Annotated in this window: 366 protein-coding genes, 22 pseudogenes and 1 riboswitch (2 of these 389 running past the window's edge); of the genes and pseudogenes, 189 read left to right on the forward strand and 199 right to left on the reverse strand. The window is 71.1% G+C overall.

The window, feature by feature from the left end:
* The 17 genes from OG520_RS33970 to OG520_RS34050 all read left to right on the forward strand — a co-directional run.
* Positions 1-3,078 carry the end of an amino acid adenylation domain-containing protein gene (locus OG520_RS33970; RefSeq protein ID WP_406015643.1) on the forward strand. Its footprint begins 4,008 nt before the window's first position, so 3,078 of the gene's 7,086 nt are visible here — the last part of the coding sequence; its start codon lies beyond the left edge, outside the window; its stop codon occupies positions 3,076-3,078.
* Positions 3,079-3,306: 228 nt separating this feature from the next.
* Positions 3,307-4,224 carry a kinase gene (locus tag OG520_RS33975; RefSeq protein WP_266422486.1) on the forward strand — a complete coding sequence of 306 codons (918 nt, stop codon included), beginning with the start codon at positions 3,307-3,309 and terminating at the stop codon, positions 4,222-4,224.
* 1 nt (position 4,225) lies between these two features.
* Complete coding sequence (locus OG520_RS33980) at positions 4,226-5,272, forward strand: PLP-dependent cysteine synthase family protein (RefSeq protein ID WP_406015644.1); 1,047 nt, start codon at positions 4,226-4,228, stop codon at positions 5,270-5,272.
* Positions 5,269-6,534, forward strand: a complete 1,266-nt coding sequence (locus OG520_RS33985) for an ATP-grasp domain-containing protein (RefSeq protein WP_406015645.1) — start codon at positions 5,269-5,271, stop codon at positions 6,532-6,534. Before OG520_RS33980 ends, OG520_RS33985 begins: the two co-directional genes overlap by 4 nt.
* Positions 6,531-8,009, forward strand: coding sequence for an argininosuccinate lyase (gene argH, locus OG520_RS33990; RefSeq protein ID WP_399337196.1), 1,479 nt, complete (start codon positions 6,531-6,533; stop codon positions 8,007-8,009). The genes OG520_RS33985 and argH overlap by 4 nt, the downstream gene beginning before the upstream one ends.
* On the forward strand, positions 7,994-9,286 hold the full coding sequence (locus OG520_RS33995; protein ID WP_399337198.1) for an MFS transporter: 1,293 nt from the start codon (positions 7,994-7,996) through the stop codon (positions 9,284-9,286). Before argH ends, OG520_RS33995 begins: the two co-directional genes overlap by 16 nt.
* A 43-nt stretch (positions 9,287-9,329) precedes the next feature.
* Complete coding sequence (locus tag OG520_RS34000) at positions 9,330-10,106, forward strand: 4'-phosphopantetheinyl transferase family protein (RefSeq protein ID WP_406015646.1); 777 nt, start codon at positions 9,330-9,332, stop codon at positions 10,104-10,106.
* Between the two features lie 136 nt (positions 10,107-10,242).
* Positions 10,243-12,147, forward strand: a complete 1,905-nt coding sequence (locus OG520_RS34005; RefSeq protein ID WP_406015647.1) for an acetolactate synthase large subunit — start codon at positions 10,243-10,245, stop codon at positions 12,145-12,147.
* 14 nt (positions 12,148-12,161) lie between these two features.
* On the forward strand, positions 12,162-12,737 hold the full coding sequence (gene ilvN, locus OG520_RS34010; protein WP_399337204.1) for an acetolactate synthase small subunit: 576 nt from the start codon (positions 12,162-12,164) through the stop codon (positions 12,735-12,737).
* 125 nt (positions 12,738-12,862) lie between these two features.
* Positions 12,863-13,867, forward strand: coding sequence for a ketol-acid reductoisomerase (ilvC, locus tag OG520_RS34015; protein ID WP_406015648.1), 1,005 nt, complete (start codon positions 12,863-12,865; stop codon positions 13,865-13,867).
* A gap of 98 nt (positions 13,868-13,965) precedes the next feature.
* Positions 13,966-14,820 carry a HipA family kinase gene (locus tag OG520_RS34020; protein WP_406015649.1) on the forward strand — a complete coding sequence of 285 codons (855 nt, stop codon included), beginning with the start codon at positions 13,966-13,968 and terminating at the stop codon, positions 14,818-14,820.
* Entirely contained in the window at positions 14,817-15,200 is a 384-nt protein-coding gene (locus OG520_RS34025) for a DUF3037 domain-containing protein (RefSeq protein WP_385330491.1), read from the forward strand. The genes OG520_RS34020 and OG520_RS34025 overlap by 4 nt, the downstream gene beginning before the upstream one ends.
* Positions 15,201-15,434: 234 nt before the next feature.
* A complete protein-coding gene (gene fabG / locus OG520_RS34030; RefSeq protein WP_356481807.1) occupies positions 15,435-16,196 on the forward strand; it encodes a 3-oxoacyl-ACP reductase FabG in 762 nt (253 codons plus the stop codon).
* Positions 16,197-16,216: 20 nt separating this feature from the next.
* Complete coding sequence (locus tag OG520_RS34035) at positions 16,217-16,972, forward strand: SDR family oxidoreductase (RefSeq protein ID WP_399333870.1); 756 nt, start codon at positions 16,217-16,219, stop codon at positions 16,970-16,972.
* Between the two features lie 117 nt (positions 16,973-17,089).
* Positions 17,090-18,670, forward strand: a complete 1,581-nt coding sequence (locus tag OG520_RS34040) for an ABC transporter substrate-binding protein (RefSeq protein ID WP_406015650.1) — start codon at positions 17,090-17,092, stop codon at positions 18,668-18,670.
* Between the two features lie 91 nt (positions 18,671-18,761).
* Complete coding sequence (locus tag OG520_RS34045; RefSeq protein ID WP_072489654.1) at positions 18,762-19,445, forward strand: uracil-DNA glycosylase; 684 nt, start codon at positions 18,762-18,764, stop codon at positions 19,443-19,445.
* 136 nt (positions 19,446-19,581) lie between these two features.
* Positions 19,582-20,067: a hypothetical protein gene (locus OG520_RS34050; RefSeq protein ID WP_406015651.1), complete on the forward strand. Its 486-nt coding sequence runs from the start codon at positions 19,582-19,584 to the stop codon at positions 20,065-20,067.
* A 52-nt stretch (positions 20,068-20,119) separates the two neighbouring features.
* On the opposite strand, the gene OG520_RS34055 is transcribed toward OG520_RS34050, so the two are convergent.
* Positions 20,120-20,584, reverse strand: a complete 465-nt coding sequence (locus tag OG520_RS34055; protein WP_399333864.1) for a hypothetical protein — start codon at positions 20,582-20,584, stop codon at positions 20,120-20,122.
* A 73-nt stretch (positions 20,585-20,657) separates the two neighbouring features.
* Positions 20,658-21,326, reverse strand: coding sequence for a TetR/AcrR family transcriptional regulator (locus OG520_RS34060; protein WP_406015652.1), 669 nt, complete (start codon positions 21,324-21,326; stop codon positions 20,658-20,660).
* 125 nt (positions 21,327-21,451) lie between these two features.
* On the opposite strand from OG520_RS34060, the gene OG520_RS34065 reads away from it, so the two are divergent.
* The 3 genes from OG520_RS34065 (at position 21,452) to OG520_RS34075 (ending at position 24,046) form a co-directional block, all read left to right on the forward strand.
* Positions 21,452-22,672 carry an FAD-dependent monooxygenase gene (locus OG520_RS34065; RefSeq protein ID WP_406015653.1) on the forward strand — a complete coding sequence of 407 codons (1,221 nt, stop codon included), beginning with the start codon at positions 21,452-21,454 and terminating at the stop codon, positions 22,670-22,672.
* Between the two features lie 13 nt (positions 22,673-22,685).
* Positions 22,686-23,585 carry a Gfo/Idh/MocA family protein gene (locus tag OG520_RS34070; RefSeq protein WP_406015654.1) on the forward strand — a complete coding sequence of 300 codons (900 nt, stop codon included), beginning with the start codon at positions 22,686-22,688 and terminating at the stop codon, positions 23,583-23,585.
* 113 nt (positions 23,586-23,698) lie between these two features.
* The gene (locus OG520_RS34075; RefSeq protein WP_389984987.1) at positions 23,699-24,046 is read left to right on the forward strand and encodes a hypothetical protein; all 348 of its coding nucleotides are present in this window, start codon (positions 23,699-23,701) and stop codon (positions 24,044-24,046) included.
* A gap of 33 nt (positions 24,047-24,079) precedes the next feature.
* On the opposite strand, the gene lnt is transcribed toward OG520_RS34075, so the two are convergent.
* The 3 genes from lnt to OG520_RS34090 form a co-directional block, all read right to left on the reverse strand.
* The gene (gene lnt / locus OG520_RS34080) at positions 24,080-25,690 is read right to left on the reverse strand and encodes an apolipoprotein N-acyltransferase (protein WP_406015655.1); all 1,611 of its coding nucleotides are present in this window, start codon (positions 25,688-25,690) and stop codon (positions 24,080-24,082) included.
* Positions 25,691-25,791: 101 nt separating this feature from the next.
* Positions 25,792-26,289 (reverse strand): nuclear transport factor 2 family protein, encoded by a 498-nt coding sequence (locus OG520_RS34085; RefSeq protein ID WP_406015656.1) that lies wholly within the window; start codon positions 26,287-26,289, stop codon positions 25,792-25,794.
* Between the two features lie 69 nt (positions 26,290-26,358).
* Positions 26,359-27,222, reverse strand: a complete 864-nt coding sequence (locus OG520_RS34090; RefSeq protein ID WP_406015657.1) for a universal stress protein — start codon at positions 27,220-27,222, stop codon at positions 26,359-26,361.
* A 251-nt stretch (positions 27,223-27,473) separates the two neighbouring features.
* On the opposite strand from OG520_RS34090, the gene OG520_RS34095 reads away from it, so the two are divergent.
* Both OG520_RS34095 and OG520_RS34100 read left to right on the forward strand, forming a co-directional pair.
* Positions 27,474-27,743 carry a hypothetical protein gene (locus OG520_RS34095; RefSeq protein ID WP_406015658.1) on the forward strand — a complete coding sequence of 90 codons (270 nt, stop codon included), beginning with the start codon at positions 27,474-27,476 and terminating at the stop codon, positions 27,741-27,743.
* A gap of 130 nt (positions 27,744-27,873) precedes the next feature.
* Entirely contained in the window at positions 27,874-28,128 is a 255-nt protein-coding gene (locus OG520_RS34100; RefSeq protein ID WP_399333850.1) for a LapA family protein, read from the forward strand.
* A gap of 67 nt (positions 28,129-28,195) precedes the next feature.
* On the opposite strand, the gene OG520_RS34105 is transcribed toward OG520_RS34100, so the two are convergent.
* Both OG520_RS34105 and OG520_RS34110 read right to left on the reverse strand, forming a co-directional pair.
* Positions 28,196-29,068 (reverse strand): undecaprenyl-diphosphate phosphatase, encoded by an 873-nt coding sequence (locus OG520_RS34105; RefSeq protein ID WP_399333848.1) that lies wholly within the window; start codon positions 29,066-29,068, stop codon positions 28,196-28,198.
* Between the two features lie 211 nt (positions 29,069-29,279).
* Complete coding sequence (locus tag OG520_RS34110; protein WP_406015659.1) at positions 29,280-29,987, reverse strand: TVP38/TMEM64 family protein; 708 nt, start codon at positions 29,985-29,987, stop codon at positions 29,280-29,282.
* 181 nt (positions 29,988-30,168) lie between these two features.
* On the opposite strand from OG520_RS34110, the gene OG520_RS34115 reads away from it, so the two are divergent.
* The 4 genes from OG520_RS34115 to OG520_RS34130 all read left to right on the forward strand — a co-directional run bounded on the left by OG520_RS34115 (position 30,169) and on the right by OG520_RS34130 (position 33,374).
* Positions 30,169-30,306 (forward strand): hypothetical protein, encoded by a 138-nt coding sequence (locus OG520_RS34115; RefSeq protein ID WP_406015660.1) that lies wholly within the window; start codon positions 30,169-30,171, stop codon positions 30,304-30,306.
* A gap of 92 nt (positions 30,307-30,398) precedes the next feature.
* Positions 30,399-31,586: an elongation factor Tu gene (gene tuf, locus OG520_RS34120; protein ID WP_406015661.1), complete on the forward strand. Its 1,188-nt coding sequence runs from the start codon at positions 30,399-30,401 to the stop codon at positions 31,584-31,586.
* Between the two features lie 74 nt (positions 31,587-31,660).
* The gene (locus OG520_RS34125) at positions 31,661-32,506 is read left to right on the forward strand and encodes a patatin-like phospholipase family protein (RefSeq protein WP_406015662.1); all 846 of its coding nucleotides are present in this window, start codon (positions 31,661-31,663) and stop codon (positions 32,504-32,506) included.
* A 22-nt stretch (positions 32,507-32,528) separates the two neighbouring features.
* The gene (locus OG520_RS34130; protein WP_406015663.1) at positions 32,529-33,374 is read left to right on the forward strand and encodes a spermidine synthase; all 846 of its coding nucleotides are present in this window, start codon (positions 32,529-32,531) and stop codon (positions 33,372-33,374) included.
* On the opposite strand, the gene OG520_RS34135 is transcribed toward OG520_RS34130, so the two are convergent.
* Both OG520_RS34135 and OG520_RS34140 read right to left on the reverse strand, forming a co-directional pair.
* Entirely contained in the window at positions 33,336-34,634 is a 1,299-nt protein-coding gene (locus OG520_RS34135; protein ID WP_406015664.1) for an MFS transporter, read from the reverse strand. The two genes, OG520_RS34130 and OG520_RS34135, sit on opposite strands and share 39 nt — an antisense overlap.
* Positions 34,635-34,696: 62 nt before the next feature.
* The gene (locus OG520_RS34140; RefSeq protein WP_399333836.1) at positions 34,697-35,758 is read right to left on the reverse strand and encodes a hypothetical protein; all 1,062 of its coding nucleotides are present in this window, start codon (positions 35,756-35,758) and stop codon (positions 34,697-34,699) included.
* A 153-nt stretch (positions 35,759-35,911) separates the two neighbouring features.
* Here OG520_RS34140 and OG520_RS34145 point away from each other — a divergent pair, with 153 nt between their 5' ends.
* Both OG520_RS34145 and OG520_RS34150 read left to right on the forward strand, forming a co-directional pair.
* Positions 35,912-36,349: a DUF4442 domain-containing protein gene (locus tag OG520_RS34145; RefSeq protein ID WP_399333878.1), complete on the forward strand. Its 438-nt coding sequence runs from the start codon at positions 35,912-35,914 to the stop codon at positions 36,347-36,349.
* Positions 36,350-36,507: 158 nt separating this feature from the next.
* Positions 36,508-37,167 carry a DedA family protein gene (locus tag OG520_RS34150; RefSeq protein WP_406015665.1) on the forward strand — a complete coding sequence of 220 codons (660 nt, stop codon included), beginning with the start codon at positions 36,508-36,510 and terminating at the stop codon, positions 37,165-37,167.
* 144 nt (positions 37,168-37,311) lie between these two features.
* Here OG520_RS34150 and OG520_RS34155 read toward each other — a convergent pair whose 3' ends face one another.
* Complete coding sequence (locus OG520_RS34155; protein WP_406015666.1) at positions 37,312-37,842, reverse strand: gamma carbonic anhydrase family protein; 531 nt, start codon at positions 37,840-37,842, stop codon at positions 37,312-37,314.
* A gap of 198 nt (positions 37,843-38,040) precedes the next feature.
* Between OG520_RS34155 and OG520_RS34160 the strand changes: the two genes are divergently transcribed.
* Positions 38,041-38,796, forward strand: coding sequence for an acyltransferase (locus OG520_RS34160; RefSeq protein WP_406015667.1), 756 nt, complete (start codon positions 38,041-38,043; stop codon positions 38,794-38,796).
* Here OG520_RS34160 and OG520_RS34165 read toward each other — a convergent pair.
* A pseudogene (locus tag OG520_RS34165) lies at positions 38,777-39,097 on the reverse strand (hypothetical protein); the annotation flags it as partial. The gene OG520_RS34160 and the pseudogene OG520_RS34165 sit on opposite strands and share 20 nt — an antisense overlap.
* A gap of 102 nt (positions 39,098-39,199) precedes the next feature.
* Here OG520_RS34165 and OG520_RS34170 point away from each other — a divergent pair.
* Together OG520_RS34170 and OG520_RS34175 are read left to right on the forward strand one after the other, a co-directional pair.
* Positions 39,200-39,772 (forward strand): helix-turn-helix domain-containing protein, encoded by a 573-nt coding sequence (locus OG520_RS34170; protein WP_406015668.1) that lies wholly within the window; start codon positions 39,200-39,202, stop codon positions 39,770-39,772.
* 44 nt (positions 39,773-39,816) lie between these two features.
* Positions 39,817-40,377, forward strand: a complete 561-nt coding sequence (locus OG520_RS34175; protein WP_399333826.1) for a YbaK/EbsC family protein — start codon at positions 39,817-39,819, stop codon at positions 40,375-40,377.
* Between the two features lie 35 nt (positions 40,378-40,412).
* Here OG520_RS34175 and OG520_RS34180 read toward each other — a convergent pair whose 3' ends face one another.
* Together OG520_RS34180 and OG520_RS34185 are read right to left on the reverse strand one after the other, a co-directional pair.
* Positions 40,413-41,264: an aminoglycoside N(3)-acetyltransferase gene (locus OG520_RS34180; RefSeq protein WP_406015669.1), complete on the reverse strand. Its 852-nt coding sequence runs from the start codon at positions 41,262-41,264 to the stop codon at positions 40,413-40,415.
* An 83-nt stretch (positions 41,265-41,347) separates the two neighbouring features.
* Complete coding sequence (locus OG520_RS34185; RefSeq protein ID WP_399333822.1) at positions 41,348-41,758, reverse strand: CoA-binding protein; 411 nt, start codon at positions 41,756-41,758, stop codon at positions 41,348-41,350.
* Positions 41,759-41,816: 58 nt separating this feature from the next.
* Between OG520_RS34185 and OG520_RS34190 the strand changes: the two genes are divergently transcribed.
* From OG520_RS34190 to OG520_RS34205, 4 genes are all read left to right on the forward strand, one after another.
* Complete coding sequence (locus tag OG520_RS34190; RefSeq protein ID WP_266422593.1) at positions 41,817-42,443, forward strand: YigZ family protein; 627 nt, start codon at positions 41,817-41,819, stop codon at positions 42,441-42,443.
* 68 nt (positions 42,444-42,511) lie between these two features.
* Positions 42,512-43,459: an ornithine cyclodeaminase family protein gene (locus tag OG520_RS34195; protein ID WP_406015670.1), complete on the forward strand. Its 948-nt coding sequence runs from the start codon at positions 42,512-42,514 to the stop codon at positions 43,457-43,459.
* 137 nt (positions 43,460-43,596) lie between these two features.
* A complete protein-coding gene (locus tag OG520_RS34200) occupies positions 43,597-44,763 on the forward strand; it encodes an exonuclease SbcCD subunit D (RefSeq protein ID WP_406015671.1) in 1,167 nt (388 codons plus the stop codon).
* Positions 44,760-47,924 (forward strand): AAA family ATPase, encoded by a 3,165-nt coding sequence (locus OG520_RS34205; RefSeq protein WP_406015672.1) that lies wholly within the window; start codon positions 44,760-44,762, stop codon positions 47,922-47,924. The genes OG520_RS34200 and OG520_RS34205 overlap by 4 nt, the downstream gene beginning before the upstream one ends.
* Here OG520_RS34205 and OG520_RS34210 read toward each other — a convergent pair.
* Positions 47,914-48,360 carry an Lrp/AsnC family transcriptional regulator gene (locus tag OG520_RS34210; protein ID WP_406015673.1) on the reverse strand — a complete coding sequence of 149 codons (447 nt, stop codon included), beginning with the start codon at positions 48,358-48,360 and terminating at the stop codon, positions 47,914-47,916. The genes OG520_RS34205 and OG520_RS34210 overlap by 11 nt on opposite strands.
* A gap of 94 nt (positions 48,361-48,454) precedes the next feature.
* On the opposite strand from OG520_RS34210, the gene OG520_RS34215 reads away from it, so the two are divergent.
* Positions 48,455-48,943: a rhodanese-like domain-containing protein gene (locus OG520_RS34215; RefSeq protein WP_406015674.1), complete on the forward strand. Its 489-nt coding sequence runs from the start codon at positions 48,455-48,457 to the stop codon at positions 48,941-48,943.
* 111 nt (positions 48,944-49,054) lie between these two features.
* Here the strand turns inward: OG520_RS34215 and OG520_RS34220 are convergent, their stop codons facing one another.
* Both OG520_RS34220 and OG520_RS34225 read right to left on the reverse strand, forming a co-directional pair.
* Complete coding sequence (locus tag OG520_RS34220; protein ID WP_406015675.1) at positions 49,055-50,740, reverse strand: DUF885 domain-containing protein; 1,686 nt, start codon at positions 50,738-50,740, stop codon at positions 49,055-49,057.
* Positions 50,741-50,788: 48 nt separating this feature from the next.
* Positions 50,789-51,286, reverse strand: a complete 498-nt coding sequence (locus OG520_RS34225) for an Lrp/AsnC family transcriptional regulator (protein ID WP_406015676.1) — start codon at positions 51,284-51,286, stop codon at positions 50,789-50,791.
* Positions 51,287-51,345: 59 nt separating this feature from the next.
* Between OG520_RS34225 and OG520_RS34230 the strand changes: the two genes are divergently transcribed.
* The gene (locus OG520_RS34230) at positions 51,346-52,569 is read left to right on the forward strand and encodes a trans-sulfuration enzyme family protein (RefSeq protein WP_399333788.1); all 1,224 of its coding nucleotides are present in this window, start codon (positions 51,346-51,348) and stop codon (positions 52,567-52,569) included.
* Here OG520_RS34230 and OG520_RS34235 read toward each other — a convergent pair.
* The 5 genes from OG520_RS34235 to OG520_RS34255 form a co-directional block, all read right to left on the reverse strand.
* Entirely contained in the window at positions 52,537-53,976 is a 1,440-nt protein-coding gene (locus tag OG520_RS34235) for a GNAT family N-acetyltransferase (protein WP_406015677.1), read from the reverse strand. The two genes, OG520_RS34230 and OG520_RS34235, sit on opposite strands and share 33 nt — an antisense overlap.
* 372 nt (positions 53,977-54,348) lie before the next feature.
* A complete protein-coding gene (locus OG520_RS34240; protein ID WP_406015678.1) occupies positions 54,349-57,021 on the reverse strand; it encodes a DUF6493 family protein in 2,673 nt (890 codons plus the stop codon).
* Positions 57,018-58,391: an SWIM zinc finger family protein gene (locus tag OG520_RS34245; protein WP_406015679.1), complete on the reverse strand. Its 1,374-nt coding sequence runs from the start codon at positions 58,389-58,391 to the stop codon at positions 57,018-57,020. The genes OG520_RS34240 and OG520_RS34245 overlap by 4 nt, the downstream gene beginning before the upstream one ends.
* A gap of 73 nt (positions 58,392-58,464) precedes the next feature.
* On the reverse strand, positions 58,465-60,045 hold the full coding sequence (locus OG520_RS34250; protein WP_406015680.1) for an alkaline phosphatase D family protein: 1,581 nt from the start codon (positions 60,043-60,045) through the stop codon (positions 58,465-58,467).
* Positions 60,046-60,135: 90 nt separating this feature from the next.
* Positions 60,136-61,629 carry a PLP-dependent aminotransferase family protein gene (locus tag OG520_RS34255; protein WP_406015681.1) on the reverse strand — a complete coding sequence of 498 codons (1,494 nt, stop codon included), beginning with the start codon at positions 61,627-61,629 and terminating at the stop codon, positions 60,136-60,138.
* 47 nt (positions 61,630-61,676) lie between these two features.
* On the opposite strand from OG520_RS34255, the pseudogene OG520_RS34260 reads away from it, so the two are divergent.
* Positions 61,677-62,525: pseudogene (locus OG520_RS34260) on the forward strand (DMT family transporter); the annotation flags it as partial.
* A gap of 75 nt (positions 62,526-62,600) precedes the next feature.
* On the opposite strand, the gene OG520_RS34265 reads toward OG520_RS34260, so the two are convergent.
* Positions 62,601-63,431 carry an alpha/beta fold hydrolase gene (locus OG520_RS34265; protein WP_406015682.1) on the reverse strand — a complete coding sequence of 277 codons (831 nt, stop codon included), beginning with the start codon at positions 63,429-63,431 and terminating at the stop codon, positions 62,601-62,603.
* A gap of 154 nt (positions 63,432-63,585) precedes the next feature.
* Here OG520_RS34265 and OG520_RS34270 point away from each other — a divergent pair, with 154 nt between their 5' ends.
* Both OG520_RS34270 and OG520_RS34275 read left to right on the forward strand, forming a co-directional pair.
* Positions 63,586-64,479, forward strand: a complete 894-nt coding sequence (locus tag OG520_RS34270; RefSeq protein ID WP_406015683.1) for an RNA polymerase sigma-70 factor — start codon at positions 63,586-63,588, stop codon at positions 64,477-64,479.
* Between the two features lie 316 nt (positions 64,480-64,795).
* Positions 64,796-65,563, forward strand: coding sequence for a GntR family transcriptional regulator (locus OG520_RS34275; protein WP_399333772.1), 768 nt, complete (start codon positions 64,796-64,798; stop codon positions 65,561-65,563).
* A 62-nt stretch (positions 65,564-65,625) separates the two neighbouring features.
* Here OG520_RS34275 and OG520_RS34280 read toward each other — a convergent pair whose 3' ends face one another.
* From OG520_RS34280 to OG520_RS34290, 3 genes are all read right to left on the reverse strand, one after another.
* Complete coding sequence (locus OG520_RS34280) at positions 65,626-66,783, reverse strand: ROK family transcriptional regulator (RefSeq protein ID WP_399333770.1); 1,158 nt, start codon at positions 66,781-66,783, stop codon at positions 65,626-65,628.
* 98 nt (positions 66,784-66,881) lie between these two features.
* A complete protein-coding gene (locus OG520_RS34285) occupies positions 66,882-67,532 on the reverse strand; it encodes a response regulator (protein WP_399333768.1) in 651 nt (216 codons plus the stop codon).
* A gap of 156 nt (positions 67,533-67,688) precedes the next feature.
* Positions 67,689-68,882, reverse strand: a complete 1,194-nt coding sequence (locus tag OG520_RS34290; RefSeq protein WP_406015684.1) for a sensor histidine kinase — start codon at positions 68,880-68,882, stop codon at positions 67,689-67,691.
* Positions 68,883-68,990: 108 nt separating this feature from the next.
* Between OG520_RS34290 and OG520_RS34295 the strand changes: the two genes are divergently transcribed.
* The 3 genes from OG520_RS34295 (at position 68,991) to OG520_RS34305 (ending at position 71,205) form a co-directional block, all read left to right on the forward strand.
* Entirely contained in the window at positions 68,991-69,929 is a 939-nt protein-coding gene (locus OG520_RS34295; protein WP_399333764.1) for an ATP-binding cassette domain-containing protein, read from the forward strand.
* A gap of 2 nt (positions 69,930-69,931) precedes the next feature.
* Positions 69,932-70,669 carry an ABC transporter permease gene (locus OG520_RS34300; protein ID WP_406015685.1) on the forward strand — a complete coding sequence of 246 codons (738 nt, stop codon included), beginning with the start codon at positions 69,932-69,934 and terminating at the stop codon, positions 70,667-70,669.
* A 98-nt stretch (positions 70,670-70,767) separates the two neighbouring features.
* Positions 70,768-71,205 carry a hypothetical protein gene (locus tag OG520_RS34305; RefSeq protein WP_399333760.1) on the forward strand — a complete coding sequence of 146 codons (438 nt, stop codon included), beginning with the start codon at positions 70,768-70,770 and terminating at the stop codon, positions 71,203-71,205.
* 419 nt (positions 71,206-71,624) lie between these two features.
* Here OG520_RS34305 and mug read toward each other — a convergent pair whose 3' ends face one another.
* The 6 genes from mug to OG520_RS34335 form a co-directional block, all read right to left on the reverse strand.
* A complete protein-coding gene (gene mug, locus OG520_RS34310) occupies positions 71,625-72,188 on the reverse strand; it encodes a G/U mismatch-specific DNA glycosylase (protein WP_406015686.1) in 564 nt (187 codons plus the stop codon).
* A gap of 19 nt (positions 72,189-72,207) precedes the next feature.
* A complete protein-coding gene (purB, locus tag OG520_RS34315; protein WP_389985099.1) occupies positions 72,208-73,650 on the reverse strand; it encodes an adenylosuccinate lyase in 1,443 nt (480 codons plus the stop codon).
* A gap of 1,001 nt (positions 73,651-74,651) precedes the next feature.
* Complete coding sequence (locus OG520_RS34320; RefSeq protein ID WP_406015687.1) at positions 74,652-75,959, reverse strand: BNR-4 repeat-containing protein; 1,308 nt, start codon at positions 75,957-75,959, stop codon at positions 74,652-74,654.
* 222 nt (positions 75,960-76,181) lie between these two features.
* A complete protein-coding gene (locus OG520_RS34325) occupies positions 76,182-77,483 on the reverse strand; it encodes an extracellular solute-binding protein (RefSeq protein WP_406015688.1) in 1,302 nt (433 codons plus the stop codon).
* 68 nt (positions 77,484-77,551) lie between these two features.
* The gene (locus OG520_RS34330) at positions 77,552-78,472 is read right to left on the reverse strand and encodes a carbohydrate ABC transporter permease (protein ID WP_399333751.1); all 921 of its coding nucleotides are present in this window, start codon (positions 78,470-78,472) and stop codon (positions 77,552-77,554) included.
* On the reverse strand, positions 78,469-79,398 hold the full coding sequence (locus tag OG520_RS34335) for a carbohydrate ABC transporter permease (RefSeq protein ID WP_406015689.1): 930 nt from the start codon (positions 79,396-79,398) through the stop codon (positions 78,469-78,471). Before OG520_RS34335 ends, OG520_RS34330 begins: the two co-directional genes overlap by 4 nt.
* A 435-nt stretch (positions 79,399-79,833) precedes the next feature.
* Between OG520_RS34335 and OG520_RS34340 the strand changes: the two genes are divergently transcribed.
* On the forward strand, positions 79,834-82,134 hold the full coding sequence (locus OG520_RS34340) for an FAD-dependent oxidoreductase (protein WP_406015690.1): 2,301 nt from the start codon (positions 79,834-79,836) through the stop codon (positions 82,132-82,134).
* Between the two features lie 63 nt (positions 82,135-82,197).
* Here the strand turns inward: OG520_RS34340 and OG520_RS34345 are convergent, their stop codons facing one another.
* The 14 genes from OG520_RS34345 to OG520_RS34410 form a co-directional block, all read right to left on the reverse strand.
* The gene (locus tag OG520_RS34345; RefSeq protein WP_406015691.1) at positions 82,198-82,986 is read right to left on the reverse strand and encodes an IclR family transcriptional regulator; all 789 of its coding nucleotides are present in this window, start codon (positions 82,984-82,986) and stop codon (positions 82,198-82,200) included.
* A 216-nt stretch (positions 82,987-83,202) separates the two neighbouring features.
* Positions 83,203-83,952: a DUF6390 family protein gene (locus OG520_RS34350; protein ID WP_406015692.1), complete on the reverse strand. Its 750-nt coding sequence runs from the start codon at positions 83,950-83,952 to the stop codon at positions 83,203-83,205.
* Positions 83,953-85,041: a hydrogenase expression/formation protein HypE gene (gene hypE / locus OG520_RS34355; RefSeq protein ID WP_406016628.1), complete on the reverse strand. Its 1,089-nt coding sequence runs from the start codon at positions 85,039-85,041 to the stop codon at positions 83,953-83,955.
* 8 nt (positions 85,042-85,049) lie between these two features.
* A complete protein-coding gene (hypD, locus tag OG520_RS34360) occupies positions 85,050-86,153 on the reverse strand; it encodes a hydrogenase formation protein HypD (RefSeq protein ID WP_406015693.1) in 1,104 nt (367 codons plus the stop codon).
* Positions 86,150-86,446, reverse strand: a complete 297-nt coding sequence (locus tag OG520_RS34365) for a HypC/HybG/HupF family hydrogenase formation chaperone (protein WP_266422691.1) — start codon at positions 86,444-86,446, stop codon at positions 86,150-86,152. Before OG520_RS34365 ends, hypD begins: the two co-directional genes overlap by 4 nt.
* 65 nt (positions 86,447-86,511) lie before the next feature.
* Entirely contained in the window at positions 86,512-89,064 is a 2,553-nt protein-coding gene (hypF, locus tag OG520_RS34370; protein ID WP_406015694.1) for a carbamoyltransferase HypF, read from the reverse strand.
* 2 nt (positions 89,065-89,066) lie between these two features.
* The gene (locus OG520_RS34375) at positions 89,067-89,597 is read right to left on the reverse strand and encodes a hydrogenase maturation protease (RefSeq protein ID WP_406015695.1); all 531 of its coding nucleotides are present in this window, start codon (positions 89,595-89,597) and stop codon (positions 89,067-89,069) included.
* A 108-nt stretch (positions 89,598-89,705) separates the two neighbouring features.
* Positions 89,706-89,825 carry a DUF6893 family small protein gene (locus OG520_RS34380; RefSeq protein WP_399333733.1) on the reverse strand — a complete coding sequence of 40 codons (120 nt, stop codon included), beginning with the start codon at positions 89,823-89,825 and terminating at the stop codon, positions 89,706-89,708.
* A complete protein-coding gene (locus tag OG520_RS34385; protein ID WP_399333731.1) occupies positions 89,822-91,225 on the reverse strand; it encodes a hypothetical protein in 1,404 nt (467 codons plus the stop codon). Before OG520_RS34385 ends, OG520_RS34380 begins: the two co-directional genes overlap by 4 nt.
* Positions 91,222-91,863 (reverse strand): DUF6084 family protein, encoded by a 642-nt coding sequence (locus OG520_RS34390; RefSeq protein ID WP_266422703.1) that lies wholly within the window; start codon positions 91,861-91,863, stop codon positions 91,222-91,224. The genes OG520_RS34385 and OG520_RS34390 overlap by 4 nt, the downstream gene beginning before the upstream one ends.
* Positions 91,860-92,513 (reverse strand): DUF5947 family protein, encoded by a 654-nt coding sequence (locus tag OG520_RS34395; RefSeq protein WP_399333729.1) that lies wholly within the window; start codon positions 92,511-92,513, stop codon positions 91,860-91,862. The genes OG520_RS34390 and OG520_RS34395 overlap by 4 nt, the downstream gene beginning before the upstream one ends.
* Entirely contained in the window at positions 92,510-93,451 is a 942-nt protein-coding gene (locus tag OG520_RS34400; RefSeq protein ID WP_406015696.1) for a NifU family protein, read from the reverse strand. The genes OG520_RS34395 and OG520_RS34400 overlap by 4 nt, the downstream gene beginning before the upstream one ends.
* The gene (locus tag OG520_RS34405) at positions 93,451-95,244 is read right to left on the reverse strand and encodes a nickel-dependent hydrogenase large subunit (RefSeq protein WP_399333725.1); all 1,794 of its coding nucleotides are present in this window, start codon (positions 95,242-95,244) and stop codon (positions 93,451-93,453) included. The genes OG520_RS34400 and OG520_RS34405 overlap by 1 nt, the downstream gene beginning before the upstream one ends.
* Before the next feature lie 45 nt (positions 95,245-95,289).
* The gene (locus OG520_RS34410; protein WP_406015697.1) at positions 95,290-96,345 is read right to left on the reverse strand and encodes a hydrogenase expression protein HypE; all 1,056 of its coding nucleotides are present in this window, start codon (positions 96,343-96,345) and stop codon (positions 95,290-95,292) included.
* A 260-nt stretch (positions 96,346-96,605) separates the two neighbouring features.
* On the opposite strand from OG520_RS34410, the gene OG520_RS34415 reads away from it, so the two are divergent.
* Together OG520_RS34415 and hypB are read left to right on the forward strand one after the other, a co-directional pair.
* A complete protein-coding gene (locus OG520_RS34415; RefSeq protein WP_399333721.1) occupies positions 96,606-96,935 on the forward strand; it encodes a hydrogenase maturation nickel metallochaperone HypA in 330 nt (109 codons plus the stop codon).
* 3 nt (positions 96,936-96,938) lie between these two features.
* Positions 96,939-97,724, forward strand: a complete 786-nt coding sequence (gene hypB, locus OG520_RS34420) for a hydrogenase nickel incorporation protein HypB (RefSeq protein ID WP_399333719.1) — start codon at positions 96,939-96,941, stop codon at positions 97,722-97,724.
* 21 nt (positions 97,725-97,745) lie between these two features.
* On the opposite strand, the gene OG520_RS34425 is transcribed toward hypB, so the two are convergent.
* The 6 genes from OG520_RS34425 to OG520_RS34450 form a co-directional block, all read right to left on the reverse strand.
* Positions 97,746-99,431 carry a hydrogenase maturation protein gene (locus OG520_RS34425; RefSeq protein WP_406015698.1) on the reverse strand — a complete coding sequence of 562 codons (1,686 nt, stop codon included), beginning with the start codon at positions 99,429-99,431 and terminating at the stop codon, positions 97,746-97,748.
* Between the two features lie 244 nt (positions 99,432-99,675).
* Entirely contained in the window at positions 99,676-100,524 is an 849-nt protein-coding gene (locus OG520_RS34430; protein ID WP_406015699.1) for an SGNH/GDSL hydrolase family protein, read from the reverse strand.
* 153 nt (positions 100,525-100,677) lie between these two features.
* Positions 100,678-101,697, reverse strand: a complete 1,020-nt coding sequence (locus OG520_RS34435; protein WP_406015700.1) for a hemolysin family protein — start codon at positions 101,695-101,697, stop codon at positions 100,678-100,680.
* Positions 101,694-103,031, reverse strand: a complete 1,338-nt coding sequence (locus OG520_RS34440) for a hemolysin family protein (RefSeq protein WP_406015701.1) — start codon at positions 103,029-103,031, stop codon at positions 101,694-101,696. Before OG520_RS34440 ends, OG520_RS34435 begins: the two co-directional genes overlap by 4 nt.
* Before the next feature lie 173 nt (positions 103,032-103,204).
* Complete coding sequence (locus OG520_RS34445) at positions 103,205-103,630, reverse strand: GNAT family N-acetyltransferase (RefSeq protein ID WP_406015702.1); 426 nt, start codon at positions 103,628-103,630, stop codon at positions 103,205-103,207.
* A gap of 113 nt (positions 103,631-103,743) precedes the next feature.
* The gene (locus tag OG520_RS34450) at positions 103,744-104,268 is read right to left on the reverse strand and encodes a transglycosylase SLT domain-containing protein (protein ID WP_406012069.1); all 525 of its coding nucleotides are present in this window, start codon (positions 104,266-104,268) and stop codon (positions 103,744-103,746) included.
* A gap of 446 nt (positions 104,269-104,714) precedes the next feature.
* Between OG520_RS34450 and OG520_RS34455 the strand changes: the two genes are divergently transcribed.
* On the forward strand, positions 104,715-104,942 hold the full coding sequence (locus tag OG520_RS34455) for an antitoxin (protein WP_385330706.1): 228 nt from the start codon (positions 104,715-104,717) through the stop codon (positions 104,940-104,942).
* Positions 104,939-105,310 carry a fic family toxin-antitoxin system, toxin component gene (locus OG520_RS34460; protein WP_093551070.1) on the forward strand — a complete coding sequence of 124 codons (372 nt, stop codon included), beginning with the start codon at positions 104,939-104,941 and terminating at the stop codon, positions 105,308-105,310. Before OG520_RS34455 ends, OG520_RS34460 begins: the two co-directional genes overlap by 4 nt.
* Positions 105,311-105,343: 33 nt before the next feature.
* Here the strand turns inward: OG520_RS34460 and OG520_RS34465 are convergent, their stop codons facing one another.
* The 4 genes from OG520_RS34465 to bioB form a co-directional block, all read right to left on the reverse strand.
* Positions 105,344-106,021: a class I SAM-dependent methyltransferase gene (locus tag OG520_RS34465; protein WP_406015703.1), complete on the reverse strand. Its 678-nt coding sequence runs from the start codon at positions 106,019-106,021 to the stop codon at positions 105,344-105,346.
* Between the two features lie 78 nt (positions 106,022-106,099).
* The gene (gene bioD / locus OG520_RS34470) at positions 106,100-106,789 is read right to left on the reverse strand and encodes a dethiobiotin synthase (RefSeq protein ID WP_406015704.1); all 690 of its coding nucleotides are present in this window, start codon (positions 106,787-106,789) and stop codon (positions 106,100-106,102) included.
* 1 nt (position 106,790) lies between these two features.
* Entirely contained in the window at positions 106,791-108,095 is a 1,305-nt protein-coding gene (locus OG520_RS34475) for an adenosylmethionine--8-amino-7-oxononanoate transaminase (RefSeq protein WP_406015705.1), read from the reverse strand.
* The gene (gene bioB, locus OG520_RS34480; protein WP_406015706.1) at positions 108,088-109,254 is read right to left on the reverse strand and encodes a biotin synthase BioB; all 1,167 of its coding nucleotides are present in this window, start codon (positions 109,252-109,254) and stop codon (positions 108,088-108,090) included. Before bioB ends, OG520_RS34475 begins: the two co-directional genes overlap by 8 nt.
* A 142-nt stretch (positions 109,255-109,396) precedes the next feature.
* Here bioB and OG520_RS34485 point away from each other — a divergent pair, with 142 nt between their 5' ends.
* The gene (locus tag OG520_RS34485) at positions 109,397-110,539 is read left to right on the forward strand and encodes an 8-amino-7-oxononanoate synthase (protein ID WP_399334141.1); all 1,143 of its coding nucleotides are present in this window, start codon (positions 109,397-109,399) and stop codon (positions 110,537-110,539) included.
* Here the strand turns inward: OG520_RS34485 and OG520_RS34490 are convergent.
* Both OG520_RS34490 and OG520_RS34495 read right to left on the reverse strand, forming a co-directional pair.
* Positions 110,532-110,738, reverse strand: coding sequence for a DUF397 domain-containing protein (locus OG520_RS34490; RefSeq protein ID WP_406015707.1), 207 nt, complete (start codon positions 110,736-110,738; stop codon positions 110,532-110,534). The two genes, OG520_RS34485 and OG520_RS34490, sit on opposite strands and share 8 nt — an antisense overlap.
* Before the next feature lie 24 nt (positions 110,739-110,762).
* Positions 110,763-111,623, reverse strand: coding sequence for a helix-turn-helix domain-containing protein (locus OG520_RS34495; RefSeq protein WP_385330727.1), 861 nt, complete (start codon positions 111,621-111,623; stop codon positions 110,763-110,765).
* A gap of 204 nt (positions 111,624-111,827) precedes the next feature.
* On the opposite strand from OG520_RS34495, the gene OG520_RS34500 reads away from it, so the two are divergent.
* Entirely contained in the window at positions 111,828-112,259 is a 432-nt protein-coding gene (locus OG520_RS34500; protein WP_406015708.1) for an ATP-binding protein, read from the forward strand.
* A 33-nt stretch (positions 112,260-112,292) separates the two neighbouring features.
* Here the strand turns inward: OG520_RS34500 and OG520_RS34505 are convergent, their stop codons facing one another.
* Positions 112,293-113,231, reverse strand: a complete 939-nt coding sequence (locus OG520_RS34505) for a LysR family transcriptional regulator (RefSeq protein WP_406015709.1) — start codon at positions 113,229-113,231, stop codon at positions 112,293-112,295.
* Between the two features lie 72 nt (positions 113,232-113,303).
* Here OG520_RS34505 and OG520_RS34510 point away from each other — a divergent pair, with 72 nt between their 5' ends.
* Positions 113,304-113,936: a LysE family translocator gene (locus tag OG520_RS34510; RefSeq protein ID WP_406015710.1), complete on the forward strand. Its 633-nt coding sequence runs from the start codon at positions 113,304-113,306 to the stop codon at positions 113,934-113,936.
* 88 nt (positions 113,937-114,024) lie between these two features.
* Here OG520_RS34510 and OG520_RS34515 read toward each other — a convergent pair whose 3' ends face one another.
* The 3 genes from OG520_RS34515 to OG520_RS34525 form a co-directional block, all read right to left on the reverse strand.
* Positions 114,025-114,498, reverse strand: coding sequence for a C40 family peptidase (locus tag OG520_RS34515; RefSeq protein WP_385330730.1), 474 nt, complete (start codon positions 114,496-114,498; stop codon positions 114,025-114,027).
* A gap of 3 nt (positions 114,499-114,501) precedes the next feature.
* Positions 114,502-114,685, reverse strand: a riboswitch (cyclic di-AMP (ydaO/yuaA leader).
* 388 nt (positions 114,686-115,073) lie between these two features.
* On the reverse strand, positions 115,074-115,382 hold the full coding sequence (locus tag OG520_RS34520; protein WP_406015711.1) for a hypothetical protein: 309 nt from the start codon (positions 115,380-115,382) through the stop codon (positions 115,074-115,076).
* Between the two features lie 7 nt (positions 115,383-115,389).
* A complete protein-coding gene (locus OG520_RS34525; RefSeq protein ID WP_406016629.1) occupies positions 115,390-116,025 on the reverse strand; it encodes an ATP-dependent Clp protease proteolytic subunit in 636 nt (211 codons plus the stop codon).
* 91 nt (positions 116,026-116,116) lie between these two features.
* On the opposite strand from OG520_RS34525, the gene OG520_RS34530 reads away from it, so the two are divergent.
* The 5 genes and pseudogenes from OG520_RS34530 to OG520_RS34550 form a co-directional block, all read left to right on the forward strand.
* A complete protein-coding gene (locus OG520_RS34530) occupies positions 116,117-116,401 on the forward strand; it encodes a type II toxin-antitoxin system Phd/YefM family antitoxin (RefSeq protein ID WP_406015712.1) in 285 nt (94 codons plus the stop codon).
* Positions 116,402-116,655: 254 nt separating this feature from the next.
* A pseudogene (locus OG520_RS34535) lies at positions 116,656-116,845 on the forward strand (TetR/AcrR family transcriptional regulator); the annotation flags it as partial.
* A 139-nt stretch (positions 116,846-116,984) separates the two neighbouring features.
* Positions 116,985-117,287 (forward strand): urease subunit gamma, encoded by a 303-nt coding sequence (locus tag OG520_RS34540; RefSeq protein WP_406015713.1) that lies wholly within the window; start codon positions 116,985-116,987, stop codon positions 117,285-117,287.
* A gap of 15 nt (positions 117,288-117,302) precedes the next feature.
* Complete coding sequence (locus OG520_RS34545; RefSeq protein ID WP_406015714.1) at positions 117,303-117,614, forward strand: urease subunit beta; 312 nt, start codon at positions 117,303-117,305, stop codon at positions 117,612-117,614.
* Positions 117,607-118,247: pseudogene (locus OG520_RS34550) on the forward strand (amidohydrolase family protein); the annotation flags it as partial. The gene OG520_RS34545 and the pseudogene OG520_RS34550, both read left to right, overlap by 8 nt.
* A gap of 39 nt (positions 118,248-118,286) precedes the next feature.
* Here OG520_RS34550 and OG520_RS34555 read toward each other — a convergent pair.
* The 8 genes from OG520_RS34555 to gcvPA all read right to left on the reverse strand — a co-directional run bounded on the left by OG520_RS34555 (position 118,287) and on the right by gcvPA (position 127,143).
* Entirely contained in the window at positions 118,287-119,336 is a 1,050-nt protein-coding gene (locus OG520_RS34555; RefSeq protein ID WP_406015715.1) for an NAD-dependent epimerase/dehydratase family protein, read from the reverse strand.
* A 43-nt stretch (positions 119,337-119,379) separates the two neighbouring features.
* The gene (locus OG520_RS34560) at positions 119,380-120,120 is read right to left on the reverse strand and encodes a lysophospholipid acyltransferase family protein (RefSeq protein ID WP_406016630.1); all 741 of its coding nucleotides are present in this window, start codon (positions 120,118-120,120) and stop codon (positions 119,380-119,382) included.
* Positions 120,121-120,189: 69 nt separating this feature from the next.
* Complete coding sequence (locus OG520_RS34565; RefSeq protein ID WP_385330744.1) at positions 120,190-121,407, reverse strand: DUF4032 domain-containing protein; 1,218 nt, start codon at positions 121,405-121,407, stop codon at positions 120,190-120,192.
* 104 nt (positions 121,408-121,511) lie between these two features.
* Positions 121,512-122,153 carry a GntR family transcriptional regulator gene (locus tag OG520_RS34570; protein WP_399334160.1) on the reverse strand — a complete coding sequence of 214 codons (642 nt, stop codon included), beginning with the start codon at positions 122,151-122,153 and terminating at the stop codon, positions 121,512-121,514.
* Positions 122,154-122,202: 49 nt separating this feature from the next.
* Entirely contained in the window at positions 122,203-122,949 is a 747-nt protein-coding gene (locus OG520_RS34575; protein WP_406015716.1) for an SDR family NAD(P)-dependent oxidoreductase, read from the reverse strand.
* A 44-nt stretch (positions 122,950-122,993) separates the two neighbouring features.
* A complete protein-coding gene (locus tag OG520_RS34580; RefSeq protein ID WP_406015717.1) occupies positions 122,994-124,160 on the reverse strand; it encodes an ATP-NAD kinase family protein in 1,167 nt (388 codons plus the stop codon).
* Positions 124,157-125,755, reverse strand: coding sequence for an aminomethyl-transferring glycine dehydrogenase subunit GcvPB (gcvPB, locus tag OG520_RS34585; protein WP_406015718.1), 1,599 nt, complete (start codon positions 125,753-125,755; stop codon positions 124,157-124,159). Before gcvPB ends, OG520_RS34580 begins: the two co-directional genes overlap by 4 nt.
* Entirely contained in the window at positions 125,752-127,143 is a 1,392-nt protein-coding gene (gene gcvPA, locus OG520_RS34590) for an aminomethyl-transferring glycine dehydrogenase subunit GcvPA (RefSeq protein ID WP_406015719.1), read from the reverse strand. Before gcvPA ends, gcvPB begins: the two co-directional genes overlap by 4 nt.
* Before the next feature lie 224 nt (positions 127,144-127,367).
* Between gcvPA and OG520_RS34595 the strand changes: the two genes are divergently transcribed.
* Genes OG520_RS34595 through OG520_RS34615 form a run of 5 tightly spaced genes read left to right on the forward strand, consistent with a single transcriptional unit; the run spans position 127,368 to position 134,640 of the window.
* Complete coding sequence (locus OG520_RS34595; RefSeq protein WP_406015720.1) at positions 127,368-128,624, forward strand: ABC transporter substrate-binding protein; 1,257 nt, start codon at positions 127,368-127,370, stop codon at positions 128,622-128,624.
* 4 nt (positions 128,625-128,628) lie between these two features.
* Positions 128,629-129,555: a carbohydrate ABC transporter permease gene (locus tag OG520_RS34600; RefSeq protein WP_399334172.1), complete on the forward strand. Its 927-nt coding sequence runs from the start codon at positions 128,629-128,631 to the stop codon at positions 129,553-129,555.
* On the forward strand, positions 129,552-130,409 hold the full coding sequence (locus OG520_RS34605) for a carbohydrate ABC transporter permease (RefSeq protein ID WP_406015721.1): 858 nt from the start codon (positions 129,552-129,554) through the stop codon (positions 130,407-130,409). The genes OG520_RS34600 and OG520_RS34605 overlap by 4 nt, the downstream gene beginning before the upstream one ends.
* A complete protein-coding gene (locus tag OG520_RS34610) occupies positions 130,406-132,439 on the forward strand; it encodes a beta-galactosidase (RefSeq protein WP_406015722.1) in 2,034 nt (677 codons plus the stop codon). The genes OG520_RS34605 and OG520_RS34610 overlap by 4 nt, the downstream gene beginning before the upstream one ends.
* Positions 132,440-132,459: 20 nt before the next feature.
* The gene (locus OG520_RS34615) at positions 132,460-134,640 is read left to right on the forward strand and encodes an MGH1-like glycoside hydrolase domain-containing protein (RefSeq protein ID WP_406015723.1); all 2,181 of its coding nucleotides are present in this window, start codon (positions 132,460-132,462) and stop codon (positions 134,638-134,640) included.
* 40 nt (positions 134,641-134,680) lie between these two features.
* Here OG520_RS34615 and OG520_RS34620 read toward each other — a convergent pair whose 3' ends face one another.
* From OG520_RS34620 to OG520_RS34645, 6 genes are all read right to left on the reverse strand, one after another.
* On the reverse strand, positions 134,681-136,537 hold the full coding sequence (locus tag OG520_RS34620) for an APC family permease (protein ID WP_406015724.1): 1,857 nt from the start codon (positions 136,535-136,537) through the stop codon (positions 134,681-134,683).
* Between the two features lie 172 nt (positions 136,538-136,709).
* On the reverse strand, positions 136,710-140,768 hold the full coding sequence (locus OG520_RS34625; RefSeq protein WP_406015725.1) for a hypothetical protein: 4,059 nt from the start codon (positions 140,766-140,768) through the stop codon (positions 136,710-136,712).
* A 9-nt stretch (positions 140,769-140,777) separates the two neighbouring features.
* Entirely contained in the window at positions 140,778-141,647 is an 870-nt protein-coding gene (locus tag OG520_RS34630; RefSeq protein ID WP_399334182.1) for a carbohydrate ABC transporter permease, read from the reverse strand.
* On the reverse strand, positions 141,644-142,606 hold the full coding sequence (locus tag OG520_RS34635; protein WP_406015726.1) for a carbohydrate ABC transporter permease: 963 nt from the start codon (positions 142,604-142,606) through the stop codon (positions 141,644-141,646). The genes OG520_RS34630 and OG520_RS34635 overlap by 4 nt, the downstream gene beginning before the upstream one ends.
* Positions 142,603-143,907 carry an extracellular solute-binding protein gene (locus tag OG520_RS34640; protein ID WP_406015727.1) on the reverse strand — a complete coding sequence of 435 codons (1,305 nt, stop codon included), beginning with the start codon at positions 143,905-143,907 and terminating at the stop codon, positions 142,603-142,605. The genes OG520_RS34635 and OG520_RS34640 overlap by 4 nt, the downstream gene beginning before the upstream one ends.
* A complete protein-coding gene (locus tag OG520_RS34645) occupies positions 143,904-146,822 on the reverse strand; it encodes a family 78 glycoside hydrolase catalytic domain (protein WP_406015728.1) in 2,919 nt (972 codons plus the stop codon). The genes OG520_RS34640 and OG520_RS34645 overlap by 4 nt, the downstream gene beginning before the upstream one ends.
* Positions 146,823-147,182: 360 nt before the next feature.
* Here OG520_RS34645 and OG520_RS34650 point away from each other — a divergent pair, with 360 nt between their 5' ends.
* Positions 147,183-148,736: an alkaline phosphatase gene (locus OG520_RS34650; protein WP_266422858.1), complete on the forward strand. Its 1,554-nt coding sequence runs from the start codon at positions 147,183-147,185 to the stop codon at positions 148,734-148,736.
* Positions 148,737-148,783: 47 nt separating this feature from the next.
* Here the strand turns inward: OG520_RS34650 and OG520_RS34655 are convergent, their stop codons facing one another.
* The 6 genes from OG520_RS34655 to OG520_RS34680 form a co-directional block, all read right to left on the reverse strand.
* On the reverse strand, positions 148,784-149,200 hold the full coding sequence (locus OG520_RS34655) for a cupredoxin domain-containing protein (protein ID WP_406015729.1): 417 nt from the start codon (positions 149,198-149,200) through the stop codon (positions 148,784-148,786).
* Between the two features lie 188 nt (positions 149,201-149,388).
* On the reverse strand, positions 149,389-149,547 hold the full coding sequence (locus tag OG520_RS34660; protein ID WP_107408259.1) for a hypothetical protein: 159 nt from the start codon (positions 149,545-149,547) through the stop codon (positions 149,389-149,391).
* A 66-nt stretch (positions 149,548-149,613) separates the two neighbouring features.
* Entirely contained in the window at positions 149,614-150,564 is a 951-nt protein-coding gene (locus OG520_RS34665; protein WP_399334192.1) for a cytochrome c oxidase assembly protein, read from the reverse strand.
* Between the two features lie 111 nt (positions 150,565-150,675).
* A complete protein-coding gene (locus tag OG520_RS34670) occupies positions 150,676-151,704 on the reverse strand; it encodes a 6-phosphofructokinase (RefSeq protein WP_399334194.1) in 1,029 nt (342 codons plus the stop codon).
* A gap of 143 nt (positions 151,705-151,847) precedes the next feature.
* On the reverse strand, positions 151,848-152,573 hold the full coding sequence (locus OG520_RS34675; protein ID WP_406015730.1) for a type 1 glutamine amidotransferase: 726 nt from the start codon (positions 152,571-152,573) through the stop codon (positions 151,848-151,850).
* A gap of 34 nt (positions 152,574-152,607) precedes the next feature.
* Positions 152,608-153,846, reverse strand: a complete 1,239-nt coding sequence (locus tag OG520_RS34680) for a MurT ligase domain-containing protein (RefSeq protein ID WP_072486330.1) — start codon at positions 153,844-153,846, stop codon at positions 152,608-152,610.
* A gap of 114 nt (positions 153,847-153,960) precedes the next feature.
* On the opposite strand from OG520_RS34680, the gene def reads away from it, so the two are divergent.
* The gene (gene def, locus OG520_RS34685) at positions 153,961-154,506 is read left to right on the forward strand and encodes a peptide deformylase (RefSeq protein ID WP_406015731.1); all 546 of its coding nucleotides are present in this window, start codon (positions 153,961-153,963) and stop codon (positions 154,504-154,506) included.
* Between the two features lie 29 nt (positions 154,507-154,535).
* Here def and OG520_RS34690 read toward each other — a convergent pair whose 3' ends face one another.
* Positions 154,536-155,186, reverse strand: a complete 651-nt coding sequence (locus OG520_RS34690; protein ID WP_266422877.1) for a TetR family transcriptional regulator — start codon at positions 155,184-155,186, stop codon at positions 154,536-154,538.
* Positions 155,187-155,359: 173 nt separating this feature from the next.
* On the opposite strand from OG520_RS34690, the gene OG520_RS34695 reads away from it, so the two are divergent.
* A complete protein-coding gene (locus OG520_RS34695; protein ID WP_399334197.1) occupies positions 155,360-156,586 on the forward strand; it encodes an acyl-CoA dehydrogenase family protein in 1,227 nt (408 codons plus the stop codon).
* Positions 156,587-156,664: 78 nt separating this feature from the next.
* Here OG520_RS34695 and OG520_RS34700 read toward each other — a convergent pair whose 3' ends face one another.
* The 3 genes from OG520_RS34700 to OG520_RS34710 all read right to left on the reverse strand — a co-directional run bounded on the left by OG520_RS34700 (position 156,665) and on the right by OG520_RS34710 (position 158,550).
* Positions 156,665-157,153: a glutathione peroxidase gene (locus tag OG520_RS34700; protein ID WP_406015732.1), complete on the reverse strand. Its 489-nt coding sequence runs from the start codon at positions 157,151-157,153 to the stop codon at positions 156,665-156,667.
* A gap of 232 nt (positions 157,154-157,385) precedes the next feature.
* Complete coding sequence (locus OG520_RS34705; protein ID WP_406015733.1) at positions 157,386-157,928, reverse strand: GNAT family N-acetyltransferase; 543 nt, start codon at positions 157,926-157,928, stop codon at positions 157,386-157,388.
* Between the two features lie 40 nt (positions 157,929-157,968).
* Positions 157,969-158,550, reverse strand: a complete 582-nt coding sequence (locus tag OG520_RS34710) for a helix-turn-helix domain-containing protein (protein WP_406015734.1) — start codon at positions 158,548-158,550, stop codon at positions 157,969-157,971.
* 157 nt (positions 158,551-158,707) lie between these two features.
* On the opposite strand from OG520_RS34710, the gene OG520_RS34715 reads away from it, so the two are divergent.
* A complete protein-coding gene (locus tag OG520_RS34715; RefSeq protein ID WP_406015735.1) occupies positions 158,708-159,160 on the forward strand; it encodes a hypothetical protein in 453 nt (150 codons plus the stop codon).
* Positions 159,161-159,178: 18 nt separating this feature from the next.
* Here OG520_RS34715 and OG520_RS34720 read toward each other — a convergent pair whose 3' ends face one another.
* The 3 genes from OG520_RS34720 to OG520_RS34730 form a co-directional block, all read right to left on the reverse strand.
* Positions 159,179-160,513, reverse strand: coding sequence for a chloride channel protein (locus OG520_RS34720; RefSeq protein ID WP_406015736.1), 1,335 nt, complete (start codon positions 160,511-160,513; stop codon positions 159,179-159,181).
* Between the two features lie 172 nt (positions 160,514-160,685).
* Positions 160,686-162,122, reverse strand: coding sequence for a DUF2252 domain-containing protein (locus OG520_RS34725; protein WP_406015737.1), 1,437 nt, complete (start codon positions 162,120-162,122; stop codon positions 160,686-160,688).
* Between the two features lie 146 nt (positions 162,123-162,268).
* Complete coding sequence (locus OG520_RS34730; protein ID WP_406015738.1) at positions 162,269-163,222, reverse strand: DUF389 domain-containing protein; 954 nt, start codon at positions 163,220-163,222, stop codon at positions 162,269-162,271.
* Positions 163,223-163,423: 201 nt separating this feature from the next.
* Here OG520_RS34730 and OG520_RS34735 point away from each other — a divergent pair, with 201 nt between their 5' ends.
* Entirely contained in the window at positions 163,424-165,253 is a 1,830-nt protein-coding gene (locus OG520_RS34735) for a glycoside hydrolase family 15 protein (protein WP_406015739.1), read from the forward strand.
* Positions 165,254-165,259: 6 nt separating this feature from the next.
* Here the strand turns inward: OG520_RS34735 and OG520_RS34740 are convergent, their stop codons facing one another.
* A complete protein-coding gene (locus tag OG520_RS34740; protein ID WP_406015740.1) occupies positions 165,260-167,029 on the reverse strand; it encodes a cation:proton antiporter in 1,770 nt (589 codons plus the stop codon).
* A gap of 236 nt (positions 167,030-167,265) precedes the next feature.
* Here OG520_RS34740 and OG520_RS34745 point away from each other — a divergent pair, with 236 nt between their 5' ends.
* On the forward strand, positions 167,266-167,715 hold the full coding sequence (locus OG520_RS34745) for a DUF6325 family protein (protein ID WP_266422901.1): 450 nt from the start codon (positions 167,266-167,268) through the stop codon (positions 167,713-167,715).
* A gap of 77 nt (positions 167,716-167,792) precedes the next feature.
* Positions 167,793-168,089: an SHOCT domain-containing protein gene (locus OG520_RS34750; protein WP_406015741.1), complete on the forward strand. Its 297-nt coding sequence runs from the start codon at positions 167,793-167,795 to the stop codon at positions 168,087-168,089.
* A gap of 36 nt (positions 168,090-168,125) precedes the next feature.
* Here the strand turns inward: OG520_RS34750 and OG520_RS34755 are convergent, their stop codons facing one another.
* Positions 168,126-168,791 (reverse strand): hypothetical protein, encoded by a 666-nt coding sequence (locus tag OG520_RS34755; RefSeq protein WP_406015742.1) that lies wholly within the window; start codon positions 168,789-168,791, stop codon positions 168,126-168,128.
* A gap of 88 nt (positions 168,792-168,879) precedes the next feature.
* Here OG520_RS34755 and OG520_RS34760 point away from each other — a divergent pair, with 88 nt between their 5' ends.
* Positions 168,880-169,131 (forward strand): DUF6011 domain-containing protein, encoded by a 252-nt coding sequence (locus OG520_RS34760; protein WP_399334218.1) that lies wholly within the window; start codon positions 168,880-168,882, stop codon positions 169,129-169,131.
* A gap of 56 nt (positions 169,132-169,187) precedes the next feature.
* Here the strand turns inward: OG520_RS34760 and OG520_RS34765 are convergent, their stop codons facing one another.
* Entirely contained in the window at positions 169,188-170,060 is an 873-nt protein-coding gene (locus OG520_RS34765) for an acyl-CoA thioesterase (RefSeq protein WP_406015743.1), read from the reverse strand.
* A 49-nt stretch (positions 170,061-170,109) separates the two neighbouring features.
* Positions 170,110-172,623 carry a DEAD/DEAH box helicase gene (locus OG520_RS34770; protein ID WP_385330846.1) on the reverse strand — a complete coding sequence of 838 codons (2,514 nt, stop codon included), beginning with the start codon at positions 172,621-172,623 and terminating at the stop codon, positions 170,110-170,112.
* Between the two features lie 138 nt (positions 172,624-172,761).
* Here OG520_RS34770 and OG520_RS34775 point away from each other — a divergent pair, with 138 nt between their 5' ends.
* Positions 172,762-173,553, forward strand: a complete 792-nt coding sequence (locus tag OG520_RS34775; RefSeq protein WP_406015744.1) for a metal-dependent hydrolase — start codon at positions 172,762-172,764, stop codon at positions 173,551-173,553.
* A 26-nt stretch (positions 173,554-173,579) separates the two neighbouring features.
* Here the strand turns inward: OG520_RS34775 and OG520_RS34780 are convergent, their stop codons facing one another.
* The 6 genes from OG520_RS34780 to OG520_RS34805 all read right to left on the reverse strand — a co-directional run bounded on the left by OG520_RS34780 (position 173,580) and on the right by OG520_RS34805 (position 183,486).
* Positions 173,580-174,362: a hypothetical protein gene (locus tag OG520_RS34780; RefSeq protein ID WP_406015745.1), complete on the reverse strand. Its 783-nt coding sequence runs from the start codon at positions 174,360-174,362 to the stop codon at positions 173,580-173,582.
* A 107-nt stretch (positions 174,363-174,469) separates the two neighbouring features.
* Positions 174,470-176,251, reverse strand: coding sequence for an ABC transporter ATP-binding protein (locus OG520_RS34785; RefSeq protein ID WP_406015746.1), 1,782 nt, complete (start codon positions 176,249-176,251; stop codon positions 174,470-174,472).
* Positions 176,248-178,137: an ABC transporter transmembrane domain-containing protein gene (locus OG520_RS34790; protein WP_406015747.1), complete on the reverse strand. Its 1,890-nt coding sequence runs from the start codon at positions 178,135-178,137 to the stop codon at positions 176,248-176,250. The genes OG520_RS34785 and OG520_RS34790 overlap by 4 nt, the downstream gene beginning before the upstream one ends.
* A 203-nt stretch (positions 178,138-178,340) precedes the next feature.
* Entirely contained in the window at positions 178,341-179,792 is a 1,452-nt protein-coding gene (locus tag OG520_RS34795; protein ID WP_399334228.1) for a Gfo/Idh/MocA family protein, read from the reverse strand.
* Between the two features lie 214 nt (positions 179,793-180,006).
* Positions 180,007-182,958, reverse strand: a complete 2,952-nt coding sequence (locus OG520_RS34800) for an FAD-binding and (Fe-S)-binding domain-containing protein (protein ID WP_406015748.1) — start codon at positions 182,956-182,958, stop codon at positions 180,007-180,009.
* Between the two features lie 84 nt (positions 182,959-183,042).
* The gene (locus OG520_RS34805) at positions 183,043-183,486 is read right to left on the reverse strand and encodes a MarR family winged helix-turn-helix transcriptional regulator (RefSeq protein ID WP_399334232.1); all 444 of its coding nucleotides are present in this window, start codon (positions 183,484-183,486) and stop codon (positions 183,043-183,045) included.
* Positions 183,487-183,645: 159 nt separating this feature from the next.
* Here OG520_RS34805 and OG520_RS34810 point away from each other — a divergent pair, with 159 nt between their 5' ends.
* Together OG520_RS34810 and mltG are read left to right on the forward strand one after the other, a co-directional pair.
* A complete protein-coding gene (locus tag OG520_RS34810) occupies positions 183,646-185,451 on the forward strand; it encodes an ABC transporter ATP-binding protein (protein ID WP_406015749.1) in 1,806 nt (601 codons plus the stop codon).
* Positions 185,452-185,836: 385 nt separating this feature from the next.
* Positions 185,837-186,685 carry an endolytic transglycosylase MltG gene (mltG, locus tag OG520_RS34815; RefSeq protein ID WP_406015750.1) on the forward strand — a complete coding sequence of 283 codons (849 nt, stop codon included), beginning with the start codon at positions 185,837-185,839 and terminating at the stop codon, positions 186,683-186,685.
* A 12-nt stretch (positions 186,686-186,697) separates the two neighbouring features.
* Here mltG and OG520_RS34820 read toward each other — a convergent pair whose 3' ends face one another.
* Both OG520_RS34820 and OG520_RS34825 read right to left on the reverse strand, forming a co-directional pair.
* Positions 186,698-187,807, reverse strand: coding sequence for an NAD(P)-binding domain-containing protein (locus OG520_RS34820; RefSeq protein WP_406015751.1), 1,110 nt, complete (start codon positions 187,805-187,807; stop codon positions 186,698-186,700).
* 160 nt (positions 187,808-187,967) lie between these two features.
* Positions 187,968-189,203, reverse strand: a complete 1,236-nt coding sequence (locus tag OG520_RS34825; RefSeq protein ID WP_406015752.1) for an LLM class flavin-dependent oxidoreductase — start codon at positions 189,201-189,203, stop codon at positions 187,968-187,970.
* A 295-nt stretch (positions 189,204-189,498) separates the two neighbouring features.
* Between OG520_RS34825 and OG520_RS34830 the strand changes: the two genes are divergently transcribed.
* From OG520_RS34830 to OG520_RS34845, 4 genes are all read left to right on the forward strand, one after another.
* Complete coding sequence (locus tag OG520_RS34830) at positions 189,499-189,921, forward strand: secondary thiamine-phosphate synthase enzyme YjbQ (RefSeq protein ID WP_406015753.1); 423 nt, start codon at positions 189,499-189,501, stop codon at positions 189,919-189,921.
* Between the two features lie 66 nt (positions 189,922-189,987).
* Complete coding sequence (locus tag OG520_RS34835; RefSeq protein ID WP_406015754.1) at positions 189,988-190,227, forward strand: integrase; 240 nt, start codon at positions 189,988-189,990, stop codon at positions 190,225-190,227.
* Between the two features lie 80 nt (positions 190,228-190,307).
* Positions 190,308-191,336, forward strand: a complete 1,029-nt coding sequence (locus OG520_RS34840) for a helix-turn-helix domain-containing protein (RefSeq protein WP_399331702.1) — start codon at positions 190,308-190,310, stop codon at positions 191,334-191,336.
* Between the two features lie 820 nt (positions 191,337-192,156).
* A complete protein-coding gene (locus tag OG520_RS34845; protein ID WP_406015755.1) occupies positions 192,157-195,546 on the forward strand; it encodes a S8 family serine peptidase in 3,390 nt (1,129 codons plus the stop codon).
* 210 nt (positions 195,547-195,756) lie between these two features.
* Here OG520_RS34845 and OG520_RS34850 read toward each other — a convergent pair.
* Positions 195,757-196,044 (reverse strand): annotated as a pseudogene (locus OG520_RS34850) (formylglycine-generating enzyme family protein); the annotation flags it as partial.
* Between the two features lie 32 nt (positions 196,045-196,076).
* Entirely contained in the window at positions 196,077-196,229 is a 153-nt protein-coding gene (locus tag OG520_RS34855) for a hypothetical protein (RefSeq protein WP_399331706.1), read from the reverse strand.
* A gap of 329 nt (positions 196,230-196,558) precedes the next feature.
* Between OG520_RS34855 and OG520_RS34860 the strand changes: the two genes are divergently transcribed.
* Genes OG520_RS34860 through OG520_RS34870 form a run of 3 tightly spaced genes read left to right on the forward strand, consistent with a single transcriptional unit; the run spans position 196,559 to position 199,501 of the window.
* Positions 196,559-197,089, forward strand: coding sequence for a hypothetical protein (locus tag OG520_RS34860; protein WP_399331708.1), 531 nt, complete (start codon positions 196,559-196,561; stop codon positions 197,087-197,089).
* Positions 197,090-197,133: 44 nt separating this feature from the next.
* A complete protein-coding gene (locus OG520_RS34865) occupies positions 197,134-198,147 on the forward strand; it encodes a hypothetical protein (RefSeq protein WP_406015756.1) in 1,014 nt (337 codons plus the stop codon).
* A 19-nt stretch (positions 198,148-198,166) separates the two neighbouring features.
* The gene (locus OG520_RS34870) at positions 198,167-199,501 is read left to right on the forward strand and encodes a Dyp-type peroxidase (RefSeq protein WP_406015757.1); all 1,335 of its coding nucleotides are present in this window, start codon (positions 198,167-198,169) and stop codon (positions 199,499-199,501) included.
* A gap of 16 nt (positions 199,502-199,517) precedes the next feature.
* Here OG520_RS34870 and OG520_RS34875 read toward each other — a convergent pair.
* From OG520_RS34875 to OG520_RS34885, 3 genes and pseudogenes are all read right to left on the reverse strand, one after another.
* A pseudogene (locus OG520_RS34875) lies at positions 199,518-199,628 on the reverse strand (IS481 family transposase); the annotation flags it as partial.
* Between the two features lie 148 nt (positions 199,629-199,776).
* Positions 199,777-200,435 (reverse strand): annotated as a pseudogene (locus OG520_RS34880) (oxidoreductase); the annotation flags it as partial.
* A 72-nt stretch (positions 200,436-200,507) separates the two neighbouring features.
* Positions 200,508-200,729 (reverse strand): helix-turn-helix domain-containing protein, encoded by a 222-nt coding sequence (locus tag OG520_RS34885; RefSeq protein WP_406015758.1) that lies wholly within the window; start codon positions 200,727-200,729, stop codon positions 200,508-200,510.
* A 189-nt stretch (positions 200,730-200,918) separates the two neighbouring features.
* Between OG520_RS34885 and OG520_RS34890 the strand changes: the two genes are divergently transcribed.
* The 5 genes from OG520_RS34890 (at position 200,919) to OG520_RS34910 (ending at position 209,102) form a co-directional block, all read left to right on the forward strand.
* Positions 200,919-203,150 (forward strand): serine/threonine-protein kinase, encoded by a 2,232-nt coding sequence (locus OG520_RS34890; RefSeq protein WP_406015759.1) that lies wholly within the window; start codon positions 200,919-200,921, stop codon positions 203,148-203,150.
* Positions 203,151-204,055: 905 nt separating this feature from the next.
* Positions 204,056-205,252, forward strand: a complete 1,197-nt coding sequence (locus tag OG520_RS34895; protein WP_406016631.1) for a M20 family metallopeptidase — start codon at positions 204,056-204,058, stop codon at positions 205,250-205,252.
* A gap of 13 nt (positions 205,253-205,265) precedes the next feature.
* Positions 205,266-206,222, forward strand: a complete 957-nt coding sequence (locus OG520_RS34900; protein WP_406015760.1) for a GNAT family N-acetyltransferase — start codon at positions 205,266-205,268, stop codon at positions 206,220-206,222.
* On the forward strand, positions 206,219-207,325 hold the full coding sequence (gene menC, locus OG520_RS34905) for an o-succinylbenzoate synthase (protein WP_406015761.1): 1,107 nt from the start codon (positions 206,219-206,221) through the stop codon (positions 207,323-207,325). Before OG520_RS34900 ends, menC begins: the two co-directional genes overlap by 4 nt.
* Positions 207,326-207,431: 106 nt before the next feature.
* Positions 207,432-209,102, forward strand: a complete 1,671-nt coding sequence (locus tag OG520_RS34910) for a PucR family transcriptional regulator (protein WP_406015762.1) — start codon at positions 207,432-207,434, stop codon at positions 209,100-209,102.
* 22 nt (positions 209,103-209,124) lie between these two features.
* On the opposite strand, the gene OG520_RS34915 is transcribed toward OG520_RS34910, so the two are convergent.
* The 9 genes from OG520_RS34915 to OG520_RS34955 form a co-directional block, all read right to left on the reverse strand.
* A complete protein-coding gene (locus OG520_RS34915) occupies positions 209,125-211,215 on the reverse strand; it encodes a prolyl oligopeptidase family serine peptidase (RefSeq protein WP_406015763.1) in 2,091 nt (696 codons plus the stop codon).
* Complete coding sequence (locus tag OG520_RS34920; protein WP_406015764.1) at positions 211,212-212,498, reverse strand: erythromycin esterase family protein; 1,287 nt, start codon at positions 212,496-212,498, stop codon at positions 211,212-211,214. The genes OG520_RS34915 and OG520_RS34920 overlap by 4 nt, the downstream gene beginning before the upstream one ends.
* Positions 212,499-212,528: 30 nt before the next feature.
* The gene (locus tag OG520_RS34925) at positions 212,529-214,388 is read right to left on the reverse strand and encodes an ABC transporter substrate-binding protein (RefSeq protein ID WP_406015765.1); all 1,860 of its coding nucleotides are present in this window, start codon (positions 214,386-214,388) and stop codon (positions 212,529-212,531) included.
* Positions 214,389-214,450: 62 nt separating this feature from the next.
* The gene (locus OG520_RS34930; RefSeq protein ID WP_406015766.1) at positions 214,451-215,386 is read right to left on the reverse strand and encodes an ABC transporter permease; all 936 of its coding nucleotides are present in this window, start codon (positions 215,384-215,386) and stop codon (positions 214,451-214,453) included.
* Positions 215,383-216,333 carry an ABC transporter permease gene (locus OG520_RS34935; protein ID WP_406015767.1) on the reverse strand — a complete coding sequence of 317 codons (951 nt, stop codon included), beginning with the start codon at positions 216,331-216,333 and terminating at the stop codon, positions 215,383-215,385. Before OG520_RS34935 ends, OG520_RS34930 begins: the two co-directional genes overlap by 4 nt.
* Before the next feature lie 67 nt (positions 216,334-216,400).
* Complete coding sequence (locus OG520_RS34940; RefSeq protein WP_406015768.1) at positions 216,401-218,530, reverse strand: dipeptide ABC transporter ATP-binding protein; 2,130 nt, start codon at positions 218,528-218,530, stop codon at positions 216,401-216,403.
* A 108-nt stretch (positions 218,531-218,638) separates the two neighbouring features.
* Positions 218,639-219,676, reverse strand: a complete 1,038-nt coding sequence (locus OG520_RS34945) for a dipeptidase (protein WP_406015769.1) — start codon at positions 219,674-219,676, stop codon at positions 218,639-218,641.
* Positions 219,673-221,085, reverse strand: coding sequence for a serine hydrolase domain-containing protein (locus tag OG520_RS34950; RefSeq protein WP_406015770.1), 1,413 nt, complete (start codon positions 221,083-221,085; stop codon positions 219,673-219,675). Before OG520_RS34950 ends, OG520_RS34945 begins: the two co-directional genes overlap by 4 nt.
* Before the next feature lie 359 nt (positions 221,086-221,444).
* Complete coding sequence (locus OG520_RS34955; protein ID WP_406015771.1) at positions 221,445-222,071, reverse strand: LysE family translocator; 627 nt, start codon at positions 222,069-222,071, stop codon at positions 221,445-221,447.
* 405 nt (positions 222,072-222,476) lie between these two features.
* Between OG520_RS34955 and OG520_RS34960 the strand changes: the two genes are divergently transcribed.
* The 3 genes from OG520_RS34960 (at position 222,477) to OG520_RS34970 (ending at position 224,567) form a co-directional block, all read left to right on the forward strand.
* A complete protein-coding gene (locus OG520_RS34960; protein WP_406015772.1) occupies positions 222,477-222,668 on the forward strand; it encodes a hypothetical protein in 192 nt (63 codons plus the stop codon).
* A gap of 92 nt (positions 222,669-222,760) precedes the next feature.
* Positions 222,761-223,630, forward strand: coding sequence for a JmjC domain-containing protein (locus tag OG520_RS34965; RefSeq protein ID WP_399331745.1), 870 nt, complete (start codon positions 222,761-222,763; stop codon positions 223,628-223,630).
* Between the two features lie 34 nt (positions 223,631-223,664).
* Positions 223,665-224,567: a JmjC domain-containing protein gene (locus tag OG520_RS34970; protein ID WP_406015773.1), complete on the forward strand. Its 903-nt coding sequence runs from the start codon at positions 223,665-223,667 to the stop codon at positions 224,565-224,567.
* On the opposite strand, the gene OG520_RS34975 is transcribed toward OG520_RS34970, so the two are convergent.
* Positions 224,476-224,811 (reverse strand): hypothetical protein, encoded by a 336-nt coding sequence (locus OG520_RS34975; protein WP_406016685.1) that lies wholly within the window; start codon positions 224,809-224,811, stop codon positions 224,476-224,478. The two genes, OG520_RS34970 and OG520_RS34975, sit on opposite strands and share 92 nt — an antisense overlap.
* A 207-nt stretch (positions 224,812-225,018) precedes the next feature.
* Between OG520_RS34975 and OG520_RS34980 the strand changes: the two genes are divergently transcribed.
* The 5 genes from OG520_RS34980 to kdpC all read left to right on the forward strand — a co-directional run bounded on the left by OG520_RS34980 (position 225,019) and on the right by kdpC (position 232,286).
* The gene (locus tag OG520_RS34980; protein WP_406015774.1) at positions 225,019-227,475 is read left to right on the forward strand and encodes a DUF4118 domain-containing protein; all 2,457 of its coding nucleotides are present in this window, start codon (positions 225,019-225,021) and stop codon (positions 227,473-227,475) included.
* A gap of 250 nt (positions 227,476-227,725) precedes the next feature.
* Positions 227,726-227,815, forward strand: a complete 90-nt coding sequence (gene kdpF / locus OG520_RS34985) for a K(+)-transporting ATPase subunit F (protein WP_399331751.1) — start codon at positions 227,726-227,728, stop codon at positions 227,813-227,815.
* A 12-nt stretch (positions 227,816-227,827) separates the two neighbouring features.
* Positions 227,828-229,492, forward strand: coding sequence for a potassium-transporting ATPase subunit KdpA (gene kdpA, locus OG520_RS34990; RefSeq protein WP_406015775.1), 1,665 nt, complete (start codon positions 227,828-227,830; stop codon positions 229,490-229,492).
* Positions 229,492-231,621 carry a potassium-transporting ATPase subunit KdpB gene (gene kdpB, locus OG520_RS34995; protein ID WP_406015776.1) on the forward strand — a complete coding sequence of 710 codons (2,130 nt, stop codon included), beginning with the start codon at positions 229,492-229,494 and terminating at the stop codon, positions 231,619-231,621. The genes kdpA and kdpB overlap by 1 nt, the downstream gene beginning before the upstream one ends.
* 35 nt (positions 231,622-231,656) lie before the next feature.
* A complete protein-coding gene (gene kdpC, locus OG520_RS35000; RefSeq protein ID WP_406015777.1) occupies positions 231,657-232,286 on the forward strand; it encodes a potassium-transporting ATPase subunit KdpC in 630 nt (209 codons plus the stop codon).
* Positions 232,287-232,566: 280 nt separating this feature from the next.
* Here kdpC and OG520_RS35005 read toward each other — a convergent pair whose 3' ends face one another.
* The 3 genes and pseudogenes from OG520_RS35005 to OG520_RS35015 all read right to left on the reverse strand — a co-directional run.
* Positions 232,567-233,391: a DUF4118 domain-containing protein gene (locus OG520_RS35005; protein ID WP_406015778.1), complete on the reverse strand. Its 825-nt coding sequence runs from the start codon at positions 233,389-233,391 to the stop codon at positions 232,567-232,569.
* Between the two features lie 172 nt (positions 233,392-233,563).
* Positions 233,564-234,304, reverse strand: coding sequence for a carbonic anhydrase (locus OG520_RS35010; protein WP_406015779.1), 741 nt, complete (start codon positions 234,302-234,304; stop codon positions 233,564-233,566).
* Between the two features lie 292 nt (positions 234,305-234,596).
* A pseudogene (locus tag OG520_RS35015) lies at positions 234,597-234,746 on the reverse strand (ATP-binding protein); the annotation flags it as partial.
* A 385-nt stretch (positions 234,747-235,131) separates the two neighbouring features.
* On the opposite strand from OG520_RS35015, the gene OG520_RS35020 reads away from it, so the two are divergent.
* Entirely contained in the window at positions 235,132-236,538 is a 1,407-nt protein-coding gene (locus OG520_RS35020) for an IS4 family transposase (protein ID WP_331748253.1), read from the forward strand.
* A 17-nt stretch (positions 236,539-236,555) separates the two neighbouring features.
* On the opposite strand, the gene OG520_RS35025 is transcribed toward OG520_RS35020, so the two are convergent.
* On the reverse strand, positions 236,556-237,710 hold the full coding sequence (locus tag OG520_RS35025) for a PP2C family protein-serine/threonine phosphatase (protein WP_406015780.1): 1,155 nt from the start codon (positions 237,708-237,710) through the stop codon (positions 236,556-236,558).
* Between the two features lie 440 nt (positions 237,711-238,150).
* Between OG520_RS35025 and OG520_RS35030 the strand changes: the two genes are divergently transcribed.
* Positions 238,151-239,182, forward strand: a complete 1,032-nt coding sequence (locus tag OG520_RS35030) for an SMI1/KNR4 family protein (protein WP_406015781.1) — start codon at positions 238,151-238,153, stop codon at positions 239,180-239,182.
* Positions 239,183-239,456: 274 nt separating this feature from the next.
* Here OG520_RS35030 and OG520_RS35035 read toward each other — a convergent pair whose 3' ends face one another.
* The 4 genes from OG520_RS35035 to OG520_RS35050 form a co-directional block, all read right to left on the reverse strand.
* Positions 239,457-240,089, reverse strand: a complete 633-nt coding sequence (locus tag OG520_RS35035) for an isochorismatase family protein (RefSeq protein ID WP_406015782.1) — start codon at positions 240,087-240,089, stop codon at positions 239,457-239,459.
* Positions 240,090-240,152: 63 nt separating this feature from the next.
* Positions 240,153-241,790, reverse strand: a complete 1,638-nt coding sequence (locus OG520_RS35040) for a (2,3-dihydroxybenzoyl)adenylate synthase (RefSeq protein ID WP_406015783.1) — start codon at positions 241,788-241,790, stop codon at positions 240,153-240,155.
* The gene (gene dhbC, locus OG520_RS35045; protein ID WP_406015784.1) at positions 241,787-242,992 is read right to left on the reverse strand and encodes an isochorismate synthase DhbC; all 1,206 of its coding nucleotides are present in this window, start codon (positions 242,990-242,992) and stop codon (positions 241,787-241,789) included. The genes OG520_RS35040 and dhbC overlap by 4 nt, the downstream gene beginning before the upstream one ends.
* 84 nt (positions 242,993-243,076) lie before the next feature.
* Entirely contained in the window at positions 243,077-243,907 is an 831-nt protein-coding gene (locus tag OG520_RS35050; RefSeq protein ID WP_406015785.1) for a 2,3-dihydro-2,3-dihydroxybenzoate dehydrogenase, read from the reverse strand.
* Positions 243,908-244,251: 344 nt separating this feature from the next.
* On the opposite strand from OG520_RS35050, the gene OG520_RS35055 reads away from it, so the two are divergent.
* From OG520_RS35055 to OG520_RS35090, 8 genes are all read left to right on the forward strand, one after another.
* The gene (locus OG520_RS35055) at positions 244,252-244,491 is read left to right on the forward strand and encodes a phosphopantetheine-binding protein (RefSeq protein WP_399331778.1); all 240 of its coding nucleotides are present in this window, start codon (positions 244,252-244,254) and stop codon (positions 244,489-244,491) included.
* Positions 244,488-245,339 carry a siderophore-interacting protein gene (locus OG520_RS35060; protein WP_406015786.1) on the forward strand — a complete coding sequence of 284 codons (852 nt, stop codon included), beginning with the start codon at positions 244,488-244,490 and terminating at the stop codon, positions 245,337-245,339. Before OG520_RS35055 ends, OG520_RS35060 begins: the two co-directional genes overlap by 4 nt.
* A gap of 101 nt (positions 245,340-245,440) precedes the next feature.
* Positions 245,441-246,439 (forward strand): ABC transporter substrate-binding protein, encoded by a 999-nt coding sequence (locus tag OG520_RS35065; protein WP_399331782.1) that lies wholly within the window; start codon positions 245,441-245,443, stop codon positions 246,437-246,439.
* Positions 246,436-247,458: a FecCD family ABC transporter permease gene (locus tag OG520_RS35070; RefSeq protein WP_406015787.1), complete on the forward strand. Its 1,023-nt coding sequence runs from the start codon at positions 246,436-246,438 to the stop codon at positions 247,456-247,458. Before OG520_RS35065 ends, OG520_RS35070 begins: the two co-directional genes overlap by 4 nt.
* Before the next feature lie 32 nt (positions 247,459-247,490).
* Entirely contained in the window at positions 247,491-248,450 is a 960-nt protein-coding gene (locus OG520_RS35075; protein WP_406016632.1) for a FecCD family ABC transporter permease, read from the forward strand.
* Positions 248,447-249,232 carry an ABC transporter ATP-binding protein gene (locus OG520_RS35080; protein WP_389978813.1) on the forward strand — a complete coding sequence of 262 codons (786 nt, stop codon included), beginning with the start codon at positions 248,447-248,449 and terminating at the stop codon, positions 249,230-249,232. The genes OG520_RS35075 and OG520_RS35080 overlap by 4 nt, the downstream gene beginning before the upstream one ends.
* A gap of 1 nt (position 249,233) precedes the next feature.
* Entirely contained in the window at positions 249,234-258,200 is an 8,967-nt protein-coding gene (locus OG520_RS35085; protein WP_406015788.1) for an amino acid adenylation domain-containing protein, read from the forward strand.
* The gene (locus OG520_RS35090) at positions 258,197-258,679 is read left to right on the forward strand and encodes a hypothetical protein (protein ID WP_406015789.1); all 483 of its coding nucleotides are present in this window, start codon (positions 258,197-258,199) and stop codon (positions 258,677-258,679) included. The genes OG520_RS35085 and OG520_RS35090 overlap by 4 nt, the downstream gene beginning before the upstream one ends.
* Positions 258,680-258,698: 19 nt before the next feature.
* Here OG520_RS35090 and OG520_RS35095 read toward each other — a convergent pair whose 3' ends face one another.
* Entirely contained in the window at positions 258,699-259,673 is a 975-nt protein-coding gene (locus tag OG520_RS35095) for an alpha/beta hydrolase (protein WP_406015790.1), read from the reverse strand.
* Positions 259,674-260,000: 327 nt separating this feature from the next.
* Positions 260,001-261,014: a hypothetical protein gene (locus tag OG520_RS35100; RefSeq protein ID WP_399331796.1), complete on the reverse strand. Its 1,014-nt coding sequence runs from the start codon at positions 261,012-261,014 to the stop codon at positions 260,001-260,003.
* Between the two features lie 201 nt (positions 261,015-261,215).
* Between OG520_RS35100 and OG520_RS35105 the strand changes: the two genes are divergently transcribed.
* Positions 261,216-262,997 carry a helix-turn-helix domain-containing protein gene (locus OG520_RS35105; protein ID WP_406016633.1) on the forward strand — a complete coding sequence of 594 codons (1,782 nt, stop codon included), beginning with the start codon at positions 261,216-261,218 and terminating at the stop codon, positions 262,995-262,997.
* 270 nt (positions 262,998-263,267) lie between these two features.
* Here the strand turns inward: OG520_RS35105 and OG520_RS35110 are convergent, their stop codons facing one another.
* From OG520_RS35110 to OG520_RS35120, 3 genes are all read right to left on the reverse strand, one after another.
* Positions 263,268-264,068 carry an SAM-dependent methyltransferase gene (locus OG520_RS35110; protein WP_399331798.1) on the reverse strand — a complete coding sequence of 267 codons (801 nt, stop codon included), beginning with the start codon at positions 264,066-264,068 and terminating at the stop codon, positions 263,268-263,270.
* Positions 264,069-264,192: 124 nt separating this feature from the next.
* Positions 264,193-265,755, reverse strand: coding sequence for a DUF4139 domain-containing protein (locus OG520_RS35115; protein WP_406015791.1), 1,563 nt, complete (start codon positions 265,753-265,755; stop codon positions 264,193-264,195).
* Between the two features lie 6 nt (positions 265,756-265,761).
* Positions 265,762-267,870: a DUF4139 domain-containing protein gene (locus OG520_RS35120; protein WP_406015792.1), complete on the reverse strand. Its 2,109-nt coding sequence runs from the start codon at positions 267,868-267,870 to the stop codon at positions 265,762-265,764.
* 657 nt (positions 267,871-268,527) lie between these two features.
* Here OG520_RS35120 and OG520_RS35125 point away from each other — a divergent pair.
* The 5 genes and pseudogenes from OG520_RS35125 to OG520_RS35145 all read left to right on the forward strand — a co-directional run.
* A pseudogene (locus OG520_RS35125) lies at positions 268,528-268,863 on the forward strand (alpha/beta hydrolase); the annotation flags it as partial.
* A 44-nt stretch (positions 268,864-268,907) separates the two neighbouring features.
* Positions 268,908-269,063: pseudogene (locus OG520_RS35130) on the forward strand (alpha/beta hydrolase fold domain-containing protein); the annotation flags it as partial.
* A 31-nt stretch (positions 269,064-269,094) separates the two neighbouring features.
* Positions 269,095-270,546: a sensor histidine kinase gene (locus tag OG520_RS35135; RefSeq protein WP_406016634.1), complete on the forward strand. Its 1,452-nt coding sequence runs from the start codon at positions 269,095-269,097 to the stop codon at positions 270,544-270,546.
* Positions 270,518-271,213: a response regulator gene (locus OG520_RS35140; protein WP_399331808.1), complete on the forward strand. Its 696-nt coding sequence runs from the start codon at positions 270,518-270,520 to the stop codon at positions 271,211-271,213. Before OG520_RS35135 ends, OG520_RS35140 begins: the two co-directional genes overlap by 29 nt.
* Positions 271,214-271,359: 146 nt before the next feature.
* Positions 271,360-271,596: a hypothetical protein gene (locus tag OG520_RS35145; RefSeq protein WP_406015793.1), complete on the forward strand. Its 237-nt coding sequence runs from the start codon at positions 271,360-271,362 to the stop codon at positions 271,594-271,596.
* Between the two features lie 86 nt (positions 271,597-271,682).
* Here the strand turns inward: OG520_RS35145 and OG520_RS35150 are convergent, their stop codons facing one another.
* The 3 genes and pseudogenes from OG520_RS35150 to OG520_RS35160 all read right to left on the reverse strand — a co-directional run bounded on the left by OG520_RS35150 (position 271,683) and on the right by OG520_RS35160 (position 275,179).
* The gene (locus tag OG520_RS35150) at positions 271,683-272,801 is read right to left on the reverse strand and encodes a C45 family autoproteolytic acyltransferase/hydolase (protein WP_406015794.1); all 1,119 of its coding nucleotides are present in this window, start codon (positions 272,799-272,801) and stop codon (positions 271,683-271,685) included.
* Positions 272,798-274,430, reverse strand: a pseudogene (locus OG520_RS35155) (amidohydrolase). The gene OG520_RS35150 and the pseudogene OG520_RS35155 overlap by 4 nt, the downstream one beginning before the upstream one ends.
* A gap of 161 nt (positions 274,431-274,591) precedes the next feature.
* Positions 274,592-275,179, reverse strand: a complete 588-nt coding sequence (locus tag OG520_RS35160) for a cytosine permease (RefSeq protein ID WP_406015795.1) — start codon at positions 275,177-275,179, stop codon at positions 274,592-274,594.
* A gap of 88 nt (positions 275,180-275,267) precedes the next feature.
* On the opposite strand from OG520_RS35160, the gene OG520_RS35165 reads away from it, so the two are divergent.
* Together OG520_RS35165 and OG520_RS35170 are read left to right on the forward strand one after the other, a co-directional pair.
* On the forward strand, positions 275,268-275,900 hold the full coding sequence (locus OG520_RS35165) for a TetR/AcrR family transcriptional regulator (RefSeq protein ID WP_406015796.1): 633 nt from the start codon (positions 275,268-275,270) through the stop codon (positions 275,898-275,900).
* Between the two features lie 187 nt (positions 275,901-276,087).
* Positions 276,088-277,878, forward strand: a complete 1,791-nt coding sequence (locus tag OG520_RS35170) for an FUSC family protein (protein ID WP_406015797.1) — start codon at positions 276,088-276,090, stop codon at positions 277,876-277,878.
* Positions 277,879-277,959: 81 nt separating this feature from the next.
* On the opposite strand, the gene OG520_RS35175 is transcribed toward OG520_RS35170, so the two are convergent.
* Positions 277,960-280,242, reverse strand: coding sequence for an FdhF/YdeP family oxidoreductase (locus tag OG520_RS35175; RefSeq protein WP_406016635.1), 2,283 nt, complete (start codon positions 280,240-280,242; stop codon positions 277,960-277,962).
* A gap of 367 nt (positions 280,243-280,609) precedes the next feature.
* Between OG520_RS35175 and OG520_RS35180 the strand changes: the two genes are divergently transcribed.
* A complete protein-coding gene (locus OG520_RS35180; protein ID WP_266423085.1) occupies positions 280,610-281,245 on the forward strand; it encodes a DUF1345 domain-containing protein in 636 nt (211 codons plus the stop codon).
* Positions 281,246-281,360: 115 nt separating this feature from the next.
* Here the strand turns inward: OG520_RS35180 and OG520_RS35185 are convergent, their stop codons facing one another.
* Positions 281,361-283,571: a HelD family protein gene (locus OG520_RS35185; protein WP_406016636.1), complete on the reverse strand. Its 2,211-nt coding sequence runs from the start codon at positions 283,569-283,571 to the stop codon at positions 281,361-281,363.
* A gap of 354 nt (positions 283,572-283,925) precedes the next feature.
* Here OG520_RS35185 and OG520_RS35190 point away from each other — a divergent pair, with 354 nt between their 5' ends.
* The 3 genes and pseudogenes from OG520_RS35190 to OG520_RS35200 form a co-directional block, all read left to right on the forward strand.
* The gene (locus OG520_RS35190) at positions 283,926-284,546 is read left to right on the forward strand and encodes an L-threonylcarbamoyladenylate synthase (protein ID WP_385332716.1); all 621 of its coding nucleotides are present in this window, start codon (positions 283,926-283,928) and stop codon (positions 284,544-284,546) included.
* Positions 284,547-284,834: 288 nt separating this feature from the next.
* A complete protein-coding gene (locus OG520_RS35195; protein WP_266423090.1) occupies positions 284,835-284,990 on the forward strand; it encodes a DUF6131 family protein in 156 nt (51 codons plus the stop codon).
* A gap of 99 nt (positions 284,991-285,089) precedes the next feature.
* A pseudogene (locus tag OG520_RS35200) lies at positions 285,090-285,524 on the forward strand (MFS transporter); the annotation flags it as partial.
* Positions 285,525-285,677: 153 nt separating this feature from the next.
* Here the strand turns inward: OG520_RS35200 and OG520_RS35205 are convergent.
* Together OG520_RS35205 and OG520_RS35210 are read right to left on the reverse strand one after the other, a co-directional pair.
* On the reverse strand, positions 285,678-286,865 hold the full coding sequence (locus OG520_RS35205) for an amidohydrolase (protein WP_406015798.1): 1,188 nt from the start codon (positions 286,863-286,865) through the stop codon (positions 285,678-285,680).
* A gap of 29 nt (positions 286,866-286,894) precedes the next feature.
* A complete protein-coding gene (locus OG520_RS35210; protein ID WP_406015799.1) occupies positions 286,895-288,115 on the reverse strand; it encodes an MFS transporter in 1,221 nt (406 codons plus the stop codon).
* A gap of 150 nt (positions 288,116-288,265) precedes the next feature.
* Here OG520_RS35210 and OG520_RS35215 point away from each other — a divergent pair, with 150 nt between their 5' ends.
* A complete protein-coding gene (locus tag OG520_RS35215; protein ID WP_406016637.1) occupies positions 288,266-288,832 on the forward strand; it encodes a nucleoside deaminase in 567 nt (188 codons plus the stop codon).
* Here OG520_RS35215 and OG520_RS35220 read toward each other — a convergent pair.
* Complete coding sequence (locus OG520_RS35220; RefSeq protein WP_399331830.1) at positions 288,792-289,184, reverse strand: DUF5997 family protein; 393 nt, start codon at positions 289,182-289,184, stop codon at positions 288,792-288,794. The genes OG520_RS35215 and OG520_RS35220 overlap by 41 nt on opposite strands.
* Positions 289,185-289,242: 58 nt before the next feature.
* On the opposite strand from OG520_RS35220, the gene OG520_RS35225 reads away from it, so the two are divergent.
* Positions 289,243-290,040, forward strand: coding sequence for a LysR family substrate-binding domain-containing protein (locus OG520_RS35225; protein ID WP_406015800.1), 798 nt, complete (start codon positions 289,243-289,245; stop codon positions 290,038-290,040).
* A 45-nt stretch (positions 290,041-290,085) separates the two neighbouring features.
* Here the strand turns inward: OG520_RS35225 and OG520_RS35230 are convergent, their stop codons facing one another.
* Positions 290,086-291,414 carry a geranylgeranyl reductase family protein gene (locus OG520_RS35230; protein ID WP_406015801.1) on the reverse strand — a complete coding sequence of 443 codons (1,329 nt, stop codon included), beginning with the start codon at positions 291,412-291,414 and terminating at the stop codon, positions 290,086-290,088.
* A 396-nt stretch (positions 291,415-291,810) separates the two neighbouring features.
* On the opposite strand from OG520_RS35230, the gene OG520_RS35235 reads away from it, so the two are divergent.
* The 3 genes from OG520_RS35235 to OG520_RS35245 all read left to right on the forward strand — a co-directional run bounded on the left by OG520_RS35235 (position 291,811) and on the right by OG520_RS35245 (position 295,166).
* On the forward strand, positions 291,811-293,307 hold the full coding sequence (locus OG520_RS35235; protein WP_406015802.1) for an APC family permease: 1,497 nt from the start codon (positions 291,811-291,813) through the stop codon (positions 293,305-293,307).
* Positions 293,304-293,741, forward strand: coding sequence for a hypothetical protein (locus OG520_RS35240; RefSeq protein ID WP_406015803.1), 438 nt, complete (start codon positions 293,304-293,306; stop codon positions 293,739-293,741). Before OG520_RS35235 ends, OG520_RS35240 begins: the two co-directional genes overlap by 4 nt.
* A gap of 69 nt (positions 293,742-293,810) precedes the next feature.
* The gene (locus OG520_RS35245; protein ID WP_406015804.1) at positions 293,811-295,166 is read left to right on the forward strand and encodes a dipeptidase; all 1,356 of its coding nucleotides are present in this window, start codon (positions 293,811-293,813) and stop codon (positions 295,164-295,166) included.
* 25 nt (positions 295,167-295,191) lie between these two features.
* Here OG520_RS35245 and OG520_RS35250 read toward each other — a convergent pair.
* Both OG520_RS35250 and OG520_RS35255 read right to left on the reverse strand, forming a co-directional pair.
* Positions 295,192-295,317 (reverse strand): annotated as a pseudogene (locus OG520_RS35250) (DNA-binding response regulator); the annotation flags it as partial.
* Between the two features lie 385 nt (positions 295,318-295,702).
* Entirely contained in the window at positions 295,703-295,852 is a 150-nt protein-coding gene (locus OG520_RS35255) for a hypothetical protein (RefSeq protein WP_399331842.1), read from the reverse strand.
* A 246-nt stretch (positions 295,853-296,098) separates the two neighbouring features.
* On the opposite strand from OG520_RS35255, the gene OG520_RS35260 reads away from it, so the two are divergent.
* Positions 296,099-297,544: a helix-turn-helix domain-containing protein gene (locus OG520_RS35260; protein ID WP_406015805.1), complete on the forward strand. Its 1,446-nt coding sequence runs from the start codon at positions 296,099-296,101 to the stop codon at positions 297,542-297,544.
* Positions 297,545-297,604: 60 nt separating this feature from the next.
* Here OG520_RS35260 and OG520_RS35265 read toward each other — a convergent pair whose 3' ends face one another.
* Together OG520_RS35265 and OG520_RS35270 are read right to left on the reverse strand one after the other, a co-directional pair.
* The gene (locus OG520_RS35265) at positions 297,605-301,087 is read right to left on the reverse strand and encodes a M28 family peptidase (protein WP_406016638.1); all 3,483 of its coding nucleotides are present in this window, start codon (positions 301,085-301,087) and stop codon (positions 297,605-297,607) included.
* Positions 301,088-301,329: 242 nt separating this feature from the next.
* On the reverse strand, positions 301,330-301,827 hold the full coding sequence (locus OG520_RS35270; RefSeq protein WP_406015806.1) for a hypothetical protein: 498 nt from the start codon (positions 301,825-301,827) through the stop codon (positions 301,330-301,332).
* A 352-nt stretch (positions 301,828-302,179) separates the two neighbouring features.
* On the opposite strand from OG520_RS35270, the gene OG520_RS35275 reads away from it, so the two are divergent.
* Positions 302,180-303,106 (forward strand): aldo/keto reductase, encoded by a 927-nt coding sequence (locus OG520_RS35275; protein ID WP_406015807.1) that lies wholly within the window; start codon positions 302,180-302,182, stop codon positions 303,104-303,106.
* 5 nt (positions 303,107-303,111) lie between these two features.
* Here OG520_RS35275 and OG520_RS35280 read toward each other — a convergent pair whose 3' ends face one another.
* The 3 genes from OG520_RS35280 to OG520_RS35290 all read right to left on the reverse strand — a co-directional run bounded on the left by OG520_RS35280 (position 303,112) and on the right by OG520_RS35290 (position 305,845).
* Entirely contained in the window at positions 303,112-304,338 is a 1,227-nt protein-coding gene (locus OG520_RS35280; protein ID WP_406016639.1) for a serine/threonine-protein kinase, read from the reverse strand.
* 303 nt (positions 304,339-304,641) lie between these two features.
* Positions 304,642-305,334: an HAD family hydrolase gene (locus OG520_RS35285; RefSeq protein ID WP_406015808.1), complete on the reverse strand. Its 693-nt coding sequence runs from the start codon at positions 305,332-305,334 to the stop codon at positions 304,642-304,644.
* A 25-nt stretch (positions 305,335-305,359) separates the two neighbouring features.
* On the reverse strand, positions 305,360-305,845 hold the full coding sequence (locus OG520_RS35290) for an Lrp/AsnC family transcriptional regulator (protein ID WP_389978720.1): 486 nt from the start codon (positions 305,843-305,845) through the stop codon (positions 305,360-305,362).
* Positions 305,846-306,104: 259 nt separating this feature from the next.
* On the opposite strand from OG520_RS35290, the gene OG520_RS35295 reads away from it, so the two are divergent.
* The 7 genes from OG520_RS35295 (at position 306,105) to OG520_RS35325 (ending at position 314,606) form a co-directional block, all read left to right on the forward strand.
* A complete protein-coding gene (locus tag OG520_RS35295) occupies positions 306,105-307,082 on the forward strand; it encodes an alpha/beta hydrolase (protein WP_406015809.1) in 978 nt (325 codons plus the stop codon).
* Complete coding sequence (locus OG520_RS35300; RefSeq protein ID WP_406015810.1) at positions 307,075-308,241, forward strand: acyltransferase; 1,167 nt, start codon at positions 307,075-307,077, stop codon at positions 308,239-308,241. The genes OG520_RS35295 and OG520_RS35300 overlap by 8 nt, the downstream gene beginning before the upstream one ends.
* A 10-nt stretch (positions 308,242-308,251) precedes the next feature.
* Positions 308,252-309,601, forward strand: coding sequence for a sensor histidine kinase (locus OG520_RS35305; RefSeq protein ID WP_406015811.1), 1,350 nt, complete (start codon positions 308,252-308,254; stop codon positions 309,599-309,601).
* On the forward strand, positions 309,598-310,269 hold the full coding sequence (locus tag OG520_RS35310) for a response regulator (protein WP_399331858.1): 672 nt from the start codon (positions 309,598-309,600) through the stop codon (positions 310,267-310,269). The genes OG520_RS35305 and OG520_RS35310 overlap by 4 nt, the downstream gene beginning before the upstream one ends.
* Positions 310,270-310,494: 225 nt before the next feature.
* Positions 310,495-311,649, forward strand: a complete 1,155-nt coding sequence (locus OG520_RS35315; protein ID WP_399331860.1) for a glycosyltransferase family 4 protein — start codon at positions 310,495-310,497, stop codon at positions 311,647-311,649.
* A 238-nt stretch (positions 311,650-311,887) separates the two neighbouring features.
* Positions 311,888-313,393 (forward strand): FUSC family protein, encoded by a 1,506-nt coding sequence (locus OG520_RS35320; protein ID WP_406015812.1) that lies wholly within the window; start codon positions 311,888-311,890, stop codon positions 313,391-313,393.
* Between the two features lie 142 nt (positions 313,394-313,535).
* Positions 313,536-314,606: a lactonase family protein gene (locus OG520_RS35325; protein WP_399331924.1), complete on the forward strand. Its 1,071-nt coding sequence runs from the start codon at positions 313,536-313,538 to the stop codon at positions 314,604-314,606.
* A gap of 90 nt (positions 314,607-314,696) precedes the next feature.
* Here OG520_RS35325 and OG520_RS35330 read toward each other — a convergent pair whose 3' ends face one another.
* Positions 314,697-315,620 carry a sirohydrochlorin chelatase gene (locus OG520_RS35330; RefSeq protein WP_406015813.1) on the reverse strand — a complete coding sequence of 308 codons (924 nt, stop codon included), beginning with the start codon at positions 315,618-315,620 and terminating at the stop codon, positions 314,697-314,699.
* A 119-nt stretch (positions 315,621-315,739) separates the two neighbouring features.
* Entirely contained in the window at positions 315,740-316,789 is a 1,050-nt protein-coding gene (locus tag OG520_RS35335) for an N-acetylglucosamine kinase (RefSeq protein WP_399331866.1), read from the reverse strand.
* A gap of 125 nt (positions 316,790-316,914) precedes the next feature.
* On the opposite strand from OG520_RS35335, the gene OG520_RS35340 reads away from it, so the two are divergent.
* Complete coding sequence (locus OG520_RS35340) at positions 316,915-317,592, forward strand: uracil-DNA glycosylase (protein ID WP_406015814.1); 678 nt, start codon at positions 316,915-316,917, stop codon at positions 317,590-317,592.
* A gap of 116 nt (positions 317,593-317,708) precedes the next feature.
* Here OG520_RS35340 and OG520_RS35345 read toward each other — a convergent pair whose 3' ends face one another.
* Together OG520_RS35345 and OG520_RS35350 are read right to left on the reverse strand one after the other, a co-directional pair.
* Positions 317,709-320,528 (reverse strand): hypothetical protein, encoded by a 2,820-nt coding sequence (locus OG520_RS35345; protein WP_406015815.1) that lies wholly within the window; start codon positions 320,526-320,528, stop codon positions 317,709-317,711.
* 194 nt (positions 320,529-320,722) lie between these two features.
* Positions 320,723-321,811: a WD40/YVTN/BNR-like repeat-containing protein gene (locus tag OG520_RS35350; RefSeq protein ID WP_406015816.1), complete on the reverse strand. Its 1,089-nt coding sequence runs from the start codon at positions 321,809-321,811 to the stop codon at positions 320,723-320,725.
* Between the two features lie 217 nt (positions 321,812-322,028).
* Here OG520_RS35350 and OG520_RS35355 point away from each other — a divergent pair, with 217 nt between their 5' ends.
* Complete coding sequence (locus OG520_RS35355; protein WP_406015817.1) at positions 322,029-322,745, forward strand: cupin domain-containing protein; 717 nt, start codon at positions 322,029-322,031, stop codon at positions 322,743-322,745.
* On the opposite strand, the gene OG520_RS35360 is transcribed toward OG520_RS35355, so the two are convergent.
* Positions 322,733-323,305: a GNAT family N-acetyltransferase gene (locus OG520_RS35360; protein WP_406015818.1), complete on the reverse strand. Its 573-nt coding sequence runs from the start codon at positions 323,303-323,305 to the stop codon at positions 322,733-322,735. The two genes, OG520_RS35355 and OG520_RS35360, sit on opposite strands and share 13 nt — an antisense overlap.
* Before the next feature lie 407 nt (positions 323,306-323,712).
* Between OG520_RS35360 and OG520_RS35365 the strand changes: the two genes are divergently transcribed.
* The 4 genes and pseudogenes from OG520_RS35365 to OG520_RS35380 all read left to right on the forward strand — a co-directional run.
* Positions 323,713-324,489, forward strand: a complete 777-nt coding sequence (locus OG520_RS35365) for a methyltransferase domain-containing protein (RefSeq protein ID WP_399331876.1) — start codon at positions 323,713-323,715, stop codon at positions 324,487-324,489.
* A gap of 126 nt (positions 324,490-324,615) precedes the next feature.
* Positions 324,616-325,005 carry a hypothetical protein gene (locus OG520_RS35370; protein WP_406015819.1) on the forward strand — a complete coding sequence of 130 codons (390 nt, stop codon included), beginning with the start codon at positions 324,616-324,618 and terminating at the stop codon, positions 325,003-325,005.
* Positions 325,006-325,198: 193 nt separating this feature from the next.
* A complete protein-coding gene (locus tag OG520_RS35375) occupies positions 325,199-326,296 on the forward strand; it encodes an NADH:flavin oxidoreductase/NADH oxidase (protein WP_406015820.1) in 1,098 nt (365 codons plus the stop codon).
* 443 nt (positions 326,297-326,739) lie between these two features.
* Positions 326,740-326,859 (forward strand): annotated as a pseudogene (locus OG520_RS35380) (LacI family transcriptional regulator); the annotation flags it as partial.
* Here OG520_RS35380 and OG520_RS35385 read toward each other — a convergent pair.
* Positions 326,858-327,376 (reverse strand): annotated as a pseudogene (locus tag OG520_RS35385) (carbohydrate binding domain-containing protein); the annotation flags it as partial. The pseudogenes OG520_RS35380 and OG520_RS35385 sit on opposite strands and share 2 nt — an antisense overlap.
* Positions 327,377-327,521: 145 nt before the next feature.
* On the opposite strand from OG520_RS35385, the gene OG520_RS35390 reads away from it, so the two are divergent.
* Positions 327,522-327,938, forward strand: coding sequence for an acyl-CoA thioesterase (locus OG520_RS35390; RefSeq protein WP_406015821.1), 417 nt, complete (start codon positions 327,522-327,524; stop codon positions 327,936-327,938).
* 515 nt (positions 327,939-328,453) lie between these two features.
* Positions 328,454-328,834 carry an ArsR/SmtB family transcription factor gene (locus OG520_RS35395; protein WP_406015822.1) on the forward strand — a complete coding sequence of 127 codons (381 nt, stop codon included), beginning with the start codon at positions 328,454-328,456 and terminating at the stop codon, positions 328,832-328,834.
* A 2-nt stretch (positions 328,835-328,836) separates the two neighbouring features.
* Here the strand turns inward: OG520_RS35395 and OG520_RS35400 are convergent, their stop codons facing one another.
* Entirely contained in the window at positions 328,837-330,252 is a 1,416-nt protein-coding gene (locus tag OG520_RS35400; RefSeq protein ID WP_406015823.1) for an FAD-dependent oxidoreductase, read from the reverse strand.
* Positions 330,253-330,329: 77 nt separating this feature from the next.
* Positions 330,330-331,016, reverse strand: coding sequence for a DUF305 domain-containing protein (locus OG520_RS35405; protein ID WP_406015824.1), 687 nt, complete (start codon positions 331,014-331,016; stop codon positions 330,330-330,332).
* A 200-nt stretch (positions 331,017-331,216) separates the two neighbouring features.
* Between OG520_RS35405 and OG520_RS35410 the strand changes: the two genes are divergently transcribed.
* Complete coding sequence (locus tag OG520_RS35410) at positions 331,217-332,707, forward strand: LVIVD repeat-containing protein (RefSeq protein WP_406015825.1); 1,491 nt, start codon at positions 331,217-331,219, stop codon at positions 332,705-332,707.
* Between the two features lie 180 nt (positions 332,708-332,887).
* On the opposite strand, the gene OG520_RS35415 is transcribed toward OG520_RS35410, so the two are convergent.
* From OG520_RS35415 to OG520_RS35445, 7 genes are all read right to left on the reverse strand, one after another.
* Positions 332,888-333,067, reverse strand: a complete 180-nt coding sequence (locus tag OG520_RS35415) for a hypothetical protein (RefSeq protein WP_399331892.1) — start codon at positions 333,065-333,067, stop codon at positions 332,888-332,890.
* Positions 333,068-333,136: 69 nt separating this feature from the next.
* Positions 333,137-333,838 carry an HAD family hydrolase gene (locus OG520_RS35420; protein WP_406015826.1) on the reverse strand — a complete coding sequence of 234 codons (702 nt, stop codon included), beginning with the start codon at positions 333,836-333,838 and terminating at the stop codon, positions 333,137-333,139.
* Between the two features lie 72 nt (positions 333,839-333,910).
* The gene (locus tag OG520_RS35425) at positions 333,911-334,609 is read right to left on the reverse strand and encodes a phosphatase PAP2 family protein (RefSeq protein WP_399331896.1); all 699 of its coding nucleotides are present in this window, start codon (positions 334,607-334,609) and stop codon (positions 333,911-333,913) included.
* A gap of 33 nt (positions 334,610-334,642) precedes the next feature.
* On the reverse strand, positions 334,643-335,578 hold the full coding sequence (locus OG520_RS35430) for a M56 family metallopeptidase (RefSeq protein ID WP_406015827.1): 936 nt from the start codon (positions 335,576-335,578) through the stop codon (positions 334,643-334,645).
* Positions 335,579-335,664: 86 nt separating this feature from the next.
* Positions 335,665-336,252 carry a DUF5134 domain-containing protein gene (locus OG520_RS35435; RefSeq protein ID WP_399331900.1) on the reverse strand — a complete coding sequence of 196 codons (588 nt, stop codon included), beginning with the start codon at positions 336,250-336,252 and terminating at the stop codon, positions 335,665-335,667.
* A gap of 132 nt (positions 336,253-336,384) precedes the next feature.
* Positions 336,385-337,209, reverse strand: a complete 825-nt coding sequence (locus OG520_RS35440; RefSeq protein ID WP_266423235.1) for a phosphoenolpyruvate hydrolase family protein — start codon at positions 337,207-337,209, stop codon at positions 336,385-336,387.
* A gap of 52 nt (positions 337,210-337,261) precedes the next feature.
* Positions 337,262-338,515 (reverse strand): Tm-1-like ATP-binding domain-containing protein, encoded by a 1,254-nt coding sequence (locus tag OG520_RS35445; RefSeq protein WP_406015828.1) that lies wholly within the window; start codon positions 338,513-338,515, stop codon positions 337,262-337,264.
* A 105-nt stretch (positions 338,516-338,620) separates the two neighbouring features.
* On the opposite strand from OG520_RS35445, the gene OG520_RS35450 reads away from it, so the two are divergent.
* Positions 338,621-340,033: a PLP-dependent aminotransferase family protein gene (locus OG520_RS35450; RefSeq protein ID WP_399331906.1), complete on the forward strand. Its 1,413-nt coding sequence runs from the start codon at positions 338,621-338,623 to the stop codon at positions 340,031-340,033.
* Positions 340,034-340,054: 21 nt separating this feature from the next.
* Here OG520_RS35450 and OG520_RS35455 read toward each other — a convergent pair whose 3' ends face one another.
* Positions 340,055-340,441, reverse strand: coding sequence for a VOC family protein (locus OG520_RS35455; RefSeq protein WP_266423243.1), 387 nt, complete (start codon positions 340,439-340,441; stop codon positions 340,055-340,057).
* A gap of 78 nt (positions 340,442-340,519) precedes the next feature.
* Between OG520_RS35455 and OG520_RS35460 the strand changes: the two genes are divergently transcribed.
* Entirely contained in the window at positions 340,520-341,071 is a 552-nt protein-coding gene (locus OG520_RS35460; RefSeq protein ID WP_406015829.1) for a GNAT family N-acetyltransferase, read from the forward strand.
* A gap of 58 nt (positions 341,072-341,129) precedes the next feature.
* Here OG520_RS35460 and OG520_RS35465 read toward each other — a convergent pair whose 3' ends face one another.
* The gene (locus OG520_RS35465) at positions 341,130-341,780 is read right to left on the reverse strand and encodes a glycerophosphodiester phosphodiesterase (RefSeq protein ID WP_406016640.1); all 651 of its coding nucleotides are present in this window, start codon (positions 341,778-341,780) and stop codon (positions 341,130-341,132) included.
* A gap of 317 nt (positions 341,781-342,097) precedes the next feature.
* Here OG520_RS35465 and OG520_RS35470 point away from each other — a divergent pair, with 317 nt between their 5' ends.
* The 4 genes and pseudogenes from OG520_RS35470 (at position 342,098) to OG520_RS35485 (ending at position 346,068) form a co-directional block, all read left to right on the forward strand.
* A complete protein-coding gene (locus OG520_RS35470) occupies positions 342,098-343,495 on the forward strand; it encodes a DUF6421 family protein (protein ID WP_406015830.1) in 1,398 nt (465 codons plus the stop codon).
* A gap of 26 nt (positions 343,496-343,521) precedes the next feature.
* Positions 343,522-344,289 carry an SDR family NAD(P)-dependent oxidoreductase gene (locus OG520_RS35475; RefSeq protein WP_399337880.1) on the forward strand — a complete coding sequence of 256 codons (768 nt, stop codon included), beginning with the start codon at positions 343,522-343,524 and terminating at the stop codon, positions 344,287-344,289.
* Positions 344,268-345,347 (forward strand): threonine aldolase family protein, encoded by a 1,080-nt coding sequence (locus tag OG520_RS35480; RefSeq protein WP_406015831.1) that lies wholly within the window; start codon positions 344,268-344,270, stop codon positions 345,345-345,347. The genes OG520_RS35475 and OG520_RS35480 overlap by 22 nt, the downstream gene beginning before the upstream one ends.
* A 75-nt stretch (positions 345,348-345,422) precedes the next feature.
* Positions 345,423-346,068: pseudogene (locus OG520_RS35485) on the forward strand (transglutaminase domain-containing protein).
* Positions 346,069-346,098: 30 nt separating this feature from the next.
* Here the strand turns inward: OG520_RS35485 and OG520_RS35490 are convergent.
* Positions 346,099-346,821 (reverse strand): lysophospholipid acyltransferase family protein, encoded by a 723-nt coding sequence (locus OG520_RS35490; protein WP_406015832.1) that lies wholly within the window; start codon positions 346,819-346,821, stop codon positions 346,099-346,101.
* 194 nt (positions 346,822-347,015) lie between these two features.
* On the opposite strand from OG520_RS35490, the gene OG520_RS35495 reads away from it, so the two are divergent.
* From OG520_RS35495 to OG520_RS35515, 5 genes are all read left to right on the forward strand, one after another.
* On the forward strand, positions 347,016-347,366 hold the full coding sequence (locus OG520_RS35495) for a TlpA family protein disulfide reductase (RefSeq protein WP_406015833.1): 351 nt from the start codon (positions 347,016-347,018) through the stop codon (positions 347,364-347,366).
* A 196-nt stretch (positions 347,367-347,562) separates the two neighbouring features.
* The gene (locus OG520_RS35500; protein ID WP_406015834.1) at positions 347,563-348,069 is read left to right on the forward strand and encodes a flavin reductase family protein; all 507 of its coding nucleotides are present in this window, start codon (positions 347,563-347,565) and stop codon (positions 348,067-348,069) included.
* A 203-nt stretch (positions 348,070-348,272) separates the two neighbouring features.
* Positions 348,273-349,058, forward strand: coding sequence for an electron transfer flavoprotein subunit beta/FixA family protein (locus tag OG520_RS35505; protein ID WP_406012594.1), 786 nt, complete (start codon positions 348,273-348,275; stop codon positions 349,056-349,058).
* Positions 349,059-349,116: 58 nt separating this feature from the next.
* Positions 349,117-350,079, forward strand: coding sequence for an electron transfer flavoprotein subunit alpha/FixB family protein (locus OG520_RS35510; protein ID WP_406012595.1), 963 nt, complete (start codon positions 349,117-349,119; stop codon positions 350,077-350,079).
* Positions 350,080-350,255: 176 nt separating this feature from the next.
* Positions 350,256-351,554 (forward strand): DUF6986 family protein, encoded by a 1,299-nt coding sequence (locus OG520_RS35515; protein WP_406016641.1) that lies wholly within the window; start codon positions 350,256-350,258, stop codon positions 351,552-351,554.
* Between the two features lie 27 nt (positions 351,555-351,581).
* Here the strand turns inward: OG520_RS35515 and OG520_RS35520 are convergent, their stop codons facing one another.
* Positions 351,582-352,610 carry a LacI family DNA-binding transcriptional regulator gene (locus tag OG520_RS35520; protein ID WP_399337312.1) on the reverse strand — a complete coding sequence of 343 codons (1,029 nt, stop codon included), beginning with the start codon at positions 352,608-352,610 and terminating at the stop codon, positions 351,582-351,584.
* A 180-nt stretch (positions 352,611-352,790) separates the two neighbouring features.
* Between OG520_RS35520 and OG520_RS35525 the strand changes: the two genes are divergently transcribed.
* Positions 352,791-353,747 carry an ROK family protein gene (locus tag OG520_RS35525; protein WP_406015835.1) on the forward strand — a complete coding sequence of 319 codons (957 nt, stop codon included), beginning with the start codon at positions 352,791-352,793 and terminating at the stop codon, positions 353,745-353,747.
* A gap of 129 nt (positions 353,748-353,876) precedes the next feature.
* Here OG520_RS35525 and OG520_RS35530 read toward each other — a convergent pair whose 3' ends face one another.
* Positions 353,877-355,850 (reverse strand): NPCBM/NEW2 domain-containing protein, encoded by a 1,974-nt coding sequence (locus OG520_RS35530; RefSeq protein WP_406015836.1) that lies wholly within the window; start codon positions 355,848-355,850, stop codon positions 353,877-353,879.
* A 327-nt stretch (positions 355,851-356,177) separates the two neighbouring features.
* On the opposite strand from OG520_RS35530, the gene OG520_RS35535 reads away from it, so the two are divergent.
* Genes OG520_RS35535 through OG520_RS35545 form a run of 3 tightly spaced genes read left to right on the forward strand, consistent with a single transcriptional unit; the run spans position 356,178 to position 359,348 of the window.
* Entirely contained in the window at positions 356,178-357,467 is a 1,290-nt protein-coding gene (locus OG520_RS35535; RefSeq protein WP_406015837.1) for an ABC transporter substrate-binding protein, read from the forward strand.
* Positions 357,468-357,513: 46 nt separating this feature from the next.
* Entirely contained in the window at positions 357,514-358,428 is a 915-nt protein-coding gene (locus tag OG520_RS35540; protein ID WP_389982898.1) for a carbohydrate ABC transporter permease, read from the forward strand.
* Positions 358,425-359,348: a carbohydrate ABC transporter permease gene (locus tag OG520_RS35545; protein ID WP_406015838.1), complete on the forward strand. Its 924-nt coding sequence runs from the start codon at positions 358,425-358,427 to the stop codon at positions 359,346-359,348. The genes OG520_RS35540 and OG520_RS35545 overlap by 4 nt, the downstream gene beginning before the upstream one ends.
* A gap of 24 nt (positions 359,349-359,372) precedes the next feature.
* Here the strand turns inward: OG520_RS35545 and OG520_RS35550 are convergent, their stop codons facing one another.
* Together OG520_RS35550 and OG520_RS35555 are read right to left on the reverse strand one after the other, a co-directional pair.
* Complete coding sequence (locus tag OG520_RS35550; protein ID WP_406015839.1) at positions 359,373-359,870, reverse strand: excalibur calcium-binding domain-containing protein; 498 nt, start codon at positions 359,868-359,870, stop codon at positions 359,373-359,375.
* A gap of 197 nt (positions 359,871-360,067) precedes the next feature.
* Positions 360,068-360,244 carry a hypothetical protein gene (locus OG520_RS35555; RefSeq protein ID WP_266423283.1) on the reverse strand — a complete coding sequence of 59 codons (177 nt, stop codon included), beginning with the start codon at positions 360,242-360,244 and terminating at the stop codon, positions 360,068-360,070.
* Positions 360,245-360,454: 210 nt separating this feature from the next.
* Here OG520_RS35555 and OG520_RS35560 point away from each other — a divergent pair, with 210 nt between their 5' ends.
* Positions 360,455-361,492 (forward strand): NUDIX domain-containing protein, encoded by a 1,038-nt coding sequence (locus OG520_RS35560; RefSeq protein WP_406015840.1) that lies wholly within the window; start codon positions 360,455-360,457, stop codon positions 361,490-361,492.
* Here the strand turns inward: OG520_RS35560 and OG520_RS35565 are convergent.
* The 3 genes and pseudogenes from OG520_RS35565 to OG520_RS35575 all read right to left on the reverse strand — a co-directional run bounded on the left by OG520_RS35565 (position 361,451) and on the right by OG520_RS35575 (position 364,595).
* Positions 361,451-362,161 carry an MBL fold metallo-hydrolase gene (locus OG520_RS35565; protein WP_406015841.1) on the reverse strand — a complete coding sequence of 237 codons (711 nt, stop codon included), beginning with the start codon at positions 362,159-362,161 and terminating at the stop codon, positions 361,451-361,453. The two genes, OG520_RS35560 and OG520_RS35565, sit on opposite strands and share 42 nt — an antisense overlap.
* Before the next feature lie 115 nt (positions 362,162-362,276).
* Positions 362,277-362,861: pseudogene (locus OG520_RS35570) on the reverse strand (DUF1266 domain-containing protein); the annotation flags it as partial.
* Between the two features lie 369 nt (positions 362,862-363,230).
* A complete protein-coding gene (locus tag OG520_RS35575) occupies positions 363,231-364,595 on the reverse strand; it encodes a dipeptidase (protein ID WP_406015842.1) in 1,365 nt (454 codons plus the stop codon).
* A 183-nt stretch (positions 364,596-364,778) separates the two neighbouring features.
* On the opposite strand from OG520_RS35575, the gene OG520_RS35580 reads away from it, so the two are divergent.
* On the forward strand, positions 364,779-365,993 hold the full coding sequence (locus OG520_RS35580) for a geranylgeranyl reductase family protein (protein ID WP_406015843.1): 1,215 nt from the start codon (positions 364,779-364,781) through the stop codon (positions 365,991-365,993).
* Between the two features lie 100 nt (positions 365,994-366,093).
* On the opposite strand, the gene OG520_RS35585 is transcribed toward OG520_RS35580, so the two are convergent.
* On the reverse strand, positions 366,094-366,546 hold the full coding sequence (locus OG520_RS35585) for a nitroreductase/quinone reductase family protein (protein WP_399337333.1): 453 nt from the start codon (positions 366,544-366,546) through the stop codon (positions 366,094-366,096).
* A gap of 128 nt (positions 366,547-366,674) precedes the next feature.
* Here OG520_RS35585 and OG520_RS35590 point away from each other — a divergent pair, with 128 nt between their 5' ends.
* Positions 366,675-367,406 (forward strand): TetR/AcrR family transcriptional regulator, encoded by a 732-nt coding sequence (locus tag OG520_RS35590; RefSeq protein ID WP_406015844.1) that lies wholly within the window; start codon positions 366,675-366,677, stop codon positions 367,404-367,406.
* Between the two features lie 449 nt (positions 367,407-367,855).
* Here the strand turns inward: OG520_RS35590 and OG520_RS35595 are convergent, their stop codons facing one another.
* The 3 genes from OG520_RS35595 to OG520_RS35605 form a co-directional block, all read right to left on the reverse strand.
* Complete coding sequence (locus OG520_RS35595; RefSeq protein WP_406016642.1) at positions 367,856-368,899, reverse strand: IS701 family transposase; 1,044 nt, start codon at positions 368,897-368,899, stop codon at positions 367,856-367,858.
* Positions 368,900-369,034: 135 nt separating this feature from the next.
* Positions 369,035-369,586: a hypothetical protein gene (locus OG520_RS35600; RefSeq protein ID WP_399338065.1), complete on the reverse strand. Its 552-nt coding sequence runs from the start codon at positions 369,584-369,586 to the stop codon at positions 369,035-369,037.
* Positions 369,587-369,771: 185 nt separating this feature from the next.
* A complete protein-coding gene (locus OG520_RS35605; RefSeq protein WP_406015845.1) occupies positions 369,772-370,401 on the reverse strand; it encodes a helix-turn-helix domain-containing protein in 630 nt (209 codons plus the stop codon).
* 144 nt (positions 370,402-370,545) lie between these two features.
* On the opposite strand from OG520_RS35605, the gene OG520_RS35610 reads away from it, so the two are divergent.
* On the forward strand, positions 370,546-371,532 hold the full coding sequence (locus tag OG520_RS35610) for an alpha/beta fold hydrolase (RefSeq protein WP_406015846.1): 987 nt from the start codon (positions 370,546-370,548) through the stop codon (positions 371,530-371,532).
* A 264-nt stretch (positions 371,533-371,796) separates the two neighbouring features.
* Here OG520_RS35610 and OG520_RS35615 read toward each other — a convergent pair whose 3' ends face one another.
* On the reverse strand, positions 371,797-372,816 hold the full coding sequence (locus tag OG520_RS35615) for a DUF4331 family protein (protein ID WP_406015847.1): 1,020 nt from the start codon (positions 372,814-372,816) through the stop codon (positions 371,797-371,799).
* A gap of 253 nt (positions 372,817-373,069) precedes the next feature.
* Positions 373,070-373,801 (reverse strand): MerR family transcriptional regulator, encoded by a 732-nt coding sequence (locus OG520_RS35620; RefSeq protein WP_406015848.1) that lies wholly within the window; start codon positions 373,799-373,801, stop codon positions 373,070-373,072.
* A 54-nt stretch (positions 373,802-373,855) separates the two neighbouring features.
* Here OG520_RS35620 and OG520_RS35625 point away from each other — a divergent pair, with 54 nt between their 5' ends.
* Together OG520_RS35625 and OG520_RS35630 are read left to right on the forward strand one after the other, a co-directional pair.
* Positions 373,856-374,143 (forward strand): hypothetical protein, encoded by a 288-nt coding sequence (locus OG520_RS35625; RefSeq protein WP_406015849.1) that lies wholly within the window; start codon positions 373,856-373,858, stop codon positions 374,141-374,143.
* Positions 374,144-374,492: 349 nt separating this feature from the next.
* Positions 374,493-374,822, forward strand: coding sequence for a hypothetical protein (locus tag OG520_RS35630; protein WP_406015850.1), 330 nt, complete (start codon positions 374,493-374,495; stop codon positions 374,820-374,822).
* Between the two features lie 112 nt (positions 374,823-374,934).
* On the opposite strand, the gene OG520_RS35635 is transcribed toward OG520_RS35630, so the two are convergent.
* Positions 374,935-376,332 (reverse strand): IS1380 family transposase, encoded by a 1,398-nt coding sequence (locus OG520_RS35635; RefSeq protein ID WP_406015851.1) that lies wholly within the window; start codon positions 376,330-376,332, stop codon positions 374,935-374,937.
* Positions 376,333-376,578: 246 nt separating this feature from the next.
* On the opposite strand from OG520_RS35635, the gene OG520_RS35640 reads away from it, so the two are divergent.
* A complete protein-coding gene (locus OG520_RS35640; protein WP_331748014.1) occupies positions 376,579-378,000 on the forward strand; it encodes a transposase in 1,422 nt (473 codons plus the stop codon).
* Between the two features lie 172 nt (positions 378,001-378,172).
* On the opposite strand, the gene OG520_RS35645 is transcribed toward OG520_RS35640, so the two are convergent.
* Positions 378,173-378,322 (reverse strand): hypothetical protein, encoded by a 150-nt coding sequence (locus OG520_RS35645; protein WP_406015852.1) that lies wholly within the window; start codon positions 378,320-378,322, stop codon positions 378,173-378,175.
* Between the two features lie 164 nt (positions 378,323-378,486).
* On the opposite strand from OG520_RS35645, the gene OG520_RS35650 reads away from it, so the two are divergent.
* On the forward strand, positions 378,487-379,740 hold the full coding sequence (locus OG520_RS35650) for a sensor histidine kinase (RefSeq protein ID WP_406015853.1): 1,254 nt from the start codon (positions 378,487-378,489) through the stop codon (positions 379,738-379,740).
* Entirely contained in the window at positions 379,737-380,402 is a 666-nt protein-coding gene (locus OG520_RS35655) for a response regulator (RefSeq protein ID WP_399334023.1), read from the forward strand. The genes OG520_RS35650 and OG520_RS35655 overlap by 4 nt, the downstream gene beginning before the upstream one ends.
* A gap of 81 nt (positions 380,403-380,483) precedes the next feature.
* Here the strand turns inward: OG520_RS35655 and OG520_RS35660 are convergent, their stop codons facing one another.
* Positions 380,484-382,013, reverse strand: a complete 1,530-nt coding sequence (locus tag OG520_RS35660; protein ID WP_406015854.1) for an MFS transporter — start codon at positions 382,011-382,013, stop codon at positions 380,484-380,486.
* Between the two features lie 87 nt (positions 382,014-382,100).
* On the opposite strand from OG520_RS35660, the gene OG520_RS35665 reads away from it, so the two are divergent.
* A complete protein-coding gene (locus tag OG520_RS35665; RefSeq protein WP_266423315.1) occupies positions 382,101-382,502 on the forward strand; it encodes a MarR family winged helix-turn-helix transcriptional regulator in 402 nt (133 codons plus the stop codon).
* A 61-nt stretch (positions 382,503-382,563) separates the two neighbouring features.
* Here the strand turns inward: OG520_RS35665 and OG520_RS35670 are convergent, their stop codons facing one another.
* Together OG520_RS35670 and OG520_RS35675 are read right to left on the reverse strand one after the other, a co-directional pair.
* A complete protein-coding gene (locus OG520_RS35670) occupies positions 382,564-383,319 on the reverse strand; it encodes a maleylpyruvate isomerase family mycothiol-dependent enzyme (RefSeq protein ID WP_406015855.1) in 756 nt (251 codons plus the stop codon).
* Positions 383,320-383,371: 52 nt separating this feature from the next.
* Complete coding sequence (locus OG520_RS35675; protein WP_406015856.1) at positions 383,372-384,586, reverse strand: MFS transporter; 1,215 nt, start codon at positions 384,584-384,586, stop codon at positions 383,372-383,374.
* Positions 384,587-384,694: 108 nt separating this feature from the next.
* Between OG520_RS35675 and OG520_RS35680 the strand changes: the two genes are divergently transcribed.
* Together OG520_RS35680 and OG520_RS35685 are read left to right on the forward strand one after the other, a co-directional pair.
* Positions 384,695-385,909, forward strand: a complete 1,215-nt coding sequence (locus OG520_RS35680) for an ROK family protein (protein ID WP_072485212.1) — start codon at positions 384,695-384,697, stop codon at positions 385,907-385,909.
* 312 nt (positions 385,910-386,221) lie between these two features.
* Positions 386,222-386,683 (forward strand): hypothetical protein, encoded by a 462-nt coding sequence (locus tag OG520_RS35685; RefSeq protein ID WP_406015857.1) that lies wholly within the window; start codon positions 386,222-386,224, stop codon positions 386,681-386,683.
* A 193-nt stretch (positions 386,684-386,876) separates the two neighbouring features.
* Here OG520_RS35685 and OG520_RS35690 read toward each other — a convergent pair.
* Positions 386,877-387,345, reverse strand: a pseudogene (locus OG520_RS35690) (hypothetical protein); the annotation flags it as partial.
* A 100-nt stretch (positions 387,346-387,445) separates the two neighbouring features.
* On the opposite strand from OG520_RS35690, the gene OG520_RS35695 reads away from it, so the two are divergent.
* From OG520_RS35695 to OG520_RS35705, 3 genes are read left to right on the forward strand one after another with little or no spacing between them, the layout of a single operon-like run.
* Entirely contained in the window at positions 387,446-387,736 is a 291-nt protein-coding gene (locus OG520_RS35695) for an SHOCT domain-containing protein (RefSeq protein ID WP_266426144.1), read from the forward strand.
* Positions 387,733-388,521, forward strand: a complete 789-nt coding sequence (locus OG520_RS35700; RefSeq protein WP_406015858.1) for an ABC transporter ATP-binding protein — start codon at positions 387,733-387,735, stop codon at positions 388,519-388,521. Before OG520_RS35695 ends, OG520_RS35700 begins: the two co-directional genes overlap by 4 nt.
* A 4-nt stretch (positions 388,522-388,525) precedes the next feature.
* Entirely contained in the window at positions 388,526-391,090 is a 2,565-nt protein-coding gene (locus OG520_RS35705; RefSeq protein WP_406015859.1) for an ABC transporter permease, read from the forward strand.
* Between the two features lie 95 nt (positions 391,091-391,185).
* On the opposite strand, the gene OG520_RS35710 is transcribed toward OG520_RS35705, so the two are convergent.
* Both OG520_RS35710 and OG520_RS35715 read right to left on the reverse strand, forming a co-directional pair.
* Positions 391,186-391,707, reverse strand: a complete 522-nt coding sequence (locus OG520_RS35710) for an ATP-binding protein (RefSeq protein ID WP_399334036.1) — start codon at positions 391,705-391,707, stop codon at positions 391,186-391,188.
* 186 nt (positions 391,708-391,893) lie between these two features.
* Positions 391,894-392,211: a hypothetical protein gene (locus OG520_RS35715; RefSeq protein ID WP_072485217.1), complete on the reverse strand. Its 318-nt coding sequence runs from the start codon at positions 392,209-392,211 to the stop codon at positions 391,894-391,896.
* Between the two features lie 207 nt (positions 392,212-392,418).
* Here OG520_RS35715 and OG520_RS35720 point away from each other — a divergent pair, with 207 nt between their 5' ends.
* Complete coding sequence (locus OG520_RS35720; RefSeq protein ID WP_399334037.1) at positions 392,419-393,549, forward strand: PLP-dependent cysteine synthase family protein; 1,131 nt, start codon at positions 392,419-392,421, stop codon at positions 393,547-393,549.
* A gap of 39 nt (positions 393,550-393,588) precedes the next feature.
* On the opposite strand, the gene OG520_RS35725 is transcribed toward OG520_RS35720, so the two are convergent.
* From OG520_RS35725 to OG520_RS35735, 3 genes are all read right to left on the reverse strand, one after another.
* Positions 393,589-394,068 carry an SRPBCC family protein gene (locus OG520_RS35725; protein WP_406015860.1) on the reverse strand — a complete coding sequence of 160 codons (480 nt, stop codon included), beginning with the start codon at positions 394,066-394,068 and terminating at the stop codon, positions 393,589-393,591.
* 176 nt (positions 394,069-394,244) lie between these two features.
* On the reverse strand, positions 394,245-394,697 hold the full coding sequence (locus tag OG520_RS35730) for an SRPBCC family protein (RefSeq protein ID WP_406015861.1): 453 nt from the start codon (positions 394,695-394,697) through the stop codon (positions 394,245-394,247).
* A 253-nt stretch (positions 394,698-394,950) separates the two neighbouring features.
* Positions 394,951-395,787, reverse strand: a complete 837-nt coding sequence (locus tag OG520_RS35735; protein WP_399334043.1) for a DeoR/GlpR family DNA-binding transcription regulator — start codon at positions 395,785-395,787, stop codon at positions 394,951-394,953.
* Between the two features lie 186 nt (positions 395,788-395,973).
* On the opposite strand from OG520_RS35735, the gene OG520_RS35740 reads away from it, so the two are divergent.
* On the forward strand, positions 395,974-398,376 hold the full coding sequence (locus tag OG520_RS35740) for a hypothetical protein (protein WP_406015862.1): 2,403 nt from the start codon (positions 395,974-395,976) through the stop codon (positions 398,374-398,376).
* On the opposite strand, the gene OG520_RS35745 is transcribed toward OG520_RS35740, so the two are convergent.
* From OG520_RS35745 to OG520_RS35755, 3 genes are all read right to left on the reverse strand, one after another.
* Positions 398,346-400,784 (reverse strand): right-handed parallel beta-helix repeat-containing protein, encoded by a 2,439-nt coding sequence (locus tag OG520_RS35745; RefSeq protein WP_406015863.1) that lies wholly within the window; start codon positions 400,782-400,784, stop codon positions 398,346-398,348. The two genes, OG520_RS35740 and OG520_RS35745, sit on opposite strands and share 31 nt — an antisense overlap.
* Before the next feature lie 152 nt (positions 400,785-400,936).
* Positions 400,937-401,545: a hypothetical protein gene (locus tag OG520_RS35750; RefSeq protein ID WP_399334049.1), complete on the reverse strand. Its 609-nt coding sequence runs from the start codon at positions 401,543-401,545 to the stop codon at positions 400,937-400,939.
* 224 nt (positions 401,546-401,769) lie between these two features.
* A complete protein-coding gene (locus OG520_RS35755) occupies positions 401,770-402,261 on the reverse strand; it encodes a DUF6643 family protein (RefSeq protein ID WP_406015864.1) in 492 nt (163 codons plus the stop codon).
* 597 nt (positions 402,262-402,858) lie between these two features.
* On the opposite strand from OG520_RS35755, the pseudogene OG520_RS35760 reads away from it, so the two are divergent.
* Together OG520_RS35760 and OG520_RS35765 are read left to right on the forward strand one after the other, a co-directional pair.
* Positions 402,859-403,451 (forward strand): annotated as a pseudogene (locus OG520_RS35760) (carbohydrate kinase family protein); the annotation flags it as partial.
* 506 nt (positions 403,452-403,957) lie between these two features.
* A pseudogene (locus tag OG520_RS35765) lies at positions 403,958-404,497 on the forward strand (hypothetical protein); the annotation flags it as partial.
* Between the two features lie 159 nt (positions 404,498-404,656).
* Here the strand turns inward: OG520_RS35765 and OG520_RS35770 are convergent.
* Complete coding sequence (locus OG520_RS35770; RefSeq protein ID WP_406012343.1) at positions 404,657-406,054, reverse strand: IS1380 family transposase; 1,398 nt, start codon at positions 406,052-406,054, stop codon at positions 404,657-404,659.
* A gap of 123 nt (positions 406,055-406,177) precedes the next feature.
* Here OG520_RS35770 and OG520_RS35775 point away from each other — a divergent pair.
* A pseudogene (locus OG520_RS35775) lies at positions 406,178-406,732 on the forward strand (hypothetical protein); the annotation flags it as partial.
* 19 nt (positions 406,733-406,751) lie between these two features.
* Here the strand turns inward: OG520_RS35775 and OG520_RS35780 are convergent.
* The 3 genes and pseudogenes from OG520_RS35780 to OG520_RS35790 all read right to left on the reverse strand — a co-directional run bounded on the left by OG520_RS35780 (position 406,752) and on the right by OG520_RS35790 (position 409,013).
* Positions 406,752-407,514: pseudogene (locus tag OG520_RS35780) on the reverse strand (IS982 family transposase).
* Positions 407,515-407,556: 42 nt separating this feature from the next.
* Positions 407,557-408,063: a DUF3995 domain-containing protein gene (locus tag OG520_RS35785; protein WP_406015865.1), complete on the reverse strand. Its 507-nt coding sequence runs from the start codon at positions 408,061-408,063 to the stop codon at positions 407,557-407,559.
* A gap of 59 nt (positions 408,064-408,122) precedes the next feature.
* On the reverse strand, positions 408,123-409,013 hold the full coding sequence (locus tag OG520_RS35790) for an HNH endonuclease (RefSeq protein WP_406016643.1): 891 nt from the start codon (positions 409,011-409,013) through the stop codon (positions 408,123-408,125).
* Between the two features lie 1,432 nt (positions 409,014-410,445).
* Between OG520_RS35790 and OG520_RS35795 the strand changes: the two genes are divergently transcribed.
* The 3 genes from OG520_RS35795 (at position 410,446) to OG520_RS35805 (ending at position 413,282) form a co-directional block, all read left to right on the forward strand.
* Entirely contained in the window at positions 410,446-410,586 is a 141-nt protein-coding gene (locus tag OG520_RS35795; protein ID WP_406015866.1) for a hypothetical protein, read from the forward strand.
* Positions 410,587-410,597: 11 nt separating this feature from the next.
* On the forward strand, positions 410,598-411,818 hold the full coding sequence (txtE, locus tag OG520_RS35800) for a 4-nitrotryptophan synthase (RefSeq protein ID WP_406015867.1): 1,221 nt from the start codon (positions 410,598-410,600) through the stop codon (positions 411,816-411,818).
* Positions 411,819-412,052: 234 nt separating this feature from the next.
* On the forward strand, positions 412,053-413,282 hold the full coding sequence (locus OG520_RS35805; protein ID WP_399334063.1) for a nitric oxide synthase oxygenase: 1,230 nt from the start codon (positions 412,053-412,055) through the stop codon (positions 413,280-413,282).
* A 124-nt stretch (positions 413,283-413,406) separates the two neighbouring features.
* On the opposite strand, the gene OG520_RS35810 is transcribed toward OG520_RS35805, so the two are convergent.
* On the reverse strand, positions 413,407-413,844 hold the full coding sequence (locus OG520_RS35810; protein WP_406015868.1) for a hypothetical protein: 438 nt from the start codon (positions 413,842-413,844) through the stop codon (positions 413,407-413,409).
* Between the two features lie 782 nt (positions 413,845-414,626).
* Here OG520_RS35810 and OG520_RS35815 point away from each other — a divergent pair.
* The 14 genes from OG520_RS35815 (at position 414,627) to OG520_RS35880 (ending at position 455,643) form a co-directional block, all read left to right on the forward strand.
* The gene (locus tag OG520_RS35815) at positions 414,627-415,472 is read left to right on the forward strand and encodes a BTAD domain-containing putative transcriptional regulator (protein WP_406015869.1); all 846 of its coding nucleotides are present in this window, start codon (positions 414,627-414,629) and stop codon (positions 415,470-415,472) included.
* 390 nt (positions 415,473-415,862) lie between these two features.
* Positions 415,863-416,585, forward strand: a complete 723-nt coding sequence (locus OG520_RS35820) for an ABC transporter ATP-binding protein (RefSeq protein ID WP_399334069.1) — start codon at positions 415,863-415,865, stop codon at positions 416,583-416,585.
* A gap of 32 nt (positions 416,586-416,617) precedes the next feature.
* Positions 416,618-419,035, forward strand: a complete 2,418-nt coding sequence (locus OG520_RS35825; RefSeq protein ID WP_406015870.1) for an FtsX-like permease family protein — start codon at positions 416,618-416,620, stop codon at positions 419,033-419,035.
* Positions 419,036-419,101: 66 nt separating this feature from the next.
* Complete coding sequence (locus tag OG520_RS35830; RefSeq protein ID WP_406015871.1) at positions 419,102-419,968, forward strand: pyridoxal-phosphate dependent enzyme; 867 nt, start codon at positions 419,102-419,104, stop codon at positions 419,966-419,968.
* A gap of 159 nt (positions 419,969-420,127) precedes the next feature.
* Positions 420,128-421,126 (forward strand): 2,3-diaminopropionate biosynthesis protein SbnB, encoded by a 999-nt coding sequence (sbnB, locus tag OG520_RS35835; RefSeq protein WP_399334075.1) that lies wholly within the window; start codon positions 420,128-420,130, stop codon positions 421,124-421,126.
* A gap of 317 nt (positions 421,127-421,443) precedes the next feature.
* Positions 421,444-421,656, forward strand: coding sequence for an MbtH family protein (locus OG520_RS35840; RefSeq protein ID WP_406015872.1), 213 nt, complete (start codon positions 421,444-421,446; stop codon positions 421,654-421,656).
* A gap of 102 nt (positions 421,657-421,758) precedes the next feature.
* Positions 421,759-426,750: an amino acid adenylation domain-containing protein gene (locus OG520_RS35845; RefSeq protein ID WP_406015873.1), complete on the forward strand. Its 4,992-nt coding sequence runs from the start codon at positions 421,759-421,761 to the stop codon at positions 426,748-426,750.
* Positions 426,747-448,799 (forward strand): amino acid adenylation domain-containing protein, encoded by a 22,053-nt coding sequence (locus OG520_RS35850; protein WP_406015874.1) that lies wholly within the window; start codon positions 426,747-426,749, stop codon positions 448,797-448,799. The genes OG520_RS35845 and OG520_RS35850 overlap by 4 nt, the downstream gene beginning before the upstream one ends.
* A 122-nt stretch (positions 448,800-448,921) precedes the next feature.
* The gene (locus tag OG520_RS35855; RefSeq protein ID WP_399334085.1) at positions 448,922-449,881 is read left to right on the forward strand and encodes an ornithine carbamoyltransferase; all 960 of its coding nucleotides are present in this window, start codon (positions 448,922-448,924) and stop codon (positions 449,879-449,881) included.
* Positions 449,878-451,122, forward strand: coding sequence for an MFS transporter (locus OG520_RS35860; RefSeq protein WP_406015875.1), 1,245 nt, complete (start codon positions 449,878-449,880; stop codon positions 451,120-451,122). The genes OG520_RS35855 and OG520_RS35860 overlap by 4 nt, the downstream gene beginning before the upstream one ends.
* A 119-nt stretch (positions 451,123-451,241) precedes the next feature.
* Positions 451,242-452,186 (forward strand): TauD/TfdA family dioxygenase, encoded by a 945-nt coding sequence (locus OG520_RS35865; RefSeq protein WP_399334089.1) that lies wholly within the window; start codon positions 451,242-451,244, stop codon positions 452,184-452,186.
* A 12-nt stretch (positions 452,187-452,198) separates the two neighbouring features.
* Positions 452,199-453,161 carry a TauD/TfdA family dioxygenase gene (locus tag OG520_RS35870; RefSeq protein WP_406015876.1) on the forward strand — a complete coding sequence of 321 codons (963 nt, stop codon included), beginning with the start codon at positions 452,199-452,201 and terminating at the stop codon, positions 453,159-453,161.
* Positions 453,158-453,940, forward strand: coding sequence for a thioesterase II family protein (locus OG520_RS35875; protein WP_406015877.1), 783 nt, complete (start codon positions 453,158-453,160; stop codon positions 453,938-453,940). Before OG520_RS35870 ends, OG520_RS35875 begins: the two co-directional genes overlap by 4 nt.
* Positions 453,937-455,643, forward strand: a complete 1,707-nt coding sequence (locus tag OG520_RS35880) for a fatty acyl-AMP ligase (RefSeq protein ID WP_406015878.1) — start codon at positions 453,937-453,939, stop codon at positions 455,641-455,643. The genes OG520_RS35875 and OG520_RS35880 overlap by 4 nt, the downstream gene beginning before the upstream one ends.
* Before the next feature lie 67 nt (positions 455,644-455,710).
* Here OG520_RS35880 and sbnA read toward each other — a convergent pair whose 3' ends face one another.
* The 5 genes in view from sbnA to OG520_RS35905 are tightly spaced (at most 8 nt apart) and all read right to left on the reverse strand, a layout consistent with a single transcriptional unit that may run on beyond the window.
* Positions 455,711-456,697 (reverse strand): 2,3-diaminopropionate biosynthesis protein SbnA, encoded by a 987-nt coding sequence (gene sbnA / locus OG520_RS35885; protein WP_406015879.1) that lies wholly within the window; start codon positions 456,695-456,697, stop codon positions 455,711-455,713.
* Positions 456,694-456,966, reverse strand: a complete 273-nt coding sequence (locus OG520_RS35890) for an acyl carrier protein (RefSeq protein WP_406015880.1) — start codon at positions 456,964-456,966, stop codon at positions 456,694-456,696. Before OG520_RS35890 ends, sbnA begins: the two co-directional genes overlap by 4 nt.
* Before the next feature lie 8 nt (positions 456,967-456,974).
* Positions 456,975-458,681 carry an acyl-CoA dehydrogenase gene (locus tag OG520_RS35895; protein ID WP_406015881.1) on the reverse strand — a complete coding sequence of 569 codons (1,707 nt, stop codon included), beginning with the start codon at positions 458,679-458,681 and terminating at the stop codon, positions 456,975-456,977.
* Complete coding sequence (locus OG520_RS35900) at positions 458,674-460,419, reverse strand: acyl-CoA dehydrogenase family protein (RefSeq protein ID WP_406015882.1); 1,746 nt, start codon at positions 460,417-460,419, stop codon at positions 458,674-458,676. Before OG520_RS35900 ends, OG520_RS35895 begins: the two co-directional genes overlap by 8 nt.
* Positions 460,412-461,373, reverse strand: the 3' end of a protein-coding gene (locus OG520_RS35905) for an amino acid adenylation domain-containing protein (protein ID WP_406015883.1). The gene runs 4,864 nt beyond the window's last position; the window shows 962 of its 5,826 coding nt (coding positions 4,865-5,826); its start codon lies off the right edge, out of view — the gene reads right to left on this strand; the stop codon is at positions 460,412-460,414. Before OG520_RS35905 ends, OG520_RS35900 begins: the two co-directional genes overlap by 8 nt.

The raw sequence follows: 461,373 nt of genomic DNA on the forward strand, positions 1-461,373 counted from the left end.
GATCTCATCGGCTTCTTCGTCAACACGCTCGTCCTGCGCACCGACACCAGCGGCGACCCGAGCTTCCGTGAGCTGCTGACCCGGGTCCGCGAGACCGACCTCGCCGCCTGGGCCCACCAGGACCTGCCGTTCGACCGGCTGGTCGAAGCCCTCAACCCCGAGCGCACCACCGCCCGGCACCCCCTCTTCCAGGTCATGCTCACCGTCGGCGACACCAGCAACGAAGCCCCCCGACTGGCCGGGCTGGAGAGCGAGTTCGCCATCCCGCCGGTCTCCGTCGCGAAGTTCGACCTCACCTTCGCGTTCGCCGAGAACCGGGCCGCCGACGGCCGGCCCGACGGCCTCGACATCCTGATCGAGTACACCACCGACCTGTACGACGCACGCACCATCGAGGCCACGGCGGACCGCCTGGTCCGGCTCCTCACCGGCGCCGTGGCCACCCCCGATCTGCCCCTCGCCGAGCTGGAGATGGTGTCCGGGCACGAGCGGGCGCAGCTGCGGGAGTGGAGCGGCGCGCAGTCACCGGCGCCCGCCCTCGGGCTCGACGCACTCTTCACGGAGCAGGCCGCCCGCACCCCGCACGCGGTGGCGCTGGTCCACGAGGAGCAGCAGGTGACGTACCAGGAGCTGGACATCTGGTCCAACCGGCTAGCCCGCCACCTGACCACGCACGGGGTCACCCCGGGCAGCATCGTCGCCATCCACCTGGAGCGATCCCCGCAACTCATCGCCACGCTGCTCGCCGCCCTGAAGGCCGGGGCCGGATACACCCTGCTCGACCCGCAGTTCCCGGCCGACCGGCTGAACACCGTGCTCGGGCAGACCGATCCGGCGGCGCTGGTCACCCAGGCCCACCTGACGGCCCTGTCGACCCCGTCCACCCTGGTCGACCTGACCGCGGAGATACCCGCGATCAGCGCACTGCCGGGGACGCCGGTGGAGACGGGCGGGCACCCGGAGTCCATCGCCTGCGTGATGTTCACCTCCGGATCGACCGGAGTTCCCAAGGGGGTCGCGGCCTCGCACCGGGCGCTGGCCGCCACGTTCATCGGCCCCGACTACCTGGACTTCGGCCCCGGGCAGACCTATCTGCAGAGCTCCCCGGTGTCCTGGGACGCCTTCGCCCTGGAGGTCTTCGGACCGCTCCTGCACGGCGGCGTCTGCGTCCTCCAGCCCGGCCAGCACACCGATCCGCACCAGATCGCGGAGCTGGTGGAGCGGCACGGGATCACCACCCTGCAGATGTCGGCGAGCCTGTTCAACCACATGCTCGACGAGCACCCGGCGGTCTTCTCACAGATCAAGGAGGCCATGACCGCCGGTGAGGCGGCCTCACCCGCCCACACCGCCAAGGCGCTGGCCGACCACCCCCACCTCCACCTGGTCAACGGCTACGGGCCGGCCGAGAGCATGGGCTTCACCACCACCCACACCCTCACCGGGCCGGCGCCCGCCATCCCGATCGGGCGGCCGATCGCCGGCAAGCACGCCTACGTCCTGGACGAGAACCTCCGGCTGCTGCCGCCGGGTGTCCCCGGTGAGCTCTACGTCGCCGGGCACGGCCTCGCCCACGGCTACATCGGACAGCCCGTACTGAGCGCGGAGCGGTTCGTCGCCGACCCGCACGGTGCGCCCGGCTCGCGGATGTACCGCACCGGCGACCTGGCCCGCTGGAGCCAGGACGGCGCACTGGAGTATTTCGGCCGGGCCGACCAGCAGATCAAGTTGCGGGGCTTCCGCATCGAGCCGGGTGAGATCGAATCGGCGCTGCTGCGGCACCCCTCCCTCGCCCAGGTGGCGGTGCTGATCCGCGAGGACCGGCCCGGTGACAAACGGCTGGTGGCGTACGTGGTGCCCACCGAAGGCAGTCGGCCGGACCTTCCCGAACTGCGCCGGCACGCGGTCGCGGCCCTGCCCGAGTACATGGTGCCGGCCACGATCGTGCCACTGGACGCGCTGCCCCTGACGGTCAACGGCAAGCTCGACCGCCGTGCGCTGCCCGAACCGCAGCAGGCCGACACAGGCGGTGGCCGGGCGCCGCGCACCCCGGCGGAGGAAGTCCTGTGCGGGCTCTTCGCGGAGGTCCTGGGCCTGCCGTCGGTCACCATCGACGACCACTTCTTCCAACTGGGCGGCCACTCGCTGCTCGCCACCCGGCTGATCGGCCGGATCCGCTCCATCTGGGACACCCGCGTCACCATCCGGGACCTGTTCCAGTACCCGACGCCCGTGCTGCTCGCCGAACACATCGCCACGAACACGGGCGGCGACCCGATGGAGACGCTGCTGCCGATCCGGGCCGCCTCCGGTACCGACAACGAGGCCCCGCTGTTCTGCGTCCACGCGATCTCCGGGATGAGCTGGTCGTACGCCGGACTGCTCCGGCACATCGGTGGGCGACGTCCGCTGATCGGGCTGCAGGCAAAGGAGTTGACCAGCCCTTCGGACCGGCCGGCCGGCATCGAGGAGATGGCGGACGGCTACGTGGCCGAGATCCGCTCGGTCCAGGCCCACGGCCCGTACCACCTGCTCGGCTGGTCGTTCGGCGGTCTGGTGGCGCACGCCATCGCCGCCCGGCTGGAGGAGCAGGGCGAGGAGGTCGCCATCCTGGCGCTGCTCGATTCCTACCCGCTGCCCGACGGATTCCGGCCACCCGCGATCACCGGCCGGGAGGTGCTGACCGCGCTGCTCGGCGGACGCGGCGCCGAACTCGACGTACGGTGCGCCGACACCGCCCCGGACGCGGAGGAGCTGGCCGCCGTGCTGCGCGCCGAGGACGCGATCCTGGGCGCGCTGGAGCCCGCCCAGGCCGCGGCGGTCGTCGCCGCGACTGCCGGCAACCTGGAGATGCGCTACCGGTACGTTCCCCGGCGGCGGTTCGGCGGCGACGCGGTGTTCTTCAACGCCGCCCGCACCCCGGCCGCGACGGGCGGCGCGGACGCCTGGGCACCCCATGTGGGGGGCCGCGTCGAGGAGCACGACATCGACTGCGAGCACTGGGACATGACCACGGCCGAGCCGCTGCGCGAGATCGGAAAGGTACTGGCCGAGGAGTTGCGAGGAGTACGTCACTGACCGGGGGTCCTCCGTCCGGATCACGCAGGATCCGGACGGAGGACCTCAATACCCCACAGGTGCCCGGGTCCGCCACGACGGCGGACCCGGGCACTTTCGCGTGCGCCGCCGTCGCCGGTACCCGAATTGCCCGCGTGCTGCCGCTCATGCCGCCGGGCAACGGGTTCCGGCCTGCATAGCGTGAAGCCATCCGCAGGCCACGGCCCCCGGCAACAGAAAGTCAAGGAAATGGTTGATCATTCCGGCTGGCGTGTCGGGGTAGCTTCAGCCCCCGTCCACCACGGCGAGATCCTGCAAGGCGTGTTCCCCGGTGACGGCGGGCTCACCCGAGGTCTCGTCACTCTTCCCTGCACCATTCACGCGACCCGCGCGACGTTCATCCCCGCTCCCGGCGCGGAGGTCACCGTCACGCCGGACTGGAAGGGCAAGGCGCGGCGCGCGGCCGAACTCGCGGTCCGCGCCGTGACACCGCCGGGCGCCGAGCCGGCGGGCGGTCATCTCGACCTCACCGGTGACGTACCGCTGTGCCGGGGCTTCGGCTCGTCCACCAGCGATGTGCTCGCGGCCATCTGGGCGGTGAAGGACGCGTTCGTCAGCCCGCTGCCGCCGCAGGAGGTCGCCCGGATCGCGGTGCGCGCGGAGACCGCGTCCGACTCGCTGATGTTCGAGGAGTCCACCGTCCTCTTCGCCCAGCGCGAGGGCACGGTGATCGAGGACTTCGGCTACCGGATGCCGGCCCTGCGGATCCTCGGCTTCGGCTCACGCCCCGCGGGCGGCGGGCGGGGCGTGGACACGCTGGCCCTCTCGCCGGCCCGCTACGGGCAGGACGAGATCGACCTCTTCACCCGGCTGCAGGCGATGCTCCGGGAGGCCATCCAGATGAAGGACGTGGCCCTGCTGGGCTCGGTGGCCACGGCCAGCACGGAGATCAACCAGCGTCATCTGCCGATCCCGGACCTCGACCGCATCCGTGACATCGCGCGGACCACGGGAGCCGTCGGGGTACAGGCGGCGCACAGCGGGGACATCGCCGGTCTCCTCTTCGACCGGGACGACCCCGAGGTCGAGGCGCGGACCGACCTGGCCCAGGACCTCCTGCAAGAGCTCGGAATTCACGAGCAGTGGAACTACACAACGGGTGACTGACATGACGACGACTCTGCCCAAGGCTCACTCCTCGATCGTGGAGGCCACCGAGCTGCCACGCATCATCAAGGTGACCGACAACCTCTACGCGGCGGCCTTCAGCCTCATGAAGCTGCTGCCCGCCCGCTACATACTCGACCGCGCCGAGGCGGCCGGCCTGATCTCCCCGGGCACCCGGATCATCGAGACCTCCTCGGGCACCTTCGCCCTGGGCCTGGCCATGGTCTGCCGACTGCGCGGCTACCCGCTGACCATCGTCGGCGACTCGGCGATCGACCGGGATCTGCGCACCCGGCTCGAAATGCTCGGTACGACGGTGGAGATCGTCGAGCACACCGGCCAGGCCGGCGGCATCCAGGGCGCCCGGCTCGCCCGCGTCGCCGAGCTGCGCCGGCAGCACCCGGACGCCTTCGTCCCCGGTCAGTACGACAACCCCGACAACCCCGGCGCGTACGGCATCGTCGCCGACCTGATCGGCAACACCGTCGGAGCCGTGGACTGCCTGGTGGGCCCGGTGGGTTCGGGCGGCTCCACCGGCGGACTCGCCGCCGCGCTGCGGCAGACCGGCCCGGCACTGCACCTGGTCGGCGTGGACACCCAGGGCAGCATCATCTTCGGCAGCCCGGACGGACCGCGCATGCTGCGCGGGCTCGGCAGCAGCATCCACCCGGGCAACGTCAAGCACGCGGCGTACGACGAGGTCCACTGGGTGACGGCCCCCGAGGCGTTCCACGCGACCCATGAGCTCTACCGCGAGCACGGCCTGTTCATGGGCCCGACCAGCGGCGCGTCCTTCCAGGTGGCATCGTGGTGGGCCGGGCAGAACCCGGACAGCACCGTCGTGATGGTGCTCCCGGACGAGGGCTACCGCTACCAGTCCACGGTCTACAACGACAGCTGGCTCAGCGAGCAGGGCATCGTCCCGGCCCCCGCCACCGGCGGCCCGCTCACCGTCGAGCACCCGCTGGACGCCACCGCCGCCTGGTCCCGGCTGCTGTGGGCCCGCCGCGGCTTCGACGACGTGGTGATGCCGGTGGTCGGCTCATGAGCGAGCGCCTGCTGCTCCTGGTGGAGAGCAACACCACCGGTACGGGACGGCTGTTCGCGCGGCGCGCGGCCGAACTCGGTGTGGTGCCCGTGCTGCTGTGCGCGGACCCGGGCCGCTACCCGTACGCCGCCGAGGACCGGCTGCGGACGGTCGTCGTGGACACCTCCGACGAAGCCGCGCTGTGGGCGGCCGTCCGCGCGCTGGAGGACGACGCCACCGTCGCGGGCGTCCTGACCAGCTCCGAGTACTACGTACCGACCGCCGCCGCGCTGGCGTACCGGCTCGGGCTGCCCGGCCCGTCGGCCGAGGCCGTACGGGCCTGCCGCGACAAGGCCGAGCAACGCCGGATGCTCGACGAGGCGGGCGTCGGGTCGCCGGACTTCGCCGTCGTCTCCGAGGTCGCCGACGCACTCGCCGCGGCCCGCTCCATCGGACTGCCCGTGGTGGTCAAACCGGTGCAGGGGTCGGGGAGTCTGGGCGTACGGCTCTGCGCGGACCTCGACGAGGTCGCCGAACACGCCGGGACGCTGCTGGCGGCCACCGTGAACGAGCGGGGCATCGCGTCACCGAGCCGGATCCTGGTCGAGGAGTACCTGACGGGCCCGGAGTTCTCCGTCGAGGTGTTCGGCACCGACGCCGTCGTCACCGTCGCCAAGCACGTCGGCGCACTGCCGTCCTTCGTCGAGATCGGCCACGACGTGCCGGCCGCACTGCCCGGCGAACAGGAGATCGCCCTGCGCGAGTCCGCGGTACGCGCCGTGCGGGCGCTCGGACTCGGCTGGGGAGCCGCCCATGTCGAACTGCGCCTGACCGGGCCCCGCACCGCCGAGGTCATCGAGGTCAACCCCCGGCTGGCCGGCGGCATGATTCCCGAACTGGTCCGCAGGGCCTGCGGGATCGACCTGGTGCGCGCCCAGGTGCTGGCCGCCCTCGGCACCGCCCCCGAGCTGGAACGCGGCGGATACGCCCGCGCCTCGATCCGGTTCCTCACCGCGGAACAGGACGGCATCCTCGACCGGTCCGCCGCACTCGCGGAAGCCGTGGTCAGGGCCCGCACCGTACCGGGCACCGTCGAGGCGGTGCTCTACCGCGCCCCGGGCGAACCCGTCGGCCCCGCCGAGGACTTCCGGGGCCGCGTCGGTCACGCCATCGCCGTCGCCGACCGCTCGGTACGGGCGGCCGAGGCCGCCGACCGGGCCGTGGCCCTGCTCGGCGAGGCCGTGTCCTACGCGGACCTGCACACAGAGGAGGCATTCGCATGACCGCAGCGACGGCGCACGGCGTCGACACCGGCCGGCTCAAGGCCGCGCTCGACGCCGAGGCGCACCGCATCGTCTACGACCAGTACCTGCCGGACACCGCGGACGGGCTGGGCGAGGAGCTGCGCTGCATCAGCGAGGTCGACCGGGCCCACCTGATCATGCTCACCGAACGCGGGATCGTGGACGCCGACCGGGCCGCGGCCCTGCTGCGCACCATCGAGGAACTGCGCGGACAGGACTTCGCCCCGGTCCGGGCCACCCCGATGCCGCGCGGCGTCTACCTGGCGTACGAGGGACACCTCATCGAGCGGCTGGGCGACGGGACCGGCGGCATCCTGCACACCGGCCGCTCGCGCAACGACCTCAACGCCACCACCACCCGGCTGAAGACGCGCGGGCCGTACCTGGCCCTGCTCGACGCGGTCGACCGGCTGGCGGGGGTGCTCCTGGCGAAGGCCGAGGAGTACCGGGACGTGGTCATGCCCGCCTACACCCACGGCCAGCCGGCCGTACCGATCAGCTACGGCCACTACCTCGCCGGTGTCGCCGGCGCGGTGCTGCGCGCGTACGAGTCGCTGCTGGACGCCGGACGCCAGCTCGACGTCAACCCGCTGGGCGCCGGCGCGATCGGCGGGACGTCCGTCCCCATCGACCCACGGCGCACCGCCGAACTGCTCGGCTTCAGCTCCGCCGCGCCCAACTCGGTGGACGCGGTGGCCTCCCGGGACTTCGTACTGGACCTGCTGTCCGCCTCCGCCGTCCTCGGCGTCGCGCTGGCCCGCGCCGGGCGGGACCTGAGCACCTGGACCTCGGAGGAGTTCGGGCTGCTGCGGGTGGGCGACACCCTCGTCGGCTCCAGCTCGATGATGCCGCAGAAGCGCAACCCCTTCCTGCTCGAACACATCCAGGGCAGGTCCACCGCGAGCCTCGGCGCCTTCGTCGGTGCGGCGTCCGCGATGACCACCGGCGGCTACACCAACGCCATCGCGGTGGGCACCGAGGCCGTACGGCACCTCTGGCCCGGTCTGAGCAGCACCACCGACGCGGTGACGCTGCTGAGCCTGGTGGTGGCGGGCACGGAACCGGAACGGGAACGCATGACGGACCGGGCCGTGGACGGTTTCACCTCGGCCACGTACCTGGCGGAGCGGCTCGTCCTGGACGGGACACCGTTCCGTGCCGCGCACCATCTGGTCGGCGAGACCGTGCTCGGTGCCCTGGAATCCGGCCGGTCGCTGGTGGACGCGGCGCGGTTCGCCGCCGTCGACGACGGCGGGCTGGCCCCCGACCGGGTGGCCGCGGCGTGCGCCCACGGCGGCGGACCCGGTTCCACGGCGGACGGGATCCGCGCCCTCGGTGCCCGACGGGACGTCCTCCGAGCCGAGTTGTCCGACCGGCGCGCCCGCTGGGCGGACGGCGCCGCACTGCTGTCGCAGGCCGTGACCGAGGCGGTGACGTCATGTCGGCCCGCCTGACCGAACGCGCTCCGGGCGAGGAGCAGGAGCGTCCGCCGCGCAGCGGACTGCTCGGCCACCACGACTTCCGGCTGCTGTGGCTCGGCGAGACGACCAACCGCGTCGGCATCAACATCACCGGGGTCGCCATGCCCCTGGTGGCCGTGGTGACGCTCGATGCGAGCACGTTCTGGGTGAGTGCGCTGGCGGCCGCACCCTGGCTGCCCTGGCTGCTCATCGGCCTGCCCGCCGGTGCCTGGGTGGACCGGATGCGACGCCGGCCGATCATGCTGATCTGCAACCTGGTCCCGCTGGTGCTTCTGGCCAGCGTTCCGGTGGCCGGCTGGCTCGGCGTCCTGACGATGACCCAGCTGATGGTCGTGGCGCTGATCAACGGGTTCGCCGCGGTGTTCTTCGGCATCTCGTACAAGGTCTATCTGCCCTCCATCGTCGAACCCGAGGACCTCCAGGAGGCCAACGCCAAGCTCCAGGGCAGCGAATCGGTGGCCCAGGTCGCGGGGCTGGGCGGCGGCGGTCTGCTGGCCCAGGCGTTCGGTGCCGCCTCCGGTCTCCTGGTCAACTCGGCGACCTTCCTGGTCTCCGCGCTGTGCCTGCTCGGCATCCGCCGCAAGGAGCCGATCCCGGAGAAACCGGCGGAACGCCGAGCCCTGCGACAGGACATCAAGGAGGGCGTGCAGTACACCTTCAGGGATCCGTACCTGCGAGTCCTCACCCTGTACGGCACCGCCACCAACCTGCTGCTGACGGCCGAGGCGGCGATCCTGCCGATCTTCATCATCCGTGAGCTCGGGGTGCCCGAAGGCGCCACCGGCTGGCTCCTCGCGTCGAGCAGCATCGGCGGGATCCTCGGGGCCACCACCGCGAAACGCCTGATCGCACGGCTCGGTTCGGCCCGCGGACTGCTGGTCGCCACGATCGCCAGCGCCCCGTTCGCCCTGCTCATCCCGCTGACGGGGACGGACTGGACCCTGTCCGCGCTGGTGGTGGGGAGCGCGGTCCTCTCGCTCGGCGTCGTGCTCGCCAATGTGATCCAGGGGGCGTTCCGCCAGCGCTACTGTCCGCCCCAGCTGCTCGGCCGTGTCTCGGCCAGCGTCTCGGTCGCGAACTTCGGTGCCATTCCCTTCGGTTCCCTGCTCGGCGGGATCCTCGGCACCGCACTGGGTCTGCGGCCCACCCTGTGGCTGCTCACCGCGGGACTCGCCCTGACCCCGCTGCTGCTCCTGATCGGGCCGCTGCGCCGGAGGCGGGACCTGCCGGTCGCGCCGGCCACGCCGTGAGACCCGACTCGCCTGTCACTCTCGTACGAACAGGAGAGACCCCGTGGAACAAACCCTGCCGTGGGTCGTCCGTGAGCTGCCACCCCCCGGCTCACTCGACCTCTGGCTCCTGAGGGTCTCGGATGTCCCCATCGGCATCCTGGACGAACAGGTACTCGACGCGACCGAGCGTCAACGTGCCGCCACCCTCATGCACGCCGCCGACCGGACCCGGTTCACGGCCGCGCATGTCGCCCTTCGCCGGCTGCTCGGCTCGTACCTGAGCCTGCGCCCCGAGGAGGTCCACTTCGGCCGGGACACCTGCCCCTGCTGCGGCGGACCGCACGGCCGGCCCACCGTGCTCGACGCCGACGACCGGCTGTTCTTCTCGCTGTCCCACCGGGGCGATCTCGCCGTCGTCGGAACCGCGGCGGCCCCCATCGGGGTCGACGTGGAACTGGTGCCGGACGAGGACGGCACCGCGGACCTCGCCGCGATGCTGCACGTCGACGAGCAGGCCGAACTGGCCGCACTGAGCCCGCCGGCGCGGCCTCGGGCCCTGGCCCGGCTCTGGACCCGAAAGGAGGCCTACCTCAAGGGCCTCGGCACGGGTCTGGGCCGCGACCCCGCTCTCGACTACGTCGGCTCGGGACGCCCCCAGGGCCCGTACCCGCCGTCCGGCTGGACCCTCCTCGACGTTCCGGTGGACCGGGGCTACGCGGCAGCGGTGGCGGTCCGCGGCGAGCTCACCAGGGACGGCCTGCTGGTCAGGAAGCTCGCCGGCCTCGACGTCGTACGGCACACCTGCGACGCCCTGCAGACGGCAAGAACCCCGCCCTGACCTCCACCGAAGTCCGCCGGGTGCACCGTTGCGGTGATCACCCGGCGGCGGGCACGCACCATCCGGCCGCTCCCGCCGCGGCTGCCGATCACCGATACGTCCTCGCCAACACTCCTACGGACTTTTGGAACTGACGATGTCAAACGCTGTGAAGCAGGCCCCCGCGGCCCTCCTCCCGCAAGTGCGGCCCCGTACCGCCGGGCAGCCGGACACCGGCGCCGAGCACGTGACGGGCGCCCAGTCCCTCATCCGGTCGCTCGAAGAGGCCGGCGCAGAAACCGTGTTCGGCATTCCCGGCGGCTGCATCCTTCCGGCGTACGACCCGTTGATGGACTCGGCCCGGGTCCGTCATGTGCTGGTCCGCCACGAACAGGGTGCCGGGCACGCGGCCACCGGATACGCGCAGGCCACCGGCAAGGTCGGGGTGTGCATGGCGACCTCGGGGCCGGGCGCCACCAATCTGGTGACCCCGATCGCGGACGCGTACATGGACTCCGTGCCGCTGGTCGCGATCACCGGCCAGGTCCCCTCCAAGGCCATCGGCACGGACGCCTTCCAGGAGGCGGACATCGTCGGTATCACCATGCCGATCACCAAGCACAACTTCCTGGTCACCAACGCCGACGACATCCCGAGGACGGTCGCCGAGGCCTTCCGTATCGCCTCGACCGGCCGCCCCGGACCCGTACTCATCGACATCACCAAGGACGCCCTGCAGGCAACCACCACCTTCCGGTGGCCGACGACGACCGACCTGCCCGGCTACCGTCCGGTCACCAAGCCGCACGCCAAGCAGATCCGCGAGGCCGCCCGGCTGATCAGCGCGTCGAGCCGCCCGGTCCTCTACGTCGGCGGCGGTGTGCTCAAGGCGCGGGCCACGGACGAGCTGCGCGCCCTGGCCGAGCTGACCGGGGCGCCCGTGGTCACCACCCTGATGGCGCTGGGGGCCTTCCCCGGCAGCCACCCGCAGCACGTGGGCATGCCCGGCATGCACGGGGACGTCGCGGCGGTCGCCGCGCTCCAGAAGGCCGACCTGATCGTGGCCCTGGGGGCCCGGTTCGACGACCGGGTCACCGGCAGGCTGGACGGCTTCGCCCCGCACGCCAAGGTCGTCCACGCCGACATCGACCCGGCGGAGATCTCCAAGAACCGGGTCGCCGACGTACCCATCGTCGGGGACGCCCGTGAGGTCCTCGTCGCCCTGGCCGCCGCCGTGCGCGCCGAGCAGGAGGACGGCCGCGCCGGCGAGGCCGCCCGGACGGGATATCCGGCCTGGTGGCGGGAGCTGAACCACTGGCGGACCACCTATCGGCGCGGCTACGAACTGCCCGCCGACCCCGGACTGCTCTCCCCGCAGCAGGTCATCGAGAGGATCGGTCAACTCGCCCCGCAGGGAACGCTGTTCGCCTCCGGTGTGGGACAGCACCAGATGTGGGCGGCGCAGTTCCTCCCGCACGAGGAGCCGGGCACCTGGTTCAACTCGGGCGGTGCCGGAACGATGGGGTACGCGGTCCCGGCCGCGATGGGCGCCAAGGCCGGACGCCCCGAACGGACGGTCTGGGCGATCGACGGCGACGGCTGCTTCCAGATGACCAACCAGGAACTCACCACCTGCGCGCTCAACAACATCCCGATCAAGGTCGCGGTCATCAACAACGGCGCGCTCGGGATGGTCCGCCAGTGGCAGAACCTGTTCTACGGGGCACGGTTCTCCAACACGGTGCTGCACGACGGCGCCACCAACGCCACCACCGGTTCGACCCGCGGAGTGGGATCCGACACCAACCGCGGCACCCGGGTCCCGGACTTCGTACAGCTCTCCGAGGCGATGGGCTGTGTGGGCCTGCGCTGCGAGAACCCCTACGAGCTCGACGCGATCATCGACAAGGCCAACGCGATCAACGACCGTCCCGTCGTCGTGGACTTCATCGTCCACGAGGACGCGATGGTGTGGCCGATGGTCCCTGCCGGCACCTCCAACGACGACATCATGGCCGCACGCGACGTACGCCCCTACTTCGGCGACTCCGCGGACGACTGAGAGGACCCTCTGACATGTCCCAGCACACGCTCTCCGTCCTGGTCGAGGACACGCCCGGCATCCTCGCCCGTGTCGCCGCCCTGTTCTCGCGCCGCGGCTTCAACATCGACTCGCTCGCGGTCGGCACCACCGAACATCCCGAGCTCTCCCGCATCACCATCGTCGTCAGGGTCGACCACGAACTGGCCCTGGAGCAGGTGACCAAGCAGCTCAACAAGCTGGTCAATGTCCTGAAGATCGTCGAGCTGGAGGCGGACTCCGCCGTTCAGCGCGAACTGGTCCTGGTGAAGGTGAGCGCCGGCAACGGCACCCGGGCCCAGATCGTCCAGATCGCCGAACTGTTCCGGGCCAGAACCGTCGACGTCTCGCCCGACGCCGTCACCCTCGAAGCGACCGGCTCCGGCGACAAGCTCGACGCGATGCTCCGGATGCTCGCGGGCTTCGGCATCAAGGAACTCGTCCAGTCCGGCGCGATCGCGATCGGCCGCGGCTCCCGGGCCCTGGCCGACCGCTCCGCACGCGAGACCCGGCCGATCCGCCTGACCCCGTCCTCCGCCACCACGGCTACGGCCGACGCGCAGAGCGCCTAGGGCGTGTTTGAGAAGTCCCGTCTGTCTCGCGGGGTCTGACACGCCCTAGAACCTCCCGCACAGAACACAGCTTTCCGCATTCCCGTCCGCACACCCTCACGTTCCAGGAATCAAGGAGAACCACCATGCCCGCCGAGCTGTTCTACGACGACGATGCCGACCTGTCCATCATCCAGGGCCGCAAGGTCGCGGTCATCGGTTACGGCAGCCAGGGCCACGCCCACGCGCTGTCGCTGCGTGACTCGGGTGTCGACGTCCGGGTCGGTCTGCACGAGGGTTCGAAGTCGAGGGCGAAGGCCGAGGAGCAGGGCCTGCGCGTGGTGACCCCGGCCGAGGCGGCCGCCGAGGCCGACGTCATCATGATCCTGGTCCCGGACCCGATCCAGGCCCAGGTCTACGAGGAGTCCATCAAGGACAACCTCAAGGACGGCGACGCGCTGTTCTTCGGTCACGGCCTGAACATCCGCTTCGACTTCATCAAGCCGCCGGCCGATGTGGATGTCTGCATGGTCGCGCCGAAGGGCCCGGGTCACCTGGTCCGTCGTCAGTACGAGGAGGGCCGCGGCGTTCCGTGCATCGTGGCCGTCGAGCAGGACCCCTCGGGCAACGGCCTGGCGCTCGCCCTGTCCTACGCGAAGGCGATCGGCGGTACGCGGGCCGGGGTCATCAGGACGACGTTCACCGAGGAGACCGAGACCGACCTGTTCGGTGAGCAGGCCGTGCTGTGCGGTGGCACCGCGGCTCTGGTCAAGGCCGGTTTCGAGACGCTGACCGAGGCGGGCTACCAGCCGGAGATCGCGTACTTCGAGTGCCTGCACGAGCTGAAGCTGATCGTGGACCTGATGTACGAGGGCGGTCTGGAGAAGATGCGCTGGTCCATCTCGGAGACCGCCGAGTGGGGCGACTACGTCACCGGCCCGCGGATCATCACCGACGCCACCAAGGCCGAGATGAAGAAGGTCCTCGCGGAGATCCAGGACGGCACCTTCGCCAAGAACTGGATGGCCGAGTACCACAACGGTCTGCCCAAGTACAACGAGTACAAGAAGGCCGACAGCGACCACCTCCTGGAGACCACCGGCCGCGAGCTGCGCAAGCTCATGAGCTGGGTCGACGACGAGGACGCGTAACACCGAAACGGCCGACGGACGTCCGGCCCCCGGTGCGCGAAGGCGCCCGCGGGGACCGGACGCCGCGCCGTCCGGGACTCCCCGGATAGCCTGGGGAAATGCTCACCGAAGTCACAGCGACCCGCTACGTCACGCCCCTGCGGGAGGGCGGATCGCTCCCCGGGATCGTCGAGGCCGACGATCTCGGCACCTATGTCATGAAATTCACCGGCGCCGGACAGGGGCGCAAGACGCTGGTCGCGGAGGTCATCTGCGGGCAGCTCGGCCGCAGGCTCGGGCTGCGGGTCCCCGACCTCGTACAGATCCAGCTCGACCCGGTCATCGGGCTCGCCGAGCCCGACCAGGAGGTGCAGGAGCTCCTGAAGGCCAGCGGCGGGCTCAACCTGGGGATGGACTTCCTGCCCGGCTCGATCGGCTTCGACTCGCTCGCCTACCAGGTGGACCCGCTGGAAGCCGGACGGGTCGTCTGGTTTGACGCGCTGATCAACAACGTCGACCGGTCCTGGCGCAATCCGAACATGCTGATCTGGCACGGCGACCTGTGGCTCATCGACCACGGCGCCACCATGATCTGGCACCACAACTGGCCCGGCGTCCAGGCCTCCGCCGCCAAGCCCTACAACGCCTCCGACCACGCGCTCGCCCCGTTCGCACCCGACATCGCGGCGGCCGCGGCCGAGCTCGCCCCGCTGGTGACCGAGGAGCTGCTCACCGAGGTCGCGGCCGATGTCCCCGACGAGTGGCTGGTGGACGAGCCGGGCTTCGACAGCACCGACGAGCTGCGCCGCGCCTATGTGGACGCGCTGCTGCCACGTGCCGCGACCATCCACGAGCGGATCACGATGGAGGGCCCCACCGAGCCCAAGCCGTCCCAGGCCCCCGGCTGGCTCACCGAACACCTCACCCCCTGGCCGCATCCCACCAAGAAGAACGACAAGGACGGCCAGCGGTGAGCGAGCGCGATGTCTTCGAGTACGCGCTGCTGCGCGTCGTCCCGCGGGTGCAGCGGGGCGAGTTCTTCAACGCGGGCGTGGTGGTCTACTGCCGCGCACGGGGTTTCGTGGCCGCCCGCACCCATCTCGACGAGACCAAGCTGCGGGCCTTGGACCCGACCGCCGACGTGATCGGTGTACGGGCCGCCCTGCATGCCGTCGAGGGCGTGTGCCGCGGCGGTACGGACGCGGGCCAGGCGGCCCGTGACGACGCCGGCCGCCGCTTCCGCTGGCTGATCGCCCCGCGCTCCACGGTCGTCCAGCCGAGCCCCGTGCACAGCGGTCTCACCACCGACCCGGAGGCCGAGGTCGAGCGGTTGCTGGACCTGCTGGTGCGCTGATCCGCCGCCCGGCGGCGCCGCCCGCGACCACCGCGCGAACGGCGCCGCCAGGTGTGACATGCGCCCCGGCGGCCGTGGGCCGTTGACACCGTGTGCCAAGGCTTCTAGCGTCTCGTCTGCTGAAGGTACTAAGCGGTTGCTCAGCTATCGGGAAGGTTCCGTGCACACGAGGTCACGTGCCGGGGGTGCCCCGACGTCCGCTGAGCGGCGATCCAAGGGCGAGGAGAACCAAGCATGTCCACCACCGAGCAGCGCGTCGCCGTCGTGACCGGAGCGGCGCGGGGCATTGGCGCCGCCACCGCGGTACGTCTGGCGGCCGAGGGCCGCGCCGTCGCCGTACTCGACCTCGACGAGGCGGCCTGCAAGGACACCGTCGAGAAGATCACCGCCGCCGGGGGCACCGCCCTCGCGGTCGGCTGCGACGTGTCGGACAGCGCCCAGGTGGAAGCCGCGGTCGCGCGGGTCGCCGCCGAGCTCGGCGCCCCGACGATCCTCGTCAACAACGCGGGCGTGCTCCGCGACAACCTGCTCTTCAAGATGAGCGAGTCCGACTGGGACACCGTGATGAACGTGCACCTCAAGGGCGCGTTCCTGATGGCCAAGGCCGTCCAGAAGCACATGGTGGACGCGAAGTTCGGCCGAATCGTCTCGCTCTCCTCCTCCTCGGCGCTCGGCAACCGCGGCCAGGCCAACTACTCCGCGGTCAAGGCCGGTCTCCAGGGCTTCACCAAGACCCTCGCCAAGGAGCTCGGCAAGTTCGGCATCACGGCCAACGCCGTGGCCCCCGGCTTCATCGTCACCGAGATGACCGCGCAGACGGCGGCCCGGGTCGGCATGGGCTTCGAGGAGTTCCAGGCCGCGGCCGCCACTCAGATCCCGGTGCAGCGCGTCGGCCGCCCCGAGGACATCGCCAACGCCATCGCCTTCTTCACGGGCGACGAGGCCGGCTTCGTCTCCGGCCAGGTCATGTACGTCGCCGGCGGACCGCTCAACTGACCCGAAGGGCTACGGACATCATGACTGTGCAGGACAGCGGGAAGGTCGCGCTCGTCACGGGTGCGAGCCGGGGCATCGGCTACGGCATCGCCGAGGCGCTGGTGGCCCGCGGCGACCGGGTCTGCATCACCGGGCGCGGCGAGGACGCGCTTCAGGAGGCCGTCGAGCGGCTGGGCGCCGACCGGGTGATCGGTGTGGCGGGCAAGGCCCACGACGAGGCGCACCGGGCGGTGGCCGTCGAGCGCACCATGGAGGCGTTCGGCCGGGTCGACTTCCTGGTCAACAACGCCGGGACGAATCCGGTCTTCGGGCCGATCGCGGAGCTCGACCTCAATGTCGCCCGCAAGGTCTTCGAGATGAATGTGATCTCGGCGCTCGGCTTCGCGCAGCAGACCTGGAAGGCCTGGCAGAAGGAGAATGGCGGGGCGATCGTCAACATTGCCTCGGTCGCCGCGATCTCCGCCTCGCCCTTTATCGGCGCGTACGGCATGAGCAAGGCCGCCATGGTCAATCTGACCCTTCAGCTGGCGCACGAGTTCGCGCCGGTCGTCCGGGTCAACGCGATCGCTCCCGCGGTCGTGAAGACGAAGTTCGCCCAGGCGCTGTACGAAGGCCGCGAGGCGGAGGCCGCCGCGGCATATCCGCTCGGCCGGCTGGGAGTTCCCGAGGACATCGGTGGCGCCGCCGCGTTCCTCACGTCGAGTCAGGCGGACTGGATCACGGGACAGACCCTGGTGGTCGACGGCGGAATCTTCCTGAATGCGGGCGTGGGCTGAGACGGCCTGAGCGGATTTGGCCCTGATTGACTCAAGTGCCCTGTCGGGCCTGCGGATTGACCCGACGGGGCACTGCGGTATGGTCTGCCGACCCATGGCTGATCGAGGAGCGTTCACGTGTTCTACCGGGCCAGTCTGCAGGCCGCTGCAGCCGTTGCTTCCCTTTCTCTGCTGGCAGGCTGCGGACTTCTTTCCGACAGCGGCTCGAAAGTCGAGCAGAAGATAGTCGTCGGTACGACCAGCGAACCCTCCACCCTCGATCCGGCGGCGGCGTGGGACAACTCCTGGGAGCTGATGCGGAATGTCTTCCAGACCCTGGTGAGTTTCCCCTCCGGCAGTACGAGCCCCGAGCCCGATGCCGCGGAATGGTGCAAGTTCACCGACACCACCAGCACCTCCTACCGGTGCAAGATCCGCGAGGGCCTGAAATTCTCCAATGGGGACAAGCTCGACGCCGAGGCGGTGAAGTACTCCATCGACCGGATCTCGGAGATCAAGTTCAAGGGCGGCCCCGTCGGCATGCTCGGCTCGCTCGACCGCGTCGAGACCAAGGGGGACGACATCGTCGTCTTCCACCTCACCAAGCCGGACGCCACGTTCCCCTTCATTCTCGCCACGCCCGCGATGTCGCTGGTGGCGCCCAGCGCCTATTCCAGGCACAAGATCCGCAGCGACGGAAAGATCACCGGATCCGGTCCGTATCTCCTTGATTCGTACAAGCCGGGGAACCGGGCCGAACTGGTGAAGAACCCGGACTACAAGGGCTTCGCCGACCGCAAGAACGACGCCGTGACCATCCGGTACTTCAAGGAATCGGCCCCCGTGGTCGCGGCGCTGCGGAAGAACCAGATCGACGCGATCTACCGCGGCCTCACCGCCGAGGAGGTCGTCAGCCTGGAGGGAGCCCAGGACAAGGACAGCAACCTGCAGATCGTCGAGACGGTCGGCGCGGACATCCGCTTCCTGGTCTTCAACCCCAAGGACCCGGCGGCGGGGAACGTGGCCGTACGGCGGGCCATCGCCCAGCTCGTCGACCGCGACGCCCTGGTGGCCAAGGTCTACCAGGGCACGGCCGAACCGCTGTACTCCATGGTCCCCAAGGGCATCGCCGGACACACCACCAGCTTCTTCGACGCGTACGGCGACCCGGACCAGGGCAAGGCGAAGCAGATCCTGGCCAAGGCGGGCATCACCAAGCCGGTCGAGCTGACGTTCTGGTTCGCCACCGACCGGTACGGCTCCTCCACCGCCCCCGAGTTCGACGAGCTGAAGCGGCAGCTGGAGAGCTCCGGGCTGTTCAGGATCACACTGAAGAGCAGGCCCTGGAAGACGTTCCAGGAAGGCTTCACCAAGGGGCAGTACCCCGTCTTCGGCCGCGGCTGGTTCCCGGACTTCCCGGACCCGGACAACTTCATCGCCCCGTTCCTCGGCAAGGAAAGCGTCACGGGGATGCCGTACATGAAGAACGAGATCTCCAAGGAGCTGCTGCCGCAGACCCGCAAGGAGAGCGACCGGGGCGCGGTCAGCAAGCAGTTCGAACGCGCCCAGCAGATCCTGGTCGACGACGTGCGGCTGCTGCCGCTGTGGCAGGGCAAGCTGTACGTCGCGTCGGGCGAGGACATCGGCGGTGGCGAGCGCGCCCTGGACCCGCAGACGGTCATGCAGATGTGGGAGCTGTACCGCAAGGCCAGCTGGTAGGCCCGCCCCGGCGGGGTTGGCGGGGCGCGTTGTCAGTGGTCCCCGGTAGGTTCTCGGATGAAAAGCTGATTGCTTACCGGAGGTTGTTGAAGTGACCGACACCGACCTGCTGCCCGAGTCCTGGCGCGGCGTCCTCGGCGAAGAGCTGCAGAAGCCGTACTTCAAGGAGCTCACCGAGTTCGTCGAGGAGGAGCGGGCCAAGGGGCCGGTCTATCCGCCGCGCGACCAGGTGTTCGCCGCCCTGGACGCCACGCCCTACGACAAGGTGAAGGTCCTCGTCCTCGGCCAGGACCCGTACCACGGGGAGGGGCAGGGGCACGGGCTGTGCTTCTCCGTGCGGCCGGGCGTGAAGACGCCGCCGTCGTTGCGGAACATCTACAAGGAGATGAAGGAGGAGCTCGGCCTCCCGGTCCCGGACAACGGGTATCTGATGCCGTGGGCCGAGCAGGGCGTACTCCTGCTCAACGCCGTGCTGACGGTGCGCGCGGGCGAGGCCAACTCGCACAAGGGCAAGGGCTGGGAGAAGTTCACCGACGCCGTGATCCGCGCGGTCGCCTCGCGGCCCGACCCGGCGGTCTTCGTGCTCTGGGGCAACTACGCCCAGAAGAAGCTTCCGCTGATCGACGAGGAGCGCCATGTGGTGGTGAAGGGGGCGCACCCCTCGCCGTTGTCGGCCAAGAAGTTCTTCGGCTCCAGCCCGTTCAGGCAGATCAACGCGGCGGTGGCCGCGCAGGGGCACGAAGCCATCGACTGGCGCATCCCCGACCTGGGCTGACAGGCGGTCGTGGCCCCGGCCGGCGGCGGGCGTCCGGCGGCCGGCCGGGGACGTCTGCCCGAGCCTCTGCGGGATTGACCGCACCTGCGGCTAGCGTCGCACGGGAACGGGCGGACGAATGCGCAGGGAGGTTGCGGTGACGGAGCAGCGGGAGGCGTCCAGGGACGCCGTCATGACCAGGATCGGCCAGGCGATCATGCTGCTGCACGGCGGCGATCGGGAAGAGGCCCGCAATCGTTTCGGCGAGCTCTGGTCGGAGATCGGCGAGGACGGTGACGCCCTGCACCGGTGCACCCTCGCCCACTACATGGCCGACACCCAGGACGATCCCGGCGATGAACTGGCCTGGGACCTGAGGGCGTTGACCGCGGCCGACGGGCTGACCGACGAGCGGGCGGCGCAGCACCCGGATGCGCCGGCGGCGCGTGCCTTCTATCCCTCGCTGCACCTCAATCTCGCGGCGGACTATGTGAAGCTCCGGCGGCCCGACGCGGCGCGGTTCCATCTGGACCGGGCCCACGCCGCTTCCGGTGTCCTCGCGGACGACGGGGCGGACGACGGGTACGGGGGAGGGGTGCGGGCGGCGATTGCGCGGCTGGAGCTTCGGCTGCGCGAGCTGTGAGGGTGGCCCGTCCATGGTGGACGGGCCACTGCTCGGTTCGTCCGTTCGGGGCTCAGCGGCCGTAGGTGTCGTCGCAGATCCGGGACTGCGGGCTGCCTGCGGGCCAGTGCCCGTAGCCCCGTCCCAGCGCGCAGACGTCCGTACCGGCGACCGGGGCCGGCGGGGCCGGGACGGGCGCGGTCACGGCGGGCGGGGCGCGGTGCGGCCGGGGCCGTGCGGCATTCGGGTACCGCGGCTGTCGCTGCTGCCGCGGGGCGCGGGGCGCGGTGCGGCGGGTCTCCGGCGGCGGCGCGCCGCTCGAAGGGCGGCGCGCGGAGGCGGACGGCTCGGGGGCCGGCGCGGCCCCCAGGGAGTCGTGGACGGGCGGCAGCACGATCTGCGGGGTCAGGTCCTGGGTGGGCCCACTGGCGCGGGGCCGCGGCGGAACGTCCGGGCGGGGCTGTACGGACACGCAGCCGGAGAGCGTCGTGACGGCCACGCCGACCAGGAGGCTCACGGTGATTCTGGTTCGTTGCACCTGATCACTCTGCGGTGCGGACATGGCCCCGGTGAGCCGGGCGGCCGGGATTGGCCCGCACGGGTGACGCCGGTCAGCGCGGCGTCGCCCACCGCGGTCCCAGCATCCCGCTCAGCAGTTCCGCGAAGCCGGTGCGCAGCTCCTCCTCGCTCGGGACGGAGCGGTTGTACGATCCCGCGGCGCACGAGAACATCAGCCCCTCGCACCAGGCCACCAGGGACAGGGTGTGCCGTTCGGGCTCGGCCGATCCGGCGGCCGTCATCAGCGCCATCAGCGGTTCGCGGAACTGCCGGCCCGTCGCGTCGAAGAACTCCCGCAGCTCCGGGCGCCGGGTCGCCTCCAGCGCGAGCTCGTAACGGCAGACGAGCAGTTCGAGGTGGCGAGTGAGATAGCGGTGCAGCGCCAGCGCGAGACCGGCCACCAGCGCCTCCGCCCCGACGGCCGGACCGGTCTCCGGGCCGCCGCTCGAACCGTCTCGCGCGCCGGTGTCCGGGGCGACGCCCGGGACCGGGAGTTCACCGGGGGCGAGCACCCGTGCCTCACGCTCGGCCAGCCGTCGCACCGCCACCTCCAGCAGGGACTGCCGGGTGCGTGCGTAGTTGGACGTCGAGCCCTGGGGGAGACCGGCGCGCTCGTCCACCGCGCGGTGGGTCAGCCCGCGCATCCCGCGTTCGGCGAGGAGCGCGAGGGCGGTGTCGGCGATGAGATCGGCCCGGGAGGTACCGGCGGTGCTTGTGGCCATGGGGCCAACCTACCCTCGCCACTACATCCGTAGTACGATGAATGTGTCACTACGGATGTAGTTCCGGGGTTCCGGGCTCCGTGGTTTCGACGAGTTGCGTGGTTTCGATGATTCGTGGAGGAGTCATGGACAAGCCCCATGCCGTCGTCATCGGCAGCGGAATCGGCGGCCTCACCGCGGCGGTGGCCCTGCACGGCCGCGGCTGGCGGGTCACCGTTCTGGAGCGCGCGGCCTCCCTGGAGCCCGTCGGGGCCGGTATCGCCCTCGCCCCCAACTCCCAGCGCGCCCTGGACGTCATCGGCATGGGCGACGAGATCAGGGCCCTCGCCGCCTGGCAGGGCGAGGGCGGCATGCGTGTCCCCGGTGGCCGCTGGCTCTCCCGTACGGACAGCGCAGCCGCGGCCCAGCGGTTCGGCGGTCCGATCGTCCTGCTGCACCGGGCCGATCTTGTCGACCGCCTCATGGCCCGGCTGCCCGAGGACACCGTCCGCACCGGTACGGCCGCGGAACTGCTGGACCCGGGGACGGCGGACGGCGCGCCCGCCGTGGTCGGCACGGCGGCCGGGAACATCGAGGCCGACCTCGTCATCGGCGCCGACGGCATCGACTCGGCCGTACGGAGCGCACTCTTCCCGGACCGCCCCGGCCCCTCGTACGCCGGATTCACCACCTGGCGCATCGTCGTCCCCGCGCGCGAGCGGCCCTTCGCCCCGCACGAGACCTGGGGGCGCGGCGCCCTCTGGGGCACCCAGCCGCTCAAGGACGGCCGGATCTACGCCTACGGGGCCGCCGTGGCCCCCGCCGGGGCCTACGCCGCCGACGACGAGAAGGCGGAGCTGCTGCGCCGGTTCGGCGGCTGGCACGGCCCGATCCCGTCCGTCATCGCCGCCGCCGATCCCGGCCAGGTGCTCCGCAACGACGTCCACCAGCTGCTCGATCCCCTGCCGTCCTTCCACCGGGGCCGTACCGTCCTCGTCGGCGACTGCGCGCACGCGATGGCGCCGAGCCTCGGCCAGGGCGGCAACCAGGCCATCGAGGACGCGATCGTGCTCGCCCACCATCTGCCGCCGGGCGGTGACCTCGCCGCCGGGGCGGCGGCGTACACCGCCGAGCGGTTGCCCCGCACATCCGCCATCGTCCGCAAGGCGGAACGGACTGCCCGTCTGATGCGCCTGACCAGCGCTCCCGCCGTCGCGATGCGTGACGCGCTGGTGTCCGCCGTCTCGTGCCTCGGGCCCACCCTCGTCCTGCGCACCTTCGACGGGATAGCCGACTGGCGGCCACCGCAGCACACGTATGCTGCTCCTCGCGAGGCGAACACCGCGCCGGTGGACGGCGAACAGTGAGAGGAAGACCCCTGTGAAGGTCGGCTGCATCGGGCTCGGCGACATCGCGCAGAAGGCATATCTGCCGGTTCTGACCGCCCTGCCCGGGGTCGAACTGCATCTGCAGACCCGAACCCCCGCCACCCTGGCCGCGGTTGCCGAGGCGCACCGGATCCAGGCCGCGCAGTGCCACACCGACCTCGAATCGCTGATCGCCCAGGGGCTGGACGCCGCGTTCGTCCACGCCCCGACGACTGTGCATCCGGAGATCGTGGCCCGGCTGCTGGAGGCGGGCGTCGCCACCTACGTCGACAAGCCACTGGCCTACGAACTCGCCGATTCCCAGCGCCTGGTGAGTCTCGCCGAGGAGCGCGGAGCGAGTCTCGCCGTCGGTTTCAACCGCAGGGTCGCGCCCGGCTACGCGCAGTGCGCCGAGCACCCGCGCGAGCTGATCCTCATGCAGAAGAACCGGGTGGGCATGCCGGAGGACCCGCGCACCATGGTGCTCGACGACTTCATCCATGTCGTCGACACCCTGCGCTTCCTGGCGCCGGGACCGGTCGAGCACACCGTCGTACAGGCCAGGATCCGCGACGGCCTGATGCACCATGTCGTGCTGCAGCTGTCCGGTGACGGATTCACCGCCATCGGCACCATGAACAGGCTCAGCGGCTCGACCGAGGAACGGCTGGAGGTCTCCGGCCAGGACTCCAAGCGCGAAGTCGTCAACCTCGCCGAGGTGATCGACCACAAGGGGCAGCCGAGCGTACGGCGGCGCGGCGACTGGGTGCCGGTGGCCCGCCAGCGCGGCATCGAGCAGAGCGTGCTGTCGTTCCTGGACGCCGTACGCGCCGGCCAGGTGCTGAACGCCGAGGACGCCCTGCGTACGCACGAACTGTGCGAACGCATCCTGCGCGAGCTGGACTGCGCCTGAGAGGCTGTCCCGGCGCAGCCGCCGGGAGCGGCGGTCGGTGAGCCTCCGGATGCGTCGGGTTCCGCTCCGATGCAGGCTGGGGTGATGGGCCACCGGCCCGTGGAGGTGACCTCGTGAGATCTCACGACGAGCCAAAGGGCTGGGGAGCGCTCCAGCCGCCGCCGGGCTACTACTCGGCCGATGGGCGGCCGCCCGACGAGAAGCAGCGCGGTCTGATCCTCGACTGGGCGGTCAATCAGCGGATCGCGAGCGGCTGGCGGGTGGAATCGCGCTCCGGGACACAGGTCGTCATGGTCCGGGGAAACCCGCTGAACCATGTGCTGCACGCCATCCTGATGGTGTTCACCTGCTTTCTCTGGGGCGCCGTGTGGCTGGTGCTGGCCGTGACCAACAAGGTCGAGCGGGTCTCGCTCACCGTCGACGCCCAGGGCCACATCGTCTCGGTGAACGGCCCCGGATAGGCCCGGCCAGCCCCGCGCCATCCGGTCCGGCTGTCAGGGCCCCGGGCGGACGACCGGACCGGCCGGCGCGGCAGCCGCCCCACCCGGCACCCGGTCACGCCTCATGAGCGACCGGACCCCTTCGGAGGCGCAGAACAGGACCAGCACCGCCGCGGCCCCCTGGAGCGGCCAGTCGCCCAGCCGCACATAGAGCGTGGTGCCCGTCGCCAGCGGTACGTCGAACACGGCGGCGCCGCTCGTGTCCGTACCGAGCGGAGCACCGACGCGCGCGCCCTGCGGGCCGTACACCGCACTCACGCCGGTGAGCGTGGCATGCACCATCGGACGGCCGTTCTCGGCGGCCCGCAGCGCCCCCAGTGAGGCATGCTGTTCGGGTGCCCAGCTGTGCTGGAACGACGAGGTGGACGACTGGTCGATCAGGACCTGTGCACCGTCCCGGGTGAGCCGACGGCTCATGTCGGGGAACGCGGACTCGAAGCAGATCAGCGGCCCGATCCGCAGACCGTGCCCACCCTCGGCCCGGGGCAGCGACATCGTCACCTGCCGGGTGCCCCGCAACCGGTCCTCGCCCGCCGCCCGGCCCACGGACGTGGCCCAGCCGAGCACCGACCGGGCCGGGATGTACTCGCCGAACGGCACCAGCCGCATCTTGTCGTAGCGGTCCCCGGTCAGCCCGTCCGGACCCACCAGCACCGCCGACTTGAAGATGCCCGTCCGGCCCGACGCGTCGGTCTGCCTGGCGTCCATATTGACCAGCACATCCGCGCCCACCCGGCGCGAGAGAGCGGCGATCCGTGCGGTGACGTCGGGGTGCTGCGCGAGATCCATCCCCACACTGCTCTCGCCCCACACCACCAGATCGAGATCGCGCCCGGCCAGCGAGCCGGTCAGCCGTTCACTGAGGGCGAGCCGGCGCTCGGCGCCGTGGGCCCCCGTGACCACACCCGGCTGCACGACGGCGATCCTGGCCACCCCCGACTCCTCGGGCTGCGGTGCCCACTTCGCCATCGACGCCACGGCCAGCGCGCACACCAGGATGCTCACCGCGGCCACCCCCCGGGCGGCCGCGGACACGAACAGCAGGGCGACAGCGGTATTCACCGCCACCACCACGAAACTCACCAGCCACACCCCGCCCACGGACGCCACACGGAGCGCGGGAGCCACCTGCCACTGGCTCGCGCCGAGCAGCCCCCAGGGACCGCCGAGCGCCTCCCAGGAGCGGGCCAGTTCGATCATCAGCCACCCGGAGGGCACCACGACGACCGCGAGGACGACGGCCGCCGCGGACACCGGCCCGCCCAGCATCCGGAAGACCAGCAGCCCCCACGGAGCCCACAGCAGACCGAGCAGGGCCGCCAGGACCACGATGAAGACATGGAGGCTCGGCATCAGCCAGTGATGCACCGCGAGCATGTAGCCGGTGCCGCCGAGCCAGCCGTCCAGCGCCGCCCGGCGCCCCGTGCCGGCGGACCGGATGAGGAGCAGCCACGGAACCAGGCCGACACCGGCGAGCCACCACAGCGAAGGCGCGGGGAACGCGAGTGCGGGCAGCGCCCCCGCGAGCGGTGCGAGACAGCCGCGCCACCGGCCGGACCGCAGCACCCGCTCCCACTGCCCGCTCCGACCGGCCGGAAATCGCATGCCGCGCCTCCTCGTCCTGCCTGATCAGCAGTCTCCCCCCTGCTTGTCCGTTCCGCAGTTCTTCCCCGGTGCGGGGGAGCGGAAGCACCGGAGGGCCGGGATCAGTCCGCGGGGAAGAGGCTTCCTGCGCTGCGCCACTTCTCGTGGACGGTCACGGTCCGGATCCGCCAGCCGCCGTCCGTACGCGACAGCGTGAACGCGTACCGCCCGCCGGAGACGAAGTTCGGCGTGGTGTCCCGTACCTCCGCATCGCCCGCACCGGCCGCGGTGCTCTCCAGCCGCATCGGGTTGAGGTAGTCGGCCCCCACCTCGGCGCGGTCGCCCGGGTAGCCGCCCAGGTCCTGGAGGTCGAGCCGGCGGTTGACGATCAGATGCTGGCGTACGGGGAAGAGCCGCATCGTCCCCGCCAGCCACTGGGCGACCTCGTGCGCCGGCCCTTCGACACCACCGGCGCCGCGGTAGTCGGCTCGGCCGTCCGCGGTGAACAGGGCCCGGTAGTCGGCCCATTCCCCGTCGTCCACCGCCGTCGCGTAGCCGGTGATCACTGCATCGATGGACAGCCGGTCCATCACGGTCGCGAGATCCACGCGCTGCGTCATCGGGTCAGTGTCCGCCCCGCCGGCGTGCGAGGCCAAGAGGCGTGCACGCACGGCGGGGCGGCGCCGACGTCAGCAGGGCACCACGGCGACCGGGCCGAGCGCGTGCGTGAGCGTGGTCTGCGCGACGGGGGAGAGCCCGAGCCCGAGGGACTCGCCGCCCCGGCGCCGCCCGATCACGGTCAGCGCCGCGGTCGCCGATGCCGTGACCAGGGTGCGTGAGGCGGAGCCGCCGACCGGTTCCCTGACGACCTCGACCTGCGGGTACTTCTCCCGCCAGCCGGCGGTGAGTTCCGCGAGGGTCCGTTCGGCCGAGTTCGCCGCCGCGTCCCGGTCGAAGACGGGGCCGCCCGAGAGCATCGAGGAGAACATCGTCCAGCCGTGCACGATCCGCAGCCGCGCACCGGGCCGGGACGCCGCGGTTCCGAAGGCGAACTCGAGAACCGCTTCGCTGCTCTCGTCGGCAGCCACTCCCGCGACGATGTCGGGATGTGTTCCCGCCGCCTCCGCCGCGTCCTCGTCCGACGGCCCGCTGTGGACCACGACGACGGGGCATTCGGCCATCGACGCGGTCGCCAGGCTGTTGGAGCCGAGCAGCAGGGACCGGAAGCCGCCCAGACCGCGCGAGCCGACGACCACCAGCGAGGCCTCACGGCTGAGTGAGGTGAGCGCCGCCGAAGGGAAGTCCAGCGGTGTCAGCTTCGAGGTGTGCAGCTCCGGAACGATCTCGGACACCCTTCGTACGGACCGGTCGAGCAGCTCTTCCGCCTCGCGCCGCTGCGTGTCCTGTCCGACGCGCCGGTCGGGCGTGCGGGCGTGCACGATCGTCAGCCCGAGGCCCCGCCGTACGGCTTCGTGGGCGGCCCAGTCAAGTGCTTCGAGGCTGTGCGACGAGCCGTCGACTGCGGCGATCACGGGACGGTCGGTGCTGGTCATGATTTTCCCTCCAGGTTCCGGCGGTGCATGTCCCAGGCTGGTACGCACGGACATCGTGCGGCAGGGACTTTCGACCCTATCTGCCCGGAACATCCGGGACCTGTGGCCGCCCGTGCACGCGGGAGCGGCGGAGCGGCTTGGCGAACAACACGGAGACGGTCCGGGGAATCGAGGCGGACCCGGCTGCGCCGGTGCGCTCCGTGACGTCCCGGCCACTGCGATTGTCAGTGCCGGGTGCGATGCTGCCCCCCATGGACGAGCTGATGCGGCAGCGGCGCGTGTACGGCGCCGACCATGACGATCCCGACCCGGGGCCCCGGCCGGGTCACGCCTACCGGGAGTTGGTGGGCGGCCCGCTCGACGGCCTGCTTCTCGACGTGACCGGCTGGACGGAGCGGGCGCTGCGCGAGGGAGCGGCGCTGAACACCGAGATCGGGCGGTTCGGACCGGGCGGCAGGGCGGAGTACGGGCCGCGGGACGGCGACCCCGACCGCTGGGACTGGCGGGGCGACATACCCTGACCCGCCGGAGCAGGTCGCATCCTGGGACGTACGGGTGCGGCCGGGCATCGTCGACGACCCGGTGCACCGGTACCCGAGGAATGCGGCCGCCCGTCAGGACTAATCGCCCGAATCGCTCGATACTGGACGCATGGCAGAGAAGACGTCCCGATCGCACGGCCCGCCGACCCTGACCGTCAAGGGCCGGAACGTACGCATCCGCACCCTCGGGGCCCTGGTGCTGGCGGGGCTCGCGATCTGGTTCATCGCCGCGAACACCGGGTCGGTCGGCATCCGGCTGTGGATTCCCACCGTCACCCTGCCGCTCTGGGCGGTACTGGCCGTGACCCTGGTCGCCGGGCTCGTCCTGGGCGGATACCTGTTCCGCCGCCGCGCGAGGCGCTGACCCGGCGCCCGGGTGCCGCGCGTGCGAAGAACCAGGCCCCGGCGCCCAGGTGCCGTACGTGCGAACCCTAGCCCGCCGACTCACCGGCGTGCGGGCTCAGCACACCCGCGGCCACCAGCGCGAACAGCAGCACGCCGAGCAGTACGCGGTAGATGACGAACGGCATGAAGCTCTTGGTGGTGATGAACTTCATGAACCAGGCGATGACCGCGTACCCCGCGCCGAACGCGATGACGGTCGCGAAGATCGTCGGCCCCCACGACACGTGTCCTTCACCCGCGTCCTTCAGCTCGAAGACACCCGAGGCGAGCACCGCCGGGACCGCGAGCAGGAAGGAGTACCGGGCCGCGGCCTCGCGGGTGTACCCCATCAGCAGACCACCGCTGATGGTGGCCCCGGAGCGGGAGACGCCCGGGACCAGGGCCATCGCCTGGCAGAAACCGAAGATCAGGCCGTCCTTCACCCCGAGTTCCTTGAGCGTCTTGCGCTCCTTGCCGGCCCGGTGCCTCCCGCCCACCTCGTCGCGGGCGGCGAGACGGTCGGCGATGCCCAGGACGATGCCCATCACGATCAGCGTGGTGGCGATCAGCCGCAGATCGCGGAACGGGCCCTCGATCTGGTCCTTGAAGGTCACACCGAGCACGCCGATGGGGATGGAACCCACGATGACCAGCCAGCCCATCTGGGCGTCGTGGTCGCCGCGCATCGACCGGTCGGTCAGCGAACGGAACCAGGCCGAGACGATCCGGACGATGTCCTTGCGGAAGTAGATGAGGACTGCCGCCTCCGTACCGATCTGGGTGATGGCGGTGAACGCCGCACCCGGGTCGTGCCAGCCGGCGAACGCTGCGGTGAGCCGCAGATGCGCGCTGGAGGAGATCGGCAGGAACTCGGTCAGTCCCTGAACGAGGCCCAGGACGAACGATTCGAACCAGCTCATGGGGCTTTGGCCATCCCGGAGGTGATCGTGCATCGGCCGACGGCATGGAGGGCCGTCGGCGGCGTGCGCATTGCGGTCAATTGAGGGCAGGGCCGTGACGGGCCCGGAGATCTTCGGTCGGTCGCGGGCAGGGTACCGCCCTCAGATGAACAGCGTTACGCGTACCCCCGGGCCGCCCACCGCCCCGGTGCGAGTCGCCGTGCGCACCGGTTCAACCGGCGGTCAGACGGTGGCGCTTGCGCCAGGCGACGACGGCCGCGCCCAGCCCCGTCAGCACGATGAAGCCCATCGCGGCCAGGAACGCCGGAGACGTCGGTGACGAGGCCTCGCTGCCCGCGACGACATACGCCGCGGTGTTCGGGATCGAGCCGAGCCCGGTGGCCACCAGGAACGGCGGATACCCCATGCGCGACACCGCCGCGCAGTAGTTGGCCGCCGCGAACGGCACGCCCGGGAACAGCCGCAGCGCCAGCATCGAGCGGAACCCGTGCCTGCTCAACTGACCGTCCGCGGCCTTGAGCCACCGCCCGCGCAGCAGCGTACGCAGCGCGTCCTGTCCCAGCACCCTGCCCAGTCCGAACGAGATGCCCGCGCCGAGCACCGTCCCCGCCAGCGCGGCGGCCAGTCCCGACTGCGTACCGAAGAGTGCGCCGGCGGCGAGATTGAGCAGCGGCCGGGGAACGAAGGCCACGGTGCACACGCCGTACGCGACACCGAACAGGATCACCGCGACCGCGCCACCGCTGAGCTGGGCGGGCCAGCCGGTGGCGAGCAGCCGCTGGGGTTCGAGGAGGAGCATCGTCGCCGCGGCGCCCAGCAGCACGGCCACGAGCAGCGAGAACCGGGACCAGGGCGAGAGCAGCGCCCTCGTGCAGCGCACGGCGAGGCCGGTGGCGGGCCGGGCGGCGGGGACGGGCATGCGGGGAGAGTATCCGACGCCGGTGCGTGATCGCCGTAATGCGCGTGGCGGGAGCGGGGCGGCCGGTGCCGCGCCCCTTGCCCGCCCGGCGTCCGGCTCGGGCCGAACTACCCTGCCGTGACTGCGGTGTCCGCCCGAAAACCATTCGACGCCGCCCGGCCCGTCCGACATGATCGGACCCATGTTCCGGTACGCCTTCCTCGCAGCGCCGTCCGCAGTCGCGGACGCGCCGAAGGCTGCCGTGAGCCCCGTCACCGCGGCAACTTCCGCAGCGGTGTTCACCGCTGCCGCAGCGCTCATCGGCGGCGCCCGAAGCTGACCCTCCCCCGACAGTCCGGCGGACCCCGCAAGGGGAGGGTCGGCGGGGCCCCGGGGTCTTCTCTCTCAGCTTCGAACACCAAGGAATGAACCATGCCCAAGACGGCATACGTGCGCACCAAGCCGCACCTCAACATCGGCACCATGGGCCACGTCGACCACGGGAAGACCACCCTGACCGCTGCCATCACCAAGGTCCTCAGCGACCGCGGGACCGGCACGTTCGTCCCGTTCGACCGGATCGACCGGGCGCCGGAGGAGACGCAGCGCGGCATCACCATCAACATCGCGCACGTCGAGTACGAGACCGACACGCGTCACTACGCGCATGTCGACATGCCGGGCCATGCCGACTACATCAAGAACATGGTCACCGGCGCCGCCCAGCTCGACGGGGCGATCCTGGTCGTCTCCGCGCTCGACGGGATCATGCCGCAGACCGCCGAGCACGTGCTGCTCGCCCGCCAGGTGGGTGTCGACCACATCGTCGTCGCGCTCAACAAGGCGGACGCCGTCGACGACGGCGAGGACACGGTGCTGACCGACCTGGTCGAGCTGGAGGTCCGCGAGCTGCTCTCCGCGCACGGCTACGGCGGTGACTCCGTTCCCGTCGTGCGGGTGTCGGGCCTCAAGGCTCTGGAGGGCGACCCGCGCTGGACCTCGGCCGTCGAGGCGCTGCTGGACGCCGTCGACACCTACGTACCGATGCCGGTCCGCTACATCGACGCGCCGTTCCTGCTGTCGGTGGAGAACGTCCTGACCATCACCGGCCGGGGCACCGTCGTCACCGGGGCCGTCGAGCGCGGCACCGTCCGTACCGGCGACCGGGTGTCGGTGCTCGGACCGGACCCGGACATCGAGACCGTCGTCACCGGGCTGGAGACCTTCGGGAAGCCGATGGAGTCCGCGGAGGCCGGTGACAACGTGGCCCTGCTGTTGCGCGGAGTGGAGCGCGACCGGGTCCGCCGCGGCCATGTGGTCGCGGCGCCCGGCAGTGTGACGCCGAGCCGGCGCTTCACCGCGCAGGTGTACATCCTGTCGGCGAAGGAGGGCGGCCGGACCACCCCGGTCACCACCGGCTACCGGCCGCAGTTCTACATCCGCACCGCGGACGTCGTCGGCGACGTCGATCTCGGTGAGGTGGTGGTGGCGCGTCCGGGCGACACGGTCGACCTCACCGTCGAGCTGGGACGTGACGTCCCGCTGGAGACCGGACTCGGCTTCGCGATCCGCGAGGGCGGCCGCACGGTCGGCGCCGGCACCGTCACCGGCGTCCTCTGAACGGCGACGTTCCAAGGGCCCGCCTCCCGCACCCCACGGGAGGCGGGCCCGGCGCCGTGCGCAAGACTGACGGCATGACAGACACAGCGCTGGTCCTGGGTTCCGGCGGCGTCACCGGCAGTGCCTGGGAGACCGGAATCCTGCACGGGCTCGCGAGTTCGGGCGTGGACCTCTCCGCAGCGGATCTGATCATCGGCAGCTCCGCGGGAGCGATGGTCGGCGCACAGCTGGCCTCCGGGCTGCTCGGCCTTCCCGAACTCTACGAACTCCAGCTCGCCGATCCGCAGGACATCACGGGCGGCAAGCTCGGCATGTTCACCCTGCTGCGCTACGCGGGCGCCGTACTGTCCGCCCGGACCCCCGAGGCGTACGGCCGGAAGCTGGGCAGGATCGCGCAGGACGCCCGGCTCGGCACCACCGCGGAGAAACGGCGCACGGCCATCGCGAGCCGCCTCCTGTCGCCCGAGTGGCCGGGGCGTCCCCTGATCGTCACCGCCGTCGACGCCACGACCGGCGAACTCCACACGTTCGACAAGGACGGCGGAGTGTCCCTGGTCGACGCCGTCACCGCGAGCTCCGCGGTCCCCGGCGTGTGGCCCGTCGCCCGCGCCGACGGGCGGTCCTGGATCGACGGCGGGGTGCACTCCACGGCCAACGCCCAGCTCGCCGCCGGGTACGGACGCGTCGTCGTCATCGCCCCGTCGGCCAGTGGCAACAAGGCCATCGCCTCGCCGGGTTCGCAGGCGGCCGCGCTCGCAGCGAACGGTGCCCGCGTCGAGGTCATCACTCCGGACGCGGCGGCGAAGAAGGCATTCGGCCGCAACCCCCTCGACCCGAGCTGCCGCGCCGCGGCCGCCCGCGCCGGGCTGGCCCAGTCGGCGTCGCACACCGAAGCCGTGGCCGCGGTCCTGAGCAGCTGATCCGGCACCCCACAATGGGGGAGTGAACGACTCGATACCGGTCATCCGGGACGTGGACCAGGGCACCGCCAGGCTTCTCCCCGACGTGGACCGGGACAGTGCCTGGCTGCTCACCGTCGACGGCGCGCCCCAGTCCTACGTCGACCTCGACGCACCGGACCACCTCGAATTCGAGTACGCGCGACGGCTCGCCCACGTCATCGACTGCGCGGCGGCACCCGGCGCACCGCTGGACGTACTCCATCTCGGCGGCGGTGCGCTCACCCTGCCCCGCTATGTCGCCGCGACCAGGCCCGGCTCCCGCCAGGACGTCGCCGAGGCCGACCTCGGGCTCCTCGAACTGGTCGCCGAGCACCTGCCGGTCCCCGACGGCGGCGGGATCACCGTGCACGGCACGGACGCCCGCGGCCGGCTGGAACGGACCGCGTCCGGCTCCGTCGACGTCCTGGTCGCCGATGTCTTCGGCGGCTCGCGGGTACCCGCCCACCTCACCTCCGTCGAGTACGCGCAGGCTGCCCGCCGGTCGCTGCGGGACCGCGGAATCTACGCCGCCAACCTCGCGGACGGCGCGCCCTTCGGCTTCCTCCGCTCCCAACTTGCCACCTTCGCAGCCGTCTTCGAGGAACTCGCGCTGATCGCCGAACCGGCGGTACTGCGCGGCCGGCGCTTCGGCAACCTCGTCCTCGTCGCCTCCCCGAGTCCCCTCGACATCGCGACGCTGACCCGCCGTTGCGCCGCCGACGCCTTCCCCGCCAGGGTCGAGCACGGTGCCGCGCTGGACCGGCTCACCGGTGCCGCCCGGCCGGTCAGGGACGGTGCGGCGGTCGCCTCACCCGAGCCGCCCGACGGGGCCTTCAGTATCGGCTGACGCCGGGCCCCGGTCCTTCGCCACCTCGGCGGTGGCGGGGGCCCGGGTCAGACCGCGTACCTCAGGCACGAACAGCACGGCCCCTGTGACCAGCACGATCAGCGCCGCACAGCCCCACAGCGCCTCGCTCCGCCCGACCAGTGACTCCACCGGACCGGCGAGCGCGGTGGCCACCGGCATCATCGCCACCGAGCCGAACCAGTCGTACGCCGAGACCCGGGAGAGCTTCTCCTCCGGGATCTCCTGATGCATGGCCGTCATCCACGAGACCCCGAACACCTCGATGGCGACGCCGCTGACGAACATCACCACGCAGAGTCCGGCCACCGGCAACGGCACCGCGAGGCCCGCCGACGGCAGCGCCAGCGGGAAGACGCAGAGCGTTCCGGCCAGCAGCAGCCGCCGGGGCTTCCAGCGCATCATCAGGAGCGCCCCGCCCAGGGTGCCGACCCCGAACGCGGCGAGCGCGAAACCCCACGGGCGGGCGCCTCCGAGTTCGTCCCGGGCGACCAGCGGACCGTACACCGACTCGGCCGCACCCACGGCGGCGACCACCACCGAGAACTGCGCCACGATGCTCCACAGCCAGGGGCGGCCGATGAACTCCTGCCAGCCGTCCCGCATATCGGCGAGCAGACCGCCGCCCGGCGCGCGCGGGGGGATGTGGCTGACGTCCAGGAACGCGCGCAGCGCGCCCGCCACCGCGAAGGCCGCGGCATCGACGGCGAGCACCCAGCCCGGGTCCATCGCCGCGATCATGGCGCCGCCGAGCGCCGCCCCGCCGATCGTCGCGCCCTGCATGGCCATCCGGAACAGGGCGAAGGCACGGCTCGCCTGCTCGCGGCTGACGCTGGACATCAGCATGCCCTCGGCCGCCGGGTTGAAGAACGCCTGCCCGGTGCCGCACAACGCGGTGAGCAGCATCATCTGCCACAGCTTCGGATCGCCGGCCAGGACCAGCCAGGCGAACGCGGCCTGCGAGAGGCAGTTGAGGGCGTTGGCCGCGACCATCACCCGGTGGCGCGGCAGCCGGTCCGCGATCGCGCCGCCGATCAGCAGGAAGAGCACCAGGGGCGCGGTCCTGGCGGCGGCCACCAGACCGACGTCGCCGCCGTCACCGCCCGCCTCCAGAACGGCGAACGCCGCCGCGATCAGCGCGCCATGGGTACCCAGGCCCGTGATGATCGCGGCGGCGGTCAGCAGACGGTAGTTGCGGCCGGGGCGCAGCGGACGGGATGCGGGGGCGGAGGCGACAGTCACCAGGGGACTATCGCCGCCGCACCTCCGCCGTGACAACTGTTTTCCCGGGGGAGGCGAAGGGGTCAGTCGGTCTTGACGACGTCCACCAGTCGCACGGTGCTGAGGATCTTCTGGATCGTCGTGTCCGGAAGTTCGTCCTTGACGGAATCGGCTCCGTACAGCACCCAGGACGCGAACTCACCCTTCTTGTTCTTGAAGGTGAAGGCGATGGTCTTGCCGTCGCTGTCGCACTTCTTCCGCTTCGTGACATTCGGCGCGGTGGCGGTGACGACCTGGCCGGTGAGACCCGACTTGGTGGTGTACTGCTTGGCCTCGGTGAACTTGATGGTGCTCTCCGGCATGTGCTGCGCGTAGGCGGCCCACGCCCAGGTGCCGGCCTCGCTGTGGGCGTTCTTGGCGGCGTCGGTGGCACCCTGGGCGCCCCTGGTGCCGGCGCTCGCGAGGCTCATGTTCTCCTTGATGCCGTCCTTGTCGGAGTCGTCCACGCACCACTGCTTCTGGTAGAACGACGGCGCGGAGAAGCCGATGAGGGGCGATTTGTCGCCCTTCTTGTCGTCCTCGAAGTACGAGAACGTGCCGGGCGTCCCGACCTCCCAGTCGCCGGGCACGTCGAACTGCGTGCCCCACTTGGGATTGGTGACGACCTTCCACCCGGGAATGAGGGGCTTGGGGTCCCCGTCGTCGCCACGCGGGTTCGCCTCGGTGGTGGAGGCGGACCCGGACGGCTTGGGCGCCGACGTCTGCTTGTCGTCGGCGACGTCCTTGCCCTTGTCGTCCTTGTTCATCACGACGACACCGGTCACCACGGCGGCCACGACGACAGCGGTGGCCGCGACGATCGCGACGGCGGTGGTCTTCTTCTTGTTGTCGCCGGGCTGCGGTCCACCGGGCGGGCCGGGTACCGCGTACTGCGGCACGGTCGGCTGCTGGTACGGGTTCGGCTGCGGATAGCCGGGCTGCTGGCCCTGCTGCGGATGTCCCGGCTGCGGTCCGGGCTGGCCCTGCTGCTGATATCCCGGCTGCTGATAGGGATTCGGCTGCTGGTACCCCGGCTGCTGATACGGGTTCTGATTCTGGTCCTGCGGGTTTTGCTCGCCCCCGGGCGGCTGCTGTCCTGGCCACATGGCGAGTAACGATAGAGGGGTGGTGGCCGGTCTGCTACGTCCGCCCCCGTGTGCGGACGGTGAAGGATCCGATCACGGAGGGGTGCCGGGGGATGCCGGGGATGGCCAAAAAGCTTTACTCGTGAGTAACATCCGGTCATGAGCGCTGAACAGATGACCGTCGGCGAGATGCTCGTCGCGACGGTCCCGATGGCCCGGACCCTCAATCTCGAGTTCCTGGAGACGACCGCCGAGCGCGCGGTGGTCCGCCTGCCGGACCAGGCCGAGTACCACAACCACATCGGCGGACCGCACGCCGGAGCGATGTTCACGCTGGCGGAATCGGCGAGCGGGGCGATCGTCATCGCCGCCTTCGGCGACCAGATGTCGCGCGCCGTGCCGCTGGCGGTGAAGGCGGAGATCGGTTACAAGAAGCTGGCCAAGGGTGTCGTCACGGCGACGGCGACCCTCGGCCGCCCGGTGGCCGATGTCATCGCCGAACTCGACGCGGGCGAACGGCCGGAGTTCCCCGTGGTCATCGAGATCCACCGCGCGGACGGCGCGGTGACCGGTGAGATGACGGTCGTCTGGACGCTGCGTCCCCACGCCTGATCCCGGCCGGTTCCGCGAAGAGCCGCCACGCACCCCAACGAGAGGGCGTGTGGCGGCTTTTCGCGCTGTCCGGGCCGTTGGCGGGGCAGGTAGGCTTCCCGCCGTGCGCCGAGGAGTTGCCCGGCGGGCAACGGACATCGGTTACGGGAGGATCGGCGTTGCACATCCAGGAATGGCTGGAGACCATCCCCGCGGTCAGCGTCTACGCCCTGGTGGGCGTGGTCATCGGGCTGGAGAGCCTCGGCATTCCACTGCCGGGCGAGATCGTACTGATCAGCGCGGCGCTGCTGGCTGCCGGGCACGACGGAGTGAACCCGTGGATCCTCGGCGCCTGCGCCTCGGCCGGCGCGGTCATCGGTGACTCGATCGGATACGCCATCGGCCGCAAGGGCGGCCGGCCGCTGCTGGCCAAGCTGGGCAGGAAGTTCCCCAAGCACTTCGGCGAGAGCCAGATCGGGCTGGCGGAGCGCTCGTTCCAGAAGTGGGGCATGTGGGCGGTGTTCTTCGGCCGCTTCGTGGCGCTGCTGAGGATCTTCGCGGGTCCGCTGGCGGGCGTACTGCACATGCCGTACTGGAAGTTCCTGATCGCCAACGTGCTCGGCGGCATCATCTGGGCGGGCGGTACGACGGCCGTCATCTACTCGGTGGGAGTCGTCGCCGAGGCCTGGCTCAAGCGGTTCTCGTATCTCGGCCTCGTGGTCGCGGTGCTGATCGGCATCACCTCGATGCTGATCGTGAAGAACCGGGCCAAGAAGGCGGCGGAGCGGGCGTCGGCCGCCTCCGCGTCCGGCTCGGCAGCGGTACCGGCCGCGGACTGACCGGACGGGACGGTAACGGAGCGGGGCGGCGCGAGCGGGACAGCGTGGTGCGGTGGGGGCGAGGCGGAGACAAGGAGCCGCCGGGCACGTGCCCCGCCCGGCGCTCCCTCTCGTACGCTCCCGGCCCCGCCCTGTCCTCCCCGCTCAGCCCTCGTGGGCCTGGCGGTGCGCCTTGGCCAGCTCCACGTAACCCACCGCGTTGAACTTGATGCCTTCGAGCTCCTCCTCGGTCAGCTGCCGCTTGACCTTGGCGGGGACACCGGCGACCAGCGAGCCCGGAGGCACCCGCATTCCCTGCGGGACCAGCGCCTGCGCCGCGATCAGCGAACCGGCGCCGATATGGGCTCCGTTGAGGATGGTCGAGCCCATGCCGACGAGGACGTCGTCCTCGATCGTGCAGCCGTGGAGCACGGCGTTGTGCCCGACCGAGACGCGCTCGCCGACCGTGACGGGGAACCCGGGGTCGACATGGACGCTGCAGTTGTCCTGGATGTTGCTGTCGGCCCCGATGACGATCGGGCCGCAGTCGGCGCGCAGTACGGCGTGGTACCAGAGGCTGGAGCCCGCGGCCATCGTGATCTCACCGATGACGACCGAGGTCGGTGCCGTGAAGGCATCCGCGTCGATGTCCGGCTCCTTGCCGCCCATTCCTGTGATCAACGCCTGCTCTGCCATCGCCCGTTCCTCCGTGCTCAGGTCTCGTGCGGCCGCGGTCGTCCGCTCCGGCAGCCGGCCGCGGCTGTTGGATCGCGTTGATCGCGTCGATCGCGTCGGAGAAACGGTATGCGACGGTCGGCCGACCGTGACCCGGTGGGGTGAACATCACAGGTCGCCGCGGTGATCGGGCCGGACGCCGCCGACTACCGTGAGCGAGTGCCGACGAACAGGAACGCGTTCTCTTCCCTTGCCGCCTGGCGGCGGCGCGCCCTGTCCCGGGCCGTCCACCGCGGCTGGCGCTGGGTGCAGGAGACGGGCGCGGTCACCGCGGATCGTCCGGGCGCGCTGCGCTTCCGCCGGATCGGCGCGGGCACCCGGCTGGCCTTTCCGCAGGGCACGGTCTTCGGGGAGCGGTGGATCGAGCTCGGCTCGCACTGCGTGATCGGTGAGCAGGTCACGCTGACGGCCGGACTCATGCCCGACCTGGACCTCGGCCCCGATCCGATCCTGACCCTGGGGGACGGGGTGGTGCTCGGCCGCGGCAGCCATGTGGTCGCCGACACCACGGTGACCATCGGCCCGGACACGTACTGCGGGCCGTATGTCTACATCACGTCGACGAACCACAGTTACGACGATCCGCACGAGCCGGTCGGCCGGCAGTGGCCCCGCATGGAGCCGGTCGCCATCGGGCCGGGCTGCTGGATCGGCACCGGAGCGGTGATCCTCCCGGGGGCCACGCTCGGCCGCAACGTGGTGGTCGCCGCGGGTGCGGTGGTACGGGGCGAGGTGCGCGATCACGCGGTGGTGGCCGGTGCCCCCGCCCGGGTCGTACGCAGCTGGGATCCCGAGAAGGGCTGGCAGCCGCCGCTGCGTACCCCTGCCCCGGTGCCGATCCCGACGGGCGTCACGCCCGAGCAGTTGCTCGCCCTGGCGGAACCCGGCGAGCCGGCGGACCCGTCCGCCGGCTGACCGCGGCCGGCACGGCGACGCCCAGCGAGCCGAGCGGGGAGACGACCCCCATCGGGCCGAGCGCCAGGGCCTTGTAGAAGCACAGCATCGCCACCGGTCCGACGACGCCCGCCGCGACGGCGAACCACGGCTGCGGGCCAACCTCGCTCCACCCGCCGGTCGCGATCACGATGACGCCCAGCACCACGGCCGCGGCGGCCTGCGAGACGACGACCACGGTGAGCGCGGGGATGCGCCGGGTGAACAGTCCACCGCCGAAGTCGGCCAGTCCCTGGAGCAGGCTGGTGGCCAGCGCGAACAGTGCTGTCTTTGCATGCCTCGCAGTACAGTGCGGTGAACGGTTGGGTGCACCACACCGTAGTGCAGTATTTTCGACCCTGCCATACAAAATATTGGACGGAATGTGTCTGACCTCGATCAGCTCACTCAGTCGCTCGCGCGCAATCTCAAGCGCTGGAGGGGGGAACGCGGCTTCACCCTGGACGTGCTCGCCGCCCGCGCCGGGGTCAGCCGCGGCATGATCATTCAGATCGAGAAGGCCCGCACCAACCCGAGCGTCGGCACCACGGTCAAGCTCGCCGACGCGCTGGGTGTCAGCATCACGACGCTGCTCGACTACGAGCAGAGCTCACCGGTCCGGCTGGTGCCCGAGAGCCAGGCGGTGCACATGTGGTCCACCGAAGCGGGCAGTTCCACCACCCTGCACGTCGGTGCGGAGGCGAGGGGGCCGCTCGAACTCTGGACCTGGCGCCTGATGCCCGGTGACAGCAGCGCCTCCGATCCGCACCCCGAGGGCACCGTCGAACTGCTCCATGTCACCGCGGGCGAGCTCACCCTGGTCGTCGACGGCACCTCGTACGCCGTACCGGCCGGCGGCTCCGCCTCGTTCGAGGCGCATCACCCGCACGCCTACCGCAACGACGGCCCCGAGCCGGTCGAGATCACCTTGGTGGTCTCCATCCCGCCCGTACGGTGAGACGGCCGGCCGAGGGACCCGGGGGCGCTGTTAGCGTGGTGCGCATGCGCGCTCCCATCGGCTCCTTCGACAACGCCGGTCCGGCGGCCGACCGCCTCGACCTGCTCACCGACCCCGTCGCCGCCGCCGTGACCGCGGGCTGGGGCGGCTTCCCCGCCGAACAGATCATTCACGTCGACACGGATCCGGCCATCGCCGACACGGCGGTCTTCGTCGAGCACCATGGCGTGGAACTGCTCGACCGGTCGGCCAACTGCGTCGTGGTGGCGGGCAAGCGCGGCGGCGAGGTGACGCTCGCGGCCTGCCTCGTCCTGTCCCACTCCCGCGTCGACGTGAACGGCGCGGTCCGCAAGCAACTGGGCGCCCGCAAGGCCTCCTTCGCCCCGATGGACACGGCGGTCGGCGAGACCGGCATGGAGTACGGCGGCATCACCCCCGTCGGCCTCCCCGCCGCGTGGCCGCTGCTGATCGATCCCGCCGTCGTCGACGAGGAGTGGGTACTGATCGGCAGCGGCAGCCGCCGGGGCAAGCTGATCGTCCCGGGCAAGGCCCTGGCGGCGCTGCCGGGCGCGGTGATCGTCGAGGGTCTCGGCATCAGGAGCTGAGACGGCGACCGCCGTCCGTCGGGGAACCGGGGTTCTCAGCCGGGCGCGTGGCAGAGGGCCCGGACCGGCGCGTCGGCCCGGTGGGCAGCCAGCCAGTGCGCGGCGAAGTCGACGGCGTCGGTGATGCGGAAGAGGCGACTCGTCGATGAGCCTACCGGGCCGGTGCGCACGGTCACGCCGTCGTCCGGGTGGGCGAAGTCCGCGCCCAGGGCCGCGAAGTCGCTGTCGTCCAGGGCGACGTCCTCGTACTCCCACCACTGGCGTCGGCCCCCGGTCGCCACCACGCAGCGGTAGCTCCGGCGGGGCGGGGCGGGTACCCGGTACTCGCCGAGATGGAACGCCGTGCAGGTGTCGAACCCGGTGCCCAGCAGGAGCACCTGGGCCCGCAGATCGTAGAGGCGGGCCAAGGGTGAGTCCTCGCCGAGATGGCAGTCGGGGCGGTGACCCGCCGTCAGGTCCCGGGCCAGCGGGCCGAGCGCCGCGAAGGACGTCTGCGGATGGTCGCTGCGCGTCGCCCCTTCGCCGAGCCGTACCGCCTCCGCGAGGCTGCCCACCGACGGTGCGGCCGAGGTCGCCGGGTCGAAGGGCGGCATGCTCGCGCGTACCGCCTCCCGGGCCCGGTCGTCGAGGCCGCGCACCCGGTCGAGGTAGTGCGGAGACGTATCGGAATTCTCCGGCGTGAAGGCGGGGACGACGAGCGTGCCGCGCCCTCCGAGGACGTCCCGCAACGCGCCGGCCATCGCACGGACCCCACCGCTCACCGGACCCACCGCGCGCATCGAGGCATGCACCAGGAGGACACCGCCGGACTCCACGCCGAGCTCGGCCAGCTGCCCGGCCAGCCCGCCCCGGCTGTGGGTGACGCTCGGCGCAGTCGTAGTAGTCACAGCCGGCCATTCTCCCAGCCGGACGCCGGGCGCGACACCACGCACATCCGGACGAGGGACGCGGGTGCGCCTGCCGGGGCTTCCTAACGCTTCAGTGCCGGGATCTCGATGGCGGGGCACCGGTCCATGACCATGTCCAGCCCTGCCGCACGTGCGCGGCCGTACGCCTCCGTGTCGACCACACCGAGCTGGAACCAGACGGCCCTGGCACCCGCCGCGACCGCCTCGTCGGCCACCGCCCCCGCCGACTCACTGTTGACGAAGACGTCCACCACATCGACCGGGAACGGGATGTCGGCCAGCGAGGCGTAGCCGTCCTCGCCGTGCACCCGCTCCGCCTTCGGATGCACCGGGACCACCCGCTTGCCGAAGCGCTGGAGCACCTCGGCGACGCCGTAGGCCGCGCGCGACCGGTTGCTGGACAGGCCCACCACGGCCCAGGTGTCGCCGCTGTCCCGGAGAATCCTGTGGATCGTCTCTTCGTCTGCGTACATGATCCGCACAACGGACGGCGGCCCCGGACCATTCCCGTGCGGGGCATAGGGTGGCCGGATGCAGGAGCAGTACCGGACAGTCGCCCGAGCGGGCGTGCACGAGACCGAGATCAACCGATCGCGCTTCATCTGCGCGCTCGCCCCCGCCGCCACCGAGCAGGAGGCGCAGGACTTCGTCGCACGCATCCGCAGGGAACACCCGACCGCCACCCACAACTGCTTCGCCTACGTGATCGGCGCCGACGCCTCCGTACAGAAGGCGAGCGACGACGGGGAACCCGGGGGCACCGCGGGCGTACCCATGCTGCAGATGCTGACGCGCCGCGAGATGCGCTACGTCGTCGCCGTCGTCACCCGCTACTACGGCGGCGTCAAGCTCGGTGCCGGCGGGCTGATCAGGGCCTACGGGGGAGTGGTCGGCGAGGCCCTCGACGAGCTCGGCACCATCACCCGGCAACGGTTCCGCCTCGCCACGATCACCGTCGCCCATCAGCGCGCGGGCAAACTGGAGAACGACCTCCGGGCCACCGGCCGCACCGTGCGCGAGGTCCGCTACGCGGAGGCCGTCATCATCGAGATCGGGCTGCCGGACGCCGATGTCGAGTCCTTCCGCGGCTGGCTGGCCGATGCGACAGCGGGCGAGGCCGAGCTGGAGCTGGGCGGCGAGGCGTACGGGGACGCCTGACCGGAACCACGGACCGCCCGGGGGCACCCAGGCGCCGCCACTGATCGGCCGCACCGGACAATGGGCGCATGACCCGACTCCTGACCCGCAGCGACCTTTTGGCCGTCCTCGATCCGGAAACCGCCCTGAAGGCCCTGTCCGAGGGGTTCCGTCACGTCGGATCCCCGGCGGTCGCCGGGCAGCGGGTGCGCACGGACCTGCCGTTCCCGGGTACGGCGACGGCGCTCATTCCCGGCCTGCTGCCCGGTATCGACGCCTACACCGTCAAGGTCAACGCCAAGTTCCCGGGCGCCCGGCCGGCGCTGCGCGGTGTGATCTGCCTGCACAGCGGCCGGGACGGCGAACTCCTCGCGCTCCTCGACTCCGCCACCGTCACGGCATGGCGGACCGGGCTGGCCGCCGCCCTCGGCACCGATGTCCTCGCCGCCCCCGACCCCGCGGGCGAGGCGGTGCTCGGCGTCGTCGGCGCGGGCGCCCAGGCCGAGATCATGGTCCGCGGACTGCGGAGTCTGCGGAGCTTCCGCGAACTCGTGGTGCACGACACCGACCCGGAACGCGCATCGGAATTCGCCACCCGGCACGGCGGCCGGGGCCTCGGCACGGCAGCCCAGGTCGCCGCGGCGGCCGATGTCGTACTGCTCTCCACCTGGTCGCGCGCCCCCTTGCTGAGCCTCGCCGACAGCCGCCCCGGACAGCACTTCACCACGCTCGGCGCCGACGAACCCGGCAAGCAGGAGCTCTCCGCCGATCTGCTCACCGCCGCCCTTCTCGTCGTCGACGACCGCGAGCAGGCCGCGGCGACGGGCGCCCTGGCCGCGGCGGGACTGCCGCCCACCGCCGCCGACGCCACCCTCGGCGAGCTGCTCGGCGGCGCGCACCCCGGCCGTACCTCCGGCACGGCCCGTTCCGTCTACGCACCGGTCGGGCTCCCCTGGCAGGACCTGGCCGTCGCCTGGACCGCCTACCGGAGGGCGGAACTCCGCGACATCGGAACGCGGATCGATCTTCTGGGATGAGGAGATGGAGGGCCGAAGGGCTGGAGCGCCGAAGGCCCGGACGCGGTCGGCGGTGATGCGAGACTGTGAGGGGTGAGAAAAGAGGGGCTCACCACTCGGGGGCGGAGGAAGAGGACAATGCGGGTCGGAGCCGGGTCTTGAGAATTCTGCACACATCGGACTGGCACCTGGGGCGTTCGTTCCACCGGGTCTCTCTGCTCGAAGCCCAGGCCGCCTACCTGGACCACCTGGTGACGACGGTGCGCGAGCACGAGGTGGACGCGGTCCTCGTCGCGGGTGATGTGTACGACCGGGCCGTTCCGCCGCTGTCCGCCGTCGCGCTCTTCGACGACGCGCTGCACCGGCTCGCCGCCGCCGGGGTGCCCACCGTGATGATCTCCGGGAACCATGACTCGGCACGCAGGCTGGGCGTCGGCGCAGGGCTGATCGGGCGGGCCGGGATCCATCTGCGGACCGACCCCGCCGACTGCGCCACCCCCGTCGTCCTGCGGGACGCGCACGGTGAGGTGGCGTTCTACGGGCTGCCCTACCTGGAACCGGCTCTGGTGAAGGACGTCTTCAAGGCGGAGCGCGCCGGGCACGAAGCGGTGCTGACCGCCGCCATGGAGCGGGTACGCGCAGATCTGGCGGCACGCCCGGACAGCACCCGGTCCGTGGTGCTCGCCCATGCCTTCGTCGCGGGCGGGGAGGCCAGCGACAGCGAGCGCGACATCACCGTCGGCGGGGTGGCCGCCGTGCCCGCGGGAGTCTTCGACGGCGTCGACTACGTGGCGCTCGGCCATCTGCACGGCTGCCAGACCGTCACCGAACGCGTCCGCTACTCCGGCTCGCCGCTCGCGTACTCCTTCTCCGAGGTCGACCACCGCAAGACGATGTGGCTGATCGACCTCGACGCCTCGGGCGCGGTCACCGCCGAACGCCTCGACTGCCCGGTGCCCCGCCCCCTCGCCCGGCTCCGCGGCCGCCTCGACGAGCTCGTCGAGGACCCCGCGCTGGAGCGGCACCGGGACTCCTGGATCGAGGCCACCCTCACCGACCCGGTGCGCCCGGTCGAGCCGATGGCCCGGCTCGTCGAGCGGTTCCCGCACACACTCAGCCTCGTGTTCGAACCCGACCGGGCCCCCGACGACCCGCTCGCCTCGTACGCACAGCGCCTCAAGGGGCGCGACGACCAGCAGATCGCCGAGGACTTCGTGGCACATGTGCGCGGCGGCTCCGAAGCCGACGAACAGGAACGAACGGTGCTGCGCGGCGCCTTCGACCACGTCCGGGTGGACGACGGCGTGCGCGAGGTGAACCGTTGAGACTCCACCGGCTCACCATCACCGCCTTCGGACCGTTCGGCACCACCCAGGAGATCGACTTCGACGCCCTCGCGTCGGCCGGGCTCTTCCTCCTGCACGGGCCGACCGGCGCAGGGAAGACCTCGGTCCTCGACGCGGTCTGCTACGGCCTGTACGGCGCGGTGCCCGGCGCCCGCCAGAGCCCCGGCACCTCCCTGCGCAGCGACCACGCACCGGTGGATCTCGCCACCGAGGTCGAGCTGGAACTGACCGTCGGCGGCCGGCGCCTCGAAATCACCCGGAGCCCCGCACAGCCCCGCCCCAAGAAGAAGGGCAGCGGCTTCACGACGGAGAAGGCCCAGAGCCGGCTGCGCGAGTACGACCCCGACGACGGCTGGCGGCCGCTCAGCCGCTCGCACCAGGAGATCGGCGAGGAGATCACCCAGCTCATCGGGATGAGCCGGGAACAGTTCTGCCAAGTGGTGCTCCTGCCGCAGGGCGACTTCGCACGCTTCCTGCGCGCCGATGCCGAGGCACGCGGCAGACTCCTCGGCAGGCTCTTCGACACCCACCGTTTCGCCGCCGTCGAGGAGCGCCTGGCCGAACTGCGCCGTACCGCCGAAACCAGGGTCGCGGCCGCGGACGAACGTGTTCTCGCGGTGGCCCAGCGGATCGCCCAGGCCGCCGGACCCGCCGCCCGTGAATCGCCGTTCCCCGACCTCCAGCCCGGCGAACCGGGGCTCGCCGAAGGCGTGCTGGAGTGGGCCGCGACGGCCCGCAGCGGCGCCCGTGAACGGCTCGACATCGCCGCCTGTGTCCTCGCCATGGCCGAAGGCCGGCAGTCGGCCGCGCGCCTGGCCCTCGACAGCGAACGCGAACTCGCCGCACTCCAGCAGCGGTACGCGGAGACGCGGCGCCGCGCCGCCGCACTCGAAGCCCGCCGCCCCGACCGCGACCGGCACCACGAACGTCTCGCACGGGCCCGAAAGGCGGACCTCGTCGCGCCCGCTCTGGACCTGCGCGAGGAGGCCGAGCGCGCGTACCGCACGGCCTGCCGGGACCGTGACCGCGCCCGTGCGGTGCTGCCCGGCACCCTGGCCGACGCCGGGGCCGAACAGCTGGCGGAGCTGGAGCGACGGCTCCGCCAGGAGATCGGCGGGCTCGACGCCGCGAAGCGTGCCGAGCGCCGCAGCGCACGGATCGACACCGAGCGGGCCGGACTGGAGCGGCAGGCCAGGGCCGACGACGAGCTGATCCGCGAAGCGGAACTCTGGCTCGCCGACTGGGAGTCCACCCGCGACGGCCTGCGGGCACGCGTCGAGGCGGCCCAGGAGGCCGCCACCCGTGCCGAACAGCTCGCCGGCCGGCTGGAGCCCGCCCGTGCGCGGCTGGACGCGGCCCGCCGCCGCGACGCGCTCGCCGCCCAGGTGTCGGCCGCCGCCGAGCGGCTGGCCGCGGCCCGCGAGCGCGCCGCCGCGGCCCATGAGTCGTGGCTGGAGCTTCGCGAGCGACGACTGCGTGACATCGCGGCGGAACTGGCGGCGGAGCTGGTGGACGGCGAGGACTGCAAGGTCTGCGGCTCGGCCGACCACCCCAAGCCGGCCCGCGCGGCAGATGGACATGTCGACAAGGCCGCCGAGGATCGGGCCCTCCACGCCCACCGGCGCGCCGAGGAGGCGCGTACGCGGGCGGACCGGGAACTCGGAGTCGTACGCGAGCAGCACACGGCCGCCCGCACGGCCGCGCAGTCGGCGGTGCCGCAGCCGAGGGACGGGGCCGATGCAGCCGATCCGGCCACGTCCGGATGCGTGACCGGGAGCGCCGCCCTCGGATCGGCCGGGCCGACGCCGACGGCAGGGACCGGGGCGGTCGCCGCCGGCCCGGTCGGGACCGGGCCCGATGCCGACCCCACCGTCGCCGAACTCGGTGCGCTCGTCGACCGGCTGACGGGCATGCACGCCGAGGCGTATCGCACCGCAGCCGGCATGCACGCCGCGCGCGAGGCCCTCGCAGCCGCCGAGCGGGAACAGGCCGAGCGCCTCGACGGACGGCAGCTCGCCGAACGCCGGGCCGCGGCCCGCACCTCCCTGCGTGAGGGCCTGGACCGTGAGCAGGCATCGCTGGAGGCCGAGTTGGTGACCGCTCGCGGCGAGTCCGGCAGCGTGGCCGAACACTCCGCACTCCTGGAGCGCCGGGTCACTCTGCTCGCCGCCGCCGCCGAGGCGGTACGGGAGGAGGAGCTGGCCGCACAGCGCCGCAAGGAGGCCGACGACCGGCTCGCGGACGCCGCGTTCCGGGCAGGGTTCGACACCCCGCAGGCCGCGGCCGAGGCCCTCCTCGGCGATGCCGGGCAGCGCGAACTCCAGCACCTCGTCGACGCCTGGCAGTCCGAGGCGGCGGCGGTGGCCGACCGTCTGGCGGAGACGGACACCCGTGCCGCAGCCGACCGCCCGCAGGCCGCGGTGGGGCTCGCGCAGGCCGCGCACGACACGGCCGAGCGGTCGCTGCGGGAGGCCTCGGCCGTGCTGGCCGCCGCGCGCGAACGCTGCGCCGAACTCGGCAGGCTCTCGCGCGGCGCCGCGGACGAGGTGCGCGGACTCGGACCGCTGCGCGAGGAGTACGACCGGGTGGCACGGCTGGCCGGGCTCACCGCGGGCACCTCCGCGGACAACGAACGCAAGATGCGACTGGAGTCGTACGTGCTCGCCGCCCGGCTCGAACAGGTCGCCGCCGCAGCCACCGCACGGCTGCAGCGCATGTCGTCCGGCCGCTACACACTGGTCCACTCCGACGCCCGCACCGGAGGCCGCAGATCGGGCCTCGGACTGCATGTCGTCGATGCCTGGACCGGCCGCGAGCGCGACACGGCGACGCTCTCGGGCGGCGAGACGTTCTTCGCCTCCCTCGCCCTCGCACTCGGCCTGGCGGACGTCGTCACCGACGAGGCGGGCGGTGTACGGCTGGACACCCTCTTCATCGACGAGGGTTTCGGCAGTCTGGACGACCAGACCCTCGACGAGGTGCTCGACGTACTGGACTCGTTGCGCGAGCGGGACCGCAGTGTCGGCATCGTCAGCCATGTGGCCGACCTGCGCCGCCGCGTCCCCGCACAGCTCGAAGTGGTGAAGGAGCGGCACGGCTCGGCGGTACGGCACCGGACCACCGTTGAGTTCAGCGGCTGATGGCGCGGCGGGGGAGCGGCGAGGAGCAGACGACGCTCGTGGTCTCCGAGCCGAGGGCGCCGATCCTCCCCGAGACCTCCTCCAGGTGACTCATCGAGCGGGTGGTGACCTCCAGTACGAAGCAGTCGTCACCGGTGACATGGTGGGCCTCCACGATCTCCGGAGTCGTGTCGAGCAGATCGTGGAACGGTTTGTCATGGCCGTTCGGGCAACGCAGCCGTACGAGGGCGAGGACCGGCAGCCCGAGTCGCTCCGGGGCGACCACGGCTGCGTGGCCGCTGATCACCCCGTCCTCCTCCAGCCTGCGCACCCGCTCGGTCACGGCGCTCGGGGACATCGCCACCACGCGCGCCGGCTCGGCGAACGACGCCCGCCCCTCGCGTTGCAGGACATCGAGGATGCGCCAGTCGGTGGCGTCCGGGGAATAGTCGGTCATGCTCGGGAGACAACAGGGAATCCCCGGCAGATCAAGCGCTGTGCCGGGGGTCTCGTCTTCCGGGAGGCGGATCACCGGCCGTAGATTTCCGGGCATGACATCGCAGCCCACCGCCACCGCGGCCCATCCCGTCCTTCGTGTGCCACCGGCCTCCCCGGCGGTGGCCGCCGCCTACTTCGGCGCCTCCCTCGCCTTCCACGCGGACGTCTCCGATGTCGCCGCCGCGTTCGCGGCCGACGGCGATCCTGGCTTCGTGCTCCTGGACTCGCGCTCCACCGAGTCCTGGAACCAGGGACATGTCCCCGGCGCGGTCCACCTGCCCACCGCGCTCATCGCCGAGCAGGCCGGGAACCTTCTCGACCCGGCCGTGCCCGTGGTCACGTACTGCTGGGGCCCCGGCTGCAACGGTGCGACGCGTGCCGCGCTCGCCCTCGCCGAACTCGGCTACCAGGTGAAGGAGATGCTCGGCGGCTTCGAGTACTGGGTGCGCGAGGGCTTCGAGTTCGAGACCAGGGAGGGGCGTGGGCGGCGCGGCGCGGATCCGCTCACCGCACCGGTCGACTCCGACGACTGCGGCTGCTGACCGCCCCGGCCGTCGCGACCGGCTGGGCCGTTCCGGCCGCGAAGGCGCTCGGCGACCGGGCTCATGGCGTGAACCGAGCCCGGTCGCCGCGGTATCGCGCGGGGTGTCCGGTCAGAGCTTGGACAGCTCGTCGACGAGATCGTCGAGTCCCAGCGGACCCTGCGACAGGGCGGCCATGTGCCAGGCCTTGGCGTCGAACGCGTCACCGTGTGCCTTGCGGGCGTTCTCCCGGCCCAGCAGCCAGGCACGCTCGCCCAGCTTGTAACCGATGGCCTGTCCCGGCATCGAGAGATAACGCGTCAGTTCGCTCTCCACGAAGTCGGCGGGCCGGCCGCTGTGGTTGCCGAAGAACTCCTGGGCCAGATCAGGGGTCCAGCGCTCGCCGGGGTGGAACGGGGAGTCCGCCGGGATCTCCATCTCCGCGTGCATGCCGATGTCCACGATCACCCGGCAGGCCCGCATCATCTGCGCGTCCAGATAGCCGAGGCGGCGCTCCGCGTCCGGCAGGAAGCCCAGCTCGTCCATGAGCCGCTCCGCGTACAGCGCCCAGCCCTCGGCGTTGGCGCTGACGCCACCGATCGACGCCTGGTAGCGGGACAGGCTGTCGGCGACATGCGTCCACTGGGCGATCTGGAGGTGGTGGCCCGGCACACCCTCGTGATACCAGGTCGACACCAGGTCGTACACCGGGAAACGGGTCTCGCCCATGGTGGGCAGCCAGGTGCGGCCGGGGCGCGAGAAGTCCTCGGAGGGGCCCGTGTAGTACGGGGCCGCGGCGCCGCCGGGCGGGGCGATGCGGGACTCCACCTTCCGTACGCGCTCGGCGAGTTCGAAGTGCGTCCCGTCGAGCGCCTCGATCGCCTCGTCCATCAGGCTCTGCAGCCAGGCCTGGACCTCGTCGACGCCCTCGATGTGCTTGCCGTGCACATCGAGATGGGCCAGCGCCTCCCAGGGGCCGGCGCCGGGCAGTACCTTCTCGGCCTCGGTCCTCATTTCGGCGAGCAGCCGGTGGTACTCGGACCAGCCGTAGGCGTACGCCTCGTCGAGATCCAGGTCGGTGCCGTTGAAGTAGCGCGACCAGCGGGCGTACCGCTCGCGGCCCACCGTGTCCGGCGCACCCTCGACCGCGAGGGCGTACACATCGCGCATCCAGTCCCGGAGCGCCACGACCGACTCCGTGGCCTGCCGGGCGCCCTCGTCCAGACCGGCACGCAGACCCGCGGGTCCCGCGGCCACGAACTCCTGGAAGAAGCCCGGACCGCCGTCCCCCGCCCACTCGTCGAGCTGGCCGATGAAGGTGGCGGTGGCGCGCGGCCCGCCGTACAGCTTGCGCTCCAGGCCGAGTGCGAGCGACTCTCGGTAGCCCTCCAGCGCGGCGGGAACCGCGCGCAGCCGGTCCACGACCGCCGCCCAGTCCTCGTCGGTCTCGGTGGGCGTCACCGTGAACACCTCACGGACGTTGTGCGCCGGGGAGAACAGATTGGAGACCTTGCGCAGCCCCTCATCGGCCTCATGAACGGCGAGTTCCGCCGTGAGGCGCTCGCGCAGGAGGCGGCCGCAGCGGCGCTCGGCATCGTTGTCCGCGCCGGGCAGTTGTTCGGCGGCATCGAGCTTCGCCAGGGTGGTGCGGGCCAGCTCGGCAAGAGCCTCCTGCCCGGCGGGGGAGAAGTCGGGAAGGCGGCGCGAGCTCTCCGCGACACCGAGATAGGTGCCGGCGATCGGGTCGAGTTCGATGAATGCGTCGACGTAGGTGTCGGCGACCTGGCGGGGCAGCGCGCTGCTGGATGTGTCTGACATGCGGACATCCTCGTACGGCGGAGGCCTCCGCGTCATCATTATTCGGCCTCAGTGGCCCGACTCCGCCGATTCTCCGGACGGCGGCAGCAGCGGCCCGCACTCCCACTGCTGGAATATCAGCCTGGTCTCGACCCTCGCCACCTCGCGGCGCGAGGTGAATTCGTCCAGTACCAGGCGTTGCAGATCGGCCGTGTCCGTGACCGCGACATGCACCAGATAGTCGTCCGGGCCGGTCAGATGGAACAGCGCGCGGGACTCCGGCAATGTCCTGATGCGTTCGACGAACGGGCCGATGAGTTCTCTGCGGTGCGGCCGGACCTGTACGGAGAGCAGCGCCTCCAGACCACGGCCGAGCCGTGCCGGGTCCAGACGCAGCTGGTGGCCGAGAATGACGCCTGACCGGCGCAGCCTGGTCACCCGGTCCAGGCAGGTCGACGGTGCGACGCCGACCTTGGCGGCCAGCTCGCGGTAGGTGGTTCGGGAATCGTTCTGCAGCAGCCGCAGAATGTGCAGATCCACCGGGTCAAGAGCGACGGAATCGGCCATCTGTCGAACGTAGCACGGGAGATGGCCCAGTGGATCCGGTGTTTGTTCAGAGTGGTGGCATGGACACCGAATCCTTGATGGCTCCCCCGACGACACCCCGGTCCAGGGCGCTGGCCACCGAAGCCGTGCACGCGGGCCGCGACGATCTCGCGGCCCTCGGACTGCACGCCCCGCCGATCGATCTGTCCACCACCTACCCCTCGTACGACTCCAGGGGCGAGGCGGAGCGGATCGACAACTTCGCCGCCACCGGCGCCCGGCTCGAAGGGCCGCCGGTCTACTCGCGGTTGGACAACCCGACGACGGCCCGGTTCGAGACCGCCCTCGCCCGGCTCGAAGGGACCGGGAGCGCCGTGTCGTTCGCCAGTGGAATGGCGGCGCTCACCGCCGTGCTGCTGGTTCGCGCGAGCATGGGACTGCGTCATGTGGTCGCCGTCCGGCCGCTCTACGGCTGCAGCGACCATCTGCTCGGCGCCGGGCTGCTGGGCACGGAGGTGACCTGGACCGATCCGGCGGGCATCGCGGAGGCGATCCGTCCGGACACCGGTCTGGTGATGGTGGAGACGCCCGCCAACCCGACGCTCGCCGAGGTCGACATCCGCGCGATCGCACACTCCTGCGGCTCCGTGCCGCTGCTCGTCGACAACACCTTCGCCACCCCGGTGCTCCAGCGGCCCGTCGAGCACGGTGCCCGGATCGTGCTGCACAGCGCCACCAAGTACCTCGGCGGGCACGGCGACGTGATGGGCGGGGTCGTCGCCTGCGACGAGGAGTTCGCGGCCCGTCTGCGGCAGGTGCGTTTCGCCACCGGCGGGGTGCTGCATCCGATGGCCGGGTATCTGCTGCTGCGGGGCCTGTCCACGCTTCCGGTACGGGTACGGGCGGCCTCCGCGAGCGCCGCCGAACTGTCCCGCAGGCTGACCGCCGATCCGCGCATCGCCAGGGTCCACTACCCGAAGCTGGGCGGGGCGATGGTCTCGTTCGAGGTGTACGGGGATCCGCACCGGGTGATCTCGGCCGTGCGGCTCATCACGCCGGCGGTGAGCCTGGGCAGCGTGGACTCCCTGATCCAGCATCCGGCCTCCATCAGCCACCGCATCGTGGATGAGGGAGACCGGCAGGCCTCCGGCGTCGGGGACCGGCTGCTGCGCATGTCGGTCGGTCTGGAGGACGTCGAGGACCTGTGGGCCGATCTGTGCCAGGCGCTGAGTTCGCCGGAGGCCGGACGGGAGTCCTCCATGTCCGGGGAGTCAGCGACCGGCCTGCTCGTACGGGGGCAGTGAACGGACCGGCGTCGCGTCCAGCCGGGCGGTGATGACCAGGGTGCCCTCCTCGATCTGGTAGTCCAACGGCAGGGACAGCGCGCGCATGGCCGCGACCATGCCGGTGTTGGACGACTGGGTGACGGCGTAGACGCTCTCGCAGCCCGCCTCGATGGCGAGTGCCACCAGGCGGCTCAGGAGCTCGGAGCCGATGCCACGGCGCTGCCAGTCGTCCTCGACGAGGAGGGCGACCTCGGTCTCGTCGCCGTCCCAGAGGAGGTGGCCGAGGGCGACCAGCCGGCCCGAGGCCGTCTGCACGGCCAGTGTGCGGCCGAAGCGAGGACTCAGCAGGTGGTCCAGGTAGCGGTCGGCGTCGTGGACCGGTCCGTGGTATCGCAGCCGCAGTGTCTGCTCGGAGCAGCGGTCGTGCATCGCACGTGCTGCTCCGAGGTCGCTGCTGTCCGCGCGGCGCACGGTGATCTCGTTGCCCTCGGGCAGGGTGAGCACGTGCTCGCTGCGCGGGACGCGGGGGCCGAGCCGGGTATCGAGCTCGACCAGGGCACGCGCCCGCGCGAACTCGGTCGGCGTGAACGGAAGATAGGGCCGCTCGATCGTGATAGCACCTCCGGACGGGTCGCGCAGCCGCATCACCGCCTCCTCCAGCACTCCTTCGACGGGCGTGAGCTCACCGGTCGCGCGGCCGGTGATCGAGACGGCGGGCAACGAGTGGATGGTGCACCGCCCGAGCAACTGTCGCAGCGCGAGGGGGAGTTCGGCCGCGTCAAGGGCGGTGCGGGTGGCGAGGCCGAGGACGCGCGTCGGGGCGTCGACCAGATCGTGCGTGTCGGCCCGCTCGATCCAGGTCGAACTGCCCCCGGCGGCGGAGATCGCCCGGCTCAGCTGCTGGGCCGGGAGCGGGGCGGGCGCGCGCAGCAGGAATTCGTCGACCGTGCCGTGGGCCAGCGGGTGCGTCTGCAGGGTGAGGATGTCGACCCGGTGCCGGGCGAGGGCGCTGCACAGCACCGCCAGGCTGCCGGGGGCGTCCCGCACCGTGGTCCGCATCCGCCACAGCACCGTGCCCTCGGCGGACGGGCCCGCAGCGGTGGGCGTGCTCAGCAGCGCGGTCGTGGCTGCGGCGGCGCGGTGGGCCGGGACCGCGCCGCCGCCGTCTCCCTCGGCTGGGAGGTCGGAGACGGTCGGCGGCGGGGCGTGGCTGTGCCGCCGCGCCCACCAGGTGTGGAACCCGGCCGTCACCGCCAGGGCCACGGCCGAGGCGATCAGCAGGTACGGTCCGTCCGGCTGGTGCCCGATCAGGTTCGCGATGGCGTCGGCCACCGCGACCGCGGTGAACAGCGCGGCCAGCTCGGTCACGTCCCGCCGCCAGTGGTGGGAGCGGCGGGCAGTCTTCGCGGATGTCACATCAGTCATGGATTCACTCTGACCGAGCGTTGTTGCCTGATCACGAACACTCTGTGACTGATGGGTTAAGTATGGATCTAGTCCGTTATCACTCACTTTCGATGTATTGGTGACCTGCTCGATCGCATGCCCGCCCCGCATGCCCGCCCCGCATGCCCGATCGCTCGCCCGACCTGTGCTTGATCGCCTGCCCGGTCTGTGTGTCCGATGCGTCTGCTCGACGCGTCCGGCTGATGCGTCCGCCTGATCGTGCCCGCTGTCGCGGTGCGGCAGCTCCCGCCCTCCCGGCCCGGTCCCGGGCCGGACAGGAGCTGCCGCACCGCCGGCCCTATCGCTGCGAGCCGGTAGGGCCCGCGGGTCACACCGCGATGTCCTGGACCTTCACGTCTGCCCCAGGCCCCGCTCCCAGGCGGCTTGCAGGCGTACCGCCTGGCGTACCAACTGCGACGATCCGCCGCGCGCGGCCGTTTCGGCGAGCCCGGGTATCGCCTCGCCGCCGCCCACCGCACCACAGTGTTCCGCGCACTCGGCGGCCACGGAGAGCAGGTCGCTCAGACCGCGCGTCCCCTTCTTGTTCGCCAGGAGTCCGGGCAGAACGGGGACCAGTACGGACAGCACCGTCCGGTATGCGCCCGTCGCGGCCGCGGTGCGGGCGGAGTCCGCGAGGCGGGTGGGTTTCACCAGCCTGTGATCGAGGAGGATCGCCAACTGCTCGCCGAGCGATGTCGTGTCCAGCCGTTGCTGGGCTGCGAGTATCAGCAAGGCGTCCACCGCCGACAGCCGGTCCTCCGGATACCGGGCGCCCAGCCCGTACCCCACGGCCAGATGGATGGCCTCGGCGGCAGACCCACCCAGTTCGACCAGGCCGAGGAGCGGCCGCGCCGCTACCCTCAGCTCATCGGTGGCACACGTCGCCATGGCCGGCAGCAGCCACGCCGCCAGTGTCTCGCTGTCCTCGGGCAGGGTGGCGAGCCAGGAATCCGGGTGGTCGTTCCCGTGGTCGCAGGTGCGATGACGCGGGGTATGGGCGCTGCCCAGCCAGTGGAAGGAGCGCGGGAACTCCCGCTGAATGAACGGGTGTTCATCACTCGCCATCAGGATGCGCCGGGTCCAGCCGGCAGGCTGCCGCTCCACCCAGCCGCGGGCGATGGACTCCTGTCGTTCCAGATCGAAGCGGTATACGGTCGCGAGCGGCCGGTCGGCCCGCAGCCAGGCCGCCAGCCGGTCACCTTCCGGAGTGCCGAGCCGGCCGGCTGCCTCGGTGGCCGCCTGCTGACCGTCGCGCCGCACCCGCAGCAGCGCCTGGGCGAAGTCGGCTTCCCCGGGCCGGACTCCGAGCTGCTGATACGTACGCAGCCGCTCGATCAGCACGGCAGGGTCGAGCGAGCCGGTGTGCCAGGTCGGGAAGGCCAGCAGGAATGGTGTGCTGCCGGTCAGCACCGCGTCGGCGGCTTCCCACAGCCGGGCCTTCAACACACCCTTGAGTGCGGCATGGACACAGACACTGCTGACGGACCAGGCCGCACGCCCCTCATGCACCGCCTGAATCGGAACCCGTCCGAGCAGCACGGCCACGACCAGGGTGATTCCGGCCTCCGAGCGGAGCCGCTGCTCGACCCTCTTCTGCGATTCGTCGACGAGCCACCAACTGCCGGCCAAGGCGTCCCGCAGCGCCTCGGTCAACGCCGGACGGTCGGTGTGGGCGTGGCGGACCAGCCCGTCCAGTGCCCGCTCGAAGGCGGTGACATCCCGTGATGCGGATCTCGCCAGGGCCACCACCTCCTCGACGAGCTCGGGCAGCGTCGCCGGCGCCGGTTCGATATGCCGCAGGACGGGGGCGGACGGCAGGAGCTCCACGTACGGCTCCGCCGCCGTACTGTCGTCCATCAGGTCGCCGAACACCTCGGTTGCCGCCGTACGGAGAGCCGGACCCAGCAGCGAGGCCGACAGGGCGGTTTCCTCCCGCACCGCCACGTCGACGGCGGGCAGGTGCCGTGCGACGATTTTGAGTGCCCGCTCCTGGATGTCGATGTCGGCGTGCCCGAAGGCCTCGGCGACGACGGGCAGCAGTTCGTCGGCGGCCGACGGGTCGCGGCGCAGCGTCTTGCCGATCAGCACCAGTTGGGCACGGACGAGCTTCTTCTCCGGGCGGAACAGCAGGGAACCCGAGACCTCCGCCAGGGACCGCACGGGCAGTTCGCCGTGCCCGTCCAGCCGGGCGAGCACCTCCTGGGCGTGCCCGGCCACGGTGGAGATCCCGTCCGCCGCCATGGCGGTCCAGTCCGCCACCCGCTCCGCCTCCTCCTCGCGGGTCAGCGCGAGCTGACGCAATACGGTGAGGAAGAACCGCAGTTCGCCGGGCCTTCCGCCGCGGATCAGCCGGGCCACGCAACCGTCGACGAGCGAAGCACGCTCCAGCAGACCCTCGTCCGCGAGGACGGCGAGCGCCACATGCCATCGGCTCGGGTCGTCCGGTTCGTCGAACCAGAGCATCTGCGACGGCAGCTCCGCCACCTCGAAGAGCCGCGGCACGAGCACGGTGACATACGGGTCCGCACGGAGGACGTCGGCCAGCGGTCGTCTCTTCTGCTGCCACTGCGAGGCCGAGACCGCCTCGGCCCAGCCCCGTACGAAGCCGTCGGTGGTGGGAACGGGGCACCGCGAGGTCTTCACCAGCCCGGTGATCAGCTCATAGGCGGTCTCCGCCGTCCCGGGACGGGCCGCCAGCCGGTGCGCGACGTTACCGAGCCACTCGGGGTCACGGTCCGCGAGGACGCTCAGGAGCATCGGGTAGGGAGGCCGTGACCAGATCTGCAGGTCCCGGCTGCCGATCCAGGCGGCGCAGCCCGCGGCTCCCGTGTGACAGCCGGCGCCCGCGACCAGCAGGGCCTTGCGGATCCTGTCCTGTTTCTCCCAGGGCCAGCTCCGCGCCTCCTTGCGCAGCTCCTTCAGCTCCGCCAGCGCCGACCTGCGGCCCGCCCGGTCCAGCCCGGACAGCAGGGCCGGCACGTCCAGCCTGCGTGCCTCGCGCACGGCGGTGAGCAGCTCCTTCATCGCGCGCCCCCGGCAACCGGCGCCCCGCGACGGACCATTCGGACGGCCAGGGCGTGCTTGCACGGGCCCCGACGCCCGCGGTAGTCCGCCCACCACTGACAGGTGCAGCTCAGCATGCCGTCCTTCTCCCTCACTTGATAGCGGCGGTCTCCCGAGGCCACGGCTGCCGTCTCCCCGTCGAGCACGACCGCACCCGAGCCGGCCAGCCGCCGGGCCGCCACCAGACGCGGATTGTGCCGTTCGGCCCGGTCGGCGTCGTACGGCAGCTCGCGGTGGAAGTAGGACGCGTCGGCGAGGTCGTAGCCGACCCGGCCCGCCGTCCCCAGCCGGGTGAGCGCGGCCCTCACGCGTTCCACCGGGAGCCCCGACTGCTTCGCCAGGTCGGCGGGATCGATCCGCGGCTCCCAGGCCAGCAGCACGGACACCAGCTCCGCATCGGCCGCGGCATCGTCGGTGGCCAGCGCTTCGAGCACGCCGCCCTCGCCGGAGAAACCGCGCGAGACATCGGGCGAGAGCGTCAGGGTGAGGCGCATTCCCGGCAGCACCACCTCCCATGCGCTCGCGGTCGCCGCCCCGTCGGCCACCGGTCCGTACACCCGCAGCGAGGCGGCGTGACGCAGCACCCGCTGCAGCACCACCAGACGCTCGGGGCCCGGCAGACACACCGCCCCCGTCGCCGGACGTGTCGTCGGACGGAGCGTCCTCCCGGCCGGGACCACCCACTGGGCGCCCCGCGAGGCCTTCTGGGTCGAACGCGGCAGCGAACGCAGGAACCGGACGGCCTCGGCCGCCGACAGCTCGGCCCGCAGATCGAAACCCGCGGACACCACCTGCGCCTCCGCGAAGCCGCGCAGCCAACGGTCGGGCAGGGGAACCTTCTTCTCCACGACCGGACCGTCCAGCGTGGTGACGGCCATCTCGTCCGGGCCGACCCGCATGTGCAGCGGGTCGTCGCCCGCTATCCGCGAGAGCGCCTCCCTCAGCGGATTGTTGACATCCACATTCGTGGTGCCATGGTCCGTCCGCGCACCGTCCAGCCCCTCCTGGAGCACATCGAGACGTGCGTACACCCCGCAGCAGCCGGAGAACGACTCGAAACGCAAACGGTCGCCGTTGCCCGTCACCACCGGGTCGAGGGACGAGGGCAGAGTGGGTCGGTAGTAACGCGCGGACGCCACGTCCGCCACGGCCAGCAGACCTCGGGCGGCGATCCTCGGCGAGGTGAGAAAGCCGGAGAAGAACCGGGGGTGCGGCTCGGTGCCCCGCGGGGTGAGACCACCGGAGGTCTCCAGACCGAGGAGCTGCCCCGCCTGTGAGGAATCCAGGGCGGACGGGCGCGAGTAGGCCAATGCCTGAACGGATCGGGTCATGGAAAAACCGTAGATCCCACCACTGACAATCGGCCCCCGGCCATCGCCCGGGGGCCGATCGCCGGGCGTCGGTTCACTGCCCGACGCGCCCCGGCTGCAGCACCTTGCTGAACAGGACGGAACCGCCCTGTGCTCGCAGCCGCACGGTCAACTCACCGCTGTCGCCGTCGATGTCGACCTCGCCGAAGTACTGCGGCGACTCCATCGGCGACACGTTCGCCCGGTCGGGCGCCCGCACGAAGACCCGGTCCGGACCGAACGTCGCGTCGAGCGCGTTCGCCTGGAACTGACCTGCGGCCAGCGGCCCCGACACGAATTCCCAGAACGGCGCGAAGTCCTTGAACACCGCACGCTCGGGCTCGTAGTGCTGCGCCGACGTGTAGTGCACATCCGCCGTCAGCCAGACCGTGCCGGTGATCCGGCGGTGCTTGACGTACCTCAGCAGTTCCGCGATCTGCAGCTCACGGCCGAGCGGGGCTCCGGGATCGCCCTGCGCGACCGCCTCGAAGTCCGTCGCACCATCGGTGACCACGAGTCCCAACGGCATGTCCGCGGCGATCACCTTCCACACCGCGCGGGACCGGGACAGCTCGTGCTTGAGCCACTTGAGCTGCTCCGCGCCGAGGATGCCCGTCGTGTCGTCGGCCTGCCGGCCGCGCGAGTTGGCATTGCGGAAGGACCGCATGTCGAGGACGAACACATCGAGCAGGGGACCGTGGCGCACCACGCGGTGCATCCGGCCCTCCCCGGACCGGGCATGCAGCGTGGAGACCGGGAAGTACTCGCGGAACGCCCGCATCGAACGGGCCGCGAGCACATCCACGTTCTTCTCGGTGTACCGGGCGTCGTCGAGGATCTGCCCGGGGTACCAGTTGTTGCGCACCTCGTGGTCGTCCCACTGAACGATCGAAGGGACCTGGGCGTTGAACTCACGGAGGTTGTGATCGAGCAGGTTGTAGCGGAAGTTGCCGCGGTACTCGGCGAGGGTCTCGGCGACCTTCGCCTTCTCCTCGGTGGTGACATTGCGCCAGACCCGCCCGTCGGGCAGCGTCACGCTCGGCTCGATCACCCCGTCCGCGTAGATGTTGTCACCGCTGCAGAGGAAGAAGTCCGGATCGAGGCGGCGCATCTCGTCGTACACCACGTAGCCGCCGATGTCCGGGTTGATGCCCCAGCCCTGCCCCGCGATGTCGCCCGACCACAGGAACCGCACCCCGTCCCGGCGCCGGGCGGGCGCCGTCCGGAAGGTTCCGTGCACCCGCTCCCCGGTGCGGCGGGGGTCCTGGGGGTCGGCGAGTGTCACCCGGTAGTGCACCTGCTCGCCCGGCGGCAGCCCGTACAGCGCTGTCGTCCCGGTGAAGTCGGTGCCGGAACCGACGAGCGGACCATGCCATGTGCGGGCCCGCCGGAACGATTCCGTGGCCGATGTCTCCACGATCATCCGGGCCGGCCGGTCCGACCGCACCCAGACCAGCGCCGAGGACGAGGTGACGTCGCCCACCTGCACCCCCCATGTCGCGCGCGGCCGGCCGGACAGGGCGAAGGCAGGGGCCGCGGCGCCCGCCGCGGGGAGCGTGAGCGCGGCCGACACGGCGAGTGAACCGCGCAGCACACTGCGGCGGGCGGGGGACGGAATTCGCGGACGGTTCGACATCGAGGCGCCTCCGGGGCAGTGGTCAGCGGGACGAACGGGTGGGGGCGAGCGAACCCACCCTTGTGCCCGTCGGCGGCGGGCACACCAACCTCAGATGAACACCCGGCCCCGCCCCTCGCCGGTACCCGGTCCGTTCGTGTCCTCCTGAGCCGCCGCCAGCCGTCGTACGCCCTGCTCGATGTCGGACGGAGTCAGATGCGCGTATCCGAGGACCAGGCGCACCGCCCGGTCCTCGTACGGCACGGTGCCGCAGGCACCGAGCGGCCGCAGGGCGACTCCGGCCCCGGTCGCGCGCGCCATGAACAACGGCTCCGGGCCGTACCGTTCGGGCAGTGCGGCGATGATGTGGAGACCTGCGGCGATCCCGCTCACCTCGGTTCCGGGGAAGTGTTCCGCCAGCATCGAAGTGAGTGTGTCGCGGCGCTCGCGATAGGCGCGCTGACAGCGGCGCAGCTGCCGGTCGTAGCCGCCCCGGGTGATGAAGTCGGCGAGGACCGCCTGGTCGACGGCCGGATTGCCCAGATCCATCGTGCGCTTGCGGGCGACGATCTCGTCGGTCATGGCCGCCGGTGCGAGGAGCCAGCCGAGCCGAAGCCCGGGTGCCAGCGACTTGCTCACCGAGCCGGTGTACGCGACCTGCTCCGGGTCGAGCCCCTGCAACGCGCCGACGGGGGCGCGGTCGTAGCGGAAGTCGCCGTCGTAGTCGTCCTCCACGACCAGCCCGTCCACGGCACGTGCCCAGTCCAGAAGCTGGCTGCGACGGGTGGCGGAGTAGGCGATTCCGGTGGGGAACTGGTGCGCCGGTGTGGTGACGACCGCGCGCACGCCCGAGCGCACGAGGGGCTCGATCGCGAGTCCCTCGTCGTCGAGCGGCAAGCCGATGGTGGTGACCCCCGCGGATGCGAACAGCGCGGAGTGTTCGGGACTTCCGGGGTCCTCGACGCCGACGCTCCGTATTCCCCGCCCGTGCAGTACGAACCCCAGCAGAGTCGTCGCCTGCGCCACGCCGGAGCACACCACCAGGCGCTCGGGATCGGCGACCACCCCGCGGCGCCTGGACAGCAGGGCGGCCAGGGCGTCCCGCAGTCCGGGCAGGCCGCGCGGATCGGGATAGCCGAGCGTGCCGTGCGGCAGCCGGCCGAGCACCGAGCGGTACGCGGCGGCCCAGGCACCGCGCGGGAACAGCGACAGATCGGGCGTGCCGGGCCGGAAGTCCACGCGTACGCCCGCGGCGCGCGGAGCGAGATCACGCGCCCCCGGTACCGGCGCCCGAACCGCTTCGCTCACCCAGGTACCCGCACCACGTCCGCTGCGCAGATAGCCCTCGGCCGTGAGCTGTTCGTACGCCTCGGTGACCAGCCCCCGAGACACCCGCAGATCTGCGGCGAGCGCACGGCTGGACGGCAGCCGCGTACCGGGAACGAGACGGCCGGAACGCACGGCTTCGCGCAGGGCCGACTGCAGCGCGCGACCGCGCCGACGGGCCGGCTCCGCAGCGGCCGGCAGCAGCAACTCCCAGGCGGCGGAGCCGAACTCGCCGTCCTCCGAACGGTCCGGCCGCGGATTGGTCCCCGAAGACATCATGGAAGTGGACCTTAATCCGGACCGCCCGGCTGCCTAGCGTCGATCCCATGAACGTCAGCTCTCTGCGCGGGGCGCTCCTCGCAGCCTTCGCCTGCATCCTCGTGGGTGCTTCCTTCACCGCCAACAGTGTCCTGGGCGCATATCCGTACGCGGGCGGCCAGGCGCTGCGCTACGGCCTCGCGGCGCTTCTGCTCGTACCCCTCCTGGCCCGTGACAGGCAGTCCCGGCCGATCACCGCGCTGCGCACCCTCACCCTGCGCCAGTGGGGACGGCTCGCGCTGCTGGCAGCCATCGGCATGGTCGGCTTCAACCTTGCCGTGCTCAGTGCGGAACGATCTGCGGAACCCGCCGTTCCAGGGGTGTTCGTCGGCTGCGCCCCGATCCTCGTCGCCGTACTCGTCCCACTCATGGACGGCCGTCGGCCGACACGCACGGTCCTGTACGCGTCCGCGCTCGTCGCCGCCGGGGCCTTCACCGTCCAGGGCTGGGGCCGCACGGACCTGGCGGGCATCCTCTGTTCGGTCGGCGCTCTGGCAGGCGAGGTCGGCTTCGCCGTCCTCGCCGTACCGGTCCTGCGACCCCTCGGACCGAAGCTGCTCTCCGCCACGGTCTGCGGGATCGCCGCCGTCGAGTCGGCGTGGCTCGGCGTGGTCCTGGACGGCAGCGATGTTCTCCGGATGCCCACTGCGACGGAGGCGACGGCGCTGCTGTGGCAGGCGGCCGTGGTCACCGTCATTGGTTTCGTCTGCTGGTACATGGGCATGCAGCGCATCGGCGCCGAGCGCGCCACACTGTTCTCCGGCCTGATCCCGGTCTCCGCCGCGCTCACCGCACCGCTCGTCGGTACCGGTTCGTACGGCACCGCACAGGCGGGTGGCAGTCTTCTGGTCGGGCTGGGTGTCGCCCTCGGATCGGGAGTCCTGTCCCGGAACGGAGCAGCCCGGGGTGCGGATTCGGTGACCGGTGTGGTGTCAGCGACTGGTGTCCAGGATGACGCGCGCCACGAGCGCCGGATCGTCGTTCATCGGCACATGACCGCAGCCCGGCAGCCGGACCAGCCGGGCGTCGGGGATGGTGTGCTTGGCCCTGATTCCCTGCCGGCGCAGCAGGATCCGGTCCCGGCTGCCCCAGGCGACGGTCACCGGCAGCCCCGGCACATCGTCGGTGAACGTGACGCCGCGCCCGGTGGCGAGCGTCTGGTGGAATCCGGTCGCCTCGCGCAGGGCGATGGTCTCCGCGACGACGGCATCGGCTGAACGTCGGCCGGGCCGGGCGTAGATGGTGCTGGTCAGTGCCGTGCGCCCGGCCGCGCTGTGCGAGAGCCGCTCGATCAGCGGGACCGGCATCGACAACGCGGCCTGCCGCATGGCCCGCAGCGTCCCGAACGCGTAGCGTCGCTCGCCCCCGGTCCAGAAGCCGGCGGGCGAGAGCGCTGTCACCGACCGCACGAGCTTCTTCCGGCCGAGCTCCAGCGCCAGCAGACCGCCGAGCGAATTGCCCGCCACATGCGGCCGGTCCAGACCGAGCTCCTTGCAGAACGCTCCGAGCACCGTGGCCGTGGTCGGCAGGTCGTACGGCAGTCCGTCGGGCAGTCCCGGTGAGGCGCCGAAGCCGGGGAGATCGACGGCTATCACATCCCGCTCCACGGCGAGCACGGACAACACCGGGTCCCAGGCCTGACGATGGTGGCCGATGCCGTGGAGCAGGAGCAGCGGTTCGCCGGCACCGGTCCGTTTATACGCCACGGAAACGGTCCGAGGCCCTTGGGGTGAGTCGACGCTGAACGAGACCGTGGTGGCCATGCTGGTGCTCCCGGGGTGATCCGACATGAAGGGGCCATGCCTGAAGGCGACTTAGACGTCTCGTCAATAACAATTACCGTTCAGTAGCCTGCAGTTCAAGAGTGGGATGAGATTCGCGCTGGACAGGGTGCGACGGGTCGGCTGGGATGGAGGGGTGACAGCCGACACCGCGACCGATGTCTTCGAGAAGCACCGTCCCGTGCTCACCGGCGTCGCCTACCGCATGCTGGGCCGGGTCGCCGATGCCGAGGACGTGGTGCAGGAGGCTTGGCTTCGCTGGTCCTCCGCTTCCCGTGAGGACGTACGGGAGCCGCGCGCCTTTCTCGTGAGGATCATCACCCGCCTCGCCATCGACCGGCTGCGGCAGGTGCAGTCGCGGCGTGAGGCGTACGTCGGGCCGTGGTTGCCGGAACCGGTCGTCACCCATTTCGGACCGGCTGTGCCCGACACCGAGGGACAGGCTGTCCTGGCCGACTCCGTATCCGTCGCCGTGCTCGTCGTCCTGGAGTCCCTGTCGCCGCTGGAGCGGGCCGTCTTCGTGCTGCGCGAGGCGTTCGGCTTTCCGTACGCGGAGATCGCCACCGCCCTGGACCGGACCGAGGCCGCGGTGCGCCAGCTGGCAGGGCGTGCGCGGCACCACGTGGAGGAGCGCAAACCGCGCTACGACGTCGACCCGGCCCACCGCCGTGACCTCACCGAGCGGTTCCTCGCCGCGGCGGCGGGTGGCGACATCGAGGAGCTGCTGGCGCTGCTCGCGCCCGACGCGCGGCTCGTCGGGGACAGCGGCGGAAAGTCCAGGGCGCCGCTGCGGGTCATCGAGAGCGCCGACAAGGTCGGCCGCTTCCTCTTCGCCGTCGCCCACGCCCAGGTCGAGGAGCTCGACTTCCGCCTCCTGGAACTCAACGGCGGGCCGGGCCTGCTGTTGTTCCTGGGCGGAAAGGTCGACTCGGTCGTTCAGGTGGACGTCAAGGACGGGCTCATCCAGTGCGTATATATCGTGCGGAACCCTGACAAGCTCATTCGTTTCACCGACCTCCCGGAGCAGTAGCGGCCGCCGGGTCACCGACCACGCTCTCGACTGGCGGCGGTGACTCCGGTTGCGGGGTGACCCCGCTGCCATCCACTGTTCGAAGCCCCACGCCCTGCCCTTGGGTTCCAGTGGTCGTGGGGCTTTGTGCTGCGCTCGCCTCACAGCACCACGAACGTCCTGTGAACGCTCTGCGGCAGAGTCCCGTTTCGCTGCGTGACCGACCGAGGATTGGTCTTGACCAAGGGTGTGTACCGTCCTATGGTCTCAACGTTAAGACAGGAACCTTTAATAAATAACGTCGCGGAATAGCCGCTGGGTGATTGCGGAGGACAGGGTGGGGACCACGCAGCTGGAATCGGTGCAGGAGCCGAAGTACTGGCACCTCAAGACCGTGCTCAGTGAGGCACTCGACTCGGATTTTGCGGTGGGAGAGATCCTGCCCAATGAGCGCGAGCTCGCCGCCCGCTTCGGAGTCGCCCGAGCCACGCTCCGGCAGGCTCTGGAACAGCTCGAACTCGAAGGAAGGCTGCAGCGTCGCCGCGGCGTCGGGACCACCGTCGCCCCACCGCGCGTCGGGGTCGCGGTCTCGACGGCACGGCGGGACTGGTCCGGCGGCGGTGCGGCGGAGGCATGGCAACCGGTGGACTGCACGGCGGCGGTCGCGCCGTCCTCGGTGACGGCCGTGCTCGACGTGGAAGCCGACGAGCCGGTGCACATCGTGCGCCGTATCCGGGTCTCCCACGGGCAGACGGTCGCGGCGGAGCTCCTGTACGTCCCCTCCTCGTCCGTGCCCGAACTCTCCGCGATCGACGCCCCGTCCGGGCCCGCACGGGCCCGCGGGGTCCTGCGCGAGCTGCACCGCCTCGGCCTCGACGGCCAGGACCGGTCGGTGGAGCTGGGCTCGGCACGGGTGGACGACGCCAAGGAGCTCGACCGGCTTCCCGGCGCCCCCGTTCTCGTCGTCACCACCCGCTACCTCGTGGCGGGCGGTACCGCTGCGCTCTCCGTCGCCACGTACCGCGCCGACACCTGCCGGCTCACCTTCGGCGACTCGGGCGACCTGGAGATCAGCCACCACGACCAGGAGCGCCAGGCCTCCTGAGTACGGCCGGCTCCAGGCCGGTTCTCCGCCGATCCTCTGTCGGTACGCACGGCCCGTCGCACTCAGCGGCGGGCCGTCACCGTTCCCTCCACCGCGAAGAGCTGTTCCTCGACGTGGTCGAGAGCCAGCCGCAGGGCGCCGGTGGCCACCGCTGCCTCACCGAGCAGCGACAGCGTGACCCGTGGCGGCCGGAGGCAGTAGCGGGCCAGCTCGCTGCGGAGGGGATCCAGCACGTCGTCCAGCCCGGTGGCCCAGCCGCCCACCACCACGAGCTCGGGGTCCAGCGCCAGCACCAGCGCCGCCACATCGTGCACCAGGCGCTGAATGAACCGCTCGACCGCCGCCTGCGCCCGGACATCGCCGTGCCGGGCCTCCGCGAACACATCGGCGACCGCGGGCTCGTCCAACGGATCCAGCGGAGTGTCCGTCGTGGACAGAAGCCGCTCCGGAGTCACTTCGCGGCCGAGCAGATGCAGCGCGCCGATCTCGCCCGCCGCACCGCCGAAACCACGGTGCAGCCTCCCGCCGATCAGCGAACCGGCGCCCGGACTCAGCCCCGCCAGAACGAACACGATGTCGTCGGACTCGGTGGCCGCGCCCTTCCAGTGCTCCGCGACCGCCGCGGCATTGGCGTCGTTCTCCACCAGGACGGGACAGCGGAAGGAGCGCCTCAGCCGCTCACCCAGCGCGAGACCCGTCCAGCCCGGCAGTGCGGTCCCCAGCCGTACCGTCCCGTCCGCCTCCACGATGCCCGGACTGCCGACCCCTACTGCGCGCAGACTGCTCCTGGCCACACCCGTACGCCGCAGGAGGTCGGCCACCACGGCCCTGACCTTGTCGAGCCGGTCGTCGGCGCAGGCGGTCTCCGACACCTCACGGGCGCCGGCTCCGATGATCCGGCCGTCCAGCCCCGACAGCAGTGCGGAGACGCGATGCGGGCCGATCTCGATGCCGAGCAGATGCCCGGCCTCGGCACGGAACCGGAACCGGCGGGCCGGCCGCCCCTGGCGTCGGGCCTCACCCCCGTCGGGCACCGACTCGACGACGAGTCCGGCCTCGAAGAGCCCCTCCACGACACCCTCGACCGTCGGACGGGACAGTCCGGTGATCCGGGTCAGGTCCGTCAGAGTGGGGGAGTCGGCGCCACGCAGAGCGTGCAGCACCACCGCGGAATTGATACGTCGCAACAGCGACGGATCCCCACCGGTCAGCCGGCCCACGGTGTGTCCTCCCAGCTCGAGCGCATGTCAGGCGGATGGTACTCGTTGCCCAGGTGCGGGGCGACCACGGGCCGCCCTGGGTTCCCCGGGCAGGGATCTCAGCTCGGAGCGACGAACCCGGATTCGTATGCCGCGATCACCGCCTGCGTACGGTCCCTCGCACCCAACTTGGCGAGCACGGCACTGACATGGGTCTTCACCGTCTCGACGCCGACCACGAGCTTGGCGGCGATCTCCGCGTTCGACAGGCCACGAGCCATCAGCCGGAGGACCGCGGACTCCCGCTCGGTCAGTGCTGCCCGGTGCAAGGCCGCGCGCGCCTTGCTCGTCCCGTACTCGGCAGCGAGTTGCCGGACCGCCGCCGGGAAGAGCAGCGACTCACCCTCGGCGACCAGGCGCACCGCATGCACGATCTCGGCGGGCCGGGCACGTTTGAGGAGAAAACCGTCCGCCCCGGCACGCAGCGCCTCGTAGACGTATTCGTCGTTCTCGAACGTGGTCACCACCAGGATCTTCGGCGGATCCGGCACCGTGCGCAGCACCACCCGTGTGGCCTCGATACCGTCCATCAACGGCATCCTGACATCCATGGCCACCACGTCGGGGCGCAGCTGATGCAGCAGTGGGATCACGGCGGCGCCGTCGCCCGCCTCGCCCACGACCTCGATATCGGGCTGAGCCTCGAGGACCGCGCGCAACCCCGCGCGGACGAGGGGTTCGTCGTCGACCAGAAGTACGCTAACCGGCATTGGGCCAGCCTAAGGGCTGTCCGGTAATCCCTGGCGGCGTACGACGACAGTTACGGCACCTCGCCATGTTGCCGGAACGTCCGCATGTATCCGATACACCGATGGCCAAGTGCCTTGCGACGCACCGCATCCGACGCCGCGCCGTTTCCCCGGGGACTACGGGGCAGATCTCAAACCGTTCAACGGAAGGCTCGCGTGCACCCGCCATTCCCCCTCGTGCGGACCTGTCTTGGCCATTCCACCGAGCAGTGCGGCCCGCTCCCGGATGCCCCGCAGCCCGCTCCCGCCGCCCGGCGCGGCTGTCGAATCAGCTGTCGAGTCAGTGAGCGGATTGGTGACCGCCAGCTCCAGCCGGCCGTTGGCGACGGTGATACGCACCCGGACGGGGACCGTACCCGAATGACGCAGCACATTGGTGAGGGACTCCTGAAGGATGCGATAACCCTCGCGGGAGACCGCGCCCGGAACCTGCTCCAGGGGACCTGACACGTCCGCGTCGATCTTCGCCCCCGAACCGCGCGCGGAGTCCAGGAGCCGGTCCGCTTCCACGAGCGTCGGCCGCTGCCCCACCGGCGTCCCCGATTCGCGCAGCACCCGCAGAACCCGCTCCAGATCGTCGAGTGCCTCCCGGCCCGTCTCCTCGATCGCGGCCAGGGCCCGTTCGGTGAACTCCGGGTCGCGCGCCGTCCGGGCCGCGCCGGCCTGGACGACCGCGACCGTCAACGCGTGCCCGATCGAGTCATGCAGCTCACGTGCGATGCGGTTGCGCTCCAGCAACTGCTCGGTTCGCTCCTCCAGAGCGGTCAACCGCTGCACCGGCGAGGGACCGAGAAGCCGTTGGGCGCACGCGGTGATCAAGTGGCCGCTCACCACGACCGTGGGTAGCAGCAGCAGGAGGGGCAGAGGGGTGAGCAGGACATACCACCAGTGCGGCTCCACCCCGCGGACCAGCCATTCGTTGCTCGGGCCCCTGCCGGAAGCGGTGAGAACGAGGTCCACCGCGGTTGCCGACAACCACACCGTGGCGTACCCCACGGCAAGGGCGAGCACCATTCGTATCTCCAGCCACAGCACGGTTCTCCAACGATCGGCCCAGGTGGCCGCGGTGGTCGCGGAGATTGCGGCATCAGCTCTGCCTCGCTCCTGCGGCGTGAGCAGAAGCTGTGCCTGCACCCCCTCGGCGAGCCGCATTCCGGGCACCAGGCCGACCGGTACGGCGATCACCATGGGCACCCACGGGGATCCCGGCACGATGAACAACCACACGCTGTAGCCCGCACCCGGGATGAGGAGATGCAGCCACCGGGTGTAGGTGACAGATGCGGTGAGCGGGCGCAGGAGGCGGAACATGCGGCCATCGTGTCAGTCCGCGCGGGTGCGGCGGCTCCCCCGAGGGAGGGAGACGATCCCCACCCGTGGGGGAGGCGGGGCGCTGGGCGCGGCCGCGAGGCTTGAGACATGACCAGCATCGACGTCCATGAACTCACCAAGGAATTCGGTACGACCCGCGCGGTGGACAACCTCACGTTCAGTGTGCGACCCGGGCGCGTCACCGGATTTCTGGGCCCCAACGGCGCAGGCAAGTCCACCACCATGCGACTCGTCCTCGGCCTCGACCGGCCCACCGGCGGCAGGGCCACGATCGGCGGGCAGCTCTACGCCGCACTCGACGATCCGCTGCGCCGGGTGGGCGCCTTGCTGGACGCCCAGGCCGCCCATGGCTCGCGCACCGCACGGAACCACCTGCTCGCCCTGGCGGTCAGCAACGGCCTCGGTGCGAGCAGAGTCGAGGAGGTCCTGGAGGAGGCCGGCCTCGGGGAGGTCGACGGAGCCCGGATCAAGACCTTCTCGCTCGGTATGCGGCAGCGACTGGGCATAGCGGCCGCGCTGCTGGGCGACCCGGAGGTCGTGATGCTGGACGAGCCGTCGAACGGCCTCGATCCGGAAGGCATCATCTGGATCCGGGAGCTGATGAAACGGCTTGCCCGGGAAGGACGCACGGTCCTGGTCTCCAGCCATCTGATGAACGAGACCTCGTCGTTCGCCGACCACCTCGTGATTCTCGGCCGGGGCCGGCTCCTCGCCGACCTGCCGATGCAAGAATTCCTGGATTCCCGCAGCAGGCCCCGCGCACGGGTGCGCACGACCGAGTCCACGCGACTGCGCGACGTCCTGATCCGCAAGGGATACGACCCTGCGCAGGATGACGACGGCTGTTGGACCATCGAGGGCGCGAAGGCCGGGGAGATCGGCGTGATAGCCGCCACCGAAGGCATTCCCGTCCTCGAACTCACCGACGAGCAGGCCACGTTGGAACAGGCCTACCTCGACCTCACCGCCGACGCCACGGAATTCGCATCGGCATCGACCTCATCCGCCAACCGTCAGGAGGCCTGACCATGTCGACCACCGCAGTGCTGCGTTCCGAGTGGATCAAGATGAGATCGGTGCGGTCCGTCGTGGGATCCTTGATAGCCGTTCTCCTCGTGACACTTGCCATCACCTTGCTCGCCTTCTCCACCATCGGCCAGTCCGAGGCGGACAGCGCCGATGCCGAGCCGGTCTTCGACGCCTTCTACGCACTGAACTTCGGCCAGATCGCGGCCATCAGCTTCGGAGCGACCGCGCTCTCCTCCGAATACCTCAACGGAGCTCTGCGGATATCGCTCGCCGCTGTGCCACGCCGCAACCTCTTCTACGCTGCCAAGATCGCCGTCGTCGGGGCGTCGGCACTTGCCGTCGGCCTCGTCACCAGCTTCAGCGCCTTCCTTGTAGGACAACTGTTCATGGGAAAGTACGCGATCGACCTGGGGGAGCCGGGCGCTCTGCGGGCAGCCTTCGGGGGCGGGATCTATCTGACGCTGATGGCCCTGTTCGCGGCCGGATTGACAGTGGTGCTGCGCAGCGCCGTGGCCGTACTCAGCCTGCTCATCCCGTTCGTGCTCATAGTCTCTTTCGTGGTCGGTGACGTTGCGGGCGGGGCCGCGCAATATCTCCCGGACCGGGCCGGACAGTTGGTGCTCCACCAGAACCCCGGAGGAAGCCTCGGACCGTGGGGCGGACTAGGGGTGACAGCGGCTTGGGCGGCGGCCTCGCTGCTGGCCGGCTGGTGGACGCTCCGGCGCAGGGACGCGTAGCCCGTCGACGCGATTTCAAAACGCAGCAGAACGGTTGAAAGCATCTCAAAATGCATGGCAAGGAGCGGCTTGTCAGTGCTGGGCGGTTTACTGGCGGCATGACCACCGCACATCACCTCCGCCTCATCGACGCGATGCGCACCTTGGACTTTCCCACGGAGCGCATCCGGTCTGGCTCGGGAGTCAGCGGGCCCGGGTATCACTCGGCGTCCCTGCACGCGGACGTCGATCACTGGGACGACGACGAAGTGCGGCGATTGGAGCACCGGGCCCAATGCCTCGCAGAGCATGACGCGTTGCTGACGCTGCTCACCGGTCGCTGGGGTGAGCCGCAGATGATCAGCCTGTGGAGCGCACAGGAGCGGATGACCGCCGGCGAGGAGATACCGGAGGCGTGGGCCGAGACGGTTGCGGGCTGCGAGTACCTCCAGCTGTGGAGGATCGAGGACCGTTGGATCGCCATCGGGCTCTACCTGGAGGAGGAGGGGCCCGGGTGCGAGTTGAACGTGGTGGTGACGGAGATCGATCCGCCCTGACATGAGCAGGCTGCTGTTGGTCGGACGGGCACGAGACCGTCTGCTGCGATGGCCCGGTCGGGAGCACCTCGGATGACGGGCCTCGCCACTGCCCGCCGTCCTGGAGCCCGGTTGTGGTCCTGGCGAGGGGCCGGACAGCGTTCACTGTGCGACAGGCCCGCCGGCTTGTCGTCTGTCACGGGTGTGCAGGTGGCTGTCCACGTCGATGGGCCCGACACCTTCCTGCAAGGTGGGCCTGGGCCTGCCACCGGGGACACGGGCGAGGGCGGCAGGCACCCGGCTTCTCGGCTCGGGGCGGCCGGGGCGGTGATGCCGGGCATGGACGATGACGACCGGTACGCGGCCATGGGGCCGAGGACGAACCATGGCCGCCACTACGCGGTCATGAGCGCCGAGCCTTGCCGAGGGCGCCGAGGGCGTCAGGGTTCCTCGGTGGTGACGGCGGTGTCGCGGTCGACGGAGGCAAGGAGACGTCCGTACTCCTCCGCCATCGTCTGAGCGGTCCAGTGGGCGTTCAGGCCGCTGGGGTTGGGCAGGGCCCAGACACGGGCGCCGCCGATGGTGTGGTCCTGCGGACCGATCCGGGCGGTTCGCCTGCCGAAGGCCGTCCGGTACGCCGTGACCCCTACGACCGCCAGCCACTGCGGCCGCAGCTCTTCGACCTTGGCTGCCAGGGTCCGGCCGCCCGCGCGGAACTCCTCGGCAGACAGCTCGTCCGCCCGAGCGGTGGCACGGGCGACCACATTGGTGATGCCCAGGCCGTACCGCAGCAATTCGGTCTGTTCAGCCGGCTTCAACTGCCGAGGCGTGAAGCCGGACCGATGGAGTACCGGCCAGAACCGGTTGCCGGGGTGGGCGAAGTGGTGGCCCGTCGCCCCCGCCATCAGGCTCGGGTTGATCCCGCAGAACAGCACACGCAGGCCGCCCGCGACCACATCGGGAACGGTGCGGTCGCGGGCGGCCTGGAGCTCTTCGGGCGTCATCCGGCTGTGATCGAGGCCGTCAGAGGATGGAGCCCGGCGTGTATGCGGCGGCCTCGGGGTGCTGCTTGGCGATCTCCTCGATGCGGGAGATCAGCGCAGTGACCTGGTCGCCCGCCGCTCCGGTGAAGGAGAGCTTGTCGGCCATCAGCGCGTCGAGCTGCGCACGGTCCAGCGGGATGCGATCGTCGGCGGCCAGCTTGTCGAGCAGCTCATTGCGCTCGGCGCCTTGCTCGCGCATGGCCAGGGCCGAGGCGACCGCGTTCTCCTTGATCGCCTCGTGCGCGACCTCACGGCCGACACCCGCGCGCACCGCGCCCATCAGGACCTTGGTCGTGGCGAGGAACGGGAGGTAGCGGTCAAGCTCACGGGCGACGACGGCCGGGAACGCCCCGAACTCGTCGAGCACCGTCAGGAAGGTCTCCAGCAGACCGTCGAATGCGAAGAAAGCGTCCGGGAGCGCCACCCGGCGGACCACGGAGCAGGACACGTCGCCCTCGTTCCACTGATCGCCCGCCAGCTCGCCGGTCATCGACGCATAGCCGCGCAGGATCACCATGAGGCCGTTGACGCGCTCGCAGGACCGGGTGTTCATCTTGTGCGGCATCGCGGACGAGCCGACCTGACCCGGCTTGAAGCCCTCGGTCACCAGCTCGTGCCCGGCCATCAGACGGATCGTCTTGGCGACCGACGAGGGCGCCGCGGCCAGCTGGACCAGCGCGGTCACCACGTCGTAGTCGAGCGAGCGCGGGTAGACCTGGCCGACCGAGGTGAAGGCCTGCGCGAAACCGAGGTGCGCGGCGATGCGCTGTTCGAGGTCGGCGAGCTTCCCGGCGTCGCCCCCCAGCAGGTCGAGCATGTCCTGCGCGGTGCCCACGGGGCCCTTGATGCCGCGCAGCGGGTAGCGGTCCAGCAGATCCTCGAGCCGCCCGTACGCCACCAGGAGCTCGTCGGCCGCGGTCGCGAAACGCTTGCCGAGTGTGGTCGCCTGCGCGGCGACGTTGTGGGAGCGACCGGCCATGACCAGCTCGCGGTACTCGCCCGCCAGCTTGCCGAGCCTGGCCAGGACCGCCACCGTGCGGTCGCGCATCAGCTCCAGGGAGAGCCGGATCTGAAGCTGCTCGACGTTCTCCGTGAGGTCCCGGGACGTCATCCCCTTGTGGACCTGCTCGTGGCCTGCGAGGGCGTTGAACTCCTCGATCCGGGCCTTGACGTCATGCCGGGTGACCTTCTCGCGCTCGGCGATGGAGGCCAGGTCGACCTGGTCGATGACACGTTCGTAGTCGGCGAGCGCGGCGTCCGGCACCTCGATCCCGAGGTCCTTCTGAGCGCGCAGCACCGCCAGCCACAGCCGGCGTTCCAGCTTCACCTTCTGCTCGGGGGACCAGAGGACAGCCAGCTCCGTGGAGGCGTAGCGGCCGGCCAGGACATTGGGGATGCGAGGCTTCGCAGACACAGCAGTCACGTGTCCAGAGTTTACCTGTCGTTTTCAGCGGTTCGTGAGCGCCCACAGAGTCCATAAGGTCCAGGTCAGAGGCTCCTGGACCACCGTCTCACGCACGGCGTGCGAGACGCGCGGGACGAAACGGCCCCGGCCGGTGATTCCAGCGCCGCAGGGGCCTTGAGACGAGGCCCTTCCGATCAAGGAAGTCGAACCCGTGCAAGACCGTCGCCTGAGCTCCGAGCCGGCGGCCTCCTCGCGGCTGCCTTCGATGCGCTCGCCGGTCAGATGCGCTCGCCGGTCCCAGGAAGACATCCGTGCGCATCCCGACCGCGTCGTGCACGCCCGGGTGGAGCGGATCCGGCAGGGCGACGGCTCTGGTCGGCCCGCGGACCACCCGCGGGCCCGTCCTGCGCGGCACCCCCTCCGGGTACTGCCACCGGGGCGCCGCGGAGAGGGAAGCAGGCAGGCCGACGAGCGCGCCGTGCGCCGTCACGATGCCGCTCCTGGACCACGGCCCGGTCCCCCTCACCTGCCCGGCCCGGTGCGCCGGACACACCGAGCACCCGGTCGAAATGCCGGGTCGTGCTCGCCCACCTCCACGCCGGCGGCGAGGGAGAGGGCGGCCCAGTGCGAGACGACGAAGCCCCGCCGGATATCCGGCGGGGCATCGTGGCGCGGCGGGCTGCGAAGGAGTGCGGCGTCCGGGGCGGGCACCGTCGTACTGCGGCTCTCCGCCTTCGTGTACGTGGAGCAACGAAGCGGTGACGACACGTGTGGCGCGGATGTGCGAAGGGCTGCACCGGGTGCCCTGCACCTCGTCAGTAGGACACGGTCCGAGGTCCGAGGCCCGCCGACGACGGCGTCTCCTCCTTCGGCGACGTCGCAACGGGTCGGTGCCTCGGCGTCCGGCCTGCGCGCTCCGTCACGTTCCGAGAACGTCGGACCCGGGTCCTGCGCCACCGGTCACCGGCACCGAATGCGCCCTGTCACCCCGCTGCCGGGAGTGCCGATAGTGCAGGGCCTCAACGCCGCCCGTAGTAGAGCGAGTCGTGCGCGGTGTCCGGGAGGTACAGAACATCGTCCCCGTCCGAGTCCCGTCGCACCGCGAGCCGGTCCGCGCTCACACCCGGCGCGGCGGACTGCGAGGTCCACGTGCTGCCCGACTCGGTCGCGACGAAGACGCGGTCGGTGCCGGAGCCGGTCACGTAGTAGACCCGCTGGGCGTCCGTCTCGTCCCAGGTGATGCCGAGGGCCGCAGCGGTCTGGCCGTCGGCGTACACGGTCCGGTGGGCCCAGTCGCCGCCGCTCGGATACGCGTAGTAGACGTGGAAGTTGCCGCCGCTGTCGGCCGAGCGGTAGCGGTAGGCGACCTTCGGGGTGGAGCCGTCGAGGGCGAGCTTGGCGCTCTGCACCGCCGGACCCGTGTAGGCGTTGTCGATGCTCCACTCCTCACCCGTGGTGAGCTCCTGGATCACGTCGGACGTGCCGGGTGCCACCGGGGTGGTCACGGCCGCGCCCGCGCTGTCCGCGAAGGCGCCGGTCGACGGGTCGTAACGCAGGTAGGAGAGCTGGTGCCGGAACCCGGTGGCCGGGGCCTTGGCCCACTCGTACAGGAGGTGCACGCGCCCGGCGGCGTCCACCGCCAGGTCGTCGGGGTACACGGAGCGGTTCAGCGCGCCGGCGAAGGTGGCGACCACGCTCCAGCGTGCGGCGGCGTCGTCCCAGCGGTATAGCTTGCCGGGACGCTGGTCGGCGCCGGCGCCGGCACCGACGCGGGCGGCCAGGTACAGATCGCCGTTGGGCGCGGTGGCCACGATCGGGTAGGTGATGCCCACGCCCTGGTCGGGCAGTTCGGCCGCGTGGTCCGTGACGTCCCCGCCGGCGGCCTCGGTGCGGAAATAGCGCCAGGCATTGGCGTGCATGGAGGCGAACACGTGCAGGCGGCCACTGCCGTCGCGCGCGACGGACGGCTGGTTGTGACCGTTGTCGTCGGCGAACTCGGCCTGCTGTCCGCTCCTTTCGAGCAGCGGCAGGCGGCTCCAGACCCCGTCCGGGTCGCGCCGCGCGATGGCCGGGCGATGCATGGCGGCCGTCGAGCCGGGCTCGTTGAAGGCGAAGTACGTGTACTGACCGCGGCCCTTGTACGTGGCGGCCGGCGTCCACCAGGCGGCCTGGTTCGACGAGTCCATCGCGTACGGAACCTTCTCGATCACCGTTGCCGCGGCTGCCGTGAGGTCCGTGCTGTCGGCCTGGGCGGCCGGGACGAGCGTGAACAGGGCGGCCAGGGCCGCGGCCGGGGCGGCGTACGCGCGTGCCGTGGGACGTCGCAAGGTGAACTCCTTCGCGGGCGTGATGGTGAGGCGAGCGGGAGCGGCCGCGCAGGTCGGTCCACCCTCTCCGCTACGCCGGAACTTACAACGGATCCCAAATCGTGAATAGAGATTGCGCAATGCAGATCCGAGATGCATCTAGGGGGCAGCATGTGCAACATGGCGAGGGGCCAGGTGAAGGCCGTTCTGCCTTCACCGGGCCCCGGACCGCCGTGCGCCGGCTCAGCGCTTGATGAGGTCGGTGACCTCCTCGGCGGCCTTCTTCATCGCGTCCTTCGGCTTCGACTTGCCGACCAGGACGGCCTGGACCTGCTTGGCCACGGCCTCCTCGATCTGGGCGTTCTGCGCGAACTGCCAGAACGGACTGCCGGTCGCCGTATCGGTGATCTTCTCGGTCCACTCGGTGGTGAAGGTGTCCTGCGCGACCTTCGGGTCGGCCAGACCCGCCGTGGTGGACGGCGGCAGGGCGCGGGCGGCGAAGTACTCGGTGGTGGTGGCGCGGTCGGAGGTGGTGTGCAGTGCGAACTCCGTCGCCGCGTCCTGCCCCTTGCCCTTGACGATCGCGATCACACCGCCCCACAGCAGCGCCTGCGGCGTGTCACCGGAGCGCAGCACCGGCCGCTTCATCGGCTGCATCGCGTCGGCCAGCGTCTTGTCCTTGGACTGGGCCGCGGTCACGCCCTTGCCGATGATGGCGTCGTCGTAGAAGGCGGCCTTGCCCTGCCCGAACAGGGCACGCGCGTCGAAGCGGTCCACGTCCGCGGCGATCAGCTTCTCGTCGTGCAGCTTCTTGTACCAGGTGACGGCGTCGATGGAGGCGTCGTCTCCGATGGTCACCCTGTCGTCCTCCAGGAGCGTGCAGCCGAAGGTCTGCATCCACGGGAATATGTCCTTGAGCTGCGCGACCTTGGTGGCGGCGGCGTACGGCACGACACCACCGCCGAGCCCCTTCAGCTCCCGCAGCGCGCCCTCGAACTCCTCGACGGTGGCGGGGTGCTTCTTGATGCCGGCCTTCTCCAGGAGCTTGGAGTTGGCGATCACACCGATCGAGCCGGTGTTCCACGGCAGGCCGTACTGCTTGCCGTCGTACATGCCGCTGTCCAGCGCCACGTTCGTGTAGCCGCCCTTCAGGGCCACGGAACCGAGGTCGGCGAGCTTGCCCATCTGCGCCACCGCGGCGAGCCAGGCGATGTCGAGATGCACCGCGCCGGTCGTCTCCCCGCCGCCGAGCTTGAGGGTGAGCTGGCTCAGGTACTCGTTGTACGGGTACGAGACCGCGCGGACCTTGGAGCTCTTGTCCTTCTCCCACGCCGCGATGATCTTCTCGATCGAGGGCTTGGCTGCCTCCTCGTTGAGCGACCAGGAGGTGAAGTCGAAGTTCTTGGACTTCGTGTCGCCGCTGTTGGAGGAGGTGCCGGCGCCGGACGGTGCGCAGGCGCCGAGCACGCCGGCGCCGGCCACACCGAGCGCGCCGATGCCGAACATGCGCAGCGCGCCGCGCCGGCTGATGCCAGAGGTGGTCATGGTGTCTCCATGGGGGAGTGGGCGGAAGGGGACATGCGTGGGGGAAGGTGCGGGCGGATCCCGCGTGCTCAGCTCTTGACCGAGCCGGCGGTCATGCCGCCGACGAGGTAGCGCTGCAGGAACATGAAGGCGACGACCACCGGCGCGGACACCACCAGTGAGGCCGCCATCAGCTCGGGCCAGGCGGTCTGGAACTCACCGATGTAGGTGGAGACGAGGCCGGGCGGCAGGGTCTGCTTCTCCTTGTCGGCCAGCGTCACGGCGAAGATGAAGTCGTTCCAGCCGCGGACGAAGGCGAACAGTCCGGCGGCGATCATTCCGGGCGCGGCCAGCGGCGCCACGATGGAGTGCAGCGTCCGCCACCGGGACGCGCCGTCGATGGACGCGGCCTCCAGCAGGGCGTCCGGGATGGTGTCGAAGATGCCCTTCAGCATCCAGACGCACAGCGGCATCGTGAACGTGGTGAAGGACAGCACCAGGGCGGTGTACGTGTTAAGCAGGCCGAAGCTGGAGAACACGGCGTACAGCGTCACCAGCAGGAGCGCCTGGGGGAACATCTGGGAGGCCAGCACCATGTGCATCAGCGACCGCCGCCCGCGGTAGCGGAACTTGGAGAACGAGTAGCCCATGTACGTGGCGACGACCACGCTCAGCACGGCGGTGATCGAGGCCACGATGAGGGAGTTGACCAGGTACTTGATCAGCTGGTCGTTCTCGGCGAGGGCCGTGAAGTTGCTGAAGGTGATGTCGGTGGGTATGAGCTTCGGCGGGAACTGGAAGGTCTGCTCGGGGCTGCTCAGGGCGGTGGCCAGCAGCCAGTAGACCGGCAGCATGCCGAACGCGCCGATCACCAGGATCGCGGTCCAGGCGGCGATCCGCGAGCGCAGCAGGTCCTTGCGCATCCGACGCCGCGAGGTGCGCCCGGCGGACGTGGCGGACGGCCTCAGCCGGTCGGTGCCGGACAGCGGGGTGGAGGTCGTGGAGGTCATCGGGCGTCGCCCTTCCGCTCGGTGATCCTGAGGTAGACGGCGACCAGGATGAGCAGGAGCACCATCCACAGACCGCCCAGCGCCGTCGCCCGGCCGATGTCGAAGCCCTTGAAGGCGGTCTGGTACACGGCGGTCGCGAAGGTCTCGGTGGTGCCGGCCGGGCCGCCGCCGGTGAGCACGTAGATGGTGTCGAAGTGCTGGAAGTTCCAGATGAACTCCAGGAGCAGCACGATCGAGGCGACACCGCGGACCTGGGGCCAGGTGACGGCGAAGAAGCGCCGGATCGAGCCCGCCCCGTCCATCGACGCCGCCTCGTGCAGTTCCTTGGGCACGGTCTGCAGACCGGCCAGGAGCATCACCATCATCCAGGGGAAGCTCGCCCAGGTCTTGGTGACGACGACGGCGAGCATCGCGGTGCCGGGCTGGCCGAGCCAGGAGATGGACTCCTCGATGATCCCGGCCTTCATGAGGATGCCGTTCAGCACGCCGTAGTTCGCGTTGAAGATCCACATCCACAGGAAGGAGACCACCACGCCCGGGATCACCCACGGGAAGAGGAACAGTCCACGCAGGAAGCCACTGCCCTTCAGGCCCGAGTTCAGCGCGAGCGCGAGGGCGAAACCGACCACGAAGGGGACGAGCGTCGCACCGAAGGTGAAGATCAGTGTCTGCTTGAGGATCGTGAGGAACTCGCCGTCCAGCCAGTAGCCGAAGTTCTCCAGGCCGACGAACTCCCGGCCCGGCAGCCGCAGGTCCTGCTTGAAGAAGCCGGTGAACAGGGCGGACAGCAGCGGATAGATGATGATCGCCGCGAACAGGGCGAGCCCCGGTGCGGTCAGCAGCAGTGCGAACGCGCCGTTGGAGAGCCGTCCGCCGGACCGCTCACGGTGTGGAGCGGCCTTCTGTGGAGGTGCGGCCGTACTCATGGGTGTGTCCTCTCGAACGGGGCGGGAGCGGTGGTGCAGGGCGTGGCACGGGAGGCCGTGCGCCGGTGGACGGACGTGACGTGGCCCGGTGTGAGCGGCGAGCCGCGCCGCCCCCTGCTTCGACCGAGGCCCTGTGTGAATGCCATGCATGCTCCGTCGAACGCAAGTTGCAGCATGCGGGATCGTTCTCCATATCGTGCGACGGCGTCAACCCTCTTGGTCGGTGAATCGCCGGTTCCGTACAGACCGGCGAAAGCGCCGGACATGCCATGAGCTTGGCTGTTGGCCCACGGCGGCGATGTCGTCGGCTGCGCTGGAAACCTACAACAAATCCCACTGTCCGAACAGTGGTTGCACAATATGCATGTGATGTACGTTCAAGGCCGCTCCGCTGCGGCGGAGAGCACCCGAGCATCACACCAAGGAGGCCGCACCGTGCGGGAAGAAGAGGTCCATTACGACATCGCCGTCATCGGCGGCGGCTTGGCGGGGACCTGCGCGGCCATCGCCGCGGCCCGGCTCGGCCGACGCGTCGCCCTGGTCAACAACCGGCCCGTCCTGGGCGGCAACGCCAGCAGCGAGGTCCGCGTCTGGGTCTGCGGCGCCACGGCCCACGGCGTGCACCGCTGGGCCCGCGAGACAGGCATCATGGGCGAGCTGTACACCGAGAACCAGTACCGCAACCCCGAGGGGAACCCGTACTACTGGGACCAGGTGGTCCTCGACGCCGTCCGGGCCGAACCCGGCATCGACCTGTACCTCAACACCGACGTACGGGAGGTCGACGCGAGCGGCCCGGACGGCGCACGCGAGGTGCACTCCTGCACGGGCTGGATGATGGGCTCCGAGCGGCGTATCACCTTCCGCGCACGGCAGTTCCTCGACTGCACCGGCGACGGCCTGCTCGGCCACCTCGCCGGCGCCCACCACCGCATCGGCCGCGAGGCGCGCTCGGAGTTCGGCGAGCCCTGGGCGCCCGAGGCCGGGGACGGGGCGCTGCTCGGATCGACGATCCTGTTCCACACCAAGGACACGGGCCGTCCCGTGAAGTTCGTGCCGCCCGACGGCGCCCGCGACCTCACCACCACGCCCATCCTGCGCAACCGCGTGCTGCGCACCGGCGACAACGGCTGCGACTACTGGTGGATCGAGTGGGGCGGCGAGCTGGACACCGTCCACGACAACGAGCGCATCCGGGACGAACTCCAGGCCGTGATCATGGGCATCTGGGACCACATCAAGAACTCCGGCGAGTTCCCGGACGCCGAGAACCTGACGCTGGAGTGGGTCGGCAGCCTCCCCGGCAAGCGCGAGTACCGCCGCTTCCTCGGCGACCACATGCTGACCCAGCAGGACATCCTGGAGCAGCGGCAGTTCGCCGACCGCGTGGCCTTCGGCGGCTGGTCCGTCGACCTCCACCCGGTGCAGGGCATGTACGCCGACGAGCCCGGCGCCCGCCAGCGCTACGCGGACGGCATCTTCCACATCCCGCTGCGCTCCCTGTACTCGGCGAACGTCATGAACCTCCTGTTCGCCGGGCGCAACATCTCCGCCACCCACATCGCCTTCGGTGCCACCCGGGTCATGGCCACCTGCGCCACGCTCGGCGAGGCCGCGGGCACGGCCGCCGCGCTGTGCGTCGCCGAGGGCCTCAGCCCGCGCGAACTCGCCGCCGACCACCCCGAGCTGGTGCGCCGCACCCTGCTGCGGCAGGATGCCTCGGTCATCGGCCTGTACGACGACGACCCCGACAACCTGGCGCGCACGGCCCGCGTCAGCGCCTCCTCGTACCTGAGCCGCCTGGCCGCCGAGCCCACGCCGGCCGCGCCCGGCGAGCCGTACCCGCTCACCCGCGACCTCGCGCTGCTGCTGCCGGTCGACCCGGCACTCGACACGGTCGACCTGCTCGTCCACGGCGCCCAGAGCGAGCTGCCGAGCGAACTCACCGTGGAACTGTGGAACACCGGCCGCCCCGAGAACGCGGTCCCCGTCGACCACATGCTCACCACCACGGTGACCGTGCCGGCCGGCGGCCCTCACTGGGTCACGGCCCGCTTCGACCACCGCCCGGACGCCCCGGAGAACGTCGTACTGATCGTGCGCGCCTGTCCGGGTGCGGCGCTGGTACTCGTCCCCGAGCGCACCGACGGTGTCCTCGCCCTGCGCAGCAGGGCCGAAGGGGACGCGGCCGTCGACCACGACATCCCGGAGGAGGAGGGCCAGTTGGTCCTGGAGTGGCAGGCCCGCGGCCTGCGCCGCCGGACCTTCGGCTTCCGTGCGACCCCGGACACCGCCGCGTTCCTGCCCGAGCGGGCCGTCGGCGGACTCCAACGCGCCTACGGGGGCCCGCAGATGTGGTCGTCCGAGCTGCTGCCCGACCCGGACCGGGCCACGCAGTGGCTGCGCCTCGACTGGGACAAGGAGCAGCAACTCACCGAAACACGCGTGGTGTTCGACGACGACGTCGACGAATATCTCAACAACCTGCACCGGCACCGCACCCCGTTCGAGGTCATGCCGGAACTGGTCCGCGACTACCGTATCCAGGGCCGCGAGCCCGACGGCGCCTGGCACACGCTGCTGACGGTGACGGACAACCGCCGCCGCCACCGCGTGCACGATCTGAACGGCGCGGACGGCGGGCCCGTGCGCACCGACGCGCTGCGGCTCGTGGTCGACGCGACGCACGGGGCGCGGCACGCGCACGTGATCGCGTTCAAGGCGTACGGCGCGTAGCCGCGCGGCGAAGGGGCCCGGTGAAGGTCGAACGACCTTCACCGGGCCCCTTCGCCGCGTGTTTCAGAGAGCGCCGAGTGCTTGGCTGATGGCGTCGGCGGCTTCGATGACCTCGCGGGCGAGGGCGAGACGCTGCCCTTCGGCTTCGGTGTGGCTGCCGAGGAGGGAGGTGGGGCCCCACAGGGAGATGGCGGCGACGATGTCACCCGAGGCGTCGCGGACGGGCGCGGCGAGGGAAGCGCGGCCCAGGGCGCGTTCTTCGGCTTCTATGGCGTAGCCGGTGCGGCGGACGGTGTCGATCTCGGTGTCGAGGAGGTCGTGGCTGGTGGTCGTGTAGTCGGTGTGCGCCGCGAGCGGTTCGGGAAGCAGCCTGCGGCGCTCCTTGGGCGTGAGGCCGGTGAGGAGGCACTTGCCGATGCTGGTGGCGTGCAGCGGGGCGGTGTGTCCGGCCTGCGTGTAGGACTTGGGGGCGCGGGTTCCCTCGAAATTGCACAGGAACATCAGCTCGGTGTCGCGGCGGACGGCGACGTTGGCTCCGAGTCCGGTGCGGGTGGCGAGGTCCTGGAGGACCATGCGGGCGGCGCGGTGCACGGGGTGGCGATTGGTGGCGGTGGCGGCGAGCGGGAGGATGCCGAGGCTGAGGCGGTAGAGGTTGCTGACGGGGTCGCGTTCGACCATGTCGAGGCGCTCGAGGGTGGACAGGAGGCGGGAGGTGGTGGAGGAGCCCAGTCCGGTGAGTTCGGCGACGTCGGAGACGCGCAGTTCCGGACGGCCGGAGTCGAGTGCGCGCAGCACCGAGACCGCTCGTTCGACGCTCTGGTTCGTCCCGGCGTCGGTCGCCCGCGTGGCCATGACCCTCCTCATTTTGCAAACGGCTTGCACAATCTGCATCAGCATATCGCGTCGATCTGAGGGTTGTTCTTGGAATCCGTCGGCTCGCGGCCGGAACGTATACGGGTCACTCACCGTGCCGCACGGGGCGCCCGTGGGCGGACATCGTCCGCGTGAGGGAAAGCGCATGGCAGGACGGAGGCCGACTGGGGCAGGAATCGACGGAGCCGTCGGCCGTCAGCCCGGAGCGCCGTGGCCGCCGAGACCCGGTTCACAGGACGAGAGGCCCAACTCGGTGCGTCGGCGCTCCTCAAGGAATTCGATGCGTCGGGCCTGTTCGTCGGTGAGCACGTCGCACACCCAGTCCCAGTGCAGCGCCACCCGGTCACCGGCGGACAGCCCGTCGAGCAGTGTCAGCCCACCGGCCGAGCAGCGTACGGTCTCCTCCCGCCACGCCCCGTCGGCCAGCCCCGCACCGTCCCAGCACAGCGGGCGTGACCGCACGGTCGCGAGGTCTCTGTCGGCGGCCACGACCACTCCCGTACGGATGCGGCACTGGTCGAGCACGGACAGGGCGGTCGGATGGCCTGCCGACCGCAGCATCGGGGCCCATGGATAGACCTCGAACACCTGGAAGCTGTGATGGGCCAGGGCGCGCCGCCCGGCGTCGCGCCAGGTGCCGCCGAGCTGCCCCCGGAACCGGTCGGTCATGCGCTCCACCAGAGCGGCGGGATCGGCCCGGTCCAGCAGTTCGTTGCCGATCCAGTACGCCTCGACCACCCGCACGTCGAGCGGGTCCGCCAGTCCGGCCGTCTCCGCGAGGAACTGGAGATAGCACCAGGCCCCCTCGAACTGCCGGGCGCGCCGCTCGATGTCGGCGGTCGCGTCACGGTGCAGGAGGGCCGCCGCGTCCGCGGGGCCGCAGTAGCCCAGCTCGTTGGGCGGGTAGGCGTATCGCGCGAACAGCAGCGCGCCCTCGGCACTCACTCAGCAGATCCTCGGTAGTTGTTCGCCGATCGGCAGCCCGATCACCCGGCTCCCGCCCAGCCCCGTCCTCGCCACGACCATCCCGGCGTGATCCGGGACGCAGCTGCCGATCCGGCAGGCGGAACGGCCCAGGGGATGGGCCTGCATGGCGGCCAGCACCCGGTCCGCGTCCTCGGCCGGGACGATCGCGATCAGTTTGCCTTCGTTGGCCACTTGGAGCGGGTCGAGCCCGAGCAGACTGCACGCGTCGCGCACCGTGGGCGGCACGGGAAGCAGCCGCTCGACCAGTTCGATGCCCACGTCCGAGGCACGGGCGATCTCGTTCAGCGAAGCCGAGACGCCCCCGCGCGTGGGGTCCCGGAGCACATGGAGGTCGGTACCGGTGGCGAGCATGGCGGCGACCAGTCCGTGCAGCGCGGCGGTGTCGCTCTCCACCGTCGTACCGAACTCGAGGCCCTCCCGGCAGCTCATCACGGCCACACCGTGCACGCCGATGTCGCCGCTGACGAGCACGGCGTCGCCGGGGAGCGCCCGGCGCGCGTGGATGTCGACGCCCGGAGGGATCACGCCGATGCCCGAGGTGTTGAGGTAGACGCCGTCACCACTGCCGTGCTCCACGACCTTCGTGTCCCCGGTGACCAGGCGTACGCCGGCGTCCTCGGCGGCCCGGCCCACGGCCCGCGCGATCCGGCCGAGGTCGCTCAGCGCCGTGCCCTCCGCGAGGATGAAGGCGGTGGACAGGAACAGGGGCGTCGCACCCGACATGGCCAGGTCGTTGACCGTGCCGTTCACCGCCAGGTCACCGATCGACCCGCCGGGGAAGAACATCGGCTTCACCACGAACGAGTCCGTGGAGAAGGCGAGGCGGGTGCCGGAGCCGACCGTCAGAACGGCCGAGTCACCGAGGTCGGCGGCGGCCGCGGCACCGTACGCGGGCAGGAACAGGTGCTCGATCAGCTCGCCGGACATCGCACCGCCGCCCCCGTGGCCCATGACGACGGAGGGGATGTCCCGCAGCGGTACTGGGCAGGCCCACCCCTCGATGTCGAGGTCGGGCACATCGTTCACCACGGCGGTCGCGTCCTGCATCGCGTCAGTCACTTCGCATCGACCAGTTCCAGGCGGCGGTGGGTGTAGTACGCGGCGCACGCGCCCTCGGACGACACCATGGTCGCGCCGAGCGGGTTCCTCGGCGTGCACTCCTTGCCGAACGCCTCGCACAGGTGCGGCTTGATCAGACCCTGGAGGACCTCGCCCGAGCGGCAGAGCGACGACTCGGCGGTGCAGATGTCCGTCACGTCGAACCGCTGCTCCGCGTCGAACGCCCGGTACTTCTCGGAGAGCCGCCAGCCGCTGCGGGGAATCGCCCCGATGCCGCGCCAGGTCCGGTCGGTCACCTCGAAGACATCGGCGAGCATCTCCATGGCGGGCACATTGCCCTCCTCGCGCACGGCCCTGGGGTAGGCGTTCTCCACCTCGTGCCGGCCCGCCTCCAGCTGGACGACGGTCCGGCGGACCCCTTCGAGGATGTCCAGCGGCTCGAAGCCGGTGACCACGATCGGCACCTTGTACTTCCGGGCCAGCGGCGGGTACTCGGCCGTCCCCATCACACTGCACACGTGGCCTGCGGCGAGGAACGCCTGCACCCGGCACGTCGAGGACTCCATGATCGCGGCGATTGCGGGCGGCACCAGCACATGGGACACCAGCAGGGAGAAGTTCCGCACCCCGAGCCGTTGGGCCTGGTACACCGTCATGGCGTTCGCGGGGGCGGTGGTCTCGAACCCGATCCCGAAGAAGACGACTTCGCGGTCAGGGTTCTCCCGGGCGATCTTCAGCGCGTCGAGGGGCGAGTACACCACGCGCACGTCACCGCCGGCGCTCTTGACGGAGAACAGGTCCTGGCTGCTGCCGGGCACGCGCAGCATGTCGCCGAACGAGCAGAAGATGACGCCGGGGCGGGCAGCGATCGCCAGCGCCCGGTCGATGGTCTCCAGCGGGGTGACACAGACGGGACATCCCGGTCCGTGGATCATCTCCACACCGTCCGGCAGCAGTTGGTCGATGCCGTGCCGGATGATCGAGTGGGTCTGGCCGCCGCAGACCTCCATCAGCGCCCACTTCTGCGTGGTGGCCGCGTGGATCTGGTCGATCAGCTTCTTGGCGACATCGGGGTCGCTGAACTCGTCGAGATACTTCACCGGACGGCTCCTTCGGGAGAGGCACCCTGCTGGGCTGCGCGTTCGAAGCCGTCCCCGAACTCCTCGGCCAGGATGCCGAGCCGCTCGAAGTCGGCAAGGGTGTCCAGGGCCGACCGTTCGTCGAGGCGCTGGATGGCGAATCCGACGTGCACGATGACGTATTCACCGACGGTCGCATCGGGGATGTACTGGAGGCACACCTCCTTGCGCACCCCGCCGAAATCGACCTCGGCCATCACGGTGCCGTCGACTTCGGCGGTACTGAGGACACGCCCCGGAACAGCCAGACACATGGTCCCTCTCCTCTGTGGATCCCTCTTGAGGTACGGCGGTACGGCGGTACGGTCGTGCGGCGGCGTCAGCCCGATGCGGCGATCACGAGCTGGCCGAGAGCGATCCCGCCGTCGTTCGGGGGGAGCAGGCGCGGCCGCAGGACGGTGAAGCCCCGCTCGGTCAGGCCGCGTTGCGTCGCCTCGAGCAGCACGGCGTTCTGGAAGACACCGCCACCCAGTGCCACGGTGTCGAGGCCGGTGCGCGTGCGGCAGAGGTCCGCGAGGCGGGCGGTCAGAGCGGCGACGGCGGCGTGGAAACGCGCGGCGACCAGCCCGGCCGGAACGCCGTCCCGTACGTCGGACACCACGGCCCGAACGACCGGGCCCGGATCCGCGACGGCGGGCTCCTCCCCCTTCCCGGCCCGGACGCCGAAGCGGTAGCCGCCCTCCGGTGCCGCGGAGCCGGCTGCCGCGGTACGGGCCAGCCCTTCCAGTTCCATGGCCGCCTCCGCCTCGTACGCCACCACGTGCCGGACGCCGGCCAGGGACGCGACCGCGTCGAAGAGCCGGCCCATGCCCGACGTGGGCACGCAGCCGAATCCGGTGGCGAACTGATGGGCCAGCACATCGCGTTCGGCGGGCGGGCAGGCACGGACCGGCGGCATGTCGTCGTCCCAGGGGATGTCGGCCGCGTACAGATGCGCGAGGGCCATCCGGTACGGCCGCAGCACACTCGCGTCGCCCCCGGCCAGCGGTACGTAACCCAGGTGCGCGGCCCTGCTGAACGACGCGTAGCCGGCCACCAGGACCTCGCCGCCCCAGGCCGCCCTGTCGGCGCCGTGGCCGGTGCCGTCGAAGGCGATGCCGATCACGCGCTCGTCCGCGCCCAGGCCGTGCTCCGCCATCACGGACGCGATGTGCGCGTGGTGGTGCTGCACGGTGCGGACCGGCCGCCCGGCCGCGTGGGTGCGAGCCCAGTCGCCGGAGTGGTAGCCGGGGTGGCGGTCGGCCACCAGCCGGGTGGGCGCCACCCCGGTGAGGTCCTCCAGATGCTGCTCGGTCCGGGTCAGAGCGTCGACCGTGGACAGGTCGTCCATGTCGCCGATGTGCTGGCTCAGCCAGGCGTAGCGGCCCTCGGCCAGCGCACAGGTGTTCTTCAGGTCGGCGCCCACGGCGAGGGTCGGGGGCACGTCGAAGGGCAGCGCCAGCGGCAGCGGGGCGTATCCGCGCGAGCGGCGCAGCGGCAGCTCGGCACCGGCGGCCCAGCGGCTGACCGAGTCGTCGCACGGCACATGGATGCGCCGGTCGTGCCGTAGCCAGGCATCGACCAGCGGCGCCAGAACGGCCAGCGCGTCGCCGTCGTCCGTGACGATCGGCTCGCCCGACAGATTGGCCGAGGTCATCACGAGCGCGTCCGGGCCCGGATCGTCGTCCCCGATCCCGAAGAGCAGGACGTGCAACGGGGTGTACGGCAGCAGCAGCCCGAGGTGGGGGCTGCCGGGCGCCACCGCGTCGGACACCCCCGCCCCGGGCCGGGCAACGTGACGGGGGAGGAGGACGATCGGCCGGCGCCCACCGCTCAGGAGCTCCTCCTCGTCCGCCGTGAGAGTCACCAGCTCACGCGCGATGTCCAGGTCCGGCACCATCACCGCGAACGGTTTGCCGCCGCGCCGCTTGCGTCGGCGCAGCTCCGCCACGGCCGCGTCGTCGCGGGCGTCGCACACCAGGTGGTAGCCGCCGAGGCCCTTGACCGCGATGATCCCGCCCTCGGCGAGAAGTTTCCGCGCGGTCCGCAGCGCGTCCGCGTCGTGCGACGGGACCACGCCCTCCCTGCCGACGAGTTCGAGCCGCGGTCCGCAGTCGGGACAGGCGATCGGCTGGGCGTGGAAGCGCCGGTCGCGTGGGTCCTCGTACTCCGCCCGGCAGGCCCCGCACATCTCGAAGTCCGCCATCGTGGTGGCGGCCCGGTCGTACGGAAGGCCGGTGACGATCGTGAACCGGGGGCCGCAGTGCGTGCAGGTGATGAACGGGTGGCGGTAGCGCCGGTTCGAAGGATCGCCCAGCTCCTCCAGGCAGTCCCGGCAGGTGGCGATGTCGGGCGAGACCAGCGTCCTGGCCCGGTCGGACGCGCTGGACCGCTCGATGGTGAAGCCCGTACCGCCGCGCGTCGGCTGTTCGCTCGTCCGCACGTCCTCGACGACCGCGAGCGGAGGCGCGTCGGCGCTCAGACGGCGGCCGAACTCCTCCACGGCCCCGGCCGTCCCCTCGACCTCGGCGAGCACCCCGTCGCCGGTGTTCGTCACCGAGCCCGTGAGCAGCAGCTCCGAGGCGGTGACATAGACGAAGGGCCGGAAGCCCACGCCCTGCACGACGCCGCGCACCTCGAATCTGCGCCGGATCCGCTGCTCCCGGCCGCGGCCCATCATCTCCAGCCCCGACAGGGCCTCCCGGGCCTTCGCCCGGTCGATGAGCTCGACGGCGAAGCCCATATGGAGAAGCACCCAGTCGTCGCGGCCGGGTACCTCGTCGAGCATGCCGATGTTGACGCGGCGCCTGGCGCCCTCCACGTCCACCAGAGCCAGCTGGCCCGCATACCCGTCCACGAGCTCCACGACGCGGCCAGGAATGCCTAGGCACATGATCAGGATCTCCGGGGTTCGGTGCTGTTCACGGACGCGGTCGGTACGGACGGAACGAGCCGCCGGACCAGGGTGTGCACTGCCTGCATCGCCTCGGGCACCACGCTGTCGACGGCTTCGCTGAGCCCGATGCCCTCCTCGACTCCGGCGGGTGTGCAGCCGACGAGGTGGGTGAGCGGCAGCGTACCGCCCAGTTGACCCAGATTTGCCAGGACAGCAACCGGATTCATCCCATGTGCATCGAATTCACCCGAACCGAGGTCATCCGCACCGATGCGGAGCACCGTCACCTCCCCGGGGGCGCCACCCCCCGGGTACGCGTCGACCAGAACCAGCGCGTCGTACCCGTCGAGCAGGTCGTACGCGAGATGCATGCCGCGGATGCCGTAGTCCACCACCCGGACCTGCGGCGGCATCCCGCCGTCGCGGGCCAGCCGGCGCACGACCTCCGGGCCGAAGCCGTCGTCGCCGAGAAACAGATTGCCGATGCCCGCGACCAGCACCCGGGCGGCCGTGTCAGGTTCCGTCGTCATCCTCGGCTCAGCCGCCCCCGGACCGGAGGCCGGGCGATTCCGGGTCCTGAGTCTTCTCCGGTGTCTCAGTCATGGGGTGCTCCTCACTCACTTCACTCGGATCGGGATTCACATCGAACGGATGCGCAGGTAGCGGCGGATGTCGGGGATCGACTTGATCCCGACCGCCACGGCGACGAGCGCCGCGGCCGTGGCCGCTGCGGCGGTGATGATGCCCAGGGTCTTCATGATCGGTTCTCCTCTCGGTGCTGCGCCGTCTCCTCGGCGCTCAGCGGTGTCAGTTCGTCGGGCGCGAAGTAGAAGTAGCGGCCGTACCAGTCGTGCAGGTCCGACGCGGGGTCGTCGACGAGGACCAGGGCGATGTGCGTACCACCGTCCACGTCGGAGAGAACCGCGGTCACCCGGGCCACCTGGCCGGCGAAGAACAGATCCTGCGCGTCCGCCCGCCGGGAGGGGTGGACGCGGACCAGGCTGCCACTGGCAACCCGGACCCCGTCGATCACGACCGCGTCGCTCCCGGGCCGTACCGAGGCGTCGGCCGCCGGATCCCACCAGGGGGCGCCCGCGGTGTCGAAGGAGGCGGGCTCCACGTCCCGGACGTCGGCCGCCGGGCCCGCGGGAGTCGCGGGCTGCGGCGGGTGCGGGTCGCGCAGCAGGCCGTGCAACTGTTGGAGGTCGGCGGGCGACATGCCGTCGCACCGGTCGATGATCTCCCGGGCACGGGGGTCGGTGGCCCTGGCCTCCGCCTTCTCCTCCTCCGTCATGGTCATCACACGGAGGGTCAGGATCTCGTCGATCTCGGTCGAGTCGAACAGGGCGCCGGGGCTCTGCTCGGCGACCTCCGGGTAGTCGTACAGGATGATCGGCGCACCGAGCAGGGTGTCCGTCGTCCCCTTCGGACCGGCCAGCACGGGCCAGCACCTGCGCTGGCGGCAACGGCCGGCGGCCGCTGCCGCCCCGGCGGGCGGTTCGAGCAGCGAGACGAATTCGGTGTCGTGCGCCCGCAGCAGCAGATGCGCGCCGATCAGCGAGGACCGGATCGCGGCGTCCTTGGTGGCCACGGGATCCGGATGCTCGTTGCGCACCGCCACCGAGAGGTGCACGTATCCGTCGTCGACGACGGTCCGTGTGCGGACCCGGACCGCCAACGGCAGCCGCCGCCGCACGATCCGGCCCACCACCACGCCCCGCGCGTCGGTCACCGGCTCGGTGTCCTCGCCGCCCGGGACCTCGTGGACGGCGTCCGTCACCTCTCCCAACGGCAGGGCGGTCAGAACGACTTCACGCTCGACGGCCTCGTCCCAGGACATCACCGACACCCCGTCGACGGTGAGCTGCTCGACCGGTACGTCCACCCCGTCCTCGCCCGTGCTCCGCACCTCGCGGACCTGGAGTTGGAGGAAGCGCAGATGCACGGTGACGGCCGCCGGCCCGTCGCGCGGTGCCAGCAGGCACTGCATCTCCATCTCCGGCTCCTCGCCAAAGCTCGCCGCCGTGGCGTGCGGCGGACCGAGGACCCCGAACTGCCAGCGCGACCGGTTCTTGTGCGAGCTCGCCCGGTACGGGTACAGGAGGTACCCCTCGTACAGGACGGCGTCGGCGATCGAACGCACCTGGTCAAGACTCACAGGACCACCTCGTCGTGCTCGGCCAGGAGGGCCTGGACCGTCTCGTCCCAGCTGATCAGCCCGCGCCGGGCCCGGAAGTCCGCGAAGCGCGCCAGCACCTCGTGGTCCAGCCGGATCCATCCGGTGCTCGGGTAGTGCGCCGCCACCATGCGCCGCCACACCTCGACCGGCATCGGGTGCCGGGCCTCGCAGTCCCACGGCACCTGCTCGACCCCGAAGCCCTTGCTGCCGCGGGTGAAGACCGTGCCGGAGAACATCAGGGCGAGGGGCACCGAACCCTCGCCCAGGGCGTGCAGATAGCGGGAACCGATCACGTCGAAGTCGTATGTGCAGGGCAGGGCGAGATCGACCTCGGTCGCACCGCTGAACCCCTGCACGGTGGTGTCGCAGCTCATCCACTGGAACGGCTTCAGGGTGTCCGTCCAGCGGTCCCGGCCGCCGAACAGCGCCACCAGGCCGCTCTGTTCGGCCTCGTCGTAATGGCGCCGCTGCGGCTCGATGCGGACCTGGCAGTGCAGCGCGATGGCGTGGATCCGCCGGCCCGTCCGCTCCTCGATCCGCAGCCGCGCGGTCAGCTGCGGAGCGGCCGCGTACGGCTCGGCGACGACGTCGAGCACGGAGAACGCGAAGTCGTTCACGGCGCCCCGATCCCCGCGGCGGGCCGGCTGCGGTCCGCCACCCGCGCGAAGAAGCCGTCCATCGCGGCACGGGCCTCGGTGCCACCGTCGAACCCGCGCCACAGTCGGCGCAGTTGCCCCACCAACTCGTAACAGGCGTCGATCGGCACCAGATGGCACGACCCCTCGCTCTCCGCCGTACGCCGGATCAGCAGCGCCTCCACGTCCGGACGCAGCACGGCGAGCTCCGGGCTCGACTCGACGACGGCCGCCCAGGCGTCCAGCGGCAGTTCCGACTCGGTGGCCCCGGCGGGCCCGGGATAGAAGGCGACCATCCGGTCCTGGACGGAGTTGCGGAACAGGAAGGCGAGCCCCACGGGAATCTGCAACTCGTCCCAGGCGCGCCCGTCCACGGTCAGCCCGGCGAAGTGCAGATAGCGCTCGGGGACCGCCCGGTAGCGCAGCTCCGCGTTCTCGTCGGTGAACAGCAGATAGCAGGCCCGGCACCCGCACATCAGGGCGCGGCTGTCGAGGTTCACCACATGGGGGTGGCTCTCGCCGATCGGTTCCGCGCACATCTCGCAGCGCTCACCGACGGGCGGCCGTGGCCGGTTGCGGGTGAGCCGCAGCAGGGTGGAGGCCGGCGAGGCGGAACGGCCGGCGGCGATCACCGCGCCACCGCCACGGGGACCGACACCGAGACCGTGGCACCGTCCGAAAGCAGGGGCAGCGGGGCCAGGTGCACACTGTCCCCGTCGAGGCAGACCCCGGCCCGCCGTACGTCGTAGTGCGCACGGCATCCGGCGCAGCGCAGGACCGCGTCCCCGGAACGGCCGCCCAGCCGCCGCGCCAGCGTGGCACCCTCGAACGGCCGCTCGCAGCGCGCGCACCGGTCCTCGAAGGCGAAGAGATCCGTGCCCACCCGGCAGGCCACCACCCGCATGGTGCCGACACCGACCCGGGCCACGGTGCCGGGCTCCAGCCCCGACAGCTGCGGTACGGCCTCCCACGACGCGCCGTCGCCGGCCGTCCCGGACTCCGTGTGCAGCCGGGCGAACAGCGAGTCCACCGGCACCAGCGGCCCCGCTGCCCCGGTGTCCTCGTCGGCCGCGGTCTCGACCTCGATTGAGGTGATCTCCGGCGCCGCCGCCTCCACCGCACCCTGCACGGCCAGCTTGAGCGTGACCGAGGACGACGGGCAGCCGTCACAACTGCCCAGCAGCCGCAGGCGGACGGTGCCCTCGTCGGTGACGGCGAGCAGCTCCACATCACCGCCGTGCGATCCCAGATACGGTCGTACGCTCTCCAGCGCCCGCTCGACCCGGGTCTCCACGCCGTAGGGATGCAGCCCGTGCACCAGCAGGACGCCGGCCACCAGCTCGTCGTCGGCCAGGGCGGCCAGGACGTCGTCGTCCAGCCGCCCCTGTTCGTGCACGAGGTCGAGCAGCCGTTCCAGCCCGGCACCGTAGAAGTCGGCGACGAGCCGGACCAGTTCCTCGCTGCGCTCGCGGGCGATGGCGCCGCCCGAGCCGCTGGCGGCGATCAGGGTGTCGATGCGTTCACCGGTCGTCCGCCAGTCGGGCGCGGCCGGGGACTCCTCCCGCGCCATCATTCACTGCCCGCGGACTGGGTGGGGGAGTGCAGGAGTTCCAGCTTCTTGCCCTCGCCGAGATACATGTGCACACCGCAGGGCAGACAGGGGTCGAAGCTGCGTACCGTGCGCATGATGTCGATGCCCTTGAAGTTCTCCCGGTCGTTCTCCTCGAAGATCGGCTGTCCCTGCACGGCGTCCTCGTAGGGACCCGGCGTGCCGTACGTGTCGCGGGGGCTCGCGTTCCACGGAGTCGGCGGGTACGGGTGGTAGTTGGCGATCTTGCCGTCCCGGATCACCATGTGGTGCGAGAGGACGCCCCGTACCGCCTCGGTGAACCCGCAGCCCACGCCCTCCTCGGGCACCTCGAACTTCTCCCAGGTCTTGGTGTTCCCGGAGCGGATCTCCGCGAGCGCCTGCTCCGCGAAGTGCAGCGCACAGGCGGCCGCGTAGGCCTGGAAGTAGCTGCGTGCCCGGTTGCGCTCGATGGTGTTGCTCCACTTCGGGACGTGCCACTCCAGCTCCACCGGCCCCTTGAGGGCGGTCTTGGGGAGGTTGATCTTGACGCTGTGGCCGGTGGCCTGGATGTAGCCGATGTCGACCAGACCGGCCAGCGCGGTGGTCCACAGCCGCGCGAGCGGCCCGCCGCCCGTGTCGAGCGCCAGGTAGTCCTTGCCGTCGAACCACCGCGGTGACATGACCCAGCTGTACTTGTCGTCCAGGTCCCGCTTCTGCGGCTGCGGGTTGGTGTGCTGGTTCCATGGGTGGCGCCGGTCGACCGGATTGCCGAGCGGGTCGTGGGAGACGAAGGTCTCCTGCTCGTCCCAGTCGTTGTAGTACGACGAACCGAGCAGGATCCGGATGCCGAGGTTGATCTTCACCAGGTCGGTGGTGACCAGCTTCCCGTCGACGACGACACCGGGGGTGACGTACATCTTCCGGCCCCAGTCGGTCATGTCCTTGTACTCGAAGTTGCAGTGCTCGGGGTCCTGGAAGGAGCCCCAGCAGCCCAGCAGGATGCGCCGGTTGCCGACCTGCTCGTACCCCGGCAGGGCCTCGTAGAAGAAGTCGAAGAGATCGTCGTGCATCGGCACGACCTTCTTCATGAACTCGACGTACCGCTGGAGGCGGGTGATGTAGTCCGTCATCAGCTGGATGGTCGCCACGGTGCCGACCCCGCCGGGATAGAGCGTGGAGGGGTGGACGTGCCGGCCCTCCATCAGGCAGAACATCTCCCGGGTCATCCGGCTGACCTGGAGCGCCTCGCGGTAGAACTCGCCGGTGAACGGGTTCAGCGACCGCATGATGTCGCCGATCGTCCGGTATCCGTGCGCGTCGGCGTGCGGGGAGGGGGTGCGGTTGGCCTGCTCCAGCACCCCGGGGTTGGTCTCCGCGACCATCTTCTCGCAGTAGTCGACCCCGACCAGGTTCTCCTGGAAGATGTTGTGGTCGAACATGTACTCCGCGGCCTCGCCGAGATTCACGATCCATTCGCCGAGGTGCGGCGGCTTCACCCCGTACGCCATGTTCTGCGTGTAGCAGGAACATGTGGCGTGGTTGTCACCGCAGATTCCGCAGATGCGACTCGTGATGAAGTGCGCGTCGCGCGGGTCCTTTCCCTTCATGAAAACCGAATAGCCGCGGAAGATGGAGCTGGTGCTGTGGCACTCGGCGACCACCTTCTGCTTGAAGTCGATCTTCGTGTAGATACCCAGGCTGCCGACGATCCGGGTAATGGGATCCCACGCCATTTCGACCAGGTCGTTCTTGCCCTGGCCGCCTCCGGCACCTTTGTGCTGCGTCGCGGTCATTGGCCGTCTCTTCTTTCTGTTCGTTGCTGTGATGTACGAGGTCACTCACCAGGTGCGTGTGGCGCCGGTCGTGAGTTTCCCGCCGGGCCTACGCCATTTCGGTTCGCGGTCCAGGGTGTGGGTGGTGAGCTGGCGCAGCCGCCGCATCGTCGACCCGTACGGCCCGACCGCGTTGGTCGAGAGCTTTCCGCCGGGGGGCTCGTCCATGAACGGCATGAACTTGTCCGGGAACCCGGGCATGGTGCAGCCGATGCAGATGCCACCGACGTTGGGGCAGCCGCCGATGCCGTTCATCCAGCCGCGCTTGGGTACGTTGCACTTGACCGCGGGGCCCCAGCAGCCCAGCTTGACGATGCACTTCGGCGAGCCGTACTCCGTCGCGAAGTCGGCCTGCTCGTAGTACCCGGCTCGGTCGCAGCCCTCGTGGACCGTCGACCCGAACAGCCACGTCGGCCGCAGCGCGTCGTCGAGCGGGATCATCGGGGCCTGGTCGGTGGCCATGTAGAGCAGGTAGGTGAGCGTCTCCGAGAGGTTGTCCGGCTGGATCGGGCACCCGGGGACGCACACGATCGGGATGCCGGCCTTGGACTTCCAGTCCCAGCCCAGGTAGTCGGGAACCCCCATTGCGCCGGTCGGGTTGCCCGCCATGGCGTGGATGCCGCCGTACGTCGCGCAGGTGCCGACCGCGACGACCGCGGTCGCCTTCGGAGCCAGCCGGTCGAGCCACTCGCTGGTCGTCATCGGCTGGCCGGTGGCGGGATCGTTGCCGAACCCGCACCAGTAGCCCTCGTCGTGCAACCGCTCGTTCGGAATGGATCCCTCGACCACCAGGACGAACGGTTCCAGTTCTCCGCGATCGGCCTTGAAGAACCATTCGAGGAAGTCATCGGCGCCGCCGTTCGGGCCGCATTCGAAATCGATGAGCGGCCAGTGGACAGCTACCTGCGGAAGTCCCGGCAGGGCGCCGAGCGCGATTTCCTCGATGCTCGGCTGCGTGGCTGCGGTCAGGGCGACGGAATCGCCGTCGCAGCTCAGTCCTGCGTTGATCCACAGCACGTGGATCAGTGTGTCCTCCGCCTTTACCGCTTCCTTTGTCGGCATGGCTGTGTCGCCTTTCAGGATGACGGCCCAACCGGCCATCGGCCCCCACCGGTGGGTACGCGCACATTGCTACCATCACGCCTCGAATCGCGGGCACCGGCAACAGGGGAATTCGCCGCCCCGGCTTGTCACCGGGGGCCGAATGACGGCACGCGGTGGGCCGCTCGGGTGGTCCGGGCGGGGGACCGGTCCCGTCGGGCGGCGCCACGGTCCGCCCGTGGCCCTACGGTCGGAGCCACCCGCGGAAGGACGAGGCACCGGTGCACGAGCTGGCCATCACACAGAGCGTCGTCGACTCGGTGTGCGAACGCGCCGGGGGGCGTCCGGTCCGTACGGTCCGCGTCCGCGTCGGCGTGCTCACGGCGGTGGTGCCCGACTCGATGCGGTTCTGCTTCGGCCTGGTCACGGAGGGAACGGCCGCCGAGGGCGCGCAGTTGGAGATCGACCAGCCGCCCGGCGCCGGCCGCTGCCGTACCTGTGCCGTCGCATTCACCCTGACCGACCTGATTCTGCTGTGTCCCTGCGGCAGCGCGGATGTGGAGATCACATCGGGACAGGAACTGCAGATCGTCTCCATGGAAGTGGGCTGAACCATGTGTGGTACCTGCGGCTGTGCCGAGGAGTCCGGCGGGACCAGGATCGTGATGCTGCGGGAGGAGGATGCACCGGACCACGGGCACCCGCATCCGCATCCGCACCCTCGTCCGCACGAGCGTCGTCAGCCGAGCGGAGCCGGTGAGACGGTCACCATCGAGCAGAAGGTGCTCGCCAAGAACGATCTGCTCGCGGAGCGCAACCGGACGTGGATGACCGACCGGGGCGTCGTGGCCGTGAACGTGATGAGCTCGCCGGGCGCGGGCAAGACCACCCTTCTGGAACGCGCCGTCACCGACCTCGGCGGCCGCCGGCCGATGGCGGTCATCGAAGGCGATCAGGAGACGAGGCTCGACGCCGACCGGATCAGGCGAACGGGCTGCGCCGTGGTGCAGGTGAACACGGGGGCGGGGTGCCACCTCGACGCGGAGATGATGCGGGACGCCCTCACGGCGCTGTCCCCGGCCGAGGGATCGCTGCTCATGGTGGAGAACGTCGGAAACCTGGTGTGCCCCGCCCTGTTCGACCTGGGGGAGCGCAGCAAGGTCGTGATCATCTCGGTCACCGAGGGCACGGACAAGCCGCTGAAGTACCCGTACATGTTCGCCGCTGCCGACCTGATCCTGATCAACAAGTCCGATCTCCTGCCCCATGTCGACTTCGACGTCGAGCAGTGCGCGCAGCACGCGCGCTCGGTGAACCCGGACGTGCGCGTGCTGACGGTCTCCGCGACCACCGGCGAGGGCCTGGCCCACTGGTACGACTGGCTGGCGGAGCAGCGGTAGCCCCTCCGCCGCCGCACCGCGTCAGCCCCGGGGGAACGGCGGCTGCGGGACCGCGGTGCCGGGTGCCGGGCGTTCCTTGCGGACGAAGGCCCGGCGCAGCCCGTGGTACGGGTGGTGCGGGTCCGCGAAGATGCGGTGCATGCGGACGAGTTCGGCCTCCCGGTACGGGGCCAGGTCGACCCGGTCCCGCTCCTCCTTCTTCGCGTGGATCCGGGACTGCGTCGCGGGCAGGGCTGCCAGGCGGGTCGCCAGGGCGCCGACCTCCGAGTCGAACCACTGAGGGGTGCACGGGATCACCCTGTCGACCAGCCCGAGCCGATGGGCCGCGGTGGAGCTGACCGGCAGGGCGTCCCGCATGAGCCGGTCGGCCGCCGCCGCACCCACCCGTCGCGGCAGCGTGTACGTCCAGTACTCCGATCCGTACAGCCCCATCAGGCGGTAGTGCGGATTGAACACCGCGCCCGCCCTGCACCACACCTCGTCGGCGGCGAGGGCCAGCATCACCCCGCCCGCCGCGGCGTTCCCGGCCAGGGCGGCGACAACGAGCCGGTCCGTGGTGGTCAGCACCGCCTCCACCAGGTCGTCCATGGCATTGATGTTGGCCCAGGACTCGGCGCCGGGGTCGGCCGCCGCCTCGATCACGTTGAGGTGGATGCCGTTGGAGAAGAAGTCCCGGCCGCCGCCGACGACCAGCACCGAGGTGGGCCGGGAGCAGGCGAACCGGTAGGCGCGCAGCAGGCGTTGGCACTGTGCCGTGCTCATCGCGCCGCCACGGAACGAGAAGGACAGGAAGCCGGTCCCGGCCTCCTCCCGGTAGGCGGTCTCGGACCAGGTGTCGTCGTCCCCGGTCCGGTGCAGCGGAGCCGGCCGCTCGGGTACGGCGGACAGCCGCCCGGCCAGCGCCGAGGTGGCGGGGAGTTTGAAGGTGGCCGGGCCGCCCGGCGCCCGCCGTGGCCGCAGCTCGGGGATCCACACCGCGCCGTCCGTGGTCGCCCGGCAGATCGCGCCGTCCCGGGTGGCCACCACATCCCCCGGACGCCCGCCCAGCCGGGACTCGGGGTACCCACCGTGCTGGAACCACTCGCCGCCCAGCAACTCGTCGAGCACACCGGGCTGGGAGTCCGCCGCCCTGAGTCTGCGGACCACCGTTGCGGTGGAGTCCGACTGCCAGGCGATGCGGCGCAGCGACTGGCGGAACAGGGGGCGGCAGCCTTCGCCGGCGCCGGAGGCCTGCGGCGCCGGGGTGTACGTCCCCGACGCGAAGCGTCCGACCGCCAGCAGCACCGCCTCCACGGCGGCGTCCGAGATCTCGTTGCGGTACAGGTCGCTCTTGCCCACCGGGGGCAGCGGACAGGACACGGACGCCCAGACGTCGCCCGCGTCCATCTCCGCGTTCGCCTGGAGCACGGTGACGCCCCAGTGGTCCGCTCCCTCATGGACGGCCCAGTCCAGGGAGGAGGGCCCGCGGTCGCCGACCGGTCCCGGATGGACGACGAGACAGGTGTGGACCGACCAGACGTCCCTCGGGATCGCGGTCTTCAGGTACGGCGCCACAACAAGGTCCGGGCCCTCCCGGCCGACGGCCTCCCGGACCGGGCCTTCCTCGTGCGCGAGTTGCACGGCGACGGAGTGCCCGTGGTCCCTCAGCTCCGCCTGGACACGTTGGGTGAGGCTGTTGAAGGTGCTTGCGACAAGCAGGATGTGCACGGTGATCTCCCGGTGGCTGCGATCAGTCCTGACCGAGCGTGGGCGTGCACTCCTGCTCGGCGGAACCCACTCGGCGGGAACATGCCGGGAATTCACTCGAAGCGGCTCCTCCGCGAGCACGCCTGCCGGCTCATGCGGGAGCCGGAGACGCGAGGGCGTGACTCCACGACACGCGGCACTCGCGGCTCAGTCACCCCGCCGTGAACGGTGTGCGGGCCGGTGCCGCGGTCCGGTTCGTGGGCTGCTACGGGAGCGGAGCCGGGTCGACCCGGCACCACGTTGCCACGGGGCCGGGGTCCCGGGCGTCCTCGGGGGTGACCCAGAACGCCCTTCCCCGTTCGGAGCTGTACTGGGCGCCCGTCCGTCCGTCCCCGGAGGAGCGGCCGGTCAGCCGGCGGCCGATCCACGGCATCAGGTGCTCGCGGGCGAAGCGGACGTCATCGACGCGTCGTCGGGCCCACCTGGGTGGTACGGCGGTGGGCAGTGCCGTCCGCCAGTCGTTCTCCGGAGGCAGCCCCAGCGTCTGCCAGACCGCCTCGGCCACCCTGCTGTGTCCGTCGCCCGTCAGATGCAGCCGGTCGACGTCCCACAACCGGGGATCGCCCAGCGCCGGTGCTCCGTACAGATCGACGACCAGCGCTCCGTGCCGGGCCGCCAAGTCGTCGACCAGGGCGAACAGCTCTTCCATCCGCGGACGGAAACGCTCCATCACCGGGCCGTTGCGCCCCGGGCTACGCATGAGCACGAGCTGCTTGCACGAGGGAGCGAGACGTTCCACCGCCTCTTCGAGCCGCCCACGGACCATGCCCATGTCGCACTTGGGCCGCAGGGCGTCGTTGAGCCCGCCGACGAGTGTGACGACATCCGCCCGCAGGGCGGCGGCCACATCGACCTGTTCGTCGACGATCTGGCCGATCAGCTTGCCCCGCACGGCGAGATTCGCGTAGCGGAATCCCGGCGTACGGACGGCGAGCCGGCCGGCGAGGACATCGGCCCAGCCGCGGTACGAACCGTCGGGCAGCAGGTCCGACATGCCCTCGGTGAACGAGTCGCCGACCGCGACAAGACTGCTGTAGGAGGCATTTATTTCCATGGCGATGCGCATCGTATCGCGGTGGGTCCGGCGCCTTCCGGCGTCCGCGGTCGCTCGGCTCCGACCGGGCCGCCGGTCCACGGGGCGGGCCGCGGACCCCGCCGGTGCGCGCAGGGGACGCGGCCGGAAGCCGCACCGCGTCCCCCGCGCCGGTCAGCGTGCCTTCGGGCGCCCGACCAGTTCGCGGAGCACGTCCTCCATGGTGACCATTCCGGCCAGCCGGTCGTCCTCGTCGAGAACCGCCGCCAGATGCGTACGGCTGCGCCGCAGCGCGGTCAGGACGTCGTCCAGCGGGGTGTCGGCCCGGACCCGGGCGATGGGGCGCATCGCGGTCACCGGGAAGGGCACATCGCGCGGGGTGGCATCGAGGGCGTCCTTCACATGGAGGTAGCCCAGGATCCGCTCCTCGCTGTCCATCACGGGAAAGCGCGAGAACCCGCTCTCGTACGAGAGCTGTTCCAGTTGCTCCGGTGTGGTCCCGATCCTGGCATACGTGACCTGGTCGACCGGCATCACCACGTCCCGCACCGGGCGACGGCCCAGTTCGAGGGCGTGGTGCAGTCGCGCGGCCGAGCGATCGTCGACCAGCCCGGCGTCACCTGCGTCCGTCACCAGCCGGGCCAGTTCGTCGTCGGAGAACGTGGCGGACACCTCGTTCTTCGGCTCGACCCGCAGGATCTTGAGTATCCCGTTGGCGAGGGCGTTGATCGCGAAGATCACCGGGCGCAGCGCCCTGGCCAGGGCCACCAGCGGGGGGCCGAGCACCAGCGCGGCGCGGACGGGCTCGGCCAGAGCGATGTTCTTCGGCACCATTTCGCCGAGGAGCATGTGCAGATACGTCGCCACGGACAGCGCGATCACGAACGAGATCGGATGGATCAGCCCGTGCGGCATGCCCACCGCGTCGAAGACGGGCTCCAGCAGATGCGCGAAGGCCGGCTCGGCGACGATGCCGAGCACCAGCGTGCAGAGGGTGATGCCGAGCTGCGCCGCCGCGAGCAGCGCCGATACGTGTTCGAGGCCCCAGACGACGCTTCGCGCCCGCCTGTCCCCGGCCTCGGCCGAGGGCTCGATCTGGCTGCGGCGTACGGAGATCAGCGCGAACTCCGCCCCGACGAAGAAGGCGTTGACGACCAGGGTCAGCAGACCGATCAAGAGCTGGACGGCGATCATCGTGCGTTCTCCGTCTGCTCGTCTTCACCGGGCAGCGGAGCGTGCAGCAGGGCCCGCGCGGCGCGGCGCCCCGATGCGTCGACCACGTCGATCCGCCAGCCCGCCAGCTCGACCGAGTCACCCACGGAGGGGATGCGGCCGACCTCGGTGGCGACGAGCCCGGCGAGTGTTTCGTACGGTCCGTCCGGCACCCGCAGTCCGATCGTCTTCAGCTGGTCGATGCGCGCGGCGCCGTCGGCCGACCACAGGGTCCGTCCGTCGGCGTCCTCGCCGGCCGGCGCGAGGTCCGCGGTCTCGTGCGGGTCGTGTTCGTCACGCACCTCACCGACCACTTCCTCGACGATGTCCTCCAGCGTCACGACTCCGGCCGTGCCGCCGTACTCGTCGATGACGACGGCCATGGCGAGCTTGCCGGACAACCGGTCCAGGAGCCGGTCCACCGTGAGGGTCTCCGGCACGAGCAGCGGTTCGCGCAGCATCTCCGAGACGCGCGTCCGGGACCGCAGTTCGGCGGGGATGGCCAGCACGTCCTTGATGTGGGCCACACCGACGACGGTGTCCAGGCTGCCGAGATAGACGGGGAAACGGGACAGGCCCGTCGCCCGGGTGGCGTTCGCGACGTCCTCGACCGTCGCCTGCGCCTCCAGCGCGGTGACCTGGACCCGAGGGGTCATCACGTTCTCCGCCGTCAGCTCCGCCAGGTTCAGCGTGCGGACGAACAGCTCCGCCGTGTCCGCCTCCAGCGCACCTTCCTTCGCGCTGTGCCGGGCCAGCGCCGCCAGCTCCTGCGGGCTGCGCGCGGAGGCCAGCTCCTCGGCCGGTTCCAGGCCGAAGCGGCGCACGATCCGGTTGGCGGTGTTGTTCAGGTGGCTGATGAAGGGCCGGAAGACGGCGGTGAAGGCTCGCTGCGGCGTGGCGACGGTCTTCGCCACGGCGAGCGGGGAGGAGATCGCCCAGTTCTTCGGGACGAGTTCGCCGACGATCATCAGGAACACGGTGGACAGCGCGGTGCCCAGGACGAGGGCCACCGAGGACGCCACGCTCGGGGACAGGCCCACCGCCTCCACCGGACCGCGGATCAGCTTCGCGATGGACGGTTCGGAGAGCATGCCGACCACCAGGTTGGTGACGGTGATGCCGAGCTGAGCGCCGGAGAGCTGGAAGGTGAGGCTGCGTACGGCCTTCATGGCGCTCGCCGCGCCCCGCTCACCCCGCTCGACGGCCCGTTCGAGCTGGCCGCGCTCGACCGTCGTCAGAGAGAACTCGGCCGCGACGAAGGCGCCGCAGGCCAGGGAGAGCAGTACTGCCACGAGCAGCAGGAGCACTTCGGTCATCGGTTCACCTCCGTCCCATGATCGGGCAGGGGCAGGAGGATCGCTCGGTGCCGGCGATGCCGGCTACTGGGAGGCTCGCCCATGGGCGGACGCTCACACCTTTCGGAAGGATCGGACAGCGGAACATCCATAGTAAAGGATCGGCAAAGCCGATCGATCTCCCGGTGATCTTCTCAGTCCGTGAGCGGCTTCACCCAGCGCCGCCAGTGGTCCTCGCGGTGGTAGCCACCCGCGGCCCATGTGCGGTGCGCCCGCTCGTTGGCTTCCAGGACCATGGCGTCGACCCGCCGCCCGCCGAGGCTGAGGAATCGCTGTTCCGCCGCCTCCGTCAAGGCGGTGGCGATGCCTTCCCGGCGGTGGTCGGGGTGCACGGCCAGTCGGTAGGCGGAACACCGCCAGCCGTCGAAACCGGCTATGACGGTTCCCACGAGACGACTGCCGCGCTCCGCCAGAAGCAGGGCTTCGGGGTCTCTCGAAATGAGCCGGGACACCCCGTCGTGGTCGTCGCTGATGCTCGTTCCTTCTGCGGCTTCGAGCCAGAAGCTCAACACGGCGTCGACGTCGCCGGGACCGGCGCAGCGGATGTGGAGATCACTCATGGGGCGAGCCAAACAGAGCGCCGATCCGTTCGGCGAGCGATTTCCGCGCTGCGCGCGCTGTCCGTGGCGATTCGGCCGTATCACGGTGCCGTGTGCCGGTACGACTCCGTGGCTCAGTAGGCGGAGTTGACGTTGTCGATGGATCCGTAGCGGTCGGCGGCGTAGTTGGCGGCCGCGGTGATGTTGGCGACGGGGTTGGTGAGGTCGTGGGCGGTGCCGGCGACGTGGTAGGCGCTGAAGGTGGGCTGGATGACCTGGAGCAGGCCCTTGGAGGGGGTGCCCTTCTGGGCGTTGATGTCCCAGCCGTTCTGGGCGTTGGGGTTGCCGCCGGACTCGCGCATGATGTTGCGGTGCAGTCCTTCGTAGCTGCCGGGTATGCCCTTGGCCTTCATGACGGCCAGGGATTCCTTGATCCAGCCGTCGAGGTTGTTGGCGTAGCCCTTGCCGGTCTTCTGGGTGTCCTGGACGTCGCCGGTGGGGGCGGTCCGGACGACGGGGGCGCTCTGCTTCGTCTCGGCCGCCTGTGCGGAGGTCGAGGTCAGGGTGAGGGCTGCTGCGGCTGCGCCGGTGGTGGCGAGGGCGGCGACGGACAGGGTGCGGATGCGGGCGATGCGGCCGGTGCGGGTCTGCGTGGTCATGCGGAAGTGACTCTCCTGTGGGTGTGGTGTCGCCGTCCGGTGCCGGAGGCGGGGGTGCGGGGCGGGGCCCTGCGTGGTGCGGGAGGGGGCGAGCGGTCCGGCGGTGTCCGTGCGGTCCGGTCGCGGTTCCCCGCAACGACAGCCATGGTTAGCGGCGGCCGGGGTGGGGGTCAATGATGTGACGTACTACCCCAATACGGAGCAATGTCCGACATAGACCGATCTGAGCCGATTCCATGCTGTTCGGGCGACTCTGTTTCTACTACCCTCCCTAGGATGTGACGTGGCCCCTATGGGTGGCATCACATCCACAGGGCCGTTCCGGGGCCATTTCGAGGCCATCGGCAGGGCTGCCCGCGTACGGCTTTCTGCGCACCGGGACCCGTGTACGGGGCACTGGTGGGCTCCTCTTGCCGGTGCTAGCGCACCCGCGCTAGCGTGTTGCTGTGCCCAAGACTCAGCTGAACGTGAGAGTGGACGAAACCACCGCCGAGGCCGCGCGGCAGCGCGCGCTACAGAGGGGGATGAGCGTGAACCGTTACATAGAGGAGCTCGTGAGGCAGGATGCGGGCGAGGTCGGACACACCTTCGTCGAGGCCGCGGCCGACTTCATGAAGCAGTACGAGTCGGTGTTCGCCGAGGAGTTCGGCCCGGAGCGCAAAGGCACGCGTTGAACCTCCAGATCGACCTTTCCTGGCTGCTCATGGTGGCCGAGCACAAGACCCCCGGTGACCCGCAGGTCGTCGACTGGGGTGCGCTCGTGGCCGCGGTGGCCCGTCATGAGGCCGAGATCTTCGGCAGCCCCGTCTACAGCGACCCGCACTCCCGAGCCGCTGCCCTCCTGCAATTGCTGCTCCACGTCCCCGCGCTCGAACACTCCAACGCGATGTTCTCCTCGGCCGTCGCGTACGGATATCTCGTCGCCTCCGGACTCAAGGTCATCACCTCGCCCGAGCAGGTGCGCGACCTGGCCCGACTGGTGAAGGAGGGCAAGGCGGACGTCCGGGCCATCGCCGACGAACTCCGTCAGTGGAGTCTGTGACAGCCCCGGCACGCGACGGCGGGCCGGAGCGCCTCAGTCCACCGCGGCCGGGCGCCGGGCCACGCCCAGCACGCAGGCCGACGTGGGGAGCCGGACTCCCCACTCGGGCATCCTGACCCTGCGGTAGGTCTCCACCACGAATCCGGCCCTCTCGATGGCAGCCAGGGTGTCGCGCGCGGTGTGACACCCGCCCGTCACCAGCGGCCAGACCGTACGGTCCAGTGCCCGCTGCGCTGCCGCCATGGCCCGGTCGTCGGCCCGCACGTGCTCGAAGAAGCGCAGCTCACCGCCGGGCCGCAGCACCCGCACGATCTCCGCGAGCGAACGCTCCACATTCCGTACGGTGCACAGCACCAGCGAGGCGACGGCCCCGTCGAACGCCTCGCTCTTCACCGGCAGCGCCTCCGCCGTGCCCGGCACCACATCCACCGGGAGTGCCGCACGCAGCGCCGACCGCACCGCCAACTTCCGCAGGCTGCGCTCGGGTTCGATGGCCACCACCTCCGACACCGTGGGCGGGTAGTGCGCGAAGTTCAGGCCATTGCCCGCACCGATCTCGATGACCCGGCCGGACAGGCCGGCCAACAGCTCCGAGCGCACCGCGGCCAGTCCCGCCCTGGTCTCCGCGGCCACGCTCATCCGGGCGTAGAACCGGGCGAAGACGGGGTGGTGCACCGCGTCCTCCGGGATTCTCGTGCTGCGCGGACGCATGACGGACCTCCTCGACCGGGTGCTCGGACAGAAAGTACGGCTACTTAGATTCTCCCCCGTCCCGCACCGCTCAGCCGCTCAGTCGGCGGGCCGATTCCCGCCCAGTTCCGCGGCGAGCCAACTCCTGGCCCGCGCGCGGAAGTCGGCGGGATCCAGGGACCCCGCACCGGCCGGCACCGCACCCAGCAGCGGGGCGCCCGCCACCACGGGGAGGTCCGCCAGATTGCAGCGCGCCGCGAGGTCCGGCTCGGCAGGCATGCTGCCCACCACCACACCGAGGCACTCCAGCCCCCGGGCCCGCAGCGCCTCCGAGGTCAGTGCGGTGGTGTTGAGCGTGCCCAGACCGGCGGGCGTCACGACCAGCACCGGGGCGGCCAGCAGCCGGGCGGCGTCGGCGAGGGTCGAGCCCTCGTCGTCGAACCGTACGAGCAGACCGCCCGCACCCTCGATCAGCACCAGGTCGTGTTCGGTCGCCAGCTTCTGCGCCGCATCGGCGATCTCGTACGGCCGTACCGGCGGGAGGCCTGCCCTCCGGGCGGCGGTGGCAGGTGCCAACGGTTCGGGGAACCGGGCCAGTTCGACCGCGGTGACATGGCCACCCGCCAGCCGGACGACCTCGGCGGCATCACCCGGCTCGCCGGGGGCCAGCCCCGTCTGCGCCGGCTTGAGCACCGCGACACGACGGTCCGGGCACGCCGCCGCCACGGCCGCCGTCACGACCGTCTTGCCGATCTCCGTGCCCGTTCCCGTCACTACCAGAACCGTCATCTCATCCCTCTCGCGCAGCCGCGCACACGGCACGGCAGATCCGCGCCACGTCCTCGTCACCCGTCACATACGGCGGCATCGTGTAGACGAGGTCGCGGAACGGCCGCAGCCACACCCCTTCCCGTACCGCGGCCCGGGTCGCGGCCGCCATGTCCACCTCGTGATCGAGCTGTACGACGCCGATCGCACCCAGCACCCGTACATCCCGCACCCCGGGCAGCTCCGCCGCCGGGGCGAGACCCTCCCGCAGCCCCGTGCCGATCCGCCTCACCTCCCGCTCCCAGTCCTGGCCGAGCAGCAGATCGATCGAGGCGCTCGCCACCGCGGCGGCGAGCGGATTGCCCATGAACGTCGGTCCGTGCGCGAGCACCGGCACCTCGCCGCGCGAGATGCCCTCCGCCACCCGGGAGGTGCACAGCGTCGCCGCCATCGTCAGATAACCGCCGGTCAGCGCCTTGCCCACGCACATGACATCGGGCGAGATCCCCGAGTGCTCAGCGGCGAACAGCTTCCCGGTGCGGCCGAAACCCGTGGCGATCTCGTCGAACACCAGCAGCACGTCGTGCTCGTCGCACGCCTCGCGCAGCACCCGCAGATACGCGGGGGAGTGGAAGCGCATCCCGCCCGCGCCCTGCACCACCGGCTCCACGATCACCGCGGCCAGCCGGTCGGCGTGCTCCGCGATCAGTTCCCGCAGGTGCCGGACGTACGCGGCATCCGGTTCCGCGTCGAAACCGGCCGGGGGCTCGTCGGCGAAGAGCTGGCGGGGCAGGACGCCCGACCACAGCTCGTGCATGCCGCCCTCGGGGTCGCACACCGACATCGGCTGCCAGGTGTCCCCGTGATAGCCGCCGCGCCAGGTCAGCAGCCGCTGCTTGGCGGGCCGCCCGGCCGAGCGCCAGTACTGCAGGCACATCTTGACCGCGACCTCGACGGAGACCGACCCCGAGTCGGAGAGGAAGACGTGCCGCAGCGGCTCCGGGGTGATCTCGACCAGCCGCGTGGCCAGCCGCACGGCGGGCTCATGGGTGAGCCCGCCGAACATCACATGGCTCATCCGGCCCAGCTGGTCACGGGCCGCCTCGTTGAGCACCGGATGGTTGTAGCCGTGCACCGCCGACCACCAGGACGACATGCCGTCGACCAACTCCAGCTGCCCGTGGGCCGGTTCTGCCAGCCTCAGCCGCACTCCGGACGCGGACTCCACGACCAGCGGCTCCTGGCGCCCCGGCATCGGGCCGTACGGATGCCAGACGTGGGCCCGGTCCAGGGACCGCAGCTCGGCCGGGGAGAGGGCCTCAGGCATTGGGGGCGAGATCCGTTCCCGCGCCGCGACGGCGGACCGCGACCAGATCCGTACGGGCAGCCGGCGCTTCCCGGGGATCGGCCTCGGCCTCTGCGGGCGCTTCACCGCAGGGGGCGCATCCGCCGTCGTGCGAACCGTATCCGCCGCCCGGCTGCGCCCGGTGCGTGGGCAGCGTCGTCGTTCCCGCGCCCTCCACCTCGAAACCGGCGTCCGCGATCATGTCCAGATCCGCCTGGCCCGCCTGACCCTCACTGGTGAGGTAGTCGCCCAGGAAGATCGAGTTGACCAGGTGCAGGGCCAGTGGCTGCACCGAGCGCAGATGCACCTCGCGTCCGCCCGCGAGCCGTACCTCCACATCCGGGCAGACGAAGCGGACCATCGCCAGAATGCGCAGACAGCGCTGCGGGGTGAGGTTCCACTCCTTGGCCAGCGGAGTTCCCTCGAACGGGATCAGAAAATTCACCGGAACCGAGTCCGGGTCCAGTTCGCGCAGCGAGAAGACGACATCGACCAGGTCGGCGTCGCTCTCACCCATCCCGGCGATCAGCCCGGAACACGCCGAGAGCCCGGCGGCCTGCGCCTGGTGCACGGTCTCCACCCGGTCCGCATAGGTGTGGGTGGTGGTGATGTCCCCGTACGTCCCTTCGGACGTGTTGAGGTTGTGGTTGTACGCGTCGGCGCCCGCAGAGCGCAGCCGGTCGGCCTGACCGTCGGAGAGCAGACCGAGACAGGCGCACACCTCGACGCCCTCGTTCTGTTCCTTGATCGCCTCGATGGTCTCCGACACCCGGTCGACGTCGCGGTCCGTCGGACCACGACCGCTCGCCACCAGACACACCCGCTTGGCCCCGCCCGCCACCCCGGCGGCGGCGGCCTTCGACGCCTCGTCCGGTTTCAGCCAGGTGTACTTGAGGATCTCGGCCTTCGAGCCGAGCCGCTGCGAGCAGTACGAGCAGTCCTCGGGGCAGAGGCCGGACTTGAGATTGACCAGGTAGTTCAGTTTCACGCGTCGCCCGAACCACTGACGGCGCACCTTTCCGGCCGCGGCCACCACTTCGAGCAGATCGTCGTCCGAGGTCGCCAGTACGGCGAGGGCTTCTTCGCGGGTCGGCAGCTCGCGCCGCAGCCCCTTGTCCACCAGCGTGTTCAGGAGGTCCATGGCGAAGATCCTGGCCTACCGCACGGCTCCCAGCCAAGGAGGAACCGGACAACAGAGCCTGCCAAGGGTGTGTGTATTGCCACACCATGACCGGCTGCGCCCCCGGTTAGGGTCTGTGAGCTGCCTACAAAAGGGACCGCTCATGTCCTTCGACCCGTTCGACTGGATCGACGAGGAGGCGCGCCGCCGCGCCGACGCCGGACTCGTCCGTACTCTGCGCCCCCGGCCCGCCGCGTCCGGACTTCTGGACCTCGCGAGCAACGACTACCTGGGGCTGACCCGGCACCCCGACGTCACCGCCGCCGCGGCGGAGGCCGCGCGCAGGTGGGGTGCGGGCGCGACCGGATCGCGACTTGTCACCGGCTCCACCGCGCTGCATGCCGAACTCGAAGGCGAACTGGCCGAATTCTGTGGCTTCGAGGCGGCCCTGGTGCTGTCGTCCGGCTACGCGGCCAACCTCGCGGCCGTCACGGCGCTCACCGGCCACGGCTCACTGATCGTCTCCGACGCGGGCAACCACGCCTCGATCGTGGACGGCTGCCGGTTGTCCCGCGCCGGGACCGCCGTCGTTCCGCATGCCGATCCCGATGCCGTACGCAAGGCTCTGCGGTCGCACGAGGGACGGGCGCTGGCCGTCACCGACTCGGTCTTCTCGGTCGACGGCGACGCGGCACCGCTGCCCGGACTGGCCGATGTCTGCCGAGCGGAGGGCGCCGCACTGCTCGTCGACGACGCGCACGGCCTGGGCGTGCTGGGGGAGGGCGGCCGGGGCGCGCTCGCCGCGGCCGGCCTCGCGGGCGGCGAGGGGATCGTCACCACGCTGACCCTCTCCAAGTCCCTGGGCAGCCAGGGCGGAGCGGTCCTCGGACCGGCCCGGGTCATCGAACACCTGGTCAACACGGCCCGCACGTTCATCTTCGACACCGGTCTCGCGCCGGCCGCGGCGGGCGCCGCACTGGAGAGCCTGCGGCTGCTGCGCCGAGAGCCGGAGCGGGCCGGCCGGGCGCGCACGGTCGCCACCGCGCTGTACGAGCAGCTGACCGCGGCCGGTCTGACCGCCGTGCGGCCCGACGCGGCCGTGGTCTCGGTGCGAGCCCCCTCGGCGGACGCGGCGGTGCGCTGGGCGGCCGACTGCCGCACGGCCGGAATCGCGGTCGGCTGTTTCCGGCCCCCGTCGGTGCCGGACGGGGTGTCCCGGCTGAGGCTGACGGCGCGAGCCGATCTGACCGAGGAGCAGATCGCCACCGCGGTGTCGATCGTGCGGCGGACCGCTCCCGTCAGCTGACCGGGCCCCGGTGCAGACCGGTGACGAAGGAGGTCCAGGCCGCCGCGGAGAACCGCAGCGGTGGCCTGGACACATCCTTGGAGTCCCGCACGGCCAGCCGTCCGTCACCGGACGGCGCTGTCTCCACACAGTTGTTCATACCCGTGCTGCGGCTGCTGCGCCGCCACCGTAAGCCGTGCTGTGCGAGGCATTCCGACATGAGGCCCCCTCGGGCGGTCCGTGGTCACCGACCGTCGCGGTCGATCGCGGCGATGAGGTCCAACGAGTGCTCCGGCGACAGCGCGTGCGCCTGCATCGTGCGGAAGGCCGAGCTGTACGCCTCAAGGTCTTCTTTCCGCTCCAGATAGAGGCTACTCGTCAAATGGTCAAGAACGACCACATCCAGATCAGAAGTGCTCGGAAATGAGAAGATAACGAAAGGTCCGGTGAGGCCGGCATGGCCGCCCACCGAGAACGGCAGCAACTGGAGCTGCACATGGGGAAGTTGAGCCACCCGGGTCAGATGGCGCAGCTGCTCCCGCATCACCCGGCACCCGCCGACCTCGCGCCGCAGCACCGCCTCGTCGAGCACCGCGCTCAGCCGCAGCGGCGGATCGGTCCGCAGCACCCCCTGCCGGGCGAGCCGCACCTCCACCAGTGAGTCCAGCTGGCCCGCGGGCAGCCCGTCCAGCGAGGCCCGGGTCACCGCCCGCGCGTAGTCGGCCGTCTGGAGAAGCCCGGGTACCACCGAGGTCTCCAGCGTGCGCGCGGTCCGCGCCTGGGACTCCAGACTGATGAAGTCGCGGTACTGGGGCGGGATCAGACCGCGATAGGCGTGCCACCATCCGGTGCCGCCACCGCCCGCCGAACCCGCCAGCGTGGCCAGCAGATCCCGCAGCTGGGTGTCGTCCACGCCGTACGTGTCCAGCAGCCGGGTCACATCGGCCGGCCGCACCCCGCTCACCCCGGTCTCGATCCGGCTCACCTTCGACTGGTGCCAGCCGAGTATCCGCGCCGCGTCCCGACTGGTCAGTCCCGACGCGTGGCGCAGGCTCCGGAGCTCCTCCCCGAGCTTGCGGCGTCGAACCGCAGGGCCGTGCTGCATCCGCGGCCTCCATCCCTTTTTTGCCGAGCGGACAGTGTGCCGCCCACAGACGGTCTTGCGTGGCAGGGTTCACCGCATTGAGCGACAGATATATGCATATCTTGGTGGATCGCCGTCGCAGAGGGCAGCATCAATGGCAATCTGGCGCGAAGCACAACCCGGACCGATCGCGGGTCGGTCCGGGTGGGAAAGGGACGGCTCGCCATGGCAGACCATCAGGAAGCAAACGTCACTCTGCCGAGCGAGCCGGTCTCGGTCTCGGCAGCCCGCAGGTTCGTGGCCCGGGTGCTCGGCGACTGGGGCCTGGCCACCGACACCGATTTCGCCGACAGCATCCAGCTCATCGTCTCGGAGCTCGCGACCAACGCCGTACAGCACACCTTCGGACAGTCGCCCACCTTCACCGTGAACCTCCGGCTGGAGCGGGAGGAGCACCTGCATCTGGGGGTGACGGACAGTCACCCCCGCTGGCCCAGGCGACTGCCCGCCGCCGTTCAGCAGGACAACGGGCGCGGCATGGTGATCATCCGCTGCCTGGCCAAGCAGTGCGGGGGCCGGCTCACCGTCACCCCCACCGCCGACGGCGGCAAGACGGTGTGGATCGCGCTTCCGTGGAGCGTCCCCGTGCAGAGCTGACCGACGCGTTCCGGTGGCCGACCGCCCACGCGGTCACCCGGCTTCCGCGCCCGGCCGCTGCGCCGACCCCGCCCGCCCGAACCCACTGCGCAACAGGGCCTGGAGCGTCGCCGCCGCGGCGCTCGCCCGGTCACCGCGGTGCACCACCGAGATCGTCCGCCGGAAGGAAGCGGGATCCAGCCGCCGTACGGACAGCGGCGTCGGCGACATCGCGGCGACCATCTCCGGGACGACCGCCATCCCGATGCCCGCACTGACCAGGGCGCACACCAGTGCGTAGCCCGGCGACTCGCAGACCACGGCGGGTGTCGCCCCGGCCTCGGCCAGGTCCTGCTCGACCCCGCGGCGCGGCGGATGGGTCGGCGCGCTGCTGATCAGCGGCCGTCCCGCCAGTTCCGTCACCGGCAGCCTCCCGCTGCCTTCGGAAAGCATCTGACCGACCGCCGTGATCAGGACCAGCTCCTCGACCAGCAGCGGTTCGGCGAAGACCCCGGTGGGCCGGGCCACCGGGGCAGCCGGCTCGTACTCGTGGGTCAGCGCCAGATCGACTTCGCCCGCGGCCACCGCGGCGACGCCCTGAGGCGGTTCGTACTCGGTGACCGTCAGCTCCACGTCCGGGTGGGCGCGCCGGAAGGCGCTCAGCACCGGCGGCAGCAGGTGGATGCCCGCCGTGGTGAACGTGCCGACCCGCAGGCGCCCCCCGGAGAGCCCGGAGAGACGGGCCAGCTCATGACGGGCCCGGTCCATCTCGTCGAGGACGCGCCGGGCGCGTCCGGCCAGCAGTTCGCCCGCGGCCGTGAGCCTCGCCCCTCGGTGGTGGCGCACCAGCAGCGCGGCGCCCGCCTCCCGCTCCAGCTTGGCGAGCTGCTGGGAGAGCGCCGGCGCGGTGTAGCCCAGCCGCGCGGCGGCCCGGGTGATCGATCCGGCCTCCGCGACCGCCACCAGTGCCGCCAGCCGTGTCGGGTCGTACATTAAGCGTTCCTTTTGGCGGACCCAGAAGATTGCAAGTACATGCTAAAGGCTCGGCCGGGTCAGGGTGGACCCATGGACGCACAACTGATCGCCTTCACCGGGGTCGCCGCGGGAATGGTCGCCCTGCCGGGCGCGGACTTCACCGTCGTCGTACGCAACGCGCTCGCCTCCCGGACCGCGGGCGTGGCGAGCGCGCTGGGTGTGGCCGGGGGACTGCTGGTGCACACCGCCCTGGCCGTCGCCGGGCTCGCCGCCGTGCTGGTGGCGGTGCCGGCGCTCTTCCGCACCGTGCAGTTGCTCGGCGGGGCCTACGTCCTGTACCTCGGCATCAGCGCCCTGCGCGCGGTGCGGCGCCGCACCGCGGAAGCGGACGGGCCCGGGGACCGGCACGCGGATCAGGGACGCGTGCGCGCGCTGCGTCAGGGCTTTCTGACCAACGCGCTCAATCCCAAGGCGCCGGTGCTCTTCCTGAGCCTGCTGCCGCAGTTCGTCCCCGACGGGCAGCCGCCGCTGCCCAGGACCCTGCTGCTCGCGACGGTCGTCGTGGTGCTGGCGCTGGTCTGGTTCCCCGCCGTGGCGCTCCTCGTGGACCGGCTGGGCCGGTGGCTGCGCCGGCCGCGTACCGCGCGCACCATCGAGGGCGGCAGCGGTGCGGTGCTCACCGCGTTGGGTCTGGTGCTGGTGACCGGCCCGCTGCTGCACTGAGCGCGGGAGCGGCCGGCGGCCCGGCGCCGGGTCCTGTCCGGCGGAGCAGGCCGGGGATGCGGCCCTGATCCGCCGGACAGGAGCCGCCTCAGCGGACCCGTCCGTAATAGACGCTCTTGGTCCAGATCTTCTCCAGCCGGACCACCGCGCCGGTCCTCGGCGAGTGCCAGATCTTTCCGTTTCCGGCGTAGATCCCCACGTGGTAGACGCTGCGGCCGAAATGGAAGAAGACCAGGTCGCCACGTTGCCTGTGGGAGGCCGAGACATGGCGGGTCCGGTTGTACTGCTGCTGGGCGGTGCGGGGGAGCTTCTTGCCCGCCTTCTTGAACGAATAGAGCGTCAGCCCCGAGCAGTCGAAGCGGTTGGGGCCGGTGGCCCCCCACCTGTACGGCGAGCCCTTCTTCGATGCCGCGATGTTGAGCGCCTTCATCGACAGGGTCGCCGCCTGGGCGTCCGTCGCGGCGCCCGGGGCGAACATGGTGCCGCCGACGGCGGCGAGAGTCAGAACCGAGGCCGTACCGGCCCGGACGAGCAGAGACGGGACATGAACCTGCGCAGTCATGCGCAACCCTTCGTCAGCCGCCTGTGAAGGATGACCTGTCGGGTTCGGGCTGGCGAAGTTGCCCGGCCGCGTTCGGCGGCTTCACCCCGAGGGTCGACCGGTGTTCAGGTCGACCCGTTGTGCTCGGGTCCTCCACTCCTGCCGATCCACTTCTGTCGACCAGACATCCGGACGGCGGCAGGACTCGGCGTCCGCCCGGACCGCCCCGCCGCGGTGGCGGGGGCTTGTCGTCCCAGGGATCTTGACTCACCGGCTGCCGGATTTCCGAGCTGAAACAGGGATATGTGAGGCTCCTCACGACTGATCCGTACGGGTGGACCGGGTGATCCATGAGGCTCTGCCGGTGATGCGGGCCGGTGCCGTACCAGGGGCGGAAGGGCGGATTCCGTCCACTGTCCACGCGGAAAACGCAAGTTGAGGAGTCCCTCGCGAGGGGGACTTCCTACGCCGAACGAGCGAGAAAATTCGATCGGCCCGCCGGGCGTGTCGGGTACGGGAGTTGGGTGAGCACGGCCGGACCCCGGAGCAGAGGGAGTTGGTCGAACCCCGCCGCCGGCGCGGACGGCGGAGGTCGATCAACTCGCCGGAGCGGGGGGTACGGTGATGCGTCCGGCCCGCCGTTCCCCGTCCAGTACACGCAGCGCTCGGGCGAGCGTGGCGGCGTGGATCTGCGCCTCGCCGCGCTCGTGCATCAACGCGAGGGCGTCCCGCAGTGCGCCCGCGTGCGAGGCCAGCGCCTGCGCGGCACGCAGTGCGCCGTAGGTGTCGCTGCCGCGGGCCGGGTTGATCCGGCCCACCTGGTCGAGGACTTCGAGGTAGCGGTCGATGAACTCCCCCTCGGCGCGCGTCAGTGCGGGGAGCGGCGGGAACTCCGGCGGCTGCATCGGGTGTTCACCTCGCGCCGTGCGGCGGGAGGGTGGTGTTCCGGTTCGTCAGGACATGGTCCACCAGCCCGTACGCCTGGGCGCCCGCCGCGTCGAGAATGAGGTCGCGCTCGATGTCGTCGGCGATCTGCCCGGCGTCGCGGCCGGTGTGACGGGCCAACAGGGTGGTGAGCATCGTGCGGACCCGTTCCAGCTCCTGTGCCTGGATCTCCAGATCGGACGGCTGGCCCTGCACCGGTTCGGTGAGCTCGGGCTGCCGCACGACGACCCTCGCGCCGGGCAGTGCGTGCCGCCGGCCGGGAGCGCCCGCTGCGAGCAGTGCGGAGGCGCAGGAACCGGCCTGGCCGAGGCAGTAGGTCTCCACCTCGCAGGTGAGGTACTGCATCGTGTCGTAGATCGCGGACATGGCTCCGAACGAGCCGCCGGGGGAGTTGATGTAGAGCTGGATGGGCCGGTCCGGGGCGGCGTGCTCCAGGTACATGAACTGCGCGATCAGATCGGAGGCCGCCGTGTCGTCGACCGGGGTGCCGAGGAAGACGATCCGTTCGGCGAGCAGCTTGGAGTACGGGTCGAGGGTGCGGGTCCCGTCGGTCGTGCGCTCGGTGAACTCGGGCAGGACATGACGGGCGGTGGGACGGAACAGCATGGCGATGCCTCTCCTCCGGGGTCTGTACAGGGCCTGGACAACTTCCGTAGAAAATGTACAGGACGTACAGAAGGTTATGATGGGGAGCATGGCCTACGAGATTCCGGTGACGCAAGCCCGAGCTGAGCTCGCCGAATTGATCAACCGTGTCGTCTACGGCGGTGAGCGCGTCGTCGTGACGCGGCACGGCAAGCCGCTGGTGGCGCTCGTCTCGGCCGCTGACCTGGAGCGACTGGAGAAGGGCGAGGCGGCTGCCGAGGAGCAGGTGATCAGCTCGGTCTCCTCGATCGGCTCCGCGGTGTCCGCTCCCGGCGAACGGCGGCGCTTCGGTATCGCGGCGGAACACAGGGGACACCACGAGCCGGGCAGCTGAGGGCCGCGCCGTCGGCCCATGACACGGGAAAGCCGGGGACCCCCGTCCGCTGCGACGGGGGTACCCGGCATGTCCGGGCCGGGGCCGGCCCGCCGGTGCCGGCTCCCGGTCGGCGGTGGGTGTGGAACCGGTGACCCCGACGGGCAGGTCGTGTGGGGCGATCCGGGCCGCGGGCCGGGCGAAGGCCCGGAGGGCGAGGACCACCACCGAGCGGATCAGCAGGACGACCGCCACCATGCGGCGATTCGGGGCACGTGGTCGAGGGCTACCGCGAGGCGGGGGTCATGCGGGCGGACGTACCCGCCGACCATGTGGCGCGGACGATGACGGCGGCCGCGCAGGGGGTTCTTCGCGCAGATGGCGCTCTTCGGCGACGCCGAGCCGAAGGTGCTGGAGAGCGGCCTGCGCGGCCTGGTGTCCATGCATCTGCCGGAGAGCAGTTGACGCGCGGGAAAAACTTCGGCTCCAACGTGCACCACCTCGCCCGGATTCGGCGGCCCGCTGTTCAACGACCTCGTTGAACACGGCTGTTGCCTCGCCGTGCCCAGGGCCGGTCCTGGGCACCGGACTGTGAGGTGGACGCATGCGACTGACCCCGCACGAGCAGGAACGCCTGCTCGTCCATGTTGCCGCCGACGTGGCCCGGCAGCGCCGGGCGCGCGGGTTGCGGCTCAACCACCCCGAGGCGGTCGCGCTGATCACCGTCCATCTGCTGGAGGGTGCCCGCGACGGCCGTACGGTCTCCGAACTGATGGCGTCGGGTCGCAAGGCGCTCACCCGCGACGACGTCATGGACGGAGTGCCCGAGATGATCCACGACGTCCAGGTCGAAGCCACCTTCCCGGACGGCACCAAGCTCGTCACCGTCCACGAGCCGATCGTCTGAGGGGAGGTGCCACCGATGATTCCCGGAGAGATCCTGTACGCGGACGGGCCGGTGCCGTTCAACGAGGGCCGCCCGGTCACCCGGCTCACCGTGCTCAACGCCGCCGACCGGCCCGTCCGGGTCGGTTCGCACTATCACTTCGCCGAGGCCGACCCCGGCCCGGACTTCGACCGTTCGGCCGCCCGCGGCCTGCGGCTGAACATCGCCGCCGGAACCGCCGAGCGTTTCGAGCCCGGTATTCCGGTCGGCATCGAACTCGTCCCGCTCGCCGGGCGGCGCGTCGTCCCCGGCCTGCGCGGCGAGACCGGAGGCGCCCCCGATGGCTGAACCCGACCGCGCCCTGTACGCCGACCTGTTCGGCCCCACGACCGGCGACCGCATCCGGCTCGCCGACACGGATCTGCTCGTCGAGATCGAGGAGGACCGCTCGGGCGGCCCCGGACTCGCCGGTGACGAGGCGGTGTTCGGGGGTGACAAGGTCATCCGCGAATCCATGGGACAGGCCCGTACCACCCGAGCCGAAGGCGCCCCGGACACCGTCATCACCGGCGCCGTGATCATCGACCACTGGGGCGTCGCCAAGGCGGACATCGGCATCCGGGACGGCCGGATCACCGGGATCGGAAAGGCCGGCAACCCGGACATCATGGACGGCGCCCACCCCGACCTGATCATCGGCCCCGAGACCGAAATCATCGCGGGCAACGGCAGGTTCCTCACCGCCGGGGCCATCGACGCCCATGTCCACTTCATCCCGCCGACCCTGATCGACCAGGCGCTCTCCTCCGGGATCACCACCCTGGTCGGCGGCGGCACCGGACCGGCCGAAGGCACCAGGGCCACCACCATCACCCCCGGCCCTGGCACCTTGCCCGGATGTTCGGGGCGCTGGACGCGTACCCCGTCAACATCGGCCTGCTCGGCAAGGGCAACACCATGTCGCGCGAGGCCATGCACTCCCTCGATGCCCCGGCGGGGTGAACACCGCTGGGCCGTGTCTCATGCCTTCCGGTCGTACGCCTCCAGCCAGGCGTCCTCCGCCGCGTAGTCGAAGAGCTTCTGCCCGTACGCCCGGAGCATGGCGGGGAAGGCCTCTGTCCAGTCCTTGCCCTCCAGCTGCGCCGCGATCCACTCGACCGTCCCGGGAAGCGACCGCGCGTAGTCCGTGACCGGCCGGTACCCCAGCTCTCGCTCGGCGGCCGTCATGTCGTACACGATGGGGTGGGCGCTGCTCCATGGCGTGCCACCGACGCCGTCCTCCCCGGGCGCGCCCGCCATCAGCACGGTCTCCGTCGTGCGACCGAGCGCCGCATCGACGGCCCCGCCGATCTCCGCGACCGTCGGCGCCTGCGGATCCCCGGCGTTGAGCACCCGCGAACCGGGCCGCAGGGCGGCCAGCCGGATCAGCTCGGCCAGGTTGGAGACATGGACCGGGTGGAAGCGGGACTCCCCGCCGAACGCGAGCACCCGCCGGTCGCGGCCGTCCAGGAGCCGCTTCACGAAATACAGCTCACGCGGCGAGCGGCAGTACCTGCCGTGGATCGCCCCGGCCCGCAGCAGTGTCACCGGCAGCGCCTCCCCGGCCGCCAGCAGATTCCGCTCCAGCTGCATCTTCCGCGTCCCGTACGTCGTGTCGCCGGGCGGCAGGGTGCGCTGCGACTCCGGGATCGGCAGCGGGTAGTGCGGCGAACCGTCGGGTTCGCCCTGCGTGTCGAAGCTGCGGCCCCGGTCGTCCTCGTACACCGCGCCGCTGGAGATCACCACCGCCGAACCGATCCGGTCCGCGAGACCGGTCAGCTGACCGGCGTGATCCGCGTCGTACGCCACCATGTCGACCAGTACGTCGCAGCCGTCGCCCAGCGCCGCCGCGAGCGCCCCGTCGGCGTCCCGGTCCAGGGCCGTCGTGCGCACCGCCTCGTCCCACCGCGCGTCCCGGCCGCCGCCGCGCGAGGCGGCCGTCACCTCCCAGCCGTCCTCGACGAGCGACTGGACGGCCGCTCGCCCGATCTGTCCCGTCGCACCCAGAACCCATGCGTTTCCCTTGCCCATGAGGGCCACGCTAGGGCCGGGCGGCCACCCGTGCGGGCGACGTTCACCGAGCGCGTATCCGCCGTCGGCGTCGCAGTTTCGGGAACTTCTTCGACGGCCCGTCCTGCCCGGCCTGCGCGGCCTTCGCCTTGACCGCGTACTCGTCGACGTACTCCTGACCCGAGAGCCCCAGGATCGCGTACATGATCTCGTCGGTGACCGCCCGGATCGCGGCCTTCTGGTTCTCCATACCGGCATAGCGCGAGAAGTCCAGCGGCTCGCCGAAGCGGATGGTGACGCGCCTGATGCGCGGGACGACCTGCCCCGGCGGCTGGATCTCGAACGTACCCACCATCGCGCACGGCACCACGGGAACCTGCGCCTTGATCGCCATGACGGCCACGCCCACCTTGCCCTTGTAGAGCCGGCCGTCGTGCGAACGGGTGCCCTCCGGGTAGATGCCCAGCAGTTCGCCCTTGCTCAGCACACCGAGCCCTTCCCGGATCGCCGCCTGCCCCGCCTCCTTGCCGGAGCGGTCCACCGGGATCTGCCCGATGCCGCGGAAGAAGGCGGCGGTCAGCCGCCCCTTCACTCCCGGCCCGGTGAAGTACTCGGCCTTGGCGAGAAACGTGATGCGCCGTTTGAGGATCGCGGGCATCAGGAAATGGTCGGAGAACGACAGATGGTTGCCGGCGACGATGGCCGCGCCGTCCTCCGGGATGTGCTCCAGGCCCTCGATCCTGGGGCGGAAGAACAACCGTAGAAGCGGCCCGATGATGACGTACTTGAGCACCTGGTAGAGCACGGGGCGGCTCCTGGGGTCCGTTGTCTGGATCATGTCCGGCCTGTCGGCGCACCTCTCCGGGAGGGCAGCCTATGCGCAGCCGTCGTCCGGTGTGACCGCCTTCCTGACGTAGTCCTCGACCGCCGCGTCGAGTCCGATGTCGTGCTGGGCCCGCTCGGACAGGTACCAGCGGTGTTCGAGGAGTTCGTGGTAGAGCTCGGCCGCGTCCATCCGGGCGGGCACGTGGTCGCGCGCCGCGCGCACGGTGGGGCGGAAGATCTCGCGGACCCAGCGGTGGGCCAGTACCTCGGTGCGGGCGCCGTGCCGGTCGCCGGGGGCGTAGTCGTCCTGGGTGGCCATCCAGCTCTCCAGGTCGTTGAGGAGCCGTCGCGCCTGGTTCTCCTCGGCGTCCATCCCGGTGAGGCGCAGTAGTTGGCGCTGGTGATGGCCGGCGTCCACGACCTTGGGCACGAACGTGACCGTGTTCCCGTGGTCCGAGTGCGATATCTGCATCTCGGCGACGTCGAAGCCCAGGTCGTTGAGACGGCGGATGCGGCGCTCCATGTAGTGGTGCTTGCCCGCCGGGTAGACGGAGGTGCGCGTCAGCTCCGTCCACAGCGCCCCGTAGCGCTCCTCGATCTCCAGACCGAACGCGATCGGGTCGATGGACGGGTGCAGCGCGCCGGCCGCCTCCAGGTCGAGCATCTCGCCGCTGATGTTGACCCGCGCGAGCTCGATGTCGTACGAGCGCTGCCCGTCGCTCAGCCGGGGGTGCAGCTCCCCGGTCTCGGCGTCCACGAGGTAGGCGGCGTACGCGCCCGCGTCCCGCCGGAACAGGGTGTTGGACAGCGAGCAGTCCCCCCAGGCGAACCCCGTCAGATGCAGCCTGACGAGGAGGACGGCGAGGGCGTCCATGAGGCGGTGCACCGTGCCGGGGCGCATGGTCGTCTCGAACATCGACCGGTAGGGCAGCGAACCGCCCAGATGGCGGGTGATCAGGACGGGTTCGAGCGGCGATCCGTCGGCCTCGGTCCGTCCGGTGACCACGGCGAGCGGATCGACGGCCGGTATCCCGAGACGGTCCAGCGTACGCAGGAGTTCGTACTCGCGCAGCGCGGGCCGCTCGGCGAGCTCCTTCACGGCCACGGTCTCCTCGCCCGCTCGCGCGTAGCGCACGACGTGCCGGGAGATGCCGCGGGGGAGCGGCACGAGGTACTCGTCGGGCCACTGCTCCAGAGGTATGTGCCAGGGCAGTTCGAGCAGGAGGGCCGGGTGTTCGGGGTTGGTGGCGCTGATCTGCAGAGTCATGCGGTCACAGTCCCTGGGTCGTGCGGCGGGTCGACCGTGATCGGACCCCGAAGAGGCGGTGCGGGTCAAGGCCCCGGCCCGATCCGCACCGCCACCGCGCGGCGTCAGTCCGTCAGATGCTCCAGGATCCGGTGCATCCCGCTGTTCCAGTTCTCCTTGAGCGCCGTGACGGCCGCTTCCAGGTCGCCGCGTTGCAGGCACTCGGCGATCCGCTCGTGCTCCTTTGCGGATCGCTCCAGGATGTCCTGGTCGCCCAGGGCCACCCGCTCGTAGCGGTGCATCGTCACCTTCAGGGAGGTGATCAGCTTCATCAGGCGGTCGTTGGTGCAGCCGGACAGGAGCAGGTCGTGCCACGCGTCGTCGTAACGCTCTATGACGTCGTGCGGCGCCTGCGGGGCCGAGAACGCGCGCGCCTCCTCCAGGAGGCGGGGGGCCGTCGCCGCCAGGTGCTCGGGATCGCTGGACTCCAGGGCGAGCGCCTCCAGCGTCGCGACGATCGCGGACAGGTCGCGGAACTCCTGGGCGCTGAGCGGGGTGAAGCGGAAGCCCTTGCCCCGCTCGCTGGTGATGACACCCTCGCGCTCCAGCGTGATCAGTGCCTCGCGCAGCGGAGTACGGCTGACGCCGAGTTCGGTGGCGAGCTGCCCCTCGTTGATCGGCGAGTTGGTCGCGATCGTGCCGCGCCCGAGGCGCTTGATCAGTTCCTCCTTGACCTGTTCGCGCAGCGGGCGGTTTTCGATTGGCATGTGAAGCTGCCCTCCCCTTCGGTCCGGTCGATTATCCGCTACCGGAAAGTCACGCGGTACCGGCGCCGTCGACCGGTATGACCGCTCCGCTCAGGAACGCCGAGGCGTCGGAGGCGAGGAACGCCACGGTCTGGGCGATGTCGCGGGGCTGCCCGATCCGGCCGAGCGGCCGGTCGGCGGCGTCGGCGTAGAAGGCGTCGGAGCTCTCGCCGAGCTGGCGGGCCTCCTCGGCGAGCATTCCGGTCGCCGTGTCACCGGGGCAGACGCAGTTGACGCGGATGTTGTCGGGGCCGTGGTCGATGGCCATGGCGCGGGTCATGTTGACGACGGCGCCCTTCGAGGCGCAGTACGAGACGGCCCGGCCACCGCCGCGGATGCCCCACCCGGAGCCGGTGTTGACGATGGAGCCGCCGCCCCGGGCAGCCATCCCGGGGATCACGAGGCGGCTCATCAGCATCACCGAGCGGATGTTCACGGCCATCACCAGGTCCCAGTCGTCCTCGGTGATCTCGCAGACCGTGGAGCGGCGGATGATGCCGGCGTTGTTGAACAGGACGTCCACGCCGCCGAACCGCTCCTGCGCCGTGTGCACGACGGCCTCGCAGTCCTCGCGCCGTGACACGTCGCAGCGCACGAAGGTCCCGCCGGTGTCCTTCGCGGTGCGTTCGCCGCCCTCCGTGTCGATGTCGGCGATCACCACGCGGGCGCCGAGCTCGGCGAGTACCTGGGCGGTGGCGCGGCCGATGCCGGCTCCGCCGCCGGTCACGATCGCGCGCTTGCCGTCGAGGGAGATCATCCTGGGCTCCTTCTGTCCTGGGTCGGGATGTCGGGCGTACGGGGTCACATGGCCAGGCGGTACAGCGAGGTGCGCCGCCTGCCGGTGATGACGGGAAGATGGCCGGACAGCTCCGCGTCGAGCGCGTCGTCGCCGGTGTCGAGGAGAAGGGGGCGGCCGCCGAGCGCGGCCAGTTTCGCTTCGGTGCACAGCACGAGCAGGTGCTCGCGGCCGCCCGCCGCGCGCAGGACGCGCGGCGAGATCTGCTGGTTGCCGCGGCCCAGGAGGAAGCCCTGACCGCCGATGGGGGAGAGGGCGATCCAGGCAGGGCCGAGCGCGAGGAGGGCGTCCTCGCCGGCCTCGCGTGCCACGGTCCGGGGCGGGTGGCCCGGCCGCAGGGCGAGCACGTCGACTCCGGTGAGCGAGACGTCCGCGCCGAGCGAGGCCGCCACCGCCCGGGTGGTGCTGCCGGGGCCGAGGGCGAGCAGTCCGGCCCCGACGCGCTCGGCGACCTCGGCCGCGATCCCGCCGACGGCATCCGGTGCGGTGGCGGTGCTGCCGGTCTTGCGCTGCTGCACCCGGACCGGTACGTCGGGGACGGGCAGCCACCCGAAGAGCCGGGAGGTGACGCGCCCCTCGCCCAGGGCGTCCTCGTCGCGGTCCATCACCTCGGCGTCCCGCAGCCGGACGTTTCCGGTGCGGGCGAGCCACGCCGCCGCGACCTCGCCCGCGGCGCGCGGGCTGATGGCGAAGACGGCCGAGTGCATCTTCACGCCGGTCGGTACGCCGAGGACCGGGCAGGGTACGTCGCCGAGGGCGCCGAGCACGTCCCGCGCGGTGCCGTCGCCGCCGGCGAAGAGCAGGAGGTCGACGCACTCGGCGACGACGGCCCGCACCGCGGCGGCCGTGTCCGCGGCCGAGGTGTCCCGCCCGGCCCCGGCGGCGTACACGACCTGCCCCGCAAGCCCCGCGGCGGCGACGGAGTCGGCGCCCAGGGGACCGGCGGCGGTGACGACGAGGAGCCCGGAACCCGGCGCGGGGCACCCGGCCCGGGTCGGCTTGCCCGCACGCGCCGCCAGTTCGCCCAGGGCCGCGGCGGCACGCGCCCCCGCCAGGGGGCGTGCGCCCAGCGAGAGTGCCGCGCGGGTCCGGTCCGGGCCGTCGGTGCCCCCCAGGCCCACCCGGCCGCCGAGCCCGGCGACCGGGTTGACCACCAGGCCGATCCTCGTCACCGGCGGCCCGTCTCGCCCAGCACCTTGCGGCGGTAGGCGCGCCAGGAGACCGCCCATGTCGCGGGGTCGTCCAGGGCCTGAGGGCGTACCCGGTGGATGGTCGAACGGTGCGGCGCCGTGCGTACGGTCTCCGGGTCCTCGTACGCCTCGCGGGCGATCTCCGCGAGGATCGCCGCGTACTCGTCGAGGTCGGCGCGCGTGTAGGACTCGGTCGGCTCCAGCGTCATGGGTTCCGGCACCACGTAGGGGTGGTGGCTGGTCCAGTAGTGCGTACCGAAGTCCGCGGCGCGCAGGCCGATGTCCTCGGAGTGCAGGCCGGTGTCCTCGTGGAGCTTCTCCCAGCTGTAGCGGACCTGCTCGACGCGTGGGCGCCCCGCGGCGTACGGGACGGAGACGCCCGGGATCTGCCGGACCTTGTGGAGGAGGTAGTTGTTGTTGAGGACGGCCGTCTCGGCGGCGGCCCGCAGGCCCTCGGCGCCGAGCGACATGATCCACGCGTAGGCGCGGACGAGGTTCGGCACGACGCCGTAGAACGGCCGCATCTTGCCGACCGACTCGGGCCGGTCGTCGTCCAGCCGGTAGGCGCCGGTCTCCGGGTCCAGCTCGACGGTGGGGCGCGGCAGATACGGGGCGAGCTCCTCGGTGACCGCGCAGGCGCCCGCCGCCGGTCCGCCGCACGCGTGGGGAGTCGAGAACGTCTTGTGGAGATTGAAGTGGCACAGGTCGAAGCCCGCGTCCCGGGCGCGTGTGATGCCGAGGATGCCGTTCGCGTTGGCCTGGTCGTACGAGCACAGGCCGCCCGCCTCGTGCACGATCCGTACGAACTCCTCGATGCGCGGGTTGTAGATGCCCGTGTCCTCGGGGTTGGTGATGAGGAGCGCCGCCGTGCGAGGGCCGGCCGCCGCCCTGAGTGCCTCGATGTCCGGGTAGCCGTCCGCGTCCGGGTGGAGGGTGATGACCTTGAAGCCCGCCGTCTTCGCGCAGGCCGCGTTGGACGGGTGGGAGAAGATCGTCGTGATGACCTCGTCGCGCTGCTCCCCTTCGCCTCGCGCGGCGAAGTAGGCGCGGATCATCGCCACGTTGGTGTAGATCGCGGCGGAGCCCGCGCCCGGCTGGAGCGAGACCCGGTCCATGCCGGAGATCTCCTTCAGGAGCTGCTCCAGGCTGTGGATGATCCCCAGGACGCCCTGGACCGTGTCCTCGTCCTGGAGGGGGTGCAGCGCCGCGATCCGCGGATCGCGGACGAACTGGTCGTTGACCTTGGGGCTGTACTTCATGGTGCAGGTGCCCTGGCCGACGTCGATGTTGAGATCGGCTCCCAGGTTCTCCTGCGAGAGACGCAAGTAGTGGCGCAGAACCTGCTGTTGGGACATCTCCGGCAGGGCGGGCGGTTCGGCGCGGCGCAGGGCTGCGGGTATCGCCACCTGCTCGATGGACGGGTCCGCGGCCGGCACGAGGACGCCGCGCTCGCCCGGGGAACCGAGCTCGAAGATCAGCTGCTCGTCCCAGGAGGCCTGCCGGAACCGGCGCAGGCGCGGCTTGGCGGCGATGCGCGCTTCCTCGGGGGAGACGGACACGGGCGCGTGGGCGGTCACTTGACGATCTCCTCGAGGGTCGCGGCGAGCCGGTCGATGTCGGCCTTGGTGTGGACTTCGGTGACGCAGTACGCGGCCTCGTGCTCGCCGGTCGGTACGCCGCCGAAGATGCCCCGCTCCTTCAGGCCGGTGCGGATCTCGGCGGCGGTCCTGCCGCCCGTGTAGCGGACCGTGAAGTCGGCGAAGTGGAGGGCGTCGCCGTACGGGACCTCGATGCCGGGCACCTCGGCCAGGCGTTCGCGGGCGTACGCGGTGAGCGCGAGGATCGTGTCGCCGATCTCCCGCATGCCCTGCGGCCCCATCAGCGCGAGATACACCCCGGCCCCGATGCCGTGCAGCGCGGCGGCCGTGCCGACCCACTCCTTGCCCTCCTCGCGCAGCGCGAACGAGGTCCGTTCGTAGGCGACGTCGCCGAAGCCGTACTCGCCCTCGACGGTCGTCGGCACGAGGCCGAACAGGCGTGACGGGTACTCGGCGACCAGCCGCTCCTCGTCGCGGGTGGCGATGAAGCCCGCGTTGCCGCCGCCGAAGCTCTGGTGCAGGCCGAGCGGCTGGATGTCGCCGCACGCGATGTCGGCGCCGTACGCGGAGGGCGGCGCGAGCACGCCGAGCGTGAGCGGATTGCAGCCCACGACGTACAACGCCCCAGCGTCATGGGCGAGTTCGGCGAGGCGGGGGAGCGCCTCGTCGACGATGCCGAGCGCGGAGGGCGTGTCCGCGTACACCGCCGCGGTGTCGCCGGCGGCGAGCGCCTCACGCAACGCTTCGAGGTCGGCGCAGCCGGTCTCCGGATCGACCGGGACGACCGTCACCTCGTGGTCGGGGCGTACGTAGTCACGTATGCGGGAGAGCTTGTCGGCGTCGATCGCGGTGGCGACGAGCACACGGCGGCGGCCGGTGATCCGGCCGGCCATGCGCAGGGCGGTTCCCGAGGCCTGGAAGCCGTCGTACACCGGGACGTTGACGATCTCGACGTCGAGCAGCTCGGCCATCATCGACTGGTACTCCCACAGCGCCTGGAAGCGGCCGTGGTCCTCGTAGGGCTCGCCCGCGTAGGCCGTGAGGAACTCGCTGCGGTTGACCACCTCGTCCACGACCGCCGGTACGTGGTGCTGGTAGCAGCCGGAGCCGAGGAAGCTGAGCGCCTGCCGCGTCGAGGTGTTGCGGCCGAGCAACTCCTCCATGTGGCGGGTGAGTTCGGCCTCCGAACGCAGCGGGGCCGGCAGATCCAGGGGGCGGTGCAGCCGGATGCCGTCCGGGATGTCGGCGTAGAAGTCCTCGACGCCCGTGGCGCCGATCTCCTCCAGCATCGCCTGCCGCACGGCCGGAACGGCGTTCGGGATGTAGGGATGGGCGTAGGGGTGGACGGAGTCCTGGGGTGACGTCATGCCGCGCCTTTCGCGTGAGCCGACCAGTGGGTCGGTCGTGGACCACAGCAGCAAAAGTCTTTGGGTGTACACCTCTTGACGGCAGGCTCCGTCATTCAGTGTTCTGAATACAGCATTAGGCATTCAGGCTCCAGGAGGCAAGAGTGTCAACAGGACCCACCCGACGGGCTGTTCTGGCAACAGGCTTCGCGACCGCGGCATCGTCCCTGGTCAGTGGATGTGCCATGGGCGGCGCGGGCGGCGGCGAGGCCCGCGACATCGGCGGCAGGAAGGACGACGGAGGGGGAAAGGTCACCGGAAAGGTCACCGTCTGGTCGTGGGACGTGGCCGCCAAGGCCATGAAGCGCCTCGCCCGCGCCTTCGAGGAACGCCACCCCGGCACCACCGTCGACGTCGTCGACATCGGCTACGACAACGCCTACGACAAGATCATTGTGGGTCTGCGCGGCGGCTCGGGTCTTGCCGACGTCCTCACGGTCTCGGGCAGTCACATGCCGCGCTTCACCGGCAATTTTCCCAGCGGTTTCTACGACCTGACGAGCCTCGGCGGCCGCTACGGGGGCGACTTCGACCGCGCCGCGTGGCGCACCGTCACCGGCAAGGACAGCGCGGTCTTCGCCCTGCCCTGGGACATCGGCCCCTGCGCGCTCTACTACCGGAGGGACCACTTCCGTGCCGCGGGAGTGGACCCCGCGTCGCTGGTGACGTGGGACGACTACGTGACGGCGGGCGTCCGCATCAAGAAGGCCACCGGCCGCAAGCTGCTCATCATGGACTCCACGGACGCCGGGATCCTGCCGATGCTGCTCCAGCAGCAGGGCCAGTACTACTTCAAGGGCGGCCGGGTCGCGGTCGACACCCCGGAGGCCGTGCGGGCCCTCACCCTGATGAAGGCCTTGCAGGACGAGGGTCTCGTCGACTACGAGAAGGGCTGGGACGGACTCGTCACCGGCACCAAGGAGGGCAAGGCCACCACCACACCCACCGCCGCCTGGTGGACGGGCACGCTCACCGACGAGATGCCGGAGCTGAAGGGCAGGTTCGGGGTGGTGCCGCTGCCCGGCTTCACCACCGACGGCATCCGTACGTCCAACATGGGCGGCTCCACGCTCTGCGTCCCCGCGCAGAGCAAGAACCCCCGCCTCGCGTGGGCGTTCATCGAATTCCTGCTCACCGGCAAGGCCAACCAGGTCTCCATGCTCAAGCGCGAGGGCCTCTTCCCCGCCTATCTGCCCGCGCTCGACGACCCGTACCTGAGCACGAAGCAGGAGTACTTCGGCGGGCAGGCGGCCCTCGACGTGTTCGCCCGGCTCGCCCGCAACATACCGCCGGTCGAGTACAACAAGGACGACGCGAAGGCCACCGACATCATGGTCTCCGCCGTCACCGGCGTGATGCTGCGCGGCAAGGACCCGCGCGCCGCCCTGGACTCGGCCGCGCGGCAGCTCGCCGCGGCCACCGGCCGAGAGAGGGTGAAGTAGCCCGATGGCAGTCCCCACCACCTACGACCGGCCCATAGCCCCCGCCCGTGCCCCGGCCCCGGCACGCCGCAGGCGGCGGCGCCCCACCGCCTGGATATTCGCCGGACCCGCGGCCGCACTCTTCGCGCTCTTCTTCGCCTATCCGCTGGGCGCGAGCCTCCTGCAGAGCTTCACCACCGAGGACGCCGGAACCACCCACTGGGTCGGACTCGACCAGTACCGGCGCATGATCGACGACCCCGCGTTCCTGGAGTCCCTGTTCAACACCGGGATCATCCTCGTCGTGCAGGTCCCCGTCATGATCGGCCTGGCACTCGTCCTCGCGGTCCTGCTCAACCAGTCCTGGCTGCGCTTCCGCGGCACCTGGCGAGCGGTCTACTTCCTGCCCGCCGTCACCACGCTCGTCGCCTACGCCGTCGTCTTCCAGGTCCTCCTCAAGACCGACGGCGGTCTCGTCAACCAGATACTCGGCGCCGTCGGCATCGGCCAGGTCGACTGGCTCAACAGCCCCACCTGGGCCCGCGTCTCCCTGATCGCCTCCCTGACCTGGCGCTGGACCGGCTACAACGCCGTCATCCTGCTCGCCGGACTCCAGTCCATCGGCAAGGAGCAGTACGAGGCCGCGGCGATCGACGGCTCCGGCACCCTGTCCACGTACACGCGTGTGATCCTGCCGCAGCTGCGCCCGGTCGTCCTGTTCTGCGTGATCACCTCCACCATCGGCACGCTCCAGCTCTTCGACGAGAACTACGTCCTCACCCGCGGCGGCCCCGACGACGCCACCCTCACCCCGGTCGTCTACCTCTACAAGGTCGGCTTCCAGCAACTCGACTTCGGCTACGCCGCCGCCATCGCCTGGGTCGTCGTGGCCATCATCGCCGCGGTCTCCGCCCTCCAGTACGTCGCCTTCGGAAGGGAGCGCCGCCGGTGACCGCCCTCCAGCAGGCCCCCGTACGCGTCCACCCGGCCCGGCGCGCCGGCCGCTACCTCGTCCGCCTGTTCCTCGCGGGCGGCGCCGTCGTCAGCCTGGTTCCGTTCCTCTGGATGGCGATTGCCGCGACGCACTCCACGTCGGAGCTGTTCCACTCCCCGCCGCCGTTCCTGCCCGGCGGCCGGCTCCTCGACAACCTCGTCCGGCTCCAGGACACCATCGGCTTCGGACAGGTCCTCCTCAACAGTGTCGGTATCGCCGTCGTCCACACCGCGCTCAGCTCGCTGATCTCCGCCATGTGCGGCTACGGACTCGCCAAGTACCGCTTCCGCGGCCGGGGCCTGCTGCTCGGCGCCGTGCTCGCCACGATGATGATCCCGTTCCAGGTGCTGCTCGTACCGCTGTTCCAGATGATGGCGAGCGTCGGCTGGATCGACTCCTACCAGGCGGTGATCCTGCCGTTCCTGGCGAACTCCTTCGGCATCCTCCTGATGCGGCAGAGCTTCGTCGGCTTCCCCGACGAGCTCCTCGAATCGGCCCGGATCGACGGCTCCGGTGAGCTGCGCACCTTCTACCAGGTCGTGCTGCCGTGTGTGCGCCCACAGCTCGGCGCCCTGGTCATCTTCACGTTCATGGCGCAGTGGAACAGCTTCATCTGGCCGCTGCTCATGCTGAACTCCGAGGACAAATACACCGTGCCCGTCGCGCTCAACACCCTCACGGGGCTCTCCCATGTCGACTACTCGGGCCTGATGCTCGGCTCGCTCCTCGCCACGCTTCCGCTGATGCTCCTCTTCCTGCTCTTCCAGCGGCAGTTCGTCGCCGGACTCCTCGGCGGGGCGGTGAAGGGATGAGCCGCCTGACCCGGGTCCCCGGCGTCCTCTACGGCGGTGACTACAACCCCGAGCAGTGGCCCGAGGAGGTCTGGGCCGAGGACGCCGGGCTGATGCGCGAGGCCGGTGTCACGATGGTGACCGTCGGCGTCTTCTCCTGGGCCCGGCTCCAACCCGGCCCGGACACCTGGGACTTCGCCTGGTTCGACCGGCTCCTCGATCTGCTGCACGCCCACGGCATCGCCGTCGACCTCGCCACGGCGACCGCGTCACCGCCGGCCTGGCTGGTGCGCGCCCACCCGGAGATCCTGCCGGTCACGGCCGACGGCGTACGCCTGGAATTCGGCTCGCGCCAGCACTACTGCCCGTCCTCGCCCGAGTACCGCGCCGCCGCGCTCCGGCTCACCCGCACCCTCGCCGAACGCTACGCACACCATCCGGCCCTCGCCCTGTGGCACATCCACAACGAGTACGGCGACCATGTCACCGAGTGCTTCTGCGCCCGATCCGCCGACCACTTCCGCACCTGGCTCACCGACCGCTACGGCACCGTCGACGGCCTCAACCACGCCTGGGGCACGGCCTTCTGGTCCCAGCGCTACGGCACGTACGAAGAGATCGAACCGCCGCGCACCGCTCCGGGACCCGTCAACCCGACGCAGCTCCTGGACTGGCGGCGCTTCTGCTCCGACGCACTGCTCGAATGTCACCGCGCCGAGCGCGAGGCACTCAGGGAACTCAGCCCCGGCATCCCGGCCACCACCAACTTCATGTCGATGTTCAAGGCACTCGACTACTGGAAGTGGGCCGAGCACGAGGACCTGGTCTCCGACGACGCCTACCCGGACCCCGCCGACCCCCGCGCCCACGTCAACGCCTCCCTGAACTACGACCTGATGCGTTCCCTCAAGGGCGGCCGGCCCTGGCTGCTCCTCGAACAGGCGCCGTCCGCCGTCAGCTGGCGGCCGGTCAACGTCCCCAAGAAGCCCGGCCTGCAACGCCTCTGGTCACTCCAGGCGCTGGCCCGCGGCGCCGACGGCATCATGTACTTCCAGTGGCGCGCCTCCCGCGCCGGCGCGGAGAAGTACCACAGCGCGCTGCTCCCGCACCGCGGCACCGCGTCCCGGGGCTGGCGCGAGACGGTTCGCTTCGGCGCCGAACTCGCCCGGCTCGGCGAGGTCACCGGCGCCACCACCCCGGCGGACGTGGCGATCGTCCTCGACTGGGACTCCTGGTGGGCGCTGGAAGCCGAGGACCACCCCTCCGCCCGGATGCGCTGGCGCGAGCTCCTGCGCCCCTGGTACGCGGCGCTCCACGCCCGTGCCGTCACCGTCGACTTCGTGCCCCCGCATGCCGGCCTCGACGGCTACCGCGCCGTCCTCGCCCCCAACCTCCACCTGCTGCGGCCCGAGAACGCCGCACGCGTCGCGGCCTACGTACACGGTGGCGGCCACCTCGTGTGCGGCCCCTTCTCCGGCGTTGTCGACGGCCACGACCACATTCACGACGGCGGCGCACCCGGACCGCTGAGGGACGTACTCGGCGTGTCCGTCGACGAGTTCTGGCCGATCCCCGACGGTGCGGCGGTGCCCCTCGCCTCCGGCGCCGAGGCCACTCTGTGGAGCGAGTGGATCGAGCCCGGGGGCCCGGACACGGAGGTCGTCGACTCGTACGCGGCCGGCGAGCTGACCGGCCGCCCCGCCGTCACCCGCCACCGCCACGGCACCGGCACCGCGTGGTACATCAGCGCCCACCTCGGCGACGGCATCGCGGCCGTGCTCGACGAGGCGCTGCGGGCGGCGGGCGTACGCCCCGTGCTCGACGTCCCCGAGGGCGTCGAGGCGACCGTGCGCTCCGGCGCCCGGGGCACGTACCTCTTCGTCCTCAACCACAACGACCACGTCACGCGGACGCCACTGACCGGCCGCTACGCCGCCGGTGGCACCGACCTGCTCACCGGAGCCGCCGTCCGCGACCACCTCGGCCTCGGCCCGCTCGGCGCCGCCGTCCTGCGCATCGACACCGACTCCCTGGGAGAGACCGGGAAATGACCCGTTGGAGAGACCGGCCCATGACCGCACGCCGTCCCCTGAGCGTCCTGACCGCACTGCTCCTGGCCGGCGGCGCCCTCGCCGTACCGCAGACGGCCACCGCCCACGGACACCCGGAGCCCCCGCCCTCCTATGCCGACGTCCTCGACCTGCACGGCACCCCTGCCGCCGCCCAGCCGGGCGACGACGAGGACAACAACCCCGTCAACGTCTTCGCCGACCGGGGGGCCTGGCACGCGTACGCCCTGCCGAAGGCCGGCGACGAGGACGCCTACGGCGGCTTCTCCGGGCCCCTCTACATCGCCCAGGAGTACCCCTGGTGGCTCAGCAAGTCCTTCAGCCGCATCCGCCTCACCGAACACGGCCGCACCCTGGACCTGGCGGGCGGCGGCGCGCCCCGTTCCACCTCGCTCCCGGGCCGGCTCCTCCAGTCCTACGACCTCGGCCGGGGCCTGCGCCTCACCCTCGAACTCCGCTTCGCCACCGACCGCACCGCCCTGGTCAGGGCCGAGGTCCGCAACACCGGCCCGGCCCCCCGCACCCTGGGCGCCGACTGGACGGGCAGCCTGCTGCGGCCGACCGACGTACCGATGCGCGACGCACCGTCGCTGACCGCCACCGGTTCCGGCGTCGGCGTGGGCTTCGCGAAGGTCCGCGAGACCTGGGACTACCTCACCGACGGCACGGAACGCTTCGAGGTCACCCACAAGGACCGCGTCCGCACGGCGGTGGACGGCGACACCTACCGCACCGAGGCCGTGGAACCGGTGCCCCTCGCGCCGGGCCGCGCGCACAGCTTCGACTGGACCGAGTCCTACACCTTCACCGCCGCCGAGCGCACGAAGGAGCAGGCGAAGGTCCGCGACGTGCTGGCCCGCCCCGCAGCGGTCGTGTCCGCGTCCGACGCGCGCTGGCGGGGTTACGTCGCCGGGGTGACCCGGGGCGTTCCCGCCGACCGGCGGCGCACGGCCGTGAAGTCCCTGGAGACCCTCGTCACCAACTGGCGCAGCGCGGCCGGGCGGATCAAGCACGACGGGATCACACCGTCGATCTCCTACAAGTGGTTCACCGGCGGCATCTGGGCCTGGGACACGTGGAAGCAGGCCGTCGGCACCGCACGCTTCGCGCCCGAGCTGGCCGAGTCGCAGATCCGCGCCATGTTCGACTGGCAGATCCGGTCCGACTCGACGACCCGCCCCCAGGACGCCGGGATGATCCCCGACGTCATCTTCTACAACGACCCCGCACGCGGCGGCGGCAACTGGAACGAACGCAACTCCAAGCCCCCACTGGCGGCCTGGGCCGTCTGGGAGGTCTACGCGAAGTCCGGGGACAGGGCCTTCCTGCGCGAGATGTACCCGAAGCTCGCCGCCTACCAGGCGTGGTGGTACCGCAACCGGGACCACGACCACAACGGTCTCGCCGAGTACGGCGCCACCGTCGACCCGGCCAACGACTCCACCGAGGAACGACGCCTCGCCGCGGCTTGGGAGAGCGGCATGGACAACGCGCCCCGCTTCGACGCCACCCTCGGCACCGGCATCGTCGCCAACAGGGCCGCCGACGGAACGCTCCTCGGCTACTCCATCGACCAGGAGTCCGTCGACCTCAACTCCTATCTGGCCGCCGATCAGGCCTACTTGGCGCGCATCGCCGGTGCGCTCGGCCGAGGCGCCGACGCCAGGCACTGGAAGCAGCGCTCCACCGCCACCTCCACCGCCGTCCGCACGACGATGTACGACTCCGCGGACGGCTGGTTCCACGACACCGCGCTCGGCACCGGCGCACCGCTCACGGCCCGAGGTCGCGGCATCGAGGGCGCCGTCCCGCTGTGGACCGGCACGGCATCCGCCGCACAGGCCCGCGCCGTGCGCGACAAGCTGACGGACCCGGCGGAGTTCGCCACGACCGTGCCCTTCCCGACCGTGGCGAAGAGTTCCCCCTACTTCTCGCCGACCGCGTACTGGCGCGGCCCGGTCTGGTTCGACCAGGCATACTTCGCCCTCGGCGGCCTGCGCCGCTACGGCTACGGCAAGGACGCGGACGCGTTGACGGACCGGCTCCTGACCCATGCGTCGGGCCTCGCGGGCAACGGACCGATCATGGAGAACTACGACCCGACCACCGGGGCACCGCTCAACTCGCCCAACTTCAGCTGGTCCGCGGCGCTGCTGCTGCCGATGCTGACAGGGGACGAGTAGGAGACGGGGGAAGCCGCGGCGCGTGGGCGCCGCCGTGACATCAGGAGGGCCGGGTATCCAGCAACCGGAACCGCAGCCGGCAGACCACCGCCTCCGTCTCGTGGCGTACGGCGTGGGCGACGACCGCGCCCCGCTGGTTCTGCAGCAGCCGCTGCCACACGTGGGCCGGTTCGGCCTCGGGGACGAGGACGGTGATCCGGACCCCCGGATCCGCCGCCGTCAGTGCGCGTACGTACGCGGCGACCGGCCGGCCGACCGTGCGGCGGTCCGAGTCCAGCCGGACCAGTGGGACGCCCGGGTTCCACAACTCCCAGTCCCGTGCCAGGGATTCGGTCCGTGACAGGTCCTCGGTATCGGGGTGGCACACCGTGACGGCCCGGACCTCGTCGCCCAGCGACACCGCGGCGGTCAGGGCTTCGCTGGTGAGCCGGGTGAGGGAGGAGACCGGAACCACGACCAGTGAGCGGGTGCGGTGCGGGGGATCCGGGATGCGGCCGACGCCCAGTCGCTCCCCGATCCTGCCGTACGCCCGGTTCACGCACTCGAAGCAGGCGACCAGCAAGGGCAGGGCGACCACGATCAGCCAGGCGCCGTCACGGAACTTGGTGGCCGTGACGACGACCGCACCGACCCCGGTCAGCAGCGCGCCCAGGCCGTTGAGCAGCGCCTTGCCCGCCCACTTCGGCCTGCGGACGCCGCGCCAGTGGACGACCATCCCGGTCTGGGCGAGGATGAAGCCGACGAACACACCGATCGCGAAGAGCGGGACGAGGGTGTTGGTGTCGCCGCCGGAGAGCACCAGCAGCGCGGCGGAGACGGCCGAGAGGGCGAGGACCCCGTGGCGGTGCACCTGCCGGTCGGCCTTCAGACCGAACACATGCGGCAGGAAGTTGTCCCGGGCCAGCAGTCCGAGCAGCACCGGAAGCCCGCCGAAGGACGTGTTGGCGGAGAGCGCCAGCAGCACCATCGTGGCGAACTGCACGACATAGAAGGCGAGATGGTGGCCGAACGACGCCTCGGTGAGCTGGGCCAGCACCGTGACGCCCTGGACCGGCTGCAAGCCGAAACGGGAGATGAGCACGGACAGACCGATCAGCATGACACCGAGCAGCACACCGAGCGCGACCTCCGCGCGCTGGGCCCGGTGGACGCCCGGGGCGCGGAACGACGGCACGGCGTTGGCGATGGCCTCGACACCGGTGAGCGCCGAGCAGCCCGAGGCGATGGCCTTGAGCAGGAGCAGCGCACCGACCGCGGTGGCCTGGTCGGAGAGCGCGGAGGCATGACCGGCCGCGGCCTCGGCGCTCACCGGGGCCGAGCGGAAGAGACCGACCACGATCACCGCGAGGACCGAGCCGCTGAACACCGCGGTCGGCACGACGAACGCACGCGCCGAGTCGGCGATCCCGCGCAGATTCACACCGGTGATCAGGGCCAGCACGGCGAGGCAGAGCCATACGCGGTCGTCGTGGAGACCGGGGAAGGCCGAGGTCAGCGCGGCCACTCCGGCGGTGACGGCGACCGCGACATTGAGGACGTAGTCCAGGACCAGTGAGGCGGCGGCGACCAGGCCGGTGCGGCGGCCGAGATGCGTCCGGGCGACCGCGTAGCTGCCCCCGCCGTCCGGGAAGGCGGCGATGACCTGGCGGTACGAGGCCACGAGGACGGCCAGGAGGACCGCGATCGCCAGTGTGACGGGGAGTGTGAAACCGAGTCCGTGGCCGCCGGCCGCCGCCAGGACCAGGACGATCGCCTCGGGTCCGTACGCCACCGAGGCCATCGCGTCGAGCGAGAGCGCGGCGAGGCCGGTGAGCGAGGTGAGTTTGTGGCGTGCCCCGGCATCGGGGGGTTCCTGGGCGCTCGGCGCCGTACCGGGGGCTGGGGTCAGAACGGACATGTGAGGCGCGGTCCTTCGATCGGGTCCGCCCAGCGTGAGCCCGGGTCCGGCCGCCGGTGACGGGCGCTTGCGCGATCTTGGCGCGAAGCGGTGAACTCTTCGCGCGTTCCTGACGCGCGGGGCAGGGACGGAGCGCCGGTTTCCCCGGCCTGCCGTGCCCCGTCCCGCCCTGTCACACCCGCCCGGTCCGCAGCCGTACGGGACCCAGCAGGCCGCTGACACGCTGCCCGGGAAAGACGAAATGGGTCGGGCTCGTCGCGTCCAGGTGGGGCGCCAGTGTCCCGAACACGGTGATCTCCAGGGCATTGGCGCCGGGCACGACCAGACCCGTCAGGTCGAAGACGTACGGGGAGCACACCCGCACCCCCGCGGCGACGCCGCCGACCCGTACCTCCGCCGTTCCCCGGACCCGCCCGAGGTCCAGCCACACCTGTCCCGCGACGACCTCGGCGGGTACGGTCACCTCACGGCCGTACCGCACCCCGCCGCTGTACTCGGCGAGGCCCTGGTCCTCCCAGTCACCGAGCCGGATCCGCCCGGGGCCGACCGTGCAGCGCACCGGACTCGCCAGCGCGGCACCACCCTCGTACCCGGGGCGGGTCCGGACCCGCAGCGCGGCGGCCCGCGGCCCGCCGCGATCACCGGGCGGCAGCTCGACCGTCACGGTACGCACCCCCCGGGCGTCGACGGCGGTCACGCCGGGGTATTCGGAGCCGTCCACGTGGACGGTGACGTCGCCGTGCACAGAGGCCGTCAACCGTCTGGTTCCGGGCGGGAGTTCGCACCACAGCCACGCCACGCCGCCCCGGCGCCCCGGGACCGCGAACCGCACCGGAACCACCGTGCCGTCATCGGCCTCCGGGTCCAGCCACGCGGCACCCGGCAGCGGATGAGGGCGGCGGCGCAGACACAGGGCGGCGGGATCACCCACCGGCTCCCGGCGCACCCGGACCGGCCCGCGTCCCCGCGTCCCCTCGGCCCACCAGCGGGAGTCGCTGTGCAGCGTCGCGACGCACTCGCCGTGCCCGTCGTGGAGAACCGCGTCCACCAGGACCGCGCGCTCGCCGTCGCCGGACGTCTCGACCACGATGTCGTTGTCGCCGACACGCAGCGCCGCAGCCACGTCGTGCCGTCGGACACGCGGCACCGCGTGCTCGGCGTACGGGTCGAATCCGCCCTGCCTGCCGATGAGTTGTCCGTTCACCCGCAGCGCGCAAGGCACCCGGGAGGCCACCTGGACGACGGCCCGGTCGGGGAGCACGGAGAGGTGCAGTGTGGTGCCCATCGTCCCGGGCGCGTGGATCCACTCCGGGCGCCGGTAGCGTTCGGGATCACGAACGAGCGCGAAATGCGCCCGCAGGTCGCAGTGATGATCGGGTGTCAGTTCCAGTTCGAGCAGGTGGAGTCCGGCCGTCGCCCGCACCGGGCCCATTGCGAGATGGCCCTCGTCGTGGAGAGCCACCGACGCGCCGTCGATCCGGGCCCGCTTGGCCGCCGCGGCCCCGATCGCGAGATGTCCGTCGAAGGCCTCGTCCAGGTGCAGTGCCACGCGCAGCCGCACCACCTCCCCGGCGACCGCGTGGCCGAGGTGTGCGAACTCCTCGGGCACATGCCCCTTCGGCCCCAGAACCGCGCGATGCACCGGGTCCTTGTACACGCCCAGGGTCTCGGACCATTCGAGCACCGAGGGGCCGCCTCGGTCGGGCCCCTCGCGGAGCACGACCGCGCGCGGGCCGAACGTCGCGTGGACCGTGGCGCACGCCGGACGACCGGGGCCGGAGGGCGCGGCCCAGCCGTCCCGGAGACCGTCCTCACCGGCCGCCTCCACCCGGTGCCGGAAGGTCCGGCACTCGGTGACGGCCGTGCCGGTGGGCGGCCCGGTCGCGGGGCGGGCGAAATCGCCCCAGGTGTTGTCGAGCGTCGGGACGAGCACCATGTCCCACTCCGCGTCCGGGGGAACCTCCACGACGGTGCCGACACCCGGCCGGGAGCCGCGCGCCACGGGTGCGGCCGGTTCCCGGTCGCGGTCCGGGAAGACCAGTACGGCCGCGGGGCCCGTGTCGAAGGGGACATCGACCTCGACGGCCCGCGCGTCGTCGTCGGCGGGCAGTACCGGCAGCGTCCGCGGAGCGCCGCCGAACGGGTCCACCAGAACGGCCGGGCCCGGAACACCCCGGACCCGCACCCGGGCCCGTCGCGCGTAGCGGCCCGGGTCGAAGTCGTAGCGGGCGTCCAGCCAGCCCAGGGCGGCGCCCCGCTCGTCAGGAGCGGCGACGGACGCACGGGTCGCCCGTGGGGCGGCCGCGGTCAGGAACACCACCGTGGCGCCGTCCACCCGACGCGCGAGAGCGGGAACCGGTGCGCGGACGACCGGGTGCGCACCGCCGAGAGCGGCGGCGAGCGGATCGGCCGGATCGTCCGTCATGGGGATGTGCACGGCCCGGCCGTCCGCGAAGCACTCCCGCAGCCCGGCCGCCGTGGCCGTGCCGGGGCCGACGAGCTGCTCGGGGAGGTCGCCCAGCGCGATCAACCGACCACCGGAGGAGGCGAATTCGACGAGCCGCTGTGCCGTCTCCCGTTCGAGCACGGTGCACGAGGGCAGCACGATCGTGGCGTACGCCTCGTCCGCGACCCGCAGTCGTACGCCGTCGTCGAGCCGGGAGACCCGGGCGCGGGCCAGGGAGGCGTCGTCGATGACATCGGCGTCGAGGCCCAGACGGTCCATGACGCCGGGCCGGGTGCGGAACCAGGCCATGTCCCCGACGAGTTCGAGATACACCGACTGGGCGCGCCTCGCCGCGTCGGTGACGCCGTCCAGGGCGGTGCCCGCCTGGGCGGTGGTGGTGGGCAGCAGGATCGCGATGTCGCACAGATGGTGACCGAGGCTCAGGATCGCGCACAGCCGGGTCACGGCGTCGGCGAAGACGTGGTGGTGTCGCCAGTACGGCTGGCGCCAGTCGGTCGCGGGCGGCGCCCATTCCCACCAGCCGCCCTTGGTCGTGTAGTACACGGCGTGCGGGTTGTAGAGCGTGGCGCCGGCGCGGAGCCACGGGAGCAGCCAGTCGAAGGTCTCCTCCAGGGTGCCGCCCCAGCCGGTGGAGTGGAAGGCCTCGACCCAGGTGCGGGGACGGCCGTAGAGGTGGGCGAGCGAGGAGTGGATGCGGGCGTCCCCGTGGTGGTCGGAGCCGGGGGCCGAGAACCAGCGGTGCGTTCGCGCGTAGTCGGCGTACAGCTCCACGCCCGCGACCGGGTGTCCGGCGCGGGCGGGGTCCTGCTGGTCGCAGCCGATGAGCAGTCCGTGGCGCTCGTGCCAGGCGGCCAGCGGCCGGAAGAACGCGTCCTCGGCCAGTTCGGCCCGGGTCAGGTGGTAGTCGCGGCGGATCCGGTGGACGTCCGGATCCGCGCAGTCCTCGTACAGGGCGTCGAGCCGCTCGGCGATGTCGTACCCGCGAAGGCGCCGGAAGGCGTCGGCGAAGCCGGTGGACCAGGTGGGCAGGGACGGCAGTTCGTCCTGGAACGAGCCGACGACGACGGATCCGAGCCGGTCACCGAGCCGGCGCTCGAACTCCCCGTGCACCCGGTCCAGCAGCGCCGCACAGGCGTCGGCGCCGAGGTAGTCGAAGCCGAGCGCGACATGGTGATGCAGCGTCAGACGCCAGCGGCCGGAGCCGGGCGCCCGTACGACCCCGTCGGCCACCGCCACCGGGACCGCCGGACCGGTGCTCCGGCCGTCGTCGTCGAGCGGTTCGGCGCTGCCCGCGAGCGGCCGGCCGTGCGGCGGGCACCGCAGTTCGCCGGCCCGGTCCGCCGGGGACTCCACCACGGCCTGCACGCGGTCGAGCCGACGGCCGGCGTGGGCGGGTTGCTCGTCGACGAGGCATGCCTGCAGATCCGCGCCGGAGAAGCCGAACTGGTCGTAGAACCAGAGGGCGACCCCCAGTTCACCCGCGTCGTCGCACACGCCGTCGAGCAGCGCCCACCACGCGTCGGACAGAAACGGCGGGTCGTCGGCATCGGAGCCGAACAGCGGCCCCGACGGCGCCAGATCGAGGAGCACGAGGTTGTGCACCCCACCCTGCGCGAAGCGCTCCAGCTGCGCACGCAGCCGGGCCCGGTCGAGCCGCTCCCCGCTCCACCACCAGATGGCGACGGGCGAGAAGGCGCGCGGGGGCGTGGCGAGGACCGCCGCGATGCCCGGCGGGAGGAGCGGTCCGTCCTCCGGGTGTGTCATGAGAGCTCCTCAGCCCTTGAGACCGCCCGCGAAGCCCTTGATCACATAACGCTGGAGGACCACGAAGACGATCAGGATCGGCAGCGCCGCGAGCACCAGCCCGGCGAAGACGAGGCCGTAGTCCGAGACGTACTGGCCGACGAACGCGAAGATGCCCACCGGCACGGTCTCCTTGTCGGAGCCGCCCAGGTACAGCAGCGGGGTGAAGAAGTCGTTCCAGATGAACACCGCGTTCAGGATGATCACGGTGCCGGTGATGGGGCGCAGCAGCGGGAACACGATCCGGGCGAACGCCTGCCGGTGGTTGCAGCCGTCGATCAGCGCGGCCTGCGCGTAGTCCTGCGGCAGAGCACGGATGAAACCGGTGTACAGGAAGACGGTGAACGGCAGTTGGATGCCGGTGTAGAAGAGCACCATGCCCTGGTACGTGCCGAGCCAGCCGAGGTCGTCGACGAGTTTGTAGAGCGGGATCATGCCGAGCTGGAACGGCAGCACGATGCCCAGCAGGAACAGGATGTACAGCCCGTAGCCGAGGCCGCGGGCGCGCCGCGCGAGGTAGTAGGCCCCCGTGGAACCGAGGACGATGAGCAGCAGCAGACTGACGACGGTGATGACCGTGCTGTTGAGCAGGGCGGGCCCCAGCGACGCGGAGGACCAGGCGTCGCCGAAGTTGCCGAAGGTGGGCGGCGAGGGCAGCGAGAGGGGCGATTCGGAGATCTGCCGGGGGTCCTTCATCGCCAGGGTGATCAGGGCGTACACCGGGAACAGGAAGACGACGGCGACGGCGATCATGACCAGTTCCAGGGCGTACTGGCCGTACCGCGGCCTGCGGCGCCCACGCCCCGGTTTCGCCGGTCCGCGAACCGTTGCGATGCTCACGCGGTGACCTCCCTCGCACGCAGATAACGGAGCTGGACCAGGGAGACCGCGGCGACGAACAGCGCGAGAACCAGGGCCACGGCGGTGCTGTAGCCGAACTTCCCGTAGACGAACGCCTCCTTGTACAGAACGGTCGACAGCGTCTCGCTGGAGGTGCCGGGGCCGCCGTTCGTCGCGGCGTAGACCTGGTCGAAGAGTTTGAGACCTCCGATGGTCGACAGCATCAGGTTGATCGTCAGCGCCGGCGCCAGGAGCGGCCAGGTGACATAGCGGAAGCGCTGCCAGGAGCCCGCCCCGTCGATCCGCGCGGCCTCGTGGAGCTCGGCGGGCACGCCCTGGAGCCCGGCCAGGAAGACGACCATCGAGTAGCCCGCGTACTGCCACACGACCATCGCCGCGACGGACCACAGGGCGAGCGAGGGATTCCCGAGCCAGTCCTGACGCAGTCCGCCGAGTCCGACCGCGCCGAGGAGACCGTTGAGACCGGCGCCGTTCTCGGGGTTGTAGACGTACTTCCAGAGGATCGCGACCATGACGGGGCTGACCACGGCCGGTGCGAAGAAGATCAGCCGCAGCACCGCGCGGGACTTGATGTTGGTGTGGACACCGAGCGCGAGCAGCAGGCCGATGCCGTTCTGGACGACGACCACGGCGATGGTGAGGAGCAGGGTGTTGCCGACGGACTCCAGGGCCCGGCCGTCGTCGAGCAGGGCGCGGAAGTTCTCCGTACCGGTGAAGGAGAAGCCGCCGATGCCGGACCAGTCGGTGAAGGCGTACATCACCCCGGCGAGGCTCGGATAGAGCACGACGATGGCGTAGACGACGAGCGCCGGTACGACGAAGAGCCAGGGCGGTACGGTGTGGTCGCGGCGCCGCACCGGCCGCTCACGACCGGTTTGTGGATCGTCCCCGGACCGGTCGGCCGTGCCCGGGACGGTCTTCTCGGAGGTGCTCGTCACGACTTCTTCCCGTAGGCCTCGTCCATCTGCCGCAGGGCGCCGTCCACGTCCTTCTTGCCCGCGAGGAGGTTCTGCACGGCGGCGAAATGGGCGGGCTGCACCTCGGCGTTGGGCCAGCTCTGGTCCATGAAGGGGACGGCCCGGTTGGCGTCGATGAGGGGCAGGAAGCCGTCGAGGACCGGGTCGGTCTTCGTCGAGGCGCCGCGCTTGAACGGGATCGCGGCGACGGACTGTGCCCAGCGGTCGACGTTCTCCTGCTTCCCGAGGAATTCGATGAACGCCTTCGCCCCGGCCGACTTCCTGGACCGGGCGGAGACCCCGAGCCCGACGACGATGCCCGCCGGGATCCACAGATTCGCGGCGTCGTCACCACCGGGGAAGGGGAACATGCCCAGGTCCTCCGGATTCCGGGCGGCCTGGCGGAAGTTGGCGAGCACGGCGGACACCTGGACGGCCATCGCCGCCTTGCCGCTCGCGACCATCGAGGTCTGCTGCTCGTACGTCGTTCCGTTGGGGTTCTCGTTGAAGAAGCCCCGGCGCTGCAGCTCCTGGTACTTGCCCATCGCGTCGGCCCACCCGGAGCCGCGGAAGTGCGCCTTTCCGGAGGCCATCTCGGCGTCGAATCCTGGGTTCTTCGCATAGACGGCGTTGGGAACCAGCGCGTAGGTGATCAGCTGGGTGACCCAGGGCGTCTGTGTGCCGAGCGCGATCGGGATGATGCCCTTGGCCTTCAACTTCGCGCAGACATCGAGGAGTTCGCTCCATGTCCTCGGCGGCTCGACCCCGGCCTCGGCGAAGGCCTTCTTGTTGTGGATGGCGCCGATGACGCTGCTTCCCGCCGAATACAGATACGTCTTGCCCTGATGCCGGTACGCCGGGTGGAAGTTCGCCGGGACCTCCTTGGTCCAGGACTGCCCGCTGAGGTCGGCGAGCAGCCCGGCCTTGGCCAGCTCGACCATGGACATGGCACTGCCGCTGCCGGGATAGAGCACATGCACATCGGGGGCGTTGCCACCGGCGAGCTGGGTGCGCACCACCGTCTGCACCTGGTCCGTGGGCGCGAAGGAGGTGGCGAACTCGTCGTCGGGCCGGGACTTGCGGTAGAGGGCGACGAGCTCCTCTATCGGCTTCTGCTGGTCGGCGACGCCGACGACGCGCAGCTTGCCGGAACCGCCGGAATCGGAGCAGGCCGTCAGCACGGGCGGAAGGGCGGCGAGCGCCGCGACCCCGCCGCCGATCCGGAGGAAACCCCGGCGGCCGACCGTGCTGCGGTCCGGCCGGAAGCGAGAACCCGTCGTCATGGTGTGTCCTCCTCGTACGAACGGGCGAACGATGGTTTCGCCGCCGCTCCTGATGTGCGTCGGCTCGGGGTGGGCGACGGCCGCGGCCGGTTCGCCTCGGGCGTTCCGGCATGGCCGTCCACCGGGGGATGGGCCGCGGTGAATCGGTAGGCGCCCGAGGACACGCGGTAGAGCACGTGGTCGGCGGCGGTCGAGACCGGAGTGATGTGGCGGTCGTCGGCGCTCGGCACCACGCCCGATTCGCGGACCGAGGCGGGGTCCGTGGTGGGCAGGTACACATCGGCGGTGGCGCCGGGCGGCACCAGGACGCGCAGGGCGATCCGGCCGCCGTGCCGCTCCCAGGTCACCGCGACGGTGCCGCGGACCGACTCGTGGCGGGCGCTCGCGTGGCGGAGGCCGCCGGGGCGCGGCCGGATCCGCAGCCGCCGGTATCCCGTGGACTCCGGCGCCTGGTCCAGGCCGGCGACACCGCGGTAGAGCCACTCACCGACCGAGCCGAGCGCGTAGTGGTTGAAGGAGTTCATCGACGGCGCCCGGAATCCGGTGCCGGGGGTCCACCCGTCCCAGCGTTCCCAGATCGTGGTGGCGCCGTGCCGCAGCGGAAACCGCCACGACGGCACCTCGTCGCGGAGCAGGAGCGCATGGGCGAGGTCGGCCCGGCCATGGGCATCGAGGACGGGCGCGGCGAGCGCCACCCCGAGGAAACCGGTCAGCAGGGCGGGGCCGGCCGACTCGATGAGTTCGGCGAGACGGCGGGCGGCGGCGCCGACGAGCCCGGCGGGCAGCAGCTCGAAGGCGAGCGCGACGAGATACCCGGTCTGGGTGTCGCCCGCGACGCGTACGGAAAGGCCGTCCCCGGCCTCCTCGGAGGTGACGAAACGCTCGGTGAACGTGCGACGGATGTCGTCCGCCAGCCGCTGGTAGCGCTGCCCGACGTCCTTCTGCCCCAGGACCTCGGCGGCCTGTGCGGTGAGACGGGCACTCTGCGCGAAGTAGGCGGTGGCCATGACCTCACGAGGGGTGGGGGTGCCGGGCGCGAGCCAGTCGGAGAAGTGCGGTCCCACCCGATGGCGCCAGACCAGATCGGGATTGTGGCGGTGGATCAGATCGACCCAGGCGCACATGCCCTCCAGCGACCGGGCGAGGAAGCGGGGGTCGTCGTAGACGCGGTACAGATGCCAGGGGACGATCACCCCCGCGTCCGCCCAGCCGGGCGCGCCCTCGTCGGCGACTCCCGCGAGGCGCGGGGCGACATTGGTGAAGCCGCCGTCGGGGGTACGGGCGTCATCGACGTCGCGCAGCCACTTGGTGAAGAACGCGGCGACATCCGCGTTGAGCGCGGCTGTGGGGAGGAAGACCTGCGCGTCGGCCAGCCAGCCGAGCCGCTCGTCGCGCTGCGGACAGTCCGTGGGCACACTCACGAAGTTCGAGCGCTGCCCCCACGCCACACAGTCGTGGAGCCGCCTCAGCTCCGCGTCCGAACAGTCGAACTGCCCGGCCCACGGCGTGTCGCTGTGCAGCGCCACGGCGACGACATCGGACTCGGTCAGCTCCGGGACTCCGCTGATCTCCGCGTACCGGAACCCGTGATACGTGAAGCGCGGCTCGAACACGATGTGCTCGCGGCCGTCCCCGACGAGCACATCGGTCGCGGCAGCGGTGCGCAGATTGGCCGTGTACAGCCGCCGCGACCCGTCCAGCACCTCGGCGTGCCGGATCACCACCCGTGCCCCGGCCGCGAGGCGACGGACGCTCAGCCGTACGCGTCCGGCGAGGTTCTGGCCGAAGTCGACGACGTGGGTGTCGGGGGAGACACGTTCGACCGAGCACGGGCGCAGCTCGGTCATCGCCCGTACGGGCTCGTCGACGGACGCCACGAGGAGGCGGTGATCGGTGTCCGTGATCAGGGCCGGGGGCCAGCCGGAGTCGTCGAAGCCGGGGAGTTCCCAGCCGTCGGCGGCGTGCCGGAGGTCATGGCACTCGCCCATCAGCAGATCCGCGTGGCGGACGACTCCCGTGCCGGTGCGCCACGTGTCGTCGGTGACGACCGCGGAGCTCCGGCCGTCCGGCCCGGTCAGGTGGAGTTCGGCCAGGAACTGGGGGGACGAGCCGTAGTGGGCTCCGGCCCTGCGTGGTTCGAAGCCGACGAATCCGCTCCACCAGCCATCGGCGACGGTGGCCGCGAGGACGTTCTCGCCGTCACGCAGCGCCTCGGTGACGTCGTACGTCTGGTACTGGACGCGGTGGTGGTAGTCGGTCCAGCCGGGCGCGAGTTCGGCGTCGCCGACCCGTACGCCGTTGAGCCGGACCTCGTACAGGCCGCGCGCGCTGACATGGAGCCGGGCACGGGTGACGGCCGATGCGGTGAAGGTCCGGCGCAGGACGGGGCACGGGGCGAGCCCGTGGTCGTCGAGGGCGAACTCGCCCTCGGTGGGCGCGTCCATGACGTCGACCGGACGCGGGTCGTGGGTGATCCACGAAGCCCGCCACTCACCCGCGTGGGTGAAAGCGGTCTCGAACCACGAGGTGGCCTCGGCGGGCACGTCCGACCCGGCCGGCCATACGGACACCCGCCAGTGGAAGCGCGTACGGCCCGGGAGCGCCGGCCCCGCGTAGTCGACGGCCGTCGCGCCGGGATCGGCCACCCGGCCGGTGTCCCAGAGGATTTGACCGCCGCCGTCCAGATCCTCGGCGCGCTCGGCGACACGGACCCGGTACGCCACCGGGTCGTCGCCGCGGCGGTCGGAAGCCAGCCGCCAGGAGAGCCGGGGAGCGGGTTCATCGATCCCCAGCGGGGTGGTGCGGTGCTCGCATCGCAGAGCGTACGGCCGCAGCATCCGGGCATCCGGCCGACCGGTCGCCGTTCCTTCGGCGGGGCGGCGGGCGGGTACATCCGTTGCCGGGGAACCGGACACGAGCACGTCCTTCCGTCGCACCGAATTTCCCGATGTGAAATCTAACGTTAATTCTGTGGCGTGGAGACTATGAGCCGCCCTGAGGGGTGTCAAGGGTGTTGCCGACCTGTCCTCGGGCGCCCGGGAATATGGTTGATGTCTCCTCAACTAACCGCTTGTGAACGGCAATGTGACCACCCGCGGGTGGTCTTGTGGCGTGTGATTCCTCTGTGATATCCACGCTGTGATTACCACATGGACGGGCGTGAAATCACGCGCCGATCCCACCTCGTACCGGACGGAATTCCGTTCGACGAAGGGACGAGTTTCATGCAAATGAACAGTGGGTCAGGTGGTACCGGAGGGTTCGGAAGACGGGTGATGCTCGGCGGAACGGTCGGTATGGCGCTGGCCGCGGCGGGCCTGTCGGCAGGCCGGGCCTGGGGTGACGCGCCCTTCCACGAGGATCCGTTCACCCTGGGGGTGGCGTCCGGCGATCCGTGGCCGGACGGGGTCGTACTGTGGACCCGCCTCGCTCCCCAGCCCCTCGCGCCCGACGGGAACGGAGGCATGCCGCCGTACGCCGTCGACGTGCAGTGGGAGGTCGCCCGCGACGACCGCTTCCGCTCCGTCGTACGCCGGGGACGGACCCGCGCGGTGCCCGAGCTCGCCCACTCCGTCCACGTCGAGGTCTCCGGACTCCAGCCGGACCGGCACTACTACTACCGCTTCCGCGCCGGCGGCGCGCTCAGTCCCGTCGGGCGCACCCGCACCGCGCCCCCGCCGCACAGTCGGCCCAGGGAGCTGGACTTCGCCTTCGTCTCCTGCCAGGCGTGGTTCGAGGGCTTCTACACCGCCTACCGGCACCTCGCCGAGGAGGACGTCGATCTGGTCCTGCACCTCGGCGACTACATCTACGAGAACGCCATCGACGCCATGGGCGGCGTACGCAACGTCCCGGTCGCCGCCGAGCTGCGTCCCGAGCCGATGAACCTCGTCCAGTACCGCAACCGCCACGCCCTCCACCGCTTCGACCCCGACCTCATCGCCGCCCACCAGACCCACCCGTTCGCCCTCGTCTGGGACGACCACGAGGTCGAGGACAACTGGGCGCGCGACAAGTCCAAGGCCGACAACGAGCCCGACCAGGACCCGGCGGTCTTCCGCGAGCGCGCGGCGGCTGCCTTCCAGGCGTACTACGAGCATCTGCCGCTGCGGCTGCCGAACAAGCCGAACGGCTTCGAGGCCCGGATGTACCGCCGTCTGCGCTACGGGCGGATGGCCACCTTCCACATCCTCGACACCCGGCTCTTCCGCGACGACCAGCCCTGCGGCGACGGCACCAAGAGCGGCTGCGACGAACGGCTGACGCCCGGCCGCACCATCCTCGGCCCCGAGCAGGAGCAGTGGCTGTACCGCGGCCTCGGACGCTCCGACACGACGTGGAACATGATCTCCCAGCAGATCCCCGTGGCCCAGGTCGACACCGATCCCGGCCCCGGCCAGGCATTCGTGATGGACTTCTGGGACGGCTACGTGGACGCCCGCCAACGGCTGTTCAAGGAGATCACCGACCGCAGCGTGAGCAACCCCGTCGTCCTCACCGGCGACATGCACCGCCACCTCGCCGCCGATCTGAAGCAGAACTTCGACGACCCGGGATCACCCACGCTCGGCGTCGAGTTCGTCGGTTCGTCCATCTCCACCACCAAGGACGGGATGGACCTGGACCCCTCCGGTGCCAAGCTGCTCGCGGCCAACGAGCACATCAAGTTCACCAACTTCCAGCGCGGCTACGTGCGCTGCGCGCTGACCCGGGAGAGCTGCCGCGCCGATTTCCGGGTCCTCCCGTACGTCACCACCCCCGGCGCACCCGTTTCGACCCGGACCTCGTACGTGACGGAGGCCGGCCGGCCGGGTCTCCAGCAGGCCTGAGCGCATCAGGGAGGCGGCGCCCCGGAAAGGGGCGCCGCCGACGTGGCTCACCGGACGGTGAGCGACCCCTTCATGTACGGGTGAATCGTGCAGATGAACGGGTACGAGCCCGCCTTGTCCGGGGCCGTGAACGTGACCGTCTGCCCCGGCGCCACATTGCCGGTGTCGAAGACCTTGTTGCCGGTGGCGGTCAGGGTGTGGGTCGCGGAGTCCTTGTTGACCACGGTGATCAGCGTCCCCGGCGCGACCGTGGGACGGGCCGGCTCGAACGTGAAGTCCTTGATCGTGATCACCACCTTGCCGACCGGGGAGGAGGAGACCGAAGCGGCCGGTGAGACGGACGACGGTGGTGTGGCACTGGAGGGCGGCGAGCTGCCGCCGCCACTGTTCGAGCACCCGCCCACGACGGCGGCGAGCAGTCCCGCCGCGATCACCGCGGCTGCCGTTCTCGCACGGTTCCCCATCAAGAGCTCCTCGGGTCGGGCCGCCGGTCCGACGGCACTGTGGCCCGAACGGTAGGAGCTCCGCGACCCGGCAACGGGCAGGCGCTCGGATTCGACCCGCAGGTCGAATCCGTCCGGCGTACCGCCGTCGGCAGCCGACCGGACCCCGCCACAGTTCCCTGGGCCGGGATGCGCACGTCTGCCCGGGGTCAGGATTCGCGCGTCGCCGCCATCCCCAGGGTGATCAGACCGAGCACCACCCAGCCGAACCAGAGCCAGCCGCTGCTCCCCAGCGCCACCGTGTAGGCGGTGACGACGACCAGGGCCGTCAGCGTGAGCACTCCCATGGCCTTCGTGGATCCGGACATGCCCGCACCCTCCTCGTCGGCCGTGCGGCCGTGGATGCCATCGTCACCCCGGAGGCATGCCCACCGCTACTGCCCGCGCGCCTGCAATGAGGCGAGATAGGCGTTGTACGCCTGGAGCTCCTGGTCACCGTCCCGGTCGGCCGCACGGTCGGAGCGCTTCGCCGTCCGCTGCTCGGAGCGGTACCACTGGAAGACCAGCGCGATCAGCACCAGCACCGACGGGATCTCACTGAAGGCCCAGGCGATACCGCCCGCCCAGCCCTGGTCGCTCAGCGCGTCGATGCCCAGCGAGGCCGGCGGATGCTTGTACGTCCCCACCATCGGCGTCGTCGCCATCATCAGTGCGATGCCGAAGAACGCGTGGAACGGCATCCCGGCGAACAGCTCCAGCATCCGCATCACGTAGCCGGGCCGGTGCGGTCCCGGATCGATGCCCATGATCGGCCAGAAGAACACCAGACCGACCGCGAGGAAGTGCACCATCATCGCGATGTGACCGGTCTTCGAGCCCATCAGGAAGTCGAAGAGCGGGGTGAAGTACAGCCCGTACAGGCTGGCGATGAAGATCGGGATCGTGAAGGCCGGATGCGTGATGACCCTCATGTACCGGCTGTGCAGCAGCTTGAGCAGCAGCTCGCGCGGACCGGTGCGGCCACGGCCCGCGACCGGCAGCGCACGCAGCGCCAGGGTCACCGGAGCGCCCAGCAGCAGCAGGATCGGCGACAGCATGCTGATCACCATGTGCTGCACCATGTGCACGCTGAACATGACCATGCCGTAGTCGTTGAGCTTGGTGCACATCACCAGTGCGATGCTCAGCACGCCGACGACGAAGAACACGGTCCGGCCGACCGGCCAGCCGTCCCCGCGTCTGCGCAGCCGCAGCACGGCGTACGCGTACAGGCCGATGCCGAGAAGGCAGCCGATGAGGAAGAACGGGTCCGCGGAGAATTGGAGCCCACGTCCCAGCGTGAACGGCGGCAGATCCATGTTCATGCCGTGCCCGCTGTGATCCATCTGTTCACTCCCGCCGGGGGCGTCCCCGATTCGTTCCGGTTGTCCCGACCAGAGTAGAACTGCCCCCGGCCGCGGTTGCGGCCGGGGGCAGTTCGTCGGACAGGAGGTCGCTCAGAGCACGCACTCCGCCTCGGCGTACCGCTCGGCCGGAACGGTCTTCAGCGTCTCCACGGCCTCGCCCAGCGGCACCATCACGATGTCCGTGCCGCGCAGCGCCGTCATCATGCCGAATTCGCCGCGGTGCGCCGCCTCCACCGCGTGCCAGCCGAAGCGGGTGGCGAGCACCCGGTCGTACGCGGTCGGCGTGCCGCCGCGCTGCACATGGCCGAGGATCACCGGGCGGGCCTCCTTGCCGAGGCGCCGCTCCAGCTCGCCGGAGAGCTGCGTGGCCATGCCGGCGAACCGCTCGTGCCCGTAGATGTCCTTGGTGCCCTGCTCGATCTCCATGGACGAGCCCTCGCGAGGCTTGGCGCCCTCGGCGACGACGACGATCGCGAACTTCTTGCCGGCCGAGAAACGCCTGCCGACCACCTCGGTCAGCTCGTCGATGTCGAAGGGGCGCTCCGGCACGACGATGGCGTGGGCGCCGGCCGCCATGCCCGAGTGCAGGGCGATCCAGCCGGTGTGGCGGCCCATGACCTCGACGATCAGCACCCGCTGGTGCGATTCAGCGGTCGTCTTGAGCCGGTCGAGCGCCTCGGTCGCGACACCGACGGCGGTGTCGAAGCCGAAGGTCACATCCGTGGAGGCGATGTCGTTGTCGATGGTCTTCGGAACGCCGACGATCGGCAGACCCGCCTCGGAGAGCAGGTTGGCCGCCTTCAGCGTGCCCTCGCCGCCGATCGGGATGATCGCGTCGAGACCGAGGTCGGAGACATGGCCCCTGGCCTGTTCCACGCCGCCCCGTAGATGGGCGGGCTGGACCCGGGAGGAGCCGAGGATCGTGCCGCCCCGGGCGAGGATGCCGCCGACCGCGTCGAGGTCGAGCTTGCGGTAGTCGCACTCGAGGAGGCCCTTCCACCCGTCGTGGAAGCCGATGACCTCGTCGCCGTGGTCGACCACCGCGCGGTGCACGACGGAACGGATGACGGCGTTGAGGCCGGGGCAGTCGCCGCCGGAGGTGAGCACACCAATTCGCATTGCCCGGGAAACCTTTGCAACGTGGGCCGACGACCGGACCACGTCGTCCGGTTGGATCCCCGCCACCCTACCGGCGCAGGGTGGCGGGACCGAACCGGGCGTCCGCCTGCTGGACTCCGCTCAGACGAGCGAAAACCCCCTCATCAGGCGGGCTGTGTCGCCGACGCGATGCGCTCGGCGCGCAGCGCCTCGTACCAGCGGTCGTCCGTCGGCGGCAGGGCGTTCACATCGAGGGCCAGCTTCAGCAGCAGGTCCGCGATGTGCGGGTTGCGTGCCATCACGGGGCCGTGCATGTACGTACCGAAGACGGTGTCGTTGTACGCGCCCTCGGTGCCGTCACCGGTGCCGTTGCCCCGGCCGAACTGCACCTGGGCGAACGGTCGTGCCGTCGGGCCGAGATGGGTGACGCCCTGGTGGTTCTCGAACCCGGTCAGCGGCGGCAGGCCGAGGCGCGGGTCGATGTCGGCCAGTACGTCACCGACGCACCGGTCCCCCTCGCCGCGGGTGGAGACCACGTCGAGCAGCCCGAGACCGGCCTCGCGCTCACCGAGGTCGTTGATGAACTCGTGGCCGAGGATCTGGTAGCCGGCGCAGACCGAGAAGATGATCGCGCCGTTCGACGCGGCCCGGCTGAGCCCGCCGTCGCGGCGCAGCCGCTCCGCGGCGAGACGCTGCGGCCGGTCCTCGCCGCCGCCGATCAGATAGATGTCGCCGGACGTCGGGACCGGCTGGTCGCTGCGCACGTCGACGCGCTGCACGTCGAGACCGCGCTGCCGGGCCCGGCGCTCCACCACCAGCGCGTTGCCCTGGTCGCCGTAGGTGCTGAGGAGGTCGGGGTAGACCCAGACCAGACGCAGACCGTTGCTCATGCTTCGTCCTCTCCGGAGGTGGCCGGGGCCGGGGTCAGTTGCCGACACGACGGCGCAGATCCTGGAAGGCGGTGTAGTTGGCGATGACCTCGATACGGCCGGGCGGGGCCTGCTGCACGGCCTCGTCGAGGTTCTCGCAGACCCGGAAGTCGAGACCGGCCACTTCGAGGCGGACGGCCAGGTCCAGCTTGCGGTCGCCGAGCACGAAGATCGGGTGGCCGGCGAGCTGGGTGTAGTCCACGTCCCACAGCCAGGAGGTGTCCGTGCCGTCCGCGCCGCGCGCGTTGACGGAGAGGATCACCGGCGTGGGCGGCGGGTCGATCAGGGAAAACGTTTCGAGCCAGCCCGCCGGGTTCTTCGCCAGCAGCAGCCGCAGCTCACGGCCGAGGAAGGAGACCACGTCGTAGCGGCCCGCGACGGCCTGCACCTGGTACATGCGCTCCAGCGCGACCTGCGGCGGCACACCGAAGACGGCGGCCACGGCGGCGGAGCTGGTGGCGTTGGCCTTGTTGGCGCGGCCGGGCAGCTGGAGGTGGATCGGCCATGCCGAACCGTGCGGGTCCAGGACGTAGTCGCCGTGCAGGACCCAGCTGGGAGCGGGCCGGCGGAATCCGCACTCGCCGCAGAACCAGTCGTCGCCGGGGCGCTGCATCACACCGCCGCAGGCGGGGCAGGACCAGGCGTCGTCCTTCCACGCCTGGCCCGCCGCGACCCACACCACATTGGGGGAGGAGGACGCCGCCCAGACGATCAGCGGGTCGTCGGCGTTCGCGACGATCACGGCCTTCGAGCCGGACAGCCCCTCACGCCACTTCTCCGCCAGCATCCGGGTCTCCGCCGCGCGGTCCAGCTGGTCGCGGGAGAGGTTGAGCAGCGCGATCACCTTGGGCGTCGTGTCGCGTGCGACCCCGGCGAGGTACTTCTCGTCGACCTCGATCACGCCGTACTGCGCGTCCGAGCCGCCCGCCAGCGCCGAGGTGATGCCCGCCGGCATGTTCGCGCCGAGCGCGTTCGACACCACCGGGCCCGCGGCCCGCAGTGCTTCGGCGATCAGCCGGGTGGTGGTCGTCTTGCCGTTCGTCGCCGACACGAGGATCACGTCCAGGTGCTGCGCCAGCCGCCCCAGCAGGTCGGGGTCGAGCTTGAGCGCCACCCGGCCGCCGATCACCGATCCGCTGCCGCGCCCTGCGGCGCGTGACACCGCCGCCGCGGCCTTGCCCGCCGTCACGGCCAGCTTGGCCCGCGGCGACAGCGGCTCCGTGTTGCCTGCCATCGTCCTAGATCCTCCTTGCATCGGTCCACGCCCAGCCTATCGATGTCCGGCGCGGCGACCGCACCCTGGCACCGCCGGGAAGGTGGAGGTCGCGTGGAACGTACGATTGCGGCCATGCGAAACCGCCCGATCCCCGGCAGTTCCGGACTGATTCGTGCCATGAGCCTGCTCGGTGATCCGGTGCTGCACGGGACCTGCGAACCCGTCACGGACTTCGGTCCCTCGCTCGCCCGTCTCGTCGAGGACATGTACGCCACGATGTACGCGGCCGAGGGCGTCGGCCTCGCGGCCAACCAGATCGGCGTTCCGCTGCGCGTGTTCGTCTACGACTGCCCGGACGACGACGACATCCGTCACCTCGGCCATCTCGTCAACCCGAGACTCGTCGAGGCCGACGGCATCACCGTACGCGGTCCGGAGGGCTGTCTTTCGCTGCCCGGCATCGAAGCGGGTACCCCGCGGTTCGACCGCGCCGTCGTCGAGGGTCTCACGGTCGGCGGCGAGCCGGTCCGGGTCACCGGCACCGGCTTCTTCGCGCGTTGCCTCCAGCACGAGTGCGACCATCTCGAAGGCGCGGTCTACACGGACCGGTTGACCGGGCTGCGGCGCGCCAGGGCGCTGCGCGCGGCCCGCCGGGCACCCTGGGCGCGCACCGGCTGACCGCTCCCGCAGCCTGCGTGCCGGGGGCCTCAGAATCCGGGGCCGCCCGGCCGGTCGCCCGCGGCGGCCAGCCTGCCCCACAGCAGATCGGCCAGGCTGCTCACCAACTGTTCGCGGGAGCAGGGGCGTTCACCGAGCCACCAGTCGCCCGCGGCGTGCATCATGCCGACGATGCCGTGGCCCCAGATGCGGGCCATGGCATCGCTGTCCGGCCCCAGGTCCACCCGCTCGGCTATCACCAGGGCGAGTTCCTCGCCGAGCCGGCGCAGCAGCGGCGCCGAGTGCCGTCCGACGTCGAAACCCTGCTCCGTCGAGGGCGCCGCGTCGTCGGACGGGTGCATCAGGAAGCGGTAGACCTGCGGGCGGGCCTCGATCGCCGCGAGATAGGTGTCGAGCGTCGACTCGACGCGCCGACGGCGCTCGGCGGGGGCGTCGAGGGCGGCGCGCAGGGCGATCAGCAGTGCGTCGGTGTGGCGTTTGGCGAGGGCGCGGTAGAGGCCGCCCTTGTCGCCGAAGTGCCGGTAGAGGATGGGTTTGGTGATTCCGGCCTCCGCCGCGATGGCGTTCATCGAGGCCTTCGGCCCGTCTCTGAGCACCACGCGGTCGGCGGCTTCGAGCAGCTCGCGGCGGCGGCTCTCGGCCGCTGTCCGCTGGCGCTCTGCCTGTCGTGTGCTCTCCATGTCGCCTCTCCCCGCCCCTGGCCGTGCAAATGCGTCCTGCCTGCGCAACGTAACACCCTGCCCAGCGCGGTGCGGATCCGAACCTGGGCGGTTGACAGGGGCTACTTGTCGGTAACAGACTGCGGTTACCGCAAGTAACGAGTGGTTTTTCACGGCAGTATGTGGAGGGGAACATGGCGGAGTTCACGCTCGAACTCAACGATGACCAGAAGCAGGTCCGTGACTGGCTTCACGGCTTCGCCGCGGATGTGATCCGTCCGGCGGCTTCGGAGTGGGACGAGCGTGAGGAAACGCCCTGGCCCGTCATCCAGGAGGCGGCCAAGGTCGGCATCTACTCCCTCGACTTCTACGCCCAGCAGTTCTTCGACCCGACGGGGCTCGGCATCCCGATGGCGATGGAGGAGCTCTTCTGGGGTGACGCGGGCATCGCCCTGTCCATCGTCGGTACGGGCCTGGCGGCCGTGGGCGTCCTCGCCAACGGCACCGAGGAGCAGATCGGGACCTGGATCCCGCAGATGTACGGCGACGCCGCCGACGTCAAGGTCGCGGCCTTCTGCTCCTCCGAGCCGGACGCGGGCTCCGACGTCGCCTCGATGCGTACCCGCGCGGTGTACGACCAGGCCAAGGACGAGTGGGTGCTGAACGGCACCAAGACCTGGGCGACCAACGGCGGCATCGCCAACGTCCATGTCGTCGTCGCCGTGGTCGACCCGGAGCTGGGGTCCAAGGGGCACGCCTCGTTCATCGTGCCGCCGGACACCCCCGGACTCTCCCAGGGCCAGAAGTTCAAGAAGCACGGCATCCGCGCCTCGCACACCGCCGAGGTCGTCCTGGAGGACGTCCGGGTCCCCGGCCACTGTCTGCTCGGGGGCAAGGAGAAGCTCGACCAGCGCCTGGCGCGGGCCCGCGAGCGCGCCGCCTCCGGTGGCGAGCGGGTGAAGAACGCCGCGATGGCCACCTTCGAGGCGTCCCGCCCGGCGGTCGGCGCCATGGCGGTCGGCACTGCCCGTGCGGCGTACGAGGTGGCGCTGGACTACGCGAAGACCCGCACCCAGTTCGGCCGTCCGATCATCGACAACCAGGGCATCGCCTTCCAGCTCGCGGACATGCGTACGCAGATCGACGCGGCCCGGCTGCTGGTCTGGCGCGCCTCGTGGATGGCGACCACCGGCAAGCCGTTCACCTCGGCCGAGGGCTCCATGTCCAAGCTGTACGCGAGCGAGACGGCGAAGAAGGTCACCGCCCAGGCCGTCCAGATCCTCGGCGGCAACGGCTTCACCCGTGAGTACCCGGTGGAGCGGATGCACCGGGACGCGGCGATCTACACGATCTTCGAGGGCACGAGCGAGATCCAGCGCCTGGTCATCGCCCGCACCCTGTCGGGCATGCCGATCCGCTGAGACCGTCCCGCCGGGGCTGCCCCCGGACGCCGGACGGGCCGAAACGCAGGCCCGTCCGGCGTCCGGGGGCGCGGTACGTCAGGCCGGCAGGTGGGACTCGATGGCCGCGACGAGCTCGGGCGCCTCCGGCTCGACGCGCGGGCGCAGACGCGCGACCACCTCGCCCGCCGGGGAGATGAGGAACTTCTCGAAGTTCCACTGGACGTCACCGGCCTCGCCGTCCGCGTCCGCCAGCTGCGCCAGCTCGGCGTAGAGCGGATGGCGCCCTTCGCCGTTCACGTCGGTCTTCTCCAGCAGCGGGAAGCTGACACCGTACGTCGTCGAGCAGAAGGTCCGGATCTCCTCCGCGCTCCCCGGCTCCTGGCCGGCGAACTGGTTGCACGGCACGCCGAGCACGGTGAACCCGCGGTCCGCGTACTCGTTCTGGAGCTTCACCAGGCCCGCGTACTGCGGGGTGAGTCCGCACTTGGACGCGACATTCACCAACAGGACCACCCGGCCGCTGTAGTCGGCCAGGGAGGTGGGCTCGCCGGTGAGAGTGCGCAGGGGGATGTCGTGCAGCGTCATGAGGGTCTCCTCGTAGATGTGACTTCCGCAGCCATTGTCACGCCCGGAGCCGGTCCGTACGAAGCCGGCCGTCCGGCTGTCCGGAGCCCGCGCACGCCACCGACCTGCGGGAGTCCCGCCATCGCGTCGAACGCGGCATGACCCCGATGAGCGACCTGTGTGCGGTATGTGCCTCGTGCCGAACTCCTGTGCCTCGCCCAGGAGATCGGCAGGAGGTCGGGCGCCTGCTCCGTCACAGGGGAGGCGCCGTGTGCGCGGAGCCGATCGCCTTGTAGTAGAGCGTCGTCGGCTTCAGGACCCCGGCCGGGTCTCCGGCGTAGTCCGGGATCGAGCCGCACTCCGTCCAGCCCGCCGAACGGTAGAGCCGCTCGGCCGGACTTCCGGTCTCGGTGTCCAGGACCAGCAGTGTGACGCCTGCTCCGGCGGCCGACCGTTCGACGGCGTCGAGCAGTGACCGGCCGAGGCCCCGGCCGCGGGCCGACGGACGCACCATCAGTTTGGCCACGTCCGCGCGGTGGCGGGCGTTGGGCAGTTGGGCCCGGACCAGGCCGATGGTTCCGGCGACCCGTTCCGCGTCGCGGGCGATCCAGACCTGAAGCAGGCCGGCGTCGACGGCCCCGGCCCTCTCCCGCCACCAGGCGGCGGCCACGTCACGGTCCAGCGGCGCGAGGAAGCCCACCGACGATCCGCCGTTCACGGTCTCCACCAGGAGGGCGGCCAACTCATCGGCGTAGGTGACCAGTTCGGGGCCGTGCGCGGGGACGATCTCGGTCATGTACGGAGTCCTTTCGCGGCCATCGCGGCGTTCGCGGCTGTCATGGCAGAACGATCATCAGGGCATAGCGGACCGGATCCGGTCCCGGACAGTGGAAGTGCGAGGGGCCGCGCAGCCGGAACCGAAGGCAGTCGCCGCTGCGCACGGTGTGCGCGGTGCCGTCGACGGTGATCTCGACCGTTCCCTCCAGTACCCAGACATGCTGCTCCACGCCGGACACCGGTGCGTTCTCGTACCCGATGGCGGCCCCCGCGTCGAGGGTCCCCTCGATGACCTCCGCGCGCAGACCGGTGTGCGGAGGCGACACCGAGCGGCGTACGAAGCCCGATGCCTCGTCCCGCCAGACCGGCTGCCGTGCGGCGGGGACGAGTTGCGGGGGTTCCGCCTCCACCTCCAGCAGCAGCCGGGACATCGTCCGTTCGTAGACCGTGCACAACTTGCCGAGCAGGGTGGCGGTCGGACTCAACTCGCCGCGCTCCAGCCGGGAAAGTGTGGAGCGGCTCACCCCGCTGCGTCGCGAGAGTTCGTCCAGCGACCAGCCGCGTTCGGTACGCAGTTCGCCCAGCCGCGCGGCGAGCCGGGCATCGACGGAGCCGGGCTCCGCCTCTTCGGTTTCTCTCACGATGGAGATGATATCCCTGGACGGAGACGGATTGTGTCATGGTGTCCCCCGAAGCGGCTGTTCTGCCGACAGGGTGCCGACATGGCAGGCTTGTTCGGGGAGGCCCCGGTGGCCCACTCGGGTCCGCCGGGTTGCTCTGCTACCAGAGGAGGCCACAATGGCCAGTACCGCCAACGGGCCGAGAGTGGCGCCCGACGCCACACCGGGTTCGCACCACCCCTTCCGGCTCGGCTGGACCGCCTTCGCGGCGGTGCTGATGATCTTCGGCGGCGCGATGGCGGTCTTCGAAGGAATCGCCGCCATCGCCAAGAGCGACGTTTTCATCACCACGCGCAACTATGTGTTCCAGTTCAACCTCACCGGCTGGGGCTGGATCCACCTCGTGATCGGCATCGTCATCGTTCTCGCCGGCTGCGCGCTGTTCACCGGAGCCGAATGGGCACGCGTGGTGGGCATCGTGCTCGCGGGCCTGGGCGCACTCGCCAACTTCCTCTGGCTGCCCCACTACCCGCTCTGGTCCATCGTGCTCATCGCCATCGACGTCTTCATCATCTGGGCGCTGTGCGCGGATCTGCAGTGGGAGAAGCCGCAGCGGGAGAAGAAGGTCTGAGGTCACGGCAGGGGCCCGTCATCCTGGATCCGGCCGGGCGACGGCCGGGGACGGCGCGAGCCTGAGCGTGACGACATAGGAGACCACGACCGAGACGATCACGAGCGGCATGACGGTGAGGCCCTCGGACCCCAGCAGCAGCGTCGCCAGCAGCACCGACGTCATCGGGAGCTTGAGCATCGCCACGCACATGGCGCCGATGCCCATCGCGAAGCCCGGCGTGAGGCCCAGTCCCGGGAGATGGGACAGGGCGATGCCGCCCGCCGCTCCCACGAACATCGCCGGGAAGACGGGGCCTCCCCGGAAGCTGCTCAAGGACGCGCAGTACGCCACCGCCTTGCAGAGGACCAGCACCACAAGCGTGCCCACCGGGTATCCGGCGCTCCCGGCCAGCAACGGATCGAGGGCGTTCTCCCCGGAGTACAGCACCCCGGACGCGTCCCTTCCGGTGCTCTCCGCGTACACGAGGGCGGCCACGCCGACGACCAGGCCCATGACGACGGTGGCCACCACGGTCCGCCGCTCCACCCGTTCCTGGAGGAACCGGGCGAGCCGCTGGACGCCCGTGCCGACCACGGCCGCGGCCAGGCCCACGACGAGTGCCCAGCCGAACTGCGCGATGTCGGGTCCCGATGCCCGGGGCACATGATGAAGTGCCAGGGAGTACGTCCCGCGCCCGGTCCACGAGCCGAGTCCGGTGAAGACGAGCGCGCCGACGCCGGACGCCAGCAGACCCGGCACCAGGACCATCCCGAGCATCATCCCGGCCAGTCCCGAGGCCTCCATCAGGAGAAAGGCACCCAGGAGCGGCGACCCCAGCAGCGCGCTGATGGCGGCGAAGCTTCCCGCGGCTCCCAGCACGGCACTCGCGCCCGGCTCGAGGCCGGGCCTGACCAGGCGCGCCACATACACGGCCAGTCCGCCGCCGAGCGCGATGAGCGGCGCCTCGGGACCGAGCACCGCTCCGACGCCCAGTGACGCGAGCGCCGCCAGCACGACGCCGGGCAGTTCCGCCGCCGAGGGCGCCCCCGTGCTCACCATCCCGTCGGCGGGCCGGTGACCGCCCTTCCCCGGCAGGTGGCGGATGGTCAGCCCGACCAGCAGGCCCGCCACGGCGAGCAGCGGCACCGGCCACCAGGACGGCGTACCGGTGAAACCGAGCGCTCGGGGCAGGTCGTGGTAGGTCAGCGACTGGAGTTCGTGGACGAGCGCGAGGAAACCGAACGCCACCGCCGAGACCGGGACTCCGATGCCCGCCGCCATCACGAGGAGCAGGGCGTAACCACGGGTGCGGATCAGTGCGAAAGGGTCCGCTGCCGTCGTGGCGGGTGGTGCGGCGGGCTCGGTCGACATGGTCGTTGTCTCCTCGGCGTCACAACCAGTCCGGAACACGCTGTCCCGCAAGCGTCCACAAGGAGTTAGCACAATGCGCGGTTGCCGCCGTGATGTACCCGCTGGGCGCGTGCGGCGATTCCCGTACTGCCATTCCTCTGGACCAGCGGACGGACCGGCTTCCCGGGACGGCTCAGACGTCCCGGGCCGCGGGAAGCCGCCCCGCCCGCACCGCGTCGACGAGCGCCCGGTGGTCCCGCTCGTTCCGGTCGGCGTACTTCTCGGCGAAACACACCAGTGCCCGGTCGAACGAGGGGCCGCGCCCCAGATAGGCCGCGATGGCGATCCGGTCGCCGGAACGCGCGTGGGCACGGGCCAGCGTGGTGCCGCATGCCTCGCCGAACACCCGCATGCCGGACGGCACCATGTCCTGCGGCTCGACGATGCCCTTCCAGTCGCGCAACTGGCGTATGTAGAAGTCGCGGGGCCTGCCGTCGATCCCGTCCACCCGCTGCCAGCCGAGGAAGATGTCGCCCGCCGCCTGCATCAGCCGCTGCCCCGCGACCACGCGTTCGCCCTCGTTCCGGTACGGGCCGGCGCCCGCATGGGGCGCGAGCACCGACGGGCCGGCCTCCTTGGCCTGGAGGAGCAGCGGATCCTCGCCGTCCCTGCCGAGCATCAGGATGATCCAGCAGCGCGTGCCGACACTGCCGACGCCGACCACCTTGCGTGCCATGTCCACGAAGCGGAAATCGGAGAGCAGGGTCCGCCGGTCCGACGGCAGGCTGTGGCCGTAGCGCGTGATCAGTTCGCGGAACTGCTCCTGCGTCGCGTCGCGCTCGTCCTCCGGGAACAGATCGGCGACCGGTACGAGCAGCGGCGGATCCGCTGCGATGCGTGGCCGGCCGTCCACGGTCTCGGTGAGCCGGTCGAAGGCCTGCAGGTTGTCCCGGGTGCGGGCCTTCGCCGCGGCGCGGGCCAGCTTCTCGCGGCCGCGCTTCGCCAACTGCCGGGACGCCAGCGCTTCGAGACGGCCGATGTCGGTCCGTGAGTACCACACGTCGAGATTGCGCATACCGGCGAACCGGATCATCGACTCCCGGTACGACCGCACCGTGGTCCGCACGACGTCCGCGCGCTCCTCGTCGGTGAAACCGTTCGCCCGGCCCGCGACGGCGAAGCTGGTCGCCAGGCGTTTGACGTCCCATTCCCAGGGGCCGGGCGACGTCTCGTCGAAGTCGTTGATGTCGAACAGCAGGTTGCGCTCCGGCGAGGCGAACAGCCCGAAGTTCAGCAGATGGGCGTCCCCGCACAGTTGGGCCCTGATCCCGGAATCCCTGGTGATGGCCAGGTCGGAGGCCATGATCGCGGCGGCGCCCCGGTAGAAGCGGAACGGCGACTCGGTCATCCGTCCGTAGCGGATCGGCACGAGCTCGGGCACTCGGGCCGCGGACTGGGCTTCGAGGATGCCCAGCGGGTCGGCCGACGGCTCGAAATCGGCATGGCTCGACCGCGGCACTTCACGCCGGGCCGCCCTGCCGCGGGCCGCTCGCTGCTCGGGCGTCGCATCCGGCGCCGTCCTGAGCGGCGAGGTCGCCTCGCGGGGCGCCGGGGCCGGGTCCTGGGGCATCGGGGCCCTCCTGACTGCTCCACGGGCGTGGGCCGCTCCCGCGCACCGCACCCGCCGGCACATCTGCGCCCTGCGTCCGATCATCGCGGCTCGTCCCGGTTCCGGCATCATCTGGACGCAGTCCGTCACGTCCCACGCCCGCACCGCTACTGTCGGTCCGCGCGGCCGTGACGCAGGCCGACCCGCCGCCAGATCGCACGCTGACACTTGAGCGCGGCCGTGCCCACCACGATCAGCACCGCGATGTTGACCAGCAGCTGGATGAGCGAACCCCGGGCATTGGACCAGCTGGTGAACGCGGTGGAGACGCTGAGGTCCGCGGCGGCCGGGATGGTCGTGACCGAGATGAAGACGCCCAGCAGGGCGCTCGTCCTGGCCTCGGTGAGGGACACGATGCCGACGATGCCGGCCAGCGTCGCCACGGCGACCGAGAAGAAATTGGGGGTGTTGATCAGGTTGGAGACCGGCCGCAGCCCTGCGTCGAACGCTGCCGACTGGAGGCCGAATCCGCGGATCAGGAGACTGAAGAGGAAGGTGACGAGGATCGTCAGCAGGAAGCCCGTGAACAGCGCCGTCAGTCCCTGCCGGATCCTCGGCCGGTCGCCCCGGTCGATGCCCAGGGCGACGCTGACGATGGCACCGTACTCGGGGCCGACGACCATCGCCGCGACAATCAGGATCTGGGAGTTGGTGACGATCCCGACCGAACCGATGAGGCCCGCGATGACCAGGTACAGATAGAAACTCGGCGGGTATCGCCCCTCGGCGCGGATGCGGGCCTCCACCTGCTCCCACACGGGTGCGCGGGCCAGTGGCCCGAGCCGCTCGGTCCCGGCCTCGGCCGCCCGGCCGGAGAAGACCATGTCCACCGGTTCGATGACGATGGAGCCGCGCCGGTCCAGGTGCAGTGCGCGCAGGCTGCGCAGCACGTCATTGGCGGCTCCCGTCAGCACGTCGCACGCGATGCTGTCGCCGTCCGGATTGCGTGCCGCCCCCGGCTGCACCAGCAGGTTCAGCACACAGGCATCACCGGCCAGCCGGTCCACCACCTGGTCGGTCAGGTCCGGCGGGCTCACCGCGCGGACATGGATCATGTCCATCCTGTACCTCCACGAAGTCCCGCCCAGGCGCCGCCGGTCACGGCCGGACCGGGTGCGCGGGCGGTCCCTCCTCCAGTAACACCGCGGGCGGGACGGCGGGCAATCCGGGCCGTACGGCACCAGGGGGCCCGGGACGCCCGAGTGGGCGAACACGGGGCACTGGGCGGATAGTGGTACCGAGCGGGGGCCGTCCGGGATTGGATGCGCATGGACCGATACCCACCCATAGCCGAACACGGGCTGGTGGGCGACCTGCAGACCGCCGCACTGGTCTCCTCGCAGGGAGTCGTCGACTGGTTCGCCGCCCCCAGGTTCGATTCCCCCAGCATCTTCGCCGCACTGCTCGACCATGACGGCGGCGGCTTCTTCCGGCTGGCACCCGACGACCCCGAGAGCTCCTGCCGGCAGCTCTACTACCCGGACACCGCGGTCCTGGTCACCCGCTTCATGTCGCCGGACGGCGTGGGCGAGGTGCTCGACTGGATGCCGCCCGAGCGCACCGGGACCCCCACCGACCGGCACACTCTGGTGCGGTACGTGCGCGCGGTGCGCGGGACCGTACGGTTTGCCATGGAGTGCCGGCCCCGGTTCGACTACGGCCGGGCCTCCCACGAACTCGATCCGATCCCCGGGGGAGCCGTGTTCCGGGCGCCGGGGATCGCGGCACACCTGCGGACCGGTTTCTCCGTGGTACGCGACGGCCAGGACGCCGTGGGCGAAGTGGTGCTGAACGTCGGTGAGTCGACCGTCGCGGTCTTCACCGTCTGCGCGGCGGACGGGCCCGCGCCACCGGCGCCGACCGTCGACGCCACCACGGAACAGCTCTGGGAGGTCGTCGACTTCTGGCAGCGGTGGGTGCGAACCTCCCACTACCGGGGCCGCTGGTCCGACATGGTCATCCGCTCCGCCATCACGCTCAAGCTGCTCACCTACGCCCCCTCCGGCGCACCGGTCGCGGCGGCGACCACGGGCCTGCCGGAGCAGGTCGGCGGCGAACGCAACTGGGACTACCGCTACACCTGGGTCAGGGACGGCGCGCTGTCGGTCCGGGCCCTGCTCGACCTCGGGTTCGTGGACGAGGCGATCGCCTTCACCCACTGGCTCGGCGACCGGCTCCGGGAGGACAGCGGAGAGGAGCCCCTCCGGATCATGTACCGCGTCGACGGGGAACCCCTGCTGACGGAGGAGATCCTGGCCCACTTCGAGGGCTACCGGGGCTCGTACCCGGTACGGCTCGGCAACGCGGCCGCCGGCCAGTTGCAGCTCGACATCTACGGCGAGGCCCTCTACGCCCTGTCCGAAGGCCGTGAGGTGGGCGTCCAGGCGGGCTACCAGGGCTGGCAGGTCGTGGCCCGGACGCTCGACTGGCTCGTGGACCACTGGGACCGGCCCGACGAGGGGATCTGGGAGACCCGCGGCGGACGGCAGGACTTCACCTACAGCCGGGTGATGTGCTGGGCGGCGTTCGACCGCGGCCTGCGCCTGGCGTCCGAACTCAGCCGACCCGCCGACACCGCCCGGTGGACCAGCACCAGGGACGCCATCCTCGAACAGGTCATGGACCGGGGCTGGAGCGAATCCGAGCAGGCGTTCGTCCAGTACTACGGCGGGGGAGTGCTGGACGCCTCGCTGCTGCTGATGCCCAGGGTGGGGTTCCTCGCCCCGAGGGACCCGGGCTGGCTCGCCACGCTCGATGCCATGGACCGCACACTCGTGTCCGACAGCCTCGTCTACCGCTACGACCCCGCGGCGTCCCCGGACGGACTGCGGGGATCCGAGGGCACGTTCAGCCTCTGTACCTTCCTCTACGTCGACGCCCTGGCCCGCGCGGGCCGGCTGCGCAAGGCCCGCTACACCTTCGAGAAAATGCTCACGTACGCCAACCATGTCGGCCTGTTCGCCGAGGAGATCGGCCCCAGTGGTGAGCAACTCGGCAATTTCCCACAGGCGTTCACCCACCTCTCGCTCATCACGGCGGCCCGGACCCTGGACGAGGCGCTGGACCGGGCACGCGCCGGGGAGCGCGGCTGACGGCGCTCAGAGCGACGGCTGCCGGGACGGGGGACCGAGGAGGACGGCGGTGTCGCCCGGCCGGATGTCCGGGGTCCGCGTGTGGGTGACCGGGGCGAGCCGCCCGTCGGGGCGGACGACGAACAGCACGTCGTGTCCGGCCGGGACGGCGCCGTCGGCCCGCCGCGCCAGCACCCGGGCCCCGGCCTCGTACCGGCGGGCCAGCTCCGGGCCGGTCAGGCCGGTACGGAAGAGAGGCTCGCCCCCGGTGTACGGCGCCACCACGCCCTGGCTGTCGGCGGCCGGAGCGAGCCGGTGGACCGGGCCCTCGACGCTCTCCCGCAGGGTCATGGCGGCGAGTGCGTTGAAGTCGTCCTCCTCGGTGAGCAGCAGCACACCGGTGATGCCCGCCAGCTCCGCCCCGGCACCGGAGGCCGCCGCGAGCAGTTCGCCCGGCGCCAGGGGCAGCCCGGCCTCCTCGATCCGGGCCCGCTGCCGCTCGGCGCCCGCCCACATCAGCACGTCCAGCCCCGCCGAGCTCAGCGCGCGCCCCAGGTCGACCGCCCAGGGTGCGCCGCCGACCAGCAGCGGCCGGGACCGGGACGGGCGCAGCACCCCGAGCCGCCGGGCGACCGGGAACGCCGTCAGGCCGTACAGGGTGACGGTGGCGACGATCACCACGAAGGTCGCGGGCAGAATCCGTTCGGCGCCGTCGACGCCCCGCGCCACCAGAGTCGCCGAAAACGTGGAGGCGGTCGCCGCGGCGACGATGCCGCGCGGGGCCATCCACCCGATGAACCATCTCTCCCCGCCGCGGACATCGGTACCGGCCGTCGACACCAGCGCCACGAGCGGGCGCACCACCAGGACCAGGAGGGCGACCAGCGCGAGCGAGGGCAGCACCACATGCCGCAGCGAGGCCGGGGTGACCGTGGCCGAGATGGAGATGAACAACAGGCCGATGATCAGCGAGACCAGTGTGTCGAGGAACGGCCGGCGGGCCGGAATGTCCAGGCCCGGCAGATTCGCCATGGCCATTCCCATGACGACCGCGGAGATGAGCCCGGTGTCCTCGCGGAGCGCGTCGCAGGCGGCCGCGATCCCGATCACCGCGGCGATCTGCGCGGATGTGGCCAGTTCCTCGCTCAGCCGGGCACGACGCAGCAGCAGCCACAGCACCCCCGCCCCGACCACGCCGCCCACCGCACCCACTGCGGCGCTGGCCGAGAACTGCTCCAACTGGCTCCCGAACCCCTTGAGTTCACCGGCGACGACGGCGTGGAAGACGAGCGCCCCCAGGATGCCGCCGACCGGGTCGATCAGGGAGCCCTCCCAGATCAGGACGCGTTGCAGCCGCTCGGAAGGCCGGACGAAATTGAGCAGCGGCCCCACGACCGTCGGCCCGGACACGACGAGGATCGCGCCCAGCATCACGGCCGCGCCCTTGGACATGCCCAGCACCGGAACGGCGAACAACGCGGCGGACAGCCAGGTGATCAGCGCCCCCAGCCAGAGCAGCCTGACCACGATGCGACGCGTATGGCCCCGGAGCCGCCCGATCTCCAGGCCGAGTCCGGCTTCGTAGAGGATCACCGCCACCGCGAGGGAGACCAGCGGGGAGAAGGCATCGCCCAGCAGCTTCCCGGGATCGACGTTGTCCGTCAGCGCCCCGGCGACGAAGCCGACCGGCAGCAGGATCAACAGGGCGGGCACCCGCAGCCGGCTCGCCAGCAGTTGCGAGCCGACCGCCAGCACCACGACGAGGCCCACACCCACCATTACTTCATCGGCCGTCATGTTCGTGCCTCCTCGGACGCGTGCTGCCCGGCAACCATCGGCGGCGGTGGGGGAAGGGCGGGGCGCGGCTCGCACCACTCGGCCGTTGGAGGGACCCGTTGTCCCTCCGATGGCGTAACCGGGCCGCGTTCGTCCGCACCGCACGACCGAGATGCGCACCGGCCCGCCCGCTGCTCCAATGACGGAGGCACAGGCCCCGGCCGGACGCGGGGCAGTCGAGACTCCGAGGAGCCGGTGTGAGCAGCGAGACCGACGAGACAGGGCCGATCGACTACCTGGTGGTCGAGTTCCCGGGGAACCGGATGACGGGCGAAGGACTGCCCCTGCTGGTCGACCTGGTCGACCGGGGAATCATCCGGATCCTGGACCTGGTCTTCGTCAGGAAGGACCAGGACGGCACCGTCGCGGGCGTGGAACTCTCCGAGCTGACCGCGGACGGCCATGAAGACCTCACCGTGTTCGAAGGCGTGTCCTCCGGCCTGCTCGGCCGGGACGACATCGACGAGGTGAGCGCGGTTCTCGAACCCGGCAGCGCTGCCGGGATCGTCATCTACGAGAACGTGTGGGCCGGACCGCTCGCTGCCGCCCTGCGCCGCTCCGGGGGACGGCTCGTCGCCAACGGGCGCATCCCGATCCAGGAGGTCCTGGCATCGCTCGACGCGGCCGAGGCCGGGTCCAGGGCCTGAGCCGCCGTACCGGGCCGGCCGGATTCGCGGAGCCGGCCGTCGGCCGTTCTCGCAGAGCCAGTCAAAGGAGATGCACCATGCCAGGCCTTCTTCGTGGCGTCGCCCGTACAGCGGTGATCGCCGGAACCGCCACCTCCGTCTCCAACCGGGTCTCCCGGCGCCAGGCGGGCCGCTGGGCGCGGCAGGACGCCGAGCAGGCGCAGCCCCGGCCCGCCCCCGCGGCGCCACCGCCTCCGGCGCCCACGTCCCTCGCGCCGGCGGACGAGATGAGCAACAAGATCGCCCAGCTCAAGGACCTCGGCGACCTCAAGAGCCAGGGTGTGCTGAGCGAGAGCGAGTTCGAGGCCCAGAAGGCCAGGATCCTCGCCGGCTGACCGGTCCGGCCGTGCGACCGGGCCCGCGCGCCCGCCTCACTTGCGCTTGTCGTCCCAGGGCGTGCCCATCCAGCTGTCGAAGGTGCGGATCAGCGCGCTCAGCGCGGCTGCGAGCCGCCAGTCGACCCACGGCGCGTGGACATGGATCTCGTCGTCGTCCGAGAAGAACTCCAGCGGAACCTCCCGGCCGGCCCGCCAGATGATGCGCCGGGGTCCGCGCGCCGCATCGCCCCCGCCGCTCAGGAGGCTGCCCACGCCGATCGCCACCTGGATGGGGAGCAGCAGCCACCACACGTACCACCAGAAGATCCGGCCCTTGAAGCCGACCGCCTCCGGGCAGCCCACCTGGGCGACCGTCCAGCGGGTCCGCAGCCCCTTGCCGTGGAGGGCCTTCTCACGGACGAGCGTGCCGATGAGCTCGCCCTGCACGCCCAGCACCCGGTACGTGGCGACGCCGTCGACCGCGGACGCGGTGACCAGGGTGGCCAGTCGGGTCCGGCGCTCGGGGTCGGCCCACAGGACGAAGGAGCGCGCACCTGTCCCGCGGGCCGCGAGATACGCCGGTATCCCGCCCTCCGGCAGTTCGCGCTCCACATGGGCGACCACCCGGGACTCGCCGCCGGGCGCGTCGGCGAACTCGACGACACGGCTGACGGGCGAGGTCTCCCCCGGAACCGGCTTCAATGTCAGCACGCTGCTCACCAGTGAACTCCTCCGTCGTGTGCTGCTCGGACGTGTGTGTGCTGCTCGGACGTCGCACGGTGGACGGGCGTCCTGAGAAGATCGATCCGTGGAATTCGCCGAGCCCCTCCCCGAGCCCCTCCCCGGATCCGGTACCGGACCCTCGCCCGAGGACGACCAGGCAGGCCGTACCGCCCGGCGACGGGTGGTGCTCTGTCGCATGTGCGGCCGCCCGCTCACCGGTACGGAGTCACGCCGCACCGGCCTCGGCCCCGCCTGCGACGCCAAACTCCACCCGGCGCCGCCGGACATCCGCACCCGCCGCCACGAGGTCGAGCAGGACCCGCTGCCCGGCATCTGACCGGGCAGGCCCTGGGGCCTGTCCGGCGGATCATGGCCGGGGTCGCCGGGCAGGCCCTAATCGCCGAGACGGCGGAACAGCCCCTCCTGCACCACGGACACCAGCAGATTGCCGCCGCGGTCGTAGATCCGGCCACGCGCCAGCCCCCGGCCGCCCGTGGCGACCGGCGACTCCTGGTCGTACAGGAACCACTCGTCGGCCCGGAACGGCCGGTGGAACCACATCGCGTGGTCCAGCGACGCCATGTCGAAGCCGCGCGGACCCCACAGCGGCTCCACCGGGATACGGACCGCGTCGAGCAGCGTCATGTCACTGGCGTATGTCAGCGCACAGGTGTGCACCAGCGGATCGCCGCCCAGCGGGCCGACCGCCCGCATCCACACCGCGCTGCGCGGGTCGGCGCCCTTGACCTCTTCCTTCGTCCAGCGCAGCCGGTCGACGTACCGGATGTCGAAGGGCTGCCGCCGAGCCATCCGTTCGAGCGCCTCCGGCAGCACGCCCAGGTGCTCCCGGACCTCCTCGGCGACGGTCGGCAGCTCCTCGGGATCCGGGACCTCGCGGGCCGGCGGCAGCTGGTGCTCGAAGCCCGCCTCCTCCGGCCGGTGGAAGGACGCCGTCAGATTGAAGATCGTCCGGCCCTGCTGGACGGCCGTGACCCGGCGCGTGGTGAACGACCGGCCGTCCCGGACGCGCTCCACCTCGTACACGATCGGCACCCCCGGACGCCCCGGGCGCAGGAAGTACGCGTGCAGCGAGTGGACCGGCCGGTCCCCGTCGGTGGTCCGGCCGGCCGCGACCAGTGCCTGGCCGGCGACCTGCCCGCCGAAGACCCGCTGCAGGGACTCCTGAGGGCTGCGCCCACGGAATATGTTGACCTCGATCCGCTCCAGGTCGAGCAGATCGACCAGGCGCTCGGCGGGATTCGTCATGCCGTTCGTCTCCACTCTCGCAGCGGCGCCGCCCCCACGGCGTACGCCCTCACAGCTGACCGACGGAGGTCACGCGGACGACGGCCCGGCCCTCCTCGTCGGAAGCGGCCAGATCGACCTCCGCGCTGATGCCCCAGTCGTGGTCGCCGTTCGGATCGGCGAAGGTCTGCCGGACCCGCCACAGACCGTGCGCCGCGTCCTCGTCGATCTTCAGCAGCTTCGGGCCGCGGGCGTCCGGACCGGTGCCCAGGTCTTCGTACTCGTCCCAGTAGGCGTCCATCGCATCGCCCCACGCGTCCTCGTCCCAGCCCGCGTCGCCGTCCAGCTCGCCGAGCTCGCCCACCTTGTCCAGCGCGGCCAGCTCCACCCGGCGGAACATCGCGTTGCGCACCAGCACCCGGAAGGCGCGGGCGTTGGCCGTGACCGGCTTCACCTCGTCGGCCCGCTCCTGCGCCTGCTCGGCGGTCTCCACCTCCGGGTTGGCGAGCTGCTCCCACTCGTCCAGCAGGCTGGAGTCCACCTGGCGGACCATCTCGCCCAGCCAGGCGATCAGGTCCTCCAGGTCCTCGGACTTGATGTCGTCCGGGATGGTGTGCTCGAGCGCCTTGTACGCACTGGCGAGATAGCGCAGCACGATGCCCTCGGTGCGGGCCAGCTCGTAGTTGGAGGTGAACTCCGTGAACGTCATGGCGCGTTCGTACATGTCACGGATCACGGACTTCGGCGAGACCGGGTGGTCGCCCACCCACGGGTGGCTCCTGCGGTACACGTCGTACGCGTGCCACAACAGCTCGCTCAGCGGCTTCGGGTACGTGACCTCCTGGAGCAGCTCCATCCGCTCCTCGTACTCGACGCCGTCCGCCTTCATCTGCCCGACCGCCTCGCCGCGCGCCTTGTTCTGCTGCGCGGCGAGGATCTGCCGCGGGTCGTCGAGCGTCGACTCGACCACGGAGACCATGTCCAGCGCGTACGAGGGGGAGTCCGGGTCCAGCAGGTCGAACGCGGCCAGCGCGAAGGTGGACAGCGGCTGGTTGAGCGCGAAGTCCTGCTGGAGGTCGACGGTCAGCCGGACGATCCGGCCCTCCGCGTCCGGCTTGTCGAGCTGCTCGACGACACCGCCGTCCAGCAGCGAGCGGTAGATCGCGATGGCCCGGCGGATGTGCCGCAGCTGCGCCCGGCGCGGCTCGTGGTTGTCCTCCAGCAGATGCCGCATCGCCTCGAAGGCGTTGCCGGGACGCGCGATCACGGACAGCAGCATGGTGTGCGTGACCCGGAAGCGGGAGGTCAGGGGCTCCGGGTCGGACTGGATCAGCTTGTCGAAGGTGGTCTCCGACCAGGCGACGAAGCCCTCGGGGGCCTTCTTGCGGACCACCTTGCGCTTCTTCTTCGGGTCGTCGCCCGCCTTCTTGACGGCCTTCTCGTTCTCGATGACGTGCTCGGGCGCCTGCGCCACGACGAAGCCCGCCGTGTCGAAGCCGGCCCGGCCCGCACGGCCGGCGATCTGGTGGAACTCCCGGGCGCGCAGCGTACGGACGCGGGTGCCGTCGTACTTGGTGAGCGCCGTGAACAGCACCGTGCGAATGGGGACGTTGACGCCGACGCCGAGGGTGTCCGTACCGCAGATCACCTTCAGCAGACCGGCCTGGGCGAGCTTCTCCACCAGGCGCCGGTACTTCGGCAGCATGCCCGCGTGGTGTACCCCGATGCCGTGCCGCACATAGCGGGAGAGGTTCTGGCCGAACTTGGTGGTGAAGCGGAAGTTGCCGATCAGATCGGCGATCTTCTCCTTCTCCTCCTTGGTGCACATGTTGATGCTCATCAGCGACTGCGCCCGCTCGACGGCCGCGGCCTGGGTGAAGTGCACGATGTAGACCGGTGACTGCCTGGTGTCCAGCAGCTCGGTGAGGGTCTCGGTGATCGGGGTCAGCCGGTACTCGTAGCTGAGCGGGACCGGCCGGGTCGCGGAGCGCACCACGGAGGTGGGGCGGCCGGTGCGGCGGGTCAGGTCCTCCTCGAACATCCGGACGTCACCGAGCGTGGCCGACATCAGGATGAACTGGGCCTGCGGCAGCTCCAGCAGCGGGATCTGCCAGGCCCAGCCGCGGTCCGGCTCGGCGTAGAAGTGGAACTCGTCCATCACGACCTGGCCGATGTCGGCGTGCTTGCCGTCGCGCAGCGCGATGGAGGCCAGCACCTCGGCCGTGCAGCAGATCACCGGGGCGTCGGCGTTGACCGAGGCGTCGCCGGTGAGCATGCCGACGTTCTCCGTACCGAACAGCTTGCACAGGTCGAAGAACTTCTCCGAGACCAGCGCCTTGATCGGCGCGGTGTAGAAGGTGACCTTGTCCTGGGCCAGCGCGGTGAAGTGCGCACCCGCCGCGACCAGGCTCTTTCCGGAACCGGTCGGGGTGGAAAGGATCACATTCGCGCCGGAGACCACCTCGATCAGCGCCTCCTCCTGAGCCGGGTAGAGGGTGATGCCCTGTGTCTCGGTCCATGACGAGAAAGCCTCGAAGAGGGCATCGGGGTCGTCGGTCGGGGGCAGCTGATCGATAAGGGTCACGCCCCCATCTTGCCTGCCTTCCGCCCGGATGAGGGAACCGGACGACCGTATGAAGATCACGGGCGATACGCTTCCCACTCAACTCGGCCGTGCCATAACGGCAATGGCAACGATACGACTCTGGGGGCGGGAAGAACCATGATGGGACCGGCACACTCTCTGTCAGGGGCAGCGGCCTGGCTGGGGGTGGGCGCGGCGGCGGCGGCCGCCGGCCACGCGATGCCGTGGCCCGTCCTCGTCGTCGGCGCGCTGATCACCGCCGGGGCCGCGCTGGCCCCGGACCTCGACCACAAGTCCGCGACCATCTCGCGCGCCTTCGGGCCGGTGTCCCGGGGGCTCTGCGAGATCGTCGACAAGCTCTCGCACGCCGTCTACAAGGCGACCAGGATGCGCGGCGACTCGACCCGCAACGGCGGCCACCGGACGCTGACCCACACCTGGCTGTGGGCGGTCCTGATCGGCGCCGGAGCCTCCGCGGCGGCGATCACCGGCGGCCGGTGGGCGGTCCTGGGGATCCTCTTCGTCCACCTGGTGCTCGCCGTCGAAGGGCTGCTGTGGCGGGCCGCCCGGATGTCCAGCGACGTCCTGGTCTGGCTGCTCGGCGCGACCAGCGCCTGGATACTGGCCGGTGTCCTGGACAAGCCGGGCAACGGCTCGGACTGGCTGTTCACCGCCCCCGGCCAGGAGTACCTCTGGCTCGGGCTGCCGATCGTGCTCGGCGCCCTCGTCCACGACATCGGCGACGCGCTCACCGTCTCCGGCTGCCCGATCCTGTGGCCCATCCCGATCGGCCGCAAGCGCTGGTACCCGATCGGCCCGCCGAAGGCCATGCGGTTCCGGGCCGGGAGCTGGGTGGAGCTGAAGGTACTGATGCCGGTGTTCATGGTGCTCGGGGGAGTGGGCGGAGCGGCCGCGCTGAACTTCATCTGACGGCCGCGGGCGGCTCTGCCGCCGGATCACCGGCGGTCCGCGCCATCGGCACGATCGGGGCTCAGCCGGTGACCGGGCACCTGGTGCCGTTGGTCCGCCGGGAAGCGCACGCCGTCAGGATCGAGGAACTGGATCAGTTCCAGCAGCGAATTCCTGAGATCGACCAACCGCCCGGCCGGCGCGGTTCGCGCCGATTCTTCGATGTCGTCGCTCGGACGGTCGAACCAGGCCGCGAACGCGGAATCGGTGTCGAGGCGTCGGCAGAACTCGGCGTAGCCGATGCAGCTCTCGCCGCCATCGGCGACCATGAGTTCGCCGATGGCGCGCTGCTCGCCGCGGAAGAGGGAGAACCGGGCATCGGCATACCTGTCGGAGCTCAGGACCTTACCGACCTCGAAGAGCAGGGCGACGATCCTGCGGTTGTCCTCCCGGTCACCGAGGTCGAGGAACCTGACCCGCAGCCGAATGATCTCCACCCAGCCCAGGTACTCGGCGAGCACGAACAGGGTGTTGCGGCGTGCGTACTCGCGCGTGTGCGGTGAGCCGCACGCGTAGTGCGTGGTCAGGAAGCCCACTTCGCGGACCGCGATGTTCTCCAGGCGGGACTGCAGGTCGAAGGCCGCCCAGAGGAGCGGATCGCGGTAGCGGCTCATCACGTCCTGCCGCTGCTCGGACCGGGCGCGACGGGCGGACCCCTGCGTCAACTCGGCACTCAGCAAGGCCTGTTTCCGCGTCGCCCGGCCGCTGAGCGCAACACCGGCGAGCGCGACCACACCCGAGATACCGGCCACCACGAGCTCGACACTCATGCGCCGATTGTCGCGGGTGGTACCCCGGGGCTGTCCAGTGTTCCCGTCCGCCGGCCTGTCCGCCCGCCCGAATCCGCTCAGGCGCGCGGACGCCACGCGTGGCCTGCTCAGCCGTGCCAGGACCGCCACAGCGCCGCATACGCGCCGTCCGCCGCCACCAGCTCGTCATGACTGCCCAGTTCACTGATCCGGCCGCCCTCCACCACCGCGATCACATCCGCGTCGTGCGCGGTGTGCAGCCGGTGTGCGATGGCCACGACCGTGCGGCCGTCCAGCACCCGGGCCAGTGAACGCTCCAGATGGCGGGCTGCCCGCGGGTCCAGCAGCGATGTCGCCTCGTCCAGCACCAGCGTGTGCGGATCGGCCAGGACCAGCCGGGCCAGGGCGATCTGCTGGGCCTGGGCCGGAGTCAGCGCCAGACCGCCGGAGCCGACCTCGGTGTCCAGCCCCTCGTCCAGGCTCCTCGCCCAGCCGTCCGCGTCGACGGCCGCCAGCGACGCCCACAGCTCGGCGTCCTCGGCGCCCGTACGGGCCAGCAGGAGGTTGTCCCGCAGCGAACCGACGAACACATGGTGCTCCTGGTTGACCAGCGCCACATGCCCACGTACGTCCTCCGCCTTCATCCGTGACAACTCGGCGCCGCCGAGCGTCACTTCGCCCGTACGCGGGGCGTAGATCCCGGCCAGCAGCCGGCCCAGCGTGGACTTGCCGGCGCCGGACGGGCCGACCAGCGCGAGGCGCGTCCCCGGCGCGACGTCCAGCGACACCCGGTGCAGGACGTCGAGGCCGGCGCGGTACCCGAAGCGCACCTCGTCGGCCCGCACGTCCCGGCCGTCCGGGACGACGCCCGCATCGCCCGCGTCCGGCTCGATGTCCCGCACCCCGACCAGCCGGGCCAGTGACACCTGGGCGACCTGCAGCTCGTCGTACCAGCGCAGGATCAGACCGATCGGGTCGACCATCATCTGCGCCAGCAGCGCACCCGTCGTCAGCTGTCCCACGGTCAGCCAGCCCTCGATGACGAACCAGCCGCCGAGCATCAGCACCGCGCCCAGAATCGTCACGTACGTGACGTTGATGACGGGGAAGAGCACGGAGCGCAGGAACAATGTGTAGCGTTCCCACGCCGTCCACTGGGCGATGCGCGTGTCCGACAGCGCCACCCGGCGCGCACCCAGCCGGTGCGCCTCCACCGTCCGTCCGGCGTCCACCGTCTCCGCCAGCATCGCGGCTACCGCGGCGTATCCCGCGGCCTCCGAACGGTACGCGGACGGTGCCCGCTTGAAGTACCAGCGGCAGCCGAGGATCAGCACCGGCAGCGCGATCAGTACGGAGAGTGCCAGCGGGGGAGCGGTCACGGTGAGCGCACCGAGCAGCAGCCCCGCCCACACCACGCCGATCGCCAGCTGCGGCACGGCCTCGCGCATCGCATTGGCCAGCCGGTCGATGTCCGTGGTGATCCTGGAGAGCAGATCCCCGGTACCGGCCCGCTCCAGCACCCCCGGCGGCAGCCCGACCGACCGTACGAGGAAGTCCTCGCGCAGATCGGCCAGCATCTCCTCGCCGAGCATCGCGCTCCGCAGGCGCATCAGCCGGGTGGACACGGTCTGCACGATCAGCGCGAGCGCGAACACCCCGGCGGTGCGCTCCAGATGGAGGTCCCGCACACCGTCGGAGAGGTCCTCGACCAGCCCGCCCAGCAGATAGGGGCCGACGATCGACGCGATCACCGCGATGGCGTTGAACGCGACGAGTACGGTGAACCGTCCGCGATGGCGCCGCAGCAGCTCGCGTACATAGCTCCGTACGGTGGTGGGGGTACCGACCGGCAGGGTCGTCGCCGACTCCGGCGCGGCCGGGTCGTACGCCGGTACTGCGACGCCGATCATGCCCGTTCCTCGATTTCCTCGATCGTCATGGTCGCGCCCCGAGAGGTCAGGGCCGCGATCTCGTCGTCCGTCTCGCGTGTCACGACCGCCCGGTAGCGGGGGTCCGTGTGCAGGAGTTCACGGTGCCCGCCGACCGCGACGACGGTGCCCCGGTGCACCAGCACCACCCGGTCCGCGAGGTCGAGCAGCAGCGGTGACGAGGCGAACGCCACGGTGGTACGGCCCCGGCGCAGTGCCTTGATTCCGGCGGCGACCCGGGCCTCCGTGTGCGAGTCGACGGCGGAGGTCGGCTCGTCGAGAACCAGCGCCTCCGGGTCGGTCACCAAGGAGCGGGCCAGCGCGAGCCGCTGACGCTGGCCACCCGAGAGCGACCGGCCGCGCTCGGTGATCCGGGTCGTCATCGGGTCGCCGTCCGTGGCGAGCGACGCCTGCGCCAAGGAGTCCAGCACATCGCCGCACTGCGCGGCCGTCAGTGCCTCCTCGGCGGTCACCCGGCCGGACGACGGAACGTCCAGCAGTTCGCGCAGCGTCCCGGACAGCAGAACCGGGTCCTTGTCCTGGACCAGCACGGCGGTCCGGGCGGAGTCCAGCGGGAGTTCGTCCAGCGGCACGCCACCGAGCAGGACGGACGGGGCGCTCCGCGCCGCGGCGTCCGCGTCGGAGGCGTCGCGTGCTCCGCCCTCCGACTCCGCGGCGCGCCCGCTTCTGTCGGCAACCGCGTCCGGGTCCGCGTTCACCTGTGCGTGTCCGCCGAGCCGCTCGGCCAGCCGGCCCGCCTCGTCCGGATCTCCGCAGACCACCGCGGTGAACAGGCCGGCCGGGGCCATCAGACCGGTGACCGGGTCGTACAGATCGCCGGCCGGTGCCGCGTCGATGGACGACGGCCGGTCCGTGCGGCGCAACGACAGCACCCGGACCGCGCGCTGGGCGGAAGGCCGCGAGAAGGAGTACGCCATCGCGATCTCCTCGAAGTGACGGAGCGGGAACAGCAGCAGCGTCGCCGCGCTGTACACCGTGACCAGCTGACCGACGTCGATCCGGCCGTCCCGGGCCAGCACCGCCCCGTACACGACCAGCGAGATGAGCAGCACGCCCGGCAGCAGCACCTGGATCGCCGAGATCAGCGACCACATCCGCGCGCTGCGCACCGCGGCCTCGCGGACCTCCTGGGAGGCACGCCGGTAGCGGCCGAGGAACAGTTCCTCGCCGCCGATCCCGCGCAGCACCCGCAGCCCCGCCACGGTGTCCGAAGCCAGTTCTGTGGCCTTGCCCGCCTTTTCGCGCTGGAGATCCGCGCGCCGGGTGGCCCGGGGGAGCAGCGGCAGCACGGCGAGGGCCAGCAGCGGCACGGCGAGGGTCACCAGGATGCCCAGCGACGGCAGATAGAGGAGGAGCCCCGCGCAGATCAGCACCAGGGCGGCGGCGGCCGCGGCGAACCGCGAGAGGGCCTCGACGAACCAGCCGATCTTCTCGACGTCGCCCGTGGAAACCGCGACCACCTCGCCCGCCGCGACCCGACGGGTCAGCGCCGAGCCGAGCTCCGCGGTCTTACGGGCCAGCAGCTGCTGGACCCGGGCGGCAGCGGTGATCCAGTTGGTGACGGCCGTCCGGTGGAGCATGGTGTCGCCCAGCGCGATCAGCACGCCCAGGACCGCGATCAGGCCGCCCGACCACGCGAGCCGGCTGCCGGAACGGTCGACCACCGCCTGAACGGCGAGACCGACGGCGGGCGGCAGCCCGGCGATGGAGCATTGGTGGAGCAGGCCCCAGGACATGGATCCGAGCTGGCCCTTGAGCTGATTGCGGCCGAGCCAGAGGAGGAAGCGTGGGCCCGACCGGACATCGGGATCGCCGGGATCCGGGTAGGGAAGATCGCGAATCTGCATGACGTCCCATGGTTCGGTGTGACGGTTCGTTCGGTGAATGGATCAAGGTGATTGATCCAAACCGTGCAAGGTTCGCCCTGGGACGTCGGTCGGAGCAATTGGTTTTCTCCGCGAACCGCACTTTTCGCGCCACGGTCGCGATGCGAACGGGCGGGCCGGGCCCTGTGGCGCGGGTACCCGGCCCGCTCGTTCGCATCGGCCGGTCAGGCCTTCTCGGGGTTCTCCGAGTCCATGCCGGAGCGGGCCTTCTTCCACTCACCGCGGGTGAAGTCCGGGATCTGCTGCGGCGCGCCCTTCGCCCTGATGGACAGATGGCTGAGCGGCACGGGGGACGTCCAGGTCGCCGCGTCGTACACGTCGAAGTCGGGGACGAGGCCGAGCCGCATGCACTGCATCAGCCGGAACACCAGCATGTAGTCCATGCCGCCGTGACCGCCGGGCGGGTTGGCGTGCTCCTTCCACAGCCAGTGGTCCCACTCCTGGTACTTGGCGAAGTCGCCCCAGTTGTCATTGGTGTGGTCGGGCTCGATGTAGATACGGGCGGGGTAGTCCTCGAAGACGCCCTTCGTGCCGCCGAGGCTGTTGATCCGCGAGTACGGATGCGGCGTGGACACGTCGTGCTCCAGCCGGATCACTCGTCCCTTGGCGGTCTGGACGAGACTGATCGTCCGGTCGGACTCGATATAGGTCTCCTTCCAGCTCGGGTCGCCGGCCGGCATGTTCTTCTCGCGGTACTCGGCGAGGCCGAGGGACGGGGAACCGACGCTGGTGATGCTCACCGCACGGTCGCCGCGGTTGATGTCCATGTAGTTGGCGACCGGGCCGAACCCGTGGTTGGGGTAGAGATCGCCCCGCAACCTGGTGTGCCACAGCCTGCGCCAGGGACCTTCGTAGTACCCCGGGTCGAACATCAGGCCACGCAGATCGTGGTTGTACGCGCCCGCGCCGTGCAGCAGATCACCGAAGAGACCGGCATGCGCCATGCGCAGCACCCGCATCTCGTTCTGCCCGTAGCAGCAGTTCTCCAGCTGCATGCAGTGGCGTCTGGTGCGCTCGGACAGATCGACCAGTTCCCAGAGCTGGTCGAGCTGGAGAGCGATCGGACACTCCACGCCGACGTGCTTGCCGTTCAGCATGGCGGTCTTCGCCATCTGGAAGTGGAAGTCCCAGGGCGTCGCCACGTAGACGAAGTCGATGTCCCCGCGCTTGCAGAGGTTCTCGTAGTCGTCCTCACCATTGGTGTAGACGGCGGGTGCCGGCTGACCCGCGGCGGTCACCTTCGCGGCAGCCCGCTGCGCCTTGGCCTTGACCGGGTCGCAGACGGCGACGACCTGTACACCACTGACGGCGAGGAAGAGATCGATCATGCTGCCACCGCGATTGCCGAGGCCGACGATGCCGACCCGGACGGTGGAACGCCGGTCGAAGGGGACCCCCACCATGGTCCTGCCCTGGCGCTTCGGAGCGTCCGCCCGCTCCGCGGCAGCGGCTTCCGGCCCCCGGCCCGGGGCGGCGGCTGCGGTGGAGTTCCCGAGGGCACCGAGCCCGAGCCCGGCACCGGCCACTCCGGCGGTCGTCCACAGGACCGAGCGGCGGCTCATGGAGCCCTCGTCGCCGCCCTGCGTACCGTCGTTCTGCTGTGCTGCGTCGTTCATCGATCCTCCGTTAAGGGGGTCTGACGTGCGCGGCTGGTATTGAACCTCGGTAAGGACCTTGGTAGTTGGGTCTGCTGTTGCGCAAGGGGAGTGATTGGACTCCTGTTCCGAAACCATGGACTTTCGTACACACGCAAAAATGCCGGGCGGGCTCGAACGCGTCGAGCCCGCCCGGCTGTCCAGGGCGACTACGGGGACCGAACGGCCCAGGTGATCAGCGCACGACGGCTCCTGGCCGGGTGGCCCGTTCCAATTCCATCAGCACCGAGTAGTACGAATGCCCCGTGGCCCGGTCCATTCCGATCTCGCACATGCGGTTGGCCGAGAGATAGGCGTCGTACGCGCGCCCGTTCACCTCGGCGGCCTCCTTCGCCGTCGCCGAGGCCGTCAACTCCTTGTGCAGCATGCCCCGGTCGCCCGCGAAGGCGCAGCACCCGGCGTCGTCAGGGATCACGACCTCCTCGGCGCAGGCCTCCGCGACCGTACGCAACTGCTCCACGTCGTCCAGATGCTGCATGGAGCACGTCGGATGCAGGACCGCCGAACCGGTCTTCCGGAGGACAGTCAGCTCCGGAAGCAGCTCGTCGGCCGCCCAGACCAGGGAGTCGACGATGGTCAGCTCCCGGTGCAACTCCCGGTTGTCGTCGGTGAGATACGGCACCACCTCATGGGCGATGCCCAGGGTGCACGACGAGGCGTCGACGACCAGTGGGAGCTTTCCGCCGGCCGTCCAGCCCCAGGCCGCTTCCACGATGCGGTTGGCCATCACGGCGTTGCCCTCGTCGTACCCCTTGGAGTGCCAGATCGTCGCGCAGCAGGTCCCCGCGACATCGTCCGGGATCCACACCGGCTTTCCGGCGCGGGCGGAGACGGCGACGACGGCCTGCGGCAGCGACGGACCGTGGTGGCCCTCGGGGCCGCCGAAGATCCGGTTGACACACGCCGGGTAGTAGACGGCGCTCGCCCCGACGCGGGAGGTCCTGGGCAGCTTCCGGGCGGCGGCGCCGGGAATCTCGGGCAGCCACTCGGGCACCAGATCAGGGCGCACGGCCTTGCGGGCGAGCGCGGTGATGGTCTCCAGCGGTCCGTCGCCGAGCCGGTCGCCGATCCGGTCGGCCGCGGCCACCGCGAGCCGCGCCGCCGCCTCCACCGCCTTGAAGTTCTTCGCCGTGAGCGCCGCGATCCGCTCCTCGCGCGGCGAGTGGCGCCGGTGGCGGAAGTCCTTCATCATCGCGCCGGTGTCGATGCCCACCGGGCAGGCGAGCTTGCACGTCGAGTCGCCCGCACAGGTGTCGACGGCGTCATAGCCGTAGGCGTCGAGCAGCTGCGTCTCCACCGGGGAGCCGCCCGGCTGCCGCATCATCTCCCGGCGCAGCACGATCCGCTGGCGCGGGGACGTGGTCAGATCATGGCTGGGACAGGTGGGCTCGCAGAAGCCGCACTCGATGCAGGGATCGGCGACCGCCTCGACCTCGGGAATGGTCTTCAGTCCGCGCAGATGGGCCTTCGGGTCGCGGTCGAGGACGATCCGGGGGGCCAGGACGCCGTCGGGGTCGATGATCTGCTTGGTGCGCCACATCAGCTCGGTCGCCTTCGGGCCCCACTCCAGCTCCAGGAAGGGGGCGATATTGCGGCCGGTGGCGTGCTCGGCCTTCAAGGAGCCGTCGAAGCGCTCCACCGTCAGCCGGCAGAAGTCGTCCATGAACGCGGCGTAGCGGTCGACGTCGGACGGCTTCGCCGCGTCGAAGGCGAGCAGGAAGTGCAGGTTGCCGTGGGCCGCGTGGCCCGCCACGGCGGCGTCGAAACCGTGCTCCGCCTGGAGCCGGAGCAGGGCCTCGCAGGCTTCCGCCAGCCGGGAGGGCGGCACCGCGAAGTCCTCCGTGATCAGTGTCGTCCCCGAGGGCCGGGAGCCGCCGACCGCGGTGACGAATGCCTTGCGGGCCTTCCAGTAGCCGGAGATGACCTTGGCGTCGCGGGTGAACCCATTGGTCACCGAGGGGACGGGCGCGACCAGGTCGAGCTCCTCGACGACGGCCGCCGCCGCCCGCTCGTACGCCTCCTGGCCGAGCTCGTCCGGGGCCCGGAACTCCACCAGCAGCGCAGCGGTCTCCTTGGGCAGTTCGGCCCAGTCCGCGGGCACGCCCTGGACCCTCACCGACGCGCGCAGCGTATTGCCGTCCATCAGCTCGACGGCGATCGCCCCGGCCTCGTTGAAGCGGGGCACGGCGGCCGCCGCCGCGGTCAGGGACGGGAAGAACAGCAGGGCCGTGGAGATCCGGCGGTCCAGCGGCAGCGTGTCGAAGACGACCTCGGAGATGAAGCCGAAGGTGCCCTCGGAGCCGACCATCAGACCGCGCAGGATCTGGACCGGCGTCGAGCCGTCCAGGAAGGCGTCGAGGCGGTAGCCGTTGGTGTTCTTGATCTCGTACTTGGCGCGGATCCGGGCGGTGAGCCCGGCGTCCGCCTCGATCTCCGCCTTCAGGGCCAGCAGCCCTTCGCACAGCCGCGGCTCGGCGCGGGCGAGGTCCTCGTCCGCGGCCGGGTCGGCGGTGTCGACGACGGTGCCGCTCGGCAGCACGAAGGTGAGGGAGGAGACCGTGCGGTACGAATTGCGGGTCGTGCCCGCCGTCATTCCCGAGGCGTTGTTGGCGACGACCCCGCCGATCGTGCAGGCGATCGCGCTGGCCGGGTCGGGGCCCAGCAGCCGGCCGTGCCGGGCGAGGGCGGCGTTGGCCCGCACGACGGTCGTACCCGGCCGGATGCGGGCCCGCGCGCCGTCGTCCAGGACCTCGATGCCCGCCCAGTGGTGGCGCACATCGACCAGGATGTCCTCGCCCTGGGCCTGGCCGTTCAGACTGGTGCCGGCCGCCCGGAAGACGACCTCACGGCCCCTTCCGTGCGCGTACGACAGGACCGCCGAGATGTCGTCGATGTCCTCCGGGACCACGACGACCTGGGGGACGAAGCGGTACGGACTGGCGTCGGAGGCGTACTTGACCAGGTCGGAGATCTTCCACAGCACCTTCTCCGGTCCGAGCAGGGCGGTCAGCTCGCCGCGCAGCGCTTCGGGCGTGCCCTGAGCCTGCCGGTCCGGGACCCGGTCCACGGACGGCGTACGCACCGCTCCAGGGCGCAGTGCTTCCGGCTTCGGCTCCAGCAGTGGCATGTCGAGGTCTCCTCGGCGGTTCGGTTCGGTATCACGGTGGCGGACGCGCGTCACCCGGCAGGGGCGAGCGCGTCCGCGCGGTGTCTAACAGCGGCGCTCCGGCATTCCGTTGACCAGAGCGGTCAGCAGCCCGCCGAGCACCTCGCGCTGATCGGCGGTCAGTGGAGCCAGGATCTCCTCCGCGGCGGCCCGGCGCGCGTCGCGCAGCGACCGGAGGGTGGCGAGGCCTTCCTCCGTGATCTCGATGCGGACCACCCGGCGGCTGTCCGGATCGGGGGCCCTGCGCACCCGGCCGCTCGCCTCCAGGCCGTCGACCAGGGTGGTCACGGCGCGCGGGACGACGTCCAGGCGCTGCGCGAGATCGGCCATCCGGGGCGGGCCGTCGTAATGCGTGACGGTGCGGAGCAGCCGGAATTGCGCTGGAGTGATGCCCATCGGCTCCAGCTGGCGGCCCTGGATCCGCTGGAGCCTGCGGGTCACCCGCAGCAGCTGCTCGGCGAGCACGCCATCGGCGTCGGAGGAGTCCATGGAGGGAACAGTATCAGGACCCAGTTCATTGTGAGTATAGGTAACAATGAGCTATGCTCTCAAAAATGCGCTCGCTCGAGCCCTGCTTGAGTCCCCGCTCAGGTCCCCGCCTGAGTCCTCGCTCGAGTCGCAGCCGCCGCACGCCCGACGAAGGAGCCCATGAAACCCGACGAAATCAACTGGACACCCCCGCCGAAGGACGCGAGCCGTCCGCCCGCCGAGGTGCGCCGCATCCTGCGCCTCTTCCGTCCCTACCGGGGCCGGCTCGCACTGGTCGGGCTGTTCGTCGGCGCCTCGTCGCTGGTGTCGGTCGCCTCGCCCTTCCTGCTGCGCGAGATCCTGGACACGGCCATCCCCCAGGGGCGCACGGGACTGCTGTCGCTGCTCGCCCTCGGCATGATTCTCACCGCCGTGATGAACAGCGTCTTCGGTGTCCTGCAGACCCTGATCTCCACGACGGTCGGCCAGCGTGTCATGCACGACCTGCGCACCGCCGTCTACGCGCAGTTGCAGCGGATGCCGCTCGCCTTCTTCACCCGGACCCGTACGGGCGAGGTCCAGTCCCGCATCGCCAACGACATCGGCGGCATGCAGGCGACCGTCACCTCCACCGCGACGTCCCTGGTCTCCAACCTCACCGCGGTCGTCGCCACGGTCGTCGCCATGCTGGCGCTCGACTGGCGGCTCACCCTGGTCTCGCTCCTGCTGCTGCCGGTCTTCGTCTGGATCAGCCGCCGGGTCGGCCGGGAGCGCAAGCGGATCACCACCCGGCGTCAGAAGCAGATGGCCGCCATGGCGGCCACGGTCACCGAGTCGCTCTCCGTCAGCGGCATCCTGCTCGGCCGGACGATGGGCCGCTCGGACTCCCTCACCAAGGGCTTCGCCGATGAGTCCGAGAAGCTCGTCGACCTCGAAGTGCGCTCCAGCATGGCCGGACGGTGGCGGATGTCCACGATCGGCATCGTCATGGCCGCCATGCCCGCCGTCATCTACTGGGTGGCGGGCCTCGCTCTGCAGTCCGGCGGACCCGCTGTCTCCATCGGCACCCTCGTCGCCTTCGTCTCGCTCCAGCAGGGCCTCTTCCGGCCCGCCGTGAGCCTGCTCTCCACCGGCGTGGACATGCAGACGTCCCTCGCGCTCTTCCAGCGGATCTTCGAGTACCTCGACCTCGACGTGGACATCACCGAGCCCGAGAAGCCGGTCCGGCTGGAGCGGATCCGCGGCGAGGTCCGTTTCGAGGACATCGATTTCAGCTACGACGAGAAGAGCGGTCCGACCCTCAGAGGCATCGATGTGACCGTCCCGGCCGGCGGCAGCCTGGCGGTCGTCGGGCCGACCGGATCGGGCAAGTCCACGCTCAGCTATCTGGTGCCCAGGCTCTACGACGTCACCGGCGGCCGGGTCACGCTCGACGGGGTCGACGTACGCGATCTGGACTTCGACACCCTGGCAAGAGCCGTGGGAGTGGTCTCCCAGGAGACCTATCTCTTCCACGCCTCGGTCGCCGACAACCTGCGCTTCGCCAAGCCGGACGCGACCGACGCCGAAATCGAGGCGGCGGCCCGTGCGGCGCAGATCCACGACCACATCGCCTCACTGCCCGACGGCTACGACACCCTCGTCGGTGAGCGCGGCTACCGCTTCTCGGGCGGCGAGAAGCAGCGCCTCGCCATCGCCCGCACGATTCTGCGCGACCCGCCCGTCCTGGTGCTCGACGAGGCGACGAGTGCCCTCGACACCCGTACGGAATTCGCCGTGCAGGAAGCGATCGACGCGCTCTCCGAGGGGCGCACCACCATCACGATCGCGCACCGGCTCTCCACCGTCCGCGACGCCGACCAGATCATCGTCCTGGACGACGGCCGGGCCGCCGAGCGCGGCAGCCACGAGGAACTTCTCCAGCAGGACGGCCGCTATGCCGCGCTGGTCCGACGGGACACCCAACTCGCCCCCGCGACAAGCTGATGGGCGGGGGCGGGCGTGCCCCCGCCGAGGCCGAACACGCGGCGACGCCGCCGCTCCCGTGGGACGGGGAGCGACGGCGCCGGGCGGAGCAATGGTCAGACGAGCCAACCCACGAAGTGGATGATGCCGGCGAGCAGGTTGGTGATGACGTTCATTCGGTGTTTCTCCTTGTACGTGGTGCATAAGTGGGACAGCACAGTCGCGGTCTGCAGCCCGTCGCTTGCGCCCTGTAATCATCCTGTGCCGCAGGGGAGTTGAGCAACGAATAGCGGAACGATCACACGTTCGAGGGAACACCCGATCCCGTGTTCGCGTGTTCCCTTCATGGGATGCGGGAGCCGTGTCGTCCGGGCCGTGGTTCCGGAGGGCCGGATAGCGTGCCCGCATGGTGAACGAGTCCCCGGACACCCCGCCCCGTCGCACGTTCCGCCCGACCCGGCGCGGCCGTCTGGCGCTGTTCATCGGCATCGTGCTCGTCCTGGTCGTGGCAGCGGCCGTGCTCGTGCCACTGCTGACGAGGGGGTCGAAGGTCGAGCAGGCCCGCTCACTCGTGATTCCCGAGGGGTGGCGGGCATCCCAGGCGTACTCGGCGGTCGACAAGGCCCTCGCGGTCGAGCCGGGAACCACCGGGAAGGCCGCCGGTACGGCGGACCTTCCGCTTCCGGCCGAGGCGAAGGGCAACCCCGAGGGCTACCTCTTCCCGGCGACGTACCCCGTCACCTCCGGCACGACCCCGCAGGGCCTGCTCAGGTACATGGCCGACACCGCGGTCGAACGGTTCGGCGCGGACCACATCGCCGCGGGCGCTCGGCGCAACGGCGTCTCGGTGTACCGGACGGTGACGATCGCCAGCATCGTGCAGGCCGAGGCGGACACCGGGGCAGACATGGGCAAGGTCGCCAGAGTCGTCTACAACCGGCTGGCCCGGGGCATGCCGCTCCAGATGGATTCCACGCTCAACTACGCGTTGAACCGCAGCACCCTGCACACCACCGAGGGCGACACGAAGACCGACAGCCCGTACAACAGCTATGAGCGCAAGGGGCTGCCGCCCACACCCATCGGGAACCCGGGGGAGCAGGCAATGACGGCGGCGATCAACCCCGCTCCCGGAGCATGGCTGTACTTCGTCACGGTCGCGCCGGGGGACACCCGCTTCACCAGCAGCTACACCGAACAGCAGAGGAACGTGGCGGAGTTCAACCGCAACCGCCGCAGCGCGTCCGCCGGCTGAGCGCCCGCGCCGTCACACCATGGCGGGAGCGAGCGCCTCATCGGCCTCCGCCACCGCGTCCTGCCCGTCCAGCAGCCGGCCGATCGCGCGCACCGCTGCCCGTCCCGCCCGGTTGGCGCCGATCGTGCTGGCGGACGGCCCGTACCCGACGAGATGGACGCGCGCGTCCCGTACCGCCCGGGTGCCCTCGATCCGGATGCCGCCGCCCGGCTCGCGCAGCTTCAGTGGCGCGAGATGGTCGATGGCGGCCCGGAAGCCGGTGGCCCAGAGGATGACATCCGCCTCGACCGTCCGGCCGTCGTCCCAGGCGACCCCGGCGGGCGTGATCCGGTCGAACATCGGCAGCCGGTCCAGCACCCCCGTCTCGCGGGCGCGCCGCACCGCGTCCGTGAGCGGCAGCCCGGTCACGCTCACCACACTCTGCGGCGGCAGCCCGCGCCGCACCCGCTCCTCCACCATCGCCACCGCGGCCCGCCCCCGGCCCGCGTCGAAGGGGCCGTCGCGGAAGACCGGCGGCCGACGCGTCACCCAGTACGTCTCGGCCGCCATCTCGGCGATCTCCATCAGATGCTGGGTACCGGAGGCGCCGCCGCCGACCACCACCACGCGCTGTCCGGCGAACTCGGCCGGACCCGGGTAGTTCGCGGTGTGCAGCTGGCGCCCCCGGAAGCTCTCCTGCCCCGGGTAGCGCGGCCAGAACGGCCGGTCCCAGGTTCCGGTGGCGTTGATCAGGGCACGGGTGGCGTACGTACCCTCGGAGGTCTCGACGAGCAACCGTCCGTCGGTGCCCTCACGTACCGCGCTCACCTCGACGGGGCGGTGAACCCGCAGGTCGAAGGCACGCTCGTACCGGGCGAAGTACTCACCGATCACCTCGGCGGCGGGCCGGCTGTCGTCCGCTCCGGTGAGCTCCATGCCGGGCAGCGCGTGCATGCCGTGGACCTTGCCGTACGTCAGCGAGGGCCAGCGGAACTGCCAGGCGCCGCCGGGGCGCGGGGCATGGTCCAGTACGACGAAGTCACGATCGGGCTCCAGGCCGGTGCGGCGCAGATGGTAGGCGCCGGACAGTCCGGCCTGTCCGGCGCCGATCACGACGACATCGACCCTGCGTGCTGCGGCCACCCCTAGGTTGTTCACGCTTCTACCAACTGTGCGGGATGTGAGGATCTTCCCCGATCGACCGCGGTTCTTCCGGGCCGTTCCGTTCCCACTGGTCCGTTCCCACCGGCGGGCCGGCTCGACGACGCATCGGCCACCGGCCGCCGGCCTCGGCGTTCCTCCGTCAGCGGCCCCCGGCGACCAGCAGCGGTGCCCCGCCCGGCGCGGACGCCGGCCGGCCGTTCGCGGCAGGCACCCCGAGCAGCGGTGACGCGGGTACGGTCGACAGCAGGCCGCGTGCCGCCAGCTCGGGCGTGACGCCCTCGCCGAACCAGTACGCCTCCTCCAGATGCGGGTAACCGGACAACACGAAGTGCTCCACACCCAGCGCGTGGTACTCCTCGATCCGGTCGGCGACCTCCGCATGACTGCCGACCAGCGCGGTGCCCGCACCACCCCGCACCGGACCGACGCCCGCCCAGAGGTTCGGCGAGATCTCCAGCTTGTCGCGCGAACCGCCGTGCAGCGCCAGCATCCGCTGCTGCCCGACCGACTCGCTCCGCCCCAGTGCCTGCTGGGCGGCCGCGACCGTCTCGGGATCGAGATCGCCCAGCAGCCGGTCGGCCGTCGCCCACGCCTCGCGCGAGGAGTCCCGCGAGATGGTGTGCAGCCGGATGCCGAAGCGCACCGTACGTCCCTGCTCCTCGGCCAGGCCGCGGATCCAGCCGATCTTCTCCTTCACCGCGGCCGGCGGCTCGCCCCAGGTCAGATAGACGTCGGCATGCGCGGCGGCCACCGGACCGGCCGCCGCCGACGACCCGCCGAAGAAGATGTCCGGCAGCGGGTCCGGCGGCAGCGCGGTCAGTCCGCCCTCCACCTGGTAGTGCTCACCGTCGAAGGCCCCGGGCAGCGCGCCCGGCAGCACCACATGCCGGATCAGTCCCCACCGGCCGAGCCCCAACGACTCACCGGACTCGATGAGTTGGACTTCGACCCCGCGAATGCCCGCGTACACGTTGAGATACAGATGAAAGGCGACCCCGAGCGCGATGAGTGCCACCCTCGGGGCCTCGCCGATCCCCAGCCGGATGATGAAGAGCGGGATCAGCCCGACCCAGGGAACGGTGCGCAGCATGTGCACGCTCGCGTCCACCGGATCCTCGCCGAGCCGCGAGAGCCCGGAGACCAGCGCGAGAGCCGTACCGGCGACACCCCCGAGCGCCAGGCCGACAGCGACCCGCTGCAGCGAGATCCGCATCGCCGACGGCAGCGTCCCGTCGGCGATCAGATCCGATCCGGCGCGGGCGATGGTGCCGGGCGAAGCGAGCACATCGGCGTGCAGCACGCCGGTAGCACTGAGCACCTGCCACAACGCGAGCAACAGCAGCGGCCCGACGGCGCCCCGGAGCCAACGGGGCACGGCGCGCAGCCGCACACCACGGGGCGGGGTACGCCGGAGCGCGTACCCGCAGCCGCGTGCGGCGGCGAGAACGGGCGGCCGGCCCGGTCACCGGCGGCGGAGGAAGCGCTGGAGGAACGTCAGCAGCCGCGACGACACGCGGCGGAGGCCACCCGCAGCAGGCCGATGTGACCGCGCGAAGTGAGCAGGGCTGAACGGAACATGGCGCTGAACGTAGCGATCCATGACTGAAACGGTCAATGGTGTCTCGGCAAGTGGACGCGCGATCTCGCCGCGCGGGCGCGAAGATGGACGCATGCCCCATGCCTTCGCCACCAGCGTTCTGCACATCGCCACCGGAACGACGGAGACCGTCACCGATCTGACGTCCGACTGCGAGCAGTTCCTCACCCGGAACGCCGCCTCCAGGGACGGTCTCCTCAATATCTTCGTACCGCACGCGACCGCCGGCATCGCCATCCTGGAAACCGGATCCGGCAGCGACGACGACCTCCTGGCCACCCTCCACACCCTGCTGCCCGCCGACGGACGCTGGCAGCACCGCCACGGCAGCCCCGGCCACGGCCGCGACCACGTACTGCCCGCCCTCGTCCCACCGCACGCCACGCTTCCGGTGATCGGGGGCCGGCTGGAGCTGGGGACGTGGCAGTCGGTGTGCCTGGTCGACACGAACCGGGACAACCCGGAGCGTCAGGTTCGACTGAGCTTCTTGGGCTGACCAAGAAGGCTCGCGGAGGTCCTGCCGCCAATTCTCCGTAGTCTGCGCGCTCGAACGGAGAACGACTTGCGCGGTACGGACCTGAACGTGATCGAGCGACCCTGCGACGGACGTGGCAAATGCCGGCTGGGCGTGCGGCGGCTGACCCGCGTGAAGCCGGCCACGTCCTCCCCCGAGCGCCAGCGGGAGAACGTGCTGACGGCCGCTGCCTCCGTCGGTGCCCACATCATCGGCTGGGTGATCGGCATCCTGGCCGGGGTATCGACCAGGCAAACAGCCAATGGCGACAACCTGACAGAGGGATAGGGTTCGGCTGAGAAGAATCCGCTCGGTGCACGGGAGCTGCGCCAGGGCCGGACACGGTAGGGGGCCCGAGGAGGAGCCGGATGCTGCAGGCGCTGGGATTGGGCCCGGCCGAAGAGGCCATCTACACGGCGCTGCTGGCCCGCCCGACAGCCTCCGCGCAGGACCTCGCCCGGCAAACCGGACTCGAGAAGGCCGAGAGCGTGCGCATCCTGCTTGACCTGGCGGCGCGCGGCCTGGTGGCCCTCGCCACCGAAGCCGAGAGCGGGGCACCCGACTCGGCCGACTGCGAGGCCGGTCTTCAGCCTGCCCACTACCGGCTCACACCACCCTCGGTGGCCCTGGCCCCGCTCCTCGTCGAGCAGCGCAACGCGCTGCACCAGGCCGAGACCGCGTTCTCGATGCTGACCGAGCAGTACCGCACTACCGCCGCACACACTGCGGGCGGTGTCGTGGAGGTGGTCGTCGGCGTGGAGCAGGTCGCACACCGATTCCACCAACTGCAGTGCGGCGCCCAGCGGGAGTTGCTCGTCTTCCTCGTCGGTACGCCCATCGCGGTGCCGCGCGAGGATACCGACACGTCGGAGAGCTCCGCGCTGGACCGCGGGGTCGACTTCCGGGTCATTGCTGCCAAGAACTATCTCCACGGTCACGACGTCGTGCGGGACGTGCGGGCGGCCGTCATGGCAGGCCTTGAGCTTCGCATGGTCGATTCGCTGCCGCTGAAGATGGTTGTGTCGGACCGGGAGCGCGCCATGGTGCCACTGGACATGGCGGACTCCGGCGGTGAACCGAGCGCAATCGTGGTGCACCGCAGCGGTCTGTTGACGGCCCTGGTCCATCTCTTCGAGAAGGAATGGGCCCAGGCCCGACCGATGTACACCACTCCCACGGGCGTGCGCGCGGAGCCGGCAGCCGATCAGCAGCCGACCGAGGAGGAACTGGAGGTCCTGGCCCTGCTGCTGGCAGGGATCTCCGACCGGCGGGCGGCATCCCAACTCGGTCTCTCCATACGCACCGTGGAGCGGCGGATACGCCGTCTGATGGACCTTGCCGGAGCGGAGTCGCGCCTGCAACTTGGCTGGCACGCTGCACTTACGGGCTGGCTTTGACCTCCTTTTCGGCCTGGGAGCCGAGGACCTTCCCTCTGTTGGTGGTCCCCCCTCCGAGGGTGGCCGCCGACTCCTGGCAGGTTCCTGCTTCACCGTCGGCGGGCCCGTGAACCGGGCTGGAGACATCCACCGGGGCGGCGGCACGCGCACCCACACCCGACAGGTACCTGACCGAGTCCCTGTCGCCTCTCGGCGGCTTGGGGATGAGGAACGAGATCGCGATGGCGGCGGCCATGATGACGGCACCGGCGATCACGTCGGCGATGTACTCGAGGGAGGGCGTCGAGGCGTCGGGGTGGCGGTCTCGACGGTGTACGGCACCGCGAAGACGAGACCGGCGCCGCGGCTGAACGGATACGCGTTCAGACCATGGCCGGAAGCCTGAGTTGTCGCGGAGGGACAGGACGACGGCCGGCCCGCCGGTGAATCCGCTGCCCGCGGTGGTCCGGTGGCTGTCAACGTCGGCGACCGGTCAGCGGCGACCTGGACGGCGCGCAGGACGTGGGCGGGCCGGCCGGAGCTTGAGGGAGGCCGGGGCCTGTCGCTGGTCGAGGAGTGGGGGAATGCGCCCGCGCGCCCCCTTCGGCGAGATGACCCGGGCGAGCGTCGGCCCGGCGAAACGTACCCCCACCTGCGGGGCCCGGAGATCCACCACCTGCCGGGCCCGAAGATCCACCGAGCTGACGAACCGATCGATGTGACCGTGTGACGGAATACCGCCACGTGGGAAACCCGTCACGCACGGCAACCCTAAGTGATCCGTATGTCTGCCAGGATGCAGCCGCAGCATGGCATGTTCACGGTTCAAGTAGGGAGACTCATGCATCCCATAGCGCGTATAGCCTTGGGCGCGGCGACCGCCGCCGTCCTGGCCGTCACCGCGGTCTCGCCTTCCGGGGCGGCGGATACGCCGCCTGACGGCGCCTCGGGAAAGAGGCCCGTCATCGGCAGCGGTGCCTCAGCAACGGGCGGCAAGCAGGTCGCGGTCACGCTCATCACCGGCGACAAGGTGCTGGTGACCACGGACACGTCGGGCCGCAGCTCGGCGGCCGTGCTGCCCCGCGAGGACGGCACACAGCCGATTGTGCAGACCTTTCAGATGGGCAAGGACCTCTATGTCTACCCGGAGGACGCCTCCCGGGCGATCACCGAGGGCAAGGTCGACGAGCAGCTGTTCAACGTCACTGGCCTGATCCGCCAGGGATACGACGACGCACACACCGACGCGCTGCCGCTCATCGCCACCTACCGGAACAGTGTGAACGTTGCCGACAGTGCGCCGGCGGCCCCTCGTGGGGCCGAGCGGGGCCTGAGCCTCCCGGCTGTGGACGGTGTCGCGCTCAAGGCCGACAAGGACACTGCCGCCACTTTCTGGCAGGACGTCACCCACTCCCGCTCACGTTCTGCCTCCACGGTGAAGAAGCTGTGGCTGGACAGCAAGGTCAAGGCCACGCTGGACCGGTCCACCAAGCAGGTGCACGCGCCGGAGGCCTGGGCCGAGGGCTACGACGGCAAGGGCACCAAGGTCGCCGTGCTGGACACGGGCGTGGACGCCGAGCACCCGGACCTGGTGAGCCGGGTCGCCGCGTCCAAGAACTTCACGGACTCCGACAGCACCGCCGACCGGCAGGGGCACGGCACCCACACCGCCTCCACGGTCGGCGGTTCCGGAGCGGCCAGCGACGGCCGCAAGAAGGGCGTCGCCCCCGGGACCGATCTGCTCATCGGCAAGGTCCTCAACGACAGCGGATCCGGCGAGAGCTCCTGGATCATCGCGGGCATGCAGTGGGCCGTCGACCAGCAGGCCGATGTCGTCTCCATGAGCCTGGGCAACCCCGCGATCGGCGACTGCACCGACCCGCTGGCCGAGGCTGCGAAGCAGCTCTCGCAGAACACGCACACCCTGTTCGTCGTCGCCGCCGGCAACGCCGGCTCGGGCATCGAGACCGTCTCCTCGCCCGGCTGCGCGCCCGGCGTGCTGACCGTCGGCGCTGTCGACCGTGACGACACCACCGCGTGGTTCTCCAGCCGCGGTCCGGTGGCCGTCACCCACACCCTCAAGCCCGAGATCGCCGCCCCCGGCGTCGACATCTCGGCGGCCAACGCCGGCGGACGCGGCGTCTACGCGTACCGGACGATGTCGGGCACCTCCATGGCGACCCCGCACGTCGCAGGCGCAGCGGCCATTGTCCGCCAGGCCCACCCGGACTGGACCGCGCAGCAGATCAAGGCTGCCCTCGTCTCCTCCGCCCGCACCGGCGGCAAGGTCGCCGGCGCCGACCAGACCGGGGCCGGCGTCCTCGACGTGGTCGCGGCGGTGCACCAGAATGTGCTCTCCGCGCCCGCCGTCCAGGGCGGCAGTTACAACTGGCCGCAGGACACCTCGGACCGCACCACCGTGCAGGTGCCCTTCACCAACACCAGCTCCGGTGACCTCGCCCTGAGTCTCAAGGTCAGCGGTGTGCGCGGCAACGACGGCAGCGACGTCAACTCCGGCGTCATCAAGCTGGAGCAGGGCAAGGTGACCGTTCCCGCGGGGGCCACCGTCCAGGTGCCGGTGCGGATCGACCCCACCGCCCGTCTCAAGGCCGCCCAGTACGGTGCCGTCACCGGCCGGATCATGGCCACCGGCAGCAAGGCGCACGTCTCCGTGCCGGTCACGCTCCACGTCCAGCCGGAAACGGTCACCCTCCGGGTCAAGGTCATCGACCGCAACGGCAAGCCCGCGGCCGGCGCCTCCTCCCTGGACCTGGTCAGCCTCGACACCGACAAGGGCGAGCGCCGCAGCAACCAGGGTGCGACCGAGCAGATGTACAGCGTGCGGCCGGGCGACTACGCTCTCGCCGGCTTCGTGGCCACCTACGACGCGGACAACGCAGCCGAATCCATCGGCTACCTCGGGCGCCCGCAGCTGCGGATCACCCGTGACACCACCGTGGTTCTGGACGCTCGCAAGGCCCACCGGCTGAGCGTGCAGACCGACCGTCCCTCGACGGTGACCCACACCACCTTCAGTTACGCCCGCACGTGGGACGACACCTGGCAGCTGAGCGGATCGCTCATGGCCGGCAGCGCCGTGCAGAAGTTCTACGCCTCCGTCGACGGGCGTGCTCAGAACGGCTCCTTCGAATTCCGGCCCACCTGGCGCGCGACCGGTTCCCAGGGCGGCTCGTCCTATGTCTACAACCTCTCGTTCCCGACCGAGGGCCCGCTGCAGTCCGATCGGGTCTACCGGCCGGGAGACTCCAAGCTGGCCCAGGTCACCGAGAAGTGGAATGCCCTCGGCAAGGAGGCCGATTACACTGACGGACTGTTCATCCGTCCCTCCTGGAACAAGAACACCACTGTCACGGTGAGCCTGTTCGACCCGGTCCACGTGCCGGGTACCCGTACCGCCTACTACACGACCGGCGACGACGCCTGGATGCACGGCGCGATGACCAGCTTCCCGTTTGCCGCGTTCATGAGCGACCAGGACCGCGTCTACCGGGCCGGAGACCGACGTACCGAGGAGTGGTACCGCGGTCTCCTGCGGCCGGCCGCGCCGCGTGACAGCGCCGGCAAGCTGGCGCTGGCCGCCGAGCGGCAGGGCGATCGGATCGGCTTCCAGAGCGCGCTCTGGCTCGACGCCTCCGGCGATCACTGGTCCGGCGGCGCGTCGTTCGGCGACCTCGGCAACCTGTTGCTGAAGCGCAACGGCGAGGAGATCGCCAGAAGCGCCTATCCGTACGACGTGTTCAAGGTGCCGGCCGAGGACTCCGCGTACGAACTCACCCAGAACCTGTCCAAGATCGACACCTCGGACCGGAACTGGCTGCGCTCCACCGACGTCACCACCACCTGGAGCTTCCGCTCCCGCCTGGAGCCGGACGTCTACTCCCGCGGCCTGCCGATTCTCTTCCCGGCGTACGACCTGCCGGTGGACGGTACGAACACCCTGCCCGCGCAGAGCGGCATCAAGGTCGGCCTGTCGGCCGAGGGCCACGCCGGGTACACCCCGGGCGTGATCACAGCGGCCTCGCTGTCGTACTCCTACGACGGCGGCACCACCTGGACGAAGGCACCGACCGAGCAGCAGCACGGCAAGTGGACGGCCGTCCTCGACCACACCGGTGCCGCCGGCAAGCAGGTCATGCTGAAGGCCACCCTCACCGACTCCAACGGAAACGCGGTCACCCAGACCATCACCCGCGCCTACGACGTCCGGTAGTCACACAGTCCGGCCGGGCGGTCTCCCGTGACAGGGGGCCCGCCCGGCCACCCACCTGACGCCCGACGCGTGATCGAGTGAGGGGTGGATCCGGGTGAGGACGTTCTGCTTGTGGTCCTGTTCGAGCCACGAGTCCATCACTGCGATCCCTCGCCGCCCCGCTCCGGGCATGAAGTGTGCGACAGGTGTGCTGACGCGCGACCGTGGCTGTCAGGCCGGGTAGGCGACGCGGAAGCCAAGGTTGCCGGCGGTGCTGTCGGCGGTGTTGGAGGTGCGGGCAGCGACGCGGTAGCGGTTGCAGTACGAGTCGTGGCACAGATACGACCCTCCGCGCATGACGCGCGTGTTCGGGTCCTTCGGGTCCCACGGGTCGGCGCACCACTCCCACACATTGCCGGATACGTTGTAGAGCCCGTAGCCGTTCGGCGGGTAGGCATGCACGGGCGCGGTGCCCGCATAGCCGTCCTCGGCGGTGTCCTTGGTGGGAAAGCTGCCCTCTCGGGGCGCGACGAACGCGTCAAGGTCGTAGATCACCGGCTTGCCCCGACGTTCTTGATGATCATTCCTTGCGGAATGAACACCTCATGGACAGCATCCACGTTCGGCCGACTTCCGCCGGTGTTGGTGAACGCACCGAGGAAGGGGTGCATCAGTCGGTCGAGCTCGGCCTTGACGTCGGACACGGATCCCCTCCCACAGGTGAAGTACCTCGCGCCTGATCGTGGCCCCTTGCCGGCATGTCGGCAAGGTCCAAGGACGTAATCCCTGTCGCACGCCCGCCAGGGATTACGGGACAGCCCGTAGGTACTTGGTCCTGCCCCGGGCAGCCCCATGCATTCGGTGAGCGATGCCGCGAAGAACAATGTCCTGCCGGGATCCGGCCAGGGTACCGACGGTGCTGCCCGCACGCGCGACCGGGAGCATGACAGTGCTGCTCACGAGGCGGATGGGCCTGCTGCGTGGGACAATCAGGGGGATTGTTCCCGGCTGACGGGTGGCGGGAGGAGCGGACATGGAGATCAAGCCGCAGGCGGCCGTCATACCCGAGATCGACCAACTCGAGCAGGGGAAATACGGTCCCGTGTTTCCGAAGACACCGGCGTGTTACGGGTTCACCATCATTGCGAAGGTCAAGCCGGGCAGGGCCGACGCGATACGTGCCCACGGCAACACTCTGGCCGAGGCTTTGGCGGAAGACCCCTATCTCCTCGCGCCACTGAAGTTGCACTATCTGCGCTGGGTGCTTTTCGACGACGACACGCGCTTCATGTATCAGGGGATCTTCGATACCGACTTCGACAAGTACACCGAGGACGCCGTCGCGCTTTTCGGAAAGGCCGGGGTGAACACGGCCTTCGAGAACCTCGAAGGATTCCCCGAGGACTGGCGGACCAATCCTGAGGCGTTCGTCAGGTTCGTGCGCGAACACCACTGTCCGAGCTTCATCGAGTACGGGGAGTACCCGTACGTGTCCGCTGATGAGATCAAGAAGGCTCTGCGGATCAAGAACGCACTGTCGGAGATGCTCGACCAGCTGCAGTGAGAGCGGGCTGTCGTGTGCTTGTCCCATCGCGGATCGGAGACGAGATGAGCGAGGTCAGGACCGCGCGCACCTACAACCAGAACCACGTCCCGCGCGAACACACCCCTGGTCGGCGACGGGTGAGCATCTACGTCTCGTGGAGCTATCCGGCCGAGGCGGGCAGGAATCCGGCTGAGCTGGACAACCGGTTCTCCACGATGACGGAGGTCAGGCGGGTGGCGTGGCCCGCCTACGAGGATCCGAAGTGGTCCGACCCGTTGCATTTCCAGCAGGGCATCGCCGGCTCACTGGAATTGTTCTTCTGGGCCTGGGTGCCGTTTCAGCAGTTCGTCGAGGAGGTCACCGGGCATCCCGTTCCGGTGTATCAGCGCATCGACCAGGCCGGATTCCGGACCCCGCTCGACGAGCGCGTACTGGCCGACACCGACACTCTCTTCGTGTTCGGGCTGGACCACATGGTCACCGGGCAGGAGGCCCGGCCCGAGGAGATCGAGGCACTGCGGGCCTTCCTCGGCCGGGAGGACGCCCGTCTGGTCCTGGGGCCTCACCATGACGTCGGGGCATCGGACGATCTGGCCGTGCGGGACGTGGAGTACCACCATCACGGCGATCTCCTGGTCCCCCGCCAGCAGCGATTCGCCACCTACGTCCGGGACTTGATGCAGGGCCTCGCGGTGCCGGTCGAGAACCGTTACGGACTGCGCCCCGCGGTGCGGGAGAAGAACAAGATCGCCCCGCTCTCCACGGTGAGGGACCTGGACGCGAAAGGGTGGCTGGAAGGGGTGACGAACTTCAATTTCCATATGCACCTGCCGCATTACGCCGTGACGACCGACGAGCCGGATGTCATCCACGTGCTGGCCAGGCAGCCGATCGACATCTCCAGGCCGCATCCGTTCACAGAGGCCGGCAACACCGAGTTCAACATGTTCCTGTGGATGCCTCCGAGCGGTGAGCGGGCCGGTGATGTGCTGCTGGCGGACTCCACGATTTTCAGTTCGCTGTTCGGCGGCGACGAAAGTCTGCGGAATTTCTGGCGGAACCTCGTTTCGAGGTAGTGCCGCAGGGAGGCGAACCGTGAGCGGGCCTACGCAAGCCGCGTTGGAACTCGACGATATTCAGCGTGGGGTTCTCAGTCCTCGGCCGACTCCCTACGCGGCGACCTACCTTGTGTTCCGCGTCGATGACCGGGCGGGCGGGCGGGAGCTGATGCGGCGCGCGAGCGCGGTGGTGACCTCCGCCGCCGACTCGGCCAGCCCCCGGGGGGACACCTGGGTCAGCGTCGCGGTCTCCTGCCGCGGCCTGGAGGCCCTGGGTGTGCCGCGCGCATCACTGGACACGTTCGCCTGGGAGTTCCGGCAGGGCATGGCCGCGAGGGCCAGGACGCTGGGCGATGTGGGCGAGAGCAGCCCCGAGAACTGGGAAGCGCCGCTGGGCACGCCGGACATCCACGTGGTGCTCACGGCGGTCGCGCCCGACCCGCGACGGTTGGAGGCGGCCCTTGACCGGGCCCGCCCCGCGTACGACCGCCTTTCCGGAGTGACCGCGATCTGGCGGCAGGACTGTTACGCGCTGCCCACCGAGGCCGAGCATTTCGGCTATCGCGACGGCATCAGCCATCCAGCCGTCGAAGGAAGCGGCATCGCCGGGTCGAATCAGATGGAAGTTCCGTTGAAGGCGGGGGAGTTCGTGCTCGGCTACCGGGACGAGATCGGCGGTCTCCAGACCCCGCAGCCGGAGGTGCTGGGTCGCAACGGCAGCTACGCGGTCTTCCGCAAGCTCTACCAGGACGTCGCCGCGTTCCGGCGCTATCTGCGGGACAACGCCACTTCTCCTGAAGACGAGGAACTGCTCGCCGCCAAGATCATGGGGCGCTGGCGCAGCGGAGCCCCCCTCGCGCTCAGTCCGCAACACGACGACGCCGCTCTCGGCGCCGACGGGCACCGCCGCAACACCTTCCTGTACGAGCGGGACGATCCGGCGGGATTCATCACGCCCGGCGGCTGCCACATCCGCCGGGCCAATCCCCGCGACGCCTCGGTGGCGGGCGAGGTGCGACTGCACCGCATGATCAGACGCGGCGCCGCCTACGGTCCGCCGCTGCCCGAGGGGGTCCTGGAGGACGACGGAGCAGACCGCGGCCTGATGTTCGCGTTCATCGGGGCCCACCTCGGGCGGCAGTTCGAGTTCGTCCAGTCGGAATGGATGAACGACGGCGTCTTCTTCGGCGCGGGCAACACCAAGGACCCCATCACCGGATCCCACGACGGAGTCACCGGTCTCACCATTCCTCGGCGGCCGCTGCGACGGCGCCTCACCCCACTGCCGCGTTTCGTCGTCACCCGCGGCGGCGAGTACTGCTTCCTGCCGAGCCGGAGCGCCCTGCGCTGGCTCGGGGAGCTCCAGGACTGACAGGTCGGCCACGCCATGCCCGCGAGATGCCCATCTCGGAGGCGACGTGCGAAATCGGGCCGGTGCGGCACCGTCCAATGTGCCGCCGCCGGCCCTCGGCCGTAAGAGGCGCGTTACGGTGCGGCATGCCTGGATCCCTCTGCCTCCGGTCTCTCCGGCGGCGGATCGCCGGGTGCGCCGGCCAGGGCCCGGGACGGTCGTTTTGAAGACGAGGGCGGCTCGTACCGCCCTGAACGCCGCAGCGGAAGTCAGTGCGGCATATGCAGAGCGCGCGTTCATCGGGGGATCGGCGTGGCTCCGGTCGCGGCGACGGACAGGTCCCAGAGCCGAGTGGCCTCGTCGGGGTCGATGGCGTACGCGCGGACGCCGCCGTCGTCCATGGGCTGGTCGGGGGCGGAGATGCGGGCAACGTCGCAGTCCTCCAGATAGAGCCCGCCGCGGCCGTCGAGGAGCAGGGACGTGGCGGCCCACAGGCCGGTGGCGGCGCCCTGGGCGGGGGTCTTGAAGTCGGCGCCGATCACGTTGCCGTGCTCGTCCACCCAGCCGCGATCGATCTGCTCCCGCAGGGGCATCTCGCGCTGGAGACCGGTGATGATCTTGCCTGGGTGGAGTGCGAACGCGCGGACGCCGTCGTTGTGCCCGAGGGCATCGAGGTGTACGGCGAACAGAGCGTTCGCGGTCTTGGACTGACCGTAGGCCAGCCACTTTTCATAGCCGGTGCGGAGGTGCGGGTCGTGCCAGCGGATGGCGGCCAGGGTGTGTCCGGCGGAGCTGTTGACGACGACGCGCGCGCCGCCTGCGGCGGCCAGGAGCGGGTAGAGCTCGCAGGCGAGCATGAAATGCCCGAAAAATGCCCGAAGTGGTTGGTGGTGAGCTGGCCTTCCCAGCCGGGCCCGACGCGCCGCTCCATGGTCGCGGGAACCGCCATCGCCGCCGGTGACTGCCGGAGCCCTGCAGTGGGCTCCGTGCGACGACCCGGTCAACCCGGGCGCCGAGTGCGCCACCCTCACGGTGCCGCGGCGTTCTGGCCGATCTTGCCGGGCTTGGGCCGGGGCCGGCGCTGGTCGTCCCAGCGCTGAGCGGCGTGGGGACGGTAGACCCATCGGGTGTGGTCACCGCGCAGGGGCATGCCGTTGCGGCGTATCTCCCGGCCGGCTGTGGACGGGCTGCGGCCCGGCCCGGCGGCGATGGTCCGGACGGACGCCTTCTCGCGCAGCCGGTCGGCCATGCGGAGGCGCTCGTCCTCGCCCCAAGTCCTCGTGGCGGGGCTTCGTCGTGTGCGGCACCGGAGCAGCCCTGGGCTCCCTGTTCGTCACCCGCTTTGCTCTGTTGTACTGACCTGCGGCTAGTTTGTGTGCAGGACAGGTACGCAGGCCCGTGGTGCCAGAGGTGCACGGGGGACGGGAGGTCGGGAAGAGTGTCGCTGCGCGGAGGTGATCCAGCCGAGATCGGCGGTTATCCGCTTGAGGCGCGGCTCGGCTCGGGTGGCATGGGCACGGTCTTTCTGGCCCGCACGAGCTCGGGGCGACCTGTCGCGATCAAACTGATCCACCAGCAGTTCGCGGGGGACGACGAGTTCCGCATCCGTTTCCGGCAGGAGGTGGCGGCGGCGAGGCGGGTGAGTGGTGCGTTCACCGCCGCCGTGGTCGACGCTGCCCCCGAGGCCGAGCAGCCGTGGATGGCGACGACCTATATCGAGGGACACACGCTCGCCCAGCGCATCGCGGCGAACGGCCCGCTGAACGGAGCGGAGCTGAGGAGGCTCGCCATCGGGCTGGCGGAGGCGCTGCGCGACATCCACCGGGTGGGGGTCGTCCACCGTGACCTGAAGCCCTCGAACGTCGTGCTCTCGCCCGAGGGCCCGCGCGTCATCGACTTCGGCATTTCGCGCGCCGTGGACCAGCAGACGCTGACGATGACAGGGCGGGTCATCGGTACGCCGCCCTTCATGTCGCCGGAGCAGTTGCAGGCGCCGCGTGGTGTGGGGCCGCGGTCCGATGTCTTCTCGCTGGGGACGCTGCTGGTCTACGCGGCGACGGGCCACGGCCCCTTCGACGCGGACAGCCCATACCTGACGGCGTACCAGGTGGTACACGAGGAGCCGTCGCTGGACGCCGTGCCGGTGGCCTTGCGCGCGGTCGTCGAGCCGTGCCTGGACAAGGAGCCCGAGGGGCGCCCCTCGGCGGACGAACTCCTCGTGCTGCTGCGGGACCTGCCGACCGACCTCGGCGGGACCGACGCGAACGGGGTTGGCGCGGGCCGTACCCGCGACATGATCACCCAGCATCACTTCGCGACGCCGGCCACCCCGGCGCCGACTGCCCCGGCCGGTCCCGACGCAGGAAGCACCAGCACCCCCATCGGCCGCCGTCTGCGTCGCCGATGGCGTCCCGTGCTCGCGGCCGCGGTCGCGGTGGCAGCGATCGGTGGGGGAGCCGCCGCGCTGAAGGCGGGCGCCTTCGGTGGGAACAGCGGCGGCCACCAGGGCAACAGCGTCGCGGCGCCGGGTGCCGCACTTCCGGACGGCTTCCGGCCGTGGCACAGGACTGTGCAGGGCGGCCAGGAGGACATCCCCGACGAGCTGCGTTGCGTCGCGCGCGGCGACGCGCTGTTCTGCGGAGGCGGCGGTGTTGTCGCGACCCGTATCAGGGCCTCGGACGGCTCGCGGGTGTGGACGGCGAAGAGTCCGGGCGTCCCCGTCCAGGGCATGCACCTGGTGGGCGCCACCGACGACACGGTGCTCGGCTACCGCTTCGCCGCCCAGGACGCCCCGCAGGACCCTCCCAGTGAGGTGGTGGCCATCGACGCGAACAATGGCCGGGAGCTGTGGTCCGTGCCGTCCGGCGCCCAGTCGAAGGCCGTCACGGGTCGGACTCAGGACGCCATGGTGGTCGGCTCCGCCGTTGTGACGGTCGACGCTTCCAACTCCCGCTTCGAGGCCCGGGACGCGCACAGCGGTGCGGTTGCCTGGAAGACGCCGTTCCCCGCGGGCACACAGTGCGCTCCCGTCCCGGTGGGCCCGCAGCTCTTCGCGATGTGCGCGACGGATGCGGAGGTGGATGCCCTGGAGGTACGCCACTCCACCCTGTACACGCTCGACCGCGCCTCGGGGACACTGGGCAGGCCCATCGCGGTCAACGGCCCCGCCGTGCCGATGGGCGTCGCCAACGGCAGGCTCGTACTCCTCCAGGGGCACATGGAGGGACCGGCGCTGGCCGGCTGCGACGGGGTGGCGCGGGTCGACCCGGCCTCGAGGAAGGTCACGTACTCCCGGCTGGCCAAGACATACGCGGGGACGCCCGGCATGGCGGACGGCACGCTCTACGTGAGCACGCAGACCGGTCTCGTGACGGCGCTCGACCCCGCGACCGGCCGGAAGAAGTGGTCCCGGCAGACGGGCGTGGAGGGCGCGTCGGGTCCCGTGACGGGAGCCGACGCGCTGTATTTCAGCTCGGCGACCGGCCGGGTGGTCGCGCTGTCGCCGTACGACGGCAAACCCCTGTGGACAACGGATCCGCAGGCCGATGGTTTGACGGGCGAGCAGGGCGCGAGCCCGCGCGTGACCGTCGCGGGGCGTGCAGTGATCGTGGCCGCGGCCAAGAACACTCTCTTCGCCTTCGACGCGCAGAAGCCGCCGAAGTCGGGCTGACCCCGGCGGAACCGGCCGCCGGCCGCCTTCCTTGTTTCCGGTGCCAAGGGCTGTCCCGTAATCCCCGGCGGGCGTGGGATTACGCGACAGCCCTTGGCGAATACTCGGTTCGTGGTCCCGCCGCGGTGCGCCACTCCGGCTTTCGGCCGTCACCGTGACCGGTCTCATGACGCGTGCGGGCATTCCTTCTCCAAGAGCAGTCCGTCACATACTGTCGCTGGTGAAATATCACTGTCATTGACAGGGCGCGACCAATCAATTGACCTCGCGCGCCGAGCTGTTCAAGGCAACCGGAAGAGGGGACGAGCCCGAGCGTGGGCAAGGTCCTGCCCGCCGCCGCGGCATGGCGTCGGCTTCGGCGGACGCCATGCACACACGACGAAAAGCGCTGCCGCCGACAGGCCTCCGGAGTTCCGGCCGCACCTCACGCAGGTGCTCGACGCCCGCAGGGGAGCGGACGTCACAAGGACGTGGAGCCGCGGGGACCTGGAGCGTTCGCTCGACCTCGCCCGCATCTGCGTGCGACTCGGCGCGGGGTAGGGCGGCCGGACGGCGGAAGGCGGCGGTGAGTTCCTTGGGTTCGGCGGTAGCCGGCTCGCCGGCCAGCAGCAGGACGCGGGTCCAGGCCAGAAGGCCGATGGCCGCGAGGCTGAACTCGAACCAGGCGGCGTTGACGGAGAACAAGCGGGATGGGAAGCGTCCGCCCGGTTCATCGCCCCGCCCCAATCGAGCACATCGATATTGGCCGACCGGACAGCTCCCACCGCGGCGCAGCTCACGATGCTGGGCAGATGCGTCGACTGGAGGTATCCGCCGTGACAGAACACCGCGCCGTGGTGAATCGAACCACTGGGCAGGAGGACGGTGCCCGGCCCGAGAGCCGGGAACGAGAGCGTGCGGCCGCGATGATCGCGGACATCGAGCGGCTGGTGCGCTGCGAGTCCCCCTCGGACGACCTGGCCGCGGTCGCCCGCAGCGCCGAGTTGGTGGCCCGGATCGGCGCCGGTCACCTCGGGGCCGAGGCGGAGCGGGTAGTCATCGACGGATGCACGCATGTGCGGTGGCGCTTCGGCCGGACCCCGCGCGTGCTGCTCATCGGACATCACGACACGGTGTGGCCGGTCGGGTCGTTGAAGAGCCATCCGTTCGAGGTTCGCGACGGGGTGCTGCGCGGACCCGGTTGCTTCGACATGAAGGCCGGCCTGGTGATGGCGTTCCACGCCTTGGCGGACCTGATCGGCACGGGGGCACGGACGGGTGTGTCCGGACCCGGGGCCGCGCATCCGCTGGACGGTGTGACCCTCCTCATCACCGGTGACGAGGAGCCGGGTTCGCCCTCGTCCCGGGAGCTCATCGAGGGCGAGGCCCGCTCCCACGCTGCCGCCCTCGTACTGGAGGCCGCCGGACCGGGTGGGGCCCTGAAGACGGAACGCAAAGGGGTGTCGCGCTACGAGGTGCGGGTTCGAGGACGTGCCGCGCACTCCGGCCTCGAGCCGGAGCGTGGCGTGAACGCGACGATCGAGGCCGCCCACCAGATCCTGGCCGTGGCCGCACTGGGCGATGCGGCACACGGTACGACTGTCACGCCGACCCGCCTGGAGGCGGGCACCACGAGCAACACCGTCCCCGCCTCGGCACGCTTCGACGTCGACGTCCGCATAGGGGACGCGGCGGAGCAGCACCGTGTGGACCGGGCGATGCGCGACCTGCGCGCCCGGCCGGCCGGCGCAGCCGTGGCGGTCACAGGTGGTCCGAACCGGCCGCCCTTGCAGGCCACCGCATCGAAGGATCTCTTTGCGCGGGCGTGCCGGCTCGCGACGGACCTCGGGCTCGGCCCGCTCACACAGGTGGCCGTCGGCGGCGCCTCCGACGGAAATCTCGCCGCGGGAGTCGGCACCCCCACCCTCGACGGCCTGGGAGCGGTGGGCGGCGGCGCGCATGCCGACGACGAACATCTCCTCGTCGCGGAGCTGCCGCGGCGGACCCGACTGCTCACCGCGTTGGTGGCCGACCTCCTGGCACCGCAGGACGGCTGTCCGCCCGGACGAAGCGGGAGCCCGCATCCTGTGCCCTCGAACCAGCTGCGCGAAGATCGGGGTTGAAACCATGACCTGCGTGACCGATCTCCTGCGCGACCGCACCGAATCCCCGCCCGTCGACGCGGCGTACGCCGCGGCCGAGACCGCCGCGCGCGTCGCGGGCATCGACATCCGTTCCCTGGACAGTGTCAGTGAGCTCGAGGCCGTTCGGCGCCTGTACGAGCAGATCTGGCGCACCGGCGAGAACAGTCCGGTGGTGACCGCCGACCTGCTGCGCGCGCTGGCGAAGGCGGGCAGTTACGTCAGCGGCGCCTTCGTGGGGGACGAACTGGTCGGCTCCTGCTTCGGGTTCTTCTCCCCGCCGGCGCGCGCGGCCCTGCACAGCCACATCGCAGGGGTGCTGCCCCACGTGCGGCGGCGCAACGTCGGCTTCGCCCTGAAACTGCACCAGCGGGCCTGGACGCTGGCACGGGGCGTGGGCGAGATCTGCTGGACGTACGACCCCTTGGTGCGCCGCAACGCGTACTTCAACATCGCCAAGCTCGCTGCCGAGCCTGCCGAGTACCTGCCGGACTTCTACGGCCCCATCGACGACGGGATCAACCGCAGCGACGACAGCGACCGGATTCTGGTGCGGTGGCGTCTGGCGTCCCCGGACGTCGAGTCGGTCTGCGCCGGGCGGCCCGGACCGGCCGACGCGGAAGTCGCCCGGTCGCGCGGAGCGACCGTCGCCCTCGGAGTCTCCGCCACGGGCGCGCCGTCGGTGGGGCGCACCGGCGGCAACGCACGCACCGTACTGGTGGCCGTACCCGAGGACATCGAGGCACTGCGCGAGAGCGACCCGGCGTGCGCCGTGAGCTGGCGCACGGCGGTACGGGACGTGCTGGGCGGACTCCTCGCCGACGGCGCGCGGGTGCGCGGCTTCGACCCGGCGGGCTGGTACGTCGTGGACCGCGGAAGTCCGACGCAGGTCGCCGACGGCACGCGCCGGCACGGAACACACCACAACGAAGCGCCAGAGGAGACAGCGTGAAGGTCACCGGAGTCGAACTGCGCACCATCAAGGCACCCCTCGTATCCCCGTTCCGCACCTCGTTCGGCACCGAGACCGTGCGGGAGGCCCTCCTGGTGCGTGTCGTCACCGACGAGGCCGAGGGCTGGGGCGAGTGCGGCGCGGGCACCGCTCCTCAGTACTCGTCGCAGTACACGCACGCCGCCGCGGACGTCCTCAGCCGCTTCCTGGTCCCGGCGCTCGCCGGGGTGGCCGACCTCGACGCCCACCAGGTCGCCCCGGCCCTGGCCGGGTTCAAGGGGCACCGGATGGCCAAGGCCGCCCTGGAGACGGCGGTGCTGGACGCGGACCTCCGGGCCCGGGGAGTGCCCCTCGCACACGCCCTCGGCGCGGTCCGCGACAGAGTGCCGTGCGGGGTGTCGGTGGGGATCACGGAATCGATCCCCGCACTCCTCGACGCCGTCGCCGGATATCTGGACGCCGGCTATCTGCGGATCAAGCTGAAGATCGAACCCGGCTGGGACATCGAGCCGGTGCGCGCCGTCCGCGAACGGTTCGGCGACATCCCGCTGCAGGTGGACGCCAACGCCGCCTATCGCCGCGGCGACGCCCGCCATCTGGCCCGGCTCGACCCGTTCGCCCTCCTGATGCTGGAGCAGCCTCTCGCGGAGGACGACCTCCTCGGCCACGCGGAACTCGCGAAGCGCATCACCACCCCGATCTGCCTCGACGAGTCGATCGTCTCCGCCCGCGCCGCCGCCGACGCGCTCGTGCTCGGCGCCTGCCACGTGGTCAACATCAAGCCGGGCCGCGTCGGCGGCTATCTGGAGGCGCGGCGGATCCACGACGTCTGCGCGGCGCACGGCGTCCCCGTCTGGTGCGGCGGCATGCTCGAGACGGGACTGGGCCGCGCCGCCAACGTGGCGCTTGCCGCACTGCCCGGGTTCGTGCTGCCCGGCGACACCTCGGCCTCCGACCGCTACTACCGGACCGACATCACCGCACCGTTCCACCTCGTGGACGGACATCTCGCCGTGCCGACCGGGCCGGGCCTCGGCGTCACCCCCGTCCCGGAGATTCTGGACGAGGTGACGGACTCGACGACCTGGGTGCCCGTCCCCTGAGGCCCTCACCGCGCCGGCCCGTTCGTCCGTGTGGACGAACGGGCCGGCATCATTACGTCATGCGCGACCAACTCCGATGCCGGTGGGCCGGGCTAGTTTCGGCCCCGTGCTCATTCCCGTGACCAGCCTTCCGCGAGCAAGCCTCGCGCGTGTCCTGGAGGAACTCGGTTCCACCCTGCTCGACGTGGTCTGCGGTGACGCGGAACGCGCCGACGGCATCGGCGGCGTCGTCATCCACGACCCACTCGACGAGCCGGAACTCCCGGACAACGCACTGGTACTGGGCGTGGCCCTGCACGACCTCTCCGACATCGCCCGAGTCGTCACCCGCCTGGGGCAGCGCGGCGCCGCCGCCCTGGTGGTCCGCGCGCCTGTCACCGCCGACGAGGCGCTGATCGATGCGGCCGAAGCGTCGGGCGTGGCCGTGCTCTCCTTCGCCCGCGGCGCCTCCTGGACGCACCTGGCGGGGATGCTCCGGACGCTGACGACCGACAGCAACCGGCATGACGTGGATGGTCACACGGCCGACCGGATCGAGTCCGGCGACCTCTTCGCGGTCGCCAACGCGATTGCCGCGCTGCTGGACGCGCCCGTCACCATCGAGGACCGCAACTCGCGCCTGCTGGCTTTCTCCAGCCGGCAGGAGGACATCGACACCTCGCGGGTCCAGACGATCCTGGGCCGGCAGGTCCCCGAGCACTACACGCGCATCCTTGAGGAACGCGGGGTGTTCCAGGCGATCTACCGCAGCGACCGCCCCGTCTTCGTCGCGTCTCTCCCCGAGTCGGGCGACACGACGCAGCCGCCCGAACTGCCGCGCGCGGCGATCGCCGTGCGCGCCGGGGACGAGATCCTCGGCGCGATCTGGGTGGTCGTCGCCGGGCCGCTGAGCGAGGACCGCAGCGAAGTGCTCTACGAGGCGTCCAAGCTGGTCGCGATGCACATGGTGTGGCAGCGCGCGGACGCGGACATGGAAAGGCGGCAGCGCGCGGAGCTGCTGGCCACCGCGCTGGAGAGCGGCCCTGGATCACCCGAGGCGATCCGCCGCCTCGGCCTGAAGGACGAGCCCGCCGTCGTTCTCGCACTCACCGTCGTCGACGCGGCGGATGAACACCGGCTGCCCGCCCGTACCGCCACCGAACGTAAACGTCTCACTGACGCGTTCGCCATGCATCTGGCCGCGGTGCACCCGCGCGCCACCGCGGCGCTGATCGGCGACATCGCGTACGGCATCCTGCCCCTTCTTCCGCAGAACCGGCACGACGCCGAGGAACGGGCGGCCCGCATCGCCACCGAGTTCCTGGCCCGCGTGGGCTCCCGGCTGCGCCCCGTGATCGGCGTAGGGCCGTACGCCGAGGACAGTGCGGCGCTGGCCCGGTCGCGTACCGGAGCCGAGCAAGCCTCGCGCGTCCTGCGGTCGGGAACCGCCGGGCCGCCGGTCGCCCGTCTGGACGACGTCCACGTCGAGGCACTGCTGCTGGAGCTCGCCGACCTCGTCCCGCGCGGGGACCTGCCCAGCGGCGTCGTCGCACGCGTCCTCGCCTACGACGAGATCCACGCGACCAACCTGGCCGAGACGCTGCAGAGTTGGCTCGACGCCTTCGGCGATGTCGCCACGGCCGCCGCCTCGATGTTCGTGCACCCCAACACGTTCCGCTACCGGCTTCGGCGCGCGGCGGAGGTCGGCCGGATCGACCTGAATGATCCGTCCGCACGTCTCTCGGCCATGCTGCAGCTGCACCTGATGTCGCTCAGGTCCGCCCCGGACGGCGGATGAGCGGACAGGCCGTCCCGCCCGCTCATCCGGAAGCCTCCTGACGGCCCAGACCGAGTGTCCTGATCAGAAAGGCCAGCCACTCGGCGTCCTGTGCGGTCGCGACCTCGTACGACGTCGCCGCGCCGTGCCCGGCGTTGTCGAAGACGTGCAGGAGGATCGGCGCGTCCCCTTCCTGTGCCGCCTGCAGGCGAGCGGCGAACTTGCGCGCATGCCAGGGAGGACACCGCGGATCGGTAGCCCCGGCCTGAAGATAGATCGCCGGGAAGACGCCGGGCCCGACCAACTGGTAGGGCGAGAGCCGCAGCAGCCGCCGTACTTCCGCAGGATCGTCCGGATCCGCCCACGCCTTGCGGATGACGAAGTCCAGATAGGGATCGCGGGTGCCCCCGATGAGGTCGAGGAGCGGCGCCATCGGCAGCACGGCACACCACAGCTTGGGGCGCGTCGTGAGGGCGACCCCGCACATGAGACCACCGTCGGAGCCACCGGTCAGCGCGAGCCGCTCGGGTGTGGTGAGCCCGGTGGCGATGAGGTGCTCGGCGACGGCGATGAGGTCGCGGTCGCGCACGTGCTTGCGTTCCCGGTGCGCGGCCAGGTACCAGTCGCGGCCGAACTCGCCGCCCCCGCGCAGATGCGCCTGTACGAGCACGCCGCCGGCCGCGACGAAGGCGGCCATCTCGGGCTGGTACTGCGGCAGCAGAGGCACGTTCGCCGCTCCGTACGCGGAGATCAGCGTGGGCGCGGGCCGCGTCGGGTCGCTGCCCGCCGGTCGCACCACGTGGTATGGGATCTCCACGCCGTCGGGTGCGACGGCCCGCTCGAACGTCACGTCGGCGTCGAGGGTGACCGCCGGGGCCGACAGCGTCTCGATGTCCGCCTCTCCCGGACGGTGCCGATAGACGCCCCAGGAGCTGGTCGGGGTGGAGAAGGCGAAGACGAAGTCGTCCGGGGGAGAGCCCGCGGCCAGGCCGGTCAGGGCGAAGAACGGTGCGGAGAGCGCCCCCTGCCCGGGTAGCGGAACCTCCCCGGTGACGGCGCCGGAGCGGTCGAGGATCCGTACCCGGGCGCACGTCCGGTCGAACTCACTGAGGTACAGATGGTCACCGACCGGAGACAAGGACCGCAGCACCGTCTCGCCCTCCGGCACCAACTCCGTCCACGATGCCGGGTCGTTGGGGTCGGCGGCATCCAGCGGGAGCGCCACGACGCGCCCGCGTGGTGCCGCTACATCGGTCACCGCGATGTAGCGGTCGCCGACGATGTGTCCGGCGACGGTCCCGGCGCAGTCGGTGACGAAGGGACGCCAGGGGGTGACGGGCCGGGACAGATCGCGTACGGCGACCGGAACAGGACTGCCCACCCGGTGACTTGCGACGGCCCAGCGGCCGTCGGCCGAGAACTGCACGAGTGTGTACTCCTGGGAGCCCTCACCGACCGGGATCGGTTCCACCACGGTGCTGCCCGCGCTGTCCCGCGTGGCGAGCCGGTGACGGTACACGGCCTGCCGGAACTCATGCGGCGAACCGGTCAGGGCGAGGAAGAAGAAGCCGCTGCTGTCGGGCAGCCACGACACGCCACCGGCCCACGCGCTGTGCAGGACCTGCCGCGGCGCGCCGTCCAGTACGCGCCCCGAGTCCACCTCGATGAGCCGGACCGTGTTGTGCTCGCTGCCGTCGGTGCAGACGCCCAGGGCCAGGACGCGACCGTTCGGCGACGGCGCGAGCCACGACAGGAACGCGGGGTTCTGCCCGTCGCCGAACGCGGACAGGTCGACCACCGGTCGGCCCGCGCCGAACGGCCGGTCGGCGACGACCACGCTGGGCGCCGCCGCACCGGGTGCGTTCACGGCGCGGAACCAGCGGCCCGCCGCGAACCTCGGCAGTGCCGGGCGGGACCCGGCATCGTAGGTCTCGATCAGCTTCCGTACGGCCGCAGGGTCCTGCCCGTCGTAGGCGATCGAAGTGGCGAGTTCGGCCTGTCGGCGCTGCCACCGCTGTACCTCGTCGGTCTCCGGCTCCAGCCACCGGTACGGGTCCGGCACCCGGACGCCCGCGACGTCCTCGAAGGCGTCGACGGTCCGCGCGGGCGGATACGGCGGAGGGCTGCTGTTCACTGTGACTCCGACTCCTCGGTGTCCCGGAGACCGTCGAGGTCTCCGGGACGCATGGACTGATCTGCTGGTGCATCTGCGTCCGGGGCCGCCTCGAAGCCCGCTCGCGCGGCCGCGACGAACTCGGCACGCAGCCGCTCGAACGCCCCGGGGATCCGGTTCACCCGCCGGACGTGGAGCAGCGCGTCGTAGGCAGCCGGGAAGTCGTCGACGGGGTCGAGCTCCCCACCGGCGAGCGTCCCCTCGACGCCGTCGAAGAAGCCGGCGGGCGCGCGGCGCGGATCGAGGAGGGTCACCTCCGGGCCGAGACGGTCGAGCCGCGATTCGACGGACTCCGGCGTCAGGGTCCGCGCCCCGAGCGTGACGTCGCAGTCGAACGGACGCGACGACCGCTGGGTGAAGGTGACTTCGGGCCCGGAGCCGTACGTCATCCCGATGACGACGAGGTCCGCTCCCAGCTCGGAGGAGAGCAGACCGCCCAGGGTCGGCCGACCGTGCAGCGGTGTCCGGCGGACGTGTGCGTTGTGGGCGCTCACCACGATGCGCCGCTCCCGGCGCAGGATCCACTCCACGCTGCGCGCCATGAACGCCTCCCGCGGATAGGGACCCTGCGAGGAGGTCCCGTCCTCGTCGGCCTCGGCGACGAAGGCTTCGAGCGAGGCCGCGCACCACAGGGCGATCTCGGCGTCCTCGTCGTCCGGGCCGCTGTGCCGGCGGTGACGGAGTGCGCGCTCGTCCAGTCCGCGAAGGCCGTCGAGCAGCCGGGCACGGTCCGAGGAGGACATCGCCGCGTAACGGACCGCCGCCTGCGACCGGTCGCCCAGATCGCTCAGCCGCAGCAACTCCTCGTCGCCCGGACGTGCGGGCAGCCGGTCGAGGCAGGCACGGACCGCCGGGCCGGGGGAGGTGGACGAGCCGGGCAGGTCCATTCCGTAGAAGGCGACCTTCGCAGACCCGCCGGAGTTGCGCCGGCGCATCCAGCGCAGTTGCCTCCGCATCGGCTCGCACTCGCCGAAGCGGTAGGTGATGCCGTCCCGGGCGACGGTCCCGACCCGTCCCGGCCCGCCGTCGATCCACTCGTCGACGGCCAGCCCCTCGGCGAATCCGGACTCCAGGACCAGCCCGGTGAACCCGCACTCCCGGACCAGGAACCGGAACAGCAGGTCCCTGAGCCCGTAGAACTCCGTGATGTTGTGCGCGCCCTCGCCGAGGGCCACCACCCGCGCTCCGCCGATCAGTTGACGCAGCGCAGCCATGTCCGCAGACGTGTTGTGGAACGTATCCATGACGGCTCACCACCTTCCCGCGCGCGGCATTCAGTTGTGGAAGTACCAGAGTTCCGGCGTATACAGGAAGCTGAGCAGTGAGCTGAACGACGACGGCGGCCCGGAGAGGCTGCTCTTCCACACGACGAGGGTGTGCGGAGTCGGGAAGTAGAGCACCGGCAGGTCCTTGCCGAGGTGGGTCACCTCGGCCGACAGGGCCTTGGAATCCGCTCCGAACGTCGACGCGTCGATCAGCTTGTCCGCCTCGGCGTCGCGGTACCCGCCGAGATTGAAGCTGCCTCCCGTGTTGAACACGGTGTTGCTGCTCGGGTATCCGGCCGCCAGGTACAGCGGTCCGTAGTCCTGTGCCGCCCACTTGTTCTTGTTGGCGGGCGCGAAGGAGTTGCCGTAGTTGGTGTACAGGTAGTTGAGCGACTTGCTCACGAGCGTGATCTTGAGGCCCAGCTTCTTGGCCTCCGATGCGAAGGCGGTGTCCCGGGCGCCGACGTACGCCGGGGTGTTCGCGGAGGCGAGGGAGAAGTCGATCGTCTGCCCGCGCGGGATGCCCGCCCCGCACTCGCCGGCCCCGGTGCCCGGGTGTTGGCAGCTGGTGGCGCCGCCCGGCTCGACCTTCCAGCCGTGGCCGGTGAGCAGGTTCTTGGCGGCGGCCGGGTCGTACGGGTAGGGCGCCTGGTCACCGAACGCGGGCGGGTACGGGGAGTCGCTGCCCGCGGTGGTGTAGTTGGGGGAGGCGGCACCGTTGTACACGCCCCGGCTCCTGATGTAGCCCTGTTGGTCGATCAGGTGTTGTAGGGCCTGGCGGATGTACGGCTGCGCGATCACCTTGTCGAAGTGGTGGGTGGTGTTTTCGAAGTTCAGGACAAGCGGGTCGAACCGGGCGGGCGCCGGGGCGCCGTAGACGTGGTAGCCCTTCTTCTTCAGCGCGCCGATCTGCATGATGAAGCTGGAGTCCAGCGTTCCGACGGTCAGGTTGCCGGCCTTGAACTGGTTGAGGACCGCCGGGGCGGAGGTGAACGACTTGAAGTCGACCCGGTCGAGCCGTGAGCCGCCGGGGCCGCTGTAGGACGTGTTGGGGACCAGGGAGAACGAGCCGGTCGTGGGGTCGAAGCTCTTCAGACGGTACGGGCCGTTGACCACCTGCCAGAGCGGGTTGTCGGCGAATGTGGCCTGGGACTCCGACTGCTTGGTGAGGTAGGTGTAGATGGCCCTGGCGTTCTCCGGCTGCGTGTAGTCCAGGTGCGGCCCCGAGGTGCGGGCGATGTTCCACTCCTTGGAGGGCATCACGTACAGCAGGGTCAGCATCGACATCAGGTAGGACGGGTTGTACGCGGTCGTGGACCTGAGGGTGAGCTCGTCCGACGCGGTGGCCTTCGCGGTGATGCCGTCGGGAAACTGCCCCGGGGTGTAGAAGCTCCAGTTGGCCGGGCTCTCCTTGAGCGCGGCCTTCAGCAGGGCCAGGGAGAAGACGACGTCGTCGGCGGTGACCGGCCTGCCGTTGGACCATGAGTAGTCCTTCATCCTGATGCTCACGGTCTTGCGGTCGGTGCTGTAGCGGGGCGCTTCGGCCAGGCTCAGTGCGGCGTCCGCGATCTGGTCGCCCTCACCACTGGGGCGGTAGAGGGAGCGCCACAGGAGCCCCCGGGCGATGACGGTGCCGTTGGCGGACGCCGGCGGATACGGATAGATGTAGTTGGGGCTCAGCCCTGGAGTCAGCGCGACCGTGACCGTGCCGCCGTCCTTGGGCTTCCCGGACTCCTTCGGCAGAGTCTTGTAACCGCCCTGCAGATCCTTGGCCAGGTCGCCGCCGGTGCACGCCGTGGCCAGTACGGCGAGCACGGCGGCGAGCACCGCGAAGCGGCGTCCTCGCGCCTTGCCGGGCACATGTGTCATGGATGGCTCCCTGCGAGGTGTGGTGGAAGAAGGTGAAGAGGTGACGGTCGTGGCGAGCGGCCTCAGCCGGCCCGGTGACCGAGCGCGTCGCGGAACGCGTCCGCCAGCAGGTTGAGCCCCAGCACCGTGACGATGACGCAGATGCCGACGGGATACACCAGCCACCAGTAGTCGGCGGAGATGAACGTCGCGCCGTTGGCAAGCTGGCTGCCCCAGTCCGCGGTCGGGTATGTCAGACCGAAGCCCAGGAAGCCCAGAGCGGCGACGACGAGGATCGCGTCGGCCACCTGGAAGGTGATGACGACGATGATCACGCTGAGCGCGTTCGGAATCAGGTGGGTGAGGATGAGCCGTGGGCGGGAGGCCCCCATCACCCGGGCCGCCAGCACGAACTCCCGTACCCGCAGGGTCAGGACCTCGCCGCGGACGAGCCGGGCGGAGACCAGCCAGGAGAACCCGCCGATGACCAGGCTCAGCGACACGGCGTTCGCGTGGAAGCGCACCGAGAGGATCAGGACGAAGAAGAGGAAGGGGACCGACAGCAGGGTGTCGACCACCCGCATCAGGAACCCGTCGACGATCCCGCCGGCGAGTCCGGCGACGGCGCCGTAGACCGTACCGATCGTGGTGGCGAACAACGCGGCGAGCAGCCCGATCTGCAAGGACACCCTGCCGCCCGCCATGAGGCGGCCGAGCACGTCGAACCCGTTGAGGTCCGTCCCGAGCGGATGCTCGGTGCTGGGCGGCAGAGCCGCGTTCACCAGATCCACGTCGGTCTGGTTGGTCGGGTAGAGCAGGGGGCCGAGGAAACAGAACCCGACGACGAGTATCAGAAGCAGCCCGCCGACGAGGCCCAGCGGGTGGTGCCGCAGTGCGCGCAGCACCGGTTTCAAGGTGAACCGCTCGTGCACGTCCATCGGTTCGGCCGGGCCGGCTGCTGACGGCGCCGTGGCGCCCGCCTCCAGGGCCCCCGCCGTGTCCGTGTGTCGTGAGGTCATTTGTTCAACTCGATTCGGCTGTCGGCGGCGGCGACCGCGATGTCGGCGACGAAGTTGCCGGCCACGGTGAGGACGCCGCCGATCAGGGTGTAGGCGAGGAGAACCGGGTAGTCCTCGTGCTGCAGGCTGTTGAGGAACAGCAGGCCGAGGCCGGGGTAGTTGAAGAGCGACTCGACGATCAGGTTGCCTGCCAGGAGGCTGGGGATGAGCGTGCCGACCAGCGTGATCAGCGGCAGACAGGCGTTGCGCAGCAGGTGGCGCGTCAGGACGCTCCGCTCCGGGAGCCCTTTGGCGCGGGCGACCCGGATGTAGTCCTGGCCGAGCTGGTCGAGAGCCGACGAGCGCTGGTACTGGGAGAAGATCGCGACGCTGGTGACAGCGAGCGTGATGACGGGCAGGGCCATGGCGCGGGGATCGGTGAGGACCACCCACGAGGAGTGCGACTGGGACGCCTCGGCAGGGAAGAATGGCAGGGACTGGCTGAACACGGCGATCAGGATCAGGCCCAGCAGGAACGACGGAGTCGCGTAGAGCACATAGGAGGCCGCCGTGGCGGCGCGGTCGACGAGACTGTTGCGGCGGACCGCCTGGAGGATGCCGAGCGGGACGGCGATCAGCAGCGCGAGGACCAGGCCGGCGAGCGACAGCATCGCGCTGCGACCGGCGTTCTGCGTCAGTACCGCCCCCACGTTCTCGTTGAGCTTGTAGGACCTGCCCAGGTCACCGTGGGCGAGCTGGCCCAGATAGCTGAGGTACTGCACGACGAGCGGCCGGTCGAACCCGTGCTCCCGGTTGAAGTCGGCCACGGCCTGGGGGGACGCGCGCTGTCCCAGGACCACACGGCCCGGGTCGTCCGAGACCACGTGCAGCAGGAAGAACACCAACGCGGAGATGCCCAGCAGGACGACGAAGGAGATCGCCAGCCGTCGGACCACGTACCAGCTCATGCGTGACCAGCTCCTCTCCGGGAGATCCGTGGGGTCCCTGACATGCAGGGGAGTGGTGAGTGACGGTTCATCGTGCGGAGAGCTCCTCGGGCTGTGCGGCCGGCAAGCGCAGGGGGTGGTGGCAGGCGACCTTGTGCGTGCCGGTGAGGGTCGCGAGGGCGGGCTCCGTCGCCGCGCACACCTCGGTCGCCAGCGGACATCGGGTGCGGAACCGGCAGCCGCTGGGCGGATCGATGGGACTGGGCAGTTCGCCGCGCACGCGCGTGCCCGGCCGGGGGCGCGGCGCCGCGGGGTCCGCCTCGGGAACCGCCGCGAGCAGCCCCGCGGTGTACGGGTGCGCGGTGGACCCGTACACCTCCTCGGTGGTGCCGGTCTCCATCAACTTGCCCAGGTACATGACTCCGACGCGGTCGGCCAGGTACCGCACGACCGCGAGATCGTGGGAGATCACGACACTGCTCAGTTCGCGTTCACGTTGGACGCGGAGCATCAGATTGAGGATCTGGGAACGGATGGAGACGTCCAGCGCGCTGACCGGCTCGTCGGCGACCAGCACCTTCGGGTCCAGAGCCAGCGCGCGGGCCAGCCCCACCCGTTGGCGCTGTCCCCCGGAGAGTTCGTGGGGGTAGCGCTCCAGGACGCCCGACGGCAGCCCCACGTCCCCGAGGAGCTCGCGGGCCCGCGCGGTCCGGGCGGCGCGCCTGCCGATGCCCTGGATCGCGAGGGGCTCGCGCAGGATCGCGCCGATGCGCATCCGGGGGTCGAGAGAGGAGTTCGAGTCCTGGAACATCATCTGCAACTGGGACCGGCGTGGTGCGAGTTCGCGGGCACTCATACCGGTCACCGAAGCGCCGTCGAAGATCACCTCGCCCGACGTGGGCCGGTTCAGGGCCACGAGCATGCGGCCCAGCGAGGACTTGCCGCACCCTGACTCCCCGACCAGGCCGAACGTCTCACCGGGTGCCACGTCGAAGCTCACTCCGGAGACCGCCTTGACAGTGCGGCGCCGCCCGAGGAGGCCCCGTCCGCCCACCGGGTACTCAAGTCCGAGATCGACGATCCGCAGCCGCGGCGTCGTCTCGCGTGCGGCAGGGGCCTCTTGGGAGACGGCGGGCCGTGCGACGGCCGATGCCCCTGAGCCGGTACGGACTGCTGCCGTGGCGACCGGGTGCCAGCACGCGTGGGTGTGCCCGTCCTCCTCCACCGAGAGCGGCGGCCGCTCCTCGTGGCAGCGGTCCGTCGCGGTCGCGCAGCGCGGCGCGAAAGGACAGCCCGCGGGGGAGGCGGCCAGATCCGGCGGTGTGCCGGGAATACTGAAGAGCTGCTCGCGCCGGTCCTGGGTGAGCGAGGGGATCGAGGACAGCAGCGCATGGGTGTAGCGGTGCCGGGTATGGCTGAAAAGAGCTGGTGTCGGCCCGGTCTCGGCCACGCGCCCGGCGTACATCACGCCCACCCGGTCGGCGTGCCGGGCGATCACTCCCATGTCGTGGGTGATGAGGATCATCGACATGCCCAGCCGGGACCTGAGGTCGTCCAGGAGATCGAGGATCTCCGCCTGGATGGAGACGTCGAGCGCGGTGGTCGGCTCGTCCGCGATGACGACCCGCGGCTCGCACGCCAGGGCCATCGCGATCATCACGCGTTGCCGCATGCCGCCCGAGAGCTGGTGCGGATGGTCGTCCAGCCGTTCGAGGGGCTTCGGTATCCCGACCAGGTCGAGCAGCTCCGCGGCACGTGCGCGCGCGGTCTGCTTCGACGCGCCCTGGTGCAACCGCACCGGTTCGGCGACCTGTTCGCCGATGCGGCGGGTGGGGTTCAAGGCCGTCATCGAATCCTGGAACACCATCGCGATGTCGTTGCCGCGGAGGGCCCGGTACCGGTCCGCGGGGAGTCCGACGAGCTCCGTACCGCCGAAGTCGATCGAGCCGCCGGTCACCCGGCCACCGGCCGGCAGCATGCCCATCACGGCCAGGCCGGTCATGGACTTGCCGGATCCGGTCTCCCCGACGATCCCCAGGGTCTCCCCGCGATCGAGCGCCAGACTGACGTCCGAGACCGGGTGGACGATCCGGTCGCCCCGGCGGATCTCGACCGACAGATTGCGGATCGTCAGCACTCGGCTGCCGTCCGCGGGCTCACGTGCGTTCTCAAAACCATCGCTCGCGCGCACGATATGGCTCTCCATCTCCTCGACCATCCGACGATTTTGAGACACGTACGTCAGGCGTCGTTCGTCGGGTTCACTGAACATTCAGGTGTGCGTCGTTCCGATCGCACGAAGGGAATCTCCTGCCGTGCACGGCGCTCAGCCGGCGGACGCGGGCCGGCCCAGTTCGTTCCGCAGCAGGCGCCGTACGTTCTCCCCCAGGACCGCGACGATGTCGCGCTCCGGCCACCCCCGCTGTTGCAGCGCATCGGTGACCAGCGGCAGCCCGGCCGGACCCGCAAGGCCGGGCAGATAGGCGTCGGCCGGCACTCCCTCGACGAAGGCCGTCTCGCAGCACGGGGGAGTGGTGTCGGCAAGTACTTCCTTGATGAAGTCGGGACCCAGCCCGACGTGCTCGACGCCGGCCACCCCGGCAATGTGTTCGATGTGGTCGATCAGTCGGCCGATCGAGTAGTCGCTCTCGTGCAGGTACGGAGCGAAGAAGTTCACGCACACCACTCCGCCGCCCGCGGCGACCCCCCGGATCTGCTCGTCGTCAAGGTTGCGGTGGTGGTCGAAGAGCGCCCGTGCGCTGGAGTGCGTGGCGATCAACGGCCGTGAGGACAGCTCCAGGACGTGCTCGACCCCGGACGCGCCGAGATGACTGATGTCGTAGAGCATGCCGAGGCGCTCCATCTCGGCCAGCGCCGCGACCCCGGAGCGGGTCAGCCGGCCGCCCGTCGCGTCCTCACCGCTGCCGTCGGCCAGGGAGGTGCGACCGAAGTGGGCCAGGGAGGCGATCCTGACCCCCAGCCGGAACAGGGTCTCCAGCAGCTCCACGTCGTCGCCCACGCCCGGTGCGCTCTCCAGTGCCAGCACCAGGGCGATCCGGCCCTCAGCCAGCGTCCGGTCGACCTGGGCGCCGTCCGTGCACAGCGTGACGGCATCGGCGTTGCCGGCCGCGAGCCGGTGCGCCGCCTCGATCATGCGCAGCGTGCGGCGAAGCGCCCCCTCCGGCCGGTACGGATCCTCGACGAACACCGGCAGCGCCTGAAGGTTCACCCCGCCGGCCCGCAATTGCGGCAGCCAGCGCTCCCGGAAGAACTCCGCCCAGTGGTCCACCGGCCGGGCGACCACCGCACACAGCAGGTCGTTGTGCAGGTCTGCCACGATCGCGCGTCGGTGCATCTCGTTCATCGCTGTGCCCGTCGTTCGGCCCGGCCGGTGTGCAGATACAGCGCGTGTCCCTGCCCGTCGTCACCGAGGAAGGCGAGCGGCGCGTGGACCCCGCGCTCCGGCTCGACCGGGATCAAGGTGTCACCGCGCCTGCCGACCAGCTCCGTGCGGTACGGCGCCTCGTCCAGTTCGGCGATGGCTCCCCGGGGAGCGCGCTCCAGCCACAGCCGCCCGGCGGTGTCCCGGCTCACCGTGGTCTCGGCGGTGCTGGACGTGTACGTACCGACGTACCGGGACGTCTCCGCAACGGGAGCGCCCACGTCCGGCACCGGCGAGGCGGGCAGACCGACCCCGGCGAGTTCACCGAGGACCCGGCCCGCGATCTCCGTGTACACGCGCCGTGACAGGCCGCCGTTGGTGACGATCGCCACCGCGACATCCCGCTCCGGCACCAGGCGCAGGAACGCCGACTGACCGATGGTGTTCCCGTCGTGTCCGATGACCGTGCCGCCCGACAGGTCGAAGAGCTCCCAGCCGAGCCCCCAGGCGGCGCCCTGGTCGATGTCGGGCAGCGTGACCTGCGGCTGCTGCATGGCCTGGACGGTCTCCGGGCCGAGCACGGTCACCCCGTCGGGGCCCCGGCCTCCGGCGAGGTGCATCCGGGCGAAGGCCAGCAGATCGCGCGCACGCATCGCCAGCATCGATCCGGCCGGTGCGTTCGAGCGTGCCAGGGCCCACACCGGCGTCGGCTCGAGCGGCGCCCCCGGCACCGTCCCGATGTGACCCACTGCCGTGCGGTGGACGATCGCCTCGTAGGGGTCACTCGCGGTGTGACTCATACCCAGCGGAGCGAACAGGTGCCGCCGGGCGCAGACGTCGAACGGCTCCTCGCGCAGCACCTCGACGATCCGCCCGAGCACGCAGTACCCGGCGTTGTTGTACGAGAACATCGCGCCCGGCTCGAAGAGCTGCGGCACGTCCCGCAGGACGCCCAGGTACTTCTCCAGGCAGTCGTCACCCTTGCCGGTGTCGGTGAAGATGTCTCCCTCGAAACCCGCGACGTGACTCAGCAGATGCCGTGTGGTGATCCCTCGCGCCGCTTTTTCGTCGGCGATCCGGAACTCCGGCAGGACGGCCCGTACGGGAGCGTCCAGATCCAGTCGTCCCTCGTCGGCCAACTGCATGACCAGCGTCGCGGTCATCACCTTGGTGATCGACCCGATCTGGAAGAGGGAGTCCGCCGTGGCGTCGACCCCGGTGGCCGTGCTCAGTACACCGGCCGCGGATTCGACCCATTCATCACCGGCTTGGACCGCCACGGCGGCCCCGGGCACCTGGCTCTCGATGAGCAGATCTGGCAATCGGCGGCGCAACCAGGCACCGACCTCCGCCAGCTTGTTCAGCTGCTCCGACCCGTCCAGCTTCTGCACGGCATCCCTCCCTGCTCGACTGCGCAGGAGCTTAGGACCTGCGGAAACCGCCCTCTTCGTCCACTCCCACCACATGCGGCCAGAGCATTGGTGCGACTGGCCGAACCGGGCGGCTCGCCTTCGACGGGTGGGGGAGCAGGCTACGAGGAGGCCCTCCCGGCGGTCGGCGCACATCGTCCACGCGTGTTCTCGATGACACAGCACGTGGAGGGCACGATCGGGCACCTTGACGGTTGTCTCGACGGAGGTCGGCGGACACGAACCGGGACAACCCGGAGCGGCAGGTGCGGTTGAGCTTCTTGGACTGACCGAGATCGCTCGCGGAGGTCCTGCCGCCAATTCGGCCGAGGTACGCGGGCTCAGCTCGCGGTCGCCGTTCGAACTCCCAGGGCGACCAGCACGGCCCCCGCCAGACGGCTCGTCCCACGTCGGAATCGAGGTGTGTCGATCGCCGCGCGCGCAGCGGCGACCACAGATGTCCAGAACAGCAGCCACACCAGCACGACGGCCACATGGACGATCGCAAGCGTCGCGATCTGTGGCGCGACGGGGCGGTTCGACGTGAGGAACTGCGGTACCAAGGTGAGATGGACCGACGCGGCCTTCGGGTTGAGGACGTTGGACCACAGCCCCTGGCCAAACCCTCCGAGCCGAGCCCATGGCAAGCGCCATCGCCTCCGTGCCGTTGGTTCGACGCCTCGACGCGTCGAACGCCACGTGGTCACGCCCAGCCAGATCAGATAGATGCCGCCCAGGAGCTTCACCACCGTCAACGCCTGAGCCGACGACATGACGAGGGCCGACAAACCGATCGCGGCGAGTGTTGCGTGCACCAGGAGCCCGCACGCGGAGCCAAATGCGGCGCGCACACCGTCGGACCGCGATCCCGCGATCACCTGTTGCGTGACCAGCGTGAAGCTCGTGCCGGGAATCAATGTGAGGGGTGTGACGGCGACCATGAAGCCGAGTACCTGATGCCACTGCACGCAACGAGCCTATGCAACGCTTGCCGTCTCGTGAAGCGTAGGTCTCGGGTTCGAATCCAGCGATCGGCTCGCGCGCTGAAGGTGGGTCATCGAGCGGACCATGACCTGGCTGACCGACTACGGCGGACCCGACCACCACGACGAACGCCACCCCCGCAACCACTCGCCGTTCTCGGGCTCGCCGTCATCCTCCGCTACTGCAAACGACGACTCCGGCAACTCACAACACAGGACACCGGCCGGGGAGGGGCGGGCGTATCAGAGATCCGTAAGTGGCGTATGGAATGCGTCAGTGCTGCTTCTCCTGTGTACGCGGGCCGACGCAAGATCGTTCTCGGCCTCGGAACCGGGGCCGAGTGAACACCCGGGAGCGGTGGAAACCGCTGCCCGGGAAAGGAGTTGGTCATGTCGCATTCCCAGGCCGCAGAGCCGTTGAAGCGTGCGGAGATCTCCAAGCGTGCCGCACTGAGCGTGGCAGCGCTCGCCGTTGCCGGAGGGGCGTTCTTCGTGCCGTCCGTCGGGGACGCCGCCGCGTCCCCGGCCTCGGACCAGAGGATCGAGGCCGGGTGCGGGGATTGCTACCCCGACGTCATGTGATCGGCTGACCGACGCGCACGCGAGTGCGCGCAAGCGCGTCCGGGACCCGCCGGTGCTCACACCGGCGGGTCCACTCGGAGAGGGACGGAACAATGGACTGGCTGGAACGGTGCGTACCGAACGTGGAGCAGCTCCTGGGTACGTACTGGCGGAAGGAACCGGTGCTTCTGCGGCCGCAGGACCCGCCGTTGGAGGTGCTGACACTCTCGGACGTGGACGTGCTCCTCGACGCGGGGCTGCTGCGCGTTCCGTATGTCGGCCTGTACACCGCACAGGGGAGCATCGCCGATGAGCGTTTCTGTCCGACGCGCGTCATCACCGGGAGCCCTGCCCAGGGGTACGTCGATGCGGCGGCGGTCCGACGACTGATCGATGAGGAACGGGCGACCCTGCAGTTCCGTTACGTCGACCAATGGCATCCCCCGGTGCGTGAACTCACGAGGGGTGTTGCCGAGCGGCTCGGCCGTCTTGTCGAGGCGTTCTTCTTCCTGAGTCGTCCCGGCCGCCGGGGTCCGGTGCACCGGGACGACGGGGACCTGCTGGCCATCCAGCTCAGCGGTGCCAAGCACTGGCAGGTGTACGCCGGTCCGGCCGACGGCGACTGGGCGCCGGTCCGCGAGGAGAATCCGGGAGCGCCACTGCTGGACACGGTCCTTGAGACCGGTGATGTGCTGTACGTGCCGAGAGGTTTCGCGCACACCGCCACGGCCGTGGGCGACTCCTCGTCGGCTCATCTGACCGTGGTGGTGAGGGAGGCCGGTGCGGAGCATCTGCGCACCGCTCTGCTGACGGGGATCGTCGACGGCCTGGCTCTGCCTGGCCGTCCGCTGGACGATGACGCCCTGCTGCGCACCGCGGCCGACCTCCTGGACCATCTCGGCGCGCAGCTCGACGCAGTCACCCCGGACGATGTCATCGGCAGGGCACGACCGCGTGCGTACAGCAACCGTCAGACCGTCTGATCACGCCGACGGCATGGAACGTGGAGAGGCAACGATGGACCCGCTTGCACGATATGTGGGCGACGAGCAGGCATTTCGTCACACCCTGTGGCGCCGCACACCCGCCGTACTGCACCCCCGCACACCCCCGACGGAGCTGCTGACGGTCGCCGAGCTGGACAGGATCCTGGATGCAGGTCTCCTCACCACCCCTTACGCGACGCTCGTGCACGAGGACGGTCCGGTACCGGAGGAGCGTTACTGTTCTCCCCGAGTCGTCCTGGGCGGGATCGACAACCGCTACGTGGATGCCGGGGCCGTGCGCCGACTGATCGGCGAGGAGGGAGCCACGCTCCTACTGCGGTACGTCGACCAGTGGCACGCAGGTGTGCGGGAACTGGCCGATGGGCTTGCGGAGTGTTTTCAACGCCAGGTGGAGGCGTTCTTCTTCCTCACCCCGCCGGGGACGCAGGGCCGTCCGGTGCACCGCGACGACGCCGACGTGCTGGCCGTGCAGATACACGGCTCGAAGCGGTGGCGTGTGTATCCGGGACCGCCCGACGGGAACTGGCAGCCCGAGCGCGTGGACGGCGACCCGGGGGATCCGCTGCTGGACGTGGTTCTGCGTCAGGGCGAAGTCCTCTACGTACCGAGGGCGTTCGCGCATGTGGCCGAAGCCACCGGGGGGAGCGCGTCCGCGCATCTCTCGTTCACGGTCCGCGAGGCCGGCTCCGCCCACTTGTACGCCGTTCTTGAGGCACTCCTGCTGGACGGCGACGGACTGCCCGCCCGGCCCAACGATGACGCAGCGCTGACCGGGGCCGCGCACGACCTCATCGCGCATTTCCACCGCACGCTCGCCGGCCTCACGCCAGAAGAGTTGGTACATCTGGCCCGGGGTGCGATGCGCCGCGAAAAGCACACCACCGCGGGTTCTTTGAGCGCACTGCTGGGCTGACCGGTGGTGCCTGGACCGGGACGTCGTTGTCGTGACGGATCTGTTCGATCTTGTCGCGGTACTCGGCGATATCGCGCTGGTCCGGCTCATTGGCGATGAACCGGATCCTGCGGCTGGCGGCATTCCGTACGAAGCGCTCCGCCATGCTGTCCATGGTCACGCCGGTGACCAGCAGCGCGACGCCCACCATGGCGACGACGTTGTCGTGCTCGGTGGTCAAGGCGCTGGTCCAGTCGGTGACCACGTGCGTGGCGGTGGCGACGTGTCACAGGCCCGCTGGTCGTCCAGGCGTTGCGGGCCCGGCGCTGCCAACAGCCGGACATCTCCGTCACCATCGCCGGTGCCATCACTCACTTTTCCGAGATCCGGGCTGGATCTCATCGATGCGGCCTGCATGCCACCGCAGCCCGCCGATGACGCGAAACACCCCAAGGGTAGGAAGACGTACGCCATGCTTGCCGAGGGGCAGCGGCTGCGTGCACGGGGCGCGGATGTGGTCGTCGGCCTCGTCGAGCCGCATGGTCGCCGGCCGACCGCGGCCATGGCCGACGGCCTGGAGACGATGGCCCGCCGTACGCTGAGCCACCGCGGTGCGCTCTTCACCGAGATGGATCTCGACGCGGTGCTGGCCCGCCGCCCCCAGGTCGCGCTGGTCGACGAGCTGGCACACTCCAACGTTCCGGGGGCCCGCAACGCCAAGCGGTGGCAGGACGTGGAGGAGCTCCAGGACGCCGGCATCGATGTTGTCACCACGCTCAATGTCCAGCACCTGGAGTCCCTCAACGACGCGGTACGGCAGATCACGGGGGTCGCGCAGCGGGAGACCCTGCCCGATGAGGTGGCCCGCCGGGCCGACCAGATCGAACTGGTCGACCTGCCACCGGAGGTGCTCCGCCGCCGCATGGTCCATGGCGACATCTACGCGCCGGACCGCATCGAGTCCGCCCTCACCCACTACTTCCGGGTCGGCAACCTCACCGCCCTGCGCGAAATCGCCTTGCTGTGGCTGGCCGACCGGGTGGAGGAAGGGCTGCAGCGCTACCGCGCGGAACATGGCATCGTCGCTCCCTGGGAGACCCGGGAGCGCATCCTCGTGTCCCTGAGCGGCGGGCCGGAGGGGGAGACGTTGATCCGCCGTGCTGCTCGGATCAGCGCTCGTACACCCGGCACCGAGCTGCTGGCCCTCCACGTGGTCCCGGAGGACGGACTCGCCGACGTCGACCCGGCAGTACTGGACGCCCAGCGCACCCTTCTGGAGTCGCTCGGCGGCAGCTACCACCAGACCACGGGCGAGGATGTCGTCGATGCCCTGCTCCAGTTCGCCGAGGCGGAGAACGTCACCCAGATCGTGCTGGGCGCGAGCCGGCACGGTCGCCTCGCCTCCCTCCTGAGAGCAGGTGTGGGAGAGCGGACGATCAAGGGGTCCGGCCCCATCGACGTGCACATCGTCACCCATAGGGAGGCAGCAGGGGCTGCCGTGCTGAGGCTTCCGCATCCGAGCCGTGGCACGGGCCCAAGGCGGTATTGGGCTGCGCTGGTCGGCGCCGTGGTGCTGCTGCCTGTACTGACGCTCCTGCTGACCGCGGTGGGTGGCCACCTCGGCCTCTCCAGCGACCTGGTGATCTATCTGCTCGCCGTCGTCGTGGTCGCCCTGGTCGGAGGACTCTGCCCGGCGCTGCTCGCCGCCATCGCCGCGGCACTGCTCGCCGATTACTACTTCATCGCACCGGTGCACTCGCTGGCCATCGCGCGCCCTGACGCGATCACCGCGCTCGTGGTGTTCATCGCCACGGCCGCTCTCGTCGGCACGGCAGCGGGAATGGCTGCCCAGCGTACGCACCAGGCGGTACGCGCGACATCCGAGGCGCGGGCGTTGAGCCGCCTGGCCGCCGCCATGATGCGTGGCCAGGATCTGACGGCACTGGTGGAGCAGATCCGGGAGAACTTCGGTCTCAGTGCGATCAGCCTGCTCGAAAGGGACCCGGAAGCATCTCCCGTGCCCCGTTGGTACGTGGTCGCCAGCGCCGGGGAGCGGCCACCGGAAAAGCCCTACGAGGCGGATGTGGAGAGCCCCGTCGACGACAATCTCACACTGGCCGCGCGCGGCTCAGGACTGAGTACGGAGGACCAGCGCATCCTCGCTGCGTGCGCCGCCGAACTGGGGCTGGCTCATGCGCGAGGGCGGATCGCCGGGTGTTCCGACGGCACGGACACCTTCGCTGACGCCGAACGTACCCGGGCATCCCTGCTTCTCGCGGCAGGACGCGATCTGCGTGCTCCGCTGCACACGGCCGAAGAAGCGCTCGTGCGCCTGCGGCGTCGACGCGCCGGCGCGACTCTCCCGGAGGAGGCGCAGTGGTTGGACGCTGCCCACGCGGCGGTACACCGTGCGGCGCAGTTGGTCACTGATCTCGACGATGTGAGTCGCTTGCACGCCGGGGCACTCGACCTCTACCTCCGCCCGGTCGACCTCAACGAGATGCTGGGCGCTGCCTTGGACGACCTCGGGCCCGGCGGCCACTCGGTCATTCTGCGCCTGCCGGAACAGCTGCCCGATGTGATCGCCGACGCCGCTCTTCTCACCCGCGCCCTGACCGCCCTGGGGGCCGATGCATTGCGTCACAGCCCGCCGGACCGGCCTCCCGTCGTCACCGCCGAGGTCCAGGTCGGCCACGTGAGGATTCGGGTGGAGGACGGCACGCCCGACCGGGGTCCGGAACCGAGCCCCGAGGCATCCCGGGCTCCGGGTCCCAGGGCCGGCAGTCTGGCTGTGCGGCTGTCGCGCGACTTGGCCGAGGCCATGGACGGGGCCCTGGAGACGGCCGCTGAGAGCACGGGTTTCTCGGTGATGCTCACTCTTCCGAGTTCCGCGCCCGGCGGCAGCGCGACATCCGGCCGCAACGAGTGAATCCGCGCACTTCACCGTCATCCCATCGGCGCACAGAGTGGCAGGGCAATCCCGACGTCAACTGATATAGCGTCATAAATGAATCGATCCCCTTTTCCGGATCAACTCCACATGCCAGTCGGGAGGGCCCCAAAGCCCCGTCCCTCATGACTCTGCGGGGTGCTTCGCGCATGTCGGACATCGCGTACATCGGCCTCACGGTAGTGGTGTTCGCCCTCATCGGCCTGGCCGCCAAGGGGGTCGGACGCCTGTGAACGTGGACAACACCGTCGGCCTGATCGTTGCCGCGTGCCTTGTGGTCTACCTGGTCGTCTGCCTGATCTTCCCCGAGAAGTTCTAGGAGAAGGCCCGGATGAACGACACCCTCGCGGGCTGGCTCCAGGTACTTGCCCTGGTGGTCGCGCTAGGTCTCTCATTTCGCCCGCTGGGCGGCTACATGGCCCGCGTCCTGACCGCTGATCACCATGGGCGGGCTGAACGCCTGATTTACCGGGCAGGCGGAGTGAACGGCGACGCCGACCAGAAGTGGTCGGTCTACCTGCGGAGCATCCTGGCCTTCTCGGCCGTATCGGTACTGTTCCTGTACGCATTTCTGCGCGTGCAGAACCATCTCCTGCTGTCCCTGGGAATGAAGCCGGTCGCCGCGGACCAGTCGTTCAACGCCGCGGCATCCTTCGTCACCAACACCAACTGGCAGTCGTATTCCGGTGAGTCGGCGATGGGGCATCTGGTCCAGATGGCGGGCCTCGCGGTGCAGAACTTCGTCTCCGCGGCCGTGGGTATTGCCGTCGTCGCCACGCTGATCCGGGGCTTCAACCGGAAGAAGACCGATCGCGTCGGGAATTTCTGGGTGGACCTGACGCGGATTGTGCTTCGCGTCCTGCTGCCGCTGGCTTTCGTCTTCGCGATCGTTCTGGTGGCTGCCGGTACCGTTCAGAATTTCCACGGAATCCACGACATCACCACCATTGCAGGCGGGCACCAGGGCCTGACCGGAGGTCCCGTCGCCTCCCAGGAGGCAATCAAGGAGCTGGGCACCAACGGTGGTGGTTTCTACAACGCGAACTCCGCGCATCCCTTCGAGAACCCCAATGCCTTCACCAACCTGATCGAGATCTACCTCATGCTGGTCATCGCGTTCTCGCTCCCGCGGACCTTCGGGACGATGGTCGGCGACAACCGCCAGGGATACGCCATCGTCGCCGTGATGGCCTTGATCTGGGGCGCATCGGTAGCCATCGTCACCGCCAACGAACTGCACAGCGTCAGCAGCACCGCCGGTCACGCGGCAGGCGCAATGATGGAGGGCAAGGAGACGCGGTTCGGGATCTGGGCCTCGGCCCTGTTCGCCGTGTCCACCACCCTCACGTCGTGCGGAGCGGTCAACTCCTCCCACGACTCGTACACGCCGGGCGGCGGCGGAATGACGATCTTCAACATGATGCTGGGGGAGATTGCGCCCGGTGGTACCGGATCCGGGCTCTACGGGATCCTGGTCCTGGCGATCGTCGCCGTCTTCGTCGCCGGACTCATGGTCGGCCGTACGCCCGAGTACCTGGGCAAGAAGCTTCGGGGCCGGGAGATGAAATTCGCCTCCCTCTACATCCTGACCACACCCGCGGTCGCACTGGTGGGTGCGGGTCTGGCCATGGCGCTCCCGGGGGAGCGGGCAGCCATGCTCAACTCCGGTCCGCACGGTTTCTCCGAGGTCCTGTACGCCTTCGCGTCGGCTGCGAACAACAACGGCTCGGCGTTCGCAGGACTGAGCGCGAACACCGTCTGGTTCAACACCACACTGGGTGTGGTCATGCTCGTCGGCCGGTTCCTGCCGATGGTGTTCGTCCTGGCGCTCGCCGGCTCGCTCGCGGAGCAACAACCCGTTCCGGTCACCGCAGGCACCCTGCCCACTCACCGGCCGCAGTTCGTCGGGCTGTTGACCGCAGTGATCCTCATCGTTGTCGGTCTGACCTACTTTCCCGCGCTCGCGCTCGGCCCCCTTGCGGAAGGCCTGCACTGATGTCCACGACCGCCACTCCCGCTCCCGGCCCGCCGGGCGCCGGGCGCCAGCAGCACCGGGTCTCGGGCGGGCTGCTCGATCCCAGGCAGCTTCTGACGTCCTTCCCCGACGCCGTGCGCAAGCTGGATCCGCGCGTGATGGTCCACAACCCTGTCATGTTCGTGGTGGAGGTAGGGGCCGTGCTGACCACGCTGTCGGCCATCAGGGCGCCCAGCGTCTTCGCCTGGGTGATCACGGCGTGGCTGTGGCTGACATCCGTCTTTGCCAACCTCGCCGAAGCAGTGGCCGAGGGACGCGGCAAGGCCCAGGCGGAAACGCTCCGCCGGGCCAGGACGACGACGACGGCCCGCCGTCTCACCGGCTGGCGGCCAGGCGCGACCGACGCCGCGGAGCAGGAGGTTTCGGGCGTCGCTCTCCGCCTGGGTGATCACGTCGTCGTCGAGGCCGGGCAGACCATCCCCGGCGACGGAGATGTGGTCGAGGGCATCGCGAGCGTCGACGAATCGGCCATCACGGGCGAGTCGGCGCCGGTGATCCGCGAGTCGGGCGGTGACCGGTCGGCGGTCACGGGCGGTACCAAAGTGCTCTCGGACCGGATCGTCGTGAAGATCACCTCGAAGCCAGGGGAGACCTTCATCGACCGGATGATCGCACTCGTGGAGGGGGCCGCGCGGCAGAAGACGCCGAACGAGATCGCGCTCAACATCCTGCTGGCATCCCTCACGATCATCTTCCTGATCGCGGTGACGACCCTGCAGCCCTTCGCCATCTTCGCCGGGGCGGAGCAGACCATCGTCATCCTCGTCTCCCTCGTGGTGGCCCTTATCCCTACGACGATCGGTGCGCTGCTCTCGGCGATCGGCATCGCGGGCATGGACCGGCTCGTGCAGCGCAACGTGCTGGCGATGTCCGGGCGCGCGGTGGAGGCCGCGGGCGACGTCAATACCCTCCTGCTCGACAAGACCGGCACCATCACGCTCGGCAACCGCCAGGCCGCCGAGTTCCTGCCGGTGGACGGGGTGAGTGTCGAAGACCTTGCGGATGCCTCCCAGCTGTCGTCGATCGCCGACGAGACACCCGAGGGCCGCTCGATCGTCGTCCTCGCCAAGCGGCAGTACGCGCTACGCGGCCGCAGTGAAGGAGAGCTGGCGCAGGCACGGTTCGTACCCTTCACCGCGCAGAGCCGGATGAGCGGTGTCGACCTCGACGATCCTCAGGAGAACCTGTCGTTGCGCAAGGGAGCGGCGACGGCGGTGATGCGCTGGGTCCGTGACAACGGCGGCCACCCCACGGCAGAGGTCGGCGGCATCGTCGACGGCATCTCCGCGAGCGGCGGCACCCCGCTGGTCGTCGGCGAAGTGACCCGGCACGGCGACGCGCACGGCGCCCGCGTCCTCGGTGTCATCCACCTGAAGGACGTCGTCAAGGAGGGCATGCGCGAGCGGTTCGACGAGCTGCGCCGCATGGGCATCAAGACGGTCATGATCACCGGGGACAACCCGCTGACCGCGCGCGCCATCGCCGAGGAGGCAGGGGTGGACGACTTCCTGGCCGAGGCCACGCCCGAGGACAAGATGGCCCTCATCAAGCGGGAGCAGGCGGGCGGCAAGCTCGTCGCGATGACCGGCGACGGCACCAACGACGCGCCGGCGCTCGCCCAGGCGGATGTCGGCGTGGCCATGAACACCGGCACCTCGGCCGCCAAGGAGGCCGGGAACATGGTGGACCTGGACTCCAACCCCACCAAGCTGATCGAGATCGTCGAGATCGGCAAGCAGCTGCTCATCACCCGCGGTGCCCTGACGACGTTCTCGATCGCCAACGACGTCGCGAAGTACTTCGCGATCATCCCCGCGATGTTCGCGATGGTCTATCCGGGCCTGGACAAGCTCAACATCATGCGACTGCACAGCCCGACCTCGGCGATCGCCTCCGCGATCGTCTTCAACGCACTGATCATCATCGCTCTGATCCCGCTGGCGCTGCGCGGCGTGCGCTACCGGCCGTCCTCCGCGGCGACACTGCTCAGCCGCAACATCTGGATGTACGGGCTCGGCGGGCTGGTCCTGCCCTTCGTGGGCATCAAGCTGCTCGATCTCTTCATTCAGTTCATCCCCGGCCTGCGCTGACAGACGGCCCGACGAGAGAGGAAGGCGATCCCAGGGTGCGCACCCACCTTCCCCCCGTACTCCAGCTCCATCTGACCGCCCTGCGGATACTGCTGGCCTTCACCGTGATCACCGGCATCGCCTATCCGCTGCTCGTCACCGGCATCTCCCAGTCCGGTCTCTCCCACCAGGCCAACGGCTCCCAGCTGACGACGAACGGCACGCCGGTGGCCTCCAGCCTGATCGGCCAGAACTTCTCCCTGCCGAAGAAGAATCCCCGGGACGAGAAGGAGACACCGCGCCCCGACCCCAAGTGGTTCCAGCCCCGCCCGTCCGCCGGCGGCTACGACCCCACGATCTCCGGTGCCTCCAATCTGGGCCCGAACAACACCGACCTGATCAGGACCGTCAAGGACCGCCGCGCAGCCGTCGCCGCCTTCGACGGGGTCCAGCCCGCGTCCGTCCCCGCGGACGCCGTCACCGCCAGCGGCTCGGGACTCGATCCGGCGATCTCCCCGGCATACGCCTATGAGCAGGTGGACCGCGTCGCGAAGGCCCGCCACCTCGCCCCCACCGAGGTCAGGACACTGGTCGCCCGACACGTCCAGGGACGTGTTCTCGGATTTCTGGGTCAGGAACGCGTCAATGTCGTCGAACTCAACCACGATCTGGCCAGGCTGACCTGACCAGAATGTGGGGTGCCGAGGTGAGGGCGGCCGAGGCGAGGACATACACCGGCGAGGGGGCGTGACGTGGACGCGGAACGCACGCCGGTCTCTCTCACCTCGATCCGGCCGACCCGCGAAACGTCGTTGTCCACGGCCGGGACCGCTCGGGTCCTCAACGCGCGTTCACTGCCGGGGGCGCCCGCGTCGTGCTGCTCTCGGTCACGCTGCTTCTTGCCGCACTCGCGAGTCGGTGACAGATCCGGAGCGTTTCTCGTGGTTGCCCCTTGCGGTCGGCGTCCTACGAGCTGTGGCTGGGCGGCAGCAGTGGGCCGATCGGCAGCCGGGACATCGGCTCGGCCGATGGGCCCGTGCCGTCAAGCGTGGGCTCGCGGCCGACCGCGTCGAGCTCGGCCCCGACCTGGTTGGCCAGGGTCACCGCGACCAGACGCGCGGCGAGTGGGGGCGCCGCTCCGGGCGTGGGCTGAAGCATGAAGCGGCCGTGGAAGCGTCCATTGTGGAAGACCCGCAGTTCCAGTTCCTCGCGGGGCAGGCCGTCGCGGTCCGCATCCCAGCACCGGTCGCCCCAGGCGATGGTGCCGTCCTCCTCCAGACGGGGCGGGCGTCCTACGAGGGTGCCGTGTTCGAAGCGGCAGCCACTCAGCCCGAGCAGTCCCACGAGCTGCCGACACACATGGTCGATCACGGTGTGCGGGCCGGTGCCGGTCTCGGCCAGCCGGGCGGTGTGGTGGATCTGCGCCAGGTAGTCATCGTCGGTGAGGGCGATCACCTTCAATTCCCGGGCGCGGGCCGCCAGCCGGGAGACGGCGATGCCGACGACGACGAGCAGCAGGGCGGTGATGACGTCGGCGGGCTTGACGACGGTGAACTGTCGGTAGGGGCGGGTGAGGAAGAAGTCGGACCACACCGCTGCGGACAACGCCGTGAGCGTACCGGCCAGGCGATGTCCCAGGGCGGCCACGGCAACCACGGCGACGACGAGTACCAGGACCGTGTTGGAGTCGGTCATGTCGGCCCGGAAGGGCACCAGCACCGCGCACACGGTCGGCGGCAGCGCGAGGGCGGCCCCGACCGCCACCTGGCCCCTGGTGAGGTACAGAAGCATGAGCCCCACCTCCACCTCAGGTGTAACCGGGACGGACGCTCCCGTGTTCGGTTCCGTCCGGCTTTGATGGGGCCTTGATGACGCGGGCGCTGGTGGGCACCCCGATCGACTGGACCATCCACACCAGCCGCCAGTACCGGTCCACTCGATCGATCCGGTCCGTCCGCGGGGTCTACGGCCTGGTAGTCGCGCCGGACAGGACTTCCACCTTGCCGGTGTCGAGCGAGTAGTAGGCGCCGGTCACGGCAAGGGTGCCCTTCGCCACGAGCGGGGCCAGGTCCTGGTTGGAGCGCAGGTCGGCCGCGGTCAACTCGACCTGCGCGCGGGCCATGGTCTCGACCGGATCGGAACCGCCCTCCCGGACTGCCTGCTCGTAGGCCGGCCGCAGAGCCCTGGCGATCGCATCCAGGTTGCCGGGGAGTGGCTTGCCGTCACGGATGGATTTGTAGGCTGCCGCGACGGCGCCGCAACGCTGATGCCCGAGGACCACGATGAGCGGAGTGCCGCTCGTCATGGGCCCGTACTCCACCGACCCCGTGACCACCGGGCCGACCGCCTCCCCTCCCGTGCGCATCACGTAGAGGTCACCCAGTCCGGTGTCGAAGAGGAGTTCCGGCGGCACCCGGGAGTCGATGCACGAGAGGATCGCCCCGAAAGGTTCCTGCTTCTGGGCCACGAACTCGCGCCGGTTCGGATCCCGGTCGGGATGCCGAAGGTCTCCGCTCACCCAGCGTTCATTGCCGTCCATCAGTCTCGCGAATGCCTCGGTGGGCGTGCTCGGCCGCGCGTTCGGCGAAGTGCCGGCCGCCAGCGGTGTGGCGCTCGTCGATGAGCACCCCGTGAGCGCGATCGAGGCGACCACGAGTCCGCCGACGAGCAGCGTTCTGCGATCCGGATGTTCTGATCCGTCCATCGGCGCTGTTCCCTTCAGTCCGCTGAGATGGGTCCGTACATCTCGACCAGGGCGATTGTTCAGCGTTGTGTGGGAGCACGACGACAGGCGCAAGCGGGTGCGGCCCGCTGTGCCACCGACGGCCCACAGAACCGGCTCGGGCGGCTGAGAGCCTGTCGGGTGCCTGATGCGCGTGCCGGATCCGAGGACATGCGGGTCCAGCGGCTCCGTGCTGTTCTTTCCGTGCCCCGGCCCGTCGGCAGGCGTGGCCGCAGCAGGCCGGACCTTGCGACCAGGTTGTGCCGTCCATCGGTTACTCCGCCCAGATCACCTTGTCCTTTGGCGTGCAGCGAGTGCCCCAACGGTGCGTCGTCTGCGTGATGAGGAACAGTCCTCGTCCTCCCCTGTCCGTGGTCCGGGAGTGCCTCAGGCACGGAGAGGCGCTGCTGCCGTCCCAGACCTCGTTGTGGCGTCCGACCGCAGGTCAGCGCGCGCCTGCCTGGGGATCCAGCTGAGCAACTCCGGGGTCGGTCCGAGCAGGGGCGGGGAGAATTACATGCTCCCGTCAGGGTTGGTCGGACCGCCGGGTTCTCGTTCTGCGGGATCGAGAGGCCGCGGGGGCCGCTGAAGATCTTGCTCTCGCTGTCGGGTTCGCGCCGGATCACGGAAAGCCAACCGGTATGAACCGATGCAAGGCGGGCGCGATTTCAAGATCTTCAGGGCACTTCTATTCCAACACCGTTGCGTTTGGCCCCTGAGCTGTACGTCAAGCCCTGCTGAACAGCGCAACGGGACCACCTGATAGATCAACGATCGGCGAAGAAAGTCGGTCAAGGTCAGGGGTCCCGTTGCAGGAGAAGTCTGTCATCACGTCCACGATCGAGACAGCCCGGGGTGTTTTCGCGCCGGGTCATCTGGGGGAGTTGACCCAGATCGTGGACTTCGCGCTGGTGGACGCGGTGCTGGAGGAGACCGGTCGGCGCGAGAAGCGCCTGCGGCTGCTGCCTTCGCGGGTGGTGGTGTACTTCGTGCTCGCTCTCGCACTGTTCGAACACCGCTCGTACCGCACGGTGTGGTCCAAGCTGACCACCGCCCTGACCCCGCTGGCCCTGGTGCATCCTGCGGTCTCCTCGCTGACGCGGGCCAGGCGCAGGGTGGGGGCTGCACCTCTGCGGCGTCTGTTCGAGACGCTTGCCGGGCCCGTCGCCCGCCCCGGGCAGGCCGGGTCCTTCTACCGGGGCCTGCGCACGGTGGCTGTCGACGGGACCCTGCTGCACACCCCCGACGACGAGACGCTCACCTGGCGCTACCCCAAGCGGGCCGCGGAGAGTCTGGAGTTCGGCTATCCGCTCCTGCGGCTGCTGGCCCTGGTCGAGTGCGGCACCCGCGCGCTCATAGCCGCCGCCTTCGGACCGGAGTCCGAGGGTGAACTCCCCTATGCCAAGCGGCTTCTGACCGCCCTGGACAAGACGATGCTCCTGCTGGCCGACGCGGCCTTCGACGGCAACGAGTTCCTTGATGCCGTCCATCAGAGTGGGGCCCGGTTCCTGGTGCGCTCCGGGGCCCGCCGCGTCCCCACCCCCGCCGAGCACCTGGGCGACGGCTCCTACATCGCCCGCATCGGCTACGGCGTCCTGCGGGTACTGCTGCCGGTGCGCGTGATCGAGGCGACCCTCACCGTCACCTTGGCCGATGGCACCGTCCGCACCGAGCAGTGGCGGCTGATCACAAATCTGCTGGACCCCGTCCGTTTTCCGGCCGCCGAGCTCGTTGATCTCTATCACCGCAGGTGGCAGGCGGAAACTACGTATTTTTCGATCAAGGCCACGATGCTCGACGGCCGCGTCCTGCGCTCCCGCAGCATTGATGGCCTCGACCAGGAGGTCTACGCCCTGCTCACCGCCTACCAGGCTCTGATCCGTGCCGGCGACGACGCCCTGACCGGGCGGCCGGAAGTACCCATGGAACGGATCAGTTTCACCGTCCTACTGGCCGCCGCAACCGACACCGTCACCGCCGGCCTTGGAATCTTCCCCGGCACCCTCATCGACCTGGTCGGCACGATCGGCCACGCCGCCCTGGGCGACCTCCTGCCCGCCCACCGACGGCAACGAGTGAAGGCCCGCACACGCAAGAACCCCACCAGCAAGTACGGCCCGAACGCCGGACAGCACCCCCAGAAGGCCCAGAACTACACCGTCCACACCACCGTTGCATTCTTCGCCCACGGCCTCAGCAGCCGCTCACGGCCCTAACGCAACGGTGTTGACTTCTATTCGGGCAGGTGGTAGATGGCGAGGGCCGCGGTGTCGTCGTGGAGGTGGTTGCTGCTGTAGATGAGGAGATCGTGGTGGAGTCGGTCGAGGAGTTCCCGGGGCTGGAGAGGGCCCCAGGAGAGGACGCGCCGGCGGAGGGGGTAGAAGGCCCCGGTGCGGTCGCGTGCTTCGGTGACGCCGTCGGTGTAGAGCAGCAACTGGTCGCCGGGACCGAAGGGGTACTCATCGATCCGGTAGGCCTCTGTGAGGTGCATGCCCAGGTTGAGGGGCGGTGCGGGGTCGGCCGTCTCCAGTTCAGTGACCCCGTCGGAGCGGATGAGGAGGGGTGGGGGGTGGCCGCAGTTGAGGATGCGGACCACGCGACGGCGAGGGATCTCCGCGAATACAGCGGTGACGAAGCGCTCGCCCACGTCGTTTCCGGCCAGGCGGGCGGCTCTGCGATTCATGCTCGTCTCCGCCCGGCGGGCAACGGCGGCGAGGTCGGGTTCGTCGTGGGCGGCCTCGCGGAAGGCGCCGAGGAGGGTGGCGGCCGTCTCGACGGCGGGGAGTCCCTTGCCGCGGACGTCGCCGATGACAATGCGGAGTCCGTACGTCGTGGGGACGGCCTCATACAGGTCACCGCCGATGCGTGCTTCCGCAGCGGCGGACAGGTAGAGGGTTTCAACCAGAAGTGGGCCGATGCGGTGCGGGACCGGGCTCAGCAGGACATGCTGTGCGATCTCGGCCACGAAGCGCACGTTGGCGAGGGTGCGTTCCCGGCGCACGCGGTGGGCAGCCAGGAATGTTCCTAGGGCGCCGACCACAGCGGTGCTCAGGTAGGTGGCCACGTAGTGGCGCTCCCACACGTAGCTCACCGGGCGGCCCGCGCAGCACGGGGTGCCGGCCAGGACTCCTTCGAAGGCGATCGCGAACACGGTGACGCCGGCGACGGCAGCGGGGCCGTGGGCGAAGGCTGTGATCACGGGGAGGGCGATGAGCAGGAAGCTCACCGGCCACTGCACGGGCGTAAGGGGTTCGAGCACCAGGATGCCCGCGACATAGAAGGCGGGCAGCCACCGCATCCACGCGGGCGCGGGCGGCACCTGCGGGCCCGCACCGCCGGGCGGCGCTGCCCAGCCACTCGCCGCCCCGGGGCGGCCCGGCCACCTCACTGCTCACTCCGTCGCAGAGCTAGCGGCGCAAGCGCGGACGCTGCCCAGTCGGAGGACGAAGCCGCCGTGTGGGCCTGCATGCGGACGTTGCTCCTGGCGGCTCCACTCAAACAGCCTGTACACGCGGGACTCCTGGCACATGATGTGGGCAAGACGTCCATCCTGCTGCCCCGCAACGCTTCGGGCCGACCATTGCTCCAGCCAATGGCATGTCAGGACGAACAATTGTCAAGAGCTGTGGGTCAGGTGATGCGTGAGGGTGGCGGTGTCGCACTGAGGCTGGTCCGTGGCTCACGCCGTGATCACAACGGTGGGACCATGCGGCGGGTGATGGCTGTACACACCGACGCAATGCCGGTGTCTCGCTGAAGCCGAGGGGGCCGTGATCGCATCCGGGCGCGGAACGTACGATCCCTCCCAGGCGGGCCTGGGAGGGCACAGTGGGATATTTCGAGGGCTTCGACGTGGCCGGGTTCTGGGACGATTCGGCGTACGCGCTGGCGGAGTACGTGGAGGAGGCCCCGCCCACGCGCGAGTCGATCGCGTCGGTGGAGGAGGAGCTCGGTGGATACCGTCTGCCCGACTCCTACATCGCGCTGATGACAGCGCACAACGGCGGCATTCCGAACCGGGACCACTTTCCCATGACCGAGCCGACCTCCTGGGCCGACGACCACATCGTGATCACCGGCATCAGGGGCGTCGGACGGACGAGGCCGCAATCGCTCGGCGGCGAGTACGGCAGTCGGTTCTGGATCGACATGTGGGAGTACCCCGAGATCGGTGTCTACTTCGCCGACACGCCATCCGCAGGCCACGACATGCTCGCCCTCGACTACCGCGCGTGCGGCAAGGGCGGCGAACCGACCGTGGTGCACGTCGACCAGGAGGACGACTTCGCGGTCACCCTGGTCGCCGAGAACTTCGAGGCCTTCGTCACGGGTCTGGTCGACGAGTCCGTCTACGACACCTCGGAGCAGGACCGGATCGACGCCCTGGCCACGGTGCGCGAGGGCAGCTTCTCCCCGGTGTTGCGGCGTGCATTCCGCGAGGTCGCTGACGTTCTGCCGGACGCGGAGCGGCGCATGCGGATACTCGGGGAGGCCGTCGTGCACGACAAGGGGTTCTTCTCTCTGCACGCCGATGCGCGCTCCACGCTGATGTACGACTACCTGTTCTGGTTGTTCACCAGCTTCAACCAGGTCGGATCCTTCGACCGGTACGTCAGGACCCCTCCGCAGTACGAGCGCTCCTACGCGCTGCCGGACTACGAACTCATGATCGTCTTCGGCCTCGTGGCCGAACCCTACGACTTCTGCACCGGCGGATACGCCCCCGGCTTCCTCGAGGACTGGTGGAACTCCCGTGTCGCCTCGGGTCGCATCTCCGAGACCGCCGACGGCTATCGGATGACGGATGCCGCGGTTGGCGCACTGCTCGACGAACTCGCCGGCGTGGTCCGCGACCGGTAGCCGCGCTCGCCGGGCGACGGCGTTCCCGGTCCCGAGCAGCACCACCGTGAACGCTGTACCCGCGGCCGGGGCCTGTGGCCTCCAGCAAGGTTGTGAGCAGTCGGCCCTGACCGTCGTCCTCGCCCCGGGCAGTCGGACGCCGGCCCCTTCACCGAATCCGAGGGTGGCGGACAGTCCGGCCGGAGGCGGCCGAGCCGGTGCGGACGCATCGGCATCGGCACCCCGGTCGGCCGCCGGTCCCGACGCGGCCGTGTGTGATTCGGGGCAGCGGTGGTCAGTTCCCTTCGAAGACGGATCGGGTGCCGGTGACGACGGCGCACTTGCCGGCCGCCCAGCGCAGTGCCATCGCGTGGTCCTCGGCGGAGAAGTCGGCCACCGCGTCGGCCACCACGAACGCCTGGATGTCCTGCATCCAGGCGTCGCACGCGGTCATGAGGACGCCGATGTGGGCGTAGACGCCGGTGATGACGATCTGGTCGCGGCCCTGCTCGCGCAGCCTCTCCAGGAGACCGGTGCGGACGAAGCCGCTGTACTTCCACTTGGTGAGCACCGTGTCACCCTCGTCGGGTGCGACGGCATCCGCGATGGCGGCGGCGTTCGGGTCGGCCGGGAGGCCCGGACCCCAGAAGTCCTGTTGCAGACCGCGCTCGTCCGCACTCTGGCCGCCGGGCTGCGCGGTATAGAGCACCGGTACGCCGATACGCGCCGCCTCCCTCTTCAACTCTGCTACATGCGACAGAAGTTCGGGAATCGGCGAAGCCCGGCGGTCGTAGGCCGACAGGAAGTAGTTCTGCAGATCGTGGACGAGGAGCACCGCGCGCGCGGGGTCGACGGTCCACTCGACCCGGTTGGCGGGCAGCTCGTCGGCGGTCGGCATGGGGTACGGGGCAATGGCGGGCAGGGCCATGGTGCTGGGATTCCGTTCGGAGTCGAGGGGAGGCCGGGCAGGGGCGGGCAGGCCCGGCAGGGTTCAGGCGTTCGGGGCGGCGGATGCGCTGCGGGCCGCGGCGGTCCGCAGGTCCTTCTTGGAGATCTTTCCGACACCGGTCTGCGGGAACGCGTCCACGAACTCGACCCGGTCCGGCACCTTGTACGCCGCCAGGCCCCGTTCCCGTACGAACCGTTTGATGTCCACCGGCTTCAGCGGACCCGCGGCCGGGCGCAGGATCACGTACGCGCGGATGCGTTCGCCCAGGTACGGGTCGGGCTCGGCCACCACATTGGCGTCGTGCACGGACGGGTGGGCGAGGATGTGGTTCTCCACCTCCTCCGCGGCGATCTTCTCGCCGCCCCGGTTGATCTGGTCCTTGGCGCGTCCCTCGACGACGATGTGCCCGCTCCCGGTGACCCGGACGACGTCGCCCGTGCGGTAGAAGCCGTCCTCGGTGAATGAGCGGGCGTTGTGTTCCGGCGCCCGCCAGTAGCCGCGGATCGTGTACGGTCCCCGCGTCAGCAGGTGGCCCGTTTCGCCCGGTGCGACCTCGCGGTCCTCGTCGTCGACGACCAGAATCTCGTCGTCCGGCGAGATGGGCCGCCCCTGGGTGGTGACGATCACCTCGTCCGGGTCGTCCAGCCGGGTGTAGTTGACCAGTCCCTCGGCCATCCCGAAGACCTGTTGCAGGGTGCAGCCGAGTGCCGGCCCGACCCGCCGCGCCGCCTCCTCGCTGAACTTGGCGCCACCCACCAGCAGGACGTCGAGGCTGCCGAGGTCGTGCGCGGCGGCGGTCGCCGCCCGGGTCCACAACAGGGCCAGCGGCGGGACCAGCCCGGTGATGGTGACCCCCTCCCGCTCGATCAGCGGGAAGGCCACCTCGGGCGAGGGCTGCGGGCACAGCACCACGCGTCCGCCGGCGTGGAGCGTGCCGAGCGAGCCGGGGGAGGAGAGCGGGAAGTTGTGGGCCGCGGGCAGCACGCAGAGGTACACGCTGTTCTCGTCGACCCCGCAGATGTCGTTGGACCCGCGCAGCGAGTAGATGTAGTCGTCGTGGGTGCGCGGAATGAGTTTCGGTACGCCGGTGCTGCCGCCGGAGAGCTGGAGGAAGGCCAGGTCGTCCGGGCGCGGGGCGGCGTGGCTCACCGGATCCTCCGCCACGTCGGACAGCGCCTCGAATTCGCCCGGGTTCCCGGCCGCGACGAACACATGCCGCAGTGTGCCCGCTCCGGCGCGGGTCCTCGCCGCCAGCTCACGGTAGTCGTAACCGCCGTGTTCCGCCGCGATGACGTACGCGACCGCCTCGGTGAACTCGCAGAAGTACGCGATCTCCGTCTCGCGGTGGGCCGGCAGCGCGAAGACGGGCAGCGCGCCGATCCGGAACAGTGCGAAGACGACCTCGAAGAACTCCGCGATATTGGGCAGTTGCACCACCACGCGGTCGCCCCTGGTGATGTTCCGGGCGAGGAAGCCCGCGGCCAGCCGGTCGGCGCGCCGGTCCAGTTCCGCGTAGCTCCACCGGCTTTCCGCGACGGGATCGACCACGGCGATCCGGTCCGGGTGCGCCTCGGCGCGCTCCCGGAGCATGGAGCCGAACGTCTCTCCGCGCCACCAGCCCGCAGCCCGGTACCGTTCGGCGAAATCGGACGGCCAGGTGGGCGCGTCGTCGCGGCTCACAGCTCGGCTCCCAAGGCGCTGAGGAACGTACGGAACTTGGCTGCCGTCTCGGCGGTCTCCGCCTCGGGCTCGGACGCCGCCACGATGCCGGCCCCCGCGTAGAGGCGCAGCGTGCGCTGCTCGGCCTCGGCGCAGCGGATCGTGACGACCCACTCGCCGTCCCCGAAGGCGTCGCCCCAGCCCACCACCCCGGTGAAGAACCCGCGGTCGAACGGCTCGGTCTCCGCGATGACCTGACGTGCTGTTGCGGTGGGGGTGCCGCACACGGCGGGAGTCGGATGCAGGGCGCAGGCGAGAGCCAGGGCCGAGGCGTCGGGGGAGGCGAGCGTGCCGGTCACCGTGGTGGACAGATGCCACATGGTGGCGGTGCGGATCAGTGTCGGCCGGGCGGGGACGGTCAGCTCCGTGCAGTGCGGGGCCAGGGCCTGGTGGACGGCATCCACGACGACGGCGTGCTCGTGCAGGTCCTTCACGGACTCCAGCAGTGCGGCGGCACGGCGGACGTCCTCGGCGAGGTCGGTGCTGCGTGGGGTGGACCCGGCGAGCGGATTGGCGACCACCTGCTGCCCCTGCCGGGAGACCAGCAGTTCCGGGCTGGCGCCGATCAGGGTACGGCCGGCCCCGGTCGGCAGCGCGAAGGTATAGCCGACGGGGTCGCGGCGGGCCAGGCGCTGGAGCATCGTGGGCAGGTCGAGAGGGGCGGGGGAGGTGAGCTCGAGGGTGCGGGCGAGCACCACCTTGCTGAACTCGCCGCGCCACATGCGCTCCACGGCCGAGGCCACGCCCGCTCCGTAGACCTCGGGGCCGGGAACCGGGCGCATTCCCCAGTCCGCCGGGCCGGACACACCGACGGGCAGGGCGATCAGTGGGTCGGAGGAGAGCGGCGGCGCGACGCGCAGTGCTGCCGGCACGCTCAGGGCGGCCGGTGCCTCGTGGTCGAACGGGATGGCGCCGATGACCACGGGCGATGGCTGTCCGGCTGCGCCGGCTCGGGCCAGGGTGGCTCTCACCCGCTCGTCCAAGGGCCGCTCGTCGTGTGGCACAGGGCGTGCCGCACCGTGTGCCAGCAGGGTGCGGCCAGGGGTGGCGAGGAAGCGGTCACCCGGTGTGTAGGCGTCCAGCAGCGAGGTGGCCGCGCCTACGGCCGGGTGGGTCGGATCAGCCGGGGGTACGTGCGTGGCGACCTGGGGTGCCGTCGACACGGGGGCTCCATTCTCGATGGTTCCGTCAGCGGGTGCGGTGGATGAGGTGCGGTGGATGGGGCGTAGGGAAGAAGTGAGGGCCGTTCAGCGCAGGGTGGCGCCGCCGTCGACGTACAGCTCCTGCAGAGTGATGTGGCGGGCGCGGTCGGAGGCGAGGAACGCGACAGCCTCGGCGATGTCCTCGGGGGCGGCGATGCGGCCCAGCGGTATGCCGGTGCGGTAGGTCGCCGGGTCCCCGTCGATGACACGCTGTTCGGCGCCGGAGCCGGTCCACAGCGCGCGTTGCATCGCCGTGTCGGTGGAGCCGGGCGCGACGACGTTGCAACGCACGCCGCTGCGGGCGAGTTCGAGGCCCAGACATTTGGTGAACATGGCGGCCGCCGCTTTCGACGCGGCGTAGGCGGCCATGCCGGTGCGAGGAATACCGGCGGCATTGGAACCGACGGTGATGACGCAACCGTTGCCCCGGCCGGCCATCAGCGGTGCGAGGGTCTGCGAGACATGGAAGACACCGCTGGTGTTCACCGCGAAGGTGTCCGACCAGTCCTGCGCGGAGAGTTCGGTGGCGGGGCCGGTCCGAAGGATGCCCGCGACGTTCACGAGTACGTCGACGGGGCCCAGTTCGCGCTCGGCACGCGCCACGGTGCGCTCCACCGAAGGCCGGTCGGTGACGTCCATGACGTACGGCTCCAGACGACCCGCCGAGCAGTCGCTGCCCGGGTTCTTCTCCTGTCGCCGATTCCACTCCGCGGCGAGGGCGTCGATGCCGTCCCGCGCGCGGTCGGTGGCGGCCACCCGGGCGCCGAGGGTGGCGAACAGCTCGGCGACAGCCGCCCCGATGCCGTGTGCGGCACCGGTCACCAGGACAGTGCGGCCGTCGAACTCGCCGCTTCTGCCCGGTATGTGCTCAGGCATGAGCAACCTCCTGTGGGAAAGTTAGGCAAGGGTAACCTAACTTGCGCTCGTCGGAGGGGGTGCCCTGATGGAGCGCGCGGCAGCGGATGGGTGGCTGTACGGGCGGAGTTGGGGCGGGAGTGTCGCGCGGCGCCGAGTTCGGGGTCATGTGTTCGGCGTCGATAAGTTAGGTTAGCCTTGCCTTGGTTCGAGTGGCCGCCGGAGTCCCGGCGCGGCTGCCGGTTCCCCCCGTTCTCCCACGCACGCCATGACCGGGCGTACGCCACTCCTTGTCGTGGCGTCGTGACCACCACCGCCGACGCGTCGAACGCGCTGTCGGCGCCCATCCCCGCAGGAGCAATCCGATGCATCAGACCTTGTCGCCCGAACGCGTCCGAGCAGACGTCGCGGAACTGCTCGACTGCGACCCCGCCGAGATCGCGCCCGATGAAAACCTGGTCGACCTGGGACTGGACTCGGTGCGGATCATGGCCCTGGTCGGGCGCTGGCGTGCCGCCGGGGCGGTCGCGCTGGAGTTTCCCGACCTGGCCGAGCAGCCCGAACTGGCGCACTGGACAACGCTGCTGACGGGGAATGCCGCATGAGCCGCGTCGACCACCGGCACCGGCACCTGGACCGGATCGCGGAGGTCCGGGCGGGTCTCCACGCCGAGAAGGTGGGCTACCCGATCGGTATCCGGGCGACCGAAGTCGTACGCGTGGTCGCGGTAGGCGCCGGCCTGCTGCGGGTGACCCTGGGCGGGGCGGGCACCGAGGGGTTCGAGGCCCACTCGCCGGATGAACACGTGAAACTGATCTTCCCGGATCCGGACGGCACACTGCGGCTGCCCGAGCCGAAGGGGGCGATGCTGCGCTGGCCGCGGCCTGCGCTCATCTCGCGGGAGTACACCGTGCGCCGCTACGACCCGGTCGCGGGCGAGATCGACATCGACATCGCCGAGCACGAGGGTGGCCTCGCGTCGGACTGGGCGCGTGCGGTCCGGCCCGGCGACATCATGCATGTCGCGGGGCCGCCCGGTGGACTGATCGTCCCGCACACCTACGACCGGTACCTGCTCGCGGGCGACATCACGGCCCTGCCCGCGATCGCGCGCCGGCTGGAGGAGCTGCCCAGGAGCGCGAAGGGCTGGGCGTTCGTCGAAGTCGTCGACGCCGCACAGGAGATCGAGCTGTCCGCACCCGACGGCGTCGAAGTGCGCTGGCTGCACCGCGGCGTTCTGCCTGCGGGAACCGGCGACGCGCTGGCACGGGCCGTGACCGCCGTGACCGTGCCCGAGGGGGAACGGGTGTACGTGTGGGTCGCGGGTGAGGCGGGGCAGATCAAGCCGCTGCGCCGCTGGGCCCGCGACGAGCTGCGGCTGGACAGCGCCGATCACGACATCACCGGCTACTGGAAGCGCGGCGTCGCCGACTTCGACGAGGACGACCACTGACCGGCCGGTCGGACCGGGGCAGGCGTGACGCCGCTTCCCGGTCGTTCCGCCAAGAGGCCATCGAGCAAGACAAGTCCCACGCAACCAGCAAGGAGCACTACATGTCCATACGCAGATCGTCCGGCCTGGTCGGCGCCGTGTCGCTGGCCCTCGTCCTGGTCGGGTGCGGGTCGTCGTCGGAGGGCGGGTCGGACGCCTCGGACAAGAGGAAGACCCGGGTGTTCGCCGCGGACAACGGCAAGATCACCATCCCCGCCGACCCGAAGCGGGTGGTGGCCACCGGCTATGCCGTGCCCGTCATGATCGAGGCCGACGCGCCACTGGTCGGAATCTCGTCGTGGAAGCGCGGTGAGCCGATGATGACCAAGGAAGACCTGGCCACGTACAAGAAGCTCACCAAGGTGGCGGGCGAGCAGGCCGCCGAGACCAACTACGAGGCCGTCGCCGAGGCCGATCCCGACCTGATCGTCATCGGTGTACCCGCCCCGGTGCTCGGCGACATCGACATCAAGCGACTGGAGTCCATCGCCCCCGTCGTGGCGATCGGCCCGACCGTGCCCTCCGCATGGCGCGAGCTGTCCCACAAGCAGGCCGACGCCGCGGGCGCACTCGAGCAGTTCGACATCGCGAAGAACACGTACGAGGCCAAGGCCGCAGAGCTGTCCAAGAAGTACAAGGACGTGCTGCCCCGGCTCAAGCTGGGTCATGTCGGCGCGTACGGTGAGGTCGCCAAGGGCACCTTCCAGCGCGAGTTCAACGGTTCGTGGGGCACCAACATCGCCGAGGACCTCGGCGCGAAGTACTACGGCAAGGTCAAGGAGCCCGGCCCCGGCTCGCGCGCGGTCAGCGAGTACCCGTCCATCGAGGAGCTCCCGGCCGCGTTCGGTGAGGCCGACGTCATGACCTACTCGGTCAACGCCGACGGCAGCGTCCCCAAGTCCGTCCAGTACGTCCTGGACTCGAAGCTCTGGAAGAACCTGCCCGCCGTCAAGGCCGGGAAGGCCTTCCCGTTCCGCTACACCGAGGCCGCGACCTACGGCGAGGCCGTTCAGACCCTGGACGCGATCGACAAGTCGCTCGCTCCGCTGCTGAACCGGTGACCGTTGCGGGCCGCGCGTCCCGGACGGCGGGAACCGGGCGGGCCGGGCCACAGATCGGCCTGCTCGTCGGCGGACTGCTGCTGCTGGCAGTGATCGCCGTGCTCAGCATGGGCGTCGGGGCCCGCCACGTTCCGCCCGCCGAGGTCGTGCGGGCATTGTTCGACCACCAGGGCACCGACGACCAGGTGATCGTGCGAGACATCCGGGCGCCGCGCGCGCTGCTGGCCATCGCGGTGGGCGCCGCGCTCGCGGTGGCCGGCGCGCTGATCCAGACGCTGGCCCGCAACCCGCTGGCCGAGCCCGGCATCCTCGGGGTCACCGCGGGCGCCGGGTTCGCCGTCACCATCGGCTCGGCGCTCGGGCCGGCCGCCGGGCAGGCGGGCGAACTGGGCTTCGCGATCGCCGGATCCGTACTCGCGGCCCTGCTGGTCGCCGCGGTCGGGCAGCGCTCACCGCTGCGTCTGGTGCTCACCGGCGTGGCCCTGACCGCGGTGCTGGGCGGCGTCGCGCTGGGGATGAGGCTGATGCTGCCGGACGTCTTCGACGCCTACCGGTTCTGGTCGGTCGGGTCGCTCGCGGCCCGCGAACAGGCACCGCTGGCGCTGCCGTTGACCGCGATAGCCGTGTCCTTGCTCGGCGCGCTGCTGCTGAGCCGGGCGCTCAACGCCCTGACGCTGGGCGAGAGCGTGGCGCAGACACTGGGTGCGGGCGTGGGCCGGGTACGGGCCGCCGCCCTGGTGCTGATCACCGTGCTCAGCGGGGCGGCGACGGCGGTGGCCGGGCCGACCCTGTTCGTCGGGCTGATCGTGCCGCACCTGGTACGCAAGCCGGCGGCGGGCTCGGTGCCATGGCTGATCCTCTACACGATGGTGCTCGGTCCGATCCTGCTGCTGGTCGCCGACATCGGGTCGCGGGTACTGCTGCCCACCGGCGAGGTGCCGGTGGCCATCGTGACCGCGTTCCTCGGCGGCCCCATGCTGATCTGGGCCGTTCGCCGTTACGGGGCGGGATCGCTGTGACCGCACTCGGACTGAGAGTCGAACGCCGCACGATGCTGCTCGTGGCGGTGCTGGTGACCCTGATGCTGGGCCTGGCCCTGCTCGGGCTGTGCTACGGGGCGTCGTGGTCCTCCCCCGGCAGGGTGTTCGCCGTACTGACCGGGGCGGAGCGCTCCGTGGTGATCCGGGACTGGCGGTTGCCGCGGGTAATGGCCGGGTTGGTCTTCGGCGCCGCGCTCGGCGTGGCGGGGGCGATCTTCCAGAACCTCACCCGCAACCCGATGGGCAGCCCGGACGTCATCGGCCTCGACGCGGGCGCCTACACCGGAGCCCTGGTCGCCATCACCCTGCTGTCGGGTACGTCCGCCCAACTGGCCGTCGGTTCGGTGCTCGGCGGGCTGGTCGTCGCGGCAGCGATCTACCTGCTGTCGTTCGAACGGGGCTTCTCCGGGCTGCGGTTGGTGGTCATCGGAATCGCGTTCAACGCGATGGTGACCGCGATCAACTCGTGGATCGTGCTGCGCGCCGATCTGGAGGTGGCGATCGCCGCCGTCGGCTGGAGCGCGGGCTCGCTCAACGGCGTGGGCTGGGCCGACCTGGGGATTCCGTTCTCGGTGATCGCCGTGCTGCTGATCCTGATGACCACCCGGGCGCACGCCATGCACCAGGCCTCGCTCGGCGACGCGATCGCGGTGACCACCGGGGTCGGGCTCGACCGGCTGCGGCTGTTGATGGTGCTGGTCGGCGTCGGTTGTACGGCCACCGTGACCGCCGTGGCCGGCCCGATCGCGTTCATCGCCCTGGCCGCCCCGCAGATCGGCCGCAGGCTCGCGGGCGCGACCGGAGTACCACTGCTCCCGGCCGCGCTGGCCGGAGCGGTGCTGCTCCAGGGCGCCGACCTGATCGCCCAGATGCTGCTGGCGCCCGTCGCGCTGCCCGTCGGCGTGGTGAGTACCGCGATCGGCGGTTGCTATCTGATCTGGCTGCTGACCAAGGAGGTGAGGCGCGCGTGACCGCACGCCTGACGGCGCGGGAGATCACCCTGCGCTACGGAGACCGGATCGTGGCCACACGTCTGAGCCTCGACGTCCCCGACGGTGCGTTCACCGCCGTCGTGGGTCCCAACGGCTGTGGCAAGTCGACCCTGTTGAGCGCGCTGGTCCGGCTGCTGCGCCCGGACTCCGGGCACGTGGAACTCGACGGCCGCGAGGTCGGCGGCTACGCGACCAAGGCACTGGCCAAGAAGCTCGGCTTCCTGCCGCAGGACCCGCTGGCACCCGACGACATCAAGGTCCGGCAGCTGGTGGGCCGGGGACGGTTCCCGCACCAGTCGATGCTGGCGTTGTGGTCGAGGGACGACGAGACGGCCGTCGACGCGGCGATGGCCGCCGCCGGTGTCGAGGACCTGGCCGACCGGCCGGTGCAGGAGCTGTCCGGCGGACAGCGGCAGCGGGTGTGGATGGCCATGGTGCTCGCCCAGCAGACGCCCTACCTGCTGCTCGACGAACCGACGTCGTTCCTCGACATCACTCACCAGTACCAGCTGCTCGGCCTGCTGGCCAGGCTGCGCAACGAGGGCCGCACGGTGGTCGCGGTCCTGCACGACATCAATCAGGCATGCCGGTTCGCCGACCACCTGGTCGCCATGAAGGACGGCCGGGTGGTCGCCGAGGGCGACCCCGGGGACATCGTGGACGCCGCGCTGATCAAGGACGTGTTCGACCTGCCGAGCGTCATCGTCCCCGACCCGGTGACCGGCACACCGATGGTCGTTCCCACACTTCAAGGAGAGTAAGTTGAGCCCCGCAAGCGTGCCCTCGGACGGCCTCCTCGCACTGACCGGCGCCCAGTTGGGCATCTGGAACGCGCAGCGCCTCGAACCCGACTCGCCGTACTACGTGGTCGGCGACGTGGTGGAGATATCCGGCGGCGAACCGATCGACACGCACGCGCTGGCCGAGGCGGTCCGGGCGACCACCGAGGAGGCCGAGACCCTCCGGCTACGGGTGTACGACACCCCGGACGGGCCGCGCCAGGCGGTGAGCGAGGAGCCGGTCGAGCTGCCCGAGGTGGTCGACCTCAGTGGCGCGGCCGATCCCGTGGCCGCGGCCCAGGCGTTCGTCGACGCCGAGCGGGGGCGGACCGCCGAGGCATGCCGGGGGATGGTGGACCGGCCGTTGTACGCACGCACCGTCATCAAGCTGTCCGACCGCGAGGTCCGGTACACCCAGCTCGGCCACCACCTGGTCTTCGACGGCTACACCGCCGCGATGCTCGCCCGCCGCACCGCCGCCCGCTACACCGCCCTGGTGCGCGGGACCGAGGTGCCGCGCTCGACCTTCGGCGGCTTCGCCGACCTCGTCGCCGCCGACCGGGCCTACCGGGACGGCGACCGGTTCGCCGAGGACCGCGCCTACTGGGTCGAGCGGTTCACCCCGCTGCCCGACCTCGGAGACCTCGGCGATCCCGGCACCGCCGCCGGTTCGCCCGGCCACACCCTGACCGCCCGTGCCGTCGTCACGCCCGACGAGACGGCCCGGCTCCGCGCGTTCGCCGACCGGGAGGGCGTTACCTGGGGCGAGGCGCTGATCGCCGGCTACGCCGCCTTCCTGCACCGCATGCTGGGCCGCACCGACGTGGTGTTCGCCCTGCCGCTGATGTGCCGGGCGGGCTCGACCGAGCTGCGCACACCGTCCATGGCGGTCAATGTGCTGCCGTTGCGGGTGACCGTGCGCGGCGGGGACGGGCTCGGGGAGCTGAGCCGGCGGGTCGCCTCCGCCATGCGGGAGATGCGTGAACACCAGCGGTACCGGGGCGAGGACCTGCCGCGGGACCTCGGAGTGCCGGGCGCGGGCGTGCTGCTCCACGGGCGCGGGATCAACCTCAAGGCGTTCGACCTGACGATCGACTTCGCCGGGGCCGGCGGGGTGATGCGCAACGTCGCGGGCGGTCCGCCGGAGGACATGGGCCTGAGCGTCCTGCCGACCCGTGACGACGGGCTGCTGCTCGGCTTCGAGGTCGACGCCCGGTCCAAGGACCAGGCCGCGGTCGACAGCCTGCTCTCGGGGCTGCGCACACTGCTGTCCGGGCTGACCGACGGCCTGCCCGTCGGGCGCATCGCCCTGACCGGCGACGTGGACGGGCTGCCGGCCGACTGGTGCCCGCCCGCGCTGCCCGGCACGCCGGTGGACGTGCCGACCGCGTTCGACACGATGGTCGCCGCCGATCCCCGGCGTACGGCCCTGGTGAGCGGTGACGACCGGCTGTCCGCGGCGGACCTGGCGGGCCGGGTGCACCGGCTGGCCCGCGCACTGCGGGCCCGCGGGATCGGGGCCGACGACGTCGTGGCGCTCGCGCTGCCGCGCTCGGCCGACTCGGTGGTCGCCCTGCTGGCGGTGCTGGACGCCGGCGCCGCGTTCCTGCCCCTGGACGCCGCGTATCCGCCCGAGCGGCTGCGCGAGCTGATCGACGACACCCGGCCCGCGCTGGTACTGACCGCCGGCGCGGTCGACGGGTTGCCGTGGAGCACCCTGCTCGGTGAGGCCGCCGGGCTGTCCGACGCACCCCTGACGGCCCATGAGCTCTCCGCGCTGCGGCACCCCGAGCACCTCGCCTACGTCATCCACACCTCCGGGTCGACCGGACGCCCCAAGGGCGTGCTCGGCCGGGTCGGCGGCCTGGCCGCGCTGCTGCACCACCAGCGGTCGACGGTCCTCGCCGAGGCCGAGCGGGCCGCGGGCGGACCGCTGCGCGCCGCCCACACCTACTCGTTCGCCTTCGACTCCGCCTTCGACCACCTGGTGTGGCTGCTGTGCGGGCACGAACTGCACGTCTACGACACCGACACCGCCCGCGACGCCGACGCCCTGCTCGCCGCGTACGCCCGCGACGGCATCGACATCGTGGACACCACCCCGTCGATGGCCTCGCCACTGGTCGACGCCGGCCTGCTGGACCTGCGGCCGACGCTGCTGGTCCTCGGCGGAGAGGTCACCCCGCCCGCGCTGTGGCGGCGGATCGCCGAGTCCGGGGTCACCGCGCGCAACATGTACGGCCCGACCGAGGCGACCGTGGACAGCACCACCGCGCGCATCGACGGCGACGAGCCGACGATCGGCCACCCGCTCGCGGGCACCCGGATCCGTGTGCTGGACAGCGCGCTTCAGCCGGTGCCGCACGGCACGGTGGGCGAGCTGTACCTGGCCGGACCGCACCTGGCCCGCGGCTACCTCGGCAGGCCCGGGGCGACCGCCGAGCGCTTCGTCGCCGACCCGTTCGGCGCGCCGGGTGAGCGGATGTACCGCACCGGCGACCTGGCCCGCTGGGTGCCCGGCCGGGGCCTGGAGTACCGGGGCCGGGGCGACGGACAGATCAAGATCCGCGGCCACCGGGTGGAGACCGGCGAGGTCGAGGCGGCGCTCGCCGCGGTGCCCGGGGTCACCGCGGCGGCCGCCGCGGTGCGGTCGTCCCGGCTGGTCGGCTATGTCGTGTCCGCCTCGGTCACCGGGGACGAGGCGCGTGCCGACCTGGCCGAGCGGCTGCCCGAGCACATGGTGCCCTCGGCCGTGGTGGTGCTGCCCCGGCTGCCGGTCACGCCCAACGGCAAGCTCGATCACGCCGCCCTGCCCGTGCCCGCGCTGCCCGGCGGCGGGGGCCGGGAGCCGAGCACCGAGCGGGAGCGGCTGCTGTGCGCAGTCCTTGCCGAGGCGCTCGATGTCGAACGGGTCGGCGTGGACGACGACTTCTACGCCCTCGGCGGGGACAGCATCACCGCGATCACCGTCAGCAGCAGACTGCGGGCGGCGGGCCTCGGACTGCGGCCACGGGACCTGCTGGCACGCCGCAGCTTCGCCGCTCTGGCAGCCTCCGCCGACTTGCTGGAGGAGGCTGCCGGGCCGGTGGACGACCCGATCGGGCCCGTGCCCGCTCCGCCGATCGCGCGCGGCCTGCTCGACCCGCACCCGAACGTGGACGTCGTCGCCGGATACGCGCAGTGGACCGCCCTGCGGGTCGACGAACTCGACCACGACGACCTGGTCACGGGCGTGCAGGCCGTGCTCGATCACCACGACGCACTGCGGCTGCGGGCAGGCGACGGCCTGGAGACCCTGCCCCGCGGCATGGTGCGGGCCGTCGTGGACGAGGTCCACGGCGAGGACGTGACCACCCTGGCCCGGCGGCTGGCCGGAGAACTCGACCCGCGGTCGGGCGACCTGCTGCGGGCAGCCCTGCTCCGTACCGGCGACGACACGTCGGACCGGCTGGTCGTCGTCGTGCACCACCTCGCCGTGGACGGTGTGTCCTGGCGCATCCTGCTGCCCGACCTGCACACGGCCTGCACGGGCGGCACCCTCGATCCGGTCGGGGCGTCCTGGCGGCGGCACGCCATGCTCCTCGCCGGCCAGGGGGAATCCGGCGCGCGGCGCGGCGAACTCGATCACTGGCGGACTGCGCTCGGCTCCGCGTCCCGGCTGGGTGCCCGGCCGCTGGACCGGACGCGGGACACGGTGTCGACCGCCCACCGTTCGGTCACCGTGGCCTCGGCCGAGGCCACCGAGGCGCTGCTGACCACCCTGCCCGCGGCGTACCGCGCCGGTGTCGACGAGGTGCTGCTGGCCGCGCTCGTGCTCGCCCTGCGGGGCTGGGGCCTGCGCGGCGACGAGTTGACCGTTTCGATGGAGGGCCACGGCCGCGAACACCTCGACCTGTCCCGCACCATCGGCTGGTTCACCAGCGAGTACCCGGTGCGTGTCCCCGCGTCCGACGACGTGGGGCAGGCGCTCCGCGCCGCCAAGGAGGCCCGGCGCACAGTCCCCGACGGCGGTGTCGGCTACGGCGTCCTGCGTTACCTCGACCCGGAGGCCGGCAGCGAGCTCGCGGCCACCCCGCCACCGGACGTGCTGCTCAACTACCTGGGCAGGTTCACCCCGTTGACCGGAACCGGATGGCACCTGCCGGAGCGCGACGCCTTCTCGGTGACCGAGCCCGACGCCAAGGCCCTGGAACAGGTGCTGGCCCTCAACTGCTTCGTCCACGAGGGGGACGAGCCACGGCTCGCCGTCGAGTGGACCGCCGCGACCGGGGTGCTCGGCGCCGACGCCGTGGGGGCCCTCCAGCAGGCCTGGGCCGCGGCTCTGGACGCGTTGGCCGCGCACGCGCTCCACACCCCGGGCGGGCTCACCCCGTCGGACCTGCCACTGGTCGACCTCGACCAGGCCGCCATCGACGCCCTCGAACGCACCGGCCGCATCGCCGACGTACTGCCCGCCACACCCCTGCAGGTCGGGCTGTCCTTCCACACCTTGGTCCGCGACGACCACGACACCGACGTCTACGTCGTCCAGGCCGTGACGACCCTGGCCGGCGAGCTGGAGCCGGACCGGATGGCCGAGGCCGCACGCGAACTGCTGCGCCGCCACCCCGCTCTGCGCGTGTACCTCGGCACGGCCGGGGACGACGTGGTGCAGGTGATCCCCACCGACGTCGCCCTGGACTGGCGGGAGGACGACCGGTTCCCCGAAGCGGCCCGCGCCGATCTGGAGCGCCCCTTCGACCCGGCCCGGCCGCCGCTGATCCGCTTCCTGCTGTCCCGTGTCGGGCCCGCCGAGCACAAGCTGGTGATCACCAATCACCACGCCCTGCTCGACGGCTGGTCGATGCCGCTGGTCGGCCGCACCCTGCTCGCCATCTACGCCGAGCTGAGCGGCGGCCCCGCCGCACCTGCAGCCCCGCCGCTGTCGGAGTACTTCCGGTGGCTGGCGGGCCGGGACCGGGAGGCGTCGCTCGCCGTGTGGCGGGACGCGCTGGCCGGCGTCGACGACGCGACGCGGCTGGCACCCGCGAGCACCGGGACCGGCGTCGAACGCCCCGGCCGCGAGACCGTCGCGCTGGGCCGCGAGTTCAGTGACCGGCTGCGCGCGTTCGCCCGCGAGCGGGGCGTCACCCTGACGACCGTGTTCCAGACGGCGTGGGGGCTGCTGCTGGGCAGGCTCACCGGGCGTCGCGACGTCGTGTTCGGCTGCCCGGTGTCCGGGCGGCCCGCCGAGGTCGACGGCGTCGAGTCGATGATCGGCCAACTCGGCACCACGGTCCCGGTACGCGTCAGGCACGCCCAGGACCGGACCGCGCTGGACCTCATGGCACAGGTGCACGCCGAGAGCGTCGTACTGGCCGAGCACCACCACGTCGGTCTGCCCGAGATCCAGCGGGCGGTGGGCATCGGCGAGCTGTTCGACACGATGCTGGTCATGGAGAACTTCCCGCTCTCCAGCCGCAGGCGCACGCCGCTCGCCCCCGGGCTCGACCTGGCCGGGGTGGACATCACCGACGCCACGCACTACGCGCTGACCGTCATCGTGATTCCGGACGAGGAGATCACGATCGGCCTCGGCCACCAGCCGCGCGCCTTCGCCGGGGCGACCGTGCGCGACTACGGCCGCTGGCTCCACAACCTCCTGCGGGAGATCGTCGACGACCCGTCACGGCCCGCGATCCGGCTGCCCGCGCTCGATGCCGACGAGCGGGCGTGGATGCTGCGTACCGGCACCGACGCCGTCCCCGCCAGGGCCCGCGGCCACTGGCTGGAGGAGTTCGCCGCCTGGGTGAGCCGCAAGCCCGACGCCGAGGCCCTGGTCTGCCGTGACCGCAGCCTCAGCTACGCCGACCTGGACCGGCAGGCCAACCGGCTCGCCCACGCGCTGATCGAGCGCGGCGTACGACCGCAGGACCCGGTCGCGGTCCTGCTCGGCCGCGACGTCGAGATGACCGTGGCACTGTTCGGCGTGGCCAAGGCGGGCGCCGTGTACGTACCGATGGACGCGAGCTACCCGCGCGAGCGGCTGGCCTACATGTTCGACGACATCGCCCCGGCCGCCGCCGTGACGACCGGCGCCGAACCGCCCGTCGACCGCGGCATCCCGATCCTGCGGCTGGACGACCCGGCCACACTCGCGTCTGCACCGGACACCGACCCGGCCGAGGCGCGCGCCCGGCTCACCGAGGACGCGCTCGCCTACGTCATCTACACCTCCGGAACCACCGGGCGGCCCAAGGGCGTCGGCGTGACCCACCGGGGTGTGCCCGACCTGATCGCCCTTCAGGAGGAGGTTGTCGGGGTCACCGAGCACGACCGGTACCTGCACTTCGCGTCGACCGGCTTCGACGTCGCGTTCTGGCAGACCATGGTGCCGCTGCTCTCCGGCGGCACGTCCGTGATCGCGCCCGAGGAGGTACGCGTCCCCGGCGACGAACTGCTCGACTACATCGTCGAGCACCGGGTGACCGGAGTGAACCTGCTTCCCTCGTTCCTGGCCGCGATGCCCGACGACCGCACCGTCGACCCCGCGGTGTTCTTCGTCGTCGGCGCCGAGCGCCTCGACCCCGACCTGGCGCGGCGCTGGGGCCGGGGCCGCCGGGCGCTGTTCAACGCCTACGGTCCGACCGAGGTCACGATCAACTCCACGACCTGGCACTACGACCCGGACGACGCCGGGCCGCCGCCGATCGGCCGCCCCGACCCCAATGTCCGCGCCTACGTCCTCGACGGCGGACTCCAGCCGGTCGGCGTCGGCGTGACGGGCGAGCTGTACCTCGGCGGGCCGAGCCTGGCCCGCGGCTACCTCGGCCGACCCGCCCTGACCGCCGCCGCCTTCGTGGCCGACCCGTTCGGCCCGCCGGGCGAACGGATGTACCGCACGGGCGACCTGGTGCGGTGGCGGCCGGACGGACAGCTGGTGTTCCTCGGCCGCGCCGACCACCAGGTCAAGGTCCGCGGCTTCCGCGTCGAGCTGGGCGAGATCGAGTCCGCTCTGACCAGCCACCCCGATGTGCGCGCCTGCGCCGTGATCATGCGGGAGGGCAGGCTCGTCGGCTACGTCATCCCGACCGACGACGCCGACCTGGACACCGCACGGGTACGTGCGTACCTGACCGAGGAACTGCCCGACCACATGGTGCCGACGGCGCTCGTCCCGATCGACCGGCTGCCGCTGACCCCCAGCGGCAAGCTCGACGCCGCCGCGCTGCCGGCCCCCGGGACCACGGCCGCCGCACGGCGCGAACCCGCCACCGAGGCGGAGGCGGTCCTGCTCGGCGTGTTCAGGGACGTCCTCGGCACCGACGACATCGGCCCCGACGACAACTTCTTCGACATCGGCGGCGACAGCATCGTGTCGCTGCAACTGGTCTCGCGGGTCCGGCGCCAGGGACTCGGCCTGACCCCGAAGGACGTGTTCGACGGGGAGACGGTCGCAGGCATCGCGGCGCGGGCCCGCGCCCTCGACGGCGGTGCAGCACCCGCGGTCGGGGACGCGCCGCTGACCCCGGTCATGCGGGACCTGCTGCGCCGCTCCGGGGCGGCCGCCGACGGATTCTGCCAGTGGGTGGAGATCTGCGTCCCGCCCGGCGGCGACGAAACGACCTGGCAGGCCGTGCTCGACGATCTGCTGGCCCGGCACGACGTGCTGCGGGCCCACCTGGCCGGCGACATGCTGCACATCCCGCCGGTCGGCGCGGTGACCGGTGCCGAGGTGCTGACCTGCGTCCGGGCGGCGGACGACCTGCGGGCCACGGTCGACTCCGGGATCGCCGCCGCCCGGGAGTCGATGGACCCGCGCACCGGTCCCGTGCTGCGCGTGCTGTGGGTGGACGCGGGACCGGACCGGCCGGGCCGACTCGCCCTCGTCGCTCACCACCTGGTCGTCGACGGTGTGTCCTGGCGCGTCCTGCTGGACGACCTGGAACACGCGCACTCCGGCGGATCGCTCACCCGGCACGGCCAGTCGTTCCTCGGCTGGGCGCGTTCGCTGCGCGGGGCCGACCGGCGGACCGAACTGCCGCACTGGCAGCGGATGAGCGCCACACCGGCCCTCACCCGCCCGCTCGACCCCGCCCGGGACACCGTGGCCACCGCGACGCACCACGAGATCGCGCTCGACGCCGAGTCGACCCGTGCCCTGATCACGACCCTGCCGGCCGCCTACCGCACCACCCCGGACGCCGTGCTGCTGACGGCGCTCGCTCAGGCCGTACGGGCCTGGCGCGGGATGCCGGAGGTGCTGGTCGCGCTGGAGAGCCACGGCCGTCCACGGGAGGTCGACCTGTCCCAGACCGTCGGCTGGTTCACCGCCGTCCATCCCGTACGGCTCGACGCGGGCGACGACGTGAAGGCGGTCGGGGAGCGGCTGCGCGCCCAGGGCGACGGCCTCGGCTACGGCATTCTCACCACGGCGGGCCTCCTGGACCCCGTGGAACCGGAGATCGCCTGGAACTACCTCGGCCAGTACCCCGGCGCCCCGGACCGGGAGACGCCGTGGCAGGCGCCCCCGGACGCCGACCCGCTCGGTTCGGGCGGCTCCGACGCAATGCCCCTGCCGTACGGCCTGATGGTCAACGCCCTCGTGCGCGACGACGCGCTCGGGGTCCGGATCAGCTGGCCGTCCGCGCTGTTCACTGCCGCCGAGGTCGAGGAGCTGGCCGAGAACCTGCGGACCGCGCTCCTGCGGATCGCCGCCGCACCGGAGATCGGGGCACTCGACCGGGACCGCCCGGTCGCCGACGTACAGCCGCTCACCCCCTTGCAGGAGGTGATGCTGCGGCACTCGCGCACCGAGCGCCCCGACCCGTACACCGTGCAGTCGACGTTCTCTCTCGCCGGCCGGCTCGACTCCGACGCCCTGCGGGCCGCGGGTGCTCGGCTTCTGCCTGTTCGCCGCCGCCGGAGCCACGAGGCTGCCCCGGACCGAGGTCGCGAAGTCATGACGTGACCGCCGACCGCCGACCGCCGACCGCCGACCGGTGGTCATGGGAACGCCGCACCCGGACCCGGACCCGTGAGGCCTGCTTCCTGGACCTGGCGAAGGACCTGGTCGGGACCAGGTCCTTCCCGCTGATGCTCACCGGCGGCATCACCCGGCGCGTCACCGCCGAGAGGGTCCTCGGCAGCGGTGTGGCGGTCATCGGGACGGGCACCGCCCTCGCCGTCACCCCGGACCTGCCCGGCCGCTGGAAGAACGACTGCGAGGCCGACCGGCAGATGCGGCCGGTGACCTGGTCCGACAAGGCCTCGACTCGGTCGCCGACAGGGCGCAGGTCCGCCACCGGATGCGTCGTCCCGCCCGCGGCAGCGACCCCCAGGCCCGGCATCCACCCGGCGTACGCCCTGCTCCCCGAGCAGGGCAGGCAGCGACGGGCACCGCGCCGCTACCGCGCCCGGCTGTCGGCTTCACAGGGCGTGGGAGCGTGAGGACCGGTGCCGGGCTCTCTCAGCCGTCGTGCAGCGCCGTTCTGAGGGCGTCCACGGCGAGTCTGCGTGCCACGTCGGCGGCTCGGGTGTCGCGCAGACTGTCCAGGAGGAGGAAGTCGTGGACCATGCCCGCGACGCGGACGGAGGTGACGTCGACCCCGGCCTCGCGGAGCTTGTTGGCGTACTGCTCGCCCTCGTCGCGCAGGACGTCGGCCTCGTCGGTGATGACGAGGGTGGTGGGCAGTCCCCGGAGCTGTTCCAGGGGGGCCCGGAGCGGGGAGGCGTGAGCCTCGGTGCGCTGGGCGGGGTCGGTGGTGTAGGCGTCCCAGAACCACTTCATGCCGTCGCGGGTGAGGTAGTAGCCCTCGGCGAACTGCAGGTAGGACGGGGTGTCGAAGTCGGCGTCGGTCACCGGGTAGAGCAGGACCTGCGCCTTGAGGCCGATGCCGCCGCGCTCCTTGTTCATGAGCGCGAACACCGCCGACATGCAGCCGCCGACCGACTCGCCGGTCACGGCCGCGCGGGAGGTGTCCAGGCCGTGCTCCGCGCCGTGTTCCAGGACCCATTGGCCGACGGCGTAGTTCTGCTCGACCTGGGTGGGGTACTTCGCCTCCGGCGCGCGGTCGTAGACGGGAAAGACCCCGGCCGCACCGGCGCCGACGGCCAGTTCGCGGAAGAGGCGGTCGTGCGTCCTGTCGTCGCCGAAGACCCACCCGGCGCCGTGGATGAAGAAGACGACGGGCAGCGGTCCGGTGGCTCCCCGGGGCCGGATGATGCGGGTGCGGACCGTGCCCCACCGGCCCGCGTCCACGTCGACCCACTCCTCGTCGACATCGGGCCGGGGCACGCTCGGGTCGCTCTGCAGGCCGAGAAGGATCTCACGGCCCTGCTCGGGCGGAACCTCGTAGATCCGCGGGTGCGGATCGGTCGCCTCGGCCAACTCCTTCGCGGCGGGTTCGAGACAAGGGGTGATCGGCGGAGGAAGCTCGGTCATGTTCACTCCCTGTCACGAGCACATACGTGCCCTGTTCTCGCGGCTTCACCGGCCGCGGCTGATGATCGCCCCCGCTGGTGACCCGCCCCCGGTCGAAGCTCTCCCGTTCCATCGTCGTGGCCCGCCCGCAAAGCGCAACCCGCGGCAGGTACTCCTCCCGACGCCGACCGGTCCGCTCATCGAAGAACTGAGCCTGCCCGGCACGAGGTGATCGCCGGGCCGCCCGGCGGGCTCGTGGACGCCGTACAGCAGAGGACCCGCGTACGACGCCACACCACGAGATCCGCCTCGACGTCTCGGCCTCCACGGCAGGGCGGAGCGTACCTGTCAGCCGCCGAGCGCATGCACCTCACTCAGGATGGCGCGCATCTGCGGTCCCGACTTCTGGGCGTAGTCGCTGCCCGTGTATCCCCACCAGTCCCAGCAGCCCTGGGGATTGCCGCGCAGGAGGCTGATGTCGGTCTGCGGATAGAGGATCACCAGGTTGTTGGTGTCGGCGTACTCGTTGAGATGGGACTCGCGGGCGAACCGGTCACCCACGAACTTGTTGTCGCTCATGCAGCCGTGCAGGGCGACGACCAGCTTGCACGCCGCCCCCGCCGCGCAGGAGTCCGGCGTGTAGAGGAAGCTGCTGCTTCCCATGCTGTACCACTGGGCCAGACCCCCCGGCACATACCGGTTCTGGTCGTGCCGGCTGACGGTGCCCGACTGGGCGGCGGACGGTGCGTTCACCTGCCCCAGCCAGTGACCGAGCATCTCCCCCTGCGGATCGTTTCCGCAGTTGATCAGGAACGGGTAGAACGTGGTGCCACAGCTCAGCGGGGCGTTCGGAGTGGGCCAGCCGTGCCCCGCCGGATCCGTGTCGTGGTACGCGGTCCGGGCCCCGAAGTCCCGGTAGAGCTGCACTCCTTCGTCGCTCACCGATGTCCGGACGAGGGGATCCTTGGTGCCGTGGTACGTGTAGACGGGCTTGCCCGCCAGGTTCGACACGGGGTCGATCCGTCCCTCGGCCGACCAGCGGCGGACGATCTGCTCGATGCCTTCCGGGTCGGTCGAGATCAGTCCCGTACCGCAGGCGATCAGGCCGACGACGATGCCACCCTTGCCGCAGTAGTACGGACCCGCGGCGACGATGCCCGCGCCCTTGAAGGTGCCCGAGTAGGCGACCTGGAGCTGCGAGGCCATGAACCCGCCGGAAGAGATGCCGGTGACGTAGGTATCGGTGATGTTGAGCCGGGGGAGGCCCGGTTCGCCCGCGTGGGCGGGGGCGGTGAGCCCCAGGGCCGCGGCCAGGGCGGCCGCCAGGGTGACAGCGGCGGACCGCAGGGAACTGAGCTTCATCGTGCGCTCTCCTTCACTGGTGTCCGTCCGGGGAAAGGGGGCGGTAGCCGGGGTCACGGAGGAAGACGGACGGGGCCATGGTTGGCCGTGCACCACTCCGCGGGAAATGGAGGTGAGCCACGTCGTCCACGGCGATGAGTGGAGATTCTCTCCGTCGCCCGGTGTGCACGGCGGCGGCGGTGCGGTATCACTGGCCGGGTGATGACAAAGCCGGAGACCACCGGTGCCCTGCTGCGCCTGCTGCGCGAGGAGGCCGACGAGACGGAGTTCCGCGCCGTGGCAGCGGCACCGCAACTCGTCGACGACGCCCTGGAGATACGCTCCAGGCTCGCGGCCCACCGCCGCCGGGAGGCCGCGCTCGCCGCGCTCTACGAGACCGCCGGCGACCTCGCCTCGCTGCGCGATCTGGAGGACGTCCTGCAGGCCATCGTCAGCCGAGCCCGCACTCTCGTCGGCACCGACGTCGCGTATCTGCTGCTCTCCGACCCGGAGGAGGGCGACACGTACGTACGCGTCACCGACGGCATCACGACGGACGGGTTCAAGACCGGCCGGCTCGCCGCCGGTACCGGTCTCGGCGGACTGGTCGCCGCGACCGCCGTGCCGTACCACACCGCCGACTACCCCAACGACGCCCGCTTCGCGCACACCCCGTACGTGGACGGCGTCATCGGCGCGGAGGGGCTGGTGGCCATCCAGGGCGTACCGCTGAAGTTCGGCGATCAGGTCTACGGGGTGTTGTTCGCCGCCAACCGCCGGGTGCGGCCCTTTTCGCCGGACGAGGTCGACCTGCTCATCTCGCTCGCCAATCACGCCGCCCTCGCCATCGAGAACGCCACCCTCTTCGAAGAGGTCCGCAAGACCGCCGCCGTCCACGAGCGGCTCACCGCCGTCGCGCTCGACGGCGGCGGTCCGACGGGGCTGGCGTCGGAGCTCGCCGATGTACTGCGTGGCAGCGTCCTCGTCCTCGACGCGCAGGACCGGCCGCTCGCCTCGGCGGGCGACGCACCGCCCGAACCCGCCGACCTCGTACGGGAGATGGCGCAGGCTCGGGCCCGCCGCGGCTCCGCGACGCGCGGAACCGTCTGTGTCACCCCGATCGTCGCCGCCGACGAACACCTCGGCACGCTGCTGCTCGTACGCGGCGGACTCGACGCCTCCGACATCCACGCCCTGGAACGGGCCGCCCAGGCGGCCGCCCTCATGCTTCTCGGTGAACGTACGGTCTCGGAGGCCGAGCGCCGGCTGCGCGGCGAGATCCTCGAAGACCTGCTGGGCTCTCCGCACCGTGACCCCGAAGGGCTGCGCCGCCGGGCCGCGTTGGTCGGCCTCGACCTGGAGCGCGACCACGTGGTGCTGGTGGCCCGGGGCGGGGACAACGCCAGGCGGCGTCGCATCACGGAACTGGCGGCCGGCCATGCCACCCGGCTCGGCGGCATCGCGGGGGAGTACGGCGGCAACACGGTGGTCGTCCTGCCCGCCGTCGACGACCCCGGCGGTGCTGCCCGCACCTTCGCCGAACTGCTGACCGACGGGACCGGACACCCTGTCACGGTCGGCGCGGAGCCCGCCGCACCCGGCGCGGTGGCCGTCGTCGAGGCACACCGCGACGCCGCCCGCTGCCTGGACGCACTGGTCGCGCTGGACCGTGTCGGCGAGGGCGCCTGCCGAGACGATCTCGGCATCCACGGCATCCTGCTGGGTGCGGCGGGCCGCGACGAACTGGACCGCTTCGTCCGCCGCACGATCGGTCCGCTGCTGGCGTACGACGAGACCCGCGGCAGCGAACTGGTGCGCACCGCGCTCACCTACTTCGCCTGCGACGGCAACCTGAGCCGTACCGCCACCGCGCTCTACGTCCATGTCAACACGCTCTACCAGCGCATCGACCGGATCTCGGCGCTGCTCGGCCCGCTGTGGCGGCATGGCGACCACGCGCTCCAGGTCCACCTGGCCCTCACCATGCGGCGAACGGCGGGATAGGGCTCTGCCGGCTCGTGCGACGCCGTCCGGATCAGGGCCGGTTCGGCTGGACGGCGTCCCTGCCGGGCGCGGCCGGCGCTCGGCGGGGACGCCTGCCCGTCATGCGGGGACGCGCCGTGCACCAGCTGATGCCGGCCCGTCCGATGCCGGGCGCCGGCCCGCCGACGAAGCCGAACACCACCGATCCCGTTCACCAGTTGTACGGTGCTCCCTGCACGCGATGGTGTGCAGGGGACCGAGGCGCCGGCCGGGGAAGTCGCCGGACAGGCCCTAAGCCTTGCGGGCGACGGCGCACCACATGGGCAGGGTGTCGTCCGGGGTGTCGGACGGTCCGGGACGCCAGCGGGTCAGGGTGACAACGCCCGGTTCCAGGATCTCCAGGCCATCGCAGAATCGTTGCACCTCGTCGTGGGTGCGCGGGGTGGCGGAGGCGTGGCTGGCGGCGCGTTCGTTGTAGATCCGCATGGATTCGGCGACCTCGGGGGCGGTGACGTCGACGGCCGGATGGGACAGGACGAGGTGACTGCCCGGGGCGAGGCGGTCCAGCAGCCGGCGGGTGATGTCCCACGGGTCCTCGGCGTCCTTGATGTACTGCAGGATCGCCACCAGCATGAGGCCGACCGGCCGGTCCAGATCCAGGGTGTGGGAGGCCGCGTCGAGAATCGTGTCCACGTCCCGCGCATCGGCCTGCACATAGTCGGTCTGTCCCTCGGGGCCGCTGACCAGGAGCGCCCGCGCGTGGGAGAGGACGATCGGATCGTTGTCGACGTAGACGGCACGCGATTCGGGAGCGGCCCGCTGGGCCACCTCGTGGGTGTTCTCCGCGGCGGGAATGCCCGTACCGATGTCGAGGAACTGACGGACCCCGGTCGCCGCGAGGTGACGTACGGCGCGGCCGAGGAAGGCCCGGTTGGCCCGGACCGACGGCACAATCGTCGGGTTCGCCCGAGCAGCGAGCTCGGCTGCCTCCTGATCCACCGGATAGTGGTCCTTGCCGCCCAGCCAGACGTTGTAGACGCGGGCGGGGTGCGCGTTCGTGGGATGTGTCGCGGACAGCGCGTGGTCGTTCATCGTGTGTCACCTCGTGCGGCATGAAAGGCCAGGTCGGGCCCAGGTTTCGGTAACGGTACCCCGGTGATCCGCGCCGCACCGCCGGTCGGCGGAAGTCGCTCGGCGGGCGTTCGGCCCACCGTGCTCAGAGCCCGGTGACCTTGGCGCTCGCCGAGAGTTCGTAGACCAGGGTGACCGTGCGGCGGCTGCCGGGTGGGAGGCTGACGTCCCAGCGGGCGATGCCCTCGGCGTCGACCGCGTCGGGTGCCGGGAAACACGCGTCCTTGCGCAGGCGGGTCTCCACCGCCGAGACCTCGGAGACCGGGATCCGCTCCCGAAGGACGACCACCCGCTCGCCGAGTTCCCCGGGGGCGGAGAACCGGGACAGGTGCAGCCGGACCGTGTGGGTCACCACGGTCCGCTGGGTGAGGGCGGCGGAGTCGCGGGACTCCTCGGCCTGCCGGATCACCCTGTAGTCGTCGCAGCTGCCGAAGGCCAGCTCGGCGGGGGCACCGGGGGCGGTGAAGTCCAGGGTGCCGCGGCCACTGAATCCGCTGCCGCGGACGAGGTCCACGGGCCCGGCGAGCAGCGCGTGGCCGGAGAGATTGTCGAACCGCACCACCTGGGTGACCAGCGGGGACAACTCCGGTGAGCAGGCGTACTCACTGGGCGCGGCTGTGGTGAACGCGGAGAGCGGCACCCGGTGGGCGCGGCCGTCACCGGGCACCGAGACCGGCGCGGGGGATCTCAGCACCCGCGCCTCGCCGCCGTCGTCCACCCCTGGCAGGCCGAGCACCGGGGCCGGCCCGAGGGTCCCGATCTCCTCCTCGCGCAGCTCGACGTCGACGGCGCGGCGCTCCGCAGCGGAGCGGTCCATGACCGTCAGCCGGTCCTCGCCCAGCCGTGGCGGATCGGTGGCCAGCGCCGAGCGGGCCGTCGACAGTGTCAGCCGTACGTCCGACCAGTCCTCACCGGTGCGCTGCCAGACCATCGCGTCGGTCTCCAGCGTCAGGGAGTCCCCGTCGAGCACGGCCCGGTAGGCGGGGCGCCACAGCGCACACGGGGTGAGGTGGCTCAGGCGCAGCCCGACCGGCCCGGCGGCCGAGGCCTCCACGGTCAATTCGATATGGCCGACCAGCTCGGCGGGCTCGTCCTCGGAGAGCTGCATGGCCCGCTCGGCTTCCCCGAGTTCGACAGCGAGGGCGGCCAACCGGGCTTCCACGGTGCGGAGTTGTTCACCGTGCTCGTCGCGCTCTTCGTCCACCCGGTCCAGTTCCCGGGCCCAGCGGGACCGTTCGGTCTCCCCGGAGCCGGCGCCCTCGCCGATCTCCCGCAGCAGATCGGCGGCGAGGCGCCCGAGCAGGTCGAGGCGGGCATGCAGCCGGTCGCGGCTCCGGCCCAGGGCCAGTTGCTCCTCTTCGAGGATGTGTACGCGGTGGCGCAGGGCGGAGTCGCCGTCGGTGGGCGGCAGCGGCCCGCGCGGCGTCCAGCTGCGGATGATCCGCACGTCGAGCACGCTCGCGGGGTGATCGGCGGTCAGCTCGGCATGGAGGGTCCGGTCGACGGCCAGCGCACTGACCGGCCCGAGACGCAGCCGCTGGACCCCGGCCTCCAGGTCGAGCAGGACGGCTCGCTCGATGTGGGCGCGGTCCTCCAGGCACGTGACGGCGGTGACGGGGAGGGCGATCGGCTTCGGGGCCGTGGACATGGCGTGTCAGCTCCTGCGGTTGCCGCCGACCAGGGCCTTGCCGGTCGGGATGCGGATCTCGTAGCCGCCGTCCAGGGCGGCAGTGGCGCCTGCGGGCAGGTCCAGTCGCCAGAGGCGGGTGCCCGGCGCATGCCGATCGGGCCCCGTGCCCTCCTCGGGTGCCGTCCAGTCGGCCCGTTCCTCGATCCGGGCGTCCGGTTCGAAGGTGACCGGCACCCTCTCGCGGACTTCCACGGTGACGGGCCTCGCGAGCCCGTTGGCCAGCTCCACGCGGACGCGGTGGTCGAGCACGGTGGTGTTGTTGCGCAGGCCCGAGGTCGACTCGTGCAGGTTCGTACGGCGGGTGACCCGGATGCCCTCGGCCGGCCCGAGCCCGACCCGGCGGACACCACCGGGGGCGAGCGTGGGCAGTGCGGCGGTCAGCAGGAAGTCGTCGTCGACGGTGACCTCCACCGGGCCTGCCAGCAGCGCCTGGTCGGTGGCGTTGGAGAGCACCAACGTCGCGTACACCGTCTGCTCCACGGACGGTACGCAGAGGTACTCGGTACGCAGGCCGACCGGGATCTCGCCGACGGTGACGGTGTGCCAGGTTCCGTCCGACGGAATGTCGGCGCGGGCGGTGGCATCGAAGCGGTGGTCGAAGGAACCCGCCGACTCACGGGGCCGCACGGCCTGTCCGGGCAGCGGCAGCGCGGCCACCGCTTCGGCGCGGCGGCGGTACTCGACTGCCACCGGGTCGAAGGGGGAGCCGGGGAACAGCCGGCCTCGGCGACCGCCCTGCTCGCCGGGGCCGCACAGGACAAGGGCGGCATAGTCGAGCTCGGTGCCGCTCGGCTGCGGCGGACCTGCCACCGGTGCCGGCGGGGGTGGCGGCACAGCCCGGCCGGGAGCCGCGGGCGCCATGGGGGCGGGGGCCCCCGCGAACGGCATGCCCCGGGTACGCGGACTCTCGCCCGGTCGCGGACCGCCCGGCTGTGCGAGGGCGGGCATCCCGCCGCCGAAGGCCTCCGGGGGAGCGCCGTATCCGCCGGGCGCCGGGGCCGGCGGGCCGCCGTAGCCCTGCGGTGCCGGTGCCGGTGCCGGTGGTGGGGGAGGCGGCGGTGGCGGAGCGGGATCGGACGCGTAGCCGCCCGCGGCACCCATGGCCCCTGGCCCGGCCACGGCAGCCGCGGGCAGGGCGGTCGGGGCCGGGCCTGGGCCCGCGGCGTCGTACCCGGAGAACAGGTCGACGAGCCCGGCGGGGGGCTCGCGCCAGCCGGAAGGCGCGGGGGCGGGCTGACTGCGTCCGATCCGGATCGAGCGGAGCCTCGGCAGGTCGGTGCGGCGCCGAAGGTCGGCGGTGGCCAGGGCGATGCGTACGCCGGTCCAGTCCTCGCCGGTCCGCTGGGCGACCGAGGCGCGCAGCACCAGACGGCCGCCGCCGTCGCCCTGACGGTGGGTCAGGCGATAGGCCGGCACCCAGACGGCGCCCGGAACCCCGTACTCGAGCTCCAGTTCCACCTCCGCGTCACCGGAGCCGTCGAGGGCCAGGACCGCGCAGACCGTGGTCTCCAGGTGCGCTGACGGCGCGTCGGTGGAGGCGCGGGCGAGCCTGTCGGCGGCGACGGTGAACTCGTGCTCGACGTTGCGCAGTGCCGCCTCCAGCTCGACGAGGCGGTTGTGCAGTCCCGCCAGCCGCTCGTCGACGAAGTCGGCGAGCTCCAGCCACGCGTCGACCGGGGTGCGGCGGTGCGGGTCCTCGCGTCTGCGGGGAGGCGGGACCGGGTGGAGGGCCCTGATCTCCTCGATCAGGCCCAGCTGCCGGTCCCGGCGTCCCCGCGCCGCCGCGTGCTCGTCGCCCAGCCGCTCGACCTCGCGCCGCAACTCGTCGGGCGTGCCCGTGCCGAGCGGCTCGGCCTCGACTTCCACCCGGGCCTCGGTGACGCGCACCCCCGGGGCGCCCAGGACACGGGCCCGCAACGAGCCCGGGTCCAGCGAGCGCGGCAGTCCCGTCACCCGCACCCGGCCGTCGGACGCCACGCGGCCCCGGGCCAGACGCCGGCAGACCGCGCCCTGCGCGTACACCACGACCGAATCGAGGGTCGACCCCCACCTCCGTGCCGGCTCAGCCGTCATGTGCTCCGCCCCCCGTCGCGTACATGCTGGGCGAAGCCTACGCCCGGCCGGTCCGTGCGTCCGCGTCGAATCAGGCAGCCGGTATCTCCGTCACCGCGGAGGCGTCCTTCGTGTACCGCTGCTTCAGCGGATCGCGCCGCCGACAGCCCCGACGCCTTGACGGAACACGGCGTACGGCGGTCTGTCGCGCCGATGGTGTGGTTGGCTACGCCGTATGGGTCCCACGCGACTACTCCCCTGGTGCACGCCTGCGGGGGCGGCGAGCTGTTGCGGCGAGGGCGCCGGGCGGTGTCCCGCTGTCCGACCGGGGGCTGGGGCATGAGTGTCCGTGGTGCGCCGTCGGAGTCCGGCGCTGTCCCGGCAGCGAAGGCGGTGCCCCCCTTGGACCCCGAGCTGAGCGTCGCGGTGGCCGCCTTGGGCAAGGAGGCCGGGGAGCCGCTCACCCCGGGCAATCTGGAGGCCCGGCAGGAACGGGATGCCGCGGCCCGGCCCAGGCCGACGGCCGAGGAGCTTCGCGCCGACGGCCGTTTCGAGGTGGCGGAGCTCCGGGTGCCGGGGCCGCCGGGCGGGCCGGACGTCACGCTCGTGAGCGCACGGCCGTCCGGGCTCGTCGGGCCGCTGCCGCTGCTGTACTACATGCACGGGGGCGCGATGGTCATGGGCAACGCGTGGTCCGTGCTTCCGCGGATTCTTCGCGAGTGGGCGCTCCCGCTGGAACTGGCCGTCATCTCGGTCGAGTACCGGTTGGCGCCGCGGGCGCAGTACCCGGAACCGCTGGAGGACTGCTACGCCGGACTCGTCTGGGCGGCCGGGCACGCGGCCGAACTGGACATCGACGCGGACCGCATCGTCATCGGCGGGAAGAGCGCCGGCGGCGGGCTCGCCGCGGCCCTCGCCCTGCTGGCCCGTGACCGCGGCGGCCCCCGGGCACTGGGGCAACTGCTGCTGTGCCCGATGCTCGACGACCGCGGCAGCACCTTCTCCAGTCATCAGATGACAGGCCTCGGCGGGTGGGACCTCACCTCCGGCGCGACCGTGTGGAAGGCGCTGCTGGGCGACCGCCACGGCGCGGGAGGGAGCCGCCCTACGCGGCTCCCTCCCGCGCCACGGACCTGTCCGGACTCCCTCCGGCCTATGTCGAGGTCGGGTCGGCCGAGATGTTCCGGGACGAGGACGTGGCCTACGCGAACGCGATCTGGCAGGCCGGCGGCCAGGCCGAACTGCATGTGTGGCCCGGTGCCCCCCACGGCTTCGACGGCCTGGCGCCCCGGGCGGCCCTCAGCCGGGACGCACGCGACGCCCGTACCCGCTGGCTCCGGCGCCTCCTCGCGCAGTCCGGCACGGGGAACCGGCCCGGCGCAGGGGCCGGCGGACGGCAGACGTAGCGGATCGCTCCCGCCCCGGCGCGACGATGCCCGATTCGTCCGTCGACCCTACGGTGGAGGCATGGCGGTGATCAACGGTTGGCGGCCGGGAACAGAGGCCCGGCTCCGCGCGGTGGACGCGGGGGGCGCGGCCGTGCTGTTCGTGCTGTCGGTCGTGGCCGCCTCGCTCGATCCGCACAGGCACCAGTTCCTGTTGCGCTGGCCCGCGGTGCTGGTGGCGGCCGTCGGCTGCTCCGCACTGTTGCGGCGGCGTCGCCACCCGTTCGGCGTACTGGCCGTCACCATTGGCTGCGGGGTGACCTTTCAGCTGCTCGGAGTTCGGGACAGCCCGCTGGTGGTGAGCCCGGTTCTGGTGGCCGTCTACACCGTGGCCGTGCGTACCGACCGGCGTACCGCCTGGACCTCGGCAGTCGTCTCGGCCGGCGTCCTGGTGAGCACCGCCGCGATGTTCACCCCGCAGTCGTTGCTGGCACCGGACACGGTCGCGATGCTGGCCTGGACGGCCCTGCCGGCCGCGGTCGGGGACGGGGTGCGCTCACGCCGCGCCTATGTGGTGGCCGTGGAGGAACGGGCGGAGCACGCGGAGCGCACCCGCGAGCAGGAGGCGCGGCAGCGAGTGGCGGCCGAACGGGTCCGGATCGCGCGCGAACTGCACGACATCGTCGCGCATCACATCGCCTTGATCAACGCGCAGGCGGGCGTTGCCGTCCATCTGGTGGACCAGCGGCCGGAACAGATCCTCACCGCGCTGGAGGACATCCGGGACACCAGCCGCTCCGCGCTGGACGAACTTCGGGTGACCGTGGGCCTGCTCCGGCAGTCCGACGATCCGGTGGTGCCGCGCGATCCGATGCCGGGCCTGGCGCAGGTGCCGGCCCTGCTGGCGTCGTTCGAACGCGCCGGGCTGGCCGTGAGCCACTCCCGGTGCGGCGACACCGAACCACTGGATCCGGCGGTCGACCTGGCCGCGTACCGCATCGTGCAGGAGTCCCTGACCAATGTGCGCAAACACGCCGGAGCCGATCACGCCCGGCTGTGCCTCCACTACCACCGGGAGCGGCTTACGATCACCGTCGAGGACGACGGATCCGCCGGACCGCGCCGTCCTCGCCCCGGGGCCGGTCACGGGCTGATCGGCATGCGTGAGCGGGCTGCCACGATCGGGGGCAGGCTGCACGCGGGACCACGCCCCGAGGGCGGATTCACCGTGACGGCAGAACTGCCGCTGCGCCCCGGCCCGGCACGGGATCGGAGAGACGGGCATGACGATTCGCGTACTGCTTGCCGATGACCAGGCCCTGCTGCGGGGCACCTTCAGAATGCTGTTCGACGCCACGGACGACATGGAGACCGTCGCCGAGGCCTCCAACGGGCGCGAGGCGGTCGAGCTGGCCGGCGCACAGCACCCGGATGTGGTCCTGATGGACATCCGCATGCCGGAGATGGACGGCCTGGAGGCGACCCGGCTCATCAGCGAGTCCGAGGACCTCGCAGGCGTGAAGGTGCTCATTCTGACCACCTTCGAGGACGACGAGCACGTCGCCGAGGCGTTGCGTGCGGGCGCGAGCGGCTTTCTCGGCAAGGGTGCGCGACCCGAGGAGCTTCTCGATGCCGTGCGCACGGTCGCGGGCGGCGAGGCGCTGCTGTCCCCGACGGCGACGCGGGCGTTGATCACCCGGTTCCTGGCCCAGCCGGATCCCTGCCCGGAGGCCGTGCACGAGCGGCTGGAGTGCTTGACGCCGCGGGAGCGCGACGTCACGGCCCTCGCCGCCCTGGGTCTGTCCAATGATGAGATCGCCGATCGCCTGTTCGTCAGCCCGCTGACCGCCAAGACCCACGTCAATCGGGCGATGACCAAGCTGGCGGCGCGTGACCGTGCCCAGCTCGTGGTCGTCGCCTATCAGTGCGGGCTGGTCAGTCCGGCGGCCGAGCCGGACGGCCCGGAAGTGCCCGCGTAGCCGTCGGCACGGCGTTCCGCGGATGGCCCCGGCAGTAGTCCGGCGTACCGGATACCGCAGTCGTGGTAGGCGGGAATCACTGTGCGGGGACGATGTGCCGGGGGCCCTCCCTGGGCGATGGTGGGACCACGAACGGAGGTTTCGCCATGATCGAAGCCCAGTGCCTGACCAAGACGTCCGGCGAGAAGCCGGTTCCCGCACACCTGACCCTGCTGCGCGACGCCCTCGCCTGCGGGCAGGGCCAGAGCATGAGGGCGGGCGTGGCCACCCGGGCCGAACGCAGCCACGCGTGCTCCCGTCGCAGCGGGGCGGACCGCGCCGCCCCGACGATGCAGATCACACTGGCCCAATGGGTCAGCAGGACCACGTCGTCCATCAAGTGAGCCGTGCATCGGTGAAGGGACCCGACGAGGCTCCCCGCGGGTCCGGGCCGCCCGCCCATGCCGGCCATGGGCGGGCCGCATCCGGATCAGCCGGCGTCGAGGACGCGCCAGTCGCGTGTACCGATGTCGGCGGGTGTGCCGTCGAGGATCCTGGCGGTGCGCGTCGCCGGTTCGAGGGCGACGGTCGCGAGGCTCGCCCAGCGCTGGCCGAGCGGCTTGTCCGGATCGGGCAGGCAGGTCACCGGCGGTTCGCCGTCCCCTGTCACGAGGTGGCCCGTGAGCTCGTCGAGCGTGGTCGGCGGCTCTGCGCGCGTGAGACGTGCGCGGACGAAGTCGTGGCGCTCGCCCGAGTCGGGCTGGTAGAGCCAGGTCTTCTCGTCCGCGGCGGGGACCGGCGTCAGGAAGTGGTTGGTGCGCACGAGCGTGTCGTGTTCGGGCTGCACCGAGAACACACCGACCGGGCTCAGATCGAGGAGGATCGCGTCCGTCTTGTCGAAGAGGGCGAACGAGCCGGACGACGCGAGGGGCGAGCCGCGGACGATCTCGACGGCCTCGGCGACGCTGCCCGCCTCTTCGAGGACGATCGCCACGAGCACATGCACGGGGATGCCGCCGATGCCGTCGCGGACGTGCCCGAGGATGTTGAAGTGCAGGGCGAGTCCGGCACTGTTGACGCCGATCTTGCCGAGGATGCCGTCCTCGGTGATGCCGACGAAGTCGTGCCGGCCGCCACGAACCTCCGACGTGTGCCACCGGGCGCTGAGTTCGACGTGCCAGTCCCAGGTCTGGACGCCGAAGGTGCGTGGCGCCGAACCGCCGTCGCCGGTGATGCGGCGCACGATCGTGGTGCATTCGCCGGGCGGCACGGTGGCGCTGCGCGCCAGGATCTCGGTGCGCGCGTTGAGGGCGCCGATGCGCCACGGCTCGGTGCCGGACCCGTGGGCGATGCCCTCGATCTCGGCGCGCGTTCCCGGGCGGAACCGCCCGATGGCGTCGAGGGCGCGCTCGGCGTCCTCGTGTACCTGGGCGGGGGAGATGGAGCCGAGGGCGAAGAGCCGGTCGTACGCGTCGATCGTGGCGGGGATGCCGTCGCGCAGTTGCTCGCCGCGGGCGATGCCGCGGGCGATGCCGCGGGCGTGCGGGTCGGTGCCGGCGGCCTTGACGTGGCGGCGGTGTTCCGGACGGGGGATCGACGTCGTGGTCACGAGCGTCCTTTCGCGGTGTTCGTGTGGAGCTGTACGGCGCCGCCGACGACGGTCGCGAGTACGGCGTTGCCGGGCTGTGCTTCGGGGTCGAGGTCGAGCGGGTTGGCCGCGAACACGGTGAGGTCGGCGAGGCAACCGGGCGCGATCCGTCCGAGTTCGGCGGACGCCCCGGCGGCGTACGCGGCGGCGCCGGTCATGCCGGTGTACGCCTCGCGCGCGGAGACCGCCTGGCCGGGCTGCACGGGTGCCGCGTCGGACTCCTCGACCGGCCGGCGCAACTGGCAGTCGGCCAGGCCGATGCGCGGATCGCCGGGGCCGATGGGCCAGTCGGAGCCGAGCGCCACGACGGCGCCGTGGTCCAGGAGATCGCGGGTACGCCAGCCGTGGGCGACGCGGTCGGGCTCGATGGCGCCGCGACCAGTTGTCGGTGCCGTCGGCGCGCGTGTGCCGGGTCGCGTGCACGGGTTGGAGGCTTGCCACGACGTCGAGTTCGGCGAATCTGCCCAGCAGGTCGTCCGGGATGGACTCGATGTGCTCGATGCGGTGCGGGGCACGGGCTGCCGGGCCGGCCTCCTCGATGACGTCGAGGGCGAACCGGACGGCCTGGTCGCCGATCGCGTGGGTGGCGGTCGGGATGCCGCGCTCGGCGAAGAAGCGCATCGCGGCGCGGTACGCCTCGACGTCGCGCCACAGCGGCTCGCGGTTCTCGCCGTGGATGTCCGGGCGGTCGAACCACGCCGTGCCGTTGTCCGCCGTGCCGTCGAGCATGAACTTCGCACCCTCGACGTGCCAGCGCCGCCCGCGCCGGCCCTGGAGATCGGCGACGTGCTGCCAGGTCTCCGGCGGGGAGTCGGCCGGCACCAGCGGCGAGCAGCGGATGCGCAGCGGCAGGTCCCCGTGTTCCTCGATGTGCCGGTACACCTCTTCGGAGGGGTCGGAGAAGTCGAGCGCGTGCAGGCCGGTGAGTCCGCTGCGCGCGAGCTGTTCGAGCTGGTGGCGTACGTACTCGGCGGCCGTGTCCACGGGCACTTCGGGATAGTGGTCGAACACCAGGTCCATCGCCTGGAGTTCGACCACGAAGCCGGTCGGTCGGCCGTCCGCGTCGACATCGATCGACGAGGCGTCGGTGAACGTCTCCCGGCCGGTCAGACCGGCGAGTTCCACGACCCGGGGGCTCACGACGAGAGCGTGCGCGTCGCGGGTCATCAGCGAGATCGGCCTGCCGGGGAAGCGCTCGGCGAACACGGTGCCGGCCGGGTCGCCGTCGAAGACGTTCACATCGAGGTCGAATCCGGTGATCCACTCGTCCGTCGCCCGTGCGTCCGCCACCTCGGCCAGGCAGGTGAACACCTGCTCCAGGGTCGACGCGCCGGACAGGTCCACGCCGCTGCCGATCGAGATCGACCCCCACACGGGGTGGGCGTGGACATCGGTGAGACCGGGCAGGACCGCGGCGCCCGGGAACTCGTGGACGGCCGTGCCGGGACCCCGCAGCGGTTCGAGGTCCGACGCGTCGCCGACGGCGATGACACGGCCGCCGGTGATCGCGACCGCGTTCGCGTCGGGGGCGACGGCCTCCCCGGCCAGATGTTCGATGTGGTGGGCGAGCACTATGACGTCGGCTTGCACAGGATTTCCTTCTGGTCTTGCGGAGTTCGATGTCTTGCCGCGTTCGATGCGCGGATCGATGTACGGGGCGGTTCCTTCGCGCGCACGGCACGGGGCGGGTCCTTCGCGCGCACGGCACGGGGCACGACGCCGTGCGCGCAGGATCGCCGGAAGGGCACGCGTCAGTCGCGCGGGATGCTCCGAAGGGCGCGGGTCATCGCCCAGTAGACGGCGGCGGCGGCGATCATGCCGGACGGAATCGCCATGTCGATGTCGTCCAGGGCCTTGGCGATCGGGCCGACCCAGAAGCTGGTGTTCACCCACAGCGCGGACGTGAGACCGCCGACGACGATGGCGAGGAATCCGGCCCGGTGGACGCCGCCGTGGTACCAGAAGGGGCAGCCGCGCCGCTGTTCGAGGAGGTCGCGCCCGTTGTAGCGGTTGCCCCGCAGGACCAGGTCGGTCACGGCCACCGCCATGGCCGGACCGCTCGCGGCGATGACGCCCGTACAGATCCACAGCAGGTTCCCGGCGAGGATCACGCCGAGGGCCTGCGGGAGCGTGAGGTCCATGAGGATCAGCGTGGCGCCGACGACGAAGCTCAGATAGCTCACGTTCGGCGCCGCCCAGACCGCGAACAGCCGGCGCGGCCGCCCACCGCGCTCGTCCGCCGGGACCAGGTCGATCCCCCTTGTCTCCACATGCCCCGTGCGCTCGGAGCCGTGTTCGTCGAGGGGGCTCGCGGAGGAGTTGGGGTTCGTCGTCGTCATCGGGGCCTCTCGGGTCCGCCGGCCGCTGGGCCCCTATTGGGCAAATGGCCAACTGCGTGTTGGGCACACATCCAATAGCGTGTCCCCCATGACGTCAAGACCTCAGCCGGCACGAAGCCGGAAGCTGCCCGGCGAGCGCCGCGCGGAAATCGTGCAGACCGCAGCGGGCATCGCCCTGGAGGAGGGGCTGGAGCGCATCACGCTCCGACGTGTGGCCGACGAGCTGGGCGTCCGCCCCGGGCTCATCGGCCACTACTTCCCGGCCGCGGACAACCTCGTGAGCGAGGCGTTCTCCCACGCCGCGACGAAGGAACGCGAATCGCTCCTGCCCTGCGAGGAACAGGCGCTTCCCGCGGACGTGCGGCTCGGGCGCTTCCTCGTGCGCCTCACCGACGGCGAGTACCAGGACCTCAGCCGGCTGTGGCTCAACGCGCGGCACGTCAGCAGGTTCAAGCCGGGGCTGCGCGCGGCGGTGCGCACGCAGGAGTCCGTGACACGCACCGCCCTCGCGGATCTCATCGAGGAAGGGCGCTGCACCGGAGCCTTCACGACCGACGACTCACTCGGAGCGGCCCTGCACATCCTGGTCACCGTCGACGGCCTCGGTGCGTACGCCAACGACGACACACAGGTGGACCACCCGGTGCTGGAGGACATGGCCATCGCCACGGCCGAACGTCTGCTCGGCCTCGCCCGAGGCACCCTCCGTGACCGGGCCTGACGCACCCGGACCGGGCGGGCCCGGCCATCGTCCCAAGCGCGAGGTGCCGATCCGGAAGCACCAGATCCTCCCGGACGACGACGAGGAGCGGGCCGGCGCGTGCCGAGCACCGGCCTGCCGCCGGTGCGGAACGCTTCGGCGTACGAGCGGATGCACGGATCGACGGCCCACCTCGGAGCGGAAACGGATGGTATACACCGCATATGCCTCGATTCGCATTCCACTCCCCGTGGTGACCGGGAGCGGTTGGCGGCGTTCGGCGGCCCATCTGGGGCGCGCGCTCTCCCCGCGTGGCGCGCTCGCCCTGCACAGCGTGGACGGTGCCTTCTCCTTCGCCCTGCGTGCCGCACTGGCCATGGCGCTGCCGGCACTGCCGATGGCACTGGCCGGGCGGGCCGATCAGGCCGTTTACGCCATGCTCGGTTCCTTCACCACCACGTTCGGCCGCAACCTGCCCTACGCACGTCGGGCCCGCGTCCTCGCGCTGGTCGCGGTGGCCATGTCCGCGGGTGTGGGCTGCGGTTCGGCGCTTGCCGCGTGGGCCCATCCGCGGGACGGCGGGGCGGGCGCCGCCGTGGTGGTCGCGGCGATGGCTGTGGTGGCCGGTGCCGCGAAGCTCGCCTGCGACGCGGCACGCCTGAGCGGGCTCGGCGCCGTGCTGCTGCTCTTCTCCTTCGCCGTGGCGGCCAACGGTTCACCGGCCCCCGCCGACATCCTTCCCCGGACCGCCCTGGCCGCATCGGGCGCGGCCGTCGCCTGGGTACTGGCCGTGTCGGGCTGGTTCGTGCACCCGGACCGTCCGCAGCGTCTCGCCGTCACCGCGGCGCTCCGCGAGGTCGCGGAACTGCTGGAGGCAACCGGCGCGGGGAACGGACACGGTCTTGCCAGGCACCGGGCGACCGCCGCCGTTCTGCAGGCGTACCGGACCCTCGGCGTGCTGCCACCGACCGCCGCCGAGCCGGGCGACCGGGGCGGCACATGCGTGTACCTGACTGACCTCGCCTGGTCGCTGCTCATCGGTTCCGCCCGCCGGCCACCGGACGCTCCCGCCGGCCTGGCGCGGCACCTGCGCCGCCAGGCCCGTCTGCTGGTGAGCCGCCGCCTCCGGGACCCGCGGCTGCTGCCCGAACTGTCGCCCCCGTCCGTGGCCGCCCGGACCGGCGTGGTCCCCGGGGCCGGCCCCGAGCCGGACCGGACCGGTCCGGCCACCCGGCGCGCCGCCGAAGTGCGCGCCGCGGAGCTGGTGACGGGGCGGCTCCACGGCAGCCGCGGCCACCCGTCGGTCCTGCTCGTTCCCGCCCTGCGGATGACCCTCGGCACCGCGCTGGCGGGATGGACGGCCCTCCTGCTGGGCCTCGGCCACGGATACTGGGCGGCGATCTCCGCCGCCGCGGTGCTGCACTCCGTCAACGTCCGTACGGCGGCCCAGCGGGCGGTGCAGCGCACCCTGGGCACGATGGCCGGACTGGTGCCGGCTCTCGGCGTGCTGGCCGTACACCCCGATCCCCTGGTGCTCGTCCTCGTGATCGTGTTGCTGGAGTTCCTGCTGGAATACGTCGTGGCCCGCAACTACGGCCTCGGCGTCGTCTTCCTCACGCCGCTGGCGCTGCTGCTGACCGACCTGGCCGCTCCCTCGCCCGCCGGGACCCTCGTCCTGGACCGGGTGCTGGGCAGCGTCGTCGGGATCGTCATCGCGCTGGGCTGTGCGCTCGTGGTGGTCCATGACCGCGCGGCGGTCCGGGCGGAACGCGCGCTGGCCGCGTGCACGGAGGCGGCCGAGCATGCGGAGCACGCGTTGGACCACGGTCTGGAGCCGTCGTTCCCCGTCGTCCAGACGCATCTGGCGGCAGCCGTGGTGGAGTTGCGTGAGGCCGACGACGCCGCGGCGGGCGAGCTCTGGCCCGCGGAGATCGATCCCGCCGAACTCGCCGCCGCGGAACAGCGGGCCCACCTTCTCCTGGAGCGGTTCGCCCGGTGACGGTGACGGTGACGGTGACGGTGACGGTGACGGTGACCGTGATCGTGCCGCTGTGCGCGGAGCTGCCCGTACGGGCCCCGCTCAGGCCGCGGGGTCGATGGTGACCTTGACGTGCTTCATGATCGGCTGGTCGCTCTGGGTGCTGTAGTCGCCGAGCGCGCACAGCACGTTCATCTCCGGCATGTACCCGGCCGCACAGCCGCGCGGGATGTCGTAGGGGATCGCGAGATAGCCGTTGAGGGACCGTCTGCTGCCGTCCTTGGCGGTGCTCGTGATGTCGACGGGGCCGAGGTCGGCGATACCGCGTTCACGCATGTCGGCCCGGTTCATGAAGACGAGGGTGCGCAGGTTCTTGATGCCGCGGTAGCGGTCGTTGTCGGAGTAGATCGTGGTGTTCCACTGGTCGTGCGACCGCATGGTGCCCAGCGCCAGGGTGCCGGCGGCGGGGACGACGTCGGGCAGCACGGCGGTGGAGAACTCGGCGCGCCCCGACGGGGTGAGGAAGACCAGTTCACGGGCGGGCTGCTTGATGCGGAAGCCCAGCGGCAGCCGCACCCGGCGGTTGAAGTCCTCGAAACCGTCGAGGACCCGGGCCATGGTGTCGCGGATCCGGTCGTAGTCCTCGATGTACCACTGCCAGGGCGTGTTGCTGTCGGGCAGGGCGGCGCGGGCCATGCCGGCGACGATGGCCGGCTCGGACAGCAGGTGCGGGGAGGCGGGGCGCTTCATGCCGATGGACAGATGGACCATGCTCATCGAGTCCTCGACGGATGTGCTCTGGACGCCCTTGCGCTGATGGTCCTTCTCGGTACGGCCGAGGCACGGCAGGATGAGGGCCCGGCGGCCGTGGACGAGGTGGCTTCGGTTGAGCTTGGTGCTCACCTGGACGGTGAGTTCACAGGCGCGCAGCGCCGCGTGGGTGGCCGGGGTGTCGGGCGCCGCGAGGGCGAAGTTGCCGCCCATGCCGACGAACACCTTCACGTCGCCGCGTTGCATCGCCTTGATCGTGCTGATGGTGTCCAGGCCGTGCTCACGGGGCGGCTGGATCTCGCAGACCTCGGCGAGGCGGTCCAGGAACGCGTCGCCGGGGCGGTGATCGATGCCGCAGGTGCGGTTGCCCTGGACGTTGCTGTGTCCCCGCACGGGGGAGGGGCCCGCCCCTTCCCGGCCCAGATTGCCGCGGAGCAGAAGCAGGTTGACGATCTCCCGTACGGTGTCGACGCCGTGTTCGTGCTGGGTGAGCCCCAGGCACCAGCTGACGATGGAGCGGTCGGCTTCGCCGTACACACGCGCCGCCTCGAGGATGTCGGCGCGGCTCAGCCCGGACTGGGTCTCGATCTCCTCCCACGCCGTGGCCTCGCACAGCACGCGGTACTCCTCGAAGCCCGCGGTATGGCGGTCGATGAACTCCCGGTCCAGCGCCCTGGGATCGGATTCGGACTGCTCCAGGATCGCCTTGGCCATGCCGCGCAGCAGCGCCATGTCGCCGCCGATGCGCGGTTGCAGGTTGAGGGTGCTGGTCCGGGTCGTCCTGAACAGGGCCATGTCCGTGAAGTCGTGGGGGACGATGGTGCGGGTGGCCGCTGCCTCGACGAGCGGGTTGATGTGCACGATCTGGGCGCCGCGGTGGTACGCCTCGGCGAGCGCGGTGAGCATCCGGGGCGCGTTGGAAGCGGCGTTGACCCCCAGGATGAACAGCGCGTCGGCGGACTCCCAGTCCTTGAGGTCGACGGTCCCCTTGTCGGTGCCCAGGGATGCCTGGAGGGCGCGACCGCTGGCCTCGTGACACATGTTGGAGCAGTCCGGCAGGTTGTTCGTGCCCAGTTCGCGGGCCATCAACTGGTAGAGGAAGGTGGCCTCGTTGCCGAGCCGGCCGGAGGTGTAGAACGACGCCTGATCGGGGTCGTCGAGCTCGCGCAGAGCACGGCCGACCACCTCGAACGCGTCCTTCCAGCTGATCGGGACATAGTGGTCCGACTCGGGGTCGTAGACCATCGGTTCGGTCAGCCGGCCCTGGTTCTCCAGGTCGTAGTCGCTCCACCCGGACAGTTCGGTCACCGAGTGGGCGGCGAAGAACTCGCGCCCGACCCGCCTGCGGGTCATCTCCCAGGTGACGTGCTTGATCCCGTTCTCGCAGATGTCCAGGTGCAGGCCCTTGGTGTCGTCCGGCCATGCGCATCCGGGGCAGTCGAACCCGGTGTTCTCGTGGTTCATCCGCATGATGGCCCGCGGACCGTCGACCACAGCGCCCTCGCGCACCAGGAAACGGCTCACACTCTTCGCCGCGCCCCAGCCCGCGGCGGGGTGGTGGTAGGGACGGAACTCCGGATCGCCCTCGGGGCCGGGACCGACCGCGGGTTCCAGGGCTGCTGCTCGGCATGGTCGGTGCTCAAGGACTTCAACCCTTCCGCCATCAGGGCACGAGGTGAAAACGATCCCGAGGTGAAAACGATCCCGAGGTGAAATTGATCCCGAGGTGAGAAATGATCCTTTTGGGCAGGCTATGCATGCGGATTCACCCGCGCCACCCGGCTTCCACCGGTGCGGTACGCGGAGCACGGCCGCCCGGGGAGTCCCGCGCGGGGCGCGTCCGTCGCCCGCACCGGGCTGCATCCCGGTGCGGGCGCGGATAGCGTGGGGCGTACTTTTTGTCCGCCCGGTGTCTCATGGGCGGCATCCCGGCCGGGCACGGTGATCCACCGAGCCATCGAGGTGGTCACCCTTGACGTCCATGAACCGTTGGCCGACGCTCTCCGCCGTGCCCCGACTCGTCGGAGCGGTGATCGCCGGCGTGGTGGTCGGCGTGGTCACCGCCGTGCCGGCCAACGGACCGTTGGGAATTCTCGCCGGAATCGCCGCTGCGGAGACGCTCTTCGTGCTGACGGGGTGGATCGTGCTGTGGCCCATGGATGCGGCGACCACCCATCGCAACGTCCGGCGCGAGGAGTTCCGGCCCGTCGTCGAAGAGCTCGTCGTCGTCGCGGCCTCCCTGTGCGGACTGGTCGGCATCGTGGTGATGCTCCTGGCCGGCCACTCGGACCTGAGCCACGCCGCCGCCGCGACGGCGCTCTGCGGCGTGTTCATGGCCTGGGCGTCGCTCCACCTGATGTACGCCACCCGCTACGCGTACCTCTACTACCTGCCGACGGAGGGCGGGATCGACTTCAATTCCCGGGACCGGCCGAGGTACGTCGACTTCCTCTACTTCAGTTACAACCTCGGGATGACCTATCAGGTCTCCGACACCGGCGTCTCCAGTTCCACGATCCGCGCGGTCGTCCTCCGGCACTGCCTGCTGTCCTACGTGTTCGGCGCCAGCATCCTGGCCACCACGATCAACCTCGTCGTCGGAATCGTCACCAGCTGATACGGCGGCTGCCCCGTACGGCCACGCCGGCCAGGCACCGGCCCCGGGCCGACGCGCGGGTGACGGGCGGCGGCACCCACGGCCGGAGCCGCCCGGGGTGCCGCCCCGGACACCGTCAGCGCAGCGCCTCGGGCAGCTCCTCCCGGTGGACGATGCCCAGGCGCTGCGTGGCACGGGTCAGAGCCACGTACAGGTCACTGGCGCCGAACCCGGCGGGCTCCACGACCAGCACATGGTCGAATTCGAGCCCCTTGGCCTGCCGCGGGCCGAGCAGCACCACCGGCCGGGTCAGATCCGGCTCGGCACCGGCCGTGACTCCGTCCAGCGGAGCCGCGATCTCCTCGTGGAGCGCCCGCGGCGCGATCACCGCGAGGCGTCCCTCCCCGGGCATCAGCTCCGCGACCGCCTGCGCCACGGCACCCGCCAGGTCCTCCCCGGCGTCCCGCGTCCACGGCCCCTCGCCGGTGGACCGCACCGAACCGGGCGGCTCGAAGGAAGGGTCCTCGGCCCGTACGACCCGGGCGGCCAGCTCCATGATCTCGGCGGGCGTGCGGTAGTTGACCTGGAGCCGGACGTGCTCGAAGCGGTCACCGACGTACGGCTCAAGGATCTTCTCCCACGAGCCGACACCGGCCTCCTCGGAGGTCTGTGCCGGGTCGCCGACCAGGGTCATTGAGCGGGTCGGCGAACGGCGCATCAGCAGCCGCCACGCCATCGGCGACAACTCCTGCGCCTCGTCGACGATGATGTGCCCGAACGTCCAGCACCGGTCCGCGGCGGCGCGCTCGGCCGCACTGCGGTGATCGGCCTCCTCCTGCCGCTCCGCCATCCGTTCGGCATCGACGATGTCGTGGGCGGCGAGGACCTCGGACTCCTCGTCCTCGAACTCGTACGTCTCCGAGCCTCTCGAAAGCTCCAGCACGCCCTGCGCGTACGCGATCCGCTCCTGGCGGTCGGCCTCGGCCGCCGCCCGCTCGGCACTGTCGTCGACCCCGAGGAGTTCCGCCGTCTCGTCGAGCAGGGGAACATCGGCGGGCGTCCATGTCCCGTCGCCGGGCGCGCGCCGGATGGCTTCGGCTTCCTCGTCCGTCATGTGCACGGGGTCGGCCAGATACTCGGTGAGGAACCCCTCCGGGGTGAGGGCCGGCCACAGCTCCTCGATGGCGGCGTGCACCTCCTGCTCGGCCGCGACGCTCTTGCCGAGCTGGGCGATGTCGTCGGGGCCGAGCAGGTTGGGACCGCCGTACGGGTCCGCGCCGAGCCGCTCGGTGAGCTGCGCGGTGAGGGCGTCGATGATCCGGAAGGCGAAGTACGGACGGGCGAGATTGTGCGGCAGACGGGTGTCGCGGGCCGCCTCCCGGGCCTCGTGGGCGATCTCCCGGTCGAGCACGAGGTCCCCGTCGTCGTGCGGGACGACCAGGGGCGCGCCGGGTTCGGGCAGCCGCTGCCGGTCGCGGACGGCGAGGGCGAGCGCCTCCGCCATCCGCGCACCGCCCTTGACGGCGGCGGCACGGGGCGTGTCGGTGCCGTCGGCGTGGATCCCGGGGAAGAGTTCGGCCTGGGTGGCGAGCAGGACACCGGTCTCGCCGAGCGCGGGCAGTACCTCGCCGATGTAGTGCAGGAAGGCGGGGTTGGGGCCCACGATCAGGACGGCGCGCCTGGCGAGCAGCTCACGGTGCTCGTACAGGAGGAAGGCCGCCCGGTGCAGCGCCACCGCTGTCTTGCCGGTACCGGGGCCGCCCTCGACGACGAGGACCCCGCGGTGCGGGGCGCGGATGATGCGGTCCTGTTCCGCCTGGACGGTCCGGACGATGTCGCCCATGCGGCCGGTGCGGGCGGAGTTCAGGGCGGCGAGCAGTACGGCGTCGCCGCTCGGGTCCTCGAAGCCGGTGCGCTCCCGGTCCCGGAGGTCGAGGATCTGGTCGTGCAGCTCGGTGACGGCGCGGCCCTCGGTGGTGATGTGCCTGCGTCGGCGCAGCCCCATGGGCGTGTGACCGGTGGCGAGGTAGAAGGGGCGGGCGACCGGCGCACGCCAGTCGATCAGCAGTGGTGTGTGCGCGGTGTCGTCCTCGCGGATTCCGATACGGCCGATGTGGTGCGTGGTGCCCTCGGAGAGATCGATGCGGCCGAAACACAAGGAGCCGTCCACCGCGTTCAGGGCGGCCAGCAGCCCCGAGCGTTCGGCGACGAGGACATCGCGTTCGAGACGGGCCTGCAGGCCGGTCCCGACCGGCGTCAGCGCGTCCTCGACGTCCTGCGCGGCGACTCCGCGCAGGACGTCGACACGGTCGTAGAGCCGGTCGACGAATTCCTGCTCCTTCTGCAATTCGGCGCTTTCCCGATTTGACAAAGTGGCTCCCTGCCGGATACGGTGTTTACTAGTGGCTCGGTGTTAGGTTTTTCTGTGTGAACACAGAACCACTCAATATACCTGGGAGAATCCCCGGCCCGCAATTGCGAGCCGGGGATTTTCTGTGCTGTCGGTACCGCCGGTCCCGTATTCCGGGCGGCTCCTGCCCGCAAGGGTTCTCACCCCGGCGTTGTTTCCGGTTCCGTTTCCGCGGTCCTGGTTTTGGTTCGTGTGGTCGTGGTTTCAGTTCCAGCGGTCCTGGCGAGGCTTCAGCCGCTTCATCAACGCCGATGTGCGGTCCGGTCCGCGGCCTGCCCGTAGACTCCGCGAATGGCGAAGTACTTCGACGTGCACCCCGAGAATCCTCAGCGGCGCACCATCAGCAGCGTGGCCGACAGCATCCGATCCGGCGCGCTCGTCGCGTACCCGACGGACTCCTGCTACGCACTGGGGTGCCGGCTGGGCAGCCGTGACGGTATCGGCCGGATCCGGTCGATCCGGCACCTCGACGACCGTCACCACTTCACGCTCGTGTGCCAGAACTTTGCGCAGCTCGGGCAGTTCGTGCACGTCGACAACGACGTGTTCCGGGCGATCAAGGCGGCGACGCCCGGCAGTTACACCTTCATCCTCCCCGCGACCAAAGAGGTGCCGCGCCAACTGCTGCACCCGAAGAAGAAGACGGTCGGAGTCCGGATCCCCGACCACGTGGTCGCTCAGGCGCTGCTCGCCGAACTCGGGGAACCGCTGCTCTCCAGCACCCTGCTCCTGCCCGACGAGGACGAGCCGCTGACGCAGGGCTGGGAGATCAAGGAACGGCTCGACCATGTGGTGGACGCCGTCGTCGACTCGGGCGACTGCGGCACCGAGCCGACCACGGTCATCGACTTCTCCGGCGGCGAACCCGAGATCGTCCGCCGGGGAGCCGGTGACATCACGCGGTTCGAGTAGCCGCGCCGGGCAGTTGCCGAGCCGTCTTCGCGGACGACTCGTCGAAGCGCTTCAGCACCAGGCGCGCCACGGCAGTCCTTCCTGCAGACACACAACGGGCAGGCGGCGTATGTGGCGTTCCTCGGGTACTACGGCCTCTGCCTGGTGGTGACCTGGGCCCGCTGCCTGTGCCGCTCCGCGCGCCGGCTGCCGGGGGTGTGATCGCGTCGCCGGGCGTGTGATCCTGCCGGATTCCTCCGGTGTGCGGCCGGGCGCATACTGGGAGGAGCCGCACGATTGGAGGACGCCATGATCGTCCTCGGTGTCATTCTGCTGGTCATCGGCCTGGTGGCCGGAATCTCGATCCTGTGGACCATCGGCGTCGCGCTCGTCGTGATCGGTGCCATTCTGTGGATCCTGGGCGCCGTGGGGCACGCGGTGGGCGGCCGGCGCCACTACTGGTAGCGCCGTCGCACCGGTTGTCCGAGGTGCGGGTCACAGCCCCGGGCCTACCGCCGCATGCGGATGTCGCCGTAGGTGCGCACTCCGTCGACCAGGGCGTGGATGGCGGAGCGGCTGGTCCTCGATCTCGTCGGCCGGGAGAACCTCAGCAATGCCAACGCGCTGAACGCGCTGGCGATGAACATGACGCAGGTCATCGGCCCGGCGATCGGCGGGGCGATGTGCAGCGCCTTCGGGGCGCCCGCGACCCTCTGGATCTCGACCAGCTGGTACGCGGTGTCACTCATGGCACTCTGGCCCCTGCGCGGCGTGGGACAGACGGCACCGGGCCGGCCGGAATCGGTGCTGCGGATGCTCGCCGGCGGATTCCGTACGGTCCTGACCAGCAGGCTCACCTCGGCCGTACTGCTTGTCGCCCTCGCTGCGAACGTCCTGCTGTGGCCGGTCCATCAGGCGTTCATGCCCGTGTTCGCGAAGAAGACCCTCGGGCTCGACGCCGCGGGCCTGGGATGGCTCCTGACCTGCGGAGGCCTGGGCGGCCTCGCCGGTTCGCTCTTCATCGCCATGCTCGGCGACTTCAGGTTCAAGGGCGGGCTGTTCGTGCTCGGCACGGCGGCGTGGACCCGGACCAGGAGCACGGCCGCGGCGGAACCTCTCCGCCGCGGCCGTGCCCGTCGTCACCGACCGGGATCAGATCCGGAGCTCGCCGTCCCGGACCACCACTCGCCCACCGGCGATCACCAGCTGCCGGCGCGGCGTACGGATGAGGGCGTCCTGGGCGTTTTCGGCGTCCAGCAGCACGACGTCCGCCCGCGCCCCCGCGACGATGTCGTGGGCATCGCGGTGCACGAAGCCCGCCGCGCGTGTGGAGGCCAGCTCCACGGCGTAGGCGAGTTCCTCGTCGGTGCGCAGACCGTGGAGCCGGGCGAAGCCGAGCGCGACGCGCAGGAGGTCGCCGTCACCGTACGGCGACCACAGGTCCCGGATCCCGTCGGTGCCCAGACCGATCGGGACGCCGCGGTCCCGCATCCCGCGCCAGGGCAGCGGCGCGGTGCGGACCGGGGCCACGGTCGCCCAGGAGATACCGGCTTCCGCGCAGGCTTCGAGCAGGCTCTGCTGCCGGTTCGCCGGCAGCTCGCCCAGGGCGAAGCCGTGCGAGACCGTCACCCTGCCGTGCAGGCCCGTACGCAGAGTGCGAGCGATGATGAGCTCGATCTGGAAGGCGCCGAGATCCCCTCCGTCGTGCAGATGGATGTCGAGCCCGACGCCCCGCCGCTCCGCGATGCCGAAGAGGCCGTCGAGCTGCGCCACGGGGTCGCGGTCGATCGAAGCCGGGTCGAGGCCGCCGATGGCGGTCGCGCCCGCCGCGGCCGCCTGATCGAGGAGTTCCAGCACACCGGGGCGGCGCATCACGCCGTCCTGCGGGAACGCGACGATCTCCACCTCGATCGCGCCGCCGAACGCGGCCACCGCCTCGCGGACCACCTCGATCCCGCGCAGTCCGACACCGAGGTCGACGTCCACGTGACTGCGTACCGCTGTCGTGCCGTGCCGGAGGAACTCGCCCAGCACGGCGGTGGTCGAGGACGGGCTGGGGATGCCGAGCCCGTCGCGCTCCGCGCGTTCGTGGGAGATGCGCCCCTGCGTCGTGGCCTCCCCGCCGTAGGAAACCCATGGCTGCCCCCACCAGCTCTTGTCGAGATGGGCGTGCGCGTTGATGAAGCCGGGCAGGGCGAGCAGCCCGCCGCCGTCGAGGCGGTCACCGTCGCCGGCCGCCGTTCCGGCGGGCACCACGGAGAGGATCTCGGCGCCGGACATCACGATGTCCACGGGCGCCGCACCCCAGGGGCGGACGTTCGTCAGTATCACATGAGCCATGAAGCGATGGTATACCAAATGTCCTGGTGTCAGTCGGTCGGGTGGCGGAGCCCGGTATCGTGCCGACGCGTGAGGGCGAGCGGCAGTGTGGCGAGGGAGAGCGCGGCCGTGACCACGAGCGCCAGGGAGAACGAGGCTGCTGTGGCGAGGTAGCCGACGAGGAGGGCGCCCACTCCCGTTCCGGCGTCGAACCCGATGTTCCACACGGCGCTCGCGACACCGCTGGACCGACGGTCGACGGCGGCGAAGGCGTCCACCAGGGTCAGGTTCTGGAGACCGCCGTAGCTGACCCCGACCAGGGCCGTCCCGGCCAGCAGGGGAACCACGCCCGTCGCCTCCGGCGAGGTCACCGCCCAGGCGGTCAGGGCGAGCCCCGCGGCCGTGACGATCACGAGCGGCCACAGGAACGGCCGGGTGCCGTACCGGTCGGCCAGTGCCCCGAACCGCCAGCGGGAGACGGCCGCCGTCCCCGTCAGGAGCAGCAATCCGGCCAGGGTCGCGGTGGGGTCGCTGCTCATCTGCGGGGCGAAGGTGATCACAGCGCCCCCGGCCGTCGTGACGCCGAGCAGGAGCAGCATCGGCCGGAGCAGCGGAAGGTACGCGGCGCGTCCGCCCGCCGTGCCGTCCCGGTGCGGTGGGTCCTCGGTCCCGGCCGGGTGCCCGCTCAGCCGGCGGGCGAGCCGCAGTGCGGGCAGCACGCCGAGCAGGGGCAGCGCACCGATCGCGAACACGACCTCGAAGCCGAGGTTCTCCGCGGCCCAGGGCGCGGTCGAGACCAGGATGAACTGAGGCCCCGCGATCGCCAGACCGTATGCCCCGACCGCCTTCCCGCGCCGGGCCGGCTCGACGAGTTCGGCGACGGCGCTCGCGCCGCAGACGGTGAGCACGCCGAACCCGAGTCCGCGCACCGCGGCGAGGGCGAGCACCACGCCGAGGTCCGCCGTCAGCAGGTGCGGGAGCGCGGGAACGCCGAGCAGGACCATCCCGCAGATCAGGGTGGTCCGCCAGTCGAGGCGGCGTATCGCCGTCGGGACGAGGGTCTGGGCGAGCACGGTGCAGAGCATCAGGACCGCGTTGACCGAACCGGCGCCGGCCGCGTCGGCGCCGCCGTGCACGGCCCAGAGCGGCGCGGTGGGCAGCAGTACCGCGAATCCCGAGAATCCCGTGGCCGTCAGGAGCAGCAGCGCGGGCATGCCCGGTGCGTTCCAGACCGTTTCCCGCACGGCGGTGTCCGCCGGAGCGTTCCTCACTGGCTCGTGCCTCCGTGTCGCCGTCGACGGACCGGCTGTCGCGGCCGGTCGGCATGCGAGGGATGGCCGCGGGAGGCCGCCCACCGTGCACGAATGGTATACCGAATACAGGGGAACTGTTAGCCTGAAGATATGGGCACAGAGAGTGATATGGGCGCGGTGAACGAGTCGCAGACGGTCACGGAGGGGGACCGCGAGTACCTCCGCCGGTGCGTCGACCTGGCGCGCGAGGCGCTCACGGTCGGTGACGAGCCGTTCGGCTCGCTCCTCGTGGACGAATGCGGCACGGTCAGGTTCCACGACCGCAACAGGGTCAAGGGCGGCGACGCGACCCGCCATCCGGAGTTCGAGATCGCACGCTGGGCGGCCGAGAACCTGTCCCCGCAGGAGCGGCGGACGAGTGTCGTCTACACATCGGGCGAGCACTGCCCGATGTGCAGTGCGGCCCACGCCTGGGTCGGCCTGGGCCGCATCGTGTACGCGTCGAGCGCCGAGCAACTGGTGGCGTGGCGCCGGAGTTGGGGCTTCGACGCGGGGCCGGTCGCGGCCCTCCCCATCCATGCCGTCGCTCCGGGCATTCCGGTGTCAGGCCCCGACCCGTCGCTCGCCGACGAGGTCCGCGCCCTGCATGCCCGGATGCTGGGTGTGGCCGCCGACGGTCAGGCTTTCGTCCGGATCAGGCCTGCTGGTCGTCGCGGGCGGCGTTCTTCTCCTTGATGCGCACCGCTTCCTTCCGGACCTCCGCCTGGGTGGCACGTTCCGCCTGGAGCCAGTCGGGGGCATCCTGCTTCAGCGCGTCGATCTGCTCCGTCGTGAGGGCTTCGGTGATTCCGCCACGGGCGAGGCCCGAGATCGAGACACCCAGCTTCGCGGCGACCACCGGCCGGGGGTGCGGGCCGTTGCGTCGCAGTTCCTGCAGCCACTCGGGCGGGTCGGCCTGCAGTGCGTTGAGCTCGGTGCGCGAGACGACACCCTCCTGGAACTCGGCGGGGGTGGCCTCGAGGTACACACCCAGCTTCTTTGCCGCGGTTGCGGGCTTCATCGTCTGGGCGGTCTTGTGCGACGTCATGAGGACAAGGGTATCGAGCATGTGCGCTACCTCTGACCAGGGCCGGTAACCTGGCGGAGTGACAAGCTCGGAAGAAACCCCTTCGTTCCGGCTCGCGTACGTCCCGGGGGTGACACCCGGAAAGTGGGTGCGGATCTGGAACGAGCGGCTGCCCGACGTCCCGCTGACCCTCGTGGGGGTGTCGGCCGCCGAGGCGCCCGACGTGCTGCGGGGCCGTGACGCCGACGCCGGTCTGGTGCGCCTGCCGATCGACCGGACGGCTCTCAGCGCCATCCCCCTCTACGCCGAGACGACCGTGGTCGTGGTCCCGAAGGACCACATCATGGCGACGGTCGACGAGGTCTCCGCCGCGGACCTGGCCGATGACATCGTGCTGCACCCCCTCGACGACACCCTCGACTGGGAGCAGCGCCCGGGGCGGCCCGCCGTCGAGCGCCCCGCCACCACCGCGGACGCCGTCGAGCTGGTGGCGGCGGGGGTGGGGCTGCTCGTCGTACCGCAGTCGCTCGCCCGCCTCCACCACCGCAAGGACCTCACGTACCGGCCGGTTTCGGACGCCCCCGAATCGCGCGTCGCGCTGTCCTGGCTGGAGGACGAGACCACCGATCTGGTGGAGGAGTTCATCGGGATCGTCCGAGGGAGGACCGTCAACAGCACGAGGGGCCGAGCGAGGCCGCAGGCGCAGCCGAAGGGCAAGCGCGCCGACTCGGACGGTGCGCGGCGCAAGCCCGCAGCGGGCAGGGCGACCGGCGGATCCACCGGCAAGTCGGCCGGCAGATCGGGCGGGAAGAACCCGCGGAGCGGCTCCGGCGGCTCCAAGGCCGCCAAACGCGGCAAACCCCGCCGTCGGTCGTAGGGCGTAGGGCGTATCCGCGAAGGGCCCGCCCGGCCCGGACCCGTCTCAGCGCCTGCGCCGTACCTTCGGTTCCGGTACGAGACGCACGACGCCGTTGAGCAGATGGTCGACCAGGTCGTGCGAGGGCTTGTCCGTGAGGTTGGTGAGCAGCCGGGCCAGGGTGTTGAGCAGGAACGGCGACCCCATGACGTAACGGTTGAGGACCGGCTGGAATCCGGAACGGCTGAAGACCAGATCGGCGGCCGTGTTGCCGAGGCGGTAGTAGCGCCCCCAGCGGCGGTTCATCTCGACGGGGTAGCCGTGCAGCACCTGCTCGCGCCGGGGGCCCCGGGGGAGGGCGAGGGCCAGCGTGGCGGTCTCGGCGGCGACCTCGCCGGCCTCCATGGCCTGGCCGATCCCCTCGCCGTTCCAGGGACTGATCATGCCCCCGGAGTCGCCGACGAGCAGGAGTCCGCGGGTGTAGAGGGGATGACGGTTGAACCCCAGCGGAAGGGCCGCGCTGCGGACCGGGCCCTCCGCGTTCTCCTCGCGCAGTCCCCAGGCCTCGGGTGTACGGGCGAGCCACTCGTCCAGGGTGGCGCGCAGGTCCGCCTTTCCGTGCCGTCGGTGCGGCAGTGCACCGAGACCGACGTTGACGCGGCCGTCGCCCATGGGGAAGATCCAGCCGTATCCGGGCAGGTAGTGATCGCTCCCGGGGAACCGGAGGTCGGCCCACAGCTCCAGATACTCCTCCGCGGAGCGCTCGGGGCTGCGGTAGTAGCGGCGGGCGGCCGTCGCGATCTGCCTGTTCCTGTCCCGCTGCAGCCCCATGGCGAGGGCGAGGCGGGCGGAGGCGCCGTCGGCGGCGATCACGATCGGTGCGTGGAAGGTCAGGGGCTCCTTCTCCGTGGTCGTGGCGGTGACCCCGGTGATGCGGCCGGCCCGGTCGGTCAGCGGCTCGGTCACCTTCACACCGCTGCGCAGCCGAGCTCCGGCGGCGACGGCGTGCCGGGCGAGGATGTCGTCGAAATCGTGCCGGCTGCGCGAGAGGCCGAAGTCCGGGTAACGGCCGAGCGCGGGCCAGTCGATGTGCACCTGGTGGTCCCCGGCCACCCACCGCATACCGCGTGAGCGCGTCCATCCCGGAGCCTTGATGTCGACGCCCATCCTGATGAGTTGGTGCACCGCACGCGGAGTCAGGCCGTCCCCGCACACCTTCTCCCGGGGGAAGTGGGACTTCTCCAGCAGCAGGACATCGACACCCGCCCTGGCGAGGTGGAAGGCCGCGGCCGATCCCGCGGGCCCCGCCCCCACCACGATCACCTGGGCCTCCTCGTCCGGGCCGTGGTCGGACCGGGCGTCCGACGGAGACCGGTCTGGCGTCGTTTCCCGCATCGGGAACCCCTTCCTGGAGCCGGTGCCGTACCGGGGACGGCAGCCATCCGCATCATCATCGATCAAGGACGGCCGGTGCGGAACCCGGTCCGGAAATCCGGCACCTTCCTGAAGGGAGCCCAAGATGCGAAGTAGCTGAAACCATGACAATTTACCCTTGCTGGCCAGCTGCTCGGGTGAAAGGGACAGTCTGATGGAGCGTCGTCCGGCGAGTCGAAGACCCTTACGCGATCCCGGCTTCCCCGAGGGCATGCCGGTGCCGTCGCACCGGCCGACGCCGCGTCACCCGGCCCCGCCGCACGCCGCGGCCCCGTCCCGTCCCGGCCCGCCCCTCCGCCGCACGAGTTCCGTCGCCCCTTCCCGCCAGCACCGTTCTGCCGCCGCAAGGAGTGCCGTATGAGCACCATGGACGTCCCCTCGGAAGCCGAGTCGGAGATCCCCGCACCGCGGCCACGGGCCGGGAAGGCCGCGGCGCCGGGGATGACCTGGATCACCCTGGCGCTGATGACCACCGCCTCGGTGGCCAGCCTGCGGTCCGCCCCGACGATGGCCGTGTACGGGCTGGCCTGCGTGTTCCTCTATGTCGTCCCGGCGATCGTGTTCCTGATGCCGACGGCGCTGGTCTCCGCCGAACTGGCGTCGGGGTGGAACGGCGGTGTCTACCGCTGGGTGAGCGAGGGGCTGTCGAAGCCGCTCGGATTCCTCGCCGTGTGGTGCCAGTTCGCGATGACGATCTTCTACTACCCGAGCCTGCTCGCGTACGTCGCCAGCACCATCGCCTACGTCATCGATCCGAGGCTGGCCGGCAGCGGCCTGTACACCGCGATCGTGATCATGGTCCTGTACTGGACCGGGGTCTGGGTCTCCTCCCGGGGCACGAAGGCCGTCGCGGGGCTCTCGTCCTGGGGCCTGATCATCGGGACACTGATACCGGGCACCGTCCTCGTGGTCCTCGGGCTCGTCTTCCTGGGCCAGGGCAACGGCTCCGCCGCTCCGATGACCGGCAGTCATCTGCTTCCCCAGTGGACGGGGCTCGCCAGCCTCGTCCTGATCGTCAACAACTTCCTCAGCTACTCCGGCATGGAGATGAACGCCGTCCATGTCTCGTCGCTGAAGAATCCGGCCAGGGAGTACCCGAGGTCGATGTTCCTCGCCATGGGACTGGTGCTGCTGATCTTCATCCTTCCGGCGCTGGCCATCAGCTGGGTCGTCCCGGCCGAGCAACTGAGCCTCACCGCCGGTGTGATGCAGGCGTTCGACGCGTTCTTCTCGCACTTCCACGTCGGCTGGCTCACCCCGGTCGTGGCCGTCGCCCTCGTCGCAGCGGCGCTCGGCGGCATGCTGACCTGGCTGGCGGGGCCGTCCAAGGGCCTCCTGCTGATCTCCCGGGAGGAGGGCTATCTGCCACCGTTCCTCCAGAAGCTCAACAAGAACGGCATTCAGCAGAACATCCTCGTCACCCAGGGCGTCGTGACCACCGCCATCGCCCTCATGTATGCGCTGATCCCCAATGTCTCCAGCGCCTACTGGATTTTCTCCGTGATCACCACACAGGTGTATCTCATCGTCTACCTGCTGATGTTCGCCGCCGCGATCCGGCTCCGCAGGACCCAGCCCGACCACCCGCGCGGCTACCGCGCCCCCGCCCTCGTGCCCCTGTGCGTCCTCGGCCTGCTCGCCTCGCTCGCCGCCCTGGCCATCGGCTTCGTACCGTCCTCGCAGTTCGGCGGCGGCAGCGTCTGGACGTACATCGCGCTGGTCGGCGGCGGGCTCGTCGTGCTCGGCCTGCTCCTGCCGTACCTCTTCCTCAGGCTCCGGAAGCCCAGCTGGCGCACTCCCGCCGCGGGCCCCCCGGCCGGTCCGGAAGGCGCGACGGCGGACGGTGACGCATGAGCCCGACGCGCATGGCCTCCGAGCACCGCTGGATCTACCTCGGCGCGATCGTGCTCCTGCTCGCCCTCGTCGTCATCGGCATCGTCCAGTACACGAGCGTCAGGGCCACCAACGAGTCCCGCAAGAAGGCCGACGCGCTCAGCGACCGGTTGGTGGAGGCCGGATATCCGGCACCCGACTCCGGCACCGTCCAGAGGCTGCTGGGCACGGACGGCGGCATCGTGTGCGAGTCCCCCGACGACGCGCTCAGGACCGCCCTGTGGAAGATCCAGCTGTCCAACGGCTCGGACGGGCCCGGACAGCGGCCCGTCATCGCCGACACCGGGGCGGTCGGAGCCGAACGGATCGTCCTCCAGGTCTACTGCCCGGACCAGGTCGAAGCGTTCGACCGGACCGTGGACGAGCTCAGGACCGACAGCACGGTCCGGCGCTGAACCCGTACGCCCCGAAGGACCACGAGAACCGGACCACCCGAGTCCGGACCCGACGACCGGGAGACAACGATGAGCGAGCACGAACTGGCCGACCGGATCGCCGCCCTGATGCCGCGCGCCAAGGCGGATCTCACCGAGCTCGTCTCGATCCCGTCCGTCGCCGACCCCCGCCAGTACCCGCCCGAGGAATGCCGGAGAGCGGCCCAGTGGGTCGCCGACGCCTTCACCGGGGCGGGCCTGCACGATGTGCATCTCGCCGAGACGCCCGACGGCAGCGCCGCGGTGCTCGGCCACCGCCCGCCGCCTCCCGGAGCACCGACCGTGCTGCTCTACTGCCACTACGACGTCCAGCCGCCGCTCGACGACGCCGCCTGGACCTCGCCCCCCTTCACGCTCACCGAGCGCGACGGCCGCTGGTACGGACGCGGCACCGCGGACTGCAAGGGCAACATCGTCATGCACCTCACCGCTCTGCGGGCCCTCGGGGACGACCTGCCCGTCGGGCTCCGGTTCGTCGCCGAGGGCTCGGAGGAACAGGGCACCGGCGGCATGGAGGCGTACGTCGAGCAGCACCGCGAGGAGTTCCTGGCCGACGCCCTGCTGATCTGCGACACGGGCAACGCCGCCGTGGGGCAGCCGACCGTGACCACCTCCCTGCGGGGCCTCGCCAGTCTCGTGGTGACCGTGTCCACGCTCCGGGGAGAAGTGCACTCCGGGATGTTCGGCGGGCCGGCCCCGGACGCCCTCGCCGCCCTCGTCCAGCTCCTGTCCACCCTGCGCGACCAGGACGGCGGAACGCGCATCGACGGCCTCGACGCCTCCGGGACCTGGTCCGGGGCGCCGTACGACGAGGAGCAGTTCCGGCGCGACGCCGATGTGCTGGACGGGGTGTCGCTCACCGGTTCCGGTACGGTCTCCGACCGGCTCTGGGCCCGTCCCGCCGTCACCGTCCTGGGCATCGACTGCCCGCCGGTCGTCGGCTCCTCCGCCGCCATCCAGGGCACCGCACGGGCCCGGGTGAGCCTGCGCGTACCCCCGGGAACGGACGCGGACGCCGCACTGCTGGCACTGACCGCCCATCTGGAGAAGGCCGCCCCCTGGGGCGCGCACGTCTCGGTCGAACCGGAAGGGACCGGGGCGCCGTTCCGGGCCGCCACCGACGGACCGGCCTACGCGACCCTGGGCCGGGCCATGGCGGACGTCTACGGCAAGCCGATGGCCGCCCTCGGCCAGGGCGGCTCCATCCCGCTGTGCAACATCCTCACCGGAGCGTACCCCCGCGCCGAGATCATCCTGATGGGCGTGGAGGAACCGCAGTGCCTCATCCACGCCCCCAACGAGAGCGTCGACCCCACCGAGATCCAGCACATGGCCCATGTCGAGGCCCTCTTCCTGAGCCGGTACGCCGCCGCCCGGCGGGGCTGAGCGCGCCGGGACCGGGAGAACCCGGTCACGACTCCAGATAGCGCAGGACCGCCGGCACTCGTCGGCTGGAGCCGGTGGCGCGCGGCAGATCGAGCTTCTCGAAGACCGCGTTGAGGTTCTTCTCGACCGAGCTGAGCGAGATGTGCAGCTGATGTCCGCCTTGTCGAGCCCGGTCTGCGGGGGGCGGGGCCGACGTTGTCGATCTTCACGGCGAGCACGTGGGCGCGCGATCCGGCGGACGTGGGAGTGACGGGGCCGTTCGGCGAGGAGGCCGTTCCCCCACCGCCGCCCCGGCAGCCGGCCGGCGTGGCGACGAGCAGCGCCAGCGCGACCGCTGACACCGCGGCCGGTCTCTTCGTCCGGGATGCGTGCATGGCCGCCGTCCCTTCCGCATCGGCCGACGCGATGCCTCCGGCCACTGCCGCTCGCCGCGACGGCTCCCTGCCCATCATCACGCAGAAGGAGGTTTCGCGGGTTCCCACGGACAGGGCGCGGCGCGGTCCCGCCCCGGACGGCGGCGCGCCGGGGCCCCGCGCTCAGTACGGCAGCGGGCGGCCGGACGGGGTCCTCAGATCGAGGGGCGGCGGCCGGGACGGCAGCTGCGGTCGTCGGACGATCCTGATGCGGCCCACTGCCACCACCCCCTGTCGGTCACCCGTCATATGCCCGGCGGACGACCCGTTCATGCGGCTCCTTTGCGAATCGTCCGGGCCACCGGGCGTTATCGGCCACCGCGCCCCATCCCGCAGGCGAACCAAGGGATATGACGGGGCGTCGGATCGGCCGGTGCCACCGCGTAACGGGAGGGAACGGGAAGGCGCCATCTTTCCGACGCACAGGGGACAGCGCGCACACGCGCTCGCTATCCTCCCGGCTATGAGCCATGAGCGTGGCACGGGTGGGGCATCCGGCGGGGTTCCGCGGAGTTCCGGGTGACCGAGGGCGTGGGCCCCGCGCCGGATGCCCGCACCGCAGAGGTGTGGCGTGCCTTCGGCACCTGTTTGCGTCAGTGGCGCAGGCGCGCCGGGCTCACCCAGGCCCAGGTGGGTGCCCGCGTCGGATACGACCACACCGCGATCAGCAAACTGGAGCACGGCACCCGCCGGACACCGCTGCCGCTGGCCCGCAGGCTGGACGAGCTGATGTCGGCGGGCGGCGCGCTCCTCGCCGCCTGCGAGGCGGCGGAGGCCGCGGGCGCGGGCGGCAGCGGCGAGGAGGGTGCGGGTACGAGCCCCGCACCGGTCCCCGCACGGCAGGGCCCGCTGCCCGGGGAGCCCGCGGGAGGCACCCTGCTCGCGATGCTGCCGCCGGACACCGTCCTGCCCAGCCGCCTGCCCAGCTACGGGCTGATGTGTCCGGTGCACGGCCGTGACGGCTGCACCGTCCCCGTACTCGCCGATGTCGTCGCCCTGCACTCGGCCTTCTGCTCGCTCGGCCCGGCCACCGTGGCGTGCCCGGCGCTGGACATCGACACGGTGCATGCCCTGACGGCGCTGCTCGCCGTCTGCCTGCGGGCCGACGAGGAGCGCGCCTGGCCCGGAGCGACCGTCGTGGTCGAGCGCACCCTGCACGCGATGCTCCGCTGGATGGCCCTGCCCGCGGCCCCGTACCAACGCCAACTCGCGCCGCTGGCGGCCGAGTACGCGCAGTCAGCCGGCTGCCTGCGACTGCTGTGGGGCCGCAACGCGACGGCGATGGCCTGGCTCGACCGGTCGCTGGTCTGGGCCGGACTGGCCGGTCACGTCGGAACGGAGGTGGCCGCCCTCAGCGACATGAGCACGCTGGCGCGGCTGGAGGGCGACGGCCCGTCCGCCCTCGCCTACGGAGGCGCGATCCGGCAGGCCGCCGCCGGCCGGTACTGGGCCGGTGCGATGAGCGATCTGTACCTGGCGCGCGGACACGCGGTACGGGGCGACGCGCGGCAGACCCTGGGCCACATCGACCGTGCCTGGTCGCAACTGGACCGGGTCGGCGAGCAGGACGAGACGGAGGCGCCCTGGCTGTCCGTCGCCTCCGTGCGCCTGCGGGTGGAGTCCGGTGCCGCCGGGGCGCTGCGCGACCTCGCCGCGGCGACCGGGGACCGGCGACTGGCGCTGCGCGCGGTCGGGGCGGCCCGCACCGCGCTGGGTCTGCTCCCGCCCGGGATGCATTCGGCGCGGATGCTGTTCCTGGTACGGATGGCGGACGCCCATGCCTGCGCCCAGGACCCGCAGGCGGCGGTCGCCATCGCGGGACCGGTCCTGGACACCACCGAGGTCACCGCGTCCACGCTGCTCGGCCAGGAACTGCGCGGCCTGCACAGCCGGTTGGCGGCCCGGCACGACAACCTGCCGGAGACCGACGACTTCACCCGCCGGCTGGCGGCCGTGGTCCGCTGAGACGCCGGAGGCGGGACGTGTGTGCACACGCCCCGCCCCGGATGGCACACCGACGGAGGATCAGCCGGCGTTCAGCGTCACGTCGTCCACGACGAAGCTGGTCTGCAGATAGGCGTCCTCACTGCTGGTGAATCCGAGGGTGACCGTCTGGCCGGCGAAGGCGCCGACGTCGAAGGTCTTCTGGGCGTAGGAACCCGCGGCGTCCGCGTTGGAGTACGTCGCGAGCGTCTTGGTGCCCAGCTTCACGGTGAACGTGTCGTACGCGGTCGGGTCGCCCGCCGACTCGTCCGTGTCGGCGCGCAGATAGAACGACAGCTGGTACGCCGAGCAGCCCGACGGAATGGTCAGCGACTGCGAGGCCGTGTCCGAGTGCGTGGATCCCCAGCCCCCGAACCAGGCCGTGTACGCGCCCGTGTGGGCCGGCTTCTCCGACGTCCGGTTGTTGATCACGCCGTCCGTCTGGGTCCACGGTGCGACACCGTTCTCGAAGCCGCCGTTGACGACGACCTGCCGGGCCTGGCAGGTGCCGCCGCCACCGACGACGAGCGAGTACGTGGTGGTGTGGGTGGCCGTGCCGGTCCCGGTCACCGTGATGGTGTACGTGCCCGCCGCGGCCTGGGCCCCGGCGGAGACGGTCATCGTCGAGGAGGAGCCCGACTGCACGGACGCCGGGGCGAACGAGACGGTGACCCCGCTCGGCGCGCCGGAGGCCGTCAGTTTCACGGTCTGCGCGGAGCCGCCGGTGGTCGCGGTGGACACGCTCGCGGTGACCGAGCCGCCCGGCTGGACGTTGCCGGTGACCGGCTTCACCGAGACGGAGAAGTCGTCGGCGGGCGCGGTGGTGCCGACCGAGGTCTTCCACACGGTGTACGCGACGCCGTCGGCGCTGCGGTCGAGCGCGGTCGCGTTGATGTTGGCCGTGGTGTCACAGGACGAGTGGTAGCAGGAGTCGTAGGAACGGCCCGCCGTGCCGCCCCACTTGGCGGCCTGCGCCGAGGTCTTGGTGTCGCCGGCGCCGGTCGCGTAGCCCGAGGTGGGGATGCCGCCCTGCTGGAAGGAGTAGTCGTCCGACCGGCCCTGGCCCTCGACGTTCTCCTCCGGTGCGAGGTTCAGCGAGTCCCAGTACTCCTTCATCGGCGCCGAGGCGGCCGAGTTCACGTTGTTGATGAAGTAGCCGGCGTTGGTCGAGGCCACCATGTCGAAGTTGTAGTACGCCTTGATGGCGCTGCGCTGGGCCGCGCTGAGCTGGCCGACGTAGTACTCGGAGCCCTGGAGGCCCTGCTCCTCGCCGTTCCACCAGGCGAAGCGGACGTGCTTCGTCATGGTGGGGTTCCGCTGGGCCAGCGCGAGGGCGTTCTCCAGCAGGGTGGCCGAGCCCGAGCCGTTGTCGTTGATGCCGGGGCCGGCCGAGACGCCGTCCAGGTGGGAGCCGAACATGATCGTCTGGTCGGTCGGGCCGCCCGGCCAGTCGGCGATGAGGTTGTTGCCCTGGTAGGTGCAGCTGGTGCAGGTCTGCTCGCTGACGGTGTAGCCGGCGGCCTGCAGCTTGCTCTTCACATAGGCGACGGAGGCCGTGTAACCGGCGCTGCCGGCCCGGCGGTTGCCGCCGTTCTGGGTGGCGATGGTGTTCAGCTGAGTGAGGTGCGCCTGCACGTTGGCGACGCTGATGTCCGGTGCGCCGCCGCCGGGGTTGCCGCCGCCGTTGTCGACGGTCAGGGTGTACTGCGCGGTGTGGCTCTGGGTGCCGTCACCCTTCACCGTGAAGGTGTACGCGCCGGGCGCGGCGTTCGAGGACGCCGACACGGTCATCGTCGAGGAGGCTCCGGCCTGCACCGACGACGGGCTGAAGGTCGCGGTGACACCGCTGGGCAGACCGCTCGCCGTCAGACCGACCGCCTGCGCGCTCCCGGAGCTGACCGAGGTCCGCACCGTGGCCGTCACCGAACTGCCCGGCTTCACGGAGCCCGACGCCGGGTCCAGGGACATCGTGAAGTCGTTGTTGCCGCTGGGCGTACAGGCGGGGTCTCCGCTCTGCGCGGGAACGCTGATGGCGTCCCAGGCGGCCTTGGTCCGGTCGAAGAGCACACAGCCCGGGTCCAGGTTCTTCGCGGCGGTCAGCGTGGCCGTGCGGTAGCGCTTGTAGGTCATCCCGCTCGTCTTCAGCAGCATGCCGCCGTAGAAGACCTTGCCCGCGCTCTGGATGCCGACACCGGTGACCGAGGAGCTGTTGCAGGTGGGGCTGGACGGCTTGCCGCCGCCGGGGCTCGAGCCCTCGGCCAGCAGATAGAACCAGTGGTTGAGCGGACCGGCCGCGGCGTGCTCCTCGGTGTTGGGTATCGAGGAGCTGTAGCAGTTCGGGTCGCCGATCTGCCCCGGGTTGTACATGATCCGGATCGGCCCGTTGCCGACCAGGTTGATCTTCTCGCCAACGGTGTAGTCGGGGTCGTCGTACGGCGCCGGCTCATTGGTGTACGCCTCGGTCAGGGCGCCCATGATGTCGCCCGTGGCCTCACCGAGACCGGACTCGTTGTTGGCACCGCCGGGCGTGTACTGGTCGATGCCGTGGCCGAACTCGTGGCCCACCACGTCGATCGCGCCGATCCACTGGTTGGCGTTGTTGTGGCCGATGGAGACCGAGGAGCCGTCCCAGTAGGCGTTGACGTCGTTCAGCCCGACCTCGACCGGCCAGCTGCCGCCGTTGCCGTTGTGTCCGTTGCGGCCGAGCCAGTCCTTGAGCATGTTCCACTCGTGCTGCGCCGCCCACATGACGTCGACGCAGCCGGTCTCCTTGCTGGAGGCGTTGCCGGTGCCCCAGGAGTCACTGGACTTGCTGAAGACACTGCCCGTGCTGTAGTCGGCGCAGCTCAGGCCGGGCCGGTTCGGGTCGCGCAGCGAATAGCTGCTGCCGGACGCGGTGGTGTCGATGGCCAGCGGTGACGGGCCGTTCCACTGGCTGTTCCCGGTGCCCGCCTTGACGTCGTCGTAGCTGTCGAGCACCTTGCCGGTGCCCGCGTCGACGAAGACATGCAGCCGGCTGGGGGACTTGGCGGTGCGCCCGGTGAGTACCGTCTCCCAGGCCAGCCGGGAGGACTTGTCCGTGGCACGGACCACGAGCCGGTGCGATTCCACCCGCTGCACCGTACGGAGCTTCTTACGGGCGGTGGTCTCGGCCGCCCCGGCGGAAATGGTCGGTGTGGTCGGCACGTTGATCCGGCGGGACACCGCGGACTGGGTGCCGCGGACCCGGCCCTCGGAGTCGGCCACCACGACGGCGTCCCCGCCGACGACCGGCAGCCCGCGGTAGGTGCGCTGGTACGCGACGGAGTACAGACCCTTGACCCAAGGGGTCACCATCTGTCTCTCGTACCGCTCTTCGGGCCCCTTCGCCAGGGTGTCGAGACCACTGGCGGCGGCCCGGTCGGCCGCCGACACGGCGGCCGAGAGCGCGCTCGGGGCGGGCGGGGACGGTTCGGCGGATGCAGACTGCCCGCCGGTGACGACCAGCATTCCGGCGAGGACGGCCAGGGTCGTCCCGGCCGTCATCGGTCTGAGTTTCATCGAGGCTCCTTGATTCGGGGGGCCTCGATCACGGGCAGCCGCGTACCATGACGCACTTGCTCCGGCCGTGGTCGGCCGCCCGCGCCCCCGGCGTCCGTGATCGAGCGACCGAACACTCACACGTCGTCATGGACTCGTCAACGAACTGCGGGGGGTGCCGGGGGACTTGGCAAGTTTGGTCAAGCCGCGGTGGTGGGATCACACAACGTCGGTGGTGCGCGCGGTGGTCACTCCAGTCCGGAGATCGTGAACACCGTGCGCGCGTGCCTGCGGTCGATGCGGTCGGACAGCTGTCGCAGTGCCGTCACTCCGCATCGCAGCGTCCCGCGCTCCACGCAGCCGCGGGCATCCTCGGCCAGTCGGTGCCACAGAGCCGGATTCGCGAGGAACACCTCCGGGTCGACCTCGACCCGGCAGCCGTCGGTGTCACGGAGCACCAGGCGCTGGGCCACGCCGTCCGACCAGCGCACCGACACGAGCCGGTCGGTGCGCACGGTCCGCTCGCGCAACAGGCCCCGGCAGGAGAGCCGGCCGACGCCCGCCCGGACCCGCGGCGGCACCAGGACCGCGCACAACAGGGCGGCCAGCCCGGTCCACAACAGGGCGCGCGACCAGCTGAGACGACCGGCCGCCGCGTCGACGGTCAGCAGCAGCCCGAGGAGCGCCACGGAGCAGTGGATCGCGAAACGCAGGTCGGCGGTCCAGCCGTGGTCATGGGCGGTCATGCCGGAGGGGGGCGGTCGCAAGCCGTGAGGGCCGGGAGTGCTCCGGGTGATGTGGCGTCGCATGGCAGTGACGCTAAGCGCGACCGCCGGTCCCGACGGCGTCCGTTGACGAAGCGCTGACGTCGGGGCGGAGGGTCCTGACGGTTGCTTGACGCATGGGCCGCAGGCCGGGAGCGGGGCTGTACAGAACAGGCGCCCGCCATTATCATGCACGCATGACAGGATCTGACGAGGGGACAGTTCTCATAACCAACGTACCAGTGAAGGTGATTGATTGCAAGTCTGCCTGGTGGGCGGAGCTCCACCGCCCCGACGGAGCCGACTGCGGGACAGGGACAGAAAGGCTCGGATCATGACCACGGAGACCCTTGCGGCAGCAGCGTCGGGCACCTGGCGGCTCGGCGACCTCACGGTCAACCGCATCGGATTCGGCGCCATGCGCTTGACGCAGAAGGGCGCGGCGTTCGACGACGACGCGGCCCCGAGCGACCGCGACCGGGCCATCGCCGTGCTGCGCCGCGCGGTGGAGCTCGGCGTCAACCACATCGACACGGCGGCCTTCTACTTCTCGTCGCTGCGCTCCGCGAACGAGCTGATCAACCGGGCACTGGGGCCCTACCCGGACGACCTCGTCATCACCACCAAGGTCGGGCCGGGCCGTGCCCCCTCCGGTGACTGGCTGCCCTGGGCCCGGCCCGAACAGCTGCGGGGACAGGTCGAGGAGAATCTTCGTCAGCTCGGCCGTGACCACCTGGACGTGGTGAACCTGCGCACCTACGGGCCCGCCCCGATCGCCGAGCACTTCGGCGTGCTGGCCGAGCTGCGCGGGAAGGGGCTCATCCGCCACCTCGGTCTCTCCAACGTCCGGCCGTCACAGCTCGCCGAGGCGCAGGCGATCGCACCCGTCGTCTGCGTGCAGAACCGGTTCGCGGTCGACTCGTCCCTTCCCGGCTCGTCGGAACTGCTCCGGATCTGCGGCGAAGAGGGAATCGCCTTCGTGCCCTTCTACTCCATCGCGGGGGAGGGGCGCGAGGCGGGGCCCGTCGGGTCGGAACGGCCGGAGATCCTCGCGATGGCCCGCGCCCACGGGGTCTCGTCCGTTCAGGTCCGGCTGGCGTGGACGCTGCATCAGGGCTCCCATGTGCTGGCCATCCCGGGCACCGGGAATCCGGCCCATCTGGAGGCCAACGTGGCCGCCGGTGCGCTGCGGCTCTCGCCGGAGGAACTGACCCTGCTGCAGCAGGGCCCGTCCGCCGCCGTAGCTCCGCAGGCGCGGTGACGGAGTCAGTCCTCCTCGTCGCCCTCCTCGTCCTGTACCGGCTGCTCCGGTGCGGACGAGGGGGCGTTCGACTGCGGCCCGGTGGTCGCGGTCGGGCCGGAGCCGGGGGTGTCGGGTGAGCCGGAGTCCGGGGAGAACAGGGTCATCCCCAGGTACACGGCCGCGATGAAGGCGACCGTGCCGGCGATGGCGCTCGCCACCCTGGGCCGGCGCCTGATCGCGTCCCGGGCGCCGGAACCCCGCCGGGCGGGTGCGGCCCGTTCCGCCGGGCGGCGTCTGCGGCCACCGGACTGCGGCAGCCGATACGTCGTCATGCCCGCGCCCTGCTCGGCGGAGCCGGCCGTCGGGGCGGGGCCGTACGCGGGCGCGGCTGCCGGGGGGCGCGGAATGCCCGTCCCCGCGGGTGCGGAAACGCGCGGAGCGCCGGTCGCCGCGGGCGGGGCCGGGGCGTACATCGGCAGGGGCTCCGGCTGCCCACGCCAGGCATCGCCCTGGAACCACTCGGCGACCTGCTGGGCGCCGGGCCGGTCCTCGGGCTGCTTCGCGAGCAGCCCCAGCAGGTAGGAGTCGAAGGCCGGGGACAGGTCGACGCCCCGCTGTCTGAGCGGTACGGGCGGCGTATCGACATGTTGATAGAGCGTGGCGGTCGCCGTGTCCGAGCGGAACGGCGGATCTCCCAACAGAAGCTGGTAGATCACACAGCCGAGGGAGTACATGTCGGACGCCGCACCGGCCGTACGGCCCAGGGCGCGCTCCGGGGCGAGATAGAGACTGGTGCCGACGATCTGTCCCGTCGTGGTCAGCGCGGCGGACGGGTCGTCGACGAACTGGGCGATACCGAAGTCGCCGATCTTGACGGACCCCTCGGCGTCCAGCATCAGGTTCCCGGGCTTGATGTCACGGTGCACGATGCCCTGGCGATGGGCGGCGGCGAGACCCGCGGCCGCCTGACCGGCGATCCGGGCGACCTGCTCGGCGCCGAGCCGCTCCTCGGCCGAGAGGAGATCGCCCAGGCTCCTGCCCTCGACGAGCTCCATCACGAGGAAGAAGCGGTCCTCCCAGGCCCCGAAGTCGAACACGGCCACCAGATGAGGGTGGCTCAGGCGGGCCGCGGTCTGCGCCTCCAGCCGGAACCGGGCGGTGGCCGACTCGTCCGCGTGGCCGCCCAGCAGCAGCTTGACGGCGACCGCTCTGCCGAGCACTTCGTCCGCGGCACGCCACACCTCGCCCATGCCGCCGCGGCCGATGGGGGAAATCAACCGGTACCGACCAGCTACCAGCACCTGTGCACCAATCTCGAATTGTGGGCCGCTTCTGCTGCCACGGCGGCGACCCGACCGGGATCGGGGCGAGGTGGGGGGCGCGCGGCAAGATCAGGATATCGGGCCGCCGGACCTCGTGGTCCCGTCGAGTGCCCCGCCGTCCCCGCCGGGCTCCGGCGGGCGGGGACGAACCGTCTGTTTTCCCGTCGGCCGCGCTCCTCTCACCAGGTGTCGACGAACGGACGGCGACTGCCGGGCGGGCGCGGACCGGGATCATGCCTCCGGGAACAGCCAGTCGTACGCGGTTTGCGCCGTGAACTCGCCCTGCCCGCCCGGAAAGAGAAGACCGGCCGCCTCGAACGCCGGATCGCCGGCCGTCGCGGCCACATAGGGAATCGCGATGCAGCGCATGCCCGCCGCATGCGCCGCCGCCGCGCCCGGGGCGGAGTCCTCCAGCACCACACAGCGGGCCGGCGCCGTACCCAGGCGCCGGGCCGCCTCCAGGAACACATCCGGTTCCGGCTTGCCGTGCGCCACCTCTTCGGCGGAGACGTACGTGGTCAGACATGCGTCGAGTCCGGTGCCCGCCAGCACCGCCTCGATCGCCGCCCGCGACGAACCCGACGCGACCGCCATGGCGACGCCGTCCAGGTGCAGCCGGTCCACGAACTTCCGCATCTGGGGGAAGACTTCGGTCGACGTCCTGGCCAGTTCCAGATACAGGGCGTCCTGTCCCGCCACCAGTTCGCCGACGGGCGCCTTGATCCCGTACCTGTCGCGCAGGGCCGCCAGCGTCTCGTGGACGCCGATGCCGATGAACCCGAGGTGCTCGGCCCAGGTGAAGCCGGGCACGCCGTACTCCGCCAGCAGGCGGCGCGCCGCCTCGTAGTAGTTGGGCTCGCTGTCCACCAGCGTGGCGTCGAGATCGAAGACGACGGCCGGTTCGGGGAGGTGCGGAGAACTCATGGCGTCCAGCATGCCAAGCCGGTGATCACTTCCGCCCGCCCGCCGCCGTACGGCCCACCGATTCGACCAGCGGAAGCAGCCGGTGCGGCACCCGTTCCCGCAGCGCCACCTCGGTACGTGTCCTGACCACTCCGGGCAACTGGATCAGCCGCTGGATCACATCCTCCAGGTGCCCGTTGTCACGGGCCACCACCCGCGCCAGCAGATCCCCGCCGCCCGTGGTCGAGAAGGCCTCGACGATCTCCGGCACCTCGGCGAGCGCCTCGCCGACCTCGTCGAGATGCCCCTGGGTGACCTCCAGATGGGCGAAGGCCAGCACCGGGTGGCCCAGCGCCGCGGGGGACAGGACCGGCCCGGTACCGGTGATCACACCGTCCCGCTCCAGCCGGTCGATCCGGGCCTGGAGGGTGCCCCGCGCGATGGAGAGGATGCGCGCGTACTCGCGGACGCTGGTACGCGGCTGCTCGATGAGCAGTCGGAGGATACGGGTGTCTAGGGCGTCCACCGCCATGGTCCGCTGGCCTCTTCCTGGTACGACGATCCGGGCTGCGACTGTACCAACGGCACAGCGGAGGCCCTGCCGGAGCGGTCCGGTCCGGAACTGACCGCGTGTCATACCCGTAGTCCTTGAGAGCTACGGAAAAGGTTCACACCCCGGTGGGACGCCGACTACAGGGCCCCGTCCATAGCTTCTGTACCGAAGCACCGAACACCGAAGCACCGAAGCACCGAAGCGCTGAAGCCACCAGGTACGGAAGGAACAACCCGTCATGCCGTCCCATCCGCGCAGGTCCCGCCTGCGCCGCGGCCTGCTCGCCGCGCTGGTGGCCGCCTCGGTGGCGGTGCCGGTCTCGGGCGCGGCGGGCCCCGCGGCCGTACCGGCGCCCGCTCCGGCCGTCCGGGGCCCGCTGCGTACGGCCGCGCCCGAGGCTCTCGCCGGGCGGTACGCCGCGACACGGGCCGACATCGGCGCGGCCGAGCGGGCGGCGGCCCGTCACGGTGACCGCAGGCGCGCTGCCGCGCTGCACACCATGGCCGCCCCCGACCGCCGTTTCCTCGCCTTCGACGGCCGCGACGGCGGCCGCGGCGTCGAGGTCGTCGGCGATCTGTCGCACGCGGAACGGATCGCCGTACTGGTCCCCGGCGCGGGCATCGACATCGACCACTACTGGCGCCTGCGCAACGGCTCGCTCGCGCTGCGCAGGGAACTGGGCGAGCGGTCGGCGGTGGTCGCCTGGCTCGGATACCGGACGCCGGCGACGGTGAGCCCCACCTCGCTCACTTCGGGGCGGGCCGTCGAGGCCGCCCCCGAACTTGTGCGATTCATAGCAGAGTTGTTGCGGCTCAAGCCCGCGGCCCGTACCACCGTCCTCTGCCACTCCTACGGCTCCGTCGTCTGCGCACGGGCCGCGCACGGACTGCGGGTCGCCGACATCGTCCTGTACGGCAGTCCGGGCACCGGCTACCGGAGCGCCGCCGCCCTGCACACCCCGGCCACCGTCTGGGCGGGCCGCGCCGGCCACGACTGGATCGCGGACGTACCGCACGTGGAGCTCCGACTGCCCTTCGTGGACATCGGGTTCGGAACGGACCCGGTCTCGCCCGGGTTCGGTGCCGAGATCTTCGCGGCGGGCTCCGGCGGTCACAGCGACTACCTGAAGACCGGTTCCGAACCACTGAGGAACATCGCCCGGATCGTGGCCGGCGCGGCCGGATCCGCCAGGACCCCGGGAGGGCACCATGCGTGATTTCACCCGCCGGATCGAATCCGCCACCCCCGCCGACCGCGACCGCGCCGTCGACGCACTGCGCGCCATCGCCATCCTCGGCGTCGTCCTCGGCCACTGGCTGGTGACCGCACTGGTCGTCGACAGCGGCACGGTGCACGGAGCGAGTCCGCTCCAGTACATGCCCGGCCTCACCCCGGTCTCCTGGATGCTCCAGACCCTCGCGGTCTTCTTCCTGGTCGGCGGACTGGTCGGCGCGAGGAGTCATGCCGCCGCCCGCGCCCGGGGCGAGAGCTACGGCCGGTGGCTGCGCACGCGGATGGGCCGGCTGTTGCGCCCGATGGCCGTGGTGCCGGTCGTATGGACCGTGGCGGCGTGCACGATGCTCGCCTCCGGGGTGGACCAGGACACCGTGCGCGCCCTGTGCAAGCTGGTGTGGTCCCCGCTCTGGTTCATCGTGGTCTTCGCGGCGTTGACGGCGGCGACCCCGCTGGTGGCGAAGCTGCATCCGCTGTGGCCGTTCGCCGTCGTGCTGGTTGTCGACCTCTACCGGTTCGGCCTCGACGCTCCCGGCGGATTCGCCTCGGTCAACGTGGCGGCGGGCTGGCTGGTGCCGTACTGCCTGGGCGCGGCCTGGTCCCGCGGCGAGCTGCTCAGCCGCCGGACCGGCTGGACGCTGCTGCTCGGCGGGGCCGCGGCCACCGCCGGACTGGTCCTGTGGGCCGGCTACCCCGCGGCCATGGTCGGGGTGCCCGGTGTGGAGATCTCCAACCTCGACCCGCCGACCCTCGTCGTGGTCACCTTCGGCCTCGCGCAGTGCGGGGCGGCGCTGCTGCTGCTCGGCCCGCTGCGCCGGCTGCTGCGACGCCCCGCACTGTGGGCGGTGGTGGCGACGGTGAACCTCTCGGCGATGACGGTGTTCCTGTGGCACCAGACCGCGATGATCGCGGTCACCGCGACCGGCCTGTTGGCGGGCGGGGCGCTGCCGGGCCTGCACACCGTGCCCGACGGACCCGGCTGGGTACTCGCCCGGCTGGCCTGGCTGCCGGTGTTCGCCCTTGCGCTGCTGATCTGCTGGCTGGCGTTCCGCGGTTACGAGCAGCGGCGGTCACCGCGGACGAAGAACCTGGTCGTCCGCGAGGGGCGACCCGCCGGATCGGTGGCGGCACGACGTGTCTAAGGTGCGAGCTGTGAACCGGGGGGACATGGTGAAGCGATCGGCGCGGGTACTGCGGGCATTGCCCCGTACCCTGCGCGAGGACCTCGCGACCTCGGCGGTCGACCCGAACGGGCAGTCGGGGCAGCCGCGTTGGCTGGAGTGGCGGCCGGTGATCATGGTGCCGCTGCTGATGTTCACGGTGGGGGTGCTCATCGCGGGCAGCAACCAGTACGCCTTCGACTTCGGGATGGGCATTCAGCTCGGCATCCTCTTCGCCGGGGTCCAGTCGGCGGCGATCGTCGTCGCTCTGTACCGCCCGGTTCAGGCCTGGTGGGCGTCGATGCTCATCATGGTGCTGGTCACCCCGTTCGCCGCGAACTCCGGCTTCGGGTCGCGGGTGCCGTGGAACGGAGCGTTCCCCTGGAGCGGGGCCGGGATCGCGATGCAGGCCGGAGTGCTGTTCCTGGTCGCGCTGCGGATGCGCCCCCGGATCGCCGCCGAGACCCTGACGATCACCGTGCTCGCGGGGCTCCTCTGCGGAGCGGGCACCCCCTGGCGCAGCGCCAACGACATCCGCCTCGCCGTCGCCGTCCTCGTCATCACGGTGGTGATGGGTGTCGCGCTGCACGGCCTCGCGGTGGCCCGTACACAGCTGGTCGAGCAGGAGGAGCTCACCGCCGAGGAGCGTGCCAGACGCACCCTGCTGGAGGAGCGCAACCGCATCGCACGCGAGCTGCACGACGTGGTCGCCCACCACATGTCGGTCATCTCCATCCAGGCGCAGGTCGTCCCGCACCTGGTCGAGAACCCGTCCGACGAGCTGAGGGAGAACGCCGAGGGCATCCGCAGGAACGCGGTCGACGCGCTCACCGAACTGCGCAGGGTGCTCGGCGTACTGCGCTCCGAGGACCCCCTGCCGCAGGCCGTTCGGCACGCCCCGCAGCCCACCCTGGAACGGCTCGACGAACTGATCGGCAACGCGCGCGGTGCCGGGCTCACGGTCACCGTCGCGACCACCGGGGAGCCGCGTCCGCTGTCGCCGGGCGTCGAGTTGTCGGCGTTCCGCATCGTGCAGGAGGCGCTCAGCAACGCGATGCGGCACGCGCCGGGTGCGCGGGTGCGGGTGGAGATCTGCCACCGGGCGGCCGGGGTCACGGTCCGGATCACCAACACCGCGCCGGACCGGGCCGCCCCGCCCACCCCGGGCGCCGGTCACGGCCTGCTCGGCATGCGCGAGCGCACCGCGATGCTGGGAGGCGAGCTCGCCACCGGAGCAACCCCCGACGGCGGGTACGAAGTCACTGCGATACTGCCCGCACCGCCCCCTGCGGAGCCCGCCGGTCCCGCCGCGCCCGCCGACCTTGCCGAGGACACCCGATGACGGCCATCCGCGTTCTGATCGCCGACGACCAGATGATGGTCCGGCAGGGCCTCACGGTGCTGCTGAACGCCGAACCCGGCATCGAGGTCGTCGGCCAGGCGGTGGACGGTGCCGACGCCGTGGAGAAGGTGGCCGAACTCGCCCCGGACGTCGTTCTGATGGACATCCGCATGCCCCGGCTCGGCGGCATAGAGGCGACACGCGTCGTCACCGGGGCCGACGGCGCCACCGTCAAGGTTCTCGTCCTGACCACCTTCGATCTCGACGAGTACGTCTACGAGGCGCTGCGCGCGGGCGCGTCCGGGTTCCTCCTGAAGGACGCCTCGGCCGACGAACTCGCCCATGCGGTACGGGTGGTGGCGCAGGGTGAGGCCCTGCTCGCCCCGAACATCACCAAGCGGCTGATCGCCGAGTTCGCCCGGGTGAGTGCCGGTCCGCGCGCCCAGCTCAAGTCCCGCACCGGTGAACTGACGGAGCGTGAGACCGAGGTGCTGGCCCTGATCGCGCAGGGCCTGTCCAACACCGAGATCGCCGAGCGTCTCGTGGTGGCCGAACAGACCGTGAAGTCCCATGTGGGCCGGATCCTTTCCAAGCTGGGACTGCGCGACCGGACCCAGGCCGCGGTCCACGCCTATGAGACGGGTCTGGTGCGCCCGGCCGGCTACTGAGCCCGCTCCGTCACCCACGTAACACCGCGTCCGAGTCCGCCACTTGCCCCCGCACGACCGGGAACGGCAGGAGCGGTACGGCTCCGGCGCGTACAGAACCGAACCGACACCGACCGATCGGGCCGAGGCCCGCCCGGCGAGCCGCCGTGTCCCGAGACCGGGCAGCAAGCTGCCTCCACCTCGCGGTCCGACCGATGCCGACCAACCGAAGGAACCGAAAAGTCCATGGGCTCCACCCTTGTCATCACCAATGACTTCCCGCCGCGCCAGGGCGGCATCGAGACCTTCGTGCACGCGATGGCCACCCGCGTCCCGGACGACGACGTGGTCGTCTACACCTCGCACGAGCCCGGTGACGCCGCCTACGACGCGAACCTGCCGTTCCCTGTCGTACGGGATCCGAGCCGCATGCTGCTGCCGACCGGCCGGGTGACCCGCAGGGCCGTCGAGATCGCCGGGGCCCACGGCTGCGACCGGGTCTGGTTCGGCGCCGCCGCCCCGCTGGCCCTGATGGCGCCGGCCCTGCGGCGCAGCGGCGTACGGCGCATCGTGGCGACCACCCACGGCCACGAGATCTGGTGGGCGAGAACACCCGGCGCGCGCGGGCTCATGCGCCGGATAGGCGGCGGCGTCGACGTGGTCACCTACCTGGGCCAGTACACGCGCGCCCGGATCGAGCCCGCGCTCGGCCCGCGTGCGCGCATGAGCCGACTGGTTCCCGGGGTCGACGCCGAGGTGTACCGGCCCCGCGCCGACGCCGGGCCCGACCCGCTCTCCGAACTCGCGCTGCACGGCAAGCGCGTCATCCTGTGCGTGGCCAGGCTCGTCCCCCGCAAGGGCCAGGACACCCTCATCCGGGCCCTGCCGCTGATCCGGAGCAGGGTGCCCGACGCCGTGCTGGTGGTGGTCGGCCAGGGGCCCGACGAGGCCCGGCTGCGCAAACTGGCGGCGCGGCACGCCGAGGGGGCCGTGCACTTCGCGGGCGGCGTCTCGCACACCGATACGCCGCCCTACTACGCCGCGGCGGACGTCTTCGCGATGCCCTGCCGCACCCGGCGCGCGGGTCTGGAGGCGGAGGGGCTCGGGATCGTGTTCCTGGAGGCGGCGGCGAGCGGTCTGCCGGTGGTCGTCGGCGACTCGGGCGGTGCTCCGGACACCGTCCTCGACGGCAGGACCGGCCGGGTCGTGGACGGCACCGACCCCGCGGCCGTCGCCGAGGCGCTGACCGGGATACTCCTCGACCCCGACCGGGCCGCGATGGGCGCCGCGGGCCGTGAGTGGGTCCGGGAGTCCTGGTCCTGGGACGCCTCGGCCCGCCACCTGACACACCTTCTGACCCCTGTCGAGCAGGCGCGGGTGCCCTTGCCGGGCGAGGAGTAGGGAGCCGCCGCGGGGTGGTGCGGCGCACCGGACGTGGTTCGGTGCGCCGCCGGTCCGTTGGCTTACTCATGGCGCAGCAGACCCGGCAATCACTGTGCCAATGGCTCAGTGATATTGGCCCGAGTTGAGCCATGAGCCGCAAGGATGTTGTGATGTACCCGTCGATGGCGCTGCGGATCTCCGCGGCGCCTTTTTCATGCCGGTGTGCAGGACCGGTGCGCGGAAGCGGGAGCAAGTGGTGCTGAAGAAGATGTTCGTTGCCCCGGACCCGGGCCGAACGAGGCTGCGCAGCGGTGTCCGGGCCGTCCTGGGCATCGGACTGGCCGTCGCGGCGTGCGGTCTGGCCGGCCACTCCCTCGTCGCGGCCGTCACCGGCGGCCTCGCCGCGCTGCTGGCCCTGTTCACGGTGCTGGACACCACGGTGCGGGGGCAGGCGATCACCACGGCCCTGTTGCCTGTCGCCGGTTTCCCCGTACTCGCCCTCGCCGCGGGACTGCACGACCACCCGGTGGCCCGGGACATGGCCTTCCTTGCGGTCATCGGCGCGGGTGTGTACGCCCGGCGGTGGGGGCCGCGCGGCCACTCGCTCGGCGTGTTCGCGTTCATGGCCTTCTTCACCACGCAGTTCCTCCACACCCTTCCCGGGCAGCTGCCCGAGCTGTACTCGGCGGTCGCCCTCTCCCTGCTCGTCTCGTCGGCCGTCCGCTTCGGGCTGTGGTGCTACGAGCGGCGGCAGCCCGCCGCGGTCGTCCCCGCCCCGGTCACCGGCACGGGGCTGGGCCGGGCCACCACGCGGCAGGCGATCCAGGCGACCGCGGGCGGAGCCCTCGCGCTGATGGCGGGACTCGTCCTCTCCGAGGAGCGCTGGTACTGGGCCGTGGGCGCCACATGGTGGGTCTTCGTGAACACCGCCTCGCGCGGCGAGACGCTGGTGCGCGGCTTCCGCCGGGTGCTGGGAACACTGGTCGGCGTCCCCATCGGGCTGGCCGTCGTCGTTCCGCTGCACGGAGCGCCCGTGCCCACCGCGGTCGTGGTCGCCGCCGGAGTCTTCGGGATCTTCTACACCGCGGCGGTCTCCCACACCTGGATGGTGTTCTCGGTGACCGTGATGGCCGGGGCGCTCTACGGACTCCTCGGCGTGCTGGACCCCGCCCTGCTCGTGCTGCGTCTCACGGAGACGGGTGCGGGCGCGCTCGGCGCGATGCTCGCGGTGCTGCTCGTGCTGCCGGTCACCACGCACGCCACGACCGACGCGTGGATCCAGCGGGCCCTGCGCTGTGTGCATGCCTGTACCGCGGAAGCCGCCGCACGGCTCTCGGGATCGCCGACCGCCGATCCCGCACCCCGGATCGCCGAGCTGGAGGCGCTGCTCGGCCGGGTGCGGATGTCCCTGGCCCCGCTGGTGCACCCGCTCAGCCCGCTGCGCGCCCGCAAGGCCCGTGCCGGTCAGGTCCTCGCCCTGCTGGACGCCTGCGCGCGCGAGGTGCGCGGACTGGCCTCCGTCGCGGCGGACCCGGAGGCATCCCACGACGCCCGCCTCGCCGCCGCCTGCTGGCGGGTCGAGGCATCCGTGGAGGCCCTGACGGCCCCCGACCCGCGGCACCGGGCGGGCGTACCCGGTGTCCCGCCGCACGCGGTCGCGGCCGAGCCCGCGCTCGCCCATCTGCACGGCCTGGAGCGGGCACTGGCCGAACTCGCCGCACCGCTGCACAGCGATCCGCGCGCCCCGCTGATCACTGTGTGAGGCGCCCGCGCGGGCGGGCCCGGCAGCAGAGGCACTGGTCTGGACCTGGCGGGTGACTGCTACCGTCGCCCCGGAAGATCACGTCGGTACGGACCGTCGTGATCAGTCGGCGGAGAGGGGCAATGCGGTGACTGGCAGTGCGGTGGGCAGCGACGACGGCGCGGTGCGGGCATTCATCGGGTCGTTCACCTCGGCGGGCGGACGGGGAATCACCGTCGCCGCCGTGGACCAGGAGACCGGGGCGCTGACCGTCCTCGGCACCACGGACACGGTTCCCGACCCCTCGTATCTCGCCCTGGGCCATGGACCGGGGCCGGGCGGCGGCGCGCTCTACGCGGTCAGCGAGACCGAGCACGGTGCGGCGGCCGCCCTGGACATCACCGGTGACGTGCCGCAGCCGGTCGGCGGGATCCGGCCGGTGGACGGCAGCGGCCCGACCCATCTCGCACTCGCGGGCGGTCATCTGCTCACCGCCAACTACGACTCGGGCAGCGTCAGCGTCCTGCCCGTGCGGGCGGACGGTTCGCTCGGCCCGGTCGCCTCCGTGCTCCAGCACGAGGGCAGCGGTCCGAATGCCGACCGGCAGCGGGCCCCGCACGCCCACCAGGTGCTGCCGGATCCCTCGGGGAACTGGGTGCTCGGCGTGGACCTCGGAACGGACTCCGTACGGATCTGCGCGCTCGACACGACGACCGGAACACTGAAGCTGCACGGTGAGACGGCCCTGCGGCCTGGTACGGGCCCGCGCCATCTGGCGTTCCACCCCGCAGGCGGCCACGCGTACGTCCTGAACGAACTCGAACCGACCGTCACCACATGCAGGTGGAATGCCGCCGCAGGCGTCCTGGAACCGGTCGGGGAGACGTCCGTCCTGCCCGCGGAACCGGCGGAGGACAGTGACGCGGCGACCTACCCCTCCGAGGTCGTCGTCTCGCACGACGGACGGTTCCTCTGGACCGCCAACCGGGGGCACGACAGCATCTCGGTTCTCGCCCTCGACGCGACCGGCGAGAAGGCGACCCTGGTCACGACCGTGGACTGCGGCGGGCACTGGCCGCGCGATCTCGCACTCGACCCCACCGGCCGCCGGCTGTACGCGGCCAACGAGCGGTCCGGCGACGTCACCTGGTTCGACATCGACCCGGCGACCGGCATCCCGCGTCGCGCGGGCTCGCTGGACGCACCTGCCGCGTCCTGCGTGATCTTCGCCTGACTTCGTACCGCGCACAGCACGATCGCCGTACGGGCCCGGTGGGCCGGGCCCGTACGGCGATGGTGGACTGCCGGGCACACCCGGCACCGGTCAGTGCGCCTGGGCACCCTGCGGCGCGACCGGAGTGATCCCGAGCGTCGTCATGTACATCGACAGCACGAGCTTGCCGATCGCCGGGTACGCGCCGAGCGGCTCGGCCGTCGCGCAGCCCGCCTCCTTCGCGGCGGCGTCCAGCAGCCCCTCGGCCACCTCCGGGCCGACGAGGTACGGAGCCAACGCGAGCTGCGCCGAGCCGGAGCTCGTGAGCTGCTCGGCGATCGACGCGACGGAACCCTCGACGTCGAGCGCCGCGGCCATCACCGGTACCGCGAGCCGGGCGGCCAGCAGCATGCCGGTGATCCCGGCGGCCTGCACGGCCTCGTCGCCCCCCACCGTGGCCAGCACGATGCCGTCGGCGGCCGTGGCCACCGTGAAGAGCCTGGCCCGGTCGGCGCGGGCGAGACCGGCCTCGGAGAGCCGTACGTGCAGCGCCTCGGCGAGCAGCGGGTGCGGGCCGAGCACATCGGTCAGCTCGACCTGCGTACCGCTGTCCATCACGGCCTGCCGTATCCGCCGGATCAGGGCACTGTCCGGTCCCGCGAGCAGCGGCACGACGACGGCGGACGGCCCTTCGGGCTCGGCGACCTCACGGCCCACGGCCCGTGCCTGCTCGAAGCGCGCGACGCGCTCGGCGGCGCAGTGGGTGAGCACGGCGGAGAGCGTGGGGTACTCGGTATCGTCGCCGTCGAGGTAGCCGATCCGGGCGTTGAGGCCGGGCAGCTCGGAACGGGCGATGCTGATCACCTCTTCGGCCAGGCTGCGCGTGGCCGAAGAGGGGGTACCGGGAAGGGCGAGAACGAGCGCTGCCGCGCCCTCGGGTGCGACCACGGGCTCCGGGCGGCGGTGCCGTCCGGACTGGCGAGGTCGCGGCATTCGTACAGGCAGGCCGGAAGCGGGCCCAGTGGGGGTGCTCATGGCGCCGCATGCTACTGGTTTTGGGTGCGGCTCTGTTCGGGGAGGGCCCAGGCAGGCGTTATCTGTCCGCTTTTATCCGATCAGCGGCTTACTGGTCGACTGTCCCGCTCTGTCGCCGGCTACTCGGGCTTCTGCTCAGGCCCTTCACCAGGCACCCGGAGCAGCGTCGGGTGGCGGGGCAGCCGCAGATCCCCGGCCGCCAGCGCCTGGGCGATGGACAGTGCACCGGTCAACGGATCACCCGAACCGGGGACCGCCCGTGCGTGCGGAAGCAGTCGGGACAGCTCCTCGCGCAGCGGTACGAGCAGCGGATCGCCCATCCGGAACAGGCCACCCGTCAGCGCCACTTCGCACGGCTCGCCGTCGGCCCCCGCCTTCGGGCACACCGCAGCGGCCGCCTCCGCGACATGTACCGCGGCCTCGCGCAGAATCCCCGCGGCGACCGGATCGTGCGCGGCGCACGCGGCAACCTCGGGTGCGAACGAGGCCAGTACGGCGGGCCGGTCGGTACGCGGATAGAGCAGGCCGGGCAGCTCCGGCGCCGGCCCGAACACCGCCTCCAGCCGGGACAGCAGAGCGGCGGATCCGCCGCGCCGCCCGTCATGGGCGCGCATGGCCGCATCGAGCCCGGCCCGGCCGATCCAGGCTCCGCCACCGCTGTCACCCAGCAGATGCCCCCAGCCGTCGGCCCGGCGCCAGCTGGTCAGATCCGTACCCAGCGCGATCATGCCCGTGCCGGCCGCGACGACCGCCCCCGGGCGCTGACCGACCGCCCCCGCGTACGCGGTCACCGCGTCGGCGGCCAGAGCCAGCCGCCGCACCCCGAGCGCGCCCTCCAGGGCCGACGGGAGCTCCGCGCGCAGCTGCCCGCCGAGGGTCGCCATTCCGGCGGCGCCGATCGCCACGGCGTCGATTCCCGAGCCGTCCTCCCCGCCGTGCTGCTCCAGCAGCGTGCGGGCGGCGGGCAGCAGTTGTTCCAGCAGATGGCCCGCGTCGATCCCGGCCGGTCCGGTGCGCACCGGACCGCCGCAGACCGTCGTCGCCACCGGGGCGGACCCGCCGACGGTGCCCAGCGCCACGCGCAGCCCCGAACCCCCCGAGTCCACGCCGAGCACATACGGCCCAGGTGCGGCGGCGGTGCTTTCCGGTGATCGCCGCGGTGCGCTCATGGGCCGGCTCCAGGGAGGAAGAGGAATGACGGCGGCAGCCTATCCCCAGTACCGCGGGCCGGGTTCGGGGGAGTGCGGGTTCGGGGGTCGGAGGCGGTCCGTGTACGCCGGTAGAGTGACGTTCCGTGGCACCACGACCGTTGAATGAAGTAGTCGAGCCCGGCTGGGCCGAGGCACTCGCCCCCGTGGCCGGACGCATCGCAGCGATGGGCGATTTCCTGCGCGCGGAGGTGGCGGCGGGACGCACCTACCTGCCGGCCGGAGCGAACGTTCTGCGCGCGTTCCAGCAGCCCTTCGACGACGTACGCGTCCTGATCGTCGGTCAGGACCCCTACCCGACGCCCGGAATGGCGATGGGGCTGAGCTTCTCCGTGGCCCCCGAAGTGCCTCAGGTACCCGGCAGCCTGGAGAACATCTTCCGGGAACTGCACACGGACCTGGGGCTTCCGCGTCCGTCGAACGGCGATCTGACGCCCTGGACGCGACAGGGCGTACTCCTGCTGAACAGGGCTCTCACCACGGCGCCCCGCAAACCGGGCGCGCACCGCGGCAAGGGCTGGGAGGAAGTCACCGAACAGGCCATCCGCGCCCTGGCCGCCCGCGGCAAGCCGCTGATGTCCGTGCTGTGGGGGCGTGACGCCCGCAACCTGCGGCCGTTCCTCGACGGCTTCCCGGCGATCGAGTCCGCGCACCCCTCGCCCATGTCGGCGGACCGCGGCTTCTTCGGCTCGCGCCCGTTCAGCCGCACCAACGAACTCCTGCTGCGCCAGGGGGCCCAGGAAGTCGACTGGCGGCTGCCGTAGCGCCCCTGCCCGGCATCGCGCCGGACCGGGGCGCACGCCTCGCCGACCCCGGAGTGGCACCGGCTCCTTCGCGGGGCCGGTGCCACGTCCTCAGGTCACGCGCGGCACGTCACGCGTCATGACGCGTCGCGCACCGTGCCGGTGAACACCGGTCCCTCGTGCGGTTCCCAGGATTCGTCGTAGGTGATCATCCGCATCCGCAGAGATTCCTCCGGCTCCTCGACTCCGTCACCGACCGTGGGCACGGTCACCTCGGCACTCAGCTTGCCGGCGGGCACGGTGGTCGGCAGATACGGCGTCTCCACCACCTTGGACAGCGGTCGGGCCGGGCTCGGCGACTCACCGAACGTGTCCTGCAGCCACTGCCCGTCGACGTCCAGGGTGGACAGCTCCGCCCCGTGGTCGACCGGCAGGATGTCGAAACCGACGGAGTCCATGTCGACATCGGCGACCGCGGAGAGCGAGACCCGCCAGCGCAGGCTCTGCCCCTCGGTGACATGGTCCGCGACCGGCTTCACCTCGACCGTGGGCATCGGGTCGTCGTTCCGCACGGTCAGACCGCCGAGGTGGGAGCCGACGACGGCGCCGCGAACCGCCTTGACGAACACGCTGTGCGTGACGTCGTAGCCGAAGCGGGTGTTGCCCCGCACCTCGACCGGCACATCGATGGCATGGCTGCCCGGACGCACCGTCACCGTCCGGTAGTCGGCCTCGTCCTTGTCCGGCTCGGCGACGAACAGCCGGACCCGGCCGCTACCGTGCCCGGAGACCCGCACCGGGATGCGATAGGTCCGGACCCCGGAGTCGCCTTCCTCGACGGTCAGATGGCCGATGTCCACTCGCGGCAGCGAGGCCGCCCGAACCGGCGGCGTACCGGGGCGCCAGCCCCACGCGTCGACCAGCCAGGCCTGCCCCGGCCCACTGCGCGGAGTCAGTTCCAGGGACTTCACCCGCTTCAGGTCCACCTTGCTCCGTACGGCGGCGGAGAGCGGCACGCGGATCTCGCGCCCCCAGTAGGACGCGGTCCGGTCGCTGCCCGGTAGCCCGTCGATCCGGGCCGTGCCGAGTGTCGCCCGTCGGCCCTCGGTATCGGTGAGGGCGATGTCCAGCCGGGTGCCGGTGGTGTCGGGCGGCACGATCAGCCGGAGTGCCAGCGATTCGGAACCCGCCACGGAGACCGGACGGGCGGGACGGATCCTCACCGCGCTACCCGGCTTCGACCAGCGCATCGCGACCGCGTAGCGGCCGGGCTCCCGCGGCGTGTCCCACATGGCGAAGTGCGGGGAGACGGCGGTCCCTTCGGGCGGCAGACAGGCGCGGCCCGGATCGGGATCCACCTGCGCGCACACCCGGCCGCCGCTCACGGCCACCGAGGTGTCCGGCAGGAACGCGGGCGTCCGCTTCCCGCCGACCGCGTGGGTGAGCACGCGTGCCGGGCCGGCCGAGGGCGCGCGCCGGTCCGAGCCGTCCAGCAGCGGCCGTACGCGGTCGTCACCCGCGACGAACAGCCGGGCCGCCGCGGCGATGTACGTGGCCCCGGCGGCCTGTTGCCGGGTGGCGCCGAGCCGGGCCTTCTTGCCCGGAGTGCACACCGGGTCCGGGGTGCCGTCGTCCCAGAAGTCGTCCTCGGCGGGTGCCTCGGCCTGTCCCGGCGTCCACTCACTGTTGAAGAAGTTGTGGTTGGCGCCGACCATGTAGACCGCGCTGTGCAGTGCGGCGCCGCTGCTGACGCCGCGGGTGCCGTCGACATAGATCTGGCCCTGGAGATCGGACACGTCGCCGTCGCAGCCCGGCAGGATGGTCATGGACGGCACATCGGGAACGGGGTTCTGCCCGAAGACGGTGGGACCGATCAGGACGGTGCCGCGAATGCGCCAGCGCACCGGGCCCCGGTAGCCGTCCTGGTCCGCCGGCGGCCGGTAGAGGCTGTCGAGCGCGGCCCGGTTGACGCCTTCCCCGCCTCGGGAGTGGCCGACGAGCAGCACCTTGGACATGTCGGCAGGCGGTGCGGCGCGCACGGCCGCGGGTGCCCCGGCCCGGTCGGCGGCCCAGCCGGCCCAACGGGCCAGATGCAGCCGCACCAGGGACGAGCGAGCCTGGGCGCCGCCGTCGTCGGCACTGTCGTCCTGCCCGTTTATCCCGTTGGCCGAGATGGAGACGGTGACGTAGCCCTGCGAGGCCAGGAGCTTCTGGTCACGCAGATAGCCTCGATGGCTCGGCACCGGCCGTGTGCCCGCCTCGCAGGGCCAGGACATGCCCTGGTCGCCCTTGGCGTTGAAGCACGTGTAGTGACGGCCGTGCAGGAACAGTGCGAGTGGCCGGCGTCCCGGTGCGCCGACCGGTGACACCACCGCGGCGCGCATCTCCACCGGAGCGGTGAAGCCGGGCAACCGCACCGACTTCAGTGCGTACTCGCCGCTGACGGTCCGGTACTTGCCCGGTACGCCGGGGTCGACGGGATTCGCGGGCAGAGGAGCTGCCGGCTGCGCCGCCTCGGCGGCCCGCCGGGCGTCCGGGGCCCGCCGGGCTCCGGAGGCGTCGAGACGGCGTCCGCCCGCCAGTGCCTTGAGGCCCGTCACGCGTCCGATGTCCGCGCCGTCGAGCCTCAGCCGGAAGGCCCGCCGGTCCCGCGTGGCCACCGGCCGGCCCAGGAGCTTGTCCCCGGCGTAGAACTCGACACGGGCATCGCCCATGGGTACCGGGTCGGGCGAGGCCCAGACGAGCTGCTTCCCGGTTCCCGTACCGGTGACCCGCCAGCCCGCCGGGAGCCGGTCGTCCGATCCTCCCCGGGATATGGAGGACGACGTGGGGGATATGGAATCGGTGGAACGCTGCGTGTGTGCCGGTTGCGGCGACGCGCGCGCCAACTCCGGCCATCCAACGGTCAGGGTGAGTACCGCCAGTGCGGCGGTAACCGTGCGCGAGACACGGGTCAAGGTGGTCCTCCTGGTCATCGGCCTTCTCGAACACCCCAGAGATTCCTGGGGCCCCCGTTCCCGAAGGACGGAGAGTGAAGCCCAGGGGTTGCCTCAGCCCGCGTCGCAGTGCGCGGAACTGATGCTTCGGGGCGATGAGTTGGGCCGATGACCGAACGGAACGAGCCATGGGCCGGCACACGGCCGGCCGTTGTTCAGGCGCCGATCACCGCCGCCCGCACGCACAGGACATCCGGAAGATGCGAGGCGAGCTGCTGCCAGTTGTCCCCGTCGTCCGCGCTGGCGTACACCTCGCCGTTGCGATTGCCGAAGTAGACACCCGCCGGGTCCGCGTCGTCCGTACAGAGCGCGTCGCGCAGCACCGTGCCGTAGTGCATCTCCTCGGGCAGGCCCGTCGACAGCGGCTCCCAGGTGCTGCCCGCGTCACCGGTACGGAACACCCGGCAGCGGTGCTCGGCGGGCACCCGGTCGGCATCGGCATTGATCGGGAAGATGTACGCGGTGTCCGCGCGGTGCGGGTGCGCGGCCGCGGCGAAACCGAAGTCGGACGGCAGTCCCTGCCCGATGTCGGTCCAGTTGTCCCCGGAGTCGTCGCTCCGGAACACTCCCCAGTGGTTCTGGAGATAGAGCCGGTCGGGATCGACCGCGTCCCTCGCCACCTTGTGGACGCACTGACCGAACTCCGGATCCGGGTCGGGGAGGAAGACCGCGGACACCCCTCTGTTCGACGGAGCCCAGCTCGCACCGCCGTCCTTGGTGCGGAACACCCCGGCCGTGGAGACCGCGACGGTCACGGCGCGGGCATCCCTCGGGTCCGTCAGGATGGTGTGCAGCCCCTCACCGCCCCCGCCGGGCACCCATTTCGAACGCGTCGGGTGCTCCCACAGCGGGCGGACCAGCTCGAAGGACTCCCCGCCGTCCTCGGAACGGAACAGCGCGGCGGGCTCGGTGCCCGCGTACACGACACCGGGCGCCTCGGGGCCGGCCGGATGCAGCTGCCAGACCCGCTCCAGCGATGTCTCGGTGAACCGGGGGAACTTCACCGCTGGTTGTTCTGGTTCGGCCCAGGTCCGGCCCAGGTCGTCCGAGTGGAAGACCGACGGGCCCCAGTGCGCGCTGTCACCGCCGACCAGGATTCGTGGAACCTGCCTGCGGGTGTCGATGGCGATCGAATAGATCGCCTGCGCCTTGAAATACGGGCCGTCGAACTCCCACGCGCCACCGCGCCCGCGGCCGATGAAGAGTCCCTTGCGGGTGCCCACGGTGAGCAGTACGTCGGTCATGACCGAACCTCCCGAAACGCCGTTGTGTCGGATAAGGGCCAGTCTGCACCCGACCACTGACAGCGGCCCGCAGGGCAGCCTCCTGACACCCGGGCCCTGTTGCGTACGCGGTCTTCGCGGGTACGGTGCAGCAGACGTAGAAAGCGCTTGCCGAACTTCATGGCGTCCCCGCGCGAACCCCGCGCGGGCCTCATGGCAGAGAGACCGAGGAGCAGCTGTGCCGACCTTCGAAGGGCTGCCCGGCGCCGTCGCCGTGTCCCACCTGCGGGTATACGACTGGCCCACCGCGGACGGCCTGCGCGGCGGGACACCCCATCTCCACCTCACCTGTTCCGAGGGGTACGTGGTGGTCGGGGGCACGGGCTCGGTGCAGACCCTCACCACGTCGGGATTCCGGCAGACGCCACTGGCGCCGGGTGCGCTGGTGTGGTTCACGCCGGGCACGATCCACCGGCTCGTCAACGAGGACGGGCTGCGCATCGTCGTCCTCATGGAGAACAGCGGGCTGCCGGAGGCGGGCGACGCCGTGCTCACCCTGCCGCCGGACCACCTGGCCGACCCCGAGGCCTATCGGGCGGCGGTCGCCCTGCCCGCGGACGGCTCGGAGGCGGATCAGGAACGGGCCGCCCGCGCCCGCCGCGATCTCGCCGTCGAGGGCTTTCTCGCCCTGCGCCGGGCCACCGAAGCGGGCGACCCCGGGCCGCTCGCCGCATTCCACCGGGCCGCGGCCGCACTCGTGCGCCCGAGAGCCGAGGAGTGGCGTGGGCGCTGGCAGCGGGGGGCCGCTGCTGCCTCCGAGGTGACCGGCGCCCAGCTCGACGCCGTGGCACGCGGCGACGGCGACTACCTCGCCGACGCCTGCGTGCACGCCGAACAGCCCTCCGCGCACAGGAAGTTCGGCATGTGCGGCCGTCTGGACGTCTACCGGGGCTGACCGGCTCCAGCGGCGTCACGAGCGGTGCCGGCGATGGTGATATCGGCAGCGTCGAAGGCGGCGGAACGGGTCAGGACCCGGGTGGTGCTGCCGTCCTCCTCCATCATGTCCCGGACCTGCCGGAAACCGATCCGGCCCAGCAGCGCCAGTGACGCGGCGTTCCCGGGGGCCACCGTGGCATGCACCTCGGTGAGCCCGAGCGTGTCGAAGCCGTACCCGGTCAGTGCCCGCGCGATCTCGGTGCCGAACCCCTGCCCCCACGCGGCGGCGACCAGTGCGTAGACGATCTCGTGCCCGCCGACGTCCGGGGACGGCTTGATCTCCGCGTGGCCGACGAACCGGCCTTCGTGCCGAACCGCCCAGACATCGAAGAGGCCCTGTGCGTACACCTTGCTGAAGATCCGCCCGAACAGGGCGCGGTCCTCGGCCTCCGTCATGGGGCCTTCCCCCATCCAACGGGAGACCCGGGTGTCCTGGAACAGCGCGACGAATTCCTCCTCGTCGTCGGGCGTGTACGGCTCCAGGCGCAGTCGTGCGGTGTGCAGGGCAAGGGCTGTCATGGCGGACGACGCTACGCAGGGCCCGGACGGTCCGCAACGCAATACCCACGGCCCCCGAGGCCGCCGTCGCCGGGCCGCGGCGCCCGCGTCGTCAGTGGCGGCCAGCACCCTCGGCGCTCTGATCGAACGCCCATCGCTGCGAACTCCGCCGACCGGCAAGGTCGTTCGCGCTCCGGCCCGGCTCCCGCACGACCTGGGCCGGCCCGAGCCGAAGCGCCTGTCCACATGTGTCCGGCACAAGGTGACGCACCGGCAGACAGGCGAGGCACTGGCCCCGGAACAGCGCATCTCGTGATGAGGGGGGAGGGTGAGGTCGTCGTGGTGCCGGACCGTGTCGGTCCGAGCGATCAGGTTGCGAACTCGCCGTGCAAGCCCGACTGTTCGCCGGATTTGGTTGACTGGAGCCCATGACCTCCTTCGTGTTCGAGACTGTCACTCCCGATGAGTTCGCCTACCTCGACCGGGTCGCCGCGACCGATCTGGGCCGGTCCTACAAGAGGCACGTGCTCGACGAACTCGGCATCCGTCCGGGCGAGACGGCGCTCGACCTCGGCTGCGGCCCCGGCACCGACCTCGGTGCGCTCGCCGAGGCTGTCACCGGGACGGGCACGGTGATCGGCATCGACCACGACCAGGCCGCGGTCGATGCCGCAAGGGATCGCGCCGCGGAGCGGAGCAACGTGACCGTTCGGCTCGGCGACCTCCACGATCTGCCGCTGCCGGACCACACCGCCGACCGGGCCCGCACCGACCGGGTTCTCCAGCACGTCGCCGATCCTGTCCGAGCGCTCCGCGAGGCCCGGCGTGTGCTCCGGCCGGGCGGGCGGCTCGTCATGGCCGAACCGGACTGGGGAACCTTGACGGTCGACCATCCGGACAGCGGCCTGACGCGCGCCTATACCCAGTACGTCACGGACGAAGCCGTCCGCAACGCCCGCATCGGCAGCCAGCTCGCCCGACTGGCGACGGACGCGGGATTCACCGTGCCCATGGTCGTCCCGGTCAGCCCCGTTTTCCGGGATGTCCGGGCCGCCGACGGGATTCTCGGTCTGGAGCGCACCGCGCGTCGAGCCGTCGGCGCCGGATACTTCACCGAGGAAGCGGCACGACGCTGGCTGGACCACCTCACCGATGGTCCCTTCCTGGCAGTCGTGACCTTCTACATCGTCGTGGCCGAGTCGTAGGGCGCGTTCCGGAAGTGGCGCCGTCCGCCCGGAAAGCCCCAGGCTGTACGGGGCCGATGAAACCGAGCGGGTGCCGACGAGCTGTACTGGACCGATGAATCGGCCGGCGAAGGGAAGAGTGGAGCGATGACGAGCGGGATCGAGGACGCCGAGGGGCGCGGAGCGGCCCTGGAGGTGAACTCCGTCGGAGCGCGGGTCGGGATCAGGGCCGTGGCGCCGTCGGGTGCGCTGTCGCTGATCTGCACCCCCGCCCGCGCCCGGGAGCTGGCGGCGGCGCTCACCTTCGCGGCGGACGAGGCCGACAGCGCGCGATCGGCGCAGCCCGTCACTGTCAAGGCGGGCGAGCTGCGCCGAGGGGACGTGCGGGACGGCGACCGGGCCATGACGGTGGACGACATCAAGGTCGACGGGGCCACCGTCCACGTCACCTGGAAGTCCGGCGCCGGGCGCAGCTGGACCCAGGGCTATGACACGGACGCGGACATCACGCTCCGGCGGCGCGCCGGAAGTCACTGACCCCGCCGGCGCTGTCGGCCCCGTCCCGCCGGTCCCAGGGGCGTGAGTCCGGCCGGTCGGCCCGATTCCGACGACGGGTCGAATCCGTCCCGGCCCGAGTCCTTGTACGAGAGGCATCGTAATTTGACGGGTGTCGTAGTACGGGATGTATCGTACTAGCGATTCTTCCGTACCCGTCGAAACGGAGTCCGACGTGAGTGCCCTCTTCGAGCCCTACACCCTGCGGTCGCTCGTCATTCCCAACCGGGTCTGGATGGCGCCCATGTGCCAGTACAGCGCCGCGCCGGAGGGCCCGGACGCGGGCGTCGCGACCGACTGGCACTTCGCCCACCTCGCGGCGCGCGCCATAGGGGGAACCGGGCTCATCCTCACCGAGGCGACGGCCGTCAGCCCCGAGGGCCGGATCAGCCCCGCCGACCTCGGCATCTGGAACGACATCCAGGTCGCCGCGCTCCGCAGGATCACGGACTTCATCAAGGGGCAGGGGTCCGTCCCCGGCATCCAGCTCGCGCACGCCGGGCGCAAGGGCTCCACGGCGGCTCCCTGGCTGGGCGGCCATCCGGTCGGGCCGGAGGCGTACGGCTGGACGCCCGTCGCTCCCAGTCCGCTGCCGTTCGACGACGGTCACCCCGTGCCGCACGAGCTGACCACGGATGAGATCCAGGGTGTCGTCGAGCAGTTCCGCGAGGCCGCGCGCCGCGCTCTCGAAGCGGGGTTCGAGGTGGCCGAGGTGCACGGCGCCCACGGTTACCTCATCGGGCAGTTCCTCTCTCCGCACAGCAACCGGCGCACCGACGAGTACGGCGGCAGTTTCGAGAACCGTGTCCGCCTTGCTCTGCAGGTCGTCGACGCAGTGCGTGAGGTCTGGCCGGAAGGGCTGCCCATTTTCTTCCGGATCTCCGCGACGGACTGGCTCACGGAGAACGACGAGGACGAGCGGGAGGGCTGGACGGTCGAGGAGACCGTGCGGCTGGCCGTCCGGCTCCAGGCTCACGGGGTCGACCTGCTGGATGTCTCCAGTGGCGGAAACGCCCCGCGTGCCCGTATCGGGACCGGGCCGGGGTACCAGGTTCCCTTTGCCGAGCGGGTCAGGGCCGAGACCTCGCTGCCTGTCGCGGCGGTGGGTCTGATCACCGAGCCGCAGCAGGCCGAGAAGATCCTCACCGAGGGGCGGGCGGACGCCGTTCTCCTCGGGCGCGAGCTGCTGCGCAGCCCGTCGTGGGCCCAGGAGGCGGCCCGTGAACTCGGCGGTGAACTCCGCAAGCCGGAGCAGTATCTCCGCGCGGTCTGACGACTCGGACCATCACCTGTGCCGCACCGGCCCGGCCGGTCCCCACGGCGCGCAGCGTCACGGGGCTCCGGGCTGGTGCGGCCCGTCCATCCCCTCATGCGCCCGATCGTCTCAGACCTGGGAGGCCGGGGTGTCGGCACGCCGCTCCTCCCGAGCGCCGCCGACCGCCCGCAGGGCGGGGGCAGCACGATCGGCGCTCCGGCCGTCGGCGCCACCCGTCCGCACAACGATCCCGGCAGCAGGAGCGAGGCGGAAGGTGCCTGCGGCCTTGCTCCATAAGGGAGTTCGACATTCCGCAAGGTGGGTTCGGCGCCTCGCGGAAACAACTCGACGACGTCTTGCCGCTCGTGTCACACCGCCTATATAGCGTTGTAAACCGAGCCGCCATGCCCCCACCGCACGCCGGCGAGCGTGCCGTCCTCCCGCCAAGAAGCGTCCCGCGCATGCTGATCCAGCGCCGAACCCGTACCCTCGCCCTGGCCTGCCTCCTCGCCGCTACCGCCACGCTGGCCGCCTCCGGCTGCTCCAAGTCGGAGACCCCGGACGACGCGGGCGGGGACAGCAGGCTGCCTCCATGCCCATGCCCATGCCCGGCGCGGCGGTCCACGATCCCGCCCGCCGGCTGGTAGTGGATATTGACGGTGGACCAGCCGACGGTGGTCGTCGAGCAGTAGACCGAGGCGGTGCCGGTGTCCGTGGGCGAGGGCGAGAGATTCGGGCCGGTGCCGGCGCACGGGTCGCTGCGGGCCACGACCCCGTCCCTGACGGTGATATTGCCGGTGCCCAACGCGTAGTTCTTTCCGGCGTTGTTGTCCCAGGTGCCCGAGCCGTTGTTGAACGTTGCGGCCAGTCCGGACGCGCTGCCCGGACAGACGGTCTCACCCGGTCGGAGCAGGCGGCCTCCATCCGCACTGCGGGCGCGGTCGTCCACGAGCCGCCGTCGGGCGCGTAATGCAGGTCGTACGCCGACCAGTTCCTGGTCTTCGTGTAGTAGAAGACCGTCGCGTGGGGAGGGCCACGGCCGGGGCCGCGGCAGCCGGAGAACCCTGACGCGCCTCGGGGTTCGGGCGAGCAGCCCATTTCGATGGGCAAGATCTGCCGGAACTTTGCTGCAATCTCTTGCGGTGGCGAAGTTATCTGGACATGACAGGTGCGTAGGAGGTACGGCGCGGGCAGTGCCGTGGATACTGGGAATGGCGGACTGTGCAACGGGGTTGGGACGTTCATGACCTACTTTGTTGACGTGACCGTCCGGGGCTACGAGCTCGACACGCAGGGACATTTGAACCAGGCCGTCTATTTGCAGTACGCGGAGCACGCACGCTGGGAACTCCTGCGCGCCGCCGGCCTGCCGCAGGACAAGCTGCTGGCCAGCGGCGTCGGGCCGGTCGCGCTGGAGACGACGGTGAAGTTCCTGCGGGAACTCCGCGGCGGCGACCGGGTGCGGGTGACCTGCCGGTTCGTGTACGGCGAGGGGAAGACGTTCATGGTCTCGCAGCAGATCCTCAAGGAGGACGGCACCGTCGCCGCCGAGGTCACGGGCGTGGCGGGGATGCTCGACCTGACGGCCCGCAAGCTGATCGCCGATCCGGCCGGTCATCTCGCCTCGCTCGCCGACAACCCGGAGCTGCTGAGCCAGTGACGGACGGCCGCCGGTCGGTCCGGTCGGATCTCCTCGATCCCGATGTGCGTGCGGTGGTGGCGAGGGGCATCGGCCTCGTCGGGTCGAGCAGGGCCACGGCGAAGTCACCGTAGGAGTTCCGGGCGGCCGGGCCGACCGCGGCCGTGGTCGGCCCGGCCGGAGCGTGCCCTCTCGTGGCCGAAGTTTCCGGCCGGGCTGACGGCCGGCCAGTCCAGCGCGCCGGCCGCGGTACGCAGCACCGCGGTACGGACCGACCCCGCTCGGCCGGAGCCTGCTCGGCCTGCTGGACACGGCGCGCGGCTGGGCGGAGGTCACATGGATGAGCTCATCGAAGCCCGCGAGGCGGCATCACGTACGGACCGCACGGGCCGAGACGGGACAGTCCCACTGTCCGGTGCGTGTCGAAGTACCAGTCGACCTGCGAGTGCCAGTCGAACTACGATGGGTCTCGTATTATGGGAGACCGGAACGATCCCGGTCGTGGAACCGGAACAAGCCCAGGAAGTGGAGCCGTCGTGACCCCCGCCAGCGCCCCCGCCGCAAGCGCCGCCGAGGCCGGTGGCCGCGTGCTCGACCATCCCGTGCGGGACGAGATCCGCATCGAAGCGGTACTCCACGCGCTCTCCGACCCGATGCGACTGCGCATCGTCCGCGAGCTGGCCGCGGCCGAGTCCGAACTCACCTGCTCGCGTTTCGATCTGCCGGTGTCCAAATCCACATCCACGCACCACTTCCGGGTGCTGCGCGAGAGCGGGATCGTCCAGCAGATCTACCGTGGCACCGCCAAGATGAACGGCTTGCGACGGGACGACCTGGAGGCGCTGTTCCCCGGGCTGCTCGACCGTGTCCTCGACGCGGCGAACCGCCAGGTCCAGCGCATCGGCGAGGACCGATAGCCTCACGATCCGTCCCGGCCGCCACCTCGCGCGGCGCTCAGCAGCCCCGCCCAGTCCGGGATCTTCACCCGCTCCCGGCCCAGCGACCGGCCCAGTTCCGCCTCCGCCCGCTCGATGGACAGCCAGCCCTCCCACTCCACCGGCCGCAGCCCCCATGCCCGCAGCGCCGCCACCGGATCGGGTGCCGACGTGCGCCGCGCGAGCAGCGGGGCGTCGTCGAGCAGCGAAGCCACGGTCTCCTTCGCGCACGACCGGTTCGAGCCGATCACCCCGGTCGGCCCCCGCTTGATCCACCCGGCGACGTACTCCCCGGGCGACGGCACCCCGTCCCGCAGCACCCGCCCCGCCAGATGCGGCACTGTTCCGCGTACCGGGTCGAAGGGCAGGCCGGGCAGCGGAATCCCGCGGTAGCCGACCGCCCGCAGCACGAGCTGGGCGTCGATGTCCTCGTACGTACCGGCGTCGCGCACGCCCCCGCTGCCGTCCGGCACGGTACGGGCGAACCGCACCCCGGCCACCCGGCCGTCCCGCTCCAGCAGCTCGACGGGACGCAGAAAGAACCGCAGGTGGATGGTGCGCACCGGATGCCCGCCGGTGCCCGCCCCTTCGGCGTCGGCCGCGGCCCAGCCGCGCAGGACCTCCACGTTGCGCCGCGCCGCCGCCGTCGGGGGCGGCGCGTTCGGAGGCGAGGACAGGGCAGGGGCCCGGGGGGACGGATCGGCGTACGCCGGATCGCGGGCGAGCTCCGCTTCGTCCACCACGACCCGGACCCGGGGCAGACCGCCCAGCTCGCGCAGTTCCTTGGTGGTGAACCTGGCCTGTGACGGTCCGCGTCTGCCCGCCATGTGGACCTCGCGCACCCGGCTGCCGGCCAGCGCCCCGAGCGCACCGTGCGGCACATCGGTGGGGCGCAGCTCCCGCGCGCCCCGCGAGAGGATCCGTGCCACGTCCACCGCCACGTTGCCGACCCCGATCACCACGACCGAACGGGCCCGGAGCGCGAAGCCGTCGGCGGCCGCGTCGGGGTGCGCGCTGTACCAGGAGACGAACTCGGTGGCGGAACAGCTGCCGGGCAGATCCTCGCCGGGGACGGCGAGAGCGCGGTCGGTCGCGGCCCCGACGCAGTAGACCACCGCGTCGTAGAGCTCGCCGAGCCGCTCGGGCGGAATCCCGCCGCCGCCCACCTCGACATTCCCGAGGAAGGTGATCCGCTCGTGTTCCAGAACGGTCCGCAGGCTGTTCTGCAGCGACTTGATCTTCTCGTGGTCCGGGGCGACGCCGTACCGCACCAGGCCGTACGGGCAGGGAAGCCGGTCCAGCACATGGACCCGGACGTCGGGGACCCGGTCCTGCGCGATCAGGGCCTGGGCGGTGTAGACCCCGCTCGGACCGGAGCCGACGACGGCGACACGGAGCACGGTGCACCTCTTCCCGGAGGATCTCTCCAGCATGGCACCGGTGGGCGGAACGGGGGAGAGGCGCGCCCGGAGCCTCGTCAGGACGACATCGTGCGCATTCTGTTGATCTCCACCGTCTGCTGGGCGACGACGTCCCCGGCCATCTCCTCGATCTGCACGTTGTTTCCTTCCGCGAGCACCTCGGTCGCCATCGTGATCGCTCCCTGGTGGTGGGTGATCATCAACTTCAGGAAGAGCTTGTCGAAGGCCGCGCCGTCCGCCGTGCGCAACCGCTTCAGCTGTGCGGGGGTCGCCATCCCGGGCATCGCCGAGTGATCGTGGGCGGATGTGCGCCCCTCACCGTCGTTGTGCACGAGCCACCCTTCCATGGCGCCGATCTCCGGCTTCTGGCTTGCGGTGATGCGCTCGGTGAGCCGCTTGACCGAGGAGGATCCGGAGCGGGACGGGACGAGTGCGGTCAACTCAAGGGCCTGGGCGTGGTGTTGGATCATCATCTGCGCATAGCGGTAGTCGGCAGAGTTGGGGGTGCCGTCCCCGGCGGCCTTCGCGGCCTCCTCGGCGGAAAGAGTCCGTGCGGGCTCACCCGGCTTTCCGGGCGCCACCACCGAAGGGCCCCCGCCGGCCTGCGCCTTCGTACGGCTTTCGCCGTCTCCCGCATCACACGCGGAGAGGGTGAGGGCGGCGCACACGGCTGCCGCGACGAGAACGGATTTGCGTACACACATGGTCTGACGGCGGATCAACAAGTGGACCTCCATGGCCATATGGGTGGCTGTCGACCGTGCTGAGGGCTGTCCCACAATCCCTGGTCGATCACGGGACAGCCCTCAGCGCGCTTCCGCACGGCAGTGGTCGGACACTTTCATCACGTCTCTGTTGCCATCTGTTGGGATCACCATGGGAAGGACGATACTGCCGAGGACCGTGAACCGTTCAACTACGTTCGGATACATGGGAGGACGCAGTGATTTCGTTGCACACGAGCCCGGTGCGGCGCAGACACCTGGGTGTGGCGGCGGCCGCCGCCGGCCTGCTGGCCACTCTGCTGATGGCCGGACCCGCGACCGCGACGCCCGACCCCGGTGACACGGGCGCGGCCCGAACCGATGTCTCCGCCGCCCAGCAGGCCGAAGCCACGGCCGCCATCAACAGCGGCGAAGTACCCGGGGTGGACGAGATCGTCCACAGCGGCAACATCACCCATCTGGCCAACGTTCCGAAGGACGCGCTCAAGGGCATCAACACGGACCTGGCCTTCCAGGGGAAGTACGCCTTCGCCGGAAACTACGACGGCTTCCGGATCTTCGACATCAGCAACCCCAGGTCCCCGAAGACGGTCGCACAGGTCCTCTGCCCCGGCTCGCAGAACGACATCTCGGTCTCGGGCAACCTGCTCTTCCTGTCCACCGACTCCTCGCGCAGCGACAACTCCTGCACCAGCACCACCCAGCCCGCCACGGAGAAGTCATCCTGGGAGGGCATGAAGGTCTTCGACATCAGCGACAAGCGCAACCCGAAGTACGTCGCCGCCGTCGAGACCGCGTGCGGATCGCACACCCACACACTGGTCCCCGAGCGCAAGAACGTGTACGTGTACGTCTCCTCGTACTCGCCGAGCGCGACGTTCCCCGACTGCCAGCCGCCGCACGACGGCATCTCCGTCATCAAGGTGCCGCGCAACGCGCCCGAGAAGGCCGCTGTCGTGAACTTCCCGGTGCTCTTCCCGGACGGCGGCAACCCGGGTGCTCCGGACAACCCCGGCGTCTCCAGGACCACCGGGTGCCACGACATCACCGTGCTGCCCTCGAAGGACCTGGCCGCCGGTGCCTGCATGGGTGACGGCCTGCTGTTCTCCATCAAGGACCCGGAGAACCCGAAGATCATCGACCGGGTGCAGGACAACGTGAACTTCGCGTTCTGGCACTCGGCGACGTTCAACCAGACGACGGACAAGGTCGTCTTCACCGATGAGCTCGGCGGCGGTGGCGCGGCCACCTGCAACGAGGAGATCGGCCCGAAGCGCGGTGCCAACGGCATCTACGACATCGTCGGCAGGGGCGACCACCGCAAGCTGGTCTTCCGCAGCTACTTCAAGATCGACCGCCCGCAGGCCGACACCGAGGTCTGCGTCGCCCACAACGGTTCGATCATCCCGGTCAAGGGTCGCGACCTGATGGTCCAGGCCTGGTACCAGGGCGGGGTGTCGGTGTGGGACTTCACGGACTCGTCGAAGCCGAAGGAGATCGGATACTTCGAGCGCGGCCCGGTCAGCACCGACGCCGTCACCACGGCCGGCCCCTGGTCGGCGTACTACTACAACGGCTACATCTACTCCAACGACATCGCCAAGGGCTTCGACGTCCTGAAGCTCGACGACCGGCGGACCGACCCGGCGAAGCGGGTGCGGCTGGACGAGCTCAATGTGCAGACGCAGCCGGACTACTTCGACCGCTGACCGGCCGGATCCTCCACCCGGCCGACAACGGCCGGCGCCACCGAGCACCGCAGGCGTCCCGCAGGGCGGTTCCCCCGCCCTGCGGGACGCCGCGGCGTGTCTCACCCGGCGTGCTCGGGCCGTCGCGGCGCGACCGGAGTGCGGGAGCCCGAGGAACAGAACCGGCGGAGGGGAGCCGGGTCAGGCGGCGGACCTGGCGCTGCCGCCCGTCACCGCGGCCCACTCCACCAGCAGCCGCTGGTACTGCTCCTCGTCCTCCGGGGACAGGCAGCCGCCCGAGCGCTGCCACAGGTCGCGGATCTCTTTGTTCACCACGGCGGCGGTGCGCGTGGAATCGGAGGAGCGCGGAGAACGGGACATGGATACAGGCTAAGGCCCCGATGTGACAATCAGACCCATTGGGCGTCAGGGACATCTCTCACATGTCTGTCAGGCAACGCCCGGCACCAGTCCGAGCGTCCGCAGCCCGTCGGGCCGCTCCGACACCGGCAGATGGTGCACGAACCGTACGTCACAGCCCAGTGCCGCGGCCCCGCCGTCCGCGTGCCGGTCGTCGCCGACCATCACCACATCCGCCGGATCCACCCCGAGAAATGTGCAGGCCGTGTGGAAGAGACGTGTGTCCGGCTTCTGGACGCCGTGCTCGTACGACAGGACGTAGGCGTCGACCGGGGCGTCCAGGCCGTGCGCCCGGAAGACCGGCCGCAGGTCCCAGCCGATGTTGCTGACCACGCCGATCCGGACGCCGCTGTCGTGCAGCGCGCCCAGCACCTCCGCCGCGTCCGGGTACGGCCGCCAGGCGGCGGGTGACCGGTGCCGCTCGTACAGCGCGTCGTACAGTCCGGGATCCGGCAGGTCCACCTGCCGGGCCAGTCCGGTGTAGGCCTCCCGGTGCAGTTCCGCGCTCTCGTCACGGGTGGCCCACGCGGCGGTGAGCCGGGCGGGGACGTGCTGGGGAAGCGGGCCGCCCGGCAGCGCCCCGGCGGCCTCCAGCTCGCTCGCGTACCGCTCGAAGTCGGCCTCGCTCACCGTCACCCCCCGCTCGGCGAGGACCGCGCGCAACCAGGACCGGACCGATTCGATACGGAAGAGAGTCCCGGAGAAGTCGAAGAGCACACCCTTGATCTGCATGGCTGAGATCCTCCCCGGTGCGGGGCGGCGCGACAAGGCCGACCGGTTCCCTCCAGGGGGAATGGGGCGGGTTCAGGAACCGCGGGGCGGGCGTGGCCCGCCGCGCCGCTCGTAACGGGCGAATCCGGCGATCGAGAAGCCGACCAGGGCCGCCCCCAGCAGCCAGCCGCCCAGTACGTCGCTCAACCAGTGCACACCCAGGTAGAGCCGTGTCAGGCCCACTCCGACGACCGAGACGCACGCCACGACCAGCGCCGTCCGCCACAGCCGGGGCCCGGCGCCGTACCGGCGCAGCAACCAGAGCAGCAGACCGCAGCTCACCATCGCCGTCATCGCGTGACCGGAGGGGAACGCCGCGTAATGCGCGGAGTCCACCGGGTCGGGCCACCTTGGCCGCGCCCGGCCGACCGCGGACTTCAGCCCCTGCTGCACCAGCGTGCCCAGCACGCACGTCGCCGCCACCCACACCGCGAGCAGCCGTGCCCCGCGCCACCACAGCACCACCACGGCCACCGCGATCAGGGCGCGCATGGTCCACGGATCCCATGCCCAGTCGGTCAGGATCCGGTTGGCGTGAACCAGGCCGGGCTCGGCCACCGCCCTGCGGTGCAGGGCGTCCGCGACGGAACGGTCCAGAGTCATCAGCGGTGACCAGCGCACGGCGACGAGGACCAGCACGATCAGTGCGAGAAACGTGCAGACCGCACCCGTTCCGAAAGGCGTGACACGGGAACGGGAACGGGCCGGCGGGGAGAGCTGCGGGGACGGCATGGGGCGATCTTCGCGGAAGTCGGGGGGTGCTGGCTATCGCAATGCACTGAGTCCCGGGATGAAGGCCACCAGAAGCGGAACCACCGGCACCAGCGCGGCAGCCGCGGTCAGCCGGAGCCGACGGCCCGCGGTGAGCCGATCCGCCGGGGTCAGCAGCCGGTTCACCCGCAGCGGCAGCTGTGCGTCCGGCGCCGGGCAGGGGCCGAACACACCCCGGTCCTCGTTGAGTTCCACCAGGGCCAGGGCGATCGTCAGCCGTCCGAAACGCTTCGAGGCCACATCGTCCGCGGCCAGTTCGACCAGCCGGTGCATCTCGTCGCGGAAGGCCGCGAACACCGGCACCTGCGGAAACCCGGTCGCGAGCGCGCCGGAACAATGCAACAGCCAGTCGTGCCGCGCGTTCGCGTGCCCCTGCTCATGGGCCAGCACCGCATCCAACTGACGGCCTTTCAGGCGCCTGAGTGCCGTGGTGGTGATGACCAGTTGAGGCGCGGCACCCGGCAGCCACCAGGCATCCGGACGCTCTCCCTCCAGCACGACGAGACGACCGCTGCCGGGCTCCTCGCCGGGCATCAGCGGGGCACGCACCAGCAACTCGGCACGCCGTCGCCTACGACGGACCTGGGCCCGGTGGATCTCCCGGGTCAGCATCACCACCGACCAGACCCCGCCGAGCGCCAGCAGCACGGCCATGGCGGCCGACCACCGTCCGTGCCCGCCCAACGCGTACGCCTCCACCACGGCATGCGGAGCCGGTGCGAACACATGCCAGCGCACCGCCTGCCAGGCAGCGGCCGCGCTGAACGTCATGGAGAGCGCGAAGGAGAGCAACACCCCGGCCACCACGCACTGCCACACCCACAGCGCCACCACGGGCTCGCGCTCCGGCCACCGCGCCCTGGCCATCAGCCGCGGGGTCAGGACGGCGGCCAGTGCACCGAGCAGCAGCAGTGCGAGGGAGACCAACATGGCGTCAGCCTATGAGGAGCGCGGTACCCACGGGTATGGCTGTGCACGGCAAGTGACGCACACCACGGTTTGCCCGGCCGGCTGTCTCACAGGGTGAGCAGCATCGCGAACATGGCCATGCCCATCGTCAGCCGGCAGGCGAGCGCCAGCTCGGGCCGCGTCGTCCAGGCGCTGCCGGCAGGGCCGCCGCCCCCGCCCGCCGTGGTGGTCGCGGCCACCGGTATCAACCGGGCCCCCGACCGCAGCACGTACACCGCGTAGTAGGCCAGCAGCAGCCCGGTCAGCAGGGGTACGCCCCCGGCCGTCGCCGCGACCCCGTGGCCCATGTGCCCGCCGTGCGCCGAGCCACCGTCCGGTGCCATCGTCAGAGCCATGTAGACCATCGCCGAGGACCCGACCAGGTGGTGCAGATGGTGCCTGCTGCGCCGGGAGAACCACAGCGCCCGCAGCGAAGCCGCGCCGAACAGCGCCGCGTACACCACCCACGCCCACGCGGGGGGTGTCATGACGGCCGCCGGCAACGCCATGGCGGCCATGCCGAAACCCATCAGCGCCTCCGCGCGCGCCGTCCTGCGTCCCTCCCCGGATTCGCCGCGGGTGCGCAGCAGGCAGTACGCACCCGTCGTCGCGCACAACGCCATCAGCAGCCAGCCCGACATCGCCGGTCCGTGCACAGCGCACCTCCCCCAATTGCCGCACGCTCCAGATCGATGCCCGGACAGGGACCGTCGTACGCGGCGCACTGAGGTACAAGGGGAGCGCGCGGAGGGAGTGTTCCCGCCGCGCGCTGTGCTTCCGCCCCCTCGTCAGCCGAGCGTGAGGGACTTGAAGGCGCGTGCCTGCTCGGTGATGGCGCGCTCAGTGGGCAGCCGTTCCATGGACGAGGCGCCGAAGAAACCGGCGATCCCGGAGGTGTGGTCCAGGACGTAACGGGCGTCCTCGGGTTCGGCTATCGGCCCGCCGTGGCAGAGCACGATGATCTCGGGATTGACGCGCTTGGCCGCGTCGTGCATGTCCTGCACGGCGGCGGCGGCCTGATCGAGGGTGAGCGCGGTCGAGGCGCCGATGGACCCCTTGGTGGTCAGCCCCACGTGCGGGACAAGCACATCGGCACCCACCCGCGCCATTTCGGCGGCCTGCTCGGGGTCGAACACATAGGGCGCGGTGAGCAGATCGCGTTCGTGGGCCTGGCGGATCATGTCGATCTCCAGGCCGAAGCCCATGCCGGTCTCTTCGAGGTTCTCGCGGAACTTGCCGTCGTACAGACCGACGGTGGGGAAGTTCTGTACGCCGGTGAAGCCGACGGCCTTCAGCTGGTCGAGGAAGTTGCCCATGATCCGGAACGGGTCGGTGCCGCACACCCCGGCGAGCACGGGGACGTCCCGCACCACGGGCAGGACCTCGCCCGCCATGTCGAGCACGATGGCGTTGGCGTCGCCATAGGGCAGCAGACCCGCCAGCGAACCCCGGCCGGCCATCCGGTACCGGCCGGAGTTGTAGATGATCAGCAGATCGACGCCGCCGGCCTCCGCGCACTTGGCGGACAGGCCGGTGCCTGCGCCTGCGCCGATGACGGCCTGGCCGGCCCGGACCTGCTCGGTCAGGCGGGCCAGGGCTTGCTTGCGGTTCACGGGTGGGCTCCTTGTTCGGTCGGTGTGTTCTTGCTGCTCGGACGCTCGGGGCTCAGACGGTCGGGTGCGAACGGCCCCGGGCGGTGATCAGTTGGTGGAGGTGGTCGGCGGCGGCGACGGCGAACGACGGGTCGTTGAGGTGGGCGCCGATCTCACGCAGATCGACGGCGCTGCCCCGCAGGGCCGTGCGCAGGGACGCCAGACCGGCCGCGTCGGCCTCCGGGTCGTGGAAGGGGCCGCCCGGGGCGTCCACGGCGGAGACGCCGCCCAGCGGCCAGAGGACCGCCGTCGGGCCGTTCGCCGAGACCAGCTTCTGCCCCATGGAGGCGCCGAGTTCGGCCATCTCGTCGGCCGTGGTGCGCATCAGCGTGACGGTGGGGTTGTGCACGAGGAGATGGCGTTCGGCGAAGCGTTCCGGAACGGTGTCGGCGGCGCCGAAGTTGACCATGTCCAGCGCGCCGGGCGCGACCACCTGCGGCAGGCCCGCCCGGCCTGCCGCGGTGAGCCGGTCGGGGCCGGCGCTCAGCACGCCGCCGACCAGATCGTCCGCGAGCTCGGTGGTGGTCAGGTCCAGGACACCGGCGAGGAACCCGCCCGCGGCGAGCTTCTCCAGTGCCCGGCCGCCCGCACCGGTGGCGTGGAAGACCAGGACCTCGTAGCCGAGTTCGTCCAGCCGCTGCCGGGCGGCGTCGACCGCGGCAGTGGTGACGCCGAACATGCTGGCGCCGATCAGCGGACGCCCCTGGGGCTCCGACCGCTTCAGGTCCCGCTCGTGGTGGATGGCCATGCCGGCCGCCGCGGCAGCCGCGTTGCCCAGGATCTGCGACGAGACGGAATTGATGCCCGCCACGTCGACCACGCTGTACATCATGGTGATGTCGCTGCTGCCCACGTACGGCGACACGTCCCCGCTGGCCATGGTGGACACCAGCACCTTCGGAACGCCGATGGGCAGCGCCTGCATGGCACGCGCGGCGATGAACGACCCTCCGCTCCCGGCGACGGCCAGCACCGCGTGCAGCTGTCCCTCGCGGTGCAGATCACCGACGATCCGTTCGACCCCCTCGGCCATGGCGGTCACCGCCGCACCGCGGTCCCCGGCGGCGCGCAGTGCCTCCAGGCCGTGCCCGGCGCGGCGCGCAACGGCGGCGGCGTCGATGTCGCCCGTGGGAGTGCCCACGGGCGACGGCATCACCCCGGCATCGACGAGCACCACGTCGCATCCCGATTCACGGAGCCGCGCCGAGAGCCACGCGTACTCCGCCCCCTTGGTGTCCAGTGTTCCGACGAGCACCACGGTCGCCATGTTCCTGCTCCTTTGCAACGGCGTTCTCCCGATCATGTGTGAGCCGTCGGAGGGCGGCAAAGACCACTTGACGGCAATTGGCCTGTGGCGGGCGATGATGGGGGCATGGACCGGATTCCTCCCACCCGGCTGTCCCGCCTGCTGACCGGGTGGTCAAAGGACGGCACGGGCGTGATGCCGCAACTGCTGGCTCAGGCGCTGCGCGAGCTGGCGCAGCGCGGGGACGTGGCACCGGGCACGGTGCTGCCCTCACAGCGCGCCCTGGCGACGGCGCTGGGGGTCAGCCGCAGTACGGTGACCGCCGCGTACGGCCTGTTGGAGGCCGAGGGGTGGCTGGAGAGCCGGCAGGGCAGCGGTTCCCGGTTGCGGGGCTCGGGCGCGATGGGCGAGCCCGCGACCGAGGGACGGCTGGCCAGCTTCGGGACCAGGGACGGCGGCATCGATCTGTCCAGCGGCGCGCTGGACGGCCTGCCCGCGGTCGCGGCGGCGGTCGGCGACCTGTCCGCCGGGGACCTCACCGCCGCGCTGACCGGCGACGGCTACCTCCCGTACGGGCTGCCCGAGCTGCGCGAGGGCATCGCCGAGTACCACCGGTCGGCGGGCCTGCCTACCGCTCCGGAACAGATCCTGGTGACCGCCGGATCCCAGCAGGCCGTCTGGCTGATCACCCAGGGCCTGGTAGAGCCCGGTGACACGGTGATCGTGGAGGACCCGACCTACCGAGGCGCCCTCGAAGCGCTGCGCGCCCGCGGCGCCCGGCTGGTCCCGCTGCCCGCGGACGGGGCCCGCGGCGCCCGCGCACTGGCCCGGCTGGCCGGCCACGTCCGGCCGCGCCTCGTCTATCTGCAGCCCTCCCTCCACAACCCCACCGGCCGCGGCATGGACGAGCCCACCCGCCGTGCCTGGGCCGCCGTACTCGCCGAACAGGGCCTGTACACGGTGGAGGACAACGCCTACGCCGAACTGTCCCTGCACCACGACGCCGCGCCGGTCTCCCTGGCCGGCCTGCTGCCGCCCGCCGCCACGGCCACCGTCGGCACCCTCTCCAAGCTCTTCTGGGGAGGCCTCCGGCTGGGCTGGATCCGCGCCTCCACCACGGTCATCCGCCGCCTGGCCGACATCAAGAAGTCCGTCGACCTGTCATGCCCGGTGGTGGACCAGATGCTGGCCGTGCAACTGCTCCGGCAACTGCCCGAGGCCCGGACCAGGCGCCGCTCCCGGCTGCGTGAACGGCTGGCGGAGACCGAACGGCTCCTGTGCGACCGGAACACCGGCTGGCGATGGGAACGGCCCGACGGGGGCTCCGCCCTCTGGGTGGAGATGCCGGGCGCCGACGCCGAGGCCACCGCCCAGCTGGCCCGCCGAGCGGGCGTACTGATCGTCCCCGGCCCGGCCTTCTCCGCCGTGGACGGCTTCCGCCACCACGTGCGCCTCCCGTTCGCCGACCACGACGGCGGCCTGGAGAAGGCCCTGCCCGTGCTCGTCGACTGCGCGGAGCGAAGCCGCGCCCCGCACTGACGGCGTCGCCGCCTACCAGGCCTAGGGGCGATATCGCAGCGGATGATCCGCCGGTACTTCCACCATCACGATCCGGTGTCCGTCCGGATCGCGGATCCACATCTCGACCAGCCCCCACGGCTCGCGCACCGGCTCCCTCAGCACCTCGACGCCGCGGGCCGACAGCTCTTCGTGCGCCGCCCGCACGTCCGCGACCTGCATCCACAGTTCGAGACCGGGCACCGGCGGCTCGGCGGCGCGTCCGGACACCTCCAGGAAGCCCCCGCCGAGGAAGTAGACCGTGCCCCGCTCGGGGCCGGTGCCGAACTCGCGGTAGACGGGCAGCCCGAGGGACTCCCCGTAGAAGATCCGCGATTGCTCGGGATCGGCCGGGCGCAAGAGGATCCGGCTGCTCAGCACATGAACCATGTACCCGAATCTAGTGCGGGACACCCGGGTTAGGCTGCTCCGGCACGGTCCGCAGCAGAGAAACGGAGAGCCACCGCCATGGACATAGCCCCCGCCCAGGACCCGGGACAGCTGACCTTCCGCGACGCGGCCGACGCCGATGTGCCCGCACTGGTGGCGCTGATCGAGTCGGCGTACCGCGGGGACTCCAGCCGGGCCGGATGGACCACCGAGGCGGACCTCCTGCAGGGGCAGCGGACGGACCCGGACGGTGTGCGACAGGTTCTTCGAGCGCCCGGCAGCCGGCTGCTCGTGGTGGAGCGCGACGGCGCGCCCATCGCCTGCTGCCAGCTCGAACACCGCGGCGACGCCGCGTACTTCGGGATGTTCGCGGTCCGTCCCGAACTGCAGGGTGCGGGCCTCGGCAAGGTGATCATCGCCGAGGCCGAGCGCACCGTCCGGGAGAGCTGGGGGGTGAGCGAGATGCACATGACCGTGATCTCGGTGCGCGAGGAGCTGATCGCCTGGTACGAGCGGCGCGGCTACCGCCGTACGGGAAAGCTCAGCCCGTTCCCGTACGGCGACGAGCGCTTCGGCGTTCCGCAGCGCGACGATCTCGCCTTCGAACTGCTGGTCAAGGACCTGGCCTGACCCACGCCCACCCGGCAGTTCCAGGGCTCTTGATCAGGCGGTGAAGCGGCCGGCTTGATCAGGCGGTGAAGCGGCCGGCGCGGCGGATCTCCGGGTAGTCGGTGGTCGCGCCGTCCAGCCGCAGGGCGCGTGCCAGCCGCAGATGGTCCTGGGTGTTCACCACCCAGCCGATGACCTTCAGCCCCTCGGCGTGCGCCTGCTCGGTCACCTCCAGGGTGAGACGGCGGATGTTCAGTGCCAGCGTCGCCGCACCCACCGCCTTCGCCCGGTCCACCACATCGCCCTGCCAGCGGCTCGCGATGAGCACGGTCCGTACTCCCGGCACCAGCCGGGCGATCTCGGCCACCGCCTCGTCGTGGAACGAGGACACCTCGACCCGGTCGGTGAGATCGCGTCGCAGCATCACCTCGGCCAGCGCGCGGGCCGCTGCCGCGTCCTTGATCTCGGCCTGGACGGGGGACCGCACGGCGTCGAGCACCTCCTCGAAGACCGGCACCCGCTCGCCCTGTCCGGCATCGAGTTCACGCAGTTCGGACAGGGTCTTCTCACTGATCGGCCCCTTGCCGTCCGTCGTCCGGTCCACATCGGCGTCGTGCATGACGGCCAGCCCGCCGTCCTTGCTCAGATGAAGGTCCAGCTCGATCGCGTCCATTCCGGCCTGTTCGGCGTGGACGAACGAGCGCAGGGTGTTCTCCGGCTCGACACCCATCACTCCGCGATGTCCGATGGTGAGAAAAGACAAGGCAACCCGCTTCCGTCGACGGCGTCTTCCGCGTGCGGCTCCTACCCACGAGGCACTACGGCATTACGGCAATCCGGCAGCCTAACGGCCTCCGGAGCGGAGCGGTGGGCGGACACCCGCGGCGGACGCCCAGCCGATGGAAGTGGCTTCCGGAGACGTTCCTCACAGGAAGAATCGCGGTGACCATGGGGGGCGGCAGGATAATTTTCTGTGGCCCACTTGTCTCAAGGAACCGCACATGGATACGGTTGCTTGACGCGAGGTTCTCCCGTGGAGGAAGTGTTATGACGGAAATTCTTGTGCAGGAAGCCGCCGCAGGCGGCATAACTACGGACCAGCGGGTGGTCGATCATCCCGCCTGGCCCGCGCTCAAGAATGCCGTGGAGGAGATCCGCCCCTGGCAGTCGAAGGACGGTTCCATCGACTTCGAGGCCGAGGGCGCGCCGTCCCCTCAGGCCGCCCGGTCGACGCTCGACCGCGTGATCGCCGCGGTCGAGGAGCTCTCCCCGCTGCTCCCGCACGACGCCGCGTACCACCGTGCCCTCGCCGCGGACCTGCGTCGCTGGTCCACGGACGGTTTCGGCGTGCCGGACTTCCTCGACTCGCTGCTCGCCTTCCAGCCGGCCAAGGACCGCACCGACGGGCTCCAGCACCTGGTCGTCTTCGCGATGTACACGCAGAACGGCAACCCGGACCGCAACCTCGAAGCGGTCGTGCTGCGGATGGTCTGGCCCGAGTGGCTGGCCGAGCTCGAAGCGACCCGCTACGACAACCCGCTGTTCTGCGGCATCACCTTCGAGGACTTCACCTCGGGTTATGACACCAACTCCGCCGTGCTCTTCCCGGAGACCATCGCCGTGCGCGAGGCCCCCGAGCGCTTCAGCTGGGGCGGCATCTTCTGCGACCGGGAGGCGGCCCGCTTCCGCCGGGTCACCGAGGCGTCGGTCGAACTGCTCGGCGTCGAGCTGCCCGACGACATCCGGGAGATGGTCGCCGACCAGCAGCGCTGCGAGCAGGCCTTCGTGCTCTGGGACATGGTCCACGACCGGACGCACAGCCACGGCGACCTGCCCTTCGACCCCTTCATGATCAAGCAGCGCCAGCCGTTCTGGATGTACGGCCTCGAAGAGCTCCGCTGCGACCTCACCGCCTTCAAGGAGGCCGTGAAGCTGGAGGCCGACGGCTTCGCCCAGGGCCGTGACGTGCAGCACGCCGTGCTGTTCGACCGGATGTTCCGCTTCCCCGTCACCGGCGAGCGCGTCCGGAACTACGACGGCCTCGGCGGCCAGCTGCTCTTCGCGTACCTCCACAAGCACGACGTGGTCCGCTGGACCGACAACACCCTGAAGATCGACTGGGACCGGGCCCCGCAGATCACCAACCAGCTGTGCGCCGAGATCGAGAAGCTCTACCGCGACGGCATCGACCGCCCCAAGCTCGTCCACTGGTTCGCCGCGTACGACCTGGTCTCGGCCTACCTCGCCCCGCACCCCGGCTCCCGCTGGGCCAAGGGCCCCGACGCCCTGGACCTGTCGCAGCCGCCGCGTAAGCTCGTCGACGATGTGCTTCCGGACGAGTTTCCCCTGAGCATGTTCTATGAGGCGCTCTCCAAGAAGCTGAAGAACGTGATCGCCTCGACCAAGGGGATCACCGCCGCGGATGCCGAGCGGGCAGCCGCGTGAGCGCCGGGTCTGAGGAGGCGGTGGCCATGAACGGAAACGGCAGGGGCAACGGGAGCGGCGCTCTCGAAGGTGCCGTGATTGCGGTCGCCGGGGCCGCGGGCCCGGCCGGCCGGGCCGCGCTGCTGAGGCTCGCCGAGGCCGGTGCGACCGTCGTCGGCTCCGACGCGGACGCCACCCGCCTGGCCGAGGCGGTCGACGCCGCGCGCTACGCCCACGGCGGCGCCACCGTCACCGGTGACACGGTCGACCTCCTGGACCTCGGTGCCACCCGCGAGTGGGCGGCCAAGACCGAGAAGGAATTCGGCCGGATCGACGGTCTGGTCCACCTCGTCGGCGGCTGGCGCGGCAGCGCGAGCTTCGCCGAGACCGACCTCGCCGACTGGAACCTGCTGGAGAAGCTGCTGATCCGTACGGTCCAGCACACCTCGCTGGCCTTCCAGGAAGGTCTCCAGCGCAGCGACCGGGGTCGCTATGTGCTGATCAGCGCGGCCGGGGCGAGCAAGCCCACCGCGGGAAACGCGGTCTATGCCGCGTCGAAGGCGGCGGCCGAGGCCTGGACGCTCGCGCTCGCGGACGCGTTCCGCAAGGCGGGGGGCGACGAAGGGCCGAGGACCGCGGCTGCGATCCTGATCATCAAGGCACTGGTGCACGACGCGATGCGCGCCGAGCGCCCGAATGCGAAGTTCGCGGGCTTCACCGACGTCAAGGAGCTGGCCGATGCCATCGCCGGCGTCTGGGACCGGCCCGCCCCGGAAGTGAACGGAAAGCGCCTGTGGCTGACCCCACAACCGTAAGGACCGACGCGCGGCGCCACCACGACCCGCAGATCCGCGGTTTCGCCAGCGACAACTACGCGGGCACGCACCCGGAGATCCTCGCGGCCCTCGCCCTCGCCAACGGCGGTCACCAGATCGCCTACGGGGAGGACGAGTACACCGAGCACCTCCAGCGCGTCATGCACAGTCACTTCGGCCCCACCGCCGAAGCCTTCCCGGTGTTCAACGGAACCGGCGCCAACGTCGTCTCCCTCCAGGCGATGACCGACCGCTGGGGCGCGGTGATCTGTGCCGAGTCCGCCCATATCAATGTGGACGAGGGCGGCGCCCCGGAGCGGGTGGGCGGCCTCAAGCTGCTCACCGTGCCCACCCCGGACGGCAAGCTCACCCCCGAGCTCATCGACCGGCAGGCGTACGGCTGGGACGACGAGCACCGCGCCATGCCGCAGGTCGTCTCGATCACCCAGAACACCGAGCTGGGCACGGTCTACACACCCGACGAGATCCGCGCCATCTGCGACCACGCCCACGGACTCGGCATGAAGGTCCATCTGGACGGGGCCCGGATAGCCAACGCCGCGGCGTCGCTGGACGTACCGATGCGTACGTTCACCAACACCGTCGGTGTCGACGTCCTGTCCTTCGGCGGCACGAAGAACGGGGCGATCTTCGGCGAGGCCGTGGTCGTCCTGAACCCGGACGCCGTCCGGGCCATGAAGCACCTGCGCAAGCTGTCGATGCAGCTCGCGTCGAAGATGCGCTTCGTCTCCGTACAGCTGGAGGCGCTGCTCGCCGGGGACCTCTGGCTGCGCAACGCCCGGCATGCCAACGCGATGGCCCAGCGGCTCGCCGAGGGTGTGCGCGCGGTGGACGGCGTGGAGATCCTCCACCCGGTCCAGGCCAACGCCGTATTCGCCCGACTGCCCCACGAGGTGAGCGAGCGGCTGCAGAAGCGCTTCCGCTTCTACTTCTGGGACGAGGCGGCCGGCGATGTGCGCTGGATGTGCGCCTTCGACACCTCGGAGGACGACGTCGACGCGTTCGTCCTCGCCCTGAAGGAAGAAATGGCGAGGTAGCCAAAGCTGAATAAATATGCGACCGACCGGAAAGTCATTGACACTCGGTCGGTCGCATACTTACGCTCGGCGACCATGGAGCTGATCCAGCAGGTCCCGGAGCTTTCCGCCTATCTCGCCGCCGACGAGGCCATCGACCACGAGCACCCGCTGGTGCGGGAGACGTCCGCCGAGCTCTGTGGCGCCACCACCGACGCATACGCATACGCGGCCGCCGCCTATGCCCTGGTGCGCGACAGCGTCGTGCACTCCGCCGATTCCGGCGACATGCGGGTCGCCTGGCGCGCCTCCGACGTCCTCGCGACGCGCAACGGCATCTGCCATGCCAAGTCCCACGCCCTGGCCGCCCTCCTGCGCGCGGCGGGCATCCCGACCGCCCTCTGCTACCAGGGGCTCGCCGATCGGGGGCCCCGGGCCCGTGCACGGGCTGATCGCGGTCCGGCTGCCCGGCCGGGACCGCTGGGACCGTCAGGACCCCCGGGGCAACAAACCGGGCGTCGACGCGCAGTTCTCGCTCGACGAGGAGCGGCTGGCGTGGCCCGTCCGCCCGGAGGCCGGAGAAGTGGATTACCCCGTCCTCTACGCGGCGCCGCACCCGGCGGTCCTGCGCGGCCTGCGGTCCGCCGGGAACCGCCCGCAGCTGTGGCGCACCCTTCCCGCGGCGCTCCGAGCCGGGAGGCCGCACCCCGGAGCGCGGATCATCGTCCGCACCCCGGAGTGACGTTTCGGCCGTGACCGCGGACCGGCGGCGTCAGCTCTTCTCCCGCACCTCGGCGGGGGTCGGGGCCGTACCGCCGAGGTGGGCGGGCACCCACCAGGTGTCGCTCGCGTCCTTCGGGCGCACGGGATAGGCGCGCTGGGCCGCCTCCAGGAGCTCCTGGACCCGCTCCCGCAGCCGTCGGGTGATCGCGCCCGCGTACTGGTCGGTGGGTGCCTCCACCGGCTCGCCGACCCGGATCGTCACCGGCACGTGGTTGCGCTTGAAATTGCGCGGCCGGCCCTTGGTCCACACCCGCTGCGTCCCCCACAGCGCCATCGGGATCAGCGGTACGCCGGCCTCCTGGGCCAGCCGGGCGGCGCCCGACTTGAAGCTCTTCAGCGTGAACGACTCCGAGATGGTGGCCTCGGGAAACACGCCGACGATCTCGCCGGAGCGCAGCGAGGCGAGCGCGTGCGCATACGCGTCCTCGCCCTGCTTGCGGTCGACGGGGATGTGCTTCATGCCGCGCATCAGCGGTCCGGAGACCTTGTGCCGGAAGACCGATTCCTTCGCCATGAAGCGGACGAGCCGCTTCTGCGGCAGGGCCGCGAGCCCGGTGAAGATGAAGTCCAGATAGCTGATGTGGTTGCTTACCAGTACCGCGCCACCGGTCTTCGGGATGTGCTCGGAACCCTGGGTGTCGATCTTCAGGTCAAGCGCCTTGAAAAACGTACGAGCGGCGCCGACGACCGGCCGATAGACGAGTTCTGCCATCTGGGGAAGACCCTTCTTCAGCGCCTGAGGAGGGTTCTCCCGGCGGAAGTTACGCAGCCGTAGGTTTGCGGCATTGCGCCGATCGTGCCCCATGCGCGACGCGGTGGCCAGTCTCCGAGGGCTCGGGGCGCGAGATTCTCGTCACGTGGAACCTCCGGGAATGGATTGCGGGCCGGTGGCGCTGACCTCTTGCGATGAGCTCTGACAGGAGGCCGAGGGTGGACGGGCAGACATATGGGGGACCGCTGGACGCGGTCCGGCTCGGCGCGCAACTGGGGGAGCGGGCCACCCTCGTGCAGTTCTCCAGCGCGTTCTGCCAGCCCTGCCGGGCGACCCGCCGCACGCTCGTCGAAGTGGCGCGCATGGTGGACGGCGTGGCCCATGTCGAGATCGACGCCGAGGCGCATCTCACTCTGGTGCGGGAGCTGGGGATCAGCCGGACGCCGACCGTGCTGGTCCTCGACGCCGCCGGGCAGATCGTCCGCCGGGCCGTCGGACAGCCGCGCACCGTCGACGTGGTCGCCGCGTTGGGACAGGCGATGTGACGGACCGTGACGCATCTCCCACATTGCGGAGCACTCTTGACTGCACCCACCACGCATCGTCAGTCTGACGTTATGCCGCCGGAACTCCTTCTCTACGGCCGGGTCCACGTGGATCTCGCCCGCAACGCGAGTGCGCGCTGTCCGGGTGCCTGAGCAACCACGGCCCCCTACGCCTCTTCCGCAGAAGGACATGTCCATGACGGCTTCGCCCGAGCTCGGTACCCCGCGCCAGGCTTCCCCCGAACTTCTCCGCTCGGTCTTCCGGCAGCACGCCGCCGGTGTGGCCGTGATCACCGCCGCCGGCGACCGGCCGGTCGGCTTCACCGCCACCTCCCTCAACTCCGTCGCCGCCGAGCCGCCGCTGCTCTCCTTCGGGGTCGGCGCCTCGTCCTCCAGCTGGCCGGTCATGGCCGAGGCCGAGCACATCGGCGTCCACATACTCGGCGAGCACCAGCAGGAGCTGGCCGCCACGTTCGCCCGCAGCGGCGCCGACCGGTTCGGCCCGTCCACCTATTGGCGCAGTGGGCCCGAAGGAGTGCCGGTGCTCGACGGCGTACTGGCGTGGCTGGTCTGCCGCGTGGTCGCCCGGGTCCCGGCGGGGGACCACCGGATCGTGATCGCGCAGGCCGTGGTCGGCGATCCGGCCGGAGGCGGTCGTCCGCTGATCTATCACCAGGGCCGTTTCAACGCTCTGCGGGACTGACAGAGCCCAGGCGGCACTTGGGCGCAGTACGTTGGGCATATCACAGCTCCAAGCGCTTGCTCATGGGTGATCCACTGGGTGTACTGGCTAGTAATATTTCCGGTCGGGGCGTCGGTCGCCCCGACCGGAATCCGCCCCATCAGGCGCCTATGCTGCGAGCAACAAGGCAGCCCCGGAAATGACGATGCAGTAGGAGAGCCGGCGTGAGCTTGAGGATCGTTGTCTGTGTGAAGTACGTGCCCGACGCCACTGGTGACCGGCATTTCGCCGATGACCTGACGGTGGACCGTGAGGATGTGGACGGTCTGCTGTCGGAGCTCGATGAGTACGCGGTGGAGCAGGCGTTGCAGATCGCGGACGAGGCGGACGATGCGGAGATCACCGTGTTGACGGTGGGTCCGGAGGATGCCAAGGACGCGTTGCGCAAGGCGTTGTCGATGGGTGCGGACAAGGCGGTTCACGTCGAGGACGACGATCTGCACGGCAGTGATGTGATGGGTACGTCGCTGGTGCTGGCGAAGGCGGTGGAGAAGGCCGGGTATGACCTGGTGATCGCGGGGATGGCGTCGACGGACGGGACGATGGGGGTGCTGCCGGCGGTGCTGGCGGAGCGTCTGGGAGTGCCGCAAGTGACGTTGCTGTCCGAGGTGTCGGTGCAGGACGGGGTGGTGCGGGGCCGTCGTGACGGTGACAGTGCGTCGGAGCAGCTGGAGGCGTCGTTGCCGGCGGTGGTGTCGGTGACGGACCAGTCGGGTGAGGCGCGTTACCCGTCGTTCAAGGGGATCATGGCGGCGAAGAAGAAGCCGGTGCAGTCCTGGGATCTGGGTGATCTGGGGATCGGGGCGGAGGAGGTCGGTCTGGCGGGTGCGTGGACCGTGGTGGATTCCGCTGCGCAGCGTCCGGCCCGCAGTGCGGGCACGATCGTGAAGGACGAGGGTGAGGGCGGTCGGCGGTTGGCGGAGTTCCTCGCGGGTCAGAAGTTCATCTGATCCCCTCTGTCGTCCCTTTCCCTCTGTTTCTTTGCTACTCGCAGGAGTTTGAAGTCCCATGGCTGAAGTTCTCGTCTTTGTCGATCACGTGGACGGTGCGGTCCGTAAGCCCACGCTGGAGTTGTTGACGCTGGCGCGTCGGGTCGGTGAGCCGGTCGCGCTGGCGGTGGGTGCGGGTGCTGCCGGTACGGCGGGTGTGCTGGCCGAGCACGGTGCGGTCAGGGTTCTGACCGTGGAGGCGCCGGAGTTCGGTGAGTATCTCGTGGTGCCGAAGGTGGATGCGTTGCAGGCGGCGTGCGCGGCGGTGTCGCCGGTGGCGGTGCTGGTGCCGTCGTCGGCGGAGGGCAAGGAGATCGCGGCGCGTCTGGCGGTGCGTATCGGGTCGGGGATCATCACCGATGCGGTGGATCTGGAGGCGGGTGAGGAGGGTCCGGTCGCGACGCAGTCCGCGTTCGCGGCGTCGTTCACGACCCGGTCCCGGGTCTCCCGGGGTGTCCCGGTGATCACGGTCAAGCCGAACTCGGCTGCGGTGGAGGCGGCTGCGGCCGCGGGTGCGGTCCAGGCGCTGGAGGTGTCGTTCTCGGCGCAGGCGACGGGCACGAGGGTGACCGCGCGGACGCCGCGCGAGTCGACGGGGCGTCCGGAGCTGACCGAGGCCGCGATCGTGGTGTCCGGCGGGCGTGGTGTGAACGGTGCGGAGAACTTCCACCTCATCGAGTCGCTGGCCGACTCCCTCGGTGCGGCGGTCGGTGCCTCGCGTGCCGCGGTGGACGCGGGGTGGTACCCGCACTCCAGCCAGGTCGGCCAGACCGGCAAGTCCGTCTCGCCGCAGCTGTACATCGCGTCGGGCATCTCGGGCGCGATCCAGCACCGGGCCGGCATGCAGACGTCCAAGACGATCGTCGCGATCAACAAGGACGCCGAGGCCCCGATCTTCGACCTCGTCGACTACGGCGTCGTCGGCGACCTCTTCCAGGTCGTCCCCCAGCTCACCGACGAGGTCAACGCCCGCAAGGGCTGACCCGCGGCGCAACCGCAGGACACGTCCGACGGTCCGGGGCCGTGTGGTGCACACGCACCACACGGCCCCGCACCCATTCCGACCACCATTGACGCAGGTCCGACGGCCTTATAACTTCACTATACGGATTGTTGATTCCGGGAAGCGGAAACAGCGTGACTGTGGAGGGTGTGGAGATGGGTCAGCAGGAGAAGGTGGCAACGAGCCTCGCCGGTGCGGTCAGCGAGGAGATCAGCGCTTCCCTCACCGCGGTCGACGCCGAGCTCGCGCGCCGCTACCCGGGAGACCCGGGTACGCGCCAGCCGGTCCACACGGTCTACGTCCCCGGCGACACGTTCACCGCGGACACCATCCGCTCCTGGGGCGACCGGGCCATCGAGGCCCTCGACGAGCACGCCCCCGACGCGGCCTCGTTCGCCGCCGTCCTCGGCATCCCGGACGAACTCGCCGCGCCCGTCCACGACCGGGTGCGCGCCAAGCTGGAGCGCGAGCCGGTCGAGGACCTCCGCATCGACTTCGAGGACGGCTACGGCCTCCGCCCCGACGCCGAGGAGGACGAGGCCGCCGCCCGCGCCGCCCGGCTGGTCTCGGGGGCGTACGGGAACGGCACGGCGGCCCCGTACATGGGCATCCGGATGAAGTGCATGGAGGCCGCCGTACGCGACCGCGGCATCCGCACCACGGACATCTTCCTCACCGGTCTGATGCAGGCCGGCGGCCTGCCCGACGGGCTGGTCCTCACGCTCCCCAAGGTGACGTACCCCGAGCAGGTCACCGCCTTCGTCCGGCTGCTCGAAGCCTTCGAGCAGGCCCATGGGCTGCCCGCCGGGCGGCTCGGCTTCGAGATCCAGATCGAGACCAGCCAGTCCATCCTCGCCGCCGACGGCACCGCCGCCGTCGCCCGCATGATCGACGCGGCGCGGGGCCGTGCCACCGGCCTGCACTACGGAACCTTCGACTACAGCGCCTGCGTCGGCGTCAGCGCCGCCTACCAGGCCAGCGACCACCCGGCCGCCGACCACGCCAAGGCCGTCATGCAGGTCGCCGCCGCGGGCACCGGCGTACGGGTCTCGGACGGCTCCACGAACGTCCTCCCGGTCGGCTCCACGCCTCAGGTGCACGAGGCCTGGCGGCTCCACTACGGCCTCACCCGCCGTGCCCTGGCCCGCGCCTACTACCAGGGCTGGGACATGCACCCGGGCCATCTACCGACCCGGTACGCGGCCGTGTACACCTTCTACCGCGAGGGCCTGGAACAGGCCGCCGCACGGCTCGCCGCGTACGTGGCCAAGGCCGGTGGCGACGTCCTGGACGAACCCGCCACCGCCAAGGCGCTCAGCGGCTACCTCCTGCGCGGCATCGACTGCGGCGCCCTGGACACCGCCGAGGTCGTCCGCCTGACCGGGCTGACGCGCGCGGAGCTGGACGGGTTCGCGTCGCCGCGACGGGCCGATCTCACGGTGACCGCGCCGTAGCCGACGACGACGCGCGAGCCGCGCGGCTCAGGCGGGCGGCAACTCGCCCGAGCCGCGCGGGATGAGCGTCGTGGGGAGTTCCACCCGGGCCGGGGCGTGATCGGCGCCGTCCAGGCGGCGGAAGAGGTGTTCGGCGGCGGTGCGGCCGACGGCGGCGGCGTCCTGGGAGATGACGGTGATGCCGAGCAGGTCGGCCAGTTCGATGTCGTCGAAGCCGACCAGGGCGATGCGGCGTTCCTGCTCGGCGAGGACCCGCACCACCGTCACCGTCACCCGGTTGTTGCCCGTGAAGATCGCGGTGACGGGCTCGGGGCCGACGAGCATCCGCTCGGTGGCGGCCCGCACCCGGTCGGGTTCGGTCGAACCGAGGGACACCCAGGAGTCCGCGACCTCCGTCCCCGCGTCCGCCATCGCCGCGTGGTAACCGCGCAGCCGCTCGGTGGCGGTGTGGATGCGCGGCTGGTCGCCGATGAAGCCGATCCGGCGGTGGCCGTGCGCGATCAGGTGGGCGACGCCCTCGCGGGCGCCGCCGAAGCTGTCGGAGAGGACCATGTCGGCGTCGATGCGGCCCGCCGGCCGGTCCACGAAGACGGTGGCGACGCCCGCCTTGATCTCCGGCTCCAGATAGCGGTGGTCGTCACCGGCCGGAATCACGATGAGCCCGTCCACCCGGCGCGCGCACAGGGCGAGTACGAGCTCCTGCTCTCGCTCCGGGTCCTCGGCGCTCGACCCGTTGATGAGCAGGGCGCCGTGTGCCCGCGCGACCTCCTCCACCGCACGGCTCAACGGCCCGTAGAACGGGTCGGCGAGGTCCTCCAGGACCAGTCCGATCGAGGCGGTGCGGCCCTTGCGCAGGACGCGCGCGCTGTCGTTGCGCCGGAAGCCGAGTGCTTCGATGGCCTCCTGGACCCGGCGCTCGGTGTCGGGCGTGACCCCCGGCTCGCTGTTGACTACGCGGGAGACCGTCTTGAGGCCCACTCCGGCGCGGGCCGCCACATCCTTCATGGTCGGCCGGTTGCCGTAACGGGTCTCGGAGTGACGGGCGGTCTCGGCCACGGTGCGCTGTCCTGTCGTCGGGTGCGGGCGGTCCGGCGGGTCCGCGGGCGGTGCCGCGGAGCCGACCGGAGGCTGTGCCGTCGAGCATAGGCCCTGGACAACGTTGTCAGCTGAATGGAGACTGGGCAGACTGTTTCCTGAAGCCGCAGGTCCCCGCCCCCTAGTCACGGAGCCACACCGATGCATACCGACCTCGTCGCCGCGCTGGACATCGGCGGTACCAAGATCGCCGCCGCGTTGGTGGACGGCGGCGGCGCCCTTCTCGTACGGGCGCAGCGGCCGACGCCCGCCCGCGAGAGCGCCGAGACGGTGATGGGCGCCGTGACGGAGGTCCTGGCCGAACTGTCCGGCTCGCCGCTGTGGGCGCGGGCGGCGGCGGTCGGTATCGGCAGCGCGGGCCCGGTCGACGCCTCGGCCGGCACGGTCAGCCCGGTCAACGTCCCCGGCTGGCGCGACTTCCCGCTGGTGGAACGGGTCGGCAAGGCGGTCGGCGGACTGCCCGTCGAACTGGTCGGCGACGGGGTCGCGATGACGGCCGCCGAGCACTGGCTGGGCGCCGCCCGCGGCTACGACAACGCGCTCTGCATGGTCGTGTCGACCGGTGTCGGCGGCGGGCTGGTCCTCGGCGGCAAGCTCCACCCCGGCCCCACGGGCAATGCCGGGCACATCGGTCATGTGAGCGTGGATCTGGACGGCGACCCGTGTCCGTGCGGTTCGCGCGGCTGTGTCGAGCGCATCGCCAGTGGTCCGAACATCGCCCGCCGGGCGCTGGAGGCCGGCTGGCGGCCCGGACCGGACGGCGATGCCTCGGCGGCTGCCGTGGCCGCCGCAGCGCGCGCGGGGGACCCGGTCGCCCTTGCCTCGTTCGAGCGTGCCGCTCAGGCGCTGGCCGCCGGGATCGCCGCCACCGCCGCGCTCGTCGAGATCGACATCGCGGTGATCGGCGGGGGAGTGGCCGGTGCGGGCGACATCCTCTTCGAGCCCTTGCGCCGGGCCCTGCGCCGGTACGCCACGCTCTCCTTCATCCGGCGGATCGAGGTGGCCCCGGCGGTGATGGGCACCGACGCGGGCCTGGTGGGCGCCGCCGCCGCGGCGGCGCGGGTGGGTCCGGGCGGCGTGGCGGCCGTCCAGGGCTGACCGGGGCCGGGCGGACCGGACGATGCCGTCGAGTGCGGGACACGGAGAGCGCCGGGCGGGATCCGGGGGCGATGCCCCGGAGCCCGCCCGGCGGCCGACCGCGTGGCGTCGCCGCCGCGCGGTCCCCCGTCAGCAGGTGATCCGCAGGTCCGCCCAGTCCGCGTGGTCGGAATCGATGCCGTCGCCGCCGTCGGTGACCACCAGGCGTACCACCTGCGCGCCGCTCACATCCGCGGTGACCGGCTGGGCGGGCATCGCGTTGGTCAGTACGCCGGTCGACGCCGCCTTCGTGCCGTCGGCCCAGACCTCGAAGACGACCGTCCCCCTGGTGCTCTCGTCGTCGACCCCCACCTGCGCCGTCACGGTGTTGCACGCCCCGCCGGTGTAGAACTCGACGGCGCTGTCCGCGTGCACGCCGAGGCCCTTGGCGAAGACCGTGCCGCCGATCGTCAGCGGATTCCCGTCGCCCGCGCCGCTCTCACCATTGCTGGTGTCCTTCTCGACCGGGCCCCAGCCGTTGGCCGCGGAGAGCGGCGGCAGGTCGCCCAGGTAGCCGCCGCCCGCCGGCGGCGCGACCACCACATGGGCCCGGATCGGGACCGTGGACCGTACCCGTGTCCCGGTCGGCGAGCGGTACTGGGCGTCGAGGGTCAGATCGTACGCACCGGTGGGGGTGCCCGCGGGGGCCGTCACCTGCCAGCGGGTGGTCAGCGAGCGGCCGGTCGGCAGGGCCGGTGAACCGGTCGGCGACACCGCCTTCACTCGCCAGCCCGAGGGGCCGGTGAGCAGCGCCGCAACCTTCTTGGCGGGGGTGCGGCCCAGACCGGTGACCGTCGTGGTCAGCGTGGCGGTGCGTCCGGCCTCGATCAACGGGCTGGTTTCCAGGCCGAGTTCCACTGCGGGCGGATGCGCGGCCCACTTGCCGTCGGCGGCGACCCGCAGCAGCACCGTGCCGTGCGCCGGAACGGTCGCCGCCACGGTGCCCGCCGTGTTGTACGTGCTGTGGTCCCACAGGTCGCGCATCGTGTACCCGTCTGCCTTCGGCAGCCCCACCTCGGCGGCCGTCGTCGCGATGCGCTGTGCGCTGCCGGTCTCGTTGAAGAGGGCGACGGCGCGGCTGCCGTCCCGCATCTCCTTGGTGACCACCCAGCGTCCGCCTGCGGAGGAGAGCACGGTGCCCTGTTTGCCGAGCGGGTCCTGGTCGACGGCGATGACCTCGTGGTTGGAGAGGATCTCGAAGGTCTCCGCGCTCGCCCTGCGCAGATCGGAGCCGATGAGCAGCGGCGCCGCCATCATGGACCACATGGAGAAGTGGGTGCGGTACTCGGTGTCCGTCATGCCGCCGTTGCCGACCTCCAGCATGTCGGGGTCGTTCCAGTGTCCGGGCCCGGCAGCGGCGGCGAGAGGCAGGTTCTGCTTCATGATCGACAGCATGCTGCCCCAGCTGTCGTTGATGTCGCCGGTCGTCCGCCAGAGGTTGCCGAGCTCACCGGCCCATTCCCAGGGCTTGTTCTCGCCCCATTCGCAGATGCTGTAGACGATGGGCCGGCCGGTCGCCGCCAGCGCGTCCCGCATCGTCGTATAGCGCTTCTTCGCGTCGACGCCCTGGTTGTTGCAGTTGTCGTACTTCAGGTAGTCGATGCCCCAGTCCGCGAACTGCTGTGCGTCGCTGTACTCGTGGCCCAGGGCGCCCGGGAGTCCCACGCTGTCACAGGTCTTGGTGCCGGCGCTGGTGTAGATGCCGATTTTGAGGCCCTTGGAGTGGACATAGTCCGCGACGGCCTTGATCCCGTTCGGGAAGCGTTGCGGATCGGCCTCCAGTTCGCCGTCCGCATTGCGCTGCGGCTTCGCCCAGCAATCGTCGAGATTGACGTACTGGTAGCCCGCGGCCTTGAGGCCCTTCTCGACAAAGATGTCGGCGATGCCCTTGACCATCGACTCGTCGAACTCGGCCCGGCAGTGCGTCGAGTTCCAATTGTTGAACCCCATTGGCGGGGTGAGCGCAAGGCCGTTTCCGGACTGTGGAGTCTCGGCGCGGGCGGGAGCGGGCGATTCCGCGACGGCGGGAACGGTCGCACCCGCGGCGCACAACAGTCCGGCCATCAGCGCTCCGATGACTCCACGATGGCCGGTTCGGGTTGTACGGGTTGGAAGATGACGCATCGTTACGTTCCTCCATACTCGTGCATGATCGGATGACAGCATGTGCACGCCAAGGCGTGCGATTACGTTAGGGCGTGTTGGAGTCTGTTGGAAGAGGGTCGGCAACGGTTGCCCGACATCTCGTCAAAACCCTTGACGACACCATCACTTGGGGGTGAGATCCAATCGCACGTTCGGTTGTGTTGGGTTGCATCTCCGGAGGAGTTGGGCATGACGCAGTCTGATGACGACAGGTCAGGTGTACCGGGAAGTGTCGCGGGACATCGGATGTCCCGGCGAAGTCTGCTGCGTGGTGCGGCTGTTGGCGCCGGAGCCGTGACGCTGCCCGCGCTGCTCACCGCCTGCGGGAGCGGCCCCGGTGGTGACGGAAAGACCATCACCTTGGGGTCGAATTCCTCCGACCCGGTTCCGAAGAAGGCGTTCGCCGACGCCTTCGCCGCGTACGAGGCGCAGTCGGACGGTCGGAAGGTGAAGGTCAACACCGTCGACCACAACACCTTTCAGGAGAACATCAGCCGGTATCTCCAGGGCAAGCCGGACGATGTCTTCATGTGGTTCGCCGGCAACCGGATGCAATTCTTCGCCGAGAAAGGACTGGTGCACGACGTCAGCGACAACTGGCAGGACTACAAAGGCTTCTCGGCCGCGCTGAAAGCCCAGTCCACCGGAGCGGACGGCAAGCAGTACCTCACGCCGTACTACTACTATCCGTGGGCCGTCTTCCACCGTAAGAGTCTCTTCGCCGACCGCGGCTATCAGGCGCCGAAGACGCTCGACGAGTACGTGGCGCTCGCCAGGCAGATGAAGAAGGACAAGCTGGACCCGATCGCCTTCTGCGACAAGGACGGCTGGCCCGCCATGGGCACCTTCGACTACATCGACATGCGGACCAACGGCTACGAATTCCACAAGAGCCTGATGGCGGGCGAAGTCGCCTGGACCGACAAGCGCGTCAGGGAGGTCTTCGACACCTGGCGCCGGCTCCTGCCGTACTGCCAGCAGGGTGCCAACGGCCGTACCTGGCAGGAGGCCGCCAACAGTCTCCAGAAGAAGGAGGCCGGCATGGCCGTCTTCGGACTGCCGCACCCCGGCGCCCAGTTCCCCAAGGGCGAACAGGGCGACATCGACTTCTTCCCCTTCCCCGTCATCGACCCGGAGCACGGGCAGGACGCGGTCGAGGCACCCATCGACGGATTCCTGCTGGCGAAGAAGTCGAAGAACCTCAAGAACAAGAAGGCGCTGGAAAGCGCCAAGGACCTGCTCAAGTGGCTGGCCACCGGAAGGGCCGAGGACATCTACCTGAAGAGCGACCCGAACAACATCGCGGTCAGCGACCAGGCGGACATCTCCGCGTACTCACCGCTCCAGAAGAAGGCCGTGGAGCTGGTCTCCGGAGCCAAGCAGATCTCCCAGTTCCTGGACCGGGACACCAGGCCGGACTTCTCCTCCACGGTCATGATCCCGGCGATCCAGAAGTTCATCAGCGACCCCGACGACGTGGACGGCCTGGTCAACGACATCGAACGGCAGAAGAAGACCATCTTCGCCGCCGACTGACCCCGGACGACCCCGATGGCATCCGACCGAATCTGGAGTACCGACCGTGTCGTTCATCCCGGCCCGGCGCACCGGACGGCGGGTCGCGCGGCGGTTCACCGGCCGCGACCTCGCCGTACTCGGTGTGCTGCTCGGCATACCCGTCCTGCTCGACGTCGCCATCGTCTGGGGACCGACCCTCGCCTCCGTGGTGCTCTCCTTCACCGGCTGGGACGGCATCGGTGACATCAAGTGGGTCGGCACGCAGAACTACCGGAACCTCTTCACCAACTACCCGCAGTTCTGGCCCGCTGCCCGGCACAATCTGCTCTGGCTCGCCTTCCTCGGCCTGGTCGCCGCCCCGTTCGGACTGCTGCTGGCCGTGCTCATCGACCGGGGGGTGCGCTTCAGCCGCTTCTACCAGTCGACGCTGTACATGCCCGTCGTGCTGTCGCTCGCCGTGGTGGGATTCATCGCCCAGCTGGTCTTCTCCCGCGACCAGGGCGCCCTCAACGCGGTCATCGGGGACACGGGTTCGCCGACGGACTGGCTCGGCGACCCGGACCTCAACATCTGGATGGTCCTGCTCGCCGCCGCCTGGCGGCACACCGGCTATGTGATGATTCTCTATCTCGCCGGGCTGAAGGCCGTCGACCCCTCGCTGAAGGAGGCCGCGGCGATCGACGGGGCGGGCGAGGCCCAGACCTTCTTCCGCATCGTCCTCCCCACCCTGCGGCCGGTCAACGTGATCGTCGGCGTCATCACCGTCATCGAGTCCCTGCGCGCGTTCGACATCGTGTACGCCGTCAACCACGGCCGCAACGGACTCGAACTGCTCTCGGTGCTCGTCACCGACAACATCATCGGCGAGGCCAGCCGGATCGGCTTCGGCTCCGCCATCGCCGTGGTCCTGCTGGCCGTCTCCCTGGGATTCGTCGCGACGTATCTGGTCCAGGAGCTCCGAGGGGAGAAGAACCGTTGACCGTCCAAGCCGCCTCCGCCCGCCCTGCCGCACCACCGGCACCGCCGGTTCCCGCTGCCCGGCGCCGGATCCGCCCCGGCCGGATCGGCGTCCACGCCTTCCTGATGGCGGTCTCCCTCGCCTTCCTCGCGCCGCTCCTGCTCGCGGTGTACGCCTCGCTGCGGCCGTACGACGAGACCTCGGAGCACGGCTACTTCTCGCTGCCGCGCCATCTCTCCCTGGACTACTACCGGCAGGCGTTCTCCGACTCCGGCATGACGAAGTACTTCGTCAACACCATGATCATCGCGGTGCCGGGGGTGCTCGTCACCCTCTTCCTCGCCTCGTTCGTGGCCTTCGCGCTGGCGCGCCTGAAGATGCGCGGCGGGCTCGTCCTGCTCATGCTCTTCACCGCCGGCAACCTGCTGCCGCAGCAGGTGATCGTGACGCCCCTGTACGTGGTGTTCAACCGCATCCCGCTGCCCTACTGGATGTCCGACTCGATGACGATGTACGACTCGTACTGGGCCGTCGTCGCCGTCCAGATCGGTTTCCAGCTCGGCTTCTGCGTCTTCGTCCTGGCCAACTTCATGCGCACCCTGCCGCAGGAGATCCTGGAGGCCGCCGTCGTCGACGGCGCGGGCGTGTGGACCCAGTACTGGCGGATCACCCTGCCCCTGTGCCGCCCGGCCCTGGCCGCGCTCGGCACGCTCCAGTTCACCTGGATGTACAACGACTTCCTGTGGGCGCTGGTCTTCATCTCCGACGGCGACAAGCTCCCCATCACCTCGGCGCTGAACAACCTCAGGGGCCAGTTCTTCACCGACTACAACCTGCTCGCCGCCGGCTCGGTGATCGTCGCCCTGCCCACGCTCGTCGTATTCCTCCTGCTCCAGCGCCACTTCATCGCGGGCCTCACCCTGGGCTCCAGCAAGGGGTAGGCCGCGACGGCCGCCGGTGGGCGGCTACCCGCAGGCGACCCCGTCCCCGTCCCGGTCGAGATGCCGCCCGTAGCCGGGCTCTCCCGCGTGGATGGGCGCGGCGCCGTCCGCGCGCACGGCGGAGCAGTTGGCGTAGTACGTACTGCCGCCGCCCCCGCCCGAGACGGATCCGCCGGACGTGCCGCCGTCCTCGATCGCGGGCGCGACCGTCACCTTGACGGTCCTGGTCCTCGTGACGGTCGGTACCGGCTCCGGGCTCGCGGTCACCGTCCTGGTGGCCGACGGTGCCGGGGTGGCCGTCACCGTGGCTGTCGCCGTCACCGTCGCGGACGGTGCGGCCTTCGCGTCGGCCGTCTTCTCGGTCCTGGCGGGATCGTCCGCGCCACCGATGCCCACGCCGAGGAGGAACAGGACGGCGGCGGCCGGGATCAGGATCCGCTTCCGTGTCCACTTCGGACGACGCTCCGGCGGCGCGGGCGTGCCGTACGGGTTGGTGCCGGGCGGCTGGGGCGGCTGCCCCATGGCGGCTGCTGATTCCGAGACATACGTCCCCCCTGGTGCGGTTCATGGAGGGATGACCGTAACGGCCCCGGATCAGCACCTGGGAGCCACATGCTCCGTTGGTGATGGAATTGTGATGACAGGGAGGAGAGCGAGTGGCTCTTCCGGAGCTCGCCCCGGCCCGTCCGGTCGAGCGGGGCCCGGCCCCGGCCTCGGACTCAGTGGCCCCGGTCCGGTGACTGCTGCGGAACGATCACCAGGAACGCATCCTGCTCCAGATCCATCACCACCTCGGCCGCCACGCCCTCGCAGCGGCGGGCGGCCGCGAACTCCTCCGCAGGCCAACTGCCTCGTGGCCCTCCCGCGGGAAATCGCTCAAGCACTGTGCGACGCACGCTGCACCCCCTGGTCCTCGGTCCGGCCTGTCCGCTCCAACGACCTTCCGGCGCCCCCCGTTACGGCCGTGCGCACGGCCGGACGCAGGGGATCGGACGCCGTCCACGGGCATCGGACGGTTCCGTTCGGGAAACACGCATCGCCACAGCCGGGTTTTCGCGGCAGGGTGTTGCGGGCAAGCCACAGGGGGCTACGGAAGAGGGGGAACCGTGATCGTCTGGATCAACGGTGCGTTCGGCGCGGGCAAGACGAGCGCCGCGCGTGAACTGATCGATCTGATCCCGAACAGCACCTTCTACGACCCCGAACTCATCGGCGGGGAGCTGCGGCAGCTGCTGCCCCAGAAGAGGCTCGCCGAGGTGACGGACTTCCAGGACCTGCCGATCTGGCGGCGACTGGTCGTGGACACCGCGGCGGCCCTGCTCGCCGAGGTGTCCGGTGTGCTGGTGGTGCCGATGACTCTGCTGCGACAGGAGTACCGCGACGAGATCTTCGGAGGGCTGGCCTCCCGGCGCATCGAGGTGCGTCATGTGCTGCTCTCACCTGAGGAAACGATCCTGCGCAAACGGATCGCCGACCGCGTCGAGCACCCCGGGGACCCGGAGCACAGCGAACGGGTACGGCAATGGGCCTACCAGCACATCGAGCCCTACCGGGCGGCGCTCGGCTGGCTCGCCCGCGACGCCCACGTCATCGACTCCGGCGCGCTCACCCCGTACGGGACGGCCGAGCGCATCGCCGAGGCGGTCAGCAGCGGCGCCGCCACCCCGTGCGAGATCGTGCAGACACCCGAGCCGACCGCGGAGACCGTGGCGGCCGGCGTACTGCTCTTCGACGAGTGCGACCGGGTGCTGCTCGTCGACCCGACGTACAAGCCCGGCTGGGAATTTCCCGGCGGAGTGGTCGAGTCCGGCGAGGCACCGGCCCAGGCCGGGATCCGTGAAGTGGCCGAGGAGATAGGCATCCATCTCGACCGGGTACCGAAACTCCTCGTCGTCGACTGGGAGGCACCCCGGCCGCCCGGCTACGGGGGCCTGCGGCTGCTCTTCGACGGCGGCCTGCTGACCGGCGCGGACGCCCAGCGGCTGCTGCTGCCCGGATCCGAACTGCGCGGCTGGCGGTTCGTCACCGAGGCGGAGGCGGCCACCCTGCTGCCCCCGACCCGGTACGAACGGCTGCGCTGGGCGCTGCGCGCCCGCGAGCGGTCAGCCGTGCTCAACCTGGAGGCCGGAGTCCCGGTCGGCTGAGGCGCGCAGCGCCGCGGCGGCGTCGGTGGTGAGCGGTTCGCCGTGCCCGAAGCAGACCGTGGCCGGCTCCAGCGCGGCCAGCCGCCGGAAGGAGTCCACGGCCTGCGCCCGGTCGATGTTGAAGACGCCCAGCATCACCTGGTCGACCCTGGCCACGCAGTCCCCGGTGAACAGCACACCGTGGTGCGGCAGATGAATCCCGATGGAACCGGGGGTGTGGCCGGGGGAGTGGACCACCCGGGCGCCCTGGCCGAACCCGATTTCGTCGCCGTCGGCCAGCTCGCGGTCGACCCGGGTCGGCGGGCCGGGGGGTACGGTCCGCGCGTGCTCCCACAGCGGGAGTTCCCAGTCGAGCAGGACGGGATCGGCGATCTCCTCCTCGCCCCGGATCACCGCGGCGTCCAGCCGATGGGCCAGGATCTCGGCGCCGTGCCGGTCGGCGAGCTCCTGCGCGGCACCGTAGTGGTCGCAATGGCCGTGGGTGACGACGATCCGGGAGATGTGGCCAGGGTCCAGGCCCAGGCTGCGCACCCCGTCCTCGATCGCGGACGCCGCGTTGATGTCGCCCGCGTCGATCAGAGTCAGGTCGGCGCCGTCACGCCACAGGTACGCCTGGCCGATGGGGAAGCGGAACATGTGCAGCCGCGGGAGAACTTCGACGATATCCATGCCACGAACGTACGTGGACGGCCCGCCCGCAGGCGTCGATCTACGCTCTGGGCGAGCTTCGCTCAGCGCGTAGTGCGGCAATGCCGGACTCGGCGGGGCCGGGCGTGAACCGGAATCAGCGCCAAGGGGTGTTCCGCCACGGACCGTCCTCGCTCTCCGCCAGGAGGCGGTGTGCGGTGACGTTCTGCTCGTAGTACGTGCCGTACTGCTCGTCGTCGAAGCGCGGCACCCGGCCCAGCGCGTGCGCGGCGGAGAAGCTCTGCCACGATTCGTAGGCCGACTTGCTCAGCGCCCCCGCGTGCACGATCGCCTGCTCTGTCTCGTGCGGGTGGCAGAACCGGGCCGACAATCCCCAGCGGGCCAGGTTCACGGCACGCCCGTAGTCGTGGGCGACCGTCGTCGTGACCACCCCGTCCGGCGGCAGCAGTCCGTCGGCGCGGAACCGCGCCTCGTACCGGACGATGCGCCGCACCGGCTCCTCGATGTGCATGACCGTGTCATGGCCCGGCCCGATGTCCTGGGCATGTCCGGCAGCGGTCTCGCGCCACAGGCCGGCGGGTGGCGGCCCGCCGAGAGCGGCCCGCAACTGCTCCCGCACCCGGAGCGCGAAATCGGGTTCCGGCGGACTGTTCGTACCGTCCAGAAGGAAGTTCAACTGCTCTTGCCAACCGGTGCGTTCAGTGATGTCCCACATGTCGCGGCCGGACGTCAGCACGGGGACGCACTTCCGGCCGGTCACGGGGTCGTACCGCGAGGGGAGCGGGGCGGTGAAACCCGGGGTGTCGGCATGCAGTCGGGCGACCATCACATGGAGCCAACAGCGGGAGAGCGCGTCGAGCACCGCTTCCGTGCCTCCGCCCGCCCCGGATTCCTGCAGCAGCCGTTCGGCCTCCGTCGGCGGCGCCCAGCCGACCCCTGTCCCGTTGTTACGGGCCGATCCTATGAAACCGGACCCGGACCGACCCGCGGCGGGAGGTCCGGACCCGGTCCGCCGCGGACGCAGCGGCGGACCGGTCGAGCCCTGTGGACAGGAGATCCGCAGGAACACGGCGGGATCGGTGACGGAGAGTCAGGCGCGCTTGGACTCCGCGTAGTTCCGCAGGAACAGGGCCTCGGCGAGCGACAGGCGCTCCAGCTCCTGGGGCGACACGCTCTCGTTCACCGCGTGGATCTGTGCCTCCGGCTCGCTCAGGCCGATCAGCAGGATCTCCGCCTCCGGGTAGAGAGCGGCGAGGGTGTTGCAGAGCGGGATCGAGCCGCCCATGCCGGACGTCTGCATCTTCTCGCCCGGGTACGCGACCTCCATCGCCTGCGCCATCGACGTGTACGCCGGGCTGGAGGTGTCCGCGCGGAACGGCTGGCCCTGGCCGACCTGTTCCACCGTCACCCTCGCCCCCCACGGGGCGTGGGCCTTGAGATGGGCGGTCAACAGCGCGGTCGCCGCGGCGGCGTCCTGGCCCGGCGGGACCCGCAGGCTGACCTGGGCCCGCGCGCTCGCCTGGAGCGACGGGGCCGCACCGATCACCGGCGGGCAGTCGATGCCGATGACGGTGACGGCGGGCCGGGCCCAGATGCGGTCGGCGACCGTGCCCGTGCCGATCAGCCCAACCCCGTCGAGGACCTTCGCGTCCGTGCGGAAATCAGCTTCCGGGTACTGGAGTCCGTCCCACTCGGTGTCCGTGGCGAGGCCGTCGACGGTCGTGGTGCCGTCCTCGGCGCGCAGCGAGGCCAGCAGCTGGATCATCGCGGCCAGCGCATCCGGGGCGGCGCCGCCGAACTGCCCGGAGTGCAGGTTCCCTTCGAGGGTGTCGAGCGTGACCCGCAGCATCGTCATGCCGCGCAGGGTCGCGGTGACCGTCGGCAGACCGACCCGGAAGTTGCCGGTGTCGCCGATGACGATGGTGTCGGCGGCCAGCAGTTCGGGGTGCGCCTCCGCGTACCGCTCCAGGCCGCCGGTGCCCTGCTCCTCGGAGCCCTCGGCGATCACCTTGACGGAGACCGGGACGCCGCCGTCGGCCTTGAGGGCGCGCAGGGCGAGGAGGTGCATGATGAAGCCGCCCTTGCAGTCGGCCGAGCCGCGGCCGTACCAGCGGCCGTCGCGCTCCGTCAGTTCGAACGGAGGGGAGAGCCAGGCGGACTCGTCGAGCGGCGGCTGCACGTCGTAGTGCGCGTAGAGCAGTACGGTCGGGGCACCCGCCGGACCGGGCAGGAAGCCGTAGACCGACCGGGTGCCGTCCGGGGTATCGAGAAGGGCGACGTCCTGGAAGTCCTCGGCGCGCAGCGCGTCGGCGACCCAGTCGGCGGCCGCCTCGCACTCGCTCTTCGGGAACTGCGCGGGATCCGCCACCGACTGGAAGGCCACCAGCTCGGTCAGCTCCGTCTTGGCGCGGGGCATCAGCGAGGCAATGGTCTCGGAAATCGGACGGGCGGTCATGGGCACGCTCCTCGTGGGTGCGACGTTATGTGTATGAATCCGGCTACATGCGCACCGAGTGTGCGGCTTCGCATGCAGGACGAACGTACGGTCGATCCTCCCACAGCGGGGGCCGGGGGCAACGCGCCGTAGGATGCCGTGAGCAGCATGGGCCACTGGTGGGATCGGGAGCAGAAGCACATCGTGAGCAGCGAGAACGCAGACGCCGTACAGGAGCACGAAGAGTCGTCCGTGTGGGATGTCGTCGTAGTCGGGGGCGGACCGGCCGGAGCCTCCGCGGCATACGCGGCGGCAGTGGCCGGCCGACGGGTGCTGCTCCTCGAGAAGGCGGAGCTTCCCAGGTACAAGACATGTGGCGGCGGCATCATCGGGTTTTCGCGGGATTCACTGCCGCCCGGGTTCGAACTGCCCTTGCGGGACCGGATCCACGCGATCACCTTCTCGCTCAACGGCAGGCTGGCGCGGACCCGCCGGTCCAAGCGGATGCTCTTCGGGCTCATCAACCGCCCCGAGTTCGACGCGGGTCTGGTCGAGGAGGCGCAGAAGGCGGGCGCCGAACTCCGCACCGGCGCGACGGTGACGAGGGTCGAGCAGCACGGCGCCTCGGTGCCCGACCGGCGCACGGTCGCCGTGGTGCTGTCCGGCGGTGAGACGGTCCTGGCCCGCGCGGTCGTCGGTGCCGACGGAAGCGCGGGGCGGATAGGAGCCCATGTCGGGGTGAAGCTCGACCAGGTGGACCTCGGACTGGAGGCGGAGATCCCGGTTCCGGCCACGGTCGCGGAGGACTGGGCGGGGCGGGTGCTGATCGACTGGGGCCCCTTGCCCGGCAGTTACGGCTGGGTGTTCCCCAAGGGCGATGTCCTGACCGTCGGTGTGATCTCGGCGCGGGGCGACGGAGCGGGGACCAAGCGGTACCTGGAGGACTTCATCGCCCGGCTCGGCCTCGCCGGTTTCGAGCCGAAGATCTCCTCCGGGCATCTGACGCGCTGCCGCAGCGACGACTCGCCGCTGTCACGTGGGCGGGTGCTGGTGTGCGGCGACGCGGCGGGGCTGCTGGAGCCGTGGACCCGCGAAGGGATTTCCTTCGCGCTGCGGTCGGGGCGGCTCGCCGGTGAGTGGGCGGTCCGGATCGCGGAGTCGCACGACGCGGTGGACGCCCGGCGCCAGGCGTTGAACTACGCGTTCGCCATCAAGGCGGGTCTCGGTGTCGAGATGGGTGTCGGACGCCGCATGCTGAAGCTGTTCGAGCGCCGCCCCGGGGTGCTGCACGCGGTGCTGACCGGATTCCGCCCGGCCTGGAACGCGTTCGCCGGGATCACCCGCGGAACGACCTCGCTCGGTGAACTGGTCCGTACGCATCCACTGGCACAGCGGGCCCTGTCCGCGATGGACCGCTAGGGCCTGTCCGGCGGATCATGGCCGGGGGCGTGACCGCTGACCGGGTCGCCGGGCGACTCTGCCCGGCGCCCGGTGCCGGGGAGAGGGGCCGGCCGCACGGTCAGCTCTCCTCGGTGATCCGGAAGACGGGGTGGTCCGGGCAGGCGGCCAGCAGTTCGGCGTCCGAGGACTTCGCGGTGATGCCCTTGAAGTACTCGTTGACCTCCCAGCCCCACCGCTCCAGGTAGGTGCGGATGACCAGCGCCTTCTGCTCGTCGTCCGCGATCTCCACGGCCGTGAAAGTACGGATCTTCCGGCCCACCCGCAGCTCGCCCCCGCCGGCGACGCGCATGTTGCGCACCCACTGGGAGTGGCCTCGGGCGGAGATGAGGTACTGCGCGCCCTCGTGGGTGTGAGGGTTCACGGGTACCCGCTGCATTTGCCCGCTCTTGCGGCCGCGCACCGACATCTCGGCCGAGCCGAAGAGGCTGACGCCATGGCGGGCGAGCCGGCCGACGATGCTGTTCATCCGGACGCTGAAGGCGTTGCCCTGAAGGTAGTACGGCTGAGACATGGTGACTCCCCAAGATTTTGAGAGCGGTGCTCTCGCTTGAGATCAGTGTGCACGGGATTGGTGCTCAAAATCAAGAGCACTGCTCTCATTGTTGGTCGGTGCTCTGTGTTCGTGGCAGACTGATGACCATGAGCACTGTCCGAGGAGCCAGGGAACGGGCCCGCATCGAGGTCACCGCCGCGATCAAGGACGAGGCGAAGAAGCAGCTCGCGGCCGAGGGCGCCGCGAAGCTGTCGCTGCGCGCCGTCGCACGAGAGCTCGGTATGGCGTCCTCCGCCCTCTACCGCTACTTCCCCAGCCGCGACGAGCTGCTCACCGCCCTGATCGTCGACGCGTACGACTCCGTGGGCGAGACCGCGGAGGCAGCCCATCGGACCGCCCGCGACCAGGCCGCCACCCATCTCGCCCGCTGGATCGCGGTCACCCGGGCCGTGCGTGACTGGGCGCTGGCCCACCCTCATGAGTACGCCCTGATCTACGGCTCTCCCGTGCCCGGCTACACCGCACCGCAGGCGACGATCGGCCCCGCCTCCCGCGTCGGCCTCGTGCTGATCGCCGTGGTCGCGGACGCCTACCGCACGGACGGCCTGGCGCTGTCACCGCTCGCCGACGATCTGCGCGGCGAGGCCGGACGGATGGTCACGGAGTTGGCCCCCGACCTTCCCCCGGAGGCCGCAGCTCCGTTGATCGCCGCCTGGTCACAGCTGTTCGGGCTGATCTCCTTCGAGATCTTCGGTCAGTTCAACCGGGTGGTGGAGGCCAGGGAGATCTTTTTCCGGGAAGCCGTCACCGAACTGGCCCGCACGGTCGGCCTGCTCCGTGACGGGAATGGTGGAGGGAATGGCGGTGGAAACGGGTAACTGGAAGTCCGAGCCGGGCACCGGCACGACAGCCCGCAGTTCCAACTGGTGCTCGAGAAAGTTCGGGTCCCCCGCACCAGTCAGGGCCGGCCTCGCACCAGACCTGACAGGGGCCGCGCCGACAAGGCCTGCGGCTCCCGCGCCAACCGCTCCTACCTACGGAGACGCCGGATCGGCTGGACCATCCCCGAGGAGGCCGAGCAGGTCCGCAACCGCAAGAAGCGCGGCTCCCACGGCGGGCGACCACCGAAGTTCGCCAAAAACGACTGCCAACAGCGCCATGCCGTGGAGTGCGGCAACAATCGACCGCCACCGGGCGGTGGCCCCGCGATACGACAAACTCGCCGTCCGCTACGAAGCCACCGTGCTGGTCGCGGCCATCAATGAGTGGCTGTGACCAGCACTTTCGCAACAGACCCTACTAGTACTCCAGCTGTAGATCGCGATCTTCATGCTTGAGTGGGTTGTCGCTGGTAGTGGCTGGTCTGTGATCGGGCCTGGTGGCGGCGTCGCCAATGGGACCAAACGAGCCGGTGGGCTTTGTCGTGCACGAGCCGGACGACGAGCGTGTTGAACAGGTGCTGGATTTCGTTGCAGGTGAGCGGTGTCAGCTCGTCCGGGCCGGGGTGGCGGACGTGTTCACCGGCGCGGACGACGGCGAGGAAGGCGTGGGCGAGCATCGCGAGGGTGACCCAGCGGTGCCAGGACGTCCAGCGTCTGACCTGGTGTTCGTCCAGTCCGGCCAGGCCCTTGCCGGACTGGAAGGTCTCCTCGACCGTCCATCTGCGTCCGGCGACCTGCACCAGGGCGGACAGCGGCACCTGGGTGGCTGAGTAGCAGCGGTAGAAGGCGAGTTCGCCGGTGCGCCGGTTGCGGCGGACCAGCAGCTGGTGGTGGCCGGGCTGGTCGTCGGTGATGTCGGCCAGGGCCCAGTCGTAGAAGCGGTGGCCTTTGGCTCCGGTGCCGGCGGAGAGTTTCTGCCAGGCCCGCCCCGGTAGCCTCTTGACCAGAGTGTCGGCGCGGAGCTCGCCCGCGCGGGTGGTGATCTGGTGGTCACGGGCGACGGCGAGGACGTAGCCAACCTGCCGTTTCTCCAGTGCGGTCCGCAGGTGCGGGTTGCCTCCGTAGACCTCGTCGCCGGCTGCCCAGGACGCGGGGACGCCGGCGTCCAGGGCGCGGCCGATCATGCGGGCAGCGAGTGCGGGCTTGGTGGCAAAGCCGACGGTGTCGGGGATCCCGGCGGCCCGGCAGCGGACCGCCGCGGTGTCGTGCAGGTGCTCGACGACGAAGCCGCGGATGTCGTCGCGGACCGCATCGGCGTCCCACTTGGCCCGCGACAGCAGGTGCTGCAGGCCGTGCGGGTTCGCGTCCCCGGCGTGCTCGGCGAGCGTCCAGCAGTTCTTGCGCGGCAGCTCCGACAGCAGCCCGAGCACGAACGCCCGCGCCCGGCGCCGTGGTTCCACCCGGGCAAACCGCCCCGCGATACGGCCCATCAGGACCTCGAACGTCTCCTGCCAGCGGGCAGGATCTACGCTGTGACCTGCGGCCACCGTCTGATCTTCTGTCTTTACACACCGATGATCAACGGTGGCCGCATCCGTTCCCGGACCAGCCCACAAGCGCGATCATTAGCAGCGAGCGGCATGCTTCCCGGCCCAGCCGGTGGCGGTCACAACCTCGCGCGCGATGTCCACGACAGGCCGTCCGTCTGTCACCACCCGCACGGTCCCCACGCAGGCCCGCTGGTCCAGAAGCCGTGCCTTACGGACACCGCCTTCCAGCTCCTGCTCCAGCTCCGAGCCGAGTTCCCGGCCGACCAGCCGCTCGCCGGCGGTGACGTCGGAAGCGGTGAGCAAGACCCGCGTGATACGCACCTTCGCCCCCATGGCACGCTCGAACATGCCGGTCGCCTCAGGTAGCACACTCGCGGTGTTCGTGTAGATCAGACGGCAGTAGCCGAGCCGGGTGAAGTTCTCCCACACGGCCGTCAGATTCCTCTCCGTGATCTCCGAACGGTGCGGGTCCCCCTCTGGTGCCGGATGCACCTGCCCCATGAAGTCACCATCGATGACCGCATGGGAGACCGCCACGGCGCGCAGCAACGCCGAAACCTCCCACCCCACCGTCGTCTTGCCGACACCGGCCCGCCCCCCGATGAGCAGTACTTCCGCGTGATCCATGGAAGCAGCCTGCCAGTTGACGACCGCCTCAGGCGATCCGATATCGATCCATCCCCATGACCACATCCCCGACCAGTGAGCCGAAGCTCAGTAGTTGTCACCGGCAGAGCCGGATGACGTGGCGAATGAGACCGAGCGGAGCAGCGTGGTTGTCACCGACGAGGCACGCGGCTTGTCACAACTGCTCATTCAGCAGCCCTTCTGCCACCAGTCCCGCGACCAGCGGCTGGAGGGGTGCGCAGCCGTAGACGTTCTCCCTGAGGCCCGAACATGATCAGGTACTCGACCGGTCCGTCGGATCCGGCGTTCGCGACTCCGTGGGGGATGCGGGTGTCGAACTCGAGGACGTCCCCGGCAGTCAGGACGAGGTCCTGGCTGCCCAGTGCGAGCCGCAACCGCCCGTACAGGACGCACAGCCACTCGAAGCCCTCGTGGGATACCTGCCGGGGCCGTCCAGGCGGCTCCGCGACGGCAGGCAGGACATGCTTGTGGGCGTGCAGGCCGCCGACGTACCGGGTCAGCGGCAACACCGCCTTCTCGTCGCCGAAGCTGTGCGGCGCCGTGCTGCGGAGCTCGGCCGCAGGGGCGGGTGCGGTGCCGACCAGTTCGTCCAGGGCGACTCCGTATTCCTTCGCCAGCTGCAGCACCACCTCCAGGGTGGGCTTGCGCCGGCGGGTCTCGATCCGCGACAGCGTACTGGGCGAGATGCCGGTCGCGCGGCTGACATCGGCGAGTGTGACGCCACGGCGCTCGCGCACGACCCGTAGCCGGGGCCCCATCGCCGCCAGCGTCTGGGCCACGTCGTCACCTGTCACCGTCCCCGTTCCTTCCCGCCGTGCCGCTTCACCGCCTGTCCTGCAAGCTTGCCAGAATGGCAACGCTGATCGCGCCGAGTGGCCGCCGCGCCGCATGATCGATGGGTACCCGTCGGACGCCCGCGAACCGAGGAGAAGTCCCCCATGAAGTCTGAGCCGACCGCCGCACTTCGCCACCGCACCGTCGAGGCCCCTGCTGGGCGCCTGCATCTGGCGGAGCAGGGCACCGGCCCGCTGATCCTGCTCGTGCACGGCTTTCCCGAGTCCTGGTACTCCTGGCGCCGCCAACTCCCGGCCCTCGCCGCGGCCGGATACCGGGCAGTGGCGATCGACGTACGTGGCTACGGCCGCTCCTCCAAGCCCGCCGCGACCGACGCCTACCGAATGCTCGACCTGGTGAAGGACAACGTCGCCGTCGTGCACGCCCTCGGCGAGGAAAGCGCGGTGATCGTCGGCCACGACTGGGGCTCCAACATCGCCGCCGCCTCCGCCTTGCTCCACCCCGAAGTCTTCCGCGCGGTCGGCTTGCTGAGCGTCCCGTACGCGCCGCCCGGCGGCCCCCGCCCCACCGACATCTTCGGCCAGATCGGCGGCCCCGAGCAGGAGTTCTACGTCTCCTACTTCCAGGAGCCCGGCCGCGCCGAGGCGGAGATCGAGCCCGACGTCCGGGGCTGGCTCGCAGGCTTCTACGCGGCCCTGTCCGCCGACACCATGCCAGCCGAGGGCGAGCCCGATCCGCACTTCGTCGCCCTGGGCTGTCAGCTGCGCGACCGTTTCCCCGTCGGCCCGCTCCCGGCCTGGTTGAGCGAGGAGGACCTCGACGTCTACGCCGGGGAGTTCGAGCGCACCGGCCTGACCGGCGCCCTCAACCGCTACCGCAACATGGACCGCGACTGGGAAGACCTCGCCCCCCACCGCGGAGCCCCGATCAAGCAGCCCGCCTTGTTCGTCGGCGGCGCACTGGACGCCTCCACCACCTGGATGGCCGAAGCCATCGACGCCTACCCCACCGCCCTCCCCGCCCTGTCTTCCTCCCACCTCCTCGATGGCTGCGGCCACTGGATCCAGCAGGAACGCCCTGACGAGGTCAACAGCCTGCTGACCGACTGGCTTGCCACGATTCAGGGCTGAACCAGGCGGGCTACCTGGGCAGCTTGGCGGGGCGTTTCGGGTGGGCCGCGCCGAGGTGGCGCATGCCGTTGTGCATCGGTGATGCCGAACCGTCGCACCGCACGTACTACGCCGGTGACAACAAGCGTGCCTATGTGACAACTACCGTGCGTCGACTCAACCAGCAAGATCGCGATCTACAGCTGGAGTACTAGTCCGATTTACTGATCGATCGGCCTGTCCCGGCTCGGCCGTCGGAGCCCGGGTGTGTCCCGCCGGGATCCGTCAGGAGGTGGCTGCCGGGTGCGGGTTGCCGAGGTACGGGAACTGGTCCAGGGTGTCGGTGTGCGGCGTCAGGCCGGTGGGCGGCGCCTCGCTCTTGGTGAGGAACGCGACGCGGATGTCGATGACGTCTTCCGTGAATGTCCGGCCATTCGGGTACGCGGCAGGCTTGGACGGGTCGAAGTGCAGCACGTCCGGCAGGAGGCCGTGCTCGTCGAGCGCGGTGATCGCCTCCTCACGCGAGTAGCCGCCGGTGTGGCCCAACAGGTGGACGAACTGGTCCGTCCACCTGGCCCGGTCGTTGACCGGCTCGCTGGCGTTGTACTCCTCCTTTGTGTCGTCGGTGTTGAAGAAGCTGCTCATTGACGGGTGCCCGGCCCGGTCCGCGTGGACGAGTTCGCCGTCGCGCAGGACGCTGCACCGGCCCCAGATGTGCAGCTCGGGCTTGGGAGCCAGCTCCGCTGTCGGCAGTTCGATGGCCATGGAGAAGACGTTGGCCGTGCTGTTGGAGTCGACGCCGGTCCACGGGGACTTTCCGCCCAGATGCGGCGCGGTGAAATTCCGGTTGCCGCTGGTGTCGAACAGATTCCCGATTCCGTCGAAGTCGAAGAAAAAGGCATCACTGCGGCTACCGGCGGCCACCTTGTAGTCGCCGCTGCTGACCACGTTGGCGTGGGGGCCGAAGGAGACGGCGGCGTCTGAAACGATCTTGGTGCCGACCGCCTCGGGCCTGCGGGACTCCGCACCGGTTGCCATGAAGACGCTGTAGGTCTGCGAGCCGTCGGATGCCGGCGGGCTGAAGACCCAGCTGAAGGCGCCGTCGGTCAGGTAATCGCCGTCGTTGTCAATGTTCAGGCGGTATACGGCGTCGGGGTGCATGGCATCTGCGTTGGGATTGGCATTGAGGATGAGAACGGTTCTGCTCGGATCGCCGGGTACACCGAAGGCATATAGGTCGCACAGATCGAGACGCTGGTCGCCGAGTGGTGGCCCAAGGCTGAGGCCGGTGAAGTGGTTGGACATGTCAGGCCCTTCCGTTGCTCGCCCGTCGGAAACCGCTAGAACGCTGGAACGGTCGTTCTGGGGCGCGTGAGGTACACCCACACCTGGGCGGTGCATCCACGCTAGCCGTCACAGCAGTCCGACCATCGAGGGCGAAGGCACGGCCGTCAAACAACGCTCGAATGGGTCACCGGCAGGCGTCTGCCCTGTAGTTCGCGGCACGCGCTGACTGATCTTCCGCGCGCAGCCGCGACCGTGCGTCCCCAACGTCGAGTCACGCATCCAGTTGTGCGCGGATGAGTGTGTCGAGTCGCTGCCATGCCGGGGACGAGGCGTTGACCGTGCCCTGGATGAGGGCGGGGATATCGGAGGCTGCATCCAGCTCGGGCGGTTCGTCGGGTCCGTAGCGTTCCCGGGTCGCCTTGGCGATCCGGCGGGCGAGGCCGTCGATGCGGGGATCGTCGGCGTCGAGGTCATGCGCGTGGTCGTAGTCGAGGAAGAGCTGCCGTAGCGCCGGGTCGGCCAGGGTCTCGGCCTGGTCGTGAAACAGGGTGATCGCGCGGTCTGGATGGGTGGCGAAGACGAGGATCCACAGGTCGCGTTGCAGGTCCACCCAACGAGGGGTGAATCCCCAGCGGGCCAGGTGCTCCAGATGGGCACCGACCTCGGTGGGCAGCGGTGCCAGCTGCCCGGCGGCGAGCCGGCGCAGGCGCCCCTGCGTTGCCCGCAGACCGTGAATGCGGTCGGTGAGCTCGTCGTCGATCTTGCGCAGCGCCTGCTGGAACTCGTCGTTGGTTGCTGATGTGAGGTCCCGGATACGGGCCAGGGGGACGCCTGCTTCGGCGAGCGTCCGGATCTTGATCAGGCCGATGGCGTCGTTCGCGCCGTACCGCCGGTAGCCGGACGCATCGCGGTCGGGCTCGGGGAGCAGCCTCTTGTCGTGATAGACGCGGATGGTCTTGATCGACACGCCGACGTACCTGGCCAGCTGCCCGATGGTGATCACCCGGCCATCGTCCCACTTGACCCTTCCCCTGGGGCAAGGTTGCAGCATGGTGTCATGACGAACACGAATTTCGATCGGGAGACCCTGCGCGAGCTGGCCGACGAGGGCAACGAGACCGCTTTGGACCGGCTGGCCGACCTCGCCGACGCAGCCGGCGATCTCGGGGAGCTGAGCGAGCTGTTGGACGAGGGATCCATGCGTGCTGGGTTTCTGCTCACTCGACGCGCGGCCTCGACCGGCGACTTGCGCGAGCTGCAACGGATCGCCGACGCCGGGTACGACGAGGCCGGAGGCGAGCTGAACCGACTGCTGAAGGCACCGGCCGACAGGCATCGGGATTGAGGATCCGACCAGCCGCAGCGGCCGTCCAGGCCGCGCGGCCACCGAATTCGGGCCGCGGCCGGTGCTTGACCGTCCTGAACGACCCTCCCGGGATTGACCGTTGCTCTCCTTGCCTGCTGCCACCGCCTGCCCGGTCATCCTGACCGCCTCCGACCGGCGCCAGCTGAAGAAGGCGGCCTACGGCCACAGGACCGAGCGCCAGGCCCGGATACGCGCGCAAATCGTGCTGCACGCGGCCCGCGGACACTCCACGCCCGTATCGCCGCCGAGACCCGCCTGCACGTGGATACGGGTGCGGACATCGCGGGGCCGGTTCGCCCACGGCGGTTTGCCGGTGCACGCCTCCTGGTTGAACCAGGTAGAGATCTTCTTTTCCGTCGTGCAGCGCAAGGTCGTCCCGCCGAACGACTTCACAGACCTGGCCCAGGTCGGGGACCGGTTCCGAGCATTCGAGGACCGCTACAACGCCACGGCACAGCCGTTCCAGCGGAGGTTCACCACCTCCGACCTGGACGATCTACCGGCCCGGCCCGGCCCGACCGACATACGTCCGTCGGCCGACAAGAAGAATCCTCCGGCGCCCTGGCAGCTTGATCAACCCCCGAAGGATTTCCAGCGCCGACCACTTAGCCTCGATCCGCCGACGTGGTCTGGAAGTGATCTTCTGACGGGCTTCTGAGCCGGTTTTGGGTCGACCGATGGGCATGGGCGTGCTGCATCCGCTGGTCTGCCCAGCTTTTCCACGGTTTTGGTTCCGGTCGGGCCCTGGCGGGCGGGGTGGGCAGAGACTGTCAGGCGGGTTCGGGTGGGCGGTGGACGGTGTCGAACAGGTGCGTCCAGGCTTTTTGCCAGGGCCAGTTGTGCGGTAGGTGCAGGGTGACGCGCCGTGCGGAGCGGGCGATCCGGGCCGGGACCTGGACCAGGTGGGCGCGGAGGGTGGCGGTGGTGGCCTTGGCGTGGAAGGCGGAGGTCAGTGCCCCGGCGGCCCGCAGCAGGTTGTAGGCCATCGCCCACTGGATCAGCCAGGCGGCATTGGCGTGGAAGTGTCCCGACGGCAGGTGGGCCAGGGCGGAGGCTTTGCTGTCGGCGATGACCTGCTCGACGACGGCGTGGTGGCGGTGCTCCCGCTCGGCCTCGAGCGTCGGCGCGGGGGTGTCGGTGAAGAACGGGTGGTGGCGCCAGACCGGGAACAACTCGCCCTGCTCGCCGACGACGGCGGGTTTGGCCAGGTCACGGACCCGGCGCACGATCAGCCGGGCCGTGACCCGCTCGCCTTTCTTGCGGCTGGCGAAGGCGGTGTAGGCGGGCATCTCGGCAACCTCGGCGTCCGAGATGAGCTCGCCGGTCTCAGGGTCGGGCACCGCGGTCGGGTAGGTGATCTGCTGCCACGCGGTGTCGGGGATGCTGTGGATGGCTCGTTCGATGGAGGGGTTCATCCCGGTGGTGAGGGAGAAGCGGGCGCCGGACCGGCGGCAGGCGGCGATGACACCGGCGTTGTAGAACTGCGAGTCCGCGCGCAAGATGCGCATGCCGGTGCAGCCGGCCTCGACGGCGGTGGCCAGCGCCTCGCTGACGAATTTCGGGGCGCCCCGGGAGTCGGCTGCTTTGCCGCGGCGCATCCGCACGGTGGCGATCACCGGGCGGGAGGTGGGGGTGCAGATCGTGGAGAGCAGAGGGTGCAGGGTGCGGATGCCCTTGAACCGGCCGTACTCGCCACCCTGCTTGGTGCGGCCGTAGACGCGTTTGTGGGTGGAGTCGACGTCGATGAACGCCTTCTCGCCGGAGCCGGGCAGCAACGGGGTGTGCGCGGCCAGTTCGCCGAGGAACCTGCGGTGTACCGCGTGCAGTTGGAGGGCGTGACCGTGGGTGAAGGAGCGGAGGAAGGTGCCCAGGGTGGACGGGGCACGGACCCCTTCGAACACGGCCGACATCGCACCGTGGCGCAGAACGTCGAGGTCGTCGATGCTGTCCGCCCCTGCGGCCATGCCGCCCACGATGCCGGTGACCTTGGCGTCCGCCGAGGCACCCGCGCCGTTCTTCGTCCCGGTCAGCCTCACCTTCTCCCTCACCAGCCGGGGCAGACCGCACCGCTCGGCCAGCCGCATCACCGGAACCAGCCCGGCATGCGCGATCAGGTTCGCGTCATCGAAGGCAGCGGAGACCGCCGCCCGCGTGTGGGAAACTTGCATCTCGGAAGTGCCTTGCTGATTGTGCGTGATGGAGCCTGAAGAACTCCCATCATCGCAGGTCACAAGGCACTTCTTCGTTTTCCGAGACGTTATCCACAAGGCACGGGTCGGTGGATCGAGGCTTAGCTTGCGATTTTAGGACGCGAAGATCGTTTAGGTTGGGGTTCTGCTGTTCGCCGGACATGGGAACGGCCTTCGGGTGACGCTGGGTTCTCGCCAGAGATCCAGCTGCACCAGAAGGCCGTGATGGACAGTCTGCAAGACAGCCCTGCCCGCGTCGAGGCGTTGTCCGAGTTATCCAGGTTCCGTGCGGGTCTCCATGCCTGCTTCACCCGCCGCGGGGATGCCCTGTTCGAGTTGGCGGACGCGATGCTGTGCGCGCAGGGCCCGGTGCGATCACCGGTAGAGCTGTCCTTGGAGCCGGAGTTCCGCCGACGACACGGCTCTGTCTACGACGCCCTGGCCCATGGCCAGATAAGCAGTAGCCGCTTGCGGCACCTGCTGATCGGCCTGTCGGCCCCGGCCAGGGCAGGCGAGCCGCTGATGTTCGCGATCGACACCACTCCGCACGCGCGCCCCGACGCCGAGTACGCCGACGAGCGGACGATGGTGCAGGTCCGCGGCAAGGGAGGGGATCGCTGGCTGCCCGGCTGGCCCTACAGCCTGCTCGTCGGCATCCAGTGGGGGTCCTCCTCCTGGGTCGACCCCATCGAGGCACGCCGACTGCGGCCCGGCGAGGAGCACACCGACGTCACGATCGACCAGATCACCGGGCTGCTCAAAGACCTGACCGCGACCGGGAAGTGGCAGCCCGGCGACCCGCCGCCGCTGGTCCTGCTCGACGCTGGGAACTACGCAACCGACCTCACCCACGCCCTGGCCGGCCATGACGTGCAACTGCTGGTCCGGCTGCGCGCCACCCGGGTCTTCTACCTCGACCCCCCGCCCCGGCGACCGGGCCAGATGGGCGCGCCGCCGCGCCACGGCGCGGAGTTCTCCTGTTCCGACCCCGCCAAACGACACGCCCCCGACTTCGAACGCACCGTGGAGTCCGAGCTGTACGGCACCGTGACCGTCCGCGCCTGGAGCGGACTGCACCAAAAACTCGGCAGCACCGGCCGCTGGGCCAACTGGCCGCGGGACAAGCAGTTGCCGATCGTGCGCGGCACGGTCCTGCAAGTGGTCGTCGACCACCTGCCCGACGGCCGCAAGCCACCCAAGGACCTGTGGCTGTGGCACGCCGGCCCCGTTCCGGCCGACCCGGACCTGCTCTGGAAGGCCTACCTGCGGCGCTTCGACCAGGAGCACTTCCACCGCTTCGCCAAGTCCTATCTCGGGCTGGCCAGCGCGCACCTGAGCTCGGCGGCAGCCACCGACCGGTGGGTGTCCCTGGCCATGGGCGCCTACGCCCAACTACGCCTCGCCCGCCACCTCGTGGACGACCTGCGCCGCCCCTGGCACCCAAGACCGGACCCGGGTAAGTCCCTCAGCCCCTACAAGGTCCGCCTCGGCTTCCGCCGACTCCGCGCACGCATCGGCACACCCGCCGACTCGCCGAAACCCACCCGCCCCGGCCCAGGCCGCCCGAAAGGCTCGAAGAACCGCCCGAAATCCAAGCGACCGCCCTACCGCAAGAGCGAACGGACCACCAGTAAACACACAGAGTGACGACAGAAGCTAAAATCGCAAGCTGAGGTGCGGCGAGCGGGGTGTTGTCGGCGCGTGAGGGTGTCCGTATTCGGCGAGCCGTGGCAATCGGACTGACCGTTACGCCTTGATTTCTCGGAGTCGACGCCGGACCGGGCTGGCTGGGCGCCGTCGCCGCGATCAGCCCCATCACCTACGTCGTCGACGCCGCCCGCGCCCTGTTCACCGGAGACTTCCTCAACACCTCGGTGCTCCACGGGCTCACCGCCACCACGTCGATCGCCACCATCGGGCTGATCCTGTCCACCCGCGCCATGAAGCGCGGCATCTGAGATCGGACCATGGAATCCCGGGCCGGGACCGGCGTCACCGACGTCCGGCCCTCCTGCAGCCGGCAGCCCCCTTCGCCCGTGGCCCGGCCCCGTACGACGTACTCCCCACGGAGTACGGGTGATCACCACGCCCGGCTGACGCCTTTGCCGGGGCCCGCGGTCTAGCGTGGCCGATATGGAAGAGCAGCGCTCACACGGAAGCAGCGGCGGTCCTCCCTGGGCACACGGCGAGCCGCCGCGGTGGCTGACCGGGGAGCCGGGACGCTCCGCCTCCCGGCTGCCCTGGCCGTCGACGATTCTGCTCGGCGCCGTCGTCATGATCGGGTCGACCATCGCGGCCCGGGGGCAGATGGACGAGCGGGCCCCGCTGGACGTCTTCGCGCGACTGCTGCTCTTCCTGGCCGTCGCCGTGCTCCTGCTGCGCCACCGCCACCCCGTGGTGGCCGCCTTCGGCAGCTCGGCCGCGGCGATGATCTATCTGGTGGCCGGCTATCCGTACGGGCCGGTCTTCCTGGCCGTCGCCGTCGGCTGCTTCAGCGCGATCGTCTCCGGACACCGGCGGGCCGCCTGGTCGGCCGTGGGCATGGTGTGGCTGGGACACGTCCTGGTGGCGCACTGGCTCTACCGGTGGCTGCCGCCGTCCGACGACCACGCCGCCCCCTGGGGACAGGAACTGGGCATCGCCGCCTGGGTGGTGGCCATCGTCGCCGCCGCCGAGTTCGTTCGCGTACGCCGTGAGCAGTGGGCGGACCGACGGGCGGAACGGGAGGCCGCGGAGCAGCGCCGGGCCGACGAGGAACGGCTGCGGATGGCGCGCGAACTCCATGATGTCCTGGCCCACAGCATCTCCGTCATCAACGTCCAGTCGAGCGTGGGTCTCGCGCTGCTGGACTCCGACCCCGAGCAGGCGCGCGTGGCCCTCACCACCATCAAGGCCGCCAGCAAGGAGGCGCTGGGCGAGGTCCGTCAGGTCCTTGACACCCTGCGCACCCCGGGAGACGCCCCCCGGGCCCCGGCCCCCGGACTCGACCGGCTCCCCGAACTCGTCGAGCAGGCGGCCGGCACCGGACTGACCGTCACCGTCGAGACCGACGGCGAACGGCCATCGGTACCGCCCGGCGCGGATCTCGCCGCCTTCCGCATCGTGCAGGAGGCACTGACGAACGTGGTCCGGCACTCCGGATCGCGTACCGCGCAGGTCCGCATCGTCTACGGGCCCGGCCGCATCCGGCTCCGGATCGATGACGAAGGACCCGCCACCGGCGGCGACGCCGGAGGCAGCGGCAACGGGCTGGCGGGGATGCGGGAGCGGGCCGCCGGGCTGGGTGGCACGATCGAGGCGGGCCCCCGGGCCGACGGCGGCTTCCGGGTGCGGGCCGAACTTCCGCTGCCGTCCGGCACGGCGGCGCACGAGGAGGAGACACCGTGATCCGCGTACTGCTCGCCGACGACCAGTCCCTGGTCCGGGCGGGCTTCCGGGCCCTGTTGGACGCCCAGCCCGACATCGAGGTGGCGGGGGAGGCCGCCGACGGCGCGGAAGCCGTGCGCATGGTGGGCGGACTGAGGCCCGACATCGTGCTGATGGACATCCGGATGCCGCATCTCGACGGCCTCGCCGCGACCCGTGCCATCACCGGGGATGCCTGCCTGAACGACGTCAAGGTGGTCATGCTCACCACCTTCGAACTCGACGAGTACGTCTTCGAGGCGATCCGGTCCGGAGCCTCCGGCTTTCTCGTCAAGGACACCGAACCGGAGGAACTGCTGCGCGCCGTACGCGCCGTGGTGGGCGGCGACGCCCTGCTCTCGCCGGGGGTCACCCGCCGCCTGATCGCCGAGTTCGCGGCCCGTTCCAAGGAACCCGCGACGGCGACGGGGCTGAGCGGACTCACCGAACGGGAAAGGGAGGTGATGGCGCTCGTCGGCATAGGGCTCTCCAACGACGAGATCGCCCGACGGCTGGTCGTCAGCCCGCTCACCGCCAAGACTCATGTCAGCCGCACCATGGTGAAGCTGGGTGCCCGCGACCGGGCCCAACTCGTCGTGCTCGCCTACGAGTCGGGGCTGGTGCGGCCGGGCTGGCTCGGCTGATCCGGGCGGGGACAGGTGCGGTGTCCGGCCGAGATGCTTGGCCGCCGGCCCGACACCGCGCCTGTCCCCCTCGCCCGGTTGTCAGTCCCGCGGCGACACCTTCTGCGCGCCGGCCGTCTCCCTCGCCCCGGTCTCGGCCGCACGGTCCATCTCGGCCGCACGGTCCATCTCGGACGACGCGACCAGCACGGTGTGCTGAACCGGTCGGCGGCGCCGCAGGCCGGTGAGCGTGACCAGCAGTCCGGCGAACGCCACCGCGGTCACCACGACCAGGCCGGGCCGGTAGCTGTCCAGGACCGCCTGACGTGATCCGTCGCCGCTGCCGTGCGCCGTGATCACCGCGGTCACCACCGCCAGGAAGATCGCTCCGCCGACCTGGATCGAGGTGTTCAGCAGGCCCGAGACCATGCCCTGCTCGTCGTCGTCGACCCCGTTGGTCGCCTGGATGTTGAGCGAGGGGAAGGTCAGCGCGCAGGCCGCGCCGAGCAGCAGCATGGACGGCAGGATCACCACGGCGTACGACGGGGTGAGGGTGATCCGCAGGAAGAGCGCGTAGCCGACGACGAGGAATGTGAAGCCGGCCGCGATGACACGCGGTGTCCCGAACCGGTCCACCACATCACCGATCTTCGTCGAGGACAGGGCGACCAGCACGCCCGCGGGCAGGAAGGCCAGCGCGGTCTCCAGCGCGGACCAGCCCAGCAGCGACTGCATGTACTGGGTGACGAGGAACTGGAAGCCCACGTAACTGCCGAAGAAGGCCGCGGCGCCCAACTGCGCCCTGACCTGGCTCCCGGAGCGCAGCACCGTCAGGCGGATCAGCGGGTTCGCGGTGCGCCGCTCGATCGTGACGAAGACGGTGAGCAGGACGGCGACGGCGAGGAACGACAGCAGAGTGCGGGCGGAGGTCCAGCCGGCCTCGGGTGCCTGTACGACCGTGAAGACCAGCAGCAGCATGGCGGCCGTGCCGGTGACGGCGCCCGGCAGGTCGTAGCCGCGGTGGGTGTCCTCGCGCTCGCTGTGCGGGATCAGCTTGAGGCCCGCGATCAGGGCGATCAGGGCGATCGGGGCGGGCAGCAGCATCGTCCACCGCCAGGACAGCTGGGTGAGCAGGCCCGAGAGGACCAGGCCCATGGAGAAGCCGGTGGCCGCGCAGGTGGTGTAGATGGAGAGGGCGCGATTGCGCTGCGGGCCCTCCTTGAACGTGGTGGTGATGATCGAGAGCCCGGCCGGTGCGGTGAAGGCGGCGCTCAGGCCCTTGATGAAACGACTGGCGATCAGCAGCGGTCCGGAGTCGACGAATCCGCCGAGCAACGAGGCGAGGGCGAAGACACCGAGCGCGACGAGGAATACCTGGCGCCTGCCCAGCAGATCGGCCGCCCGGCCGCCGAGAAGCAGCAGTCCGCCGTAGCCGAGGATGTAGCCGCTGACGATCCACTGGAGGGTCGACGTGGTCAGTCCGAGATCGTCGGCGATGGAGGGCAGCGCGACGCCGACCATGGAGACGTCGAGGGCGTCCAGGAACATCGCGGCGCAGAGCACGAGGAGAGTGCCCCACAGGCGCGGGCTCCAACGCTCGTGGGAATCGGGGACGTTGAGCGGAGTGGTCATGAGGAGCACGGTACATGCACATGCATTGAATGCACGTGCATTTAATTCCGATGCAACAATCTGCCTCATCTCTGCTAACGTGCGGTTATGGCAGCGGACAAGTCCGAGCGGATGCTCGTCGACGAGTGGCGGGACATCCTCGCGCTGCACGCCAGGACGCTCTGTGAGCTCGACCGCGAGCTGCACCGACACGGCCTCGGCGCCAGCGATTTCGAGGTGCTCGACGTCCTGGCGGAGGGCGCGCCCGAGGACGGCGGCTCCGCCTATCGCGTGCAGGAGCTGGCTTCCCGGGTCCATCTCAGCCAGAGCGCGTTGTCCCGTCTGGTCGCGCGGCTGGAGAAGGACGACCTCGTGCGCCGGGGGATGTGCAGCGAGGACCGGCGGGGCGTCCGGGTGGAGCTGACGGCGAAGGGCCGGGCGCGCCATGCCGAGGTGAAGCCGTTGCAGAGGTCGGTGCTCGCCCGGATGCTGAACGGGCCGGGGGGCTGACCGCGGCGTCGGAGCGGGCCGGGGGACCGGGTGTCGGGCACCGGCTCGCCCCGGCCGGTCGTCAGGACCAGGTGATCCCGGATTTCTCGCACCAGGTCCGGGCGGGCTCCGGGTCGCCCGTCACGGTGACCGCCGTGAGCGGCAGCCGGTTCCAGAGCGTCAGGTGGAGCTTCTCGGCCGACCCGCTCAACTCGCAGTCGACGGACCCCTCTTCGGGAGCCCCGTCCGCCCGTACGGCCTGCGGCGGTTCCGGCGAGAGCCGTACGGTCCAGACGGCGCCGGTGTCCGTGGCACGTACCCGGAGGGAGCGCGGCGCCGGGGTGCGTACCCGGCTCTTCGGGCGGGCGTGCATTCCGCGCAGCAGCTCGTCGATCCCGTCCACCGCGTGAGCGGCCGGGACCGTTGACAGCGGACCGCCGCGGGCCGACTCCGCGTCCACCCGGTGGATCGTGGTCTCGTGCGCCTGCCGCCGGGCCCAGAAGGCCAGGGGCGACGGCGCGGGCAGGAAGGACCAGCACTCCAGCCCGGCCGGTGCGGTGTCCAGTGCGTCCACCAGGAGGCCGTGGCCCTCGCGGAACCAGTCGAGCAGTTCCGGCCCGTCCAGATCCGGTTCCCCGCCGTCGGGGTGGTACGAGGTGTGGCCCTCGACCACGAACGTGGTCGCCCAGCGGTGCACCATCCCGATGTGCCGCAGCAGATCGCGCACCCGCCAGTCCGGACACGTCGGCACCTGCGCCCCGGTCCCCGCCTCCTGCGCGGCGGTCGCCAGCAACTGTCCCTCGGTGGCCAGGGACTTGATGTGGTCCGTGATCTCCATGGCTTCGATTGTGCCAGTGGTACGGGCCTCCCGGCGCGGTGGGTTCGGCCGCTCACGCGTGGGTCGCGTTGCGTGCTCCGTACCCCAGTGCCGCGGCGGCGGTGGCCAGCAGCGCCACCGTGGTGAGGGCCACCGGGAGCGAGGACCAGTCGGTCAGGAAGCCGATCGCGGGTGGCCCGAGCAGCATGCCGCCGTAGCCGAGCGTCGACGCGGCGGCCACTCCGCCGGGTCCGGCCAGCTCACCGGCCCGGCCGACCGCGACCGGAAAGATATTGGCCAGGCCGAGGCCGGTGACCGCGAAGCCGAGGAGGGCCGCCCACGTGGTGGGAGCCAGCGAGCCGAGCAGCATCCCGGCTGCCGCCGTCGCACCGCCCATGACGAGGGTGCGGGTCTGGCCGAGCCGTTCGAGCAGGGCCGTGCCGCTGAGCCGGCCCGCCGTCATGGCCAGTGCGAACAAGGAGTAGCCGGCGGCGGCGACGCCCGGGTGGGCGTGCAGGTCCTGTTCCAGGTGGAGGGCGCCCCAGTCGGCCAGCGCGCCTTCGCCGTAGGCGGTGCAGAGCGCGATCACGCCGAACAGGAGCACCAGCCGGCGGGCCCTGCCGCTCAGCCGCCGCGGCGCCTCGGAGCCGTTGGCCCCGACCGGGGGCCGGGGTGCCGGGTGGCGCAGCAGCACCGGCCCCACCGCCGCGGTGACCAGGAGTCCGACCCCGGTGAGGACGAAGAGGTGGGTGGCGGGGGAGAGGCCGCCCGCGACCAGCCCGCCGAGTCCGGCGCCGACCATTCCGCCGAGGCTGAAAGCGGCGTGGAAGCCGGGCATCACGGGACGCCTCAGGGCGGCGACCAGATCGACCGCGGCGCTGTTCATCGCCACGTTCAGCCCGCCGTACGCGGCACCGAAGACCAGCAGTACCAGGCCGAGCGCGAGCGCCGAACGCGTCTGCGCGGGCAGGGCGATGGCGAGGGAGAACAGGACGCCGCAGACCACGGTCACCAGGTGACTGCCGAAGCGCCGGCACAGCCGGCCGGTGAACATCATGGTCACCACGGCCCCGGCCGAGACTCCGAGCAGGGCCAGGCCCAGAGTGGCGGCCGAGGCACCGGTCTGGTGCTTGATGGCCGGGATGCGGACCACCCAGCCGGCGAAGAGGAAACCGTCGAGGGCGAAGAACACGGTCAGGGCGGTACGGAGGCGGGCCGACGGAGATGCGGCGGTGTTTCCGCCAGGTCCCCCCGGTAGGGCCGTCCGCAGTTTGTTTAGTTGCGGCACAAACTCAGCATAGGGGCGCCTCGACAGCGCGCGCAAGACGGTTGCCAGGGGCGCGACCGCGCCACCGGGGCGTCGGACGCACCTGCGGACCATGGGAGACTCGCCCCCATGAACGGCAAGGTGTCCACCACCCGGACAAAGTTGGAGAGGGGCCGCAGCGCGCTCGGACCCGCGCTGGAACTGGTCCACACCGGACGCGCGCCCACCCGCGCCGTCCTCACCTCCGAGCTCGGCGTCACCCGTGCGACGGCCGGTGCGGTCGCCGCGGAACTGGAGGCACTCGGCCTGATCCGGGTCGACTCCCGGCCCGGTTCCGCCGCCGGCTCGCAGGGCCGCCCCTCGCACCGGCTCTCGGTCCGGGAGTCCGGACCTGTCGCCATCGCCGCTCAGGTGCACGCCGACGGATTCCGGGCGGCGCTCGTCGGGCTGGGCGGGCGGCTCGTGGCCACCGCTCCCGGCTGTGTCACCGTCACGGCGGATCCGGCGCAGGTCATCGGTGAAGTGGTCGACGACTGCGCCCGGTTGCTGCGGGACAGCGGACTGCGCTGCGTCGGCGCGGGCCTCGCGGTGCCGTCGGCGGTCGCCGAACCGGAGGGCACCGCGCTCAACCCGCTGCACATCGCCTGGCCGGCCGGCGCCCCGGTGAGCGAGATCTTCGCCGACTGCGTACGCGAAGCGGGCATCCCCGGACCCGCGTTCACCGGGAACGACGTCAACCTCGCCGCGCTCGCCGAGCACCGGCACGGCGCGGGCCGCGGCGCCCAGCACCTGCTCTGTGTGGCCACCGGCCACCGGGGAGTGGGCGGCGCCCTGGTCCTCGACGGCCGCCTGCACACCGGGAGTTCGGGACTCGCGCTGGAGGTGGGCCATCTCACCGTGAACCCCGAGGGGCGCCCCTGCCACTGTGGCGGGCGCGGCTGCCTGGACGTCGAGACCGACCCGCTGGCCTTCCTCGTCGCCGCCCGACGCGAACCCGGCCCGGAGGAGTCGCTGCTCAAGCAGGCCGGCGATCTGCTGCGCACGGAGTACGAGGACGCGGCGGTACGGGGCGCGGCCGAGGAGCTGATCGACCGGCTCGGCCTCGGGCTCGCCGGTCTGGTGAACATCCTCAACCCGGACCGCATCATCCTCGGCGGACTGCACCGCGCCCTGCTCGACGCGGACCCGGAGCGGCTGCGCGCGGTGGTCGCCGACCGCAGCCTGTGGGGACGGAGCGGCAGCGTGCCCATCCTGCCGTGCACGCTCGACCACAACAGCCTGGTGGGCGCGGCGGAGTTGGCCTGGCAGCCGGTACTGGACGATCCGCTGGCCGCCCTGGCCTGACGGGGACTCAGGGCGGTCGTACATGCCCCGGCATTCGGCGTCGTACGGCTCCGAAGCCGTCCGTGCCGCCGCGCGCTGCACGCCGACGTCCGGGGTGCCGGGTTCCGGATCTCGATCCCCTTGCGCGCGATGCGGTGGGCGATGCCACGCTCGCGGTCGATGGCTTGTGGACTTCCGGGGCTCAGGCACAGGGGCAGCAGTGCGGCAGGCGTCCGCTGTCTCCCCGCGGCGGGTTCTGCAGTCGCGGCGCCGAAGGATTGCGGTGATCCTGGCAGAGGAGCGTGGCCGGCTTCGCACGGGCAGTGTGCGTCGGTGACCGCGCTGTACAGAAAGGCGACGGCCATGACATCGATGCCGGACAGGACACGGCCGAGGCACGGGGGGCCCGACAGCGAAAAGGTCAACGGCGCGTCCCTGTTCGCCGGGGCTGCGCTGATGCTCAGCGGGCCACTCAGCATTCTGATGGGCGCCTCCGGCATCGCAGAGGACACCCTGTTCGCCGCCTCGTCCCACTACGCCTACCGGTTCGGCCTGACCTCGTGGGGCGTGATTCACCTCGTGGTCGGAGTGGCGCTCGTTATCGCCGGCCTGGGAGTCCTGACAAACAAGAGCTGGGGCCGCGGGGCCGGCGCAGCAGCCGCAGGGATCAGCCTGATCACCCAGTTCATGTTCGTTCCGTACTACCCGGCGTGGGCCATTCCCATGATGGCACTCGACCTCATGATCGTGTTTGCGCTGACAAGGTTCCATGTCGGAACCGGCGGCGGTCAGTGAATCCAGACAGGACCATGGTCGGTAGGAACCAAGCCTGAGTACCACCGCGAGCCCTCGTCGCACCTGCGGCGGGGCTCTTTCGTGTTCCAGGCGCCCGGACCCGCGCGTACAGGACGTCACCCCTGGGCGTGTACAGGGCGTCACCCCTGGCGCGCGATGGGCGGCGGGGCCGGTTCTCCTCGTGAGGTCGACAGCCGGCCCCTGTCGTCGCGACGATCGTCCCCGCCACCTCCTCGGCGACGATCGGGCGGGTGAACTCGCCCTGGTCCAGGCCCTCCTGAACGATCTCGGCGAGTCGGCCGCACGGCCGGTCGAGCGTCTCGTCGACCGGTGCCCGCAGCCCGTCACTGGCGACGACGTCCGGGTCCGTCGTGAGCCGGCCGATCGGCCGATCGGGCAGCCGGGCAGCCGGGCAGCCGGGCAGCCGGGCAGCCGCGCAGCACGTCGCGCTCGCGCAGGAGGTACGCGGAGATCCGCGCGTACGCCGTTCCCGGGCCTTCGAGCAGTCGGTCGGCCCGGTCGGCCGTCTCGCGCATCTGCGAGGCCGTACGGCGGATGGCCGCGAGCGCGAGATCGTGCCGACCCGCGACGTGGTGGTACACCCTGGGCGCCTGCGGGAGCAGCCGGGGGAGCGCCACGTACTCCCGAGGGGGTATGCGCACGGCCGCTGGCCGTACGACGACTCGGACCCCCTCTCCGGGCGAGGCTCTGGAGCGTCAGGAAAACCTGAACGCGAACCCCGAACCGAGGGAGCTGACCGAGATGAACACTCTGGCATACAGCGGTGGTCCCGGCCCCTGGATCCTCCTCTTCCCGCTCTTCTGGGCTGCCGTCGTCATCGGCGGCGTCACCCTGCTGCGCCGTACCGTGTGGCGCGGCCGGCGAGGCCCCTGGCAGGCGCGTCCCACCCAGGAGGCACCCGCCGAACCGTCACCGATCACGCTGCTCGGCCGGCGTTTCGCGGCCGGGGAGATCGACGAGGACGAGTACTGGCGCCGGCTCTCCGTCCTGGACGAACAGTTCGGCCGCGGCAGCAAGGGAGGCGTGGCATGACCACCACCGTCCCCATCTCCGGACCCACCCCCACGCCCGGTCCCGCCTGCGCCGCCCGGGTCGTCGACGCCGTGAAGCTCTATGGTGCGGGCGACACCCGGGTCAGAGCCCTGGACGGGGTGAGCGTCGACTTCCCGGCCGGACGTTTCACCGCGATCATGGGGCCCTCCGGCTCCGGCAAATCCACCCTGATGCACTGCGCCGCCGGACTCGACACGCTCACCTCGGGCTCCGCCTTCATCGGCGACACCGACATCAGCGGGCTCGACGACCGCAGGCTCACCCTGCTGCGCCGACGGCGGATCGGCTTCGTCTTCCAGTCCTTCAACCTCCTGCCGACGCTCACCGTCGCCGAGAACATCACCCTTCCCCTCGACCTCGCGGGGGAGCGGCCCGACCCGGAATGGCTCGACGCCCTCGTCGACACCGTCGGGCTCCGGGACCGGCTGCACCACCGGCCCGGCGAACTGTCCGGCGGACAGCAGCAGCGGGTGGCGGTGGCGCGGGCCTTCGCGGGCAGCCCCGATGTCGTCTTCGCCGACGAACCGACCGGCAACCTCGACTCCCGCTCCGGCCAGGAGGTGCTCCGGCTGCTCGGCCGCACCGTACGGCAGACCGCCCGTACCGTCGTCATGGTCACCCATGACCCGGTCGCCGCCGCCCACGCGGACGAGGTCGTCTTCCTCGCCGACGGCCGACTCGTCGACCGGATGCCCGACCCCACGGCGGAGCGCGTGCTCGACCGCTTCAAGTCCTTCGCCCCCCACCCCTCGCGCAGGCGGTGACGGAATGAACGGCACCCCGGCCTCCGTACGCCTGAGCATCGCCTCGCTCCGCGCCCACAAGCGCCGCTTCGCCGGTATGTTCGTCGCCGTGCTGCTCGGCGTCGCGTTCCTCACCGGGACGCTCGTCATGGGCGACACGCTCCGCGCGAGCTTCGACACCATGTTCGCCGACGCCAACGCCGGAACCGACGCCGTCGTGCGCGGCTCCGACGTGGTCACCGTCGCCGGTGAGACCCAGGGCACCCGGCAGCCGGTGAGCACCGCACTCGTGAAGCGGATCGAGCGGACGCCCGGCGTCGCCGCCGCGGCCCCCGACATCCAGGGCGCCGGCCAGCTCATCGGCGCCGACGGCAGACCCATCGGCGGTCAGGGCCCGCCCACCCTCGCCGGCAACTGGATCACCGACCCGGAACTCAACCCGTACCGGCTCGCCGCCGGCCGCGCCCCGGCCGCACCCGGTGAGGTCGTCGTCAACCGCGGCACCGCCGACCGGGGCGGGCTCAGGATCGGCGACACGACCGTGCTGCGCACCCCCGACCCCGTACACGTCACGATCGTCGGTCTGGCCACCTTCGGCGGCCAGGACGGCATGGGACAGGTCACCTACACGGCCATGACACAGGCCGACGCCGAGAAGTACCTCACGCCGAAGCCCGGCGAGGCATCGGCCATCCAGGTCCGCGCCGGACCCGGCACCGGCCAGCGGGAACTCGTCGACGCGCTGCGGCCCGTACTGCCCAAGGGCGTCGAGGCCGTCACCGGACAGGCCGCGGCCGCCGAGAACCGGGACATGATCTCCGGTGCCTTCCTCGGCCTGTTCACCACCTTGCTGCTGGTGTTCTCCGGGATCGTGCTGCTCGTCGCCACCTTCTCCATCCACAACACCTTCGCGATCGTCGTCGCCCAGCGGACCCGCGAGAACGCCCTGCTCCGCGCCCTCGGCGCCGCACGCCGTCAGGTCGTCGCCTCGACCCTCGTCGAGGCGACCGCGGTCGCCGTGATCGCCTCCGCCGCGGGTCTGGCCGGAGGCATCGGCATCGCCGCCGGGCTCCAGGCGCTCTTCCCCGCCGTCGGATTCCCGTTCCCCGACGGCTCGCTGGTGATCGGCGCCGTCTCGCTGCTGCTGCCGCTCGCCGTGGGGGTCCTCGTCTGTCTCGGCTCCGCCGTCCTGCCAGCCGTCCGGGCCGGACGCACCGCTCCGCTCGCCGCCCTGCGCGAGAGCGGCGTCGACGACTCGGGGGCGTCCCGGACGCGGGCCCTCGCCGGGCTCGTGCTGCTGGTGGCCTCCGTCGGCGTCATCCTGACCGGCGCCCTGGCCGCCCCGTCCGTCTGGCTCTCCGCCGTCGGCGCGGTACTGGCACTCGCCGCGTTCGTGGTCCTCGGGCCGGTCGCCGCCACGTACGCGGTACGCACCCTCGGCGCCCCGCTAGACCGGCTGCGCGGTGTCAGCGGCCGACTGGCCAGGCGCAATGCCTTGCGCAGCCCCCGGCGGACCGCGTCCACCGCTACCGCGCTGATGATCGGCGTCGCCGTGGTCTCCCTCTTCACCGTCTTCGGCGCATCGCTGAAGGCGACCATGAACCAGACCGTCGACCGCTCCTTCGCGGGCGATGTCGCCATCAGCGCGCCCGCCTTCGGGGCGGGCGGCAGCGGCCTCAGCCCCCGGCTCGCCCCGGCCGTCGACCGGCTGCCGCAGGTGGCGACGGCCGTCGGCCTCGGCAAGGGGGTCGCGGAGGTCGACGGTGCGGGCCGCGCCCTGACCGTCACCGACCCGGCCGCGCTCGGCAGGGTCTTCGACCTCGGCCGGGTCGACGGCTCGCTGACGGGGCTGGGCACGAACGGGATCGCCGTCTCCGGCACCGAGGCCGCGAAGCGCGGTCTGCACCCCGGCTCCTCCGTCCGGCTCGCCTTCACCGACGGCACACGGCGCGCCTTCACCGTCCGCGCCGTCTACGAGCGGTCGGAACTGGCAGGCGACTACGTCATCACCCGCCAGGCCTGGGCCCCGCACCGCGCCCAGGACGCCGACTCGCTGATCGCCGTCTCCTTCAGACCCGGCGTGTCCGTCGCCGACGGCAAGGCGGCGGTCGCGAAGACCGCGGCGGCGTACGGCAACCCCGACGTGCAGACCCGCGGCGAGTACGCGCGGTCCTCGGCCGGCGGCATCGACATGATGCTCACCCTGGTCTACGCCCTGCTGGCACTCGCCGTACTGATCGGCCTGCTGGGCATCGCCAACACGCTCACCCTCGCCCTCCACGAACGCACCAGGGAGATGGGCCTGTTGCGAGCGGTGGGACAGACCAGGAGCCAGTTGCGCTCGATGGTCCGCTGGGAATCCGTCCTGGTGGCCGCGTTCGGGACGGCGGGCGGCCTGCTGCTCGGCGGCTTCCTCGGCTGGGTGCTGGTCGAGGCGTCCGCGGGCGACACCGCCGTCGCCTTCGACCTGCCGCCGCTGCGACTCCTGGTGGTCGCCGCTGTGGGGATCGCCGCCGGAGCGCTGGCGGGCCGCCGCCCGGCCCGCCGGGCGGCGCGGCTGAACGTGCTCCGCGCGATCGCCGCCGAGTAGCGCACGGTGGAGGGGCGGGACGCCGTCGGCGGTTTCCAGCGGGAGGCGCCCCTCCACCGTCCGCCGGGGTCACCGCCGACACCGGCACCGGCGCTTCAGCCGACCACCGCCGACCGCGCGACGGAAGGCGCGGCGCTCTCCAGATAGGTGAGGGCGGCCAGCTCGAACGGTCCGTCGGTGGTGGCCCCGTACACCGAATGCGGCGGGAACGGGGCGCACCGGGGAGGCGCCGAAAGGGTGAACCAGACGACTTTCCCCGCCCCGCCCCTCGGCCGGACCCCCCAGCTCTCGCTGACCGCGGCGATCAGTGCGAGCCCGCGTCCCGATGTACTGGACGCGCTGGGTTCGCGCACGGTCGGCAGCCGTGGGTCGTGGTCATGGACGGACACCGTCAGCCGTTCGAGCAGCAACTCGATCTCGACGGTGCATGATTTGTCCGGCTGGGCATGCCGGTGGACATTGGTCAGCAGTTCTGTGACGCCGAGCGCCGCCTGGTCGATCAAAGGATCGAGATGCCAGTAGCGCAACTGCGCCGAGATGATTCTGCGGACCTGTCCGATCCGCGACGGCAGGGCCTGGAGCTCCACCGTGCAGTGCCTGCTTGGCTCGCTGATCACGGCTGCGACTCCCCGAAATAGGTCCGGAAGAAGACGAAGGAACGGATCCAGCAGCTGGCCGGCTGCTGATGGGCACCCAGCGGCGTGGATCACAGTGTCACCGCCGGTGAACCATGAGTGACGTGTCCAATGTCACTCAGGGGTCACGGCTCCGCAACTCGCGGCCCTCCGTCGCCGCCACCCGTCTCAGGTCATCCGTCCGCCCGCACTGCGCAGCGTCTCCAGGAACCGGCGGGCCGGTCCGGCCCGGTCCGGACCGCGGTTGCGCTGGCCCATCGTCAGCCGGTACCGCGTCCCGTTGAGGCGGGCCACGGCCGCGCCGGCCCCGGCGAACCACGGTCTGCCCGCACTCACCGTCACCACCGGGGCGCTGTCGATCTCCCGCCCGTTGCTGGTCAGCAGGGCCAGTCTGCCGTCCTTGACGATCACCTGCCCGGCCCTGGTGAGCGAGCGGGCCCATCGCTCGATCCGTACCCCCGTCGCACTGAACTCCGTTTCCGGCATGACTGCTTCGCCCCCTTCGTGACACTTCTGATGGGCAGTCTGCACAAACCGGGGGCGGCGCGCCAGATCGCGTCCCGGACCGGTGCCGCGGTTGCCGGGCCGGCCGACGCCAAGGCAGGGCTATGGAGCACCAAAGTAAACGTTTGTGCAGGTAGGAGGAATAGGTTGTGGGTGGAGAGTGACGATGACACGAGGAGGAACGCGCTGATGGGCACCGAAAAGCACGGAGACGGCGGCCGGGCCGCGGCGACGATCGACTTCGACCGTTCCGACGCCGGGTACCGGGCCTGGCTGAAGGAGGCGGTGCGCAAGGTCCAGGCCGACGCCAACCGCTCCGCCGACACCCATCTGCTGCGCTTCCCGCTGCCCGAGGCGTGGGGCATCGACCTCTATCTCAAGGACGAGTCGACGCATCCCACCGGCAGTCTCAAGCACCGGCTGGCCCGCTCGCTCTTCCTCTACGGGCTCTGCAACGGCTGGATCCGGCCGGACAAGCCGGTGATCGAGGCGTCCAGTGGTTCGACGGCCGTCTCGGAGGCGTACTTCGCCAAGCTGATCGGCGTGCCGTTCATCGCCGTGATGCCCCGCACCACCAGCCCCGAGAAGTGCCGGCTGATCGAATTCCACGGCGGCCGCTGCCACTTCGTCGACGACTCGCGGAAGATGTACGAGGAGTCCGCCACGCTCGCCGCGGAGACCGGCGGTCACTACATGGACCAGTTCACCTATGCCGAGCGGGCCACCGACTGGCGCGGCAACAACAACATCGCCGAGTCGATCTACCAGCAGTTGCGGCTGGAGCGCTATCCGGAACCGACGTGGATCGTCGCCACGGCCGGAACCGGCGGCACCTCGGCGACCATCGCCCGCTATGTGCACTACATGCAGTTCGACACCCGGATCTGCGTGCCCGACCCGGAGAACTCCTGTTTCTTCGACGGCTGGACCAACCACAATCCCCTGGCCACCAGCGACTGCGGCTCCAGGATCGAGGGCATCGGCAGGCCCCGGATGGAGCCGAGCTTCGTGCCCGGAGCCATCGACCGGATGATGAAGGTGCCGGACGCGGCCAGTGTCGCGGCCGTGCGCGCCCTGGAGAAGGCCATCGGCCGCAAGGCCGGCGGCTCCACCGGCACCGGGCTGTGGAGCGCGTTCAAACTGGTCGCCGAGATGGTCGAGCAGGGTGGTACGGGCAGCATCGTCACCCTGATCTGCGACCCGGGCGACCGCTACCTCGACAAGTACTACTCCGACAGCTGGCTCGCCGGACAGGGCCTGGACATCGCCCCGTACACCGCGACCATCGACTCCTTCCTGGCCGACGGCAACTGGCCCTGACCGCCGGGACGGAACCGGGTGCGTGCGGCGCGGCGGCCCTCAGGGCGCGGACCCGGTCAGCCGCCGGTCGAGCTTGCGTACCGCGTCCCGGAAGGACCGGCCCATGCCCGACCGGGCCAGCCGCAGGGTGAACCGGAAGGGCGCGGAGCCGTCGGCGGCGAAGGTCCACCGCACCAGTGTCCCGGTCCCGGCCGGGGTGAGCCGCCACTCCTCCAACAGGGCCCGCATGCCCGGGGCGTTGGTCCGGTCGGCCCGGTAGGCGTACCGCTTGCCGGGCTCCGCCGCCATGATCGTCTCGTGGATCACGTAGCCGCCCCTGAGCCGGACCTCGCGGCCCGCGCCGTCCTCGGCGGGCCGGGCGGCCGTCACCGCCGTGAACCAGTCCGGCCAGCCCGGCACGTCGTCGGCGAGCGCGCGGTAGACCTCCTCGGGAGCCGCAGCCACCTCGGCGGCGAAGACCAGCCTCAGCGGAGCGGTATCGACGAACTCGAGTTCCACGGAACGGAGTCGGCGTGGCATGGAACGCACCTCCCGTGCGGTCGGCGGCGGACGGGTCCGCGCACACCATAGCTGACGCATCATCAGCTGTCGCTGTCGCTGTCGCTGTCGCTGTCGCTGTCGCTGTCGCTGTCGCTGTCGCTGTCGCTGTCGCCGTCCGTGCGCACCTCACGGACACGCTCCGGGGTTGGCACCCGCTACGGACGGGGCCGCGCCGGACGGTCCAGCATGCTGTCGAGCACCCGGCCGAAGACCCGGCGGCCCGCTCCGGCGATCAGCGGGTCGCCCCACCGCGGCAGCAGCCGGATGCCCAGCTCCTCCACCCACACCACATGGGATCCGAAGTCCGTCGGATACACGTCGATCGAGGCCCGGCCCAGCACCAGCGAACCGCGCTTCTCCAGCCGGCACAGCCCCGCGCGCCCGGCGGCGGGAGGCGTCCACCGCACCACTTCCATCGGATCGTCGAACGCCAGCGGCCCCACACCCGTACGCGCCACGAAGACGGTCCCGACCCCGGTCGGCAGACCCGCGGGGACGGTGATCCTGGTCAGCGGTACATGCGCGGCGTGCCGTTCCCAGTCCGTCACCCGGCGCCAGGACTCGGCGGCGGGGAGGGAGGTGAAGCGCTCGATCCGGAAGACGGCCACGCCTCGATCCTAAGGGCCAGGGCCTGTCCGGCGGATCATGGCCGGGGTCGCGGCGGCTGGCACGGCACCTCGCGGCGTTGCCGAAACGTCCGAATAGCTCCGCTATCAGGACGCTCCGGCGCCTTGCGATGCACCGCACCAGCCGCCGCGCCCTGTCCGACCCTGATCCGCCGGACAGGCCCTGGCCGCCAAGGTCCCGGCCCCGCGCACCGCCCGGCGCGAGCCGAGCGGAACCCGCGCACGGTCCGGCGGCTCAGGCGCCGCCGTCCGCGGTGCGGCCCGTCACCACCAGGCCCGGCAGATGCTCCTCGATCTCCGCACGGGCGGCGTCCGACAGCCCCGCGTCCGTCACGAACGTGTCCACCTGCTCCAGCGTCGCGAACGAACTCAGGCCCACCGTGCCCCACTTGGTGTGGTCGGCGACCACCACCACCCGCCGGGCCGACTGGACGAAACGGCGGTTGGTCTCGGCCTCCGCCAGATTCGGCGTCGAGAGCCCGGCCTCCACCGAGATCCCATGCACCCCGAGGAACAGCACATCGAAATGGAGCGAGGCGATCGCCTGATCGGCGACCGGACCGACCAGCGAGTCCGAAGGGGTCCGCACCCCGCCGGTGAGCACCACCGTGGCGGCCCCGGGCCGCGCTCCGGCCGCGCCCCCCGACCGCTGGGCGGAGTGGAAGACATCGGCGACCCGCACCGAGTTGGTCACCACCGTCAGATCCGGTACGTCCAGCAACTGCTGGGCGAGCGCGTACGTCGTCGTGCCGCCGGAGAGCGCGATGGCGCTGCCGGGCACCGCCATGGCCGCCGCCGCTCGCGCGATGTCCTCCTTGGCGGTCAGCTCCAGCGCCGACTTCGCCTCGAACCCGGGCTCGTGCGTACTGGCCTCGACCACCGGAACGGCCCCGCCGTGCACCTTCTCGATGACCCCCTGACGGGCCAACGCGTCCAGGTCCCGGCGCACCGTCATGTCGGAGACATTCAGCTTGCGGGTCAGCTCATTGACCCGGACCCCGCCGCGCCTGCGCACTTCGTCGAGGATCAGGGCGCGCCGCTGCTCCGCGAGCAGGTTCTGATTCTCGCTCAACGCCGGGTCCGGTCCTTCCTTCTGGCCGTGCAGCAGTCTCTTCGAACGGGGTCATCCTGCCACGCGGTGTCGCCTGCCGCCGCACTGGGGAGATTCCGTGAGAGAGGCGCGGCCGCCGGCCCGCTGCCACGATTCTGATGACCACGCGTCAACACTCCCCCACAACCGAGAGAGCGAGTCACTCCAGTGCCACCTGCCACCCAGGCCCCGCAGAGTCCGGGGCCCGCGCTGGAATTGCTGGTCCACGGCGTGGGCGGCGCCACCCCCCAGGAGATGCTCGACGATCCGCGTACGGTCCGCCTCACCGGCGACGCCACCGCCGCCATCTACCGGCGGGCCGAGGACACGGACGCCGAACAGCACCCGGAGCGGTACCGCGACCGGCCCATTCCCGAGGCCTACTGCTGGTCCAACCTGACCTCCGGCAACGGCTCCCGCGCCCTGTGGCTGCTGCTGCTCCCGTTCATGGTGGTCAACCTCGCCCACTGGATGCGCCCCACCGCCCGGTCCCGCACCCGCGCGGTGCGCCTGTACGGCGTCCTCGTCCGGCTCCTCGCGCTCAGCCTCACGGTCCTGCTGACCGCGGCGGCCTGCGAGGTCGCGCTCGATCTGACGGCCTGGCAGTGCGCGGGCGTGCCGGACTGCTCGAACCAGCGGTCCTGGCTCGGCTTCCTGTCCACGGCGCAGGGCGGCTGGTGGTCCCAGCCGGGCCGCAGGCTCGCCCTCGCCGCACTGGTGCCCACCGCCCTGGTGGCGCTCCTCTGGTTCCTGTCCAACCGGACCTGGAGCGCGTACGAATCACAGCGCCCGCTGACCGGAACCGAACCGGACGACGACGACCTCGACCCGGCGCCCGCCCCCGCACCGGACACCACCGGCACCGCGCCCCTCGGCCGCCCCGCCCTCGGCCGGCCCGGATTCTGGTACGGCCGCCGCCTGGTCGCCCGGCTGCGCGCCGCCCACACCGCCGCCGGATTCCTGACCGTCGCCGCGTCGGTCGCGGGCGCAGCCGCCCGCCACGACCGCGCCGCTGCCGGCCCCGTACCCGGCATCCTCGGCCGGCTGATCGAGGCGGCACTGGTCCTGGGCGGCATCGTCGTGCTCTGGGTGGTCTGCCGCCGCGGCCGCAGCGAACGACGCCGCGACAACCGCCTCGACCGTGCCCTCATCACCTATCTGCCCGGCGCGGCCCTGGCCCTGCTCGTCCTCGCCGCGGCGTACGCCGCCTGGTCCCGTCCCGACTGGGTCTCCGCCGGTGCCCTGCCCGGCGACCTCGCCTTCAGCGTCATCACCCTCGGCCAAGGGGTACTCGTCGTCGTACTCGCCGTGGTGTCGCTGAGCCTGTACCGCCGGACCCCCGAACCCCGCACCGTCATGTACGGCCTCGGCGGGCCCGTGGTCGCGATGCTCGCCTGCGCCCTCGGCGGCGTCATGAGCGGCGGGGTCTCCCAGCGCGTCGCCGACTGGCTCGACGGCCCCGGCACCCCCGGCATGGGCAGGAGCTCCGTCATCGAGGGACCGCCGGTGCTGCTCAGCTGGCAGGCCTCCGTCATCCCCGTGCTCCTGGTGCTGCTGGCCGTCCCCGCCCTCCTGCTGCTCGTACGGACCTGGCTGGCCGCCCGCGCCCTGGAGCCCCGTATCGACCAGGAGTACGAGGAGGAACGGCCGGACCCCGCCCGGACCCGGCAGATCGCCCGGATCCAGGCCGCGGCCGCCCTCACCGACTCCGCGCCCTGGATCCTCGGCCCGGTCTGCGGCGCCACCCTGCTGCTCGGCGCGGCGGCGGTCTGCGGGGCCTGGGTGAGCGGCGAGGTGCCGGGTCTCGCGATGAAGGGCAACGGCCCGTTCATCGAGTCCGTCGCCCAGGCCGCCCAGTCGACCGGCTCCTGGATGGTCGGACTCGGCTTCATACTCTTCGTCACCTGGGGCCGCCGCGCCTACCGCGACGCCTCGGCCCGGCGCACCATCGGCATCCTCTGGGACGTCGGTACGTTCTGGCCACGAGCCGCCCACCCCTTCGCGCCGCCCTGCTACGCCGAGCGTGCCGTCCCCGACCTGGCGTCCCGGATGTCCGGCTGGACCGGGCTCACCCGCGGCAGGCTCGTCATCTCCGGGCACTCCCAGGGCAGCGTCCTCGCGGCGTCCGCGGTCTGGCAGCTGCCCGCCCACACCCGGAGCCGGGTCGCCCTGCTCACCTACGGCTCGCCGATCGAGCGACTGTACGGCCGCTGGTTCCCGGCCTACTTCGGCCCGGGACCGCTGCACGCGCTGCACCGGTCCGTGCACTGCTGGCGCAATCTGTGGCGGGCCACCGACCCCATCGGCGGCCGGGTCCGGCTCGACGAGGGACCCGGGCCCGAGGTGGACCGCGGCCCGCTGAAGGACCCCCTGGTCTACGGGCGGACCCCCGAACATCCGCTGCCCGAAGCCGTTCTGGGGCACTCGGACTACCAGGCCGACCCGGTCTTCGCCCAGGAACGGGCCGCGCTGCTGGAGCGGCTCGACCCGGTCCTGCCGCGCCAGGCCGGCGGGGAGGACGGCTCCGAGGCCCCGCGGAGTCAAGGCAGTTCCGGCAAGTCCTCGGGGTAGAGCAGGGTGAGGTCGTCCGTGCTCGGCTCGGCGAGCTGGGCGACCCGTCCCGCGTGCCGCTCCACCATCGACTCGAAGGTCTGGCGCGCGGTGCGGCCGTTGCCGAACGCCGGGCCCTTGGGCAGCTCGGTGAAGTACTTCAGCAGCGCCTCCCCGGTCCCGGAGGCCAGGCTGTACTCGTGCTCGTCGGCCTGCTGCCCGACGATCCGCAGCAGCTCGGCGGGCTCGTAGTCGCTGAAGGTGATGGTCCGGGAGAAACGTGACGCCACCCCGGGGTTGACGGTGAGGAACCGCTCCATCTCGTGGGTGTAACCGGCGACGATGACGACCACCGCGTCCCGGTGGTCCTCCATCAGCTTCACCAGCGTGTCGATCGCCTCCCGGCCGAAGTCCCGGCCGGAGTCCTCGGGCGACAGGGCGTACGCCTCGTCGACGAACAGCACCCCGCCGCGCGCCCGGTCGAAGGCCTCCTGCGTACGGATGGCGGTCGAGCCGATGTGCTCACCGACCAGGTCGACGCGGGACACCTCGATCAGATGGCCCCGTTCCAGCACTCCGAGCGAGGCGAGGATCTCGCCGTACAGCCGGGCCACGGTGGTCTTGCCGGTGCCGGGGGAGCCGGTGAAGACGAGGTGGCGACGGACCGACGCGGCCTTGAGCCCGGCCTCCTGGCGCCGGCGGCCCACCTCGATCATGTCGGTGAGGGCGCGCACCTCCCGCTTGACGCTGTCCAGGCCCACCAGTGCGTCCAACTCCCCGAGCACCGCGTCCGAGGCGCGCGCCGGCTCGGTGGCGGGCGCATCGGCCGGGGCGGGCTCGACGGCCCGCTGCCCGGGGACCCCGCCGAGCAGCCCGGGGGCCGACTGGGTCGCCGTCAGCACGGTGGGCGCCGGGGGAGCGGGGGTGCGCAGCGCGCTCTCGTCGCTCGTGCAGTTCTCCACGACGGGGCCGGTTCCCCGGCCGTCACCGTGCGCGGCGGGCGGCTCGGCGAACTCGTATCCACCGCGTGCGCACCGCTCGGTCCGGCAACGGGTCAGCGTCGTACGGCAACCGTCCATCACATGGAAGCCGTAGCCGTCGCTGCCGGTGACCCGGCAACTGTCGAACGTGCCGCGGCCCTCGGCGGAGACGTAGAAACCGGCCTCGGCGGGCGAGGTGACCGTGCAGCGCTCGATCGTCGGGTCGGCGCCCTTGGTGACGATCACTCCGGTCTGTGCCGTGTCGATGGTGCAGTTGTTCAATGTGCCACCGCTGCCGTGGTCGCGGAACCAGGCGCCGGTGGACGCCTCACGGATGCGGCAGTCGTCCAGCTGCGCGGTCGCCCCGTCGCTCACCGACACCGCGGTGTTGCGGACCTGCGACAGATCGCTGTCGACGACATCGGCGCGCGAGCCCCGGTCGAGGACGAAGATGGCGTCCGGCACGTCGTGGACCCGGCAGGAGTCCAGTATCACGGTCGCCCCGTCGCTCACCCAGACCGCCGGATAGTCGCCCGTACTGTCATGGATCTCGCACTGGTTGGCGTCGACACGGGTGCCGGGATCCCAGACCGAGAGGCCGTTGCGGCCGAAGCGGCGCACCGTGGAGCGGGTCAGGGTGAGGACCGAACGGGAGCGCAGATCCACCGCGTTCTCCGGGATGTCGTGGATGTCGCAGTCGGCGAGCGTCAGCACGGCGTCGGTGTCGAGCGTGACGCCGTCCGCCGAAGTGCGGTGCACCGTGCAGTCGGTGAGGTGGGCGGCCGCGCGGGCGGTCACCTGTATCCCGCTGCCCTTGATCTCGTACACCTCGCAGCCGACACCCTCCAGGGCACTGCCCTCTCCGGTGACGCTCAGACCCGCGCCCGACGCGTGGTGGATCCGGCAGCGATCCAGCCGCGGATGCGCACCGTCACGCACCGAGACGCCGGACTGCCCGGCGGAGACGACCTCGCACTCCTCGAACACGCCGCCCGCGCCGTCGAGTACGGCGATGCCGACCCCGGCGGGGTTGTCGACCGTGCAGCGGCGCACGGTCGGCCGGGCCGTGCCGCGCACCTCGATCCCGGCGGCGGAACGCGTGACGATCCGCAGGTCCGCGATCTCCGCTGCGCCGTCCTCGACCAGCAGCGCGGGGGCCGTCGAGTCCTGGCCCTCCACATGGAGGTCCGAGACGACGGCGGAGGCGCGGATGGTCAGCGGCACGCCGTCGGCCGGCGCGATCCGCACGGAACCGACGGAGCCCTCGGGTCCGCGCAGGGTCACCGCGCGGTGCAGGACCAGATTCTCCCGGTAGGTGCCCGGTGCGATGGTGAGGACATCGCCGTCGGCCGCGGCCTCCAGGGCTGCGGTGAGGGAGGCGTATTCGCCTGTGCGGCGCCGCCACCGCGATGTGCCGGTGTGCGTCACCTGGACCGTGCCCTGTGCCATGGCGCTGTTGTGCCCCCACCTCGTGCGTGCGTGATGCCCGTGTCACCGGCCTTGCGGCAGCGGCGAATCCCGGGACCGCCCACCGGGAAAGCGGGCGGGCCGGTCCACCGTAGCGCGCGCGGCGGGCGGGAGTTGCCCCGATCAGCAGCTGATCAGCTGCCGGTCCCGGTCCTGCCCCAGTCCGGACCGGTCTCGGCCCAGTCCCGGTCGATCCGGGTGTACCGCCCCCGCACCATGTGCCGGACGATCAGTTGTCGGACGCCCTCGATCAGTCCGAGGGTGAGCAGCATCGCCCCGAACCCGGCCAGCACGGCGTGGGTGCGGGCGGTCGGAGCGTCCATGGGGCGCGATACGGGGCGGCCGTCGAGGTCCGTCCAGATCTCCACCTCGGCACCGGGGCCGGTCTTCCAGGAGGAGGTCGTCACGGTGCCGCGGCGGTTCGTGCCGTCCGGGGCCTTCCAGCGCGCCACCACCGAGGTCTGCGAGCCGCGCTCCGAGGAAATTTCGGGATCGGCGACGACGCGCGGCGCTCGCGGTGACCGCCGCACCACGACCGCGGTGGTGGCATGACGCCCGGCCCGCTGGGCCCGTACCGATTTCTGCAGGGCGTCGTCGGTGTGCGCCCCGCACACCCAGCCCAGTGCCGGTGCCGCCAGCACCATGAGGAGCAACGCGACAAGAGCCACCCATGCCTCGCGCCGGTCAGTGGCGCGGCGCAGGGGATTGTGCCGCCAGCGCCACACACCCGTAACCGCTCGCACAGTCCTGCACCCCCTTCCGTATCCGTCTTAGCCTGATACGGCACGCTTCGCGCGCGGAAGGAGCGAAGAGAGAGCAACTTCACCCCGGTCAACGCACGGACCACCTCCGTGAGTTCCCGCCCACCGGGCCGGACTGACGGACCGTCCGGTGCGGGAACGCCGAAGTCGCCGTCGAGTCCCCATGGCTCGACGACGACTTCGCGCGACCGTGCGTGATCGTCGGTTCAGTACCCCCGGCCCTGGTACGGGCGGTTGTACGGGTCCTCGTAGGGCGAGGGCGCCGGGGCCGGGCGCGGTGACGCCGGACGCATCGCCTCGTAACCCGTGCCCGGCGCGGGCCGCTGTTGTTGCTGCGGATGGGGCGCCTGATACCCGCCACGGGCCGCGGTCGGCTGCTGCGGGATGTACGGCGCCGGGGCGTGCTGCAACTGCGCGTGCTGCAACGGCGCGGGCTGCAACGGCGCGTAACCCTGCTGGGCCGGCGGCTGCTGGTAGCCGTACGACGGACCGGGTTGGGAAGGTGCCGCGGGAAGAGCCGGCAGCGCCGCCGGGAGCGCCGGCAGATAGCTGTTGCCGGTGTCATAGGCGGCAGGCACTCGGATCGGAGCGATCTGAGGGGTGCCCCGCTCCGCGACCAGGGAGTCGTAGATCGGAGTGTCGGGGAACGACGGTGCGGCGTAGTAGCCGCCGCCGTAGGTGGAGCGGGGGGAGGTCATGACACCTAAGTTAAGCCCACGATGTGCTGGTTGGGGAGTCCCAATCTTGGGGTCATCCGTTTTACGCTGGTTCTGTCCGCCTGACCTGCTAAGACATCGATAAAGCTTTCGTTGGTTGAGGGGGCCTTTTCGTTGGAGGGCCCTATGAGCACGCTTATGGAGAATTTCTTCGCCCCCGCAAGATCTGGAACGGCGGTGGCCCCTTGCCTCACGTCCTCGTTCTGTGGGCGAGCACTCCGAGTTCCGTGAGTACACCCGCGCCCACCGCGAGCTGCTCGCCGGGTGGTGGCAACCGGGGCGGACCGGGTGCCGGGCCGGCTGCGTGAGGCGGTCCGGACGACGAGCGGCCCCACTCGTGGAGCGAGTCGGCCTGTGTGTTCATCACCGATTCCGGACGACACGTAGCTGCACGTCCACGTCCCCCCGTGCCACCCCAGGGACCCGTGCTGCCCACGACAGCGGTGGCGGCAGACGGCTGTAGGCGGCTGCTCCTGTCCACGGCATACTGGGCTGTCGCGGGAACAGAAAGGCTCAGAGGTGGCCCGACAGCACACGGAGTACGACGTCCTGGTTGTCGGAGGCAGTGGGGTGGACACCATCGTGCGGGTCGATGCCCTGCCTGTCCCGCTCGCCGACTCGGTCCATGTCGGCCGATCGAGGAATGGCCGGGCCACACCGGAGGGAACGTGGCCCTCGGCGCTCGGGCGCTCGGACTTGAGGTCGCACTCCTGCTCGGCATCGGCGACGACTGGATCGGTGCTCAGGTGCGCGAGCGACTGGCCGCGGGGGATGTGGAGTTTGCCCCGCTGATTTCCTCAGCGGGCACCCGCCGGGCAGTGAACCTGGTGGATGCGACCGGACGCCGGATGTCGTTCTACGATGCCCGCGACCCGGCCGATCTGAGGATGCTCCGGGATTTCTGTCTGCCGAGGCTGCGGCGTACCCGTCACGTTCACCTGTCCATCATGAATTTCGCCCGTTTTCTCTATGACGACATCGAGGAGCTCGGCGTTCCCGTCTCCACGGACCTGTACGACTGGGACGGACTGGCAGACCATGCCCGGGAGTTCGCACTCCGCTCCGATCTCGTCCTCCTCAGCGCGGCGGGCACGGGCGAAGACGAAGGCACCTTCGCCCTGATGCGGGAGATCCTCCGCGAGGGCCGTGCTGACACCGTGGTCGTCACGGCGTGTTCGGGTCCGACGAGACCTGCAGCGGCGCCGTGGAGACCCGCCTGGACGACCTCGGTGAATGGATCCAGCAGATCCGCGCCCTGCCCCCAGGAGAGCCAGGTCACTTCCGGGGACTTCAACGCCGACGGCAAGGAGGACGTAGCTGCCCTCCACGACGCGGGGAAGTCGGCCGACGGCAAGTTCATCACGTCGCTCTTCACCCTCACCAGCAACGGCACCGACATCAAGGCACCGGTCAAGCACTGGAACGGCAGCGTCGTCCAACCGACAGGTTCTGTCGTCAAATGTCACGCCCACGCCTGTGCTGGCGGACAGCGCGGCGACCTGACACTTCACCTACCGCCCCGGCAGGCCGGCGGCTTGCTCATGCGATCATACGGGCGGCTCTCGATTGACCGGTGCACAGTCAACTGATCAGACGGTCGAGTCATCGAGTCATCGAGCCATCGAGCGGGAACGGGAGTGCGGTGTGAGCGGGGCTGGGGGGGCAGGACGGGTCGTCCGTGTCCGAAGAGGAGTGGGAGCGCTTCCTCCGTGAATCGGTGACGGGTGCGGCCGGGGCCCCGGTGGAGCCGTCGGCGCGCGCCCGTGAGGTGGAGCGGCGGCTGCGGGAGCGCTCCGGGCAGCCGGAAGGCCGGCGTACGTACTCACCGGCCCGGCCCCGGCGCAGGACAGGCTGGTACGTGACCGGGCTGGTGGCGGTCGTGGCCCTCCTGGTCGTGGGGCTCTTTCCGCAGCAGGTCGTCGGCTGGTTCGGTGGCAACGACGGTGGGCAGGACGGGGCGCCGTTGGCCGCCGAGTCGGAAAGCCCGCGGGAGGCTCCCGGCGCCGAGCGGGACCTGCCCCCTACGCTCGCCGAACCCTTCCGGGGTTCGCCTGCCGCCCGCTGGGCCGACGGAGCGGCAGGTATCACGGTGCCGCCGGCCAAGGCGACGGGCTGGATGGACGCCGCCCAGGTCGAGCGGACACTGCGGCAGAGCCGGGACTTCCTGGTGGCCGCGGGGCTCGACTCCCGCGTGCTGCGCGGCGAGCGGCCCACTAAGCCTCGATTCACCGACGTGGTTTCGAAATGATCTGCGAGGGTTTTTGGGGCGGGGCCTCGGACTGTCAGCTGAGTGCGGACAGGGTGTATCCGCTGGTCTGCCCAGCTTTTCCACGATTCGGCTTGGGTCGGGCCCTGGCGGGCGGGGTGGGGAGTGGCGTCAGGGTGTCTCGGGCGGCGCGTGGACGGTGGCAAACAGTTGTGCCCACGCGTCTTGCCAGGGCCATCGCTGCGGTAGGTGCAGGGTGAGGCGCCGGGCGGAGCGGGCGATCCGGGCGGGAACGTGGACCAGGTGAGCACGCAGGGTGGCGGTGGTGGCCTTGGCGTGGAAGGCGCCGGCCAGAGCGCCTGCGGCGCGCAGCAGGTTGTAGGCCATCGCCCACAGGGTCAGCCAGGCGGCGTTGGCGTGGAAGTGTGCCGAGGGCAGGTGGGCCAGGGCGGAGGCTTTGCTGTCGGCGATGACCTGCTCGACGACGGCGTGGTGGCGGTGTTCCCGCTCGGCCTGGAGGGTTGGGGCGGGGTTGTCGGTGAAGAACGGGTGGTAGCGCCAGATGGGGAACAGCTCGCCCTGCTCGCCGGTGGTGGGCGGTTTGGCCAGGTCGCGTACCCGGCGCACGATCAGCCGGGCCGTTACCTGCTCGCTCTTCTTGCGCCCGGTGAACGCGGTGTATGCGGGGATCTCGGCGACTTCGGCGTCGGAGATGAGTTCTCCGGTCTCTGGGTCGGGGACTGCGGTGGGGTAGGTGATCTGCTGCCACGTGGTGTCGGGGATGCTGTGGATGGCCCGCTTGATGGAGGGGTTCATGCCCGTGGTGATCGAGAAGTGGGCGCCGTTGCGGCGGCAGGCGGCGATGACCCCGGCGTTGTAGAACTGGGAGTCCGCGCGCAGGACGCGTAGGCCGGTGCAGCCGGCCTCGGCCGCGGTGGCCAGGGCCTCGGCGGCGAATTTCGGGGCGCCGCGGGAGTCGGCTGCCTTGCCGCGGCGCATCCGCACGGTGGCGATCACCGGCCGCGAGGTAGGGGTGCAGATCGTGGAGAGCAGGGGGTGCAGGGTGCGGATGCCCTTGAACCGGCCGTACTCGGCGCCCTGCTTGGTGCGGCCGTAGACCCGTTTGTGGGTGGAGTCGACGTCGATGAACGCCTTCTCGCCCGAGCCGGGCAGCAGCGGGGTGTGCGCGGCCAGTTCGCCGAGGAACCTGCGGTGCACCGCGTGCAGTTGGAGGGCGTGACCGTGGGTGAACGCGCGGAGGAACGTGCCCAGTGTGGACGGGGCACGGACCTCTCGGAACACGGTCGGCATCGCACCGTGGCGCAGCATGTCCAGGTCATCGATGCTGTCGGCTCCTGCGGCCATGCCTGCCACGATGCTGGTGACCTTGGCGTCGGCTGCTGCACCCGCACCGTTTGCCGCCCCGGTCAGCATCACCTTCTCCGACACCAGGCGCGAAAGCCCGCACCGTTCGGCCAGCCGCATCACCGGGACCAGCCCGGCATCCGCGATGAGATTCTGATCGTCGAACGCGGCCGACACCGCCGACGCGGCATGGGAAGATTGCATCTCGCGGGTGCTCTCTTGCTCTGTGGATATCGAACCGTAGGAAGTCCCATCGTCCCAGCTCAGAGGGCATCCGCGCCTTCATGTCCAAGCCCTGGACCGGCTGTTCATCGGTGGATCAAGGCTAAGGCGATCGCGCTGCTGAACCCGCATCAGAAGGACATCCAGGAATATCTCCGCACCGCCCTGTCGTCGACGGCGCCCACGGACAAGACCGACCCGCTGCTGTTGTTCAGCCGCTTCCAACCGGAGCAGTCCCGGCTGGTCGGTGACGTGGTCAAGACGCGCGGTCGGCTCACATACCAGGAGGGGAAACAGGGGGCGGTCGAGGTGACGGCAGACGTCACCTTCGTATACCCGGTCACCCCGACGGGCGACGGCGGGCGGGACGCCGAGGTCCTCCGTACGATCGTGCGGCGCCAGGTGGTGATGAGCTGGGACGACCCGGCCAAAGTCATCACCGAACCGGGCACGATGTCCCTCGTCTCGTACGCACTCGACATGACCAACGGCGGCTGCTCCGCCCCGACCGGCTACTTCGTGCCACCCTTCGGCACGGCCGACGAACAGCCCGCCGGCGAGGCCCACCACGTCGATCCGTACGACCGCAGCAAGCCGATCGACACGAGCAACGGCAGGGCGGCCACGGGCAACAGCTGCGCGACCGCCACCCGCTCCTAGACGAATGAATCCGATGTGTTCAGTGATCGAACGCAACCAGCGACCGCGTGATCAAGGCGCCGGCCCTGTGGTTACGCCAGATCGCGGCGGCCAAGGCGAGGATTGCGCTGGGCGACCCGGACAGCGACGCCCTCGAAGGTCCGCCCGCCGTGTTGTTCCAGGTCCAGCTGGCCCTTGAGCGTGTCCTTCGCGGACTCGGTCAGTGGGCTTGAGGAGGGACTCTCCCTTGCGCCTCTTCTTCCGCTCGAAGGAGGGCCGCAGCAGGTTGATCCCTCGCATCGCGAGGTCCATCTCGAACTCCTTGGAGGCGAAACCCGGTCGGGGTACAGACCAGATACAGGCGCAGGCCCCAGAAGAACCTCGAGTGCGAGGCGCAGTACCCGTATCCGGCCCAGCCGGCCATTTCCGACCGCTTCACCGTAGGTCGCGAAAGCCCACACCCCCACAGGTGTCGAGTCTGCGATCCAGTGGTTGTCGAACCAGAAGTCCGTGTCCACCGCGAGCATCCGTATCGCCTTCTTGACCAGCGGCAGCGCGGCCTTGAGACGTTTGTTGTACCCGGACTGCTGCGGCAGGTACGGGAACATCACGGCGAGATTCTTGCGCGCGTACCGCAGCCACCGTGCTTCGGAGCGGAAGCCGAGCAGTGCCTGTGCCACGGCGAGCGTGACCAGTTCGGCATCGCTCAACTGCGGCGGGCGGCCCATCCATCGCTCTGCCTCCAGCTCGTCATCGACTTTCACATACAGTGCCGTCAGCAGGGTGTCCGGTTCATTCGTCACAGAACGATCTCGGACACCCTCTTCGCGCGCCCCGAGGCACCGTCAGGCGGCGCCGCTACTCAGGCCCTCCGCTTTTCCGGACCCCCGTGCGGCCAAACCGAAGACGAGACCACCGACCAGGAACCAGGGATTCCATAACAGCAGCGTCCACAGCCGCTGTTCCGGGCTTACGTCCATGCCCTGGCCCGCAGTGTCGGTCAGCAGCAGCACCTCGACGGAGATGCCGCGCACCAGCAGCACAGCGCAGGCACACCAGCCCAGGGCCCTGACCATCCGTCCTGCCCGGCCACGAGGCCGCGGCCAGGCGAGAAGCCATCCCAGCACCCCGCCGACAAGGCATAGCAACCCTACGCCCCACAAGCCCACAGCCACGAACCACCCGGGGCGTTCCTCGGCCAGGGGCCCCGCCGAGACACTGAGGCCCCAGCTGCCGCCCAGCGCCCAGAAAAAATGAAGTGCGGCGAAAGCGACCGCCCAGGCGCACGCGATACGCCCCCACAACCCCGGCGTTGTCCTGCCCTGCGGATCCTCATACATGGCAAGGAGCATGCACTGCTGTGACGCGCCGCCGCCAGCATTGCTGAGAAACCATCACACCCACCATCCAGTCAGCCACCACATGGGACCGAACACATCGGACTCATGCGTCTAGTGATCCGGTTCGGAGACGGCTGAGCAGTAGCGGCAGATCCGGTCGAGGATCCGGTCGGCGGTCTTGGTCCTTGAAGGGCCGGGCCCGGTCGTTCCAGACCTTGACCCAGTTCTCCAGTGCGGCCTTGAGCTCGTCCAGGGAGCAGAACACTCCGCGTTCGAGACAGCGCCGTTCCAGCTCGGCGAACCACCGTTCGACCTGATTGATCCACGGCGAGTAGGTGGGGGGTGAAATGCAGCTGAAACCGGGAATGACCGAAGCCGCGCGAAATCGGGGCGATGGTGAGCCGACCGACCCCGGCCAGGCGTCGCAGGAACTCCCCAGCACTCGTCGAGATACAGCCGTCTCCGATGACAGCATCGAAACCGTCACCCCACCATAGGAGGTGCGGGTTGCGGCTGGTCGAGCGGTGGCGGTGGTGGCGAACGTAGGCGGGATTGATGTAGTGCCACTGATGGGGCTTGAGCTTGACTTCCGGGCGGTCCTCGACAGTGTCGACGACAGTGAGGTCGTCGGTCGGGACGTATGTTCCGCCGTCGAAGCGGACGTGGCAGTTCGGGCAGAGGCACAGCAAGTTCTCGGTGAGGTCGGGTCCGCCGTCCTCTCGGGCCCGGATATGAGCCGCTTCGCTGTAGCGGTGGTGGGGTGAGGGCAGGACCAGGGTGGTGGCGCATATCTGGCAGGAGTCCTGGTACCAATGCTTGAGCTTGCGGGCGGAATTGACGTCGCTTGGCCTTCTGCTGTTGATACGTGGCGGAGCGGATCCCCGCGTCGGATGGTCCCCTCGACTGGTTCGCCGGTGCGCTTCCCGGCGAACCAGTGGTACTCGCCACCCGTGATCGACCAGTGCCGGTTCCGCCGGACGGAGCCTGCGAGCCCCGGGCTATAGAGCCCGTACCGGAAAGAAATAGCCGTCGCCGCCACAGTGACACCATTGGCAACGAGCGGAGGCGTTGAGACGTGAGCGCGGACCCGAACTGGCGGCCGATGGTGATCGGCCCCGGGGACGTCGGAGCAGCGGCGACCGCAGAGGGACTGGTCGGCCGTCAGCGGCGAATGGACGGACTCGAGGAGCTGCTCGTCCGCGAGAGGGCGCTGGTGTTCCGGGGCATCGGCGTCAACTCGGCCCGGACCGGCACGATGAGGTGCCGGACCAGCTGTTGCCTCGCCGGCTTGTCCACGTGCACGGCAACTCGTCCCGAATCGAGGTCGGCAAGAAGGTCCGTGCCCCGACCGAATACACCGTCTCGATGTAGAACGAGATGAGTTACGCCCAGCACAGCGTCCACTGGCTGGAGGCGCTGGACGCGGAGCTCAGCGAGGCCTTCGCAGGCGGCGTCCGATACAGCCAGAACCTCCACGACAGTTGCGGACTCGGCAAGAGCCGGCACCAGTCCTTCGTGAGGGACGACCGCGACGAGGCCGAGGAGTTCCTGTCCGCCACCGGAGCGGCCTGGGAGCTGGAGGCGGACGGCGGCCCGCACGTCGCCCAGGACCGTCCCGCTACCACGCGGCCCCCGCGGCCGGCGCGGAGGACTGGTTCAACCAGGTGGACCGATGGCACCAGGCCGGCCCTGGCGACGAGGCCGCCAGGCCCCTCGCCGAGGTCGCCGTCGCCATGACCGGCCTCCACGACCTGACCGCGCACTGAAGACCGGAAACCACGATGTCCCACGAGACGCCGAAAGTACTCCCCTGGCTGCGCGTGTTCCGGCCGCAGCCGGTGGCCGAAAGGCAGACGCCCCCGACCGTCCGGCTGATCTGCTTCCCGCACGCCGTTCTCCGGAACTTGTGGGCGCTGCTCGGGCCGCGCGTACGGGTGACGGCCATGCGGTACCCAGGCCGTCAGGACCGCCATGACGATCCGCTCATTCCGGACATGGCCACGATGGTGGCGGAGATTCCCGAGGTGGTGGTGCCCCCTGCCGCACCGGCCCACCGCGTTCGTGGGCCACAGCGTGGGCGCCACCGGCCTTCGAGGTGGCCGGACACCTACGGCCGCGTCACCCCTCACCACTGCGGGGACTCTTCGTCGCCGACGACTACCGTCGCGTTCCTGGTGCGCCGCTCACCCGCCCCATCAGGGCGTTCTCGGACGACGCCACAACAGGTTCGGAGCCGCGGACGCAAAGACATGAGCGCGGCACGCCCTCGGTGGCTTTGAGCACCACGCCTTCATCGGCAACCACTTCCACACCGAAGGGGGCCGTACGAACTAGCCGCCGTGCTGTTGGCCGCGCTGGGGCGGCTCCATCCCGCTCGGCCGGCGAAGGACAGCCATGCATGAGAACTTCCCGGCCTTCGAGCGCCTCCCCCTCACAGCGGCGCAGAAGGCCGTACGGGCGGCACAGCAATTGGCCGAGGACGCCGCCCACCACTCGTCACTGGCCCAAGCGGTCTTCCCGGACCTCTCCACCTGAAAGGTTTTCCCATGAGTGAATCGTCGCCGTTGTCGGATCCGAGCATCGTGCCCAACCCGTACCCGGTCTATGCCGCCCTCGCGGAACACGAGCCGGTCCACTGGTGCGAGGGCCTGAACGCCTGGGCCGTCACAAGGTACGACGACTGCGCCGGCGCGCTGAAGGACCCCCGCTTCAAGGCCGAGCGCATGGAGGGGGTGCTGGACGCGAAGTTCGACGGCCGCTCACTGCCGACGGACAACATCTACCACCAGTTCACCAAGAACGTCATGATGTACACCGACGCTCCACGCCACACCGCGCTGCGGCGGTCCACCCACGCGGCTTTCACCCGCGAGGCCCATGCGCACTACAGCCAGGTGATCAAGCGCGTGGCGTACGACCTGGTCGCCTCCGTCCCGGATGACACCAAGAAGATCGACGCCGTTTCCGCGCTGGCCGCCAAGCTCCCGGTGAACGCCGCCGTCCACGCCTTCGGAGTCCCCCAGGTGGACCTGGACTTCGTGATACCGCGGGTCGACACGCTCATGACCTACTGGTCCGGCCCGCAGGACCAGCCGCTGGAGCTCGACTTGCTGCTCGAGCACCTCACGGATCTGCACACCTACGCCCTGGAACTCATCCAAGGAAAGCGCGGGACGGTCCTTCCCGACACGGTCATCGCGCGTCTGGCCGCCGCCCAGGCCGAAAACGTCGACTCCACGCCCGAGCAGACGATCCATCAGCTCGTTCTGCTGCTCATCGCGCTGTTCGCACCCACCACCCCGGGCTCCACCAGTAGCGGCATGCTGGCGTTCGCGACGAATCCGGACCAGATCGAGCGCTATCTGACGGACCCCGCCTGTGCGGACAACGCGGTCAATGAGCTGGTCCGCTTCAACGCTTCGAACCAGTTCACATGGCGCCGGGCAGGAACGACACTCGACCTGAACGGGGTGAAGATCGAGGAAGGGCAGAACGTCGCCCTCTTCCTGGGAGCCGCGAACCGCGACCCCCGTGTGTTCGAACGGCCGGACGAGTTCGACCTTGGGCGGCCCAACAGCGGAAAGCACCTTACGTTCGGGGTGGGACCGCACTCCTGCCTCGGCCGGCAGATCGCCGCCCTGGAACTCAAGTGGTTCTTCGCCGCGCTGTTCGAGCGCTTCCCGAAGATCAGCCTGGCGGGCGAACCCACCTGGAACCCGAACCTGGAATTCCGCTCCCTCAAGTCCCTGCCGCTGAGCCTCGGCTGACCGGACGGCGGTACCGCGAAACCACCGGGTCTCAGCGGCCGTCGTTCGGTGGCGCAGCCGACACCTGGCGGGCTCCGCCCCGACCGTGGGCGTCCACACACGAAGCGGGCATGTTCCTCACGGCCGTTCGGCGGCCCGCGGTGGACGCCCACGCCGTCCTCCGCATCACAGCACTCCGTGCGCTCCGCCCAAGGGGCGGCGGACGAACTCCCACAGGCCACCGTGAGGAGCACCATGCAATCCGAGACCCTGCTGCTGCGCGGCCGCGCTCACCAGGCAGCCCTCGCCCCGGACAGCCGCACGCCGCAGCCGCCCACCGACAATGCCTCGCCAGTCGGCGGCACCGCCGATCTGGAGGAAGCCGAGGACTTCCTCGCCCAGTTCCACACGGAGAACCCCGGGCAGCCCGTCGCCCTCGCCCAGCGACTGCGCCAGGTGCGCGCGGAGACCGAGGAACTGGGCACCTACACGCACACCCCGGAGGAACTCGTCTTCGGTGCCCGGGTGGCCTGGCGGAACGCCTCCCGCTGCATCGGCCGCCTGTACTGGAACAGTCTGAACGTGCGCGACCTGCGCGGTGTGACTTCACCCGGCGAGGTCCACCGGGAGCTGTGCGAGCACCTGCGCCTGGCGACCAACGGCGGACGCGTGCGACCCGTCATCTCCATCTTCGCCCCCGACACCCCGGACCGTCGCGGCCCAAGAGTGTGGAACGACCAACTTGTGCGCTACGCCGGGCATCGCCGGCCGGACGGCGGTGTCACCGGCGATCCGGCGTACGTCGACTTCACCGACGTCGTACGGGAGATGGGCTGGCAGCTTCCTGGCGGTCCCTTCGACGTGCTCCCCCTGGTCGTGGAGACCTCCGACGACAAGGCGCAGCTGTTCGACATACCCCGGGACCTCGTCCTGGAAGTGCCCCTGAGCCACCCCGACCACCCGTGGTTCGCGCAGCTGGGCCTGCGGTGGCACGCTGTCCCCGCAATCTCCAACATGCGTCTGCGGATCGGCGGTGTCGACTACCCTCTTGCCCCGTTCAACGGCTGGTACATGGGCACCGAGATCGCGGCCCGCAACCTGGTCGACGAGGACCGCTACGACCTTCTGCCCGTCGTCGCCGGCCACCTAGGCCTGGACACCGGCAGCGAGAGCAGCCTGTGGCGCGACCGGGCCCTGGTCGAGATCAACGTGGCGGTCCTGCACTCCTTCGAAGCCGCGGGCGTGAAAATCACCGACCACCACACCGAGTCCCGCCGCTTCCTCGCCCACCTGGCGAAGGAGGAGAGTCAGGGCCGTATCGTGCCGGCCGACTGGAGCTGGATCGTCCCGCCGGTGTCCGGTGGCATCACGCCCGTCTTCCACCGCTACTACGACGAGGCCGATCTCCAGCCGGGCTTCCACCTGGACGACCACGCCCGCGCCCTCGGTCGCGGGCAGTGCCCCATGACGCCGGACCTCACATAGTCACCGTCCCGGAGGACTTCCTCCTTCGGGCGGACGCCTGCGGCCCCTGCGTGTCCATTCCGTCCGAGTGCGGATGGACCCGTCCAGGGGCCGCGGAACAGACGGATCTCGCTGACAAGTTTGATCAGACCCGTGCCCTGTCCTGATCCTGCTCACTTGTCCCAGGGTCGCCGTTCCAGTCCAGAGCGGTCTTCGACAGACGTATCATCACGTAACAGGCGGGCAGTTCCACGCCCAAGGCCATGGCCCACGCTATGTACCAGTCGGTGGGACTGTCCACGGTCATCACATCGAACCAGGCGTCCAGCAGCAGCAGCGCCGCGGCCGCGGCGGCGACCGGCGAGACTGCGCGGCTCCTCCGCATCGCCAGCACGCCGGTGGCGGTCAGTGTGGCGACCTCGAACAGATCGAGGCCGATCCAGGACACCGACCAGTTCTGCGCCTGCACTTCGCCGTCCGTGACGGAGCCCAGGTACACGGTCCACGCCAACAGGAGAACGGCCACCACGAGAAGGGCGCGGCCCAGCCGGGCGGGCGTCCGAGTGATCAGGTTCATCAGCATTCGAGAACCGTAACCGGTCCTTCGAGCGGGGGAGTAGCGGTGATATCGAGCCGATAGCCGTCGTTCCAGTAGTTGCCCGCTGGTGATTCGAGTGAGTGGCTATTCTCACTGCGGATCGTGTTGCCGCACCAACCGACCTCCGGCAGCGGCTAATTTCGGCCAACGGTGTCTGTTCTCCCTTTGCCTGATCACTCCATTCTTTGCGGTCCGCAGCGCAAAACTTTACGAGCCACTGGTGAACCTCCGCCGTGGCCCTCGTTCTACTACGTGCCGAGCCTCAGGCCGCGTCCTGGCCGTAAGGGCTCGCGAGGAATTAACTTGTCTGCTCTGGGACTTGACGTCCCAGGTCAGCGCGATGCTCGCGCGCAGGTTGTTTATCTGTGATCCCTAAGTCATTAAGCACCTGTTTCGGTCACGGTCAAGTCCGGGTCCAGCCAGACCGTGCCGACTATTCCGACACGATTTTCGGTTGACATGCCACGGCTTCAACGAAAAGACTGCCTCGAGCCCAATGTGCGAGCCTTCGTCAGGTGGATACGCGCTGATCAGGCATTACTCCAGACACCTTCTGCCTACCACTGGCCCTCAGGGCCATGTTTTCAGTCAAGTTCGGGGGCCCGAGCCTCGGCCAGGGGGGATCGCCACCGCGGGACAGCTTTGGACGAATGAGAACTACAGGGGGAACTCATGTCACGATCGCAGGCAGCCATTTCCATAACGAGATCTCCATCGGCCGGCGAGGGGGTGGGCGCCTCCTCTCGCGGCCCGCTGGGTGATCGGTGATGGCGATGGGGGGTGCCGACGCGCAGGGTCCCACCGCGGGTGAGGGCGTACGGATCCGTCTTCTCGGCCCGATCCGGGCCTTCGTCGGCGGCAGGGAGGACACCCTCGGCGGGGTCAAGCAGCGGACGATGCTGGCTGCGCTTCTGCTGGCCGGCGGAAGGCCGCTGTCGGACACCCAGATCAGCCGCTTGCTGTGGGACTGGGACCCGCCGAGCACTGCGGGGGCGCAGATCCACACCTACGCTTCCAGACTGCGCAAGCGCCTCGGTGTGACCGTCCCGATCACCCGCCTGCGCTCGGGCTATCGGATCGATATGAGCCAAGTCTGGTGTGACCAAGTGGAGTTCGAAGAGCTGGCCCGGACCGGCCAGGCCGCGCTGGACGACGAACAGTGGGTCCAGGCGGCCGAACTGTTCCGTCGGGCGCTGGACCTGTGGGACGGCGAGGCCCTGGCCGACGGCACCAAGCGGCTGGCCGAGACCGAGGGGCTGGCCTGGGGTGAGCGGCGGCTAGCCGTCCACGAGTCCAGGATCGAGGTCGACCTGGCGCTCGGCAGGCACCGCGCGCTGATCGCGGAGCTCACCGGTCTGATGGCGGCATTCCCGCTACGGGAACGATTCCGTGCTCAGCTGATGATCGCGCTCGCCCGGTCGGCCCGCCAGGCCGAGGCGGTGCGCCTGTTCAACGAGGGGCGGCGGTTGCTCGTGGACGAGTTGGGCGTCGACCCCAGCCCGGTCCTCACCGACACCTATCAGGAAATTCTCACCGGGGATGTCGTCCGGGTGCCTACCCAGGCGAGGCCGGTGACGTCCGTGCTGCTCGACGCGGCCGGGCGGCTGGCCTGACGGCTGATCAGGTGTCATCGGCCGACCTGGGGGGGCCTGCTCAGGCACCCCAGGTCAGCCGGGTGGGCGCGCGGGGAGCGAGCGAACAACCGGGAGCGGACAAGAGCAGACCTCGCCGAGGGCGAGGCTTGGCCAAGATCGGCTCAAACCAGGTCCGGAGTTCGTGTATCGAGGGACTATAGAGCGACCTCCTAAGAAGTAAGCAGGATTCGCGTTTCGCGGCGCCCACATCGGGAGCGCCCGTACGCCAGCCCACCCGAGAGCTCCGAGAGGTTCAAGTCCTTGCTCAACAGAATCACAGATCGTAACCGCGGCGACCGGGGTCGCGACGCGCGCACCGGGACGTTGGCGGCGGGTGACGGCTCTGGCGTACTGGCGCGGCTCGAGGGCGTGCACAAGACGTACGGTCGCGGCGACAACCAGGTGCGGGCGCTCGACGGGGTGGACATCGACTTCGCGGCGGGTACCTTCACCGCCATCATGGGCCCTTCGGGCTCGGGCAAGTCGACGCTGCTGCAGTGCGCGGCGGGCCTGGACCGGGTCGACGCGGGCAAGATCCTGCTGGACGGCGCGCCGTTGCACCAGCTCTCCGAGCGGGCGCTGACCGAGCTGCGCCGCGAGCACATGGGCTTCATCTTCCAGTCCTTCAACCTGATCCCGGCACTGACGGCCCGAAAGAACGTCGAGCTGCCTCTCCGGTTAGCCGGGCGCGCCATCGATCCGGCGGCGATCGACAAGGGGCTGGCCGAGGTCGGTCTCGCCGAGCGCGGCGAGCACCGGCCGGCCGAACTGTCGGGTGGTCAGCAGCAGCGCGTCGCGATTGCGCGGGCGCTGGTGACCAGGCCCAAGGTGATCTTCGCCGACGAGCCGACCGGTGCGCTGGACTCGCGAACCGCGCGAGAGGTCCTGGCGCTGCTGCGCGGCGTGGTCGAGCAGCACGGGCAGACGGTGATCATGGTCACGCACGACCCGGTGGCCGCCTCATATTCCCAGCAGGTGGTCTTCCTCGCCGACGGCAGGGTGACCGGTGAGCTGTTCGAGCCGACGGCCGAGTCCGTAGCCCTGCGGATGGCCGCGTTGGAGCCCGGCGAGAGCGAGACGAAGCCGTGCTGAGCATTGCCGCAGCCACCCTCCGGCATCGTCTGATGGGCTTCGTGGGTGCCTTCCTCGCCCTCGCCCTCGGCACGACGATGATCGGCATGATGACGTTGACCCTGGCGGCCACCTTCGGTACGCCGCATCCGGGGCCGCAGCGGTTCAAGGAAGCCTCGACCGTCATCGCGCCGCAGGGCTTCGAAGGGCGCCCGATGAAGGCCCCCGCGGTACTGCCCGCCGACGTCGTGACCAAGGTGACCGCGGCAGGGAAGGTCACGGCCGACCGCAGCTTCCCGGTACGGCTGAGCACCGGTTCCGGGGAGACGACCGGGCACCCCTGGAGCTCGGCCGCCTTCGCGGGCTACCACCTCGTGGCAGGGCGCGCGCCGGAGGCCGCGGACGAGATCGTCGTCACAGGCGGTGCCAAGTCGCTGATCGGGCGTCGAACCGAGGCCGTCACCGCCGGGGGCGCCGGCCCCTACCGGGTGGTAGGGGCCACCGACGCGCTCTGGTTCGAGAACGCGGTCTTCTTCAGCGGCGCCGAGGCGGAGCGCCTGTCGCCCGGCGTCAACGCACTGGTCACCGACCAGAAGGCGAGCCGGCTGTCCACCCTCGTGGGCGACCGGGCCGTGGTCCTCAGCGACGACGACCTGACCCGGATCGACCCCGACTCCACCGGCGGCGCCCAGGCGCTGGCCAACGCCCAGGCGATGGCAGGCAGTACGACCGGACTCGCGGTGTTCGTCGCGGTGTTCGTCGTCATCGCGACCTTCGCCTTCGCCACCGAGCAGCGCCGCCGCGAACTGGCGCTGCTGCGGCTGGTGGGTGCCGCGCCACGGCAGGTGCGGCGGATGGTGCTCGGTGAGGCGCTGCTGATCGGCCTGGCGGCGGCGGCCGCCGGCTGCGTCCTCGCCCCGCTGTGCACCATGCCGCTGCGCTCCTGGATGCTCGACCACGACGTCGCCCCGTCCTGGTTCACCATCCCCTTCAACCCGCTGCCACTGTTGATCTCCTTCGGCATCGGCGTGGTCGCGGCGCTGGCCGGCTCGGCCGCCACCCTCGTCCGGGTCTCGCTGATCCGGCCGATCGAGGTGCTGCGCGAAAGCGCGGTGGAGCGTCGGGGGATGACGCCGATCCGCTGGCTGCTCGGGATCGGAATGCTGATCGGCGCAGTCGTCGCCGGGATCGTGATCTCCCGGACCGAGCCGTATCTGGCGGCCAGTGCCCGCAAGTACGAGGCGGTGCCGGTCCTCTACGTCGGCGCGGTCACCCTGCTGGCGCCGATCCTGCTGCGACCGGTCACCTGGCTGCTGACCGGCCCGATGCGCGGCTCGGCCAAGGCCGGACCGCTGCTGGTGCGCGAAAACATCCTCACCTCCCGGCGGCGTACGGCCGCCATGGTGGCGCCGATCGTGGTGGCCGTCGGCCTGGTCGGTGCCCTGCTGACGATGCAGAAGTCCGGTGACGCCGCGGTCCTCGCCCGCCAGCAGCAGGAAGTCCAGGCGGCGGACGTCGTCGTGCCCGGCGGTTCAGGGATCGACGCCCGCACGCTGGAGCGGCTGACGGCCGTGCCCGGGGTCCGGGTCACCCCGGTCACCTCGATGAACATCCGGATCGGCACCGCCCAGGGCGAGCAGATCGACTCGCTGCGCACCAACGCGGTGCCCGCGGCGGCGCTGGGCACCGCCATCACCCCGCCCGTGGTCTCCGGCTCGCTCGCCTCGCCGCCGGAGAACTTCCTGGTCATCGACGAGCACGCGGCCCAGTCCGACAGCCTGTCGGCCGGGGACCACGTGGTCACGCTGCTGCCGACCGGCGAAAAGGTCCGAACCGTCATCGCGGCGGTGGTCGCGCGCGGTCTGAACGGCGACGACACCTATGTGTCCGCGTCACTGACCGGCGCGGTGATGCCGAGCCAGGTCTACCTCGACTCGACGGCGGGCGTGGGCCGGCCGCTCGGCGAGCAGCAGACGGCCGCGGTGAACCAGGCGCTGGCCGGCTCCGGCGCGCACGTCCTGACCTACGGCGCCTACCTGGAGACCCAGCGCGCGCACGCTGCCGAGCAGACGAACAACGCCGCGGTGGTCATCCTGGGGATCGCGCTGGCCTACGCGCTGATCGCGGTCGCCAACACCCTGATCATGGCGATGGCCGGGCGGCGGCGGGAGTTCGCCCTGCTCGGGCTGGCCGGCACGGTGCGCAGTCAGATCGTGAAGGTCGCCGCCGCCGAGGCCGCCGTGGCGGTGGTCGTCGGCACGGTGCTCGCCGCCGCGGCGACCGGACTCGCCGCGGCGACCCAGCACGTCTCGCTGAGCAAACTCGTGGCCGACGCGCCGACTGTGATCCCGTGGGCGCAGGTCCTGGGGACCGTCACGCTCTGTGTCCTCGTCACCGTCGTCACCGCGTCGGGGGCGACCGGACGGGCGACCCGCCGGCGGGCGATCGAAGCCGTGGGCATCCGCGAATAGAACACGGCCGGGACCACGCGCGAGCCGCGGACGGCCACCAGAGAGGAGGATGAGGTGAGAACTTCCATGGGGCTCAGCGCAGGGATTCTGAACACGATCGGCGACACCGCGCTGGTCCAGCTGGTGCGCGTCGCCGACGGCTTCCCGGGGCAGCTCTTCGCCAAGCTGGAAGGCTTCAACCCGACCGGCAGCACGGAAGACCGTTCCGCCGTCGCCGCGGTGGACGAACTGCTGCGGCGCGGCGAGCTGGTCGAGGGCGCGACCCTGGTGGCCGAGACCGGCTCCGCCGACTTCGCGGCGAGCCTGACCCAGGTCTGCCGCAGTCGGCGGGTCGAGCTCGTCTGTGTCGTCGGCCCAGCCGTCGAGGCCGCCGTCGGCGGGCTGCTGCGGGCCTACGGCGCCCGGGTCGAGGTGCCGGACGGCGCCGCTGCGGACGAACCGGCGCGGGCGGCGTTCGCCCGCGATCTCGCGGGGCGAATCGGCGGGCACTGGCCCGGCTCGCACAGCGCGCTGCGCCGCGCCGAGTCCGACCGGCGTGCCGCGCGCGAGATCCTGGAGCACGTCGACGGCCCGCTCGACCTGGTGATCTGCGACGCGGACAGCCCGGCGGTGCTACGCGGCTGCGCCGATCAGATCCGATTGCTGGGCCTGGCCACGGAGCTGGTCGCGGTCCACCTGGTCGGCGACGCCGATGCACCGATGCCGGCGGATCCGGGCGTCGAAGGGGTGCGCCATCGGCTTCGGATCGACCGGACGACGGCCGCCCGCGCCTGCCGACGGCTGGTCGAGCGGGAGGCGATCCTCGCCGGGCCGCGCTCCGGGGCGGCGCTGGCAGCCTTCGAGCAGCTCGCCGACGAGCTGGCGCCCGACGCGAAGGTCGTCCTGCTCTTCCCGGACAAGGGCCACCGCCATCTGGACTCGATCTACTCCTGAGCATCCGGTCGCCGACACCTCGGCGCCCCCGCCGACCGTGACCCGGGTGGCGCCGACTGCGACCCGGTACGGCGGCCCGCTCCGCGACGCCCTGGACGGGCTGCCACCTCCCGCACATCCGGACCCCGTTCTCCCAGGGTTCCCGACCGAAGGAACGTCATGCTGGTCCTGCGAAGCTCCGAGGTTCGCGAGATCCTCGGCACCCACCGCGACCTGGTCGTCGAGGCCGTCGGTGACACCTACCGGAGGCACGCCGCAGGCCTGACCACGGTGCCGCACTCGATCTTCCTCCGCTTCCCGGACATGCCCAGGGACCGCATCATCGGCCTGCCGGCCTATGTGCGCGGCGACGAGGAGCCCTCGTCGATCGGGATGAAGTGGATCGCCTCCTTCCCGGACAACGTCGCACGCGGCATCGACCGGGCCAGTGCCGTCATCGTGCTCAACGACCCCAAGACCGGGCGGCCGACAGCGCTGATCGAGGGTTCCGAGATCTCGGCGCATCGCACCGCGGCCAGCGCGGCGATCGGCGCCCGGGTGCTCTCCGTGGAGGCCGAGCCCGAGGAACTCGCCCTGATCGGCTGCGGCCCGATCAACCGTCAGGTGCTGTATTACCTGCGCGACGCCTTCCCGAGCCTGAGTCGGCTGCGGCTGTTCGATCTCGACCGTGAGCGGGCGCAGCGCTTCGGCGAGGAGGCCGAGCGCGAGTACGGCCTGGCGATGACCGTCGGCGACTCCGCGGCCGAGACGATCGCCGGGCAGCGCCTGATCGCCCTCGCCACCACCGCGCCCGCGCCCCATCTCGACCTCGGGCCGGCAGCCGAGGACGCGACCGTCCTGCACGTCTCGCTGCGCGACCTGCATGTCGAGGAGATCCTCGGCGCGCAGAACGTGGTGGACGACGCCGACCACGTCTCCCGCGAGCAGACTTCGGTGCACCTGGCCGAGCAAGCCGGCGGCTCGCGCGACTTCATCGACGCCGAGATCGGCGCGATCCTGCGCGACCCGGCCTCGTTCCGACGAGACCCGGCCCGCCGGGCGATCTACTCGCCCTTCGGTCTCGGGAGCCTCGACATCGCGGTCGCCGACCGCATCCGCGGCATCGCGCAGGCCGCCGCCCTGGGCGTCGCCATCGACGGCTTCCTGCCGGGCGAGTAGCCCCCCGCACGCCGGTCCTGCACGCCGGTCCCGCAGCCACACCGGCCGCGGGGCCGGCGGCTGCGTTCGCGGGGCGCTCCGGGCCCTCGACGGGCCCGCCAACGGAACCGGACCGTCCCCATCAGGTCAGCTCAGCGCCGTGACGGGCAGCCAGAGACCAGGCGAAGTATAGAAGTCGAGCCGAGGATCTCCTTTGGCGGGAAAGGCGCGTGCCGCGGTGTGACGTACAGCGCCCCACATTCGCGTGCCCGGCCCCGCTCTCACCGTTCGTCCGTCAGCTGCCATGCCGCGCAGCCGACCGTTCGTCAGGAGTCCCGATGGAAGAGCAGACCGACCTCCGCCGCTACCGCGTCGTCCTCAACGACGAGGAGCAGTACTCGATCTGGTGGGCCGACCGTGACCTGCCCGCCGGCTGGCGGGCCGAGGGAACCGAGGGCTCCAAGGAGGAGTGCCTGGCCCACATAGACGAGGTCTGGACGGACATGCGTCCGGCCAGCCTGCGCCGCCGCATGGAGACCGCGGCCGGTTAGGCCTCTCCGGTGGATCAGGCCGCGCCCGTTCCGCACGACGCGCCCTGCCCCTTATTCGCCCACCCCGCGCCGCCGTGCAGCCCCCGATCAGGAGTGTCCACGATGAACCCGCAAGTGCCGAGCGACGAGGCCGCCCTGCTCGTGCAGCTCGTGGCCGGCCAGGCCGATCTGACGCCGCACACGGTCGCGGTGACGGACGGTACGTGCTCCCTCGGCTACGCCGAGCTCGATGCCCGGGCCAACCGGCTGGCCCACTACCTGTCGGAGGCCGGGGTCGCACCGGACACCGTGGTGGGGGTCCGTCTGCCCCGGAGCGTCGACCTGGTCGTCGCGCTGCTGGGCGTCTGGCGGGCCGGCGGCGGCTACCTGCCGCTCACCCCGGACCTGCCGGCGGCCCGGCTGGCCCGGCTGATCGGCGACAGCGGGGCCGGCCTGGTGATCACCGACGCCGGATCGGCGCAGGCCGTCCGGGACGCGGGCGCCGGCCCGATCGTCCTCGACGAACTGGCCGAGCGGCTCGACGCCCTGCCGGCGACGGCCCCGGAGGTGGGTCCGGCGGCGGGACACCTCGCCTACGTCATCTACACCTCCGGCTCGACCGGTGAGCCCAAGGGCGTCGCTGTCACCCACGGCGGCATCACCAACCGGGTTCGTTGGGTGGTGCGCGGGTGCGAGCTGACGGAGCAGGACACGGTGCTGCAGAAGACCGCGATCACCTTCGACGCCCACTGCTGGGAGGTGTTCGCCCCGCTGATCAGCGGCGGCACCGTCGCCCTGGCGCCGGCGGGCGTGGAGGCCGACCCGGCCGCCATGCTGCGGGCCGTCGCGGACCACCGCGCCACCGTGCTGCAGGTCGTGCCGTCGGTGCTCCGGCTGCTGCTGGAGGAGGACGGCTGGGAGCGCTGCGACGCGCTGCGGCTGCTCTTCTCCGCCGGCGAGCCGCTGACCAGGGAACTGGTCTCCGCGGTACGGAGCAAGGCCGAGGTCCAGGTGTGGAACACCTACGGCCCGACCGAGTGCTCCATCGATGTCACGGCGCACCGGGTCGACCCCGAGGCGCTCACCGGGCCGGTGCCGATCGGCCGGCCCATCACCGGCATGCGGGTCCTGGTCGTGGACACCGCGGGCCGCCCGCTCGGCCCCGGCCGGGCCGGCGAGCTCCTGGCCGGCGGCATCGGTCTGGCCCGCGGCTACCTCGGTCGCCCGGCGATGACCGCCGAGCGCTTCGTCCCCGACCCGTTCGCCGGCGACGGCTCGCGGCTCTACCGGACCGGCGACCGGGTGCGCTGGCGCAATGACGGGGTCCTGGAGTACCTGGGCCGGATCGACGATCAGCTCAAGATCAACGGCGTGCGCATCGAGCCCGCTGAGATCGAGGCCGCGTTGCTCGCTCACCCCTCGGTGCTGATGACCGCGGTGGTCGGGTACGAGACCTCGAACGGCGACAGGCGACTGGCCGCGCACTACGTCCTGCGCCCGGAGGCGCCGCGGGCCGGCTCCGCCGAGCTGCGCCGCTTCCTGGCCGAGGCGCTCGCCCCGGCGATGGTCCCGGGCACCTTCGTCGAGCACGCCTCGCTCCCGCTCGGGCCGACCGGCAAGATCGACCGCAAGGCCCTGGCGGTGCCCGCCGCCGGGTCGGGCGGTGCGCGGCGGGCCCCGGTGACGGAGGCCGAGCAGCTGATCGCCGGAGCGTGGCGCGCCGTGCTGGGCGCCGACGAGGTCGGCCTCGACGACGACTTCTTCGACCTCGGCGGCACCTCTCTGCAGCTGACTCGCCTGGTGACCCGGCTGCGCGAGCTGTCCGGCACCACGGTTGCCCTGCGCGGGCTGTTCGGCGCCACCACCGTCGCGGCGCAGGCCGAGTTGCTGGGCGCGGCTGCCGAGCCGGGCCCGAAGCCCGTCGACCGCAGCCGGCCGCTGCCGCTCTCGCCCGGCCAGCAGCGCATCTGGTTCTCCGAGCGGCTGCGCTCGGGCGTCGGCGAGTGGGTGTCCGGGCTCGTACTGCCGGTGCCGGCCGACGCCGGGGTGCCGTCGATCCAGCGCGCGCTCGACCTGCTGGTCGAGCGGCACGAGGCGCTGCGCAGCCGCTTCCCCGAGATCGACGGCGTCCCGGCGCAGATCGTCGACCCGCCGGCCGCCGTCGGGCTGCGGGTGGTGCGCGGCGGCGCCGCGGCGGTGCCCGGCGTACTGCGCACCGAGCAGCGGGAGGGCTTCGACCTGGCGACCGGGCCGCTGCTGCGCGCGGTGCTGGTCGAGGCCGGGACCGACCGGGCGCTGTGCCTGCTGATCCACCACATCGCCTCCGACGGCTGGTCGACCGGCATCCTCGAGCGCGAGTTCGCCGAGCTCCTCGGGGTGCTCGCCGCCGGCCGCACGCCCGAGCTGCCGGCCCTGCCGATCCAGTACGGCGACTACGCGGTCTGGCAGCAGAAGGCCGCCAATGACCCCCGGACCCAGCGCGAACTCGACCACTGGACAGGGGAGTTGGCAGGACTTCCGCCGCTGCGGCTGCCCACCGACCGGCCGCGTCCGGCGGTCCGCGACGGCCGCGGCTCGATCGTCCCGCTGGAGATCGACGCCGAGCGGAGCGAGGCCCTGAACCGGCTCGCCCGCAAGGCCGGTACCACCCAGTTCACCGTACTGCTCACCGCCTTCGCCACCCTGCTCGGCCGGCACGGCGGCAGCTGGGACATGCCGATCGGCACGCCGGTCGCGGGCCGGGAGTTTCCGCAGACCGAGGGCGTGGTCGGCTTCTTCCTCAACAGCCTGGTGCTGCGCGCCCGCCTGGAACCGGAGCTGCCCTTCACGGAGGCCGTGCACCGGCTCGGACGGACCGTCAAGACCGCGCTCGCGCACCAGTCGCTGCCCTTCGACCGGCTGGTGGAGCGGATCGCACCCGAGCGCGACCTCTCCCGCACCCCGATCTTCCAGGCCGCCTTCGACTTCCACGACGCCGACTTCAACGCCCTGATCGGCGAGGACACGCCGGTCGAGTCGCTCGCCGAGATGTGGCACGCCACCCACACCGACCTCACCCTGATCCTGCGCCCGCGCTCCGACGGCTCGCTGGTCGGCGGCCTGGAATACGCGACCGCGCTGTTCGACCAGGCGACCGTGCGCCGGATGACCGGTCATCTGCTGCGGATCCTCGAGGTTGCCGCGACCGAGCCCGATGTCGCGCCGGCCGAGTTGCCGCTGCTCTCGGAGGCCGAGTTCCGGACCGTGGACGGCTGGGGCACCGGCGAGGCCGTGGACGAGACGGCGCCGGCCTCGGTGCCCGCCCTGGTGGCCCTGCGCGCCGCGGAGACCCCGGACGCGGTGGCGCTCGTCGGCGAGGACACCGTTTGGACCTACGCCCGGCTGGACGACTACGCGGGACGGCTGGCGAGCCGGCTGCGGGCGGCCGGCGTCGGCGCCGAGGACGTGGTCGCCGTCGCCATGGACCGCGGGCCGCGGCTGATCGCGGCACTGCTGGCGGTCTGGAAGGCGACCGGCGCCTACCTGCCGGTCGACCCGGCCTTCCCGGCCGACCGCGTCGCGCGGATGGCGGAGGCCGCCGGAGCCCGGGTGCTGCTCGCCGACGGGCCGAACGCCGAGCGGTTCGCCGCGGCCGCGGACTCCTGGACGGTGCTGGACGTCGCCCGGGAGCAGGCCGCGATCGAGGCCTGCGAACCGCTCGCCCCGGCCGCGGACGACCTCGACCGACTCGCCTACCTCATCTTCACCTCGGGTTCGACCGGTCGCCCCAAGGGCGTCGAGGTCACCCACCGCGGCCTGGCCAACCACGTCCAGTGGGCCGCGCGCACCCTCGTCGAAGCCGCGCCCGGTGGTGGCGCGCTGTTCTCCTCGATCGCCTTCGACCTGGTGGTGCCGAACGTCTGGGCGCCACTGGCCACGGGTGAGCGGGTCTGGCTGCAGGCCGAGGACGGCGACCTCTACGAGCTCGGCGACCACCTGACCAAGGCCGGTCCGTTCGGCTTCCTCAAGCTGACGCCGAGCCACCTGCAGGTGCTCACCGACCGGCTCGGCCCCCGGCGCTGTGTCGAACTCGTGGGCGAGCAGGGCCTGATCGTCGCGGCCGGCGAGCGGCTGCCCGCGGCGCTGGCCCGCCCCTGGGCCGCAGCCCTCGGCGACGGCCGGCTGATCAACGAGTACGGCCCCACCGAGACCTCCGTCGGCACCTGCGTGTTCCCGGTGGACAACCCGGTGCCCGGCGACGAGGTGCCGATCGGCCGGCCGCTGCCCGGCATGGTCATGCGGGTGCTCGACGAGCGGATGCGGCCGGTCCCGGTCGGCGTGATCGGCGAACTCCACGTCGGTGGCGCCGGGGTGGGGCGCGGCTACCACGGCCGGCCCGGCCTGACCGCCGAACGCTTCCTGCCCGACCCGCTCGGCGCCCCCGGAGCCCGCCTCTACCGCACCGGCGACCTGGCGCGCTGGACGGTGCACGGCCAGATGGAGTTCGTCGGCCGGATCGACGAGCAGGTCAAGATCCGCGGCTTCCGGGTCGAGCCAGGCGAGGTCCGCTCGGTGCTGCTGGAACACCCGGCGGTGCGGGACGCGGCCGTGGTCCCGGTGTCGAGGCCCTCCGGCGAGCTCCAACTCGCCGCCTACTGCGTGCTCGCCGACCCGGCGCAGCCGGCCTCCGCCGCCACGGAGCTGGCGGCGCACTGTGCGCAGGCGCTGCCCGAGTACATGGTTCCGGCCGCCTTCACGATGCTCGACCGGATCCCGCTCAACGCCAACGGCAAGCTCGACCGCTCGGCCCTGCCCGAGCCCGAAGCCAAGGCCGCGGCCGGTGCCCCCACCGGCCCGCGTGACCTCGGCGAGCAACTGATCTTCGAGATCTGGCAGAACCTGCTGGGCGGGCCGGTCGGAATCGAGGAGGACTTCTTCCAGGCCGGCGGCAGCTCGATCCTCGCGATCCAGCTGGTGGCCCGGCTCCGTGAGACCTTCCAGCTCCAGATCGGGGTGCGCAACGTCTTCGAGGCGCCCACGATCGCCGAAATGGCCCGGATGATCGAAGACATGATCCGCCAGGACGACGCCGCGCGGGGCGCGGGCCCGGACTCCCTGAAGGGACACAACGCGTGAACGACTTGGTCGAGCCGGCGCCGGTGCGCGGTACTCAGCCCACCTCCCGCGAGGACTTGTTCCGCGCGAGGCTGCAGGCCGCCGAGGCCGCGCGCCGCGAGGCGTTCCCCCGGGCCGACCGGTCCCGCCCGCTGCGGCTGGGTGACGGTCAGCAGCAGATGTGGTTCCTCAACCGGCTGGATCCGGAGAGCAGCGAGTACGTCGTGCCGCTGGCACTGCGCCTGCGCGGCGCCCTGGACGAGGACGCGCTGGCCGCCGCCTGGCGATTCGTGTTCTCGCGCCACGAGATCCTGCGCTCCCGCTACGCGACGGTGGACGGCGAGCCGGCCCAGCTGGTGACCGACGAGGTACCGGCCGCGCCCGCCGTGATCGACTTGCGCGAGGCGCCCGCCGAGCGGCGCGAGGCCGAAGCGCGCGCGGCGCTCGACCACGAGTTCGCGCGCCCCTTCGACCTCGCGGCCGAACTGCCGTTGCGCGGCTCGCTGATCCGGGTCGCCGACGACGAGGCGATCCTCGCCGTCGCCTTCCATCACATCGCCTGCGACGCTTGGTCCACCGGCGTCTTCGCCACTGAACTCGCCGCCGTCTACACGGCGGTGCTCGGCGGCACCGAGCCGCAACTGCCCGAGCCGACCATCCAGTACGCCGACTACGCGGCCTGGCAGCGCGCGCGGGCAGGCAGTGCCGATGCGGAGTCCGACCTCGCCTACTGGCGTAGTCGGCTGGACGGGGTCGAGCCGATCGATCTGCCCACCGACCGCCCCCGCCCAGCCGTGCGTGACCACGTCGGCGGGCAGGTTCGGTTCACCGTTCCCGAGGACCTGGCGAACCGGGTCCGGCAGTACGCCCGCCACCGGGGCACGACGCCGTTCGCGGTGCTGCTGACCACGTACCAGCTCCTGCTCTCGCGCTATACCGGCGTCCAGGACGTGGCCGTGGGCACCGTCGTCTCCGGCCGGGACGCCGCGCAGCTGCGTGGTCTGATCGGCTACTGCATCAACAGCCTGGTCCTGCGCGGCCGTTGGACCGAAGACCGGAGCTTCGACGAGCTGGTGCGCGGCAATGCCGCCACCGTGCTGGAGGCCTTCGATCACCAGCAGATCCCCTTTGCCCGCCTGGTGGACGAGCTGGAGCCGCAGCGCGACCTGTCGCGCACCCCGCTGTACCAGGTCGCCTTCACGATGCACCACGAGCGCGCCGACGGCCTCGCCTTCGGCGACGTCGCCGCCTCCGCGCTGGAGGCCGGCGCGGGCATCGCCAAGTGCGACCTGGCCCTCCAGGTCTCCGGCGTGCGGACCGGCGCGATGGGCGCCGGCTTCGTCTTCGCCGCCTCGCTCTTCGACGAGCAGACCGTCCAGCGCTTCGCCCGGCACTTCCTGCGCCTGCTGGACCGTTGCACCACCGAGCCGTCGGCCGCCGTCCGCACCGCCGTCTTCCTGGACGAGACGGAGGCCGCACTGACGGCGGACGCCCGGTCGCTGCCGGCCGCCACCGTGCCGACCGGTCTGCACCAGCTGTTCGAGGCCGCCGCGGCGAAGAGCCCGGAGGCCGTCGCCCTGGTCGTCGGCGAGCAGGCCTTCGGCTACCAGGACGTGAACGAGCGGGCCAACCGGCTCGCCCACCGCCTGCGCGCCCTCGGCGCCGGGCCGGAGCGGTCCGTCGGCGTACTGCTGGAGCGCGACGCACAGATGATCCCCGCCCTGCTCGGGGTGCTCAAGTCGGGTGCCGCATACCTGCCGCTGGACCCGTCGCTGCCGGTCGACCGGCTGGAGTACGTGCTGACCGACGCTCGGGCCGGGATCGTGCTGACGACAGCCCGGCTGGCCCCGAAGCTGCGGACCTGCTTCGGCGGTGTGGTGGTCGAGCTCGACGGGGCCGACGCCCCGGCGATCGTGGCCGAACCGGCCGAGAACCCGCAGGCCGAGGTCCACCCGGACAACCTCGCCTACACGATCTACACCTCCGGCTCGACCGGCCGTCCCAAGGGCGTCCGGGTGAGTCATGCCAACGTGGCGCGGCTCCTGGCGACCGCCCAGGAACACTACGCGTTCGACGAGTCGGACGTGTTCAGCATGACCCACTCGTACGCCTTCGACGTCTCCGTCTTCGAGATGTGGGCGGCCTACGCGCACGGCGCCCGGCTCGTCCTGGTCTCCGAGGAGGCCGTGCGTTCGCCCGAGGACCTGCTGTGCACCCTCGTCGCCACCGGTGTCACCGTGCTCTCCCAGACGCCGTCGGCCTTCCGCGGCCTGGTCGCCGCCGCCCGCGAGGCGGACCCGCGGCTCGACGAACTCGCGCTGCGCCTGGTGGTCTTCGCCGGCGAGAAGCTGGAGGTCCGCGAGCTGGCCCCGTGGGCCGAGCGGATGGGCCTGGACGGGCGCGTGGTGCTCGCCAACATGTACGGGATCACCGAGACCACGGTGCACAGCACCTACCACCGCGTGGACGCGGCCGACTTCGAGCCGGGCGCGCCCAACCGGATCGGCGAGCCGCTCTCGGACCTGCGGCTGCGGCTGCTCGACGCCGAGGGCCGGGCCGTTCCGGTGGGTGTGGTCGGGGAGATCTGTGTGGCGGGTGCGGGTGTGGCTCGTGGGTATTCTTCGCCGCGGTTGACGGCGGAGTGTTTTGTGCCGGATCTGTTCGGTGTGGCGGGTTCGCGGATGTATCGCAGTGGTGATCTGGCGCGGCGTCGGGCTGATGGTGTGCTGGAGTTCGTGGGGCGTCGGGATCAGCAGGTGAAGGTTCGGGGGTACCGGATCGAGCCGGGTGAGGTGGAGGTGGTGCTGGCGGCGGAGCCGTCGGTGGGTGAGGCGGTGGTGGTGGCCCGGGACGATGATGGTTCGGGTGTTCGGCTGGTGGGTTATGTGGTGCCGGTGGTGGGGGTGGGGGTTTCGTCGGCGGAGGTGCTTGCGCGGTGGTGTGCCCGGTGGTTGCCGGCGTACATGGTGCCGTCGGCGTTCGTGGTGCTGGATGAGGTGCCGCTGAATGTGAACGGGAAGCTGGACCGGGCTGTGTTGCCGGTTCCGGGGCGTGGTGATGTGCGTGGTGGTGGTGTGTTCGTGGCGCCGCGTTCGGCGGACGAGCGGGTGGTTGCCGCGGTGTGGCAGTCGGTGCTGGGTCTTGAGCGGGTGGGTGTCGGGGACGGGTTCTTCGATGTCGGTGGTGACTCGATCCGGGCGATCACGGTGGTCGGTGCGTTGCGGGCGGAGGGTTTCGACGTCGCCGTGCGGGACCTGTTCGAACACCGCACCGTCGCCGCACTGACCGAGGCGGCCCGTGGCCGTGCCAAGGCGCTCGCAGAGGGGCCGGCCGTCGAGCCGTTCGCGCTGCTCGACGGCGTCGACCGGGAGGGGCTGCTGGCCGGCGCGGTGGATGCCTACCCGCTGTCGCAGAACCAGCTCGGCATGCTCGTCGAGATGCTCGCCTCCAGCGGAGTGCAGGCCGGCGAGGGCATCGGGAACCTGTACCACAACACCACGACCTTCCCGATCGCCGACGAGCGCGGCTTCTCCGAGCCGGCGTTCCGTACGGCGCTGGGGGTGCTCGCACAGCGGCACGAGATCCTGCGGACCTCACTGCACCTGACCGACTATGCGCAGCCGCTCCAGATCGTGCACGGCTCCGCGAACCTCGGCCTCGGCGTACGCGACCTGCGCGGCCTGGGCCAGGACGAAATCGCCACCGTGCTCGCGGAGTTCACCAAGGCCGATCGCGCCGAGCTGTTCGACCTCGCGGTGCCCGGGTTGCTCCGCTTCTTCGTCCACGTGACCGACGGCGGCTACCAGCTCTCCGTCACCGAGTGCCACGCGGTGCTGGAGGGCTGGAGCCACCACTCCCTGCTGATGGAGCTGCTGGCGCTCCACCGCGACCTGCGCGACGGCGTGGAGCCCGCGCCGTACGAGGCGCCGGGCCTGCGCTTCGCCGACTTCATCGCGGCCGAGCAGGCCGTCCTGGCGAACGAGGAAAGCCGCGCCCACTGGATGGACCTGGTCGGCCGGACGGCCGGTTTCGTGCTGCCCCAGGAATGGGGCGACCAGGCCGCGGACGCCGGCACCCCGGTGGCCGCGCGCACGCCGTGGGCGGACCTGGAGGGCCGGCTGCGCACCCTGGCCGTTGCCTCCGACGCCTCGTTCAAGAGCGTCATGCTCGCCGCCTTCGGCAAGGTGATGAGCCAGCTCACCGAGGAGCCCGCGTTCAGGGTCGGCCTGGTCAGCGACGCCCGCTCCGAGCGGCTCGGCGCCGACCGGGTGGCCGGCATGTACCTGAACACGCTGCCCTTCGCGGTCGACCGCTCCGCCCGTACCTGGCGCGAGCTGGTGCGTCGGACCTTCCGGCAGGAGGCGGCGTGCTGGCCGCACCGCGGCTACCCGCTGCCCGCCATCGTGCGGGACTCCGGCCAGGGCTCCCGGCTGTTCGAAGTCTTCTTCAACTACCAGGACTTCCACCAGGTCGACGGCGAACTGGTCGGCTTGGGCGGCAACGACGAGAGCCCGACCGAGTTCCCGCTCACCGTCTCCTCCCGGGCGGGGCACATCTTCCTGACCGCCAACCCGCGCATGGTCGGCCGCGCCGCCGCCGAGCGGATCGCCACGATGTTCCGCCTGGTCCTCGAAGCGATGGCGGCGGACCCGGACGGCGACGCCGAGGCCGCCTACCTCCCCGAGGCCGAGCGCGCCCTGGTGATCGGCGACGGGTCGGCCACCTCCGCCACGGCCACCGCCGAGCAGGCGCTCGTGGCCTTCGAGCGCCGCGCCGCAGAGTCGCCCACGGCGACCGCCGTCACGGGCCGCGATGTCCTCGGCGAGATCGTCGAGAAACTGAGCTTCGCCGAGCTGGACGTCCGGGCCAACCGGCTCGCCCACCGCCTACGGGCGCAGGGCGCCGGCCCCGAGTCGGTCGTCGCGGTCCGGCTGCCGCGGTCCGCCGACCTGGTGGTCGCGCTGCTCGCCGCCTGGAAGGCGGGCGCCGCCTACTTGCCGCTGGACGTCGCGGCCCCCGAGGGCCGGGTCGCCCACCTGCTGGCCGACGCCGAGGCCGTCGTCCTGGTCACCGACGCGGCCGGGGCGCGGCGTCTGGAAGGCCGGGCGGCCTGCCCGACCGTCACCCTCGGCGGAGGCGAGGATTCCTCGGAGCGGTGGCCGGCCACCGCCCCCGGACGGGTGGACGCCCCGGACCGGCTCGCCTACGTGATCTACACCTCCGGCTCCACCGGCATGCCCAAGGGTGTGCAGATCGGCCACCGGGCACTGGCGGGCTACCTCGACTGGGCCGTCACCGACTACATCGACTCGGAGGGCGGCACCGCGCTGTTCTCCTCCGTCGCCTTCGACCTCGTGGTGCCGACGCTCTGGGCCGCGCTCGCGGCCGGACGCCCGGTCCACGTGTTCCCAGAGGAGCTGGACCTGGCCGACCTGGGCCGCGCGCTGTGGGCTGCGGCGCCGTACGCCTTTCTCAAGCTGACGCCCGGTCACCTCGAGCTGCTGTCCCGGCAGTACGAGGATGCACGCGGGCTCACCCGCACCCTCGTGGTCGGCGGAGAGAGCCTGTCCGCCCGCGTCGCGGAGGCCTGGTGCGAGCTGCTCGGCGGCGGCCGCGTCGTCAACGAGTACGGCCCGACCGAGGCAACTGTCGGCAACAGCGTGTATGCCGTGACCGGTGCGCTCGCACACGACCCGGCCCCGATCGGCCGGCCGATCCCCGGCACCTCGATGTACGTCCTCGACGAGCACCTCCAGCCGGTGCCCGTCGGCGTGGTCGGCGAGCTGTGCGTCGGCGGCGGCCACCTCGCCCGCGGCTACGTCGGCCGGCCCGGCCCAACGGCCGAGCGTTTCGTGCCGGACCCGTGGGGCGAGCCCGGTGCGCGCCTGTACCGCACCGGCGACCTGGTCCGGCTGCTGCCGAACGGCGACGCCGACTTCCTCGGCCGCCGCGACGAGCAGGTGAAGATCCGCGGCCACCGTGTCGAACCCGGCGAGATCGAGGCCGTGCTCGCGGCGGTGCCCGGGGTCTCCCAGGCCCGGGTCACCCCAGTGCCCACCGCGGCCGGCCGACTGCTCACCGCCTACTACGTGAGCGAGTCCGGCGAGGCCCTCGACACCGCCGCGCTGCGCACGAGCGCGGCCGCCTTCCTGCCCGCCTACATGGTCCCGGACGCCTTCGTCGCGGTGGCCGCGATCCCGCTCACCCCCAACGGCAAGCTGGACCGTGCCGCGCTGCCCGCCCCCGAGGCGGCTGCGCAGGCCCGGCGGAGCGCCGTGCGCGCGCCGGGTGACCCGCTGGAGGAGCGGGTCGCCGCGGTTTGGTCGCAGGTGCTCGGCATCGACGAGGTCGACGTCGAGACCGGCTTCTTCGACCTCGGCGGCGACTCCATCCGCGCCGTCTCCCTGGTGGGTTCGCTGCGCTCCGCCGGCCTCGACATCGGGGTGCGCGACGTCTTCGAGGCGCGCACCGTCGCCGGGCTCGCCGAGCGGCTGCGCCGCCGCGACACGGTCGAGGCGACCGCGACCGCCGTCGCGCCGTTCGCGCTCATCGGCGCCGACGACCGGGCCGCGCTGCCGGCAGCGGCCCTGGACGCCTACCCGCTGTCGCAGAACCAGCTCGGCATGCTGGTCGAGACGCTGGCCTCCGAGGTCGGCAACTCCTACCACGACGTGGCCTCGTTCCTCATCGCGGACACCGTCGCGTTCGACCTGGCGGCTTTCCGCCGGACCGTGGACCTCGTGGCGGCCCGCCACGACATCCTGCGGACCTCCTTCGACTTGCACACCTACTCGGTGCCGATGCAGGTCGTCCACGCCGTGACGGACATCGAGGTCGGATACGCCGACCTGTCCGGCCGCTCCGAGCAGGAGCGGCGCGCCGACCTGGAGCGCTTCGTCGTCGCCGAGCAGGACCGCGCCTTCGACCTCCAGTCCGGCAAGCCGATGCTGCGGATCTTCGTCCACACCGAGGACGAGGCCACCTGGCGCTGCACCTTCACCAAGAGCCACGCGCTGCTCGACGGCTGGAGCTACCACCTCCTGCTGACCGAACTCGTCGAGTGCTACCGGCAGATCCTGGCCGGACAGAGCCCCGCCACGGCCGAGGCGGGGACGGCGCGCTACGCCGACTCCATCGCGGCCGAGCTGGCGGCACTGGCCTCGGCGGACTCCCGTGCGTACTGGCAGGAGATCGTCGGCAACCGGGCCCGGCTCACCTTCCCGGAGACCTGGCAGGGCGACACCACCGCGCCGCGCGCCAAGGTCCGCGCGGGCCTGCGCTTCACCGACCTCGAACCAGGGCTGCGCGCCCTGGCCCGCGACGCGGGCGTCTCGCTCAAGAGCGTGCTGCTGGCCGCCCACCTGAAGGTGATGAGCCAGCTCACCCACGAGACCTCGTTCCAGACCGGTGTGGTCTGCCACACCCGCCCGGAGACGGCCGGTGCCGACCGGGTGCTGGGCATGCTGCTCAACACCGTGCCGTTCGGGCACGACCGCTCCGCGCGCACCTGGCGCGAGCTGGTCGCCTCGGTGTTCGAGGGCGAGGCCCGGATGTGGGAGCACCGGTACTTCCCGATGCCCGCCATCCAGACCGAGCTGGCCGAGGGCGACCGCGTCCTGGAAGCCTTCTTCAGCTACCTGGACTTCTCCGGCGCGGATCTCGAGGACATCACCGACGAGAGCACCGGGATCAACACCAGCGCCACCGAGTTCGCGCTCGGCGTCACCACCCTCGACAACGTCCTGACGCTCCGCACCGACTCGCACACCATGACCCAGGAACGTGCCGACCACCTGGCCGCGATGTACCGCGTGGTGCTGGAGTCGATGGCGGCCGGCCCCGACGGCGACGCCCAGGCGGTCTACCTGTCGGCCGACGCGATGGGCGTCGAGGAGTGGGGCGAGAGCGCCGACTTCGGCCGGCAGAGCGTGCCCGCGCGGATCGCGGCCCAGGCCGCACGCACCCCCGACGCGGTGGCCGTCGTCGCGGGGGAGCGGACGCTCTCCTACGCGCAGCTGCTCGCCTCGGCCGACGCGGTCGCCGAGAGGCTGCGGGCTGCCGCGGTCGCGCCGGGCTCGATGGTCGGCGTGGTCGTGGACCACGGCCTCGACCTGCTGCCCACCCTGCTGGGCATCTGGCGGGCGGGCGCGGCCTACCTGCCGCTGGACCCGTCCTACCCGGCCAAACGCTGGGGCACGGTGCTGACCGATGCCGGCGCCGCGGCAGCCGTCACCCAGTCGCACCACGCCGAGCAGCTGGGCGCCGCCTTCCCCGGTCCCCTGGTGCTCGCGGACGCACCGGCCCCGGTCGGCACCGACCGTCCGGCCGGCGCCCACCTGTTGGATCCGCAGGATCTCGCCTACGTCATCTACACCTCGGGCTCGACCGGTCGGCCGAAGGGCGTCGAGATCACCCACGAGGGCCTGGCCAACCACCTCGGCTGGGCGGCCCGCGACCTCTGCGGGGCGAGCCGGGGTGGATCGGCGCTGTTCTCCTCGGTCGCCTTCGACCTGGTGGTGCCCAATCTGTGGGCGCCGCTGCTGACCGGCGACCCGGTGCGGATGCTGCCTGCCGGCCCGGACCTGTCGGACCTCGGCCGCGAGCTGCTGGCCGGTGCCCCGTACTCCTTCCTCAAGCTGACCCCCGGTCACCTTGAGATCCTGACCGGGCAGATCACCGCGGAGCAGGCCCGTGACCTGGCCGGTGTCGTCGTGGTGGCCGGCGAGGCCCTGTCCGGCGTGCTGGCCGGACGATGGGCCGAGTGGCTCGGCGACGGCCGCCTGGTCAACGAGTACGGCCCGACGGAAGCCTCTGTCGGTACCTGCGTCAACCCGCTGTCGCTCCCGGTCCCGGCCGGCGTGGTGCCGATCGGCAAGCCACTGCCCAACATGGGCATGTACGTCCTCGACGACAACCTCCAGCCGGTGCCCGACGGCGTGCCCGGCGAGCTGTTCGTGGTCGGCACCGGTGTCGCCCGCGGCTACCGCCGGCGGCCCGGGCCGACCGCCGAGCGGTTCCTCCCCGACCCCTTCCGGGCCGACGGTTCGCGGATGTACCGCACCGGCGACCTTGCCTGCCGGGACGCCGACGGGAACGTCAGGTTCCTCGGTCGCCTGGACGACCAGGTGAAGATCCGCGGTCACCGGATCGAACTCGGCGAGGTGGCCGCCGCACTGCGCTCCCACCCCGAGGTCCGCGACGCGGCGGTGATCGCGGCCGCCTCGCCGGCCGGGGACCTGCGCCTGGTGGCGTACGTGGTCGGCGAGGCCGGCGCGGCCGAGCTGGCCGCCCACTGCGCCGAGGTGCTGCCCGAGTACATGGTTCCGGCGGTGTTCGTCCCGATGGACGTGCTGCCGCTGACCGCCAACGGCAAGCTGGACCGCAAGGCCCTGCCCGACGCCCAGAACGTGGCGGAGCGCGCCCACACCGCCCCGCGCACCCCGCTGGAGCAACGGGTCGCGGCGGTCTGGGCGGCCGTCCTCGGGGTGCCGAGGGTCGGCGTCGAGGACCGGTTCTTCGAGATCGGCGGCGACTCGATCAAGGCGATCGCGCTGATCAGCGCCCTGCGCGCGGAGGGCCTGGACGCCCAGGTCCGCGACCTCTTCGAGCACGGCACCGTGACCGGCAGCAGCCGGGCACTCGCCGAGCGCACCGCCCCGGCCGGGGCCCTGACCCCGGTCGCCCCGTTCGCGCTGGTCTCCGCCGGGGACCGGGCCAGGGTGCCCGCCGACGTGGTGGACGCCTACCCGCTCTCCCGGATCCAGACCGGCATGCTGGTCGAGATGCTGGCGAGCGAGGACGGCTCGACCTACCACAGCGTCGGCTCGCAGCGCGTCCCGGACCGGCAGCCCTTCGACGAGCACGCGTTCCGCGCGGCGCTCGCCGCCGTCGTCGCCCGGCACGAGATGTTGCGCACCTCCATGCACCTGACCGGATTCTCCGAGCCGATGCAGCTGGTGCACGCGAGCGCCGAGGTCCCGCTGACCGTGCACGAGCGGCGCGAAGGGCTCGAGGGCCTGCTGAAGCGAGAGCGGGCCGCGCCGTTCGACCTGTCCGCCGCCCCGCTGCTGCGGGTCGCGGTGGTCCTCGACGGCGAGGACGGCTGGTGGCTGACGCTGGTCCAGCCGCACGCCACCCACGAGGGCTGGGCCCGCCACAGCCTGGTCACCGAGCTGCTGGCCGCCTACCGCAAGCTGCGCGCCGGCGGTGCGGAGGACACGGCCGAGCCGGTCGGGGAGCCGACAGGTGCCCGGTACGCCGACTTCATCGCCGCCGAACTGCGGTCCCTGGACTCCGAGGAGGACCGCGCCCACTGGCAGCAGGTGATCGCCGAGCGTTCCCCGGTCGGCCTGCCCGCGACCTGGGCGCACACCGGCGGGCCGTCCGAGGCCTACGACCAGCGGATCGACTTCCCCGATCTGGCCGAGGCGCTCCAGGCGGTCGCCTCCCGGGCCCGCACCTCCGTCAAGAGCGTGCTGCTCGCCGCGCACACCAAGGTCATGTCCCAGCTGGCCAACGAGCCCGGCCGCTACTTCGGCCTGGTCACCGACGCCCGCCCGGAGCTGACCGGCGCCGAGCGCGTGTACGGCATGCACCTCAACACGGTGCCGTTCGCCGTGGACGCCCTGCCGGACACCTGGTTGCGGCTGGTCCGAACGGCCTTCGACCGGGAGGCCGCGGCCTGGACGCACCGGCACCACCCGATGCCGGCCATCGCCCGGCTGCGCCCGGACGCCGGCGGCGAGGCGCTGTTCAACGTCGTCTTCAACTACTTCGACTTCGCGAAGCAGGAGGAGGCGGTCGGTGACGGGCCGCGGATCGGCGACTCGCAGAACGACTTCGCCCTCACCGTCAACTGCTCGCCGCTGCACATATCGCTCAGCACGAACACCCAGGTGATGAGCCGGGAGGCGGCCGCTCGCCTGGCCGCGATGTACCGCGCGGTGCTGGCCACGATCGCGGCCGACGCCGACGGCTCGCCGCAGGGCGCTCTGCTGCCCGAGGAGGACCGCCGCAACCTGCTGGAGCTGTGGACGGACACCGCCCGCGAGCCCGTCGACCTCGACGCCGTGGCGACGTTCACCCGCTTCGCCGCCGAGCGCCCGCAGGCGCTTGCCGTCCGCGACGGCCGGCAGCAGCTGAGCTACGCCGAGGTGGACGCGCGCGCCAACCGGCTCGCGCACCACCTCATCTCGCTCGGGACGGGGCCGGAGAGCGTCGTCGGCCTGCTCGCCGAGCGCTCGGTCGAGCAGCTCGTCGCGGTGCTCGCGGTGCTCAAGACCGGCGGCGCCTACCTGCCGGTGGACCCGCACCTGCCCGACGAGCGCAAGGCCTACCTGCTCGACGACTCGGGCGTCCGGCTGCTGATCGCCGACCGCTCCGACGACCCGGCGGGCCGCGAGGGCCGGCGGATCATCGGGCTCGACCGCGCCGAGGAGTGGGCCTTCCGGCCCGCGACCGCCCCGACCCCGCACGTCACGCTCGACAACCTGGCTTATGTGATCTACACCTCCGGTTCCACCGGCCGCCCCAAGGGCGTGATGGTGCACCACCGCGGCATGGGCAACCACCTGCTCGCCAAGGTCGAGGACCTGGAGCTGACGGGCAGCGACGTCGTCGCCCAGAACGCCCCGCTGAGCTTCGACGTCTCGGTCTGGCAGATGCTCGTCGCCCTCGTGGTCGGCGGGTCCGTGAGCGTGATCGGCTCCGAGGCCGCCGCCGACCCGGTAGCCCTGTTCGACCGGGTCGTCCGCGACGGCGTCACCGTGCTCGAAGTGGTGCCCTCGGTGCTGCGCGCCGCGCTCGACGTCTGGGACGCCGGCACTCCGGCTCCGGAACTGCCCGCGCTGCGCCGCCTGGTGGTCACCGGCGAGGCCCTTCCGCCCGAGCTGTGCGTGCGCTGGTTCTCTCGGTTCCCGCAGGTGCCGATGGTCAACGCCTACGGCCCGACGGAGTGCTCCGACGACATCACCCACGCGATCCTGACCGAGGCCGGCGAGGCCGAGGGGATCCGGGTACCGATCGGCCGGGCCGTGCGCAACACGACCCTCTACGTGCTCGACGAGGCCGGCGAGCTCGTCCCGGTCGGCGTGCCGGGCGAGCTCCACGCGGGCGGCGTCGGCGTGAGCCGCGGCTACATCGGCCGCCCGGGGCTCACCGCCGAGCGCTTCGTCCCCGACCCGTGGGGCGAGCCGGGCACCCGGCTCTACCGCACCGGCGACCTGGTCTGCCTGCGCGCGGACGGACAGCTGGAGTTCCTCGACCGGGTCGACGACCAGGTCAAGGTGAACGGGCAGCGCGTCGAGTTGGGCGAGATCGAGGCCTCGCTGGCCGCGCACCCGGCCGTCGGCATCGCCGTGGTCCTGCTGCGCGGCGCCGACGCCGAGAGCGAGCGCAAGCGGCTCGTGGCCTACCTGGTTCCGGCGGCCGACCAGGCCCCGGCGCCGACCGAGCTGCGCGCCTGGCTCACCGACCGGTTGCCGCTGCACATGGTCCCCGCGGCTTTCGTGGCGATGGAGTCGCTCCCGCTGACCCCGAACGGCAAGACCGACCGGCGCGCCCTGCCCGAGCCCGGCGCGGAGCACTTCGCGGGCGTGGCCTCGATCGCGCCGCGCAACGCCGTCGAGCGCCGCCTGTGCGACCTCTGGAGCGAGGCGCTGCATGTTCCGGAGGTCGGGATCGAGGACAACTTCTTCGACCTCGGCGGCGACTCGCTGATCGCCGTCGCGCTGGTGGGCCGGGCCCGCGCCGAGGGCCTGGACGCCACCGTCCGCGACGTCTTCGAGTTCCGTACGGTCGCCCGGCTCGCCGAGGTGCTGGCCCTGCGGCCGAGGCTGGCGGAGGACGCCGTGGCCACCGTCGCGCCGTTCGCGCTCATCACGGAACAGGACCGGGCGGCGCTGCCCGCGGACGCGGTCGACGCCTACCCGCTGACGCAGAACCAGCTCGGCATGCTCGTCGAGATGCTCGCCGACAGCGACCGGAGCGTCTACCACATCGTCAACAGCTTCCGGATCAAGGACGAGAGCTCCTTCGCGCTCGACACCCTGCGCGAGGCGGCGGACCTGCTCTCCGCGCGGCACGAGGTGCTGCGCACCTCGATCCAGCTGAACGGTTACTCGGTGCCGATGCAGGTCGTCCACGCCCAGTCGCGCATCCCGGTCGCCGGCGCGGACCTGCGCGGGCTGGGCCAGGAGGCGGCGGTCGCCGAACTCCAGGGTTACGTCCAGGACCAGCGGTCCCGGCCGTTCGACCTCGACACCGCGCCGCTGTTGCGGATCCACGTTCACGTGGAGAGCGATGAGGCCTGGTGGCTGACCTTCACCCAGTGCCACGCCGTCACCGAGGGCTGGAGCTACCACCTCGTCCTGATGGAGCTGCTGCGGGTCTACCGCGCGCTGCGCGCCGGTCAGGACCCCGAGCCGGCCGAACTGCCCGCCGTCCGTTTCGCCGACACGGTGGCCGGCGAGGTGGCCGCGATCGCCGACCAGGAGCAGCACGACTACTGGCGCGGGATCGTCTCCGGGTACAGCCCGCTCAGCCTGACCGGGCTCGGGGCGAGCCCCGGGGCCGAGCCGACGCCGGTCTACGGCAAGGTCCCGTTCGAGGACCTGGAAGCCGGCCTGCGGGCGCTCGCGTCCAGGGCCGAGGTCTCTCTCAAGTCGGTCCTGCACGCCGCGCACCTGAAGGTGATGAGCCAGCTCACCGACGTCCACGCGTTCCATTCCGGGCTGGTCTGCGACACCCGGGTCGAGATGCTCGGCGCCGAGCGGGTGCCCGGCATGTACCTCAACACCGTCCCGTTCCCCATGGACCGAGGCGCGCGCACCTGGCGGGAGCTGGTCCAGCGGGTCTATGCCCGCGAGGTCGAGCTCTGGCCGCACCGCCGGTACCCGATGCCTCTGATCCAGCGGGCCGGGGGTGGCGGCCGACTGGTGAACGTCTACTTCAACTACCTCGACTTCCATCTGGTCGACGACGAGGTCGTGGACACCGGGCGGCGCATCAGCAACGCCCCGGTCGAGACCGGCATCGGTCTGACCGTCCACAACCGTGGAAGCCGTCTGCACCTCAGCAGCCACTCGGCCGTGATCAGTCCGGCTGGCATGGAAAGGATCACCGTCATGTACCGCGAGGTCTTGGAAGGTATGGCGATCAACGAGGACGGGGACGCCACGGCGGTCTACCTGCCGGCCGAGGAGAAGGCCCGGCTGCTTTCCGAGGACGGTTCCGGTGCCGGCGCGGACTCCGCCGACAGCACGCTGGTGCGGCTGTTCGCCGCCCAGGTGGCCGAGCTGCCGGACGAGCCGGCGGTCACCGCGCAGGGCAGCACGCTGACCTACCGCGAGCTGGACGAGCGGGCCAACCGGCTGGCGCACCGCCTGATCGAGCTGGGCACGCGGCCGGAGCGGCTGGTCGGCCTCTGCCTGGAGCGCGACCAGCACCTCGTCCCCAGCCTGCTGGGCGTCCTCAAGTCCGGCGGCGCGTACCTGCCACTCGACCCCGCGGCGCCCGCGAGCCGGCTCGGCCACATCGCCGCGGACGCGAAGGCCGCACTGGTCGTCACCGTCCGCGCGCTGGAGCCGCTGGTCCGCGAGTTCTTCGACGGCCCGCTGGTAGTCCTGGACGAGCCCGCCGAGGCGGCGCTGCTCGCCGCCCGGCCCGCGACGGCTCCCGAGACCGCGATCAGCGGCGACAACCTCGCGTACGCCATGTACACCTCGGGCTCGACCGGTCTGCCCAAGGGTGTCCAGGTGCCCCACCGCACGGTGGTCCAGCTGATCGTCAGCGCCCAGGAACACTACGCGTTCGACGAGTCGGACGTGTCCTGCATGAGCCACTCGTACGCCTTCGACGTCTCGGTCTTCGAGCTCTGGGCCGCGCTGGGCAACGGCAGCCGCGTCGTGGTGGTCGGCACCGAGACCACCCGCTCGCCCGACGACCTGCTCGACCTGCTGGTGGACGAGGAGGTCACGGTTCTCTACCAGACGCCGTCGGCCTTCCGCGCCCTGGCGGCGGCTGCCCGCGACGGTGACCCGCGGATCAAGGCACTGGCCCTGCGCGCGGTGGTCTTCGCCGGCGAGCGGCTGGACATCCCGGCGCTCGCCCCCTGGGTCGGGCGGCGCAGCCTGAGCCGTACCGCGCTGGTGAACATGTACGGGATCACCGAGACCACCGTCTACAGCACCTACCACCGCCTGACCCGCAAGGACTTCGCCCAGGACGCCGGCAACGCGATCGGCCGGCCGCTCAGCGAACAGCGCCTGCACCTGGTGGACGAGGAGGGCAACCTCGTTCCGGTGGGTGTGGTCGGGGAGATCTGTGTGGCGGGTGCGGGTGTGGCTCGTGGGTATTCTTCGCCGCGGTTGACGGCGGAGTGTTTTGTGCCGGATCTGTTCGGTGTGGCGGGTTCGCGGATGTATCGCAGTGGTGATCTGGCGCGGCGTCGGGCTGATGGTGTGCTGGAGTTCGTGGGGCGTCGGGATCAGCAGGTGAAGGTTCGGGGGTACCGGATCGAGCCGGGTGAGGTGGAGGTGGTGCTGGCGGCGGAGCCGTCGGTGGGTGAGGCGGTGGTGGTGGCCCGGGACGATGATGGTTCGGGTGTTCGGCTGGTGGGTTATGTGGTGCCGGTGGTGGGGGTGGGGGTTTCGTCGGCGGAGGTGCTTGCGCGGTGGTGTGCCCGGTGGTTGCCGGCGTACATGGTGCCGTCGGCGTTCGTGGTGCTGGATGAGGTGCCGCTGAATGTGAACGGGAAGCTGGACCGGGCTGTGTTGCCGGTTCCGGGGCGTGGTGATGTGCGTGGTGGTGGTGTGTTCGTGGCGCCGCGTTCGGCGGACGAGCGGGTGGTTGCCGCGGTGTGGCAGTCGGTGCTGGGTCTTGAGCGGGTGGGTGTCGGGGACGGGTTCTTCGATGTCGGTGGTGACTCGATCCGGGCGATCACGGTGGTCGGTGCGTTGCGGGCGGAGGGTTTCGACGTCGCCGTGCGGGACCTGTTCGAACACCGCACCGTCGCCGCACTGGCGGCCTTCGCCCGGTCCGGCGCACCACGCGAGGACGGTGCGCTCCCGGAGGCCGGTGAGCGCGCGGACTTCGGCATCACCTCGGTGCCGGCCGCGATCGCCCTGCAGGCCGGGCGCACGCCCGACGCGGTGGCCGTGGCCTGCGGCGAGCAACAACTCGACTACGCCGGGCTGCTCGCCCGCGCCGACGCGGTGGCGGACCGCCTGCGCGCGGCCGGCGCCGGCGCCGGCTCGGTGGTCGGCGTGGTCATGGACCGAGGTCTGGACCTGCTGCCGGTGCTGCTGGGCGTCTGGCGCGCGGGCGCGGCCTACCTGCCGCTGGACCCGGCCTACCCGGCGGCCCGCTGCGGCTTCACGCTGCAGGACGCGAAGGCCGTCGCCGTCGTGGCGCACGGCGCCTACGCCGAGGGCCTGGCCGGCGTCTTCGACGGACCGGTGCTCCGCGCCGAGGACCTGATCGCCGCCGAGGCACCGCAGACCGCGGTCAAGCCGGCCGCGTCGGACTCGCTGGACCTGGCGTACGTCATCTACACCTCCGGCTCCACCGGAACGCCCAAGGGCGTGCAGGTCACCCACGAGGGCCTGGCCAACCACCTCGGGTGGGCGGCCCGCGACCTCTGCGGCGCCCGCGAGGGCGGCTCCGCGGTCTTCTCCTCGGTGGCCTTCGACCTCGTCGTGCCCAACCTGTGGGCGCCGCTGCTGGTCGGCCAGAAGGTCCGGCTGCTGCCGCAGGACCTCGAACTCGCCGACCTCGGCCCGGCCCTGCTGGCCGGCGCACCCTACTCCTTCCTCAAGCTGACCCCGGGTCACCTGGAGATCATCACCCAGCAGATCACCGGAGCCCAGGCCGCGCGCCTGGCCGGTGCGGTCGTGGTGGCCGGCGAGGTACTGCCCGGCGCCCTGGCCGCCCAGTGGGCCACCTGGCTCGGCGCCGACCGCCTGATCAATGAGTACGGCCCGACCGAGGTGACCGTCGGCACCAGCGTCAACCGGCTCGCGGGCCTGCCCGGCGCCGGGGTGGTGCCGATCGGGCGCGCCCTGCCGAACCTTGCGATGTACATCCTCGACGAGTTCCTCGACCAGGTGCCTGTCGGTGACGCCGGCGAGCTGTTCGTGGCCGGGACCGGCGTGGCCCGCGGTTACGGCGGGCAGCCCGCGCTGACCGCCGACCGATTCCTGCCCGACCCCTTCGGTGCCCCGGGTACGCGGATGTACCGCACCGGCGACCTGGCGCGGCTGGACGCCGACGGGAACGTCGAGTTCCTCGGCCGACTCGACGACCAGGTGAAGATCCGCGGCTACCGGATCGAGCTGGGCGAGGTCACGGCCGCGGTGCGCTCGCACCCCACGGTGACCGAGGCCACGGTGGTCGCGGCCGGCGGCGAGGGCGGCGACCGGCGCCTGGTGGCGTACGTCGTCGTCACCGGCGGCGAGCTGCCGGCCGACCTGGCCGAGCACTGCGCCGGCGCGTTGCCGGAGTACATGGTGCCGACCGCGTTCGTGCCGCTGGACGCTCTCCCGCTGACCGCCAACGGCAAGGTCGACCGCCGGGCCCTGCCGGACGCGGCCGACGCGACCGGACACGCCTGCACCGCCCCGCGCACCGACTTGGAGACGCGCGTCAGCGAGGTCTGGGTCGAAGTGCTCGGACTGCCCCGGGTCGGCATCCACGACGACTTCTTCGACATCGGCGGTGACTCCGTGCGCGCCGTCGCCATCGCCGGCCGGCTGCGCGCCGAGGGCCTGAACGTCAGCACCCGCGACGTGTTCGCGCACCACACCGTCGCCCGGCTGTGCGGGGCGCTCGCCGACCGGGCCGAGATCCGCGAGGAGAGCACCAGGGTCGAGCCCTTCGCCCTGATCGGCGGGGAGGACCGGGCGCTGCTGCCGGAGGGGCTGGCCGATGCCTATCCGCTGACCCAGAACCAGATCGGCATGCTGGTCGAGATGCTCTCCAGTGAGGGCAAGCAGCACTACCACATCGTCAAGACCATCGGTCTGACCGACGAGGAGCCCTTCGACGAGGACGCGCTGCGCGCCTCGCTGGCCGAGCTGATCGCGCGGCACGAGATCCTGCGCACGACGTTCGACCTCGAGACCTACTCGGTGCCGATGCAACTGGTGCACCGGAGCGCCGAGCCGCGGCTGATCGTGCACGACTCCACCCACCTGACCGAAGAGGAGGAACCGGCCTTCCTGGCCGAGTTCCTCGACGGCGAGGCCAACTCGCCGGTGGACTACCACGAGGCGCCGCAGCAGCGGCTGATTGTGCAGAAGCTCTCCGGCGGCCGCTGGCAGCTGAGCTTCTCGCAGTCGCACGTGATCCTCGACGGCTGGAGCTTCTTCCAGCTCCGGGTGGAGCTGCTCGGGCTCTACCGGGCGCTGCGCGACGGCGGCGAGATCGAGCCGCGCCGCGAGATCGGCATGCGCTTCGCCGACCAGGTGGCGGCCGAGCTGCGCGCCCTGGCCTCCGGCGACGACCGGAAGTACTGGGCCGAGGTGGTCGGCGCGAACCCGAAGTTCGAGCTGCCCACGGCCTGGGGCGACCCGAACGCCGGCCCGGACGACGTCTTCCGCCGCTCCATCGAGTTCGGCGAACTGCTGCCCGGCCTGCGCGCGCTGGCCTTCCAGTCGGGCGCCTCGGTGAAGACAGTGCTGCTCGCCGCGCACCTGAAGGTGCTCAGCCAGATCACCGCCGAGCGCACCTTCTTCAGCGGCCTCATGTCGCACGTGCGGGCCGAGGTGTCGGGCGCCGACCAGGTCGCGGGCATGAGCCTGAACCCGCTGCCGTTCGCCTTCGACCGCACCGCCCGCACCTGGCGCGAACTCGTGACCCAGGTCTTCGAGAACGAGACCAGGACCTGGGAGCACCGGCACTACCCGATGCCGGCGATCCAGAACGAGGCGATCACCACCGGGCGCCTGATGGACGTCCACTTCAGCTTCATCGACTTCGACCAGCAGGAGGACGGTCCGGTCGACCGGCGTCTCGACTTCTGCTTCAGCTCCAACGAGTTCCCGGTGACGGTCGCGGTCAAGGCCGGCCGGCTGACCTTCAGCACCAACGCCCAGGCGATGTCCACCGAGGCCGCCGAGCTGATGGCCGAGTCGTACCTGACCGTCCTGAAGACGATGGCCGAGGACCCGGACGGCGACGCTCGCGCGGTCTGCCTGCCGGACGGCGAGGAGGCCCGCCTGCTCGCCGTCGGCACCGGCGCGACCCGCCCGGCCGAGCCGCCGCTCGCGCTCGCCGCGTTCGACGCCCAGGCCGCCCGGACGCCGCAGCAGCCGGCCGTGCTCTGCGGCGCCGACACGGCGACCTTCGCCGAGCTGTCCGTCCGGGCCGACCGGGTCGCCGCCGCGCTGGCGCCCGTGGCCGGCACCGACCGGGTGGTCGCGGTCGCCCTGGACCGCGGGCCCGACCTGCTCGCCGCGTTCCTTGGCACCTGGCGCGCCGGCGGCGGCTACCTGCCGCTCGATCCGGCCCACCCGGCCGAGCGGCTGGGCCGGACCCTCGCCGACGCGGGCGTCGTGGCCGTGGTGACCGAGGAGAAGTACGCCGCGACCTTCGCGGAACTCTCGGGCGTCCCGCTGGTCCTTGTCGACCGCGAGCTGCCCGAGCCGGCCGTCCCGCGCCAGGCCGTGGCCACCGACCCGGACTCGCTCGCCTACGTGATCTACACCTCGGGCTCCACCGGCGTGCCCAAGGGCGTGCAGATCACCCACCGCTCGCTGGCGGGCTACCTGGCCGGCGTGACCGGGCTCACCGCCGACGCCGAAGGACCGGCACCGCTGTTCTCCTCGGTGGCCTTCGACCTCGTGGTGCCCCAGCTGTACGTGCCGCTGCTGCGCGGCCGGGCGGTGCACATGATGCCCAACGACCTCGGCCTCGACGAGCTCGGCAGCTGGCTGGCGGCGAGCGGTCCGTACTCCTTCCTCAAGCTGACGCCCTCGCACCTGGGCATCCTCGCCGAGCAGCTGACCGGGCAGCAGGCCCGCGGCCTGGCGGCGATCGTGCTGGTCGGTGGCGAGACCTTCCCGAGCGCACTGGCCCAGCGGTGGGCGGAACTCTCGGGCGGCGCGCGGATCCGCAACGAGTATGGCCCGACCGAGGTCACCGTCGCCAACAGTTCCGCCGAGTACGATTCCGCGCACGGTGGCGAGACCGTGCCGATCGGCCGGCCGCACGCCGGGACCACCATGTTCGTGCTCGACGAGGAGCTGCGCCGGCTCCCGGCCGGCGTGGTCGGCGAGGTCTTCGTCGGCGGCGAGGGCGTGGCCCGTGGCTACCTGAAGCGGCCGGGCCTGACCGCGGCGTCCTTCCTGCCCGACCCGTTCGGGGCGCCGGGCGCCCGGCTCTACCGGACCGGCGACCGGGCCAGGCTCCTGGACAGCGGCGAGGCCGAACTCCTCGGCCGCACCGACGGGCAGATCAAGCTGCGCGGGCACCGGATCGAGCTGGGCGAGATCGAGACCGCGCTGGCCGCCCACGAGTCGGTGGCCACGGCCGTGGTGCTCGCGGTCGCCCAGGAGGGCAACGAGGGCCTGCGGCTGGTCGGCCACGCCGTCCCGCGCGTCGGCGAGAGCCTGGACGGCGCGCAGTTGCGCGAGTGGCTCGGCGAGCGACTGCCGGAGTACATGGTGCCCGCCACCGTGCACGTGACGGAGGAGCTGTCGCTCACCGCCAACGGCAAGGTCGACCGGGAGGCGCTGGCCCAGGCCGGCGAGGTCACCGAGGAACTGCCCTACACAGCGCCACAGACCGCGACCGAGCGGGAACTGGCCCGGATCTGGGCGGAGGCGCTCGGCCACGAGCGGGTCGGCATCGACCACACCTTCACCGAGCTGGGCGGCCACTCGATGGTCGTCATCCAGGTGGTCGCGGCCTCCCGCCGGGCCGGCGTACCGCTCAGCCTGGCGATGCTCTACCTGAACGACACCGTCCGTAAGCTGTCGGCCGCCGTGGACGCCGAACTCGCCGCCCGTGCGGCGCAGTCGGCTCCCGCGGCGCCGGCCCCGCAGGCCGCGCCCGCCGCGGTCGACCGGGCCGCAGTCGAGCGGGCGCTGGCCGAGGGCCGGGTACCCGGCGCCGTGGTCGCCGTGATCGAGGGCGGCGAACTGGTCGCCCTGGAGGTCTTCGGCTCCACCCGCAGCGAGGGCGGCCGCCCGGTCGGCGTGGACACCCTCTTCCCGGTGGGCTCGGTCAGCAAGCACATCACCGCCTTCGCCGCGCTGCGGCTGGTCGACGAGGGCGTCCTCGCCCTCGACACCGACGTCAGCGAGTACCTGACGTGCTGGCGGATCCCCGGCAACGGCACCGACGCGCCGATCACCGTCCGGCAGCTGCTGGCCCACCTGTCCGGGCTGACGGTCATGGCCGGTGCGGGATACCCGCGCGGCGCCGTCCTGCCGGAGCTGCGCGAGCTGCTCGCCGGCGAGGTCGGAGGCCGGCCGGCCCCCGAGCGGGAGCTGGTGCCCGGCGCCGAGTTCCGCAAGGCCAACACGCACTTCTCGGTGCTCCAGCAGGCGATGTCGGACGTCACCGGCGAGCCGTTCGCCGACCTGGTGGACCGGCTGGTGTTCAAGCCGCTGGGCATGACGGACTCCTCCTTCCGGCCGGAGTTCCCCGAGGGCCGCACGGCCGCCCATGGACACGACGCGCAGGGTTCGCCGGTCGAGGGCGGCTGGGAGCAGCGGGTGGACGCCGCGGCCGCGGGTCTGTGGAGCACGGCGGCCGACCTGGCCGCGTTCGCCCTGGAGATCCGCCGCAGCGGACTCGGCCGGCCGCGCGCACTGCTGCGTCCGCAGACCGTGACCGAGCTGCTCACCGAGCAGTCGCCGGGCAGCTTCTACGGGCTCGGCACGGTGCTGGACGCCGACGGCGGGACGACCTGGTACGGCCACGCGGGCGAACTGCCCGGGCACCGGGCGATGACCATGGCCGAGCTGCGCTCCGGCCGGGGCTTCGTCGTCCTGGCGGCCGGCGCCGGCGGCGACCGCCTGGTCCGGCTGTTCACCTCGGCGACCTCCGGACGCCCGGCCCCCCGCTAGGGCGTGTTTGAGAAGTAGCGTCGTCCGCCCGCGAGACAGACGGGACTTCTCAAACACGCCCCAGGGGCTGCCCGGCCCCGGACCCGGGCCCCCGCCACCGACCACGCTGGTAAAGGAACCGCATGACCAGGCACCTGATATCCCTCGAGGACCTCTCCGACGACGACCTGTACGCCATGGCCGCCCGCGCCGCCGAGCACGGGGCGGGCCGCCCGGCCGGCCACCGACCGCTGGACGGGACGGTGGTCGGGATCTACTTCCGCAAGACATCCACCCGCACCCGCACCGCCTTCTCGGTCGGCGCGCTGCGGCTGGGCGCGGGCATCGTCGCCTACGGTCCGGACGACCTGCAGACCAACACGGGGGAGACCACCGAGGACACCGGGGCGGTGTTCGCCCGGATGCTCGACATGCTCGTCGCGCGCACCGCCGGCGAGCCGGAGGAACTGCGCGGCTGGGCCGGGCAGCGCGGCATGTCGGTGGTGAACGCGATGACCGCCGACGAGCACCCCACGCAGGCCATCGCCGACCTGGCGGCGCTGCAGGGCAGGTTCGGCCGGATCGCCGGCCTGCGGATCCTCTACCTCGGCGAGGGAAACAACACCGCGGCGGCGCTCGCGCTGGCCCTTTCGCGGTACCCGGACACCTGCCTGGAGCTGCGCACGCCGCCCGGGTACGGGCTGCCCGCCCGGATCCTCGAACTCGCCGGCGCACGGGCCGAGAAGAGCGGCGCCCGGATCGTCGAGCGCCACGACACGGCCGACCTCCCCCCGGGCTTCGACGTCATCTACACCACCCGCTGGCAGACCACCGGGACCAGCAAACCGGACCCGGACTGGCGGCGCGGCTTCGAGCCCTTCCGGGTCACCCGGGAGCTGTGGCGCACCAGCCCGGACGCGGCGTTCATGCACGACCTGCCGGCGCACCGCGGCGAGGAGGTCAGCGCCGAGGTGCTGGACGGCCCGCGCAGCATCGCCTTCGACCAGGCCGCGTGCAAGATGTACGGCGCGATGGCGGTCCTCGAATGGTGCCACCACGGCGTGGTCGTCCCGCCCCGGGCCACCGGGGTTGAACTCGGGTGAGCCGGACCGAGGCGACCGAGCGGAACGACGAAGTCCGACCGCTCTCCAAGAACCGCGACTTCAACCTGCTCTGGCTGGGCGCCGGGGTCTCAGCGCTCGGCAACCGGGTCGCCTCCACGGCTTTCCCGCTGCTGGTCCTCTGGCAGGGAGGGTCGATCTCCTCGGCCGGCCTGGTGGCATTCGCGTCACAACTGCCGGCCCTGGTCGTCCAGTTGCCGGCCGGCGCCCTGGTGGACCGCTGGGACCGCCGACGGGTGATGCTCGTCTGCGACCTCGCCGCGGGCCTGGCCATGGCCGGGGTGGTGACCGTGCTGCTGCTCGGCCACCTGTGGATCCCCCTGCTCATGGTGGCGGCCTTCATCGAGGGCGGCGCGATGATCTTCTACCGGCTCGCCGAGCGCGCCGCCGTCCGCAACCTGGTGCACCCCGAACACCTGTCCACCGCACTCTCCCGCAACGAGGCGCGCGGTCAGGCCTCGGGCCTGCTGGGCAGCCCGCTCGGCTCCGCCCTGTTCACGCTGCTGCCGTGGCTGCCCTTCCTGGTCTCGCTGGCCGGCCGGGCGGTGGCCGGTCTCAGCCTGCTGGCCATCCGGACCGAGTTCCAGCAGACCAGAGCGAAGACCGGCGAGCGCAATCTGCGGGCCGAGATCGGCGCGGGCATGGCCTGGCTGTGGCGCCAGCGCTTCCTGCGGGCGGCGATCTCCCTGGTCGCCGGGAGCAACCTGGTCTTCCAGACGACCAACCTCGCCGTGGTGCTGATCATCAGGCGCAACGACGGCTCGCCGATGGAGCTCGGTGTGGTCAGCGTGGTCGGCGGGCTCGGTGGTGTGCTCGGCGCGATGTCCGGCGGCTGGTTCCTGTCCCGGCTGTCGGCTTCCGGGATCGTGATCGGCGCCCTGATGGTGTGGACCGCCCTGGTCCCGCTGATTCTGCTGAGCCCCAACCCGGTGGCCCTCGGCGCGCTGTCCGCAGGGATCGCCGCCGTCGGCGCCACCAGCAACCTGGCCGCCGGGGTCTATCTGACCAAGGTCTGCCCGGACGAGATGCAGGGCCGGGCGATCAGCGTCGCGAGCCTGCTCTCCTCCGGCACCAACTCACTGGGCGCGATGGCGGCCGGCTTCGCATTGGCCCACGCGGGACTCACCAGCACGATCGGCGTGGCCGCCGGCTTCATGGCGCTGCTTGCCGTGACCGCCGTGGTGAGCCCGGCGGTCCGATCCGGCCGGGAACCGCTCAAGTAGGGCTTGTCAGCGGGGCCCTGGCGCCGGTCGACCGGCCGACCGGACGCGATACAGAGGGCCTATAGGCAGTGGGCGGAGCGTGGAGTCGGTGCCCGCCGGCACATGTTGAAGGGACGGACGTGAATCACAACTGGAAGCCCCGGGAGCTCAACCCGGACGAGATCGGCACCGCCGCGAACGCGGCGGCGCTGGTCGAGTACCTGCGCGGGATCGACCTGGCCGCGCTGCTGACCGCGGAGAAGGCGCTGGTGATGCGCGGGTTCGGGGTCGCGCCCGGTGAACTCGACGACGTGCTCGACGCGTTGCTGCCCGACCGGCTCGCCTACGTGCACGGCAACTCGCCGCGGACCAAGGTCGGACGCAACGTCTACACCTCGACCGAGTACCCGGCCGCGCTGGCGATCTCGATGCACAACGAGATGTCGTACGCCTCGCGCCGGCCGACCCGGCTGGCCTTCTACTGCGAGACCGCGCCCGGCTCCGGCGGCGCGACCCCGGTGATCGACGGCGAGCTGTGGCTGGAGTCGGTCGGCCCGGAGATCCGTGAGGCCTTCGCCGACGGCGTGCGCTACCAGCAGAACCTGCACGGCGGATACGGCCTGGGCAAGAGCTGGCAGCAGACCTTCGAGACCCAGGACCGCAGCGCGGTCGAGACCTTCCTGGCCGAGTCCGCCGCCACCTGGGAGTGGCGCTCGGACGGAGGCCTGCGCATCGAGCAGTTGCGCCCCGCCTTCGTCCGCCACCCGGTGACCGGCGCCGAGGTCTGGTTCAACCAGGCCGACCAGTGGCACCCGGCAGGGCTCGGCGACGAGACCGCGCGGGCGCTCACCCAGATCATGCCGCCCGAGGACCTGCCGCAGTCCGTCGCCTTCGCCGACGGCAGCCCGATCCCGGACGAGTACGTCACCAGGATCCGCGACCTGGGCCTGGAGAAGGCGGTCGACGTGGACTGGCAGGCCGGAGACCTGCTGCTGATCGACAACGTCCTGGTCGGGCACGGCCGGCGGCCCTTCGACGGTCCGCGCCGTGTGCTGGTGGCCATGTCCGGAACCGACGAGGCGTGAGGAAGCCGCACCATGACTGACAACACCCTGGCACACGTCATCGAGGCCGGGACGGACGGCCGCGCCCCCCGGGAGGTGTTCGAGGCCGAGCGCTCCCGAATCCGCCGAAAGTTGCTGGAGCACGGTGCGGTGCTGCTGCGCGGCTTCCCGATCGACGGGGTCGCGGGCTTCCAGGAGGCCGTGCGGACCCTCTCCGGGGACCCGCTGGTCTACAACGAGCGCTCCTCCCCGCGGCACTCGATCCTCGGCAACGTCTACACCTCGACGGACTACCCGCCGAACGAGGAGATCTTCCTCCACAACGAGAACTCCTACCAGGCCTCCTGGCCGCGTCTGCTGTGGTTCTACTGCGAGACCGCGCCGGAGACCCGGGGCGCCACGCCGCTGGCCGACATCCGGGCCGTCCACAGGGCGATCGACCCGAGCGTGCGCGAGGAGTTCGCCCGCAAGGGCTGGATGGTCGTGCGCAACTTCCACGAGGGCTTCGGCGTGCCGTGGCGCTCGGTGTTCAACACCGATGACCGCGCCGTGGTCGACGCCCACGCCAAGCGCAGCGGCCTCGAGGTGGAGTGGCGCAGCGCGGACGGGCTGCGCACCAAGGCCGTGCGCAAGGCGATCCACCGTCACCCCGACACGGGCGAGGAGGTCTGGTTCAACCACGCGACCTTCTTCCACTGCACGACGCTCGCGCCGGACGTCCAGGAGGGCCTGCTCGCGCTGTTCGACGAGGAGGACATGCCGAGCAACACCTACTTCGGTGACGGCACGCCGATCCCGGCCGACGTCACCGCGCATCTGCGCGACTGCTACCGGGCCGCGTCCACGCGCTTCGACTGGCAGCAGCGCGACATCCTGATCGTCGAGAACATGCTGGCGGCGCACGCGCGTGAGCCGTTCACCGGCCCGCGCAAGATCGCGGTCGCGATGACCGAGGGCCACACGCCCGACTCCGACTCCGGGGTCCAGGCGAGTTGAAATCCTTCCCGCAAGCTGCGCGGTCGTCCTGGCTGCGCGGCTTCGTCCCGCGCAACACCGCGGCGCACGCCCGGCTGGTCTGCTTCCCGCACGCCGGCGGGACGGCCGGCGCCTTCCGGGAGCTGGCCGAGCTGCTCGCGCCCGGGATCGAGGTACTGGCGATCCAGTACCCGGGCCGGCAGGACCGCTTCGCGGACCCGTTCATCGCCGACTTCGAGGAACTCGCCGACCTCCTCGCCGAGCTCCTCACCCCCGGCCTGGGCCGGCCGCCCACCGCCTTCCTCGGGCACAGCATGGGCGCGACCGTCGCCTACGAGGTGGCACGCCGGCTGCGGCCCCGCTACCCCTCGCCGCTCACCGCACTGTTCGTCTCGGCCCGCAAGGCCCCCGATCGGATCACGCCGATGGGGCTGGAGTTCGACGACGAGGAGATCCGGCTGGTCGTCGACCGGCTCGGCGGCACCGGCAGCGAACTGCTGCGCCACCCCGACCTGTGGGAACTCTCGGCGCCGGTCCTGCGCAACGACTTCCTGATGAGCGAGCGTTACCACTTCACCCCGGGGCCGCCGGTGGCCTGTCCGCTCACCGTCCTGGCCGGCGACGCGGACGAGGCCTTCACCGAGCAGGACGCGGCGCACTGGTCCCGGCACACGCTCGGATCCTTCGCCGTGCACACCTTCGAGGGCGGCCACTTCTACTTCGAGCAGAATCCCGAACCCCTGGCGCAGGTCCTGGCCCAGGCCCTGCGCCAGGGGACGGACCAAGGGAGCAAACCATGACCGTGGACCTCGCCGGCTACCGGAACGTCCCCGACGCCCTCGCCGACCGCGCCCGGCTTCGTCCGGAGCACCCGGCCCTCATCGTCTCGCCGGACGGCGGACCGGACGGGGAGGAGGTGTACACCCACGCCGAACTGCTCGCCCGGGTCGAGCGTTCGGCGCGCTGGTTGGCCGCTCGGCTGGAGCCCGGCAGCCGGGTCGTGCTCGCGCTGCCCAGCGGCGTGGGCTTCGTCGAGTCCTATTTCGGCTGCCTGACCGCCGGGATGCTCGCCGTCCCGGTGCCGCCGCCCGGCGGTTCGGCGCAGGCACGGGCGCGGATCGAGCAGATCGTCCGGGACTGCGAGCCCGCCCTCGTCCTCACCGAGGAGGGCGACGTCCAGGGCCTCGCCGAGACGGTCGCGCAGGCCGGCCTCGCGGGCTGCGCCGTGCAGACCCCCGCCGTCGCGCAGGCCGCGGCCGAGGAGCGGGCCCCGCTTCCGGAGGCCGGCCGGGACACCCTCGGCGTCCTCCAGTACAGCTCGGGCTCCACCGGCGAACCCAAGGGCGTCATGGTCAGCCAGGGCAACGTCCTCGCCAACGCCGAGCTGTTCTGCCGGGCCAACGGCGCCGACCAGGACGACGTCTTCGGCGGCTGGATCCCGCTGCACCACGACATGGGCCTGTTCACGATGCTCAGCTCCGCGGTGCTCGCCGGGGCCACCGCCGTGCTGATGCCGCCGACCGCCTTCGTCAGGCGGCCGGCCACCTGGCTGCGGCTGATCCAACGTCACCGGATCAGCGTCAGCGCGGCGCCGAACTTCGCCTTCGACCTCTGCGTGCGGCTGGTTTCGAAGGAGCAGGCGGACGCCGTCGACCTGTCCAGCCTGCACTGCGTCATCAACGGCTCCGAGCCCATCCATGTGCCCACGCTGCGCGCCTTCACCGAGCACTTCGCCGCCGCGGGGTTCGCCCCGGAGGCCATGACGCCCGGCTACGGCCTCGCCGAGGCGACCGTGTACGTCTCGACCAAGCCGCCGCGGCAGCGGCCCGCGCTCCTCACCACCGGCGCCGGCGGGGAAGTCGCCGGCTGCGGTCTGCCGATCGGCTTCGAGCTGCGGATCGTCGACCCGGTGACCCGCCTGGCCTGCGCGCCGGGCGAGACTGGCGAGATCTGGGTGCGCGGCGAGAGCGTCGGACAGGGCTACTGGAACCGGCCGGGGATCAGCGAGGAGATCTTCCGGGCCACCCTGGCGGACTCCGCCGACGACACTTGGTGGCTGCGTACCGGTGACCTCGGCAGCGTGCAGGAGGGCGAGCTGGTGATCACCGGCCGGCTCAAGGAGGTGATGGTGGTCCGCGGCCGCAACGTCTTCCCGCAGGACGTCGAGCACGAGGCTCGCACGGCCCACCCGCTGCTGGCGGGCTTCCTCGGCGCGGCCTTCGCGGTGCAGGCCCCCGAGGAGCGCGTGGTGCTGGTGCACGAGATCAGCTCCGTGGCCTCGCCGGAGGAGTTCCCCGCCCTGGTCGCGGCCGTCCGCAAGCAGCTGACCGGGGTGCTGGGGTCCCCGCTGCGCGACGTGGTGCTGCTGCGCCGCGGTGCCGTCCGCCGGACGACCAGCGGGAAGATCCAGCGCGGCACGATGCGCTCGCTGTTCCTGGAGGGCGGCCTCGCTCCGGTCTACGCCGACTTGTCCCCGGAGGTGCGCGGACTGCTGCCGGCCTGAGACCGGTCCCCGACGCGACAACGACGAAGGTGCGGTTCCTGGGGGAGGAACCGCACCTTCGTCGCGCTCAGCCGAGCCCGGGTGGATCCGGGAGCTCGCCGAGGTTCTGGGCCACCCAGACGTCGTCGTAGACGGTGTCCAGGTAACGTTCGCCGCTGTCCGGGAAGAACAGCACGCTGGTCGAGTGGTCCGGCAGCTTCGGGGCGAGCCGCTCGTAGGCTGCCACCACCGCGCCCGAGGATGCGCCGGCGAGCACGCCGGTGCGCGCCACCGTACGGCGGCAGGCCGCCACGCACTCGAGGTCGGTGACCCGCATCCCCTCGTCGACCAGCGAGAGGTCCACCAGGGCCGAGCGCACCCCGGCGCCGTGGCCGGGCAGCAGCCGGCGCCCGGACTGCCCGCCCAGGATGACGCTGCCGGCCGCGTCCACCGCGATCACCTTGGTGGACATGCCGCTCTGCCGGACGTACTGGGCACAGCCGCGCAACGTACCGAAGGTGCTGACCGCGGCGAACAGGTAGTCCACGTCGTGGTCGAGCTGCTCGGCGATCTCCCGCATGGTGCGCTCGTGCGCACGCGGGTTGAGCGGATTGCCGTACTGGTTGGGCCAGTAGACGTGCGGGTCGGAGGCGACCAGCTCCCGCACCCGGCGCAGCCGGGCGGCGAGGAACTCACCGGTCTCCGGATCGGGCTGGTCGACCATCTCGACCCGCCCGCCGTACGCCTCGATCAGCGCGAGATTGCTGCGTGCCGTACGAACGTCGGCGACACACACGAACCGCATGCCGTAGTAGCGGCACAGCTGGGCCAGACCCACGCCGAGGTTGCCGGAGCTGGACTCGACGACGGTGGTCTTCGCCGGGTCCAGCTCACCGGAGCGGATCCGGGTGGAAAGCATCTCCAGCGCGGTGCGGTCCTTGATGCTGCCGCCGGGGTTGAACCATTCGAGCTTGGCGAACACGCGCGAGCGGGACCCCGGCACGAGGCCGTCCAGCGCCACCAGCGGAGTGCCGCCGATGGCCTCCGTGATTCCCCGCAGGACCGGGGCGGTCATTCCTGGCCGCCGCCGTTCACGAGGTACTCGGCGAGTGCCGTGACGGTCTCCAGGTCCCACAGCAGAGTGGGGTCGGCCGTCACGCCGAACTCGTCCTCCATGTCCGCGGAGAGCGAGAAGGCGTAGACCGAGTCGAGGCCGTAGTCGGCGAGCGGGACGTCGACGGCGATCTCCTCGGCAGGCAGCCGCACGTAGTAGGCGACCCGGCCGATGAGCCAAGAGGTCGTCTCCGCAAAGGACTTCGGCGCGTTGAGTGAACTGGGTGTCATGGTTCTTCCTAGGTGTCCGGGTTTCCCGGGCGCCCTGTCAGATCGAGCGGGCGCCCGGCATGGTGAAGGTCCGCCGTCTGCCGGAACAAGGCATCCTCGAGCTCGGTGCGTTCCTCGGCGGTGATCGGCCGGCGGCCCGGGAGGCGGGCGGCCAGCCGGTCGAGGGCGGCCGAGGCCCACAGGTCCTCGCCCAGGCCCCGGCCCGTGCCGCCGCCCGCGTGCCGCCAGACGCCCAGGCAGGCGGCCGCGGCGAGGACGACGGTGTAGCGGTGCGCGGCCTCGAACGCGGCCGCCGAGGCGTTGATCGTGGTGTCCTGCGGGGCGAGGCCCGTGAAGTCGTCGCGAAGCCGGGCGAGTTCGTCGCGGAAGTACGCAGCGAAGCGGGTGGGCAGGCCGCCGCCAGGCTGTTCGGCGACGGCGGCGAGGGTCGCCGAAACGGTGTCGGTCCAGGGGATGCCGAGCCCGAGCGCGGTGAAGTCCATCGGCGGCAGGGGTGCGCCGGGGCGGAACAGCCCGGCCTCGCCCGGTGCGGAATCGGTGCCGAGCCAGGAGCGCTGGGCCAGCCGGGGCAGCAGCGGCAGCAGGCCGGCCTGGCAAGCGGTCCGCGATGCGTGCATGAACGCGATCGGGGCGAGGTCGCGGGCGAGCTTCTGGAAGATCGCGGCGGGCCCCTCACGCAGATACGACTGCGCGCCCAGGACCATCCGCAGCGTGTCAACGACGTCCTTGAGCAGCTGCGGGACGAGGTACTTGACCGCCGCCGCGAGCAGCTGCGCCTCCTTCGGCAGGAGGTGCAGCGCCCGGATCGCGACCGCGCACAGCGCGTCCGCCGCCAGCAGGTCCGCGGCGGCGCGCGCGATCGAGGCCCGCACGTACGGCAGCGCGACGATGGGCGCCCCGTACAGCCGGCGCTCCTCGGCCGCGGTGAGTGTGACCCGCAGGCCGGTCTCTGCGGTGGCGAGGAACATCGCCGGCAGGGTGGTGCGCGTCACCTGGAAGCTGCGCAGGCCGAGTTCGAGGCCCTGGCCGGGTGCGCCGAGCAGTGCCTCGGCCGGGACGGGGTAGCCGAGGAACTCGGCGCCGCCCAGGTGCACGCCGCGCAGCCCGCTGCTGCGGTATCGCGGCCCGGAGCGCAGCCGCGCCGAGGCGAGGTCCAGCTCGGGGAGCAGGAACAGACTGTGGCTGCGGCCGCCCGGACGGTCCGAGGTGCGGGCGAACAGCACCATGCCGTCGGAGGCGCCGAGGTTGGTGACGACGTCCTTGCGGCCGTGCAGCTCCCAGCCGTCGGGGCCGGAGGTGGCGCGGAAGGCGGCACTGGTGAGGTCGTTGCCGTGTTCGAGTTCGTTGTAGGCGGTGGCGAAGCGCCTGTTCGCGGACAGCGCGTCCGCCATGGCGCGCCGCTGCGACTCGTCACCCCCCACCCACACCTGCACGGCCGCCAGGTACGAGCTGCCGGCGTAGCCGACGCCGAGGCACGGGTCGCGCCGCCAGAGCACCCGCATGGTTGCGACGAGTCCCTCCAGCGAGTCGAGCCGCCCGCCGAGCCCGGTCGGGACGAGTTCGCGGTTGAACGCGAAGCCGTCCAGGGCCTCGGTGGCAGCGGCGAGCTGGTCCTCGCGCTCGTCGGCCGCGAGCAGGGCCCGGAAGCCGGTCGGGTTCGTCTCCTGCCACGCGTCACCGAGCAGGGCTTCGAGGGCGGACGCGCGGTCAGCCATGGGAACGCTCCAGGTGCTGTACGAAGCCGAAGGCCGTGATCGGGCCGGGGTGATCCGTCGCTCGGACGAGCCAGTCCACCAACCGGTGGTCGAGCTCCGCGTGCCCGGCCGGGGCAAACTCCGGCGCGTCGCCGCAGAGAGCCGGGTCGAGCCGGCGGACGATCTCTCGCAACACGCCGGTGAGCCACAGTTGTCCGGCCCACAGCTCCCCGGCCCACGGCTCCGCGCCTTCGGCTGCCGCGCGGTTCGCCGTCCAGAGGTGCAGGGCGGACGCGGCAGCGAAGCAGAGTTCGTACTGCCGGGCCAGGTCGTGGGCGTACATCGAGGGCTGCCGGTTCGGGCGGACGTCAGCCATGGCCCCGCAGACCCGGTCCATGGCGTCCACCGTGTGCCGGGCGAGCGCCGACAGGCCGGCGTTCCCGGCCGCCTCCACCGCGGACAGCGTCGTCCGCGCGGACGCCACCACGCTGCACCCCTGTCGGCTCGCCGCCCGCAGCCGCATCCATGGCATCGGGGCGAGCGGCCCGGTCAGCGTGGTCGCCGCGGCCAGGCCGTGCCGGTCGGCCGCGCCGACGGCGTGCCCGGCGGCGATCATGGCGAACTGGTTGATCAGCGCGTGGCGGTTGACCGGGGTGCTGCCATCGAAGATGGCGAGCACGGCGTGGTCCCGGGCGAGTTTCTGAAAAGCTCCGTGCTCGTGGAGCTCGGTGAGCAGGGAACGGGCGCCGAGGAATTCGCCGAGCCGGCTGAGCATCTCGTCGGCCAGCGTCGGCGCGAGCGCCTTGAGCACGGCCGACACCACGCTCATCTCGCCGGTGAGGGTGTGCGCCGCCCGGCAGCCGACCATCCCGGCGGCCTCGGCCGTCAACAGGGTGGCGGCCGAGCGGCCGAGCAGCGAGCGGACGAAGGGCCGTTCGATCAGCGGCCGCCCCTGGATCCGGTGGTCCATGGCGAACCGGGTGGCCAGCCGGAGGGCGTGCTCGGTCGCGCCGACCGAGAGCGCGCTGCACAGTGTCCGGGTGAGCTGGAGGCCCTTGAGGACGGTCTCCACGCCGCCGCCCGGCGTACCGACCAGCGCCGACTCGTCGACGCGCGCGCCGTCGAAGCGAATCCCGCTGATGTCGACGCCCCGGATGCCCAGGGTGTCGACCTTCGGCAGCTGCGTCGTCGAGCCGGGCGCCAGCTCGGCCTTGTCCACCAGGAACAGGCCGAAGCCGCGGCCGCCCCCGCGTTCGTCGGTGCGGGCCAGAACGGTGAGCAGGTCGCCCCGGCCGGCGTTGTTGATCGGCCACTTGGTGCCGTCGAGGCGGTAGCCGCCCTCCTCGGGGACGGCGGTGAGTTCGCCGGCGAGCAGGTCGGCGCCGTGGCCGGGCTCGGTCAGCGCCCAGCCGACCCGCGACCCGCCGAGGACCGCTCCGGCCAGGCCCCGGGCCTGCTCGGGCGAACCCGCGATCCACACGCAGACCGAGCCGAGGTACGTCTTGGCGTGCGCCACGGCGACCGACAGATCGTGCCGGCTCATCGCCCGCCATAGCTCGAACAGCTCCTGGTGGCTCTCCAGCCGGCCGCCGTGCTCGCGCGGTACGTAGTAGGCCGGCAGCCCCGATCCGTCCAGCCGGGCGAGCTGGTCCCGCGGGTAGGCGGCGTCGCGGTCGAGCTCCGCGAGCATCGGTGCGGCCCGGCCGAGGAGGGCGTCGATCTCCTTGGCCAGGGCGGTCGCGTTCTGCGGCTCAGCCATCGGATCCCACCACATTTCCATAGCCGCCCCACAGGGCGAGGTCGGCGAACCCGTGGGCCACGGTCTCCTGGTCCAGCGAGTCGACCGACGCGTCCGGGGTGGCCGCCAGGCCCTCCAGGACGCGGATCACCCGGTCCAGGACGCTCTGGGCCTCGTCCACGCCGTAGACGTCGGGCCGGTAGCCGAGCCACAGGCGCAGCCGTGCCCCGGGTACGACCACCAGCCGGAGTGGGAAGTGCGTCCCGTCGTGCCCGTCCAGCGCGGTCAGCCGGACCTCGCTCAGCTGCGCGTCCAGGGCTTCCAGGTCCAGCGGGTAGTTGAGGCAGACCATGGTCGTGTCGAACAGGGTCCGGCCGCGGGCCGCGTGCTGGATCTCGGCGAGGCCGAGGAACTGGTGGCCGAGCAGCTCCGTCTGCTCGCGCTGCAGCCGCTCGAGCATGTCGATGGCGGGTTCGGCCGGATCCATCCGGACCCGGACGGGCACCGTGTTGGTGAACATGCCGACGGCGCGCGCGATACCGGGCAGCTGGGGCGGCCGCCCGGACACCGAGGTGCCGAACACCACGTCCTCGCCGCCGACGATGCCGCCGAGCACCACCGCCCACGCTCCCTGCGTCAGGGTGTTGACGGTGAGACTGCGGCCACGGGCGAGCTCGGTCAGCTCCGTGGTCAGCTCGGCCGAAAGTTCGGTGCGCAGCTGGCTGTGGCGGACCGAGCCGAGGCCGGCCGCCTCGGGGGCGACGACGGTGGGCTCGGCCGGTCCGGGCAGGGCCGCCGACCAGGCCCGCGCCGCCGCGTCCCGGTCCTGACCGGCCAGCCAGGACAGGTACCCGGCCGGCGAGCTCTCCTGGGCGGCCTCCAGGGTCTCCCGGCCCTCGTAGAGCGCGAACAGATCAGTGAGCAGCACCGGGGTCGACCAGCCGTCCCACAGCAGGTGGTGGTTGAGCAGGAAGA

It is taken from the genome of Streptomyces sp. NBC_00984 (assembly GCF_045162475.1).
GTDB lineage: Bacteria > Actinomycetota > Actinomycetes > Streptomycetales > Streptomycetaceae > Streptomyces.

What these genes read in the sequence shown, in the direction of transcription:
- OG520_RS33975 (WP_266422486.1), top strand. Translation starts at nt 3,307, where the DNA reads ATGGTTGATCATTCCGGCTGGCGTGTCGGGGTAGCTTCAGCCCCCGTC.
- OG520_RS33980 (WP_406015644.1), top strand. Translation starts at nt 4,226, where the DNA reads ATGACGACGACTCTGCCCAAGGCTCACTCCTCGATCGTGGAGGCCACC.
- OG520_RS33985 (WP_406015645.1), top strand. Translation starts at nt 5,269, where the DNA reads ATGAGCGAGCGCCTGCTGCTCCTGGTGGAGAGCAACACCACCGGTACG.
- argH (WP_399337196.1), top strand. Translation starts at nt 6,531, where the DNA reads ATGACCGCAGCGACGGCGCACGGCGTCGACACCGGCCGGCTCAAGGCC.
- OG520_RS33995 (WP_399337198.1), top strand. Translation starts at nt 7,994, where the DNA reads ATGTCGGCCCGCCTGACCGAACGCGCTCCGGGCGAGGAGCAGGAGCGT.
- OG520_RS34005 (WP_406015647.1), top strand. Translation starts at nt 10,243, where the DNA reads ATGTCAAACGCTGTGAAGCAGGCCCCCGCGGCCCTCCTCCCGCAAGTG.
- ilvN (WP_399337204.1), top strand. Translation starts at nt 12,162, where the DNA reads ATGTCCCAGCACACGCTCTCCGTCCTGGTCGAGGACACGCCCGGCATC.
- ilvC (WP_406015648.1), top strand. Translation starts at nt 12,863, where the DNA reads ATGCCCGCCGAGCTGTTCTACGACGACGATGCCGACCTGTCCATCATC.
- OG520_RS34020 (WP_406015649.1), top strand. Translation starts at nt 13,966, where the DNA reads ATGCTCACCGAAGTCACAGCGACCCGCTACGTCACGCCCCTGCGGGAG.
- fabG (WP_356481807.1), top strand. Translation starts at nt 15,435, where the DNA reads ATGTCCACCACCGAGCAGCGCGTCGCCGTCGTGACCGGAGCGGCGCGG.
- OG520_RS34035 (WP_399333870.1), top strand. Translation starts at nt 16,217, where the DNA reads ATGACTGTGCAGGACAGCGGGAAGGTCGCGCTCGTCACGGGTGCGAGC.
- OG520_RS34060 (WP_406015652.1), bottom strand. Translation starts at nt 21,326, where the DNA reads ATGGCCACAAGCACCGCCGGTACCTCCCGGGCCGATCTCATCGCCGAC.
- OG520_RS34065 (WP_406015653.1), top strand. Translation starts at nt 21,452, where the DNA reads ATGGACAAGCCCCATGCCGTCGTCATCGGCAGCGGAATCGGCGGCCTC.
- lnt (WP_406015655.1), bottom strand. Translation starts at nt 25,690, where the DNA reads ATGCGATTTCCGGCCGGTCGGAGCGGGCAGTGGGAGCGGGTGCTGCGG.
- OG520_RS34085 (WP_406015656.1), bottom strand. Translation starts at nt 26,289, where the DNA reads ATGACGCAGCGCGTGGATCTCGCGACCGTGATGGACCGGCTGTCCATC.
- OG520_RS34090 (WP_406015657.1), bottom strand. Translation starts at nt 27,222, where the DNA reads ATGACCAGCACCGACCGTCCCGTGATCGCCGCAGTCGACGGCTCGTCG.
- OG520_RS34095 (WP_406015658.1), top strand. Translation starts at nt 27,474, where the DNA reads ATGGACGAGCTGATGCGGCAGCGGCGCGTGTACGGCGCCGACCATGAC.
- OG520_RS34100 (WP_399333850.1), top strand. Translation starts at nt 27,874, where the DNA reads ATGGCAGAGAAGACGTCCCGATCGCACGGCCCGCCGACCCTGACCGTC.
- OG520_RS34105 (WP_399333848.1), bottom strand. Translation starts at nt 29,068, where the DNA reads ATGAGCTGGTTCGAATCGTTCGTCCTGGGCCTCGTTCAGGGACTGACC.
- OG520_RS34110 (WP_406015659.1), bottom strand. Translation starts at nt 29,987, where the DNA reads ATGCCCGTCCCCGCCGCCCGGCCCGCCACCGGCCTCGCCGTGCGCTGC.
- OG520_RS34115 (WP_406015660.1), top strand. Translation starts at nt 30,169, where the DNA reads ATGTTCCGGTACGCCTTCCTCGCAGCGCCGTCCGCAGTCGCGGACGCG.
- tuf (WP_406015661.1), top strand. Translation starts at nt 30,399, where the DNA reads ATGCCCAAGACGGCATACGTGCGCACCAAGCCGCACCTCAACATCGGC.
- OG520_RS34125 (WP_406015662.1), top strand. Translation starts at nt 31,661, where the DNA reads ATGACAGACACAGCGCTGGTCCTGGGTTCCGGCGGCGTCACCGGCAGT.
- OG520_RS34140 (WP_399333836.1), bottom strand. Translation starts at nt 35,758, where the DNA reads ATGTGGCCAGGACAGCAGCCGCCCGGGGGCGAGCAAAACCCGCAGGAC.
- OG520_RS34145 (WP_399333878.1), top strand. Translation starts at nt 35,912, where the DNA reads ATGACCGTCGGCGAGATGCTCGTCGCGACGGTCCCGATGGCCCGGACC.
- OG520_RS34155 (WP_406015666.1), bottom strand. Translation starts at nt 37,842, where the DNA reads ATGGCAGAGCAGGCGTTGATCACAGGAATGGGCGGCAAGGAGCCGGAC.
- OG520_RS34175 (WP_399333826.1), top strand. Translation starts at nt 39,817, where the DNA reads ATGCGCGCTCCCATCGGCTCCTTCGACAACGCCGGTCCGGCGGCCGAC.
- OG520_RS34185 (WP_399333822.1), bottom strand. Translation starts at nt 41,758, where the DNA reads ATGTACGCAGACGAAGAGACGATCCACAGGATTCTCCGGGACAGCGGC.
- OG520_RS34190 (WP_266422593.1), top strand. Translation starts at nt 41,817, where the DNA reads ATGCAGGAGCAGTACCGGACAGTCGCCCGAGCGGGCGTGCACGAGACC.
- OG520_RS34195 (WP_406015670.1), top strand. Translation starts at nt 42,512, where the DNA reads ATGACCCGACTCCTGACCCGCAGCGACCTTTTGGCCGTCCTCGATCCG.
- OG520_RS34210 (WP_406015673.1), bottom strand. Translation starts at nt 48,360, where the DNA reads ATGACCGACTATTCCCCGGACGCCACCGACTGGCGCATCCTCGATGTC.
- OG520_RS34215 (WP_406015674.1), top strand. Translation starts at nt 48,455, where the DNA reads ATGACATCGCAGCCCACCGCCACCGCGGCCCATCCCGTCCTTCGTGTG.
- OG520_RS34220 (WP_406015675.1), bottom strand. Translation starts at nt 50,740, where the DNA reads ATGTCAGACACATCCAGCAGCGCGCTGCCCCGCCAGGTCGCCGACACC.
- OG520_RS34225 (WP_406015676.1), bottom strand. Translation starts at nt 51,286, where the DNA reads ATGGCCGATTCCGTCGCTCTTGACCCGGTGGATCTGCACATTCTGCGG.
- OG520_RS34230 (WP_399333788.1), top strand. Translation starts at nt 51,346, where the DNA reads ATGGACACCGAATCCTTGATGGCTCCCCCGACGACACCCCGGTCCAGG.
- OG520_RS34235 (WP_406015677.1), bottom strand. Translation starts at nt 53,976, where the DNA reads ATGACTGATGTGACATCCGCGAAGACTGCCCGCCGCTCCCACCACTGG.
- OG520_RS34240 (WP_406015678.1), bottom strand. Translation starts at nt 57,021, where the DNA reads ATGAAGGAGCTGCTCACCGCCGTGCGCGAGGCACGCAGGCTGGACGTG.
- OG520_RS34245 (WP_406015679.1), bottom strand. Translation starts at nt 58,391, where the DNA reads ATGACCCGATCCGTTCAGGCATTGGCCTACTCGCGCCCGTCCGCCCTG.
- OG520_RS34250 (WP_406015680.1), bottom strand. Translation starts at nt 60,045, where the DNA reads ATGTCGAACCGTCCGCGAATTCCGTCCCCCGCCCGCCGCAGTGTGCTG.
- OG520_RS34255 (WP_406015681.1), bottom strand. Translation starts at nt 61,629, where the DNA reads ATGATGTCTTCGGGGACCAATCCGCGGCCGGACCGTTCGGAGGACGGC.
- OG520_RS34265 (WP_406015682.1), bottom strand. Translation starts at nt 63,431, where the DNA reads ATGGCCACCACGGTCTCGTTCAGCGTCGACTCACCCCAAGGGCCTCGG.
- OG520_RS34285 (WP_399333768.1), bottom strand. Translation starts at nt 67,532, where the DNA reads ATGCCGGTTAGCGTACTTCTGGTCGACGACGAACCCCTCGTCCGCGCG.
- OG520_RS34290 (WP_406015684.1), bottom strand. Translation starts at nt 68,882, where the DNA reads ATGTTCCGCCTCCTGCGCCCGCTCACCGCATCTGTCACCTACACCCGG.
- OG520_RS34295 (WP_399333764.1), top strand. Translation starts at nt 68,991, where the DNA reads ATGACCAGCATCGACGTCCATGAACTCACCAAGGAATTCGGTACGACC.
- OG520_RS34300 (WP_406015685.1), top strand. Translation starts at nt 69,932, where the DNA reads ATGTCGACCACCGCAGTGCTGCGTTCCGAGTGGATCAAGATGAGATCG.
- OG520_RS34305 (WP_399333760.1), top strand. Translation starts at nt 70,768, where the DNA reads ATGACCACCGCACATCACCTCCGCCTCATCGACGCGATGCGCACCTTG.
- mug (WP_406015686.1), bottom strand. Translation starts at nt 72,188, where the DNA reads ATGACGCCCGAAGAGCTCCAGGCCGCCCGCGACCGCACCGTTCCCGAT.
- OG520_RS34325 (WP_406015688.1), bottom strand. Translation starts at nt 77,483, where the DNA reads ATGACCACCTCTGGCATCAGCCGGCGCGGCGCGCTGCGCATGTTCGGC.
- OG520_RS34330 (WP_399333751.1), bottom strand. Translation starts at nt 78,472, where the DNA reads ATGACCTCCACGACCTCCACCCCGCTGTCCGGCACCGACCGGCTGAGG.
- OG520_RS34335 (WP_406015689.1), bottom strand. Translation starts at nt 79,398, where the DNA reads ATGAGTACGGCCGCACCTCCACAGAAGGCCGCTCCACACCGTGAGCGG.
- OG520_RS34345 (WP_406015691.1), bottom strand. Translation starts at nt 82,986, where the DNA reads ATGGCCACGCGGGCGACCGACGCCGGGACGAACCAGAGCGTCGAACGA.
- hypE (WP_406016628.1), bottom strand. Translation starts at nt 85,041, where the DNA reads ATGCAGGACGCGACCGCCGTGGTGAACGATGTGCCCGACCTCGACATC.
- OG520_RS34365 (WP_266422691.1), bottom strand. Translation starts at nt 86,446, where the DNA reads ATGTGTCTGGCTGTTCCGGGGCGTGTCCTCAGTACCGCCGAAGTCGAC.
- hypF (WP_406015694.1), bottom strand. Translation starts at nt 89,064, where the DNA reads ATGTGCCTAGGCATTCCTGGCCGCGTCGTGGAGCTCGTGGACGGGTAT.
- OG520_RS34375 (WP_406015695.1), bottom strand. Translation starts at nt 89,597, where the DNA reads ATGACGACGGAACCTGACACGGCCGCCCGGGTGCTGGTCGCGGGCATC.
- OG520_RS34380 (WP_399333733.1), bottom strand. Translation starts at nt 89,825, where the DNA reads ATGAAGACCCTGGGCATCATCACCGCCGCAGCGGCCACGGCCGCGGCG.
- OG520_RS34400 (WP_406015696.1), bottom strand. Translation starts at nt 93,451, where the DNA reads ATGGCGCGGGAGGAGTCCCCGGCCGCGCCCGACTGGCGGACGACCGGT.
- OG520_RS34405 (WP_399333725.1), bottom strand. Translation starts at nt 95,244, where the DNA reads ATGACCGCGACGCAGCACAAAGGTGCCGGAGGCGGCCAGGGCAAGAAC.
- OG520_RS34410 (WP_406015697.1), bottom strand. Translation starts at nt 96,345, where the DNA reads ATGCCGACAAAGGAAGCGGTAAAGGCGGAGGACACACTGATCCACGTG.
- hypB (WP_399333719.1), top strand. Translation starts at nt 96,939, where the DNA reads ATGTGTGGTACCTGCGGCTGTGCCGAGGAGTCCGGCGGGACCAGGATC.
- OG520_RS34430 (WP_406015699.1), bottom strand. Translation starts at nt 100,524, where the DNA reads ATGGAAATAAATGCCTCCTACAGCAGTCTTGTCGCGGTCGGCGACTCG.
- OG520_RS34435 (WP_406015700.1), bottom strand. Translation starts at nt 101,697, where the DNA reads ATGATCGCCGTCCAGCTCTTGATCGGTCTGCTGACCCTGGTCGTCAAC.
- OG520_RS34440 (WP_406015701.1), bottom strand. Translation starts at nt 103,031, where the DNA reads ATGACCGAAGTGCTCCTGCTGCTCGTGGCAGTACTGCTCTCCCTGGCC.
- OG520_RS34445 (WP_406015702.1), bottom strand. Translation starts at nt 103,630, where the DNA reads ATGAGTGATCTCCACATCCGCTGCGCCGGTCCCGGCGACGTCGACGCC.
- OG520_RS34450 (WP_406012069.1), bottom strand. Translation starts at nt 104,268, where the DNA reads ATGACCACGCAGACCCGCACCGGCCGCATCGCCCGCATCCGCACCCTG.
- OG520_RS34465 (WP_406015703.1), bottom strand. Translation starts at nt 106,021, where the DNA reads ATGCGTCCGCGCAGCACGAGAATCCCGGAGGACGCGGTGCACCACCCC.
- bioD (WP_406015704.1), bottom strand. Translation starts at nt 106,789, where the DNA reads ATGACGGTTCTGGTAGTGACGGGAACGGGCACGGAGATCGGCAAGACG.
- OG520_RS34475 (WP_406015705.1), bottom strand. Translation starts at nt 108,095, where the DNA reads ATGCCTGAGGCCCTCTCCCCGGCCGAGCTGCGGTCCCTGGACCGGGCC.
- bioB (WP_406015706.1), bottom strand. Translation starts at nt 109,254, where the DNA reads ATGGACCTCCTGAACACGCTGGTGGACAAGGGGCTGCGGCGCGAGCTG.
- OG520_RS34485 (WP_399334141.1), top strand. Translation starts at nt 109,397, where the DNA reads ATGTCCTTCGACCCGTTCGACTGGATCGACGAGGAGGCGCGCCGCCGC.
- OG520_RS34490 (WP_406015707.1), bottom strand. Translation starts at nt 110,738, where the DNA reads ATGTCGGAATGCCTCGCACAGCACGGCTTACGGTGGCGGCGCAGCAGC.
- OG520_RS34495 (WP_385330727.1), bottom strand. Translation starts at nt 111,623, where the DNA reads ATGCAGCACGGCCCTGCGGTTCGACGCCGCAAGCTCGGGGAGGAGCTC.
- OG520_RS34500 (WP_406015708.1), top strand. Translation starts at nt 111,828, where the DNA reads ATGGCAGACCATCAGGAAGCAAACGTCACTCTGCCGAGCGAGCCGGTC.
- OG520_RS34505 (WP_406015709.1), bottom strand. Translation starts at nt 113,231, where the DNA reads ATGTACGACCCGACACGGCTGGCGGCACTGGTGGCGGTCGCGGAGGCC.
- OG520_RS34510 (WP_406015710.1), top strand. Translation starts at nt 113,304, where the DNA reads ATGGACGCACAACTGATCGCCTTCACCGGGGTCGCCGCGGGAATGGTC.
- OG520_RS34515 (WP_385330730.1), bottom strand. Translation starts at nt 114,498, where the DNA reads ATGACTGCGCAGGTTCATGTCCCGTCTCTGCTCGTCCGGGCCGGTACG.
- OG520_RS34520 (WP_406015711.1), bottom strand. Translation starts at nt 115,382, where the DNA reads ATGCAGCCGCCGGAGTTCCCGCCGCTCCCCGCACTGACGCGCGCCGAG.
- OG520_RS34530 (WP_406015712.1), top strand. Translation starts at nt 116,117, where the DNA reads ATGGCCTACGAGATTCCGGTGACGCAAGCCCGAGCTGAGCTCGCCGAA.
- OG520_RS34540 (WP_406015713.1), top strand. Translation starts at nt 116,985, where the DNA reads ATGCGACTGACCCCGCACGAGCAGGAACGCCTGCTCGTCCATGTTGCC.
- OG520_RS34545 (WP_406015714.1), top strand. Translation starts at nt 117,303, where the DNA reads ATGATTCCCGGAGAGATCCTGTACGCGGACGGGCCGGTGCCGTTCAAC.
- OG520_RS34555 (WP_406015715.1), bottom strand. Translation starts at nt 119,336, where the DNA reads ATGGGCAAGGGAAACGCATGGGTTCTGGGTGCGACGGGACAGATCGGG.
- OG520_RS34565 (WP_385330744.1), bottom strand. Translation starts at nt 121,407, where the DNA reads ATGACTCTGCAGATCAGCGCCACCAACCCCGAACACCCGGCCCTCCTG.
- OG520_RS34570 (WP_399334160.1), bottom strand. Translation starts at nt 122,153, where the DNA reads ATGCCAATCGAAAACCGCCCGCTGCGCGAACAGGTCAAGGAGGAACTG.
- OG520_RS34575 (WP_406015716.1), bottom strand. Translation starts at nt 122,949, where the DNA reads ATGATCTCCCTCGACGGCAAGCGCGCGATCGTGACCGGCGGCGGAGCC.
- gcvPA (WP_406015719.1), bottom strand. Translation starts at nt 127,143, where the DNA reads ATGACGTCACCCCAGGACTCCGTCCACCCCTACGCCCATCCCTACATC.
- OG520_RS34595 (WP_406015720.1), top strand. Translation starts at nt 127,368, where the DNA reads ATGGGCGGCGCGGGCGGCGGCGAGGCCCGCGACATCGGCGGCAGGAAG.
- OG520_RS34600 (WP_399334172.1), top strand. Translation starts at nt 128,629, where the DNA reads ATGGCAGTCCCCACCACCTACGACCGGCCCATAGCCCCCGCCCGTGCC.
- OG520_RS34610 (WP_406015722.1), top strand. Translation starts at nt 130,406, where the DNA reads ATGAGCCGCCTGACCCGGGTCCCCGGCGTCCTCTACGGCGGTGACTAC.
- OG520_RS34615 (WP_406015723.1), top strand. Translation starts at nt 132,460, where the DNA reads ATGACCGCACGCCGTCCCCTGAGCGTCCTGACCGCACTGCTCCTGGCC.
- OG520_RS34620 (WP_406015724.1), bottom strand. Translation starts at nt 136,537, where the DNA reads ATGTCCGTTCTGACCCCAGCCCCCGGTACGGCGCCGAGCGCCCAGGAA.
- OG520_RS34625 (WP_406015725.1), bottom strand. Translation starts at nt 140,768, where the DNA reads ATGACACACCCGGAGGACGGACCGCTCCTCCCGCCGGGCATCGCGGCG.
- OG520_RS34640 (WP_406015727.1), bottom strand. Translation starts at nt 143,907, where the DNA reads ATGACGACGGGTTCTCGCTTCCGGCCGGACCGCAGCACGGTCGGCCGC.
- OG520_RS34650 (WP_266422858.1), top strand. Translation starts at nt 147,183, where the DNA reads ATGCTCGGCGGAACGGTCGGTATGGCGCTGGCCGCGGCGGGCCTGTCG.
- OG520_RS34655 (WP_406015729.1), bottom strand. Translation starts at nt 149,200, where the DNA reads ATGGGGAACCGTGCGAGAACGGCAGCCGCGGTGATCGCGGCGGGACTG.
- OG520_RS34660 (WP_107408259.1), bottom strand. Translation starts at nt 149,547, where the DNA reads ATGTCCGGATCCACGAAGGCCATGGGAGTGCTCACGCTGACGGCCCTG.
- OG520_RS34665 (WP_399334192.1), bottom strand. Translation starts at nt 150,564, where the DNA reads ATGGATCACAGCGGGCACGGCATGAACATGGATCTGCCGCCGTTCACG.
- OG520_RS34670 (WP_399334194.1), bottom strand. Translation starts at nt 151,704, where the DNA reads ATGCGAATTGGTGTGCTCACCTCCGGCGGCGACTGCCCCGGCCTCAAC.
- OG520_RS34675 (WP_406015730.1), bottom strand. Translation starts at nt 152,573, where the DNA reads ATGAGCAACGGTCTGCGTCTGGTCTGGGTCTACCCCGACCTCCTCAGC.
- OG520_RS34680 (WP_072486330.1), bottom strand. Translation starts at nt 153,846, where the DNA reads ATGGCAGGCAACACGGAGCCGCTGTCGCCGCGGGCCAAGCTGGCCGTG.
- def (WP_406015731.1), top strand. Translation starts at nt 153,961, where the DNA reads ATGCGAAACCGCCCGATCCCCGGCAGTTCCGGACTGATTCGTGCCATG.
- OG520_RS34690 (WP_266422877.1), bottom strand. Translation starts at nt 155,186, where the DNA reads ATGGAGAGCACACGACAGGCAGAGCGCCAGCGGACAGCGGCCGAGAGC.
- OG520_RS34695 (WP_399334197.1), top strand. Translation starts at nt 155,360, where the DNA reads ATGGCGGAGTTCACGCTCGAACTCAACGATGACCAGAAGCAGGTCCGT.
- OG520_RS34700 (WP_406015732.1), bottom strand. Translation starts at nt 157,153, where the DNA reads ATGACGCTGCACGACATCCCCCTGCGCACTCTCACCGGCGAGCCCACC.
- OG520_RS34705 (WP_406015733.1), bottom strand. Translation starts at nt 157,928, where the DNA reads ATGACCGAGATCGTCCCCGCGCACGGCCCCGAACTGGTCACCTACGCC.
- OG520_RS34715 (WP_406015735.1), top strand. Translation starts at nt 158,708, where the DNA reads ATGGCCAGTACCGCCAACGGGCCGAGAGTGGCGCCCGACGCCACACCG.
- OG520_RS34720 (WP_406015736.1), bottom strand. Translation starts at nt 160,513, where the DNA reads ATGTCGACCGAGCCCGCCGCACCACCCGCCACGACGGCAGCGGACCCT.
- OG520_RS34725 (WP_406015737.1), bottom strand. Translation starts at nt 162,122, where the DNA reads ATGCCCCAGGACCCGGCCCCGGCGCCCCGCGAGGCGACCTCGCCGCTC.
- OG520_RS34730 (WP_406015738.1), bottom strand. Translation starts at nt 163,222, where the DNA reads ATGGACATGATCCATGTCCGCGCGGTGAGCCCGCCGGACCTGACCGAC.
- OG520_RS34735 (WP_406015739.1), top strand. Translation starts at nt 163,424, where the DNA reads ATGCGCATGGACCGATACCCACCCATAGCCGAACACGGGCTGGTGGGC.
- OG520_RS34740 (WP_406015740.1), bottom strand. Translation starts at nt 167,029, where the DNA reads ATGACGGCCGATGAAGTAATGGTGGGTGTGGGCCTCGTCGTGGTGCTG.
- OG520_RS34750 (WP_406015741.1), top strand. Translation starts at nt 167,793, where the DNA reads ATGCCAGGCCTTCTTCGTGGCGTCGCCCGTACAGCGGTGATCGCCGGA.
- OG520_RS34765 (WP_406015743.1), bottom strand. Translation starts at nt 170,060, where the DNA reads ATGACGAATCCCGCCGAGCGCCTGGTCGATCTGCTCGACCTGGAGCGG.
- OG520_RS34775 (WP_406015744.1), top strand. Translation starts at nt 172,762, where the DNA reads ATGATGGGACCGGCACACTCTCTGTCAGGGGCAGCGGCCTGGCTGGGG.
- OG520_RS34780 (WP_406015745.1), bottom strand. Translation starts at nt 174,362, where the DNA reads ATGAGTGTCGAGCTCGTGGTGGCCGGTATCTCGGGTGTGGTCGCGCTC.
- OG520_RS34785 (WP_406015746.1), bottom strand. Translation starts at nt 176,251, where the DNA reads ATGATCGGCGTCGCAGTACCGGCGTACGACCCGGCCGCGCCGGAGTCG.
- OG520_RS34790 (WP_406015747.1), bottom strand. Translation starts at nt 178,137, where the DNA reads ATGCAGATTCGCGATCTTCCCTACCCGGATCCCGGCGATCCCGATGTC.
- OG520_RS34795 (WP_399334228.1), bottom strand. Translation starts at nt 179,792, where the DNA reads ATGAACGACGCAGCACAGCAGAACGACGGTACGCAGGGCGGCGACGAG.
- OG520_RS34800 (WP_406015748.1), bottom strand. Translation starts at nt 182,958, where the DNA reads ATGCCACTGCTGGAGCCGAAGCCGGAAGCACTGCGCCCTGGAGCGGTG.
- OG520_RS34805 (WP_399334232.1), bottom strand. Translation starts at nt 183,486, where the DNA reads ATGGACTCCTCCGACGCCGATGGCGTGCTCGCCGAGCAGCTGCTGCGG.
- OG520_RS34810 (WP_406015749.1), top strand. Translation starts at nt 183,646, where the DNA reads ATGAAACCCGACGAAATCAACTGGACACCCCCGCCGAAGGACGCGAGC.
- mltG (WP_406015750.1), top strand. Translation starts at nt 185,837, where the DNA reads ATGGTGAACGAGTCCCCGGACACCCCGCCCCGTCGCACGTTCCGCCCG.
- OG520_RS34830 (WP_406015753.1), top strand. Translation starts at nt 189,499, where the DNA reads ATGCCCCATGCCTTCGCCACCAGCGTTCTGCACATCGCCACCGGAACG.
- OG520_RS34840 (WP_399331702.1), top strand. Translation starts at nt 190,308, where the DNA reads ATGCTGCAGGCGCTGGGATTGGGCCCGGCCGAAGAGGCCATCTACACG.
- OG520_RS34845 (WP_406015755.1), top strand. Translation starts at nt 192,157, where the DNA reads ATGCATCCCATAGCGCGTATAGCCTTGGGCGCGGCGACCGCCGCCGTC.
- OG520_RS34860 (WP_399331708.1), top strand. Translation starts at nt 196,559, where the DNA reads ATGGAGATCAAGCCGCAGGCGGCCGTCATACCCGAGATCGACCAACTC.
- OG520_RS34865 (WP_406015756.1), top strand. Translation starts at nt 197,134, where the DNA reads ATGAGCGAGGTCAGGACCGCGCGCACCTACAACCAGAACCACGTCCCG.
- OG520_RS34885 (WP_406015758.1), bottom strand. Translation starts at nt 200,729, where the DNA reads ATGGCCGACCGGCTGCGCGAGAAGGCGTCCGTCCGGACCATCGCCGCC.
- OG520_RS34895 (WP_406016631.1), top strand. Translation starts at nt 204,056, where the DNA reads ATGATCGCGGACATCGAGCGGCTGGTGCGCTGCGAGTCCCCCTCGGAC.
- OG520_RS34920 (WP_406015764.1), bottom strand. Translation starts at nt 212,498, where the DNA reads ATGGATACGTTCCACAACACGTCTGCGGACATGGCTGCGCTGCGTCAA.
- OG520_RS34925 (WP_406015765.1), bottom strand. Translation starts at nt 214,388, where the DNA reads ATGACACATGTGCCCGGCAAGGCGCGAGGACGCCGCTTCGCGGTGCTC.
- OG520_RS34930 (WP_406015766.1), bottom strand. Translation starts at nt 215,386, where the DNA reads ATGACCTCACGACACACGGACACGGCGGGGGCCCTGGAGGCGGGCGCC.
- OG520_RS34935 (WP_406015767.1), bottom strand. Translation starts at nt 216,333, where the DNA reads ATGAGCTGGTACGTGGTCCGACGGCTGGCGATCTCCTTCGTCGTCCTG.
- OG520_RS34940 (WP_406015768.1), bottom strand. Translation starts at nt 218,530, where the DNA reads ATGGTCGAGGAGATGGAGAGCCATATCGTGCGCGCGAGCGATGGTTTT.
- OG520_RS34945 (WP_406015769.1), bottom strand. Translation starts at nt 219,676, where the DNA reads ATGAACGAGATGCACCGACGCGCGATCGTGGCAGACCTGCACAACGAC.
- OG520_RS34960 (WP_406015772.1), top strand. Translation starts at nt 222,477, where the DNA reads ATGTCGCATTCCCAGGCCGCAGAGCCGTTGAAGCGTGCGGAGATCTCC.
- OG520_RS34965 (WP_399331745.1), top strand. Translation starts at nt 222,761, where the DNA reads ATGGACTGGCTGGAACGGTGCGTACCGAACGTGGAGCAGCTCCTGGGT.
- OG520_RS34970 (WP_406015773.1), top strand. Translation starts at nt 223,665, where the DNA reads ATGGACCCGCTTGCACGATATGTGGGCGACGAGCAGGCATTTCGTCAC.
- OG520_RS34980 (WP_406015774.1), top strand. Translation starts at nt 225,019, where the DNA reads ATGCTTGCCGAGGGGCAGCGGCTGCGTGCACGGGGCGCGGATGTGGTC.
- kdpA (WP_406015775.1), top strand. Translation starts at nt 227,828, where the DNA reads ATGAACGACACCCTCGCGGGCTGGCTCCAGGTACTTGCCCTGGTGGTC.
- kdpB (WP_406015776.1), top strand. Translation starts at nt 229,492, where the DNA reads ATGTCCACGACCGCCACTCCCGCTCCCGGCCCGCCGGGCGCCGGGCGC.
- OG520_RS35005 (WP_406015778.1), bottom strand. Translation starts at nt 233,391, where the DNA reads ATGCTTCTGTACCTCACCAGGGGCCAGGTGGCGGTCGGGGCCGCCCTC.
- OG520_RS35010 (WP_406015779.1), bottom strand. Translation starts at nt 234,304, where the DNA reads ATGGACGGATCAGAACATCCGGATCGCAGAACGCTGCTCGTCGGCGGA.
- OG520_RS35035 (WP_406015782.1), bottom strand. Translation starts at nt 240,089, where the DNA reads ATGGCCCTGCCCGCCATTGCCCCGTACCCCATGCCGACCGCCGACGAG.
- OG520_RS35050 (WP_406015785.1), bottom strand. Translation starts at nt 243,907, where the DNA reads ATGCCTGAGCACATACCGGGCAGAAGCGGCGAGTTCGACGGCCGCACT.
- OG520_RS35055 (WP_399331778.1), top strand. Translation starts at nt 244,252, where the DNA reads ATGCATCAGACCTTGTCGCCCGAACGCGTCCGAGCAGACGTCGCGGAA.
- OG520_RS35060 (WP_406015786.1), top strand. Translation starts at nt 244,488, where the DNA reads ATGAGCCGCGTCGACCACCGGCACCGGCACCTGGACCGGATCGCGGAG.
- OG520_RS35065 (WP_399331782.1), top strand. Translation starts at nt 245,441, where the DNA reads ATGTCCATACGCAGATCGTCCGGCCTGGTCGGCGCCGTGTCGCTGGCC.
- OG520_RS35075 (WP_406016632.1), top strand. Translation starts at nt 247,491, where the DNA reads ATGCTGCTCGTGGCGGTGCTGGTGACCCTGATGCTGGGCCTGGCCCTG.
- OG520_RS35095 (WP_406015790.1), bottom strand. Translation starts at nt 259,673, where the DNA reads ATGACCGAGCTTCCTCCGCCGATCACCCCTTGTCTCGAACCCGCCGCG.
- OG520_RS35100 (WP_399331796.1), bottom strand. Translation starts at nt 261,014, where the DNA reads ATGAAGCTCAGTTCCCTGCGGTCCGCCGCTGTCACCCTGGCGGCCGCC.
- OG520_RS35105 (WP_406016633.1), top strand. Translation starts at nt 261,216, where the DNA reads ATGACAAAGCCGGAGACCACCGGTGCCCTGCTGCGCCTGCTGCGCGAG.
- OG520_RS35110 (WP_399331798.1), bottom strand. Translation starts at nt 264,068, where the DNA reads ATGAACGACCACGCGCTGTCCGCGACACATCCCACGAACGCGCACCCC.
- OG520_RS35115 (WP_406015791.1), bottom strand. Translation starts at nt 265,755, where the DNA reads ATGTCCACGGCCCCGAAGCCGATCGCCCTCCCCGTCACCGCCGTCACG.
- OG520_RS35120 (WP_406015792.1), bottom strand. Translation starts at nt 267,870, where the DNA reads ATGACGGCTGAGCCGGCACGGAGGTGGGGGTCGACCCTCGATTCGGTC.
- OG520_RS35135 (WP_406016634.1), top strand. Translation starts at nt 269,095, where the DNA reads ATGTGTGGCCCGGTGCCCCCCACGGCTTCGACGGCCTGGCGCCCCGGG.
- OG520_RS35140 (WP_399331808.1), top strand. Translation starts at nt 270,518, where the DNA reads ATGACGATTCGCGTACTGCTTGCCGATGACCAGGCCCTGCTGCGGGGC.
- OG520_RS35145 (WP_406015793.1), top strand. Translation starts at nt 271,360, where the DNA reads ATGATCGAAGCCCAGTGCCTGACCAAGACGTCCGGCGAGAAGCCGGTT.
- OG520_RS35160 (WP_406015795.1), bottom strand. Translation starts at nt 275,179, where the DNA reads ATGACGACGACGAACCCCAACTCCTCCGCGAGCCCCCTCGACGAACAC.
- OG520_RS35165 (WP_406015796.1), top strand. Translation starts at nt 275,268, where the DNA reads ATGACGTCAAGACCTCAGCCGGCACGAAGCCGGAAGCTGCCCGGCGAG.
- OG520_RS35170 (WP_406015797.1), top strand. Translation starts at nt 276,088, where the DNA reads ATGGTATACACCGCATATGCCTCGATTCGCATTCCACTCCCCGTGGTG.
- OG520_RS35180 (WP_266423085.1), top strand. Translation starts at nt 280,610, where the DNA reads ATGAACCGTTGGCCGACGCTCTCCGCCGTGCCCCGACTCGTCGGAGCG.
- OG520_RS35190 (WP_385332716.1), top strand. Translation starts at nt 283,926, where the DNA reads ATGGCGAAGTACTTCGACGTGCACCCCGAGAATCCTCAGCGGCGCACC.
- OG520_RS35195 (WP_266423090.1), top strand. Translation starts at nt 284,835, where the DNA reads ATGATCGTCCTCGGTGTCATTCTGCTGGTCATCGGCCTGGTGGCCGGA.
- OG520_RS35205 (WP_406015798.1), bottom strand. Translation starts at nt 286,865, where the DNA reads ATGGCTCATGTGATACTGACGAACGTCCGCCCCTGGGGTGCGGCGCCC.
- OG520_RS35215 (WP_406016637.1), top strand. Translation starts at nt 288,266, where the DNA reads ATGGGCGCGGTGAACGAGTCGCAGACGGTCACGGAGGGGGACCGCGAG.
- OG520_RS35220 (WP_399331830.1), bottom strand. Translation starts at nt 289,184, where the DNA reads ATGACGTCGCACAAGACCGCCCAGACGATGAAGCCCGCAACCGCGGCA.
- OG520_RS35230 (WP_406015801.1), bottom strand. Translation starts at nt 291,414, where the DNA reads ATGCGGGAAACGACGCCAGACCGGTCTCCGTCGGACGCCCGGTCCGAC.
- OG520_RS35235 (WP_406015802.1), top strand. Translation starts at nt 291,811, where the DNA reads ATGAGCACCATGGACGTCCCCTCGGAAGCCGAGTCGGAGATCCCCGCA.
- OG520_RS35240 (WP_406015803.1), top strand. Translation starts at nt 293,304, where the DNA reads ATGAGCCCGACGCGCATGGCCTCCGAGCACCGCTGGATCTACCTCGGC.
- OG520_RS35245 (WP_406015804.1), top strand. Translation starts at nt 293,811, where the DNA reads ATGAGCGAGCACGAACTGGCCGACCGGATCGCCGCCCTGATGCCGCGC.
- OG520_RS35255 (WP_399331842.1), bottom strand. Translation starts at nt 295,852, where the DNA reads ATGAACGGGTCGTCCGCCGGGCATATGACGGGTGACCGACAGGGGGTG.
- OG520_RS35265 (WP_406016638.1), bottom strand. Translation starts at nt 301,087, where the DNA reads ATGACGGCCGGGACGACCCTGGCCGTCCTCGCCGGAATGCTGGTCGTC.
- OG520_RS35270 (WP_406015806.1), bottom strand. Translation starts at nt 301,827, where the DNA reads ATGACCGCCCATGACCACGGCTGGACCGCCGACCTGCGTTTCGCGATC.
- OG520_RS35275 (WP_406015807.1), top strand. Translation starts at nt 302,180, where the DNA reads ATGACCACGGAGACCCTTGCGGCAGCAGCGTCGGGCACCTGGCGGCTC.
- OG520_RS35280 (WP_406016639.1), bottom strand. Translation starts at nt 304,338, where the DNA reads ATGGGCGAGGTGTGGCGTGCCGCGGACGAAGTGCTCGGCAGAGCGGTC.
- OG520_RS35285 (WP_406015808.1), bottom strand. Translation starts at nt 305,334, where the DNA reads ATGAGTTCTCCGCACCTCCCCGAACCGGCCGTCGTCTTCGATCTCGAC.
- OG520_RS35290 (WP_389978720.1), bottom strand. Translation starts at nt 305,845, where the DNA reads ATGGCGGTGGACGCCCTAGACACCCGTATCCTCCGACTGCTCATCGAG.
- OG520_RS35295 (WP_406015809.1), top strand. Translation starts at nt 306,105, where the DNA reads ATGCCGTCCCATCCGCGCAGGTCCCGCCTGCGCCGCGGCCTGCTCGCC.
- OG520_RS35300 (WP_406015810.1), top strand. Translation starts at nt 307,075, where the DNA reads ATGCGTGATTTCACCCGCCGGATCGAATCCGCCACCCCCGCCGACCGC.
- OG520_RS35310 (WP_399331858.1), top strand. Translation starts at nt 309,598, where the DNA reads ATGACGGCCATCCGCGTTCTGATCGCCGACGACCAGATGATGGTCCGG.
- OG520_RS35315 (WP_399331860.1), top strand. Translation starts at nt 310,495, where the DNA reads ATGGGCTCCACCCTTGTCATCACCAATGACTTCCCGCCGCGCCAGGGC.
- OG520_RS35330 (WP_406015813.1), bottom strand. Translation starts at nt 315,620, where the DNA reads ATGAGCACCCCCACTGGGCCCGCTTCCGGCCTGCCTGTACGAATGCCG.
- OG520_RS35335 (WP_399331866.1), bottom strand. Translation starts at nt 316,789, where the DNA reads ATGAGCGCACCGCGGCGATCACCGGAAAGCACCGCCGCCGCACCTGGG.
- OG520_RS35350 (WP_406015816.1), bottom strand. Translation starts at nt 321,811, where the DNA reads ATGACCGACGTACTGCTCACCGTGGGCACCCGCAAGGGACTCTTCATC.
- OG520_RS35360 (WP_406015818.1), bottom strand. Translation starts at nt 323,305, where the DNA reads ATGACAGCCCTTGCCCTGCACACCGCACGACTGCGCCTGGAGCCGTAC.
- OG520_RS35365 (WP_399331876.1), top strand. Translation starts at nt 323,713, where the DNA reads ATGACCTCCTTCGTGTTCGAGACTGTCACTCCCGATGAGTTCGCCTAC.
- OG520_RS35370 (WP_406015819.1), top strand. Translation starts at nt 324,616, where the DNA reads ATGACGAGCGGGATCGAGGACGCCGAGGGGCGCGGAGCGGCCCTGGAG.
- OG520_RS35390 (WP_406015821.1), top strand. Translation starts at nt 327,522, where the DNA reads ATGACCTACTTTGTTGACGTGACCGTCCGGGGCTACGAGCTCGACACG.
- OG520_RS35405 (WP_406015824.1), bottom strand. Translation starts at nt 331,016, where the DNA reads ATGGCCATGGAGGTCCACTTGTTGATCCGCCGTCAGACCATGTGTGTA.
- OG520_RS35415 (WP_399331892.1), bottom strand. Translation starts at nt 333,067, where the DNA reads ATGTCCCGTTCTCCGCGCTCCTCCGATTCCACGCGCACCGCCGCCGTG.
- OG520_RS35420 (WP_406015826.1), bottom strand. Translation starts at nt 333,838, where the DNA reads ATGCAGATCAAGGGTGTGCTCTTCGACTTCTCCGGGACTCTCTTCCGT.
- OG520_RS35425 (WP_399331896.1), bottom strand. Translation starts at nt 334,609, where the DNA reads ATGCCGTCCCCGCAGCTCTCCCCGCCGGCCCGTTCCCGTTCCCGTGTC.
- OG520_RS35430 (WP_406015827.1), bottom strand. Translation starts at nt 335,578, where the DNA reads ATGTTGGTCTCCCTCGCACTGCTGCTGCTCGGTGCACTGGCCGCCGTC.
- OG520_RS35445 (WP_406015828.1), bottom strand. Translation starts at nt 338,515, where the DNA reads ATGGCGACCGTGGTGCTCGTCGGAACACTGGACACCAAGGGGGCGGAG.
- OG520_RS35450 (WP_399331906.1), top strand. Translation starts at nt 338,621, where the DNA reads ATGGACCGGATTCCTCCCACCCGGCTGTCCCGCCTGCTGACCGGGTGG.
- OG520_RS35455 (WP_266423243.1), bottom strand. Translation starts at nt 340,441, where the DNA reads ATGGTTCATGTGCTGAGCAGCCGGATCCTCTTGCGCCCGGCCGATCCC.
- OG520_RS35460 (WP_406015829.1), top strand. Translation starts at nt 340,520, where the DNA reads ATGGACATAGCCCCCGCCCAGGACCCGGGACAGCTGACCTTCCGCGAC.
- OG520_RS35465 (WP_406016640.1), bottom strand. Translation starts at nt 341,780, where the DNA reads ATGGGTGTCGAGCCGGAGAACACCCTGCGCTCGTTCGTCCACGCCGAA.
- OG520_RS35470 (WP_406015830.1), top strand. Translation starts at nt 342,098, where the DNA reads ATGACGGAAATTCTTGTGCAGGAAGCCGCCGCAGGCGGCATAACTACG.
- OG520_RS35475 (WP_399337880.1), top strand. Translation starts at nt 343,522, where the DNA reads ATGAACGGAAACGGCAGGGGCAACGGGAGCGGCGCTCTCGAAGGTGCC.
- OG520_RS35490 (WP_406015832.1), bottom strand. Translation starts at nt 346,821, where the DNA reads ATGGCAGAACTCGTCTATCGGCCGGTCGTCGGCGCCGCTCGTACGTTT.
- OG520_RS35495 (WP_406015833.1), top strand. Translation starts at nt 347,016, where the DNA reads ATGAGCTCTGACAGGAGGCCGAGGGTGGACGGGCAGACATATGGGGGA.
- OG520_RS35500 (WP_406015834.1), top strand. Translation starts at nt 347,563, where the DNA reads ATGACGGCTTCGCCCGAGCTCGGTACCCCGCGCCAGGCTTCCCCCGAA.
- OG520_RS35510 (WP_406012595.1), top strand. Translation starts at nt 349,117, where the DNA reads ATGGCTGAAGTTCTCGTCTTTGTCGATCACGTGGACGGTGCGGTCCGT.
- OG520_RS35515 (WP_406016641.1), top strand. Translation starts at nt 350,256, where the DNA reads ATGGGTCAGCAGGAGAAGGTGGCAACGAGCCTCGCCGGTGCGGTCAGC.
- OG520_RS35525 (WP_406015835.1), top strand. Translation starts at nt 352,791, where the DNA reads ATGCATACCGACCTCGTCGCCGCGCTGGACATCGGCGGTACCAAGATC.
- OG520_RS35530 (WP_406015836.1), bottom strand. Translation starts at nt 355,850, where the DNA reads ATGGCCGGACTGTTGTGCGCCGCGGGTGCGACCGTTCCCGCCGTCGCG.
- OG520_RS35535 (WP_406015837.1), top strand. Translation starts at nt 356,178, where the DNA reads ATGTCCCGGCGAAGTCTGCTGCGTGGTGCGGCTGTTGGCGCCGGAGCC.
- OG520_RS35550 (WP_406015839.1), bottom strand. Translation starts at nt 359,870, where the DNA reads ATGGGGCAGCCGCCCCAGCCGCCCGGCACCAACCCGTACGGCACGCCC.
- OG520_RS35565 (WP_406015841.1), bottom strand. Translation starts at nt 362,161, where the DNA reads ATGGATATCGTCGAAGTTCTCCCGCGGCTGCACATGTTCCGCTTCCCC.
- OG520_RS35575 (WP_406015842.1), bottom strand. Translation starts at nt 364,595, where the DNA reads ATGACCGCCCGTCCGATTTCCGAGACCATTGCCTCGCTGATGCCCCGC.
- OG520_RS35585 (WP_399337333.1), bottom strand. Translation starts at nt 366,546, where the DNA reads ATGTCTCAGCCGTACTACCTTCAGGGCAACGCCTTCAGCGTCCGGATG.
- OG520_RS35590 (WP_406015844.1), top strand. Translation starts at nt 366,675, where the DNA reads ATGAGCACTGTCCGAGGAGCCAGGGAACGGGCCCGCATCGAGGTCACC.
- OG520_RS35595 (WP_406016642.1), bottom strand. Translation starts at nt 368,899, where the DNA reads ATGGGCCGTATCGCGGGGCGGTTTGCCCGGGTGGAACCACGGCGCCGG.
- OG520_RS35600 (WP_399338065.1), bottom strand. Translation starts at nt 369,586, where the DNA reads ATGGATCACGCGGAAGTACTGCTCATCGGGGGGCGGGCCGGTGTCGGC.
- OG520_RS35610 (WP_406015846.1), top strand. Translation starts at nt 370,546, where the DNA reads ATGAAGTCTGAGCCGACCGCCGCACTTCGCCACCGCACCGTCGAGGCC.
- OG520_RS35615 (WP_406015847.1), bottom strand. Translation starts at nt 372,816, where the DNA reads ATGTCCAACCACTTCACCGGCCTCAGCCTTGGGCCACCACTCGGCGAC.
- OG520_RS35625 (WP_406015849.1), top strand. Translation starts at nt 373,856, where the DNA reads ATGACGAACACGAATTTCGATCGGGAGACCCTGCGCGAGCTGGCCGAC.
- OG520_RS35635 (WP_406015851.1), bottom strand. Translation starts at nt 376,332, where the DNA reads ATGCAAGTTTCCCACACGCGGGCGGCGGTCTCCGCTGCCTTCGATGAC.
- OG520_RS35640 (WP_331748014.1), top strand. Translation starts at nt 376,579, where the DNA reads ATGGACAGTCTGCAAGACAGCCCTGCCCGCGTCGAGGCGTTGTCCGAG.
- OG520_RS35645 (WP_406015852.1), bottom strand. Translation starts at nt 378,322, where the DNA reads ATGGTCCGATCTCAGATGCCGCGCTTCATGGCGCGGGTGGACAGGATC.
- OG520_RS35650 (WP_406015853.1), top strand. Translation starts at nt 378,487, where the DNA reads ATGGAAGAGCAGCGCTCACACGGAAGCAGCGGCGGTCCTCCCTGGGCA.
- OG520_RS35660 (WP_406015854.1), bottom strand. Translation starts at nt 382,013, where the DNA reads ATGACCACTCCGCTCAACGTCCCCGATTCCCACGAGCGTTGGAGCCCG.
- OG520_RS35665 (WP_266423315.1), top strand. Translation starts at nt 382,101, where the DNA reads ATGGCAGCGGACAAGTCCGAGCGGATGCTCGTCGACGAGTGGCGGGAC.
- OG520_RS35670 (WP_406015855.1), bottom strand. Translation starts at nt 383,319, where the DNA reads ATGGAGATCACGGACCACATCAAGTCCCTGGCCACCGAGGGACAGTTG.
- OG520_RS35680 (WP_072485212.1), top strand. Translation starts at nt 384,695, where the DNA reads ATGAACGGCAAGGTGTCCACCACCCGGACAAAGTTGGAGAGGGGCCGC.
- OG520_RS35695 (WP_266426144.1), top strand. Translation starts at nt 387,446, where the DNA reads ATGAACACTCTGGCATACAGCGGTGGTCCCGGCCCCTGGATCCTCCTC.
- OG520_RS35700 (WP_406015858.1), top strand. Translation starts at nt 387,733, where the DNA reads ATGACCACCACCGTCCCCATCTCCGGACCCACCCCCACGCCCGGTCCC.
- OG520_RS35705 (WP_406015859.1), top strand. Translation starts at nt 388,526, where the DNA reads ATGAACGGCACCCCGGCCTCCGTACGCCTGAGCATCGCCTCGCTCCGC.
- OG520_RS35715 (WP_072485217.1), bottom strand. Translation starts at nt 392,211, where the DNA reads ATGCCGGAAACGGAGTTCAGTGCGACGGGGGTACGGATCGAGCGATGG.
- OG520_RS35720 (WP_399334037.1), top strand. Translation starts at nt 392,419, where the DNA reads ATGGGCACCGAAAAGCACGGAGACGGCGGCCGGGCCGCGGCGACGATC.
- OG520_RS35725 (WP_406015860.1), bottom strand. Translation starts at nt 394,068, where the DNA reads ATGCCACGCCGACTCCGTTCCGTGGAACTCGAGTTCGTCGATACCGCT.
- OG520_RS35745 (WP_406015863.1), bottom strand. Translation starts at nt 400,784, where the DNA reads ATGGCACAGGGCACGGTCCAGGTGACGCACACCGGCACATCGCGGTGG.
- OG520_RS35755 (WP_406015864.1), bottom strand. Translation starts at nt 402,261, where the DNA reads ATGACCTCCCCCCGCTCCACCTACGGCGGCGGCTACTACGCCGCACCG.
- OG520_RS35770 (WP_406012343.1), bottom strand. Translation starts at nt 406,054, where the DNA reads ATGCAATCTTCCCATGCCGCGTCGGCGGTGTCGGCCGCGTTCGACGAT.
- OG520_RS35785 (WP_406015865.1), bottom strand. Translation starts at nt 408,063, where the DNA reads ATGCTCCTTGCCATGTATGAGGATCCGCAGGGCAGGACAACGCCGGGG.
- OG520_RS35795 (WP_406015866.1), top strand. Translation starts at nt 410,446, where the DNA reads ATGCATGAGAACTTCCCGGCCTTCGAGCGCCTCCCCCTCACAGCGGCG.
- txtE (WP_406015867.1), top strand. Translation starts at nt 410,598, where the DNA reads ATGAGTGAATCGTCGCCGTTGTCGGATCCGAGCATCGTGCCCAACCCG.
- OG520_RS35805 (WP_399334063.1), top strand. Translation starts at nt 412,053, where the DNA reads ATGCAATCCGAGACCCTGCTGCTGCGCGGCCGCGCTCACCAGGCAGCC.
- OG520_RS35810 (WP_406015868.1), bottom strand. Translation starts at nt 413,844, where the DNA reads ATGCTGATGAACCTGATCACTCGGACGCCCGCCCGGCTGGGCCGCGCC.
- OG520_RS35815 (WP_406015869.1), top strand. Translation starts at nt 414,627, where the DNA reads ATGGCGATGGGGGGTGCCGACGCGCAGGGTCCCACCGCGGGTGAGGGC.
- OG520_RS35825 (WP_406015870.1), top strand. Translation starts at nt 416,618, where the DNA reads ATGGGCTTCGTGGGTGCCTTCCTCGCCCTCGCCCTCGGCACGACGATG.
- OG520_RS35830 (WP_406015871.1), top strand. Translation starts at nt 419,102, where the DNA reads ATGGGGCTCAGCGCAGGGATTCTGAACACGATCGGCGACACCGCGCTG.
- sbnB (WP_399334075.1), top strand. Translation starts at nt 420,128, where the DNA reads ATGCTGGTCCTGCGAAGCTCCGAGGTTCGCGAGATCCTCGGCACCCAC.
- OG520_RS35840 (WP_406015872.1), top strand. Translation starts at nt 421,444, where the DNA reads ATGGAAGAGCAGACCGACCTCCGCCGCTACCGCGTCGTCCTCAACGAC.
- OG520_RS35845 (WP_406015873.1), top strand. Translation starts at nt 421,759, where the DNA reads ATGAACCCGCAAGTGCCGAGCGACGAGGCCGCCCTGCTCGTGCAGCTC.
- OG520_RS35855 (WP_399334085.1), top strand. Translation starts at nt 448,922, where the DNA reads ATGACCAGGCACCTGATATCCCTCGAGGACCTCTCCGACGACGACCTG.
- OG520_RS35870 (WP_406015876.1), top strand. Translation starts at nt 452,199, where the DNA reads ATGACTGACAACACCCTGGCACACGTCATCGAGGCCGGGACGGACGGC.
- OG520_RS35880 (WP_406015878.1), top strand. Translation starts at nt 453,937, where the DNA reads ATGACCGTGGACCTCGCCGGCTACCGGAACGTCCCCGACGCCCTCGCC.
- sbnA (WP_406015879.1), bottom strand. Translation starts at nt 456,697, where the DNA reads ATGACCGCCCCGGTCCTGCGGGGAATCACGGAGGCCATCGGCGGCACT.
- OG520_RS35890 (WP_406015880.1), bottom strand. Translation starts at nt 456,966, where the DNA reads ATGACACCCAGTTCACTCAACGCGCCGAAGTCCTTTGCGGAGACGACC.
- OG520_RS35895 (WP_406015881.1), bottom strand. Translation starts at nt 458,681, where the DNA reads ATGGCTGACCGCGCGTCCGCCCTCGAAGCCCTGCTCGGTGACGCGTGG.
- OG520_RS35900 (WP_406015882.1), bottom strand. Translation starts at nt 460,419, where the DNA reads ATGGCTGAGCCGCAGAACGCGACCGCCCTGGCCAAGGAGATCGACGCC.